At 66.5% G+C, this 447,797-nt stretch carries 439 protein-coding genes, 6 tRNA genes, 1 other RNA gene and 3 pseudogenes (2 of these 449 cut by a window edge); 163 read left to right on the top strand and 286 right to left on the bottom strand.

Annotation, left to right across the window (positions count from 1 at the left end; genetic code table 11):
- The 5 genes in view from METUNV2_RS0103795 to METUNV2_RS0103775 are tightly spaced (at most 19 nt apart) and all read left to right on the top strand, a layout consistent with a single transcriptional unit that may run on beyond the window.
- A protein-coding gene (locus METUNV2_RS0103795; protein WP_018228175.1) for an MSMEG_0565 family glycosyltransferase crosses the window boundary here: on the top strand, positions 1-428 show its final stretch. Its footprint begins 748 nt before the window's first position; only the last 428 of its 1,176 coding nucleotides appear in the window; its start codon lies off the left edge, out of view; it ends in the stop codon at positions 426-428.
- An 8-nt stretch (positions 429-436) separates the two neighbouring features.
- Positions 437-724: an MSMEG_0570 family nitrogen starvation response protein gene (locus tag METUNV2_RS0103790; RefSeq protein WP_018228174.1), complete on the top strand. Its 288-nt coding sequence runs from the start codon at positions 437-439 to the stop codon at positions 722-724.
- 19 nt (positions 725-743) lie between these two features.
- Positions 744-2,021 (top strand): MSMEG_0569 family flavin-dependent oxidoreductase, encoded by a 1,278-nt coding sequence (locus METUNV2_RS0103785; protein ID WP_018228173.1) that lies wholly within the window; start codon positions 744-746, stop codon positions 2,019-2,021.
- Entirely contained in the window at positions 2,015-2,881 is an 867-nt protein-coding gene (locus METUNV2_RS0103780; RefSeq protein ID WP_018228172.1) for a Pnap_2097 family protein, read from the top strand. The genes METUNV2_RS0103785 and METUNV2_RS0103780 overlap by 7 nt, the downstream gene beginning before the upstream one ends.
- The gene (locus METUNV2_RS0103775) at positions 2,881-4,272 is read left to right on the top strand and encodes an aminotransferase-like domain-containing protein (protein ID WP_018228171.1); all 1,392 of its coding nucleotides are present in this window, start codon (positions 2,881-2,883) and stop codon (positions 4,270-4,272) included. The genes METUNV2_RS0103780 and METUNV2_RS0103775 overlap by 1 nt, the downstream gene beginning before the upstream one ends.
- A 15-nt stretch (positions 4,273-4,287) precedes the next feature.
- On the opposite strand, the gene METUNV2_RS0103770 is transcribed toward METUNV2_RS0103775, so the two are convergent.
- Positions 4,288-5,214: a LysR family transcriptional regulator gene (locus METUNV2_RS0103770; protein ID WP_018228170.1), complete on the bottom strand. Its 927-nt coding sequence runs from the start codon at positions 5,212-5,214 to the stop codon at positions 4,288-4,290.
- A 102-nt stretch (positions 5,215-5,316) separates the two neighbouring features.
- Between METUNV2_RS0103770 and METUNV2_RS0103765 the strand changes: the two genes are divergently transcribed.
- The 6 genes from METUNV2_RS0103765 to METUNV2_RS18870 all read left to right on the top strand — a co-directional run bounded on the left by METUNV2_RS0103765 (position 5,317) and on the right by METUNV2_RS18870 (position 11,598).
- Positions 5,317-6,018: a pirin family protein gene (locus METUNV2_RS0103765; protein WP_018228169.1), complete on the top strand. Its 702-nt coding sequence runs from the start codon at positions 5,317-5,319 to the stop codon at positions 6,016-6,018.
- A gap of 134 nt (positions 6,019-6,152) precedes the next feature.
- Positions 6,153-6,806 carry a hydrolase gene (locus METUNV2_RS0103760; protein ID WP_018228168.1) on the top strand — a complete coding sequence of 218 codons (654 nt, stop codon included), beginning with the start codon at positions 6,153-6,155 and terminating at the stop codon, positions 6,804-6,806.
- A 16-nt stretch (positions 6,807-6,822) separates the two neighbouring features.
- On the top strand, positions 6,823-7,119 hold the full coding sequence (locus tag METUNV2_RS0103755) for a XapX domain-containing protein (RefSeq protein WP_018228167.1): 297 nt from the start codon (positions 6,823-6,825) through the stop codon (positions 7,117-7,119).
- A complete protein-coding gene (locus tag METUNV2_RS0103750; RefSeq protein ID WP_018228166.1) occupies positions 7,112-8,995 on the top strand; it encodes an amidohydrolase in 1,884 nt (627 codons plus the stop codon). Before METUNV2_RS0103755 ends, METUNV2_RS0103750 begins: the two co-directional genes overlap by 8 nt.
- Before the next feature lie 39 nt (positions 8,996-9,034).
- A complete protein-coding gene (locus tag METUNV2_RS0103745) occupies positions 9,035-10,666 on the top strand; it encodes an MFS transporter (protein ID WP_018228165.1) in 1,632 nt (543 codons plus the stop codon).
- An 8-nt stretch (positions 10,667-10,674) separates the two neighbouring features.
- Positions 10,675-11,598 (top strand): helix-turn-helix transcriptional regulator, encoded by a 924-nt coding sequence (locus METUNV2_RS18870; protein WP_018228164.1) that lies wholly within the window; start codon positions 10,675-10,677, stop codon positions 11,596-11,598.
- A 10-nt stretch (positions 11,599-11,608) separates the two neighbouring features.
- Here the strand turns inward: METUNV2_RS18870 and ccoG are convergent, their stop codons facing one another.
- From ccoG to METUNV2_RS0103705, 7 genes are all read right to left on the bottom strand, one after another.
- Complete coding sequence (ccoG, locus tag METUNV2_RS0103735; protein WP_018228163.1) at positions 11,609-13,006, bottom strand: cytochrome c oxidase accessory protein CcoG; 1,398 nt, start codon at positions 13,004-13,006, stop codon at positions 11,609-11,611.
- Between the two features lie 116 nt (positions 13,007-13,122).
- Positions 13,123-13,446, bottom strand: coding sequence for an antibiotic biosynthesis monooxygenase family protein (locus tag METUNV2_RS0103730; protein ID WP_018228162.1), 324 nt, complete (start codon positions 13,444-13,446; stop codon positions 13,123-13,125).
- Between the two features lie 71 nt (positions 13,447-13,517).
- The gene (locus METUNV2_RS18865; protein WP_018228161.1) at positions 13,518-13,838 is read right to left on the bottom strand and encodes a hypothetical protein; all 321 of its coding nucleotides are present in this window, start codon (positions 13,836-13,838) and stop codon (positions 13,518-13,520) included.
- On the bottom strand, positions 13,822-14,118 hold the full coding sequence (locus METUNV2_RS0103720) for a BrnT family toxin (protein ID WP_018228160.1): 297 nt from the start codon (positions 14,116-14,118) through the stop codon (positions 13,822-13,824). The genes METUNV2_RS18865 and METUNV2_RS0103720 overlap by 17 nt, the downstream gene beginning before the upstream one ends.
- Entirely contained in the window at positions 14,118-15,548 is a 1,431-nt protein-coding gene (locus METUNV2_RS0103715; protein ID WP_018228159.1) for an aminotransferase-like domain-containing protein, read from the bottom strand. Before METUNV2_RS0103715 ends, METUNV2_RS0103720 begins: the two co-directional genes overlap by 1 nt.
- Before the next feature lie 71 nt (positions 15,549-15,619).
- The gene (locus tag METUNV2_RS19320) at positions 15,620-17,470 is read right to left on the bottom strand and encodes a hypothetical protein (protein WP_157281301.1); all 1,851 of its coding nucleotides are present in this window, start codon (positions 17,468-17,470) and stop codon (positions 15,620-15,622) included.
- Positions 17,471-17,690: 220 nt separating this feature from the next.
- Positions 17,691-18,680, bottom strand: a complete 990-nt coding sequence (locus METUNV2_RS0103705) for an IS5 family transposase (RefSeq protein WP_018227468.1) — start codon at positions 18,678-18,680, stop codon at positions 17,691-17,693.
- Positions 18,681-19,924: 1,244 nt separating this feature from the next.
- Here METUNV2_RS0103705 and METUNV2_RS20320 point away from each other — a divergent pair.
- Both METUNV2_RS20320 and METUNV2_RS20315 read left to right on the top strand, forming a co-directional pair.
- Positions 19,925-20,302 (top strand): IS5/IS1182 family transposase, encoded by a 378-nt coding sequence (locus METUNV2_RS20320; protein WP_018228157.1) that lies wholly within the window; start codon positions 19,925-19,927, stop codon positions 20,300-20,302.
- Entirely contained in the window at positions 20,283-20,924 is a 642-nt protein-coding gene (locus METUNV2_RS20315; protein WP_420038372.1) for an IS5 family transposase, read from the top strand. The genes METUNV2_RS20320 and METUNV2_RS20315 overlap by 20 nt, the downstream gene beginning before the upstream one ends.
- A 144-nt stretch (positions 20,925-21,068) precedes the next feature.
- Here the strand turns inward: METUNV2_RS20315 and METUNV2_RS18855 are convergent, their stop codons facing one another.
- The 21 genes from METUNV2_RS18855 to METUNV2_RS0103590 form a co-directional block, all read right to left on the bottom strand.
- Positions 21,069-21,746 carry a hypothetical protein gene (locus METUNV2_RS18855; protein ID WP_051081879.1) on the bottom strand — a complete coding sequence of 226 codons (678 nt, stop codon included), beginning with the start codon at positions 21,744-21,746 and terminating at the stop codon, positions 21,069-21,071.
- 457 nt (positions 21,747-22,203) lie between these two features.
- The gene (locus METUNV2_RS0103685) at positions 22,204-22,503 is read right to left on the bottom strand and encodes a type II toxin-antitoxin system RelE/ParE family toxin (RefSeq protein WP_018228155.1); all 300 of its coding nucleotides are present in this window, start codon (positions 22,501-22,503) and stop codon (positions 22,204-22,206) included.
- 2 nt (positions 22,504-22,505) lie between these two features.
- Positions 22,506-22,727, bottom strand: coding sequence for a hypothetical protein (locus METUNV2_RS0103680; protein ID WP_018228154.1), 222 nt, complete (start codon positions 22,725-22,727; stop codon positions 22,506-22,508).
- Between the two features lie 48 nt (positions 22,728-22,775).
- Positions 22,776-23,318, bottom strand: a complete 543-nt coding sequence (gene ssb / locus METUNV2_RS0103675; protein ID WP_008064702.1) for a single-stranded DNA-binding protein — start codon at positions 23,316-23,318, stop codon at positions 22,776-22,778.
- A 98-nt stretch (positions 23,319-23,416) separates the two neighbouring features.
- Complete coding sequence (locus tag METUNV2_RS0103670) at positions 23,417-24,766, bottom strand: MFS transporter (RefSeq protein ID WP_018228153.1); 1,350 nt, start codon at positions 24,764-24,766, stop codon at positions 23,417-23,419.
- A 205-nt stretch (positions 24,767-24,971) separates the two neighbouring features.
- On the bottom strand, positions 24,972-25,676 hold the full coding sequence (locus METUNV2_RS0103665) for a hypothetical protein (RefSeq protein ID WP_018228152.1): 705 nt from the start codon (positions 25,674-25,676) through the stop codon (positions 24,972-24,974).
- A gap of 105 nt (positions 25,677-25,781) precedes the next feature.
- Entirely contained in the window at positions 25,782-26,228 is a 447-nt protein-coding gene (locus METUNV2_RS0103660) for a GNAT family N-acetyltransferase (RefSeq protein ID WP_018228151.1), read from the bottom strand.
- A 52-nt stretch (positions 26,229-26,280) separates the two neighbouring features.
- The gene (locus METUNV2_RS18850) at positions 26,281-26,757 is read right to left on the bottom strand and encodes an AraC family transcriptional regulator (RefSeq protein WP_036271166.1); all 477 of its coding nucleotides are present in this window, start codon (positions 26,755-26,757) and stop codon (positions 26,281-26,283) included.
- 28 nt (positions 26,758-26,785) lie between these two features.
- Complete coding sequence (locus METUNV2_RS0103650; RefSeq protein ID WP_018228149.1) at positions 26,786-27,019, bottom strand: DUF1653 domain-containing protein; 234 nt, start codon at positions 27,017-27,019, stop codon at positions 26,786-26,788.
- 104 nt (positions 27,020-27,123) lie between these two features.
- Positions 27,124-27,603: a L,D-transpeptidase family protein gene (locus METUNV2_RS0103645; RefSeq protein ID WP_018228148.1), complete on the bottom strand. Its 480-nt coding sequence runs from the start codon at positions 27,601-27,603 to the stop codon at positions 27,124-27,126.
- 40 nt (positions 27,604-27,643) lie between these two features.
- Positions 27,644-28,201 (bottom strand): hypothetical protein, encoded by a 558-nt coding sequence (locus tag METUNV2_RS0103640; protein ID WP_157281298.1) that lies wholly within the window; start codon positions 28,199-28,201, stop codon positions 27,644-27,646.
- 227 nt (positions 28,202-28,428) lie between these two features.
- Entirely contained in the window at positions 28,429-29,304 is an 876-nt protein-coding gene (locus METUNV2_RS0103635; protein WP_018228146.1) for a Rossmann-like domain-containing protein, read from the bottom strand.
- The gene (locus METUNV2_RS0103630; RefSeq protein WP_018228145.1) at positions 29,301-30,914 is read right to left on the bottom strand and encodes a VWA domain-containing protein; all 1,614 of its coding nucleotides are present in this window, start codon (positions 30,912-30,914) and stop codon (positions 29,301-29,303) included. Before METUNV2_RS0103630 ends, METUNV2_RS0103635 begins: the two co-directional genes overlap by 4 nt.
- Positions 30,911-32,347 carry an AAA family ATPase gene (locus METUNV2_RS0103625; protein ID WP_018228144.1) on the bottom strand — a complete coding sequence of 479 codons (1,437 nt, stop codon included), beginning with the start codon at positions 32,345-32,347 and terminating at the stop codon, positions 30,911-30,913. The genes METUNV2_RS0103630 and METUNV2_RS0103625 overlap by 4 nt, the downstream gene beginning before the upstream one ends.
- A gap of 20 nt (positions 32,348-32,367) precedes the next feature.
- Positions 32,368-33,024: a 5-formyltetrahydrofolate cyclo-ligase gene (locus METUNV2_RS0103620; RefSeq protein WP_018228143.1), complete on the bottom strand. Its 657-nt coding sequence runs from the start codon at positions 33,022-33,024 to the stop codon at positions 32,368-32,370.
- Positions 33,021-34,100: a hypothetical protein gene (locus METUNV2_RS0103615; RefSeq protein WP_026187845.1), complete on the bottom strand. Its 1,080-nt coding sequence runs from the start codon at positions 34,098-34,100 to the stop codon at positions 33,021-33,023. Before METUNV2_RS0103615 ends, METUNV2_RS0103620 begins: the two co-directional genes overlap by 4 nt.
- On the bottom strand, positions 34,097-34,501 hold the full coding sequence (locus METUNV2_RS0103610) for a hypothetical protein (protein WP_018228141.1): 405 nt from the start codon (positions 34,499-34,501) through the stop codon (positions 34,097-34,099). The genes METUNV2_RS0103615 and METUNV2_RS0103610 overlap by 4 nt, the downstream gene beginning before the upstream one ends.
- 13 nt (positions 34,502-34,514) lie before the next feature.
- A complete protein-coding gene (locus tag METUNV2_RS0103605) occupies positions 34,515-34,820 on the bottom strand; it encodes a metal-sulfur cluster assembly factor (protein WP_018228140.1) in 306 nt (101 codons plus the stop codon).
- Positions 34,820-35,260: an RrF2 family transcriptional regulator gene (locus tag METUNV2_RS0103600; protein ID WP_018228139.1), complete on the bottom strand. Its 441-nt coding sequence runs from the start codon at positions 35,258-35,260 to the stop codon at positions 34,820-34,822. The genes METUNV2_RS0103605 and METUNV2_RS0103600 overlap by 1 nt, the downstream gene beginning before the upstream one ends.
- Positions 35,261-35,347: 87 nt before the next feature.
- Positions 35,348-36,583, bottom strand: a complete 1,236-nt coding sequence (locus METUNV2_RS0103595) for an NnrS family protein (RefSeq protein ID WP_018228138.1) — start codon at positions 36,581-36,583, stop codon at positions 35,348-35,350.
- 110 nt (positions 36,584-36,693) lie between these two features.
- Complete coding sequence (locus METUNV2_RS0103590; RefSeq protein WP_018228137.1) at positions 36,694-37,032, bottom strand: hypothetical protein; 339 nt, start codon at positions 37,030-37,032, stop codon at positions 36,694-36,696.
- 172 nt (positions 37,033-37,204) lie between these two features.
- Here METUNV2_RS0103590 and METUNV2_RS0103585 point away from each other — a divergent pair, with 172 nt between their 5' ends.
- Positions 37,205-38,611: an esterase-like activity of phytase family protein gene (locus METUNV2_RS0103585; protein ID WP_018228136.1), complete on the top strand. Its 1,407-nt coding sequence runs from the start codon at positions 37,205-37,207 to the stop codon at positions 38,609-38,611.
- A 65-nt stretch (positions 38,612-38,676) separates the two neighbouring features.
- Here the strand turns inward: METUNV2_RS0103585 and METUNV2_RS0103580 are convergent, their stop codons facing one another.
- The 9 genes from METUNV2_RS0103580 to METUNV2_RS0103540 all read right to left on the bottom strand — a co-directional run bounded on the left by METUNV2_RS0103580 (position 38,677) and on the right by METUNV2_RS0103540 (position 47,558).
- Complete coding sequence (locus METUNV2_RS0103580; protein ID WP_018228135.1) at positions 38,677-39,396, bottom strand: flagellar brake protein; 720 nt, start codon at positions 39,394-39,396, stop codon at positions 38,677-38,679.
- A 162-nt stretch (positions 39,397-39,558) separates the two neighbouring features.
- Complete coding sequence (locus METUNV2_RS0103575; protein WP_018228134.1) at positions 39,559-40,023, bottom strand: GlcG/HbpS family heme-binding protein; 465 nt, start codon at positions 40,021-40,023, stop codon at positions 39,559-39,561.
- Positions 40,024-40,131: 108 nt separating this feature from the next.
- Complete coding sequence (locus METUNV2_RS0103570) at positions 40,132-40,572, bottom strand: c-type cytochrome (RefSeq protein WP_018228133.1); 441 nt, start codon at positions 40,570-40,572, stop codon at positions 40,132-40,134.
- A 67-nt stretch (positions 40,573-40,639) separates the two neighbouring features.
- Entirely contained in the window at positions 40,640-42,376 is a 1,737-nt protein-coding gene (locus METUNV2_RS0103565; RefSeq protein WP_018228132.1) for a PQQ-dependent dehydrogenase, methanol/ethanol family, read from the bottom strand.
- A 364-nt stretch (positions 42,377-42,740) separates the two neighbouring features.
- Positions 42,741-43,172 carry a c-type cytochrome gene (locus tag METUNV2_RS0103560; RefSeq protein WP_018228131.1) on the bottom strand — a complete coding sequence of 144 codons (432 nt, stop codon included), beginning with the start codon at positions 43,170-43,172 and terminating at the stop codon, positions 42,741-42,743.
- Between the two features lie 82 nt (positions 43,173-43,254).
- Entirely contained in the window at positions 43,255-43,668 is a 414-nt protein-coding gene (locus METUNV2_RS0103555) for a c-type cytochrome (protein ID WP_018228130.1), read from the bottom strand.
- Positions 43,669-43,682: 14 nt separating this feature from the next.
- Positions 43,683-44,453 carry a substrate-binding periplasmic protein gene (locus tag METUNV2_RS0103550; protein ID WP_018228129.1) on the bottom strand — a complete coding sequence of 257 codons (771 nt, stop codon included), beginning with the start codon at positions 44,451-44,453 and terminating at the stop codon, positions 43,683-43,685.
- A 37-nt stretch (positions 44,454-44,490) separates the two neighbouring features.
- Positions 44,491-46,254 (bottom strand): PQQ-dependent dehydrogenase, methanol/ethanol family, encoded by a 1,764-nt coding sequence (locus METUNV2_RS0103545; protein WP_018228128.1) that lies wholly within the window; start codon positions 46,252-46,254, stop codon positions 44,491-44,493.
- Positions 46,255-46,556: 302 nt separating this feature from the next.
- The gene (locus METUNV2_RS0103540) at positions 46,557-47,558 is read right to left on the bottom strand and encodes a DUF3034 family protein (protein WP_018228127.1); all 1,002 of its coding nucleotides are present in this window, start codon (positions 47,556-47,558) and stop codon (positions 46,557-46,559) included.
- 99 nt (positions 47,559-47,657) lie between these two features.
- Here METUNV2_RS0103540 and METUNV2_RS0103535 point away from each other — a divergent pair, with 99 nt between their 5' ends.
- Positions 47,658-48,089: a group I truncated hemoglobin gene (locus METUNV2_RS0103535; RefSeq protein WP_018228126.1), complete on the top strand. Its 432-nt coding sequence runs from the start codon at positions 47,658-47,660 to the stop codon at positions 48,087-48,089.
- Positions 48,090-48,109: 20 nt separating this feature from the next.
- Here the strand turns inward: METUNV2_RS0103535 and METUNV2_RS0103530 are convergent, their stop codons facing one another.
- The 9 genes from METUNV2_RS0103530 to METUNV2_RS0103490 all read right to left on the bottom strand — a co-directional run bounded on the left by METUNV2_RS0103530 (position 48,110) and on the right by METUNV2_RS0103490 (position 61,070).
- The gene (locus METUNV2_RS0103530) at positions 48,110-48,919 is read right to left on the bottom strand and encodes an enoyl-CoA hydratase-related protein (RefSeq protein ID WP_018228125.1); all 810 of its coding nucleotides are present in this window, start codon (positions 48,917-48,919) and stop codon (positions 48,110-48,112) included.
- 85 nt (positions 48,920-49,004) lie between these two features.
- Positions 49,005-50,201 (bottom strand): acetyl-CoA C-acyltransferase, encoded by a 1,197-nt coding sequence (locus tag METUNV2_RS0103525; RefSeq protein ID WP_018228124.1) that lies wholly within the window; start codon positions 50,199-50,201, stop codon positions 49,005-49,007.
- A 13-nt stretch (positions 50,202-50,214) separates the two neighbouring features.
- Positions 50,215-52,596: a 3-hydroxyacyl-CoA dehydrogenase/enoyl-CoA hydratase family protein gene (locus METUNV2_RS0103520; RefSeq protein WP_036271165.1), complete on the bottom strand. Its 2,382-nt coding sequence runs from the start codon at positions 52,594-52,596 to the stop codon at positions 50,215-50,217.
- Positions 52,597-52,663: 67 nt separating this feature from the next.
- On the bottom strand, positions 52,664-54,016 hold the full coding sequence (locus METUNV2_RS0103515; RefSeq protein WP_018228122.1) for an OmpP1/FadL family transporter: 1,353 nt from the start codon (positions 54,014-54,016) through the stop codon (positions 52,664-52,666).
- Between the two features lie 80 nt (positions 54,017-54,096).
- A complete protein-coding gene (locus METUNV2_RS0103510; protein ID WP_018228121.1) occupies positions 54,097-54,504 on the bottom strand; it encodes an acyl-CoA thioesterase in 408 nt (135 codons plus the stop codon).
- Positions 54,505-54,513: 9 nt separating this feature from the next.
- A complete protein-coding gene (locus tag METUNV2_RS0103505) occupies positions 54,514-56,538 on the bottom strand; it encodes a 3-hydroxyacyl-CoA dehydrogenase NAD-binding domain-containing protein (RefSeq protein WP_018228120.1) in 2,025 nt (674 codons plus the stop codon).
- Positions 56,535-57,818, bottom strand: coding sequence for an acetyl-CoA C-acetyltransferase (locus tag METUNV2_RS0103500; RefSeq protein ID WP_018228119.1), 1,284 nt, complete (start codon positions 57,816-57,818; stop codon positions 56,535-56,537). Before METUNV2_RS0103500 ends, METUNV2_RS0103505 begins: the two co-directional genes overlap by 4 nt.
- 9 nt (positions 57,819-57,827) lie before the next feature.
- Positions 57,828-60,320, bottom strand: a complete 2,493-nt coding sequence (locus tag METUNV2_RS0103495) for an acyl-CoA dehydrogenase (RefSeq protein ID WP_018228118.1) — start codon at positions 60,318-60,320, stop codon at positions 57,828-57,830.
- Between the two features lie 63 nt (positions 60,321-60,383).
- The gene (locus METUNV2_RS0103490) at positions 60,384-61,070 is read right to left on the bottom strand and encodes a TetR/AcrR family transcriptional regulator (RefSeq protein ID WP_018228117.1); all 687 of its coding nucleotides are present in this window, start codon (positions 61,068-61,070) and stop codon (positions 60,384-60,386) included.
- Positions 61,071-61,224: 154 nt separating this feature from the next.
- Here METUNV2_RS0103490 and METUNV2_RS0103485 point away from each other — a divergent pair, with 154 nt between their 5' ends.
- The 6 genes from METUNV2_RS0103485 to METUNV2_RS0103460 all read left to right on the top strand — a co-directional run bounded on the left by METUNV2_RS0103485 (position 61,225) and on the right by METUNV2_RS0103460 (position 70,234).
- Positions 61,225-61,869: a CerR family C-terminal domain-containing protein gene (locus METUNV2_RS0103485; RefSeq protein WP_018228116.1), complete on the top strand. Its 645-nt coding sequence runs from the start codon at positions 61,225-61,227 to the stop codon at positions 61,867-61,869.
- Entirely contained in the window at positions 61,862-63,343 is a 1,482-nt protein-coding gene (locus METUNV2_RS0103480) for an efflux transporter outer membrane subunit (RefSeq protein WP_018228115.1), read from the top strand. The genes METUNV2_RS0103485 and METUNV2_RS0103480 overlap by 8 nt, the downstream gene beginning before the upstream one ends.
- On the top strand, positions 63,340-64,455 hold the full coding sequence (locus METUNV2_RS0103475) for an efflux RND transporter periplasmic adaptor subunit (RefSeq protein ID WP_026187841.1): 1,116 nt from the start codon (positions 63,340-63,342) through the stop codon (positions 64,453-64,455). The genes METUNV2_RS0103480 and METUNV2_RS0103475 overlap by 4 nt, the downstream gene beginning before the upstream one ends.
- Entirely contained in the window at positions 64,452-67,544 is a 3,093-nt protein-coding gene (locus METUNV2_RS0103470; protein WP_018228113.1) for an efflux RND transporter permease subunit, read from the top strand. The genes METUNV2_RS0103475 and METUNV2_RS0103470 overlap by 4 nt, the downstream gene beginning before the upstream one ends.
- Before the next feature lie 250 nt (positions 67,545-67,794).
- Entirely contained in the window at positions 67,795-69,759 is a 1,965-nt protein-coding gene (locus METUNV2_RS0103465; RefSeq protein ID WP_026187840.1) for a pyrroloquinoline quinone-dependent dehydrogenase, read from the top strand.
- Positions 69,760-69,865: 106 nt separating this feature from the next.
- Positions 69,866-70,234 (top strand): c-type cytochrome, encoded by a 369-nt coding sequence (locus METUNV2_RS0103460; RefSeq protein ID WP_018228111.1) that lies wholly within the window; start codon positions 69,866-69,868, stop codon positions 70,232-70,234.
- A gap of 7 nt (positions 70,235-70,241) precedes the next feature.
- Here METUNV2_RS0103460 and METUNV2_RS0103455 read toward each other — a convergent pair whose 3' ends face one another.
- Positions 70,242-70,445 carry a heavy-metal-associated domain-containing protein gene (locus tag METUNV2_RS0103455; RefSeq protein WP_018228110.1) on the bottom strand — a complete coding sequence of 68 codons (204 nt, stop codon included), beginning with the start codon at positions 70,443-70,445 and terminating at the stop codon, positions 70,242-70,244.
- A 119-nt stretch (positions 70,446-70,564) separates the two neighbouring features.
- Between METUNV2_RS0103455 and METUNV2_RS0103450 the strand changes: the two genes are divergently transcribed.
- Complete coding sequence (locus METUNV2_RS0103450) at positions 70,565-71,806, top strand: MgtC/SapB family protein (RefSeq protein ID WP_018228109.1); 1,242 nt, start codon at positions 70,565-70,567, stop codon at positions 71,804-71,806.
- Positions 71,807-71,962: 156 nt separating this feature from the next.
- On the top strand, positions 71,963-73,819 hold the full coding sequence (locus METUNV2_RS0103445; protein ID WP_018228108.1) for an ABCB family ABC transporter ATP-binding protein/permease: 1,857 nt from the start codon (positions 71,963-71,965) through the stop codon (positions 73,817-73,819).
- Positions 73,820-73,939: 120 nt separating this feature from the next.
- On the opposite strand, the gene xdp1 is transcribed toward METUNV2_RS0103445, so the two are convergent.
- From xdp1 to METUNV2_RS0103425, 4 genes are all read right to left on the bottom strand, one after another.
- Positions 73,940-74,728: an exosortase-dependent surface protein XDP1 gene (xdp1, locus tag METUNV2_RS0103440; RefSeq protein ID WP_018228107.1), complete on the bottom strand. Its 789-nt coding sequence runs from the start codon at positions 74,726-74,728 to the stop codon at positions 73,940-73,942.
- A 134-nt stretch (positions 74,729-74,862) separates the two neighbouring features.
- Entirely contained in the window at positions 74,863-77,667 is a 2,805-nt protein-coding gene (gene prsT, locus METUNV2_RS0103435; protein ID WP_018228106.1) for an XrtA/PEP-CTERM system TPR-repeat protein PrsT, read from the bottom strand.
- A 98-nt stretch (positions 77,668-77,765) separates the two neighbouring features.
- Positions 77,766-78,332 carry an alkaline phosphatase PhoX gene (locus METUNV2_RS0103430; protein ID WP_018228105.1) on the bottom strand — a complete coding sequence of 189 codons (567 nt, stop codon included), beginning with the start codon at positions 78,330-78,332 and terminating at the stop codon, positions 77,766-77,768.
- A gap of 86 nt (positions 78,333-78,418) precedes the next feature.
- Complete coding sequence (locus METUNV2_RS0103425) at positions 78,419-79,342, bottom strand: CysB family HTH-type transcriptional regulator (protein ID WP_018228104.1); 924 nt, start codon at positions 79,340-79,342, stop codon at positions 78,419-78,421.
- Positions 79,343-79,476: 134 nt separating this feature from the next.
- Here METUNV2_RS0103425 and METUNV2_RS0103420 point away from each other — a divergent pair, with 134 nt between their 5' ends.
- The 5 genes from METUNV2_RS0103420 to cobA are packed head-to-tail and all read left to right on the top strand — an operon-like array spanning position 79,477 to position 84,142.
- Complete coding sequence (locus tag METUNV2_RS0103420; protein WP_018228103.1) at positions 79,477-80,262, top strand: sulfite exporter TauE/SafE family protein; 786 nt, start codon at positions 79,477-79,479, stop codon at positions 80,260-80,262.
- Between the two features lie 54 nt (positions 80,263-80,316).
- Positions 80,317-81,999, top strand: a complete 1,683-nt coding sequence (locus METUNV2_RS0103415; protein WP_018228102.1) for a nitrite/sulfite reductase — start codon at positions 80,317-80,319, stop codon at positions 81,997-81,999.
- Entirely contained in the window at positions 81,992-82,609 is a 618-nt protein-coding gene (locus tag METUNV2_RS0103410; protein WP_018228101.1) for a DUF934 domain-containing protein, read from the top strand. Before METUNV2_RS0103415 ends, METUNV2_RS0103410 begins: the two co-directional genes overlap by 8 nt.
- Positions 82,606-83,334: a phosphoadenylyl-sulfate reductase gene (locus METUNV2_RS0103405; RefSeq protein WP_018228100.1), complete on the top strand. Its 729-nt coding sequence runs from the start codon at positions 82,606-82,608 to the stop codon at positions 83,332-83,334. The genes METUNV2_RS0103410 and METUNV2_RS0103405 overlap by 4 nt, the downstream gene beginning before the upstream one ends.
- Positions 83,318-84,142 (top strand): uroporphyrinogen-III C-methyltransferase, encoded by an 825-nt coding sequence (gene cobA / locus METUNV2_RS0103400; protein WP_018228099.1) that lies wholly within the window; start codon positions 83,318-83,320, stop codon positions 84,140-84,142. The genes METUNV2_RS0103405 and cobA overlap by 17 nt, the downstream gene beginning before the upstream one ends.
- 116 nt (positions 84,143-84,258) lie before the next feature.
- Here the strand turns inward: cobA and rplQ are convergent, their stop codons facing one another.
- The 53 genes and pseudogenes from rplQ to METUNV2_RS0103140 all read right to left on the bottom strand — a co-directional run bounded on the left by rplQ (position 84,259) and on the right by METUNV2_RS0103140 (position 123,866).
- Positions 84,259-84,651: a 50S ribosomal protein L17 gene (gene rplQ, locus METUNV2_RS0103395; RefSeq protein ID WP_018228098.1), complete on the bottom strand. Its 393-nt coding sequence runs from the start codon at positions 84,649-84,651 to the stop codon at positions 84,259-84,261.
- Between the two features lie 84 nt (positions 84,652-84,735).
- The gene (locus METUNV2_RS0103390; protein ID WP_026187839.1) at positions 84,736-85,713 is read right to left on the bottom strand and encodes a DNA-directed RNA polymerase subunit alpha; all 978 of its coding nucleotides are present in this window, start codon (positions 85,711-85,713) and stop codon (positions 84,736-84,738) included.
- A 42-nt stretch (positions 85,714-85,755) separates the two neighbouring features.
- Positions 85,756-86,385, bottom strand: a complete 630-nt coding sequence (gene rpsD, locus METUNV2_RS0103385; RefSeq protein WP_008061750.1) for a 30S ribosomal protein S4 — start codon at positions 86,383-86,385, stop codon at positions 85,756-85,758.
- A gap of 14 nt (positions 86,386-86,399) precedes the next feature.
- Positions 86,400-86,789 carry a 30S ribosomal protein S11 gene (gene rpsK / locus METUNV2_RS0103380; protein WP_008061749.1) on the bottom strand — a complete coding sequence of 130 codons (390 nt, stop codon included), beginning with the start codon at positions 86,787-86,789 and terminating at the stop codon, positions 86,400-86,402.
- A gap of 16 nt (positions 86,790-86,805) precedes the next feature.
- The gene (gene rpsM, locus METUNV2_RS0103375; RefSeq protein WP_018228096.1) at positions 86,806-87,171 is read right to left on the bottom strand and encodes a 30S ribosomal protein S13; all 366 of its coding nucleotides are present in this window, start codon (positions 87,169-87,171) and stop codon (positions 86,806-86,808) included.
- Between the two features lie 54 nt (positions 87,172-87,225).
- Entirely contained in the window at positions 87,226-87,339 is a 114-nt protein-coding gene (gene rpmJ, locus METUNV2_RS19465; protein WP_077231381.1) for a 50S ribosomal protein L36, read from the bottom strand.
- A gap of 32 nt (positions 87,340-87,371) precedes the next feature.
- Positions 87,372-87,590 (bottom strand): translation initiation factor IF-1, encoded by a 219-nt coding sequence (infA, locus tag METUNV2_RS0103370; RefSeq protein ID WP_008061745.1) that lies wholly within the window; start codon positions 87,588-87,590, stop codon positions 87,372-87,374.
- 6 nt (positions 87,591-87,596) lie between these two features.
- Positions 87,597-88,922 (bottom strand): preprotein translocase subunit SecY, encoded by a 1,326-nt coding sequence (secY, locus tag METUNV2_RS0103365; protein ID WP_026187838.1) that lies wholly within the window; start codon positions 88,920-88,922, stop codon positions 87,597-87,599.
- A 3-nt stretch (positions 88,923-88,925) separates the two neighbouring features.
- Positions 88,926-89,360, bottom strand: coding sequence for a 50S ribosomal protein L15 (gene rplO / locus METUNV2_RS0103360; protein WP_008061742.1), 435 nt, complete (start codon positions 89,358-89,360; stop codon positions 88,926-88,928).
- Positions 89,361-89,543, bottom strand: a complete 183-nt coding sequence (rpmD, locus tag METUNV2_RS0103355; RefSeq protein WP_018228094.1) for a 50S ribosomal protein L30 — start codon at positions 89,541-89,543, stop codon at positions 89,361-89,363.
- A gap of 8 nt (positions 89,544-89,551) precedes the next feature.
- Entirely contained in the window at positions 89,552-90,076 is a 525-nt protein-coding gene (rpsE, locus tag METUNV2_RS0103350; protein ID WP_018228093.1) for a 30S ribosomal protein S5, read from the bottom strand.
- 20 nt (positions 90,077-90,096) lie between these two features.
- Positions 90,097-90,450, bottom strand: coding sequence for a 50S ribosomal protein L18 (gene rplR / locus METUNV2_RS0103345; RefSeq protein WP_018228092.1), 354 nt, complete (start codon positions 90,448-90,450; stop codon positions 90,097-90,099).
- Positions 90,451-90,461: 11 nt separating this feature from the next.
- Positions 90,462-90,995, bottom strand: a complete 534-nt coding sequence (gene rplF, locus METUNV2_RS0103340; protein WP_018228091.1) for a 50S ribosomal protein L6 — start codon at positions 90,993-90,995, stop codon at positions 90,462-90,464.
- Between the two features lie 10 nt (positions 90,996-91,005).
- Positions 91,006-91,401, bottom strand: a complete 396-nt coding sequence (gene rpsH, locus METUNV2_RS0103335) for a 30S ribosomal protein S8 (protein ID WP_018228090.1) — start codon at positions 91,399-91,401, stop codon at positions 91,006-91,008.
- Positions 91,402-91,413: 12 nt separating this feature from the next.
- Complete coding sequence (gene rpsN, locus METUNV2_RS0103330; RefSeq protein WP_026187837.1) at positions 91,414-91,719, bottom strand: 30S ribosomal protein S14; 306 nt, start codon at positions 91,717-91,719, stop codon at positions 91,414-91,416.
- 7 nt (positions 91,720-91,726) lie between these two features.
- The gene (rplE, locus tag METUNV2_RS0103325) at positions 91,727-92,266 is read right to left on the bottom strand and encodes a 50S ribosomal protein L5 (RefSeq protein ID WP_018228088.1); all 540 of its coding nucleotides are present in this window, start codon (positions 92,264-92,266) and stop codon (positions 91,727-91,729) included.
- Positions 92,267-92,275: 9 nt separating this feature from the next.
- Complete coding sequence (rplX, locus tag METUNV2_RS0103320) at positions 92,276-92,593, bottom strand: 50S ribosomal protein L24 (protein WP_008061732.1); 318 nt, start codon at positions 92,591-92,593, stop codon at positions 92,276-92,278.
- Positions 92,594-92,612: 19 nt separating this feature from the next.
- Positions 92,613-92,981, bottom strand: a complete 369-nt coding sequence (rplN, locus tag METUNV2_RS0103315; protein WP_008061731.1) for a 50S ribosomal protein L14 — start codon at positions 92,979-92,981, stop codon at positions 92,613-92,615.
- A 153-nt stretch (positions 92,982-93,134) separates the two neighbouring features.
- Positions 93,135-93,404: a 30S ribosomal protein S17 gene (gene rpsQ, locus METUNV2_RS0103310; RefSeq protein WP_018228087.1), complete on the bottom strand. Its 270-nt coding sequence runs from the start codon at positions 93,402-93,404 to the stop codon at positions 93,135-93,137.
- Positions 93,401-93,595, bottom strand: a complete 195-nt coding sequence (gene rpmC / locus METUNV2_RS0103305) for a 50S ribosomal protein L29 (protein WP_026187836.1) — start codon at positions 93,593-93,595, stop codon at positions 93,401-93,403. Before rpmC ends, rpsQ begins: the two co-directional genes overlap by 4 nt.
- Positions 93,596-93,598: 3 nt before the next feature.
- Positions 93,599-94,012, bottom strand: coding sequence for a 50S ribosomal protein L16 (gene rplP, locus METUNV2_RS0103300; RefSeq protein WP_008061728.1), 414 nt, complete (start codon positions 94,010-94,012; stop codon positions 93,599-93,601).
- Positions 93,981-94,835: a 30S ribosomal protein S3 gene (gene rpsC, locus METUNV2_RS0103295; RefSeq protein ID WP_018228085.1), complete on the bottom strand. Its 855-nt coding sequence runs from the start codon at positions 94,833-94,835 to the stop codon at positions 93,981-93,983. The genes rplP and rpsC overlap by 32 nt, the downstream gene beginning before the upstream one ends.
- A 5-nt stretch (positions 94,836-94,840) precedes the next feature.
- Positions 94,841-95,170: a 50S ribosomal protein L22 gene (gene rplV, locus METUNV2_RS0103290; RefSeq protein ID WP_018228084.1), complete on the bottom strand. Its 330-nt coding sequence runs from the start codon at positions 95,168-95,170 to the stop codon at positions 94,841-94,843.
- Between the two features lie 12 nt (positions 95,171-95,182).
- Positions 95,183-95,458, bottom strand: a complete 276-nt coding sequence (rpsS, locus tag METUNV2_RS0103285) for a 30S ribosomal protein S19 (RefSeq protein WP_018228083.1) — start codon at positions 95,456-95,458, stop codon at positions 95,183-95,185.
- 10 nt (positions 95,459-95,468) lie between these two features.
- On the bottom strand, positions 95,469-96,296 hold the full coding sequence (gene rplB / locus METUNV2_RS0103280; RefSeq protein ID WP_018228082.1) for a 50S ribosomal protein L2: 828 nt from the start codon (positions 96,294-96,296) through the stop codon (positions 95,469-95,471).
- Positions 96,296-96,622: a 50S ribosomal protein L23 gene (gene rplW / locus METUNV2_RS0103275; protein WP_008061714.1), complete on the bottom strand. Its 327-nt coding sequence runs from the start codon at positions 96,620-96,622 to the stop codon at positions 96,296-96,298. The genes rplB and rplW overlap by 1 nt, the downstream gene beginning before the upstream one ends.
- Entirely contained in the window at positions 96,619-97,242 is a 624-nt protein-coding gene (gene rplD, locus METUNV2_RS0103270) for a 50S ribosomal protein L4 (protein WP_018228081.1), read from the bottom strand. Before rplD ends, rplW begins: the two co-directional genes overlap by 4 nt.
- A gap of 10 nt (positions 97,243-97,252) precedes the next feature.
- Positions 97,253-97,894, bottom strand: coding sequence for a 50S ribosomal protein L3 (gene rplC, locus METUNV2_RS0103265; RefSeq protein ID WP_026187834.1), 642 nt, complete (start codon positions 97,892-97,894; stop codon positions 97,253-97,255).
- Positions 97,895-97,997: 103 nt separating this feature from the next.
- Complete coding sequence (gene rpsJ / locus METUNV2_RS0103260) at positions 97,998-98,309, bottom strand: 30S ribosomal protein S10 (protein WP_008061711.1); 312 nt, start codon at positions 98,307-98,309, stop codon at positions 97,998-98,000.
- 77 nt (positions 98,310-98,386) lie between these two features.
- Complete coding sequence (gene tuf, locus METUNV2_RS0103255; protein ID WP_018228080.1) at positions 98,387-99,577, bottom strand: elongation factor Tu; 1,191 nt, start codon at positions 99,575-99,577, stop codon at positions 98,387-98,389.
- Between the two features lie 22 nt (positions 99,578-99,599).
- The gene (gene fusA, locus METUNV2_RS0103250; RefSeq protein ID WP_018228079.1) at positions 99,600-101,693 is read right to left on the bottom strand and encodes an elongation factor G; all 2,094 of its coding nucleotides are present in this window, start codon (positions 101,691-101,693) and stop codon (positions 99,600-99,602) included.
- 66 nt (positions 101,694-101,759) lie between these two features.
- Positions 101,760-102,230, bottom strand: a complete 471-nt coding sequence (rpsG, locus tag METUNV2_RS0103245) for a 30S ribosomal protein S7 (protein WP_018228078.1) — start codon at positions 102,228-102,230, stop codon at positions 101,760-101,762.
- 25 nt (positions 102,231-102,255) lie between these two features.
- On the bottom strand, positions 102,256-102,633 hold the full coding sequence (gene rpsL, locus METUNV2_RS0103240) for a 30S ribosomal protein S12 (RefSeq protein WP_008061703.1): 378 nt from the start codon (positions 102,631-102,633) through the stop codon (positions 102,256-102,258).
- Between the two features lie 192 nt (positions 102,634-102,825).
- On the bottom strand, positions 102,826-107,031 hold the full coding sequence (gene rpoC / locus METUNV2_RS0103235) for a DNA-directed RNA polymerase subunit beta' (protein WP_018228077.1): 4,206 nt from the start codon (positions 107,029-107,031) through the stop codon (positions 102,826-102,828).
- 57 nt (positions 107,032-107,088) lie between these two features.
- Positions 107,089-111,165: a DNA-directed RNA polymerase subunit beta gene (gene rpoB, locus METUNV2_RS0103230; RefSeq protein ID WP_018228076.1), complete on the bottom strand. Its 4,077-nt coding sequence runs from the start codon at positions 111,163-111,165 to the stop codon at positions 107,089-107,091.
- Positions 111,166-111,508: 343 nt separating this feature from the next.
- Positions 111,509-111,889, bottom strand: coding sequence for a 50S ribosomal protein L7/L12 (rplL, locus tag METUNV2_RS0103225; protein WP_018228075.1), 381 nt, complete (start codon positions 111,887-111,889; stop codon positions 111,509-111,511).
- A 76-nt stretch (positions 111,890-111,965) separates the two neighbouring features.
- Positions 111,966-112,496 (bottom strand): 50S ribosomal protein L10, encoded by a 531-nt coding sequence (gene rplJ / locus METUNV2_RS0103220; protein WP_026187833.1) that lies wholly within the window; start codon positions 112,494-112,496, stop codon positions 111,966-111,968.
- A gap of 258 nt (positions 112,497-112,754) precedes the next feature.
- Positions 112,755-113,447, bottom strand: coding sequence for a 50S ribosomal protein L1 (gene rplA / locus METUNV2_RS0103215; RefSeq protein WP_018228073.1), 693 nt, complete (start codon positions 113,445-113,447; stop codon positions 112,755-112,757).
- Positions 113,448-113,449: 2 nt separating this feature from the next.
- Positions 113,450-113,881 carry a 50S ribosomal protein L11 gene (gene rplK / locus METUNV2_RS0103210; protein ID WP_018228072.1) on the bottom strand — a complete coding sequence of 144 codons (432 nt, stop codon included), beginning with the start codon at positions 113,879-113,881 and terminating at the stop codon, positions 113,450-113,452.
- 157 nt (positions 113,882-114,038) lie between these two features.
- The gene (gene nusG / locus METUNV2_RS0103205; protein WP_008061693.1) at positions 114,039-114,572 is read right to left on the bottom strand and encodes a transcription termination/antitermination protein NusG; all 534 of its coding nucleotides are present in this window, start codon (positions 114,570-114,572) and stop codon (positions 114,039-114,041) included.
- Complete coding sequence (gene secE / locus METUNV2_RS0103200) at positions 114,569-114,922, bottom strand: preprotein translocase subunit SecE (protein ID WP_008061692.1); 354 nt, start codon at positions 114,920-114,922, stop codon at positions 114,569-114,571. Before secE ends, nusG begins: the two co-directional genes overlap by 4 nt.
- A gap of 55 nt (positions 114,923-114,977) precedes the next feature.
- A tRNA-Trp gene (locus METUNV2_RS0103195) sits at positions 114,978-115,053 on the bottom strand.
- Between the two features lie 45 nt (positions 115,054-115,098).
- A pseudogene (tuf, locus tag METUNV2_RS18845) lies at positions 115,099-116,290 on the bottom strand (elongation factor Tu).
- Positions 116,291-116,368: 78 nt separating this feature from the next.
- A tRNA-Thr gene (locus tag METUNV2_RS0103185) sits at positions 116,369-116,443 on the bottom strand.
- Between the two features lie 39 nt (positions 116,444-116,482).
- Positions 116,483-116,556: transfer RNA gene (locus METUNV2_RS0103180), tRNA-Gly, on the bottom strand.
- 100 nt (positions 116,557-116,656) lie between these two features.
- Positions 116,657-116,741: transfer RNA gene (locus tag METUNV2_RS0103175), tRNA-Tyr, on the bottom strand.
- Between the two features lie 69 nt (positions 116,742-116,810).
- Positions 116,811-117,491, bottom strand: a complete 681-nt coding sequence (gene bioD / locus METUNV2_RS0103170; protein WP_018228071.1) for a dethiobiotin synthase — start codon at positions 117,489-117,491, stop codon at positions 116,811-116,813.
- A gap of 27 nt (positions 117,492-117,518) precedes the next feature.
- A complete protein-coding gene (locus METUNV2_RS0103165; protein WP_018228070.1) occupies positions 117,519-118,304 on the bottom strand; it encodes a methyltransferase domain-containing protein in 786 nt (261 codons plus the stop codon).
- Positions 118,301-119,074 (bottom strand): alpha/beta fold hydrolase, encoded by a 774-nt coding sequence (locus METUNV2_RS0103160; protein WP_018228069.1) that lies wholly within the window; start codon positions 119,072-119,074, stop codon positions 118,301-118,303. Before METUNV2_RS0103160 ends, METUNV2_RS0103165 begins: the two co-directional genes overlap by 4 nt.
- Positions 119,067-120,221, bottom strand: a complete 1,155-nt coding sequence (gene bioF / locus METUNV2_RS0103155; RefSeq protein ID WP_018228068.1) for an 8-amino-7-oxononanoate synthase — start codon at positions 120,219-120,221, stop codon at positions 119,067-119,069. Before bioF ends, METUNV2_RS0103160 begins: the two co-directional genes overlap by 8 nt.
- Positions 120,218-121,528 carry an adenosylmethionine--8-amino-7-oxononanoate transaminase gene (locus METUNV2_RS0103150; RefSeq protein ID WP_081618503.1) on the bottom strand — a complete coding sequence of 437 codons (1,311 nt, stop codon included), beginning with the start codon at positions 121,526-121,528 and terminating at the stop codon, positions 120,218-120,220. Before METUNV2_RS0103150 ends, bioF begins: the two co-directional genes overlap by 4 nt.
- A 103-nt stretch (positions 121,529-121,631) precedes the next feature.
- Positions 121,632-123,026, bottom strand: a complete 1,395-nt coding sequence (locus METUNV2_RS0103145; protein WP_018228066.1) for a dihydrolipoyl dehydrogenase — start codon at positions 123,024-123,026, stop codon at positions 121,632-121,634.
- 102 nt (positions 123,027-123,128) lie between these two features.
- Positions 123,129-123,866: a glutathione peroxidase gene (locus tag METUNV2_RS0103140; RefSeq protein ID WP_018228065.1), complete on the bottom strand. Its 738-nt coding sequence runs from the start codon at positions 123,864-123,866 to the stop codon at positions 123,129-123,131.
- Between the two features lie 159 nt (positions 123,867-124,025).
- Here METUNV2_RS0103140 and METUNV2_RS0103135 point away from each other — a divergent pair, with 159 nt between their 5' ends.
- Positions 124,026-124,994, top strand: a complete 969-nt coding sequence (locus METUNV2_RS0103135) for a hydrogen peroxide-inducible genes activator (protein ID WP_018228064.1) — start codon at positions 124,026-124,028, stop codon at positions 124,992-124,994.
- On the top strand, positions 124,991-125,464 hold the full coding sequence (locus METUNV2_RS0103130; RefSeq protein WP_008061674.1) for a Dps family protein: 474 nt from the start codon (positions 124,991-124,993) through the stop codon (positions 125,462-125,464). Before METUNV2_RS0103135 ends, METUNV2_RS0103130 begins: the two co-directional genes overlap by 4 nt.
- A gap of 51 nt (positions 125,465-125,515) precedes the next feature.
- Here the strand turns inward: METUNV2_RS0103130 and METUNV2_RS0103125 are convergent, their stop codons facing one another.
- Genes METUNV2_RS0103125 through METUNV2_RS0103110 form a run of 4 tightly spaced genes read right to left on the bottom strand, consistent with a single transcriptional unit; the run spans position 125,516 to position 132,833 of the window.
- Positions 125,516-127,447 (bottom strand): LTA synthase family protein, encoded by a 1,932-nt coding sequence (locus tag METUNV2_RS0103125; protein ID WP_018228063.1) that lies wholly within the window; start codon positions 127,445-127,447, stop codon positions 125,516-125,518.
- 9 nt (positions 127,448-127,456) lie between these two features.
- Positions 127,457-130,507 (bottom strand): efflux RND transporter permease subunit, encoded by a 3,051-nt coding sequence (locus METUNV2_RS0103120; RefSeq protein ID WP_018228062.1) that lies wholly within the window; start codon positions 130,505-130,507, stop codon positions 127,457-127,459.
- Positions 130,507-131,568 (bottom strand): efflux RND transporter periplasmic adaptor subunit, encoded by a 1,062-nt coding sequence (locus tag METUNV2_RS0103115; RefSeq protein ID WP_018228061.1) that lies wholly within the window; start codon positions 131,566-131,568, stop codon positions 130,507-130,509. The genes METUNV2_RS0103120 and METUNV2_RS0103115 overlap by 1 nt, the downstream gene beginning before the upstream one ends.
- On the bottom strand, positions 131,565-132,833 hold the full coding sequence (locus METUNV2_RS0103110; RefSeq protein WP_018228060.1) for a TolC family protein: 1,269 nt from the start codon (positions 132,831-132,833) through the stop codon (positions 131,565-131,567). The genes METUNV2_RS0103115 and METUNV2_RS0103110 overlap by 4 nt, the downstream gene beginning before the upstream one ends.
- A 173-nt stretch (positions 132,834-133,006) precedes the next feature.
- Between METUNV2_RS0103110 and METUNV2_RS0103105 the strand changes: the two genes are divergently transcribed.
- Genes METUNV2_RS0103105 through METUNV2_RS0103090 form a run of 4 tightly spaced genes read left to right on the top strand, consistent with a single transcriptional unit; the run spans position 133,007 to position 136,398 of the window.
- Positions 133,007-133,546 (top strand): cytochrome b/b6 domain-containing protein, encoded by a 540-nt coding sequence (locus tag METUNV2_RS0103105; RefSeq protein WP_018228059.1) that lies wholly within the window; start codon positions 133,007-133,009, stop codon positions 133,544-133,546.
- A gap of 16 nt (positions 133,547-133,562) precedes the next feature.
- A complete protein-coding gene (locus tag METUNV2_RS0103100) occupies positions 133,563-134,240 on the top strand; it encodes a response regulator transcription factor (RefSeq protein ID WP_018228058.1) in 678 nt (225 codons plus the stop codon).
- Positions 134,237-135,001, top strand: coding sequence for a fused MFS/spermidine synthase (locus METUNV2_RS0103095; RefSeq protein WP_018228057.1), 765 nt, complete (start codon positions 134,237-134,239; stop codon positions 134,999-135,001). Before METUNV2_RS0103100 ends, METUNV2_RS0103095 begins: the two co-directional genes overlap by 4 nt.
- The gene (locus METUNV2_RS0103090; RefSeq protein ID WP_018228056.1) at positions 134,998-136,398 is read left to right on the top strand and encodes a sensor histidine kinase; all 1,401 of its coding nucleotides are present in this window, start codon (positions 134,998-135,000) and stop codon (positions 136,396-136,398) included. Before METUNV2_RS0103095 ends, METUNV2_RS0103090 begins: the two co-directional genes overlap by 4 nt.
- A 23-nt stretch (positions 136,399-136,421) precedes the next feature.
- Here METUNV2_RS0103090 and METUNV2_RS0103085 read toward each other — a convergent pair whose 3' ends face one another.
- From METUNV2_RS0103085 to METUNV2_RS0103060, 6 genes are all read right to left on the bottom strand, one after another.
- Complete coding sequence (locus METUNV2_RS0103085) at positions 136,422-139,274, bottom strand: EAL domain-containing protein (RefSeq protein WP_018228055.1); 2,853 nt, start codon at positions 139,272-139,274, stop codon at positions 136,422-136,424.
- 7 nt (positions 139,275-139,281) lie between these two features.
- Positions 139,282-140,988, bottom strand: coding sequence for a tetratricopeptide repeat protein (locus METUNV2_RS0103080; RefSeq protein ID WP_018228054.1), 1,707 nt, complete (start codon positions 140,986-140,988; stop codon positions 139,282-139,284).
- Between the two features lie 88 nt (positions 140,989-141,076).
- Positions 141,077-141,271, bottom strand: coding sequence for a S4 domain-containing protein (locus METUNV2_RS0103075; protein ID WP_232415601.1), 195 nt, complete (start codon positions 141,269-141,271; stop codon positions 141,077-141,079).
- Positions 141,272-141,321: 50 nt separating this feature from the next.
- Positions 141,322-141,936: a hypothetical protein gene (locus METUNV2_RS0103070; RefSeq protein ID WP_018228052.1), complete on the bottom strand. Its 615-nt coding sequence runs from the start codon at positions 141,934-141,936 to the stop codon at positions 141,322-141,324.
- Positions 141,933-142,295 carry a hypothetical protein gene (locus tag METUNV2_RS0103065; RefSeq protein WP_018228051.1) on the bottom strand — a complete coding sequence of 121 codons (363 nt, stop codon included), beginning with the start codon at positions 142,293-142,295 and terminating at the stop codon, positions 141,933-141,935. Before METUNV2_RS0103065 ends, METUNV2_RS0103070 begins: the two co-directional genes overlap by 4 nt.
- Positions 142,292-142,741 carry a hypothetical protein gene (locus METUNV2_RS0103060; protein WP_018228050.1) on the bottom strand — a complete coding sequence of 150 codons (450 nt, stop codon included), beginning with the start codon at positions 142,739-142,741 and terminating at the stop codon, positions 142,292-142,294. Before METUNV2_RS0103060 ends, METUNV2_RS0103065 begins: the two co-directional genes overlap by 4 nt.
- Before the next feature lie 297 nt (positions 142,742-143,038).
- Here METUNV2_RS0103060 and METUNV2_RS0103055 point away from each other — a divergent pair, with 297 nt between their 5' ends.
- The 3 genes from METUNV2_RS0103055 to METUNV2_RS0103045 all read left to right on the top strand — a co-directional run bounded on the left by METUNV2_RS0103055 (position 143,039) and on the right by METUNV2_RS0103045 (position 146,651).
- Positions 143,039-144,796 carry a methanol/ethanol family PQQ-dependent dehydrogenase gene (locus METUNV2_RS0103055; RefSeq protein WP_018228049.1) on the top strand — a complete coding sequence of 586 codons (1,758 nt, stop codon included), beginning with the start codon at positions 143,039-143,041 and terminating at the stop codon, positions 144,794-144,796.
- Positions 144,797-144,938: 142 nt separating this feature from the next.
- Entirely contained in the window at positions 144,939-145,067 is a 129-nt protein-coding gene (locus METUNV2_RS20195; RefSeq protein WP_269745065.1) for a hypothetical protein, read from the top strand.
- 135 nt (positions 145,068-145,202) lie between these two features.
- Positions 145,203-146,651: a YdgA family protein gene (locus tag METUNV2_RS0103045; RefSeq protein WP_018228047.1), complete on the top strand. Its 1,449-nt coding sequence runs from the start codon at positions 145,203-145,205 to the stop codon at positions 146,649-146,651.
- A gap of 19 nt (positions 146,652-146,670) precedes the next feature.
- Here the strand turns inward: METUNV2_RS0103045 and METUNV2_RS0103040 are convergent, their stop codons facing one another.
- Together METUNV2_RS0103040 and METUNV2_RS0103035 are read right to left on the bottom strand one after the other, a co-directional pair.
- A complete protein-coding gene (locus METUNV2_RS0103040) occupies positions 146,671-147,417 on the bottom strand; it encodes a hypothetical protein (RefSeq protein WP_232415599.1) in 747 nt (248 codons plus the stop codon).
- 65 nt (positions 147,418-147,482) lie between these two features.
- The gene (locus tag METUNV2_RS0103035) at positions 147,483-147,887 is read right to left on the bottom strand and encodes a putative zinc-binding protein (RefSeq protein ID WP_018228045.1); all 405 of its coding nucleotides are present in this window, start codon (positions 147,885-147,887) and stop codon (positions 147,483-147,485) included.
- Positions 147,888-148,052: 165 nt separating this feature from the next.
- On the opposite strand from METUNV2_RS0103035, the gene METUNV2_RS0103030 reads away from it, so the two are divergent.
- Entirely contained in the window at positions 148,053-148,847 is a 795-nt protein-coding gene (locus METUNV2_RS0103030) for a ferredoxin--NADP reductase (protein ID WP_018228044.1), read from the top strand.
- A 113-nt stretch (positions 148,848-148,960) separates the two neighbouring features.
- Here METUNV2_RS0103030 and METUNV2_RS18840 read toward each other — a convergent pair whose 3' ends face one another.
- A complete protein-coding gene (locus METUNV2_RS18840) occupies positions 148,961-149,461 on the bottom strand; it encodes a DNA-3-methyladenine glycosylase family protein (protein ID WP_018228043.1) in 501 nt (166 codons plus the stop codon).
- A gap of 139 nt (positions 149,462-149,600) precedes the next feature.
- Between METUNV2_RS18840 and ada the strand changes: the two genes are divergently transcribed.
- Both ada and alkB read left to right on the top strand, forming a co-directional pair.
- A complete protein-coding gene (gene ada, locus METUNV2_RS0103020) occupies positions 149,601-150,716 on the top strand; it encodes a bifunctional DNA-binding transcriptional regulator/O6-methylguanine-DNA methyltransferase Ada (RefSeq protein ID WP_018228042.1) in 1,116 nt (371 codons plus the stop codon).
- Positions 150,716-151,360, top strand: coding sequence for a DNA oxidative demethylase AlkB (gene alkB, locus METUNV2_RS0103015; protein ID WP_018228041.1), 645 nt, complete (start codon positions 150,716-150,718; stop codon positions 151,358-151,360). The genes ada and alkB overlap by 1 nt, the downstream gene beginning before the upstream one ends.
- 12 nt (positions 151,361-151,372) lie before the next feature.
- Here the strand turns inward: alkB and METUNV2_RS0103010 are convergent, their stop codons facing one another.
- On the bottom strand, positions 151,373-152,158 hold the full coding sequence (locus tag METUNV2_RS0103010; protein ID WP_026187831.1) for an SDR family NAD(P)-dependent oxidoreductase: 786 nt from the start codon (positions 152,156-152,158) through the stop codon (positions 151,373-151,375).
- 165 nt (positions 152,159-152,323) lie between these two features.
- On the opposite strand from METUNV2_RS0103010, the gene pdxR reads away from it, so the two are divergent.
- The 4 genes from pdxR to METUNV2_RS0102990 all read left to right on the top strand — a co-directional run bounded on the left by pdxR (position 152,324) and on the right by METUNV2_RS0102990 (position 157,774).
- Positions 152,324-153,799, top strand: a complete 1,476-nt coding sequence (pdxR, locus tag METUNV2_RS0103005) for a MocR-like pyridoxine biosynthesis transcription factor PdxR (protein ID WP_018228039.1) — start codon at positions 152,324-152,326, stop codon at positions 153,797-153,799.
- A gap of 150 nt (positions 153,800-153,949) precedes the next feature.
- On the top strand, positions 153,950-156,082 hold the full coding sequence (locus METUNV2_RS0103000) for a molybdopterin-containing oxidoreductase family protein (protein ID WP_018228038.1): 2,133 nt from the start codon (positions 153,950-153,952) through the stop codon (positions 156,080-156,082).
- Between the two features lie 3 nt (positions 156,083-156,085).
- Entirely contained in the window at positions 156,086-156,391 is a 306-nt protein-coding gene (locus tag METUNV2_RS0102995) for a ferredoxin family protein (RefSeq protein WP_026187830.1), read from the top strand.
- Positions 156,392-156,397: 6 nt separating this feature from the next.
- Entirely contained in the window at positions 156,398-157,774 is a 1,377-nt protein-coding gene (locus METUNV2_RS0102990; RefSeq protein ID WP_026187829.1) for an FAD-dependent oxidoreductase, read from the top strand.
- Between the two features lie 21 nt (positions 157,775-157,795).
- Here METUNV2_RS0102990 and METUNV2_RS0102985 read toward each other — a convergent pair whose 3' ends face one another.
- Together METUNV2_RS0102985 and METUNV2_RS0102980 are read right to left on the bottom strand one after the other, a co-directional pair.
- On the bottom strand, positions 157,796-159,049 hold the full coding sequence (locus METUNV2_RS0102985; RefSeq protein WP_018228035.1) for an Hsp70 family protein: 1,254 nt from the start codon (positions 159,047-159,049) through the stop codon (positions 157,796-157,798).
- Between the two features lie 70 nt (positions 159,050-159,119).
- On the bottom strand, positions 159,120-159,977 hold the full coding sequence (locus METUNV2_RS0102980; protein ID WP_036271163.1) for an ATP-grasp domain-containing protein: 858 nt from the start codon (positions 159,975-159,977) through the stop codon (positions 159,120-159,122).
- 148 nt (positions 159,978-160,125) lie between these two features.
- Between METUNV2_RS0102980 and METUNV2_RS0102975 the strand changes: the two genes are divergently transcribed.
- The 3 genes from METUNV2_RS0102975 (at position 160,126) to METUNV2_RS0102965 (ending at position 166,286) form a co-directional block, all read left to right on the top strand.
- Positions 160,126-163,122: an EAL domain-containing protein gene (locus tag METUNV2_RS0102975; RefSeq protein ID WP_157281295.1), complete on the top strand. Its 2,997-nt coding sequence runs from the start codon at positions 160,126-160,128 to the stop codon at positions 163,120-163,122.
- 69 nt (positions 163,123-163,191) lie between these two features.
- A complete protein-coding gene (locus METUNV2_RS0102970; protein WP_018228032.1) occupies positions 163,192-165,816 on the top strand; it encodes an EAL domain-containing protein in 2,625 nt (874 codons plus the stop codon).
- A 77-nt stretch (positions 165,817-165,893) separates the two neighbouring features.
- A complete protein-coding gene (locus METUNV2_RS0102965; RefSeq protein WP_157281292.1) occupies positions 165,894-166,286 on the top strand; it encodes a TraR/DksA family transcriptional regulator in 393 nt (130 codons plus the stop codon).
- Positions 166,287-166,302: 16 nt separating this feature from the next.
- On the opposite strand, the gene METUNV2_RS18835 is transcribed toward METUNV2_RS0102965, so the two are convergent.
- Positions 166,303-169,128, bottom strand: a complete 2,826-nt coding sequence (locus METUNV2_RS18835; protein ID WP_232415597.1) for a bifunctional diguanylate cyclase/phosphodiesterase — start codon at positions 169,126-169,128, stop codon at positions 166,303-166,305.
- A gap of 279 nt (positions 169,129-169,407) precedes the next feature.
- On the opposite strand from METUNV2_RS18835, the gene METUNV2_RS0102955 reads away from it, so the two are divergent.
- The 4 genes from METUNV2_RS0102955 to METUNV2_RS0102940 all read left to right on the top strand — a co-directional run bounded on the left by METUNV2_RS0102955 (position 169,408) and on the right by METUNV2_RS0102940 (position 172,064).
- Positions 169,408-169,896, top strand: a complete 489-nt coding sequence (locus METUNV2_RS0102955; protein WP_018228029.1) for a VOC family protein — start codon at positions 169,408-169,410, stop codon at positions 169,894-169,896.
- A complete protein-coding gene (locus tag METUNV2_RS0102950) occupies positions 169,897-170,262 on the top strand; it encodes a YciI family protein (RefSeq protein WP_018228028.1) in 366 nt (121 codons plus the stop codon).
- A gap of 99 nt (positions 170,263-170,361) precedes the next feature.
- Positions 170,362-170,775 (top strand): YciI family protein, encoded by a 414-nt coding sequence (locus tag METUNV2_RS0102945; protein WP_018228027.1) that lies wholly within the window; start codon positions 170,362-170,364, stop codon positions 170,773-170,775.
- A 2-nt stretch (positions 170,776-170,777) separates the two neighbouring features.
- Positions 170,778-172,064 carry an RNA polymerase sigma factor gene (locus METUNV2_RS0102940; RefSeq protein ID WP_018228026.1) on the top strand — a complete coding sequence of 429 codons (1,287 nt, stop codon included), beginning with the start codon at positions 170,778-170,780 and terminating at the stop codon, positions 172,062-172,064.
- A 45-nt stretch (positions 172,065-172,109) separates the two neighbouring features.
- Here METUNV2_RS0102940 and METUNV2_RS0102935 read toward each other — a convergent pair whose 3' ends face one another.
- Genes METUNV2_RS0102935 through METUNV2_RS0102925 form a run of 3 tightly spaced genes read right to left on the bottom strand, consistent with a single transcriptional unit; the run spans position 172,110 to position 174,294 of the window.
- Positions 172,110-173,051 carry a phosphatidate cytidylyltransferase gene (locus METUNV2_RS0102935; RefSeq protein WP_018228025.1) on the bottom strand — a complete coding sequence of 314 codons (942 nt, stop codon included), beginning with the start codon at positions 173,049-173,051 and terminating at the stop codon, positions 172,110-172,112.
- On the bottom strand, positions 173,048-173,662 hold the full coding sequence (locus METUNV2_RS0102930; RefSeq protein WP_018228024.1) for a lysophospholipid acyltransferase family protein: 615 nt from the start codon (positions 173,660-173,662) through the stop codon (positions 173,048-173,050). The genes METUNV2_RS0102935 and METUNV2_RS0102930 overlap by 4 nt, the downstream gene beginning before the upstream one ends.
- A complete protein-coding gene (locus tag METUNV2_RS0102925) occupies positions 173,656-174,294 on the bottom strand; it encodes a CDP-alcohol phosphatidyltransferase family protein (protein ID WP_018228023.1) in 639 nt (212 codons plus the stop codon). The genes METUNV2_RS0102930 and METUNV2_RS0102925 overlap by 7 nt, the downstream gene beginning before the upstream one ends.
- 213 nt (positions 174,295-174,507) lie before the next feature.
- Between METUNV2_RS0102925 and METUNV2_RS0102920 the strand changes: the two genes are divergently transcribed.
- Positions 174,508-176,514, top strand: a complete 2,007-nt coding sequence (locus METUNV2_RS0102920) for a methyl-accepting chemotaxis protein (RefSeq protein WP_018228022.1) — start codon at positions 174,508-174,510, stop codon at positions 176,512-176,514.
- 156 nt (positions 176,515-176,670) lie between these two features.
- Here METUNV2_RS0102920 and METUNV2_RS0102915 read toward each other — a convergent pair whose 3' ends face one another.
- The 15 genes and pseudogenes from METUNV2_RS0102915 to METUNV2_RS0102855 form a co-directional block, all read right to left on the bottom strand.
- Positions 176,671-177,105: a hypothetical protein gene (locus METUNV2_RS0102915; protein ID WP_018228021.1), complete on the bottom strand. Its 435-nt coding sequence runs from the start codon at positions 177,103-177,105 to the stop codon at positions 176,671-176,673.
- A gap of 60 nt (positions 177,106-177,165) precedes the next feature.
- On the bottom strand, positions 177,166-177,795 hold the full coding sequence (locus METUNV2_RS0102910) for an HAD hydrolase-like protein (RefSeq protein ID WP_026187827.1): 630 nt from the start codon (positions 177,793-177,795) through the stop codon (positions 177,166-177,168).
- A gap of 85 nt (positions 177,796-177,880) precedes the next feature.
- A complete protein-coding gene (locus METUNV2_RS0102905; RefSeq protein ID WP_018228019.1) occupies positions 177,881-178,204 on the bottom strand; it encodes a YggL family protein in 324 nt (107 codons plus the stop codon).
- A gap of 130 nt (positions 178,205-178,334) precedes the next feature.
- Entirely contained in the window at positions 178,335-178,949 is a 615-nt protein-coding gene (locus METUNV2_RS0102900; RefSeq protein WP_018228018.1) for a YfbM family protein, read from the bottom strand.
- 119 nt (positions 178,950-179,068) lie between these two features.
- On the bottom strand, positions 179,069-179,443 hold the full coding sequence (locus METUNV2_RS0102895) for a hypothetical protein (RefSeq protein WP_018228017.1): 375 nt from the start codon (positions 179,441-179,443) through the stop codon (positions 179,069-179,071).
- Positions 179,444-179,453: 10 nt separating this feature from the next.
- Positions 179,454-179,711, bottom strand: a complete 258-nt coding sequence (locus tag METUNV2_RS0102890) for a hypothetical protein (protein ID WP_018228016.1) — start codon at positions 179,709-179,711, stop codon at positions 179,454-179,456.
- A gap of 57 nt (positions 179,712-179,768) precedes the next feature.
- Complete coding sequence (locus METUNV2_RS19460; protein ID WP_081618501.1) at positions 179,769-180,125, bottom strand: hypothetical protein; 357 nt, start codon at positions 180,123-180,125, stop codon at positions 179,769-179,771.
- A gap of 206 nt (positions 180,126-180,331) precedes the next feature.
- Complete coding sequence (locus METUNV2_RS0102880; RefSeq protein WP_232415595.1) at positions 180,332-180,775, bottom strand: hypothetical protein; 444 nt, start codon at positions 180,773-180,775, stop codon at positions 180,332-180,334.
- Positions 180,776-180,828: 53 nt separating this feature from the next.
- Positions 180,829-181,242 (bottom strand): hypothetical protein, encoded by a 414-nt coding sequence (locus tag METUNV2_RS0102875; protein WP_018228014.1) that lies wholly within the window; start codon positions 181,240-181,242, stop codon positions 180,829-180,831.
- 129 nt (positions 181,243-181,371) lie between these two features.
- Positions 181,372-181,548, bottom strand: a pseudogene (locus METUNV2_RS20310) (IS1182 family transposase); the annotation flags it as partial.
- A gap of 115 nt (positions 181,549-181,663) precedes the next feature.
- Complete coding sequence (locus METUNV2_RS19800) at positions 181,664-182,179, bottom strand: hypothetical protein (RefSeq protein WP_157281286.1); 516 nt, start codon at positions 182,177-182,179, stop codon at positions 181,664-181,666.
- A 126-nt stretch (positions 182,180-182,305) separates the two neighbouring features.
- The gene (locus tag METUNV2_RS0102865) at positions 182,306-182,683 is read right to left on the bottom strand and encodes a hypothetical protein (protein ID WP_018228012.1); all 378 of its coding nucleotides are present in this window, start codon (positions 182,681-182,683) and stop codon (positions 182,306-182,308) included.
- Positions 182,684-182,750: 67 nt separating this feature from the next.
- Positions 182,751-183,215, bottom strand: coding sequence for a hypothetical protein (locus METUNV2_RS18825; RefSeq protein ID WP_018228011.1), 465 nt, complete (start codon positions 183,213-183,215; stop codon positions 182,751-182,753).
- 91 nt (positions 183,216-183,306) lie between these two features.
- A complete protein-coding gene (locus METUNV2_RS19455) occupies positions 183,307-183,918 on the bottom strand; it encodes a tetratricopeptide repeat protein (RefSeq protein WP_081618500.1) in 612 nt (203 codons plus the stop codon).
- Positions 183,919-184,162: 244 nt separating this feature from the next.
- On the bottom strand, positions 184,163-185,050 hold the full coding sequence (locus tag METUNV2_RS0102855) for a LysR family transcriptional regulator (RefSeq protein ID WP_018228010.1): 888 nt from the start codon (positions 185,048-185,050) through the stop codon (positions 184,163-184,165).
- A 95-nt stretch (positions 185,051-185,145) separates the two neighbouring features.
- Between METUNV2_RS0102855 and METUNV2_RS0102850 the strand changes: the two genes are divergently transcribed.
- From METUNV2_RS0102850 to METUNV2_RS0102835, 4 genes are all read left to right on the top strand, one after another.
- The gene (locus tag METUNV2_RS0102850) at positions 185,146-185,961 is read left to right on the top strand and encodes a DODA-type extradiol aromatic ring-opening family dioxygenase (RefSeq protein ID WP_018228009.1); all 816 of its coding nucleotides are present in this window, start codon (positions 185,146-185,148) and stop codon (positions 185,959-185,961) included.
- Positions 185,958-186,545 (top strand): cytochrome b, encoded by a 588-nt coding sequence (locus METUNV2_RS0102845; protein ID WP_018228008.1) that lies wholly within the window; start codon positions 185,958-185,960, stop codon positions 186,543-186,545. Before METUNV2_RS0102850 ends, METUNV2_RS0102845 begins: the two co-directional genes overlap by 4 nt.
- Positions 186,546-186,601: 56 nt before the next feature.
- The gene (locus METUNV2_RS0102840) at positions 186,602-187,177 is read left to right on the top strand and encodes a YceI family protein (RefSeq protein WP_018228007.1); all 576 of its coding nucleotides are present in this window, start codon (positions 186,602-186,604) and stop codon (positions 187,175-187,177) included.
- Positions 187,178-187,256: 79 nt separating this feature from the next.
- On the top strand, positions 187,257-187,820 hold the full coding sequence (locus tag METUNV2_RS0102835; protein ID WP_018228006.1) for an antibiotic biosynthesis monooxygenase: 564 nt from the start codon (positions 187,257-187,259) through the stop codon (positions 187,818-187,820).
- Between the two features lie 1,122 nt (positions 187,821-188,942).
- Here the strand turns inward: METUNV2_RS0102835 and METUNV2_RS0102830 are convergent.
- Positions 188,943-189,587, bottom strand: a complete 645-nt coding sequence (locus tag METUNV2_RS0102830; RefSeq protein WP_018228005.1) for a histidine phosphatase family protein — start codon at positions 189,585-189,587, stop codon at positions 188,943-188,945.
- A gap of 367 nt (positions 189,588-189,954) precedes the next feature.
- On the opposite strand from METUNV2_RS0102830, the gene METUNV2_RS0102825 reads away from it, so the two are divergent.
- Together METUNV2_RS0102825 and METUNV2_RS0102820 are read left to right on the top strand one after the other, a co-directional pair.
- Entirely contained in the window at positions 189,955-190,470 is a 516-nt protein-coding gene (locus METUNV2_RS0102825) for a TRAP transporter small permease subunit (RefSeq protein WP_018228004.1), read from the top strand.
- On the top strand, positions 190,467-192,125 hold the full coding sequence (locus tag METUNV2_RS0102820) for a TRAP transporter large permease (protein ID WP_018228003.1): 1,659 nt from the start codon (positions 190,467-190,469) through the stop codon (positions 192,123-192,125). Before METUNV2_RS0102825 ends, METUNV2_RS0102820 begins: the two co-directional genes overlap by 4 nt.
- Here METUNV2_RS0102820 and METUNV2_RS0102815 read toward each other — a convergent pair.
- A complete protein-coding gene (locus METUNV2_RS0102815) occupies positions 192,108-192,914 on the bottom strand; it encodes an alpha/beta fold hydrolase (protein ID WP_018228002.1) in 807 nt (268 codons plus the stop codon). The two genes, METUNV2_RS0102820 and METUNV2_RS0102815, sit on opposite strands and share 18 nt — an antisense overlap.
- A 134-nt stretch (positions 192,915-193,048) precedes the next feature.
- On the opposite strand from METUNV2_RS0102815, the gene METUNV2_RS0102810 reads away from it, so the two are divergent.
- On the top strand, positions 193,049-193,552 hold the full coding sequence (locus tag METUNV2_RS0102810) for a hypothetical protein (protein WP_018228001.1): 504 nt from the start codon (positions 193,049-193,051) through the stop codon (positions 193,550-193,552).
- A gap of 37 nt (positions 193,553-193,589) precedes the next feature.
- Here the strand turns inward: METUNV2_RS0102810 and METUNV2_RS0102805 are convergent, their stop codons facing one another.
- The 7 genes from METUNV2_RS0102805 to METUNV2_RS0102775 form a co-directional block, all read right to left on the bottom strand.
- Entirely contained in the window at positions 193,590-195,311 is a 1,722-nt protein-coding gene (locus METUNV2_RS0102805; protein WP_018228000.1) for a cation:proton antiporter domain-containing protein, read from the bottom strand.
- Positions 195,312-195,397: 86 nt separating this feature from the next.
- On the bottom strand, positions 195,398-196,171 hold the full coding sequence (locus tag METUNV2_RS0102800; protein WP_018227999.1) for a fumarylacetoacetate hydrolase family protein: 774 nt from the start codon (positions 196,169-196,171) through the stop codon (positions 195,398-195,400).
- Positions 196,172-196,216: 45 nt separating this feature from the next.
- Positions 196,217-196,852, bottom strand: coding sequence for an NADPH-dependent FMN reductase (locus METUNV2_RS0102795; RefSeq protein ID WP_018227998.1), 636 nt, complete (start codon positions 196,850-196,852; stop codon positions 196,217-196,219).
- Entirely contained in the window at positions 196,849-197,490 is a 642-nt protein-coding gene (locus METUNV2_RS0102790; RefSeq protein WP_018227997.1) for a ParA family protein, read from the bottom strand. The genes METUNV2_RS0102795 and METUNV2_RS0102790 overlap by 4 nt, the downstream gene beginning before the upstream one ends.
- A 96-nt stretch (positions 197,491-197,586) precedes the next feature.
- Positions 197,587-198,246: an SDR family NAD(P)-dependent oxidoreductase gene (locus METUNV2_RS0102785; RefSeq protein WP_018227996.1), complete on the bottom strand. Its 660-nt coding sequence runs from the start codon at positions 198,244-198,246 to the stop codon at positions 197,587-197,589.
- Between the two features lie 43 nt (positions 198,247-198,289).
- Positions 198,290-198,628 (bottom strand): hypothetical protein, encoded by a 339-nt coding sequence (locus tag METUNV2_RS0102780; protein WP_018227995.1) that lies wholly within the window; start codon positions 198,626-198,628, stop codon positions 198,290-198,292.
- 70 nt (positions 198,629-198,698) lie between these two features.
- On the bottom strand, positions 198,699-199,682 hold the full coding sequence (locus METUNV2_RS0102775) for a quinone oxidoreductase family protein (RefSeq protein WP_018227994.1): 984 nt from the start codon (positions 199,680-199,682) through the stop codon (positions 198,699-198,701).
- Between the two features lie 218 nt (positions 199,683-199,900).
- Between METUNV2_RS0102775 and METUNV2_RS0102770 the strand changes: the two genes are divergently transcribed.
- Together METUNV2_RS0102770 and METUNV2_RS0102765 are read left to right on the top strand one after the other, a co-directional pair.
- On the top strand, positions 199,901-200,668 hold the full coding sequence (locus tag METUNV2_RS0102770) for a ParA family protein (RefSeq protein WP_026187824.1): 768 nt from the start codon (positions 199,901-199,903) through the stop codon (positions 200,666-200,668).
- 72 nt (positions 200,669-200,740) lie between these two features.
- Entirely contained in the window at positions 200,741-201,247 is a 507-nt protein-coding gene (locus METUNV2_RS0102765) for a hypothetical protein (protein WP_018227992.1), read from the top strand.
- Positions 201,248-201,253: 6 nt separating this feature from the next.
- Here the strand turns inward: METUNV2_RS0102765 and METUNV2_RS0102760 are convergent, their stop codons facing one another.
- From METUNV2_RS0102760 to uvrD, 5 genes are read right to left on the bottom strand one after another with little or no spacing between them, the layout of a single operon-like run.
- Positions 201,254-204,436, bottom strand: coding sequence for a sensor domain-containing protein (locus tag METUNV2_RS0102760; RefSeq protein WP_018227991.1), 3,183 nt, complete (start codon positions 204,434-204,436; stop codon positions 201,254-201,256).
- Positions 204,433-205,269, bottom strand: a complete 837-nt coding sequence (locus METUNV2_RS0102755; RefSeq protein ID WP_018227990.1) for a transporter substrate-binding domain-containing protein — start codon at positions 205,267-205,269, stop codon at positions 204,433-204,435. Before METUNV2_RS0102755 ends, METUNV2_RS0102760 begins: the two co-directional genes overlap by 4 nt.
- Positions 205,270-205,312: 43 nt before the next feature.
- Positions 205,313-205,882 (bottom strand): poly-gamma-glutamate hydrolase family protein, encoded by a 570-nt coding sequence (locus tag METUNV2_RS0102750; RefSeq protein WP_018227989.1) that lies wholly within the window; start codon positions 205,880-205,882, stop codon positions 205,313-205,315.
- 25 nt (positions 205,883-205,907) lie between these two features.
- Positions 205,908-206,798 carry a tetratricopeptide repeat protein gene (locus tag METUNV2_RS0102745; protein WP_018227988.1) on the bottom strand — a complete coding sequence of 297 codons (891 nt, stop codon included), beginning with the start codon at positions 206,796-206,798 and terminating at the stop codon, positions 205,908-205,910.
- 5 nt (positions 206,799-206,803) lie between these two features.
- The gene (uvrD, locus tag METUNV2_RS0102740; RefSeq protein ID WP_018227987.1) at positions 206,804-209,032 is read right to left on the bottom strand and encodes a DNA helicase II; all 2,229 of its coding nucleotides are present in this window, start codon (positions 209,030-209,032) and stop codon (positions 206,804-206,806) included.
- Between the two features lie 124 nt (positions 209,033-209,156).
- On the opposite strand from uvrD, the gene leuS reads away from it, so the two are divergent.
- From leuS to METUNV2_RS0102715, 5 genes are all read left to right on the top strand, one after another.
- Positions 209,157-211,964 carry a leucine--tRNA ligase gene (gene leuS, locus METUNV2_RS0102735; RefSeq protein WP_018227986.1) on the top strand — a complete coding sequence of 936 codons (2,808 nt, stop codon included), beginning with the start codon at positions 209,157-209,159 and terminating at the stop codon, positions 211,962-211,964.
- Between the two features lie 14 nt (positions 211,965-211,978).
- A complete protein-coding gene (locus tag METUNV2_RS0102730; RefSeq protein ID WP_018227985.1) occupies positions 211,979-212,500 on the top strand; it encodes an LPS-assembly lipoprotein LptE in 522 nt (173 codons plus the stop codon).
- A gap of 5 nt (positions 212,501-212,505) precedes the next feature.
- Complete coding sequence (gene holA / locus METUNV2_RS0102725; protein WP_018227984.1) at positions 212,506-213,510, top strand: DNA polymerase III subunit delta; 1,005 nt, start codon at positions 212,506-212,508, stop codon at positions 213,508-213,510.
- A 96-nt stretch (positions 213,511-213,606) separates the two neighbouring features.
- Positions 213,607-214,863, top strand: a complete 1,257-nt coding sequence (locus METUNV2_RS0102720; protein ID WP_026187823.1) for a glutamate-5-semialdehyde dehydrogenase — start codon at positions 213,607-213,609, stop codon at positions 214,861-214,863.
- 53 nt (positions 214,864-214,916) lie between these two features.
- Complete coding sequence (locus METUNV2_RS0102715) at positions 214,917-215,519, top strand: MarC family protein (protein WP_018227982.1); 603 nt, start codon at positions 214,917-214,919, stop codon at positions 215,517-215,519.
- 15 nt (positions 215,520-215,534) lie between these two features.
- On the opposite strand, the gene ybaL is transcribed toward METUNV2_RS0102715, so the two are convergent.
- From ybaL to METUNV2_RS0102700, 3 genes are all read right to left on the bottom strand, one after another.
- Positions 215,535-217,184, bottom strand: coding sequence for a YbaL family putative K(+) efflux transporter (gene ybaL / locus METUNV2_RS0102710; RefSeq protein ID WP_018227981.1), 1,650 nt, complete (start codon positions 217,182-217,184; stop codon positions 215,535-215,537).
- Between the two features lie 134 nt (positions 217,185-217,318).
- Entirely contained in the window at positions 217,319-218,701 is a 1,383-nt protein-coding gene (locus tag METUNV2_RS0102705; RefSeq protein ID WP_018227980.1) for a FecR family protein, read from the bottom strand.
- A gap of 11 nt (positions 218,702-218,712) precedes the next feature.
- The gene (locus METUNV2_RS0102700; RefSeq protein WP_026187822.1) at positions 218,713-220,041 is read right to left on the bottom strand and encodes a tetratricopeptide repeat protein; all 1,329 of its coding nucleotides are present in this window, start codon (positions 220,039-220,041) and stop codon (positions 218,713-218,715) included.
- 198 nt (positions 220,042-220,239) lie between these two features.
- Here METUNV2_RS0102700 and METUNV2_RS0102695 point away from each other — a divergent pair, with 198 nt between their 5' ends.
- Together METUNV2_RS0102695 and METUNV2_RS0102690 are read left to right on the top strand one after the other, a co-directional pair.
- A complete protein-coding gene (locus tag METUNV2_RS0102695) occupies positions 220,240-220,821 on the top strand; it encodes a chalcone isomerase family protein (protein WP_018227978.1) in 582 nt (193 codons plus the stop codon).
- Positions 220,821-221,342: a methylated-DNA--[protein]-cysteine S-methyltransferase gene (locus tag METUNV2_RS0102690; RefSeq protein ID WP_018227977.1), complete on the top strand. Its 522-nt coding sequence runs from the start codon at positions 220,821-220,823 to the stop codon at positions 221,340-221,342. The genes METUNV2_RS0102695 and METUNV2_RS0102690 overlap by 1 nt, the downstream gene beginning before the upstream one ends.
- Here the strand turns inward: METUNV2_RS0102690 and folB are convergent.
- Entirely contained in the window at positions 221,314-221,667 is a 354-nt protein-coding gene (folB, locus tag METUNV2_RS0102685) for a dihydroneopterin aldolase (protein ID WP_018227976.1), read from the bottom strand. The genes METUNV2_RS0102690 and folB overlap by 29 nt on opposite strands.
- Positions 221,668-221,730: 63 nt before the next feature.
- Between folB and plsY the strand changes: the two genes are divergently transcribed.
- Complete coding sequence (gene plsY / locus METUNV2_RS0102680) at positions 221,731-222,348, top strand: glycerol-3-phosphate 1-O-acyltransferase PlsY (RefSeq protein ID WP_018227975.1); 618 nt, start codon at positions 221,731-221,733, stop codon at positions 222,346-222,348.
- A gap of 6 nt (positions 222,349-222,354) precedes the next feature.
- Here plsY and tsaD read toward each other — a convergent pair whose 3' ends face one another.
- Complete coding sequence (gene tsaD / locus METUNV2_RS0102675) at positions 222,355-223,365, bottom strand: tRNA (adenosine(37)-N6)-threonylcarbamoyltransferase complex transferase subunit TsaD (RefSeq protein WP_026187820.1); 1,011 nt, start codon at positions 223,363-223,365, stop codon at positions 222,355-222,357.
- Positions 223,366-223,516: 151 nt separating this feature from the next.
- On the opposite strand from tsaD, the gene rpsU reads away from it, so the two are divergent.
- The 5 genes from rpsU to METUNV2_RS0102650 all read left to right on the top strand — a co-directional run bounded on the left by rpsU (position 223,517) and on the right by METUNV2_RS0102650 (position 228,875).
- A complete protein-coding gene (rpsU, locus tag METUNV2_RS0102670; protein WP_008061479.1) occupies positions 223,517-223,729 on the top strand; it encodes a 30S ribosomal protein S21 in 213 nt (70 codons plus the stop codon).
- 111 nt (positions 223,730-223,840) lie between these two features.
- Entirely contained in the window at positions 223,841-224,293 is a 453-nt protein-coding gene (locus tag METUNV2_RS0102665) for a GatB/YqeY domain-containing protein (RefSeq protein ID WP_018227973.1), read from the top strand.
- 11 nt (positions 224,294-224,304) lie between these two features.
- Positions 224,305-226,077 (top strand): DNA primase, encoded by a 1,773-nt coding sequence (gene dnaG / locus METUNV2_RS0102660; RefSeq protein ID WP_018227972.1) that lies wholly within the window; start codon positions 224,305-224,307, stop codon positions 226,075-226,077.
- A gap of 284 nt (positions 226,078-226,361) precedes the next feature.
- The gene (gene rpoD, locus METUNV2_RS0102655; protein ID WP_018227971.1) at positions 226,362-228,386 is read left to right on the top strand and encodes an RNA polymerase sigma factor RpoD; all 2,025 of its coding nucleotides are present in this window, start codon (positions 226,362-226,364) and stop codon (positions 228,384-228,386) included.
- Between the two features lie 57 nt (positions 228,387-228,443).
- Positions 228,444-228,875 (top strand): CBS domain-containing protein, encoded by a 432-nt coding sequence (locus METUNV2_RS0102650; RefSeq protein WP_018227970.1) that lies wholly within the window; start codon positions 228,444-228,446, stop codon positions 228,873-228,875.
- A gap of 46 nt (positions 228,876-228,921) precedes the next feature.
- Here METUNV2_RS0102650 and METUNV2_RS0102645 read toward each other — a convergent pair whose 3' ends face one another.
- Positions 228,922-230,085: an alkaline phosphatase family protein gene (locus tag METUNV2_RS0102645; RefSeq protein ID WP_018227969.1), complete on the bottom strand. Its 1,164-nt coding sequence runs from the start codon at positions 230,083-230,085 to the stop codon at positions 228,922-228,924.
- Between the two features lie 72 nt (positions 230,086-230,157).
- On the opposite strand from METUNV2_RS0102645, the gene METUNV2_RS0102640 reads away from it, so the two are divergent.
- Together METUNV2_RS0102640 and METUNV2_RS19795 are read left to right on the top strand one after the other, a co-directional pair.
- Positions 230,158-230,236: transfer RNA gene (locus METUNV2_RS0102640), tRNA-Ile, on the top strand.
- A 445-nt stretch (positions 230,237-230,681) separates the two neighbouring features.
- Positions 230,682-231,242 (top strand): hypothetical protein, encoded by a 561-nt coding sequence (locus METUNV2_RS19795; protein ID WP_157281283.1) that lies wholly within the window; start codon positions 230,682-230,684, stop codon positions 231,240-231,242.
- A gap of 250 nt (positions 231,243-231,492) precedes the next feature.
- On the opposite strand, the gene METUNV2_RS0102635 is transcribed toward METUNV2_RS19795, so the two are convergent.
- The 7 genes from METUNV2_RS0102635 to METUNV2_RS0102610 form a co-directional block, all read right to left on the bottom strand.
- Positions 231,493-231,900 carry a hypothetical protein gene (locus METUNV2_RS0102635; RefSeq protein WP_018227968.1) on the bottom strand — a complete coding sequence of 136 codons (408 nt, stop codon included), beginning with the start codon at positions 231,898-231,900 and terminating at the stop codon, positions 231,493-231,495.
- Between the two features lie 426 nt (positions 231,901-232,326).
- On the bottom strand, positions 232,327-234,990 hold the full coding sequence (locus METUNV2_RS0102630) for a hypothetical protein (RefSeq protein WP_157281280.1): 2,664 nt from the start codon (positions 234,988-234,990) through the stop codon (positions 232,327-232,329).
- Between the two features lie 23 nt (positions 234,991-235,013).
- A complete protein-coding gene (locus METUNV2_RS20305) occupies positions 235,014-235,280 on the bottom strand; it encodes a helix-turn-helix domain-containing protein (RefSeq protein WP_157281277.1) in 267 nt (88 codons plus the stop codon).
- A 113-nt stretch (positions 235,281-235,393) separates the two neighbouring features.
- The gene (locus METUNV2_RS0102625; protein ID WP_018227967.1) at positions 235,394-235,675 is read right to left on the bottom strand and encodes a hypothetical protein; all 282 of its coding nucleotides are present in this window, start codon (positions 235,673-235,675) and stop codon (positions 235,394-235,396) included.
- 104 nt (positions 235,676-235,779) lie between these two features.
- Positions 235,780-236,568 (bottom strand): hypothetical protein, encoded by a 789-nt coding sequence (locus METUNV2_RS19790; protein WP_157281275.1) that lies wholly within the window; start codon positions 236,566-236,568, stop codon positions 235,780-235,782.
- A gap of 273 nt (positions 236,569-236,841) precedes the next feature.
- Entirely contained in the window at positions 236,842-237,192 is a 351-nt protein-coding gene (locus METUNV2_RS0102615) for a hypothetical protein (protein ID WP_026187815.1), read from the bottom strand.
- A 56-nt stretch (positions 237,193-237,248) separates the two neighbouring features.
- Positions 237,249-238,658: a tyrosine-type recombinase/integrase gene (locus METUNV2_RS0102610; RefSeq protein WP_018227964.1), complete on the bottom strand. Its 1,410-nt coding sequence runs from the start codon at positions 238,656-238,658 to the stop codon at positions 237,249-237,251.
- Between the two features lie 149 nt (positions 238,659-238,807).
- Here METUNV2_RS0102610 and METUNV2_RS19785 point away from each other — a divergent pair.
- The 3 genes from METUNV2_RS19785 (at position 238,808) to METUNV2_RS0102600 (ending at position 242,135) form a co-directional block, all read left to right on the top strand.
- A tRNA-Ser gene (locus tag METUNV2_RS19785) sits at positions 238,808-238,882 on the top strand.
- A gap of 195 nt (positions 238,883-239,077) precedes the next feature.
- Positions 239,078-241,171: a PEP-CTERM sorting domain-containing protein gene (locus tag METUNV2_RS0102605; RefSeq protein ID WP_018227963.1), complete on the top strand. Its 2,094-nt coding sequence runs from the start codon at positions 239,078-239,080 to the stop codon at positions 241,169-241,171.
- Between the two features lie 193 nt (positions 241,172-241,364).
- Positions 241,365-242,135 carry an MBL fold metallo-hydrolase gene (locus METUNV2_RS0102600; protein WP_018227962.1) on the top strand — a complete coding sequence of 257 codons (771 nt, stop codon included), beginning with the start codon at positions 241,365-241,367 and terminating at the stop codon, positions 242,133-242,135.
- Positions 242,136-242,139: 4 nt separating this feature from the next.
- On the opposite strand, the gene METUNV2_RS0102595 is transcribed toward METUNV2_RS0102600, so the two are convergent.
- The 4 genes from METUNV2_RS0102595 to METUNV2_RS0102580 form a co-directional block, all read right to left on the bottom strand.
- Positions 242,140-242,484 (bottom strand): BON domain-containing protein, encoded by a 345-nt coding sequence (locus tag METUNV2_RS0102595; RefSeq protein WP_018227961.1) that lies wholly within the window; start codon positions 242,482-242,484, stop codon positions 242,140-242,142.
- A 161-nt stretch (positions 242,485-242,645) separates the two neighbouring features.
- Entirely contained in the window at positions 242,646-244,013 is a 1,368-nt protein-coding gene (locus METUNV2_RS0102590; RefSeq protein ID WP_018227960.1) for a sigma 54-interacting transcriptional regulator, read from the bottom strand.
- On the bottom strand, positions 244,010-244,492 hold the full coding sequence (locus METUNV2_RS18820; protein ID WP_018227959.1) for a hypothetical protein: 483 nt from the start codon (positions 244,490-244,492) through the stop codon (positions 244,010-244,012). Before METUNV2_RS18820 ends, METUNV2_RS0102590 begins: the two co-directional genes overlap by 4 nt.
- A complete protein-coding gene (locus METUNV2_RS0102580; RefSeq protein WP_018227958.1) occupies positions 244,482-245,873 on the bottom strand; it encodes a sensor histidine kinase in 1,392 nt (463 codons plus the stop codon). The genes METUNV2_RS18820 and METUNV2_RS0102580 overlap by 11 nt, the downstream gene beginning before the upstream one ends.
- A gap of 347 nt (positions 245,874-246,220) precedes the next feature.
- Between METUNV2_RS0102580 and METUNV2_RS0102575 the strand changes: the two genes are divergently transcribed.
- Entirely contained in the window at positions 246,221-246,847 is a 627-nt protein-coding gene (locus METUNV2_RS0102575) for a bactofilin family protein (RefSeq protein WP_018227957.1), read from the top strand.
- 6 nt (positions 246,848-246,853) lie between these two features.
- Here the strand turns inward: METUNV2_RS0102575 and METUNV2_RS0102570 are convergent, their stop codons facing one another.
- From METUNV2_RS0102570 to METUNV2_RS18815, 4 genes are all read right to left on the bottom strand, one after another.
- The gene (locus METUNV2_RS0102570; protein WP_018227956.1) at positions 246,854-248,299 is read right to left on the bottom strand and encodes an efflux transporter outer membrane subunit; all 1,446 of its coding nucleotides are present in this window, start codon (positions 248,297-248,299) and stop codon (positions 246,854-246,856) included.
- A complete protein-coding gene (locus tag METUNV2_RS0102565) occupies positions 248,296-251,409 on the bottom strand; it encodes an efflux RND transporter permease subunit (protein WP_018227955.1) in 3,114 nt (1,037 codons plus the stop codon). Before METUNV2_RS0102565 ends, METUNV2_RS0102570 begins: the two co-directional genes overlap by 4 nt.
- Positions 251,410-251,422: 13 nt before the next feature.
- Positions 251,423-252,640 carry an efflux RND transporter periplasmic adaptor subunit gene (locus tag METUNV2_RS0102560; protein WP_018227954.1) on the bottom strand — a complete coding sequence of 406 codons (1,218 nt, stop codon included), beginning with the start codon at positions 252,638-252,640 and terminating at the stop codon, positions 251,423-251,425.
- 180 nt (positions 252,641-252,820) lie between these two features.
- Entirely contained in the window at positions 252,821-254,236 is a 1,416-nt protein-coding gene (locus METUNV2_RS18815) for a TAXI family TRAP transporter solute-binding subunit (protein WP_051081873.1), read from the bottom strand.
- 163 nt (positions 254,237-254,399) lie between these two features.
- On the opposite strand from METUNV2_RS18815, the gene METUNV2_RS0102550 reads away from it, so the two are divergent.
- Together METUNV2_RS0102550 and METUNV2_RS0102545 are read left to right on the top strand one after the other, a co-directional pair.
- Positions 254,400-255,437: an HD domain-containing phosphohydrolase gene (locus METUNV2_RS0102550; protein WP_018227952.1), complete on the top strand. Its 1,038-nt coding sequence runs from the start codon at positions 254,400-254,402 to the stop codon at positions 255,435-255,437.
- Between the two features lie 3 nt (positions 255,438-255,440).
- Positions 255,441-258,539, top strand: coding sequence for a hybrid sensor histidine kinase/response regulator (locus METUNV2_RS0102545; protein WP_018227951.1), 3,099 nt, complete (start codon positions 255,441-255,443; stop codon positions 258,537-258,539).
- Here METUNV2_RS0102545 and METUNV2_RS0102540 read toward each other — a convergent pair whose 3' ends face one another.
- From METUNV2_RS0102540 to METUNV2_RS0102475, 14 genes are all read right to left on the bottom strand, one after another.
- Entirely contained in the window at positions 258,540-259,193 is a 654-nt protein-coding gene (locus METUNV2_RS0102540; protein ID WP_018227950.1) for a laminin B domain-containing protein, read from the bottom strand. It abuts the gene before it with no gap.
- A 100-nt stretch (positions 259,194-259,293) separates the two neighbouring features.
- Positions 259,294-259,692, bottom strand: coding sequence for a lactoylglutathione lyase (gene gloA / locus METUNV2_RS0102535; protein ID WP_018227949.1), 399 nt, complete (start codon positions 259,690-259,692; stop codon positions 259,294-259,296).
- A 15-nt stretch (positions 259,693-259,707) separates the two neighbouring features.
- The gene (locus tag METUNV2_RS0102530; protein WP_232415594.1) at positions 259,708-260,484 is read right to left on the bottom strand and encodes a M48 family metallopeptidase; all 777 of its coding nucleotides are present in this window, start codon (positions 260,482-260,484) and stop codon (positions 259,708-259,710) included.
- Positions 260,453-261,196, bottom strand: coding sequence for a lysophospholipid acyltransferase family protein (locus tag METUNV2_RS0102525; protein ID WP_018227947.1), 744 nt, complete (start codon positions 261,194-261,196; stop codon positions 260,453-260,455). The genes METUNV2_RS0102530 and METUNV2_RS0102525 overlap by 32 nt, the downstream gene beginning before the upstream one ends.
- Complete coding sequence (gene gmhB / locus METUNV2_RS0102520; RefSeq protein WP_026187814.1) at positions 261,196-261,738, bottom strand: D-glycero-beta-D-manno-heptose 1,7-bisphosphate 7-phosphatase; 543 nt, start codon at positions 261,736-261,738, stop codon at positions 261,196-261,198. Before gmhB ends, METUNV2_RS0102525 begins: the two co-directional genes overlap by 1 nt.
- Positions 261,739-261,762: 24 nt before the next feature.
- Positions 261,763-263,868: a glycine--tRNA ligase subunit beta gene (glyS, locus tag METUNV2_RS0102515; RefSeq protein ID WP_026187813.1), complete on the bottom strand. Its 2,106-nt coding sequence runs from the start codon at positions 263,866-263,868 to the stop codon at positions 261,763-261,765.
- 70 nt (positions 263,869-263,938) lie between these two features.
- A complete protein-coding gene (gene glyQ, locus METUNV2_RS0102510; RefSeq protein WP_008061432.1) occupies positions 263,939-264,889 on the bottom strand; it encodes a glycine--tRNA ligase subunit alpha in 951 nt (316 codons plus the stop codon).
- Positions 264,890-264,927: 38 nt separating this feature from the next.
- The gene (lnt, locus tag METUNV2_RS0102505) at positions 264,928-266,388 is read right to left on the bottom strand and encodes an apolipoprotein N-acyltransferase (protein WP_018227943.1); all 1,461 of its coding nucleotides are present in this window, start codon (positions 266,386-266,388) and stop codon (positions 264,928-264,930) included.
- Positions 266,385-267,242 carry an HlyC/CorC family transporter gene (locus METUNV2_RS0102500; RefSeq protein WP_026187812.1) on the bottom strand — a complete coding sequence of 286 codons (858 nt, stop codon included), beginning with the start codon at positions 267,240-267,242 and terminating at the stop codon, positions 266,385-266,387. The genes lnt and METUNV2_RS0102500 overlap by 4 nt, the downstream gene beginning before the upstream one ends.
- Before the next feature lie 91 nt (positions 267,243-267,333).
- Positions 267,334-267,810, bottom strand: coding sequence for an OmpA family protein (locus METUNV2_RS0102495; protein ID WP_018227941.1), 477 nt, complete (start codon positions 267,808-267,810; stop codon positions 267,334-267,336).
- A 1-nt stretch (position 267,811) separates the two neighbouring features.
- Positions 267,812-268,285 carry an rRNA maturation RNase YbeY gene (ybeY, locus tag METUNV2_RS0102490; protein ID WP_018227940.1) on the bottom strand — a complete coding sequence of 158 codons (474 nt, stop codon included), beginning with the start codon at positions 268,283-268,285 and terminating at the stop codon, positions 267,812-267,814.
- The gene (locus METUNV2_RS0102485; protein WP_018227939.1) at positions 268,285-269,268 is read right to left on the bottom strand and encodes a PhoH family protein; all 984 of its coding nucleotides are present in this window, start codon (positions 269,266-269,268) and stop codon (positions 268,285-268,287) included. The genes ybeY and METUNV2_RS0102485 overlap by 1 nt, the downstream gene beginning before the upstream one ends.
- On the bottom strand, positions 269,265-270,614 hold the full coding sequence (gene miaB / locus METUNV2_RS0102480; protein ID WP_018227938.1) for a tRNA (N6-isopentenyl adenosine(37)-C2)-methylthiotransferase MiaB: 1,350 nt from the start codon (positions 270,612-270,614) through the stop codon (positions 269,265-269,267). Before miaB ends, METUNV2_RS0102485 begins: the two co-directional genes overlap by 4 nt.
- Positions 270,615-270,629: 15 nt before the next feature.
- Entirely contained in the window at positions 270,630-270,941 is a 312-nt protein-coding gene (locus METUNV2_RS0102475; protein ID WP_018227937.1) for a hypothetical protein, read from the bottom strand.
- Between the two features lie 262 nt (positions 270,942-271,203).
- Between METUNV2_RS0102475 and METUNV2_RS0102470 the strand changes: the two genes are divergently transcribed.
- Both METUNV2_RS0102470 and rpoH read left to right on the top strand, forming a co-directional pair.
- Positions 271,204-272,259: an NAD(P)-dependent alcohol dehydrogenase gene (locus METUNV2_RS0102470; protein WP_018227936.1), complete on the top strand. Its 1,056-nt coding sequence runs from the start codon at positions 271,204-271,206 to the stop codon at positions 272,257-272,259.
- Between the two features lie 118 nt (positions 272,260-272,377).
- Positions 272,378-273,265 (top strand): RNA polymerase sigma factor RpoH, encoded by an 888-nt coding sequence (rpoH, locus tag METUNV2_RS0102465; RefSeq protein WP_018227935.1) that lies wholly within the window; start codon positions 272,378-272,380, stop codon positions 273,263-273,265.
- A gap of 71 nt (positions 273,266-273,336) precedes the next feature.
- Here rpoH and METUNV2_RS0102460 read toward each other — a convergent pair whose 3' ends face one another.
- From METUNV2_RS0102460 to METUNV2_RS0102440, 5 genes are read right to left on the bottom strand one after another with little or no spacing between them, the layout of a single operon-like run.
- Positions 273,337-273,933, bottom strand: a complete 597-nt coding sequence (locus METUNV2_RS0102460; protein ID WP_018227934.1) for an SCO family protein — start codon at positions 273,931-273,933, stop codon at positions 273,337-273,339.
- The gene (cyoE, locus tag METUNV2_RS0102455) at positions 273,930-274,829 is read right to left on the bottom strand and encodes a heme o synthase (protein ID WP_018227933.1); all 900 of its coding nucleotides are present in this window, start codon (positions 274,827-274,829) and stop codon (positions 273,930-273,932) included. The genes METUNV2_RS0102460 and cyoE overlap by 4 nt, the downstream gene beginning before the upstream one ends.
- Before the next feature lie 16 nt (positions 274,830-274,845).
- The gene (locus METUNV2_RS0102450) at positions 274,846-275,826 is read right to left on the bottom strand and encodes a COX15/CtaA family protein (protein ID WP_018227932.1); all 981 of its coding nucleotides are present in this window, start codon (positions 275,824-275,826) and stop codon (positions 274,846-274,848) included.
- Positions 275,826-276,383, bottom strand: coding sequence for an SCO family protein (locus METUNV2_RS0102445; RefSeq protein WP_018227931.1), 558 nt, complete (start codon positions 276,381-276,383; stop codon positions 275,826-275,828). Before METUNV2_RS0102445 ends, METUNV2_RS0102450 begins: the two co-directional genes overlap by 1 nt.
- The gene (locus tag METUNV2_RS0102440) at positions 276,380-277,102 is read right to left on the bottom strand and encodes an SURF1 family protein (protein ID WP_018227930.1); all 723 of its coding nucleotides are present in this window, start codon (positions 277,100-277,102) and stop codon (positions 276,380-276,382) included. The genes METUNV2_RS0102445 and METUNV2_RS0102440 overlap by 4 nt, the downstream gene beginning before the upstream one ends.
- Positions 277,103-277,155: 53 nt before the next feature.
- Between METUNV2_RS0102440 and METUNV2_RS0102435 the strand changes: the two genes are divergently transcribed.
- Complete coding sequence (locus METUNV2_RS0102435; protein WP_018227929.1) at positions 277,156-277,350, top strand: twin transmembrane helix small protein; 195 nt, start codon at positions 277,156-277,158, stop codon at positions 277,348-277,350.
- Positions 277,351-277,594: 244 nt separating this feature from the next.
- On the opposite strand, the gene METUNV2_RS0102430 is transcribed toward METUNV2_RS0102435, so the two are convergent.
- The 8 genes from METUNV2_RS0102430 to mpl all read right to left on the bottom strand — a co-directional run bounded on the left by METUNV2_RS0102430 (position 277,595) and on the right by mpl (position 284,154).
- Positions 277,595-278,464 carry a cytochrome c oxidase subunit 3 gene (locus tag METUNV2_RS0102430; RefSeq protein WP_018227928.1) on the bottom strand — a complete coding sequence of 290 codons (870 nt, stop codon included), beginning with the start codon at positions 278,462-278,464 and terminating at the stop codon, positions 277,595-277,597.
- A 25-nt stretch (positions 278,465-278,489) separates the two neighbouring features.
- Positions 278,490-278,678 carry a DUF2970 domain-containing protein gene (locus METUNV2_RS0102425; RefSeq protein WP_018227927.1) on the bottom strand — a complete coding sequence of 63 codons (189 nt, stop codon included), beginning with the start codon at positions 278,676-278,678 and terminating at the stop codon, positions 278,490-278,492.
- Between the two features lie 3 nt (positions 278,679-278,681).
- Entirely contained in the window at positions 278,682-279,266 is a 585-nt protein-coding gene (locus METUNV2_RS0102420; protein WP_018227926.1) for a cytochrome c oxidase assembly protein, read from the bottom strand.
- Positions 279,263-279,373 (bottom strand): cytochrome oxidase small assembly protein, encoded by a 111-nt coding sequence (locus tag METUNV2_RS20070; protein ID WP_018227925.1) that lies wholly within the window; start codon positions 279,371-279,373, stop codon positions 279,263-279,265. Before METUNV2_RS20070 ends, METUNV2_RS0102420 begins: the two co-directional genes overlap by 4 nt.
- Before the next feature lie 17 nt (positions 279,374-279,390).
- Positions 279,391-280,977, bottom strand: coding sequence for a cytochrome c oxidase subunit I (gene ctaD / locus METUNV2_RS0102410; protein WP_018227924.1), 1,587 nt, complete (start codon positions 280,975-280,977; stop codon positions 279,391-279,393).
- Positions 280,978-281,025: 48 nt separating this feature from the next.
- Positions 281,026-282,078, bottom strand: a complete 1,053-nt coding sequence (coxB, locus tag METUNV2_RS0102405) for a cytochrome c oxidase subunit II (RefSeq protein WP_018227923.1) — start codon at positions 282,076-282,078, stop codon at positions 281,026-281,028.
- Between the two features lie 136 nt (positions 282,079-282,214).
- Positions 282,215-282,685, bottom strand: a complete 471-nt coding sequence (locus tag METUNV2_RS0102400) for a DUF2244 domain-containing protein (protein WP_232415593.1) — start codon at positions 282,683-282,685, stop codon at positions 282,215-282,217.
- A gap of 119 nt (positions 282,686-282,804) precedes the next feature.
- Positions 282,805-284,154, bottom strand: a complete 1,350-nt coding sequence (gene mpl, locus METUNV2_RS0102395; RefSeq protein WP_018227921.1) for a UDP-N-acetylmuramate:L-alanyl-gamma-D-glutamyl-meso-diaminopimelate ligase — start codon at positions 284,152-284,154, stop codon at positions 282,805-282,807.
- 19 nt (positions 284,155-284,173) lie between these two features.
- Between mpl and METUNV2_RS0102390 the strand changes: the two genes are divergently transcribed.
- The 11 genes from METUNV2_RS0102390 to METUNV2_RS0102340 all read left to right on the top strand — a co-directional run bounded on the left by METUNV2_RS0102390 (position 284,174) and on the right by METUNV2_RS0102340 (position 293,469).
- On the top strand, positions 284,174-284,797 hold the full coding sequence (locus METUNV2_RS0102390) for a nucleotidyltransferase (RefSeq protein ID WP_232415592.1): 624 nt from the start codon (positions 284,174-284,176) through the stop codon (positions 284,795-284,797).
- Positions 284,794-285,330, top strand: coding sequence for a TlpA family protein disulfide reductase (locus METUNV2_RS0102385; protein WP_018227919.1), 537 nt, complete (start codon positions 284,794-284,796; stop codon positions 285,328-285,330). Before METUNV2_RS0102390 ends, METUNV2_RS0102385 begins: the two co-directional genes overlap by 4 nt.
- A 156-nt stretch (positions 285,331-285,486) precedes the next feature.
- A complete protein-coding gene (aroQ, locus tag METUNV2_RS0102380; RefSeq protein WP_018227918.1) occupies positions 285,487-286,005 on the top strand; it encodes a type II 3-dehydroquinate dehydratase in 519 nt (172 codons plus the stop codon).
- A gap of 43 nt (positions 286,006-286,048) precedes the next feature.
- Entirely contained in the window at positions 286,049-286,504 is a 456-nt protein-coding gene (gene accB, locus METUNV2_RS0102375) for an acetyl-CoA carboxylase biotin carboxyl carrier protein (protein ID WP_018227917.1), read from the top strand.
- A gap of 11 nt (positions 286,505-286,515) precedes the next feature.
- Positions 286,516-287,877, top strand: coding sequence for an acetyl-CoA carboxylase biotin carboxylase subunit (gene accC / locus METUNV2_RS0102370; protein ID WP_018227916.1), 1,362 nt, complete (start codon positions 286,516-286,518; stop codon positions 287,875-287,877).
- Between the two features lie 21 nt (positions 287,878-287,898).
- Complete coding sequence (gene prmA, locus METUNV2_RS0102365; protein WP_026187811.1) at positions 287,899-288,813, top strand: 50S ribosomal protein L11 methyltransferase; 915 nt, start codon at positions 287,899-287,901, stop codon at positions 288,811-288,813.
- Positions 288,813-290,144 (top strand): DUF3426 domain-containing protein, encoded by a 1,332-nt coding sequence (locus METUNV2_RS0102360; RefSeq protein WP_018227914.1) that lies wholly within the window; start codon positions 288,813-288,815, stop codon positions 290,142-290,144. Before prmA ends, METUNV2_RS0102360 begins: the two co-directional genes overlap by 1 nt.
- Before the next feature lie 73 nt (positions 290,145-290,217).
- A complete protein-coding gene (gene tpx, locus METUNV2_RS0102355; protein WP_018227913.1) occupies positions 290,218-290,721 on the top strand; it encodes a thiol peroxidase in 504 nt (167 codons plus the stop codon).
- A 61-nt stretch (positions 290,722-290,782) separates the two neighbouring features.
- On the top strand, positions 290,783-291,160 hold the full coding sequence (locus tag METUNV2_RS0102350) for a diacylglycerol kinase (protein WP_018227912.1): 378 nt from the start codon (positions 290,783-290,785) through the stop codon (positions 291,158-291,160).
- Between the two features lie 244 nt (positions 291,161-291,404).
- Positions 291,405-292,826: a PAS domain S-box protein gene (locus tag METUNV2_RS0102345; RefSeq protein WP_018227911.1), complete on the top strand. Its 1,422-nt coding sequence runs from the start codon at positions 291,405-291,407 to the stop codon at positions 292,824-292,826.
- Between the two features lie 25 nt (positions 292,827-292,851).
- Complete coding sequence (locus METUNV2_RS0102340; RefSeq protein ID WP_018227910.1) at positions 292,852-293,469, top strand: ANTAR domain-containing response regulator; 618 nt, start codon at positions 292,852-292,854, stop codon at positions 293,467-293,469.
- A 459-nt stretch (positions 293,470-293,928) separates the two neighbouring features.
- Here the strand turns inward: METUNV2_RS0102340 and METUNV2_RS0102335 are convergent, their stop codons facing one another.
- A complete protein-coding gene (locus METUNV2_RS0102335) occupies positions 293,929-295,635 on the bottom strand; it encodes an APC family permease (protein WP_026187810.1) in 1,707 nt (568 codons plus the stop codon).
- A gap of 56 nt (positions 295,636-295,691) precedes the next feature.
- Positions 295,692-296,441, bottom strand: coding sequence for a TorF family putative porin (locus METUNV2_RS0102330; RefSeq protein ID WP_018227908.1), 750 nt, complete (start codon positions 296,439-296,441; stop codon positions 295,692-295,694).
- A 746-nt stretch (positions 296,442-297,187) separates the two neighbouring features.
- On the opposite strand from METUNV2_RS0102330, the gene METUNV2_RS0102325 reads away from it, so the two are divergent.
- Positions 297,188-298,549 carry a flavin-containing monooxygenase gene (locus METUNV2_RS0102325; protein WP_018227907.1) on the top strand — a complete coding sequence of 454 codons (1,362 nt, stop codon included), beginning with the start codon at positions 297,188-297,190 and terminating at the stop codon, positions 298,547-298,549.
- Between the two features lie 110 nt (positions 298,550-298,659).
- Positions 298,660-300,942, top strand: a complete 2,283-nt coding sequence (locus METUNV2_RS0102320; protein WP_018227906.1) for a DUF1989 domain-containing protein — start codon at positions 298,660-298,662, stop codon at positions 300,940-300,942.
- 162 nt (positions 300,943-301,104) lie between these two features.
- On the opposite strand, the gene METUNV2_RS0102315 is transcribed toward METUNV2_RS0102320, so the two are convergent.
- Complete coding sequence (locus METUNV2_RS0102315; protein WP_018227905.1) at positions 301,105-301,503, bottom strand: GFA family protein; 399 nt, start codon at positions 301,501-301,503, stop codon at positions 301,105-301,107.
- A 171-nt stretch (positions 301,504-301,674) separates the two neighbouring features.
- Here METUNV2_RS0102315 and METUNV2_RS0102310 point away from each other — a divergent pair, with 171 nt between their 5' ends.
- The 4 genes from METUNV2_RS0102310 to METUNV2_RS0102295 all read left to right on the top strand — a co-directional run bounded on the left by METUNV2_RS0102310 (position 301,675) and on the right by METUNV2_RS0102295 (position 305,474).
- The gene (locus tag METUNV2_RS0102310; protein ID WP_018227904.1) at positions 301,675-302,793 is read left to right on the top strand and encodes an aminomethyltransferase family protein; all 1,119 of its coding nucleotides are present in this window, start codon (positions 301,675-301,677) and stop codon (positions 302,791-302,793) included.
- 77 nt (positions 302,794-302,870) lie between these two features.
- The gene (locus tag METUNV2_RS0102305) at positions 302,871-303,464 is read left to right on the top strand and encodes a C1 domain-containing protein (protein ID WP_018227903.1); all 594 of its coding nucleotides are present in this window, start codon (positions 302,871-302,873) and stop codon (positions 303,462-303,464) included.
- Positions 303,461-304,420: a PDR/VanB family oxidoreductase gene (locus METUNV2_RS0102300; RefSeq protein ID WP_018227902.1), complete on the top strand. Its 960-nt coding sequence runs from the start codon at positions 303,461-303,463 to the stop codon at positions 304,418-304,420. Before METUNV2_RS0102305 ends, METUNV2_RS0102300 begins: the two co-directional genes overlap by 4 nt.
- Positions 304,421-304,433: 13 nt before the next feature.
- Positions 304,434-305,474 (top strand): heme-dependent oxidative N-demethylase family protein, encoded by a 1,041-nt coding sequence (locus METUNV2_RS0102295; protein WP_018227901.1) that lies wholly within the window; start codon positions 304,434-304,436, stop codon positions 305,472-305,474.
- Positions 305,475-306,003: 529 nt separating this feature from the next.
- Here the strand turns inward: METUNV2_RS0102295 and msrA are convergent.
- The 13 genes and pseudogenes from msrA to METUNV2_RS19775 all read right to left on the bottom strand — a co-directional run bounded on the left by msrA (position 306,004) and on the right by METUNV2_RS19775 (position 314,984).
- Positions 306,004-306,504, bottom strand: a complete 501-nt coding sequence (msrA, locus tag METUNV2_RS0102290) for a peptide-methionine (S)-S-oxide reductase MsrA (protein ID WP_026187808.1) — start codon at positions 306,502-306,504, stop codon at positions 306,004-306,006.
- Entirely contained in the window at positions 306,501-306,950 is a 450-nt protein-coding gene (gene msrB / locus METUNV2_RS0102285; protein WP_018227899.1) for a peptide-methionine (R)-S-oxide reductase MsrB, read from the bottom strand. The genes msrA and msrB overlap by 4 nt, the downstream gene beginning before the upstream one ends.
- Positions 306,951-307,126: 176 nt before the next feature.
- Complete coding sequence (locus METUNV2_RS19960; protein ID WP_088178079.1) at positions 307,127-307,282, bottom strand: hypothetical protein; 156 nt, start codon at positions 307,280-307,282, stop codon at positions 307,127-307,129.
- A gap of 198 nt (positions 307,283-307,480) precedes the next feature.
- Positions 307,481-307,891 (bottom strand): low affinity iron permease family protein, encoded by a 411-nt coding sequence (locus METUNV2_RS0102280; RefSeq protein WP_018227898.1) that lies wholly within the window; start codon positions 307,889-307,891, stop codon positions 307,481-307,483.
- A 113-nt stretch (positions 307,892-308,004) separates the two neighbouring features.
- A complete protein-coding gene (locus METUNV2_RS0102275) occupies positions 308,005-308,538 on the bottom strand; it encodes a GNAT family N-acetyltransferase (RefSeq protein ID WP_232415590.1) in 534 nt (177 codons plus the stop codon).
- Positions 308,539-309,384: 846 nt separating this feature from the next.
- Positions 309,385-309,927, bottom strand: coding sequence for a DUF3806 domain-containing protein (locus METUNV2_RS18810; protein ID WP_051081870.1), 543 nt, complete (start codon positions 309,925-309,927; stop codon positions 309,385-309,387).
- A gap of 117 nt (positions 309,928-310,044) precedes the next feature.
- Positions 310,045-310,272, bottom strand: a complete 228-nt coding sequence (locus METUNV2_RS0102265; protein ID WP_198288840.1) for a hypothetical protein — start codon at positions 310,270-310,272, stop codon at positions 310,045-310,047.
- 131 nt (positions 310,273-310,403) lie between these two features.
- Positions 310,404-310,739 (bottom strand): hypothetical protein, encoded by a 336-nt coding sequence (locus METUNV2_RS19780; RefSeq protein ID WP_157281267.1) that lies wholly within the window; start codon positions 310,737-310,739, stop codon positions 310,404-310,406.
- 183 nt (positions 310,740-310,922) lie between these two features.
- Positions 310,923-311,027 (bottom strand): annotated as a pseudogene (locus tag METUNV2_RS20300) (transposase); the annotation flags it as partial.
- A 396-nt stretch (positions 311,028-311,423) separates the two neighbouring features.
- The gene (gene lepB, locus METUNV2_RS20295; RefSeq protein ID WP_081618498.1) at positions 311,424-312,071 is read right to left on the bottom strand and encodes a signal peptidase I; all 648 of its coding nucleotides are present in this window, start codon (positions 312,069-312,071) and stop codon (positions 311,424-311,426) included.
- Between the two features lie 132 nt (positions 312,072-312,203).
- Positions 312,204-312,515 (bottom strand): DUF5076 domain-containing protein, encoded by a 312-nt coding sequence (locus tag METUNV2_RS19440; protein WP_081618497.1) that lies wholly within the window; start codon positions 312,513-312,515, stop codon positions 312,204-312,206.
- A gap of 193 nt (positions 312,516-312,708) precedes the next feature.
- A complete protein-coding gene (locus METUNV2_RS0102250) occupies positions 312,709-314,247 on the bottom strand; it encodes a transposase (RefSeq protein ID WP_018227894.1) in 1,539 nt (512 codons plus the stop codon).
- A gap of 218 nt (positions 314,248-314,465) precedes the next feature.
- On the bottom strand, positions 314,466-314,984 hold the full coding sequence (locus tag METUNV2_RS19775) for a hypothetical protein (RefSeq protein ID WP_198288839.1): 519 nt from the start codon (positions 314,982-314,984) through the stop codon (positions 314,466-314,468).
- A gap of 249 nt (positions 314,985-315,233) precedes the next feature.
- Here METUNV2_RS19775 and METUNV2_RS0102245 point away from each other — a divergent pair, with 249 nt between their 5' ends.
- From METUNV2_RS0102245 to METUNV2_RS0102205, 9 genes are all read left to right on the top strand, one after another.
- Complete coding sequence (locus METUNV2_RS0102245; RefSeq protein ID WP_018227893.1) at positions 315,234-316,961, top strand: ABC transporter ATP-binding protein; 1,728 nt, start codon at positions 315,234-315,236, stop codon at positions 316,959-316,961.
- 247 nt (positions 316,962-317,208) lie between these two features.
- Positions 317,209-317,613, top strand: a complete 405-nt coding sequence (locus tag METUNV2_RS0102240) for a group II truncated hemoglobin (protein ID WP_018227892.1) — start codon at positions 317,209-317,211, stop codon at positions 317,611-317,613.
- Between the two features lie 99 nt (positions 317,614-317,712).
- Positions 317,713-318,705, top strand: coding sequence for a glycosyltransferase family 2 protein (locus METUNV2_RS0102235; RefSeq protein WP_051081948.1), 993 nt, complete (start codon positions 317,713-317,715; stop codon positions 318,703-318,705).
- Entirely contained in the window at positions 318,705-319,088 is a 384-nt protein-coding gene (locus tag METUNV2_RS0102230) for a GtrA family protein (protein WP_018227890.1), read from the top strand. The genes METUNV2_RS0102235 and METUNV2_RS0102230 overlap by 1 nt, the downstream gene beginning before the upstream one ends.
- On the top strand, positions 319,085-319,927 hold the full coding sequence (locus METUNV2_RS0102225) for a ChbG/HpnK family deacetylase (protein ID WP_026187806.1): 843 nt from the start codon (positions 319,085-319,087) through the stop codon (positions 319,925-319,927). The genes METUNV2_RS0102230 and METUNV2_RS0102225 overlap by 4 nt, the downstream gene beginning before the upstream one ends.
- A gap of 177 nt (positions 319,928-320,104) precedes the next feature.
- On the top strand, positions 320,105-320,671 hold the full coding sequence (locus tag METUNV2_RS0102220) for a PEP-CTERM sorting domain-containing protein (protein ID WP_018227888.1): 567 nt from the start codon (positions 320,105-320,107) through the stop codon (positions 320,669-320,671).
- A 116-nt stretch (positions 320,672-320,787) separates the two neighbouring features.
- On the top strand, positions 320,788-322,362 hold the full coding sequence (locus tag METUNV2_RS0102215) for a glycosyltransferase family 39 protein (protein WP_018227887.1): 1,575 nt from the start codon (positions 320,788-320,790) through the stop codon (positions 322,360-322,362).
- A 42-nt stretch (positions 322,363-322,404) separates the two neighbouring features.
- Entirely contained in the window at positions 322,405-324,111 is a 1,707-nt protein-coding gene (locus METUNV2_RS0102210) for a CorA family divalent cation transporter (RefSeq protein ID WP_018227886.1), read from the top strand.
- Between the two features lie 150 nt (positions 324,112-324,261).
- Entirely contained in the window at positions 324,262-324,924 is a 663-nt protein-coding gene (locus tag METUNV2_RS0102205) for a PEP-CTERM sorting domain-containing protein (protein WP_018227885.1), read from the top strand.
- A 66-nt stretch (positions 324,925-324,990) separates the two neighbouring features.
- Here METUNV2_RS0102205 and METUNV2_RS0102200 read toward each other — a convergent pair whose 3' ends face one another.
- The gene (locus METUNV2_RS0102200) at positions 324,991-327,006 is read right to left on the bottom strand and encodes a ribonuclease catalytic domain-containing protein (RefSeq protein WP_018227884.1); all 2,016 of its coding nucleotides are present in this window, start codon (positions 327,004-327,006) and stop codon (positions 324,991-324,993) included.
- 154 nt (positions 327,007-327,160) lie between these two features.
- On the opposite strand from METUNV2_RS0102200, the gene mgtE reads away from it, so the two are divergent.
- Both mgtE and METUNV2_RS0102190 read left to right on the top strand, forming a co-directional pair.
- Entirely contained in the window at positions 327,161-328,603 is a 1,443-nt protein-coding gene (gene mgtE / locus METUNV2_RS0102195) for a magnesium transporter (RefSeq protein WP_018227883.1), read from the top strand.
- Between the two features lie 11 nt (positions 328,604-328,614).
- The gene (locus METUNV2_RS0102190) at positions 328,615-329,133 is read left to right on the top strand and encodes a hypothetical protein (RefSeq protein ID WP_018227882.1); all 519 of its coding nucleotides are present in this window, start codon (positions 328,615-328,617) and stop codon (positions 329,131-329,133) included.
- Between the two features lie 9 nt (positions 329,134-329,142).
- On the opposite strand, the gene METUNV2_RS0102185 is transcribed toward METUNV2_RS0102190, so the two are convergent.
- The 9 genes from METUNV2_RS0102185 to METUNV2_RS0102150 all read right to left on the bottom strand — a co-directional run bounded on the left by METUNV2_RS0102185 (position 329,143) and on the right by METUNV2_RS0102150 (position 336,968).
- Positions 329,143-329,961: a sulfite exporter TauE/SafE family protein gene (locus METUNV2_RS0102185; protein WP_018227881.1), complete on the bottom strand. Its 819-nt coding sequence runs from the start codon at positions 329,959-329,961 to the stop codon at positions 329,143-329,145.
- 97 nt (positions 329,962-330,058) lie between these two features.
- Positions 330,059-331,063 (bottom strand): 2-dehydropantoate 2-reductase, encoded by a 1,005-nt coding sequence (locus tag METUNV2_RS0102180; protein ID WP_018227880.1) that lies wholly within the window; start codon positions 331,061-331,063, stop codon positions 330,059-330,061.
- 99 nt (positions 331,064-331,162) lie between these two features.
- Positions 331,163-332,659: a tripartite tricarboxylate transporter permease gene (locus METUNV2_RS0102175; RefSeq protein ID WP_018227879.1), complete on the bottom strand. Its 1,497-nt coding sequence runs from the start codon at positions 332,657-332,659 to the stop codon at positions 331,163-331,165.
- A gap of 30 nt (positions 332,660-332,689) precedes the next feature.
- The gene (locus METUNV2_RS0102170) at positions 332,690-333,199 is read right to left on the bottom strand and encodes a tripartite tricarboxylate transporter TctB family protein (RefSeq protein WP_018227878.1); all 510 of its coding nucleotides are present in this window, start codon (positions 333,197-333,199) and stop codon (positions 332,690-332,692) included.
- A gap of 107 nt (positions 333,200-333,306) precedes the next feature.
- Positions 333,307-334,311, bottom strand: a complete 1,005-nt coding sequence (locus METUNV2_RS0102165; protein WP_018227877.1) for a Bug family tripartite tricarboxylate transporter substrate binding protein — start codon at positions 334,309-334,311, stop codon at positions 333,307-333,309.
- Between the two features lie 54 nt (positions 334,312-334,365).
- Entirely contained in the window at positions 334,366-335,892 is a 1,527-nt protein-coding gene (locus METUNV2_RS0102160; RefSeq protein ID WP_018227876.1) for an acyl--CoA ligase, read from the bottom strand.
- Positions 335,893-336,217: 325 nt separating this feature from the next.
- Positions 336,218-336,400: non-coding RNA, 6S RNA (ssrS, locus tag METUNV2_RS19435), on the bottom strand.
- A 35-nt stretch (positions 336,401-336,435) separates the two neighbouring features.
- Complete coding sequence (locus METUNV2_RS0102155; protein WP_018227875.1) at positions 336,436-336,741, bottom strand: cell division protein ZapA; 306 nt, start codon at positions 336,739-336,741, stop codon at positions 336,436-336,438.
- Positions 336,738-336,968, bottom strand: coding sequence for a hypothetical protein (locus METUNV2_RS0102150; protein WP_232415588.1), 231 nt, complete (start codon positions 336,966-336,968; stop codon positions 336,738-336,740). The genes METUNV2_RS0102155 and METUNV2_RS0102150 overlap by 4 nt, the downstream gene beginning before the upstream one ends.
- 70 nt (positions 336,969-337,038) lie before the next feature.
- Between METUNV2_RS0102150 and cobU the strand changes: the two genes are divergently transcribed.
- Together cobU and METUNV2_RS0102140 are read left to right on the top strand one after the other, a co-directional pair.
- Entirely contained in the window at positions 337,039-337,575 is a 537-nt protein-coding gene (gene cobU, locus METUNV2_RS0102145; RefSeq protein WP_018227873.1) for a bifunctional adenosylcobinamide kinase/adenosylcobinamide-phosphate guanylyltransferase, read from the top strand.
- Positions 337,518-338,141, top strand: coding sequence for a histidine phosphatase family protein (locus tag METUNV2_RS0102140; protein ID WP_232415587.1), 624 nt, complete (start codon positions 337,518-337,520; stop codon positions 338,139-338,141). The genes cobU and METUNV2_RS0102140 overlap by 58 nt, the downstream gene beginning before the upstream one ends.
- A 74-nt stretch (positions 338,142-338,215) precedes the next feature.
- On the opposite strand, the gene METUNV2_RS0102135 is transcribed toward METUNV2_RS0102140, so the two are convergent.
- On the bottom strand, positions 338,216-338,476 hold the full coding sequence (locus METUNV2_RS0102135; RefSeq protein WP_018227871.1) for a hypothetical protein: 261 nt from the start codon (positions 338,474-338,476) through the stop codon (positions 338,216-338,218).
- A gap of 223 nt (positions 338,477-338,699) precedes the next feature.
- Between METUNV2_RS0102135 and METUNV2_RS0102130 the strand changes: the two genes are divergently transcribed.
- The gene (locus tag METUNV2_RS0102130; RefSeq protein WP_018227870.1) at positions 338,700-339,281 is read left to right on the top strand and encodes a histidine phosphatase family protein; all 582 of its coding nucleotides are present in this window, start codon (positions 338,700-338,702) and stop codon (positions 339,279-339,281) included.
- 78 nt (positions 339,282-339,359) lie between these two features.
- Positions 339,360-341,111: a lipid A export permease/ATP-binding protein MsbA gene (gene msbA / locus METUNV2_RS0102125; RefSeq protein ID WP_026187805.1), complete on the top strand. Its 1,752-nt coding sequence runs from the start codon at positions 339,360-339,362 to the stop codon at positions 341,109-341,111.
- A gap of 13 nt (positions 341,112-341,124) precedes the next feature.
- Here the strand turns inward: msbA and METUNV2_RS0102120 are convergent, their stop codons facing one another.
- On the bottom strand, positions 341,125-342,321 hold the full coding sequence (locus METUNV2_RS0102120; RefSeq protein ID WP_018227868.1) for a glycosyltransferase: 1,197 nt from the start codon (positions 342,319-342,321) through the stop codon (positions 341,125-341,127).
- A 146-nt stretch (positions 342,322-342,467) separates the two neighbouring features.
- On the opposite strand from METUNV2_RS0102120, the gene METUNV2_RS0102115 reads away from it, so the two are divergent.
- Positions 342,468-343,442 carry a PEP-CTERM sorting domain-containing protein gene (locus METUNV2_RS0102115; protein ID WP_026187804.1) on the top strand — a complete coding sequence of 325 codons (975 nt, stop codon included), beginning with the start codon at positions 342,468-342,470 and terminating at the stop codon, positions 343,440-343,442.
- Between the two features lie 85 nt (positions 343,443-343,527).
- Here METUNV2_RS0102115 and METUNV2_RS0102110 read toward each other — a convergent pair whose 3' ends face one another.
- The 4 genes from METUNV2_RS0102110 to METUNV2_RS0102095 all read right to left on the bottom strand — a co-directional run bounded on the left by METUNV2_RS0102110 (position 343,528) and on the right by METUNV2_RS0102095 (position 348,718).
- A complete protein-coding gene (locus tag METUNV2_RS0102110; RefSeq protein WP_018227866.1) occupies positions 343,528-344,304 on the bottom strand; it encodes a ferredoxin--NADP reductase in 777 nt (258 codons plus the stop codon).
- 106 nt (positions 344,305-344,410) lie between these two features.
- Positions 344,411-346,690, bottom strand: a complete 2,280-nt coding sequence (locus tag METUNV2_RS0102105; protein WP_018227865.1) for a hybrid sensor histidine kinase/response regulator — start codon at positions 346,688-346,690, stop codon at positions 344,411-344,413.
- 24 nt (positions 346,691-346,714) lie between these two features.
- Entirely contained in the window at positions 346,715-347,545 is an 831-nt protein-coding gene (locus METUNV2_RS0102100) for a PhnD/SsuA/transferrin family substrate-binding protein (RefSeq protein ID WP_018227864.1), read from the bottom strand.
- Positions 347,546-347,647: 102 nt separating this feature from the next.
- Positions 347,648-348,718, bottom strand: a complete 1,071-nt coding sequence (locus METUNV2_RS0102095) for a glycosyltransferase (RefSeq protein ID WP_018227863.1) — start codon at positions 348,716-348,718, stop codon at positions 347,648-347,650.
- Positions 348,719-348,783: 65 nt separating this feature from the next.
- Here METUNV2_RS0102095 and ilvD point away from each other — a divergent pair, with 65 nt between their 5' ends.
- Positions 348,784-350,649, top strand: a complete 1,866-nt coding sequence (gene ilvD, locus METUNV2_RS0102090; RefSeq protein ID WP_018227862.1) for a dihydroxy-acid dehydratase — start codon at positions 348,784-348,786, stop codon at positions 350,647-350,649.
- Between the two features lie 59 nt (positions 350,650-350,708).
- On the opposite strand, the gene METUNV2_RS0102085 is transcribed toward ilvD, so the two are convergent.
- The 9 genes from METUNV2_RS0102085 to METUNV2_RS0102045 form a co-directional block, all read right to left on the bottom strand.
- Positions 350,709-351,932, bottom strand: coding sequence for a multifunctional CCA addition/repair protein (locus METUNV2_RS0102085; RefSeq protein WP_018227861.1), 1,224 nt, complete (start codon positions 351,930-351,932; stop codon positions 350,709-350,711).
- Positions 351,933-352,889, bottom strand: coding sequence for a complex I NDUFA9 subunit family protein (locus tag METUNV2_RS0102080; protein WP_018227860.1), 957 nt, complete (start codon positions 352,887-352,889; stop codon positions 351,933-351,935).
- 52 nt (positions 352,890-352,941) lie between these two features.
- The gene (locus tag METUNV2_RS0102075) at positions 352,942-353,628 is read right to left on the bottom strand and encodes an energy-coupling factor ABC transporter ATP-binding protein (protein ID WP_081618496.1); all 687 of its coding nucleotides are present in this window, start codon (positions 353,626-353,628) and stop codon (positions 352,942-352,944) included.
- Complete coding sequence (locus METUNV2_RS18795) at positions 353,613-354,341, bottom strand: energy-coupling factor transporter transmembrane component T family protein (RefSeq protein WP_018227858.1); 729 nt, start codon at positions 354,339-354,341, stop codon at positions 353,613-353,615. The genes METUNV2_RS0102075 and METUNV2_RS18795 overlap by 16 nt, the downstream gene beginning before the upstream one ends.
- The gene (gene cbiM, locus METUNV2_RS0102065; RefSeq protein ID WP_018227857.1) at positions 354,338-354,943 is read right to left on the bottom strand and encodes a cobalt transporter CbiM; all 606 of its coding nucleotides are present in this window, start codon (positions 354,941-354,943) and stop codon (positions 354,338-354,340) included. The genes METUNV2_RS18795 and cbiM overlap by 4 nt, the downstream gene beginning before the upstream one ends.
- Before the next feature lie 20 nt (positions 354,944-354,963).
- Complete coding sequence (locus METUNV2_RS0102060; RefSeq protein WP_157281255.1) at positions 354,964-355,419, bottom strand: carboxypeptidase-like regulatory domain-containing protein; 456 nt, start codon at positions 355,417-355,419, stop codon at positions 354,964-354,966.
- Positions 355,420-355,427: 8 nt separating this feature from the next.
- Complete coding sequence (locus METUNV2_RS0102055; RefSeq protein ID WP_036271160.1) at positions 355,428-356,120, bottom strand: DUF4198 domain-containing protein; 693 nt, start codon at positions 356,118-356,120, stop codon at positions 355,428-355,430.
- A gap of 17 nt (positions 356,121-356,137) precedes the next feature.
- Positions 356,138-358,294 (bottom strand): TonB-dependent receptor, encoded by a 2,157-nt coding sequence (locus tag METUNV2_RS0102050; RefSeq protein WP_157281252.1) that lies wholly within the window; start codon positions 358,292-358,294, stop codon positions 356,138-356,140.
- Between the two features lie 243 nt (positions 358,295-358,537).
- A complete protein-coding gene (locus METUNV2_RS0102045) occupies positions 358,538-360,490 on the bottom strand; it encodes a lytic transglycosylase domain-containing protein (protein WP_018227853.1) in 1,953 nt (650 codons plus the stop codon).
- A gap of 42 nt (positions 360,491-360,532) precedes the next feature.
- On the opposite strand from METUNV2_RS0102045, the gene METUNV2_RS0102040 reads away from it, so the two are divergent.
- Positions 360,533-361,117, top strand: a complete 585-nt coding sequence (locus METUNV2_RS0102040) for a 5-formyltetrahydrofolate cyclo-ligase (RefSeq protein ID WP_018227852.1) — start codon at positions 360,533-360,535, stop codon at positions 361,115-361,117.
- A 112-nt stretch (positions 361,118-361,229) separates the two neighbouring features.
- Positions 361,230-361,739: a hypothetical protein gene (locus METUNV2_RS0102035; protein ID WP_018227851.1), complete on the top strand. Its 510-nt coding sequence runs from the start codon at positions 361,230-361,232 to the stop codon at positions 361,737-361,739.
- Positions 361,740-361,810: 71 nt separating this feature from the next.
- Here the strand turns inward: METUNV2_RS0102035 and METUNV2_RS0102030 are convergent, their stop codons facing one another.
- The 3 genes from METUNV2_RS0102030 to ilvA all read right to left on the bottom strand — a co-directional run bounded on the left by METUNV2_RS0102030 (position 361,811) and on the right by ilvA (position 364,924).
- Positions 361,811-362,338 (bottom strand): SRPBCC family protein, encoded by a 528-nt coding sequence (locus tag METUNV2_RS0102030; RefSeq protein ID WP_018227850.1) that lies wholly within the window; start codon positions 362,336-362,338, stop codon positions 361,811-361,813.
- A gap of 88 nt (positions 362,339-362,426) precedes the next feature.
- Positions 362,427-363,416, bottom strand: a complete 990-nt coding sequence (locus METUNV2_RS0102025; RefSeq protein WP_232415586.1) for a YVTN family beta-propeller repeat protein — start codon at positions 363,414-363,416, stop codon at positions 362,427-362,429.
- Positions 363,413-364,924 carry a threonine ammonia-lyase, biosynthetic gene (gene ilvA / locus METUNV2_RS0102020; RefSeq protein ID WP_026187800.1) on the bottom strand — a complete coding sequence of 504 codons (1,512 nt, stop codon included), beginning with the start codon at positions 364,922-364,924 and terminating at the stop codon, positions 363,413-363,415. The genes METUNV2_RS0102025 and ilvA overlap by 4 nt, the downstream gene beginning before the upstream one ends.
- Before the next feature lie 113 nt (positions 364,925-365,037).
- On the opposite strand from ilvA, the gene METUNV2_RS0102015 reads away from it, so the two are divergent.
- From METUNV2_RS0102015 to METUNV2_RS0101900, 24 genes are all read left to right on the top strand, one after another.
- Positions 365,038-365,445, top strand: a complete 408-nt coding sequence (locus tag METUNV2_RS0102015) for a YqaA family protein (protein WP_018227847.1) — start codon at positions 365,038-365,040, stop codon at positions 365,443-365,445.
- The gene (locus tag METUNV2_RS0102010; protein WP_018227846.1) at positions 365,442-366,545 is read left to right on the top strand and encodes a VanZ family protein; all 1,104 of its coding nucleotides are present in this window, start codon (positions 365,442-365,444) and stop codon (positions 366,543-366,545) included. The genes METUNV2_RS0102015 and METUNV2_RS0102010 overlap by 4 nt, the downstream gene beginning before the upstream one ends.
- 27 nt (positions 366,546-366,572) lie before the next feature.
- Positions 366,573-366,881, top strand: a complete 309-nt coding sequence (locus METUNV2_RS0102005) for a (2Fe-2S) ferredoxin domain-containing protein (RefSeq protein ID WP_018227845.1) — start codon at positions 366,573-366,575, stop codon at positions 366,879-366,881.
- The gene (locus tag METUNV2_RS0102000; protein ID WP_018227844.1) at positions 366,881-367,546 is read left to right on the top strand and encodes an alpha/beta hydrolase; all 666 of its coding nucleotides are present in this window, start codon (positions 366,881-366,883) and stop codon (positions 367,544-367,546) included. Before METUNV2_RS0102005 ends, METUNV2_RS0102000 begins: the two co-directional genes overlap by 1 nt.
- Complete coding sequence (gene cutA / locus METUNV2_RS0101995) at positions 367,543-367,890, top strand: divalent-cation tolerance protein CutA (RefSeq protein WP_026187799.1); 348 nt, start codon at positions 367,543-367,545, stop codon at positions 367,888-367,890. The genes METUNV2_RS0102000 and cutA overlap by 4 nt, the downstream gene beginning before the upstream one ends.
- Positions 367,884-369,731, top strand: a complete 1,848-nt coding sequence (gene dsbD, locus METUNV2_RS0101990; RefSeq protein WP_018227842.1) for a protein-disulfide reductase DsbD — start codon at positions 367,884-367,886, stop codon at positions 369,729-369,731. The genes cutA and dsbD overlap by 7 nt, the downstream gene beginning before the upstream one ends.
- Positions 369,732-369,772: 41 nt before the next feature.
- Entirely contained in the window at positions 369,773-370,384 is a 612-nt protein-coding gene (locus METUNV2_RS0101985) for a riboflavin synthase (protein WP_018227841.1), read from the top strand.
- The gene (gene ribBA / locus METUNV2_RS0101980; protein ID WP_018227840.1) at positions 370,381-371,469 is read left to right on the top strand and encodes a bifunctional 3,4-dihydroxy-2-butanone-4-phosphate synthase/GTP cyclohydrolase II; all 1,089 of its coding nucleotides are present in this window, start codon (positions 370,381-370,383) and stop codon (positions 371,467-371,469) included. Before METUNV2_RS0101985 ends, ribBA begins: the two co-directional genes overlap by 4 nt.
- A 125-nt stretch (positions 371,470-371,594) precedes the next feature.
- Positions 371,595-372,068 carry a 6,7-dimethyl-8-ribityllumazine synthase gene (gene ribH / locus METUNV2_RS0101975; RefSeq protein ID WP_008064208.1) on the top strand — a complete coding sequence of 158 codons (474 nt, stop codon included), beginning with the start codon at positions 371,595-371,597 and terminating at the stop codon, positions 372,066-372,068.
- A complete protein-coding gene (gene nusB / locus METUNV2_RS0101970) occupies positions 372,065-372,538 on the top strand; it encodes a transcription antitermination factor NusB (protein ID WP_018227839.1) in 474 nt (157 codons plus the stop codon). Before ribH ends, nusB begins: the two co-directional genes overlap by 4 nt.
- A gap of 84 nt (positions 372,539-372,622) precedes the next feature.
- Positions 372,623-373,606, top strand: a complete 984-nt coding sequence (gene thiL / locus METUNV2_RS0101965; protein ID WP_018227838.1) for a thiamine-phosphate kinase — start codon at positions 372,623-372,625, stop codon at positions 373,604-373,606.
- 82 nt (positions 373,607-373,688) lie between these two features.
- Entirely contained in the window at positions 373,689-374,135 is a 447-nt protein-coding gene (locus METUNV2_RS0101960) for a phosphatidylglycerophosphatase A family protein (protein ID WP_036271159.1), read from the top strand.
- A 12-nt stretch (positions 374,136-374,147) separates the two neighbouring features.
- Complete coding sequence (locus METUNV2_RS0101955) at positions 374,148-374,669, top strand: CinA family protein (protein ID WP_018227836.1); 522 nt, start codon at positions 374,148-374,150, stop codon at positions 374,667-374,669.
- 29 nt (positions 374,670-374,698) lie between these two features.
- Positions 374,699-375,733 carry a recombinase RecA gene (recA, locus tag METUNV2_RS0101950; RefSeq protein ID WP_018227835.1) on the top strand — a complete coding sequence of 345 codons (1,035 nt, stop codon included), beginning with the start codon at positions 374,699-374,701 and terminating at the stop codon, positions 375,731-375,733.
- Entirely contained in the window at positions 375,730-376,173 is a 444-nt protein-coding gene (gene recX / locus METUNV2_RS0101945) for a recombination regulator RecX (RefSeq protein WP_018227834.1), read from the top strand. Before recA ends, recX begins: the two co-directional genes overlap by 4 nt.
- A complete protein-coding gene (gene lptB, locus METUNV2_RS0101940) occupies positions 376,166-376,906 on the top strand; it encodes an LPS export ABC transporter ATP-binding protein (RefSeq protein WP_018227833.1) in 741 nt (246 codons plus the stop codon). Before recX ends, lptB begins: the two co-directional genes overlap by 8 nt.
- A 22-nt stretch (positions 376,907-376,928) precedes the next feature.
- Entirely contained in the window at positions 376,929-378,374 is a 1,446-nt protein-coding gene (locus METUNV2_RS0101935; RefSeq protein ID WP_018227832.1) for an RNA polymerase factor sigma-54, read from the top strand.
- A 45-nt stretch (positions 378,375-378,419) separates the two neighbouring features.
- On the top strand, positions 378,420-378,740 hold the full coding sequence (hpf, locus tag METUNV2_RS0101930; protein ID WP_018227831.1) for a ribosome hibernation-promoting factor, HPF/YfiA family: 321 nt from the start codon (positions 378,420-378,422) through the stop codon (positions 378,738-378,740).
- A 202-nt stretch (positions 378,741-378,942) separates the two neighbouring features.
- Entirely contained in the window at positions 378,943-379,431 is a 489-nt protein-coding gene (ptsN, locus tag METUNV2_RS0101925; protein ID WP_018227830.1) for a PTS IIA-like nitrogen regulatory protein PtsN, read from the top strand.
- Positions 379,400-380,335, top strand: a complete 936-nt coding sequence (hprK, locus tag METUNV2_RS0101920) for an HPr(Ser) kinase/phosphatase (RefSeq protein WP_018227829.1) — start codon at positions 379,400-379,402, stop codon at positions 380,333-380,335. Before ptsN ends, hprK begins: the two co-directional genes overlap by 32 nt.
- Before the next feature lie 107 nt (positions 380,336-380,442).
- Positions 380,443-380,766, top strand: coding sequence for a PsiF family protein (locus tag METUNV2_RS0101915; protein WP_018227828.1), 324 nt, complete (start codon positions 380,443-380,445; stop codon positions 380,764-380,766).
- Between the two features lie 132 nt (positions 380,767-380,898).
- Positions 380,899-381,609, top strand: coding sequence for a hypothetical protein (locus METUNV2_RS0101910; protein ID WP_018227827.1), 711 nt, complete (start codon positions 380,899-380,901; stop codon positions 381,607-381,609).
- Between the two features lie 75 nt (positions 381,610-381,684).
- Entirely contained in the window at positions 381,685-382,491 is an 807-nt protein-coding gene (locus tag METUNV2_RS0101905) for a hypothetical protein (RefSeq protein ID WP_018227826.1), read from the top strand.
- Between the two features lie 96 nt (positions 382,492-382,587).
- On the top strand, positions 382,588-385,014 hold the full coding sequence (locus METUNV2_RS0101900) for a serine/threonine-protein kinase (RefSeq protein ID WP_018227825.1): 2,427 nt from the start codon (positions 382,588-382,590) through the stop codon (positions 385,012-385,014).
- A 36-nt stretch (positions 385,015-385,050) separates the two neighbouring features.
- On the opposite strand, the gene METUNV2_RS0101895 is transcribed toward METUNV2_RS0101900, so the two are convergent.
- Complete coding sequence (locus tag METUNV2_RS0101895; RefSeq protein ID WP_026187797.1) at positions 385,051-385,941, bottom strand: adenylate/guanylate cyclase domain-containing protein; 891 nt, start codon at positions 385,939-385,941, stop codon at positions 385,051-385,053.
- A 101-nt stretch (positions 385,942-386,042) separates the two neighbouring features.
- Positions 386,043-386,789, bottom strand: a complete 747-nt coding sequence (locus METUNV2_RS0101890) for a pteridine reductase (RefSeq protein ID WP_008064177.1) — start codon at positions 386,787-386,789, stop codon at positions 386,043-386,045.
- A gap of 98 nt (positions 386,790-386,887) precedes the next feature.
- On the opposite strand from METUNV2_RS0101890, the gene METUNV2_RS0101885 reads away from it, so the two are divergent.
- Positions 386,888-388,030: a class I SAM-dependent methyltransferase gene (locus tag METUNV2_RS0101885; RefSeq protein WP_018227822.1), complete on the top strand. Its 1,143-nt coding sequence runs from the start codon at positions 386,888-386,890 to the stop codon at positions 388,028-388,030.
- Between the two features lie 16 nt (positions 388,031-388,046).
- Here the strand turns inward: METUNV2_RS0101885 and METUNV2_RS0101880 are convergent, their stop codons facing one another.
- The 3 genes from METUNV2_RS0101880 to METUNV2_RS0101870 all read right to left on the bottom strand — a co-directional run bounded on the left by METUNV2_RS0101880 (position 388,047) and on the right by METUNV2_RS0101870 (position 391,449).
- Positions 388,047-389,012, bottom strand: coding sequence for an AAA family ATPase (locus METUNV2_RS0101880; RefSeq protein WP_018227821.1), 966 nt, complete (start codon positions 389,010-389,012; stop codon positions 388,047-388,049).
- A gap of 128 nt (positions 389,013-389,140) precedes the next feature.
- On the bottom strand, positions 389,141-390,997 hold the full coding sequence (locus tag METUNV2_RS0101875; RefSeq protein WP_026187795.1) for a serine/threonine-protein kinase: 1,857 nt from the start codon (positions 390,995-390,997) through the stop codon (positions 389,141-389,143).
- Positions 390,998-391,254: 257 nt separating this feature from the next.
- Complete coding sequence (locus tag METUNV2_RS0101870) at positions 391,255-391,449, bottom strand: hypothetical protein (protein WP_018227820.1); 195 nt, start codon at positions 391,447-391,449, stop codon at positions 391,255-391,257.
- Positions 391,450-391,691: 242 nt separating this feature from the next.
- Here METUNV2_RS0101870 and METUNV2_RS0101865 point away from each other — a divergent pair, with 242 nt between their 5' ends.
- Entirely contained in the window at positions 391,692-392,345 is a 654-nt protein-coding gene (locus METUNV2_RS0101865; RefSeq protein ID WP_036271253.1) for a hypothetical protein, read from the top strand.
- Here METUNV2_RS0101865 and METUNV2_RS0101860 read toward each other — a convergent pair.
- From METUNV2_RS0101860 to METUNV2_RS0101850, 3 genes are all read right to left on the bottom strand, one after another.
- Complete coding sequence (locus tag METUNV2_RS0101860; RefSeq protein ID WP_018227818.1) at positions 392,342-393,181, bottom strand: alpha/beta hydrolase; 840 nt, start codon at positions 393,179-393,181, stop codon at positions 392,342-392,344. The two genes, METUNV2_RS0101865 and METUNV2_RS0101860, sit on opposite strands and share 4 nt — an antisense overlap.
- Positions 393,182-393,256: 75 nt before the next feature.
- Entirely contained in the window at positions 393,257-395,674 is a 2,418-nt protein-coding gene (locus METUNV2_RS0101855) for a bifunctional diguanylate cyclase/phosphodiesterase (RefSeq protein ID WP_018227817.1), read from the bottom strand.
- Between the two features lie 4 nt (positions 395,675-395,678).
- Complete coding sequence (locus METUNV2_RS0101850; protein ID WP_018227816.1) at positions 395,679-396,302, bottom strand: methylamine utilization protein; 624 nt, start codon at positions 396,300-396,302, stop codon at positions 395,679-395,681.
- 319 nt (positions 396,303-396,621) lie between these two features.
- On the opposite strand from METUNV2_RS0101850, the gene METUNV2_RS0101845 reads away from it, so the two are divergent.
- The gene (locus METUNV2_RS0101845; RefSeq protein ID WP_018227815.1) at positions 396,622-397,404 is read left to right on the top strand and encodes a DUF4394 domain-containing protein; all 783 of its coding nucleotides are present in this window, start codon (positions 396,622-396,624) and stop codon (positions 397,402-397,404) included.
- A 36-nt stretch (positions 397,405-397,440) separates the two neighbouring features.
- Here METUNV2_RS0101845 and METUNV2_RS0101840 read toward each other — a convergent pair whose 3' ends face one another.
- Positions 397,441-399,369 carry a PAS domain-containing protein gene (locus tag METUNV2_RS0101840; protein WP_026187792.1) on the bottom strand — a complete coding sequence of 643 codons (1,929 nt, stop codon included), beginning with the start codon at positions 399,367-399,369 and terminating at the stop codon, positions 397,441-397,443.
- Between METUNV2_RS0101840 and METUNV2_RS0101835 the strand changes: the two genes are divergently transcribed.
- Together METUNV2_RS0101835 and narL are read left to right on the top strand one after the other, a co-directional pair.
- A complete protein-coding gene (locus tag METUNV2_RS0101835; RefSeq protein ID WP_051081864.1) occupies positions 399,368-400,969 on the top strand; it encodes an ATP-binding protein in 1,602 nt (533 codons plus the stop codon). The two genes, METUNV2_RS0101840 and METUNV2_RS0101835, sit on opposite strands and share 2 nt — an antisense overlap.
- Complete coding sequence (gene narL / locus METUNV2_RS0101830; protein ID WP_008064156.1) at positions 400,966-401,613, top strand: two-component system response regulator NarL; 648 nt, start codon at positions 400,966-400,968, stop codon at positions 401,611-401,613. Before METUNV2_RS0101835 ends, narL begins: the two co-directional genes overlap by 4 nt.
- Positions 401,614-401,701: 88 nt before the next feature.
- Here narL and METUNV2_RS0101825 read toward each other — a convergent pair whose 3' ends face one another.
- The 9 genes from METUNV2_RS0101825 to peaA are packed head-to-tail and all read right to left on the bottom strand — an operon-like array spanning position 401,702 to position 412,933.
- On the bottom strand, positions 401,702-402,496 hold the full coding sequence (locus METUNV2_RS0101825; RefSeq protein WP_018227812.1) for a TorF family putative porin: 795 nt from the start codon (positions 402,494-402,496) through the stop codon (positions 401,702-401,704).
- A 37-nt stretch (positions 402,497-402,533) separates the two neighbouring features.
- Complete coding sequence (gene qhpG / locus METUNV2_RS0101820) at positions 402,534-403,871, bottom strand: flavin-dependent monooxygenase QhpG (protein WP_018227811.1); 1,338 nt, start codon at positions 403,869-403,871, stop codon at positions 402,534-402,536.
- Positions 403,868-406,027, bottom strand: coding sequence for a cytochrome c biogenesis protein CcsA (gene ccsA / locus METUNV2_RS0101815; RefSeq protein WP_018227810.1), 2,160 nt, complete (start codon positions 406,025-406,027; stop codon positions 403,868-403,870). The genes qhpG and ccsA overlap by 4 nt, the downstream gene beginning before the upstream one ends.
- Positions 406,020-406,664 (bottom strand): subtilisin-like serine protease QhpE, encoded by a 645-nt coding sequence (gene qhpE / locus METUNV2_RS0101810; RefSeq protein ID WP_018227809.1) that lies wholly within the window; start codon positions 406,662-406,664, stop codon positions 406,020-406,022. Before qhpE ends, ccsA begins: the two co-directional genes overlap by 8 nt.
- On the bottom strand, positions 406,661-408,388 hold the full coding sequence (locus tag METUNV2_RS0101805) for an ABC transporter ATP-binding protein (RefSeq protein WP_018227808.1): 1,728 nt from the start codon (positions 408,386-408,388) through the stop codon (positions 406,661-406,663). The genes qhpE and METUNV2_RS0101805 overlap by 4 nt, the downstream gene beginning before the upstream one ends.
- Positions 408,389-408,391: 3 nt before the next feature.
- The gene (gene peaD / locus METUNV2_RS0101800; RefSeq protein ID WP_018227807.1) at positions 408,392-409,501 is read right to left on the bottom strand and encodes a quinohemoprotein amine dehydrogenase subunit beta; all 1,110 of its coding nucleotides are present in this window, start codon (positions 409,499-409,501) and stop codon (positions 408,392-408,394) included.
- 31 nt (positions 409,502-409,532) lie between these two features.
- Positions 409,533-409,853 carry a quinohemoprotein amine dehydrogenase subunit gamma gene (gene qhpC / locus METUNV2_RS0101795; RefSeq protein ID WP_008064143.1) on the bottom strand — a complete coding sequence of 107 codons (321 nt, stop codon included), beginning with the start codon at positions 409,851-409,853 and terminating at the stop codon, positions 409,533-409,535.
- A complete protein-coding gene (gene peaB, locus METUNV2_RS0101790) occupies positions 409,850-411,292 on the bottom strand; it encodes a quinohemoprotein amine dehydrogenase maturation protein (RefSeq protein ID WP_018227806.1) in 1,443 nt (480 codons plus the stop codon). The genes qhpC and peaB overlap by 4 nt, the downstream gene beginning before the upstream one ends.
- 27 nt (positions 411,293-411,319) lie before the next feature.
- A complete protein-coding gene (peaA, locus tag METUNV2_RS0101785; RefSeq protein WP_018227805.1) occupies positions 411,320-412,933 on the bottom strand; it encodes a quinohemoprotein amine dehydrogenase subunit alpha in 1,614 nt (537 codons plus the stop codon).
- A gap of 402 nt (positions 412,934-413,335) precedes the next feature.
- Between peaA and METUNV2_RS0101780 the strand changes: the two genes are divergently transcribed.
- On the top strand, positions 413,336-414,382 hold the full coding sequence (locus METUNV2_RS0101780) for a helix-turn-helix domain-containing protein (protein WP_026187790.1): 1,047 nt from the start codon (positions 413,336-413,338) through the stop codon (positions 414,380-414,382).
- Positions 414,383-414,482: 100 nt separating this feature from the next.
- On the opposite strand, the gene METUNV2_RS0101775 is transcribed toward METUNV2_RS0101780, so the two are convergent.
- From METUNV2_RS0101775 to METUNV2_RS0101700, 16 genes are all read right to left on the bottom strand, one after another.
- On the bottom strand, positions 414,483-415,277 hold the full coding sequence (locus tag METUNV2_RS0101775) for a TorF family putative porin (RefSeq protein WP_018227803.1): 795 nt from the start codon (positions 415,275-415,277) through the stop codon (positions 414,483-414,485).
- A gap of 178 nt (positions 415,278-415,455) precedes the next feature.
- Complete coding sequence (locus tag METUNV2_RS0101770) at positions 415,456-415,755, bottom strand: hypothetical protein (RefSeq protein WP_018227802.1); 300 nt, start codon at positions 415,753-415,755, stop codon at positions 415,456-415,458.
- Positions 415,752-416,429 carry a hypothetical protein gene (locus METUNV2_RS0101765; protein WP_018227801.1) on the bottom strand — a complete coding sequence of 226 codons (678 nt, stop codon included), beginning with the start codon at positions 416,427-416,429 and terminating at the stop codon, positions 415,752-415,754. The genes METUNV2_RS0101770 and METUNV2_RS0101765 overlap by 4 nt, the downstream gene beginning before the upstream one ends.
- A 1-nt stretch (position 416,430) precedes the next feature.
- Complete coding sequence (locus METUNV2_RS0101760) at positions 416,431-417,825, bottom strand: APC family permease (protein ID WP_018227800.1); 1,395 nt, start codon at positions 417,823-417,825, stop codon at positions 416,431-416,433.
- 44 nt (positions 417,826-417,869) lie between these two features.
- The gene (locus tag METUNV2_RS19955; protein WP_198288838.1) at positions 417,870-418,010 is read right to left on the bottom strand and encodes a hypothetical protein; all 141 of its coding nucleotides are present in this window, start codon (positions 418,008-418,010) and stop codon (positions 417,870-417,872) included.
- Positions 418,011-418,013: 3 nt separating this feature from the next.
- The gene (locus tag METUNV2_RS0101750; RefSeq protein ID WP_018227798.1) at positions 418,014-418,415 is read right to left on the bottom strand and encodes a hypothetical protein; all 402 of its coding nucleotides are present in this window, start codon (positions 418,413-418,415) and stop codon (positions 418,014-418,016) included.
- An 11-nt stretch (positions 418,416-418,426) separates the two neighbouring features.
- Positions 418,427-418,777: a hypothetical protein gene (locus METUNV2_RS0101745; protein WP_018227797.1), complete on the bottom strand. Its 351-nt coding sequence runs from the start codon at positions 418,775-418,777 to the stop codon at positions 418,427-418,429.
- A gap of 122 nt (positions 418,778-418,899) precedes the next feature.
- Positions 418,900-419,229 carry a DMT family transporter gene (locus tag METUNV2_RS0101740; protein WP_018227796.1) on the bottom strand — a complete coding sequence of 110 codons (330 nt, stop codon included), beginning with the start codon at positions 419,227-419,229 and terminating at the stop codon, positions 418,900-418,902.
- 28 nt (positions 419,230-419,257) lie between these two features.
- A complete protein-coding gene (locus METUNV2_RS0101735) occupies positions 419,258-420,622 on the bottom strand; it encodes an FMN-binding glutamate synthase family protein (protein WP_018227795.1) in 1,365 nt (454 codons plus the stop codon).
- Between the two features lie 79 nt (positions 420,623-420,701).
- Complete coding sequence (locus METUNV2_RS0101730) at positions 420,702-421,391, bottom strand: protein glxC (protein WP_018227794.1); 690 nt, start codon at positions 421,389-421,391, stop codon at positions 420,702-420,704.
- Complete coding sequence (locus tag METUNV2_RS0101725; protein WP_018227793.1) at positions 421,379-422,287, bottom strand: class II glutamine amidotransferase; 909 nt, start codon at positions 422,285-422,287, stop codon at positions 421,379-421,381. The genes METUNV2_RS0101730 and METUNV2_RS0101725 overlap by 13 nt, the downstream gene beginning before the upstream one ends.
- A gap of 20 nt (positions 422,288-422,307) precedes the next feature.
- Positions 422,308-423,636, bottom strand: coding sequence for a type III glutamate--ammonia ligase (gene glnT / locus METUNV2_RS0101720; protein WP_018227792.1), 1,329 nt, complete (start codon positions 423,634-423,636; stop codon positions 422,308-422,310).
- Positions 423,637-423,706: 70 nt separating this feature from the next.
- Entirely contained in the window at positions 423,707-424,381 is a 675-nt protein-coding gene (locus METUNV2_RS0101715; protein WP_018227791.1) for a hypothetical protein, read from the bottom strand.
- Positions 424,378-427,260, bottom strand: coding sequence for a 2Fe-2S iron-sulfur cluster-binding protein (locus METUNV2_RS0101710; protein WP_036271158.1), 2,883 nt, complete (start codon positions 427,258-427,260; stop codon positions 424,378-424,380). Before METUNV2_RS0101710 ends, METUNV2_RS0101715 begins: the two co-directional genes overlap by 4 nt.
- Before the next feature lie 14 nt (positions 427,261-427,274).
- Positions 427,275-427,532, bottom strand: coding sequence for a sarcosine oxidase subunit delta (locus METUNV2_RS0101705; protein WP_018227789.1), 258 nt, complete (start codon positions 427,530-427,532; stop codon positions 427,275-427,277).
- Positions 427,533-427,560: 28 nt separating this feature from the next.
- Positions 427,561-428,802 (bottom strand): FAD-dependent oxidoreductase, encoded by a 1,242-nt coding sequence (locus tag METUNV2_RS0101700; protein ID WP_026187787.1) that lies wholly within the window; start codon positions 428,800-428,802, stop codon positions 427,561-427,563.
- 198 nt (positions 428,803-429,000) lie between these two features.
- Between METUNV2_RS0101700 and METUNV2_RS0101695 the strand changes: the two genes are divergently transcribed.
- A complete protein-coding gene (locus METUNV2_RS0101695) occupies positions 429,001-429,606 on the top strand; it encodes a helix-turn-helix domain-containing protein (protein ID WP_008064102.1) in 606 nt (201 codons plus the stop codon).
- Positions 429,607-429,693: 87 nt separating this feature from the next.
- Here the strand turns inward: METUNV2_RS0101695 and METUNV2_RS0101690 are convergent, their stop codons facing one another.
- A complete protein-coding gene (locus tag METUNV2_RS0101690; protein WP_018227788.1) occupies positions 429,694-430,782 on the bottom strand; it encodes a transglutaminase-like domain-containing protein in 1,089 nt (362 codons plus the stop codon).
- Positions 430,783-430,810: 28 nt separating this feature from the next.
- Positions 430,811-431,314, bottom strand: a complete 504-nt coding sequence (locus METUNV2_RS0101685; protein ID WP_232415583.1) for a TlpA family protein disulfide reductase — start codon at positions 431,312-431,314, stop codon at positions 430,811-430,813.
- Positions 431,315-431,408: 94 nt separating this feature from the next.
- On the opposite strand from METUNV2_RS0101685, the gene METUNV2_RS0101680 reads away from it, so the two are divergent.
- From METUNV2_RS0101680 to METUNV2_RS0101665, 4 genes are all read left to right on the top strand, one after another.
- Positions 431,409-432,644, top strand: coding sequence for a glycosyltransferase family 4 protein (locus METUNV2_RS0101680; protein ID WP_018227786.1), 1,236 nt, complete (start codon positions 431,409-431,411; stop codon positions 432,642-432,644).
- Between the two features lie 64 nt (positions 432,645-432,708).
- Positions 432,709-433,647, top strand: coding sequence for a carbohydrate kinase family protein (locus METUNV2_RS0101675; RefSeq protein WP_018227785.1), 939 nt, complete (start codon positions 432,709-432,711; stop codon positions 433,645-433,647).
- A gap of 114 nt (positions 433,648-433,761) precedes the next feature.
- Entirely contained in the window at positions 433,762-434,202 is a 441-nt protein-coding gene (locus tag METUNV2_RS0101670; protein WP_018227784.1) for a hypothetical protein, read from the top strand.
- An 11-nt stretch (positions 434,203-434,213) separates the two neighbouring features.
- Positions 434,214-434,588 carry a YchJ family protein gene (locus METUNV2_RS0101665; protein ID WP_026187786.1) on the top strand — a complete coding sequence of 125 codons (375 nt, stop codon included), beginning with the start codon at positions 434,214-434,216 and terminating at the stop codon, positions 434,586-434,588.
- A gap of 35 nt (positions 434,589-434,623) precedes the next feature.
- Here METUNV2_RS0101665 and METUNV2_RS0101660 read toward each other — a convergent pair whose 3' ends face one another.
- Positions 434,624-434,830 carry a hypothetical protein gene (locus tag METUNV2_RS0101660; RefSeq protein ID WP_018227782.1) on the bottom strand — a complete coding sequence of 69 codons (207 nt, stop codon included), beginning with the start codon at positions 434,828-434,830 and terminating at the stop codon, positions 434,624-434,626.
- 61 nt (positions 434,831-434,891) lie between these two features.
- Positions 434,892-435,596 (bottom strand): glutathione binding-like protein, encoded by a 705-nt coding sequence (locus tag METUNV2_RS0101655; RefSeq protein WP_018227781.1) that lies wholly within the window; start codon positions 435,594-435,596, stop codon positions 434,892-434,894.
- A 140-nt stretch (positions 435,597-435,736) separates the two neighbouring features.
- On the opposite strand from METUNV2_RS0101655, the gene METUNV2_RS0101650 reads away from it, so the two are divergent.
- From METUNV2_RS0101650 to ruvB, 3 genes are read left to right on the top strand one after another with little or no spacing between them, the layout of a single operon-like run.
- A complete protein-coding gene (locus METUNV2_RS0101650; RefSeq protein WP_018227780.1) occupies positions 435,737-436,378 on the top strand; it encodes an MBL fold metallo-hydrolase in 642 nt (213 codons plus the stop codon).
- Between the two features lies 1 nt (position 436,379).
- A complete protein-coding gene (locus tag METUNV2_RS0101645) occupies positions 436,380-437,069 on the top strand; it encodes a pseudouridine synthase (protein ID WP_018227779.1) in 690 nt (229 codons plus the stop codon).
- Between the two features lie 14 nt (positions 437,070-437,083).
- A complete protein-coding gene (gene ruvB, locus METUNV2_RS0101640; RefSeq protein WP_026187785.1) occupies positions 437,084-438,151 on the top strand; it encodes a Holliday junction branch migration DNA helicase RuvB in 1,068 nt (355 codons plus the stop codon).
- 10 nt (positions 438,152-438,161) lie between these two features.
- Here the strand turns inward: ruvB and METUNV2_RS0101635 are convergent, their stop codons facing one another.
- Positions 438,162-438,860 carry an AbiV family abortive infection protein gene (locus METUNV2_RS0101635; RefSeq protein WP_018227777.1) on the bottom strand — a complete coding sequence of 233 codons (699 nt, stop codon included), beginning with the start codon at positions 438,858-438,860 and terminating at the stop codon, positions 438,162-438,164.
- A 202-nt stretch (positions 438,861-439,062) separates the two neighbouring features.
- Here METUNV2_RS0101635 and METUNV2_RS0101630 point away from each other — a divergent pair, with 202 nt between their 5' ends.
- Together METUNV2_RS0101630 and METUNV2_RS0101625 are read left to right on the top strand one after the other, a co-directional pair.
- Positions 439,063-440,898 carry a DUF1800 domain-containing protein gene (locus tag METUNV2_RS0101630; protein ID WP_018227776.1) on the top strand — a complete coding sequence of 612 codons (1,836 nt, stop codon included), beginning with the start codon at positions 439,063-439,065 and terminating at the stop codon, positions 440,896-440,898.
- Between the two features lie 47 nt (positions 440,899-440,945).
- Positions 440,946-442,142: a DUF1501 domain-containing protein gene (locus METUNV2_RS0101625; RefSeq protein WP_018227775.1), complete on the top strand. Its 1,197-nt coding sequence runs from the start codon at positions 440,946-440,948 to the stop codon at positions 442,140-442,142.
- A 19-nt stretch (positions 442,143-442,161) separates the two neighbouring features.
- Here METUNV2_RS0101625 and METUNV2_RS0101620 read toward each other — a convergent pair whose 3' ends face one another.
- A complete protein-coding gene (locus METUNV2_RS0101620) occupies positions 442,162-444,060 on the bottom strand; it encodes a B12-binding domain-containing radical SAM protein (RefSeq protein WP_018227774.1) in 1,899 nt (632 codons plus the stop codon).
- A 261-nt stretch (positions 444,061-444,321) separates the two neighbouring features.
- Between METUNV2_RS0101620 and METUNV2_RS0101615 the strand changes: the two genes are divergently transcribed.
- Entirely contained in the window at positions 444,322-446,133 is a 1,812-nt protein-coding gene (locus METUNV2_RS0101615) for an AMP-binding protein (RefSeq protein ID WP_018227773.1), read from the top strand.
- 12 nt (positions 446,134-446,145) lie between these two features.
- Positions 446,146-447,797: the start of a non-ribosomal peptide synthetase gene (locus METUNV2_RS0101610; RefSeq protein WP_018227772.1), read on the top strand. 8,596 nt of this gene lie beyond the right edge of the window; the window shows 1,652 of its 10,248 coding nt (coding positions 1-1,652); it begins with the start codon at positions 446,146-446,148; the stop codon falls past the right edge of the window.

Here is a 447,797-nt window from a genome sequence, read left to right as displayed (position 1 = left end):
CCTTCCGCGAGGACCTGCACGACAGTGGCCTGAGCGAGGGCAGCGACGTCGTCATCACCGGCGCGCTCGACGACGCCGACATGCCAGCGCTGTTCCGTCTCGCCGATGTGCTGGTGATGGCGTCCACGCGCGAGGGCTTCGGCCTGGTCGTGCTGGAGGCGCTGGCCAGCGGCACGCCGGTGGTCGCCTCGCGCATCGCGCCCTTCACCGAATACCTGGACGACGACAGCGCGAGCTGGGCCGATCCGCTCGACATCACCTCGATCGCGCAGGCGATGCGGCACGCACTCGATCCGGCCCGCGCTGCGCTGCTGCGCACGCCGCCGCCGGTCTGCCACCGCTACAGCTGGGCCGCCAGCGCCGCCCGCCACGTCGAGCTCTACCGCGCCCTGTGCATCGCACCGGCGCGCCAACCCGCAACCGTCTGAGGACCTACATGCCCGCCATGCACTTCACCGTCCGCTGGCCGGACGCGAGCGAAACCCGCTGCTACTCGCCGTCGCTGGTGATCAAGGACTACTTCGCGCCGGGCAGCCGCTATCCGCTGCCCGATTTCATGCATTCGGTGCGCGAGGCGCTGCACATCGCTTCCGAGCGGGTGCGCGCGAAGTACGGCTTCGCCTGTTCGGCCGCGATGGACCAGCTGGCCGACCTCGAACAGCTCGCCGCCCGCTGGGGCGACGACCCGCAGCAGCACATCGACCTGGTCAGTTTCGACGACTGACCGCCGCCAGGAGAACACCATGAGCACCCCCGAATCCATCCCTCACCTTCCCGTCATCATCGTCGGCGGCGGCCAGGCCGGCCTGTCGATGAGCGCCTGCCTGCAGCAGTCGGGCATCGACCATCTGGTGCTGGAAAAGCACAGTGCGATGCACGTGTGGCGCACCCAGCGCTGGGACAGCTTCTGCCTGGTCACGCCGAACTGGCAGTGCGCGCTGCCCGGCCACCCCTACGACGGCCCCGAGCCGCACGGCTTCATGAAGAAGGACCAGATCAATGCCTGGCTCGACGCCTTCCGCCGCAAGGTGAATCCGCCGATGCGCGAAGGCGTGTCGGTGCAGCGCGTGTCGCCGCGACCGGACGGCGGCTTCCACCTGTCGACCTCGGCCGGCGACTGGACCGCCGACCAGGTGGTGGTGGCCAGCGGCGGCTATCACCTGCCCATCGTGCCGCGCATGGCCGAACGGCTGCCGGCCGGCATCGTGCAGCTGCATTCCGAGCAGTACCGCAACGCCGACGCGCTGCCGCCGGGCGCGGTGCTGGTGGTGGGCTCCGGCCAGTCCGGCGCGCAGATCGCGGAAGACCTGCACCTGGCCGGTCGCGCCGTGCATCTGGCGGTGGGCGACGCGCCGCGCTGCGCCCGCTTCTACCGCGGCCGCGACGTGGTCGACTGGCTGGCCGACATGGGCTACTACGACATGCCGGTGACCGCCCACCCGCTGCGCGAAGGCGTGCGCGACAACACCAACCACTACGTGACCGGCCGTGACGGCGGGCGCGACATCGACCTGCGCCGCTTCGCGCTCGAAGGCATGCAGCTGTACGGCCTGCTGCAGGACTACCGCGACGGCGCACTGCAGTTCGCGCCCGGCCTGCGCGACGCGCTGGACAACGCCGACCGCATCTACAACGGCATCAACGCCGTCATCGACAAACACATCGCCGAGCGCGGCATCGCCGCGCCGCCGCCGTCGACCTACGCGCCGGTATGGCAGCCGGGCGACGAATGCGCCGCGCTCGATCCGGTCGCGGCCGGCATCTCCAGCATCATCTGGTGCATCGGTTTCTCGCCCGACTTCCGCTGGGTCGACGCGCCGGTGTTCAACGGCCGCGGCGACCCGGTGCATGTGCGCGGCGTAACACAGCAGCCGGGCCTCTTTTTCCTCGGTCTGCCCTGGCTGCACACCTGGGGTTCAGGCCGCTTCTCCGGCGTGGCGCGCGATGCCGAATACCTTGCCGCACGCATCGCCGAACAGCGCGCCACACTGCCCGCCGACGCGGAGACGCTGACATGCTGATGGACCGCGCCGACCGCCTGCGCCCGGCCTGCGCGCTGCAGCAGCACTACCGCGCCGGCATGCCCCAGCTCGGGCTGTACGGTCTGGCGGAGAACTGGCTGCTGAAGGAGTGCGGCCACCTGCACTGGCTGGCGATCGCACAGGCACGCGGCATGCCGGTGCCGGAATTCGCCGATGAAGCCGGCCACAAGAGCTACGCCGCGCTGACCGCGCTGCACCTGCACGATGCAAGACTGGACGCGGTGAGCGAGAACGCGCCGTTCTCGCTGGCGGTGCGCGCCACCTCGCCCGGCCGTGCCCAGCACTACAGTGCCCAGACCCTGCGCACCGGCACGCAGCGCGGCGCGCGCATCGAACTGCTGTCCGCCTTCGTGCGGCGCGAGGCCGGCAGCAATCGCAGCATCGCGCGCGCCCCGGTCGACGTCGACAGCGCGGAAGCCGACGACCGCACACTGACCGACGCCGCGCTGTCGCTGCAGGCGCGCGCCCGCGTGTTCCGCACCAGCGGCGGCATCGGCCGCATGGGCCTGCACCCCGCCGCACACGGCGGCGCGCTGCGCAGCGCCGACTTCACACCCTGCCCGCACAACGACTTCAACGGCGCCGGCCTGCTCTACTTCGCCAGCTTCCAGGCGCTGGCCGACCGCGCCGAACTGTCGTGGTACGGCCTGCGGCCCGCACGCACGGTCGAGCGCGAACTGTATTTCTACGGCAACATCGATCCGGGCGAATCGGTGCGCGCCGAACTGCTGGCCGAGCGCGACGACGGCGACGAGTGCGCGCACTGGATACGCCTGAGCCGCTGCGCCGACGGTGCCCGCATCGCCGACGCTCTCACCCGCAAACGACGAGTGGCCTGATGGACAAGACCGCCCAGCACTGGCTCAAGCGCATCCGTGCGAGCAACAAACCGGCCTATCTGCTGATCGCCGACCTCATCGCCGAAGACGTGCGCAGCGGCCGGCTGAGTCCGCGTGACCGCCTGCCCGCGCTGCGCGATCTGGCCGACGCGCTCGAACTGAACTACACCACGGTGGCACGCGGCTATGCCGAAGCGCGCAAGCGCGGCCTGATCGACGCGCGCGCCGGCATGGGCTCCTTTGTCCGCGGCAGCACGCCCGGCCTGGCACTGCGCGGCGGCAGCGCGGCGGAAATGACGATGAACCTGCCGCCCGAGCCACAGGACCCGGCGCTGCTCGCCCATCTGCGCGACAGCGCCGCCGAGGTGATGGCGCAGTCCGACTGGAACGATCTGCTGCGCTACCAGGATTTCGGCGGCTCGCGCGAGGACCGGGCGGCCGGCGTGCACTGGCTGCGCCAGCGTCTGCCGCTGTGCGCCGCCGAACGGGTGCTGGTATGTCCGGGCATCCACAGCGCGCTGACCGCGCTGGTGTCGCTGCTGGCGCGGCCGGGCGAGACGATCTGCGTCGAATCGCTGACCTATCCGGGCATCAAGGCCATTGCCGCCCAGCTCGGCGTGCAGCTGCACGCGCTGCCGCTGGACGACGACGGTCCCAGCGCAGAGGCGTTCGAGCAGGCCTGCCGCACGCTGAAGCCGCGTGCGCTGTACTGCAACCCGACGCTGCTGAACCCGACCACCGGCACGGTCACCCGCGCACGACGCGAAGCGCTGGTCGATGTCGCGCTGCGCTACGCCATTCCCATCATCGAGGACGACGCCTACGCCATGCTGCCGCGCGAGGTGCCGCCGCCGCTGGCCACGCTGGCACCGGCGCTCACCTATTACATCGGCGGCCTGTCGAAGTGCTTCGGCGCCGGGCTGCGCACCGCCTACGTGCATGCCCCGGGGCCGCGTCAGGCCGAGCGGCTGGCCGGTGCGCTGAGAGCCACCACCGTCATGTGCTCACCGGTCACCAGCGCGCTGGCCACGCGCTGGATCACGGACGGCACTGCAGACACGATGCTGGACGCCATACGCTCGGAATCCGCCGCACGCCAGGCCATCGCGGCACGACTGCTGGCCGGCCACCCGCTGCGCGCACAGCCTGAAGGCTTCCACTTCTGGCTGCCGCTGGGCCCGGACTGGGCCATGGTCGAATTCGCTTCCAACCTGCGCGCGCAGGGCGTGGCAGTCGTCGCCAGCGCCGCCTTCAGCACCGACGGCACGCCGCCGGACGCGGTGCGCGTCTGCCTCGGCGGCCCGATGTCGCGCGAGGACTGCGACATCGCGCTGCGCCTGATCGCCGACACGCTGGAACATCCGCTGCATCCGCACCTGCACGTGATGTAGCGAAGCGCTGCCGCCTCACGCGTCGCCGCTGCGTCCCCACGGGGCGTGGCCGAAGCGCGCCGCCAGGAAATCGATCAGCACCTGCACGCGCGCAGGCCGCGCACGACCCGGCGGCGTCACCACGTGCAGCGCGATATTCGGCACCTGCCAGTCGTCCATCGCCGTCCGCAGTGCGCCGGACTGCAGGTCTTCCCACACCAGGAACTCCGGTTGCAGCGCCAGCCCGAGGCCGGCGCGCAGGGCCGGCGTCAGACCTTCGGCGTTGTTCACCTGCAGCGGCACCGGCACCGCAATCGAGAATTCGCCATGACGCGCGTGGCGAAAGCGCCACGCGGCAGCGGTGCTGCGCGTGTGCGCGTAATGCAGTGCGCGGTGTTCCGCCAGGTCACGCGGGTGGGCAGGCGTGCCCTGTCGTTCGAAGTAGGCGGGCGCACCGACCAGCAGGATGCGCACCGTGCACAGCCGGCGTGCCAGCAGACTGGAATCAGCCAGCGTGGCAATGCGCAGCCCGAGGTCGAAACCCTGCGCCACCAGGTCGACCTGCTGGTCGCTGAAGCTGACCTCCAGCGTCACCTCCGGGTAGCGCTGCATGAAGGCAGGCAGTTCGGGCGACAGGTGCGATATGCCGAAGGACATCGGCGCGGCGATGCGGATATGTCCGCGCAGCGAGGCCGACTGTTCGCTCATTTCCGCCTCGACCGCCTCTCCTTCGTCGAGGATGCGGGTGGCGCGTTCCAGTGCCGCCTGCCCGCTTTCGGTCAGCGACATGCGGCGCGAGGTGCGGTGAAACAGCGTGGTCCGCATCCGTGCCTCCAGTCGCGTGATGGCCTTGGACACGGTCGCCTGCGACAGCACCAGTTCGGTCGCCGCGCGGGCGAAGGAGCCGGTTTCCGCAACCTTGGCGAAGATGGCCCACGCTTCGAGATCAGGCAGTCTTTTCATCGCATTAATGGAAAGTATCGTTTTCCATATTTTCCATTTTCCATTCGATCTGTGGTGCGTATCTTTGAATCATCGCAACGCGACCTTTCAAGGAGACCTCTCATGATCGAACGCCGCACATTCAACGGACTGGGCAAGGCCGACCACGGCTGGCTGGACGCCAGCCAGCACTTCTCGTTCTCTGGGTACCACCACCCGGCACGCATGAGCTGGGGCGCGCTGCGCGTCTGGAACGACGACACGATAGAGGCTGGCGGCGGTTTCCCGATGCACGGACACGCCGACATGGAAATCGTCACCTATGTGCGCGAAGGCGCCATCACGCACCAGGACAGCCTGGGCAACCGCGGCCGTACCGAAGCGGGCGACGTGCAGGTGATGAGCGCCGGCAGCGGCATTCGCCACTCGGAATACAACCTGGAACGCGGTCGCACCCGCATCTTCCAGATATGGATCGAGCCTGACCGCCGCGGCGAGGCGCCGACCTGGGGCGCGAAGCCCTTCCCGCGGGCCGAGCGGGCCGGCCAGTTTGTCGCGCTGGCCAGCGGATCGGCGAACGACGACGACGCGCTGCCCATCCGTGCCGACGCCCGCGTGCTCGGCGCCACCCTGCGTGCCGGTGAAACCGCCGAATACCGGTTTGCGCCCGGCCGTTACGGCTACCTGGTACCGGCGAGCGGTCAGATCGAGGTCAATGGCGTGGCGCTCGAGGCCCGCGACGGCGCGGCCATCCGCGACGAGGCGGTGATCCGCGTCACCGCGCACGCCGATGCGGAACTGGTGCTGGTCGATACGACAGCCTGACGCAGGCCCCGGCGCTCCGGCGTCGGGGCCTGTTGCAGCACAAATGTTCAATACCGGGCGATCGGCGCTGCATAGGCTGTGTCCGCCTTCATGGTCCGGCCATCCGGCCGGCCGCTCACAGCAAGGAGAATGCAATGCCCATCAACGCCACCCCCACGCCCGGCGCGTCGCTGCTCAACGCGCAGGACCACACGCTGGTCATGATCGACTTCCAGTCGCAGATGGCCTTCGCCACCCATTCGATCGATGCCATCACGCTGCGCTCCAACGCCGGCCTCGTGGCCAGCGCGGCCGCCGGTTTCGAGGTGTCGACCATTCTCACCACGGTGGCCGAGAAGAGTTTTTCCGGTCCGATGTTCGACGAGGTGACCGCGCCCTTTCCGGGTCAGGCCCTGCTCGACCGCACGTCGATGAACACCTGGGAGGACGCCGCCGTCATCCGCCGCATCAACGAGATCGGCAAGGACCGCATCGTGCTGGCCGGGCTGTGGACCAGCGTGTGCATCGTCGGGCCGGCGCTGTCTGCACTCGACCAGGGCTTCGAGGTGTACGTGATCGCCGACGCCTGTGGCGACGTTTCGGTCGAGGCGCACAACCGCGCGATGGAACGCATGGTGCAGGCCGGTGCCCGGCCGATCACCTCGCTGCAATACCTGCTGGAACTGCAGCGTGACTGGGCGCGCACCGGTACCTACGACATGACGACCGGCATCGCGAAGAAGTTCGGCGGTGGCTACGGCATCGGCATCACCTACGCCAAGACGATGTTCGGCGCCCACGAGGGCTGAGCCGGCACGCACGCCCATGAAGCCCTATATCCTCTCCCTTGCCGTCGGTCTGCTCGTGGGCATGATCTATGCGCTGCTGGGCGTGCGCTCGCCGGCGCCGCCGGTGATCGCGCTGGCCGGGCTGCTCGGCATCCTGGCCGGCGAACAGATCCCGCCGCTGGTCAGGCATCTGTTCCAGCGTGAAGCGGACACGCACGGCTGGCTGCAGCACCAGGTCAGGCCACACATGTTCGGCAAGCTGCCGGAATGCGCCCCGAAGGGGTGTCCCAGCACGCTGAACGCACACACTTCGAGCGAGGACCGCCATGGATGACGCATCGCACCCCGACCTGATCCTGTACCACGGCCGCTTCACCACGCTGGACCGCGGCAACCCGGAAGCCGACGCGGTGGCCATCCGCGATGGCGTGTTCCAGCGCGTCGGCCGACAGGAAGACGTGCTGCCACTGGCCGGACCGGCCACCCGCCTGATCGACCTGAAGGGCCGGCGCGTGCTGCCGGGCCTGATCGACAATCACCTGCACATCATCCGCGGCGGTCTGAACTTCAACATGGAACTGCGCTGGGACGGCGTGCGCAGCCTGGCCGATGCGCTCGACATGCTAAAGCGCCAGGTCGCGGTGACGCCGGCGCCGCAGTGGGTGCGCGTGGTCGGCGGCTTCACCGAACATCAGTTCGTCGAGAAGCGCCTGCCGACGCTGGACGAGATCAACGCCATCGCGCCGGATACGCCGGTGTTCCTGCTGCATCTATACGACCGCGCGCTGCTCAATGGCGCCGCGTTGCGCGCAGTCGGCTACACGCGTGACACGCCGGCGCCGCACGGCGGCGAGATCGCGCGCGACAGCGCCGGCAACCCGACCGGCCTGCTGCTGGCCAAGCCCAATGCCGCCATCCTGTACGCGACGCTGGCCAAGGGGCCGAAGCTGCCGTACGAATACCAGCTGAATTCGACCCGTCACTTCATGCGCGAGCTGAACCGCCTCGGCGTGACCGGCGCCATCGACGCCGGCGGTGGCTTCCAGAACTACCCGGACGATTACCGCGTGATCCAGGAACTGGCCGATGCCGGCCAGCTCACGATACGGCTCGCCTACAACCTGTTCACGCAGAAGGCCGGCCAGGAGAAGGCGGACTTCCTGAACTGGACCGCCTCCTCGACCTACAAGCAGGGCAGCGATTACTTCCGCCACAACGGCGCCGGCGAAATGCTTGTGTTCTCGGCAGCCGACTTCGAGGACTTCCGCCAGCCGCGACCCGAGCTCGCGCCGGAGATGGAAGGCGAGCTGGAAGAGGTGGTGCGCGTGCTCGCGCAGAACCGCTGGCCGTGGCGACTGCATGCAACCTACGACGAAACGATATCGCGCGCGCTCGACGTATTCGAGCGGGTCAATCAAGACATTCCGCTGCGGGGCCTGAACTGGTTCTTCGACCACGCCGAGACCATTTCCGAGCGCTCGATCGACCGCATTGCCGCGCTCGGCGGCGGCGTGGCGGTCCAGCACCGCATGGCCTTCCAGGGCGAGTACTTCGTCGAGCGCTACGGCATCGATGCGGCCCAGGCCACGCCGCCGGTGGCGCGCATGCTGGAGAAGGGCGTGAACGTATCGGCCGGCACCGATGCCACCCGGGTCGCCTCGTACAACCCGTGGGTGTCGCTGTCCTGGCTGGTCACCGGCCGCACCGTCGGCGGCCTGCGCATCTATCCGCAGCGCAACTGCCTGGACCGCGAAACCGCACTGCGCATGTGGACCGAGAAGGTGACCTGGTTCTCGAACGAAGTCGGCCGCAAGGGCCGCATCGCGGCCGGCCAGTTCGCCGACCTCATCGTGCCGGACCGCGACTTCTTCGCCTGCGCCGAAGCCGACATCGCCGACACCACTTCGCTGCTCACCGTGGTGGGCGGCAAGGTGGTGTATGCCGCCGGCGATTTCGCCGCGCTCGACCACGACGCGCCGCCGCCCGCCATGCCCGACTGGTCGCCGGTGCGCCGCTTCGGCGGCTATGCCGGCTGGGGCGACGGCAAGGCGGCGCCGCTGACAATGCGTCAGGCTGCGGCGGCCTGCGGCTGCGCCAGCGCCTGCGGCGTACACGGCCACAGCCATGCCGACGCCTGGGGCAGCCGCGTTCCCGCCGGTGATCTCAAGAGCTTCTGGGGCGCGCTCGGCTGTTCCTGCTGGGCCGTCTGAACACACCGCCTCTTCATATCCGCCGGCAGGAGCGCCGCCATGCAGACACACACGACCTCCCCGCCGGCCGCCGGCAGTTTCGCGCCGCTGCGCCAGCCGGTATTCGCCGTGCTGTGGTGCGCGACGGTGCTGGGCAATATCGGCACCTTCATGCGCGACGTCGCCAGCGCCTGGATGGTGACCGAACTGTCGGCCAGCCCGGCCGCGGTGGCGATGATCCAGACCGCGGCGACGCTGCCGGTCTTCCTGCTCGCGCTGCCGGCCGGCGTGCTGTCCGACACGCTGGACCGGCGGCGGCTGCTGATCGCGGTGCAGGTGCTGCTGGCCTGCGTCAGCGTCACGCTGCTGGTGCTGGCGTCGACGCAGGCACTGACCGTCGGCGCGCTGATCACGCTCACCTTCATCGGCGGCATCGGCGCCGCGCTGATGGGGCCGTCATGGCAGGCCATCGTGCCGGAGCTGGTGCCGCGTACTGACCTGAAGAACGCGGTGGCGCTCAACTCACTGGGCGTGAATATCGCCCGTGCTGCCGGCCCGGCCGCCGGCGGCCTGCTGCTGGCCAGCTTCGGCGCAGCCGCCGCCTACGGCGCCGACGTGCTGAGCTACGCGTTCGTGATTGCCGCACTGCTCTGGTGGCGTCGGCCGGCGGCTGAACCGGCCGCGGTGCCGGAGCAGTTCTTCGGCGCCTTCCGCGCCGGCATCCGCTACGCCCGCGCCAGCCGCGAACTGCATGTGGTGCTGCTGCGCGCCGCGCTGTTCTTCATGCTGGCGAGCGCCGCCTGGGCGCTGCTGCCGCTGGTTGCGCGCAACATGCTGGGCGGCAGCGCGGGCTTCTACGGCCTGCTGCTGGGTGCGGTGGGCGTGGGCGCGATCGCCGGTGCGGTGCTGCTGCCATCGCTGCGCCGGCGGCTCGGCCCGGACGCGCAGGTGCTGCTCGCCTCGCTGCTCACCGCGACCGTCGTCGCTGCACTGTCGCTGGCGCCGCCGCAATGGCTGGCGGTGCCGCTGATGCTGGTGCTGGGCGCCGGCTGGATCATCGCGCTGACCACGCTGAACGGCGTGGCACAGGCGGTACTGCCGAACTGGGTGCGCGGGCGCGGGCTGGCCATCTACCTGATGGTATTCAATGGCGCGATGGCGGCGGGCAGCCTGGGCTGGGGCCTGCTTGCGCAGCAGCTGGGCGTGGCGCCGACGCTGCTGGCGGCCGCTGTTGCGCTGGCGGCGGTCGCGCTGGGCGCGCATCGGCTTCGCCTGCCGGCCGGCGAAGCCGACCTGCAGCCGTCCAACCACTGGCCGGAGCCGCTGCTCGCCGCGCCGGTCGCGCACGACCGTGGCCCGGTCATGATCCAGATCGAGTACCGCGTACGCCGCCCGGATCTGCCGGCCTTCATGCAGGCCATGCATGCGCTGGCGCGCGACCGCCGGCGTGACGGCGCCTACGCCTGGGGTGTGGCCGAGGACACGGCAGACCCCGAACGCGTGGTCGAGTGGTTCCTGGTCGAGTCCTGGGCCGAGCACCTGCGCCAGCATCAGCGGGTATCGAAAGCGGGCGCCGACCTGCAGGGCGAGGCGCTGCGCCTCCATGTCGGGCCGGAGCGGCCGAGAGTGCATCACTTCCTCGCGCTCGACCCGCAGCTTTCACGGGTGCCGGTGCCGGCACACCCGCACTGAGCCGCCGCATGAGCATGGACGGCCATGACGCCGGGTCACCCCACCGCCAGCGTGAGCCGCGCAACGGCGTACCGGGTCCGGCCGGCCCGCATGTGTGGATGCTGCATTCGGCCGACGCCGCCATCGTGCGCATGCGCCATGACGGCGGCCCGCTCGGCGTCGGCATGCCCATTCCCTGCGTCGACGCATTCAGCGTCATCGTGCAGCGACGCGACTTCACCGCCCACCGGCTGTGGAAACGCGGACGGCTGGTATTCCGCGGCGGACACGCGGCGGGCACGCTGGCCATCACGCATCTGGGTGACGAATGGCGCTGCGCGCACGACGCGCCGTTCGACAACGTGCGCGTGCAGCTGCCGGCCGCCGTGCTGGAGGACTGCGCGCGGGATGCCGGCCTGCGCGGCGGCGGCACGCTGCGCGCACCGCCCGGTACGCGCGACCCGGTGATCGTGGCGCTACTGCAGTCTCTGCTGCCCGCGCTGACCGACCCGGCCTGCGCCGCGCCGCTGTTTGTCGACGAAACGATGCTGACACTGCAGCAGCACCTGCTGCGCAGTTACGGCGGAGCGGTAGGTCGGCCTGCACGCCCGGGCCGACTGTCTGCCGCGCAGCACCGCATCGCCTGCGAATTCCTGGCTGCCCACGCCTTCGACCGCGTGTCGGTCGCCGCCGTGGCCGAGGCCTGCGGACTGTCACGCAGCCACTTCACGCGCGCCTTTCTCGAAACCACCGGTCGCACGCCGCAGCAGTGGATGCTCGCCCACCGCCTGCAACAGGTGCACTCGCTGCTGCGCGGTCCGCTCACGCTGGCGCAGATCGCCAGCGCCTGCGGCTTCGCCGACCAGAGCCATCTCACCCGCACCTTCCGCCGCGCCTACGGCCTGTCGCCCGGCGCATGGCGCCGGACGGCCGGCGTGACGGATACGGGCTGAGTGCCGGTGCCTAGGGGAACAGGAAGCGGCTGCGCTCGCGGGCGCTTTCGTCCGGTCGCCCGCGGGGTGCGACCACGACGTCCAGCGGCTGCGCGCCGCGCAGCGTGCCGTCGTCCGGCGCCGCCACGGTGAGTCGCAGGCTGGCCACGCTGTTGGCCGCCACGCGCAGCTGGCCGCTGCCGACGAGGGCGGCGCCCGGCACGCCATCGACGCGGGCGACGTAGTCGACCTCGTGGCGCGTCAGGTTGGCCACTTTGAGCAGGTAGGCGTTCTCGATCCGGCCATCCGCCGCCTCGCGCGCCAGCACGCTGCGGTCACGCAGCACATCCACCCGCAGCGCCGGCCGGTTCGCCAGCAGCCACAGCGCGGTACCGGCGCACAGCGCGATCAGCGCCGCATAGACGGCAGCCCGGATTCGCGGACGGCGCAGGTCGCGACCTGCGAGCTGATGCTCCGAGGCGAACCGGATCAGCCCGCGCGCCCGGCCCACCCTGTCCATCACGCTGTCGCAGGCATCGACGCACAGGCCGCAGTTGATGCAGGCGTACTGCACGCCGTCGCGGATGTCGATGCCGGTCGGGCACACCTGCACGCAGATCGTGCAGTCCACGCAGTCGCCGGCACCCACGCTGCGGGCGGACGCGCGCGGCTCGCCGCGCAGCCTGTCATAGCCGACCTGGCGGGTGTGCGCATCGGTCATCACGCCCTGAAAGCGCGAATACGGACACATGTGCTGGCACACCGCCTCGCGCGCGAAACCGGCCTGCACACAGGTGAAGCTGGCGTAGAAAACGAGCCAGAAACCTTCCCACATGCCCACGTCCCAGGTGGTGAGCCGCGGCAGCAGATCGCGTATCGGCGTGAAGTAGCCGACGAAGGTGATCGCGGTCCAGGCCGCCAGCACCCACCACAGCGCGTGCTTGACGCCCTTGATCGCGATCTTGCGCGGGCCCCACGGCGCGGCGTCCAGCGCGCGTCGCGCCGCCGGCTTGCCCTCGATGCGCGCCTCGATCCAGCTGAACATCATCGTGTACACCGTCTGCGGACAGGCGAAGCCGCAGAACAGCCGGCCGGCCAGCGCGGTCACGAAGAACAGCGCCAGCGCCGCGACGATGAGCACGAAAGCGAACAGCAGCGCGTCCTGCGGCCACAGCACCTGGTCGAACAGGTAGAGCCGCTCGTGCGGAATGTCCATCCACAGCGCCGGCCGCACCGCATCGCCATCGCGCCAGGGCAGCCACACACCACCGTAGAAAACGAGCTGGGTGAGCCACACCATGGCCCAGCGCCAGGTGTTGAAGCGCCCGGACACGGCGCGCGCATGCACCGTGCCCGGGCGGGGATGAAAGGTGAGCGGCACGGCGCGGACCACGTCCGCGCTGCCCGCCAGCGTCGTATCGGTGTTCATCTGCAGGCTCCGGAAAGGGATGCCGGCAGTACACCCGCCGCGGGCGGACAGGAACAGATTCAGCGGAGTTGATTCACCTCAGGCACAGATGCGGGGCGCAGAGTCCGGGCCGTGGATCAGGTCATCGCCGCCAGCGGATGCGGAATGCCCTTGTCGCCATAGGTGCGCACCACCTGCGCGATCACCACCTGATAACCCTTGAGCCAGCGCGCCTGCAGCTGCTTCGCCTTGATGTGCTCCGGGTGCTGCATCAGCGCGTGCAGCGCGTCCATCGAGTCCCAGTAATAGACGTTCGAAATGAGCCCGGTTTCGGCGTTTTCCCACGCTTCCTCACCGAGATAGCCGGGAATGGCGCGGGCGACCCCGGCGATGACTGCGTCCAGCGCGTGGAACTCGTCGTCGTACTGGCCTTTGGCGAAGGTGAAGGTGGAGGTGAACATGTAAGGGCGGGGGCTAAGGCTGAAACTCGGGGCGTAGGCCGGGGACTGCGCGGAGCGACCCCGGTTCTTGATCAGCGCCCACTCTTGGACACAGGAGCCTTCGTCGCCGGCTTGCTCGGCGCGGGGTTCTCCGTCAGCCGGCCGGTTACGTACTTGTGAAGCACACTGGCAATCAGGGTCTGATAAGGAATGCCTTCTTCGAGCGCCCTGATCTGGATGTCCGACAGATCGCCGGACGAAAGCCTGATATTCACGCGACGATCTTTCAAGGCTGTCGCGCGCGCGGCAGCCTTAAATCTCGCGAGCTCGCTTTTCGTGGCGACCGACTTCAGTTGCCCTTGTTCGAAGGCTTGAAGAAGTTCGCTCTCGTCGTGATCAACCGGGGTCGGCATCGTCGTCACCTTGCCTCAGGTAATCCCGGGTTGCCTTGCGGCTTGGGATGACCGTCTTGAGAAAGAAATAATCGTCGTCTTCAACAAATGGGACCAAGTAGGCATAACCGTCACGTGCGATGACCAGGACCCGTTGGCGGGGGTACTTACGCTCGTTGGGATGAGCCAGGATGTCCAGCAGACCGCCTGCTTCTATGGCGACGACCATGCTCTCGAAGGAGACGCCCCGCTCTTCCTTGAGCGCTTCATTCTTCTCCGAGCTCCAGCGGAACGGCTTCATCAGGCGATGCTACCTTCGTGTGTGCCTTTTGTCACCAGACCACCCAGCACCCTTACCGCCGCCCGCCTCGCCTCCGTATCCGGATGCCCGAAGTTCAGCCGCACGAAATTCCGGAACTCCCGCCGTGCCGAAAACATCGGCCCCGGCGCGATGCTGATGCCTCTCGCGAGCGCTTCGCGGTGCAGTGCCAGCGTGTCGCAGCTCTCCGGCAGTTCCAGCCACAGGAAGTAGCCGCCTTCCGGTTCGGCCATGCGGGTGCCGGCCGGGAAATGGGCTTCGACATCGGCCACCAGGGCGCCCAGTTGCGCACGCAGCGTGGCGCGCAGCGTGCGCAGATGGCGGTCGTAGCCGCCCTGCTTCAGGTAGTCGGCCAGCGCGTGCTGCAGCGCGACCGGCGTGGCAAGGCTGAATGACAGCTTCTGCCGGCGGATCGCGTCGGCGTAGCGGCCGGCGGCGACCCAGCCGATGCGGAAGCCGGGCGCCAGACATTTCGAGAAGGACGATACGTGCATCACCCGGCCGTCACGGTCCAGCGCCTTGCTGCACAGCGGCGGCTGTTCGCCGTGGTGCAGTTCGGCATACACGTCGTCCTCGATCAGCGGCAGATCGTGGCGGTCGAGCAGCGCCATCAGTTGGCGGCGGCTGTCGTCGGGCACGCAGGCGCCGGTCGGGTTGGCGTAGTTCAGCATGAACAGGCAGGCGCGCACCGGGTGGGCGGCGAGCACCTGTTCGAGCGCGGCGAGGTTCACGCCCTCGCGCGGGTGGCTGGGCACTTCGATCACCTTGAGCCCGAGCCGCTCGGCCGCCTGCAGGCCGGCGTAGAAGGTGGGCGATTCGACCGCGATCAGATCGCCCGGCCGGGTGACCGCCTGCAGGCAGAGGTTGAGCGCTTCCATCGCGCCATGGGTGACGATGATGTCGTCCGGCGACACCCGTGCGCCCTGGCCGAGGTAGCGCAGCGCGATCAGCCGGCGCAGTTCCGGATGGCCCGGCGGCAGGTCGGTCAGCGTGTCCTGCGGCTTCATGCGGCGGGCGGCGGCGGCCAGACAGCGCCCCAGCCGGTCGAGCGGGAACAGTTCGGGCGCAGGAAAGCTGGAGCCGAGCGGCACCACTGCCGGATCGCGCACGCTGTCGAGGATTTCGAAGATGAAATCGCTCACCTGCAGCGCGCTCGAGCGCCGGCCCGGCGCGCTCATCGCCGGTTCGGGCAGCGCGCGGCCCAGCCGGGCGCGCACGAAGTAGCCGGAACGCGGCCGCGCCTCGATCAGGCCGCGGCTTTCCAGCAGCGCGTAGGCCTGGGTGACGGTGATCGGGCTCAGACCGTTGGCCTGGCAGGCCTGGCGCACCGACGGCAGCCGGTCGCCCGGGCGCAGCACGCCGTCGGCGATCTGCCGGGCGATGCGGTCGGCGAGGTCTTCGTAGAGGGTCATTGCAAATGAAAACGGCGCCCGCAGGCGCCGTTCGCGTTCATACGGTAATCAGCGCACATGTCTTAATTTAGCTACCACCGCAATGCACCTTGCTGAGCATCAACGTCAGCTCGTTCAGCCTCTCGTAGCCAGTTATTCGCGATTCCCACCAGCATTGCCGCCGTGCGGGGATACTCCGGCATGGCATCGGCCCAGGCTTGAGACTGGTTCGCAAGGGCTCGCTCTTGGTCACCGCCTTCGTCCATAGCTTTGCTATAGACACCGCGCATGTTGAAGCGCTCAATGGCCAAACCACGCTCAATCTCTGGAGAACAGAGCCTTTCGATGATTGATCTAACCGCCTCGTGCGGCCAAGCATTGTCGCTTCGGCTTATTGGGGCATGAGCCAGAATCGCTCCAATACGCTGATCAGTAATTTTCTCTCGGTCAACTTCGGCGGCGATACAGCGCACTCTTATGCACCAATCAAGAAGAAATTGCCCGTCAATTTCATCATCGTTTTGACCGGGAAGAACATGAACTCCCGCGAGCAATTCGTACGCCGCTGCCGCTTGCTTTTCGGCGCCCTCTACAGGCGGCGGATCATCACCGTTCGCCGGCCTAAATATAAGACAGATCGTATCCATAAACAGTTTAGGATGCCTTATTAGCAAAGAGTGCAATACCAGCGGCTTCTTCCGAACGCGGAACACCGGCAGATAACGGAACTCCAGTGCAGCGATCGCATCCAGATCAGTGTCTATTCTCTTGCGAAGCTCATCAAACGCCCTCTCAATGTTGTAGACCGCCATCGTTCGAGGCGCTTGATCTGACGCGTTTATTTCCGCTACCGATTCATCCAGCAAACTCATGAGCTTCTCGGTCGTAAGGTCAGACATCCTACGACCTGCCGCGTCTAGTGCCGCAAGTGGTCGTTTGCATGCGAGGTACTTGTCGACCGCAAAAACAAGTTCTTCAGCACTGCCACTGACGGGGTAGGAATGCTTGTGCTGCCAGTACGAGTCGTCAACGTCACCCCCAAAATCCCGCACGAAATTCCACGTTTCCGTTGATTCCTCGAGCGCCATTAGGAGTCGAGCAATTCGCCCTGTGGGCACTCGCTCTTCCAAGAGCATCCTGCAGATGGAAGCCTTCCACGTCGCGTTAAAGCGCCGAGCCCCTTCTGCCAGAATTACCGCAGCGACAGTATCTAGCTGCGGATCAGCACGCAGCGCCTCAGAAAAGAAATTGATAAGCGCACCAAAATCCAACTCGAGCCCTTGCGCTACGTATGCAACTTGGTCCGGTAGCTTTACCCTTTCAGCTAGATTAATTAGTCCAGCCGTTCCGGACTCCTTCACCACGTCGCAAATGGCTTCGAAACGTGCTGAATTGATTTCAGCCTCCGGACATCCTCCTTCTTGAGTCTTCCCCGGAACATCAGGCATCCAGTCGTCGAACAACCACGTCGCCCGCGCAACCGCACTGGTTGGTGCGAAGGTCTGCACCAGTACGTCAAGCTTCGACAGAGCAACTTCCGGCAGCGACCACTCCGCTTCGGCATAGGTTCGATGACGATTGACCTCCTTCCGCAAAGCGTCCCATACGACGACTTGCGCATCGCCAGTGGTGTACGCAAGTACGTTCTCGAGCGCTGCGGCAGTCACTTCGAGGGCCTGTTCCGGGAAATTACTTAAGGCGTCGATAAGGGTCACCCAACGTTCGGGGTCATTGCCTGCATATCCAATTGCCTTGCCGATGACAAAAGCCTGAAATTCCCAAATCACTCCGTAGGTAAGGACTTCCGCACTCCCCTCCCCGTATTCACGAAAGGTCGGCCGCCGTGTTGGGCTTGAAGTATCGTGCGCCGACGGTAGCAATTTTGTTGCTAGTGACCAAGCAATGGAGGGGGCTGAGTCTAGGACGTGTGCAAGTACGCCCATTCGCTGCTTTGAAGTCGCACTCGTATTTGGTGCCCAAGCCAAAAAGATGGCCCGAAGACTGTTAAGGAAACGCTGATCAAAGCCACCCTTCCGGGATTTTTCGTCCGTGAGGCAGCAACTCCGAAATTCGCATCGTCATGACATCGAATTTCGGCTCTTTTTCAGCCCCGAATCATCGACCCGAGGCCCTTTCGGAGCTCATCGCTCCGATTTCTCGCCCTCAGGACGCACCTGTCCTGTAGGGCGCGCACAGACTTCTCTGCGACAGCACCAGATTCGCCATCGCGAACAGCACATGCAACTGCGCCGTGTTCTTCGCCAAACCCTTGTAGCGGCACTTGCGATGCCGGAACAGGTTCTTCACCACATGGAATGCGTGCTCGACCTTCGAGCGGATGCTCGCCTTGGCGTGCTCCGCCTTCTCGATGAGTTGGCGTCTCGGGTCCGTCTTGTCCAGCCTCTTGTAAGTCGAACGCCGGCGTGCGATCACGAATTCGGCCGGGCAGTCCTTCAGTTCGGGACGCTTGCCTGCACCCTGGTAACCAGCGTCGGCATGCACGTGCTTCTCCTCACCATGCAGCAGCTTGTGCGTCTGGCTCACGTCGGACGCGTTCGCCGCCGTGGCGGCAAGCGAATGAACGATGCCGGTGTGCGCATCCGTACCGATATGCGCTTTCATGCCGAAATACCACTGCTTGCCCTTCTTCGTCTGGTGCATGTCGGGGTCGCGCTCGCCCTCCTTGTTCTTCGTCGAGGGGGGCGCAGCGATCAAGGTGGCGTCGACGATCGTGCCTTCGCGCAGGATCAGCCCTTGCTGACCGAGCTGTTCGCGGATCAGCGCGAAGATGCGCACCGGCATCTCGTGACGTTCGAGCAGGCGGCGAAATTTCAGCAGCGTGGTGGCATCGGGTGCCTGACGCTCGATCAGGTCGATGCCCACGAAGCGACGCACCGCGATGCTGTCGACGATGGCATCTTCAATTCCTTCGTCCGACAGGCCCAGGCAGTTCTGGCACAGATACATGCGCAGCATCGTTTCCAGCCCGACCGGCGGACGACCGCGCTCGCCGCGGTAGTAGTGCGGCTCGATCAATGCCACCAGCTGCGACCACGGCACCAGACGATCCAGGTCGGTCAGAAACTTCTCCCGCCGCGTCGGCTTGCGACGCGCCGAGTACTCGAGATCGGCGAAGCTGGTTTGCTGTTTCATCTGGATGGTTGCGCCTATCGGGATGACCGGGGCATTCTACGGGGACGGGGTTAAATCAGTGTTTCCTTAATTGGGCGATTGGAGACTGATCCACCGGGGTCAATCTCCGCCAGTCGCGCCAAGCACAATGCTACTCGAAGGAGCATCTGTGGATCCCACGCCAGTAGTTCCAAGCCCCACAGAACGCCGTAGTAATAGCCGTGAGAGCTAATGAGGCCCTTGTGCTCCTCAAATATAGGCCTAATCCCAGCAGGGTCGCCCTCGAGCAAACACTCGAGGGCTTCAACGAAAGGGATGGGCGCCGCCTCTGCAAGCATAACCATTTGATCTTGCAAGCTAGCCAACAGGCGGTGGTCGCTCGACAAGCCCGGGATCGCTCGCACAACGCTGTTGACATAATCTTGGGGAGTGGAGCCCGAGACCGAAAAACCCGCCTGATCGTGCAGAACAGCCATATGGAGGAGGGTGTTCATCATGCCGTCTCGCAACCACCTACTATGCGAACCCTCTGATCTCTGTGCAGCGGGTCTGAATACCTCGTCTGCCTTTGGTGGTTCCACCGTCTTACTGAAGACAGCCTTGGCAGCCTCTGCAAACCGAGCAAGGTGCTCCGGACCAATGAGGTGGCCAACGTTGACGAATGCGTCAACGGAAGCTCTAAGGACCCATACATCTGCAACGTAATCGATAGGTGGGTCCTGCAATTTGGCGAACGTTCGAAGTGGCGCCTCGAACGCAGAGTATTCATTTGCTGCGGCCAAGCTACACAGCACCTCCTGGTCAGGTTTCGTAGGCGCATGCCAAGCCCCCGCCAAAACCGCCGGCAGCAATTGGGTGCCACTCTCCATCCATTCCGGCCTTGGAGCTATTCCACTGGGCTTAAGCCGAGCGAGGACAGCTAGACTTCGGCCACAACGGCGAGCAAGGTCGTAGCCCTCCTGTTCCGTAAAACCCATTCCCGACAGAGCTTTGCCAAGTTCTGTACTTGACGGCCGGCGCAGATCCTCGTGATTGTTCCTTTTGTCGTCCGCCCCGGCACTGACTACTGTGGGCCCCATCCGAGCTAGGTAGCCAGCCATTCCGCGTGCTTGCGCTCTGGGAAGGAATGTAAGTCCGGAGATACTAGCGAGTTGGCGAGCCGCCTCTTCTGTGTCGACGACTACGGTTTTTGCTTCTAGGGAAACACTGATTTAACCCCGTCCCCGTAGAATGCCCCGGTCATCCCGATAGGCGCAACCATCCAGATGAAACAGCAAACCAGCTTCGCCGATCTCGAGTACTCGGCGCGTCGCAAGCCGACGCGGCGGGAGAAGTTTCTGACCGACCTGGATCGTCTGGTGCCGTGGTCGCAGCTGGTGGCATTGATCGAGCCGCACTACTACCGCGGCGAGCGCGGTCGTCCGCCGGTCGGGCTGGAAACGATGCTGCGCATGTATCTGTGCCAGAACTGCCCTGGCCTGTCGGACGAAGGAATTGAAAGATGCATCGTCGACAGCATCGCGGTGCGTCGCTTCGTGGGCATCGACCTGATCGAGCGTCAGGCACCCGATGCCACCACGCTGCTGAAATTTCGCCCCCTGCTCCGACGTCACGAGATGCCGGGTGCGCATTTTTCGCGCTGATCCCGCGACAGCTCGGTCAGCAGGGGCTGATCCTGCGCGAAAGGCACGATCGTCCGACGCCACCTTTGATCGCTGCGCCCCCCTCGACGAAGAACAAAGGAGGGGCGAGCCGCGACCCCCGACATGCACCAGAACGAAGAAGGGCAAGCAGTGGTATTTCGGCATGAAAGCGCATATCGGTACGGATGCGCACACCGGCATCGTTCATTCGCTTGCCGCCACGGCGGCGAACGCGTCCGACGTGAGCCAGACGCACAAGCTGCTGCATGGTGAGGAGAAGCACGTGCATGCCGACGCTGGTTACCAGGGTGCAGGCAAGCGTCCCGAACTGAAGGACTGCCCGGCCGAATTCGTGATCGCACGCCGGCGTTCGACTTACAAGAGGCTGGACAAGACGGACCCGAGACGCCAACTCATCGAGAAGGCGGAGCACGCCAAGGCGAGCATCCGCTCGAAGGTCGAGCACGCATTCCATGTGGTGAAGAACCTGTTCCGGCATCGCAAGTGCCGCTACAAGGGTTTGGCGAAGAACACGGCGCAGTTGCATGTGCTGTTCGCGATGGCGAATCTGGTGCTGTCGCAGAGAAGTCTGTGCGCGCCCTACAGGACAGGTGCGTCCTGAGGGCGAGAAATCGGAGCGATGAGCTCCGAAAGGGCCTCGGGTCGATGATTCGGGGCTGAAAAAGAGCCGAAATTCGATGTCATGACGATGCGAATTTCGGAGTTGCTGCCTCACGGACGAAAAATCCCGGAAGGGTGGCTTTGATCAGCGTTTCCCTAAGAAGTACCGCACGGCGGGGTCTGAACTCCGAATGGCTGCCACCGTGAAAGCAACGACCTCATCCGGCGCGTCGGCCGCGTACAGAATCTTGCTCACTCCCTCGCTGAGCTTGCGAATCAACGCTTCGGCTTGCTGCTCGCGGCCCGCCAGCAACACCTGCTCCACCAACTGTGGTCCGAAACGGTTTGAATATTCATCCCAGAACTCGTCCGTGCTACGAGCGCCTAACACCGGAAAGAGATTTAGTTCATATCTCGCGTACCTAGCCGCAACTGCAGGAGAACAACGAAGCCAGTCCTCAATCATCGAACCGTCTAGATAGACAACATCCTTCCACAGTCCAAGCTTTTGCTTCTCAGAAACCCATTCCGCGATTTTTTCTCTGCCGTTGTTCCACGTTCGCGGAGTTGCGAACACAAACGTCGTCTGTTTTCGTTGCTCCTCTTCGACCTCGTTCGTTCGCTTTACAAAGTCCGACTCTGCTTTGGCTGCGGCGTTTTCGCTTACGCCAAACTCCCACAAGGACGCCCCGTCAGGCACGTAGGGCCTCACACCGGCGGCATCGAGAACACCATCGAATCCTCTAACCTGCCCCTTGTCGCCATTGGGGAAACGAATCGTGGAGATATCTTGCGCGGACGCTCTTATGAGGTCAGCGATCATGCCCGGAAAGATGTTCTGTGCTGCAAGTGTGTCAGCCCAAGTCTGCAAGTTCAGAGCAGTAATCCAACGCAATTTCCTTCTCCCTGATTTGTCACCAATACGCGAATCGCTCTCTATTCTAGAGTCGCTATTTCTGCAATCGGCGACCTTGGCTCACATGCCCGCCAGAACTGAAGGTGCATCCAAAATCGTACGCATCGGCCCACCACCTAAGGTCTGGACATCCCTTGATCCGTCCCACGCAACAGACTCGCTCGCGTAACTTGCGCGACGGGCGCTGTTGAGTGCCCGTCACTTTGATGAAGGACGTTTTAACCTCGAGTTCTACGATGACGCGACAGCGTGGCAAGCACACTGGCCGCAGCACGCCTTCGGCGATCTGCCGGGCGGTGTGGTCGGCAAGGTCTTCGTAGAGGGTCATCGCGGTCCGGCCGGCAGGTACGCCGGACGGCATTCTTTACAGCCGGGGTGGTGATTCGCGACGGCCATGCCAGAAGGCGAGCACATCGAGGCAGGTGCCGTCGGCGCGGTAATAGATGAAATAGCCCAGGCGACCGAGATAAAGTCTTCGCACATCCGGGACGCGGGAACCTTCATGTCGGGCACCGATGCCTGGCTGCTCCACCAGCAGAGCGATGGCTGCAGAAAAGTCCGCGGCTACGGCGCTCGATGCAGCGGAACGATTCTCCTGCCACCACGCTGCGGCACGCCGGATTTCGGTCGCAGCGCGCGCCGAGATCCGCACCGTAAGTGCCATGCTCAGGATTGGGCGGGCAGGGAAGACAGCAGATCGCCAAGGGAAACGCAGTCGCCCCGCTCGACCTCCGCGATCGATTCCAGCAGTGCATTTTCCTCGGCGCCGGTGAGAGTGAAGCGCTCGCCTGCTCCCCGCGTGATGACCGTGACCTTGCTTCCCTCCGGAAGCGGTACGCCGTCGAGCACGATCTTGCCATTGATGACGGTGCCGGTAGCAAGTTGCATGGCCGGATCTCCTGTCGAGTGTCAGCGTGAGGGCGCCGACATGACCAATCAGAACGGAATGTCGTCGTCCATGCCGCCGAAACCGCCGCCGGACGATGCCGGCGGTGCGGACGGCGCGCTCTGCGGGCGGCTGGGCGCCTGACGCGGGGCGGACTGGCGCTGCGGCGGGGCCTGATCGAAATCGTCGCCACCACCATAACCACCACCACCGCCGCCGTATCCGCCACCGCTGCCGCCGCCTTCACCGCCGGCGCCCTGACGGCTGCCCAGCATCTGCATCTGTTCGGCGCGGATTTCGGTGGTGTAACGGTCCTGGCCTTCCTTATCCTGCCACTTGCGGGTGCGCAGCGAACCTTCGACGTAGACCGGCGAACCCTTGCGCAGGTACTGACCGGCGATTTCGGCCAGCCGGCCGTAGAAGCTGACGCGGTGCCACTCGGTCTGTTCCTTGCGCTCGCCGGTCTGCTTGTCCTTCCAGCTGTCGGTGGTCGCCACCGTGATGTTGCAGATGGCGTCGCCATTCGGTGCGTAGCGGGTTTCCGGGTCGCGACCGAGGTTGCCGACGATGATGACCTTGTTGACTGAAGCCATGTTTCCCTCCCCCGGGAATGTCTGAATGCGGTTGTAGCGGCGACGGCGCCCGGCGGAATCTTACTCCGCGCCGGTCATGCCGTCGGAATAGAAGCGGATCAGGATGCCGCCGGTGCGTCGAGCAGCCGGCGCACGCCGTCCTCGTCCCAGTGTTCGAGATTCACCCTCACGTAGGCCATGCGCCGTTCGGCCTCGATCGACGCTTCGCGCACGCCGGGCAGCACGGCCAGCCGGCTGCGCAGCGTGTCGAGATCGACATGATCGCCGATCGCGTACTCGCGCAGCGCCACCACCGGCGGCGATTTCATCGTGCGCGCCCACAGCCACCACACGGCGGCAATCGCGGTGCAGAAGATGAACACGCCGGCGGCGTCGAAACGCAGCGCAATCGCGCCGCCGACCGAACTGCCCAGCGCCGCGCCCACCGCCTGCGCGGTATTGAACGCCCCCAGCGCCGCGCCCTTGGCTGACGGCGGCGCGATGCGCGACACCAGCGACGGCAGGCTGGCTTCCAGCAGGTTGAAGGCGGTGAAGAACACGAACAGGCCGCCGGCAATGGTGATGAGCGTGTCGCCGGACAGCAGGAACAGCAGCTGGGAGGCCCCCATCGCGGCAATCGCGGCCAGCAGCAGCGTGCGGTGACGGGCACGCTTTTCCGTCCAGATGATGGCCGGCACCATCAGCACGAAGCTGGCCAGCACCACCGGCAGATAGATCTTCCAGTGTTCGGACACCGGCGTGCCGACATGCTCGACCAGCAGGCGCGGCACCATCAGGAACATGGCCATCTGCACCAGATGCACCGCGAACACGCCGAAATTGAGGCGCATCAGCTGGCCGTCGGCCAGCACGCGGCCCAGCGGCGGAGGCGGCTGCACCACCGGCGGCGCCACCGGATCGGGCACAACCTTCAGCAGCAGCGGAATGGCCAGCAGCGCCAGCCCGGCGATCACCAGGAACAGGCCGTCCATGCCGATGGCGGCATACAGCGCCGGAGCGATGACCAGCGAGGCGGCGAACACCAGGCCGATGGTGGAGCCGATCATGGCCATCACCTTGGTACGGTGCTGCTCGCGCACCAGATCGGCCGCCAGCGCGCTCACCGCGGCAGAAATGGCGCCCAGGCCCTGCAGCGTGCGGGCGGCGGTCATCCATCCGATGTCCGGCGCCCACATCGCCATCAGGCTGCCGGCTGCGTACAGCAGCAGGCCGAACACGATGACCGGCTTGCGGCCGTAGCGGTCGGAAGCCATGCCGAACGGAATCTGCATGCAGGCCTGCGCCAGGCCGAAGATGCCGAAGGCCAGGCCTACCCAGAAAATGTTGTCGCCGCCGGGCAGCGTCTTCGCGAACACCGAAAACACCGGCAGCACGAGGAACAGCCCCAGCATGCGCAGGGCGAAAATGGCGGCGAGCGCAGCCCCGGCGCGCTTTTCGGCCGGAGTCATGCGGTCAGAAATCGGGGAACTCATGGCTTGAGGGGAAAGAAGCAGCCCGGATTCTATCAAGCCGCGGGGCGCACTCGGTGCGCAGACCGCTTTTTGTCAGGCAAAGCAGGCCAGGCGGGCGGTACCGGCTTTGCCGCGAAACCTGCCCCGCCTCGCCGGACAGGGGCCGCGCCCCCAACCCCGGGTGGTCAGCGCGCCCGGACGCTCAAGCCCGCAGACGGCGGCGGGCAGCCACGCCGGCGATGAGCAGGCCGGCACCCCACAGCGCGATATCGTCCGGTTCGGGCACGGCGGACACGCTGCCGGCCATCACGATGCGACTGACCCGACCGGTGATCGCCCAGTCGGGCAATGCGGGTGCCGTGCCCGGATCGGGCACGAGCCACGACCACGACGAGGCGTCCGGGTAGTACACGCTCGCCACCAGAAGCACCTGTTCGACATCCAGCTGCCCGGAGAAACGGGTGACCGGAGCGAACGGATTGCCTCCGGTGACACAGGCGCAGACGATCGGGTCCATCGGGCCGTAGAAACCGTCGTAATCGAGAAAGCCCGGTTCCGGCAGGAGTTTCGCGGTGAGCCCTTCCATCGGCAGGAAAGAGGGCAGATGCAGTTCAGGCACCGGCGCACTGCCGGCATCGATCTGCAGCGCACCGAACCAGGCGCGGCGGATGGCCGGGTCGTAGTCGGACACCGTGATGTCCGCGACCAGCGAACCGCTGATCGCGTGGCGGGTGTAATCGCTCACCAGCGTCCATGCCGGGCCGCCGAAGGCGCCGCCGTCCGCGCTGTATGCATAGTGCGCCCTCTCCACCTCGACATGGCTGAGCTGCGGATCAAAACGGTATTCCGCCGCCTGGACGGCACAGGACAGCAGCAGCGCGCAGCTTGCGGCAAGCAGGTGTTTCATCGGCGCGGCCTCCGTGGTGTGCGATGGAGGCCAGCATGCAGCGTGAATGTGATGCCTTCGTTGAGACGGCGCATGGTCCGCGCCGTAATCCGCTCCGGGCCGGGATCAGATCGCCAGCCAGCGCATCGGCTTCATCGGCGACGCGACGAAACCGTGCCGCGCATAGAAGCGCTGGGCATCCACATTGACGGTGTCGGTCAGCAGCGTGATGCGCGGGCAGCCCTGCTCGCGCGCAAACGCGATCGCCGCCTGCAGCAGCGCGCTGCCCACGCCGTCACCGCGGGCGGACGGCGCGACCACCATGTCCTCCAGCAGCAGCACGCGCTCGCCGAGCGCGGTGGATACCGTGAACAGCAGATTGACCATGCCCAGCACCTCACCGTCCTGCCATGCCGCCAGCACCGTACCGACCAGCGGGTCACCGACGATCATCGCCAGCCCGCGTGCCTGGGCGGAGGTATCGGGCGAAAATTCGGCTTCCTGCGAAAACAGCACCGACAGCAGCCCGCACAGCGCGGGAATGTCGGACGGAGTGGCGGTTTCGATCTGCATGACGGGCTCCTGAGGACAAGCCCGTATCATGACGGCATTTTCGTGCCGGCGTTCAGCCAGCCGCGCGCAGCGGCAGGAAGATATCGCTCTGCGCCTCGCTTGCCGGCACTTCAGGAAAGAAGCACAGCCGCTGCAGATAGGGCGGAAAGTCACGCAGCGTTTCGCCGCTGGCCGGCAGCCATTCGGCCTGCAGGAAGCGGATCGCCTCAGCCAGCGTGTCGTCGCTGCCGACATGGCGCAGCACCGCGCAGCGCCCGCCGGGAATCACGCCCTGGGCGTTGGCCGTCACGGGCGCATCGACCGCAACACACAGATCGAGCCGGAAATGTTCCGGCGCCACCGTGCGCGGGTCACCGTACAGCAGGTTGTAGGTCGCGCTGACCGAAGGCGGCAGCCGGTGCGCGCGCCGCCAGTCGATGAAGCGGCGGATCGAGTCGTCCAGCGTGTCCGGAGCGCCGCGATGTGCCAGCACGGCCACCCTGACCTCAGGCTGTTCGACGATGCGCACGTCGGCGCGGTGAAATCTCATGGGCATTCTTGTGCGCCAGCGCCCACGGTCAAGCGGCGACCGGTGCGAAACGCTGCAGCGCCACCCCGCCGATCTCGACCTGACCGACGAACATGTCGAAAGGCCGCACCCACAGCCCGGAATCGTTGTACAGCGGCCGGTACAGCACCATCGGCTCCAGCGTTTCACTGTGCCGCACGACGCCGACGACTTCGTACTCACCGCCCTTGTAGTGGCGGTAGCGACCGGGTGCGATGACAGGCAGCGGCGGCAGATCACTCATGCGGGGACTCCAGTCAGTAAGGATGCGCAAAGCTGATCACTCTACCGGGACAGACAGGCTGCCTGCAGCAGCCCTGCCCGCTCATCGGGCGGTCAACGAGGCGTTCAGGGCAGCAACACAACTGGCGTGCCCGGCTCGACCAGTGCCCACACGACCTCCATATCCTCGTTCGACAGTGCGACACAGCCGTCAGTCCAATCGAAACGCTGCACGAGCGGTGCCAGCCAGCCAAAGCCGTTGCGCTGCCCGTGAATCATGACGGCGCCACCGGGCGACACGCCGCGCCTGCGCGCATCGGCGACATCCCGCGCGTCCGGATACGAAATATGCAGAGCGCGGTAGTAGGCGCTGTCCGCCTTCCGGACATCGAGGAGATAGCGGCCCTCCGGTGTGCGGCGATCACCTTCCTGCCTCTTGTGACCGACAGGATTGCCGCCCAGCGCCACCGGAAATGAGCGGACGATATCACCGCCGCTCATCAGATAGAGCCGCCTGCCCAGCTTGTCGACCTTGACCGCGTCGACCTTGGGTACAGCGCTCACCGTTCCGAGCACTCCGCTCGCCAGGCTGGCAATCAGCGCCAACAGACATCCCCGGAGAACTGGCCTGCGCAACACCATTCCACTACTCGGTCAGCAGCGGAGTGACCGCCTGATACACGCATGCACGCAGAGCACGTTCCTGTGCTTCGGTCAGTTCCAGCCGTATCGCGGCCATCGCCCGCGGCGCGGCATGACGCCCCTGGCAGGCGAGCGCCTCTGTCAGAAAAGCATCGATCTCGGCTTCGGTGGAGGTCGCCATTTTTTCGCCCTGGCAGAGCGGAAAGTAGGCAAATAGCACCGTCTTCGGATCGAACAGCGACCAGCCGTAGGCGCGCGAAGCGATTGGGGCCAGCGTTGCGCGTACGCCTTCTGCCGCCTGGTAGCGCACGGGGTCCTGCGCGTACAACCTTGCCAGTTCAGCGTCTGCGGCGTCGATCGACTCCGCGAGCGACCAGCCCCTGCGCCGGCCCTCGGCCACGAAGGCCGCAGCCACGGCGCGCACCTTGCACTCCATGTCCTCGGTATCACCGAAGCGCGAGAAAGCCCCTCTTGCAGTCGGCGTCCCACTGGCAGGCACCCCGGCTGGCGACGGAAGAGGCGCATTCACGCAACCGGCAACGAACACCGCCAATGAAGCCATGAGAAGCGCCCTACCCCGTTCGAGGGATGAACGCATGCATGCGTGGAATGAGCCGAATATGAAGGGCATGGGCGATCCTGCGGACAGGCATGCGGCAGGTGCAACCCAGGTCATGCGAAGACAGGGGAGGCACGCGCCACGGGCCGCCCGGGCAGTAACGGAGGTTTGAACGCCGGTCAGTATGCCGGGCGCGGGATATCAATCCATCATCCGTTTGAACGACCGGATTACCCGGTCGCCCGCGCCAGCAACGCCTCGAAACCCGGCCAGTCCTCCATGGTCAGCGCGAACTTGCTTGTCGCCTTGCGCCCTTTCCGGTTGTCCTTGTCGCCGGACGTGAGGCCGTCGATGAAGGCGGCGCGATCCTCGACCCAGCTGCCGCCGAGCAGCGTGACGCCGCGGGCGAACAGCGCGTCTGGCAGGCAGCCGGCGCTGGGGCCGACCATGGCGAACCAGCGGGCGGCGCGGCAGTGAGCGAGCATGCGGTCCAGCGTGTCGTTCAGCAGCAGCGTGCAGGTGGACAGCACCTTGCCGCAGCGCTCCAGCGCGCTGGCGTCGGTGGTGACCCGCCAGCCCTCGCGTTCGCCGACCGCGCGCTCGTCCAGCTCGATCACGGTGAGGTCAGCACCGGCGGCGACGATGCGCTCCACCAGCGGACCGAACAGGCCGATCATGCCGATGGCCTCGCCCGGCTGCGGGTCCATCTGGCCGATGGAATCACTGCTGCCCTCCGGCCGGTAGCCGGCGCGGTCGAACAGGCAGCGGGTGATCGCGTTGGCGCAGACGAAGCCCAGCGTGCGATCCACGCCCTGCCCGCTCACGTAGCGGCGGGCCAGCGCCAGCGCGTCCGTGCCCTTCAGGTCATCGAGACCGGGGCCCTTGCGCAGCCGCTCCAGCGTGTCGTCAAGCAGCACGTAAGAGAGGCCGATGCTGCCGTCGTCCAGTTCCAGCGCGCAGAACTCGCCGCGGGCGTGACCGCTGGCGCCGTCGCGGCAGGGCTCTTCGGCCGGCGGGGGCGGCAGATGCAGCGCGCGCACGCGCGGCAGCGGCATGCGTGCGGCCAGGGTTTCGATCTGGGCGAGATAGTCGGTGGCGAAGCTCATGCGTCGGAGTCGTCGGTCGAAGAATGGGGCGGCAGCAGGTGATCCGGCAGCCGCTGGCCGCGGCGCAGGCCGGCCCGCACCGCGGCCGAGGCAACTTCGCCGCTGACCGTGGCGTCGCGGTTTTCGCTGGTGCGCAGCGCGCCCGGAAAATACAGCGCGGTGAGCCGGTGGGTGTGGATGGGCGGTTCGGCGCCGCGCCCTTCGGTGCCGTAGCGGCGCCAGTCGCGCACCGGGTGGATGTGGTCGGCCACTTCGAGAAAGCCGATGGTTTCGCGGTCACCGATCAGCACGCCCTGCACGCGCAGGCCGAGATCGCGCTTGGCGGCATCGAGCCGCGCCACCACCTCGGGCGTGGCGCCGAAGTCGCCATCGGAGGCGACCAGCAGGTCGGCCATGCGCCACGCGGCCTGTTCCAGCCGGGCCAGCGCGTATTCCAGCGGCCCGCAGATGTCGGTACCGCCGCCAAAGCCCTGGCCGAGAAAGCGCGCCAGCCGGGCTATGCCTTCGGCATCGACCGCAATCTCCATGTCCACCACCTCGCCGGCGCCGCCGAAGGCAAACACGTGGCAGGCGCGGCCCTGAGCGTGGGCGGTGCGCACCGCCTCCAGCACCACCGCCTTGGCCACTTCGCCGGCGCCGCCCTGCATCGACGCCGAGGTGTCCACGCACACCAGCAGCGGGCCCATCTCGAGCCGGCGGTCCTGCTGCGGATCGGGCCGCGGCTGCAGCACCGGCGCGTCGACATGACGCACTTCGCGCGTGCGGTCGTCGTCCTCGTAGCAGAGCAGCGTGCGTTCGGCGCGCCGCGCATGCCACACCAGACGCAGCGTCGGGTGGCCGAGCAGCACCGCCTCGGCCGGCAGCATGCGCGCGATGCGGTCGGCGCGATGCACGCCGCGCGTCTCGCCCGGCATGTCGGGCACGCGCACGGTGCGCGCCTCGCTGCGCCGGGCCACCGCCGACTGCATGACGGTCACCGGCGTGCGGCTGGCTTCATCGGTTTCATCGGACAGCCGGGCGCGCCCGAGACGGCGTATGCAGGCGGCCAGATCGGCCAGTCTTTCCAGCAGCCGGCGGATGCGCAGCACGGTCTGCCAGCCTTCCGACTTCAGCACGCCGGCCAGCACGTCCCAACGCGCGTCCTTGCTGTCGTCCGGCAACTTGCCGAACACCTCGATCAGCTGGTCCATCTGGCCGCGACGCTCCCGCCAGTCCGAGCCGAAGGCCTCGATCGCGCGCTGCAGCGCGCCGGCTTCGCTGGCACCGCGGTCGCGGTAGTCGGGCACCAGATCGAGATGGAACAGCAGGCTCTGCACCACGGTGTCCGACAGCCCTTCGCGGCCGGTGCAGTAAGCGGCCAGATCAAGCTCGGCCAGCGAGTCGCACAGCCGGCGGGCCAGTGCCGGACCGGGCCAGGCCCAGTCGCGGTCGGCCGGCACGCGGCCGCTGACCAGCCCTGCACGCAGCGCAACCAGCGCCGCCATCCGCGGTTCGAGCGCACCGTGCGCGTGGGTGAGGCTGCCCAGCCACAGCGTGCGCGGCAGCGCATCGAGTGCGGCCAGCCGGGCTTCTCGGCCGGCGAACAGCAGCGGAGCCGGGCCTTCGCTCACGCCAGCGGCTCGTGCTCGACCGGCTCCGGCAGGTCGCTGAAACGGGCGGCCTCTTCGGCCGACAAACGCGGCAGGTTCTCGAAGCCGCGCCGGGCGTCGCGGGCGCGATCGGCCAGCCCGGCGATCACCGCCGCGGTATCGGCAAGCCGCGCGTCCAGCGCGGCCAGCAGCCCGTCGTCCAGCCACAGTGCGCGCGCGCGGGCCGCGGCAAGACTGGCGCGCTCGGCGGCCAGCTCTTCGGCATAGCCGGCGATGCGCGCGAGCAGATCGTCGATCTGTGCGGTGCGCGCCGCGATGTGGGCCGGGCCGTAGCGGCGACGCCGGCTGTAGTTCATGCGCAGCGCACCGGCACCGCCCTTGGCGTCGCCGATCACGCCGGCCAGTTCTTCAGCTTTCTCGGTCATGGCCTCCGGCGCGCTGAAACGCAGCCGGCCGGATTCGTCGTAGTCGAGATCGCTCGCGTTCTGTTCGGTTTCGAGCTGGGCCTGGAAGGCCTGCACCACACACGACAGGCGCTCCGGCGCGAAGCCTGCGCGCACGCCCAGCCGCGCCAGCAGCCAGTCGGCCACCGCGGCCTGCCGCTCGGCGTCCGGCGCCACGCAGGCCGGCAGCAGCAGCAGGTCCCACGGACCGACCTGGTCGCGGCCCTCGGCCGCGGCCGCCACCCGCAGCAGCCAGGCGGTCTTGACCCAGCGCCGGTCCGACACATAGGCGCCCTCGTCCGCCAGGTGCGCACGCAGTTCGCCCAGCAGGCCGACCACCCGCGCCGGCAGCCGCACCGCCTGCGCGGCATTCGACACCGCGCCCAGATCCTCGTCGCCCAGCAGCAGCGCGTCAGCCGGCGGCGTCCATTCGTCGGCGCAGCCGGCCGCCAGCAGCGCGGCAAAGCCGTCTCCGCTCACCGCGCTGACCGGAATGCGCAGCAGGAAGCGGTCGAAGAAGGCTTCGCCCACCTCGTCGTCCGGCACCTCGTTGGTGGCGCCGATCACGCTGACCAGCGGGCACAGCTGGCGGCCGGCGCCATTGTCGAACTCGCGCTCGTTCAGCAGCGTGAGCAGCGCATTCAGGATGGCGCTGTTGGCCTTGAACACCTCGTCGATGAAAGCAATCGTGGCGTCCGGCAGGAAGCCGTCGGTATGACGTTCGTAGCGGTCCTGCTCCAGCGCGCGGATGGACAGCGGGCCGAACAGCTCTTCCGGCACCGAAAAGCGGGTGAGCAGACGCTCGAAATAGCGGGCGTCGCGGAAGGCGCGGTGCAGCCGGCGCGCCAGTTCGCTCTTGGCAGTACCCGGCGGGCCGATCAGCAGCGTGTGCTCGCCGGCCAGCGCGGCCAGCAGGGTCAGGCGCACCACGTTGCGGCGCTCGACCAGACCCTGTTCCAGCGTGGCGAGCAGCGCGGCCAGACCTGAGCGGAAGGCAGTGGAGGTGTTCATCGGGCAACGTTCTTTCAGGTTCACCGCAGGATGCGGCTGGCCACCAGCGCGTGGGCGCGCTGGGCACAGGTGTCGACATCGATTTCGTGCAGACCGTCTGCCGACACTTCGAAGATGCCGGCTTCGGTCACGATGAAATCCATCGGTATGTCATGCGGCTGCGGATGGATGGTCGGCATGCGCGACAGTTCGAACGCCACGCCTATCTTCAGCGGCTGCACCGCGCACGCGGCCAGCGTGCGGTCAAAGAAGCCGCCGCCGTAACCGAGGCGATAGCCGCGCGCGTCGAAGCCGACCGGCGGTACCAGCAGCGCGTGCGGCTGCACGACATTGGTGTCGTCCGGCACCGGCAGGTCGAATACGCCGGGCGTGGTGGCCACGCCCGGCCACCATTCGCGGAACACCAGCGGTGCATTGCGTTCGACCACCTCGGGCAGTGCGCCGCGCGCGCCCTGGGTGCGCAGCGAGCGCAGCAGATGGCGGCCGTCGAACTCGCCGCGGAAGGGCCAGCAGAAGCCGATGGTCATGTGGGCCAGCAGCGGAAAACCCGCTTCAAGATAGCCGGTGATTTCGACATTGCGCGCCATGCGCTGCGCCGGCTCGACCGCCTCGCGCTCGGCCAGCAGACGCTGGCGCTCGGCGCGGCGCCAGGCGGCCAGATTGTCCGGAGTGTTCATCGGGCGTTTTCCTTCACATCGGTCCCGGCCACGCGCAGCGCGCGCACCATGAGCACGGCAAAAAACAGAATGGACAGCGCGTGCAGCAGGCCAGCCAGCATCAGCGCATCATGCCGGCCGCTGCCGACCGCGGCAATGCGCAGCGCGAGACTGGCGGAAAGCAGCCACAGCGGCCAGCGCGCACGCGCGTCGTAACGCGGCCGCAGGCGCAGCAGCGCCGGCAGCACGATGGGGGCGTGGCCGAACACCATGGCGAATACGAAGCCCAGCAGCACCGCATGCAGCCCGGTGGCGGCCAGCGGCCCCGGATGGAATTCACCGTACAGACCGAGCAGCGCGCCAGCCAGCAGCCACAGATAGCCGACGGTGAGACAGTGCGCGGTGTGGCCGGGCCAGCCGGGCGCGCGCCAGGCGCGCGGCGCGATGTCCCAGCGCAGCAGCCAGAGCGCGAGCAGCGCACAACCCGGCCACAACGCCAGCGAAGCGGGATCGACCGCACCGGCGATCAGCAGCGCGACTGCGGCGATGAACAGGCTGCGCGCCAGCGCCGGCAGCCGTACCAGCTGGGTCAGTTCACGCCGCTCACCGGCAATGGTGAGCACCAGGAAGGCGACCCAGCCACGGGTCGCGGCGGCGAGGTCGCCGCCCAGGGCCCACAGCAGCGCACCGCCCAGCCAGCAGGCGGCGCCGCACAGTTCCACCATCAGGTGCATCGACCACGCACGGCTCATGCCCGCATGAACGTAGAGCGCGACCAGACCGGCCGCGGCAAGCGCCCAGCAGGCCTGGGCCAGCGGCAGCAGCGATGGGCTCCACGCCAGCAGGCCACCGATGCCGGCCAGCAGCGGCGCACCCAGGCCGGCAAGACGACCGAGCGCGACTGCGCGTTCGAGTGCAATCAGCGTGCCGAAAAAGCCGCACACCATCAGCGCACCATGGACCGGCGCCGGCATCACCGGTACCGGCAGCCCGAGCCGCGCAAGACCGCCGCTCAGGCCGGACAGCAGCGCCACCACCGCCAGCAGCGCGCAGGCCGCGACCGCCCGATTCCACATCGGCGGCCGCGTGACACTCATGCCAGCCGTACCGCCCGGCCGCGGCGGTCCACCGGCATCAGTCCGTCCAGCCGCCCGGCCTTGATTGCCTCGACCATGCGGTCGAGCGCGCGGCCGATATCGGCCTCGGCCGGCGGCTGACCGCCACTGCCGGACAGTGCGGCGACGAAGGTAATGGCCCAGTCCGGTGCAAACGCGCGCGCTTCCTCGGCCAGCGCGGCAAAGTCCTGCAGCTCGTGCGGCGACTTGTCCACGCAGCAGTGCGGCACCAGGGCGCCGCCCCGCCCGGACGCGAAGCCGGCACGCTCGGCGGCACTGGCGCCGTCCGGCAGTTCGGCGCGGGTGAATACCAGCAGCAGGCGCTGCGGCTCGGGCTGCTGCCGGGCAGCAGCGATCAGGTCGTCGAACGAGGCAATCTGCATGTCGGGTTCTCCGTCAGATGTTCCAGCCGAAGCGTAACTGGAGTGCGGGACTCATGCGCCCCGGATGCCAGGGCGTGTCCCAGTCGAAAGTCACCTCCACCGCCCAGCCGGGCGGACAGGCGACACGCAGCGCGGCGGTGGCGTCCTCGATCAGCAGATCGCCCATCGGACAGGTGGCGCTGGTCGGGATCAGCACCACATCGACCCGACGGTCGCCGACGCCGATGTGCTTGACCAGGCCGAGGTCGACAATGCTTTCCGCCAGCTCCGGGTCCGGTACCGTGTGCAGCGCAGCGCGCAGCGTGTCGACGTCGGGCATCACGATACCCTCCGCAGCGCTTCGATCGCGCGTGGTGCAGGCGGCAGCAGATCGGCCAGCGTGTGACGGTCGAGATGGGCCAGGAAGTCGGCCAGCGCACCTTCGAAAATGCCGGTGAGCCGGCAGCGGCCATCCAGCGTGCAACCGCCCTCCGCCGCTTCGCCCAGACATTCGACCAGCCGGAAATCCGGCTCTACGCTGCGCACCACTTCGCCCAGCCGGATCTGCGCCGGATCGTGGCCAAGCCGCATGCCGCCCCCCTTGCCGCGTACCGTTTCCAGCCAGCCGGCCAATGCCAGCTGGTGGGTCACCTTCATCAGGTGAGCTTCCGAAATGCCGTAGGCCTGCGCGATTTCGGCGATGGTGCACAGCCGCTCCGGATGCCGGCCGACGTGCATCAGCAGGCGCAGTGCGTAGTCGGTCATCGTGGTCAGGCGCATGGCGAGTGTCCTGTTCGTGTCGTGAAAGTCACCGGTGCATCGACCTGCTCACGGCAGGTCGATGCACCGTGGCCGGGCATATTCATGTCAGCCCCGGCGCGGCGTGATGGACACCGGCTGTGCGGCCGGCCCGGCGCGGTCCGGCCGCGGGCGGATCATCATCGGGAAGAAGCGCCACAGATAGAGCGCGAACGCCAGCGCCCACAGTCCGGCGGCGCCGTGCAGCAGGTGCACCGACGCCGGCGACGGATGCAGCGCGGCCAGCCTCAGCACGGTGGCGGCGATCACCAGCCCGTAAGCGGCCACCATGCTGCGGTCGGTGTCCAGCGGGCGGCCGAGGTGGCCGAGCGCGGTGCGGGTGATCATGCCGATGATGAGCACCGAAAAGCCGCCCATCGCGATCACATGCACGTGCAGCGCGGCCGGGGTGCCGGCACCGGCTGCGTGGGCGGCCGCCAGCAGCAGGCCGATGCCGAGCCCGGCGTAGCCGACGTACAGAATCCACAGCAGCGGTTTGTGCAGCACCCGCCACGGCTTCCAGCTCGCCCACTGCAGCAGCGCGATGCCGCCGGCCACCGTCAGCGCGGCGGCCAGTGCGGTCGCCCAGCCGGCGAACAGGCAGAGCACCGCGATCGCGCTGGCGATCAGCTGGGCCATGCCGCTCTGCAGATGGGCCGGCACGGTGAGGCCGGGCACCGCGCGCATGGCAAAGAAGGGAATCACCCGGCGCGCCACCAGCAGCGTGAGCAGCGTCATCACCAGCAGGCCGGCGTTGAAATGCCGCATCAGCGCGCCGTAGTCGCCGGCGCGGGTGGCGAGCAGGAACAGCAGGTCGGTCAGGCCCAGCCCGAGCAGCATGAGCGGCACCGCGTAATTGCGGGTGTTGCGCGACAGCAGCACCGAGCGCCCGAGCGCGGCGGCAGCCAGCGCGAAGAAGCCGCTCTCGGCCAGTGCGCCAGCCAGAAAGGCGGCGTCGCCCGGCAGCAGGAAGGCGATCCGCGCCAGCACCCACAGCAGGCAGAGCACCGCCAGCGCGCGGCCGGCCAATGGATTGATGCCGGTCCATGCGCCGCCGGCGGTCATCAGGAAACCGACCGCGATGGTGGCGACGAAGCCCCACAGCATTTCGTGCGCATGCCAGGCCAGCCCGCCCAGCGTGCCGCCCGGCAGCTGCGGCGCGAATATCCACACCGCCACCGCGAGCAGCGCCCACAGCGCGCCGGCCAGATAGACCGGCCGGAACCCCATTTCGAGAAAGGCTTCGGCCGACGGCGACTGGGCGGACGACTTCGGCGGTTCATCGATGGACAGCAGCAGGGCCATGTTCGCGCTCCTTCAGTGGATGGGCGAAAACATACATCTTCGATGAATCTTAAAACTTGATGCAGGACAAGGCCGGCAGCCACGACCCGGACAATCCGGGTCGTGCGGCATCAGCGGCGCCTGTCCGTGCTCGCCTCCGCGCTCACCTCGATCACTTCGCCCTCGATCACCCGGCCGCCGCTGGCGGGCACGTCGCCGAAGGGTGACTGCATCGGGTTGTCCATCTGTTCGCGCATGCGGCGGCGCAGTTCGCGCGTCTTCCACCACATGAAGCCCCAGAACAGCAGACCGCCCACCACCGCCACCGCGACGATCACCACCGAAAACATGAGCCCCAGCACCAGCAGCCCGGCGCCGACCAGCAGCGCGAACAGCTTGCCGAAGAAGCCCTTGGGCTGGAGATGGACCTGACGGCCGTGCAGGCGCCGGAAGGACGGATCGGTGTTCATACGGAAGCGCCTCGTGGGTTCAAACGGATCACATGGGGGTGACCACCGGAATGGTCAAGGGTTCGCGCAGGCACCGGATGCGACGCAAGACTGAAACATGCACCCCCTAGTCTGAGCGGTTGCCGATCGCACATCCATCGCGCACACCCACACAACAACAGGGAGGTCCTCCATGAAACTGAAGTCGCTCGCCGCGGCCCTGCTCGCCGCCGCCGCCATGCCGGCATCCGCCGTGTCCTTCATCAACGGCATCGCCATTCCGGGCAGCACCGGCGACCAGTTCGGCAGCAGCGTGAACGACGGCCGTCTGGGCATGTTTTCCGACATCTACTACGACCCGAACCGCAACGAGTGGTGGGGTCTGTCCGACCGCGGCCCGGGCGGCGGCACCCTGCCCTACGACGTGCGGGTGCAGCGTTTCACGCTGGACGTCGACCGCAGCAGCGGCGCCATCTCCAACTTCCAGGTGGTGCAGACCGTCAAGTTCAGCGCCGGCGGCACGGTGATGGGCGGCCAGTTCCCGGGCACGCTGAGCGGTTCGGCCGCCAATCTGGGCACCGCCTTCGATCCGGAAGGTTTCGTCATCAACCCGCGCACCGGCACGCTGCTGGTGTCGGACGAATACGGTCCGTCGCTGTACGAATTCGACCGCAGCGGCGCACTGCTGCGCACCTACAACACGCCGCAGGCGCTGCGCCCGGTGCTGGCCAACGGCCAGTACAACTACGACGGCGACGGCGTAAGCGGCCGTCGCACCAACCGCGGCTTCGAAGGCCTGGCCATTTCGCCGGACGGCCGCTACACCTACGCGATGCTGCAGAGTTCGATGATGGACGAAGGCGGCGCCAACGGCGTGTACAACCGCATCGTCAAGTTCGACAACAGCAATGGCGAAGCGGTCGCGCAGTACGCCTACCGCATGGACACCGCAGCACAGGGCCGCGGCATTTCGGCGCTGGTCGCACTGAACGACAACGAGTTCATGGTGCTGGAGCGCAACAACCGCGGTCTGGGCGCCGAAGCGACGCTGGCCGGCGCGGCAGGCAACAAGAACGTGTACATGATCAGTCTCGCCGGCGCGACCGACGTGAGCGGCATCGATCTGGACGCCCCGGGTGCCAGCTTCGTCGCGGTGAGCAAGAACGGCACGCCCTTCATCGATCTGGCGGCGAACACGCTGCCGGAAACCGGCGGCATTTCGCCGGAGAAGTGGGAAGGCCTGGCCGTGGGACCGCAGCTCGACGACGGCTCATGGCTCATCGTGGCCGGCAACGACAACGACTACTCGGTGACTCAGAACGGCAGCGCGGTGCAGTTCGACGTGCTGTACAACCCGGCCACCCAGCAGCGCATCCAGTGCCCGCTCGGCTCGACCGCCGGCTGCACGCTGGCCGGCACGAGCACCGCCTACACCGGCAGCACCGACGGTTTCGCGCTGATTCCGGGCGTGCTGCACGCCTACCGCGCGTCGGCCACCGAACTGGCCGGCTACACCGCGCCGGTGCCGGAACCGGCGTCGTGGGCGATGCTGGGTGCCGGTCTGGCACTGATCGGCGCCATCGCCCGTCGCCGGGTCTGAAGCAGCAGTAAGGTTCTCGGACCGGGACTGCCCGGCTCCGCGAACCGTACGCACCGCAGCGGCGCTTACAGCCGCCGGTGCGGCTGTTCGACCAGGTTCTGGTAGACGTAGCTCTTGAGGAATACCGAGGTCTGGGCGTTGAGGTCTTCGAACTCGACGCCATAGGCCGATTCGCCGCTATCGACGACGCCGTGGCGGTTGCGGATGACGCCGGTCACGACGATGCGGGTGCGCACCTTGTGGATGTCCAGCACCAGTTCCAGCGACACCTTGTCGCCGACCTCGCGCGCCGGCGACCACACGCGCACCTCGGCACCGGTGGCACTCAGATTGGTCACCACGGTAGGCACCGGCTCGTCGGCATCGGTCACCCGCGCGCTGATCGCGGTGGAGATGCGTTCGGCGTTGCGGATCTGCCGTATCGAAATGCGGCGCGGAAATTCGAGATGCAGGTATTCGAAGGGACGCACCGAGCGCTTGCCCACCAGGGTGCTGAAACCGTAGGCGTGACGCCCGGAAAAGGTGCGCACACCGATCTCGTCGCCTTCGATCGGCGGTCCGGCCCAGGCCCGGGTGTCCGGCATGGTGACCAGCACGCTCAGGTCATTTACCCAGCCGATCAGCTTCACCACGCCCGGCTGTTCCCCCAGCTTGGCCGGCGGTTCGATCACCATGCGGTCACCGACCTTGAGGCCCAGATCCTTGAACAGGACGTCCTTGCCGACCGAGGCGGCATCGGCGCTGCGGGCGAGGTCTTCGATGGAAAGCTCGGCTCTGGTATTCATGTTGTTCCGGCTCGGCAACTGCTTGTATGGATGGGCAACCCGAAGCTTCTTAACGTAAGCGGGCACCGGAACTGAAGATGGCCGGACGCCGGAGCGTGAAAATATTTCACGACCGGCGCCGGAAGTCGGACAGGGGCCGGACGGATGCCGGCCCGTGCGCACTCAGAGCAGCGACTTGGCCGCTTCCAGGCCCTTCTTCGCGCACTCTTCGTCCTCTTCCTCGGTGCCGCCGCTGACGCCGACGCCACCCAGATGCACGCCCTTGGCGCTCATGATGGGCAGGCCGCCGATGATGGCGGTGGTGCGCGGCAGCAGTTCGGCGGTCGGAATGCCCTTGGACAGATCGCGGAACTGACGGGTGGACACCGGCAGGCTGGCCGAGGTGTCGGCCTTCAGGCGGGCCACATTGACGCTGATCAGGATGCTGTCGTCCATGCGGCTGAAGTACTTCGGATTGCCGGCGGTGTCATGCACCGCAATGATCATGCGCCAGCCCTTGCTGGCGGCGTACTTCTCGCAGCCTTCGCCGATCGCCTTGGCGGTGGCGAGGTCGAGCGAGGGGCGCGCGGTCTGGGCCTGAACGGCGAAGGACGCGGCAAGGAGGCCCAGTGCAATCAGTTTTTTCATCGTTTCTTCTCCAGTTGTTGTCATGGCGTCCGGCCTGCTGACCGGACTTCCGTTATGACCGGCATCGGGCGGGCGTGCGGTCCGCCCGATGCCGGCCGCCCGTCCCGCTCAGTACCAGTGCAGTTCGTCGTCCTCGGCGCCAGCCTTGCGTTCGGCAATGGCGACGCGACGCGACTCTTCCCGCAGGAAGGCGATGATCTGGCGCATTTCCTGTTCGCTCAGGCTGTTGCGCCAGCCGCCCATCTGCGTATTCGGTCGCCCGTCGGCGATGATCCTGAACATGTAGTCGTCACTGTTGGCGCCGCCCGGACCCCAGGCGCCCTTCACCAGCTGCGGCCCCTTGCCGCCCTTGCCACGCGAGTTGTGGCACTGCTGGCAGTTGCGGCCGAACAGCTCCTCGCCCTTGCGGGCGTCCTCGACGCTGGCCGTCGGCGGGGCCGCCGGCGCATTGCCGGCGCCCATGGCCAGCGCATCCGCCATCGGCGCTGCCGCGGTGACCCACAGCGCACAGGCGGCCACCCGCCACGTCATCGAATTTCCCTTCAGCATCCCGCACCTCTCCTTCAACACGGTCGGAGCGGCCCGGCGGTACGGCGGCACCGACGGGCCGCCGTCATCACTTCTGTACCGCGAACACCATCATTCCGCCGCCGCGGTTCTGGTGACGGAAGAACTCGTCATAGACCAGCGGCCACAGGCTGCCGCCGCCCGGGCCGTACACGATGGACACGTACTGCTTGCCATCCACCGTGAAGGTGGTCGGGTTGCCGTGGATGCCTGCGCCAACGTTGAAGCGCCACATGGCTTCGCCGGTTTCGTCGTGCAGCGCGTTCAGGAAGCCGGCGGCGTCGCCGGAGAACACCAGCCCGCCCGCGGTCGACAGCAGGCCGCTGGTCGCCGGATAGCTCTGCGGCCGCGTCCACACCAGCTTGCCGGTGGTGGCGTTGAAGGCCTTCACGCCGCCGGTGTAGGGATTGACCGTCAGTTCGCGCGAACGCAGCCACCACTTGCCGCGCTCGAACTGCTGGTCGCGCTTGAGCTGGATGTTCATCGAGCTGTCGATGAAGGGGATGTAGACCAGCTTGGTGCGGTGGCTGTAGGTGGCCGGATGCCATTCCTTGCCGCCGTCGAGCACCGGCGCGATGTCGGTCACCAGCTTGTCGTACTGCGGAATCTTGTCCGGATTGACGATGGGCCGGCAGTTGTCGGCCCAGCTCTTCACCCAGTTCACGCGCGCGATCGGCACCACCCAGTTGCACTTGCCGTTGGTGCGATCGATCGAGTACAGGTGGCCGTTGCGGTCGCCGTGCAGCCACACCTTGCGACCCTTGTCGTCGTCGATCAGGATGGTTTCGTTGTTGCCGGAGTAGTCCCAGGCGTCGTTCGGCGTGTACTGGAAGTGGAACTTGATCCTGCCGGTGTCCGGGTCCATCGCGATGGTGGAATCGCTGTACAGGTTGTCGCCCTTGCGCACATGCGGATCGAAATCCGGCGCCGGGTTGCCGCCGCCCCACAGCAGGGTGTTGGTTTCGACGTCGTACGAGCCGGTGAGCCAGGCCGAAGCCCCGCCGTTCTGCCACGAATCGTTGGCCCAGGTCTTGGCCACCGGGTGGTCCGGGCTGGTCGGGCGGGTGAAGGTTTCCCAGACCTTGGCGCCGGTGTCCGGATCGAGGGCGGTGATGCGGCCGGCGTTGCCGCCCAGATCACCACCGGAGTTGCCGACGATCACCTTGTTGCGCACCACCAGCGGCGCCGAGGTGTAGATGTCGCCACTGGTGTAGTCGCCCAGCTTTACATCCCACACCACCTTGCCGGTAGTGGCATTGAGCGCGACGACACGGGTATCCAGTGTCGCCATGTACACCATGTCCTTGTACACCGCCACGCCGCGGTTGATCGCCTCGCAGCACAGGAAGGGGCCGAGATCGCCGGGCAGCGAGTGTTCGTACTTCCACTTGATGCGGCCGGTCGCGCCATCGACCGCGAACACCTTGTTCTGGCTGGCGGTCACGTACAGCGTGCCGTTGACCGCGATGGCCTGGCTGTCCTGCGCGTCATTCACGCCGAAGGACAGGTTCCACACCGGCACCAGCCGGTCGATGTTGTCGCGGTTGATCTGGCCGAGCTGGCTGAAGCGGGTGGCGTCGTAGCCCTTGCCGTAGTTGAGCCAGTTGCCGGCGTCCTTGTCGGCGTTCATGAGCATGTCGTCGCTCACGTAGTTCGGACGCCACTTGAAAGTGGCTTCGAGCTTGTTTACGCCGAGCGGCGGCTCCGGATCGGCAGCGGCCGCAGGAAAGGCCAGTGCCAGAGCCGCCAGGCCAGGCAGCAGGCGCAGCGAGGGGGAGTGTTTCATTATGGATATCTCCTGTGAGCGGTGTCGGGTCAGCCTCCTCCGGCTTCCGACTCCGTTTTCGTGGGCCAGATGCCCGCCGCGGAAAGCGGCGGACACCGGCATCCCGCGGACAGTGGGATGCCCGTCTCACAGGGCAGATCACGTGCCACACGCCACGACGGCCTCAAAGGCCGATCAGGAAAGATCCAATTCGAATGAATACAAGGATTTAAAGAACGGGCCGCACGCGGTCACCCGGATCACGTGCGGCGGTGTCTCATCCGGTCACCCGCCTCAGCCGAGACAGGGCTTTTGAGACGACAGGGAAATCACCCCCTGTACGGCGTGACACACCCCTCGCGGAGTCGGGATGCAGCCCGGTTCATCAGAACCACTGGCCTTCGTCCTCGGTGGACGCCTTGCGGTCAGCCGCCTGCACGCGCTTCGCCTCTTCGCGCAGGAAGGCGATGATCTGGCGGATCTCTTCGACCTTCAGCGCCGGGCCGAAGCCGCCCATCTGGGTGTTGGGCCGGCCTTCGGAAATGATCTTGAACATGTAGTCGTCGCTGTTCGCGCCGCCCGGACCCCAGGCACCCTTGACCAGCTGCGGACCCTTGCCGCCCTTGCCACGCGAGTTGTGGCACTGCTGGCAGTTGCGGCCGAACAGCTCTTCGCCCTTGCTGGCATCGCTCTCGGAGGCAGCACCGGCCGGGCCGGTGGGGCCGCCCGGACCGAAGGCGGAAACGGAGGCTGCGCCCAGCGCCAGAGCGGCGGCAAGCGCGCAGGCGGCAGCGCCGCGGATCAGTGTGTGTTGCATCGGGTGAACTCCATATGGATAGTCGAGCGCGGTCAGCCGCTGCGGGCTGCCGCACGGGCATCCGGCTCGGCCGGATGCGGGATCAGAACCAGAGATCGTCTTCGGCGCCGGCCTTGGCCTTTTCGGCCGCCTTCACCCGCTTCGCTTCCTCGCGCAGAAAGGCGACGATCTGCCATATCTCTTCCGGCTTGAGTGCCGGACCGAAGCCGCCCATCTGGGTGTTGGGCCGGCCGTTGGCGATGATTCCGTACATGTAGCCGTCGCTGTTCGCACCGCCCGGGCCCCAGGCGCCCTTGACCAGCTGCGGCCCCTTGCCACCCTTGCCTCGCGAGTTGTGGCACTGCTGGCAGTTGCGGCCGAACAGTTCTTCGCCCGCCTGCGCAGCCTTCGGGTCACTGGCCAGCGGATTCACCGCCGGAATGTCGTTGCCGAAGGCCAGGGAAACGTTCGCCGTCGTCAGGCCGGCAGCCAGCATGAAACGCAATGAGTACTGCATGACGGCTCCTGTGCTCACGGGAAGCCCGCCTTGCGCGCCAGCGCGTCCAGCGTGCCGTCGGCCGCGAAAGCCGCCAGCGCCGCGTCGAGTTCGCCGCCCAGCGCCGCATCGGCGCGCCGGTAGGCGATGACGAAACGGGTGGTCAGGGTCGGGTCGCGCAGGACCTGAGCCAGCCTGAGCGAGGCCGGCAGCGGCGTTTCGGCCAGACGGCCGGACCACACCAGTGCGCCGCCCAGTTCGCCGCGAGCCACCGCCTCCAGCATCTGGCTCACGCTGCCGTAAGGCGTGCGGTTGTAGCCGCCGGCCAGCAGATGCAGGTCAGCCGGCGTGGCGGTGATACCGCCCACGCGTGCCGCGCGCAGATCGCCCAGCGCCTTTGCCTTGCTCGCTGCCGGCACCACCAGTGCGTAGCCGACCGAGGCGTAGGGCTTCGAGGCAAGCAGATCGCGTTCGGCCAGATCTTCGCCACCGCCTGTGGTTTCGGGCAGACCGACGAACAGTTCGCAGGTGCCGGCCTGCACCGTCTGCTTGAGCGCCTTGCCCATGCCGCCGCGGGCGGGCACGGTGACCCAGGTGAGCTGCAGGTCGCGACCCATGCGGGCAGCCACCGCCTGCATCACCTCGATGTCCAGCCCCTTCGCACCGCCGTCGCGCGACGAGAAGGGCGCATTGCCCTCGACCACGCAGGCGTTCAGGGGTGCCGCGTGTGCCGCCGGCAGTGCCGCCAGACCCAGCAGGCAGGCAGCGATGCGCAGCACAGCGGATGTCTTGATCGAAATCGTCATCGCGACATGGGGCGCCCTTGCGGGCGCCCCTGCTCCATTACTCGGACAGGCCGAAGATCATCATGCCGCCGCCGCGGTTCTGGTGCTTGAACAGCTCGTCATACACCAGCGGCCACAGGCTGCCGCCGCCCGGGCCATACACGATGGCCACGAACTGCTTGCCGTCCACCGTGAAGGTGGTCGGATTGCCGTGGATGCCGGTGCCGACATTGAAGCGCCACAGCGCCTCACCGGTGTCGTCACGCATGGCGTGGAACCAGCCCTCGGCATCACCCGCGAACACCACGCCACCCGCGGTGGCCAGCATGCCGCTGGTTGCCGGCGTGCTCTGCGGACGCGACCACACCTGTTCGCCGGTGGTGGCATTGAACGCCTTGATGCCGCCGGTGTAGGGGTTGGCCTTCAGCACCTTGGACGACAGGTACCACTCGCCGCGCTTCCATTCCATCTTCTTGGCCTGGATGTCCATCGAGCTGTCGATGTAGGGCACGTAGAGCAGCTTGGTCTTCGGGCTGTACGCCGCCGGGTGCCATTCCTTGCCACCGTCGAGAATCGGCGCGATGTCCTTGGCGACCTTGTCGTAGCCCGGCACCTTCTCCGGATTGACGATGGGACGGCAGTTGTCGGAGAAGCCGGTCACCCAGTTCACGCGTGCGATCGGCACCACCCAGTTGCACTTGCCGGTGACGCGGTCGATCGAGTACAGGTGACCGTTGCGGTCGCCGTGCAGCCACACCTTGCGGCCCTTCTCGTCATCCACCAGGATGGTTTCGTTGTTGCCGTCGTAATCCCAGGCGTCGTTCGGCGTGTACTGGAAGTGGTTCTTGATCTTGCCGGTACGCGCATCCATCATCAGCGTGGAATTGGTGTACAGGTTGTCGCCCTTGCGCACGCTCGGATCGAAGTCAGGCGCCGGGTTGCCCACGCCCCAGTAGATCGTGTTGCTCTTGGGGTCGTAGTTGCCGGTCAGCCAGGCGGATCCGCCGCCGGTACGCCACGAGTCGTTGGCCCAGGTCTTGGCGTTCGGGTCCTTGGCATCGGTCGGGCGGGTGGTGGTCTGCCACACGATTTCACCGGTGTCCGGATCGAGCGCAGTGATCTTGCCGACGTTGGCGCCGACGTCGCCGCCGGAGTTGCCGACCACGATCTTGCCGTCAGCGACCAGCGGCATCGAGGTATAGATTTCGCCGCTCGTGTAATCGCCGAGCTTCTTCTCCCACACCACCTTGCCGGTGGTGTTGTTCAGCGCGACCACGTGGGTGTCCAGGGTGGCCATGTAGACCATGTCCTTGTACACCGCGACACCACGGTTCACCGCTTCGCAGCACAGGCGCGGGCCGAGATCGCCCGGCAGCGAGCGCTCGTACTTCCACAGCATGCGGCCGGTGGCGCCGTCGATCGAGAACACCTTGTTCTGGCTGGCGGTCACGTAGATGCGGCCATTCACCACGGTGGTCTGGCTGTCCTGCGCGTCATTGACACCGAAGGACAGGTTCCACTTCGGCACCAGCTTCTTCACATTGTCCTGGGTCACCTGACGCAGCTGCGAGAAGCGCGTGGCCTGGTAGTCCTTGCCGTAGTGCAGCCAGTTGTTGGCGTCCTTGTCGGCGTGGATCAGCATGTCGTCGCTGACGTAGTTCGGGCGCCACTTGAAGGTGGCTTCCAGCACGTTGATGCCGAGCGGCGGTTCCGGATCTTCGGCATGCGCGACAACCGGTGCCAGCAGCAGGGCTGCCAGCAGACTGCCGGCAAGGGTACTCACTGCACTGGGCCGCAGGGTGCGGCCGCTGTTCTTGTTCATCAGGCTTCCTCCAATGTTGTGAATGCGCAGGCCTGCTGCCGGCCCCGATTTTTTTCGACCGGCACATGGAACGACCGCGTTCCGAAGACATGCGCGCAGGAATGTCTGCAGCATTCGTGCCACGGAGGCCGTGACGACAGGCCCGCGCACGCTTTTCCAGACGGGACGGTGGTTTGCAGAGAAAGGGAAAAATCCCCCCGCGAGAAGTGAGTGACTCACTGAGACACCGGGCGGACGAACAGAGACAGCTGTCTCAGCCGCAGTGCGCTACAAATGTCGCAGCGACAGCGGCCGCAGCCGTCTCAGAAGGACAGCTGACCGGACAGATACCAGGCGCGCTGACGCGGCTTGTCCGCCACATTACCCAGGTCGACCTGGGCGGCGGTAAGCGAGAAGTTCTTGTACGGGAACCAGGCGACGAACACGTCGGAAGCTGCCTGTTCGCGGAAGGCCGACAGGTTGTCCGGCTTCTCGCGGTACTCGATGCCCAGCGCGAGGTTGTCGCGCAGCAGCACAGCGACCGAGGCGGCCGGCATCAGCCTGTAGTCGTCGGACTTGTCGCCGCCAAAGCCGAGCAGGCCGAACTGGTTGGCCCGGGTGGCCTGCAGCGTCACATTGGTCAGCAGGTTGTAGCCGCCCGCCAGGCCCAGATACACCTTGGTCGCCGCCACATAGGCTTCGATGTCCGATTTGCGCTGCGCGCCAAGAAGTGTGGGGACCAGACCGAAATCGCGGTTGTGCTTCCAGCTCAGACCGACCGACACCTGCGGCCACCAGCGGTCCTGGTCATACACCGCATCGCCGAACAGCCTCACCTTGGCACCGATCACGTCGAGGTCTATCGACTGGCCGGGCACCGTGTCCGACAGCCCGAAACGCTGGGTGGCGGCCGACAGTTCGACCCGGTTCCACAGGCCGACCGCGATGCCGCTCGATTCCAGCTGAAAGCCGCCGCGGGTACGCAGCCGTGTGTGGAAAGCGGAGGCACCGACCTGTTCGCGCGTGCCGTAGCCGGCGATTACCGCCCACGGATTGAGACCGCCGCCAGCCGCGCCTTCGATCTGGCTCACGCCGCCGGTGGCGATCAGGCGGTCACCGCTGCGCAGTCCGGGCGCCGGCGTGGGCGGTGAGTCAGGCGCCGCGTCACCGGACCCGGTGGCCGGCAGCTCGACAACCGCCTGCACTGGCCCTGCGGCTGACTGCCAGCCGGACAGGCGCAGGGGCGCGTCGTCCGCCCATGCGCCGCCTGTGGCGAGCGCGAACACGCCGGTCAGCACGGTCAGGCAGGGGCGGAATGTCTTCATTCGTGGGAAATTTGATCAAAAGTCCGAAAGAGCTTACAACGACTCAAGACCGCAACGTGCGACTCCGATATCCGGGTGTCGCACCAAAGGAACACCCGCATGAATCGTGCCCACATCCGTCTGCTGCTGATCGCGGTCCTGACGCTGCTCGCCGGCTGTACCCACCTGCGCGAGGACGACGCGCTGTACCGCGGACTGGGTGGCGAGCCTGGCATACAGCTCATCGTCGATGACCTGATCGACGTCATCGTCACCGATCCGCGTACCCGCCGCTCCTTCGAAGGCATCAAGGTGAAGCACCTGAAGCACAGCATCGCCATGTTCATCTGCAACGTGGCCGGCGGGCAGTGCGACTACGAAGGTGAGGACATGAAGAAAACCCATGTCGACGCACAGATCAGCGAAGCCGAGTTCGACGCACTGGTCGACATGCTGCGCGTCGTGCTGGACCGCCACACCGGCACGGCCGAAAAGAACGAACTGCTGCGCCGGCTCGCGCCGATGAAACGCGACATCGTCGCCGGCTACTGAGGTTGGCCCTGGGCGGTGACTCAGCGCCCCTCGAAGCCCGGCTTGCGCCGCTCGATGAAGGCGGTCACCGCTTCCGCAAAATCGCGGGTGGCCGCACAGCGGCCGAAGGCTGCCGCCTCGTCGGCCAGCTGCTGCGCCAGCGGCTGACCGGATGAATTGAGCAGGCGCTTGATTTCCGCCCAGCCGTGGCGCGGCCCCGCTGCCAGTCGCGCGGCTTCGGCAGCGACCGCAGCATCGAATTCATCCACCGGCACCACCCGCTCGATCAGGCCCAGTGCCTTCGCCTCGTGCGCATCGAAGCGGCGCGCGCTCCACATCAGTTCGCGCGCCCGGCGCTCGCCCAGTGCGCGCAACAGGAAGTGCGACTGGCCGCCAGCGCCCGGCTGGGCCAGTCCGATACCGGCGGTCGAGAACAGCGCGTCCTCGGCCGCGATCGCGATGTCGGATGCCAGCATCAGCGAAAAGCCGTAGCCCACGCAGTCGCCGCGCACCGCGGCCAGCACCGGCTGGTGCGCCGCACGCAGCGCGAGAATGACCGGATTGACCCAGTTGTCGACCAGCGCTTGAAAGGTGGCCAGACGCGCCGGCGCGTCCAGCGGCAGGCTCTGCGAAAACTCGTGCACGTCGCCGCCGGCACTGAAACTGGCGCCGTCGCCGCGCAGCAGCAGCACGCGACATTCCGGGTCCGGCAGCACCCGTTCGACCGCTTCGCGCAGGGCCTGCATCATCGCGGTCGTGTAGGCATTGCGCCGCGCAGGCCGCGACATGGTGAGCGTGGCCACACCTTCGGACAGCGCAGTCAGGATGCGGCCGGAATCATTCGATTTCATGTGCAGGGCGGTCTCAGGTACGAAGGCGCGAGCTTATACCGCCAGCGGGCGGCCTGAACTGAAGCCTGCGGTCCGGCCCTGCCGCTCACACCTTCTCGAACAGGCCCGCCGCCCCCATGCCGGTGCCGATGCACATGGTCACCATGCCAGTGCGCGCCTCGCCGCGCTGCATCGCGGCGATGACGGTGGCGGTGCGGATGGCGCCGGTGGCGCCCAGCGGGTGGCCGAGCGCGATCGCGCCGCCCAGCGGATTCACCTTTGCCGGATCGATATCCAGCGTGCGCATCACTGCCAGCGCCTGTGCGGCGAAGGCTTCGTTCAGTTCTATCCAGTCAATGTCGGCCTGCGCGATGCCGGCCTGCTTCAGCGCACGCGGAATCGCCTCGACCGGGCCGATGCCCATGATTTCCGGCGGCACGCCGGCGACCGCGAAACTGCGGAAGCGGGCGATCGGTGTCGCACCGGTGCGCTGCACCGCCGCTTCCGACATCAGCAGCACCGCGGCCGCACCGTCGGACATCTGCGAACTGTTGCCGGCGGTGACCGAGCCGCGCGCAGCGAACGCCGGCCGCAGCTTCGCCAGGCCTTCGGCGCTGGAGTCGGCGCGCGGACCTTCGTCGGCGCCGACCACCTGCTCGACGATGCGCACCGTATTGCCCGCCAGATCGGGCAGATGGCTGCGCACCGTGTAGGGCAGTATTTCGTCACCGAAACGCCCGGCCGCCTGAGCCGCCAGCGCCTTGCGGTGCGACGCCAGCGCGAAGGCGTCCTGGTCCTCGCGCGACACCGCGTACCTGTGCGCCACCTTCTCTGCAGTCAAACCCATGCCGTAGGCGATGGCCACGTTCTCCGGCGACTCGAAGGCACGCGGATTCACGCTCACCTTGTTGCCCATCATGGTGGGCATCACCGTCATCGACTCGGTGCCGGCGCCGATGGCGATGTCGCACTGGCCGGTCATGATCTTCAGCGCTGCGTCGGCCACCGCATTGAGGCCGCTGGCGCAGAAGCGGTTCACCGTGACGCCGGGCACCGACACCGGAAAACCGGCCAGCAGCAGGCCGATGCGAGCCACGTTCATGCCCTGCTCGCCTTCCGGCATCGCGCAGCCGACCACCACGTCGCCGATGTCGTTCAGGTCGAATTCGGGCACCGCGTCGACCACGCCGCGCAGCGCGTGCGCCAGCATGTCGTCCGGCCGCACGTGGCGGAAGGCACCGCCCTTCTTCGCCACCGGCGTGCGCTTCGCGGCGACGATGTAGACATCCTGTATCTGTTTCATCGCGAATCTCCCGTCAGTTCCGCAGCGGCTTGCCGGTGTCCATCATGTGCGCGATGCGCGCCTGCGTTTCCTTCGTCTTTAGCAGATCGACGAACAGCGCGCGCTCGACTTCGAGCAGCCACTGTTCGTTCACGCGTGTGCCGGTTTCGATGTCGCCGCCGCACAGCGCGGTCGCCGACGCATGCGCGACGCGGTAGTCGTGCGCCGAAATCATGCCGCCCTCGCGCATGTTCACCAGCATCATGTCCAGCGTGGCGATGCCGCTGCGACCGGCCACTGGAATATCGACCGCCGGCAGCGGCGGACGCCACGCGCTGTCGGCCATCGCCACCGCGTTGCGGCGCGCGACGTACAGCAGTTCGCCGGCGTGCATGACGACCACGTCGTCCTGCTTCAGCAGACCCAGTTCCTGCGCGTGACGCGCACTCTTCGACACGTTCGCCATGGCGATGGTCTGGAACACCGACTGCAGGGAATTCATCGGGTCCTTCGTCGCCGAACTCTCGGCCGCCCGCGCGGCACGGATGGCGAATTCCTTGCAGCCGCCGCCGGCCGGAATCAGGCCGACGCCCGCTTCGACCAGACCGATATAGCTTTCGAGCGCCACCACCGCGCGCGGCGAATGCATGACGAACTCGCAGCCGCCACCGAGCGCCATGTTCTGCACCGCGGTGATGACCGGCACCTGGGCGTACTTGATCGCCATCGACGCCTGCTGGAAGTCGTTGATCACCCGGTCCAGCGTCACGAAGTCGCCCGCTTCGAGCACCGGGCGGATCTGCTTCAGGTTGGCGCCGACCGAGAACGGCCCTTGCGGCTGCCAGATCACCAGACCGTCGAAATCGCGCTCGGCGCGCGCGATCGCTTCGCGCAGGCCATCCAGCACCTTCGGACCGACGCAGGACAGGCGGCTCTTGAAGGACAGCACCGGCACCCGCTCGCCGTCGGCGTCGTCCAGCGTCCACAGCCGCACTTCATCGCCTTCCCACACGGTATGCGTTGTACGCGGCACTTCGGCCGGCATGCGCTCCGGAAAGAGCTGGCGCGGCGACACGCTGCGCGGCTCCGGCTTCGCGGCGGATGCGGACCACGAGCCGGCTGCCTCATGCACGCCATGGCGCTCAAACACCCAGGCCGGCAGCGGCGCGTCCGACATCGCGCGGCCGGCGGCGATGTCCTCACGCAACCATTCAGCGACCTGCTGCCAGCCGGCGCCCTGCCAGGTTTCGAACGGGCCGGCACTCCAGCCGAAGCCCCAGCGCATCGCGAAGTCGACGTCGCGCGCGTTGTGCGCGATATCGCCCAGATGCACCGCGACGTAATGGAACACGTCGCGGAAGATGGACCACAGGAACTGCGCCTGCGGGTGCGCGCTTGCGCGCAGCGCGGCCAGCTTCATCGCCGGGTCACGCTCGGCCAGCATCGTCTGCACCTCGTCGGCAATGGCGCCGGCTGCGTCGCGGTAATCCTGCAGCGCGAGGTCCAGCACCTTGATCGCCTTGCCGTCCTTGCGATAGACGCCGGCCTTGGTCTTCTGACCGAGCGCGCCACGCTCGACCAGTGCAGCCAGCCACGCCGGTGCGACGTAATGACGATGCCAGGGGTCGCCCTGCAGGTTGTCGGTCATGGTCTTGACCACGTGCAGCAGGGTGTCGAGGCCGACCACGTCGGCGGTGCGGTAGGTGGCCGACTTCGGCCGGCCGATGGCCGGGCCGGTCAGCGCGTCGACCTCGTCGAAACCGAGGCCCAGCCGCACCGTGTGGTGCATCGCCGCCAGCATCGAGAACACGCCGATGCGGTTGGCGACGAAGTTGGGCGTGTCGAGCGCGCGCACCACGTTCTTGCCCAGCGTGGTGGTGAGGAAGTCCTCCAGCCGGTCGAGCAGCGCACTGTCGGTGCCATGCGCTGGAATCAGTTCGACCAGCGCCATGTAGCGCGGCGGGTTGAAGAAATGCACGCCGCAGAAGCGGCTGCGCATCGCCTCCGGGCAGCCATCGGCCAGCGCATTGATCGACAGGCCGGAGGTGTTGGTGGCGAAGATCGCATCGCTGCGCAGATGCGGCGCGACCTTGGCGTACAGGCCGTGCTTCCAGTCCATGCGCTCGGCAATCGCCTCGATCACCAGATCGCATTCGGCGAGCCGGTGGGCGTCGCGGTCGTAGTTCGCCACCTCGATATGGGCCGCCCGGTCGGCGGTGGCCAGCGGCGCCGGTTCGAGCTTCTTCAGGCCGGCGACAGCGCGCCTGACGATGGCATCCGGATCGCCTTCCCTGGCGGCGAGGTCGAACAGGATGACGGGAACGTTCGCGTTGGCGCAGTGGGCGGCGATCTGCGCGCCCATCACGCCAGCGCCCAGTACGGCGACGCGACGGATGCGGAATCTGGAGGATGTCACGATGCGGACTCCCGGGAGAGGCGACCCGGCCGCCTCGACGACCGGGTCAGGTACTGCGGGGAAAGACTCAGAAGCGGGTCGAGTACTGCACGCCGAGAATATCGACCGAGTTCTCGTACTGGCCTACCAGCGTGCCCTTGGCGGCCGCGTTGCCGCCGGTGTTGTTCACGCTGGAATCCTTGACGAACAGATGGGCATAGCCGACGTCAACCGCGGAGGTCGAGTCCGGGCGCCACTGCAGACCGACCGACAGCCAGACGCGGTCATCGTCCGGCACCCGCGGCAGGCGGGTGGTGTCACGCACTGGCGTCTGGTCCCAGGCCAGACCGAACTTCAGGCTCAGCGCATCGCTGCAGGCATAGGTACCGCCAAAGGCGACACGCCAGGTGTCACGCCACTTCAGTTCCTCGGTCGACACATTGATGCCATTCACGTTGTCGATGCGCAGTTCCTGCAGCGAAGACCAGCCGGTCCAGGCCACGTCACCCATCATGGTCCAGCGATCCGAAATCTTCTGCACCACGCTGAAGGTCGCCACATCCGGCAGTTCGACTTCGGCGCGGACATTGCCACCGCGCGACGCGTTGAAGCCGGCGATGATGGCATTGCCGCCCACGCTGCCCGAATTCGCGCCGTCGAAGGACGCGGTGCCCTTCAGCGTGTAATCCACCTTGGAGCGGTAAGCCAGGCCCAGCCGGGTTTCCGGCGACAGCTGATAGATCAGGCCGACGTTCCAGCCCCAGGCGGTGTCATCGCCCTCGATGCGTGCGCGACCCGCCACGCCCGGCAGCAGCAGCCCGCCGCCCGAAACCTGAGCGATCACAGCGCTGTAATTAACCAGGCTGGTGAGGTCCGCTTCGATGCGCTGGAAGTTGAGGCCCGCACCCACCGACAGCTTGTCATTCACCTTGAAGGCAACGGACGGATTCACGTTGATCGTTTTCAGTTCGCTCTTCAGCGCGTGGAAACGGCCGACCCACTCCGGCGTGTATTCGGTCTTCAGTCCAAAGGGGGCGCCCAGGCCAAGACCCAGCGTGACCCTGTCGTTGAGCTGCCAGGTCAGATAGCCGGCCGGCACGGCGGCCAGATCGCCCGCGTCGCCGCCATTGCCACCGGAGCCCTGCAGCAGCGCATTGGACGACCCTTGATTGCTGAACTTCGCAGAAGGCCGCACCAGATCGACCGAGAAGGCGACATTGCGACCGGGCAGCAGCGTCATGCCTGCCGGATTGAAAAACACCGTGCTGGCGTCCTCGGCCACGGCGGCACTGCCCGCATAGGCATTGCCCAGACCGCTCGCATTGCCTTCGAGCAGCTGGAAGGCGGCGGCGTGGCTGGCCGCGGAACCGAAGGCGCCCAGCACGATGGCCAGTACCTTCATCGCGGTGCCGGGGTAGCGGCGCTGTGTCGTCTGCATCATGTCTCCTCCTGTGTGCGTCATCGAATGGGTGCTGCTTTCAGAGCGTGCCCCGGCACTGGGCACGCAGGATAGGGTTCTGCTCACGGCCTGGCGGGGTCGGGTGGAATCGCCCGCTTGCTGCCGTCCTCGTTCATCGCCACGTAGGTGAGCTGCGCGGTCGCCACCTTGAGCACGTGCAGAGTCTCGTAGCCGGTTTCCGCATACACATCGACATCGACCACGATGGACGTGGTGCCCACCCGCGCAACACGGGCGTAGAAGGACACCAGGTACTGGGTCGTGATGGGCTGCAGGAACACGAATGAATTGACCGCCACGGTCACCACGCGGCAGCGGGTGCGGCGCATCGCGGCAATGGAGCCGGCCACGTCGACCTGCGACATGACCCAGCCGCCGAAAATGTCGCCAGCGGCATTGAGATCGCGCGGCATGGGCAGCATGCGCAGCGCGGGTTGTTCGTCCGGAAGGTGTTCGGTTACGGTGCTCATATGTCAGGCTCAGTGTTTCGTGTTCTGTTCTGTCCGCTCTGTCGCGCGGTTTCCATCTGAAATTCCGGCCGTGGTCCGCGGATGGGAGGCCGCATCATAGTGCAGCGGCCCACCGGTATACGGTGCGAAGCCGGCGCCGAAAATGAGGCCGGCGTCGGCCAGATCCGCATCGCCCACGACAGCGTTATCGACGCAACGGCGGGTCACCTGAACCAGCGGCGCAAGCAGCCGCTCGGTCAGGCCTGCCGGTACGGCGGCCGGCTGCGCACGCTCGGGGTGCCCGTCCTTCCAGACATAGAAGCCGCGGCCGCTCTTGCGGCCGAGATGGCCCTGATCGACCCGCGCCTGCAGGCAGGCCGGCGGCGTGGCACCGCCGGTCAGGCGGGCACCGGCAGCCATCGCGATGTCCAGCCCCACGGTATCCGCCAGTTCGACCGGCCCCATGGCCATGCCGAAATCAAGCGCGGCGCGGTCCACGACCTCGGGCGACAGGCCCTCGTCGATGCATTTCATCGCCTCCAGCATGTAGGGGCCGAGCACCGCATTGACCAGGAAGCCGGGTGCGCTGCTCACCGGCAGCGGCAGCTTGTCGAGCGCACCGACGAAGGCGGCGGCGCGCTGCACCGCGCTGTCGGCACTGTCTGCGCCGCGCACCACTTCGACCAGCGGCATCTTCGCCACCGGGTTGAAGAAATGGATGCCGACCAGCCGGCCAGGCACCTGCAGCGCCTGCGCAATGTCCTCGATGCGCAGGCTGGAGGTGTTGGTCGCGATCAGCGCATCCGGCTTCGCGCGGCGTTCAACGTCGGCGATCAGGGCCCGCTTGGCGTCCAGGTTTTCCCAGATCGCCTCGATGACGAGGTCGGCACCGGCCACACCGGCGCCGGTCGGGTCGGGCACCAGCCGGTCGAGCGCATCGCGCAGCGCCTTGCGGTCACGGCGGAACTTGCGGGCGAAGGCTTTCGCCGCGCGCTGCATGGCCGGCGCGATGCGCTCCAGCCCGTTGTCCTGCAGCGTCACATGGAAGCCGCGCAGCGCACACCAGGCGGCGATGTCGCCGCCCATGACGCCGGCGCCGATCACGTGCACCCGGCGTATCGGCGGCAGCGCGCTGTCCGCCTTGGCGAAGCCGCGCAGCCGCTCGCGCAGGTGATACACCCGCTGCAGATTGGCGGTGGTCGGGTGGGCCACCAGTGCTGTCATCGACGCCGGATGACCGGCCGGCACCGCCAGCGCGTTGCCACCGAAATCACGCCATATCTCGACGATGGCGTACGGCGCCGGGTAGTGGCGGCGCGCCGCCTTCTTCACCACGCCTTCCAGCGCCTTCTTCGCCACCGTGCCGCGCAGCGGGCCGAGCAGCAGGCGCTGCAGCAGCGGCAGTGCGCGCCGCGGCGGATCGGCCAGCACGCGGGCCCGCGCGTGTTCACGCATCAGCCGCGCCGGCGCGATCTCATCGACCAGGCCCGCCGCTTTCGCACGCTTCGCGTCGAGCGCGCGGCCGGTGAGCATCATGTCGAGTGCCGCCGGCGCACCGATGCGCTGCGGCAGCCGCAGCATGCCGCCCCAGCCGGGCACGATGCCCAGCAGCACTTCGGGCAGCGCGAAGCGGGTGCCCGGCTCGTCGACCGCGACGATGTGGCGGCAGGCCAGCGACAGTTCGGTGCCACCGCCGACACAGAAGCCGCGCACCAGCGCGCAGGTCGGGTAGCGCACCGCCGCCAGCCGGTTGAACAGGTTCCAGCCGCGGCCAACGATGTCGCGCGCGCCGGCTTCGTCCTTCACCGCACCGAATTCGCCGATGTCGGCACCGGCGATGCAGCCGCCGGTCTTGCCGGACAGGATGACCAGCCCCTTCGGTGGCGCCGCATCGAGCACGTCGAGCACAGCGCCCAGTTCGCGCATCGCCTCGCCGGACAGCGTGTTCACGCTCTCGCCGGCACGGTCGAAGGTGAGCCAGGCGACATCGCCGGCATCGCGTTCCAGCCGCCAGTGGCGGAAGGTGTTCGCCTGCACGTTCGTGTCCGCAGTCATACCGTCTCCACCAGCATCGCGCCGCCCTGCCCGCCGCCGATGCAGATGGCCGCCATGCCGCGGCCGCCGCCCTGACGGCGCAGCACGTGCAGCAGATGCAGCACGATGCGCGCACCACTGGCGCCGACCGGATGGCCGATCGCGATCGCGCCGCCGTCGACGTTGAGCTTTCTTTCGTCCAGCGTACCGAGCGCCTGTGACAGTCCGAGCTGTTCGCGGCAGTAGTCGCCGGACGCCCACGCCTCGATGCAGGCGATGACCTGGGTGGCGAAGGCTTCATTGATTTCCCAGGCGTCGAGGTCGTTCAGGCCGAGGCCGTGACGCTGCAGGATGGGCGTGGCGGCATGCACCGGGCCGAGCCCCATCTGCGCCGGGTCGAGCGCCGCCCACTGGCTGTCGACGATGCAACCCAGCGGCTTCAGTCCGTACTGGTCCACCGCCCGGCGCGACGCCAGCAGCAGCCAGCTCGCGCCGTCGGTCACCTGCGAACTGTTGCCGGCGGTCACCCGGCCCTGCCGGCGGTCAAACACCGGGCGCAGTTTCGCCAGCCGCTCGACCGACGAATCGCGGCGAAGGCCGTCGTCCTCGGCGTACAGCGTGCCGTCGCTGCCGGTCAGCGCGGCGATCTCGCCGAAAGCGCCTTCATCCACCGCACGGGTGGTGCGCTGATGCGAGCGCATCGCATAGAAATCCATCTGCGTGCGGGTGATGCCGAATCGCGTGGCCAGATTTTCGGCGGTCTGACCCATGTTCAGCCCGATCACCGGATCGGTCAGGCCGCGGATGAGGCCGATCACCGGCGCCAGCATGGCGGGCCGGAACCTCGTCAGCAGTGCTGCGCGCTGGCCCAGCGATTTCGCGGCGTACCACTGCGACAGCCAGCGCACCATGGCGTCGGAAAACAGCAGATGGGCGCGCGACAGCGCATCGACGCCACCGGCCAGCACCAGATCGGCACGGCCGCGCTGGATGTTGGCCATGGCCGAATCCAGCGCCTGCATGCCGCTGGCGCAGTTGCGCATCACGGTCCAGCCGGGCACGCGGTCGCCGCAGCCCATGCGCAGTGCGGCGATGCGGCCGATGTTCGCTTCGTCTGCCGACGGCGCCGCGCAACCGAGGATGACTTCGTCCAGCCGGTCCGGCGCGAAGGGCTGGCGGGCCAGCAGCGCGTTGCCGGCAGCCACCGCCAGATCGGCCGCAGCGAACGGTCCCGGCGTATTGCGTGACTTCAGGAAAGGGGTGCGCGCCCCATCGACGACGAATACTTCAGGCAGCGACATGAACACTCCTCAGGCGGCCAGCGCGTTCACGTGACGCGCCTCGACCGGGGCCGCGGCTTCGGCGTCCACGCCGAAGTCCTGCGGGAAATCGTCGACCTTCACCACACGGTCGCGCAGCTGGTCGCGCCGCTCGATCAGTGCGCGCTCGGCGGCGTCGATCAGGCCGGCGTCGACCGCAGCCTGCATCAGCGCCGGCCCGCGCGCCTTCAGTTCGCCACGCTTCTGCGCCGCGCGCAGCCGCGCCTCGATCGCCTCGGCCGCCACCGTGGCCTTCAGCGCGTGCTCGATGGCGGCCACCGGCTCGTGTTCGTCCTGCGGCAGATACATGCCGTCGGTCAGGCGGTCACGGGTGGCGCAGGGTTCGATCAGACACTTTGCAACCTGCGTGCCGAGGCGGTCAGACGGCACCACATAGGGCCGGCCGAGCGGAAAGATGAGCGCGCGCAGCAGCACCGCGATGGCACGGTTCGGGAAATTGGACATGACGCCTTCGAACGCGTGCTGCGCGTGATACATCGCGTCCCAGATCGCCCAGTGCATCAGCGGCGCGTCTTCGGCCTGGCGGCCTTCCGCCTCGTAGCGCTTCAGCGTGGCCGAGCACAGATACATCAGCGACAGGATGTCACCCAGCCGCGCCGACAGCCGCTCCTTGCGCTTGAGATCACCGCCCATGGTGAGCATGGCGGCGTCGGCGAGGAAGGCGAAGGCGGTCGAGAAGCGGGTGAGCTGCTGGTAGTAGCGCCGTGTTTCCGGCGCCACATCGACCGGCACGCCGACCCAGCGCGAGCCAGTCAGGCCGGTCACCAGCGTGCGCACCGCATTGCTGGTGGTGTAGCCGATGTGCGCGAACAGCGCCGAATCGAATTCGGCCAGCGCGGCCGGCGTGTCCTCGGCCAGCGCGGCGCGCATTTCGCGCAGCACGTAGGGATGGCAGCGCACCGCCCCCTGACCGAAGATGATGAGGCTGCGGGTCAGAATGTTGGCGCCCTCGACCGTGATGCCGATCGGAATCTGCTGGTAGGCGCGGCCGAGGAAGTTGGACGGCCCCAGGCAGATGCCCTTGCCACCCAGGATGTCCATGCCGTCATTCACCACGCTGCGGGCGCGTTCGGTGATGTGGTACTTCACGATGGCCGACACCACCGACGGTTTTTCGCCGAGGTCGATGGCGCCGGCGGTCATGCGGCGTGCCGCGTCCATCATGTACAGATTGCCGCCGATGCGGGCCAGCGGCTCCTGTATGCCTTCGAAGCGGCCGATCGCGGTCTTGAACTGGCTGCGCACCCGGGCATAGCCGCCCACCGCACGCGCGGTGAGCTTGGCCATGCCGGTGTTCGACGCCGGCAGCGAGATCGAGCGGCCGGCGGCCAGACACTCCATCAGCATGCGCCAGCCCTGCCCCGCCATCGCCGGGCCGCCGATGATCCAGTCCAGCGGCATGAACACGTCCTTGCCCCAGTTCGGACCGTTCTGGAACACCGCATTGAGCGGGAAGTGGCGGCGGCCGATCTGCACGCCCGGATGGTCGGTCGGGATCAGCGCGCAGGTGATGCCGAGGTCTTCGGTGTCGCCGATCAGGTGATCCGGGTCGTACAGCCGGAAGGCCAGCCCGAGCAGCGTGGCGACCGGACCCAGCGTGATGTAGCGCTTGTCCCAGGTCACCCGCATGCCCAGCACTTCGCGGCCCTCATGCATGCCGCGGCACACGATGCCGTAGTCGGGAATGGACGCTGCGTCCGACCCGGCCTGCGGGCTGGTCAGCGCGAAGCACGGAATCTCCAGCCCCCTGGCCAGACGCGGCAGGTAGTGGTCTTTCTGCGCGTCGGTGCCGTAGTGCAGCAGCAGTTCAGCCGGGCCGAGCGAATTCGGCACCATCACCGTCACCGCCGACGCCGAGCAGCGGGTGGACAGCTTGGTCACGATCTGCGAATGCGCCCAGGCGGAAAACGCCTTGCCGCCGTACTTCTTCGGAATGATGAGACCGAGGAAGCCCTTGTCCTTGATGTACTGCCAGGCCTCGGGCGGCAGATCCATCAGTTCGTGCGAAATGCGCCAGTCGTCGGACAGCCAGCACAGTTCGTCGACCTCGTTGTCGACGAAGGCCTGTTCTTCCGCGGTCAGCGTCGGCTCCGGGTAGGCGTGCAGCGTTTTCCAGTCCGGGTGGCCGCGGAACAGTTCGCCCTCCCACCACACAGTGCCGGCTTCGAGCGCGATGCGTTCGGTGTCCGACATCGGCGGCAGGATGCGGCGGTAGATCGCCAGCAGCGGCTTCGACACCAGCGCGCGGCGCAGCGGTGCGATGTTCAGCAGTAGCGCCGGCACGCCGAGCAGCAGGGCCAGTGAGACCCGCACCGGCAGCGGCCAGTCGTACTGCAGTGCGGCCACAGCAAGCCCGCCGGCCAGCGCCGTGCAGTGCAGCCACAGCGGCGCGCGGCGGTAGGCCAGCACGACGAAAGCCAGCGCGAAAGCCGCCAGCCACAGCAGCGGAGTCAGTGCGTTCATCCTTGTCCCCTTCCCTGTTCGCGCGCGGATGCGCTCCGGCGCACGGCCCTGTTGCTGCCCATGTCAGACCGCCTCCGGCAGCGGCGCCCGCAGGCCGCCGAGCAGGAAGCTCATCAGCCGGGGCACCATGCGCTTCATCGCATCCGGCCCCTCGACCTGCACGCCGGTCACCGCCTGCAGCGCGTCCAGCCCCGACACCGCGTGCGACATGGCGCCGAACATGAAATGCAGCCGCCACACGATGTCCTCGACCGGCACGGTCGGCAGCGCGCGGCTGAAGGCGTCGCGATAGCGCGCGATCACCGGCGCGTATTCGGCCGCCAGACAGTCGCGCACCACCGCCGACGGCTCGGTGAAGGTGCGGCCGAGCAGACGCATGAACTCACGCCCCTGCCCGCTTTCGGCCGCCATCGTCAGCGAACCGCCGAAGAAGCATTCGACGATGGTGCGCGCCTTGACCGGTGCGCCCTCCGCCTCGGCTTCGACCTCGTCCAGCGCCTGCATGCGCTGCGCGTTCAGCGGCTGCAGCCGGCGCAGGATGACCGCGCGTACCAGTTCGTCCTTGCTGCCGAAGTGGTAATTGACCGCGGCCAGATTGACGCCGGCAGTGGTGGTAATCATGCGCATCGACGTGGCTTCGAAGCCGTGACCGGCGAACAGCGTCTGCGCCGCATCGAGGATGAGCGCCCGTGTCACGGACGCAGGCTCGCCCTGACGGCGGGAACGTGGCGGCAGCGTAGGCAGATCCATGCGCAAAATTCAAACGTTCGTTTGATCGTGCATTCACGATAGGCAGCGTTCGATCCACTGTCAATCCTGCACCGCCGCAATGACCGTGGCGTGTTGACAGTCAATCGCCTGATTCATAGAGTGCGCGATGTAAATCAATCGATTGATTCAATCCATGGAACACGACGCATCCGCTGCCCGCCAGCGCCTGCTGGACGCCGCGCTCCGGCTGTTCGCCGCACGCGGCTACGAAGGTGCAACCACGCGCGAAATCTGCGAGGCGGCCGGCGCCAACCTGTCGGCCATCCGCTACTACTTCGGCGACAAGGCCGGCCTGTACCGCGCCACCTTCTGCGAGCCACTGGGCGAACCGACCGACCCGGCACGACTGGCCGACATGGCGGCACTGCCGCTGCCGCAGGCGCTGAATGCCTTCTTCCGCGAATTCCTGCTGCCGCTCAAGCACAGCGAAGCGGTGCAGCTGGTGATGAAGCTGCACTTCCGCGAAATGATCGAGCCGACCGGCCTGTGGCAGGACGAGATCGACGCGGAAATCCGCCCGCAGCACGACTGGATGGTGGCCCGGCTGTGCGCCGAGCTCGGGCTGCATGCGCCGGACGCCGATGTGCAGCGGCTGACGGTGGCGGTCATTTCGATGGCGGTGCACTACTACGTGGGCCGCGAACTGATCGACCTGCTGGCGCCCGACCTGCTCGCGAGCCCGGACGCGATCGACCTGCTGGCGGAACGACTGGCCGGCTACGCGGTGTCGATGATCGAAGGCGAGCGCCAGCGGCGGGCGGGAGCGCGCGATGCGTGAGCAAGCTGTCGCCACCCCGCTGCTGCTGACACTGATCACTGTCGCACTGGCCGGCTGCGCCAGTGAGCGCGGCCTGTTCGCCACCCTGGGCCCGGACCATGAAACGCCTGCTCCGCGCAGCGCCGAGGCGTGGCAGACCGGCACGCCGGACGGCGTGCAGCTGGCCCATGACGGACGGATCGACGCGCTGGCCGCATGGTGGGCCGGCTTCAATGACCCGCTGCTGATCGAGCTGCAACAGGCCGCGCAGGACGCCAGCGCCGACCTCGCCGCTGCCCGCGCGCGCATCGTGCAGGCACGCGCCGACGCGGTGGCCGCGGGCGCGGCCGGTCTGCCCGCGCTCAGCGTGGACGCCTCGGTCAATCGTTCGTCCTTTACCTTCGGCGGACCGGCCACGCTGCGCACCCAGCAGCAGATCGGTCTGCAGGCCAGCTGGGAAATCGACCTGTTCGGCGGTCTGGCGCGCGAGCGCGAGGCGGCACGCGCCCAGCTGCTGTCGCGCACCGCCGCCTGGCATGACGCACGCGTCGCGCTGGCGGCGGAAACCGCGGACGCCTATCTGGCGGTACGCGACTGCGCCCGCCGGCTGGATCTGGCCGAAGCCGATCACGCTTCGCGCCGCGCCTCGCTGGACAGCACCGAAAAGCTGGTCGAGGCTGGCTTCCAGCCGCCGTCGGAACGCGCGCTGGCGCGTGCGCTGGTGGCCGACGCCGCGTCGCAGGTCGCCGCGCTGCGCGCCGACTGCAGCCGCAACGTGAAGCGTCTGGTCGAACTGACCGCGCTCGACGAAGCCACATTGCGCGCCCGCCTCGCCAGCGACCCGCTGCGCCTGCCGCAGCCGCCGGTATTCACGCTGGACGCGGTGCCGGCGCGCGCACTGCGGCAGCGCCCGGACGTGGCCGCAGCCGAGCGCGAGGTCGCGGTCGCCAGCGCGCGCATCGGCGTGCAGGAAGCGTCGCGCTACCCGGCACTCAGTCTGAGCGGCAATATTTCGCCCACCCGCATCGCCATCAACGGCGGGCAGGCAGTCACCACCCGCACCTGGTCCATCGGCCCCACGCTCACGCTGCCGCTGTTCGACGCCGGGCGCCGGACGGCGAACGTGGAGGCGGCCCGCGCGGAATACACCGCCCGCGCCAGCGCCTTCGACGCCACCGTGCGTCGCGCGGTGCGCGAGGTGGAAGACGCACTGGTGCGACTGGACGCCGCCGCGGCGCGACTGCCGGAAGCCCGCGCCGCCGAGCGCGACCACGCGGCCCGGCTGGCGGCGGTCGAGGCACAGCGCGCGGCCGGTCTGGCCCGGCTCGACGATGTCGAAACCGCCCGTCGCGCCACGCTGGCGGCCCGCAGCCAGTGCCTCGCGCTGGAACAGGAACAGGTCGCTGCCGCCATCGCGCTCTACCGCGCCAGCGGCGGTGACTGGGCGCTGTCGCCCGAATTCGACGCATTCCCGCATCCCGAGGTGTCCCGATGACACGCCCTGCATTCCCTTTCGCACGTTTCACTGCACCCGGCCTGATGGCAGGTCTGTCGCTGCTGCTGGCCGGCTGCGGTGAAGCGCCTTCCGACACACCGCCCAAGGCCGCCAAGCCGGCACTGACCGCCACGCTGTTGCAACCCGCCCGCAGCACGCTGCCCGACGGCCTGCAGGCGAATGGCAGCATCGCCGCCTGGCAGGAGGCGCTGATCGGCACCGAAGTGAACGGCCTGAAACTGGTCGAGGTGCGCGCCGACATCGGCGACCGGGTGAAAGCCGGTCAGCTGCTCGCGCGCTTCGACGACGAAACCGTGCGCGCCGATCTGGCCCAGGCCGAAGCCGCCGCGCAGGAAGCCACCGCAGCACTCGACGAAGCGGCGCAGAACGCCGCCCGCGCCCGCCGGCTCGAAGGCAGTGACGCGCTCAGCGCACAGCAGCTCACCCAGTACCGGGTGGCGGAACAGACCGCGCAGGCGCGGCTCGCCTCAGCCCGCGCACAGCTGCAGCAGCAGACGCTGAGACTGGCGCGCACCCGCGTACTGGCGCCGGACGACGGCGTCATTTCAGCGCGCAGCGCCACGCTGGGCGCCATCGGCAACGCCGGCGAGCCGCTGTTCCGTCTGGTGCGCGGCAGCCGGGTTGAATGGCAGGCGGAAGTGACCGCGGACGAACTGCCGGCACTGCGCCCGGGTCTGCCAGTGACGGTGCAGGCACCCGGCCTGCCGCCGGTCGACGGCCGCATCCGCACGCTGGCACCGACGCTGGACCCGCAGACCCGCAACGCGCTGGTCCATGTCGATCTGCCCGGCGGCTACGAGAAAGGGCTGCGGCCTGGCGTGTTCGCCCGCGGCCAGATCGCCCGCGGCGCGCGGGAGGTGCTCACCGTGCCGCTGCAGTCGCTCAGCCTGCGCGACGGTCACCGCTATGCCTTCCGGGTGAGCGCACAGGAGGGCGATCTCGCCACGGTGGCGCAGGTGAAGGTGGACACCGGCCTGCTCGCCGGCGACCGCATCGAAGTGCGCGCCGGTCTGGCGGCCGAGGACCGCATCGTGGCCAGCGGCGGCACCTTTCTCGCCGACGGCGACCGGGTGAAGGTGGTCGCACCATGAACTTCTCCGCCTGGAGCATCCGCAACCCGCTGCCGGCGCTGGTGCTGTTCGTGCTGCTCACGCTGGCCGGCCTGCTCGCGTTCAGCGCGATGAAGGTGCAGAACTTCCCCGACCTCGACCTGCCGACCATCACGGTGAGTGCCGCACTGCCGGGCGCAGCCCCCGGCCAGCTCGAAAACGACGTCGCGCGCAAGATCGAGAATTCGATCGCCACGCTGCAGGGCCTCAAGCACATCACCACCCGGATACAGGACGGCATGGTCACCCACATCGTCGAGTTCCGTCTGGAAAAGCCGGTGCAGGAGGCGCTGGACGAAGTGCGCTCTGCGGTACAGCGGGTGCGCTCCGACCTGCCGGACGACCTGCGCGATCCGGTGGTGACCAAGCTCGATCTGGCCGGCACGCCGGTGCTGGCCTTCACCGTGTCGTCGTCGCGGCTGGACGAGGAAGGCCTGTCCTGGTTCGTCGAGGACGTGGTGGCGCGCAAGCTGCTCGCGGTGCCCGGCGTCGGCGCGGTGAACCGGGTGGGCGGCGCGAAACGGGAAGTGCGGGTGGAACTGGACCCGCTGCGCCTGCAGGCGCTGGGCGCCAGCCCGGCCGACGTGTCGCGCCAGCTGCGGCAGATGCAGATCGAAGCCACCGGCGGCCGCGCCCGCCTCGGCACCGGCGAACAGCCGCTGCGCACGCTGGCCACCGCCGACACCGCGGACACGCTGCGCGGCTACCAGATCGCGCTCGCCGACGGACGCCGGGTGCGGCTGGAACAGATCGCGACCATCCGCGACACGGTGGCCGAGCGCCGCTCGGTCGCGCTGCTCGACGGGCGGGAGGTGGTCGGCTTCGAGGTCACGCGCAGCCGCGGCGCCAGCGAGATCGAAGTGGGGCGTGGCGTGCAGGCGGCGATCGAATCGCTGCGCGCCGAACACCCGGACATGACGGTGACCGAGGCCTTCAACTTCGTGACACCGGTGCAGGAGGAATTCGACGGCTCGATGACCCTGCTTTACGAAGGCGCGCTGCTGTCGGTGCTGGTGGTGTGGGCCTTCCTGCGCGACGGTCGCGCCACTTTCGTGTCGGCCGTGGCGCTGCCGCTGTCGGTCATCCCGGCCTTCATCGGCATGTATCTGTTCGGCTTCTCGATCAATGTGGTGACACTGCTGGCGCTGTCGCTGGTGATCGGCATCCTGGTCGATGACGCCATCGTCGAGGTAGAGAACATCGTCCGCCACCTGAAGATGGGCAAGACCCCGCTGGAGGCGGCGCGCGAGGCGGCGGACGAGATCGGGCTGGCGGTGATCGCCACCACCTTCACGCTGATCGCGGTATTCCTGCCAACCGCCTTCATGAGCGGCATCGCCGGCCGCTTCTTCAAGCAGTTCGGCTGGACCGCCGCGCTGGCGGTGTTCGCCTCGCTGGTGGTGGCCCGCCTGCTGACGCCGATGATGGCCGCCCACCTGCTGAAGCCGGCGAAGCACGGCCAGGAGGAGGACGGCTGGATCATGCGCCGCTATCTGGCGTTCGCGCGGCTGTGCATCCGCCACCGTCACCTGACGACGATTGCGGCCGCCGCCTTCTTCATCGGCTCGCTCGCGCTGATCCCGCTGCTGCCCACCGGTTTCATTCCGCCGGACGACAATCCGCAGACCCAGGTATTCATCGAACTGCCGCCGGGCACCACGCTGGCGCAGACGCTGGACATGGCCGAACAGGCGCGCGACCGCCTGATGAAGGTCGAGTACGTGCGCCGGGTGTACACCACGATAGGCAGCGGCTCGGTCGGCAACGACCCGATCGCGGCCCAGGGCGAACCCGAGGTGCGCAAGGCCACGCTCACCGTGCTGCTGGCCGAGCGCAGCGAACGCAGCGTGCGCAAGCAGGTGACCGAACAGCAGATCCGCGCGGCCATCGCCGACCTGCCCGGCGTGCGCACCAAGGTCGGCCTCGGCGCGTCCGGTGAGAAGTACATCCTGGCGCTGAGCGGCGAGGACCCGGCCACGCTGACCGAAGCCGCCCGCGCGGTGGAGAGGGATCTGCGCACCATTCCCGGCATCGGCAGCATTTCGTCCAGCGCCGCGCTGCTGCGGCCGGAAATCGCGGTGCGGCCGGACACCGCGCGCGCCGCCGATCTGGGCGTCAGCGCGGCGGCGATCGGCGAAACGCTGCGGGTAGCCACGGTGGGCGACTACGACCAGTTCCTGCCCAAGCTCAACCTGCCGCGCCGGCAGGTGCCGATCACGGTGCGACTGCCGGACAGCGCGCGCACGGATCTCGATCTGCTCTCGCGGCTGCCGGTGCCCACGCAGCGGCCGGGCGCCGGCCCGGTCATGCTGGGCCAGGTGGCCACGCTGGAGCTGTCCAGCGGGCCGGCAGTGATCGACCGCTACGACCGGCTGCGTAACGTGAATTTCGAGATCGAACTGTCCGGCGTGCCGCTGGGCGAGGTGAGCGCGGCGGTGCAGGCACTGCCCAGCATCAACGCGCTGCCGCCGGGCATATCGCAGGTGGTGGTGGGCGATGCGGAAATGATGACCGAACTGTTCGCGAGCTTCGGTCTGGCGATGCTGACCGGCGTGCTGTGCATCTATCTGGTGCTGGTGCTGCTGTTCAAGGATCTGCTGCAGCCGGTCACCATCCTGGCGGCGCTGCCGCTGTCGATCGGCGGCGCCTTCATCGCGCTGCTGCTGGCCGGCAAGAGCTTTTCGATGCCTTCGCTGATCGGCCTCATCATGCTGATGGGCGTGGCGACCAAGAATTCCATCCTGCTGGTGGAATACGCCATCGTCGCGCGGCGCGACCACGGCCTGTCGCGCATCGACGCGCTGATCGACGCCTGCCACAAGCGCGCCCGCCCCATCGTGATGACCACCATTGCAATGGGCGCCGGCATGCTGCCGATCGCGGTCGGCTTCGGCTCGGCCGACCTGTCTTTCCGCAGTCCGATGGCGATCGCGGTGATCGGCGGCCTGATCACTTCGACCTTCCTCAGCCTGCTGGTGATCCCGGTGGTCTACACCTATATCGACGATGCCGAGGGACTGCTGCGCCGGCTGTTCCGGCGGCGTGGACAGGCGCCACGCCCCGCGGTCTGATGCCTCACATCTGACTCACCCCTGCCTCATTCCTGAGACAGCTGACTCTCCACCGGGAGACAGCCGTCTCGGGAAGCTCTCCCGGAATCGGCCGAACCCGGCACCCTGAAGATTCCGTTCCCGGACATACCGGGAGCATTTCCCATTCTTCGATCTGGCATCGGTATTGCGCTGTGAGACAGGCACGCCGCGGCTGTCCGCACAGCTCGCGTGGCGTGCTCCACGCACATCAGACGGAGAGAGGAAAACGATGAACACTCCCAAGCGACCGGCCCTCAGGCCGGTGGTCAGCGCGCTTTGCATGGCGCTGTTCTGCGGCAGCGCAGCCGCGAACAACTGGACCGAATACAACGGCGACAAGGCGGGCTCGCGCTACCTGGCTGGCGGCAAGGTCAATGCGCAGTCGGTGAAGTCGATGAAGGTGGCGTGGCGCTGGTCCATGCCGGACAACAAGGTGTGGCAGGACAACGCCGAACTGCGCACCTGGGTGAACCAGTCCACGCCGCTGGCCATCGACGGCGTGCTGTATTCCAGTTCGCCGATGGCCATGGTGTCGGCCATCGACGGCAACACCGGCAAGACGCTGTGGACCTACGATCCGAAAGCCTATATTGAAGGCACGCCGCCCAACCTCGGCTTCATCAGCCGCGGCCTGTCCTACTGGGCGGATGGCAACGACAAGCGCATTCTGGTCGGCACCGGTGACGGTTACCTGATCGCGCTGAACGCCAAGACCGGCAAGCCGATCGAAACCTGGGGCGACAAGGGTCGCATCGACCTGACCAAGGGCCTGCGCCGCTTCGTCGACCGCTCGCTGGTCGCCCTCACTTCGCCGCCCATCGTGTGCGGCAACACCGTAGTACCCAGCCTGGCGGTGCTCGATTCGTTCGCGGTCGGCCGCTCGCCGATGAAGTCCCACCCGCCGGGCGACATTCAGGCCTTCGACATCCGCACCGGTAAGCGCGTGTGGCATTTCGAACAGCCGCCGCAGGAAGGCCAGCCGGGCAACGAGTCGTGGGAAGACGGTTCGTGGAAAACCACCGGCTCGGCAAACATGTGGTCGCGTCCGAGCTGCGACGAGGAACTGGGCCTGGTCTATCTGCCCTTCTCGACCCCGACCAATGACTTCTACGGCGGCCACCGCAAGGGCAATGGCCTGTTCGGCGAGTCGGTCGTCGCGCTCAACGCCAAGACCGGCAAGATCGCCTGGTACCAGCAGATCGTTCATCACGGCCTGTGGGACTACGACCTGCCGACCGCACCGAACCTGATGGACCTGACGGTCAATGGCAAGAAGGTGAAGGCGCTGGCCCAGGTGACCAAGCAGGGCTTCGTGTTCACCTTCGACCGCAGCACCGGCCAGCCGGTGTGGCCGATCACCGAAAAGCCGGTGCCGCAATCCACCGTGCCCGGCGAACGGTCGTCGCTGACCCAGCCCTTCCCCAGCCTGCCGGCGCCCTTCGTGCAGCAGGGCGTGACCGAGGACGACCTGATCGACCTCACGCCGCAGCTGAAGGAAGAGGCGAAAAAGATCCTGTCGCGCTACAACTACGGCCCGCTCTACTACCCGCCCACGCTGGACAAGGCGGGCACGCTGCAGGTGCCGGGTGTGCTCGGCGGCGCCAGCTGGGCCGGCGCGGCACACAACCCGAAAACCAATGTGCTGTACGTGCCGTCCTTCACCATCCCCTTCGGCATCAAGCTGAAGAAGGAGAACGAAGGCGTGTACGACTTCACCGGCACCTGGGCGGGTGTGGGCGGTCCTCAGGGTCTGCCGCTGTTCAAGCCCCCCTTCTCCACCGTCACCGCGATCGACATGAACACCGGCAAGCACCTGTGGCGCATTCCGGCGGGCAAGGGTCCGGTCGACCATCCGGCGCTCAAGGACCTGAAGCTGGACCGCGTCGGTGTGCCGCGTGAAAGCTTCATCGCGCTGACCGACGACGTGCTCTTCCTCGCACCGGAAGGCACGAACTCGGTGATCGGCCTGTCGTCGCGCGGCAACGCGCTGATCACCCAGGCGACCGCCGAAGAGAAGGAGCCCTTCCTGTACGCGCACGACGCCCGCACCGGCAATCTGCTCGGCGAAATCAAGCTGCCGGGCGCCGCCTTCGGTGCGCTGATGACCTACCGGGCCAACGGCAAGCAGTACGTCGTGGTGCCGATCGGTGGCGCCGGTCTGCCGGCTGAACTGGTCGCGGTGCAGGTCGACTGAGCATGACCCGGCAGCGGGTGCCCGCATCCGCTGCCGGTTGCCGTCACGCCGCGCCCCTCCCGCGGCGTGGCGGCATTCCAGAACAACGCATCACCCGGAATACTCCATGAAGAAACGTACATTCATTTTTGTCGCGCTGATGGGCTGCATGGCCTCAGCCATGGCTTTCAACGCGGTGCTGCCGGACAAGGCGGCAGAGTCCGGCGCAGCGGCCGGACCGGCGCCCTTCGACCTGCGCGACCCGGCCCGCATCCAGGCCGGCATGGGTCGCTTCCAGTCCACCTGCGCCGACTACTGTCACGGCCACAAGCCGGCGCTGTTCATCGACCGCGACGGGCTGGAAGCCGAATACGTGTTCAACACGATACGCGACGGCGGCAAGGGCGCGACGCCGATGCCGCCCTGGGGCGAAGTGTTCTCGCAGGACGAGATCTGGGAGCTGGTGGCCTACATCCGCTCGCTCGGCAAGTGGTGAGCTGCGCTCAGCGCAGCACGTAGCCGTCGTCCTCCAGCGCCTGGCGGATGTCGGCTTCGCACACCAGCGGGTTGTGCTCGATGCTGATGACGCCGGTCGCCAGCGCGACCTCGACCAGGCTGATGCCGGGCAGTTCGTGGATGGCGTTGATGATGTCGTTGACGTCGTCCTCGCCGCGCAGGCCGTCGACGGTGATGAGCGTGGTGTGCATGGCAATCCTCCGGAAGCGGTAGGCACTTTACAGGCGAGGACGCCGCTCCGGGCAGCCGCGGTCGCCGCCGGTGGCTTCCTCGTTTAAGGTAGCGCCATGGCTATCCCCCGCGCTCCCGCATGCCCGCCGATCTCGACCCGCGCCTGACCGGTCTGGCCGCCGCGCTGGGCATCGGCCTGCTGATCGGCATCGAGCGCGAGCGGCGCAAGGGCGAAGGCCCGACCCGCAGCGCCGCCGGCCTGCGCACCTTCGCGCTGGTGTCGCTGCTCGGTGCGCTCGCCATGCTGCTGGGCGGCGGCGCCACGCTGGCGGTACTGGCCGCCTCGGTCGGTCTGCTGGCGGTGGTGTCCTACCGCCGCTCGCGTGACGACGATCCGGGCCTGACCACCGAAATCGCCCTCATCCTCACCTTCGCGCTCGGCGCGCTCGCCATGCAGGATGCGCCGCTGGCCACCGGCGTCGGGGTAGTGGTCGCCATCGCGCTCGCGGCGCGCAGCGCACTGCACCGTTTCGTGGTGCGCGCGCTGTCGGAGCAGGAGGTGCATGACGGCCTGCTGCTGGCGGCCGCGGCCCTGGTCATCCTGCCGCTGGTGCCGGACCGCGCGATCGACCCGCTGGGGGCGGTGAACCCGCGCACGCTGTGGCAGCTCGCAGTGCTCATGATGACGATCAACGCCTGCGGCCATATCGCGCTGCGGCTGGCCGGGCCGGCCCGCGGCCTGTCCTTTGCCGGCTTCGCCTCCGGTTTCGTGTCCAGCACCGCCACCATCGCCGCCATGGGCGCGCATGCGCGGCGCGAGCCGACCCTGCGTGCGGCCGCGGTATCCGGCGCCGTGCTGTCGTCGCTGGCCACCGTGCTGTATCTGGCGCTGCTGCTGGCGGCCGCCAGCCCGGCGGTGCTGCGTGCGCTGGCGCCTTCGCTGCTGGCCGCAGGCCTGACCGCAGCCGCCTATGGCGTGCTGTGCGCGCTGCGCGGCACCCGGGTGCACGACGGCGAACCGCCACCGCCCGGTCGCCCATTCAATCCGCGACTGGCCCTGCTGTTCGCCGCCACCATGGGCGGTCTGATGCTGCTGACTGCCTGGCTGACCGACCGCTATGGCGCCGGTGGCGCCGGTCTGGCCGCGGCGCTGGCCGGCTTCGCCGACGCTCATTCGGCGGCCGCTGCGGTCGCGGCGCTGCAGGCCGGCGGCCGCATCGCAACCGAACAGGCGGTGCTGCCGATACTGGCCGGCTTCAGCACCAATGCGCTGAGCAAGCTGGTGGTCGCCTTCACCGCCGGCAACCGCGCTTTCGCCGCCCAGGTGGTGCCGGGCGTCCTGCTGTCGGTGGGTGCGGCCTGGCTGGCGCTGCTGGTCTGATCCGGGTCCGCCTCCCCGCTCCGGTCTGCGCCGGATCAGCGCTTCGCGACGCGTAGGCAGGCGCAGTCCCGTCTTCAAACGCTGCATCGCGGCGAGGCGCCACTGCCACCGAGCGGTAACCGTCGAAACCCACGCTGTGCCGCTTAGAATCGAGGCATGAGACGACATGCCACCCTTCCGACGCCCGCCGAACAGGCCCCGGGCGCCCGCCGCCGCGATTCCGAAACCATCCGCAACCTGCTGCCTTACCTGTGGGCCTACAAATGGCGTGTGCTGATCGCACTCGCCTGTCTGGTGCTGGCCAAGGGCTCGAACGTGGCGGTGCCGCTGGTGTTCAAGCAGATCATCGACGCCCTGGCGCCCGCCGCCACACAGTCGCGTGCCGCGCTGGAGGCGGCACCGCTGCTGGTGCCGCTGGGTCTGCTCGCGGCCTACGGCGCGCTGAGATTTTCCACCTCGATGCTGACCGAACTGCGCGAAATCGTGTTCTCGCGGGTCACCCAGCAGGCGGTGCGACGGATTTCGCTGCAGGTGTTCCGCCACCTGCACGCGCTGTCGCTGCGCTTCCACCTCGAACGCCAGACCGGCGGCCTCACCCGCGACATCGAACGCGGCACCCGGGCGATCGGTTCGCTGATCAGCTACACGCTGTATTCCATCCTGCCCACGCTGGTCGAGATCGGACTGGTGCTGGGCATTCTGGCGGTGCAGTACGAAGCGAGTTTCGCGCTCATCACCTTCGTCACGCTGGCGCTCTACATCACCTTCACGGTCACCGTCACCAACTGGCGCACCCAGATCCGGCGCGAAGCCAATGAGCTGGATTCAGCCGCCAACACGCGGGCGATCGACAGCCTGCTGAACTACGAGACGGTGAAGTATTTCAACAACGAGGAATTCGAGGCCCGGCGCTACGACGAGCAGCTGGCGCACTGGCAGCGCGCGCAGGAGCGCAGCCAGGTGTCGCTGTCGTGGCTCAACATGGGTCAGGCCGCCATCATCGCCACAGGCGTGGCGCTGATGATGTGGCGGGCGACCGTGGGCGTGGCCGAGGGGCGGATGACGCTGGGCGACATCGTGCTGGTCAATGCCTTCATGATCCAGCTCTACATTCCGCTGAACTTCCTCGGCGTGCTGTACCGGGAAATCCGCCAGTCGCTGACCGACATCGAGCGCATGTTCGCGCTGATGGACACCCACCGCGAAGTGGCGGACGTGCCGGATGCGGTGTCGCTGCCGGCCGGCCCCTGCGAAGTGCGCTTCCAGCAGGTGAATTTCGGCTACGAGCCGGCGCGGCAGATCCTGTTCGATGTCGATTTCACGATTCCGGCCGGTGGCCGGGTCGCGGTGGTCGGCCATTCCGGCTCCGGCAAATCGACGCTGGCCCGCCTGCTCTACCGCTTCTACGACGTGAGCGAGGGCGGCGGCCGGATCACGATCAACGGCCACGACATCCGCCGGCTCACCCAGGACAGCCTGCGCGGCGCCATCGGCATCGTTCCGCAGGACACGGTGCTGTTCAACGACAGCATCCACTACAACATCCAGTACGGCCGGGTCAGTGCGTCGGCCGCCGAGGTCGAGGCGGCAAGCCGCGCCGCCCAGCTGCACGACTTCGTGCAGAAGCTGCCGGACGGCTACGCAACGAAGGTGGGCGAACGCGGGCTGAAACTGTCCGGCGGCGAGAAGCAGCGGGTGGCCATCGCGCGCGCGCTGCTGAAGAATCCGCCCATCCTGATTTTCGACGAAGCGACCTCGGCGCTGGATTCACGCACCGAACAGGCCATACAGGGCCAGCTCGAACAGATTGCGCGCGGCCACACCACGCTGGTGATCGCGCACCGGCTGTCCACCATCATGGACGCGGACCAGATTCTGGTGATGGAAGGCGGCCACATCATCGAACGCGGCAGCCACGCCGAACTGCTTGCGCTGGACGGCGCCTATGCGCAGATGTGGGCGCTGCAAGCGCAGGAAGATGCCGCTGAGGCGGTACCCGAGGTGGCGGCATGATCCATGACCGCGCCCGGCACTTCCGTCGGCGGAGGCCGATGACGGAAACGGGCCCGGGACGGGAAGACGATGGACGAAAAAAAACCGCGCCGTAGCGCGGTTTTTTTCAGCCGGTAAGACTCAGGCTGCCTTGCGGCGGCGGCGGACAGCCACCATGCCTGCCAGCGCGGTACCGATCAGCGCCAGCGAAGCGGGTTCCGGCACAGCCGGCGGCGGCGGGGTGACCGGCTTGGTGGTCGCGGTGACGCCGGCGATCTTCACATAGTCCAGCGCATCGGCGGTCGAACCCGGGGTGACCAGCCAGTAACGTGAATACGTGGAATTGGTGGTGGCGCGCGGATCGCTGTTGCCGGCGAAATCGCCAACCTTGGTCCAGCCGGTCAGGGTCGAGAAGGTCTTGCCGGAAATCGTCGTGGTGATGTCAGCCACCGAAGCACCGGTGTAGGCATACACGGTCAGGTCGGAATCGGTGCTGTACCAGCCGATGTCGACCAGGCCCAGAGTCATGTCAGAGCCGAAGGAAAACAGCATGCTTTCCATCGCGCCGGCATTGTCCAGCGCGTGCTGGCCGTTTGCCGTCTGAGCGGAACCGGTGGAGGTCACTTCGTCGTTGGCGGTCGAATCACGGCTGGTCATGCCCAGGCCGCTGGTGCCCTGATAGGTCAGGTAGGCACGTTCGATGGTGGAACCGGTCGCGGTGTTCGCAAAGCCCTGAATATTGACGGTCTGGCCTGCGGCGTTGGTGTAGTTCATCGCGGAAAATTCCGTGATGTTGCTGCCAAAGCCCGTCGCGCTGGTCGACGACGTCGCGTTGGACGTGAAGGCCCACGAGTAGTCAGCTGCAGACGCTGCGGTGCCGAAGCCGGCGATCATCACCGCACCCAGAATCCGGATCAGTTTTTTGTTCATTGTCGTTCCTTGGTGAAAGGGGACATTGCTGTCTTGGCCTCTCATTAGCAAGATAAGGGCCAGGCAAAATAAGTCTTTTTAATTCAATACATTACAGAGTGTAAAAATCTGTAGTGTAAATATTACCGACACCTTCAGCGCGGCCCCAGCTCCGTGCGCAGCGCGCGTGCCTTGTCGTCGCCCGGAAAGGACACGCCCGCCTGGAGGGCTGCGTCCAGTTCCTGCCGGGCTTCGCTGACACGACCGGCCTTGGCCAGCGCCCAACCGAGGTGGTAACGGATTTCCGGATTCTGCGGACTGCGCAGACGGGCTTCGCGCAGATGGCGCAGCGCGAGGTCGTGCTGCCCCTTCTGGGCCAGTATCCAGCCCAGCGTGTCGAGCACCACCGGGTCGGACGGCGCCAGCTTGAACGCACGCTCAGCGGTCTGCTGGGCGGCGGGGTCCTGCATCTGCCACTGCAGATTGGCGAGGTTGTTCAGCACCGGCGCCGATTCACCGACGCTCTTGATGACACCTTCCAGCGTGGCACGGGCTTCCTTGAGCTGGCCGGCAGCGGTCTGCACCTGCGACAGCAACAGGCGGACCGCCATGTCCTTCGGTCGCTCCCGGACCAGTGCCTCGATCGCCGCTCGCCCCTGCTGCTGCGAGCCAGCGCGGCGATGGGCTTCGTACAGCCGTCCGGCCACGTCCGCACCGGCACCGCGCCCGAGCGCGCTGCGATAGTGGGCGATTGCGTCGCTCCAGCGGCTGCGGGCCATCGCCGCGTCGCCAGCCACACGATAGGCGTCGGCCGGCGCAGCCGGCGATTTCAGCACCTCCTGCGCACGTGCATCGGCCTTGTCGATCTGGCCCTCGGCCAGCAGCAGATCCGCTTGCATGATCTTGGCAGGCACGAAACCCGGATCACCCTGGAGCGCTTTTTCCAGACTGTAGGCAGCGCCGGCCGGATTGCCGGCCAGACGCTGCAGCTGGGCAATACGGTATTGGGCACCCGGATCGAAATCCGCCACCCGGGTCATCGCGGTCAGCGTTGAACGGGCGCCCGTGGCGTCACCGCGGGCCAGCTGTACCCGTGCCAGCGCGCCCTGCACCTGCAGATAGCCAGGCTGCCCCTGACTCACGCCCTTGGCTGTTTCGAGCGCCTTGTCCAGCGCGCCGGTCTGCAGATACAGGTCAATCAGCGCTACCCGGCCTTCGACATGGTTCAGATGCTTGGCGTGCAGGGTTTCCAGTCCGCGCAGCGCATCAGCGGAACGGCCGGTCGACGCGTCGAGCATGGCCCGCTCGAACAGCGCGGAAGCCTGATCCGGTTTTTCCTTGAGCAGGGCGTCGAGCCGTGCCCGGGCCTGGTCGGGCTTGCCTTCGGCGATGTCGAGCCGGGCGAGGTTGAGCTTGACGCCGTCGAACTTCGGATCGGCGGCCATCACCTTCTCGTAGGCCTTGCGCGCGCCGGCGAAATCCCGTGCCGCGGCACGCGCAACACCGAGCAGATTGAGCGCCGCCAGATTGCCCGGCTCCCGCTTGACCACGGCTTCCATCAGTTCAACCGCCTTGCGCGGCTGGTTCTCGCGCAGCGCCACCAGCGCCAGTGCGGTACTGGCCCGCGCCTGACCGGGATCTTCCCTGAGCGCGTTGCGCAGCTGTTCGGTACCCAGCGCGGTCTGCTTGCCGCCGATCAGGCTGAGACCGAGCGAGGTGCGGACCTGAGACGAATTGCCCAGCTTGGCGGCCTGTTCAAGCAATTCGGTGGCCTGCTGATAGCGCTTCAGCTTGCTGTAGGCATTGGCCATCAGCGTCAGCACTTCCGGGTCACGCGCCCCCCCGCTGCGCATCAACGGCTCCAGCGTCGAAATGGCGGCCGCAGGTTCATCCATCGCAAGCTGCAGCGATGCGAGCGGCTTGCGAGCGGCCATCTGCTGCGGGAAAAAACGTATGTGCAGCTCGAAGTACTCTTTTGCCTTCACCGCGCCCCCCATTGCGAGGTGAGACAGACCGGCGATCAGCGCAAGATGGGAGCGGCTGGTCAGCACCGAGCGCGGCAGCGGGTCGATCAGGCCAGCGACTTCACTGAGCAGCTTGCGCGCCTCGTCCTTGTTGCCCTCGCTTTCGGCAATGACCGCACGCAGATAGGCCGCACGCGGTTCGGTCACGTCGGCGTCCGATGAGCGCAGCAGCGACTGCTTGGCATCCTGCATGCGGCCGAGATCCATCAGCACCGAGCCGCGGCCGAGCAGCGCTTCGCCATTGTCGGGCCCGAACTGTACCGCCCGGTCGTAGTAACCCAGGGCCTGGCTGAGTTGCCCTGCCGCATAGGCCACGGCAGCGCGCTGTCCCCAGGCGTCGGTATCGGATGGCGCCATCGACGTGGCCTGTTCGGCGAGCGACGCAGCCTCGTCCGGCCGGCCAGCCTGCAGCGCGATGCGCGACTGCAGCACCACCGCGGAAGCGGCCGAGGCGTTCTGAGTACGCGCCTCCTTCACCGTGGCCAGCGCCTGCGGATACTGCCCCAGTTCCAGATAGGCCTTGGCACGCACCAGCGTCATCTCGTAGCGCACGCCTGGCGGCAGATCGTCGACCTGCAGGGTTTCCAGCACTTCCTTCTGCCGGCCGATGGCCAGCAGCAGATTGGCCAGCGGCACGATGTACTCGGCCCGCGACACGCCGCGCTTCTGCGCCTCGCGCAGCGCCACTTCGGCAGCGGCGTAGTCGCCCTTGCGCAGCGCGGCGCGACCGAGAAGCATGTGCGCGGCCAGGAAATTCGGATCGGCCTTGAGCGCGTTCTTGAGCTGGATGATGGCGCCGGCGTCGTCCTTCTTCTCGAAGCGGACCAGCGCGTCCTCGTAATAGCGGCCGGCTGCATCGGCGGCCTGTACCGGCGAGAACGCGAACAGCCCTGTTGCGATCAGGGCGGCGGCCAGGGAAGAACGATAGGACATCATGGGCGACCGTCGGGTTGTCGAGGCGCCCGAGTATAGGTCCGTGCCGGAGCCGGTACGCGCGACCGCGTCACGACGCGGTGCGCCTGCCCGGTCGCCGTTCAGCCCGCCAGCAGCTGCAGTGCCGGGCGGGCACGCATGTGCAGCGCAGACGGCCGCTCATCTGCCGGCAGCAGACCGCCCTGCCAGCCGAACGTGAGGCTGGCGACGTCGCCCATCGCCTCGCGCCATACGCGAGCCGGACCCGCGTGTCCGCACAGCAGCAGCTGGCCGCCGTCCGGGCGGGACTGTACCGAAAACAGTCCGTCCAGCGGCGTGGCGCCGACGCGGCGGGCCGCGGTGGCGGGATCGGCCAGCACTTCGCCCACCTTGAGCTGCGGGTCCCACAGCAGGAAGCCCTGGCGCGCGGGCACCAACGGCAGCCAGTGGCCGTGACCGTTGTCGCCGAAGCGCGCGACATAGAGCGCGCCGTGCTGCAGCGCACCGCTGTCGGGCAGCGGGCCGATGAACTTGTACACATGGCGGGGCCGCTCGGCCTCGGTCAGATGCACCACGCCGCGGCCGTCGCGCGCACGCAGCAGGCCGCCGGCCAGATAGGTGACGCCGGCCAGACGTGCGTGGCGGCCATCGGAATCGAGTTCGAGCGGGTGCAGGGCTGCGGACATCATGGACAGTGGGTGTGAATGACAAGAATTCCGACACTGTCGCCGGTCGACATTACCGCCGCATGACGCGGAGGGCCGTGCCCGCGCCCTCAGCTGCGACCCAGCGCACGGTCCACCGCTTCGCGGGTGAGTGCGGCGGCGAACGCCTCGATGAAGGTATAGGTGTAGCCGCGCAGCCAGCCGTTGCGATGCAGGCCGATGCGGGTGGTGCTGGGCTCGAACAGGTGGCTGCAGTCGACCGCGCGCAGACCGCGGTCCTGCTCGGCATCGAAAGCCATCTGCGCGACGATGCCCACGCCGAGACCGAGCGCGACATAGGTCTTGATGATGTCGGCGTCGATTGCGCTCATCGCCACCCGGGGTGTCAGACCACGCTCGGCAAAGGTCTGGTTCACCCGGGAGCCACCGGTGAAGGCGAAGTCGTAGGTGATCAGCGGCCAGTCGGCGATCGCTTCCAGCGTCAGCGGCTTCACGTCCAGCAGCGGATGGCCGGGCGGCGCGATCAGGCAGCGGTTCCACTGGTAACAGGGCAGGCTCACCAGCAGATCGTATTCGTCGATCGCTTCGGTCGCGATGACCAGATCAGCCGCGCCCGACAGCACGTACTCGCAGCACTGGGTCGGATTGCCCTGGTGCAGCTCGATCTGCACGCCCGGGTGCGCCCGCATGAATTCGGACAGCACATGCGGCAGCACGTAACGGGCCTGGGTGTGCGTGGTGGCGATGGACAGACGTCCCTGTTCGCCGCTGGCGTATTCGTCCCCCACCTGCCGCAGCGCGCCGATGTCGCGCAGCATGCGCCGGGCGATCGCGATCACCTCCTCGCCCGGCCGGGTGACCGCAACCAGGCGCTTGCCCTGGCGCACGAACACATCGACGCCCAGTTCCTCCTCCAGCAGACTGATCTGACGCGAAACCCCGGACTGCGAAGTGTGCAGGGCCCGTGCCGCCTCCGACACATTGAGGTTGCGCTGGGCCACTTCGGCCACGTAACGCAGTTGCTGAAGATTCATGTCCGCCGTCCGTCGAAGGGGGAAGTACCGCAGGCCGGTTAGAACCGGAAATCATTTGAATCTTACTTCAAAGCATTTCCAATTATCTTGAGCCGGCGATACCCTGAGAAATTCATCTTGCCGGACCTGCGCGCATGGATTTCGGGTATTCGGTGGCCGGCTTTTTCGTCGGCGCCATCGTCGGACTGACCGGCGTCGGCGGCGGCTCACTGATGACGCCGCTGCTGGTGCTGCTGTTCGGCATCCATCCGTCGGTCGCGGTCGGCACCGACCTGCTGTATGCCGCGATCACCAAGGCCGGTGGCGCAGTGGTGCACGGTCGCAACCGGACCATAGACTGGCGCATCGTGCGGGCACTGGGCGCGGGCAGCGTGCCGGCCGCAGCGCTCACGCTGTGGTGGTTATCGACACATTCCCGCTCGGCGTATGGCAGCCAGTCGCTGATCAGCGGTACGCTCGGTGTGGCACTGGTGCTGACTGCGTGCGCACTGCTGTTCCGCTCGCGTCTGCAGGCACTGGCCGAACGGCCGGGCATCGGCGCCTGGCGCGAACGCCACCTGACGTCACTGACCGTGGCGACCGGTGCGGTGCTGGGTCTGCTGGTCACGATTTCATCGGTCGGCGCCGGCGCGCTGGGCACTGCGGCGCTGGTTTTCCTGTATCCGCGGCTGCCTGCGGTGCGCATCGTCAGCAGCGACATCGCACACGCAGTACCGCTGACACTGGTGGCCGGCATGGGCCACTGGTGGCTGGGCAATGTCGACTGGACGCTGCTCGGCGCGCTGCTGATTGGTTCGCTGCCCGGCATTGCACTGGGCAGCCAGATCGCGGCCCGGATGCCGGAACGCTTCCTGCGACCGCTGCTGGCCAGCATGCTGTTCGGCATCGGCGGAAAACTGAGCCTGAACCTTCTAGGCTGAAAGAGGGCAACGGGTTGTCCGGCGCAGACCGGACACCCATGACGGGACACCCCTATGTATCGCTACGACGACTACGACCGTGCGCTGGTGATTGAGCGCGTCGCGCAGTACCGCGACCAGCTGCAGCGCAATCTGGCCGGCGAACTGTCGGACGACGAATTCCGTCCGCTGCGCCTGCAGAACGGCCTTTACATCCAGCGCCATGCGCCGATGCTGCGCATTGCAGTGCCCTACGGCATGCTGGCAAGCCGCCAGTTGCGCAAGCTGGCCGACATCGCCCGCCGCTATGACCGCGAGTACGGCCATTTCACCACCCGCCAGAACCTGCAGCTGAACTGGCCGAAGCTGGAAGACACCGCCGACATCCTGGCCGAACTGGCCACGGTCGAAATGCACGCGATCCAGACTTCGGGCAACTGCATCCGCAACATCACTACCGACCCCTTCGCCGGCGTTGCGCCGGACGAAATCGTCGATCCGCGGCCGTATTGCGAAGTGCTGCGCCAGTGGTCCACCTTCCACCCGGAATTCGCCTTCCTGCCGCGCAAGTTCAAGATCGCGGTCAGCGGAACGGTGGAAGACCGCGCGGTCACCTATGCGCACGACGTCGGCCTGCAGCTGTACCGCGACGATCAGGGCGAAGTGCTGGTGCGCGTCATCGTCGGTGGCGGCATGGGCCGTACCCCCATCCTCGGCAGCGTGATCCACGACGCCCTGCCCTGGCGCCATCTGCCCACCTATCTCGACGCGGTGCTGCGCGTGTACAACCGCTATGGCCGCCGCGACAACGCCTACAAGGCGCGCATCAAGATTCTGGTCAAGGCCATCGGCGCCGAAGAGTTCGCACGCCAGGTGAATGAGGAATGGCAGCTTGAACGCGACGGCATCGCCACCGTGACCGACGAAGAACTGGAGCTTGCCGCAGCCGCCTTCCAGGATCCGGATGCACCGGCCCGTCCGGCCCGCGACGCCGGCTTCGACGAGAAGCTGGCCGGCGACCGCGCCTTCGCCCGCTGGGTGTCGCGCTGCGTGCGCGCCCACAAGCGCCCGGGCTACCGCTCGGTCACGCTGTCGCTGAAGCCGCACGGCCTGCCGCCCGGTGACATCACCTCCGATCAGATGGACGCGGTGGCCGATCTGGCCGACCGCTACAGCTTCGGCGAACTGCGCGTCACGCACGAACAGAACCTGGTGCTGGCCGACGTGCCGCTGGCCGATCTGTACGCGCTGTGGCAGGAAGCGCGCAAGCACAACCTCGCGACGCCCAATATCGGCCTGCTGACCGACATGATCTGCTGCCCGGGCGGCGACTTCTGCTCGCTCGCGAACGCCAAGTCCATTCCGATCGCCCAGGCCATCCAGGCGGAGTTCGATGATCTGGACTACCTGTACGACATCGGCGACCTGGAGCTGAACATTTCGGGCTGCATGAATTCCTGTGGTCACCACCACGTTGGCCACATCGGCATTCTCGGTGTGGATAAGGCCGGCTCCGAGTGGTATCAGGTGTCGATCGGTGGCGCCCAGGGCAACACCACATCGCTCGGCGACGTGATCGGCCCGTCGTTCGCGGCCGACGAGGTGCCGGGCGTGGTCAAGAAACTGATCGAAACCTATGTCTCTGCGCGCACGCCTGAAGAGCGCTTCCTCGACACCGTACGCCGGCTCGGCGTGGCGCCGTTCAAGGCGCGCGTCTATGGCGAATCCAGCAAGAAGGCCGAGGTGACCCATGGCTGATCTCATCCGTGGCGAAGCCCTCGCCCAGAACGAATGGACCTGGGTGAAGCTGCCCGATTCCGGCGAACCGGTGCGCAAGTCCGCCGGCAAGGTGGTGCTGTTCAAGCTGACAGGCGAACCCGCTGCGGCCGACGACGTGATCGACCGCTGCGAAGTGCCGGCCACCGGCAAGGTGCTCATCCCGCTGTCGGTGTGGCTGCGGCGGCATGAAGCGCTGGCAGCCCGGGTGGCGGCTGGCGAGATCGGCGTATGGCTGGACAGCCATGAAGAACCGACCGAACTTGCGGACAGCCTGGGCGGCGACCTGAACCGGCTGCCGCTGATCGGCGTGAACTTCCCGAAGTTCATCGACGGCCGCGGCTTTTCGGTCGGCTTCATCCTGCGCAGCCGCTATGGCTACCGCAATGAAATGCGTGCGCTGGGCGATGTGCTGCGCGACCAGATGTTCTTCTTCCGCCGCACCGGCTTCGATGCCTATCTGTTGCGTGCGGACCAGAAGCCGGAACGCTGCATCGCGGCACTGAACGACTTCAGCACCCCCTACCAAACCTCCACCGACGGCAACGTCCCGGTGTTCCGCCGTCGCATCGGTCAGAAGGTGCCGGCATGACCAACCCGCTGATCCACCCGAACGTCACCGACGCGCTGCGCGACAAGGTGGCGCTCAAGACGGCCGCCGCGATCGAACTGCTGAAGCAGGCCGCAGCCGAGTTCCAGCCCATCGGTTTCGCCAGCAGCATGGGCGCCGAGGACATGGTGATCACCGATCTGATCCAGCGCAACGCGCTGGACATTGAAATCTTCACGCTGGACACCGGCCGCCTGCCGTCGGAAACCTATGACCTGATGGCGAAAGCCGAAAAGCACTACAACGCTCGCCCGGTCACCTTCTTCCCGCGTCATGAGGCGGTAGAAGAGTATGTCCGCAAGCACGGCATCAACGCCTTCTATGATTCGGTCGACCTGCGCAAGGCCTGCTGCGGGATGCGCAAGGTCGAGCCGCTGAAGCGTGCGCTGGCTGGCAAGAAGGCCTGGATCACAGGCATGCGAGCGCAGCAGTCGGCCACCCGCGCCGAGCTGCCCCTGCGTCAGTTCGACGAAAGCCACGGCATCGAGAAATTCAACCCGCTGTCCGACTGGAGCGAGCGCGAGGTGTGGGTGTATATCCACACCCACGGGGTGCCGTACAACGAACTGCACGAGCGCTTCGTGCCCAGCATCGGCTGCCAGCCCTGTACCCGCCCGATCTCTCCCGGTGAGGACATCCGCGCCGGTCGCTGGTGGTGGGAAAACCCGGAAAGCAAGGAGTGTGGCCTCCATGTCAAGGCCGGCTGAACAGGCGAAGCGGCCGGGCAAGGTGTGGCTGGTCGGCGCCGGCCCCGGCGCCGCTGACCTGCTCACGCTGCGCGCCGCCCGCCTGCTGGCAGAAGCCGACGTGGTGCTGCATGACGCGCTGATCGACGACGACGTGCTGGCCCTCGCTCCGCAGGCCCGGCTGATTGCGGTCGGCAAGCGCTGCGGACGTCACTCGACCGCCCAGTGCTTCATCAACCAGAAGATCATCCACGCGGCACGCACCCACGCTCGGGTGGTTCGCCTGAAGGGTGGCGACCCGATGCTGTTCGGCCGCGCCCAGGAAGAAATGGACGCACTGGCCGCGGCCGGTATCGAATACGAAGTGGTACCAGGCGTCACCGCAGCCAGTGCCGCCAGCGCCCAGCTGAAGGTATCGCTCACCCGCCGCGGCATCGCCCGCAGCGTGGCGCTGCTGACGCCGCGTGCGGGCGAAGGCGAACATCCTTCTCAGGCGCTGCGTGCGAACGCCGATACGCCGACGCTGGCGCTCTACATGGCCTCACACGAATCGATGGCCATCGCCCGCGAGCTGATGAGCTACGGCCGTGCCGCCGATACGCCAGTCGCCCTGATCGAGAACGCCAGCCATCCCGCATCGCGCGAGGCCTTCACCACGCTGCAGGGTCTGTCCGAGCGGACGGTAGGCGCACTGCTGGGCTGCGGAGACCAGGCACCCGAAGGTCCGGTGCTGGTGATGCTGGGCGAAGTTTTCCGCGACGAAATGCAGGCGAGACTGTCGTCGGCACCGTCCGAAAGCGAGCGACGCATTCAGGTCAGCGCCGCCTGATCCAACTCTGGCTCATCAGGGCGCTGTCTTTCCAGCGGCGCCTTCGATCCGCTTCTGATCCCCAAAAAGAAAAAGCCCCGCAATTGCGGGGCTTTCAATTTCAGTCGTCCGAAAACTTATTCGGCGACTTCAACCGCTTCAGCGCTTTCGTCCGGGCGGTCCATCAGCTGGACATAGGCCATCGGCGCATTGTCGCCAACGCGGAAGCCCATCTTCAGGATGCTCAGGTAGCCGCCGTTGCGGTTCGCGTAGCGCGGGCCCAGCACGTCGAAAATCTTGCACACGACTTCGCGATCGCGCAGACGCGAAAAGGCGAGACGGCGGTTCGACAGATTCGGGGTCTTGCCCAGGTTGATCAGCGGCTCGACGACGCGGCGCAGTTCCTTGGCCTTCGGCACGGTGGTCTTGATGGCTTCGTGGCGCAGCAGCGACACGGCCATGTTACGGAACATCGCTTCGCGATGCGAGCTGGTGCGGTTGAGCTTTCTGAGACCGTTACGATGACGCATGATGACTCCGTAAAATTATGCGGCCACCGCGGGTCAGGCAGGTGGCCGGTTTATCGTGTATCCGGCCCGAAGGCCGGTACGGTGTTACGCCCGATCCAGGCCGGCAGGCGGCCAGTTCTCGAGCTTCATGCCGAGCGTGAGACCACGCGAGGCAAGCACTTCCTTGATTTCGTTGAGCGACTTGCGACCCAGATTCGGGGTCTTCAGCAGCTCATTCTCGGTGCGCTGGATCAGATCACCGATGTAATAGATGTTCTCGGCCTTAAGACAATTGGCCGAACGCACCGTCAGTTCCAGATCATCCACCGGACGCAGCAGGATGGGATCGATCACCGCCTGCTTGCGCACTTCGGCAACCGGCGCCGTACCTTCGAGTTCGGCAAACACCGACAGCTGGTCCACCAGAACGCGTGCCGCATAGCGGACCGCTTCTTCCGGCTCGACCGCGCCATTGGTTTCGACATCCATGACCAGACGGTCCAGATCGGTACGCTGTTCCACACGCGCCGATTCCACCGCATAGCTCACGCGACGGATCGGGCTGAAGCTCGCATCGAGAACGATGTGGCCGATGGACTTGTTCTCGGACGAACCCTGACGAACGGTGCCCGGCACATAGCCACGGCCCTGCTCGACCTTGAACTGAAGATCCAGCTTGCCACCCGGGGCAACGTGAGCGATCACGTGCTCCGGATTGACGATCTCGACATCGTGAGTCACTTCGATATCGCCGGCAGTCACCACACCTTCGCCGTTACGGGAAACGCGCAGATAGGCTTCCGAACGATTGTGCAGCTTCAGCACAACACCCTTCAGGTTCAGCAGGATGTCGACCACGTCCTCGCGGACGCCGTCCAGCGTCGAGTACTCGTGCAGAACACCTTCGATCTGCACTTCGGTCGGCGCGTAGCCGGGCATGGACGACAGGAGAATGCGACGGAGCGCGTTGCCCAGCGTGTGCCCGAACCCGCGTTCGAACGGCTCCATCACCACACGTGCGTGAGCCGGCGACAAATTTTGTACGTCAATGATTCGCGGTTTCAAGAGAGCATTGCTTTGCATCTGCAGTCCTCAGTGACGTCAACAGGCTGATCGCCAAAGCGATCAGCGGGAATACAGTTCGACAACCAGACTTTCATTGATCGTCGAGGACAGATCCGAGCGGGCAGGCATGGACTTGAACACGCCACGACCAGCCTTGGCATCGACATCCAGCCATTCCGGGAAGCCACGCGAAGCCTGGGCTTCGAGTGCGCCCTTCGAGCGCAGATGACCCTTGGCACGTTCGGTCAGCTCGACCACATCACCCGGACGCACTTCGTACGACGGGATGTTGACGCGCTTGCCATTGACCAGGATGCCGTTGTGGCGCACAACCTGACGCGACTCGGCGCGCGAAGCACCGAAACCCATGCGGTAGGCGACCGTATCGAGGCGGCTTTCCAGCAGCTGCAGCATGTTTTCACCGGTCTGGCCCTTGCGGCGCTCGGCTTCGGCGTACACACGGCGGAACTGGCGTTCGAGCACGCCGTAGATGCGGCGGATCTTCTGCTTTTCACGCAGTTGCTGGCCGAAACCGGACAGACGCTGGCCGGACTTCTGACCATGCTGACCCGGAGCGTAGGAGCGGCGCTCGATGGCGCACTTGTCGGTGAAGCACTTCTCGCCCTTCAGGAAGAGCTTTTCGCCTTCACGACGGCATTGACGGCATTTCGCGTCGAGATTACGAGCCATTCTCTAAATTCCTCTTAGATGCGCCGACGCTTGGGCGGACGGCAGCCGTTGTGCGGGATCGGCGTGATGTCGGTAATCGACGAAATCTTGATGCCGAGCGCGTTCAGCGCACGAACGGCCGACTCGCGACCCGGGCCGGGACCCTTGATGCGGACTTCCAGATTCTTCACACCGCATTCGACCGCGACCTTGCCGGCAGCTTCCGCAGCGACCTGAGCCGCAAACGGGGTGCTCTTGCGCGAGCCCTTGAAGCCGGCGCCACCGGAAGTGGCCCACGACAGAGCGTTGCCCTGACGGTCGGTGATCGTGATGATGGTGTTGTTGAAGGAAGCGTGAATGTGCGCGATGCCTTCCGCGACGTTCTTCTTGACCTTCTTCCGGACTTTTGCAGCACTCTTGACCATGATCGTGTCCTAAAGATTACTTCTTCGCGCCAGCGATCGACTTGCGCGGACCCTTGCGGGTACGGGCATTCGTGCGGGTGCGCTGGCCGCGCAGCGGCAGGCCACGACGATGACGAACACCGCGATAGCAGCCCAGGTCCATCAGGCGCTTGATGTTCATCGTCACTTCACGACGCAGGTCACCTTCGATGGTGAACTTGCCGACCTCTTCCCGCAGCCGATCCATTTCGGCCTCCGAGAGGTCCTTGATCTTCGCGTTGCGGGCAATGCCAGCAGCGTCGCAGATCTTTTGTGAGCGGGAACGACCAACTCCGAAAATCGCCGTCAGAGCGATTTCAGTGTGCTGGTGGTTAGGAATGTTAACGCCGGCGATACGGGCCATGCAGTCACCCCGAAAAGCGAAACCTTAAATGTTATCAAAGACCACTAGTAAGCGTCAACCTTGACGCTGCTTGTGACGCGGATCGGCGCAGATGATGCGGACGACACCGTGGCGACGGATCACCTTGCACTTGCGGCAGACAGGCTTAACAGATGCTTGGACTTTCATCCCAATTCTCCAGCTGAAACCAAACGCCAGTTTTACTTGGCGCGAAACACGATGCGACCTTTGCTCAGGTCATAAGGCGTGAGCTGCACCGTTACCTTGTCACCCGGAAGAATGCGGATGTAGTGCATCCGCATCTTTCCGGAAATGTGCCCGAGAACCACGTGTCCGTTTTCGAGCTTTACGCGGAACGTCGCATTCGGCAGGGTTTCGACAACTTCACCCTGCATTTCGATGACATCTTCCTTGGACATAGCTATTCAGCGAGTCGGGAACCCGGTCCCGCGGAAGTTGGCCTTCTTGAGAAGACTTTCATACTGATGCGACATCACATAGGCCTGAACCTGGGCCATGAAATCCATCGTCACGACCACGATGATCAGCAGCGAGGTCCCGCCGAAATAGAACGGCACGTTCCATTTCAGGATCAGGAACTCAGGCAGCAAACACACCAGCGTGATGTAGACCGCGCCAACCAGCGTGAGCCTCGAAAGGATCTTGTCGATGTAACGCGCAGTCTGCTCGCCCGGACGGATGCCCGGAACGAACGCCCCACTCTTCTTCAGGTTGTCCGCGGTTTCCTTGGCGTTGAACACCAGCGCGGTATAGAAGAAGCAGAAGAACACGATCGCAGTGGCATACAGCAGCACATAGATCGGCTGTCCCGGCGACAGCGTAGCGGCCAGATCCTTCAGCCACCGAGTACTTTCACTGGTTGCAAACCACCCCGCCAACGTTGCCGGAAACAGGATGATCGAGGACGCAAAGATCGGCGGGATCACACCAGCCATATTCAGCTTCAAGGGCAGATGGGAACTCTGGCCCCCATAAACCTTGTTGCCGACCTGGCGCTTGGCGTAATTCACCAGAATCTTGCGCTGCCCGCGTTCCACGAACACCACGACTGCCGTTACCGCAAAGACGAGTGCAACGATGAACAGCGCGGTCAGTTCGTGCATCGCACCGGTATTCACCAGCTCCAGCAGACCACCGATCGAACCGGGAAGCCCCGCTGCGATACCTGCAAAGATGATGATGGAAATGCCGTTGCCAATGCCGCGCTCCGTAATCTGCTCACCCAGCCACATCAGGAACATCGTCCCGGTGATAAGGGTAGAAATCGTCACGAAGCGGAACATCATTCCGGGATCCAGCACCAGCCCCTGCTGAGATTCCAGTGCCACCGAAATACCGAAGGCCTGGAACAGCGCAAGCGCAAGCGTGCCATAACGCGTGTACTGCGTGATCTTGCGTCGCCCTGCCTCACCCTCCTTCTTCAGCGCCTCCAGAGAAGGCACTGCAACGGTGAGCAGCTGCATGATGATCGACGCCGAAATGTACGGCATGATCCCCAGTGCGAAGATCGTGAAACGCGACAGCGCGCCACCCGAGAACAGGTTGAATACGCCGAGTATGCCCCCCTGCTGGCCATGGAACAGCTCAGCCAGGCGTGCAGGATCGATGCCCGGAACCGGGATGTGAGCACCAAGGCGATAGACCAGCAACGCGCCTGCGAGGAACCACAGGCGACGCCACAGATCACCGAACTTTGCGCTACGACCCGGCTGCTGGGCGGCAGTAGCCAACGCTTACTCTCCGACCTGGCCGCCGGCAGCCTCGATGGCTGCGCGGGCACCCTTGGTCGCGCCAATGCCCTTGAGCACGACGCGGCGGGTCATTTCACCCGACAGCACAACCTTGGCCGACAGTGCATCGCGCGAAACCAGACCGAACTGCTTCAGCACCAGCAGATCCACATCCTCGACCGGCAGCTTCGACAGTGAAGAAAGATTCACTTCTTCGTTGCGAGCACGGGTCAGCGAGGTGAAACCACGCTTCGGCAGACGACGCTGCAGCGGCATCTGACCGCCTTCAAAACCCACGCTCTTCCAGCCGCCCGAACGCGACTTCTGACCCTTGTGGCCGCGACCGCAGGTCTTGCCCAGACCGCTGCCCATGCCGCGGCCAACGCGACGACGGGCGTGCTTCGAGCCCTCGCCCGGCTTGATGTCATTCAGTTCCATTTATGCCTCGACCTTCAGCAGGTAGGACACCTTGGTGACCATGCCGCGAACCGCCGGCGTGTCCTCAAGGACGACGGAGTGATGCAGACGGCGCAGACCCAGGCCGCGCACGGTGGCGCGGTGATCCTGTTTGCGACCGATCAGGCTCTTCACCAGAGTGACCTTCAGAGTTTTTTCAGCCATCACAGACCTCAGCCGAGAATTTCCGCCACGGTCTTGCCGCGCTTGGCGGCAACTTCCGACGGCGTGCTCATGCGCAGCAGGCCGTTCAGCGTGGCGCGCACGAGGTTGTAGGGGTTCGACGAGCCGAGCGACTTGGCGACCACATCGGTCACGCCCATCACTTCGAACACGGCGCGCATCGGGCCACCGGCGATGATGCCGGTACCGGCCGCTGCCGGTTGAATCAGCACGGTCGACGCGCCGTGATGGCCGACGATCGGGTGATGAAAGCTGCCATCCCTGAGGTTGACACGCACCATCTTGCGGCGCGCTTCTTCCATTGCCTTCTGGACAGCGACCGGCACTTCACGCGCCTTACCCTTGCCCATGCCGATTCCGCCATCGCCATCACCAACCACGGTGAGCGCTGCGAAACCCAGAATACGACCACCCTTCACCACTTTGGTGACACGGTTGATCGACACCATTTTTTCACGCAGGCCGTCGTCGCGTTCTTCCTGGGCCTGGTTTTGCTTGCGTTGCGGTTTAGCCATCGCTTTAGTCGCCTGATCAGTTAGAACTTGAGACCGCCTTCGCGGGCGGCCTCAGCGAGCGCCTTGATACGACCGTGGTACTTGAAGCCACCGCGGTCGAACGCAACCTGCTCGATACCCTGGGCACGGGCGCGCTCGGCGATCAGCTTGCCAACCAGCGAAGCCGCGTTCACGTTGCCGCCATTGCTCACTTCCTTGCGCACCGACTCTTCGACGGTGGACGCCGATGCCAGCACGCGCGTGCCGCAACCGGAGTACACCTGAGCGTAGATGTGGCTGTTGCTGCGATGAACTGACAGACGGACAGCCTTCAGCTGGGCGATGCGGGCGCGGGTCTGACGCGACCGGCGCAGACGGGAGATGTTCTTGTCCATATTCGTCACCCTTACTTCTTCTTGGTCTCTTTGATCACCACCACCTCATCGGCGTAGCGAACACCCTTGCCCTTATAGGGCTCGGGTTCGCGGTACGCGCGAATTTCGGCGGCAACCTGACCGACCAGTTGCTTATCCACGCCCTTGACGCGGATTTCGGTCGGCGCCGGCGTTTCCACCTTGATACCCGCAGGCATCTCATGGACCACCGGGTGCGAGAAACCAAGCGACAGATTCAGCTTGTCGCCCTGGGCCTGGGCCTTGTAACCCACACCAACCAGGGTGAGCTTGCGCTCGAAGCCCTGGGTGACACCGGCCACCATGTTGGCCACCAGGGCACGCATGGTGCCGGAAAGCGCCTTACTGTTCACCGCACCTTCGATTTGGGCGAAACGGATTTCGCCGCCTTCGACAGTGACGGCCACATTCGGATGCAGCACGCGGCTGATCTGTCCGAGCGGGCCCTTCACCGACAGTTCGCCGGCGTTCAGCGCGACGTCGACGCCCTTGGGCACGACAACCGGATTCTTTGCGATACGTGACATGTCTTCTTCCTCAGGCCACGATGCACAGCACTTCGCCGCCGACCTTCTCGGCGCGGGCCTTGCGATCGGTCATGACGCCTCGGGGCGTCGAAACGATGGCCACACCCAGTCCGTTCATCACGCGCGGCAGATCATCGGTACCGCGGTAGACACGCAGACCGGGGCGACTGATGCGCTCGATGCGCTCGATGACGGGGCGGCCCGAGTAATACTTCAGGACCAGCTCCAGCTCAGCCTTGCCATCATCATTGCGCACGCTGAAACCGTCGATATAACCTTCGGACTGCAGCACCCCGGCGATCGCCACCTTGATTTTCGAGGACGGCATGACAACAGAGCCCTTCTGTGCCATTTGTGCATTGCGGATGCGGGTCAGCATGTCCGCAATCGGATCACTCATGCTCATCTTGTACCCCTGTTACCAACTAGCCTTGACCATGCCGGGCACTTCACCCCGGAAGGCCGCTTCACGCAGTTTGTTACGGCAGAGACCGAACTTGCGGAACACACCACGCGGACGACCGGTCTGCTCGCAACGATTGCGCAGGCGGGTCGGACTCGCGTTGCGCGGGAACGCCTGCAGCTTCAGGCGTGCAGAAGCACGATCCTCGTCGCTTGCCGACATGTCGGCGATGACGGCTTCGAGCGCAGCACGCTTTGCAGCGAACTTCGCCACCAGCTTCTCACGCTTCGCTTCACGGTTTTTCAATGCCAACTTAGCCATGGCAACCTCAATTCTTGAACGGGAACTTGAACGCGGCGAGCAGAGCCTTGGCTTCCTCGTCGGTTCTGGCGGTCGTCGTGATGCTGATATTCATCCCGCGAACCTTGTCGACCTTGTCGTACTCGATTTCCGGGAAAATAATCTGCTCTTTGATGCCGATGTTGTAGTTGCCACGACCATCGAAGCCCTTGCCGGAAACACCACGGAAGTCACGCACTCGCGGCATGGCAACGGTGATCAGACGATCCAGGAATTCGAACATGCGAGGACCACGCAGCGTCACCATGCAACCGATCGGATAGCCTTCGCGGATCTTGAAACCGGCGATAGCTTTGCGGGCCTTGGTGACAACTGGCTTCTGGCCGGCAATCTTGACCATATCGCCAACAGCGTGTTCGAGCACCTTCTTGTCGCCCACCGCTTCGCCAACACCCATATTCAGCGTGATTTTGGTGATGCGCGGAACTTCCATCACCGACTTGTAACCGAAGCGGGCCGTCAGGTCGGCCACAACGGTTGCCTTGTAAAAATCTTGCAAGCGCGCCATCGTCGTTCCTTAAGCCTTGACCAACTCGCCATTCGACTTGAAGAAGCGGACCTTGGTACCGTCTTCAAGCGTCTTGATGCCAACGCGATCACCCTTGCTAGTCGCCGGGTTGAACAGCGCGACATTCGAAATGTCGATCGGCATTTCCTTTTCGACGATACCGCCCTGCTGACCCTTCATCGGGTTCGGACGCTGATGCTTCTTGGCGCGATTGACACCTTCAACCACGACAGAGCGCTCGTCGACGCGACGCAGCACGGTACCGCGGCGGCCGCGATCCTTACCGGTCAGCACAATGACTTCATCGCCTTTGCGAATCTTTTCCATCTGACTCTCCAGCCTCGCCTCAGAGAACTTCCGGCGCCAGCGAAACGATCTTCATGAAACGTTCGCCACGCAGCTCACGGGTAACCGGCCCGAAAATGCGGGTACCGATCGGCTCGAGCTTGTTATTCAGAAGCACGGCGGCATTGCCATCGAACTTCACCAGCGAACCATCGGGACGACGCACACCCTTCGCGGTGCGCACCACGACCGCGTTGTAAACTTCGCCCTTTTTAACGCGACCACGCGGCGCAGCATCCTTGATGCTGACCTTGATCACGTCGCCGATACCGGCATAGCGACGCTTGGAACCACCAAGCACCTTGATACACATGACAGAGCGTGCACCGGTGTTATCGGCCACGTTCAGCATGGATTGCATTTGGATCATTTCTTATCTCCAACTTATCCCGCTCATGGAGCGGACAGTCTTGGACCCGTCAGGGTGAGGACGAGCCCAGCGAAACCGTGTGGCTCGGTGAAACAAAGCACGCAACAATAGCATGCAAAGAGGGGGCTTGCAAGCCCCCTCTCTAATAACGCCTCAGATCACTCGGGCCTGTTCAACGACCTGGGTAACCTTCCACGCCTTGGTACGGCTGATCGGGCGGCATTCTTCGATCTGCACCAGATCGCCTTCATGCGCTTCGAGGCCTTCCACGTGGGCGTGGTACTTCTTCGACCGCATGATCACCTTGCCGTAGAGCGGATGCTTCACGCGGCGCTCGACCAGCACGGTCACGGTCTTGTCCATCTTGTCGCTGACCACACGGCCAACCAGCGTGCGATGGACCTTTTGATTGGTCTCGCTCATTTCGCGCTCGCTTTCTGTTCCAGCAGAGTGCGAACGCGCGCGATGTCGCGACGCACATTCTTCAGCTGGCTGGTATTGGTCAGCTGCTGGGTGGCTTTCTGCATGCGCAGCGAAAACTGCGCCTTCAGAAGATCCATCAGCTCCTTATTCAATTCAGCGGCATCTTTCGTCCGCAGATCCTTGGCTTTCATCGCTTACCCCAGCTGACGCACGACAAAGGTGGTTTCGAGCGGGAGCTTGGCAGCTGCCAGGCGGAACGCCTCGCGTGCCAGCGCTTCGTCGACGCCATCCATCTCGTACAGCACCTTGCCCGGCTGAATCTCGGCAACCCAGTACTCCGGATTACCCTTGCCGTTACCCATACGCACTTCCGCCGGCTTCTTCGAAATCGGTTTGTCCGGGAAAATGCGAATCCAGATACGACCACCGCGCTTGATGTGACGCGTCATCGCACGACGAGCGGACTCAATCTGACGAGCCGTCAGACGACCGCGCGAAGTGGCCTTGAGGCCGTACTCGCCAAAGGAAACCTTGGTACCGCGGGTGGCGAGACCCGTGTTGCGGCCCTTCTGCTCCTTACGGTACTTTCTTCTCGCCGGCTGCAGCATTGCTAGCTCCTGACTTTCTGACTCGTTGCTGAGTGGACTTCACGTCGGCATCACCGGCCGCAGCGCCGCCTTCCGGCTTCGCATCACGGGCGGGACGACGACCTGCCGGACGGTTGTCGCCTTCCGGGCGACGGCCATCACGACGCGGGCGACGTGCATTGTCGTTTTCTTCGGTAACTGCCGGCGCTTCGCCGCGGGCAAGCATTTCGCCCTTGAACACCCACACCTTGATACCGATCACACCGTAGGTGGTCTTGGCTTCCGACGTACCGTAATCGATGTCGGCGCGCAGGGTGTGCAGCGGCACACGTCCTTCGCGATACCACTCGCGACGGGCGATTTCAATGCCGTTCAGACGACCCGACGACATGATCTTGATGCCCTGTGCGCCGAGGCGCATCGCATTCTGCATCGCGCGCTTCATCGCACGGCGGAACATGATCCGCTTCTCGAGCTGCTGGGCGATCGAGTCGGCGATCAGTTGAGCATCGATTTCCGGCTTGCGGATTTCTTCGATGTTCACGTGCACCGGCACGCCCATCATCTTGCCAAGCTGGGCCTTGATCAGTTCGATCTCTTCGCCCTTCTTGCCGATCACCACGCCCGGACGGGCCGAGTACACGGTGATGCGGGCGTTCTTCGCCGGGCGCTCGATAACCACACGACCCACCGAAGCGTGCGCCAGCTTCTTCTTCAGAAAGGCGCGGACCTCGAGGTCCTGGTTGAGCATGCGCGGGAAGTCCTTGCTGGAGGCGAACCAGCGCGAGGCCCAGTTATGCGTGACCGCCAGACGGAAGCCGGTCGGATGAATCTTCTGTCCCATAACCTTCAGTCTCCAACCGTGACGAACACGTGGCAGGTCGGCTTAATGATGCGATTGCCGCGACCCTTGGCCCGGGCGGTGAAGCGCTTGAGCACCACACCCTTTTCCACGTAAATGGTCTTCACCTTGAGGCTGTCGATATCGGCGCCGTCGTTGTGCTCGGCGTTTGCGATTGCGGATTCGACGACCTTCTTGATGATCTTGGCGCCCTTCTTGGGGCTGAAAGCCAGAATGTTCAGAGCCTGACCAACCGACTTACCGCGGATCAGATCGGCAACCAGCCGACCCTTCTGCGCCGACAGGCGCACGCCGCGAAGACTTGCACGGGTTTCCATTGTCATCGCTCCTTACTTCTTCGCTTTCTTGCCCGCGGTGTGACCCTTGAACGTACGGGTCAGCGCGAACTCGCCCAGCTTGTGACCGACCATGTTTTCAGAAACATAGACCGGAATGTGCTGGCGACCGTTATGCACGGCGATGGTGAGACCGATGAAGTCCGGCAGAACGGTCGAACGACGCGACCAGGTCTTGATCGGACGCTTGTCATTCGACGCGCGGGCCGAATCCACCTTGGCCAGCAGGTGGGCGTCGACGAACGGGCCTTTCTTGATTGAACGTGCCATTGCCTACCTCTTATCGCTTGTAGCGGCGCTGCACGATCATGTTGCTCGTGCGCTTGTTGCTGCGGGTGCGGTAGCCCTTGGTGGGCTGACCCCACGGGCTGACCGGAACGCGACCTTCGCCAGTGCGACCTTCACCACCACCGTGCGGGTGATCGATCGGGTTCATCGCGGTACCGCGAACGGTCGGGCGCACACCGCGCCAACGGGTTGCGCCGGCCTTGCCAAGCTTGCGCAGGTTGTTTTCTTCGTTACCCACTTCACCGATGGTCGCGCGGCACTCGACATGCACGCGCCGGATTTCACCGGATCGCAGACGCAGCTGGGCGTAGCTGCCTTCGCGAGCGAGCAGCTGCACCGAGGTACCTGCAGCGCGCGCAAGTTGCGCACCCTTGCCCGGCGTCATTTCGATGCAGTGGATGGTCGAACCCACAGGAATATTGCGCAGCGGGAGCGTATTGCCGGACTTGATCGGCGCTTCCGAACCGCTGACAACTTCCTGACCAACCACCATGCCCTTCGGGGCGATGATGTAACGGCGTTCGCCATCTGCGTAGCACAGCAGCGCGATGTGAGCCGAACGGTTCGGGTCGTACTCGATACGCTCGACCTTTGCCACGATGCCGTCCTTGTTGCGACGGAAATCGATCACGCGGTACTGCTGGCGATGACCACCGCCCTTGTGTCGGGTGGTGATGCGACCGTGATTATTGCGACCCGAGGTCTTGCTCTGGGTTTCGGTCAGCGAATCAACCGGACGACCCTTGTAAAGATGCTCGTGGACGACCTTGACGACCGCACGACGGCCAGCCGAAGTCGGCTTGACTTTGACGAGTGCCATTAGACAGCCCCTCCTTCAGCGAACTCGATGTCCTGGCCCGGCTTGATCCGGACAAAGGCCTTCTTCCAGTCGCTGCGACGGCCGAACGTGCGACCGAAACGCTTGATCTTGCCCTTGACATTCAGAACCTGAACCGACAGGACTTCAACCTTGTTGTCGCCCTTGCTGAACAGCAGTTCGACCGCGGCCTTGATTTCCGGCTTGGTAGCATCCGGAGCAACCTTGAACACGACCTGGTTGTTGCGGTCGGCAATGAAGGTCGCCTTCTCGGAAATCTGCGGCGCGAGCAGAACCTGCATCAGCCTTTCCTGCGAAAAGTTGCTCATGCCCACATCTCCTCGAATTTGCTCATCGCGCTGCGCGTGACCAGCACCTTGCCGAAGCGGATGAGCGAAACCGGATCCGTCTCGTGCGCTTCAAGAACCAGCACGTTGTGCAGGTTGCGCGACGACAGGAACAGGTTCTCATCGAGTTCGTCGGTGATCACAAGCACGGACTCCAGGCCCATGCTCTTCAGCTTGCTGGACAGCAGCTTGGTCTTCGGCGCATCGACATTGAAGTTCTCGACCACGGCGATGCGGTCCTCGCGGGCCAGCTGCGACAGGATCGCGGCGATACCGGCGCGATACATCTTGCGGTTGACCTTCTGCGAGAAATTCTCGTCGGGCGAATTCGGGAAAATGCGGCCGCCGCCACGCCACAGCGGGCTGGACGACATACCGGCACGAGCCCGGCCAGTACCCTTCTGACGCCACGGCTTGCGCGTGGTGTGCTTGACCAGGGTACGGTCCTTCTGTGCGCGGGTACCCTGGCGGGCGTTGGCCTGATAGGCCACAACCAGCTGATGCACCAGCGCTTCGTTGTACTCGCGAGCGAACAGCGCGTCCGGTGCCTGCACCGTGGACGCCTGCTGGCCTGCGTCATTCAAAACCTTCAGTTCAGCCATCGCGCTCTCCTCAGCCCTTGACCGCCGGCAGGACGATTACGTCCCCGCCCTTGGAACCCGGAATTGCGCCCTTGATGAGCAGCAGCTGACGGGCCTCGTCGATACGCACGACCTCCAGACCCTGCTGGGTGCTCTTGGCATCACCGAGGTGACCGGCCATGCGCTTGCCCGGGAAAACGCGACCCGGATCCTGCGCCATACCGATGGAACCCGGCGAATTGTGCGAAATCGAGTTACCGTGCGAAGCACGGTTGGACGAGAAGTTGTGGCGCTTGATGGCACCGGCGAAGCCCTTACCGATGGACGTACCCGTCACATCGACCTTCTGGCCCACCGCGAACACCGAAGCGGCACTGATGACATCACCCGCCTTGAACTGGGCGAGCTTTTCCGCATCGACACGGAATTCGCGCAGCACTTCACCGGCCTCGACACCTGCCTTGGCGAAATGACCTGCGGCGGCTTTGTTCACGCGGGTAGCGCGACGCTTGCCGAAAGCGACCTGCACCGACGTATAACCATCGGTTTCTGCCGTCTTGATCTGGGTAACGCGGTTGTTCGACACATCCACGACCGTCACCGGAACGGTTTGACCGTCGTCGGTGAAGATACGCGTCATGCCGACCTTGCGACCCACAAGGCCTAGACTCATGTTTTTCTCCTCATCCCGGTTGCGATTGACCGGGATCCGTTTCAACTGCCACCGGAAATCCGATGACGCTTACCGGCAAAAAGAACGCCGGAAAAGACTGCTCTTACTGAAGCTTGATCTCGACATCCACGCCCGCAGGCAGATCCAGTTTCATCAGCGCATCAACCGTCTTGTCGGTGGGGTCGATGATGTCCATCAGGCGGACATGGGTGCGGATTTCGAACTGGTCGCGCGAGGTCTTGTTCACGTGCGGCGAACGCAGCACGTTGAAACGCTCGATGCGGGTCGGCAGCGGAACCGGGCCACGAACAACGGCACCGGTACGCTTTGCGGTATCCACAATCTCCAGAGCCGACTGATCGATCAGACGATAGTCAAATGCCTTGAGGCGGATACGGATCTTCTGGCTTTGCATTGGTTTTTCCCAAAGAGCGAAAGAGCAAAGCCGGACGACACGAGGCCGCCCGGCACAAAAGCTAGCGAGTGTACTACTTACTCGACGATCTTGGCAACCACGCCGGCGCCGACGGTGCGACCACCTTCGCGGATCGCGAAGCGCAGACCTTCTTCCATCGCGATCGGGGCGATCAGCTTCACCGTGATCGAAACGTTGTCACCCGGCATCACCATCTCGGTGCCTTCCGGCAGATCGATCGCGCCAGTCACGTCCGTCGTGCGGAAGTAGAACTGCGGGCGATAACCGTTGAAGAACGGGGTGTGACGACCACCTTCATCCTTCGACAGCACGTAGATCTCGGCCGTGAAGTGGGTGTGCGGCTTGATCGAACCCGGCTTGGCCAGCACCTGACCACGCTCAACGTCTTCACGCTTGGTGCCGCGCAGCAGCACGCCCACGTTGTCACCTGCCTGGCCCTGATCCAGCAGCTTGCGGAACATTTCCACGCCGGTGCAGGTGGTCTTCACCGTCGGCTTGATACCGACGATTTCGATTTCTTCACCAACCTTCACGATGCCGCGTTCGATACGGCCGGTCACCACGGTGCCACGACCCGAGATCGAGAACACGTCTTCGATCGGCATCAGGAAGGCCCCATCCACCGCGCGCTCCGGCGTCGGGATGTAGCTGTCCAGCGCATCGGCCAGCGCCAGGATCGCGCCTTCGCCCAGGTCGGTCTTGTCACCTTCCAGCGCCTTCAGAGCCGAGCCCTTGACGATGGGCACGTCATCACCCGGGAAGTCGTACTTCGACAGCAGTTCGCGCACTTCCATTTCGACCAGTTCGAGCAGCTCGGCGTCGTCGACCATGTCGCACTTGTTCAGGAACACCACGATGTACGGCACGCCAACCTGACGGGCCAGCAGGATGTGCTCGCGGGTCTGCGGCATCGGGCCGTCAGCAGCCGAACACACCAGAATCGCGCCGTCCATCTGCGCAGCACCGGTAATCATGTTCTTCACGTAGTCAGCGTGACCCGGGCAATCAACGTGAGCGTAGTGGCGGGTGGCCGTCTCGTACTCAACGTGCGCGGTGTTGATCGTGATACCACGCGCCTTCTCTTCCGGCGCCGCATCAATCTGATCGTAGGCCTTCGCCTCACCACCGAACTTCGACGACAGAATCGTCGTGATCGCCGCCGTCAGCGTCGTCTTGCCATGGTCAACGTGACCAATCGTGCCCACGTTCACGTGCGGCTTGGTGCGCTCAAACTTTCCCTTTGCCATTTCTCTAGCCTCTGATTACTGATTACTTCTTGTTGATGATGGCGTCAGCGACGTTCTTGGGCGCTTCCGCGTAATGCTTGAATTCCATCGAATAAGTCGCACGACCCTGGCTCAGCGAACGCAGCGTGGTCGAGTAACCGAACATGGCAGCCAGCGGAACTTCCGCCTTGATCGCCTTGATGCCACCGGGCATGTCTTCCATGCCCTGGACAATGCCGCGACGACCCGACAGGTCACCCATGACGTTACCCATGTAGTCTTCCGGCGTTTCGACTTCCACAGCCATCATCGGCTCAAGCAGAACCGGGCTGGCCTTGCGCATCGCATCCTTGAAGGCCATCGAAGCCGCCATCTTGAACGCGTTTTCGTTCGAATCGACGTCGTGGTAGGAGCCGTCGAACAGCGTCACCTTGACATCGACGACAGGGAAGCCGGCCAGCACGCCATTCGGCAGCGTTTCCTGCAGACCCTTGTCGACCGCCGGGATAAATTCGCGGGGCACGGTACCGCCCTTGATCGCATCAACGAACTGATAACCCTTGCCCGGCTCGTTCGGCTCCAGCTTGATCCAGACATGACCGTACTGACCACGACCACCGGACTGCTTGACGAACTTGCCTTCCTGCTCAACCGCTTTGCGCACGGCTTCGCGATAGGCCACCTGCGGCGCACCCACGTTGGCTTCGACGCCAAATTCGCGCTTCATGCGATCCACGATGATTTCAAGGTGGAGCTCGCCCATACCCGAAATCACGGTCTGACCGGATTCTTCGTCGGTGCGCACGCGGAAGGACGGATCTTCCTGCGCCAGACGACCCAGCGCCAGACCCATTTTTTCCTGGTCGCCCTTGGTCTTCGGCTCAACCGCGACGTGAATCACCGGCTCCGGGAACTCCATGCGCTCGAGCGTTACTTCCGCATCCGGATCACACAGCGTTTCACCAGTGGTCACCGACTGCAGGCCGATCGCAGCGGCGATGTCGCCGGCGCGCACTTCTTCGATTTCCTGGCGATCATTCGCGTGCATCTGCACCAGACGACCGATACGTTCCTTCTTGCCCTTGACCGGGTTGTACACCGTGTCGCCAGACTTCAGGACACCCGAATACACGCGAATGAAAGTGAGCTGACCGACATATTTGTCAGACATCAGCTTGAACGCCAGCGCCGAGAACTTTTCGTCGTCAGCCGCCTTGCGCTCAACCTGCTCTTCGTCTTCACCCAGGCCCTTGACCGGCGGAATATCGACCGGCGACGGCAGGAATTCGACCACGGCATCCAGCATGCGCTGCACACCCTTGTTCTTGAACGCGGTGCCACACAGCATCGGGTGGATTTCGCCAGCGATGGTGCGGGTACGCAAACCCTGAATGATGTCAGCCTCGGACAGCTCACCGCTCTCCAGATACTTGTTCATCATTTCTTCGGTCGACTCGGCAGCCGCCTCGACCATCTTTTCACGCCACTCTTCAGCGCTGTCCTGCAGATCAGCCGGGATGTCCTCGTAGGCAAACTTGATGCCCTGAGAAGCCTCATCCCAAATGATGGCCTTCATCTTGATCAGATCAACAACACCCTTGAAGTTCTCTTCCGCACCAATGGGGATGACAACCGGCACCGGATTGGCGCTCAGGCGGGTCTTCAGCTGTTCGTAGACCTTGAAGAAGTTGGCACCGGTACGGTCCATCTTGTTCACGAAGGCCAGACGCGGCACGCCATACTTATTTGCCTGACGCCACACCGTTTCGGACTGAGGCTGAACACCACCGACCGCGCAATAAACCATGCAGGCGCCGTCGAGCACACGCATCGAACGCTCGACTTCGATGGTGAAGTCAACGTGACCCGGAGTGTCAATGATGTTGACGCGATGCTCGGGGAAGTTACCGCCCATGCCCTTCCAGAAGGTGGTCACGGCAGCAGAGGTGATGGTGATGCCGCGCTCCTGCTCCTGCTCCATCCAGTCCGTCGTGGCCGCACCGTCGTGCACTTCGCCCAGCTTGTGGTTGACGCCGGTGTAGTAAAGAATCCGCTCGGTCGTCGTCGTCTTGCCAGCGTCAATGTGCGCCGAAATGCCGATATTCCGGTAGCGCTCGATCGGTGTCTTGCGTGCCACGATACAGTCCTTTGAAACAAGAGGCCGCCACAAGTGGCGGCCAAGTCAATTAAGCAAATCTTTGAATCAGAAGCGGAAGTGCGAGAACGCCTTGTTCGCGTCAGCCATCCGGTGAACCTCGTCGCGCTTCTTCATCGCAGCGCCACGACCTTCGGAGGCCTCCAGCAGCTCGGCTGCCAGGCGCAGACCCATCGACTTCTCCGAACGCTTGCGGGCCGCTTCGCGCAGCCAGCGCATCGACAGCGCCATGCGACGAGACGGACGGACTTCCACCGGCACCTGGTAGTTGGCACCACCCACGCGGCGGCTCTTCACTTCCACAACCGGCTTCACGTTATTGATCGCCTGAGCAAACACCTCGAGCGGATCCTTGCCACTCTTGGCCTTGATCTGATCAAAGGCGCCATAAACGATGCGCTCCGCAACCGACTTCTTGCCGGCGGACATGAGCACATTGACAAACTTGGACAGGTCAACGCTGCCAAACTTCGGATCCGGCAGGATGTCCCGTTTCGGTACTTCGCGACGACGCGGCATATTCTTAACCCCTCAATCTCTGCTGTTACGCTTTCTTCGGACGCTTGGCGCCGTACTTCGAACGGGACTGCTTCCGGTCCTTCACACCCTGAAGATCCAGAGAACCGCGCACGATGTGATAACGGACACCCGGAAGATCCTTAACACGGCCGCCGCGAATCAGCACAACCGAGTGCTCCTGCAGGTTGTGACCCTCACCACCGATGTACGAAATCACTTCGAAACCGTTGGTCAGGCGAACCTTGGCGACCTTACGCAGCGCCGAGTTCGGCTTCTTCGGGGTCGTGGTGTAGACGCGGGTGCAGACACCACGCTTTTGCGGGCAAGCTTCGAGAGCCGGCACCTTGGACTTGCTTACCGGCGAAGTGCGCGGCTTGCGTACAAGCTGATTGATGGTTGGCATTTTTTCGAGATTCCAAAAGACCGGAGGCGACGCCTATCCAGTGGCCCGCCTCCGCGACTCGTTCGCCTCGGGCCCGCTACGGTTGGCGGACCCACAAAGAGGCCGGATTATAGGCACATAAAAACAATCGGGTCAACCCTGGGCACCTAGCCGGCTACCCTGGGCTGATCCGGACTGCAACACTCAGACTACTTACTGCTGCGCCTCGCCTGCATCGGCTTCGGCAGTCACCGGATCGTCGCCGAAAAGCAGGCGATCAGCGGCGGCGGCATCATCCCCGGACGTCTGGGCACGGCGGGTCCGGTGATAAGCCAGACCAGTACCGGCCGGAATCAGACGACCGACGATGACGTTTTCCTTCAGGCCGCGCAGCTCGTCGCGCTTGCCCATGATGGCCGCTTCGGTCAGCACGCGCGTCGTTTCCTGGAAGGAAGCGGCGGAGATGAACGAATCGGTAGACAGCGACGCCTTGGTGATACCGAGCAGCATGTACTGGTACTCGGCCGGACGCTTGCCTTCGGCAACCAGACGATCGTTCTCGTCCAGCACTTCCGAACGCTCGACCTGTTCCTCGCGAATGAACTTCGAATCACCCGCATCGACGATGACCACACGACGCAGCATCTGGCGGACGATCACCTCGATGTGCTTGTCGTTGATCTTCACGCCCTGCAGACGGTACACGTCCTGCACTTCGTCGATGATGTAGCGCGCCAGTTCCTCGACGCCCTTCAGACGCAGGATGTCGTGCGGTTCGACCGCGCCGTCGACGATCACTTCGCCCTTGTTCACCACCTGACCGTCGTGCACGGTGACGTGCTTGTCCTTCGGGATCAGGAACTCATTCACCGTGCCATCCGGCTCAGTGATGACCAGACGCTGCTTGCCCTTGGTGTCCTTGCCGAACGACACCGTACCGGTGACTTCGGCCAGCAGACCGGCGTCCTTCGGCGAACGGGCTTCGAACAGCTCGGCCACGCGCGGCAGACCCCCGGTAATGTCGCGGGTCTTTGCCGATTCTTGCGGGATGCGGGCCAGCACGTCACCCACCGAAACTGCCTGACCATCCTTCACCGTGATGATGCAGCCCACCTGGAAGGTGATGGACACAGGCGTATCGGTGCCAGCGATCTTCACCTCGTCGCCCGACTCGGTCAGCAGCTTCACCTGCGGGCGCAGGCCCTTGGTGCTGGTGCTGCGACGCTTCGGGTCGATAACCACCAGCGTCGTAAGGCCGGTCACGTCATCGACCTGCTTTGCCACGGTCACGCCTTCTTCGACGTGTTCGAAGCGCACGATGCCCGAGTACTCGGTAATGATGGGGCGGGTATGCGGATCCCAGGTCGCCAGGCCAGTACCGGCTTTGATGGTCTGACCTTCGTCGACCTGCAGCGTCGCACCGTACGGCACCTTGTGACGCTCACGCTCGCGGCCATGATCATCGGTAATGATGATTTCGGCGCTGCGGGCGATGACGATCTTTTCGTTCTTTGCGCTGGTGACATAGCGCATGTTCTGCGTGAAGCGGATGACACCTGCGCTCTTCGCTTCGACGCCACTGGCTGCTGCGGCTCGCGACGCGGCACCACCGACGTGGAAGGTACGCATGGTCAGCTGCGTGCCCGGTTCGCCGATCGACTGCGCAGCGATCACGCCCACCGCCTCGCCGGCATTCACGATCTGGCCACGGCCGAGATCGCGGCCATAGCACTGGGCGCACAGGCCGTAGCGGGTTTCGCAGGTCAGCGGCGTACGCACCTTCACCTCATCGACGCCGAGCGAATCCATCAGGTCACAACGGTCTTCGTCGATCAGCTCGCCGGCGAAAATCACGGTTTCCTGGGTTTCAGGATTGACGACGTCAGCCGCAGTAACGCGACCCAGCACGCGCTCGCGCAGCGGCTCGATCACTTCACCGCCTTCGACCAGCGCCTTCATCACGAAGCCTTCGGACGTGCCGCAATCGTCCTCGGTGACCACCAGATCCTGGGTCACGTCGACCAGACGACGGGTCAGGTAACCGGAGTTCGCGGTCTTCAGCGCCGTATCGGCCAGACCCTTACGGGCACCGTGCGTCGAGATGAAGTACTGCAGAACGTTCAGACCTTCGCGGAAGTTGGTCGTGATCGGCGTTTCGATGATGGAGCCATCCGGCTTCGCCATCAGGCCCCGCATACCGGCCAGCTGACGGATCTGGGCAGCGGAACCGCGGGCGCCGGAGTCGGCCATCATGTAGATGGAGTTGAACGACTCCTGCTTCACCGTATTGCCGTTGCGGTCGACGGTGTCTTCCTGACCGAGCTGGTCCATCATCGCCTTCGCGACCTGGTCACCGGCACGACCCCAGATATCCACCACCTTGTTGTAGCGCTCGCCGTCGGTCACCAGACCGGAGGTGTACTGCTGGGCGATTTCCTTCACTTCCGCTTCGGCCGCACCGATGATGGTGTGCTTGGCGTCCGGCACCAGCATGTCCTTCACCGCGATCGAGATACCGGCGCGGGTAGCCAGACCGAAGCCCGACTGCATCAGCTTGTCGGCGAAGATGACGGTTTCACGCAGGCCGCAGCGACGGAAGCTGTGGTTCACCAGCTTCGAGATTTCCTTCTTCTTCAGCGGCTTGTCGAGCACCGAGAACGGCAGGCCCGGCGGCAGGATTTCCGCCAGCATGGCGCGACCGACCGTGGTGTCGTAACGCGTGATCTTCTCGCGCTTCTCACCGTCGACGACCTCAACTTCGCGGATGCGCACCGACACCTTCGAGTGCAGCTCGACGAAACCGTTTTCGTAGGCGCGACGCATTTCGTTCACGTTCGCGAACATCATGCCCTCGCCCTTGCCATTGATCTTGGCGCGGGTGGCGTAGTACAGACCCAGCACGATGTCCTGCGACGGCACGATGATCGGCTCGCCGTTGGCGGGCGACAGCACGTTGTTCGATGCCAGCATCAGCGTGCGCGCTTCCATCTGCGCTTCCAGCGACAGCGGCACGTGGACGGCCATCTGGTCACCGTCGAAGTCGGCGTTGAACGCCACGCAGACCAGCGGGTGCAGCTGAATGGCCTTGCCTTCGATCAGGGTCGGTTCGAACGCCTGGATGCCGAGACGGTGCAGCGTCGGCGCGCGGTTCAGCATGACCGGATGTTCGCGGATCACCTCTTCGAGGATGTCCCACACCTCCGGCACTTCCTGCTCGACCAGCTTCTTGGCGGCCTTGATGGTGGTCGCCATGCCGTTCAGTTCGAGCTTGTTGAAGATGAAGGGCTTGAACAGCTCGAGCGCCATCTTCTTCGGCAGGCCGCACTGGTGCAGCTTGAGCTGCGGACCGACCACGATGACCGAACGGCCGGAGTAGTCGACGCGCTTGCCCAGCAGGTTCTGACGGAAACGACCGCCCTTGCCCTTGATCATGTCGGCCAGCGACTTCAGCGGGCGCTTGTTGGCGCCGGTCATCGCCTTGCCGCGACGGCCGTTGTCGAGCAGCGAATCCACCGCTTCCTGCAGCATGCGCTTTTCGTTGCGCACGATGATTTCAGGCGCCTTCAGCTCGAGCAGACGCTTCAGACGGTTGTTGCGGTTAATGACGCGGCGGTACAGGTCGTTCAGATCCGAGGTCGCGAAGCGGCCACCGTCCAGCGGCACCAGCGGACGCAGGTCCGGCGGCAGCACCGGCAGCACTTCCAGAATCATCCACTCGGGCTTGATGCCCGAATGCTGGAAGCCTTCCAGAATCTTCAGACGCTTGGAAATCTTCTTCATCTTCGCTTCGGAGCTGGTGGCTTCCAGCTCGCCGCGAAGCTTCTCGACTTCACGGTTCAGGTCGAGCGAACGCAGCATGCCGCGCACGCCTTCCGCACCCATGAACGCGGTGAAATCGTCGCCGTACTCTTCGACCTTGGCCAGGTAGTCGTCTTCCGACAGCAGCTGACCGCGGTTCAGCGGGGTCATGCCCGGGTCGACGACGACATAGCCTTCGAAGTACAGCACGCGCTCGATGTCGCGCAGCGTCATGTCGAGCACCATGCCCAGACGCGACGGCAGCGACTTCAGGAACCAGATGTGCGCGGTCGGGCTGGCCAGCTCGATGTGGCCCATGCGCTCGCGACGCACCTTGGACAGCGTGACTTCAACGCCGCACTTCTCGCAGATGACACCGCGGTGCTTCAGGCGCTTGTACTTGCCGCACAGGCACTCGTAATCCTTGACCGGGCCGAAGATCTTGGCGCAGAACAGACCATCCCGCTCCGGCTTGAAGGTGCGGTAGTTGATGGTTTCCGGCTTCTTGACTTCGCCGTAGGACCAGGAACGGATCTTGTCCGGCGACGCGAGACCGATGGTGATCGCGTCGAACTCTTCTTCCTGCGTGACCTGCTTGAAAAGATCCAGCAATGCTTTCATGGCAACTCCTTTGGGGCTAGTGGCTAGGGGCTAGGCGGAACGCTTTCGCGCCCAGTCCTAGAACCGCTCCAAATCAATGTCGATGGCCAGAGACCGGATTTCCTTCACCAGCACGTTGAACGACTCCGGCATGCCGGCATCGATCTTGTGCTCGCCCTTGACGATGTTTTCATAGACCTTGGTACGGCCGGTCACGTCATCGGACTTCACGGTGAGCATTTCCTGCAGCGTGTAGGAGGCGCCGTACGCTTCCAGCGCCCACACTTCCATTTCACCGAAACGCTGACCACCGAACTGCGCCTTGCCGCCCAGCGGCTGCTGGGTCACCAGCGAGTACGGGCCGGTCGAACGGGCGTGCATCTTGTCGTCGACAAGGTGGTGCAGCTTCAGCACGTGCATGTAGCCCACGGTGACCTGGCGTTCGAACGCCTCGCCGGTGCGGCCGTCGTACAGCGTCATCTGGCCGCCCGAAGGCATGTCAGCCAGTTCCAGCATGCGACGGATTTCGGCTTCGTGCGCACCGTCGAACACCGGCGTCGCGAACGGCACGCCGAACTTCAGGTTGCTGGCCAGTTCCATCACTTCACCGTCGTTCAGCGAACCGATGTCCTCGGCGCTGCCGCTGCGGTTGTAGATCTCGTCGAGGAAACCGCGCAGCTCGGCGATATTGGCCTGACGGCGCAGCATGGCATCGATCTTCTTGCCCAGACCACGCGCGGCCATGCCGAGGTGGGTTTCCAGGATCTGACCGATGTTCATCCGCGACGGCACGCCCAGCGGGTTCAGCACGATGTCGACCGAGGTGCCGTCTTCCATGTAGGGCATGTCTTCGATCGGCGTGATCTTGGACACCACACCCTTGTTGCCGTGACGGCCGGCCATCTTGTCACCCGGCTGCAGGCGACGCTTCACCGCCAGATAGACCTTGACCATCTTCTGCACGCCCGGCGGCAGTTCATCGCCCTGGGTGAGCTTCTTCTTCTTCAGCTCGAAGGCGAGATCGAAGTCGGTGCGGGTCTTTTCCAGCGATTCGCGCAGGCTTTCCAGCTGCGCCGCGATGTCCTCTTCGGCCATGCGGATGTCGAACCAGCTGTGCGGCTCGACGCCGTCCAGGTATTCACGCGTGATGGTCGCGCCCTTGGCCAGACGCTTCGGGCCGCCGTTGGCGACGCGACCGATCAGCAGGCGCTCGATACGGGCGAAGGTGTCGCGCTCGACGATGCGCATCTGGTCGCCCAGATCCTGGCGGTAGCCGCGCAGCATGTCGTCGATGATGGACTGCGCGCGCTTGTCGCGCTCGATGCCTTCGCGGGTGAACACCTGCACGTCGATCACCGTGCCGTTCATGCCGGAGGGCACGCGCAGCGAGGTGTCCTTCACGTCCGAAGCCTTCTCGCCGAAGATGGCGCGCAGCAGCTTCTCTTCCGGGGTCAGCTGGGTTTCGCCCTTCGGCGTCACCTTGCCCACCAGCACGTCACCGGCTTCGACCTCGGCACCGATGTACACGATGCCGGATTCGTCGAGACGGCCGAGCTGGGCTTCACCGAGCGACGCGATGTCGCGGGTGATTTCCTCAGGGCCCAGCTTGGTGTCACGCGCGACCACGGTCAGCTCTTCGATGTGGATCGACGTGAAGCGGTCTTCGGCGACGACGCGCTCGGACAGCAGGATCGAATCTTCGAAGTTGTAGCCGTTCCACGGCATGAACGCGACCAGCATGTTCTGGCCAAGCGCCAGTTCGCCGAGGTCGGTCGAGGCGCCGTCGGCCACCACGTCGCCCTTGGCGATGATGTCGCCGATCTTCACGACCGGACGCTGGTTGATGTTGGTGTTCTGATTCGAACGGGTGTACTTGACCAGGTTGTAGATATCGACGCCGACTTCACCCGGCACCGTTTCCTCGTCGTTGACACGGACCACGACGCGGCTGGCATCGACGTAGTCGACCACACCGCCGCGCAGTGCCTGCACCGCCGTACCCGAGTCGACCGCCACGGTGCGCTCGATGCCGGTACCGACGAAGGCCTTTTCCGGACGCAGGCAGGGCACGGCCTGACGCTGCATGTTGGCGCCCATCAGCGCACGGTTCGCATCATCGTGTTCCAGGAACGGAATCAGCGATGCAGCGACCGACACGATCTGACCCGGCGCGATGTCCATGTACTGGACCTGGTCCGGCGTCGACAGCTGGAATTCACCCTTGTGACGGCAGGACACCAGTTCGTCGCTCAGCGCGCCTTCGCCATCCAGCGAAGCGTTCGCCTGGGCGATCACGTACTTGCCTTCTTCGATCGCCGACAGGAAGTCGATCTGCTCGGTCACATGACCGGCATCCACGCGGCGGTACGGCGTCTCAAGGAAACCGTACTTGTTGGTGCGGGCATACAGCGCAAGCGAGTTGATCAGACCGATGTTCGGGCCTTCCGGCGTTTCGATCGGGCACACGCGGCCATAGTGAGTCGGATGCACGTCGCGCACTTCGAAGCCTGCGCGCTCGCGGGTCAGACCGCCCGGGCCCAGTGCGGACACGCGACGCTTGTGCGTGATTTCCGACAGCGGGTTGGTCTGGTCCATGAACTGCGACAGCTGGCTGGAACCGAAGAACTCCTTGATCGCGGCCGAAATCGGCTTGGCATTGATCAGGTCATGCGGCATCAGGTTGTCGGACTCTGCCTGCGACAGGCGTTCCTTCACCGCACGCTCGACACGCACCAGACCTGCGCGGAACTGGTTCTCGGCCAGTTCGCCGACCGAACGCACGCGACGGTTGCCGAGGTGATCGATATCGTCGATCTCACCCTTGCCGTTGCGCAGGTCCACCAGGATGCGAATGACATCGACGATGTCGTCATTCGAAAGCGTGGCCGCGCCCTCGATCTCGTCACGACCGACGCGACGGTTGAACTTCATGCGGCCGACCGCCGACAGGTCGTAGCGCTCTTCCGAGTAGAACAGACCGTGGAACAGCGTTTCCACCGCGTCTTCCGTGGGCGGCTCGCCCGGACGCATCATGCGGTAGATGGCCACGCGCGCCGACCACTGGTCAGCGGTTTCGTCAGTGCGCAGCGTCTGCGAAATGTAGGGGCCGCGATCCAGATCGTTGGTGTACAGCGTAGTGATGTCGCCGACACCGGCCGCCGACAGCTTGGCCAGCAGGTCTTCGGTGATTTCGTCGTTGGCGTTGGCCAGGATTTCGCCGCTGTCCTGATCGACGATCTGGGTGGCAATGACGCGGCCGACCAGGAAATCTTCCGGCACGACGATGGATTCGGTGCCCGATTCCGCCAGTTCACGGATGTGCTTGGCAGTGATGCGCTTGTCCTTGGCGACCACAACCTTGCCGGACTTGTCGACGATGTCGAACTTGGCGATTTCGCCGCGCAGGCGTTCCGGCATCAGCTTCATTGCGATGCCGCCCTTGCCGGACAGATTGAAGCCGTCGAAATCGAAGAAGGTCGCCAGGATCTGTTCCGGCGTCATGCCGATCGCCTTCAGCAGGATGGTCACCGGCATCTTGCGGCGACGGTCCACGCGGAAGTACAGGTAGTCCTTCGGATCGAATTCGAAATCGAGCCAGGAGCCGCGGTACGGAATGATGCGGGCCGAGAACAGCAGCTTGCCAGAGCTGTGGGTCTTGCCGCGATCGTGTTCGAAGAACACGCCGGGCGAACGGTGCAGCTGGCTCACGATGACACGCTCGGTGCCATTGATGACGAAGGAACCGGTGGTGGTCATGAGCGGAATTTCGCCCATGTACACTTCCTGCTCCTTCACTTCCTTGATGGTTTCCTTCGGCGCTTCGCGGTCCATGATGACCAGGCGCACGCGCGCGCGCAGCGGGCTGGCAAAAGTCAGACCGCGCTGATGACATTCCTTCACGTCGAAGGCCGGCTCGCCCAGCATGTAGTGGACGAACTCGAGGCGGGCATTGCCGGAGTGCGAAACGATCGGGAAGATCGACGTAAAGGCAGCCTGCAGGCCCTGGTTGCGACGATGCTCGAGCGGCACGTCGGTCTGCAGGAACTGGGTGTAGGACTCCAGCTGGGTCGCCAGCAGGAAAGGCACGTCGAGCACCGCATCGCGTTTCGCAAAGCTTTTGCGAATGCGCTTCTTCTCGGTGTAGGTATAGGCCATGAAATCTCCGGACAAAGAGTGCGATGGCCGGGGAAAACGGATCGTGCGCCACCCGGCGCCCGCCCCGTGTTTCACCACGGAATGCAATCAGGACAGCGTGACCGGCGGTTGGCCGCTACCAACCCCTGGCTGACAGCGAAAGCGCGGGTTGAACACCCGAGGCGGGACTTTCGCTCGACCGGTGACGGTCTTCCGTGATCGCTTCGGAAGACAAGGAAAAAGCAGTTCATGACTGCGTTTTCCTGGTATTCCCAGGCGTTTTCGTCTGTTCCTGCCGTCCCCTCTGAAACGACAACGGGAGCGCGTGCCCGAAAGCACGCACTCCCGCGGGACCAGAGTCGAATTACTTCAGTTCGACCTTGGCGCCAGCTTCTTCCAGCTGCTTCTTCAGCGCTTCGGCGTCAGCCTTGGCGATGCCTTCCTTGACCGGCTTCGGAGCGCCGTCAACCAGGTCCTTCGCTTCCTTCAGGCCGAGGCCGGTGGCAGCGCGAACGACCTTGATGACTTCAACCTTCTTCTCGCCGGCAGCGGCCAGAACGACGGTGAATTCGGTCTTCTCTTCAGCAGCCGGGGCAGCGGCGCCAGCGGCAGCCGGGGCGGCCACGGCAACAGCGGCAGCAGCCGACACGCCGAACTTCTCTTCCATGTCCTTGATCAGTTGCGACAGTTCGAGAACCGACATCGCCGAGATCGCGTCGAGGATTTCTTCCTTGCTAACAGCCATTTCTATACTCCTGATTCATGCGCGACACAGGGTACGCGCGGATGGTTTACCTGATCTGCAGGGTGATGCTGAAAACTTATGCGGACTGCTTTTCGCGTTCGTCGCGCAGCGCCGCAACGGTCCGGACAAACTTGCCCGGAACTTCGTTGAGGGTCTGAACGAACTTGGCGATCGGCGCCTGCATCGTGCCCAGAAGGGTGGCGAGCAGCTGTTCGCGGCTCGGCATCGTGGCCAGCGCCTTGACGCCATTGGCGTCCATGACGTGATTGGCCAGTGCACCACCACGAATCACCAGCTTGTCGTTGCTCTTGGCGAATTCCTGAATGACCTTCGCGGCCGAAACCGGATCGGCCGACATGCCGTAAAGCAGCGGACCAGTCATTTCCTTCGCCAACCCCTCGAAAGGGGTGCCCGCAACAGCGCGACGTGCCAGCGTGTTCTTCAGAACACGCAGATACACACCCTGTGCACGAGCCTGAGCACGCAAGCGGGTCACATCGCCCACTTCCAGACCTTTGTTCTCGGCGATCACGATTACCTGTGCGTCCGCAACTGCGGCGGACGCGTCGGCAACCACTTCCTTCTTCTGATCGAGATTGAGTGCCAAGGTCTTGCTCCCATGATTACAGTCGTCCATCCGGCATCGCTGCCTTCCGGATCAACCACTTGCGGCGACCGTATCAGGAGAGAAAACGTCCTTTCGGACACCATCCATCCTGTGTCGGGTAACGCCATCTGCGCAGGCGGCACTTGCATGCCATTAGACCCTTGCGGGCACCTGCGGTCTTTGACAACCCGCTGCGCCTTACTGGCCGCAGCAGCCCAAAGTACTGTTGTCAAACGCCCGGAAAACCGGGCGTGAAAATTACTGCACCGTTGCCTGATCGACGCGGATGCCCACGCCCATGGTGGTCGTTACCGACACCTTGCGCAGGTAGACACCCTTGGCGGCTGCCGGACGCGCCTTGTTCAGCGCTTCGATCAGAGCCTTGATGTTGGTCGTCAGCTGTTCCGGGGTGAAGGAGGCACGACCCACGGTGCACTGAACGATGCCGCCCTTGTCGGTGCGGTACTGCACCTGACCGGCCTTGGCGTTCTTCACCGCGGTGGTGACGTCCATGGTCACGGTGCCGACCTTCGGGTTCGGCATCAGGCCACGCGGACCGAGAATCTGACCCAGCGCGCCGACGACACGCATCGCGTCCGGGGTGGCGATCGCCACGTCGAAGTTCAGATTACCTTCCTTGACCTGGGCAGCCAGATCGTCGAAACCGACCACGTCGGCGCCAGCGGCCTTGGCTTCTTCAGCCTTGGCGCCCTGGGCAAACACGGCCACGCGCACGCTCTTGCCGGTACCGGCAGGCAGCACGACCGAGCCACGGACCAGCTGGTCCGACTTCTTCGCGTCGATGCCCAGATTCACGGCCAGATCGACCGACTCGTCGAACTTGGCGTTGGCGGTTTCCTTGACCAGCACCAGCGCGTCGGCCAGCGGGTATGCGCGGTTGCGATCAACCTTGGCGCGCAGCGCCTGAATGCGCTTCGAGAGCTTTGCCATGATTACAGGCCCTCCACCGTGATGCCCATGCTGCGGGCAGAACCGGCGATCGTGCGCACAGCGGCATCCAGATCGGCAGCGGTCAGATCCTTGTTCTTCACCTTCGCGATTTCTTCAAGCTGGGCGCGGGTGACCTTACCCACCTTGTCGGTGTGCGGCTTCGGCGAACCCTTGGTGATGCCAGCAGCCTTCTTGATCAGGATGGTCGCCGGGGGCGACTTCATCACGAAGGTGAAGGACTTGTCCGCGTAGGCGGTGATCACCACCGGGATCGGAAGACCCGGTTCCATGCCCTGGGTCTGCGCGTTGAACGCCTTGCAGAACTCCATGATGTTCAGGCCGCGCTGACCGAGCGCGGGGCCGATCGGGGGCGACGGATTCGCCTTGCCGGCCGGCACTTGCAGCTTCACGTAGCCGACGATTTTCTTCGCCATGATGACTCCAGTTGCGAGTGATAGCGTGACCGCACCCCGAGAAAGAGGCCGGATCACTCCTCATCCGGCGCCGCGGCGCCGGAAAGCAATCGCGCGGTACCACCCGAGGCGGTACCGCGCACCAGACAGCGCCAGAGGCGCCGCCAAATTCTTCAGATCAGACCTTCTCGACCTGGGAAAACTCGAGTTCGACCGGTGTTGCTCGACCGAAAATGGTCACCGACACATGCAGGCGACTCTTTTCGTAATTGACGCTTTCGACCGAACCATTGAAGTCGGTGAAGGGGCCTTCCTTGACCCGCACCAGCTCACCCACCTCGAACAGCACCTTCGGACGGGGCTTCTCCACCCCTTCCTGCATCTGCTGCATGATCTTGTCGACTTCCTTCTCGGAAATCGGCGTCGGCTTGTTGGCGGAACCGCCGACAAATCCGGTCACTTTCGGCGTGCTCTTGACGAGGTGCCAGCTGTCCTCGTCCATGTCCATCTCGACCAGCACATAGCCCGGAAAGAACTTGCGCTCGGACACGGCCTTTTGGCCACCACGCATTTCGATCACTTCCTCGACCGGCACCAGGATCTGGCCGAACTTGTCCTGCATGCCCGAGCGCGCAATGCGCTCGGTCAGCGCACGCTGAACCGACTTCTCGAAGCCGGAGTAGGCGTGAACAACGTACCAACGCTTGCTCATGATTTCTTCCAGCCCAGGATGAGGTCGTACAACACCCACTCGAGGCTCTTGTCGGTGACCCACAGGAACACCGCCATCACCACGACGAAACCGAACACAATGGCGGTCGTCTGCAAGGTTTCCTTGCGACTCGGCCAAGCCACCTTCTTCGCCTCAGCCACCGACTCGTTCGCAAAAACGATGAAGCGGCGACCGGGCTCGGTGTACCAAGCAACCGCAACGCCCGCCGCCAGACCCGCGACCACGGACAGGACGCGAACCACCATGATCTGGTCGGAAAGAACGTAAAAGCCGGCCACGCCCGCCACAAGCAGAGCAATGGCCAGCGCAAACTTCAGCTGGTCGGTCATGAATATCCGGAAGTGCGCACGCACTCCGCAAAATTACCCGGCTAGGCCACCGGAGTGGCAGGGGCAGAGGGAATCGAACCCCCAACCTTCGGTTTTGGAGACCGACGCTCTGCCAATTGAGCTATGCCCCTGCAAAACACGAACCGGGCTGCTCACGCAACCCGGGGTACGGCAACTTACTCGACGATCTTGGCAACCACGCCGGCGCCGACGGTGCGACCACCTTCGCGGATCGCGAAGCGCAGACCTTCTTCCATCGCGATCGGGGCGATCAGCTTCACCGTGATCGAAACGTTGTCACCCGGCATCACCATCTCGGTGCCTTCCGGCAGATCGATCGCGCCAGTCACGTCCGTCGTGCGGAAGTAGAACTGCGGGCGATAACCGTTGAAGAACGGGGTGTGACGACCACCTTCATCCTTCGACAGCACGTAGATCTCGGCCGTGAAGTGGGTGTGCGGCTTGATCGAACCCGGCTTGGCCAGCACCTGACCACGCTCAACGTCTTCACGCTTGGTGCCGCGCAGCAGCACGCCCACGTTGTCACCTGCCTGGCCCTGATCCAGCAGCTTGCGGAACATTTCCACGCCGGTGCAGGTGGTCTTCACCGTCGGCTTGATACCGACGATTTCGATTTCTTCACCAACCTTCACGATGCCGCGTTCGATACGGCCGGTCACCACGGTGCCACGACCCGAGATCGAGAACACGTCTTCGATCGGCATCAGGAAGGCCCCATCCACCGCGCGCTCCGGCGTCGGGATGTAGCTGTCCAGCGCATCGGCCAGCGCCAGGATCGCGCCTTTCGCCCAGGTCGGTCTTGTCACCTTCCAGCGCCTTCAGAGCCGAGCCCTTGACGATGGGCACGTCATCACCCGGGAAGTCGTACTTCGACAGCAGTTCGCGCACTTCCATTTCGACCAGTTCGAGCAGCTCGGCGTCGTCGACCATGTCGCACTTGTTCAGGAACACCACGATGTACGGCACGCCAACCTGACGGGCCAGCAGGATGTGCTCGCGGGTCTGCGGCATCGGGCCGTCAGCAGCCGAACACACCAGAATCGCGCCGTCCATCTGCGCAGCACCGGTAATCATGTTCTTCACGTAGTCAGCGTGACCCGGGCAATCAACGTGAGCGTAGTGGCGGGTGGCCGTCTCGTACTCAACGTGCGCGGTGTTGATCGTGATACCACGCGCCTTCTCTTCCGGCGCCGCATCAATCTGATCGTAGGCCTTCGCCTCACCACCGAACTTCGACGACAGAATCGTCGTGATCGCCGCCGTCAGCGTCGTCTTGCCATGGTCAACGTGACCAATCGTGCCCACGTTCACGTGCGGCTTGGTGCGCTCAAACTTTCCCTTTGCCATTTTCGATCACCCTGGTTGCTTGATAGAGATCTGCTGACACCCTTGCTCGTCACCAGGATGCCGCACGCAATGAATTGGTGGTGCCCATGGGCAGGATTGAACTGCCGACCTCTCCCTTACCAAGGGAGTGCTCTGCCACTGAGCTACATGGGCACTGAAACTGCTTTTTTGCCCGGACACACGCCCGGACCGTGGAGCGGGAGACGGGAATCGAACCCGCGTCATTAGCTTGGAAGGCTAAGGTTCTACCATTGAACTACTCCCGCCAAACCACTCCCTACCACTGCACCGCCGCGCCAGGCGCTCGCGATGCATTACATCTTTTGCCACCGCATTTCGCCGTCTTCACAACCACTCAACTGGGAGTGGTGGAGGGGGAAGGATTCGAACCTTCGAAGGCAGAGCCGTCAGATTTACAGTCTGATCCCTTTGACCGCTCGGGAACCCCTCCGGCGACCAGCGAAACCCGCGATTATGGTGAGGGTTTCCTGTGCTGTCAAACCCCTCAACAAAAAATTCATCAAGAGACTGTCAGCAACGGCTGGATGTCGAGGAGTCGAGACGCAGTTTGCGCGTCGGCTCCCGACAGCCGCGGAATTATGCCAAGAAATGGCGCGTTGAGGCGAACTTTCAACGCAAAAATCGTCGCATCCTGTTCCAGCATGCCATCGGGCTGGCAATTCGCGACCCATCCGGCCAGCGTCAGTCCGCGGCTCCGGATCGCCTCGGCGGTCAGCAGTGCGTGACTGATGCACCCAAGCCGCAGTCCAACCACCAGCACTACAGGCGCGCCGATATCGATGGCGAGATCGGCGGTCGTCCAGTCATCGCCCAGCGGGACGACGAAGCCGCCAACACCTTCCACCACCACGTGCGCCGCCTGCCGGCGCAGCTGGGACAGCGCATCCAGCACGACATCACGCGCAATGGATCGCCCTTCGCGTTCGGCTGCGACGTGCGGGGCCAGAGGGCGTTCGAACAGATAGGGATTGGTCAGCGCGCTCGGCTGCGCCATGCCGCTTGCCTGCGCCAGCGCGTCGGCGTCCTCGTTGTGCAGGCGTCCGTCGGCATGCCGTTCGGCACCGGAAGCGACCGGCTTCATGCCGACTGCCGCGATGCCCTGCGCGCGCAGGGCGTGCAGCAGCGCGCACGACACCAGTGTCTTGCCTATGCCGGTATCCGTGCCGGCGACGAAATGCACGCGTGCTTCAGTCACATCGTTCTCCAGTTACTCTGCAGCGGTCGCGATCACCCACGCAAGCCGGTAGCTCAGCGGCAGGCCGTCAGGCGTGCGCATCGCTTCAAGTCGCGCGAGCACCGTCTGCAAGGCGGTACGCCCCAGCACCGCGCGCCGCCCGCCCTCCGGCACCCGGGATGCACCGATGTCTCGATTAGACTGCAGCAAGGCGCGCGCATCGGCGAAATGCTCGGTTTCGGTGCTCATCTGCATCCGCTCGATGCGCAGGCCCGCGCCGATCAGGGCGGCTTCCAGATCGCCGGCGGACGGAAAGGCGATCACGTGCCGGTGCGCATCCAGTCCGTGGAAGGCCTGATCGATCTCACCCAGGGTACCGGTCAGTACGGTGCTGAATGCCAGTCTGCCGCCGCGAGCCAGTACACGACGACATTCGGGCAACGCCACGTCGAGTGCACACCACTGCAGCATCAGGCTGGAGAACACCAGATCAAAACAGCCGTCTGCGAACGGAAGGCGATGCGCATCGGCGCACACGCGGGGCACACCCATGCCCGCCTGATGGGCCGCCAGCATGCCGATGGAAAAATCCGCCGCGATCAGTCCGGACGGCGCGCAGCGCGCCTGCAGGCCTGCATTCGCGAAACCGGTGCCGCACCCGAGATCGAGCGCCCGCGTGATCCGCTGTCCGGACGGCAGGCGTTCGAGCAGACCGTCGCACACCCGGCGCTGCAGGGCGGCCGCACCGGCGTACCGCGACGCCGCGCGTGAAAAGGCGACGCGCACACCGGCGTCGCCCAGCGAAGCACGGTCGCTCATGCCACGCCCCCATCGCGCCCGCCGACCAGCCAGCGCGCAAGGCGGTCGGCCGCCTCCGGCCTCCAGGGCAGATGGGCGGCGCCGGGCACCGGCATCCATGCCGCGCCGGCCTGCTCGGCGGCAGCGCGCGCGGCGCCGGCCGCGATCACCTGATCCTGTTCGCCATGCAGCAGCGCAACCGGGCATTCAAGCTGGTTCAGCGCAGCCCGCTCGTCGCGCTGGCTGAGCCAGTCCAGCGACGCGACCAGCGCGTCGTCGGTCGGCGGCAGGTCATCGACCCAGGCAGCCAGTGTCGCACGCACGCTCCGCGCATCGCTGTCGCCCAGCGCCGCCAGCGCGGCAAAGCGGGTGCGGGTTTTCCGCGCGTCCTCACGCACGCCGTCGGCAAAGGCATGGAAACGTTCTTCCGCCATGCCCAGCGGCCAGTCCGCGGCCTGCATGAAGCGCGGCGAAGCGCCCACCAGCGCCAGCCTGCGCACCGGCGCTCTCGCGGCCCAGGCGATCGCCAGCAGCCCGCCCAGCGACCAACCGACCAAGCTGTCCGCATCCGGCACGGTGGAGGCCAGCAGATCGACGCAGGCATCGAAATCCGCACAGCGGCGGTCGCGGTTCAAGCCATAGCCCGGAAGATCCGGCAGCACCACCTGCGCGTGGGCGGACAGCGCTTCGGCCAGCGGTGCGAGCACGCGGCTGTCCCAGCCCCAGCCATGGATCAGGGCCACCACCGGCCCGCGCTCGCCGAGCCGTCGCACACGCAGCGCCTCAGTCATCCGACGCCTCCTGCAGCGCGGAACACAGCGCATCCAGGTCAGCCTCGGAGTGAGCCGCACTGAGCGAAATGCGCAGGCGCGCGCTGCCGGCGGGCACGGTGGGCGGACGGATGGCCGGCATCCACAGGCCGCGCTGTCGCAGCGCCGCCGACAGCGCCAGCACTTCGGCGTTGCCGCCCACCACGACCGGCTGGATGGCGGTGTCCGACGGCAGCAGCGGCCAGCGCAACGTGGAGGCGGCAGCGGCCAGCGTCGCGCGGTGGCTCGCCAGCCGGGCACGCAGCGCGTCGCCCGCCTCGATCAGACGCAGGCTAGCCTGCAGCGCACAGGCCAGCGCCGGCGGTGCGGCCGTGGTGTAGCGGTAGCTGCGGCCGGTCTGCATCAGCCATTCGATGGCGTCGCCGTCGCCCGCGACGAAGGCGCCGGCCACGCCGGCCGCCTTGCCCAGCGTGCCGATATACACGATGCGTGGCGACGCGAGTCCGAAGTGAGACAGCACGCCGCGTCCCTGCGCGCCCAGCACGCCAAAGCCGTGCGCGTCATCCACCACCAGCAGCGCGTCATGACGCTCGCACAGCGCCAGCAGTCCGGGCAGCGGCGCGATGTCGCCGTCCATGCTGAACACGCCGTCGACCACCACCACCTTGCGGCCGTCGGCGGATGCCAGCGCGCGTTCGAAGGCGTTGAGATCGCCATGCGGCACGCGACGCACGGTGGCGCGCGACAGCAGCGCGGCATCCACCAGCGAGGCGTGATTCAGACGGTCCGCGATCACGGTGTCGCCGCGGCCGGCCAGCGCCGGGATCACCGCGAGATTGGCCATGTAGCCGGTCGAGAAGAACAGCGCGCGCGGCAGGCCGGTGAAGCGGGCGAAAGCCTGTTCCAGTTCTTCATGCGGCCGCTGATGCCCGCTCACCAGATGCGACGCACCGGCGCCGGCGCCCCAGCGGGCCGCGCCCTCGCGCAGTGCCTCGACCACCTCCGGATGAGCGGCCAGGCCAAGGTAATCGTTGCCGGCAAACGACAGCAGGCGTCGGCCATCCACCTCGGCGTGCGGTCCGCAGGGGGCGTCCAGCACCGCGCGCGTGCGCAGCAGATCCTGTTCGGCCAGCGCCGCCAGGCGGGCACGGAAATCCAGCGCGCTCATGCCAGTGCTGCGTCCAGTGCGGCCAGCGCGCGCTCGGCCAGCACCGAGGTCTGATCCGGGTCGAGGATGTAGGGCGGCATGAAGTAGAGCGTGTTGCCGATCGGCCGCAGCAGCACTTCGCGCGCCAGCGCGGCGCGGTAGTAGCGACGGCTGAAATCGGCGTGCGGCGTGTCGATGTCGGCTGCCCAGATCATGCCGGCACGGCGGAAGCGGCTGACCGACGCGTGCGCGGCCAGCGGCGCCAGCGCATCGGTGAAGTGATCGCCCCAGACGCGGTTGCGCGCCAGGATGTCCAGCGCATCGAACAGTTCCAGCGTTGCGAGCGCGGCACGACAGGCCAGCGGATTGCCGGTGTAGGAATGCGAATGCAGGAAGCCGCGCGCCATCGTGTCGTCGAGGAAGGCGGTGTAGATGTCAGGCCGGCTCAGCACCAGCGACAGCGGCAGCGTGCCGCCGGTGATGCCTTTCGACAGGCAGATGAAATCCGGCCAGCCCTCGCCATCGGCGTCCAGCGACTGTTCGCAGGCGAAGAAGGTGCCGGTGCGGCCGCAGCCCACTGCGATCTCGTCCGCGATCAGATGCACCCGGTGGCGGTCGCACAGCGCGCGCACCTCGGCCAGCCAGCGCGCGTCGTGCATGGCAAAGCCGCCGGCGCACTGCACCCGCGGCTCGACGATGAGGGCAGCGATGCGCGCGTGGTGGGCGTCGAGAAACGCGGCGAGGTCGGCCAGCGCCTGCTGCGGGTTCTCTCCGGCCGGGCTGGGCAGCACATGCGCCCCGCGCACCATGGGTGCGTAGGCGTCGCGGAACAGCGCCACGTCGGTGACCGCCAGCGCGCCCACGGTTTCGCCGTGATAGCTGCCGGCGAAACAGATGAATTCGTTCTTGCCGGTCTGCCCGCAGTTGCGCCAGTAGTGCAGCGACATCTTCAGCGCGATTTCGGTGGCCGATGCGCCATCCGAGGCATAGAAGGCGTGACCGAGACGGCCGCCGGTGAGCGCCGACAGGCGCTCCGACAGCGCGACCACCGGCTCGTGCGTGAAGCCCGCGAGCATCACGTGGTCCAGCGTGTCGAGCTGGTCGCGCAGCGCCTGCACGATGTGCGGATGACTGTGGCCGAACAGATTGGTCCACCACGAACTGATGCCATCGAGGTAGCGCTGGCCGTCCGGGCCGTACAGCCACGCGCCCTGCGCGCGGCTCACCGCGAGCAGCGGCAGCGACTGGTCGGCATGCCACTGCATCTGGGAGCACGGATGCCAGACGGCGGCGAGGCTGCGGGAAACGAGGGAATCTGGTGCGGACACGAGCGAATACCGGCTGCACCCCTGCACAGCGGCAAGGGCATCGAGGCCGGTATTCTAGCGCCCGTCCGGCCGGTCGTCCTGACCGGCCGGACGGGTCACCGGCTCAGGCGGCCGCCAGCTTCGCCGCCGCGTCGCGCAGTGCGGTGCGCAGGCCTTCTTCCACCACCGGGTGGTAAAAGGGCATTTCGAGCGCGCGCTGCACCGTCATGCCGGACTGCATGGCCCAGGCCAGCAGGTGCGCGAGATGCTCGACATCCGGCCCCATCATTTCGCAGCCCAGCAGGCGACCGCTGCCCCTCTCCGCATACACGTGCAGCAGCCCCTTGTTGCGGAGCATGACCCGCGAACGCCCCTGGTCCTCGAACGACACCTCGCCGGTGACGAAGCTGTCCGGCGCGAGGTCGGCGAAACGCCTGCCCACGGTCGCCAGCTGCGGGTCGGAGAACACCACCGCGATCGGCTCGCGACGCAGACCTGGCTGGACATCCGGGAAACGCACCGCGTTCTCGCCGGCGATCCGGCCTTCGTCCGCCGCCTCGTGCAGCAGGGGCAGATCGTTGTTCGCGTCGCCGGCGATGAAGATGTGGCTGCCGCCGCACTGCATTGTCGTGCGGTCGAATTCAGGCACCCCGTTATCGGCCCGCTTCACCGTCGTGTTCTCCAGCCCGAGGTTCTTCACATTGGGCGTGCGGCCGGTCGCGGCAATCACCCACTGAAAGTGCGTACTCACCACGCCTTCGCCCGCCTGTTCGCGCAAGATGGTCACGCCGTCCGGATCTTCTTCGATCGACACGACCCGCGCATCGGCGTGCAGCGGAAACTCGGCAGAGAAGGCACGGGTCGCGTAGGTCTTGAGCGCCGGATCGGAAAACGGTCCGACGAAATGACCGCGACCGAACACCTCGACCCGCACACCCAGCCGGTGCAGCGCCTGCCCCAGTTCAAGGCCGATCACGCCCGGACCGAACACCGCCACCGATTCCGGCAGATCGGTCCAGTCGAACACATCGTCGTTCACGATGAGCCGCTTGCCGGCTGCCTTCAGCATCGGCGGAACGGCCGGCGACGAACCGGTGGCGATGACCGCGCGGCCGAAGGTGACCACGGTATGGCCATCCACCTGCAGGCTGTGATCGTCGAGGAAGGACGCGTAGCCGCGCAGCTTGTGCTCGGCCGGAATGCCGTCGACGCCGCCCACCACGAAACCGACGAAGCGATCCCGTTCGCTGCGCACGCGCGCCATCACCGCCGCACCGTCGATGCGTACGCTGCCTTCCAGCCGGATGCCGAAGGCGTCCCACTTTTCGGTCGCGTGCGCAGCCTCGGCGGCCGCGATCAGCAGCTTGCTCGGCATGCAGCCGACGCGGGCGCAGGTGGTGCCGTAGGGGCCGCCTTCGATGATGACGGCCGACTTGCCGCCGGCAATGGCGGCACGGTAGGCGGCGAGGCCGGCAGTACCGGCGCCGATCACCGCCACATCCACGATCATTTCCTTCATTGCGTGCTCCCCTTCATTCGATGAACGATCAGGTCTGCGCACCCTGCGGTGCGCACGCCTGATCGCACGGCGGCCGGAGCCGCCGTACGCTGGATCAGGCGCTTACTTCGCGGCGATCCACTGTTCCAGATCTTCCCAACCGCCAATCCGTTCGCCATTGACGAACACCTGGGGCACCGTCTTCGCGCTGGCAATGGCGCCCAGGGCACGCGAGCGATCGGTGTGCGGCAGATTGATCTCGGCGTAGCGGTAGCCACGCTCAGCCAGCAGTGCCTTGGCCTTGGCGCAGAACGGGCAGCCTTCGCGGGTCAGGATGGCCACCTGGTCCGGCTTCTTCGCATCCGGGTTGATGAAGTTCAGCATCGTGTCCGCATCCGACACCTTGAACGGGTCACCCGGTTCCTGCGGCTCGATGAACATCTTGTTCACCACGCCATCCTTCACCAGCATCGAGTAGCGCCAGCTACGCTTGCCGAAGCCCAGATCGGCCTTGTCGACCAGCATGCCCATACCTTCGGTGAATGCGCCATTGCCGTCGGGAACCAGGGTCACATTGTCGACTTCCTGGTCTTTGGCCCACTCGTTCATCACGAAAGTGTCATTGACCGACACGCACAGGATGGCGTCGACGCCGTTGGCGAAGAAGGCCGGTGCCAGCTCGTTGTAGCGCGGCAGGTGGGTGGACGAGCAAGTCGGCGTGAAGGCGCCGGGCAGCGAGAACACCACCACGGTCTTGCCCTTGAACAGTTCGTCGGTGGTGACATTCGTCCACTCGTTGTTTTCACGGACGCGGAAAGTGACGTTCGGCACGCGCTGGCCTTCGCGGTTATTCAGGCTCATGTGAAGCTCCTTTCGTTGAGGTGTCGGAAAAATCTTCTGATGCGCGGCTGAAACCGTGTGTCGCGCATCGATGGAACGCATTCTGGCCACCGGCCGAAAAACGGTCCAATGGATTAAAATGATCCTGTAAATCGATTTTTTCGATCAAAGGAGCGCATTATGGTCAATGCCCTGCCCTCACTGCGCCAGCTGCGCTATCTGGTCGCGGTATCCGACAAGCTCAATTTCACCCAGGCGGCGGAGTCCTGCTTCGTCACCCAGTCCACGCTGTCGTCCGGCATCAAGGAACTGGAAACCACGCTCGGCACGCGACTGGTCGAACGCGAACGGCATTCGGTCATGATGACGCCGGTCGGCATCGAGGTCGTGGCACGCGCCCGCCGGCTGCTGGCCGAAGCGGAAGACCTGGCCGAATGGGCGGGCAACGCCGACCGGCCGATGAGCGGCCTGCTGCGCCTGGGCGTCATCCCGACCATCGCGCCCTTCCTGCTGCCCTCGGTACTGCCGTCGGTGCGCGAGCAGTATCCGGAACTGCGGATCGCGCTGCGCGAAGATCTCACCGCGCATCTGCTGAACCGCCTGAATGCCGGCCAGATCGACTTCGCGCTGATCGCCCTGCCTTACGACACCGGCAAGCTGCAGGTGCAGCCGCTGTTCGACGAAGAACTGCTGCTGGTGGCGCCAGCCGGCCGCGAAGCCGACATGCCGCGCGACATCGGCAAGCTCGATCCGGAGGCGCTGCTGCTGCTGGAAGAAGGGCACTGCCTGCGCGGCCACACGCTGGGTGGCTGCCGGCTGGACGAGCCGCGCAGCACCGGCATGGAAGCCACCAGCCTGTTCACGCTGGCGCAAATGGTGGACAGCGGCCTGGGCATGGCGCTGCTGCCGGAAATGACGCTGGCGTCGGGGCTGCTGGGGTCGATGAAACTGGTCGCGCACCGCTTTGCCGAACCGCGCCCGCGCCGTACCATCGCTCTGGTGGCGCGCAGTTCGAACGCACGCCAGGTGTGCTTCGAACGACTGGGCGCGCTGATCGCCAGCCGCGCTCCGGGACAGCCGCCTGCGGAACCGGGCACGGCGTCCGGCACTCACACCGATGTCCGTACAACGAAGGGAGCGAAGACATGAGCACGATCAACATCGGCATTCCCGAAGACCAGCGTCGCGCCATCGCCGACGGCCTGTCGCGCCTGCTGGCCGACACCTACACGCTGTACCTGACCACGCACAACTTCCACTGGAACGTGACCGGCCCGATGTTCAACACGCTGCACCTGATGTTCGAGGGGCAGTACACCGAACTGGCGCTGGCGGTCGATCTGGTGGCCGAGCGCATCCGCGCGCTGGGCTATCCGGCGCCCGGCACCTATTCGGCCTACGCGAAACTCACCTCGATCAAGGAACCGGACGGCGTGCCCTCGGCCAGCGACATGATCCGCCAGCTGGTGGCCGGCCAGGAAACCGTGGTGCGCACCGCGCGCAGCATTTTCCCGGTGGTGGACGAAGCGCACGACGAGCCGACCGCTGACCTGCTGACCCAACGCATGCAGATCCACGAAAAGAACGCGTGGATGCTGCGCAGCCTGCTCGAGAACTGATCCGGCGGGCGCCGGACCGGCAAGAAAAAGGCGGCCTGCGGGCCGCCTTTTTCATTGTGTCGCCACAGCGGCGCTGCCCATCTGCAAGCGCCCCTGCTTGAACGCCATCGCCGCGGTCTGGTAGTAGGCGATCGCCTCCTTCACTCGCGTCGGGTCGGGCTCGGCCGGCGTCGATTCCAGCGTCTGCGGATCGATGCGCCAGGCCTTCACCACGCGCCGCGGCGACAGCACGGTCAGCAGGTCGCCGCGCAGATAGCCCAGATCCTGGTAGTTCGAAATGAAGGCGCGGTCCAGCGACGGCGTGTCCTCGAAGAAGGAGCGGCCGAAGAAGTGGTCATCGCCGCGCTTTTTCATCACCTCCAGCAGCGTGGGCGCCAGATCGATCTGGCTCACCCGGTCGGTGTAGACGCCCGGCTTCAGCAGCGCCGGCGCGTAGAACACCAGCGGAATGCGGTACTTCGCCACTGGCAGACGGGTCTTGCCTGCGACCGACGCGCAGTGGTCGGCGACGAACACGAACAGCGTGTCGTCGAACCAGGGCTGCTTCTTCGCGTCGCGGATGAACTGGCCGATCGCCCAGTCGGTGTACTTCACCGCACCGTGCCGGCCGCCCGGTGACGGAATGTCGATGCGGCCGTCCGGATAGGTGTAGGGCCGGTGGTTCGACGTGGTCATGAGCTGGGCGAAGAAGGGCTTGCCGGCCGCCGCCTTCTCGTTCATCGCCGCCAGCGCGTTGGCGTACAGCGACTCGTCGGCCACGCCCCAGACGTTCTCGAATGCGATGCTGTCCTTCGGAAAGTCGGTCCGGTCCACGATCAGGTAGTCGTTGCCCCGGAAATAGCTGTTCATGTTGTCGAAGTAGCCATAGCCGCCGTAGATGAACATGGGCACCACGCCCTGCGGCGCGAGGATTTCCCCCACGGTGGACAGATGGTTGTTGTGGGTGCGCCGCACGATGGCCTGGCCGGGGACCGGCGGCGTGCCCAGCGACAGCGCCTCCAGCCCGCGCACGGTGCGGGTACCGGTGGCGTACACATTGGCGAAGCGCAGGCCTTCGGCGGCCAGGCGGTCCAGTTCAGGCGTCAGGCCCTCCTTCGCGCCATAGGCGCCGACGTATTCCGCCGACAGGCTTTCTATCGTCACCAGCACCACATTGCGCGGACGGCGCGAGAAGGGCACGACATCGCCCGGTTCGTCGTCCATCGCGCTCGGCCTATCGTCCGCTGTCAGCGGCAGGCGCTCGACATGCAGTCCGGCCAGGATGTCGTCCGCCTCCTCCTGCGGCAGCGTGGCGTACCAGCGGCCGTAATCCAGCTCGTTGCGCCGCATCGCGGCGGCGAAGGTGAACAGGCCATTGCCCGCCACTTCGTCCGCCAGCGCGTCGCCGCTGCCTTCCATCTGTTCGATTTCGGCCAGCCGGTCGGCCGCCAGCGGCAGCAGCAGCGCTGCCGCCAGCATCGCCAGGCGTGCGCGGCCGCTGCGCGGCGCGTCTGCAAAGCGCACGATGCGGCTCACGCCCCAGCAGAGCGCGCCCGCCAGCAGCGCGATGCCGCCCAGCAGCCGACCGACCGGATAGGACTCCAGGATGTTGCCGATCACTTCCTGCGTATAGACCAGATAGTCCACCGCGATGAAGTTGAAGCGGGTCGAGAACTCCTCCCAGAACACCGCCTCCGACAGCGCGCCGAACAGCAGCAGCGCGATCACGCCGCCGAGCGCAACCCAGCGCAGCCGGCCGAATGCGGTGCTGCCCCGCAGGCGGGCCGGCAGCAGCGCCGACAGCAGCAGCATTGGCGACAGCACCCAGGCCAGCGTGGCCAGATCGAACCACAGTCCGCGCACGAACACATGGCCGGCGTGGCTGGCGCCGGCAGCCAGCCACAGGCCGGCACGCAGCAGCGTCCAGATGAGCAGTGCGGCGAGCGCGGCGACGGTCAGCCAGGGCAGGGTTGAACGGGAGGACGGCGTGGCGGATGTGGGCATCGGACAGGATCAGGCAGCAGCGGAAGGTTCGCCGAAGCGTTTGTACAGGATGGGCAGCAGCACCAGTGTTAACGCGGTGCAAGACACCAGTCCGCCGATCACCACAATGGCCAGCGGCCGCTGGATTTCCGAACCCGGCCCGCTGGCGAACAGCAGCGGCACCAGGCCCAGGGCCGCCATCGATGCGGTCAGCAGCACCGGCCGCAGCCGGCGCTGGGCGCCCTGCACCACGGCATCCAGCATCGACATGCCGGCCGCGCGCAACTGGTTGAAATAGCTCACCAGCACCACGCCATTGAGCACCGCGATGCCCAGCAGCGCGATGAAGCCGACCGAAGCCGGCACCGACAGGTATTCGCCGGACAGCGCCAGCGCGAACACGCCGCCTATCATCGCGAACGGTACGTTGGCCATCACCAGCGTGGCCTGACGCAGCGAATTGAAGGTGCTGAACAGGATGAGGAAGATGAGCACCAGCGCAATCGGCACCACCAGCGCCAGCCGCTGTGCGGCACGCTGCTGGTTCTCGAATTCGCCGCCCCAGGTCAGGCGGTAGCCCTGAGGCAGTTCCACCTTCTGCGCCACCCGCGCACGGGCGTCCTCGACGAAACCGACCAGGTCACGGCCACCGACGTTGGCGATCACCACCATATTGCGGCTGCCCAGCTGGCGGTTGATCTGCACCGGCCCGTCCACCCGCTCGAAGCGGGCCAGCTGGCCGAGCGCGATGCGGCCACCGCCGGGCAGCGCCACCGGCAGCTGCGCCAGTTCGTCGGTCGCACCGGCGCGGCCGGTCGAGCGCACGATGAGCGGAATGCGCCGCTCCTGCTGCTGGATCAGCCCCACCCGCTCGCCCTCGATCTGCGCCCGCAGTGCCGCCGCCAGCGCGTCGATGTCCAGCCCGGCACGGGCCAGCGCGTCGGTGTCCGGCAGCACACGCAGGTACTGCACCCCCTCGTTGCGCACGAAGAACACGTCCTCCGCGCCCGGCGTGCCACGCAGCACCTCGGCAACTTCCTCCGCCTTGCGGTTGAGCACTTCGAGATCCGGGCCGAAGATGCGGATCGCCAGATCGCCGCGCACGCCGAGAATCATTTCCGACACCCGCATTTCGATCGGCTGGGTAAAGGCATAGGCCACGCCCGGAAATTCCTTCAGCAGGGTGCGGATGCGCTCGGTGATGGCCGGCTTGTCCACGCCCGGCGGCAGGCTGACGAAGGTGTCGGTCTGGTTCAGCCCCATCGGGTCGAGACCGATCTCGTCGGAGCCGGCGCGCGCCACGATCTGCTGCGCCTCCGGCACCGCCTCTTTCAGCGCGCGCTGGAAGCGGGTGTCGATGTCCAGCGAAGCCTCCAGACCGATGGATGGCAGCTTTTCCAGCTGCACGATGAGGCTGCCTTCGTCCATCGTCGGCATGAAGGTCTTGCCCAGTCCGATGTAGAGCACCACCGCCACTACGCCCAGCGCGGCGGCAATGCCGCCGACAACGCGCGGTGCGGCCAGCGCCTTCTGCAGCAGCGGCACATAGAGCCGGGCCAGCGTGCGCGGCAGCCAGGGGTCGGCATGGCTGTCGGCGCGCAGCAGCAGGCGGGCCAGCAGCGGAATGACGGTGAGCGACAGCAGCAGCGAGCCGGCCAGCGCGAACACGATGGTGAGCGCCACCGGGCCGAACAGCTTGCCTTCCAGCCCCTGCAGGCTGAGCAGCGGCACGAACACCAGCGCGATGATGACGATGCCGGCGGTGGTCGGCACCGCCACCTCGCGCACCGCCTCCAGCACCACGTCGTGGCGCGACCGGCCTTCCGCCGAGCGGTCGTGCAGATGCGCCACCACGTTCTCGACCACCACCACTGCCGCATCGACCAGCAGGCCGATGGCGATCGACAGGCCGCCCAGACTCATCAGATTGGCCGACAGCCCGGCCTGACGCATCAGCAGGAAGGTCCACAGCGCGGCCAGCGGCAGGATGACCGCCACCGCGATCGCCGCCCGCAGATTGCCGAGGAAGAGGAAGAGCAGCACCAGCACCAGCACCACCGCCTCGATCAGCGCCTTGGACACGGTGCCGACCGCACTGGCCACCAGTTCGCCGCGGTCATAGAAGGGCTCGATGGTGACACCGGCCGGCAAGCTGGCTTTCACCTCTTCCAGCCGCGCGCGCACGCCGGCCACCACCTGCTGCGCATCGGCGCCGCGCAGGCCGAGCACCAGACCCTGCACCGTTTCGCCGCGGCCATTGTGGGTAACGCCGCCCATGCGGGTGAGCGCGCCAAGCTTCACGTCGGCCACGTCCGCCACCCGGATCTGGGCCACCGGCGTCGCGTGCACCACCAGCCGGCCGATGTCGTCGAGCGAGGTGAGCCGGCCCTGCACCCGCACCAGCAGGGTTTCGTCGCCCTCGGTGATGCGGCCGGCGCCGTCGTTGCGGTTGAAGCGCTCCAGCGTCGAGCGCAACTCGTCCAGCGTGATGCCGGTGGCGGCCATGCGGGCGGCGTCCGGCACCACCTCGTAGGCGGCCGCCTCGCCGCCCAGCACATTCACGTCAGCCACGCCGCGCACGGTGCGCAGCGCCGGGCGGATCACCCAGTCGAGCAGCGCGCGCCGCTCGACCAGCGGCAGATCGCCTTCGACCGTGAACATGAACATTTCGCCCAGCGGCGTCGTGATCGGCGCCAGACCGCCGGTCAGGCCGGGCGGCAGGTCGCCCATGATGCCGTTCAGCCGCTCGCTCACCTGGTTGCGTGCCCAGTAGATGTCGGTGCCGTCCTCGAAATCGATGGTGATGTCCGACAGCCCGTACTTGCTGGTCGAGCGCAGCATGGTCTGTTTGGGCAGGCCCAGCATTTCGAGCTCGATCGGCGTGGTGACGCGCGCCTCCATCTCTTCCGGCGTCATGCCCGGCAGCTTGACGATGATCTTCACCTGCGGCGCCGACACGTCGGGAAAGGCGTCGATCGGCAGATTCATCGCCGCGTGCAGGCCGCCGGCGATCAGCAGCAGCGCGGCCAGCACGGTGAGCAACGGTCGCGCGAGCGCGCTGCGGGTCAGGGCGTCGAGCATCATTCGCCTCCGTGACCGAGCCACACCGCCTTCAGCGCCGCCACGCCGCCCACCGCCACCGGTGCGGCGGCGTCCAGCGCGCCGCTGACCGTGGCCACCGTGGCGTCCTGCGCCAGCACGGTCACCTCGACCGCGCGATAGCCGCTGGCGGTGCGCGCGAACACCCAGTTGCGGCCGCCGTGATGGCTGAGCGCCGACGCCGGCACCGCCCACGCATTGCCGGCCGCCACGCTGCGGCGCGCCTTCACCCACTGGCCCGGACGCAGCCCGGCCTTGCCGGCAGGCAGTTCGGCGCGGATGCGCACGGTCTGGGTAGCGTCCGACGCGCCCCAGCCGATCTGCGTCACGCGGGCCTTGGCGTCCTGTCCGTCGAGCGCCAGCAGGTCGCCTTCGCGCACGGTTTCCGCCTGCAGCACCGGCAGATTCAGTTCCAGCATGAGCTTGCGTGCGTCGGCCAGACGCAGCAGCGGGTCGGCTTCGTTGAGCCGCTGGCCCGGCAGCGCCATCCGTTCGAGCACCGTGGCCGCCGCCTGCGCACGCACCTGCACCCGGCCGGCCGATGCGTCGCCGGCCGACACGCCCAGCAGCCGGAGCCGCGACTGGGCTGCGCCCAGCGCCGCCTCGGCCTGCAGCGCGGCGGCTTCCGATTCGCGCAGCCGGCGTTCGGCGATCAGGCCTTCGGCATGCAGCGCGCGGTCGCGGTCGCGGTGATTGCGCGCCAGGTCGGCCGCCGCCTTCGCCTGCGCGAGCGAAGCGCCCATTTCCGGCAGCGCAGCGCTGCGCAGTTCGGCCAGCACGGTGCCTGCGGCCACCTGCTGGCCCTCGACCACCGGCACCCGGACAACCACGCCACCGGACGGTGCGGTCACCACCCATTCGGCATCGGGCGAGGCCACCACCCGGGCCGACCAGGCGGCGGCCCGCGCGTCCTTGGCTGCCTGCGGCTGCGCGTCGCGAATGCCGAGGCGCTGGATCTGGGTGGCGTCGAGGGCGATGTCTGCGGCCTGCAGCGGCAGCGCCGCGCACAGAAGAATGGAAAGAAGGGCGGTACGGAGCTTCACGGCAGGATTCCCAGGCTGTGGTTGTAGCGCGCGATGGCGCGCGACCAGGCGATGTCGGCCAGCGCGGCGGCGCGGCGTGCGCTGGCTGCGCGCGCCTCGACCAGCAGGCGCTCGGCCAGCGACGTTTCACCGATGCGGTAGGCGCGGCGGGCCAGTTCGACCTCGCGCTCGGCCACCGACTTCTGTTCGAAGGCGAGGCGGCGCGCCTGTTCGCGCGCATGCAGTTCGTGCCCGGCTTCGTGCAGCGCGAGCGTGGCGTTGCGCTGCGCCCAGGCCAGTTCGTCTTCGGCGCGCGCCAGATCGAGATGCAGCGGCGACTGCGCCGCGGCGCGGTGGGCTTCGCCGCCGAAAGGAATGGACAGCGTGGCACCCACGCTGTCGGTGGTCGGCGTGTCGGTGGCGCTTTCCGAGCGCACGCCGATCAGCACCCGCGGCACACCGCTGCCCTGGGCCTGCACGCTGCCCAGCGCACGGCGCACCCGCTCGACCGCCGCGCGGGCGATCAGCACCGGCGGGTAGGCAGAAGGCGCCTCGTCCGACAGCCCTTCGGGCACGCTGTCGGCCGGCCGTTCGAGCGCCACCGCCGGCAGCACCTTCAGGCCGGTCAGCGCGGTCCAGCCGAACAGGCTGTGCGCCAGTTCCACCTGCGCCTCGTACAGCAGTGCATCGCGTTCGCGGCGTGCGGTTTCGGCCGACAGCTTCTCGAACGGCGCGGCGTCGCCACCGCGCACCCGCTTTGCCACGTCCTCTTCCAGCGCGCGGTAAAGGTCGACGTCAGCATCGGCCAGCGTCACCTCGGCTTCAGCGGCCAGCACCCGCCACAGGTTCTCGCGCAGTTCGCCGGCCACCCGCCAGCGGTAGCTGCGCTGTTCCTCTTCCGACTGCAGCCGGCTCGCGTCCGCCTCGCGGCGCAGCGCGTCGCGCTGGCCGCCGCGCCACAGCGGCAACTCCAGTCCGGCTTCCAGTTCACGCAGGCCGCCGCCGCGACCGGGCAGGCGGTCGGTCTGGTAACGCATCTGCACCGCCGGCGGCGCGGACAGCAGGCTGTCGGCGCGCTCGGCCAGCACCCGGGATTCGTTCAGGCGGGCCTGCGGCAACGCACCGCCCGGCGCCCGGGCCAGCGCACCGTCCAGCGCGGCGGACAGCGTCAGCGCCGGATCGCGCACCACCGGCTGCTCGTGCTCGTCGGCGTGCGACGCCGCGAGCTGGGCCGCGGCCGGCAGCGCGGCCGTCAGCAGCACGCTGAGGATGAAAGATCGGACCATGGGAGGGGCATCGTTTGAAGACAGCGCAGTGTGCGGTGCGGGGCCTTGCCGGCGGGTGAACGCAACATGAACGATGATTCATGCTGTGGACAGCTTGCAGCAAACTGTCGGGGTGCAGGCTGAATGTCATCATGCCCAGCCCGCGAACGGGCCGACACCTACGGAGACCTCTCATGCATGGCGATACCGCAGACATCGACGACAGCCGCTGGAGCCTGCCGCGCCGGCTGACGCACGGCCTGCTCGCGCTGGCGGTCGTGTTCCAGACCTTCAGCCCTGAATGGATGAGCAAGCCCTGGCGCGAAGGCGACGCCGCCGGCCGGCTCATGTTCGAACTGCACGAATGGGGCGGCCTGATCGCCGGTCTGGCCGCCCTGGCGGTGGCCGCCGGCCTGTGGCAGCGACGCGGTGCCGGCCGCGCCGGCCTGAACACGGTGCTGGCACAATTCCGCCTCGTGCTGGGTGGCCTGACTGCGATGCGCGTGCCACCGGCCGCTGCCACGCAGACGCTGGCGCGAACGGTGCAGGTGCTGGGGCTGGCCCTGATCGGCTGGTTCTGCGCCACCGGCGCCGCCATCTGGTGGGTGGGCGCAGCCAGCGACACCGCGCACCGCATCGGCGATCTGCACGAACTGGCCGCACCGCTGCTCTACCTGTACCTCGGCGGCCATATCGGCATGGCGCTGCTGCACCGCCTCGCCGGCACCGACTGACATCGACGGAACAACCATGCGCATCCTGGTGGTCGAGGACGACAACGAAATCGCCGGCTTCATCTGCCGTGGCCTGCGCGAGGCCGGCCATGTGGTCGACCACGCGCCGAACGGCCGCGAAGGCCTGTTTCTGGCCACCGGCGAACAGTACGACGCCATCGTGCTCGACCGGCTGATGCCGCAGATGGACGGGCTGGCCATGCTGGCCGCGCTGCGCGCCACCGGCTCGCGGGTGCCGGTGCTCATCCTGAGCGCGCTGTCCCATGTCGATGAACGCATACGCGGCCTGCGCGCCGGCGGCGACGACTATCTGGTCAAGCCCTTCGCGATGTCCGAACTGCAGGCGCGGCTGGAGGTGATCACCCGGCGCGGCCTGATGCCAGCAGCCGAATCGGTGCTGCGGGTGGCCGACCTCGAACTGGACCGCATGACCCATCAGGTGAAGCGTGCCGGCGAGGACATTCCACTCAAGCCGCAGGAATACCGGGTACTCGAATTCCTGATGCGCCACGCCAACCAGCTGGTCACCCGCACCATGCTGCTGGAAGGCGTGTGGGACTACCACTTCGATCCCCAGACCAATGTGATCGACGTCCATATTTCCCGGCTGCGCGCCAAGGTGGACCGCGCGCCGTGGGCGCCGCTGATCCACACGCTGCGCGGCAGCGGCTACTGCCTGCGCACGCCGTCATGAGCGAACGCGACGCGGTCGATGCCGGCCAGCCCTATCTGGTCGAACAGGACGGCCAGCTCACGCTGGCCTTCAGCGAACTGGCGGTACAGAGCACGATGGACGGGGCTGCGCCCGAGCGGCTGGTGCTCGAATATTCGCGCCTGATGCTGGCTTCGCTGCTGTTCGTGCCCGAACCCCGGCAGATCGGCATGGTCGGTCTGGGCGGCGGCTCGCTGGTCAAGGCCTGTCACCGCCACCTGCCCGGAGCGCACATGGCGGTGGCCGAAATATCGCCGGCGGTGATCGCGCTGCGCGATCGCTTCCACATTCCGCCGGACGACGAACGGCTCACCGTTCTCTGCGCCGACGGTGCCGGGTGGGTGGCCACGCACGACCGCGCCTTCGACCTGCTGTGGGTGGATGGCTTTGACATCGGCGGCATGCCGGCGGCGCTTACCACGCAGCGCTTCTACGACGACTGCCACGCCGCGCTGCGCGACGGCGGCGTGCTGGCCATCAACATGTATGCCGACGACGCGCTGAACAGTGCCTGGGTCGAACGCGTAGCCGCCAGCTTCGCCCGTTCGGTCAGCGTGGTCGATACCGGCGACGGCGACAACCGCATCGTGTTCGCCGCCCGCGGCAACGCCTTCAGACTGTCGGAAATGAAACTGGCGCAGCGCGCCCGCGCGCTCGAGGCGCAACTGGGCATCACACTGCCCGGCATCGCCCGCGCACTGATCGACGGCCGGCGCCGCGCACTGGCCGAGGCAGACGCATGAAACTCGGCACCGCCGCCCGGCTCACGCTGGCCAACGCCGCGCTGCTGGCCAGCGGCTTCGCGCTGCTGCTGGTGCTGGTGAGCTGGCTGGCCGGCCAGTACATGCTGGGCCACGTCGAAGAAAGCGTGGAGGCGGAACTGGACATCCTGGCCGCCGAATACCGGGTCGATGGCGTGCGCGGCATCACCGGCCTGATCGGCCAGCGGCTGGACATGCGCTCGCCCGACCACGACCGGCTGTACCGGCTGGAAGACGCGCAGGGCCGCGCGCTGGTCGGCAATCTGGATCACTGGCCGGCCGAAGCCGGGCGCGAGGGCGAACCGCTGCGCCTGCCCAGCCTGCGCCATGCCGGCCACACCGACATCGTCGCGCGCTGGCAGCGCCTGCCGGACGGCAGCCGGCTGCTGGTGGGCTTCGACGAATACGAGGTGGAAAAGGTGCGCAGCGACATCCGCCATGCCGCACTCGCCAGTTTCGGCATCATGCTGCTGCTGTCGCTGGCCGGCGGCTGGCTGCTCACCCGCGCTGCGCTGCGGCCGGTCGAAACCATACGGCGGGCGGCGCAGCAGATCATGGATGGCGACCTGCAGCACCGCATTCCGCTCGGCGCCGAAGGCCGCGAAAAGAACGAGTTGAAGGACGAGTTCGACCGCCTCGCGCAGACCCTGAACGCCATGCTGGACCGCATCGAAGGCCTGATCGCCAGCGTGCGCGGCGCCACCGACAACATCGCGCACGACCTGCGTTCGCCGCTCACCCGCCACCGCGCGCGGCTGGAGGCGGCGCTGCGCCACCCGCCGGCCGCCGACGAACTGCCGGACTGGCTGGAGCGCAATCTGGCCGACATCGATCAGGTGCTGTCCACCTTCCAGTCGCTGCTGCGCATCGCCCGGGTCGATTCCGGTCTGCTGCGCAGCGAATTCACCGATATCGACCTGGTCCGGCTGGTGCGCGATGCCGCCGAACTGATGGAAGCGCTGGCCGAAGAACGCGGGCTGACGCTGGAACTGTCGGTGCCGCCGCAGGCGCCCTGCACCGGCCACCGCGACCTGCTGTTCCAGACCCTGCTCAACCTGATCGACAACGCGATCAAGTACAGCCCTGCTGGCGGCCATGTGCGACTGGCGCTGACGCCGGCGGACGAGGGCTGGCGCATCGAGGTGAGCGATCAGGGGCCGGGCATTCCGGCGGCCGAACGCGAACGCGTGTTCGAGCGTCTGTACCGGCTGGACAGCGCGCGCAACACGCCCGGCCTGGGGCTGGGCCTGAGCCTGGTTCAGTCGGTGATGATGCTGCACCGTGGCCGCATCCTGCTGTCGGATGCGCGGCCCGGTCTGTCGGTCACCCTGCTCCTGCCCGGCCGGATGGCGGCCAGCGAGCGCATCAGCGGCAGCTGAGGCGGGGCGGCTGGCCGACGTCTCTAGACGCCGGCGAAGCCCTGATCGTCCTCCGGTGGTTCGGGGCAGCGGAAGCCCTCCAACCAGTCCTGGAACTGATCGGCCGGCATCGGACGGGCGATCAGGTAGCCCTGGGCCACGTCGCAGCCGAGCGCGGCCAGCGCATCCCAGTGCTGTCGCGTTTCGACGCCCTCCGCCACCACCTTGCGGCCCAGATCGTGCGCCAGATCGACGGTGGACCGCACGATGACCGCAGACTCGCTGCTGCCGGTCATCGCGCGCACGAAGGATTGGTCGATCTTGATGCAGTTCACAGGCAGCTTGAGCAGATAGCTCAGCGACGAATAGCCTGTGCCGAAATCGTCGATGTAGAGGCGCAGGCCTTCCGCACGCAGGCCGTTCAGCACGCCCAGCGCGAACTCGGCATCGTCCATCAGCGCACTTTCGGTGATTTCGATCTCCAGCAGCCCGCTGCGCGTGGACCAGTGGCCCAGCATCTGCCGCATCCGGTCCACCAGATCCTCGTCGCGCAGCGAACGGGCCGACAGGTTCACCGCGATCGGCAGCGCGCGCCCTGCCGCCTCCCAGCCGGCGTTCAGCTGCAGCGCACGCTCGATCACCCATTCGGTGAGCGGCCGTATCAGTCCGGTCTGTTCGGCCAGCGGGATGAATTCGGCCGGCGGTATCAGGCCACGCAGCGGGTGCTGCCAGCGCACCAGCGCCTCGGCGCCGCAGACGCGACCGCTGCGCATGTCGACCTTGGGCTGCAGATGCAGTCTCAGGTCACCCGCCTCGATCGCGCGCCGCAGTTCGCCGGCCATGTTCAGCCGGTGCGACGGCACCTGATAGCGATCCGGGTCGAACACCATGCAGTCTACGCCGCGCTTCTTCGCGTGCCGCACCGCGATGTCCATGTGCCTGAACAGATCGTGCGGTGTCGAGCCGTGGTCCGGATACAGTGCGACGCCGATGCGGGTGGACACCTCGATCGGCAGTTCGGCCAGTGCGAAGGGCTGTGACAGGACGGCGCGCAGCCGCTGTGCCATCGCCAGCGCGGCCGCGCGCCCGCTGGCCGGCAGCAGCAGCGCGAATTCGTCCCCGCGCAGACGGGCGATGCTGGCGCCCGGCGGCGCCACCTCGCCCAGCCGCCGTCCGAACTCCTTCAGCATTTCGTCGCCCTGGCCGAAGCCGAGCGCGTCATTGATTTCGCTCAGCCGCTCGATGTTCATCTGCAGCAGCGCGAACGGCCGCGCCAGCCGCTGGCTGTCGTCCAGTTCCGCGGTCAGCAGTTCGCCGAACAGCATCTGGTTCGGCAGCCCGGTCAGCGTGTCGTACTGGGTGAGCCGGTACATCTGCTCACGGGTGCGCAGGCTGGTCACGCCATAGCCCAGATCGTCCGCCGACTCGCGTATCAGTGACCGGTCATCACGGTCGTCCGCGTCCGCCGGCACGCGCACCGCCAGCACGCCGATCAGCAGGCCGCCCGCCTGCAGCGCGCAGGCCATCACCGGACCGCCGCCCAGCACGTCGAGCGGCGGCGGGCCTTCCCGATCGAAGCAGGCGATGCGGTCTCCTGCATGCAGCGCATCGAGGACCGGCCCCGCCTCGACGGCGGAGGCAGGGATCAGCGCCTCCATGCCGCCCGGATGCCCGCACTGCGCGGTCGGCACCAGCGCCCCGCCGGCATCGCTGAGCCACACCGCGGCCATCGGATAGCCGCCCTTATCGACCAGTTCGCGACACATGCTGTCCAGCAGATCGTGCTCGCCGGTCGCGCGCAGCATGGCGCGGTTGCCTGCGCTCAGCGTGCGCAGCGCACGGCTGACGCGCTCCAGCTCGGCGACGCGCTGTTCGAGTTCGCCATTGAGCTGGCGTATCCGCGCCTCCGCCCGCTTACGGCCGGTAATGTCGGCGCCCAGCACGTAGTAACCGGTCACCTGGCCCCGTTCATCGAAGCGCGGCAGATAACTGATGAACTGCCACTCGCCTGGAAATGGCTCCCAGTCATAGTCCTGCGGCGCGCCCTGCAGTACGCGCTCGATCAGCGGCGCCACGACGGCGTAGCGTGCTTCGCCCAGCACCTCTCGCACGGTAAGACCGGCCAGATCACTGCGACCAGGGGCGAAACGCTCCACATACTGGGAATTTGCATAGACATAGCGCTGACGCGCATCGACGTGGGCGATGATGGCGGGTGCCCGGCTGATCAGGCTGCGCAGGTGATCTTCGCTGTTGCGCAGCCGCTGCCGGATCAGCGCATAGGTGGCGCCGAGCAGTGCGCAGAGCAGGATGAACATCGCGACGCCGGCAGCCACCACCGCCTCACGCGTACGCAACTGGGCAGCGGTGCGCTGCTGGAGCTGCCGACGCTGCTCGTCGTCCATCTCGCCCAGCAGGGCATCGATGCGCTCACGCGTCTGCTTCAGCGGCGCGGTGGCGACGAAGGCCGTGGCCGCGGCTTCACCTTCGGTCTTGCGCAGCATCTCGATTTTCCGCGACAGCGCGATGCGCTGATCGATCACTTCCTTCAGCCGGGCCCAGCGGGCGATCTGGGTTTCGTCGTCAGCCAGCAGCTCATGCACCCGCTTCATCGATTCGTCACGTCGCGCAAGCGCCCGGTCACGCTCCACCAGACGCGCCGGATCGCCGGTGAGCCGGAAGCCCTGGGTACTCAGTTCCACCTGCAGCGTTTCAGCCCGGGTCCGGGCAAGTCCGTGCAGCACTTCGTGCGCGGACGCCAGTCGCAGTGCTGCGACGTTGGCCTCGTTCACCACATTCCAGGCAGTCAATGCGATGCCGGCCACGATGAGCACGGCCAGCAGGAATACAAGGCGTATCCGCGCTTCGAAACGGGCGTGTTCAGGCGCCGGACTCATGCAGGTCTCAGTCGCCGGCCACCGCCGGCTTCACGTCGAAAGCGATGCAGATGCGCTCTTCGTTCGACTGGAACGGAATGGTGCGGTGGAACAGCGAGGACGGGAACAGCACGATGTCGCCGACCTCGGGCAGCAGGGTGCGGCGCGGAAAGTCGTCGTGCTCGCGCGGGTAGTCGTCGCCGTCGGTGCTGAATTCGATGCCGCCATCGGTGCTGCCGGCCGGCCGGTCCGAGGGCATGGCGAGGTAGAGCACGCCGGACAGCCAGCCCTCTTCGTGGATGTGCGAGGTGAGGTGGCCACCCCTGCTCATCTTCACGTACCAGGAACTGGCGAATTCGGTGGTCGGCGGAAAGTCCTGCGCATATACGCACGCCTCCCCGGCCAGCCGCTGCCGGTAGCGATCGATTTCGTCGCGGATCAGCGTCATCAGCCGCGCGAACGACGCTTCCGGTCGCCGGAACAGGTGGCCGGACGACTGCACGCCGTAGTGCAGCCGGCCCTGCTTGCGCTGCTGGATGTCGGCGTTGGTCACATCGCGCAGCAGATCGGCCAGCAGGCTGTCGGCCGGGTCGGTCAGCGGGTCGAGACGGGCGTGATGCACCAGCGCCACCGGGTCCGGGCAGAAGCGGTACGGGTCAGGCCGGCGACGGTTGGTCGCGTGATGGGCCGACAGCGTGGCCAGCATCGGCGAACGATGGCGTTCGCCCAGCCGCGCCTGCAGCCGTGCTTCGAACTCGTCGCTGCGACGCAGCTTGTACAGGCAGTACAGCACCCGGTCGTCAGCATCGAGCACGCGCGCCTTCTCGAAATAGGGCAGCGCCTTGTCGTACTCGTGCAGATCGTGGTGCAGCAGGCCGAGGTTGTAGTGCGCGCCGCCGTGGCCCGGGTCAATCGCCAGCGCAGCGCGGAAGGCGGCCAGCGTGCCTTCGCCGTCGCCCTGATCGCGCAGGATTTCGCCCAGATTGCTGTGGGCGTCGGCATATTCCGGCGCCAGCGCGATCGCGCGCCGGTAGCTTTCGGCCGCATCCATCATCAGGCCGTAGGCGCGCTGCGCGGTGCCCAGATTGAACCAGGCGGTGGCGTTGGGCTGGATGTCCAGCGCCTTCTGGTAGCAGCGCACCGCCTGTTCGGCATCGCCCGATTTCTGCAGCGCGGCACCGAGATTGGACCACGCCTCGACGAAACCGGGCTCCGCGTCCACCGCGCGCCGGTAGCTGGCGATGGCCTCGTCGCGCGCACCGGCCCGGTCAAGCACGGTGCCGAGGTTGAAATGGGCGAGCGCAAAGCGCGGCTGCAGTGCGATCGCGCGCCGGTAGCTGGCAGCTGCCTCGTCCAGCCGGCCCAGTGCGTCCTGCACCCCGCCCAGGTTGTACAGCAGTTCGGGAAAGTCGCGCCGGATGGCGACCGCGCGGGTATAGGTGGCCAGCGCTTCGTCCAGCCGGCCGCGCTGCTGCTGCACCAGACCGAGATTGGTGAGCAGTTCGGCCGACGCCGGGTTGGCCTTCACCGCAGCGGCAAACGCCTGTTCCGCCTCGTCCAGCCGGCCCAGGCCGGCCAGCGCCGAACCGAGCACGCTGTGCACCACCACCGCGGCCGGGTAGCGGGCGACCAGCTGGCGCGCGGCCGTCACCGCTTCAGCCAGACGGCCGGCGTTGTACAGATTGAACAGGGGCTGAAGTTCGCCCGGTCCGGGCTGGCGTGCAGTGGCGTTCATGACGGTTCTCGTGGATGCGTGCGCGGCGCGGTGCGGACGCCGGGCGCATATATATAGCGACCCGCGGCCGCGCGCCAGTTGACCGCGCTCAGTCCCCGTCCGATATGGCGACGCAGCAATCGGGCGCCACGGTCTGCGAAGCCCGGAGCACGGGCGATCCGTCCACGCTCACGACAGCGGCATCGATCAGCCGTTGCGCCGCAGCACGCGACGGTGCCAGACCTCTCATCACCAGCAGCGCATCGATGCGCACCTGACCGCCGCGGTCCGGCGGCGCCTTCACGGCAGCCGAAGGCTGCGGTGCCGGTCGTGCGGTGCGGCGGTGAAAGGATTTCACTTCAGCACCGACGGATAGGGTGCACCCGGCAGCACCGCGGTCGGCACGCCGAAGCTGCCGGCCGCCGGGGCCGCGTAGCCGGCAGGCGGATCGCCGGTTTCCAGCTTCACGATGCGGCGCTGCGAAGCCTCGTCCGCCACGTCCTCGACCCAGGTGATGCGCAGCCAGACACCGTCGCGCAGATCCAGCGGCGGCGTCTGCGCATTGGTGAAACCGGGCTGCTGCGCGCCCGGGGGCCAGATGAAGGTGATGCCACCGACCACCACCCGCTCCCAGTGGCGGTAGCGGCGCGTGCTGTCGCGGCGGCTGTCGGTGATGTCCTCGCGCCAGCGCGCGTAGGCGAACACCGCGCCGTCCACGGTCTGCACCTCGCCCGCCGCCAGATGAGCGGCCAGCCGGTTCTGGTCCCAGGTATTGATGCCATAGCCCAGTACCGCCACCAGTGCGCCGAAGCCGGCCACCACCTTCGCGGTGGGCGAACGTTCGCCGCGCCGGCGCGCCCGCCACAGAAAGCCGCCGGCCAGCACCAGCATGCCGGCGCCGAACAGCACGAAGCCGATGTATTCGCCGGCATCGGCGGTCGAAATGTCATAGACGGTGTGCCAGTTCATGGCAGGTCCTCGCCGTCGGCAGTGAATTCCGCCAGTCGCCAGCGGCGGTCGGCGCCGATGCGCAGGTAGAAGGCATGGGGCGCGCAATGCAGCAGGCGGTCCTGTCCTTCGGTCTGCGGGCGCGCCTGCGCCAGACAGCGGCTGAGCCGCGCGTCGAACAGTTCGGGCACCGCGCGGATGAAAGCAGCGCGGTCCAGCCACCGGCCCTGGTACAGAAAGGGCAGCTGCGTGAGATCGGCGATGGCCACGGCATCGCGTGCCACCAGCGCGCTGCGGAAGCGGCTGAGGAAAACGTCGACATCCTCCGCCTGCACCGGCAGCGCGGCCAGCATCAGCACGCACAGCACCAGCCGCTTCATTCGGGATCGCGCCGGCAAGCCGCGTGGTCCGGCTGTTCGGTGCACAGCCGCGGCCAGGTCGGCAGATCGGGCGCGGTCAGCGGATTGCCCTCGATGCCGCCGCAACCGGGCGCGTCGAAGGGGCGGACGCAGGTGCGCGCGTCCTGACCGCCCCGCCCGTCGAACCCCTGTACCGCCTCCAGCCGGCCACTGCGGAAATAGAGGCGCATCAGCAGCGGCGTGTCGTCCGCCGACTGCATCACCCACAGCGTGCGGCAGCCGCTGTAGTCGCGCGAAAAGCCGGCGTTGCGCGGCCACACCAGCAGAAAGCCGCCGGGTGTGGCGTAGGCACCGGCATCGGCCGGCGGTTTCACCAGCGCGCAATGGCGCCCGTCGGCAGGAATGCCCGCAGCGGCGGCCGACAGCCACGGCAGACAGGCGCACAACAGCAGCAGACGGATTTTCATGCCGGCTCCGGAATGACGACGTGATCCCTAAAGTGTAGGGCCTGTCGTCCGCCGCTTCACGTCTGTCGCGCAGTCCGGAATCCGGACGCCCTCCTGTCGTCGCTCGTTCGATTCCTGTCCGCCTCCTGCCGGCGTCTGATCGCCCGCCGGACGTCAAGCAGCACGCGTCGAAGGCACACCCACACTGGTTCTTCGGCAATCCGTCGTCATCAAACGGGATGCTTTCCCGGCGCTGGCACAGCGCTTGCGCAGTCGGTGAGTCCGCGGTCGCAGAGCCGCCCCTCAGGAGACAGGAAGATGAAACCGCATGTCCTCGCCGCCTTCGTGCTGGCCACCCTGGCACACGGCACACCGGCCCACGCCGGCGTCACCACCGCCGACATCGAGAACGACGCCCGCAGCACCGGCGACGTGCTGACCTGGGGTCTGGGCACCGAAGGCCAGCGCTACAGCCCGCTGGCGAAGATCAACACGAAGAACATCAAGCGGCTGGTGCCGGCCTGGTCCTTCTCCTACGGCGGCGAGAAGCAGCGCGGCCAGGAAGCGCAGCCGCTGGTGGTCGGCGGCAAGATGTTCATCACCGCCTCCTACTCGCGCCTGTTCGCGCTCGACGCGAAGACCGGCCGCAAGCTGTGGTCCTACGAGCACCGGCTGCCCGAAGGCATCATGCCCTGCTGCGACGTGATCAACCGCGGCGCCGCGGTGTACGACAACCTGGTCATCTACGCCACGCTGGACGCCCAGCTGGTCGCACTCGACCAGAACACCGGCAAGGTGGTGTGGAAGGAAAAGATCGACGATTACCAGGCCGGTTACTCGTCGTCCGCCGCGCCCATCATCGCCAAGGGGCTGGTGCTGACCGGCGTGTCCGGCGGCGAATTCGGCATCATCGGCCGGGTCGAGGCGCGCGACGCCAAGACCGGCAAGATGGTGTGGGTGCGCCCGACCATCGAAGGCCACATGGGCTACAGGTACGACGAGTCCGGCAACAAGGTCGACAACGGCATCAGCGGCACCACCAACGCAAGCTGGCAGGGCGACCTGTGGAAGACCGGCGGTGCGGCCACCTGGCTGGGCGGCACCTTCGACGCCAAGACCGGGCTGGCCTATTTCGGCACCGGCAACCCGGCGCCGTGGAACAGCCACCTGCGCCCGGGCGACAACCTGTACTCCTGCTCGACGGTGGCCATCGACGTCGCCACCGGCCAGATCAAGTGGCACTTCCAGGGCACGCCGAACGACGGCTGGGACTACGACGGCACCAACGAATTCGTCACCTTCGACGCGGGCGGCAAGCGCCTCGGCGCCAAGGCCGACCGCAACGGCTTCTTCTACGTGCTGGACGCCAACACCGGCAAGTTCGAGCGCGGCTTCCCCTTCGTGAAGAAGCTGGACTGGGCCAAGGGCCTGGACGAGAACGGACGCCCGATCTACGACCCGGCCAAGCGCCCGGGCGACCCCACCGCCAGCGATGACGGCAAGAAGGGATCGTCGGTGCACGTGTCGCCGTCCTTCCTCGGCGGCAAGAACCAGATGCCCATGGCCTACAGCCCGGACACCGGCCTGTTCTACGTGCCGTCGAACGAATGGAGCATGGACATCTGGAACGAGCCGATCAGCTACAAGAAGGGCGCGGCCTACCTCGGTGCCGGCTTCACCATCAAGACCGCCGACCCGAAGGACATCGGCGGCGACTACATCGGCGCGCTGCGCGCGGTCGATCCGAAGACCGGCAAGATCGTGTGGGAAATCACCAACAACGCGCCGCTGTGGGGCGGCGTGCTGACCACCAAGGGCGGTCTGGTGTTCTGGGGCACGCCGGAAGGCCTGCTGAAGGCGGCGGATGCGAAGACCGGCAAGGAAGTGTGGTCCTTCCAGGTCGGCACCGGCATCGTCGCGCCCCCGATCACCTGGGAACAGGACGGCGAACAGTACGTGGCGGTCACCGCCGGTTGGGGTGGCGCGGTGCCGCTGTGGGGCGGCGACGTCGCGAAGAAGGTCAATTACCTGAACCAGGGCGGTTCCATGTGGGTGTTCAAGCTGATGAAGAACTGAGCACCCGCAGCCGCCGACCCGGCGCTGCGCGACAGCAGCCCGGGGCAACGTCTCCTCATGGTGTTCGTCCGTACCGGGCGAACGCAACCGGCGCCGCGTGCGCCGGTCTTTTTTTCCGCCACCGATCTCCGCACCGATGGACATGAACATCCGTACCGCCGCCGCCCTGTTCGGGCTGGCACTGCTGATCGCCTGCCTGCCCGATCTCGCGCGCGACCCGCCGCCGGACGCCACCCCGCGCCCGCTCGGCGCACGACACCCCGGCAAATAACTGTTTCGCTGCTTCAGGAGTACGGAAGCCCTGCCGTTGTTCGGACAGCCCGAAGATTTCACGGGTGAATCAAAAGCACCGTGTCATGATGCGCGCCGCATCAGACCGTCCGTCCACACAGGGATTATCCGAACCATGAAAAAAGCCGCCCTGATCGCCGCGATCGCCCTTCCCGCTGCCTATGCCGGCAGTGCCTGGTATCTCGGCCAGCGCATCGAGACTTCACTGAACGACCAGGCGAAGCAGGTCGAAGGCATACCCAGCATCAAGGTGGTCAAGCGCGACTACCAGCGCGGCCTGTTCTCATCGACCGAAACCGTCACCTTCGAACTGATGGGCGATGTCACCCGCGCCATGCAGCAGGCCGGCGGCCCGGCCATGGAGGCGGTGAAGATCACCGTGCGCTCCGACATCCGCCACGGACCGTGGCTGGGTGGCGCCGAATTCGACGCCGGTGTCGCGCATGCCGAACTGGTGCTCGAAGGCGAAGCGAAGGAATGGGTGAAAAAGGTGTTCGGCGACAGGAAGCCGATCGAAGTGCGCACCGTCTATCACTTCGCCGGCGGCGGCCGCTCGGATTTCAGCAGCCCGGGGTTCACCTTCGATCTGCCGGTCAGCGACCCGTCGGACGCGCTGCACGTGGTGTGGGACGGCATTACCGCCCGCGTCGATTTCGAGGAAGGCATGGCCCGCTACACCATGCAGGGCAGCGCGCCGAAGATGGACATGACCGACGCCAAGGGCGGGCGCATCGTGATGCAGGGCCTGGCCTTCAGCGGCGACCAGACGCGGCTGTTCGCCGACGACCCGCTGCTCTACACCGGCACCCAGCGCTTCACGCTGGACAGCTTCGGCATCCATGACCCGAGCGGCACGCTGCCGCCGGTGGAACTGGCCAAGGTGGTGTACGAGGTCGACATTCCGAAGCAGGGCGATTTCATCGACCTGATCGCCCGCATCGGCAGCGAAAAGCTGACCGTGGCCGGCGCGAACTACGGGCCGGCGCATTACGACTTCTCCTTCCGTCACCTGCACGCGCAGACCGCTTCGCGCATGTACCGCAGCTTCGTCGCGATGTCGTCCGACCCGCAGACCATGCTCAATCCGGCAGCCATGCAGGCCCAGATGGGTCAGCTGATGGGGCCGGCGCTGGAACTGCTGGGCCACGCGCCGGTGATTGCGATCGACCGCCTCGCCTTCAGCACGCCGCAAGGCCCGGCTTCGCTCAGTGCGCAGGTGGCGCTGGCCGGCATCACGCCGGACGACCTGTCGAATCCGCTCGGCCTGCTGGCCAAACTGGACGCCTCGGGTGAACTGTCGCTGCCCGAAGTGCTGGTGCGCGAAACCGTGTCCGGCCGCAACCAGGGCCAGATCTACGCCAGCTACGGCGAAGAGGCCGACCCGCAGGAGGTCGCCGCGATGGCCAATGCCATGTTCGACCAGCAGCTCACCACCTTCGTCGACCAGGGTCTGGTCAGCCGCGCCAACGGTCAGCTCACGGTGAAGGCCGCCTTCAGCAAGGGCCAGATCACGGTGAACGGCCAGCCCTTCAATCCGGCCACCATGGGCGCGGTGCCGCAGTAAGCCCGCGCCCCCCGGCGCCTCAGCGCGCCGGGGCGTGGCGGCGCTCGCTCAGGCGGGCGCCCAGCCACAGCAGCGACAGGCCGGCCAGCATGAGCAGCGACATGCGCGGCTCCGGTACCGGTGCCACCTCGACCGCATTCAGCACGAAGTTATTGCCCTGGCTGGCGCCCGGCGGCAGCACGGTGATGAAGCCGCGCTGCAGCGCGAAACTGCCGGCCGCCCAGCTCGCGGGCACGTCGTCGCCGGTGAGCGAGGCCGACGGCGTGGCGGTGCTGTTGCCGAAGGTGAGCTGGAAGAAGCGCGGCAGATCCGGCGTCGCCGCCTCGACCACCGCCACGCGGAACAGCAGGGTGTCGCGATACAGACCGAGCACGAATTCGTCATTGATCACGTCGATTTCGCTGTTCGGCGCCTGCGCGGTGTACTGGGTGTAGTGCTGCGACCCAAGGGTGGCGCTGAAGCCGGTGATGGCGCCCGGGTAATAGCCCATCCAATTCAGCGGCTGACCGTCGACCACCGTGGGGTCGAACAGCAGCGAGCCGGATACCGCATCGCCGACCGCAACACCCGGAATCGCATAGCCGGCGCTCAGGCTGTCCACCACGCCGGAAAAGGTGAGCCGCGACACCGCACCGGCCGGACCGCTGACCACCAGCATCGCGGCCAGCGCCAGACCGGCCGCCACAGCCCGACCTCCGCGTGCGAGGCCAAGTGCGAAACCCTGACCGCCCTTCGGCCCGTGCCGACGCTTCGCTCCATCCTTCATGCCGTTCTCCTCGCTGTGTGGAACTTCCAGTCAAGCAGCGCCGGGCGGGACCGCATTGACGCGGATCAGACCGGGCCCGGATCGTCCGGCGCCGCTGCTGCGGCCAGCTCATCGGCCAGCACTGCGGCCCGCTCGAACAGCCGCTGCGCTTCGTCCGCGTCGAACTCGCCGTGCTGACGCTTGCGCACGCCGTGTTCGTGCAGCCGCAGGTGACGGTCCGGCTGCAGATCGTGTCGCGCAAGACTGTGGCGCACGCACTCCAGCGGGCAGCCGTCGAGCGCCAGAATCGGGCGGCCTGACAGCGCGACCCGCACCAGCGGTTCGACGTCGCCGCCTACCCCGGCGATGCAGGACATTTCCGCCCGCTCGCTGCGGTCCAGCTTCACCGCGATGTGATTAGCCATCTGCGCCGCGCTGGAACAGCCGGAGCAGGCATAGACGAGGGGCAGCTGACGATGACGGGCGCTCATGGCGGGCCTCCTTGCCGGCGAAGTGCGCAGATGCGGACGCGCCAGTCTGTTCCTCCGCCAGCCCCCCTTCCTTGCGCTGACGCAAACTTGCCGCGAACCGATGGCGCGCGGCCGCTGTCATCCTGACGGAGCCCCTGGATGACGGAAGGGGCGAAGGAGACGTCCATGAACGACACCGCCACCGCAACACCCGGCACCCCGTCACGCGTGCCGCAGGCCAGCGCGCAGCGCATACGCGCCATCCGCCGCTGGACCGCGGACCTGTGGTCGCTGCGCATCGAGCGGCCGGCCGGCTTCCGCTTCCAGCCCGGGCACTATCTGCGGCTCGGCCTGCCGGTGGATGCGCCGGCCACCGCGGTGTGGCGCCCCTACTCCATCGTGTCCGCGCCGGACGACGAGGCGCTGGAAATCGTGCTGGTACGGGTGCCGGACGGCGCCTTCACCTCGCAGCTGGCGCGGCTGGGCGAAGGCGACCCGGTGCTGCTGGAACAGGCGGTATTCGGTTTCTTCCTGGAAAGCCAGCTCGCACCCGGCGACACGCTGTGGATGCTGGCCACCGGCACCGGTCTTGGCCCCTATATCTCGCTGCTGCGCACGCCGGGGGCGCTGGATCGCCACCGCCATGCTGTGCTGGTGCACAGCGTGCGCCGGGCCGCCGAACTGAGCTACCGCGACGAGATCGAGGCCGCTGTGGCGGCGTCCGGCGGGCGGCTGCGCTACCTGCCGGTGGTCACGCGCGAAACGGAGGCTGGCGCACTGGCCGGCCGCATCCCGCAGCTGATCGGGGACGGCCTGCTGCAGTCAGCAGCAGACGCCACGCTGGAGCCGGCGGGCAGCCGGGTCATGGTGTGCGGCAATCCGGCCTTCACCACCGATCTGCGGGCCCTGCTGTCAGCGCGCGGCTTCACGCCCTGCCGGCGCAACAGCCCGGGCACCATGCTATTCGAGAAGTACTGGTAGGCGCGGACTTCAGACGGTGCGCGGCACCCGCCACAGATACCAGCTGGCGGCGGTGCGGTGCGGCGACCAGGGCAGCGCCAGTTCAGTCATCTGCCGCGGTGTCGGCGGGCGGTCTAGCCGTCGCGCACGCCCAGATCGTCCGCCGGCAGCAGGTCGGTGCGACCCAGCGTGTAGATGAGCATCATCTCCACCGTCCACCGGCCGATGCCGTGCAGCGGGGTGAGCCGGGCGACCAGCGCGTCGTCGCTCAGCGTGAGCGCCTCGGCCAGCGTCGGCACCGTGCCGTCGAGCGCAGCCGCCGCGATGGCGCGCAGCGTGTCCGCCTTGCGGCCGGAAAAACCGCAGGCCCGCAGCGCCTCGACCGGCGTGTCGCACACCTGCTGCGGCGACGGAAAAACAGGGTCGCCGTAGAGCGCAAGAAAGCGCGCGATCATGGTGTCGCCGGCGCGCACGCTGAGCTGCTGGTAGGCGACCGCGCGCAGCAGCGCCTGCCACGGCTCGCGCAGCGGCTTGGGCGCGTGCAGGCAGGGGCCGACGGTGGCGACCAGCGCCGCCCAGTCCGGGTCCAGCGCGGCGAGAAAGCGTTCGGCTTCGCGAAAATCGGGGGTGTTCATGGCAGCCGAGTATCGGCAGCCGTGCCCGACCGGGCAAGCACGAATTCGAAAGCAAGCCGCGGAGTGCGCACCGGACATGCGACGATTAAGGTCCGTCCATCGGCACCGCGCGTGCCGCTCCGGAACGATGGCCTCGACAATGAATCCGAACACGCTTCCCACCACGCCCCTCACCTCGCCAGTCTCCTCGCCCACCCGCGCGCGGGCGGCCGCCACGCTGGCCGACCCGCGCTGGGACGCGGTGCGCACGCGCGATGCCGCGGCGGACGGACGTTTCTTCTACTCGGTGCGCAGCACCGGCGTGTATTGCCGCCCGTCCTGCGGCGCGCGCACGCCGCGCCCGGAAAACGTGGGCTTTCACGCGAGCGCGGCCGACGCGGAAGCGGCCGGCTTCCGCCCCTGCCGGCGCTGCCGCCCTGACCTGCCGCCGCTGGCCGAAAGGCAGGCCGCGCTGGTCGCGGCACTGTGCCGGCAGATCGACGCCGCCGACACCCTGCCGTCGCTGGACGCGCTGGCCGCGTCGGCCGGGCTCAGCCGCTTCCATCTGCTGCGCGTGTTCAAGGCGCACACCGGCCTGACCCCGCGCGCCTGGGCAGCCGCCCGCCGCGCAGAGCGGCTGCGCTCACGTCTGGCCGACGGGGCATCAGTGACCGCAGCCATCGTCGACGCCGGCTACGGGTCGACCAGCCGTGTCTATGAAAAATCGGCGCAGCCGCTGGGCATGACACCCCGCAGCTACCGCGCCGGCGGCGCCGACACCGACATCCGCTTCGCGATCGCGCAGTGCGCACTGGGCGCGCTGCTGGTGGCCGAGAGCGGGCGCGGCGTGTGCGCAATCGCGCTCGGCGACGACCCGGACGCGCTGGCACGCGCGCTGCAGGACCGCTTTCCGCAGGCGCGCCTGACTGGCGACGACCCGGCCTTCGCGCGCCGGGTGGCGGAAGTGGCGGGCTTCGTCGAAGCACCGGGCATCGGTCTGGAGCTGCCGCTGGACATTCGCGGCACCGCCTTCCAGCAGCGGGTGTGGGCGGCGCTGCGCGCGATTCCGCCCGGCGCGACCGTGAGCTACAGCGAACTGGCCCAGCGCATCGGCGCACCGGCCGCGGTGCGCGCAGTCGCCAGTGCCTGCGCCGCCAACACGCTGGCGGTGGCGGTGCCCTGTCACCGCGTGGTGCGCACCGACGGCAACCTGTCCGGCTACCGCTGGGGCGTGGCACGCAAGCGCGCACTGCTGGACCGGGAACGCGGCGGCTGATGGACCTGTTCGACGAGCAGGAGCGCGCAACCGGCCTGCAGCCGCTGGCGCCGGGTGCGTCGCTGTTGCGCGGTTTCGCCCGCGACGCTGCACCCGACCTGCTGGCCGCCCTCGCGGACATCGCGGCCACCTCGCCCTTCCGCCATCTGGTCACGCCGGGCGGCCACACGATGTCGGTAGCCACCACCAGCTGCGGCACGCTGGGCTGGCACTCGGACGAAACCGGCTATCGCTACACCGCGCGCGACCCGCACACCGGCCGCCCCTGGCCCGCCCTGCCCGGGTGCTTTCTGGCACTGGCCCGGCAGGCCGCCGAACGGGCCGGCTTCCCCGGCTTCGTGCCGGACGCCTGCCTGATCAACCGCTACGCGCCGGGCGCCCGGCTCACGCTGCATCAGGACCGCAACGAGCGTGACTACGGCGCGCCCATCGTGTCGCTGTCGCTGGGCATACCGGCGACCTTCCTGTTCGGTGGCCTGCGTCGCAGCGACCGGACGCTGAAGCTGCGTCTGGTGCATGGCGACGTGGTGGTGTGGGGCGGGCCGTCGCGGCTTGCATTCCACGGCGTGCAGCCGCTTGCGCACGCCGAACATCCGCTGACCGGCGCCTGTCGCATCAATCTCACCTTCCGGGTGGCGGCCTGAGGCCACCGCGCCTCAGGACAGCAGCGCCTGCATGATGCGGCGGTGGATGCCGCGTGGCGTGATGCGCACCGACCAGGCCGACAGCCTGTTCATCAGGCCCGGCACCACGCAGGCACGCCCGGCTTCCAGCGCGCGCAGGCCGGCTTCGGCCACAGGTCGTGGCTGCATCAGCATGAGTTTCAGCGTGGCGGACGCTTCGTGGCCGGCGGTACGCGTGAAGGCGGTATCGGTCAGCCCGGGCGCCAGCACGGTGACGGTGACGCCGTGCGGCGCCAGTTCGTCGTGCAGCGCTTCGCCCAGGCTGAGCACATAGGCCTTGCTGGCCGCGTAGGCGGCATAGGCCGGCGACGCCATGAAACCGAGCAGGCTGGCGACCAGCAGCATGCGGCCACGACCGCGCCGGCGCATGTCCTCGCCGTACAGCCGGGCCAGCCGGGTGAGCGTCGACACATTGAGGTCCAGCATCTGCTGCAGCCGCTGCGGGTCGGCGCTGACGAAATCGCCATGCACGCCGACGCCGGCGTTGTTGATCAGCACATCGATGCGCAGCCCCTGGCGGTCGGTGCGCCGCTTCAGTTCTTCGGCCGCATCCGGCTGCGCCAGATCCAGCACTTCCACGTGCACCGTGATCCGGCAGGCCGCCATCAGTCCGGTGGCCAGCGCCTTCAGCGGCTCGGCACCGCGCGCCACCAGCACCAGATTGCATCCGCGTTCGGCAAGCAGGTGCGCGAACTCGACCCCCAGCCCGCTCGATGCACCGGTCACCAGCGCCCAGCTTCCCCTGTCCAGGGCCGTCATGTCGTCTCCCGTGATGCGTGCGCCGCGTTCCGCTGCCATCCCGCGGCGGCGCTGCGCCTTCCTTGCGTTCTTTGGGTATAGACCGGCCCCGGCCGCACTGCTGCTAATCTGCAGGGCATGCGCGGCCGGGCCGGCCGCCGGAACGACTTCTCCCGACCCCACGCCGTGCATCTGCCCATCCTCCTCGACACGTCCCGCGACAGCACGCTGCAGGCGCAGATCGTCGCGCAGATGCGCGCGCTGATCGAACACCACATGCTGCCGCCGGGTGCGCCAGTGCCAGCCACGCGCGACCTCGGGCGCCAGATCGGCGTATCGCGCAACACGGTCACCGCCGCCTACGACGAACTGATCGCACAGGGCTATCTGTACACCGAACGCGCGGTCGGCACCTTCGTCGCGCGTACGCTGCCCGACCACCTCATCCGCTCGCCCGACAGCCGCGACGACCTGCGCAGCGGCGCCGAACACCGCGCACTGAACCTGCCGCTGCCCTACGGCGGGCGCGGGCTGACCGGCCTGCACCGGCCGGCACAGCCGGCGCTGAGCGCCGACTTCGTGTTCGGCCGCATCGATCCGCGCAGCTTCCCGGAGCGCATCTGGCGCAAGCTGATCACCGAATGCCTCGGTGGTGCGGCCGAGCGCATGAGCGAATACAGCCACCCGGCCGGCCTGCCCGAACTGCGCCAGCTCATCGTGAACCATCTGGCGACCACGCGCGGCATGGTGGCGTCCGCCGAACAGGTGATGCTGGTGGCCGGCTTCCAGCAGGGCATCGATCTGGTGGCGCATCTTTTCGTCGGCACCCGCACGCCGGTGGTGATGGAAGCGCCCACCTACCGCGGTGCGGCCTTCCTGTTCGAAAGCTATGGCGCGCAGATCATTCCGGTGACGGTGGATGCGCACGGCGTGGACGTGCGTCAGCTGCCGCAGCGGCGGGTGAAGCTGGTCTATGTCACGCCGTCACACCAGTTTCCGACCGGCGGCACAATGCCGCTGCACCGCCGGCTGGCGCTGCTCGAATGGGCGGCGCGCAACGGTGCCTACATCCTGGAAATCGACTACGACGCCGACTTCCGCTACGAAGGCGCGCCGCTGCCCACGCTGCAGTCGCTGGACCGCAACGGCTGCGTCATCTACGTGAATGCCTTCACCCGCTCGCTCGGGCCCGGCCTGCGCATCGGCTACATGGTGCTGCCGCGCGATCTGGTGCGCACCGCGACCACCATCAAGTCGCTGATGGACAACGGCCTGCCCTGGCTGGAACAGGCGGCGCTGGCGCAGTTCATCCGCGACGGCAGTTACGACACCCATCTGCGCCGGCTGCGCACCGCCCATGAGGCACGCCGCAACGCGCTGGTCGGCGCGCTGCGCGCACGGCTGCCCGAGGTCCGCATCCAGGGCGCCGACGCCGGCCAGCACGTGCTGCTGCATCTGCCCGAATCCTGCCCGCCGGCGGCCGACGTACAGGCCGCCGCACGCGGCTTCGGCACCGGCGTCTATCCGCTGTCCGACAGCCCGGTGTGCTTCCACGAACAGCTGCCCGGGCACGAACGCTGCCTGATGCTGGGCTACACCCATCTGGCCGAACCGCAGATCGAACAAGGCATCGCCGGGCTGGCCGACGCGCTCGGTCGCTGACCGCGGCCGTCGGGCCCCGGCGCTGGCACCATCCTTTTTTCTCGGACTGGCCCTGTCTCGCTTGCGCAGCGCTGACTAACTTTCACCCGGCAGACATCAGGAGCGGACCCCGCAGAGGGCCCGACCATCCACCTCTACCGGGAGCAAGCCATGTCCACCCATTCGAGCGAAACCCGTGTCGTACGCGGTGCCTGTCCGCAGGACTGCCCCGACACCTGTGCCTTCCTGTACCACGTCGAGGACGGGAAACTAGTCGAGGTGACCGGCGACCCCGATCACCCGATGACGCGCGGCGGGCTGTGCGTGAAGCTGAAGAACTTCGCCGAGCACCACTACAACCCGGACCGCCTGCTGTACCCGATGAAGCGGGTCGGCCCCAAGGGCGCGGGCATGTTCGAGCGCATCAGCTGGGACGAGGCGCTGGCGACGATCAAGTCCAAATGGACCGACATCATCGCGCAGTACGGCGCACAGGCCATCATGCCGCACGCCTATCTGGGCCATCAGGGCACGCTGAACGGACTGACCTCGGGCGACGCCTTCTTCAACCGGCTCGGCTCCACCGTGGCCGAGAAGACCTACTGCGAATCCGGCTCGTCCACCGCGTGGATCATGACCGTAGGGCCGATCGGCGGCATGGATGTGGAAAGCCTGGCGGTATCGAAGTACATCATCGTGTGGGGCATGAACATGCTCAACACCAATCTGCACGCCTGGCCCTTCGTGCTGAAGGCGAAGGCGGCCGGCGCCAGGGTGGTGGTGATCGACCCGGTGCGCACCCGCACCGCCAAGCAGGCGGACTGGCACATCCGGATCAAGCCGGGCACCGATGCCGCGCTGGCGCTGGGCATGATGAACGTGATCATCAGCGAAGACCTGTACGACCACGACTACGTCGAGAAATACACGCTGGGCTTCGACCAGCTGAAGGCGCGCGCGGCCGAATTCCCGCCCGAGCGGGTGTCCGACATCACCGGCATTCCGGTGGTGGACATCCTGACGCTGGCGCGCGAATACGCCGGCACGCCGCGCTCGGCCATCCGCCAGGGCGTGGCGGTCGAGCGCAGCCCGGGCGGCGGCGACGCGGTTCGCGCCATCACCTGTCTGCCGGCACTGACCGGTGCCTGGCGTCATCCCGGTGGCGGCACGATAGAAATGTCGATCTGGGACTTTCCGATACGCGGCGACTTCCTGTGCCGGCCGGACTGGATTCCGCCGGGCACGCGGGTGGTGAACGAGCTGGATCTGGGCGCCGCGCTGACCGGTGCCATGCCGCTGGACCCGCCGATCCAGTCGCTGTTCGTCTACAACTCGAACCCGGTATCGCAGGCGCCGGCCGCCGGCACCATCGTCGAAGGCCTGCTGCGCGAAGACCTGTTTACCGTGTGCAGCGAACTGTTCATGACCGACACCGCCAAGTACGCCGACATCCTGCTGCCGGCCACGATGCAGGCGGAACAGCTGGACATCATGGTCACCTGGGGCCACTTCTACGTGTCGCTGAACCAGCCCGCCATCGCACCGCCGGGTGAATGCGTACCCAATGTCGAACTGTTCCGCCGTCTGGCGAAAACCATGGGCTTCACCGACGCGCACTGGGATCTCGACGACTGGGACATGCTGGCGCGCAGCTATGACTGGGACGCGCCGGTGATGAAGGGCATCACGCTGGATCTGCTGAAGGAAAAAGGCTGGATGCGGCTGAACGTCGGCGCGCCGGACGAACGCGCACCGCACGCCACCGGCGATTTCAAGACACCTTCGGGCAAGTGCGAATTCGCCGCCAGTCTGGCCGCCAGCGGCAACTTCGTCGCACCGGTCTGGCGCTCCGGCTACGAAGCCTTCCAGCCCGGCACGCCGGTCGATCCGGTGCCCAATTACATTCCGCCGGCGGAAACGCTGGCCGCGGACGGCGAAGCCGCCTTCCCCATCAGTCTGGTGTCACCGAAGCCGCACGCCTTCCTGAACACGCAGTACGCGAACGAGCCGACGCAGCAGCGGCGGCAGGGCGAACAGATCATCGTCATCCATCCGATCGACGCCGCGCCGCGCCGCATCGAACAGGGCAGCTATGTGCGGGTGTTCAACGAACGCGGCGCCTTCGAGGCGCGCGCCGAAGTGAGCGAAGACGTGTGGCCCGGACTGATGATGACCAATGTCGGCCACTGGCCGGGTCTGAACCGCAGCGGCACCGCGGTGAACTCGACCACTTCGACCCGGCACTGCAATCTGGGCCAGGCCGGCACCTATTCCGACAACCGCGTCGACGTGCAGAGGGTGTGAGCGATGACCCATGTCGTGACTGATAACTGCCGCGGCTGCCGCTACACCGACTGCGTGGCAAGCTGCCCGGTGGCCTGCTTCCATGTGAACGAGGTGCGGGTCTACATCAACCCGGAGGTGTGCATAGACTGCAGCGCCTGCATACCGGCCTGCCCGGTCGGCGCCATCGTCGAGGAATTCGATCTGCCGGACGACCAGCAGCACTGGATGCGCATCAACGCCGAGGCGGCGCAGCGCTATCCGGTCATCCGCGCGCGTCTGGCACCGCTCGACAGCGCCGAGGCGCGGCGGCGGCAGCTGGGGCGGTGACGCGCGATGGCGATTCCCGGAACTGAAAGCCACCCGCTGCGCGTGGCCATCGTCGGCAGCGGGCCCGGCGGCTTCTACGCCGCCGAAGCCCTGCTGGAAAGCGGCCTGCAGGTGGAAATCGATCTGATCGAACGTCTGCCCGTGCCCTACGGTCTGGTGCGCTTCGGCGTCGCGCCCGACCACGCGAAACTGAAGTCGGTCACCGCGGTGTTCGCACGCATCGCCGAAGACCCGCGGCTGCGCTTCTTCGGCAATGTCGAAGTCGGGCACGATCTGTCGGTGCAGCAGCTGGGTGCGCTCTACCACGCGGTCGTCGTCGCCACCGGCGCGGCCGGCGACCGCCGGCTCGGCATCGCCGGCGAGCATCTGCCCGGCGTGCACGCGGCCGGCGATTTCGTCGGCTGGTACAACGGCCGGCCGGAATGCGCCGATCTCGAATTCGATCTCGATCAGGAGGTCGCCGTGGTGATCGGCCAGGGCAATGTGGCGATCGACGTGTGCCGCATCCTCGCGTCGCCGATCGACGCGCTGCGCCGCACCGACATCGCGGCGCACGCACTCGACGCGCTGGCGCGCTCGCGCGTCCGCGAAATCCATCTGGTCGGCCGGCGCGGCCCGGTGCAAGCGAAATTCACGCCGAAAGAGCTGCGCGAACTGGGCGCCCTGCCCGGCTGGCAGCCTCGCGTAACGCCGGACGCGCTGCAGCTGAATGTCGCCAGCCAGACCGAACTGACGCTGCCCGGCTTCGTCCACGCAGCGCGCAATCTGGACATCCTGCGCGGCTTCGCGCAGTCGCCGGCCGACGACGGGCGACGCCCGCTGCACCTGCATTTCCACCGCGCGCCGGTGGCGCTGAGCGGCGAGCCGCGTGTAGAACGGATCGAACTGGAAGCGCAGGCGCTGTCGGGTGACGCCGGCGCGCAATCGGCCACACCGACCGGCGAGCGGCTGAGCCTGCCGGCCGGGCTGGTGCTGCGCAGCGTCGGCTACCGCGGCACGCCCTTGCCCGGCCTGCCCTTCGATCTGGTGCGTGGCGCGCTGCCGCACCGCGACGGTCGCCTGGTCGACACCGCAGGCAAGGTTCTGTGCGGCTGGTACGCCACCGGCTGGATCAAGCGCGGCCCGAGCGGTGTGATCGGCACCAACCGCGCCGACAGCGTGGACACGGTGGCCACTCTGCTGGCCGACGTGGCGGCGCTGGACGCGGTGAAAGCCGGCCGCGCCGGGCTGTGCGCACTGCTGGCGGCCGGCGGACAGCGGGTGGTCGATTTCACCGGCTGGAAGGTGATCGAGCGCGCCGAGATCGAACGCGGGCGACGGGATGGCAAGCCGGCGGAGAAGTTCGTGCGGATCGACGACATGCTGGCGGCGGCAACCGCCTGACCGGCGGGTACGCCCGGGCGTTCAGCCATAACGCTGCCGCGCCACCACCGCCAGACCGCAGCCGACGCTGCCGTACAGATCGCCTTCGACCGGCGTCGCATCCGGGAAGCGCGCGGCCAGCGCGCGGCGCAGCGCCGGCACGCCGCTGGAGCCGCCGGTGAAGAACAGCGTATCGACCGCGGACGGCGCAAGCCCGGCCTGGGCCACGCAGTCGAGCGCGGCGTCGCCGACCCGGGCGATTTCGGCGGCGATCGCGTCCTCGAAGGCGGCGCGGCTCACCGGCACGTGCAGGCCGGCTTCGGCCACGTCCAGATCGAGATCGACCGTGGGTGCGTCCGACAGTGCGATCTTGGCCGCTTCGGAGCGGATGGCGAGGTGGTGGCCGCTGCGCTCGCGCAGCACCCGCAGCAGGCGCTCGAAGCGGCGGCCGTCGACCACGTCGCGCGCCATGTCCTGCAGGCCGGGCAGCACGTCGCGCCGGTAGGCGAGATGGATGGTGTGCCAGGTGGCGAGATGGAAATAGGTGCTGTTGGGCAGCACCGCGCCCTTGGTCAGCAGGCCGCCCATGCCCAGTTCGGGCATGACGCAGGCCAGCGACAGCCGCTTGTCGAAATCGGTGCCGCCGATATGCACGCCGGTATTGCCCAGCAGATCGGCCGAGCGGTCGGCCTGCGTGCGGCGGTCGGGCGACAGCCGAACCAGTGAAAAGTCCGAAGTACCGCCGCCGATGTCCACCACCAGCACCAGCGATTCGCGCTGCACCGTCTGTTCATAGGCGTGCGCGGCGGCGATCGGCTCGAACTGGAAGCTCACGTCGCGGAAGCCGGCCCGGCGCACGATGTCGGCCAGCGTGTCTTCGGCCAGCCGGTCGGCTTCGGCGTCGTCGTCGACGAAGCGCACCGGCCGGCCGACCACGACCTGGTCGAAGCGCGTGCGCGCGGCCGCCTCGGCGCGCTTCTTCACCTCGCCGATGAAACCGCCGATCAGGTCGCGGAAAGCCAGGTGACGGCCGCCGACATCGGTGCCGGCGTCCATCAGGCCGCTGCCGAGCAGGCTTTTCATCGAGCGCATCAGCCGGCCTTCGTAGCCTTCCAGGTATTCGGCCAGCGCGGCGCGGCCGACCGCCATCGAGTCTTCGTCCAGATTGAAGAACACCGCCGACGGCAGCGTGGGCTTGCCGTCTTCCAGCGGCAGCAGGCGTGCCGGCCCGTCGTCGAGGATGGCGACGGTGGAATTGGACGTACCGAAGTCGATACCGCAGGCGGAGGTGTTCATCGTGCGGGGGGATGCAGCGGGGGCGCGCAGGGTAAGCGGCCTGCGCCCGCGGTGCAAGCCCGGCTGCGGCTCAGGGTGCGGCGCGCAGTGCGGCCGCCAGCCGCTCGGCGCTGCCCGGCGCGGTGTCGAGGAAGAGCGAGGGCTCGATCAGTTCCAGTTCGATCAGCACCGGCCGGCCGTCCAGCCTGAGCATGTCCACCCGCGCATAGACCCCGCCCGCCGGGGCGGCGGCCAGCGCCGCCCCGGCCAGCGCGCGCTCGTCGTCGTCCGGCTGATGCGGCAGCGCGACGCCGCCGTACAGATCCTGGCAGCGGAAATCGCCAGCCTGCGGCACCTTGCGCACCGCGTGCGAAAACTGCCCGCCAAAGTAGATCAGCGACACCTCGCCGTCGGCGATGGCGGGCAGAAAGGGCTGCAGCAGCACGTCGCCTTCGCCGGCCAGCGCCCGCAGGTGGTCTGCCACCGCAGCACTGTCGGCTGCACCGCGCAGCGCACCGAAGGCACCGATGGACACCGCCGGCTTCACCACCACTTCGGCCCCGCCGAACGCAGCCAGCGCCGCCTCCGGTGCCAGCTCACCCTGTTCGATGAAACGGGTGGGCACGATGGCCACGCCCTGACGCTGCAGGTCGAACAGATAGCGCTTGTGGCTGTTCCACTCGATCACCGGCAGCGGGTTGAGCAGCCGGCTGCAGGCCGCCACCCGGCGTGCCCAGGCCAGAAATTCGGGCAGACGGGTGTGGTAGTCCCAGGGCGAGCGCAGCACCACCCGGCCGAAGCGCGACCAGTCGACATCGGCGTCCCAGGACAGCAGTTCGACCGGCTCGCCGAGCGCGGCCATCAGCAGTGCGCCGTCGCTGTCCGGCTTGGGCATTTCAGCGCAGGTGACCAGCGCAAACGGCGTCCGGTCAAGGTCAGGAAGGTTCATGGGCAAGAGGGTTCAAACAACTTTGAAAACAAGGGGATGAATTTCAAGTCCGGAGCGCGCCGACCGTTAATCCGGATTGGCGGACATCATGCATCCGGCCCACCGGATGCGGGACACCATCCCACACGCGACACGGCAGAACCTCATCATGAACTCCTCCGATCAAGCCGGTTTCGGCAGCGCGCCGGCCGACGACTCGCACACCGAGGCACGACGGCTGGAAGCACTGCGTGTGTACCAGATACTGGACACCGTGCGCGAGACCCACTACGACCGCATCACCACGCTGGCTGCTTCGGCGCTGGACATGCCGGTGGCGCTGATCAGCCTGGTGGACCGCGACCGCATCTGGTTCAAGTCGGCCCACGGACTGGAGGTGAACGAAATTCCGCGCTGCGAGGGCTTCTGCGGGTCGGCCATCCGGCAGGACAGCGTGTATGAGGTGCCGGACACGCTGGAACATCCGGTCACGCGGCACGATCCGCTGGTCACCGGTGCGCCCGGCATCCGCTACTACGCCGGCGTACCGCTGCGGGTGGGCGAAGGGCACGCGGTCGGCGTGCTGTGCGTGCTCGACTTCAGACCCCGCCACCTCGACGACACCGGCCGCGCACGGTTGCGCGCATTCGCCGAACTGGCGTGCGACCAGATCGAGTTCCGCCACGCACTGAACCGGGTGCGCACGCTGGCTGACGCCGACCGGCGTTTCCGCGTGCTGTTCGAAAAGATCGCCGATCCGATGCTGCTGCTGGATGTCGAATCCGGCGTATTCACCGACTGGAACCCGGCCGCGCTGCGCATGCTGAACTACCCGGGCCGGGCACAGGTGATCGCGCTGCGGCCGGCCGACATTTCGCCCGCACTGCAGCCGGGCGGCCGGTCGTCAGCGGAAAAGGCCATCGAAATGATGGCCATCGCACGGCGCGACGGCAGCCACCGCTTCGAATGGGTGATCTGCAGCCCCTACAGCCCCGAGCGCTCGATCGAGGTGCTGCTGACCGCCGTGGTGATGGACGGTCGCGAGGTGTTCATCACCACCTGGCGCGACCTGAGCGCGCACAAGCAGGCCGAAGCCGCACTGGCGGAAAGCCGGCTGCGTCTGAAATTCGCGCTCGACGGCGCCGGTGACGGCGTGTGGGACTGGGACCTGGCGAACAGCACCGTGTTCTTCAGCCCGCGCTGGAAGAGCATGCTGGGCTACGCTGAAGACGAGATCGGCGCGACGCTGGAGGACTGGGCCGACCGGGTACACCCGGACGACAAGACCCGGGTGATGGCCGATGTGCAGGCGCATCTCGCCGGCCACACCGACCACTACGCCAACGAGCACCGCATGCGCTGCCGCAGCGGTGACTATCTGTGGATACTGGACCGCGGCAAGGTGGTGGAACGCGACGCCGACGGCCAGCCGCTGCGCATGGTGGGCACGCATACCGACATGTCCGAGCGGCGGCGCGTGCTGAGCGAACTGGAACATTCCGAGCACACCCAGCGCGCCCTGCTCGACGCCATGGCCGACGGCGTCTTCGTCGCGCAGGACTTCCGCTTCGTGTTCGCCAATACTGCGCTGCCGCGCATCCTCGGCTACTCCCGCGAAGAATTCATCGGCCTGCACTTTACCGACGTGGTGCATCCGGACTTCCTCGAACTGTGGTGCGAGCGCTTCCGGCTGCGGATCAGCTCCGGCCCCGAACCGCTGCGCCGCTACGAGGTGCAGTTCATGCACAAGAGTGGCCAGCGGCCAGTATGGATAGAACTGATCGCCTCGCGCTTCGTGCACGAAGGCGATCCGGCGGTGCTGGGCATCGTGCGCGACATCAGCGAAAAGAAGATCAACGAACAGATGATCTGGCGTCAGGCCAATTACGACGCACTGACCGGCCTGCCCAACCGCCACATGCTGATGCACAGGCTGGACCAGGAAATGAAGCTGTGCCAGCGCCACAACTGGTCGCTGGCGCTGCTGTTCATCGACCTCGACCGCTTCAAGGAAGTGAACGACACGCTGGGTCACGCGCTGGGCGACCGGCTGCTCAAGCAGGCGGCACAGCGCATCAGCGGCTGTCTGCGCGAAACCGACGTGGTGGCCCGCTTCGGCGGCGACGAGTTCACCGTGCTGCTGGGCGCGATCGAACAGCCTGAAGTGATCGAGGCCATCGCCGCGAAAATACTCGACCGGCTGCACCAGCCCTTCCAGCTCGACCAGCAGCTGGCCTATGTGTCGGCCTCGATCGGCATCACGCTGTACCCGGGCGAATCGGACAGCGTGGACGACCTGATGATGCATGCCGACCAGGCGATGTACGAAGCCAAGCGCGCCGGCCGCAACCGGGTGAGCTATTTCACCCGCTCGCTGCAGGACGACGCGGAGCGGCGCATGCGTCTGGTCGCGGACATGCACGCCGCGATCGAGCGGCATCAGTTCAGCCTCGTGTACCAGCCCATCGTGCACATCCCGTCCGGCAGCGTGCGCAAGGCGGAAGCGCTGATACGCTGGCAGCACCCGGAACGCGGCTATGTGTCGCCGGCCGACTTCATTCCGATCGCCGAAGAAACCGGCCTCATCCTGCCTATCGGCGACTGGGTGATGCGCACCGGCATCGAGTTCGCACGCGATCTCAAAACCCGCTTCGGCGACACCGTGCAGATCAGCCTGAACAAGTCGCCGGTGCACCTGCGCAACCGCAAGCCCGGCTATCCGTCGGTGGTGGAACTGCTGGCCGAATACGACGTGCCGGGCAGCCTGATCGCAGTGGAAATGACCGAAGGCATGCTGATCGAAGCCGACGAGCACACGCTGCAGCGACTGTACGCGCTGCGCGACGCCGGCGTGCAGGTGTCGCTGGACGATTTCGGCACCGGCTACTCCTCGCTGTCCTACCTGAAGAAGTTCGACATCGACTACCTGAAGATCGACCAGTCCTTCGTGCGCGGGCTGGCACCGCACTCCAGCGAGCGGGCGCTGTGCGAAGCCATGATCGTGATGGCGCACAAGCTGGGCATGCAGGTGGTGGCCGAAGGCGTGGAAACCCACGAACAGCTCGCGCTGCTGCGCGAGGCCGGCTGCGACTACGCACAGGGCTATCTGTTCTCGCGCCCGCTGCCGGCAGAACACTTCGAGGTCTGGTTGCGCGAGAATGGCTGAAAGGGGTTCCTGAACCCGAACCACCCGCCGGCGGCAGAGGCGGAAAAGAACGCAGCAACCGAAACGACCATGGCACTCGACCTCATCAAGGCCACCGCACTGCTGCTGGCACTCAGTCTGCTGGTAGGACTGAATGCCCGCTTCTGGCGCCACCGCGTGCTGGCGCGGCAGATCGGCGAAGGGCTGATCTACGGGGGCATCTGCGTGGTGGGCATGATGATGCCGATCACGCTGGCGCCCGGCCTCATCTTCGACGGCCGCTCGGCCGTACTGTCGATGGGGGCGCTGTTCGGCGGTCCGCTGACGGCCGGCATCGCGGGCCTGATCGCCGCCGGCTACCGGCTCAGCCTGGGCGGCACCGGCGCCGCGGTCGGGGTCAGCGTGATCGCGCTGTCGCTGCTGTGCGGTCTGGCATTGCGCCTGCTGATACGCAGCAACCGGGTACGCGAGGGGTTTTTCGCCTTCCTCTGTCTGGGCGCGGTCGTGCATCTGGCCGCGCTGATGCTGTTCATGACCTTCCCGTCCGCGCTGTCGCAGCGGGTGCTGGACGAACTGGCCCTGCCCTACCTGCTCACGCTGGCGCCGGCCGCCGCGCTGCTGGGCATGCTGCTGCTCGACCTGGAACGCCGCCGGGCGACCGAAGACGCGCTGGTGGCCAGCGAGGCGCGCATGCGGGCGATCACCGAAGCGATCCCGGACGTGCTCATGGTGATCGACGAGGACGGCCGCTACCGCAAGATTCGCGCTCCGGACAGTTCGCTGCTCGCCGCCGGCATCGACCGGCTGGACGGCCAGCTCATGTCCGCGGTGCTGCCGCCGGACAAGACCGCGCTGTTCCAGCGCTACATCGACCGCACGCTGAAGTCCGACACCACCGAAGTGCTCGAGTATTCGCTGGACACGCTGTCCGGGATGCGGGTGTTCGAAGCGCGCGCACGCGCGCTCGACATCACTTTCGACGGTCGCCGTGCGGTCGTGCTGCTCACCCGGGACATCACCGACCGGGTGCGGCTGGAGGAGGAACAGCGCATCGCCGCCATCGCCTTCGAATCGCAGCAGGGCATGATGATCACCGACGCCTACAGCGTCATCCTGCGGGTGAACAAGGCCTTCACCGCCATCACCGGCTTCAGCGCGGAAGAGGCGATAGGCAAGCGCACCAGCCTGCTGTCCTCCGGTCGCCACGACAGCGCTTTCTACCGTGCGATGTGGACCCGGTTGCACGCAGACGGCGCATGGGAGGGCGAAATCTGGAACCGGCGCCGCAACGGCGAGGTGTTCCCGGAGCGGCTGTCGGTCAGCGCGGTGCGCAACAGCCAGGGCCTGGTCACCCATTACGTCGCCGCCTTCATGGACATCACCTTCAGCAAGGCAGCCGAAGACGAAATCCGCCGGCTGGCCTTCTACGACGCGCTGACCGGCCTGCCCAACCGCCGTCTGCTGTCGGACCGCCTGGGCCAGACCATGGCGGCGAGCGGGCGCAATGGCCGCCACGGCGCGCTGATGTTCATCGATCTCGACGATTTCAAGAACGTGAATGATCTGCTCGGTCACCACAACGGTGACCTGCTGCTGCAGAAGGCCGGTGCGCGGCTGCGCGACATCGTGCGTGAAACCGACACCGTGGCCCGCTTCGGCGGCGACGAATTCGTGGTGCTGCTGGCCGACCTTCCGGACCAGTCGATCGACGCCGCACAGCAGGCCGAGCGGGTGGCCGAAGCCATGCTGGCCGCGCTGAACCGGCCCTATGTGCTGGACGGCCAGACCCGCCAGATCAGCGCCAGCATCGGCATCGCCATGTTCGCCGGCACCACGCACAGCATCGACGAAATGCTGCGCCGGGCCGATCTGTCGATGTACGAATCCAAGCAGCTGGGCAAGAACCGGCTGCAGTTCTTCGATCCGGTCATGCAGGAAACGGTGACCGCGCGGCTGCGGCTGGAAGACGAAATCCGCCTCGGTCTGGGGCGCGGCGAATTCGTCGTGTTCTACCAGCCGCAGGTGCGCGAAGGCCAGGGCATCGTGTCGGCCGAAGCGCTGGTGCGCTGGCGCCATGCCACCCGCGGCTTCGTGCCGCCGGCCCAGTTCGTACCGGTGGCCGAACGTGCCGGACTGATGCCCCAGCTCGGACGCGTGGTGATGGACGCCGCGCTGGAGCGCCTTTCCGCGTGGGCGCGCGAACCCGCCACCACCCACCTGTCGGTGTCCATCAACATCAGTGCCGCCCAGCTCTACCAGGACGGTTTCGCCGAATCTGTGCTGGAGGCGCTGAAGCGCACCGGCGCACCGGCGTCGCGGGTGGTGCTGGAACTGACCGAATCCATCCTGCTGGGCGACGTGGATGGCGCCATCGCGGTCATGCAGCGCCTGCGCGAACACGGCGTGCGCTTCTCGATCGACGACTTCGGCACCGGCTACTCGTCGCTGGGCTATCTGCAGAACCTGCCGATCAGCGAACTGAAGATAGACCGCACCTTCGTGCGCGATCTGCCGGACAACGAAAGCAATGTCGCCATCGTGCGCGCGGTGGTCGGTCTGGCGTCCGCAATCGGCCTCACCGTGATCGCCGAGGGCGTGGAGACCGAAGGCCAGCGGGCCGCACTGCTGGCCAACGGCTGTACGCTGTTCCAGGGCTATCTGTTCGCGCGGCCGCTGCCGGCGGAAGAGTTCGAACAGCTGCTGGCGACCGCCTGAGCCCGCCACCGGCGTTGATGTCGATCAACGCCGGCTGCAGATCCAGGTGGGAGCATGTCCGTACGGAGGACATGCAGATGGTCACATACACCCTGAATACCGCCGATCTGGAACGGCTCACCGCCCGCCTGCTCGCGCGTCGTCACGCGCTGGCAGCGCAGCGGCACATCCACCTCGGCGGCCAGAGCCGCACCGAGCATGCGCACGAAGTACTGCAGCAGGACGGCGACGACGCGCCACAGCGCGCGGCCGACCGCGAAGTCGACCTGATGCTCACCGATCAGGAAGAGGTCGAACTGGGCGCCATCGACGCTGCGCTGGAACGTCTGGCCGAAGGTCGCTACGGCCTGTGCGAGGACTGCGGCGAGAACATTCCGCTGCAGCGTCTGGAACTGACGCCCCAGGTACAGCACTGCGTCGGCTGCCAGGCGGTACGCGAACGCGGACGACTGCGCTGCACCAGCCTGTAAGCGGCTGCAGCGGCCATCAGGTCGCCGGCTGCACCAGCACCGCAGGCAGTTCGTCCACCGGCCGCGGGCGACTGAGCAGATAGCCCTGGAAGGCCGGGCAGCCGTGGCGCGCGAGGAAGGCCAGCTGTTCCGCCTTTTCCACGCCCTCGGCCACCACCCCGAGTTCCAGGCTGGCCGCCAGCGACAGGATGGTGCGCGCGATGGCGGCGCTGTTGGCGTCGGTCAGTACCTCGTCGACGAAGGACTTGTCGATCTTGAGCTGGTCCAGCGGCAGCTTCTTCAGATAGCTCAGCGACGAGTAGCCGGTGCCGAAATCGTCCAGCGCGAAGCGCACGCCGCGCTGCTGCAGCGCGCGCATGGTGCCCAGCGTCATGTCCAGATCGCGGTGCAGCATGCTTTCGGTCAGTTCGATGCGCAGCCGGTGCGGATCGGCCCCGCTGCTGGCCAGCGCCGCTTCCACCTTCTGCAGGAAGGCCGGATCGTGGAACTGACGCTCGCTCACGTTCACCGCCACGGTCCAGCACGCGCGCAGCGGGTCGTGCGCCCAGGCCGCCAGCTGGGCGCAGGCGGTTTCCAGCACCCACTGCCCCACTTCGAGAATCAGCGCGCTCTGTTCCGCCAGCGGTATGAACAGACCGGGCGGCACCATGCCGCGCTCCGGGTGGTGCCAGCGCAGCAGTGCCTCGACGCCGAGGATGCGCCAGTGCGCATCGGCCACCGGCTGGTAATGCAGTGCCAGCTCACCGCGTGCACCGGCACCGCGCAGTTCGCGCAGCAGCGTGGCACGGCGGGTGGTTTCCGCCTGCAGTCCGGGGTCGAAGAAGCACACCCGGTTGCGGCCGGCTTCCTTGGCCTTGTACAGCGCGATGTCGGCCTGCTTCAGCAGTTCGTCCGGGTCATCGCTGGCGGCGCGGAAGAACACCACGCCCATGCTCACCGTACTGCCCACCATCTGCCCACCCAGCTCGCAGGGCTGCTGCAGCGCCTCGCGCAGCGCTTCGCAGATGTGACCCATGCGCACCGAAGCGTCATCGATGTCGCTGCCCAGCTCCTCGACGATGACCACGAATTCGTCGCCGCCAAAACGGGCCACGGTGTCGCTGGCGCGCAGACGCGACAGCAGGCGGGACGACACCTGACGCAGCAGCGCGTCGCCCTGGGCGTGGCCCAGCGTGTCGTTGATCTCCTTGAAATTGTCCAGATCCATCAGCAGCAGCGCACCGTACTGGTGATCGCGATCGGCGCCGTCGATCGCGTGGCGCAGCCGGTCGCTCATCAGCCGCCGGTTGGGCAGGCCGGTCAGTTCGTCGTGGAAGGCCAGGCGCTGCGCCTCTTCTTCCGCCCGCTTGCGCTCGGTGATGTCGGCACGGATGGCGATGTACTGCGCCGGCTGACCGTCGGCATGCGACAGCGGCACGATGGTGGTATGCACCCAGTACAGCGAACCGTCTTTCGCCCGGTTGCAGATATCGCCGTGCCACACCTGACCGGAGGCGATGGTGCGCCACAGCTCGTCGAAAAAGCTGCGCGGATGACTGCCGGAATTGATCACCTTGTGGGTGCGCCCGATCAGCTCTTCACGTGCGTACTGCGAAATCTGGCAGAACTTGTCGTTCACCCGGGTGATCACGCCGCGCGCGTCGGTCACCGCGACGATGGCGTGCGCATCCAGCGCTGCCTTCAGTTCGCGCACCTCTTCCAGCGATTCCAGCCACTGCTGCCGCGCACGTTCGCGCTCGGTGGTGTCGGACAGCATGATGAGCAGACTGCGCGGCCGACCGTCAGCCGCCGGCTCCGGCACCAGCGTGACCGCCAGATGCAGGTCCTGTCCGGACGCGTCGCGCTGGCCTGCGTCGAACTCCACCCGCTCGCCGGCCAGCGCCCGCGGCAGATGAGGCTGCATCGCACTCATCAGGAAGGGCGGCAGGATGTCGCCAGCACGGCGGCCGACCAGGGCCTCGATCGACTGCCCCAGCAGACCGGCGCACACCCGGTTCACATAGCGCACCCGGAACTCGTGATCGATGCGGGCGATGCCTACGGGCACATTGCCGAGCAGCGCGTTCAGTTCGCTCTTGCGCGCCCGCGCCCGGATTTCCGACTGACGCAGCAGGTCGTAGGGCTCGCGCAGCCCGAGCACGAAACAGGCGCGGAACACGAATCCGTAGGCCACGATCTTGAACAGGTGGCCGAACACGTTCAGGAAATCCGACGGCGTGACATAGCTCGAAAAAGCCAGTTCACCCACGCCCATGACGAAGCTGGCCAGCGCGAAATGCAGCGTGCGCGGGTCCTGCGTACGGCGGTACTGCGCGAACAGCCAGGCCGCCACCAGCACGTTGCCGGCGCACAGCAGGTATTCCGTCAGGGACTTGAACCGGGTCACGCCCTGACCGGGCACGAAGGTTTCCGGAAACAGCGGCAGGCCGAAACTGCCGAACAGCAGCGCCGCCAGCACCGAAATCAGGCCCAGCGCCAGCCACAGCGTGCGGCCACCAGGCAGGCGCATGCGGGCGGCCAGCAGCAGTACGGTGAGCAGTTCGACGCTGCGGCCCAGCAGCCAGAAGAAGATGGCGCGCGAAGTGCTGCTGTCGACCAGCAACGGCGGCATGCCCTCATAGGTCAGCGCGTGGATGAGATCGGCCCCCGCCACCACGCTGAAACCGTAGATCAGTATTCTTGACGCGTCGTCGGCGGTGCGGTCCAGCCGGTGCCAGGCCATGACCACCACCAGCGACGACACCATGACCGAGAAGATTTCCAGCAGCAGATGGGTCGCCAGCATGGCGCCGTGCCGGTCCTTGAACAGGGCGACAGGCGGCATCATGATGGCTACCGCCATCAGCAGCACCGCGCCGAGGCAGACTGCGGGGACCCAGGCAGGTACCGGGGCGGCTGTATTCGCGTGTGTTGTCGTGGTCATGGAGAAAGAGTTCAGGCCGGCATGGCACGCGGCTTTCCGGGCTATGGTCTCACGCTAAGACCTCACCCGCAGCGGGTCAAGCCGGAGCGCACCGGCCACTCCGACGGACTGCGCGGTGTGATGTCGATATGCACACGGCCCGTTCGTCGTGCAGGAAGGCCGGCACGTCGCCGGCCCCGAACCGAGAGGAGAACGCATATGAGCGACCCGCGCAGCGGCGCCCTGCCGCCAGGCCTGCACACCGTCACGCCGCACCTGCTCTGCCGCGACGCGGCAGCCATCATCGACTTCTGCGTGCGCGCCTTCGGCGCCAGCGAAATCCTGCGCCTGCCCGCGCCCGGCGGCCGCATCATGCACGCGCAGATCCGCATCGGCGACTCCGCCGTCATGCTGGCCGACACCCATCCGGACTGCGGCAGCCGCGACCCGGACGGCCTGGGCGGCACGCCGGTGGTGCTGCACCTGCAGGTGCCGGACGTGGATGCGATCTACGACCGCGCGCTCGCCGCCGGCGCGGTGTCGGTCATGCCGCCGCAGGACATGTTCTGGGGTGATCGCTACGGCCAGGTGCGCGACCCGAATGGCCATGTGTGGGCGCTCGCCACCCATGTGCGCGACGTATCACCGGACGAACTGCTCGCCGCAGTTGCCGCCATGGCCGGCAACTGCGCACCGAAGGAGGCCTGAATGCCGCACATGCTGCTCATCATCGAACCGGTCGGCCAGCGCGCCACCCGCACCGAAGCCGAAGGCCGCGCCGCGTACGACAGCATGACCGCCTTCGCTGGCGAACTGGCGGCGGCCGGCCTGCTGACCGGTGCCGAATCGCTGAAGGTCGACGCCCGCCGCGTGCAGGTGCGTGGCGGCCGCACCGAAGTCATCGACGGCCCGTTCGCCGAAGCCAAGGAAATGATAGGCGGCTACTTCATGCTGGCCACCGAAGACAGGCAGCAGGCGCTGGACATCGCCGCACGCTGCCCGGCCGCCGCCTGGGCCACGGTGGAGGTGCGCAGCTTCGGCCCCTGCTTCGACGACAGCCACGCGCCCGGCTGACCCGGCCCGCGCCGTGTCGAAAACCGGCGCCGTCGTCCGTCGTGACGATGACGGCGCCCATCCGACCTTCACTGGCGCCACTGCCGGGGAGACCGCACCATGCGTTACATGATCATCGTCAAGGCCAGCGCCGACAGCGAAGCCGGCGTCATGCCGGAGGCGCCGCTGCTCGCGGCCATGGCCGGCTATCACGAAGAACTGGCCCGCGCCGGCGTGCTGCTCGACGCCAACGGCCTGCAGCCCAGCGCGCGCGGATGGCGCATCCGCTACCGCGGCGGCGAACGCAGCGTGACCGACGGCCCGTTCGCCGAATCGGCGGACATGATCGCCGGCTACACGCTGATCCAGGTCGGCTCGCCGGAAGAGGCGCTCGAATGGAGCCGCCGCTTCCCTAATCCGGCCGGAGAGGGGCAGGACGCTGAAATCGAGGTGCGCCGCGTATTCGAGCTGGAGGACTTCACGCCCGGCGCCGAGATCGAGCGCTTCCGCGCGCTCGACGGGCGCGCCGCCTGAGCATGGCCGGCAGCGACCTGCACCGCACGCTGGACGCGGTCTGGCGCATCGAGTCGGCGCGCATCATCGGCACGCTGGCGCGCATGGTGCGCGATGTCGGCATCGCCGAAGAACTGGCGCAGGACGCACTGGTGGCCGCGCTCGAACAGTGGCCGCACAAGGGCGTGCCGGACAATCCGGGCGCCTGGCTCACCGCCACCGCCAAGAACCGCGCGCTCGACCTGCTGCGCCACCGCAGCATGCAGGCCGGCAAGGCCGACGCGCTGACCTGGGAGATCGAAACCCAGCTGCAGGACGGCGCCCCGCCGGCACCGGACGCCGGCTTCGACAACCCGGTGGGCGACGACGTGCTGCGCCTCATATTCGTCGCCTGCCACCCGGTGCTGCCGCCGGAAGCCCGGGTGGCGCTCACGCTGAAAATGGTCGGCGGCCTCGCCACACCGGACATCGCGCGCGCCTTTCTGGTGCCGGAAGCCACGCTGGCCCAGCGCATCGTGCGCGCCAAGCGCACGCTCAGCGAAGCGCGCGTGCCCTTCGAACTGCCGGGCCCGGCCGAACTGGGCGAGCGGCTCGACGCGGTGCTGCGGGTGATCTACCTCATCTTCAACGAAGGCTACGCCGCCACCGCCGGCGAACACTGGACCCGCCCGGCACTGTGCGACGAAGCGCTGCGCCTGGGTCGGGTGCTGGCCACGCTGGCGCCTGACGTGGCCGAGGTGCACGGGCTGGTCGCGCTGATGGAAATCCAGGCCTCGCGGCTGCGCGCCCGCAGCGACGCCGACGGCCGGCCGGTGCTGCTGCTGGACCAGGACCGCGGTCGCTGGGACCGCCTGCTCATCCGCCGCGGCCTGGCCGCGCTGGAACGGGTGGATGCGCTCGGCGGCGCCTATGGCCCGTACGCGCTGCAGGCCGCCATCGCCGCCTGTCACGCGCGGGCCGCCCGCGCCGGCGACACCGACTGGCCGCGCATCGCCGCGCTGTACGACGCGCTGGCCCAGGTTGCGCCGTCGCCGGTGGTGGATCTGAACCGCGCGGTCGCGGTGGGCATGGCCTTCGGCCCGGCCGCCGGGCTGGATCTTGCCGACGCACTGCGCGACGAACCCTCGCTGCAGCACTATCCGCTGCTGCCCGCAGTGCGCGGCGATCTGCTGGAAAAATGCGGCCGGCTGGCCGAAGCAGCCGATGCCTTCCGGCTGGCCGCCGCCCTCACCCGCAACACGCGCGAACAGGCGGTGCTGATCGGACACGCGCAGCGCTGCGCCGGCCACCCGGAAGACGGCGGCCACTGAGCGCCCGGCATGACCGGCGGGGGCAGAGACTCAGGGCATGAAGACTCAGGGCGTAAAGAAATAGCGCGTCAGGTGGAAAAACACCGGCGCGGCAAAACTGACCGAATCCATGCGGTCCATCATGCCGCCGTGCCCCTCTATCATGCGGCCCCAGTCCTTCGCGCCCAGACTGCGCTTGACCGCAGACAGCACCAGCCCGCCGAGAAAGCCCATCAGCACGATGGCTGCCGCCATGCCGGCGGCCTGCAGCGGCGAGAAGGGCGTGATCCACCACATCGCCGCGCCGACCGCGGTGGCCGACAGCGCGCCACCGACGAAGCCCTCCACGGTTTTTGACGGGCTCACCACCGGCGCGATCTTGGTGCGCCCGAACAGCTTGCCGAACACGTACTGCAGCACGTCGGACAGCTGCACCACCAGCATCATGTAGAACAGCAGCAGCGCATTGCGCCCCTCGTAGCCGGGTATGTCGAGCAGCAGCAGCGCCGGTACGTGGCTGATGCAATAGACGGTGAGCATGACGCCCCACTGGATCTTGGCCGCGCGCGCGAGGAAGTCGCCGGTGTCCTGCGCCAGCACTGACAGCGAGGGCAGCAGCAGGAAACCGTAGACCGGGATCAGGATGGAAAACAGCCCGTACCAGTCGCGCGCGATCAGCAGGTACTGCAGCGGAATGGCGATGAAGAAGGCGACCGACAGCGCCCGATGGTCGCCCGGCCGGGTCGGTGTCAGCGTCATGAATTCGCGCAGCGCGAACCACGACACCAGCGCGAACATGACGATGGTGGCGGTCGGCCCCAGCAGATAGGCCAGCGCGAACACGCCCACCATCACCCACCATGCGCGGATGCGCGCATTCAGGTTGTCCACCACCGCGCGCGCGCCCTCGCCCGCCCGGCGCCCGAGCACAGCACCGATGCCGGAGGCCAGCGCCAGCACCGCAGCGATGCCGCCCATGAGTACATAGAAGGTCTGCTGCGCAGTCATGCCTGCTCTCCATGGGCCAGCGCGACCACCGCAGTGCGCGCGCGTTCGAGGAAGTCGGTGCGCGTTTCGCCTTCGATGCGCACGAGCGGCGCGCCGAAACGCACGGTACAGATCAGCGGCACCGGAAACAGGCTGCCCTTGGGCAGACAGCGGTGCAGGTTTTCCAGATACACAGGCACCAGTTCCACCGCCGGAAAACGCTGGGCCAGATGGAACAGGCCCGCCTTGAACGGGCCAGGCAGCGGCTGCAGATTGCGCGTGCCCTCCGGGAACAGGATGAGCGAATCGCCCGCGCTCAGCGCCTCGGCCAGCGGCGCCAGCGGATCGGCCGCCGGATCGCTGCGCTGGCGCTCGATGAAGACCGCATTGAGGCCGCGCACCGCGATGCAGCGGCGCAGCGCGTCGGTGTTCCAGTAATCGGCGGCAGCCACCGGCCGTGTGTGCCGGCGCAGCGCCGGCGGCAGTGCTGACCACAGCGCCAGCGTGTCGATGTGGCTGGAATGGTTGGCGAAATAGATGCGCTGTACGTCGCTGGGGCCCGCCCCCTGCCAGCGCGGTGCAGCACCGACCAGCGCCCGGGTCAGGCCGATCAGCAGGGCGGAGATCAGCATGTGCGTTCCGCCTCCAGCAGCGCCTGCGCGATGCCGCGCGTGCGCGTGACGCAGGTGATCGCCGACCCGACCGCGATCACCGCTGTCGCCAGCTGCAGCGCATGCAGGCTGCCGGCCCAGGCCTGCTCGGCGGCGCCGATCAGGCAGGCCGCGGTCAGTACCGCCATCCGGTGCTGCTTGGCCATCGGCCCGCGAAAGCTCTGTGCCTGCCCCAGCGCACCGCCGGACACCCGCACGTAGGCGGTGAGCGCCGCCGCCAGTGCGCCGAACCAGCCCAGCGCCGGCCAGCCGGCGGCATAGCCCAGCGCCACGATGAGCAGCGAATCCGCGATGCGGTCAGGGAATTCGTTGTACAGCGCGCCCAGCGCCGATTTGCGCCCGCCCTCCACGGCCACCATGCCGTCGAGCAGATTGCAGATGAGCCGGCCCTGCACCGCCAGCGCACAGCCGATCAGGCCGGCCGGCGTCGGCCGCCAGAGCAGCAGCGCTGCGCCGAGTGCGGCGAACACGATGCTGAAAACCGAAATCTGGTTGGGCGTGATGGCGCTGCGCGCCAGCGCCGCCGCACTGCGCCGCGCCCAGCCGGCCGAACGCGCGGCAATCGGCCGCCGGTTGTCCTGCGCATCATTCATCGATCATCTCTCCCGCGGTAAAGGACATCACACCCCGTGCCAGCCACCGTGACGACAATGGATTGTGCCGTCAACACACACCGTCGTCATGACCCGCGCTCTTCCCTCCGGAACGCCCGGCCGGCGCGGCCGGGCGCGCTGTCACGAGAACTTCATTCAAATCGCCGCGGCGCCGGCCGATGTCTGCCGCAACATCGGCTTCAGCTTCGCTCCATGAAAATCGCTTCCCTGCTCTGCACCCCAGCCGTACGCGCAGTACGCCATCTCGGCTTCCGCACCAAGCTCACCCTGATCGGCGGCGTGAGCGCACTGTTCATGCTGCTGCTCGTGCTGCAGCTGGTTCATGGCTGCTACGGCGAACTGGCCGAAGCGTCGCGCGAGCACCGCGCCACCGGTCTGGCCGGCGAACTGGTCGCGCTGATGGAGCACAGCCAGCACTGGCGACGCACACTGCTGTCCGGTCAGGACGCCCAGGCCGCCGCCGCCGCGGTATCTGGCCGGCTGGCCGTACTGGCGGCCGACCCGCGCACGCAGGCTGCCGGCATGCATGAGGCGCTGGCGCAGATCGCGCAGGACTGGCAGGTGCTGCAGGACAGCGAAGCGCCCACGTCCATCCGCGCCCGCCAGCGTCTGCTGGAAACGAGCGGCCACTGGCTGGACCGGCAGCTTGACGGTCTGCGCGCACTGGGCGAACGCAACGGCCTGCTGACCGACCGCGACGGCACCGGGCAGCAGCTGGCCGCACTCGCGCTGATCGAACTGCCGGCCATCGGCGAAGCGATGCAGCGGGTAGACCTGATCGGCAGCCAGGCCATCGCGGACGGCAGCCTGCCGGAAAAGGCGCGGCTCGCACTGATCGACAACAGCAGCGCCGCACGCATCCACGCGCACGCACTGCGTGCCGGCTACCGGCGCCTGGCCGGCAGCGAACTGATGACCGACGCCGGCACGCTGGCCGAGCAGCCACAGCGGCTGCTACAGGGCGTCGAGGACGGCGGCCTGATGGTGGCCGGGCTGTCGGTGAATACCACCTACGGCGCCGACGAATTCAAGCGCACGTTCGCGCCCGCGCTGCAGGCGGCGACTACCCTGCAGCGTGCCGCACTGCAGGCCAGCGACCGACATTTCGCCGCCCGGGTCGAACGGACGCGGCAGTCGCTGTGGCTGCTCGGCCTGCTGTCGGTGCTGCCGGTCGCGCTCACCGTGGTGCTGGTGGTCGCGGTCTATGCCTCGATGCGGCGCGAACTGGACCAGATCCGCCTGCTCGCCGACGCGCTGTCGCGCGGCAACCTGACGGTGCGCGCCCGCGTCGAAAGCCGCGACGAGATCGGCCAGGTCGGGCATGCGCTGAACGCGGTGGCCGATTCGCTGCAGTCGCTGGTGCGCGAACTGCTGGACGAGGGCGACGACATGGCAGGCGCGGTCGACAGCTATGCCCGCGCGGCCGGTGCCGCCACCGGCGCGGTCGACCACCAGCTCTCGCACAACGGCACGGTGCTGGCCGGCATGGAGGCACTGGCGGTCGAAGCACAGCGGCTGGCCGAGCAATCGGGCACCGGCTTCGCGCTGATGGAAGCCGCCAGCAGCTCGTCGGCCGAAGGCGCAACGCTGCTGCGCCGGGTCGGCAGCGACGTCAGCGCCGTGGCCAGTGCGGTGGAGGCGGCTGCAAAGCGCATCGCCCGGCTCGACAGCGAGGCGCGCGACATCCAGCGCATCGTCGGCCTCATCCGCGAAATCGCCGACCAGACCAATCTGCTGGCGCTGAACGCGGCCATCGAGGCAGCGCGAGCCGGCGAACACGGCCGCGGCTTCGCGGTGGTGGCCGACGAGGTGAGAGCGCTGTCCGAACGGACCGGCGCCGCCACCCAGGACATCGCCGCGGTGGTGTCGCGCATTGGCAGCCTGAGCACTGAAGTGGCTGGCACGATGAGCGACACCGCGCGCCAGACTGCGCGCAGCGCACGCTTCAGCGACGAAGCCGGCCACATTCTGGAACGCATCGAACGCGCGTCGGCCGACGCGCTGCACGCATTGAGCGCAGTGCGCAGCTCGATCGAAGGACAGGAACGTCAGGCTGACGGGGTGATCGCTTCGGCCCGCGAAGCAAGCCGCATCACTGAAGACAGCGGATCGGCCATCCGCGCGATGTCGGGCCAGACCCGCCGGCTGTCCGATCTGGCCGCACGGCTGCGCGCCACCACCGCCCGTTTCACCGTTTGAGCGGCAATCGAGAGTAGATCGGGAGCGGCGGGAGCAAAAACATCCATCGTCCGGGGCAGGACGATGGATCAAGAACCACAGCAAGGCTGTGGAGGAGGAGGCCGGCAGTGTGCCGCGGCAAAGTGACGTGCGTGCGACAGCGGCCTCCGGTCGCTTTCAGCCCGGCGCGACCGGATAGACCGGAAACACGATGAGGCCGCAGCCGGCCAGCAGCCAGAACACCGCCGAGAACGCGTACGGTGCCACCATGGTCAGCACGACCACGCCCTTCCAGCGCTCATGCCGTGGCGGCCGCGGCAGGGCGCCGGCGGCGTAGGCGGCCTCCTGATAGAAGGTGACCAGCCGCGAAATGCGCAGTTCGGCCAGCAGGAAGAGCACCGACAGCACCAGCCCGACCGCCGCCAGACCGACCCGGTGCGGCACATGCGCGATGAACAGCGTGCCGCCCTGCGAAAACGCGAACGACAGCAGCGCGCCCAGTACCGCCGAAAACACGGTGAACATGGCGAAACGCATGGTGCCGTAGTGGCGGGCGGTCTCACCGGCGATGCGTGCCAGTTCAAGGCGGGGATTTTCGTGTTCGCCACTCATGATACGAACCTCCGTGATCGATGACGGCACGATACACGCTGCTGTCGCGGCACCGCCCTTTCAGCCGGTCAGCAACGCCTGCAGTGTCTGCGGCGTCTCGCACAGCCGCACGCCGGTCAGGCCGGTGAAGCGCGCCGGCGCGGTGTAGCCCCAGGCGACCGCGATGAAATCCAGCCCGAGCGTGCGCGCCACGTCGAGGTCGCGCAGCTCGTCGCCCACGCTGACCGTGCGTTCAGCAGGTACGCAGGCCGCCTTCATCACCCGCCGGGTGAGCGGCGCCTTGCCGAACAGCGAAGCACCGCAGCCCCAGTGCGCGACCAGCGGCCGGCAGGCCGGGCCGAGCACCCGCTCAACCGTGTCGCGCGCATTCGACGTGACGATGCCGACCGGCACGCCCGCCGCTTTCAGCGCCTGCAGCAGTTCGGGCACGCCGTCGAACAGCCTCACTTCGTCCGCCCGCCGGCGCACGCAGTCGCGCATGGTGCGCGCGACCCAGGGCAGCTTCCAGAACGGAATGCCCGACTCAGCCACGATTTCGCGCGCACTGAGCTGGCGCAGGCGCGCCAGCTCCGCATGCTCGAAACTGCGGAAGCCATGCCGCTTCGCCGCGTAAGTCCAGGCGTCGAGGAACAGATGGAAGGAATCGGCCAGCGTGCCGTCGAAGTCGAACAAGACGAGGTCGGGCTTCATGGTGATGACGGGCTGATCGCGGCAGACCGCATCGGCCGACCTGCCGTGACGGGATGAGAGGCCTGTGTACCGGCCCCGCCCGCGCTCAGCGTTCGAGATACCACACGTCGATCAGCGGACCGACGTTCGCTTCGCTCACCTCGGGGCGCGCGGCGAGCCAGGCGCGGACCGCCTCGCGGTGCGACTCGTCCGCCGAGCCGCGCTTGCGCAGACAGGCCATGCCGTCGGTCGAACCGCCATAGAGCAGCCCGTTGGCTTCGATCGCGTCACCGATGAAGGCATCCCAGAAGGCGCCCATCTGTTCGGCGGACAGGCCGGCGTTCAGCCTGAACATGAGCTCGAAACCCATTTCCTGAAACTCATCGACATGCAGCTTCTTGCGCAGACGGCGCGAACGGTGGCGTGACATTCAGTACTCCTGACGACGGACAGCGTGAAATGACCGAGGGCAGCTCACGACGCGAGCCGACCCTTCGGCATAGTCCGGCGCGAATCGCCGGATGTCGCGCATTATCGACGAGCGGCGCGCCCGTGCGCGTTCAGGTGAGGCTGATCACCAGTCCGGCACCCCGCTCCGCCGCCCGCATCACGAAGGCCCTGAGTTCGCTGAAGTACTCCATGCAGTAGCCCAGGCTGTCGTCGTCGGCCGGATCGCGGTCCCAGATGCCGGGGTAGATGTCGAGCTGCATCATCTGCGCCGGGTCAAAGCGCGCGCGCATGAACGCCTCGTCGATGCCGGCGAGCGCACCGGCCACCGCCTTCACCTCGGCCGCCGTCATGCCGCGCGCCGGGCCATAGCCGACCTCGACGTCGCCGATCTCCACGCCGCCGTGCATCAGGAAGTTCAGCGGCGGCGTGCCTTCCCACGCGGTGCCGGTCAGCATGAAATGAATGCCGTGCCAGGCCTTGTCGAGATCAATGGTGTCGACCTCGCCCGGGGCCAGCGAAAAATCCACCGACGGCGGCTGCGTACGCCCGGGCCGGCCGAACAGGCGCTGGAAGAAACCGGCCTCCGCGCCACCCGCCTCGGCGCGCGCCGCGTCGTACAGACTGTCATCGTCCGGCGACACCACCTTCCACACCAGCGGCGGATCGGCCAGCACCCGGGCCAGGCTGGCGTCGCTGACGGTATGCAGTTCGAGAATCATGCTCATGGAGGGGGCTCACTCGAGGAAATCAGGCGATGCGGGACATCGAAACGCCACAGAAATGAGCATGAAGTACGGCGTGCCGGCTGTCAGCACATCGCAAGCGCATTATCGTGCGGTGCACCTCATTCACTGCCCGCCTGCGGCTCCGGCACCTTGTACTTCGACTTCAGTATCGCGCGAGCGACCTCTTGGCGTATTGCGCGCACGATCGGCCGGTCATAGTTGGATCTGTAGATGAAGTACTCGCCGTTCGCGTTGGTCGCATAAACCGTCAGGAAGTAATGAATCACGGTCTGATTCCGCGCCCATTCGACCTTCTCCTCGACGATGCACGCCTCGCCGCCATCGAAAGCGCCATGCAGCGGCGTCGCCGGCAGCTTCATCTGCCGGAACTCAGCGAGCGCGCGGGCGCGATGTACCCGCATCTCGCGGCGATGCAACCACCACTGGCTCGCTCCGAAAAAGACGGCGCTCAGCAGAAAGAAAATCTCGAACATGCGCCGTCTCTCAGCCTTGCATCAGTGCGAAAGCCATGATGACCGCCACCGCAACGCACGCGCCCCGCAGCGGATACAGCGACCACGCATTCAGCAGCAGGAACAGCCCGAACAGGCAGCGGCCGCGCCAGCGTCTGTCCTGCCGAAGCAGGCTCAATCTGGCTCGCACCGCGTCGAGCTCACCCGGGCTGGCGAAAAACCCGCGGTAAAGCGGCAGGCAGATCAGCCAGATCGCGGCGAAGAAGGCGCACAGGAAGAGCAGGGCCATGTGGCCGTTCCCCGTCACAGCGTGGTGAACATGCCGGCATCACGATGCAGCGCCACATCAGGCCTTTCGCTCGCATGAAGCGTGCGGCGCATACCTTGGCCAGTCGGCCGGAACCACCAGAGCACGCCCGATGAATGGCCCGAACGCGACCAGGGCCATCGAGAGCAGCGCAAGCGACAACGGCGTCTTGACGCCGAAAAGCAGCGCTCCGCCATTCAGTATCGCAACCCCGATCAGTACCCACCGCGAGGCAGTGCATTCAAACGGGTGAGGATTCAGCTGCAGCGCGCCGGTGCAGGCCGAACATTCAAGAAACCATCTGAATGCCAGCCATGACGATTCGCCGGGAAGCGGCACCTTCTTCAATCGTCGGCGCGAGAGGTTCGCGCCGCAAAGAGGGCAATCACACTTCATGGGAAGTCTCCACATTACGTGTGATCAGGTGCGAAGGTAGGCGACATAGAACAGAAACCCTGAGAGCGCGCACTCCACACTGGCGGCAAGCCACGAGGCGCCAAAAGCCGGATACCCGAGCCGTACGAAAGCAAGAAAGCCCAGAAAGGGCGAGAACAGATAAAGCCAGACTTGCAGACGCGATAAGGGCATCGACGAAATGCCCTCTATTGGTAGCGGTACTCAATGTCTATGCCCGCGAAAAATGCGTCCTTGCGGAGGACACGAACACGGGCGTCATAGCTTGCCTCAAGCTTGGTGTTCGATATCCATCGAATCGTCACTTTGGGGCCGCCGTACTGCGTTCTTGGCGCGGGGTCATTGTTAGACTCCACGACGAAGAAACTCGTCACACCCCACAGCCTCCGGTCCTCGATCTCAAACGCGCTGCCTCCGGGGATGATGGATACATGCGTATTGAATCCGGTGGTCGCACCGCAGTCGATCTGGTACGACACGGCTTTCAACTTCCCATTCGGCGAGAGGACGTCACCCTCCACGTAAGTTCCGCACAAGTGGTCATCAGCGTTTGACAGAAGGGCCAGCAGAGCGGCGAATGTGAGCACGCTCATCAGCATCAGACCGATCACGCACTTTTTCCAGAAAGCCATGCGTTTTCCCGGGACAAACTGCATGAGACTCGAATCCTTCATTGAAGCTGCGGTCAATCAACTTCAACCGTGGCACGGCTAACGTCGCCACCGGGCGTGCGCCTGACTACCAGCACGCTGTGCCGCCAGTCCCCATGGCATTGGCCGAGGCCATAGCGCAGAGTCTCCGTGGCGCCTTCGTCCGGCGCACCGAGCAGCGCAATCACCTCGGCGCGGGTGCGTCTGGACATCGCATCAGTGCGCGCGAGCGCCAGCGCCATGCCGCCCCGGACGCAACCCGGATCGTTGAGCTGCGACTGATCGCGCAAGCGCTGCCACCGCACGGCATCGAATGGCTCTTCTGCAACCTGCGGGGACTGGAAATACCGGACAACACCAGCAGCCAGAGCGGAAATGGACACGACGATTGCGACGAGGCGCTTGCTCTGCATAGTGCAAAAGATTGGCAAAAAGGCGACCGAACGCACTTCAACATGCGCTCATCGCTATTTCCATCGGCATTTCGTATGACTGCGCTGCTCGCGTCTCCGCACGTCACACTGAGCCCGATGGCCGTTGCGGTTACCTGAGCAAAAAAATCTTGAGCCGTACAACGACTCGAAGGCCAAGGCGCCGACTGCGTCGTTCGCGGAGCGGACGCAGAGCGTCGGTAGATCAAGGTCGTTGTAGACGAGGTGGCAGAGCGCGAACTCGAAGGTGCCGGGCAGCACCTGCTGCGCGAGATCGACCGGGATGAGCTTCTGGCCGTAGTCAGGCGTCTTGAATCGCAGCATCGCAAGGCTCCGGAGAGGCGGCGCGCAATTATAACGATGGCATTTTAACGGCGGTGGGGTGGGAGGGGGGGGGGTTCTACAGCCTCAACGTAGAAGTAACAGGCGCTGCGCGGCTTTATCGCGCAGCGGCCGGTTGACTGCCGAGTTGGGCCAATGCCTTCCCGATGACATTGAGTTCAGACTCATTAAATGCGGCGAATTGCCTTCCTCGGCAAGAAAAGTTACCGGCTTCTATCGCTGTGCCGACTTCACTCCAAATGTTCGTAACCAATGAGTCAAACGGTGTTGAGCCGCTGCCTGAAACTCCACCTGAGGCAAATAGACTGGGAGCTTGGTTCTCTTTACCTGACGTGATTGCAACAGCCGTGACAGGAGGAACGGACCCGGTTACTTTTGTAACGACGAGCTGACCAATGTCAGGGCAACGATACACGTGATGAAAATACCCGTTCGCGCGGTGTGATCGCATCACATCAACCAATGTTTCAAGCTCCTTTCTTGGTTGATCGTCCGAGCTACTCCTTGCTCCGACAGGAATGCGTAGCGCTCCAATTAAGAATGGAAAAGTCAGCGCATGACGGAATTCGTATTTTTGCCAATACGTCAGCAAAGAAAACCAGCGTTCATCCATGATGAATTCCCTTGATGACATAGTCACGACGACTGGGAGAAGCGAGAGACCCAACGCCGAGCTTAAGCCGCAACCGCGCCGGGGCGCAGCGGAGGCATGGACGTCGGCTTGAAGCTCTGGTCATGTTCACTTGTGCTCATAAGTCACCGGGATGGTGCAGTGCCCAAGGATTGCAGGTTGGATGTCGGAATTGTAAACGTGAATGTCCGAGAAATTCTCCTTTATGTCCTGCTGCGCCAAGCTCTCAAAGCGCACGGCGATCACGACCGCTTCCTCTGCAAGCGATTGGCGGCCAGTAAACAGATGCGCCAAGCAGTAGATGCTGCTCTTTGCATAAGACACCGACGCCAAGGGCGGGCGCGCCTTAAAGCCCTCTTTCAATATGGCCGGCAGATTTTGCTTCGGCGTTGCATGAAAGAGCACCAGTTCGTCGTCTTCCAGTTCGGCCGGAAATAGCCGGTAGCCTTTTTCTTGATTGGGCCAAGGAAAGTCAAATTCCTGCACGGTTCTCTCCGTGAACGTCAAAGATCAGCGGGCGGCGAAGCCGTCCGCTGCAGCGAAAGGTTGGGCGTCACGCTCGGCGCACCGCGTTACCGACGAGCACGGCCAACTCAAACGCGGCAGAGACCACCTCATGTAGTTCCCAGAGGCTATGGAAAAAAGGGCGGGGGTATGCCGGTGTTGGCGCGGGCATTTGCTGAGCGGCGTTGGCTGAGAACGCTAGAACCGAGTAGTTGGTGCCTGACCTAGCTCCGTTCTCAGTGAGGCCGAGACAAGGTTCGATGATGGCACCTGCGCCCTGAATGATGAACGCAAAGTCGACCGCCTCAAGCAACCTGGGTGCGGAGATCTCATAGACACGCCCCGGCCCCTTGAGCTTTGAGACGCTTCCAACATCGGCAAGCGTTGCCAATATCTCCGCATTTGGAAGCTTCTGCGAGGCGGTAGTTCTCAAAGGATGTTTCGCACAAAGCTCGTAGTACTTGCTGGCGAAGCTTGCGTCAACGAGGGCAGTTTGTAGTGCGGGTGAAATCATGAGTTCACTGACGCCCAACGTTTAAGCTCAGCCGACCGCATAGGCGGACGAAGCCCGCTGTAGCGGTTCGGCTGGAGCGCAGGGTTGGGCATCACTTTGGGCATACCAATTTGGCTTCTAACTCAACTTTGCGGCTCATTGCTGCCTTAACTTCTTCTGCAGAGGATAGCTTTTCGACATGAGACACACCGCTGGCTGCATCGTCATTGTTGGGTGCGGCTATGTACAGCCACGCTAGTGCCTCTGCTTTATTGGACGAGCCAGCTTCTCCCGAGTAGAGGAGGTGTGCGAGCTGGTTCTGAGCAGTGGCATCACATGAATATGAGGCTTTACTAAAATATTCCTTGGCACGACCAATATCAGGCGATACACCTTCACCTTTCAGGTACATCAGACCAAGCATCGTGTCTGCTCCTGTTTCCCCTTTCTCGGAACTACTCTCGAAGAGTGACTTTGCCTTTGCGTAGTCTTTAACTACACCCTCTCCAAAGTAGTAATAAGTTCCCAAGGCAAAAATAGATTTTGGGTCACCTTTCTCCGCTCCTTGCTCAAAGAAAACTATGGCCATCTTGATGTCACCTCTCTCGTGTTGCGCGACACCAGCTTCGTAATCCGACTTAATACGAAGTCGAAATTCGGCAAGAGCCACTTGGCATGAGATAGCAAAAACAATTGCAATTAGGGTTTTGAGAAAATACTTCATACTAAGCCTCGACCATTAAAATGATTTTTGATGCCCAACTTTGTTTTATGGAGCAGTTTTGCGCCATAACTATGGGCGCTGCCGGATAAAAAGGCAGGGGTGGTCGTTGTGAAAAGGTTTCCGGCTCAAGGTTTCGGCACTTCATGCTGTATTTTCATCCAGTATTAAACCGAGATGAAAAGCCTCACCTCTTCGATTTCGACGCGGAACTCATACGGAATGTACCCGAACAGGCTGCTGCTAACTATGCCATCAGCCTTTCGGCCAGCCAATCCATAAGTACCCTGACCCGATGCGGCACATGGCGGTTGCCGGGCAGCACGGCATACACGCCCAGCTCCGGCGTTGCGCAGTCGGTGAGCACCGGCAGCAGGCGGCCGTCGGCCAGCCAGGGGTCGAGGATGAAGTCGGGCTGGCAGGTGAGGCCCATGCCGCGGGCGGCGGCTTCGGTCAGCAGGTCGCCGTTGCTGGCGGTGAGCGGGCTGCGCAGCGGCACGGTGACGGTGCGGCCATCGGGCGTGGTGAAGGTCCAGGTGGGGTTGGCGGCGACCGCGGTATAGCCGAGGCAGGCGTGGTGGGCGAGGTCTTCCGGCGCGGCGGGCAGACCGTGGCGGGCGAGGTAGTCGGGGGCGGCCACCGCGATCAGGCGGCTGGTACCGATGCGGCGGGCCACGGTAGCCGGGTCGAGCTTCGCGGTGACGCGGATGGCGAGGTCCATGCCCTCTTCGATCAGATTCACCCGGCGGTCGTTGTAGTCGATGTCCAGCGTCACTTCCGGGTAACGCTCGGCGAAATCGAGCAGCAGCGGCGACAGGCGTTTCAGGCCATAGCTCAGCGGCGCGCCGACCCGGATCGGGCCGCGCGGCGTCTGCCGCTCTTCGGCGATGCCGGTCTCCGCCGCTTCGACCAGATTCAGGATGACGCGGCATTTCTCCAGATAGGCGGTGCCGGCCGAGGTGAGTGACAGCCGGCGGGTGCTGCGCGCCATCAGCTTGGCACCGAGGTGGGCTTCGAGCGCGGCGATCTGCCGGGTGACCACCGAGCGCGCCACGCCGAGCTGCTGGGCCACAGCGGAAAAGCTGCCCAGTTCGGCCACGCGCACGAACAGCTGCATCGCGTCGAGACGGTCCATTGTTGTCAATCCAGCAACGATGATTTCCGGATTGTCGCCTATTTCGATCAAACCGGAATGACTAAGCTGCAGTCATCGAATCAAGGATGTCTGCCATGTCTGCCCGTCCCGCCCCTGCCAGTCTGTTCGTACCTCACGGTGCGCCCACCTTCGCGCTGCGCCCGGGTGCCGCCGGTGCCGCGCTGGCCGCCCAGGCCGAAGCGCTGCCGCGGCCGCGCGCGCTGGTGGTGGTGAGCGCGCACTGGGACAGCGCCCAGCCCACCGTAGGCACCGCCGACCGGCTGGACACGATTCACGACTTCTACGGTTTCCCGCCCGAGCTGTACGCGATCCGCTACCCAGCCACCGGCTGCCGCGAACTGGCCGGACTGGTCGCCACGGCCATCGAAGACGCCGGCCTGCCGGTGCGACTGGACGGCGAACGCGGCCTGGACCACGGCGCCTGGGTGCCGCTGCGGCTCATGTACCCGGATGCCGACGTGCCGGTGATTCCGCTGTCGCTGCAGAGCCGTGGCGGCGCCGAAGGCGCGTACCGGCTGGGCCGCGCGCTGGCGCCGCTGGCCGCGCAGGGCCTGCGCGTGCTCGGCTCCGGCAACCTGACCCACAACCTGCGCGACTGGCAGATCGTCGCGCACGGTGACGGCCGCCCGCCGGCCTATGTGCGCGCCTTCGCCGACTGGTTCGCCGCACGCTTGGCCGAGGGCGACACCGCCGCCCTGCTCGACTACCGCCGCCGGGCGCCGGACGCGGTGCGCGCCCACCCGAGCGAAGAACACCTGCTGCCCTTCTTCGTCGCGCTGGGCGCGGCGGGCGAAGGCGCGCTGGCCGAGCGCTTTCACGCCGGCATCGACGACTACGTGCTGGCCATGGACGCCTGGGCCTTCACCCCCGCGCAAGGAGCACTGCAATGAGCCTGAAGAACACCGCAGCGAACTACGGCCGCGTCGCCAAGTGGCTGCACTGGAGCACCGCCGCGCTCTTTCTGGCGGCCTATGTGTCGGTCTATTACCGCCAGTGGTTCACCGAGAAGCAGACACCGGAGAACTGGACTGCGCTGCAGATCCATCTGTCGGTGGGCGTGAGCATCGCGGTCATCGTGGCGCTGCGCGTGATCTGGCGCCTGATGAACCGGGTGCCGGACGACGAACCGGGCACGCCGCTGGCGCATCGCGCCGCCCACCTCGGTCATCTGGCGCTGTATGCGGTGATGATCGTGGCGCCGATCACCGGCTACCTCGGCACCGGCGTGAATACCGAATTCTTCTTCCTGTTCGAGCTGCCGAAGTTCGAAAGCACCGCACTGTTCCAGAGCGCGGTGGTCGACGGCCTGGGTCTGGATTTCAAGACCTTCGAAAAGCCGATCGATTTCATCCACAAGGATGTGCTCGGCGCGCGACTGATCTGGCTGCTGGTGCTGGGTCATGCCGCGGCTGCGCTGTACCACCACTTCGTCAAGCGTGACCGCACGCTGGTGAAGATGACTTCCGGCGGCTGAGCCGCCCTCACCCTCGCTGCATATATATACAGATGTACTTCAACCGGAGAACTGCCATGACCTCGCTCAAAACCCTCGTTGCCTCGCTCGCCTTCGCCGCCGTCGCCGCACCGGCACTGGCCGCACCGCAGACTTTCAAGCTCGACGCCAACCACACCTTCCCGCGCTTCTCGTACAGCCACTTCGGCTACTCGACCCAGCTGAGCCGCTTCGACAAGACCACCGGCACCGTCACGCTGGACCGCGCCGCCAAGACCGGTGCCGTCGACATCACCATCGACACCAAGTCGGTCAGCACCGGCTCGGCGCTGTTCAACGAGCACATCCAGGCACCGGACTTCCTGGACACCGCCGCCTACCCGACCGCCACCTTCAAGTCGACCAAGGTCACCTTCGACGGTGACAAGCCGGTGGCGGTCGATGGCGTGCTGACGCTCAAGGGCGTGAGCAAGCCGGTCACGCTGAAAGTGACCAGCTTCCAGCTGATGCCGCACCCGATGTTCAAGAAGGACGCCATCGGCGCCAACGCCACGGTGACGGTAAAGCGCACCGACTTCAACATGGGCAAGTACGCGCCGCACGTTGGCGACGACGTGACCATCGACATCGCGATCGAAGCCATCAACGAGTAAGGTCTGACGCGGCGACGCCCGGCCGGGGCGTCGCCGCTGTTCAGCCACGATTCAGGTCAGTCACCGGACGGAGAAACCGATGAGCGCCACGCCTCCGCAAGCCCACGTCACCCGCATCGCCCGCCGCCGCGCAAAGCTCGGTTACGAGCAGGAATACGAAGCGCTGGTGCGCGAAATGTTCGCCGCCATGCGCGAGGCGCCGGGCTTCATGGGTGCGCAGATGATCACGCCGGAAGCGCCGGGTGGCGACTATCAGGTGATCGCCCACTTCCGCTCCGAAGCCGACCTGAAGGCCTGGGACGAAAGCCCCACCCGCGCCGCACTGCAGCCGCGCCTGTGCGCGGCCGGCGAAAACGAACCGGAATACCGGGTGGTGACCGGGCTCGAAGCGTGGTTCGGCCCGCAGGTGGTCGCGCCGTCCACCCACCCGCCACGCGCCCGCATGGCGCTGGTCACCTGGATGGGCATCTTCCCGACCGTGTCGCTCTTTCTGTGGCTGGTCGCGCCCTGGCTCAACCCGCTGCCCTTTCTGGCACGCGTGGCGCTGCTGACCGGGCTCATCGTGGTCACCATGACCTGGGTGGTCATGCCGCGCCTCACCCGCCTGATGCGCGGCTTCCTGAACCCCGCCGCCAACCGGTAGGGTGTGCTCGCCAACGGCGAGCGCACACGGATGCCCGATCGCCACATTCGCGGACAGCGTCTGAGCCTGCGAGAGCCGTACCTCCCGGCCGTTACGGACGCATCTGCCGCTACCGGCAATGACGGCCGTTGAGCGTCGCATGCGCCGCGAGTCCGCGTGCGCAGGCCTGCGGCCTGCACACCCTACGGTGTCACCATGACCGGGGGGATGCCCCCTGATGTGCACGGCCTCCCAAACCCGGCCGGTAGGGTGTGCTCGCCCACGGCGAGCGCACGCGGATGCCCGATCGCCACATTCGCGGGCAGCGTCTGAGCCTGCGAGAGCCGCGCCACCCGGCCGTTACGGACGCGCCTGCCGCTGCCGGCGATGACGGCCGTTGACCGTCGCAGGCGCCGCAAGTCCGCGTGCGCAGGCCTGCGGCCTGCACACCCTACGGTGTCACCATGACCGGAGGTGATACCCCCTAATGAGCACGGCCTCCCGAACCCGGCGGTAGGGTGTGCTCGCCTATGGCGAGCGCACGCGGATGCCTGGTCGCCCCCCTGCGCGGGCAGCGCCTGGGCTTGCGAGAGCCGTACCTCCCGACCATTACGGACGCGTCTGCCGCTGCCGGCGTGACGGCCGTTGACCGTCGCAAGCGCCGCGAGTCCGCGTGCGCAGGCCTGCGGCCTGCACACCCTACGGTGTCACCATGACCGGAAGGATGCCCCGACTCATTCGCCTGATGCACGGCCTCACGAACCCGGCCGGTAGGGTGTGCTCGCCCACGGCGAGCGCACGCGGATGCCCGGTCGCCCCATTCGCGGGCAGCGTCTGAGCCTGCGAGAGCCGCGCCTCCCGGCCGTTACGGACGCGCCTGCCGCTGCCGGCGATGACGGCCGTTGAACGTCGCAGGCGCCGCGAGTCCGCGTGCGCAGGCCTGCGGCCTGCACACCTACGGTGTCACCATGACCGGATGGATGCCCGACTCATTCGCCTGATGCACGGCCTCCCGAACCCGGCCGGTAGGGTGTGCTCGCCCACGGCGAGCGCACGCGGGTGCCCGGTCGCCCCCTGCGCGGGCAGCGTCTGAGGGCACCTCCCGGCCGTTACGCCGATGCCAGCCCCGCAGGCGATGACGATTCAGGCCGGCAGTTCGTCCAGCGCGCCATCGAGGTGGGCGACGTCGCCCCAGCGCTCGATGCGCCAGCCGGCTGCGTCGTGGGCGATCCAGTTCAGTGCGCAGTTGGCGATGTCGAAATCGCGCTTGCCGGTGAGCGGCAGGCCGCGCACGCGGCGGGCCACGATGTCGAGCACGCCGCCGTGGGTCACCAGCAGCAGCGTGTGACCGGCGTGCCGGACGCGCAGGGCCTCGACCAGGCCCCAGATGCGGGCGTCGAACTGGACCAGGCTTTCGCCGGTGTCGCCCGGAAAACGCAGCGCCGGCTCGCGGGCCTCGAAGCGCTGGAAAATGTCCGGATGCCGCTCGCGCGCCTCGCTGTAGGTAAGGCCCTGAAAGGCGCCGTAGTGCCGCTCGCGCAGCAGCGGCTCGGGCATCACCGCCTGTCCGCGCGGCACCGCGATGCGGCCGGCGGTCACCCAGGCGCGACCGAGGTCGGAGCCGTAGAGGTGATCGATGCGCTCACCCAGCAGCGCCTGCGCGGTGGCCTGCGCCTGCCGCAGCCCGTGATCGTTCAGCGGAATGTCGATCTGGCCCTGCACCCGGCGGTCGACATTCCAGGTGGTTTCGCCGTGGCGGACGAGGCAGATGCGGGTGGTAGCGGTCATGACGGGCAATCCTTGTGCGATGCAGTATTGTAGGTCGCCGCTTCTGCCGGTGGGCGCGGCGCTGTTCTCGCGCACGCGGCCAAGCCATTGTGGGAGCGACGCCTCGTCGCGATTCCGCCCGGGACCACGAACAGTGTCTGATCCACCGCCCTGATCGCGGCGAGGCGCCGCTCCCACGAAATCCGCTCAAGCCCTCGCCAGGCCCGGGTGGGCGCGGCGGCCTCGCCGCGATGTAGCCTCCGGCACCTCGCCACACGCCATCCGGCCCACCGCTGCCGCCCTCGTCAGTGCGCAACCGACAGACAGGCGGGCACCGCGGAGCGCCCGCTGCCGGTACCATCGCGCCTTCATCCTTCACCCGCCCGCCATGCGCGCACTGCTCTCGCTTGCCGACCTGATCGACCGCCTGAACGAGGCCTGCGGCAGGGTTCTGCCGTGGACCATCCTGGGCGCGGTGCTGCTGGCGGTGGGCAATGCGCTGGCCCGCAAGTTCGACGCCGGATCGAACGCGCTGCTGGAAGCGCAGTGGTATCTGGTATCGGCCGCCTTCCTGCTCGGCGCCGGCCGGGTGCTGAAACTGGACGAGCACGTACGCATCGACCTGCTGACGTCGCGCCTGTCGCCGCGCGGCCGGCTGAAGGCCGACATCGCCGCGCTGGCGCTGACCGTACTGCCGGTGTCGCTGCTCATGCTGTGGCTGTCCTGGCCCTGGTTCGTCGGCGCCTGGCTCAGCCACGAAGTGTCGGCCAGCGCCGGCGGCCTGCCGCTGTGGCCGGCCCGCATCCTGGTGCCGGCCGGCTTCGCGCTGCTCACGCTGCAGGCCCTGGCGCTCATCGTGCGCCGGCTCGCCACGCTCGCCGACGGCGTGGAGACGGTCCGATGACCGCCTGGCTGGCCGCCAATCTGGCCCCGGTGATGTTTTTCGCCATGGTGCTGTTCCTGCTGTCAGGGGCGCCGGTGGCGTTCGCGCTGGCCACCTGCGGCATCGTGTTCGGGCTGATCGGCATCGAGCTGGGGCTGCTGTCGGCCTCGCTGGTGCAGGCCATGCCGGACCGGGTGTTCGGCGTCATGAGCAACGACACGCTGCTGGCCATTCCCTTCTTCACTTTCATGGGCCTGCTGCTCGAACGGTCGGGCATGGCGGAAGACCTGCTCGATACGGTGGGCCGGCTGTTCGGCACGCTGCGCGGCGGGCTGGCGGTGGCGGTGGTACTGGTCGGCGCCATGCTGGCCGCCACCACCGGCGTGGTCGCGGCTTCGGTCATTTCAATGGGCCTGATCTCGCTGCCCATCATGCTGCGCGCCGGCTACGACGCGCGGCTGGCCAGCGGCGTGATCGCCGCCTCGGGCACGCTGGCGCAGATCATTCCGCCTTCGCTGGTGCTCATCGTGCTCGGCGACCAGCTCAACCGCCCGGTGGGCGACATGTACCGCGGCGCATTGCTGCCCGGTCTGGTGCTGACCGGCCTCTATCTCGTGTACGTGCTGGCCATGGCCTGGCTGAAACCGCACAGCGCACCGGCGCTGCCGGAAGCGGACGACCATGACGCCGCGGAACGGCGTGGCGTATGGGCGCTGTTCGCGCTGGCGGTGGCGGCCGGTGTCGCGGCCAGCCAGCTGCCGGCGCTGCAGGCGCACACCACTGACGCGCGCGCGCTGCTGTCGGTCACCGCCGGCGGAGCGGTGGCCTGGCTGGCCGCGCTGGCCGACCGCCTGCTGCGCCTGAACCTGCTGCCGGATCTGGCGCGCCGCGTGGCCTTCGTGCTGATGCCGCCGCTGGCGCTCATCTTCCTGGTGCTGGGCACCATCTACCTCGGTTTGGCCACACCCACCGAAGGCGGCGCGATGGGTGCGGCCGGCGCGCTGCTGATGGCGCTGGCGCGGCGCCGCCTGAGCGGCGAACTGCTGAACCAGGCGCTGGACCGCACGGTGCGGCTCACCTGCTTCGTGCTGTTCATCCTGATCGGCGCGCGGCTGTTTTCGCTCACCTTCTACGGCATCGACGGCCACCTGTGGGTCGAGCACCTGCTGCTGTCGCTGCCCGGCGGCCAGACCGGCTTCCTGATCGCGGTCATGCTGCTGGTGTTCGTGCTCGCCTTCTTCCTCGACTTCTTCGAGCTGGCTTTCATCCTGGTGCCGCTGCTGGCGCCGGTGGCCGACAAGCTGGGCATCGATCTGGTGTGGTTCGGCGTGCTGCTGGCGGTGAACATGCAGACCTCCTTCATGCACCCGCCCTTCGGCTTCGCGCTGTTCTACCTGCGCTCGGTGGCGCCGAAGACGCTGCCCACGCGTGACATCTACTGGGGCGCGGTGCCTTTCGTCGGCATACAGATCGTGATGGTGGCGCTGGTGCTGGCCTTCCCGCAGCTGGTGACCGCCAATCTCGGCGGCCCGCAGCGGGCGGCCGGTCAGGGCAGCGTGATGGACGCCGACTATGGCCGCGGCGCCGGTCAGCCGCTGCTGCCGGCCGGCCACCCGGACGCCGGGCTGGAAGCGGCCATCGAGCGCGCCGAAGCGCTGTCAGGCGGCGCCGAGTAGCGCCGCCACCGCCTGCGCGCAGGCCCCCGGCGCCTCCATCGGCACCAGATGGCCGGTCGGCAGTTCCACCCAGTCGCGGCCCCAGAAACGGCGATTCTGCTCACGGCCGGCCAGCCGCAGTTCATCCGAATCGCGACCGGCGATGAAGCCCACAGGCACGCCGCGTGCACGCAGCCGACGCACCGCTCGCAAGGCTTCGCGGTGGGCGATGGTGGCATACACGTCGCGCTCGATTTCGCGCGCAATGGCCAGCGTGACGCTGCCGTCAGGCAGCGTGCGCAGGCCGGCCTGCAGAAAGTCGTCAAACACGCCGGGCGCCCAGCGCCGCACGAACTCCTTCGCGCCGAGGTGAGCGCGCGCTTCTTCGCGCGATGCCCAGTGCTGGCGCCTGCGCGCCGCCACCGGCGCCGGGCCGACCCGCCAGGTCAGGCCGGAGGCCTTGGCCGCCGACACCAGCGCGGCGCGCCAGCCCAGCACCATGGGCGAATCGATCAGCACCACCCGCACCGGCCGGCCGTGCTGGCGGGCAGCAGCCATCGCCGCCAACCAGCCGCCCATCGAGTGGCCGACCAGATCCAGCGGGCCTTCCGGCAGCCGTTCGATGACGCCGCACACCTGCGCGTGCAGACGCCGCCAGCCGCGGCCGGGGCCATGCTGCACGTCAATGCCCAGCGCCTCGATCGCATGCACCGAACGGGTGGCGGCCAGCGGCTCCAGGAAGCGCCGATACACGCCGGCCGGGTAGCCGTTGGCATGAAGGAAAAGCAGTGGCGGAAGTGATAAGGTCATCGTGCGTCACAGCATAGCGTTGGAGTACGAGCGCGGATATCGCGCGCGGCCTCCGCTTGAGACACGTCAATGCTGCAGCGCACGATCCAGCGCAGACTGGACTTAACTACCCCACCAATCGGAAGGAAGACATCATGAACAAGCCATGGGCCGTCATCGCGCTCTCCCTCTGTATCAGCGCCCCGGTCTGGGCGGACGCGTCGGGCAAGCACGCCGGCGCCGACCACCCGGCCGAGGCGGTAAAGGGCAAGAAGGCCGCGAACATCGCCACCAAGCCGGCGCTGCCGCCCGGCGTGAGCACGAAAACCAAGAAGGTGCACGCCGGTCAGGAACACCCGGCGATCGAAGGCCATGACCAGCACATGCCGACCGCGGTCGAAAACACCCCGGCGCTGCCGCCGGGCGTAAGCACCGCGACCCACCATGTGCATGCTGGTCAGGAGCACCCGGCGGTCGAGGGCCATGACCAGCACATCCCGACCCGTGTCGAGAGCAAGCCGGCGCTGCCGCCGGGCGCCAGCACCGCGACCCATCATGTACATGCCGGTCAGGAACATCCGGCCATCGAAGGCCACGACCAGCACATCCCGACCCGCGTCGAGAGCAAGCCGGCACTGCCGCCGGGCGTGAAGCCCTGAGGCCTGCCCGCGCGTCAGACGGTGGCGCCGTCCGGCATCAGATGCCGGCGGCGCGCTCCGCCTCGATCAGCCGCTCACCGGTTTCGGCATCCACGCCGACCCGGGTGAGCACATGCACCCCCATCTGCAGCGCCGCCTCCAGCGCCTCGGGAATCACTTCGCTCGCGCCCGCCTCGACCAGCTGACGGCCGTGCTCGGCGTCGCGCGCCCGCGCGATCAGCGGCAGCGACGGGAATTCGGCGCGCAGGCTGAGCACCACATGGCGCGCCGCCGCACTGTCGTCCATCGTGACCACGATGGCACGTGCGCGCCCCGCCCCCAGGTGATGCAGCAACGCCGGCCGGCCGGCATCGCCGACGATGACCGGCAGCCCCTGTTCGTGGTGACGGGTGGCGGCGGCAACATGGCGCTCTATCGCCACCCAGCGCACGCCGGCACGGTCCAGCAACCGCGCCACCATCTGTCCGACGCGGCCGAAGCCGGCGATGATGACCACGCCGTCGTCGGCGTCCGGCCCGGGCGGCGGCGGAATCGCCTGATCGCCACGCGCGTCCAGCCGGCGGTGCAGCGCGTGGCCGAGGCGTGCCGCCAGCGGCGTCAGGAACATGCTGAGCGTGACCACCAGCAGCATGAAGTTGCCGACCGGACTGGCCAGCACACCGGTAGCAGTGGCCAGCCCGAGCACGATGAAACTGAATTCGCCGGCCTGGCCGAGCAGCAGCGCGGCCTCGGTCGCCTCACCGCGTGCCAGCCCGGCGCGGCGGAACAGCAGATACATGGTGGCGCTCTTGATCGCGTACAGACCGAATACCGATGCCACCAGCCAGCCAGCGTTGCCGGCCGCCTCAGGCAGGTTCAGGCTCATGCCGACCGACACGAAGAACAGGCCCATCAGCAGGCCCTTGAAGGGCTCGATCGCCAGCAGCGCGGCGTGGCGGTATTCGGTTTCCGCCAGCATCAGGCCGGCGAGAAAGGCACCGAGCGACATCGACAGGCCGGCCGCACCGGTCAGCGCCGCCACGCCCAGCGTGGCCAGCAGCGTAAGCGCCATGAAACTGTCGGCCTGGGTGGTGACCGATACCCGGCGGAACAGCGGGGTGAGCACCAGCCGACCGGTCAGCAGGATGAGCGCCACCGCCGCGGTGGCCTTCAGCAGCGCGGTCAGCATCAGGGTCAGGAAGTGACCACCGCCCTCATTGCCGGCCATCAGGCCGAGCAGGATGAGCATGGGCACCACCGCGATGTCCTGCAGCAGCAGCACCGCGAAACTCATGCGACCGACGGTGGACCGGGTTTCACCGCGCTCGGCCAGCAACTGCATGACCACTGCGGTGGACGACATGGCCAGCCCCAGGCCGAGCACGACCGCCGCTTCCTCGCCGTGGCCGAAGGCCAGCGCGACGCCACCGATCAGCGCGCCGCAGACCAGCCACTGCGCGCTGCCGATGCCGAGCACCCAGCGCCGCAGCGACCACAGCTGGCGCGCCGGCAGTTCGAGGCCGATCACGAACAGCATGAACATGACGCCCAGTTCGGCCAGCACCCGCACGCCTTCGCCGTCGGCGATGGTGAACCAGCCCAGCCAGCGGTGTTCGGCCGCCAGCCGGCCCAGCGCATGCGGCCCGACCAGCGCGCCGGCGACCAGGAAGGCCACCACCTGGCTCACCCGCGCGCGGGCGAGCAGCGGCATCACCAGGCCGGCGATGGCGAGGAAGAGGAGGATGGGCTGCAGGTGAGGCAGGCCGGCGTGCGCGTCCATCTTTTCAGAATGGCGGGGGGTGCGTCCGGCCGCCTTGATTCAGGTCGTACCAGGGCCGGAACGAACAGGCCGTTCCGGCGTATCGGTCACTCGGTCGGCGCGTAGACGTTGCTCAGCGTGCCGACACCGCTCACGGTCACCTCGACCGTGGTGCCCGGTTTCATCGGCAGCACACCCACCGACGTACCGCAGCAGATCACGTCGCCCGGCATCAGCGTCATGTCGCGCGAAATGCGCGACACCAGTTGCGCCGGATTGAAGATCATGTCGGTCACCGGGTAGCGCTGGCGCTCGCGGCCGCCGACCGTGGTGACGATTTCGGCATCGGCCGGCAGCGGGTCGGTCGAGATGACCGGACCGAAGCAGCCGAAGCCGTCGAAGCTCTTGGCGCGGGTCCATTGGCCGAAGGACGGGTTCCTGTCCACCAGTTCGAGCGCGCTCACGTCGTTGATGCAGGTGTAGCCGAAGATGGCGTCGGCCGCCTGCGCTTCGTCCAGATTGCGGGCGACCTTGCCCACCACCACGCCCAGTTCGCCTTCGTAGAACACGCGGCCGTCGAAACCGGCGGGCTTCGGAATCGGTTGTTGGTGCCAGTTCAGCGCCTGCGGCGAGCGCACGAGGTAGAGCGGGTCTTCCGGAATCGGGTGACCGGCCTTCTCCACCGCAGCGCGGATGTTGTGCACGATGATGACCATCTTGGGCGGCACGCAGGGCATCAGCCACTCGATGCCCTCGACCGGTACGGTTTCGCCAGTCGGCGTCGGGGCGGCGAACAGGTCGCCGTCCAGCAGTTCGACCGTGCCGCCGTTCAGGCGACCCAGGCGTTCGGCGCCGTTGTGGCGCAGGCGCAGGTACTTCATGTCTCTTCAGTCTCTCTTTTTATATGGAAAACGGGTGCTGCGTACTCAACCGCGCAAGCGTGACGCGACGTCGACCAGCCGGGCCACGGTGCGGTCCAGCATCTGCTGCAGCCGCTCGTCGGCGAGGCGGTTGTCCGGGGTGAAGGCGCTGCCGGCGCCGCCGACCGCGATCTGTTCGGACAGCACCAGCGCACCCACCGACTGCAGCACCGCACGCAGATGCACCAGCCCGCGCAGGCCGCCAAGCGCGCCGGGCGAGGCAGCGCCCAGTGCGACCACCTTGTTGGCGTAGGGCACGGTGCCGGCTTCATCGCCGGCCGGGCGCGACACCCAGTCCAGCGCGTTCTTGAGCACCGCACTGACCGAGCCGTTGTACTCGGGCGAGGCGATGAACAGGCCGTCGTGCGCCTTGAACAGCTCCTTCAGCGGACGCACGCCCAGCGGCAGGCCGGCCGACGCTTCCAGATCGCCTTCGTACAGCGGCAGCGGGTGGTCACGCAGTTCCATCAGCGTGGCTTCGCCGCCCGCTTCCCCGATCGAACGCGCGGCGGCCATGGCCAGCCGGCGGTTGAACGAGGCCTCGCGGGTGCTGCCGGCGAATACCAGGATGCGCGCCTTGGCGCCGTCGAGTTCGGAGCTGTCGCGGACGACCGCCAGGGTCTTGCCGTTGCGTGTAGTCATGGGGAATCCAGCCAGTCGATGAGGGGTTGCCACTGTTCGCGGTCCGGCAGGGTGCGCGCCCGCGACAAGTCGAATATCGTCATGCCGTGCGCCGCTGCCTGCACATAGAGCTGCGAATTGCGCAGATAGGTGAGCACCGGCAGGTCCAGCCCGGCGCAGAAGCGCTCCAGTTCCTGTGCCGCACGGGTGCGCGTATCCACCCGCATGCCGACGATGCCTATCTTCACCTTCTTCGCGGCCACCCGCTTGTGTTCAGCCAGTTCGGTCAGGAAATCGCCGGTGGCGAGGATGTCGAAGATCGAGGGCTGCACCGGAATGAGCACCCGGTCCACCATCTTCAGCATGGCTTCCAGCCGCTTGCCGCGCAGGCCGGCCGGCGTGTCGAGCACGACGTGGGTGGTGCCGCGCGGCGGACGCGCCGGCTGTTCAGGTTCGATGTCCCAGGTGGAAATCGGCGACAGCAGCGGCGAACGCATCGCCAGCCAGTGGCGGGCCGACTGCTGGCGGTCGATGTCCCCCAGCATGACGCGCGCGCCCTGGGTGGCCCAGTGGCCGGCGACATTGGTGGCGAGGGTGCTCTTGCCGGCACCGCCCTTGGGATTGGCGATCAGTACGCTGTGCAGCGCGCGTTCGGTCATGGAATGGCTTGGGTTGCGAAGAAGGCTCGGGGTTGAAGGCTCGGGGTTGCAGGCTCGAACGCGCGCCCCCGGGGCGGCGCGTCCGGCAGGATAGGCTCAGGACAATACTATTTCGCGGGCGAACTGACCCGGCGGCTGCGAATGCAGCGTCCAGAAAGCGTCGGCCACACGGGCGGCATCAAGCAGGCTGCCTTCTCGCAGCACGCCGGCAATGGTGACGATGGCCGCATGCACGCCGGCCGGCGACAGCTCCTGGTGCAGGCTGAACACCAGATTGCGCAGCGCCGCCTTCTGCACCGACAGCGAGGCCGCCGCCGCAACCGGCTCGACGGCGAGACCGCCGCCGGTGTAGAGAATGCTGCCGTGGCCATCGGCGCGCATCGCCGGCAGCACGGCACGGGCCGCACTCAGTGCGCCGAGCACGCCGACCCGCAGATCGGACGCCAGCGCTTCCGGGTCGAGCAGCGAGGGCGCGCTTTCGCGCGGCACCGAAGCATTGAACACCAGCACTTCGGGCGGCGGCATGGCCTGACGCATCGCCTCGATCGCCGACACCAGCGATTCGTCGCTGCCGGCATCGACCACGAAGCCTTGCGCGGTCACGCCGCGTGCGGCCAGTTCGTGCTCATAGCGTTCGAGCCTGCCGGCATCGCGCGAAATCATCGCCACGCAATAGCCTTCGGCCGCAAAGCGGCGCGCGACGGCGGCGCCGACCTCGGAACCCATGCCGACGATGGCACACACCTTGGAACCCATACGCGTTTCTCCCGACCTGCCGAACGGCGTGTTTTTCGTGTGCTTATCTGTTCTTCGCAGCGACGCGCGCGGCGGCCAGCGCAGCGCGACGTTCTTCGTCGGCCTGCGCGATCGCCTGCTTCTGCTCGTCGGTCAGCGCTTCGCCCAGCTGCTTCTCGATCGCCGCAGCCACCCGTGCCGACGGCTCGGTAATGCGGCCGGCAGCCGGCATCGCCTCGCGCACCTGCGACGCAGGCAACTGGGTGATCTCGACCACGCGACGGACAAACTGCTCGTCGATGCGACGGGTTTCCGCCTTCAGGAAACCCGCCTGCGCCGGTGTCTGCGCGAGGGCGGGAGACAGCATGCAGCAGCAGGCGAGCAGCGACAACAGAAACTTCATCAGAATGGCTCCGAAAGGGCTCCGAAAGGAGAAGGCCGACAGCGAAGCCGGCCCCTCGTCACGGCGGCAATCACTGCGGCAGCAGAATGGTCGAACCGGTGGTGCGGCGGGCCGCCAGCTCTTCATGTGCACGGGCACTCTGCTGCAACGCATGACGCTGCCGAACGTTGATCCGTATCGTGCCGTCGAGCACGCGGGCGAACAGTTCGTCGGCCGCCGCCACCAGATCGGCACGTGCGGCGATGTAGTGGAACAGCGTGGGACGGGTCAGGAAGAGCGAACCCTTCTGCGCCAGCAGCCCCGGTTCGATCGCCGGTGCCGGACCGGACGCATTGCCATAGCTCACCATCATGCCCATCGGCGCCAGGCTGTCGATGGACGCCATGAAGGTGTCGCGGCCGACGCCGTCATACACCACCCGCACGCCACGCCCGCCGGTCAGCGCACGCACCTGTGCCGGCAGATCGGCCGCTGCCACGCCGGTGAGCACGTGTTCGCAGCCATTGGCACGCGCCAGTTCCGCCTTGTCGGGCGTGCTCACGGTGCCGATCACGGTGGCACCGAGCGCGCGCGCCCACTGACAGGCGATCAGGCCGACACCGCCGGCAGCGGCGTGGATGAGCACCGCGTCGCCCGCCTCGACCCGGCAGGTGCGGCGCAGCAGGTAGTGCGCGGTCAGGCCCTTCAGCATCAGCGCGGCCGCGGTTTCGAAATCGATGCCGTCCGGCAGCGCCACCAGCTTGTCCGCCGGCATGTTGCGCGCAGTGGCGTAGGCGCCGAGCGGGCCGCTGGCGCAGGCCACGCGGTCACCCACCGCAATGCCGGTCACGTCCGGACCGAGCGCCTCGACCACACCGGCCGCCTCCTGCCCCAGTCCGCTCGGCAGCGGCAGCGGATACAGGCCACTGCGGTGATAGATATCGATGAAATTGACGCCGACCGCGTGGTTGCGCACCCGCACCTCGCCGGCCGCCGGCGGCGGCAGATCGACCGCCTCGTACTGCAGCACTTCGGGACCACCGGTGCGGTGGAAGCGGACAGCGTATTCGCTCATGGTTGCCTTCCAGGTCAGCCTTCAAGGGGATCGGCGCTGGATTCTACCGGTCATGGCGCGGCGCGGCCGCATTCAGCACGGCCGGGCCACCGCCTGCGCAGCGCGGGGCGCACGCCGTTGCCCGGGCTCGGGCGTCATCCACCTGTCCGCCGGGCGCGCTTATTGTGCACTGCACCCAAGGATTTGGCAGAATGCGTCTTTCGGTCGAGGAGCTCGTCATGCGTCGCGTCGTATTCAACCAGAAAGGTGGCGTCGGCAAGTCCACCATCACCTGCAACCTGGCGGCGATCAGCGCGGCCGAAGGCCTGCGCACACTGGTGATCGACCTCGATACCCAGGGCAACTCCAGCCACTACCTGCTGGGCGATGCGGCAGACGGCGTCGAACTGGGGGCGGCCGACTTCTTCGACCAGCTGCTCAATCTGAAGCTGTCGCCGAAGGACACCTCGGAATTCGTCACGGCCACCGCCCATCCGCGGCTGTCGGTCATGACCGCCAGCCCGCAGCTGGCCGAGCTGGAAGGCAAGCTGGAGTCGCGCTACAAGATCTACAAGCTGCGCGAGGCGCTGGAAGCGCTGGACAGCTTCGACCGCATCTACATCGACACCCCGCCGGCGCTGAACTTCTACTCGCGCTGCGCACTGATCGCGGCCGAATCGGTGCTCATCCCGTTCGACTGCGACGAGTTTTCGCGCAAGGCGCTGTACCAGCTGATCGACAACATCGAGGAAATCCGCGCCGACCACAACGCGGCGCTGAAGCTCGAAGGCATCGTGGTGAACCAGTACCAGGCGCGCTCCAGCCTGCCCGCCCGCGTGGTGCAGGAACTGCGCGACGAAGGCCTGCCGGTGCTCGACGCCACGCTGTCGCCGTCGGTCAAGGTGAAGGAATCGCACGAAGCGGCGCTGCCGCTGATCCACTTCGCGCCCGGCCACAAGCTGGCGCAGGAATTCGTCGCGCTGCACGCGCTGCTGAACCGCGCCTGAACATCGCCCCACGGCGACGGGGCAGCGAGCCGGGCGCCGAACTCTCCCCGGGGGCGCACGGTCTGAGCCGCCATGAACCGACGACTGCCCTGCCTGTTCGCGCTCGCACTGATGGCCAGCTCACCGGCCTCGGCCGACGCCGGACGCTACCGTGCGCTGATCGAACTGGACGCCGGCTGGCCACGCGGCTGTGGCAGCGCGGTGACGGTGGGCGGCTGGGACATCCGCGTCGTGCGCCAGCGTGACGGCGACGAGGTGAGCGCACGCATCGAAGTACAGCCGCCGGAGGGCAATCCGGCGCTGCCGCTGCTGGCGCGGCTGGAAGTGGAACAGTTCAGGCCGGCAGTGCTGCTGGTGTCGCGCGACGGTCTGCTGGTGCTGCCCGGCTTCGATTCGGACCGGCGGGTGGACTGGGCCACGCTGATGCGCAACTTCATGTTCTTCGGCGGCCGGCTGGTGCTGGGCGAAGTCGGCGGCGACGTCGAGATCGCGTTCAGCGGCCCGGCGTCGCGCGACGTGACCGCGCAGTACCTGAACTGCGCGGGCGATCTCACCGCGCCCTTCCGCAACGGCAGCTGACACCGCTCAGGCGGTGGCGGACGGCCGCAGGAAGCGGCGCTCGAACTCTTCGGCAGTGAGCGCCGGGGCGTACAGATAGCCCTGGCAGGCATCGCAGCCGCGCGCACGCAGCAGATCGCGCTGAGCCACGGTTTCCACCCCCTCGGCCAGCACCGACAGACCCAGCTGATGGCCCAGCGTGATGATGGTGTCCACCAGTTCGACCGCGCTGGCGTCGTCCGGCAGGTCGCACACGAAGCTGCGGTCTATCTTGAGCTTGTGTGCCGGCAAGCGCTTCAGGTAGGCGAGCGAGGAATAGCCGGTGCCGAAATCATCGATCGCCAGCCGCAGGCCCAATGCACCGATCGCTTCCAGGAACTGCTGGGCACGCTCGCCCTGTTCCATCGCGCCGGATTCAGTGACTTCCAGCTCCAGCAAGGACACCGGATAGCCGCTGTCGGCCAGCTGCTGCGCAATGCGCTGCTCCAGCCCGCCGCGGCGGATTTCCGCGACCGACAGATTGACCGCCAGCGTGACCGGCGGCAGCCCGGCTTCCAGCCAGGCGCGCCCCTGGCGCAGCGCCTGGCTGCGCACGAAATCGCCCAGCGGCACGATGAGGCCGTTGGCTTCCATGATGGGAATGAACTCGGCCGGCGTACTGTTCAGCCCGGCCGCCGGCGACAGCCGCACCAGCACCTCGGCGCCGATCAGCCGGTCGTTGGCGAGGTCGATCAGCGGCTGGTAGCGCAGTTCGAACAGTTCGCTTTCCAGCGCCCGGCGCAGGCCGGTTTCCAGCGACAGGCGCTGGGTGGCCGCGTGCGTGTATTCGTCGGAATAGAAGCGCAGCGCGTTGCGACCGCTGAGCTTGGCCTGGTACATCGCGGCGTCGGCATCGCGGATCAGATCGTCGGCGTCCTGCCCGTTGTCCGGGTACAGGCTGATGCCCATGCTGGCCTGCAGATAGATGTCCTGCCCGGACGCCAGCCGCACCGGCGCAGCCAGGCTGTCGAACACGCCCTGGGCGACCACCGCCGCTTCGGCCGGCGCGTCCACGCCTTCGAGCACCAGTACGAATTCGTCGCTGCCCTGTCGGCCCAGCGTGTCCTGCCGCCGCAGGCGGACACGCAGGCGGTGTGCCACTGCCGCCAGCACTTCGTCGCCGGCGGCATGACCCAGGCCGTCGTTGATGGTCTTGAAATTGTCCAGATCGAGAAACAGCACCGCCACCCGGGTACCGCGTCGCTGCGCCAGTTCGATCGCGTGCACCAGACGGGCGTGGATGAGCACCCGGTTGGGCAGGTCGGTCAGCGGGTCATACTGCGACAGGTGCTGCAGTTCGGCTTCGGTGCGCCGCGCCTGGGTGATGTCGGTCAGCACCAGCACCCGGTGGGTGGGCTGACCGTCGTCGTCGCGCACGCTTGCGCAAGAAAGCCAGCCGGACCACGGTTCGCCGCCGGTCCGGCGGGCCGACACCTCGCCCTGCCAGGCTTCGCCATCGCGCAGCGTGCGGTCGATGTCGGCGAACAGGGCCGCGGCGCCATCGAATACCGGCTGCGCGGCGAGCGGCCGGCCGAGCAGCGCAGCCTCGTCCAGCCCGGTCTGTTCGCAGAAGGCGTCGTTGGCCGACACCACCTCGCCCGTCAGATCGATGAGCACCACGCCGTCGCGCGTACTGCGCAGCGCGGCCGCCAGCAGGCGGGCCGACTGTTCGGCGCTGGCGCGCTCACGTTCGTCGCGCAGCCGGCGCAGCGCGAACGACAGATCCATGATGACTTCGTCGAGCAGCCGCGCCTCGTCCTCGTCGTCCGGATCGACTTCGCGCGCCAGCAGACCGAGCACCGCCACGGTATCGCCGTCAAGCTGCAGCGGCAGGCCGACATAGCCGGAGCAGCCGGCCGCCCGTGCGGCCGGGATCCAGGCGTCATCGCCATCGAAGGAGGCCAGGCGCAACAGCCGGCCATCGCGCAGCACGCGGGCAGTCAGGCTGCCACGACCGACCGAGGCCTGGCCGGACAGCAGCGCACGGTCGGCCACCGCGCCACCGGCACTGGCCTGCAACGCCAGCTGGTCGCGGGCGTCCAGCCGCATCAGCCAGGCCATGCGGTAGCCGCCGAACTCGATCGCCACCCGGCAGATGCGCTCGAACAGGTCGTCCTCGCTGGCCGCCCACACGATGGTCTGGTTCACCTGGCTCAGGAAGTTGTACAGCCGGGTCAGCGCCCGCGCATGCGCCTCGGCACGCCGTCGGGCGGTCACGTCCCAGCTCGCCCACACCACGCGGTCGGAGCCGGGCACTGGCGACACCCGGGCGTCAAACCAGAACGCGCGCCCTTCAATGTCCAGCGTGTATTCGTAGGACTGGGTGCGCTGGCGCGCCAGTGCCTGACGGATGACGGCGAGGAAGCGGCTGCTGGTTTCCGCCGGGAACACCTCGTCCAGCGTGCGGCCGACCAGGGTGTCCGGCGGTGCGGCCAGCAGCGCGCTGGCGCTGCCGAAGGATTCGAGATAGCGGCCGTTGCGGTCCATCATGAAGGCGATTTCCGGCAGGCTGTCGGCGAAGGCGCGCAGCCGGGACTCGCTGTCCAGCAGTGCATCGACCGCGATGTCGCGCCGCCGGTGCGCCACGTACAGGAAGAACAGCACCACCAGCCCGAGCACGGCCACCAGCCCGAGCGTGATCGCGTCATGCCGCTTCAGCGTCGCGCGCTGGCGGGCGAGATAGCGCAGCAGTGCCTCCTCCATCGCTACCACGCGGGCATCGATCGCACGCTGGGCGAGCAGCAGCGCACTGCCGCCGGCTTCGAAGCCATCGAGCTGGCGCTCCATGATGGCGCGTGCGTCAGCCAGCGCCGCGACATAGGCATCCACTGCCGCCGCCAGATCGCCCGGTATGCGCGCCTGGGCGGAAAACCCCGCAATGGCCCCGCTGCCCTGGCGAAGATCGCGCGCGACCGTGATGGCGCGGTCGAGGTGGGCCAGTACGCGGGTGCGCGGAATGGCGGTCTGACCGGCCAGCAGGCGTTCGGTGTCGAGCTGGGCCAGCAGTGCATAGCGGCGCGACTGCGCCAGGTTGTCACGCGCAGTGATCGCCGCCGCCAGCCCCTGGTCCCAGCGCACATGGGCATAGGTCATCAGCCCCATGCACAGGCACAGCAGCAGCGCCAGCCCGAACACCGGCGCGCCGCTGGCCATGGTGCGCGGCCCGTTCACGGCCGCGCCTCCACCGTCAGATTGCGCGGTGCGAAACCGAAACGGGCCACCAGCGCGCGGTGCTCCGCACTGCCCAGGAAGCCGGCCAGCGCCTCGTCCAGCCGGCGGGCCAGCGTCTCGTCCTCGATGCGCAGCGCGAAGGCGGGCCAGCCGGCGTCATCCTGTCCGTCGCGCTGCGGCTGCCGGAAGGGGTGGGCCGGCTCGACGCCGGTGAAGCCGGAACTGGTCAGTATGTAGCCGATGGACACGTCGGACAGCGCCAGCGCGTCGGCCCGCCCTTCGATCACTGCCACGGTTGCGCTGGTGGCGTCGCCATGCCGCTGCAGACGCACCGGCGGCACACCGGCACGGCGGGCCTGACTCATTTCGACCGCCCCATCGATCAGGGCCAGCACCGCCTCCGGATGGGCTGCCACGTCGTCCAGCCCGTGCAGGTGGAGCGGATTGCCGGCAGCCACCATCAATGCGGTCCCCACCCGCGCGGTCGGACGGGTGAAGCGGACTGCACGCGCACGCTCCGGCGTCACGAACACGCCGCTGGCGACCACCTCGGCCCGGCCGTTCATCAGGTCATGCAGCAGCTGGCCGAATTCGGCATGCACGAACTCGACCTCGCGGAAACCGGCGCGGCGGGCGACGATGCGCAGCACCTCCGGCGCCTCGCCGGTCACCCGGCCGTGGCTGTCGACGAAGGCAAAGGGCGGCTCGATGGCGTACAGCACGCGCAGGGTGCCGGCGCCGGCATCACGGGATGTGCCGGCAAGGATGACCCAGCCGAGCACAAGCGCAACGGCGGCGACCAGAAGGCCGGCGAGCACATAAGGGGTACGCATAACGGACCGCGATCAGGAAGCAGGACACCATTCTAGCGCTGCGTCATGGCGCGTCCATCAGCGCCGCACGAACGGCGGCGATGACGTCAGGTTCGCTGCGGCCGCCGCGCAGGCGGTCGCTCAGTTCCAGCTGCACGCCCGCCCCGCTGCGGCCGCGGTTGCACAGATTGAGCGGATCCAGCCCGGGATAACGGTGACCGGTGGTATGTGCGCGCACGCCGCGCAGGTGGAGCTGATCCGCAATGGCACAGGCCAGCACCCGGTCACGGCCACCGATCAGCGCACGCTCGCCGGTATCGGCCACGCCGTGCACCGCCACCACCCGCTCGCTGTCGCCGATCAGCGACAGTGCCTGCGCTTCGTCGAAGTGACGGCTGGTCAGATGCAGGGTTTCGAAGTTCAGCGCCGGCAGGCAGCCTTCGAACAGATAGAGATCGAAGTCGTCACCGGCGATGGCGCAGGCAACTTCGGAGGTGCCGCGCTCGATACGTCCGGCGTGCGGCGCGACGATGGCCACGCCGCTGCCTCTGCGCAACACGGTGATACGGAAGTCGCGTCCCTCGACGTGCCGGGCGGCCAGTTCGGCAAAGCAGCGGTAACGGTCACGATGCATGGCGTATCGGCGCGCAGCCGCCCCGCTACGGCTTGTTCAGGAACAGCTTCTCGATGCGGGCCATGCCCGGGTGGTCGCGGCCGGAGCGGCGCAGTTCGGCCAGATCCTCGCGCAGGATTCGACGGAACTCGTCGGCACCGCGCAGCGTCATGTTCGCCGCATACACCTCGCGCGCATTGCCGACCTGGCCGTTGAGCAGCAGTGCGTGCGCGTGGTTGATCTGCGCCGCCTTGAATTCGGGCGCGTCCTTCGGCACCTGCTGTACCGCGCGCAGCACTTCGTCGTAGCGACCGAGGTTGAGGCAGGCCCAGGACCAGGCCACCCACACCGAATTGTCGCGATAGCCGGCAACGATGGCCTTGTCCAGCCAGCGCGCCGCTTCGGCGTAGTCGGTCTGGCGGCCGCCACCGCTGTACTGTCCGGCCAGATGGACATAGGCGGGCGGGTAGTTCGCGTCGGCCGCACGACGCGCCCAGGCCAGCGCCAGTTCCTGCGCCAGCGGGTCGGCCTGCGCGCCGATCAGCTTGGCCAGCAGCAGCATGCCTTCGGCGTCGCCCGCCCCGGCCGCCTTCTCGTACCAGCGGCGGGCCGCCGCCGGGTCGGTCTGCACGCCGAGGCCGCTCGCATAGATCTGGCCGGCCACCACCTGCGCCCGCGGCAATCCGGCTTCGGCCGCGAGCAGCGCCCAGCGGGCGGATTCGGCGTCATCCTTGGTCAGACAGGTGCCAAAGAAATGCCAGTCCGACATCTGCAGCATGGCTTCCGGTTCGCCCTTTTCCGCCGCCGCACGCGCCTCGCTCAACGCGCTGTCGCACTCGCCACGCAGATGGGCGGTGCGCCACGGCTCAGACGCTGCGGCCGCCCCCGCCACGGACAGCGTCAGCAGGGCACAGAACAGACCGAGGCGCGGATTCATCGTCGTCAGGCCGGTGTGAGCTTGGCCACGGCCAGCGCCAGCCACTTGACGCCGTGGGCACCGAAATTGACCTGGACCCGCGCATCCGAACCCGACCCTTCAGCATTGACGATGACGCCGGCGCCGAACTTGGCGTGCGCCACCTGCTGGCCGATGCGGAAACCGCTGTCATTGACCGCAGGATTCTTGCGGCCACTGCCAAAGCTGCGCGGATTGCTGCTCGCCGGCGCCGCCGGCGCGGCGCTGCTGCCGCCGAAGCCGCCATAGCCGCGCGCGCTGGCTGGCGGCGTGAGCCACTTCATCAGTTCGGCCGGAATTTCGTCGAAGAAGCGGCTGCGCAGGTTGTAGCGGGTCTGGCCGTGCAGCATGCGCGACTGCGCGAACGACAGGTAGAGCCGGTGCCGTGCGCGGGTGATGGCCACATACATGAGCCGGCGTTCCTCCTCCAGCCCGTCGCGCTCCAGCACCGAGTTCTCGTGCGGGAACAGCCCTTCTTCAAGGCCGCCCATGAACACCACGTCAAATTCCAGCCCCTTGGCCGAATGCACGGTCATCAGCTGCACCGCCGACTGACCGGCGTCGGCCTGGTGTTCGCCCGCTTCCAGCGAGGCGTGAGACAGGAAGGCGGCGAGCGGGTCAGGTGGCGCGGCTTCGTCCTCGGCCGCGACCTGGGCATAGCCCTCTTCGGAAATGAAGTTGGCGGCGGCGTTGATGATTTCATCGAGGTTGGCGATCCGCTCCTGACCTTCCTTCTCGGTCAGGTAATGGGCGCGCAGGCCGGACAGTTCGAGCACCTGCTCGACCATTTCCGGCAGCTTCAGCCCCTCGCAGGCGAAGCGCAGCTGATCGACCAGCTTGATGAAGGCGCCGACCGACTGTGCCGCCTTGCCGGTCAGGAAATTCAGCGCGCCGTACAGACTGGTGGAATGCGCCTGCGCCGCGTCCTGCAGCTGTTCCAGCGAACGGGCGCCGATGCCGCGGGTGGGGAAGTTCACCACCCGGGTGAATGCGGTGTCGTCGTGCGGATTCGCGATCAGCCGCATGTAGGCCAGCGCGTGCTTCACCTCCTGCCGCTCGAAGAAGCGCAGGCCGCCATACACGCGAAACGGAATGCCGGCCGAGAACAGCGCGTGTTCGAGCACGCGCGACTGCGCATTGCTGCGGTAAAGCAGCGCGATGTCGTCGCGCGCGGTGCCGTCGTGGATGAGCGCCTTGATTTCCTCGACCACCCAGCGCGCTTCCTCGATGTCGTTGAAGGCCTCATAGACGCGCAGCGGCTCGCCGCTGCCGGCTTCGGTCCACAGATTCTTGCCCAGCCGCCCGCTGTTGTGCCGGATGACCGCATTGGCGGCGTCGAGGATGTTGCCGTGCGAGCGGTAGTTCTGTTCCAGCCGGATCACGTTGTCGACGTGGAACTCGCGCTCGAAGTCGCGCATGTTGCCGACCTCTGCGCCGCGGAAGCGGTAAATGCTCTGGTCGTCGTCGCCGACCGCCATCACCGCCGCCTGGCCCTCGGTGCCGAGACCGGCCAGCAGCTTGAGCCAGCGGTACTGCAGCACGTTGGTGTCCTGGAACTCGTCGACCAGGATGTGGCGGAAGCGGCGCTGGTAGTGAGCGCGTATCGGCTCGTTGCGCTGCAGAAGTTCGTGGCAGCGCAGCAGCAGCTCGGCGAAATCGACCACACCCTCGCGCTGGCACTGCATGTCGTAGGCTTCGTAGATCTGCACCCGCTTGCGCGCGAAATCATCGAAGGCTTCGACCTCGTGCGGGCGCAGGCCCTGTTCCTTGGCCGAATTGATGAAATACATCAGCTCGCGCGCCGGGAATTTCTCGTCGTCGATGTTCAGCGCCTTCAGCAGCCGCTTGATCGCCGACAGCTGGTCGGCCGAATCGAGTATCTGGAACAGCTGCGGCAGCCCGGCTTCCTTCCAGTGCGCGCGCAGCATGCGGTTGCACAGGCCGTGGAAGGTGCCTATCCAGAGGCCGCGCGCATTCATCGGCAGCATGGCGGTCAGGCGCGCCAGCATTTCCTTGGCCGCCTTGTTGGTGAAGGTGACCGCGAGAATGCCGTGCGGCGACACCTGGCCGGTGGAAATGAGCCAGGCCAGCCGGGTGGTGAGCACGCGCGTCTTGCCGGAGCCGGCACCGGCCAGGATGAGTGCGGACTGCGAGGGCAGCGTGACGGCCTGGAACTGCTGTTCGTTCAGGCCGGAAAGAAGCGGGTTGGAGGTCATGCGCACGATTCTACCGGCGCACCGGGGCGCGGTCTGCCCCGGGCGGCGGCGGTGACAGCCTATAATCGCGGGTTCGCGCCCATCCGGGCTTCCGCCCGGCGCCCAACCTTTGCCGTACCGCCTCATGCAAGAAAAACAGACGCCCGCCTATACCCCCGCCGACATCGAAGCCGCCGCCCGCGCCTACTGGGACGACAGCCAGGCCTTCAAGGCTGTCGAGGACGCCTCGAAGCCCAAGTACTACTGCCTGTCGATGTTCCCCTACCCGTCGGGCAAGCTGCACATGGGCCATGTGCGCAACTACACCATCGGCGACGTGCTGACCCGCTTCCACCGGATGCGCGGCTACAACGTGCTGCAGCCCATGGGCTGGGACGCCTTCGGCCTGCCGGCCGAGAACGCGGCGATCAAGAACGCGGTACCGCCTGCGAAATGGACGTACGACAACATCGCCTACATGAAGCAGCAGCTGCAGGCGCTGGGCTTCGCCATCGACTGGAACCGTGAGCTGGCCACCTGCCAGCCCTCGTACTACAGGTGGAACCAGTGGCTGTTCCTGCGCATGCTGGAAAAGGGCATTGCCTACAAGAAAACGCAGACGGTGAACTGGGACCCGGTGGACCAGACCGTGCTGGCCAACGAACAGGTGATCGACGGCCGCGGCTGGCGCACCGGCGCGGTGGTCGAGAAGCGCGAAATCCCCGGCTACTACCTCGGCATCACCCAGTACGCCGACGAACTGCTGGACGACCTGGACACGCTGGATGGCTGGCCTGAGCGCGTAAGAACCATGCAGGCCAACTGGATAGGCAAGAGCACCGGCGTGCGCTTCGCCTTCGGCCACGACGTCCGCGACGAGTCCGGTGCGCTGATCGGTGACGGCAAGCTGTGGGTGTTCACCACCCGTGCCGACACCATCATGGGCGTCACCTTCTGTGCGGTCGCTGCCGAACATCCGCTGGCCACCCACGCCGCACGCAACAACCCCGAACTGGCAGCCTTCATCGAGAAGTGCAAGCACGGCTCGGTGATGGAAGCCGACATGGCGACCATGGAGAAGGAAGGCCTGCCCACCGGGCTGACCGTGGTGCATCCGCTGACCGGTGAATCGGTGCCGCTGTGGGTGGGCAACTACGTGCTGATGAGCTACGGCGACGGCGCGGTGATGGCGGTGCCGGCGCACGACGAACGCGACTTCGGCTTCGCGAAGAAGTACGACCTGCCGATCAGGCAGGTGATCGCTACACGCCACCATTTTGACCTTCTGAGAGACCTCGCCGTAGTCGAACGCGACCACGCAACTCCGGCCGGCTTCTCGTTCCAAGACTTATTGTCTCAACATGGTCCAGAACGAGCGCTGACCATGATTGAGGATCGAGTTAGTGACGACGCGTATGCGGAATTTGACTATGTGGCGGCGAAGTGGGCCGAGTACAGACCAGAAGACCAGCTTCCACTGACGGACAACGAAGCCACCGTCTGCATCAACTCTGGTCCTTACGATGGCTTGGCTTACGCCGCAGCGGTCGATGCGGTCGCCACAGACCTGGCTAGCAAGGGCGGCGAGAAGAAGGTGCAGTGGCGCCTGCGCGACTGGGGCGTGTCGCGCCAGCGCTACTGGGGCTGCCCGATTCCCATCATCCACTGCGACCACTGCGGTGACGTGCCGGTGCCGGACGACCAGCTGCCGGTGGTGCTGCCGGAAGACTGCATTCCGGACGGCTCGGGCAACCCGCTGCTCAAGCGCGACGACTTCATCAACGTGGCCTGCCCGAAGTGCGGCGCCGCGGCGAAGCGCGAAACCGACACCATGGACACCTTCGTCGATTCGAGCTGGTACTACGCCCGCTACTGCTCGGTCGGCAACGACGGCGCGATGCTGGACGAACGCGCCAACTACTGGATGCAGGTGGACCAGTACATCGGCGGCATCGAACACGCCATCCTGCACCTGCTGTATTCGCGCTTCTGGTCCAAGGTGATGCGCGACATGGGCCTGATGACCGTGAAGGAACCGTTCGCCCGGCTGCTCACCCAGGGCATGGTGCTGAACCACGCCTGGCTGCACAAGCCGGAAGGCGGCGGCAAGAATTACTACTGGGAAAGCGATGTAGACGTCCAGCGCGACGCCAAGGGCCAGATCACCGGCGGCCGGCTGAAGGCCGACGGCACCGTGCTTGAGCACGAGCTGACCACCATGTCGAAGTCGAAGAACAACGGCGTGGACCCGCAGGCGCTGATCGACCAGTACGGCGCCGACACCGCCCGTTTCTTCATGATGTTCGCCAGCCCGCCGGAACAGACGCTGGAATGGAACGACGCCGGCGTCGAAGGTGCGCACCGCTTCCTGAAGCGGGTGTGGAACTTCGCCCAGGATTACAACGCGGAACTGCGCGCCCGCGTGCCCGCCACGTCGACGCTGGGCAGTGCCAAGCTGCCGGCAGCGCTGGCCGACCTGCGCCGCGAACTGCATCTGGTGCTGAAGCAGGCGAGCTACGACCTGGCCAAGCAGCAGTTCAACACGGTGGCCTCCGGCTGCATGAAGATGCTCAACGCACTGGAAAAGGCGCCGCGCGACGGCAGCGACGCTGCAGAGGTGATCGGCGAAGGCCTGTCCATGCTGCTGCGCGTGCTGTCGCCGATCTGCCCGCACATCACGCACGCGCTGTGGCGCGACTGCGGTTTCGGCGACGACATCCTGAATTCCGACTGGCCGGAAGCGGCCGAGTCGGCGCTGGTGCAGGACGAGGTCGAACTGATGCTGCAGGTGAATGGCAAGCTGCGCGGCAGCCTGCGCGTGGCCGCCGACGCACCGAAGGACGCGATCGAAGCGGCCGCACTGGCGAACGAGGCGGCGCAGAAATTCATGGAAGGCAAGCCGGCAAAGAAGGTGGTGGTGGTGCCCGGCCGTCTGGTCAACATTGTGTGCTGAGGCAGGAGAACTCCGTGAGCGCATTCGTCGATACTTCGCGCCGTGGCCTGCTGCTGGCCGCGCTCGCCACCCTGCCGCTCGCGGCCTGCGGCTTCCGGCTGCAGGGCGTGCGCGACCTGCCCTTCCGCACGCTGTACGTGAACGCCCCGCGCAATCAGGCGGAACTGGTAGACCAGATCCGCCTCGCAGTGGTGACCCAGAGTACGACCCAGATCGCCGACCAGCCTTCTGCGGCCGATGCCATCCTGGACATCATCGACAACAGGTTCGAAAAAGTCATCCTGAGCCTGAACTCAGCCGGCCGCGTGCGCGAATACCAACTGCGGCAGAAGGTGAAATTCCGCGTACGCACGCAGGACCACACCGAACTGATTCCGGAAACCCTGATAGAGATCCGGCGCGATCTGACCTACAGCGATGCCGAACTGCTGGCCAAGCAGCAGGAAGAACTGACGCTGCAGAGCGAAATGCGGACCGATCTGGTGCAGCAGCTGCTGCGTCGGCTGCAGGCGCTCAAGCGGCCGCAGGCCAGCTGATCCGCATGGCTCTGCGCGCCGACCAGCTGGATGCCCACCTGAAGGGCACGCTCGCGCCGCTCTATGTGCTGCACGGCGACGAGCCACTGCTGGTGATCGAGGCGGCCGACGCGATACGCGCCGCCGCGCGCACGCGCGGTTTCGGCGAACGCGACGTGCTGGTGGTGACCCAGTACTTCAAGTGGTCGGCGCTGGCCGAAGCGGCCGGCAACATGTCGCTGTTCGGCGGCGACAAGCTGATCGACCTGCGCATACCGACCGGCAAACCGGGCCGCGAAGGCAGCGACGCGCTGGCCCGCTACGCCGCCAATCCGCCGGCCGGCACGCTGACCCTGGTCACGCTGCCGCTGATGGACTGGAAGGCGAAGAAGAGCGCCTGGTTCGCCGCACTGATCCAGCACGGCGTCGAGATGGAACTGAACGCCCCCGGTCTCGACCGCCTGCCCGCCTGGCTGGCCGGCCGTCTGGCGCGCCAGCAGCAGACCGCCACGCCGGACGCGCTGGAATTCATGGCCGGTCACGTCGAAGGCAATCTGCTGGCCGCCAATCAGGAAGTGATGAAGCTCGCACTGCTGCACCCGCCGGGCGAACTGACTCTGGAACAGGTGCGCAACGCAGTGATGGACGTCGCCCGCTACGACGTAGACGACCTGCGGCAGGCCCTGCTCGCCGGTGACGCCGCACGCGCCAGCCGGCTGCTCGACGGCCTGCGCGCCGAAGGCGTGGCGGCGCCGCTCATCCTGTGGATCGTGGTGTCGGAACTGCGTGTGCTGGCCACCGCGCGCGCCGAAATGGATGCCGGCCGCAGCGCCGACGACGCGCTGGCCGCGGCGCGCATCTTCGGCGCCCGCCAATCGCCTTACAAGCGGGCGCTGCAGCGCCTGTCCTCGTCGGCCCCCCGCACCGCGCTGATGCAGGCCGCGCGGCTGGACCGCATGATCAAGGGCGTGGCCCGCGGCGACGTGTGGGATGAGTTCCTGCAGATCGCGCTGCGCCTCTGCGCCCGCTGAGCGCGGCTGACTGGCAAGTCGCCGCGCTTTCTGCTTTCATCCGTGTTTGGCCGCAATTTCGATGAAACGCGCGGCCGGAGCATTTCGGGAATCAAGATGGACATCCAGGACTACATGACCACGCTGGGCCGTCAGGCCCGCGCCGCCTCGCGCATCGTTTCGCAGGCCTCCACCGCTGCCAAGAACGACGCGCTCAACCGCATCGCCGCGCTGCTGCGCGAACGGGCTCCGCAGCTGCTCGAAGCCAACACTGCGGATGTCGAAGCAGCGCGTGCCAATGGCCTGGACGCGGCCATGATCGACCGCCTGACGCTGACCGCCAAGGGCGTCGAAGCGATGGCGCAAGGTCTGGAACAGGTCGCTGCCCTGCCCGACCCGGTCGGCGAAATGACCGATTTCAAGCGCCGCCCGACCGGCATCACGGTGGGCAAGATGCGGGTGCCGCTGGGCGTGATCGGCATCATTTACGAAGCCCGCCCGAACGTGACAGCCGACGCCGCCGCGCTGTGCCTGAAGAGCGGCAACGCCGCCATCCTGCGTGGCGGTTCAGAGGCGGCGCGCTGCAATCAGGCGGTCGCCGCCTGCGTGCGCGAGGGCCTGGTCGCCGCCGGCCTGCCGGAAACCGCGGTACAAGTGGTCGACACCACCGACCGCGCGGCGGTCGGCGCGCTGATCACGATGCCGGAATTCGTCGACGTGATCGTGCCGCGCGGCGGCAAGGGCCTGATCGAGCGCATTTCGCGCGAAGCCAAGGTGCCGGTGATCAAGCACCTGGACGGCAACTGCCACGTCTATATCGACGAGTTCGCCGACGATGACAAGGCGGTGCGCATCGCCGACAACGCCAAGACCCACCGCTACGGCACCTGCAACACGATGGAAACGCTGCTGGTGCACGTGGCCGCGGCGCCCCGCGTGCTGGGCCGGCTGGCCGACATCTACCTCGGCAAGGGCGTGGAACTGCGCGGCTGCGAACGCGCCCGCGCGCTGGTGCCGGCGATGAAGGCGGCGACCGAGGAAGACTGGGCGACCGAATACCTGGCGCCCATCCTCGCAGTGCGCATCGTCGATACGCTGGACGACGCGATCGCCCACATCAACCGCTGGAGTTCGCAGCACACCGACGCCATCGTCAGCGAAAACCACACGCGGGCGATGCGCTTCATCCGCGAAGTCGATTCAGCTTCGGTCATGATCAATGCGTCGACCCGCTTCGCCGACGGCTTCGAGTACGGGCTGGGTGCGGAAATCGGCATTTCGACCGACAAGATCCACGCCCGCGGCCCGGTCGGCCTCGACGGTCTCACCAGCCAGAAATGGGTGGTGCTGGGCGACGGCCACGTGCGCAGCTGAACCCGGCGACGGGATGGCACGCCATCCCGGCCCCTAGCCCCTAGCCCCCGGAATTGTCCGACAGCTTCCTCTCCGCCAGCATCCTGCTTCTGCTGCTGTTCGATCCGTTCGGCAACGCGCCGGTCATGACCGTGCTGCTGAAGGATGTGCCGAAAGCGCGCCGTCAACGCGTGGTGCTGCGCGAGTGCTTCTTCGCCTGGCTGGCGCTGCTGCTTTTCATGTGGGCCGGCGAGTCGGTGATGCGGGTGCTGCAGCTGTCACAGACCTCGCTCGGCATCGCTGGCGGCGTGCTGCTGTTCCTGATCGCGCTGCGCATGATTTTTCCGCAGCCGGCCGGCGTATTCGGCGAGTGGTCAGGCGGCGAGCCCTTCGTCGTACCGCTCGCCATCCCGCTGATCGCCGGACCGTCGGCGATGGCCATGGTGATGCTGCTGGTGTCGCGCGAACCGGAGCGCTTCTGGACCTGGGCCGGTGCCATGAGCGCGGCCATGACCATCACCACCTGCGTTCTGCTGGCTGCCGGCCCGCTGATCCGCCGGCTGGGCGAACGCGGTACCGCGGCGCTGGAGCGCCTGATGGGCCTGCTGCTGTGCGCGGTGGCGGTGGAAATGCTGCTGACCGGCCTGCGCAGCTTCGTCGCCTCGCTCCAGAGCTGACCCTGCGGCCCGCTGTCAGTGGGCCTGGGCCAGCGCGTGACGCGCCATGCCCAGCGCGATTTCGGTTTCACCGATCACGGTGTGGCTGGCCCCGTGCTTCTGCAGGTGCTCCACTTCGGCATCGGTATAGGCGCGCGCCACCACCTCGATATCCGGATTGAGCTTGCGCGCGTGCTCGATGATCTGCCCGGCCTCCAGCGCATCCGGTATCGCCACCAGCAGATGGCGAGCACCCGCGATGTTTGCCGCTTCCATCATGCCGGGCGCCGCGCCGTTGCCATACAGCGCCGGAATGCCATCAGACTGCAGCGCTTTCACCACTTCGGCGTGGTCCTCGATCACCACAAAGGCACGCCCCTGCTCCTGCAGCGCCATCACGATGCGGTGACCCACCCGGCCGAAACCGACCAGCACCACATGACCGGCCTCCGGCATGCGGGTGCCCGTCGGCTCCGTCACCTGCCCCGCCCGCGCGTCCAGCCACGGCTGCATGCGGTCCAGCAGCACAAACAGCACAGGGTTGAGCAGGATGGACAGCAGCGCACCGCCCAGAATGAGATCACGCCCCGCCTCCGGCAGCAGACCCAGCGACAGGCCCAAGGTCGCGAGAATGAAGGAGAACTCGCCGATCTGCGCCAGGCTGACCGAAATGGTGAGCGCGGTGCCCAGCGGGTAGCCGAAGGCACGCACGATGAAGGCGGCGGCGATGGACTTGCCGATCACGATGATGAATACCGTAGCCAGCACCCACAGCGGCTCGCGCAGCACGATGGCCGGATCGAACAGCATGCCGACCGACACGAAGAACAGCACCGCGAAGGCGTCGCGCAAGGGCAGCGACTCTTCGGCCGCACGATGCGACAGTTCGGATTCACTGAGGATCATGCCGGCGAAGAAGGCGCCGAGCGCGAACGACACGCCGAACACATAGGCCGAACCGAGCGCGAAACCGAGCGCGATGGCCAGCACGCCAAGCCGGAACAGTTCGCGCGAACCGGTGTCTGCGATGCGCTCCAGCACCCACGGAATGACCCGGCGCCCCACCACCAGCATGACCGCGACAAAGGCCACCACCTTGCCCAGCGTGAGCGCCAGCGTCTTCGCCAGCGCCTCACCCGACAGCTGTTCGCCACTGCCACCGAGCAGACCGCTGAGCGCAGGAATGAGCACCAGCGCCAGCACCATCGCAATGTCCTCGACGATGAGCCAGCCGACCGCGATGCGCCCGCGACGGGTCATTTCCAGCCGTCGCTCCTGCAGTGCGGTGAGCAGCACCACCGTGCTGGCGACCGACAGCGCCAGACCGAACACCAGGCCGGCGCCCGGCGCCCAGCCCATGAGCCAGGCCAGCCCCATGCCCATCAGCGTGGCGATCGCGATCTGTACCACCGCGCCCGGAATGGCGATGGCCTTCACCGACATCAGGTCCTTGATCGAGAAATGCAGGCCGACGCCGAACATGAGCAGGATGACGCCGATTTCGGCCAGTTCCTGGGCAAGCGCCCCGTCGGCGACGAAACCCGGCGTGTGCGGACCGACCGCGATGCCGGCGATCAGATAGCCGACCAGTGGCGGCATGCGCAGGCGCTGGGCCAGCGCGCCGAAAATGAAGGCCAGCACGAGGCCGCCAACGATGGTGGCGATGAGTGGGGTGTGATGAGGCATGGCTGTGTTCTCGTTGTTGTGTCACCTACAGGCTTCAACGAGACAGCGCCACGCCGCGAAAGGTTCGCCGGGAACGACGCTTGCCGACGATGAAAATCGCCGCGACGGCGATGCGTCGCCGTCGCGGGCCATGCTCAGAGGCTGGGCTGGCTCAGCGAAGTCTGCGTAAACACAGCCGCCCCGCTCACCGTGCCCTTGGCGGTGTCGCTGTTGAAGTTGTACAGCATGCCGGCACGGGCACCGCCGGGCCCGGCAAAGAAACCAGAGAAGTCACCCGACCAGTTGGCACCACAGTTGTTGCAGCTGTTGAACGCGCCACCGAACACCGCGCCGCCCGCGCTGACCGATCCGCCGCCCTGCAGCCCGAAGGTGATCGTGCTCACATTCACATTCATGTTCACGAGCATCGAATACGACGAAAAGTCGACGATCATCATGCCGGTCACCGCCCCGCCGGTAATGCCCGAACTGGTGGTGGGCAGCGTGTGGCCGGACAGCGAGTAGTTGCCGACCATGCCGGTCAGACCGGCCAGATCCGTGCTCGGACGGCCGACGATGTAGTGCACATCGGTCAGCGACCCGGTATTGCAGACCAGGCACTGGGCGCTCGCCCAGCGGCCCCAGCCGATGATGCCGTCCTGATGCGACTCGGCTACGGAAACTGCGGTGTAGTCGCTGCCCCCCTGCGTCGCCCGGACCAGCGTGGAGCCACTGAATTCGGCGCTGGCCGCAGACAGCAGGACCTGACCGCCATAGCCACCGTACTGGTCGGTGTACTGGCCGAACACGTAGAAGCCGTCACCGGTGGTCAGGCCACCGGCAAAGCCGTTCAGCACGTCCAGACCGCCGCCTTCGCCGCGGTTCTCCGACACCAGGAAAGTGTCATCGATGGCCGGCGGCGTCAGCTGCCCGCTGTTCGACGGCGGCGGCGGCGGCAGATCGGTCTTCACCTCGATGATGACCGGCGGCGTGTTCTGGTCAGCCACATAGGCGCTCTGGCCATCGGTCACGGTCAGGCAGCCGCCGCCGTTGCACACGTCGACCGCGCCGTCACCGGTGGTGACATTGATGCTGTTGCCGTAAGCCACCGAATATTCGGTACCGCGTATGCCTATGGTGGCAACCGAGGTGGTGAGTTTGTAGGCATCGCGATTGCCCTTGCCGACCAGGCCGGTGATGGTGCGCAGCCCGCCCTTGATCAGGCTGAAGAAGCCGCGGTCCTCGGCCGGCTTGCCAGCGAAGGCGTACTGGTCGATGCGGAACTGGGTCTGCGGCTGCAGCGACACCAGCGCGCCGTCGGTGAAGCGCATCTGGGCACGACCGCTGCCGGTGTCTATCGTGTCGCCGCTGCCCACCTGGGCGCCGCGCGCGAGCACACGGCTGCTGCCGTCGGACGCCGTTGCACGCACTTCGCCAGCGGTAAATTCGACGCGGGCAGCCGGATTGGCCAGCGCACAGAGCGGAAAAGCCGATGCGACGGCCAGTGCGATGCGTGCGGGTCGGAAGGATTTCGCCATGACTGGGCTCCTTAGAACGTGCGACGCACCGCGAACTGGGCAACCCCGCGGCGGTACTCGTTCAGACTGATGTTCGAATCGTTGCGGATCAGCGACACCGACGGCGTCAGCAGCCATTCCTTGGCCACCGCGTAGCTGGCGCCCAGCGACAGCGAGGTCAGCGTGTCGCCGCGCTGCACGCCGAAGATCGGATCCAGTGCGCTGTAGTCGCGCGCCTCGTGCGCCAGCGCGCCGAACAGCTGCAGCCGCTCGTCCAGCGTGTGCTGCGCGCCCACACGGAAACCGACAATCTCGTTGGCCGCGATGTTCACGCCTGACGGCAGATCCTTGCGACCGGTCTCGGCACCGAGATAGAAACTGCCGAACAGCATGGTCTGCCCGTTCGGCAGCACATGCGCGTGACCCACGCCATAGATGTTGCGATTCACGTCGCGCACATCGTTCGTGCCTTCGTAGCGCAGCCGGCTCTGCTGGGCGAATACCGTGGTCTGGTTGCGCGCGTCGTGGGTGTGCTGCCACTGCACCGAGCCGCCGGTGTAATCGCGCAGCTTGTCCTGATCGACTTCGAACATGCCGAGCTGCAGCACCGCGGTCACCCGGTTGGGGCCGCGCGTCCAGGCCACGCCGCCATTGCCGTCCACCGCGGTGGTGTCGAAGCTGGACGCGCCACCGTTGAAGCGGGCCGAACCCGACGCACCGGCCACGAAAGCCCATTCCGGATTGATCGGCACCCGCACGTTGGCACCGCCGGACAGCGCGGTAAACCACGCATCGCGGCTGCGGCTGCCCGGTGCGAGCTGGAAGGCACCCAGCCCGGGAATGGCGACCGACGAATTGCCGGTGGCGCTGTTCACGTTGGTATCGCGCCCGACCGCAGCTTCGATATAGCCGGAGAAGGCGGTTTCTCCGCGCACCGGCGCCCGGTCCACCGCCGACAGCAGGCGATCGATCGAACGGGCAACATCGGGCGGCACGTTCTGGCGACGCACCGCTTCAAGTTCGCGCCGTGCGCCGGCCGATTCACCGAGCAGCAGATAGGCCCGGCCGATTTCGGCACGTGCCCGGGCGTTGTCCGGCTGCAGCGCCAGCACGCGTTCGAGTGCGAACACTGCCCGCGTGTGCTGACCGACTTCCAGCGCCGCGATACCCAGCAGCAGATCGAACTGTGGATCGCCGGCCCGTTCGGATTCCTGCGCCGACAGCATCTGGTAGGCCGCCGCATAGCGGCCCGCATCGATATGTGCCGCGGCGGCGTCGGTCAGCGATTGCGCACCGGCCGCCGACGAGGCGCCGACCAGCATTGCGAAAAGCCATGGATGAATGCGTCTGTGTGCGCGCATGCGCCTCCCTTGGCTGCCACGCAGCCTGAAATATCCCCAATGGAACAATAATTACATTTGCAACCAAGAAAAACAATAGCTTGCGCGAATTTGTTAATGTGACTTCGGTAACAAGCACTTCGTTTAACAGTTGATGCACCCGGCGTATCGGCTGTCGTCGGATAATGGCCGCCCCGAAGATGTACGGAGACCGCAGCCATGTTTCTTCGCCTGTTTGCCCTCGTCGCAGCACTGCTGGCGACACCGCTGGCCACTGCCGCCGAGATCGAGGGCGTACGCCTGGAAGCGGCCACCCGCCTCGGCGACACGTCGCTGCAGCTCAACGGCGCGGGCGTACGCAGCCGCTTCATCATCAAGGCCTATGTGATCGGCCTTTACCTGGGGGCACCCGCCGATACGCTGGACGGCGCGATGGCCGCTCCCGGGCCGAAACGGATAGAGATCGTGCCGCTGATGGGCTTTTCGGCAGAGCAATTCACTGAACCACTGGTCAAGGGCATGAAGAAGAATCTGCCGCCGGCGGAATTCGAAGCGATGCAGCCGCGCATCAGAGCCTTCGTCGACGACCTCACCGCAGTGAAGGAAGTGCGCAAGGGCAGCCGGATCGCGCTGGAATGGCTGCCGGGTCGCGGCAGCCGCGCCACGATGGACGGGCAGGAAATCAGCCGCATCGTCGAGGGCGAGGATTTCTACCGGGCGCTGCTGGCCATCTGGGTGGGCGGCAAACCAACCCAGGACGATCTGAAACTGCAGCTGCTGGCCGGCAAGGCCGCTCGCTGATGAGGCCGAGCGGCACCACCGAATGGGATGCGATGGTCAGCGCGCCCGGCTTCGCGCTGGGCATACTCGCCGACGACCGGGCGCTCACGCTGATCGAGTTCCTGAGCCCGCGCGCCGCACAGCCGGCACGCACCCCGCTGGCCGCCGAAGCGGCCGCCCAGATCGGACACTATCTGAAGGACGCGAACCACCGCTTCGACCTGCCGCTGGCCCCGGGAGGCAGCACGCACCAGAACGCGGTGTGGTCGGTCATGTGCGGCATCCCGGTCGGCGACACGCTGACCTACGGCGAAGTGGCGAAACGCATCGCTTCATCGCCGCGTGCAGTCGGCGCGGCCTGCGGTGCCAATCCGCTGCCGGTCATCATTCCCTGCCACCGCATCGTCGGCGCCGCAGGCGCGCTCGGCGGTTTCGCCCATGCCCGCGAAGGCTTCCTGCCAGGCATCAAGCGCTGGCTGCTCTCTCACGAGGCGGACGCAGCGGGCTTTGCGCTCAGGGCCGACTGCCGCGCTCTATCGTGACGCCGACCTGGCGCACGTCTTTCATGATGCCGGTCTTGGCGATCGAAATCTTGACCCAGGACGCGCGGAAGTCTTCCAGCATCATCTTGATCACGAACTCGCCCAGCGTTTCCAGCAGATTGAAGTGGCGCTGCGCCAGTTCGGCGCGGATGCGGTTCACCACTTCGGCGTAGTCGATGGTGTCGTTGATGTCGTCGTTCTGGGCGGCGGCATCGGGCACGCCGAAGGTCATGCTGATTTCGAGCTGCTGAGTGTGCGCACGCTCGCGTGCGTAGATGCCGACCGAGGCGGTCACCTTCATGCCTTCGATGAAAATACAGTCCATGTCTGCCCTGCTGGCCGTGTCGAACTAGAATTGCGGGATTCTACGTCCGACCTGCACCCCAACGTGAATTCCGCATCCAGCTTCGTCCTCGCCATCGTTCTCGGTTACGCGCTCGGCTGCATCCCGTTCGCGGTCGTCAGCAGCAAGGTGTTCGGCCTGCCGGACCCGCGCAGCTATGGCTCGGGTAATCCGGGCGCCACCAATGTGCTGCGCTCCGGCAACAAGAAAGCGGCGCTGATGACGCTGATCGGCGACGCACTGAAAGGCGTAGCCGCGGTACTGCTGGTACGCGCCCTGGGCATGGGTGAGGTATCGGCACTGCTGGCCGGCGTGGCGGCTTTCGTCGGCCACGTGTTCCCGGCCACGCTGGGCTTCCGCGGCGGCAAGGGGGTGGCGACCGCTGCCGGCGTCATGCTCGCCGCCGTTCCCTGGGCCGGCGTGATCGCGCTGGCACTCTGGCTGGCGGTCGCCTTCATCACCCGATATTCGTCGCTGGCTGCGCTGGTCGCTGCCTGCAGCGCGCCGATCAGCGGTCTGATGCTGACCGGCTCGGCCACCGTATGCGGCGCACTGGCCGCGATGTCCGGCCTGCTCATCTGGCGCCACGCCGAGAACATCCGCCGGCTCATGAACGGCACCGAAAGCCGCATCGGCGGCAAGAAGGCACCAAGCGCGGGCTGAGCCGCCTTAAAGCGTGTCGAGCGGCCAGCGCGGCCGCACCGCGATCTCGTGCGCCTCTGCGGACTGCGCCACGCCTGCGGCAAGGCGCTGGGCGCCGGCGAAGGCGATCATGGCGCCGTTGTCGGTACACAGCGCAAGCTCCGGATAGAACACCCGCCCCTTGCGCTGTGCCAGTTCCAGATCAAGCCGCTCGCGCAGCCGCCGGTTGGCGCCCACGCCACCGGCCACCACCAGCTGCTTCAATCGGGTCTGCCGCAGCGCGGCCAGCGACTTGCCGACCAGTACATCAACCACCGCCTCCTGGAATTCCGCTGCCAGATCGGCACGGCCCGCCTCGTCCAGCCCCTTGTTCACCGCATTGAGCACCGCGGTCTTGAGGCCCGAAAAACTGAAGTCGAGATCGCCGCTGTGCAGCATGGGTCGCGGCAGCTTCACCCGGCCCGGGGTGCCTTGCTGCGCCAGCGCGGCCAGTGCCGGACCGCCCGGATAGGGCAGCCCGAGCAGCTTGGCAGTCTTGTCGAAGGCCTCACCGGCCGCATCGTCCAGCGTTTCGCCCAGCATTTCGTATTCACCGACCGCCGACACCCGCATCAGCTGAGTGTGGCCGCCGGACACCAGCAGCGCGACGAAGGGATAGGCAGGCGGGTCGGCCGACAGCAGCGGCGACAGCAGGTGGCCTTCGAGGTGATGGATGGGAATGGCCGGTTTGCCGAGCGCGAGCGCCACCGATTCGGCGAAGGCGGCACCAACCAGCAGCGCACCGGCCAGACCGGGCCCGGCCGTGTAGGCCACCGCGTCAATGTCGGCCGCCGCGATGCCGGCTTCGGCCAGCACCTGACGGTAAAGCGGCACGATGCGCCGCACATGGTCGCGCGAAGCCAGCTCGGGCACCACGCCGCCATAGGCCTGATGCAGATCGATCTGGGAGTGCACGACGTGCGCGACCAGCCCCCGCTGGTCGTGGTACAACGCCAGCCCTGTTTCGTCACACGACGATTCGATGCCAAGAATCCACATGCGGCGCATTGTACTTGCGCGCTCCGAAAATAGGACTTGGCACACCACCCGGCCGGAGATATAATCGCCGGCTTTCCGTTATGCGTCCGCTCACGTTTTGTGGAGCAGACGTTGTTTGCACACATTGCAGGCTGTCTAGAGGGCTGTTGTTATGCCGGGTATCCGCGTCAAGGAAAACGAGCCGTTTGAAGTTGCGATCCGCCGCTTCAAGCGCACCATCGAAAAGGCTGGCACGCTGACCGAACTGCGTTCGCGCGAGTTCTACGAAAAGCCCACCGCCGAGCGCAAGCGCAAGCTGGCCGCCGCCGTGAAGCGCCACCACAAGCGGCTGCGCAGCCAGACCCTGCCGCCGAAGCTGTACTGATCGTCGAGCCCTGCATCGTCGCAGGGCTTGAAACCGAAAAGCCGAATGCGCCTGCCGCATCCGGCTTTTTGTGTTTGTTGCAGCCCTTCAACCGCAGCAGCGAGTAACACGATGAGCCTCAAAGAACAGATCAGCGAAGACATGAAGACCGCGATGCGCGCCAAGGACAGTGCGCGTCTGGGCACCATTCGCCTGCTGCTGGCCGCGATCAAGCAGAAGGAAGTCGACGAGCGCGTGACGCTGGACGACACCCAGGTGACCGCGGTGATCGACAAGATGCTGAAACAGCGTCGCGACTCGATCAGCCAGTACGAAGCCGCCGGCCGCCAGGATCTGGCCGACGCCGAGAAGTTCGAGCTCGAGGTACTGAACGGCTACATGCCGCAGCAGCTGAGCGCGGACGAAGTACAGGCCACCATCGCTGAGGTGATCGCAGCGGTCGGCGCGAGCGGCCCGGCCGACATGGGCAAGGTAATGGGCCCGCTGAAGGCGAAGCTGGCCGGCCGCACCGACATGACCCAGGCCTCCGCACTGGTGAAGGCCGCCCTCAGCGGCAAGGCCTGAGCAGCGGCGGGATGATCCCGCAGTCCTTCATCCAGGAACTGCTCAACCGCGTCGACATCGTCGACGTGGTCGAACGCTACGTCCCGCTGAAGAAGGCCGGCGCCAACTATCAGGCCTGCTGCCCCTTCCACAACGAGAAGTCGCCCTCCTTCACGGTCAGTCCGGCCAAGCAGTTCTATCACTGCTTCGGCTGCGGCGCGCACGGCAGCGCCATCGGATTCCTGATGGAGTATTCCGGGCTGAGCTACCCGGACGCAATCGAGGAACTGGCGCGCAATGCCGGCATGACAGTACCGCGCGAGGACTTCACGCCGGAAATGGCGCAGAAGCGCAAGCAGGCCGCCTCACTGACCGACCTGATGGCGCGCGCAGCCCAGTTCTACAAGCAGCAGCTGAAGAAGAATCCGCGCGCGATCGACTACCTGAAGGGCCGCGGCCTGACCGGCGAGATCGCCGCCCGCTTCGGCATCGGCTACGCACCGGGCGACTGGCAGTCGCTGCGCGATGCCTTCGACGATTACGACGCACCCACGCTGGCCGAATGCGGACTGGTGATCGACGCCGAAGCGTCGGAAGGCCAGACCAAGGGTCGACGCTACGACCGCTTCCGCGATCGCATCATGTTTCCGATTCTCGACGGGCGGAACAACGTGATCGGCTTCGGTGGCCGGGTGCTCGACCGCGGCGAACCCAAATACCTGAATTCACCCGAAACACCGCTGTTCTCAAAAGGCCGCGAGCTGTACGGCCTGTCGCAGGCACGCACCGCGATCCGCGACGACGGTTTCGTGCTGGTGGTCGAAGGCTATATGGATGTGGTGGCACTGGCCCAGTTCGGCGTCGGCAGCGCGGTCGCCACGCTGGGCACGGCCACCACGCCGGACCACATTCACAAGCTGTTCCGCCAGACCGACCGCATCGTGTTCTGTTTCGACGGCGATCGTGCCGGCCGCAAGGCGGCCTGGCGTGGACTGGAATCGGCGCTGCCGGAACTGGGCGATGGCCGCGCCGTGTCCTTTCTCTTCCTGCCGCCGGAGCACGATCCGGACAGCTTCGTGCGCGAACAGGGCGCCGAGCGCTTCCGCCAGCTCGCGCTGTCGGCGCAGCCGCTGAGCGAATATCTGCTGCACGAACTGCAGACACGCTGCGACATCCGGAGTGCGGAAGGACGCGCCCAGTTCGTCAGCGAAGCCAAGCCTCTGGTCACCCAGGTGCCGGCCGGCGCACTGCGCACCCAGCTGCTGCATCTGCTGACGCCGGCGGTCGGGCTGTCAGCAGAAGAATTCGCCGAGGCCTGCGGCCTGCGCCTGCCGCGCCGCAACACCCGCTTCGGCCACAAGACACCGCCGCCGGCCGCGCCGCGCGTGCCGCCAAGCACGCCCGCGCGCAAGCTGCTGTGCATGCTGATGCAGCGCCCGTCGCTCGGCGGCAAGGTCGGACACCTCGAGAACATCGAACACGACCCCTGGCTGCAGGCCGTGCAGGCGCTGGCCGATTGCATCGAGCACGGCGATGCCGACAGCGAGCACCCGGCCGCGCTGGTCGAATACTTCCGCGAAAGCCCGCACGGCGCGGCAATCGAAGCGGCGCTGGCGGCCACGATCGACGATCCGGCCGACGAAGGCGCGCTGCCGCACATGTTTGACGACACGCTGCAACATCTGAGAAGAACGGAAATCAGTCGTGCAATCAATCACCTGACCGCACTGAGCCGGCAGGCGCCGCTGAGTGCGGAACAACAGAGCGAACTGGGACGTCTGTTGCGGGAGAAAGCTCGAAACTGAGCCGGCATCGAAGGGCGCTGCCGATGGCGCTTGAAAGACGAGAAGACAGACCCTAAAACGGGTATAATGTCGGGTTTTCCCTCACGTCCGCTTGCATAGGTCGGGCAGGCAGGTTTGCCGAAGGCAGACCTCGTTGCCGACCCGGATTGAGGGGGTTCGACGCACGCACCGGGAGCCGAAAGTTCGCGGCTTCGCGTCGTCACGCGGGAGATGGCGGTTCCTGAGCGCCCTGTTCAGGAACCGGCTGCCCGCGCCGCAGGCTACACGCAGATCTGAGGATATACATGGTCGCCAAGGACAAGTCGAAGGATACACGCAAGCAGGCTGAAGTCATCGCAGAAAAGCCTGCAGCAGCCGCAAAACCTGTCACCGCCCGCGGCGCCAAGTCCGCGAAGGACGCCAAAGCCAAGGATCAGAAAGCCGCCAAAGGCGGTTCCGCCGAAGCGAACGCGCTGCCGATGGACGCCGACCAGCGCCGCCTGCGTCTGAAGACGCTGATCGCGCTGGGCAAGGAGCGCGGCTACCTCACCTACGCCGAAATCAACGATCACCTGCCGGACGACATCGTTGACGCCGAGCAGATCGAATCCATCATTTCGACCTTCAACGACATGGGCATCCGTGTCTTCGACGAGGCGCCGGCCTCGGAAGACCTGCTCATGGGCGAGAACGCGCCGGCCGTGGTCGATGCGTCCGAAGTCGAGGAAGAAGCCGAACAGGCACTGTCCACGGTGGAATCGGAATTCGGCCGCACGACCGACCCGGTGCGCATGTACATGCGCGAAATGGGCACGGTGGAGCTGCTGACCCGCGAGGGTGAAATCGAGATCGCCAAGCGTATCGAGGACGGCCTGCGCCACATGATCCAGGCGATCTCGGCGTGTCCGACCACGATTTCCGAAATCCTCGACATGGCCGACCGCGTCGCGCGCGATGAAATGCGCATCGACGAACTGATCGACGGCCTGATTGATCCGAACGCGATCGAGGAAGAAGAGGCCGCCGCCAGCGCCGAAGCCGCCGACGAAGAGGAAGAGGAAGGCGAGGAAGAGGACGAAGACGGCGAAGGCGGCGCGATGAGCGCCTCGCTGATCCAGCTGAAGGCCGACGCGCTCGAGCGCTTCGAAAGCATCCGTACGCTGTACACCAAGATGCAGTCCACGCTGGACAAGAAGGGCTCGCAGGACAAGACCTATCTGAAGCTGCAGAAGCAGCTGTCGGACGAGCTGATGAACATCCGCTTCACCGCGCGCATGATCGAGAAACTGTGCGACTCGGTGCGCAACATGGTCGAATCGGCGCGCAAGCACGAACGCAAGATCCTGGAACTGTGCGTGGACAAGGGCAATATGCTGCGCGCCCACTTCATCAAGGTGTTCCCGGGCAACGAAACGAATATCGACTGGCTGAAGGGCGAAATCACCGCGGCCAAGGCCAACGGTGCCCAGCTGCTGCGTGCCGCGCCGGCCATCATCGAGGAACAGGGCAAGCTGATCGACATCCAGGACCGGATCGGTCTGCCGCTGAAGGAGCTGAAGGACATCAACAAGCAGATGTCCACCGGCGAAGCCAAGATGCGCCGCGCCAAGCGCGAGATGACCGAGGCCAACCTGCGTCTGGTGATCTCGATCGCGAAGAAGTACACCAACCGTGGCCTGCAGTTCCTCGACCTGATCCAGGAAGGCAACATCGGTCTGATGAAGGCGGTGGACAAGTTCGAATACCGCCGCGGCTACAAATTCTCGACCTACGCGACCTGGTGGATCCGTCAGGCCATCACGCGCTCGATCGCCGACCAGGCCCGTACGATCCGGATTCCGGTTCACATGATCGAAACGATCAACAAGATGAACCGCATTTCGCGTCAGATCCTGCAGGAAACCGGTGCTGAGCCGGATCCGGCCACGCTGGCCATCCGCATGGAAATGCCGGAAGAGAAGATCCGCAAGATCCTGAAGATCAGCAAGGAGCCGATCTCGATGGAAACGCCGATCGGCGACGACGACGATTCCCATCTGGGCGACTTCATCGAGGACACCGCGACGCTGGCGCCGACCGACGCCGCGCTGTTCGCCAGCCTGCGTGACATCACGAAGGAAGTGCTGGACAGCCTGACGCCGAGGGAAGCCAAGGTGCTGCGCATGCGTTTCGGCATCGAAATGAACACCGACCACACGCTGGAAGAGGTCGGCAAGCAGTTCGACGTGACCCGCGAGCGCATCCGCCAGATCGAAGCCAAGGCGCTGCGCAAGCTGCGTCACCCGTCGCGCAGCGAAAAACTGCGCAGCTTCCTCGACACGGAAACCTGATTTTCGTGTGAAACTTGAGCGACCCCATCGTCACGGAATAGAAAAGGGAGGCCTACCGTGAAGACCATCGCTCAGGTGATTGAAGGCAAGACGGGTCCGGTCGCGACCGTCGAGGCGGACAACACGGTCGTCAGCGCGCTGCGCGTGATGGCCAACCGCGGCATCGGGGCCGTGCTGGTGACCGACAACGGCGCACTGGCCGGCATCTTTTCCGAGCGCGATTACGCACGCAAGGTGGTGCTGCAGGGCAAGGATTCGTCCACCACCCCGGTGCGCGACATCATGACCAGCAAGCTCATCCACGTGACGCCCGACATGACGGTCGACCAGGCGATGCAGCTGATGAGTGAAAAGCGCATCCGCCATCTGCCGGTGCTCGACGGCGCCGGCAGTCTGATCGGCGTGGTGTCCATCGGCGACATGGTCAAGGAAACGATCGAGTACCAGCAGTTCCTGATCAAGCAGCTCGAAAGCTATATCGCCGGCTGAGGCCGGCAACGCCGGGTGCGCGCCAGCGCGCCCGGCTCCCTCCCCCCTACCCCAGCGAACACGCCACGAGCGGCACCTGCATTTCCGCCTCGCTGGTGCCACCATGTACCCCGATCAGCCGGAACGGACGTTCGCCCGGCACCGTGTCCCGCAAAGTCCAGTCCGCTTTCATTTCCAGCGTCCAGTCGCCGACGCGCTCGCGAAGTCGCGGGTGCGGATCGCCCGGACCGAACCGGCCGGCGGCAAGCAGATCCGACGATTTCCAGGGTTGGCAGGCATGCTCGATATCCGCCAGGGCGCGCTCGAAATCGCGCTCGCGCCCCGGTTTCAGATGACAGAACACCGCCCGTCGTTCGCCCGACAACGGTGACGCGAGGCAATCGGCCAGGGCAGGAAAACGCTCCAGTTCCAGCAGGCGTTCGGCCGGTGCGTCGATGAAACCATGGTCGGCGGTGATCAGCAGCTGAACCGCATCGCCCTGTCTGCGGGCCACCCAGGCTTCAAGCGCGGCGTCCATGCCTCGCAACAGAGCGAGCGCCTGTTCCGACGCGCAGCCGCGAATATGGGCAAAGTGGTCGAAATCGGGCCAGTAGGCATACAGGTAGGCGGGCGGAACCGGTGCGTCCAGCGCCGCATCGAGCGCGTTGAACAGACCGTCCAGCCCATCGTAGCCGGTGCGCTGCGCACCCTCGCTGTGCCGGCGGTTGAACGGCGAATGGGCGATATCGGCAGGCGATACCACCTGCGATGCGACCGGCAGTCCGGAAAACAGCGACGGCGCACGACAGGTCAGCGCCAGCGCCTCGTCCGCCTGCATGTCCAGCGGTCCGCCGCCACGCGGCGTCACCGGCAGGATGGCGAGCACCCGCCCGTCCAGTCCGGGTTCGACACAGCGCACATGCCAGCCGGTCAGCCCGTGCTCGACCGGCGGCCGGGCGGTCATGAAGGTGGTGATCGCGGTCGCGGTGGTGGAGGGGAATACCGAACTCAGGCCACGCACGATGTGCCGGCGCAGGAAGGCGGATTCCGGCAGGGACTCGATCTGCTTCAGCCCGACACCGTCCAGCACCAGCAGCACGACGGTGCGGGCAGCCCGCCAGTCGCGCACATCGACACCGGTCACACCCGGCAGGCTGCTGCGCCCACCGCGGGCCCGCACGATGTCCTGCATCAGATTGACGATGGACCCGCCTTCGAAGTCCGGCCACACGCGTTTCTTCCTCCCGAAATCGCCCTGCCCGGCCCGACGCCGCGGCGCTTTGCTATAGTACCGCTCCCTCACGGGCCTCTAGCTCATGCTTGGTTAGAGCAGCGGACTCATAATCCGTTGGTGCTGGGTTCGACTCCCAGGGGGCCCACCAGACTACAAGCGGCCTGCAGCAATGCAGGCCTCTTCCCCCTCAGAGTGCTGCAGCTTCATGTAGCCACTGTGTAGCCGCTTTTGTTGGAGCTGCAGCGTCCCTCTTTGGACACTGGCAGCCGACCAGCTGCCCTTGGTCATTGGCCGTCGGCCAGTGGCCAGTGACCAAGGGTAAGACAACTGCATCACCACACCAGCGCACCAAGCTGGCACGCCTTTCTCCCAAGGAGAATTGCATGCCAGGCACGATATTCTCCAGGCATATACCTTGCTTGACGGGGTGGCTTTTTTGCGGTGCAGGAAAACCTGCGCGTGCCCACCCCTCCCAAAAACCGCCGGCAACTTTTCAAACTTTTTCATTTCTCGCCACCGCTCGATGCAGAATGGTTATGACCTCAGGCTTATGCCTTGGTCAAAATTCGAGATAACAAAGAGGGGAAAAGTTGATGAAAGTGATTGGGGCTGTCTTGATGAGCGTCGGCGTGCTCTGGCTCATCTACGCGATCAACATGGAAACATCCGTAACGACAGGCGGAAACACCATCGGCGGTGAAATCATGGGTAGCGGTGAGTACGCATTTCGTACCCCCGAAATAAAGATTCCACGCCAAGAAGTCTTCAATCTAGACAAGGCGGAAACAAGACGCACTCATATAACCCTTGCCGCAATCACGCTCATTTCAGGTGTCGCGCTCTTTGGCTTTGGCACCCTGAACGGCTCATCCCTGAGCCTCTCTGCACCGAAGGACCGCAAGTGTCCCTCCTGTGCGGAGATGGTGAAAGGTGAGGCGACAGTCTGTCGCTTCTGCGGTACGAAACTTGACCCGATAACGTCGCCGGAGAAGGGTGGTTCAGCTAACGTTCTCGAAGCTTATTACGCCGCCCATCCGACACCTCAGACCGGGGAACCCACCTCATTCACTATCTGCGAAACGTGCAGGGCGACAAACGACGCTAGGGCAACAGTTTGTTTCCGCTGCGACGCTGCCCTGCAGACAGAGGCATGACCTCGTAAGCAGTCATAGGGCGCGCGTTGAGCCCTTGCAGGTATCTGCAAGGGCTCCCACGCTTCCTAGCCATAGCCGCAGGGATTTGCAGCCCGCTACGGCCAACAGGCCCACACCAACCCCGTCACGGGCCGTAGCCCACGTCCTGCCCCTGATATCAGGGTAGAGAGCCCGCAAGTGTCTCTCTCGTCTCGCTGAGGCGCAGTCCGCCCGGAATGCGCTCAATGCCATGAGTTCGCGAGAGGTCCGCTTAGGCATTGCGTGCCGCCTTGTTCATTTGGTGCAACGCTCCGAGCGTCTGCAGGAGCACCGATTGCGCGCGCAGCGCGATTGTCTGAAGTGCTTTCCGGTCTTCAGCCTTGCGCTCACCTACCGCGGCGAAGGTGTAGGCAGCCGCCACCTGCTCCAGGATGACGACCTGATCCGCAAGCGCTTCCTTGATTGCGTCATCACCCCCGACCATCAGAGCTCGATTGCGCTGCGTGAGAGCGTCCAGGGCGGACTTTCCAGCGATAAGAGGGTGGCCACCGCCCAGAACAGCCAAGACTCGCGCCTTGGCCTCCCGGTGGTCCAGGACAGGCATATCGTCAGCGGGGGCGGGCTGTGCCCGAGATTGCCGGCCAGTGGCCAGCGGTGAATCTGTCTGCTCTGCGCTCATTCTTCTTGTTCTCCTTGCGCGTGAGTTCGCCGTGAGTTTCGCGTGAGTCATCTAAAAACCCCTGAAACCCAATACTGGCAACGGTTCTCGTTGATATTACCCGTATATCCCGTGAGTCATGATTTCAAGACTCACAGAGGACCAATCGGCTGAAACCAAAGCTGGTGGCTGATCTCCAAGCAGCCCCCACCTTTTCTGTGAGTCTGTGAGTCTAGAAGTACGCTCCATATACGTGGGCGCATGCATGCGCCCTACCTGCAATGTGTGGGCTATACCTCTCTCACACGTAGGACTAGGGGTACAAACTCACAGACTCACAGAAATCACTGAAACCCAATACCAGACTGGGTTTCAGTGCCGTGAGTGATGTGTGAGTCTTGTGAGTCTGGGACTGTGACTCACAACAAACTCACACACATTGCGGTATCAGATGGCCGCTAGCGCCCAGACCGCCCCATCACGACGCGGAGCCCCAGCTATCGGCATCAGTCTCTTGCCGTCGACAACGCGCCCCTTGTGAGCCTTGAACCATGCCCCGAGTTTGCGCAGCGATATCTCACCGCGCTCGCCCGCTATTTCGTCAAAGGCTCCAAGTAACACCGCCCCAGCCCCCGCAGACTTGCTGCGGATTTCCCTGAGGGCATCCTTCAGGGTTATAGGGTCATGCCCGAAGACTTCGCCCCAAGCCCACACCACGGTTTCAAGCTCCTGCCGGTCATCATCGTCATCCACTTGCGTGATGACCGCCCCGACAACGTCCGGCAAGCCGTACCACACCACTGCACCCCTGATCAGCTCCGACCACTCGCCGAATGAACCCAGTGGTGACAGTTGCGGCTTTGCGCCGCTCACGACAAAGTCTTGCAGCACCTTCAGGGCCAGCGTTACCCATCGACCGCGATCCGCCCGGACGACAGCGACCGGGTCTCCTTGAAACTCGCGACCCATCGGGCGTGCCACCCGTGCATCAAGATTGATCGGGACCACCCTTCGCGCCAGATCAACGCCCGCTTTGATGTTGTTCCCCGTGGCGAGGAATAGACACCGGGTAGAAACCGCAACAGTCTCCGACGCACCAAGCACGCGGTCACCGTATGTCGGATTGGTAAGAATGGCGGCCAGCGTGTCGGACTTCCAATCGGAGGAGAGGTTATCGAACACGACCAAGGGCAGCCCTTCCATGAGCAGAGCAAGGAGAGACTTGGACTGCTCCTCCGAACCCCTCCCCCATCGGCGCATCGGAACATCCGCCGACGCAAACAACCCGATCAGCTCCGCCAAGAAGGTCTTGCCGCTTCCTTTCTCATAGGCAGCGACAAGGAATGCCGGCGCGGTACGCAGTGCCGGGCGTGCAACGGCCGTGAGGATTGCAGCAATGGCACACGCGCGATCCAGTTCCGACGCGAAAGGAAACTCACCCAGCAACCCGTTAAGCTCTTCCAACGCCTCACGGCCCGTGCCGGCGTACTGCGGAAAGCCACTTTCATCAAAGGAAGGCTCAAATCCATCAGCAGCCCCGACGGACCCATCTTTGATAATCGTAGGTTGCTGCGCTACCCCAACAATCTCACGCACCCCCGGCCAGTGGCCAGCGGCCGCCACACCCCTGATGACTGCATCGTCTGGTGATCCGATGCCACCAGGGTGTTTCCACTTCGCCACCTTCGACAAGAGATAGCGCAGCCGGTCATGGGACACCTCATGAAGTCTTCCGCGCTGCACCTCTACAAGCTTGCCGGACCGGACACGCAGGTCAGTGGCCAGCGGTAGCACATCGAGCGCGCTGTCGACGGACGCCGCGTGATCAGCAGGATGAACGTGAATGAACGGTCCCTCACCGTCATCGGGGGAATACAGGTCTTGCTGCAAAACCTTGAGGGACACCCCTGCTGCCTTGGCAACGTCCTTCAAGAGCCCCGTCTGCACAGTTGCAGGCAGTGACTGGTCAGCAAACACACCCCGGGCAAATTGCACTAGCTGGGACCGGTCACGCCCAGCCTCAGCCAACCGACTTGCATAGTCGGGCCTGTCTTCCCGTGCGTCTGCCTCAATCCCCCGTAGGTCTGACGTGTCGGCACCTGCAGGGAGGATGTCGACGAGGGCTGGAACGCTGAAGGCATACCCGGATTGACGCCCGACATAGCGATGCAACCGGATCAGCTCACCTTCACGCCAACGTCGGTCGTGTGCCCGGTTGTCCGATTGATGTTTCTGGCACAGTCCTTCGCATTCGAGGACCAGGCGATCGGAGTCCCATTCGAGCACGTGGGCAAGGCTCGCAAGCTGTATCGCGATCTTGTTGAAACCCTCTTCACGCGAAGGCTTATCGCCCGCCAGCAAAGGGCGCACGCAGGGCGGCGCGTCGCCTCCCCACCGCTTGCGAATCTCCGTTTCGGCCTTGGTCCATGCTGCAGGCCGCACTGGGGCGCTCTGCGCCTGCGTAGCCTGTGCACGGCTGAACACGTCGGCCAGCTTCGGCACCAGCACCGCAGGTTTGAGCTGCGGAAATTCGCGGGGCTGCGCCGTCAACTCGCTGTAGCTTTCCGGCGTGACACGCCGCGCTTCATCCACCGATAGCGGCACCTTGAACTTCCCATTGGTCCGCTCGCGGTTCGGCACGCGCCACATGCGCCCCCGACCTTGTGAATAGACGCGCAGGTCAACGCCCTCGACCCCTTGTTCGCTGTCGTCCGTGAGGTCGGCCAGCACCATTTCACGGAAAACGCGGGGCAAGTCCTTAACGGGCTCGGGCTCTCCCATGAAGCACCGCAGAGGAACTTCAATGTGGAAGCCCTTACCCCCACTTGCAAACAGCCTCAACATCTCCAGATCAACGCCAAGGGCGGCCAGGCAATCCAACATCCTGTGAAACGCGGCGATGGCGACCGCGATATCTTCGTGATCGAAGTCGAGATAGAGCGGGCCTGCATAGCGGGCGGCGTCCTCATCCCCGCAGCGGGCAAGGATGGTGCGAAACTCCGGCGGGGAATCACCCTCAAGGCACACTTGCAGTTCCTGCGGCGACACGTCCATCCAATGCGTTCCGCCTTCCGTGTGGTGCGAGTAGGAACCTTCGTCATGGAGGCCCATGCAGCTATCCCATGAGGTGCAAATCATTTCGCACCTCCCCGCAGCGCATAGACCCCTTGGAAGTGAGGAACCCCGCTTTCATCCTCTACCCACATGCGGCGAGTCTCGATATCGAACCCTGCCGCACGCAGTTCCATCACCCGTGCGGCAGGGGACATGACAGCCAGCACCGTCCGAGCCTCCGACGTTGCAATCTGTCCGTGAGCCACCAGGTATTCGAGCAACCGCCCCCGTTGGGCGGCACAGCTCAGGTCGGGCGCGTGCTCCGCACCTCTTGTTGTTTTTGTCATACCATAACCTCTTGTTTTTAGGGCTTTGATATAGCATGCTCTGCATGCCATATGCACTGTCAGAAAGAGTCCTGAAAGCCCGCCCGAGAAGCGGGCTTTCTTCTTTCCGGTTATCACTTTCGTCGCTGGGTCGTCTGTTCCTCCTTTGCTGTGGCCGCCTTCAACAGCCTGGCAACCTTTTCACGGTACTGGCTCTCTGCCGTCACGATATGGGACAGTTCGTGATGCAGATCGCGCAGGCTCTGATGCACCTGCCGGGGAAGTATTACGTTGTGGGGATCGGACATAACCGCGCTGAAGGTGGCGCGGTTGTCCTCAAGCCACCACACGAATTCCCTCAACTTCTCCACGGCAGCGTGGTGGGCGATTGGCACTAGTTCGGCGTTTCTCTGCATGGGGCGCTCCTTGATGGTTTCCACGAAAACCAAGACTAGAGAGCGCCCCGGAGAAACGGCGGATATCAGATACCTCCTATCTGATATCCGCTATCCGGTGTCGGCTACTTCGATGACGCCAGCTTCAGCGTTTGCCGCCCCACCAGCCCACTGGGCTGCGACTCCGCCGCTTGGACACTTGCCCAAGCCTGATCGAGTGTCGCGAGTTCTGCAGCCTTGTCGTCTTTACCGCGCCGACCGGGCACGCACTCAGTTACGTGTCCCTTTTCTTTGAGGTGCTTGGCTAGTGAATCAGGTCTGGTCTGTGAGAGCTCAACGACATTGGCCATAAGCCACTCCTTAACGGTGCAGCGGTGGATGTCGCCCCATGCAAGCCCTCCCTTCTCAAGCGCGGCAAGAGCCCTCTTTATCGCTCTGCCATCCACCTGACGCTCCTTACCTTCCCCTCTGTGCGACTTCCGTTGCTTTTCGGCTGAGGAAACATCTCCCAGCCACTCCCGGAGATATGGACCGACGTCGCCCAAGTCGGACAGATGGGGGCGCAGGGAATCTCTATGGACGTAGTGGTCAGTCCCCTTGGAGGAGGTCGTCGCCATCCATCGGACCCCAGCTGAGCCCATCACGCCGAAGAGTGGAGTACCGCGCCTCTCAACTTCTACCGAACGGACAGGCACAACCAAACCACACTTGATCAAAGTGTGGAGCGATGAACGCAGGCGATTGTCATTACCCCGTCCAAAAGGATTTTCTGCGCTGCACAGGGCAAGCCCAACAATGTCGTCCAGGCTCAACACGTCAGACAACGTGCCGTGCTTGGCTCGGGCAAAGAGACTTTCTTGGGACGGATTGAGGCTGTCGCCGCTGCCACTGGCAGCGGGATGGGTATTTTTCATTCTTGTTATCCCCGTTTTACTCCCCCGGTTTCGTGAAGCAGGGCAGGCGCGGAAACGGGGGGAAACGCGCTTTTCGGTCTGCAGAACCTAGCCCTCTCGCCTGAGATTACCGAAAGCGGCAAAGACAATGCAAGGGGCTCCCGGACCAACGTCCCGGACTGAAGAAGTGACACTAGGGGGAGAAAAACCAGCCGCTGAACAGGGCCGGTAGGAAGTGCATCAGGTGCTGCTGGTGCGCTATTCGTTGCGCTTGCTTCAGGTGCTACTGGGGCTTCAGGCCGCGAAAACCGCGCCCCGGTGTTCGACGTAGTTATCCGTCAGCAGTGATGCAGCAACCTCAACGTCATTGAAGATTGCTGCAGCGTTATCCAGCCACTCCTCCCCCTCCCCCATAGGCACCGCATGGGTGAAGAAGGCGTACAAGAAGACCCTTTGATACTCCAGAAAGACAAACTGCTCGCGGCCTGCATCAGAAAGCTGGTTGCAGTCTTTCAGCTTTTCCCGGACAACATTCACTGCGCGTTCGTGTGCCATCCAGGCCACGCCGGGTGCAAGCTCATCCATCATCCCGATGCGGTCAAGTGCGCTGTCATGCCGTGCGTTCAATTCGTTGAAGCGATCCACGTTGTTTCCCCATTCAATGTCTCACCGGCAACCGGCCGGTGGCGGTTCCGCCTTGATCAAGCCCCGACAACCTTGTGAAGATTCGGGGCCCTCTCATCAGGTTGCTCGATACCAGCCTGAGCCAACATCCAGCCTTCAATCTTCGTATGCCACATGCGCAGCAAGTCCAGCGGACGGCGACGGTAGTGCTTTTCCGCGATAGCGGAAGGCTTGTGGCCCATGATCTGCGCAACGATGCCGACAGGCACTTCCACCCATTCGGACAGCGTGCCGAAGGATCGCCGCAGACCGTGCAGGGTGAGAGGAGGCAGGCCGGCGGCGTCCAATGCCTTGTTGTGGGATATGCGCGGTTCCTGAAGCCTGCCGGACGCAGCGGTGGGGCTGCTGAACACCCATTGATGAGCTCTAGCCGCCCCCTCGTTTGCACGCCGGGCCCGGGCAACGGACCTTTTCAGATTCGGTCCACGGACGGGAATCGCTCTCACAGCGCCCATATCCCGGCGGGCCTTCAATTCCTGAAGCAGCTTTGCGACATAGGGGGTCAGAGGGATGGTCCGCTCCCCCTCAACCTTGTCGCGGATGGTGAGGCTCTTCCACTGGAAGTCGACATCATCCCAACGCAAGTCGACGAGTTCCTCCCGACGTGCGCCAGTCAGCAGCAACACTTGCAAGTAAGCGGAGTGAATCGGATTGGGTAAGGCGCGGACCCGCCCGAACCACAAACCTAGTTGCTCGCGCTGCAGGCAGTCATTCTTGGCCGCTTTCTTCGGTAGCTGATCGCGCACGCTGCGAACCTTGCAGGCGTCCACATGCACCTGCTCCGCAAGGTGCTCGGAGCTTGCACACCAGTTCAAAAAGGCCCGCAGCAGGCGGAAAGCCAGTGCAGCATGAGTCGGGCGCTTCACTATCTCGAATGACAGCCAGACCCGCACAGCTTCAGCGTCAATCCGGTTCAGGGGGCGAGACAGCAGAGGACGCAAGATGCCGGGCTTGGTTGTGGTGCCTTCGCCGGGTCTGCGGCCACGCGTCTTTGGTTTGCCACCCTCGGTCGTCATGACGTAGTGGTCGGCCAGACTACGGGGTGTCCATTTAGGGCTGCGGGCTTCGATGTAAGCAGCCCAGGCATCAAGCGCGAGGGCATCAGTGCGCTGCGCCCTTTCCCGCTCCCCCTCCAAGGCTTCAAGGCGTTGCTTGCGCTCTTGGGCGGGGTCTATGCCTTGGTCAACCAGGGTTTGCAGCCTGCGCGCTTCAGCCCTCGCATCGGCGATATCCCACGCTTGCACGCTGCCGATTGTCTGGCGGACCGTCTTTCTGTGCAGCTTGGCCTCAAAGATGAAGGACTTGCTGCCGGCAGTCGCACGGACCGCCAAGCGGGGCGCTTCCGTGTCCCACAGGAAGGCCTGCTGCTTGTCGGCAGGGCAGACGAATCGGGCGATTCGATCAAGGGTCAGGCGCTCTCGGTTCATGGTGCCAAACGAGCTACTACGATCAATCGGCGGTTACATCATGTAGCCATCGTGTAGCCAAAACCATAGCACCAACAAGAGGGGTTCACAATAACGCGAGCCATCTTTTTCATATAAATCATTTGGTTGAAACGAACGTACAAAGAGCAGGGTAGCTGATGAGCATCCATTTTCGCGGACTCATAATCCGTTGGTGCTGGGTTCGACTCCCAGGGGGCCCACCAAGCATTCCCAATACTGGCGCGGGTTTCAGAACAATCGCCAGTTCTGAAGGGTGCGCACTGTTCGCACTATTCTGCCGGATCGACCCGTGTCCAGGGCCGCTGTAAGCCGCCCCGACACCCCCGAACAGGGGGCTGCGCGGCAGGGTTGTCGCGGTTAAGGTTCGCTCGTGTCCATTCGTCGAGTGAGTCGCCGCCGTGCCTGCCTCCACATCCGCCCCGCACACCCGCCTGCGTCGTCTGAGCGCGCTCTGCGCCGCACTGTTTGCCGGTGCCGGCCTGTCTGCGCCCCTGGCCGCGGCCGACTATGTCTGGCTCGGTCAGGCCGACACGCTGTGGAACACCAATAACCGCTCGGTCGGCGGCACCACCTACTGGAACTGGTCGCCGAGCGGCCCGCCGACCCACTACCCGGCATCGCGGGTATTCATCGACAACGACCCGTCACGCAACAGCACGGTGCAGATCGCACCGCCCTATGCGGTCACGCCCAGCCCCTACTGCACCCAGCGCATCGATTGCGCGGCCTTCGGCGGTTCGGCCACCCATCTGGCCATCGACGCAGGCGACACGCTCATCATCGGCGGTTCGGCCGCCTTCAGTGACGCGATCAACTACAGCTTCGGCGACGCCCGGCTCATCGTCAGCGATCCGGGCGGCGGCGCATCGCTGATCAACAACGGCACGCTGCGCCTCAGTTCCGATGGCCGGCTGGCGCTGCTGGGCATCAGCGGCACGGTCACGCTGTCCGGCAGCGGCAGCACGCTGCTCGGCAACGGCTACGCCAACGAACGCGCCACCTTCAACGACAGCCAGATCATCTACGGCGCCAGCACCGACGCCAATACGCTGGTGATCGCCCAGGGACACACGCTGCGCGGTGCCGGCAAGCTCGGCTACAACGGCAATCTCGCCAGCGGCCGTCTGTCGGTCGTGAACCAGGGCAGCGTGGTGGCGGACAACGCCGGCAGCTTTCTGATGATCAGCGGCCTCCTGACCGGCAATCCGGCCTCGCCCTACTCGACCCTGCATTCACTGGTAAACCGCGGCGACATGCGCGCCGAGAACGGCAGCCGCATCTGGATCACCTCGGCCATCGACAATGCCGGCGGCCTGATCGAAGCCCGCAACGCGTCGTCCATCGATCTCGGTGCCGCGGTGTACGGCGGCACGCTGCGCAGCACTGGCAGCGGGCGCATCTACACCGACGGCACCAACGCTCTGGCCACCTTCTTCACCGGCGTCACCATCGAAGGCCGGGTCGAAGCGACCTCGGGCAACGAAATGAATTTCGGATGGAACGGTGCCAGCAGCACGATCACCAATAACGGCACGCTGGCCTTCGGCCTGGCGCATCCGCGCGACGTGAGCCCGACCACCTACGCCAAGCTCCGCCTCTACGGCGACACGCTGCTGGCCGGTACCGGCCGGGTCGAATTCACCGATGACGCCGGCAACGTGCTGGATTACTACGGCAACTACATCGGCCGGGTACCGGTGCTGACGCTGGGGGCGGGCCAGACCTTCAGCGGCGCGACACGCATTCGCGGTGCGGTAGTGAACCGGGGCCTGATCGAAGCGAACACCGCGGTCAATCCGCTGCTGCTGGACAGCTCCGGTTCGCTGGTCAATGAAGGCCGCATGGTGGTGTCCGGCAGCGCACCGGTGGGCTTCCAGACCAATGGGCAATTCCGCAACCAGGGCGAACTGCGGATCGAAGCCGGCAGCACCTTCTCTGGCTTGATGACCCAGACCGCCGGCACAACCACGGTCATGGGCACCTTCGCCGGCAACATCATCCTGCAGGGTGGTGTGCTCAAGGGCACCGGCAGCATCACCGGCAACGTGAGCAACAGTGGTGGCATCTTCGCTCCGGGCACCTCGCCCGGCACGCTTACGCTGCAGAACTATACACAGACCGCAGGCGGCGAACTGGTGCTGGAAATCGACGGCGACGCGCCGTCGCAGCGCGATCACCTGATCATTCTCGGCAACGCCAGTTTCTATGGCGGCCGCATCGTGATCGATCTGGGCGAATACACCGGCACCGGCGCGGTCAGCTTCGCCGACCTGCTGTCGGTGGGCGGCACGCTGCGCCTGGCCCATCCGGTCACCGGTGCCGGCGCGGTGATCGACGTGATCGGCCTCGCGCCCGGCCGCACCGCACAGGCGAGCTGGAACGGCAGCACGCTGGGCCTGAGCATCGCCGCCGCGGTGCCGGAGCCGTCGGCCTATGCACTGATGCTGGCCGGCCTCGGCCTGATCGGACTGGCGCGCCGCCGCAGCGCATGAACGGCCCGGGCGGCGCTTGACCCCGATCAAGCGCCGCCGGCAGACCGGCGGGCACAATCACGCGCGGTCCGCAACGGACCGCCGTCAGCACCCGCGACCACCCTTGTCATGATCGGCGCCCTCAGCCGCGGGACCCGGGGCCTGCTGATGCACAACGTATGATGTGACATTGGCATCGGCAGGGAGAACGATCATGGCGGTGGAGCTGTTCAACGACGGCAGGCATGTGTGCCTGGCCTTCTACGATCTGGTGGACGAAGGCGCCGATCACGCGGTGCAGTGCAACCAGTTCCTGGTGGTGGATGGCGACCACGGCGCGCTGATCGATCCCGGCGGCAACATGACCTACAGCGGGCTCATGATGGCGATGCAGCGCTACTTCTCGTCGCGCGATCTCGATCTCATCCTCGCTTCGCACGCCGACCCGGACATCATCGCGTCGATGAACAAGTGGATGGTGAGCACCTCGTGCAAGGTGATGATCTCGAAGCTGTGGGCGCGCTTCCTGCCGCACTTCACCACCGGCCGCGACTACACCGACCGCATCATCCCGATTCCCGACCAGGGCATGCGCATACCGCTCGGCCAGATGGAAATGCTGGCACTGCCCGCGCATTTCATGCACTCGGAAGGCAACTTCCAGTTCTACGACCCGGTGTCGAAAATCCTGTTTTCCGGTGACATGGGCGCATCGATGATCGGTCATTCCGAAGCGCTGCCGCCGGTGGCCGATTTCGACGCCCACATCCCGCACATGTTCGACTTCCACCGGCGCTACATGGTGGCCAACAAGATCTGCCGCTACTGGGCGCAGATGGTGCGCGGTCTGGACGTGCAGATGATCGTGCCTCAGCACGGCGCGCGCTTCGAAGGCCCGGCCATGGTGAAGCGCTTCGTCGACTGGATAGAGAACCTGCCCTGCGGCGTCGACCTGATGACGCAGGCGCACTACGCAGTGCCCTGACGCCTCAGCGCCCGGCCAGTTCCAGCCCGTTGTCGACCGCCCGCACGCCGGGTACCGAGGCGGCCGTCTGCAGGATGCGTGCGAGCTGCGAAGCGTCCTGAACCACACCGCCCAGCGTGACCCGGCCGGCATGGGCACTGACCGCCACATAGCACCCGCTCAGCGAACGATCGGCCGCCAGCGCGCCGCGTATCGCATCGCGCAGGCTGCGGTCCTGGTCATCCGATCCGGGGTCGGGCAGCACCGGACGCGCCGCTTCGACAAAACCGGCGGCCTGTGCCGGCGGGCAGATACCGTAAGCCAGTGCGGTGGTCGCCAGCAGCGTGGCGATGGTGTGTCTTTTGATCATGGAAGCTCCCACAGGTGACATGCCGTGCCTGTTCAGCACGGTGCATGCCAACCCTCTTCCACGCTATGAATCAATGACTTGGAAAATCCCGGATACTGCGCGTGTCGGGCTGTGGCGACGCGCATCCGGCCCGGGAAGGCCGGTCGGCCAGCGCGCGCGGATCAGGCGCGTCGCGCCTCGGCGACATCGCCACGGAACAGCCCGGGGTCGAGGTCGTAGCGCTGCAGCAGCCGGTAGAACTCGGTCCGGTTGCGGCCAGCGATGCGGGCAGCGTCGGTTACGTTGCCGGCGGTGAGCTTGAGCAGCTGCACCAGATAGTTGCGCTCGAAACGCTGCTTGGCTTCGACATAGCCCAGCGCCTCCATCGGCCGCACCCGCAGCGCGCGGTCGACCAGTGCGCGCGGCACCAGCGGCGTGGTCGCGAGTGCGCAGGCCTGTTCCACCACGTTATGCAGCTGCCGCACATTGCCGGCCCAGTGTGCGGTCGCCAGCGCCTCCAGCGCGTCCGGTGCGAATCCGCGCAGACGCTTGCCGTACTTGTCAGCCAGCGTGCGCAGGAAGTGCTCGGCCAGCAGCGGAATGTCCTCCCGTCGCTCGGCCAGCGGCGGCAGCGTCAGCGTGACCACATTGATGCGGTAATACAGGTCCTCGCGGAACTGCCCCTGCTCCAGCAAGGCATCCAGATCACAGTGGGTGGCCGACACGATGCGCACATCCACCGGCTCGGCGCGGGTGGCACCGACCGGTCGCACCGCACGCTCCTGCAGCACGCGCAGCAGTTTCACCTGCAAGGCCGGCGCCATATCGCCGATCTCGTCGAGGAACAGCGTGCCGCCGTGCGCCGCACGGAACAGGCCGGTATGACGCGCCACCGCGCCGCTGAATGCACCCCGTTCGTGGCCGAACAGTTCGGATTCGAGCAGCGCATCCGGAATGGCGCTGCAGTTGATCGCGACGAAGGGCGCGGCCGCACGCGGACTGGCGCGGTGCAGTGCGCGCGCCAGCAGCTCCTTGCCGGTGCCGCTCTCGCCGCGTATCAGCACGCTGGCATCGGAGGCGGCCACCAGCCTCGTTTCGTCCAGCAGCGCGGCCATGCGGGTGCTGCGGCTGATCAGGCCGTCACGCCAGCGGGTGTCCGCCGGCGACGGCGATCCGGACGGCGCGGCATGCGCCAGCGCGCAATCTATGCGTTCGAGCAATGCCGCGCTGTCGAAAGGTTTGGTCAGATAGCCGGCCACGCCGCGCGACGTGGCGTCGACCGCGTCCGGAATGGTGCCGTGGGCGGTGAGCAGAATGACCGGCAGCGCCGGATGCTGGGCGCGTATCGCGTCGAACAGCGACAGACCATCGCGGTCCGGCAGCCGCACGTCGCTGATCACCAGCGCGAACGGCTCAACCGCCAGCCGGGTCAGCGCGGCTTCGGCGGTTTCGGCAGTACTGACCCGGTAGCCGCTGGCGGTGAGCCGCAGCGACAGCAGGCGCAACAGGTCGGTGTCGTCATCGACCAGCAGCAGACGGGGTCCGCTCATCGCGGTACGCCACGCGACGGCACACGGGCGCCCGGCAGGCTGCGTTCGATGTCGGCCAGCGCGTCCAGCTTGCGCTGCAGTTCGTCAGCGCGCGCCTGGCTGTCCTTGGCTTGCTGGCTGCTGCGCTCCAGCTGCTGGGTCAGCTTCTGGTTGGCGGCATCCAGCCGCTGCCGTTCATTCAGCAGATCGAGCAGCGCGCGCGCGTGCGGGTGCACCGCCTTCGACGCGTCGTCCTGCGCGGCCAGCAGCGCGTCGAGCAGCGTGCGCGCGCGCGCCGGATTGCCGCCGCGCGGCTGTGCGGCCTGCAGCGCCTGCAACAGCTGGCGCTCGGCATCACTCATCAGCGCCTCGGGCTGCGCCGCTGTCGGCGATGCGGCAGGGGCTTCCGGCGAAGGCGCCGGGCGACCGCCTGCGCAGGCGGTCAGGGCCAGCGGCAGCAGCAGGGCGAACAGGCGCAGGCGAAGGTGATCAGCGGGCATGAGGCAGTTCTATCCTGAAGTGGGCACCGCGTTCGGCGGGCAATACCCGGGCGCTGCCGCCATGCGCGGCGATGAATTCGCGCACGATGGCCAGCCCCAGGCCGTTGCCTTTGTCCGGCCGCGGCGCGCGGCGGCTGCCGCGGAAGAAAGGTTCGAAGATGCGTTCGGTTTCGTCCGGCGCGACACCCGGCCCTTCGTCGATGCAGTCGATGCGGGCGGCCGCTTCGTCGCTGCTCAGTTCCACTCGCACCGTGCCGCCGTGCGGGCTGAAGGCGATGCCGTTGGCCAGCAGATTGCTCAGCGCGATGCGCAGCTTGGCGGCGTCGCCGCGCACCGGCGGCGCGTAGCCGCTCACGTCCAGCCGCACATCCTTGGCCTGGGCCTGCAGCTTGAGATCGGCAGCGACCTCGCGCGCCAGCGCACGCAGCGCGGTCGGCTTCAGTTCGAGGTGACGGGCGTCGAACTGGGTGGCGTTGTAGCCGATGAGCTGTTCGATACGCTCCTGCAGCGCACGCGCGTTGGCATCCAGAATGCCGCTCACCTCCTGCTGTTCGGTACTGAGCTTGCCGGTCACGCCGTCCTGCAGCAGCGCAATGCCTTCGCGCAGCGAAGCCAGCGGCGTCTTCAGTTCATGCGACACATGGCGGAGCACCCGGTTGCGGTGGGCTTCGAGGTCAGCCAGACGCTGGCGCAGCCACTCCAGCTTGTCGCCGAGGCGACGCAGGTCGGCCGGCCCCCCCACCTCCACCATCTGGTCGAAGCCGCCTTCGCCCAGTCGCGTGATGGCACGCTCCACCGCCTTCAGCGGGCGCAGCACCCACCAGCCGGCCAGCAGGGCCAACAGCAGCGCAAGCGCGATGGCGGCCATCACTTCGCGCGCCAGCATGTCGCGGCGTTCGTCCAGCGTGTCGAGCAGATCGGCGTTGCGCCGGTCTATCTGGGTACGCACCCGTTCGGCCAGCCTGTCGTTCAGCGCCACCAGATCGGGCATGTCCACAGCGTCGCCGCCGGCGGGCGCATCCAGCGACGCCGCCAGCGCAGTGGCGGCTTCACGCCATTGCGCGGTCAGTGGCGTCGGCGCCAGCGTGGCATCCAGTGTCGCCAATGCCTCCAGCGCCTGGGTCTGCGCAGTCCGGTAGCGCTCGCGTACCGCTTCGTCGCGCAGCACGACGTACTGGCGCGCGCTGCGTGTCATGTCGAGTGCGCGCTCGTCGAGCTGTTGCATCGCGGTGCTCAGACGCAGCGCTGCGCTGCCGGCCTCCCGGCTGGCGCGCGCGAAATCCTGCAGCATGAGCCAGCCGCTGCCGGCAGCGGCCCCGAGCGCGCCGGCAATGAGCAGTACGGTCAGCAGCAGCGTGGTGCGAAAGGAAAAACGGGGCATGCGGAATACGCGGGGCAGAAAGAGGGCCAGCCTCCAAGTCTAGGCAGGCATCGGAGGGCACGCGGTAAGCCCCGGTTATCGAATGCAACAGAACGTTAAACAGCGCCTCATGTCGCTGCGGCACGACAGCCCCGGCAGACGGCCCCGGGCGCCAGCCGGCCGATGTGGCCGCCCGTCTGTCGTGCGCAGGCGACGGAAAACGGCTTTCCCTGCCCCGCTTCTAGTGCAAAAGGCGAACAGGGCTCCGCATCCGATTGATATGAAAAACAAAACCCAATCAGGCACGCCGCTTGCACAAGGACAGCGCGCATCGATTCATCCGGTGCGGACCCTTTCAAGGAGACGTCATGTTCAACAAGCCCGCCCTGTTCCCGAAAACGTCCGACGCCGCATTGCCGCGCACCTTGCGTCCGGGCGGCGGCAGCACCGGCTTCACGCCTGGCACGCCCGCCTCGCAGAGCACGCAGACCTCCACCGCAGGCAGCCACGGCTCGACCAGCGCGCCGTCGCAGCGCGAGGACAGCCCACAGAGCGGCGCGACGCGCAGCGAGGCACTGGAGCCGTCGCCGACCCAGGGCAGCCGCCTGATCGTCGGGCCGGACGTGAAGCTGCGCGGCGCGGAAATTCTGGACTGCGACACGCTGGTGGTGGAAGGCCGGGTCGAGGCGACGATGGACAGCCGCGTGCTGCGCATCGCGGAGAACGGTGCCTATGCGGGCACGGTGAGCATCGACGTGGCGGAAATCCACGGTCACTTCGACGGCGAACTGACCGCGCGCGAGCGGCTCATCGTGCATGCGACCGGACGCATCAGCGGCAAGATCCGCTACGGCAAGATCCATGTCGAAGAAGGTGGCGAACTGTCGGGTGACATCAAGTCGCTGGCGGCGGCCGGCCGCGACACGATCAAGGACAGCTCGCGCACCACCGAGCGCAAGGACGACGCGCGGCCGCTGGCCGCGATCGCCGGTTGAAACGCCTCAGTTCGCAGCCGGCAGGGTGGTCGGGGCGGCGGCGTCCGGCGCGGTCGCCCCGTCCGCAGCCCATCCGCCACCGAGCGCGGCATACAGGTTCACCACTTCGGCCAGCTGGCCCTGGCGTGAGCGGACGAGCGCCAGCGACGCCTCGTTCGCGGTGCGCTGCGCGTCCAGCACTTCCAGGTAGCGCGAATAGCCGGCGTCATAGCGCTTCTGCGCCAGCTGCAGGCTGCGTGTCGCGGCATCGGCCTGCCTCTGCAGCGCCTCGACGCTCTGCGCGTACTGTTCGGCCGACACCAGCGCGTCGCGCACGTCGGTGAAGGCGTTGCGGATGGCCGACACATAGCCGGCCAGCGCCTGCTTCTGCTGCGCGCTGGCCTGATCCACCCGCGCACTGCGGCGGCCGCCGTCGAACAGCGGCAGATCCAGCGACAGGCCGAGCGACCAGATGTTGGAGGGCCCGCTGAACAGGTCGGACAGCTCGCGGCTCTGCGAACCGTAGTTGCCGGTCAGCGAAATCGACGGATAGAGCGCGGCCTTGGCGACGCCGATCAGCGCATTGGCCGACGCCAGTTCGGATTCCGCCTGGCGCACGTCCGGACGCGCATCCAGCAGCGAAGACGGCAGGCCGGCCGGCGGCAGCGGCGGCAAGGGCAGCGAGCGCAGGTCGCCCGGCGCGATCTGCTGGCCGAGCCGGCCGGTCAGCAGCGCCAGCTGGTTCTCGACCAGCGCACGGCTGCGCGACAGGTCGGCGATCTGCGCCTCGATCTGCGCCTGCGCACCGAGCGCCTGCTGCAGTTCGAGCTCATTGGTCAGGCCACGCGCCACCCGGGTGCGCAGGATGTCGGCGTTCTCGCGCCGGGTGGCCAGCGTATCGCGCGACAGCGCGAGCTGGGCATCGAGCGCCCGCAGGTTCAGGTAATTGCCGGTGACCTGGCTCACCAAGGTCAGTTCGACCGTGTCCTTCGCGTAGCGGGTGCCCAGCGCCTGCGCGCGGGCCGCTTCGCTGGCACGCCGCAGCTTGCCCCAGAAATCGAGTTCGAACGAGGTGGCGATCGCGGTCTGGAAATTCTTGCGGTACAGCGGCGCACCGGCCGGAATCGGCGCACCCACCCCGCTGATGCGCGAGCGGCTGGCGCCGGCTTCGAGCCCGACATCCGGGAACAGCGCCGCACCGGCTTCGCGCAGCAGCGCGTCGGCCTGTTCGATGCGGGCGGCGGCACGCTGCACGTCGCTGTTGTCGGCCAGCGCCTGGTCGACCAGCGCATTCAGCGTGTCGTCATTGAACTGCTTCCACCAGCCGCGGGCCACCGCAGCCGGCGCGACCGCGTCGGTGGCGCCGTACTGCGCCGGCAGATCGACCGACGGGCGCACGTAGTCAGGGCCGACCATGCAGCCGGACAGCAGCGCGGCGCAGGCCAGCGCGAGCGGGGTTTTCACGGACATCATGCGGTCACCTCTGCCGGTGCGTCGTCGCGGCGCGAAGCCGCCTTGCGGCCGGCCAGCCAGCTGTAGAACATCGGCACGAAAATGGTGGCGATGAAGGTGGCGGCCAGCATGCCGCCGAACACGCCGGTACCCATCGAACGCCGGGCCGCGGCACCGGCGCCGGTGGCGATCACCAGCGGCACCACGCCGAGAATGAAGGCGAGCGCGGTCATGCAGATCGGCCGGAAGCGCAGGCGGGCAGCCTCCAGCGACGCGGCCAGCGCGTCCATGCCCTCCTGCTGCTTCTGCAGTGCGAATTCCACGATCAGGATGGCGTTCTTCGCCGCCAGACCGACCAGCACCACGAGGCCGATCTGGAAGTAGATGTCGTTCGGCATGCCGCGCACCCACACCGCCAGCAGCGCCCCCAGGATGGCGAACGGAATGGCCATGATGACCGCCAGCGGCAGCGACCAGCGCTCGTACTGCGCCGCCAGGATGAGGAACACCATGATGATGCCGAAGCCCAGCGCCAGCACCGAGGTGATGCCGGTGCGCTTCTCCTGGTAGGCCTGACCTGTCCATTCCAGGCTGTAGCCGGCCGGCAGCACCTGACGGCCCACCTCTTCGACCACGCGGATGGCATCGCCCGAGCTGTAGCCGGCGGCCGAATTGCCGAGCACCTTGGCGGCGACGAAGCCGTTGAAGCGCTCGACCATTTCCGGGCCGATCACCGGCTTGACCGAAATGACCGCGGACAGCGGAATCATCGCGCCAGTGGCGGAACGGACATAGGGCTTGCCGAGATCTTCCGGCTTCATCCGGTAGGGCGCATCGGCGCTCAGCTGCACCTTGTAGGTCTTGCCCGAGCGGTTGAAGTCATTCACGTACAGCGTGCCCATGGTGGCCTGCAGCGTGGAATAGACAGAATCGAGCGGAATGCCCAGCGAAATCGCCTTCGGCTCGTCCACCTCGACCGCGAGCTGCGGCGCCGACACGCGGAAGAAGCTGTTCAGGCCGGTCAGTTCCGGGCGCGCGCGCAGCGCGTCGAGGAACTGGCCGGTGATGGCGGACAGCTTGCGCGCATCGGAATCCTCGCGCGCCTGCACATACACCTCGAAACCGCCGGCCGTACCCAGACCCTGGATGGGCGGCGGATTGAAGATGAGACCCATGCCGTCGTTGAGCTTCATGCCGGCCGCGGCGATCTTCTTCTGCAGGTCGTCAGCGGTGGTGGTGCGTTCGCGCCAGGGCTTCATGACGACGAAGGTCATGGCCACGCTCGCCCGGTTGTTGCCGGTGATGAAGTCCATGCCGCGCACCATGAACACGTTCTCGACCGCCGGATCGTCATTGATGATCTGGCGCAGCTTTTCGAAGGACTGTTCGGTGCGCTGGGCCGACGCGCCATCCGGCAGCGTGACGAAGCCGAACAGATAGCCCTGGTCCTCGGACGGCACGAAGGCGCCGGGCACCATGCGGAACATGAAGCCGGCGCCGGCAAACATGGCGATCACCACCAGTGCGGCGACGACGCGGTGACGCAGCGTGGCGCCCACGGTGCCCGTGTAGACCCGGGTGAGCCAGTCGAAACCGCGGTTGAACGGGCGGAACAGTTTCGACTCGCCCTCATGGCCGTTCAGCATGAGCGCGCACAGTGCCGGCGTCAGCGTCAGCGCGACGATGCCGGAAATGGTGACCGACACCGCCACCGTGGCGGCGAACTGCTGGTACAGCTTGCCGGCGATGCCGCCGAGGAAGGCGACCGGGATGAACACTGCGTCCAGCACCAGCACCATGGCCACCAGTGCGCCCGAGGTTTCGCGCATCGCCTCCAGCGCCGCCTCCTTGGGCGAGCGCCCGAATTCGCGCATCTGGCGCTCGACGTTCTCCAGCACCACGATGGCGTCATCGACCACGATGCCGATCGACAGCACCATCGCGAACAGCGTCAGCGTGTTGATCGAGAAACCGAAAGCCCACAGGCCGGCGAAGGTGCCGACCAGCGACACCGGCACCGCGATCAGCGGAATCAGCGTGGCGCGCCAGCTCTGCAGGAACACGAACACCACCAGCACCACCAGCACCGTGGCTTCGGCCAGCGTGTGGCTCACCTCGCGGATCGACTCGCTGATGAAGCGGGTGGTGTCGTTCGGGATGATGAATTCCAGACCTTCCGGCATGCGGATGGTCAGTTCGGCCAGCTTTGCGCGCACCGCCTTGGCGGTGTCGAGCGCGTTGGCGCCCGACTGCAGGTAGAGGCCGATGCCGGTCACCGGCGTGCCATTCACCTTGGTCGTACGGTCATAGCTTTCGGCGCCCAGCTCGATGCGCGCGATGTCCTTCAGTCGCACCACGCCGGACGGCCCGTCGGCACGCAGGATGATGTTCTCGAACTCGGCGATCGACAGCAGCCGGCCCTTGGCGCTCACCGTGTAAGTGAGCTGCTGACCGTTCACCACCGGCTCCTGACCGATGCGGCCGGCCGCGTTCTGCGCGTTCTGCACGCGGATGGACGCCGCCACGTCAGTGGTGGTGATGCCCAGACGCGCCATCACGTCCGGCTTCAGCCATACCCGCATCGCGTACGGCGCGTCGAAGGTGAGCGCGTCGCCCACGCCGGGAATGCGGCGCAGTTCGTCGAGCACGTTCACCGACACGTAGTTGCTCAGGAACAGCGTGTCGTACTTGCCGTCGGTCGACTTCAGCGCCGCGATCATGAGCAGGTTGTTCGAGCGCTTGCGCACCACCAGGCCGGAGCGGCGCACGTCTTCAGGCAGCCGCGACTCGGCCACCGAAATGCGGTTGTTCACCGCGATCAGCGCGGTATCCGGGTCGGTGCCCACTTCGAAGGTGAGCGTGATGCTCACCGTGCCGTTCGAGGTCGAGGTCGAGTTGTAGTACAGCAGGCCTTCGATGCCGGACAGCTGTTCCTCGATCGGCGCCGCCACCGTGCGCGCCAGCGTTTCAGCATTGGCGCCCGGGTAGGTGGCGGTGATGATGACCGTGGGCGGCGAGATTTCCGGGTACTGCGCGATCGGCAGCGACAGCGAGGCCACCAGACCCGCGATCATGATGACGATGGAGATGACGCCCGAAAAGATCGGGCGGTTGATGAAGAAGCGGGCCATGTCGCGCGCTCCTTCAGGACTTGGACGGCGCGGGCGCGGCAGGCGCTGCCGGTGCCGCCGGGGCTTCACCCGGCGCGTGCGGGGCCACCGGTGCCCCCGGGCGCAGCTTGAGCAGGTTGTCGGTGATCACGCGGTCGCCCGGCTGCAGGCCGCCGGTCACCACCCAGTCCTTGCCCTGCCACAGCCCGAGCTTGACCGGCCGCGGCTCGACCTTGTTGTCGGCGTTGGCCAGCATGACCACCGGGCCGTTCTCGGTCTGGCTCACCGCCGACTGCGGCACCAGATAGACGTTGTCCTGTTCGCCGGCGATCACCCGCGCCCGCACGAACTGGCCGGGCAGCACCCGGCCATCGGTGTTGGTGAATTCGGCGCGCATTTCCAGCGTGCCCAGCGAGGGGTCGATGCGGCTGGCCGAAAAATTGATGCGGCCGCGCTGCGGCAGGATGGAGCCATCCGGCAGCTGCAGTTCGACCTCGCGGAAGCCGCGCACCGCGGCGCGGCCACCAGGCACCGCCACCAGATCGGTGTCGGACAGACTGAAGCGCACCCAGATCGGGTCGAGCTGGGCGATGGTGGTAAGCAGGCTGTCCGCGCCGGTACTGACCAGCGAACCTTCGGACTTGACCGCCCGGCCGCTGACGCCGCTGACCGGCGCCGTGACCTGGGTGTAGCCGAGGTTCAGTTCGGCTTCGCGCACCGCGGCTTCGGCCGACTTCACCGCCGCCCTGGCCACCGCAGCCGCCGAACGGGCGTCGTCGAATTCCTTCTGGCTGATTGCCTTGTCGGCCACCAGACCGTTCAGGCGCTGCGACTCACGGGCGGTCTGTTCTTCCACCGCCTGCGCTTCGGCCAGCCTGGCCTTGGCCTGCGACAGCGCGATCTCGAACGGCGCACGTTCGATCTGGAACAGCAGCTGCCCGGCCTTCACCGGCTCGCCCTCGCGGAAGCGCCACTTTTCCAGAATGCCGCTCACCCGCGCTCTCACCTCGACCTCGCGCATGCCTTCGGCCTGAGCCACCGCCTCGACCACCAGCGGCGCTCGGGTGGGTGCAGCCTGCAACACGGTCACCGGCACGGCGGGAGGGGCAGCCTGCGCCTGCGGCGCGGACTGAGCCTTGTCGCCACACCCGGCAACCAGGGCGGACAGCGCAACCGCGAAAGCACAGATGAAGGAGGAACGGGAAGACAGGACGGGGCGCAGGGCGGACGCCGCAGCGGTGCGGACAGGCATCGGAAACTCTCCGGAGGTCGGCCTGCGATTATATACAAGCACGAATGTTTGTAAATTTAGCGAACGAATCCTTGATCTGTCCGCAGTGCCCCCGGACGCCTGTCCGGCGCCCCGGTCGTCAGCATGCCCGCGCAGGTTCCGGTGCGCTGCACAGCTCACCGCGCTTGGTCAGTATGGCGCCTAATCAGTTCCACCCGGCTTCTGTCCGGGCACGGGTCCGTCCTGTCCGGCAGTCGCGTCGCTGTCCTCCGGCACGGCTGCCGCGTCACCCTGCAGCCGGCGCCTGACCATGTGGATGTGAGCACGCAGCTGGTAGTAGTAATCGGAATGCGCCAGCGGCACCGTAATGCGGGCGACGGCCGCCTCGATGCGCTCAAGGTCGTCCAGCCCTTCCGCCCGGCTGCGCGGCGCGTCGTCCATCAGCGCCTGACGCTCGACGTCCTTCAGTTCGCCGTACCAGCGGTACAGCTTGCTGCGCACCCGCCAGACGTAGAGCTGGGGCAGTATCTTGAACAGCGGCAGCGCCAGGGCCAGCAGCGGTACCAGCAGCACCAGCATGCGGTCGAGCAGGTTGGCGATCGAGAACGGCAGGTAGCGCTGCAGGAAGGGCGGGCCGGCTTCGTAGAAGCGTTTGGCGCGCGGATGCAGTTCGAAGTCGCCGGCGTCCGCCTTCGGGAATTCGCCCGGGCGCTGGAATACGGTGGCTTCGGCGTGCGCCGGCTTCATCGCGCCCAGCATCAGGTCGATCAGCGCCGGGTGCGTGTCCTCGCGCGCCACCACATAGGCCTGGGTGGCAACCAGCGACACGTCGCGCGGCGGAATGTCACGCACGAAATCGATTGCACCGCGCGGCAGCGTAAGCAGGCTCAGGTGCGGAAAACGGCGCGAGTACGCCGGCGCCTGCGCCAGCGACATCAGCGACACGCCGTCGGCGTACAGCAGCGACCAGACCGAGGCGGAATGCACCGCGCCAACCACGATGAGCACGTCGATGCGCCGGTGCAGCAGCGCCGCCACGCCCTCGGTGCCACCCAGCGGCAGCAGGCGGCGCCGGTCGGTATCCATGCCGTGAGCGGCCAGCATCTGCAGCGCGAGATGGCGGGTACCGCTGCCTTCGGCGCCGATGCCGATGCGCAGCCCCTTGAGCTGGTCCAGCCGGTCCAGCCCCGGCCGGCCGCGATAGAACACCCACACCGGTTCGTAATAGGCCGCCCCCAGTGACAGCAGTCCGGGCGGATGGTCGGGCGCGCTGCCGCCCTGGATGAAGGCGAAATCCAGCGTCTGTTCCGGATCGCTGATCCGCTTGAGGTTCTCGATCGAGCCCGCGCTCTCCCGTGCGTCCAGTCCGATGCCGTACTGCTCGATCAAGGGCTTGTAGCGCGCGCAGAAGGACTCGTAGGCCGAACCGGACGCGCCACAGCTGATGATGGCCTGATCGGGCGGCGCCGGCTTGATGTAGCGGGCGGCGAACCAGAAACCGGCGGCGATGATGAGCAGCGCCGGCAGACCGAGCGCGAACATGTCGCGGAAGGACAGCTGGCGCAGCCAGTTGCGCAGGGCCGATGCGCGCAGCGTGTAGGGCATGGGGGCTTTCATGTCGGGAATGGCGGCGGTCCGGTGCGTGACAGCCCGTTAAAGTCGCATGCCTTGATGACCGTAATCAAGCAATGCGGAGGCGTCCGATGCGCATCCGTCGTCCCTGCGGTCGGCCGATGCTGCGCGGCCAGCCCAAGACGGGGCTTACACATGGAGTTTCCGGATGAATGTTGTGGTGGTGGATGACGCGCAGGTCAATCTGGTGCTGATGTCGGCCCTGCTCGGCAAGCTTCCGGACGTCGAACCGACGACCTTCCAGGTGCCGGCCGAAGCGCTCGAGCACTGCATCCGCACCGATCCGGATCTGGTCATCGTCGATTACATGATGCCCGACATGGACGGCATCGAATTCATCCGTCGCTTTCGCGCCCATCCGGCCCGCACCCAGACGCCGCTGCTCATGGTGACCGCGGACCACGAGAAAGAGGTGCGCTACCGCGCGCTCGAATCCGGCGCCAACGATTTCCTGACCAAACCGGTCGATCGCATCGAATTCACCTCGCGCGTACGCAACATGCTGTCGCTGCGCGCCGGTCAGGTCGCCCTGGCCAATCACGCACGCACGCTGGCGGCGGAAGTGCGGCGCGCGACCGCGGAAATCTACGAGCGCGAACGCGAAACGCTGAACAAGCTGGCGCGCGCAGCCGAATTCCGTGACCCGGAAACCGGCGCCCACATCCTGCGCATGGCCCACTTCTCGGCGCTGATCGCCCGCCGCATGGGGCTGGACGCCGACACCCAGGAATCACTGCTGATCGCCGCCCCGATGCACGATGTAGGCAAGCTGGGCACACCGGATCACATCCTGCTGAAGCCGGGAAAGCTGACGCCGGAGGAGTTCGACATCATGAAGCAGCACGCCAGCATCGGTTACGAAATCCTCAAGGGCTCTGCCTCGCCCTACATGCAACTGGCCGCCACCATCGCGCTCAGCCATCACGAGAAATTCGACGGTGGCGGCTATCCGAACGGCCTGGCCGGCGAGGACATTCCTCTGTTCGGCCGCATCGTCGCGGTGGCCGACGTGTTCGACGCACTCACTTCGGCCCGCCCCTACAAGCCGGCATGGGAACTGGAACGTGCCCGCCAGTTCCTGGTCGATGGTCGCGGCAGCCATTTCGACCCGATCTGCGCCGACGCCATGCTGGACAGCTGGAACGACGTGCTCGACATCCGGGCCACCTATCGCGACGAAAGCTGATCGATGCTGGCATCTGTCCCCAGTCCGCGCCGGCTGCTGCACCGGATCACGCTGCTGTTCGCGCTGGTGTTCGGTGTCGGCGCCGTGGGCAATGCGCTGTACACCGCGCACGAACAGGCTGAAGAGACAGTCGCCCTGCTGGAACGCGTCAGCCTGTCCGAATCGCGCAGCATCGCCAGCGGCCTGATCGCCGACCTGAACTACGGCAGCAATCAGGTGCCCGACCTGCGCCCTCGCCTGTCCGACAACGCGGAACTGCTGGCCGCGGCCCTGATCGCCTCCGACGGCAGCACGCTGTCGGCGCTCGAACACGGCAGCGACGGCCACTGGCACACCGCCGGACACCTGACGGCCGATCTGCCGCCGGCCGCGCTGATCGCACGCGCACGCGCGGGCGCTGCCGGCGTCGATGGCCGTCGCATCATCGTCAGCTGGGTGCCGATCACCGGTGGCGGACAGACGCTGTGGCTGCGCACCGAACACGACACGCCTGAAGCGCGCGAGGTACGCGCGCACATCCTCGAAGACAGCCTGCTGCACGGCCTGATCGCCCTGCTGCTGGGCGTGACGCTGCTCTATGTGCTGCTGCGCCGGCCGCTGGCGGCGTTGAATGACTGCACCGACTTCGCCGAGCGGCTGGACCACTCGATGGGCGACACACTGCCCACCACCACTGGCGCACACGAAACCGACCGGCTGGCACAGGCACTGAACTGGGCTTCTCTGAGCCTGTACAACCAGCGCAGCGCGCTCGAGGAGAGCGAAGCGCGCACCGGCGCCATCCTCGGTGCGGCACTGGACGCGGTGATCACCTTCGACGGCTTCGGCAACGTGATCGAGTACAACCCGGCAGCCGAACGCATGCTGGGCTGGAGCACGGCCGAAGCGATGCAGCATCCGGTGATCGAACTGCTGGTGAGCGCGAACGAGCGTGAGCCGGGCGAACATGATCTGCTGCAATGGCTGGGCCGTCGCTACGACGCGGTGATCGGCCACCACCTCGACCTCGAGGTAAGCCCCCGCGACGGCCGGCGTTTCCCGGCCCAGATCGCGATCACCTCCACCCACATGAAGGGCCGGGCGCTGTTCACCGCCTTCCTGTCGGACATCGGCGAACGCAAGGCCGCCGAAGAGCAGATGATGGCCGCACGCGACGCGGCCGAGGCGGCCAACCGGGCGAAGAGCGACTTCCTGGCGAACATGAGCCACGAAATCCGCACCCCGATGAATGCCATCATGGGCATGACCGAACTGGCGCTGGACACCGACCTGAGCGCGGAACAGCGCGAATACCTGTCGCTGGTGAAACAGTCTTCGGAAGCGCTGCTGACGCTGATCGACGAAATCCTCGACTTCTCGAAGATCGAAGCCGGACGGCTGGATTTCGAACACATCCCGTTCAGCCTGCGCGACGTGGTCGGCACCATCGTGCGCACGCTGGCGCCCAAGCCGGGCAAGCCGGTGCAGCTGGGCTGCCGCATCGACCCGTCGGTGGCCGACGGCGTGATCGGCGACCCCACGCGCATCCGTCAGGTGCTCACCAATCTGATCGGCAACGCGCTCAAATTCACCGAACGCGGCAATGTTGACGTGTCGGTCACGCTGGAGCGCAGCGACGAGGACGCCCAGCAGCTGCGCTTCGCGGTACGCGACACCGGCATCGGCATTCCGGAGGACAAGCAGGCGCTCATTTTCGACGCCTTCTCGCAGGCCGACAGTTCCACCACCCGCAAATTCGGTGGCACCGGTCTGGGACTGGCCATCTGCACCCGGCTGGTACGGCGCATGGGCGGCACACTGGGCGTGACCAGCCGTGCCGGCGACGGCGCGACCTTCCATTTCAGCATTCCGCTGGCCCGGTCACGCGGCCATGCACCCACCCTGCTGTCGCCGGGCACGCTGGAAGGCCTGCCGCTGCTGGTGATCGAACCGGACGACGGGTCGCGCCAGCAGATCGCCGCCCAGCTCGCGCAATGGCAGGTACATGCCCGGCTGTGCGCCAACCTGGACGAGGGCATCGGAGCCATCGTGTCGGCGGAGGCCGAAGCACAGTGCTTCCGTGCGCTGCTGGTGGCAGAGGATCTGGCCGCCCGCGACGGCTGGGCGCTGGTGCACACGCTGTCCGGCCAGAGTGCCGCGGAACTGCCCCTCATCCTGCTGCATGACGGCGCGGCACCGACCTCGGGGCTGCCGCCTTCGATCAGCGGGGTGGTTGCACGGCCGGCGCAGGCCACCGCCCTGCTGGACGCACTGATTACCGCCACCGGGGCCGGCAGCGCACGTGCGCATATGGGCGCCCCTGGCCTCGCGGCCGGCGAACGCCCCGCTCTGTCCATCCTGCTGGCCGAGGACAATCCGGTGAACCAGACCCTGGCGGTACGCCTGCTGGAACGGCTCGGGCATCGCGTAAACGTGGTCGACAACGGTCTGGCCGCGGTGCAACAGGCAGCGGAACAGCGCTACGACGTCATCCTGATGGATCTGCAGATGCCGCAGATGGGTGGCTTTGAAGCCACCCGGCACATCCGCGCCCAGGACGGCGAACGGCACACGCCCATCGTCGCGATGACGGCCCACGCCATGGCCGGCGACCGCGAAAAGTGCTTTGCCGCCGGCATGGACGCCTATGTATCGAAGCCGGTGCAGGTGGCCGCGCTGGTGCGCGCGCTGGACGAGGTGCTCAAGCAGCCTTCAGCCTCCGCGGCTGTGCCAACCGGGCACGCCACGGCGGCCCCGTCGCCCGAGAGTGCCCCGCCATTTGACCGCAATTTCACGCTGGGCAATCTGGGCGGCGACGAAACGCTGATGCACGACATCATCCTGATCTTCCTGCGCGACTACCGCAGCATGCTGGCAGAACTGCGCTCTGCCGCAGCGGGGCCGCGCGAGGCGCTGGCTGAACAGGCGCATGCGCTGAAAGGTACGGTCCGCAATTTCGGCGCCAGCCACGCCGCCGGCCTGGCCGGGCGACTGGAGCGCACCGGCGACCAGGCCCCGGACGACGCGGCCACCGCTGCACTGCTCGACCGGCTCGAATCCGCGGTCGAAAGTCTGGCCGAGGCGCTGCGCGGCGAAATGAAGGCGAACCGGGTCGCCGCCTGATCAGGCGCGGCGGCGCAGCGCGGCGGACAGCACACCTGCACCGGCCAGCATGAAGGCCCAGGATGCCGGCTCCGGCACTGCGCTGATCGACACGTTGTCGAGCGCAGTGGTTTCGACCACGCCGGATATGTATTCACCACGGATGCGCAGCCGCTGCAGATCGCCGAGTACCGCCTGCATCTGCGCGCCGGTGGCGAAGCTGCCGTCCAGCGCGCCGACGCGCCAGCCGCCCGCGCTCAGCGACACCGCGTAATCGGTCCAGCCGGTGCCCGGCTGGTTCGGGTTCTGATAGACCAGCACCAGACCGCTGCCATTGACCAGCACCAGATCCGGATCGTCGCGCCACTGCGGCGTCTGCACCGACAGCGTCTGGCTGTAGCGCAGCACGCCGCCGTAATAGGCGGACAGATCACCGAGGAAGGATTCCGGCGCCTCGAAGAAGAAGCTCATCGACGACGGATCGGTGTAGCGGATGAACTGCCCCGCCTCGTCATAATCCGGCGTGAACGAGCCGCCGAAGGAATCGAAGGGCGGGTTGGTGTCGGACACCGTCCAGCCGTCGTTGCCGGCATCGAAGATGCTCGACGGCGCCGCCTGCGCCGCCTGGGTGGCGCCCAGCGTCAGCAGCGCCAGGGCGATGAGGGATGAACGCATGGCTTCCGACCTCCTTCCGGGTGATGGAAGCCGGCACGCTAATCCTGCAGGGGGCGCACGCCACGTGAATATGTCACGGACCTGCGCGGTGGCGCACGGCTCAGCCGGCCGCCTGCGTGCCGCGCTGGATGAACTCGATCTTGTAGCCGTCCGGGTCTTCGACGAAGGCGATCACGGTCGAGCCGTGCTTCATCGGGCCGGCTTCGCGCACCACCTTGCCGCCGCGCGCCTTCACCTGATCACAGGCGGCGTAGGCATCGTCCACCTCGAGCGCGATATGGCCGTAGGCATTGCCCAGGTCGTACTTCTCGGTGCCCCAGTTGTAGGTCAGTTCCAGCACCGCACCGTCGGCTTCGTCCTGATAGCCGACGAAAGCCAGCGTGAACTGGCCGTCCGGATAGTCCTTGCGGCGCAGTTCGCGCATGCCGAGAACCTGGGTATAGAAATCGAGCGAGCGGTCGAGATTGCCGACCCGCAGCATGGTGTGGAGGATGCGCATGGGAATGTCCTTTCTTCAGGGGGCGACGATGCGGCCCGGGTGGTAGGCGCGCAGTTCGCGGCGGGCGTCCTCGAAACCGGGCAGGATGGCCGCCACGGTGTCCCAGAACGCGCGGGAGTGATTCAGTTCCTTCAGGTGCGCCAGTTCGTGCGCGATCACGTAGTCGATCACCGCGGACGAGAAATGGATGAGCCGCCAGTTCAGCCGGATCACGCCCTGCGCGGTGCACGAACCCCACAGCGTGCTGGCCGAACTGAGCACCACGCGCGACGGTGCCACGTCGATGGCGGCCGCCAGTTCGCCGGCGCGTCGGGTGAACAGCGCCAGCGCTTCCTGCTGCAGGAAGCCGGACACCGCATCGCGGATGCGGTCATGGTCGGCGTCGGCCGGCAGCGGCAGGCGCAGCACTTCCGCCTCAACCAGCGGCCGGGCGCAGGTGTCGCCCAGGCGCAGCGTGACCGGATGACCCATGTAGGGAATGCGGGCGCCGTCGCGCCAGTCGGTGCGCACCGGCGCGCGCCGTGCGCGCACCTCGCCCAGCTTGGTGAATATCCAGCGCTGCTTCTCGCGCAGCGCCTCCTCGATCTGCGGCATCGTGACCCAGTGCGGCGCGGTCACGCGCAGGCCGGACTCGCCGATCGAGAAGCCGATGGAATTGCGACGGCTGCGGCGCAGCGCGTACTCGACGATCTGCTGGCCGAGCACGATATGGCGTCCGCGCACCGGCGGCGGTGCGTTGTCAGGCACGTCGAGCGCCAATTCAAGCTGCTGCGGGCACGGGGGCGTTTTCATAGTGGTGCGGGAACAGCCTGCGCATTTCGCTTTCGATCCATGCCTGAGCCTGCCGGTTGATCTGTTCCGACGTCAAGCCCCGGGTGTCGATCGCCGGGCCGATGCTCACGGTGATCTCGCCCGCCTGCTTCAGGAAGGCGTTGCGCTTCCAGAAGTCGCCGGCATTGTGCGCGATCGGTATCACCGGCGCACCGGTCACTTCAGCCAGCCGCGCACCGCCGATCTTGTAGCGCCGGGTCTGGCCCGGCGGCATGCGGGTGCCTTCGGGAAACACGGTGACCCAGAAACCGAGGTCAAGCAGGCGCGCCCCCTGTTCCTCGACCTGGGTAAGCGCGTCCTTGCCGGCGCCGCGGTCGATCGCGATCATCGGCATGCAGCCCAGTCCCCAGCCAAAGAAGGGAATGCGCAGCAGTTCGCGTTTGAACACGAACGCCACCGGCGGCAGGATGACCTGCAGCGCCAGCGTTTCCCAGGCGGACTGGTGCTTGCACAGCACCACCGCCTTGCCCTTCGGCAGGTTCTCGCGGCCGATCACGCGATGGCGCAGTCCGACCACCCAGTACAGCGCCCACATCACCATGTGGGTCCAGAAGCCGATCACCCGGTAGCGCACGCGCGCCGGCAGCGGGCGCGCCAGGATGGCGAGCAGCGAGTACGGCGGCGTAAGGACGAACAGAATGACGAAGAACAGCAGCGAACGGATGAAGGTCATCAGTCGGTATTTACCGTGAGTGCGCGCACATAGGCGGCGAGATTGTCGTGGATGGGCGTACCCGGCGGCAGGTCAGGATCGAGCGCGGTCTTCTCGCCCTTGCCGGTGCGCACCAGCACCGGCTGCGCGCCGGCGCTCACCGCCGACTGCAGGTCGCGCAGGCTGTCGCCGACCACCGGCACATCCTCCAGATCGACGTTGAAGCGCTCGGCGATCTCCAGCAGCATGCCCGGCTTGGGCTTGCGGCAGGCGCACTTGGAATCGGCCGCGTGCGGGCAGAAGAAGATGGCGTCGATGCGGCCGCCAGCCTGCGCCACCGTGCGGTGCATCTTGTCGTGGATGGCGGCCAGCGTGTCCATATCGAACAGGCCGCGGCCCACGCCCGACTGATTGGTCGCCACCACCACACGCCAGCCCCACTGGTTCAGCTGCGCGATCGCCTCCATCGAACCTTCGATCGGCCGCCACTCCTGCGGTGACTTGATGAACTGGTCGGAGTCGTAGTTGATGACGCCGTCACGGTCCAGAATGATGAGCTTCATGAGCTTCACGGGCGCGCTCCGTCCTCAGTCCTTCAGTTCGAGGCGCGAAATGTCGGCCACCGCATTCATCGCCGCGGCCAGCTGGCCAAGCAGCGCGAGCCGGTTGGCGCGCACCGCGGCATCGTCGGCATTCACCATCACGTCGTCGAAGAAGCGGTCCACCGGCGCGCGCAGCTGCGCCAGCGCGGTCAGCGCTTCGGCGTAGCGACCGGCGGCCAGATCCGCCTCCAGCGTCGGCTGCACCGCCACCAGCGCGGCGTGCAGTTCGCGTTCGGCGGCTTCGGCAAACAGCGCGGCGTCGACCGTGCTGCCGACCGATTCGGCCTTCTTCAGGATGTTCACGATGCGCTTGTTGGCGGCCGCCAGCGACTGTGCCTCCGGCAGCGCCGAGAAGGCGACCACGGCAGCCAGCTTGGCCGGCACCCGGTCAATGCGGGTCGGGCGCTGCGCCAGCACCGCGTCGATCGCGCGCGCGTCGTGGCCGGCGTCGCGCAGCAGATTGCGCAGGCGCTCGATCATGAAATCCAGCAGCTGACCCTCGAAATTCGCGCTCTCGCCCTCGCCCACCTGGCCGGCGCGGAAACCGCCGCGCGAGGCGGCGATCAGTTCCGCGAGATCCAGCGGCAGCGGCGCTTCCATCAGGATGCGCAGCACGCCCAGCGCGGCACGGCGCAGCGCGAACGGGTCCTTGTCGCCGGTCGGGATCTGGCCTATGCCGAAGAAACCGGCCAGCGCATCGATCTTGTCAGCCACCGACACTGCGCAGGCGATCGGGCCTTCCGGCAGCGCGTCGCCGGCGAAGCGCGGGCGGTAGTGCTGGTCGACCGCCTGCGCCACCACTTCGGCTTCGCCGTCGTGCTGCGCGTAGTAGCGGCCCATCACGCCCTGCAGCTCAGGGAATTCGCCCACCATATCGGTCATCAGATCGGCCTTGGCCAGCAGACCGGCGCGCGCCGCCTGCATCACGTCGGCGCCGAGGCGGCCGGCGATGTCGGTGGCCAGCCGCTGGATGCGCATGACGCGGTCCATCTGGCTGCCCAGGCGGTTGTGATACACCACCGCCTCCATCTTCGTGATGCGCGAAGCCAGCGGCGCCTTCTTGTCCTGTTCGAAGAAGAAGCGCGCGTCCGACAGCCGTGCGCGCACCACGCGCTCGTTGCCGGACACGATGTTGTGCGGGTCCGCCACCTGCATGTTGGACACCACCAGGAAGCGGTTCAGCAGGCGACCGGCGGCATCGAGCAGCGGGAAGTACTTCTGGTTGGCCTTCATCGTCAGGATGAGGCACTCCTGCGGCACGGCGAGGAATTCCGGTTCGAACTGCGCGACATACACGTTCGGGTTCTCGACCAGCGCGGTCACTTCATCGATCAGCGCCGCGTCGTCGACATGCTGCACGCCGTCGCCGAGCGCACGGCAGGCTTCGGCCAGACGCTGCACGATGAGCGCGCGGCGGGCGTCGAAAGAGGCCATCACCGCGCCACGTTCGTACAGCGCGCGGGCGTATTCGTCGGCATTCGCCAGCGTCACCTCGCCCTCGCCCATGAAGCGGTGGCCGCGGGTGCTGCGGCCGGCCGCATGGCCGAAGGCCTGGCCCGGCACGATGCGTTCGCCGTGCAGCAGCACCAGGCCATGCACCGGGCGCACGAACTGGTAGTCACAGTCGGCCCAGCGCATGAGTTTCGGAATCGGCAGCTTCTTCAGCGCGTCGAGCACGATGCCGGCCAGCACGTCGTCGAGTGCTGCGCCCGGTACGGTCATCGCGAAGAACAGCGTTTCGCTCTTGCCGTCCATGCGGCGCGTGAACTGCGGCAGCGCCTCGACCGGAATGCCCTTGGCCTGCAGCTTCTTCAGCAGCGCGGCGGTCGGCTTGCCTTCGGCATCGAGCGCAACCGCGACCGGCATCAGCTTTTCATCGACCACCGCATCCGGTGCGCGATCGGCCACGCCCTGCACGGTGAGCGCAAGGCGGCGCGGGCTGGCGTAGCGGTCCATGCGCGCATCGGCGGCGACCAGCTTGCGCTCGACCAGCGCCTTGAACACCGCATCGGCAAATACTTCGCCCAGACGCGACAGCGCCCTGGGCGGCAATTCTTCGGTCAGCAGTTCGACCAGCAATGTGGCTTGCATAGTTATTCCAGACAGGCCGCCGCAGCAGCCTCAAAACGGTTCGGTCGGATCAGGATGGACGCATGGCCCGTCAGGCCGCGCGCAGTGCCTCGATGCGCTGGCACTCTTCCTCGCCCAGCAGCGCGCGCAGACGCGGGCTGCTCAGGTCGGCCATCGGGAAGCCGCGCTGTTCGCGCGACGCGTAGTAGGCCTGCGCCACCAGTCGCGCCAGCGCACGCACGCGGCCGATGTAGGCGGCGCGCTCGGTCACCGAAATGGCGCCGCGCGCATCCAGCAGGTTGAAGCTGTGCGAGGCCTTCATGACCATTTCGTAACCGGGCAGCGGCAGGCCGGCCTCGATCAGGCGCTTCGCTTCCGACTCGTAGTCGCCGAACTGGCGGAACAGCCACTCGACGTTCGAATGCTCGAAGTTGTAGGTCGACTGTTCGACCTCGTTCTGGTGATACACGTCGCCGTAGCGGATGCCCGGCGCCCATACCAGGTCGTACACGTTCTCGACGCCCTGCAGATACATCGCCAGACGCTCGGCGCCGTAGGTGATTTCGCCCAGCACCGGCTTGCACGGAATCGAACCCACTTCCTGGAAGTAGGTGAACTGGGTCACCTCCATGCCGTCCAGCCACACTTCCCAGCCCAGACCCCAGGCACCCAGCGTGGGCGATTCCCAGTCGTCCTCGACGAAGCGGATGTCATGCTTCGTCGGATCGAGGCCAAGCGCGCGCAGGCTGTCGATGTACAGCTCCTGGATGTTGGGCGGCGACGGCTTCAGCGCGACCTGGAACTGGTAGTAGTGCTGCAGCCGGTTCGGGTTCTCGCCATAGCGACCATCCTTCGGACGGCGCGAGGGCTGCACGTAGGCGGCACGCCAGGGCTCCGGGCCGATGGCGCGCAGGAAGGTGGCGGTGTGGAAGGTGCCGGCACCGACCTCGATGTCATAGGGTTGAAGCAGCGCGCAGTTCTGGTCGCCCCAGAAGCGGGACAGACGCAGCAGCACTTCCTGGAATGTGGGTGCAGCGGACATGGAGCCAGACCGTGAGGGAAAGGCGGGATTTTACCGGCTCAGCCCTTTTTGCGCTGCACCGCGGCAACGATGACGGCGGCAAGCGCCAGCAGCAGTACCGGCAGATTGCCCCAGCGCAGGAAAGGGGTGAGTCCCTGATACCCCTGCAGCTCGACCCGCAGGGCCGCGCGGCTGAAGGGCGGCAGCGCCGCGACCACACGACCGTCCGGCTGGATGGCGGCCGTCATGCCGGTATTGGTTGCGCGCAGCATGGGCCGCCCCAGTTCGAGCGCGCGCACCTGGGCGATCTGCAGGTGCTGCGGCTGCGCCCAGGAGTCGCCGAACCAGGCGGTGTTCGACACATTGACCAGCAGTGTCGCGTCGCGCGCACCGGCGATCAGTTCCTCGCCGAACACGTCCTCGTAGCAGATGTTCACTGCCACCTTCTCACCTGCCAGATCCAGCGGCGGCTGCACCGCGGCGCCACGCCCGAAATCGGACATCGGAATCGACAGCAGCTTCAGCGTCCAGGCGAACAGCGGCGGCGTGAATTCGCCGAAGGGCACCAGATGTGCCTTGCTGTACTGCGCATCGTCCCGGCCCAGCGCGCGTGCGCTGTTGAAATAGCGCGCGCGGCCATCGACCTCGCCCACGGTGACCGCACCCATCAGCACGTCGCGCCCGGTGGCGCGCACCGCCTCCAGCCAGCGCGGGTCGATTTCGTCGTAGGGCAGCGGCACCGCGGTTTCCGGCAGCACCACCAGATCGGCCGGCCAGGCGCGGGCCAGATCGAGGTAGGCGTTCATCGACTCGGGCAGGCGCTCCGGCACCCACTTCATGCTCTGTTCGATATTCCCCTGCAGCAGGCTCACGGTCAGCGTGCGGCCGGTTGGCACGGTCCAGCTGACGGCACCGAGCAGCGCACCACCGGCCAGCAGGGCGGCGAGCGACAGCAGCACCGGCCGCAGCGCCAGCCGCTGCGTGACGAAAGCGGCCAGCAGGCCGGCCATCAGCGCGGCCACGAAGCCGGCGCCATGCACACCGAATACCGGCACATAGCCGGCCAGCGGGCTGGGTGCGGCGTGCGCGTAGCCGCTGGCCAGCCAGGGAAAACCGGTGAACAGCGTGCCGCGCAGCCATTCGCCCAGCACCCACAGCGCGGCGAACAGCAGCGGCGCCAGACGCGGCGACGGCGCGAACGTACGCAGTGCCGCCAGTGCGGCGGCCGGGAACAGCGCGAGATAGGCGCAGAACAGGAAGGTGGCCAGCAGCGACAGCGGCAGCGGCATGCCGCCGAACTGGCTCAGGCTCACATTGACCCAGGACACGCCGGCCAGAAAACCGCCCAAACCGAACACATAGCCGGTCAGCGCAGCGGCTCGTGGCGGCAGTCCGTCGATCAGCCACAGCAGGGTAGCCAGCGTGAGCACCGGCAGCACGAACACGCCGAAGGGCGCGAAGCCGGCGACAGTCAGCGCGCCGGCAACGAAAGCCGCGGTCAGCCGCAGCGCCGGCTTCATTCGCCGGCGGCGGGCGCTGAGGTCTGCGGGAGGCGGTCCACCATCAGCGTATGCACCCGGCGGCTGTCGGCGCGCAGCACGGTAAAGCGCAGTGCGTCGATCTGCACCACCTCGCCGCGCTTGGGCAGGCGACCGAGCTGGTGGATGACCAGACCGCCGACCGTGTCGTAGTCGTCGTCCTCGAAGGCGGTGCCGAACACCTCGTTGAAGTCCTCGATCTCGGTCGCGGCCTTCACCCGGTAGCGACCGGTCTGGTCGGCGCGGATGTTGTCGGCCGACTCGTCGAAGTCGTACTCGTCTTCGATGTCGCCGACGATCTGTTCCAGCACGTCCTCGATGGTGACCAGGCCGGCGACGCCGCCGTACTCGTCGACCACGATGGCCATGTGGTTGCGGCTGGCGCGGAATTCGCGCAGCAGCACATTCAGGCGCTTGGATTCGGGGATGAACACCGCCGGCCGCAGCATGTCGCGCAGGCTGTCGTCATCGCCGGACATCAGGCGCAGCAGATCCTTGGCGAGCAGGATGCCGATCACGTCGTCGCGGTTTTCGCCGATGACCGGGAAGCGCGAGTGCGCGGTGCGCAGCGCGGTCTGCACGATCTTTTCGAGCGGATCGTCGATGTCGATCACGTCCATCTGCGCGCGCGGAATCATCACTTCGCGCACCGGCATGTCGGACACCTGGAGGGCGCCTTCGATGATGGACAGCGCGTCGGCGTCCAGCAGATTGCGTTCGAAGGCGGAGTGCAGCAGCACCAGCAGTTGTTCGCGATCCTCCGGCTCGCGCATCAGAAGATGCGACAGCCGTTCGAGAAAACCGGGGCGCTGCGAAGGTGAGGAACTACTGTCCATGCGGACCAAGGGTGACGAACATGCCCCCAGTGTAACCCGGGGAGCGTGTCCGTTTCGAGTCAGCCCCGCGCAGGCGGGGCTGGCAACCGGCTTACTGGACGCGAATTTCCACCCGGCGCGCCTCTTCCGGCGGGCCGTCGGCGGCGGTCACTTCCGGCTTGCGCAGGTGGATGCGGCCTTCCGCCACACCGGCCGCGACCAGCGCGTCGCGCACCGCCAGTGCGCGTGCCTTGGCCAGCTCCGCGTTCTGCGCGGCGTCGCCCGACGGATCGTGGAAACCGGACAGCAGCACGATGGCATCGGGCGTTGCGCCCAGTGCCGCCTGTACCCGCGCGATCGCGTCGGCGGCCTCGGCGGCGAGTTCGGCCTGGCCGATCTCGAAATACAGGCGGGCGAGCGCCTCGCCCACCGGCTCCGGCACCTCGACCACCACCACCTCGGCCACCGGTGCGGCGGCCGGCTTGCCGGCCAGCGACACTGCATAGCCGACTACCGCAGCCACCACCGCGGTCACGATGACCGCCACCACCTTCAGGCCAACATCGCTGTCGTCGCTCTGATCCGACATTTCAAACCTCCGTTGATTGAATCGAGTAGTCACCGGCGTAGGGATCTGCGATCCCGAGCCCGGCAAGGATATGACGTTCTTCGTCTTCCATCGCGTCGGCATCTTCATCCGACGTTTCGTGGTCCCAGCCCTGCAGGTGCAGCGTGCCGTGCACGATCAGGTGGGCAGCGTGGCCGGCGAAGGCCTTGCCCTGTTCCGCCGTTTCGCGCACCAGCACCGGCAGGCACACCACCAGATCGCCGGCCAGATGCGCGCCCTGTTCGTACGGGAAGGACAGCACATTGGTCGCGTAGTCGCGGCCGCGGTATTCGAGGTTGAGCGCCTGCCCTTCGTCCGCGTCGACGAAACGCACCGTGATGTCGGCGCGCGTGATCACGTCCGGGTCGAGCGCGGCACGCACCCAGCGCTTCACGTCCTCGCGCGGCGGACAGGCCTCGCGCGCGCAGGCGTACTGCACCGACAGATTGAGCCGCATCAGCCGCGCGGCCCCTTGCGCATTGCTTCTTCGGCGTCGCGCTGCGCCTCGAAGCGCTCGTAGGCCGACACGATGCGGGCCACCAGCGGATGGCGCACCACGTCTTCGGCCAGGAATTCGGTCATCGCGATGCCGCGCACGTCGGCCAGTACCTTGCGCGCCTCACCCAGCCCGCTCTTGTGGCCGCGCGGCAGATCAATCTGCGTGAGGTCACCGGTGATGACCGCCTTCGAGCCGATGCCCATGCGGGTCAGGAACATCTTCATCTGTTCCGGCGTGGTGTTCTGCGCCTCGTCGAGAATGATGAAGGCGTTGTTCAGCGTGCGGCCGCGCATGTAGGCCAGCGGCGCGATCTCGATCACCTGCCGCTCGAAGGCGCGGGCCACGCGCTCGAAGCCCATCAGGTCGTACAGCGCGTCGTACAGCGGCCGCAGATAGGGGTCGACCTTCTGCGCCAGATCGCCCGGCAGAAAGCCGAGCCGCTCGCCAGCTTCCACCGCCGGCCGGGTCAGCACGATGCGGGCGACCGTTTCGCGCTCGAGTGCATCGACCGCGCTGGCCACCGCCAGATAGGTCTTGCCGGTACCGGCCGGACCGATGCCGAAGGTGATGTCGTGTTCCTGGATCTGCCTCAGGTACTGCGTCTGTCGCGGCGTGCGGCCGTGCAGATTGGTCTTGCGGGTGTGCAGCACCGGCGCGGCCGGCTCGGCCGCCTGCCGGTTCGACAGTTCGATCAGCCCGAGCTGGATGGCATCGATGCTCAGATGCGCGTCGGCCACGCTGTAGAAATGGCGCAGCGCCGCCGCAGCACGCTGCGACTGACCGGGCTCGCCACTGACGCGGAAGCGCTCGCCGCGGCGGGCGATCTCGACGTCGTAGGCGGTTTCAAGCTGGCGCAGATTCTCGTCGAGCACGCCACAGAGGTTGGCCAGCCGCGTGTTGTCCAGCGGCTCCAGCACCAGTTCGAGCGGACGGGTCTTCAAGCGCTGACTGCCTCGCGGGTGACCACTTCGCCGCGCAGGCTGTGCGGCAGCGCGCTGGTGATGCGTACGTCGATGAACTGGTTGATCAGGCGCGCCGCGCCGGGGAAATTCACCACCCGGTTGTTGTCGGTGCGGCCAGCCAGTTCGGTTGCGTCCTTGCGCGCATGGCCTTCGACCAGGATGCGCTGCACCTTGCCCACCATGGTCTGGCTCACTGCCTGCGCCTGTTCGTCAATGCGCTTCTGCAGCCTTGCCAGCCGCGCCAGCTTCGCGTCCTGTGGCGTGTCGTCGGCCAGGTCGGCGGCCGGCGTGCCCGGGCGGGCGCTGTAGACGAAGCTGAAACTGCCGTCGAAACCGACGTCGTCGATCAGCTTCATGGTCTTCTCGAAATCCTCTTCGGTCTCCCCCGGGAAGCCGACGATGAAATCGGAGGTCAGCGACAGGTCGGGGCGCGCGGCGCGCAGCTTGCGCACCACCGCCTTGTATTCGAGCGCGGTATAGCCGCGCTTCATCGCCGCCAGCACGCGGTCGGAACCGGACTGCACCGGCAGGTGCAGCTGCGACACCAGCTTGGGCAGCTTCGCGTAGGCGTCGATCACCCGCTGCGTCATTTCACGCGGATGCGAGGTGGTGTAGCGGATGCGCTCGATGCCCGGCAGGTCGTGCACGCATTCGAGCAGGAAAGCGAAATCGCCGATGTCTTCGGAATCGCGGCTGATCGGCGCGCGCCAGGCATTCACGTTCTGGCCGAGCAGCGTCACTTCCTTCACGCCCTGCCCGACCAGCATGGCGATCTCGGTCAGGATGTCGTCCAGCGGCCGCGACACTTCCTCGCCACGGGTGTAGGGCACGACGCAGAAGGTGCAGTACTTGGAACAGCCTTCCATGATGGACACGAAGGCGGTCGCGCCCTCGACCCGCGCCGGCGGCATGTGGTCGAACTTCTCGATTTCCGGGAAGCTGATGTCCACCTGCGGCCGGCCGCTGGCGCGGCGCTTCGAAATGAGGTCGGGCAGCCGGTGCAGCGTCTGCGGGCCGAACACCAGGTCGACGTAGGGCGCACGCTCGACGATGGCCGCCCCCTCCTGGCTGGCGACGCAGCCGCCGACACCGATGATGAGGTTGGGGTTTTCGCGCTTCAGATGCTTCACCCGGCCGAGGTCATGAAACACCTTTTCCTGCGCCTTCTCGCGCACCGAACAGGTGTTGAACAGGATCACGTCGGCCTCTTCCGGGCGGTCGGTCTTTTCCAGACCTTCGGCATCGCCGAGCACATCGGCCATCTTGTCCGAGTCGTACTCGTTCATCTGGCAGCCGAAGGTCTTGATGTAAATCTTGCGGGTCATCGGGGAACGGAAAAATTACTGTTTGGGCGCCGGCAGGTCGATCTCGTCCGGCGACAGCACCCAGACGCGGAACAGCTCGCCATTGGCGTCGAGCTGGTAACGCACCACCTGCTCGCTGCCTATCATCACCGGCAGCATGATGCGGTTGTCGGTCGAACGGATCTGCGCACCGGGCGCCAGCTTGAATATGTATTTGCCGACTTCGGCCACGCCGTTCTGCGGCGGCTTCATCTTGGCCTTGATCGCGTCCGGCGGGATCGGACGCAACTGCGCCGACGCGAACAGCGGCAGGCACAGCAGCAGAAAGCTTGCGACGGAACGGAACATCGTTGGCGGAAGTCGGCCCATGGAAGCCCCGGATTGTAGCGCGCGCCGCCGGACCGGCCCACAACCGTCCGGCGAGCGCTCAGGCAGGCCAGCGCAGACGATTGAGAAGCGTCGCTTCACAAGGCTTGCGGAAACCTTCGTGCAGCGGTGGTATTCCACGCCCTAGACTTGATCACATCGTCGGCCACATTCTTCTGTTGCCGCCCTATTTCTCACGCCTTATTTCTCACGCCCGATTCCGCAAACTGCCCGGAGACCGCTCATGAAGACTTACGCCTACGCCGCCCGTTCCGCCACCGCCCCGCTCACGCCCTTCTCGTTCGAGCGACGCACCCCGGGTGCGAATGACGTGGCGATCGACATCCTGTACTGCGGCGTCTGCCATTCCGATCTGCACACCGCCCGCGGCGAATGGCCGGGCACGATCTACCCGTGCGTTCCGGGCCATGAAATCGTCGGCCGGGTGACTGCGGTCGGCACCGGCGTCAGCAAGGTCAAGGTGGGCGACCTGGTCGGCGTCGGCTGCATGGTCGACAGCTGCCGCAGCTGCCCGTCCTGCGGCGACGGACTGGAACAGTACTGCGAGCACGGCTTCACTGCGACCTACAACGGACCAGTGTATGGCGGCGGCGAGAACACCTACGGCGGCTATTCCACGGCCATCGTGGTGACCGAACACTTCGTGCTGCGCATCAATCACGGCGAACAGGATCTGGCCGGCGTGGCGCCACTGCTGTGCGCGGGCATCACCACCTGGTCGCCGCTGCGGCACTGGAAGGTCGGCCCGGGCAGCAAGGTGGGCGTGGTCGGCATCGGCGGCCTCGGCCACATGGGCATCAAGCTGGCACACGCGCTCGGCGCCCACGTGGTCGCCTTCACCACCTCGCCCTCCAAGCGCGACGATGCACGGGCGCTCGGCGCCGACGAAGTGGTGGTGTCGAAGAACGCGGACGAAATGGCCGCCCACGCCAGCAGTTTCGACTTCATCCTGAACACGGTGGCCGCCCCGCACGACCTCGACGCCTTCGTAACGCTGCTCAAGCGCGACGGCACGCTCACGCTGGTCGGCGTGCCGGCCGAGCCGCATCCGTCGCCGTCGGTCGGCAACCTCATCTTCGGCCGTCGCCAGATCGCCGGCTCGCTGATCGGCGGCATCGCCGAAACCCAGGAAATGCTGGATTTCTGCGCCGACAAGGGCATTACGGCCGACATCGAGATGATTCCGATGCAGGCGATCGAGGACGCCTACGGCCGCATGCTGAAAAGCGACGTGAAGTACCGCTTCGTGATCGACATGCAGACGCTGAAGGACGCCTGAAAGCAGGCGGGGCGCGCACCGGGTCACGATTCAAGTTTTGATACGAACTCGCCCGAACGCATTGTTAGCACTCCCTGTCAGAGAGTGCTAATGTTGACCCTCAAGGGAGGAATGAATCATGACCCATGCTCTGATGGTTCCGAATCTGCCGGCGCCCGGTGCGCTGGGCAATATTGACAGCTACATCCAGGCGGCCAGCCGCGTTCCGCTGCTCACCGAAGAGCAGGAACAGTCGCTCGCCCGCCGCTTCCGTGACGATGAAGACCTCGGCGCGGCGCGTACGCTCGTCATGTCCCACCTGCGCCTGGTGATCGCAATCGCCCGCGGCTATCTGGGCTACGGCCTGCCGCACGCCGACCTGATCCAGGAAGGCAATATCGGCCTGATGAAGGCGGTGAAGCGCTTCGACCCGGACCGCGGCGTGCGTCTGGTGTCCTTCGCCATCCACTGGATCAAGGCGGAAATCCACGAATACATCCTGCGCAACTGGCGTCTGGTCAAGGTCGCCACCACCAAGGCGCAGCGCAAGCTGTTCTTCAATCTGCGCAGCCTCAAGCACAGCAGCAACACGCTGAATCCGGCGGAAGTGCAGGAAGTGGCGAAGACGCTGGGCGTGAAGCCGGAAGAAGTGGTCGAGATGGAAACCCGCCTGTCCGGTCAGGATGTCGCGCTGGAAGGCAGCAGCGAGGATGACGACCGCGACAGTGCCCGTCTGGCGCCCATCCACTGGCTGGCCGATTCGGCCGCAGAACCGCTGGACGTGATGGAAGCGGCGCAGAACGTCCGTCTGCAGGAAGAGGGTCTGCACTCGGCGCTGGCTGCGCTGGACGACCGCAGCCGTGCCATCGTGCAGCGGCGCTGGCTGGTGCAGGACGGCGAAGCGGCCACGCTGCACGAACTGGCCGCCGAGTACGGCGTGTCGGCCGAGCGCATCCGCCAGATCGAAGCCAAGGCCATGCAGAAAATGAAGGCGTCGATGCAGAAGATGCTGGGCATGGCGGCCTGAGTCTCCGGGCACCCGAACAAAAAAAGCGACCTTCGGGTCGCTTTTTTGTTGCCCTGTTCACCGCCGCGGGATCACCCCTGGGCGAGCAGTGCCTTCAGGTCGTCGGCGATCTTCTGCGGCGTTTCGCCGTGACGGATGAACAGCCGGACATGGCCTTGTGCGTCGTGTACATAGGTGCCGGCGGAGTGGTCCAGCGTATAGCTGTCCGGCGTCTTGCCCGGCACCTTCTGGTAGAAGATCTTGTATTCCTTGGCCGCGGCCGCCGTCGCCACCGCATCACCGCGCAGGCCGACGAAGGACGGATCGAACTTCGGTACATAGGCGGCCAGCAGTTCAGCGCTGTCGCGCTCCGGATCCAGCGTGACGAACAGCACCTGCACCCGCGCAGCGTCCGGCCCCATCAGCGTGAGCGCCTGCTTCATGGTGGCCAGACTGGTCGGACACACGTCCGGGCAATGGGTGAAACCGAAAAACACGGTCACCACCTTGCCCTTGTAGTCGGCCAGGGTACGGGCAGCACCGGTGTGATCGGTCAGCGAGAAGCCCTTGGCGTACTCAGCGCCGGTGATATCAACGCTGTGGAAGCGCGGCCCGGACCGGCCGCAGCCGGCCAGCGCAATCGCCATCGCGCCCGCCAGAAGCGTGGCGATGAAGGAGCGGCGCTTCACAGCTTCACGTAGTGGTCGACCAGCAGCGCTGCGAACAGCAGCGACAGGTGCCACAGCGAGAAGCGGAAGGTTTTCTTCGCCAGTTCGTCTGAGTAGTTCCGCATCAGCCGCCAGGCGTACACGATGAACATGCCGGACAGCACCACCGCGGACACCAGATAGATCCAGCCGCTCATGCGCGACGCGAAGGGCAGCACGGTGACCGCGAACAGGATGAGGGTGTACAGGAACACCTGCAGACGGGTGTATTCCGCACCATGGGTCACCGGCAGCATGGGCAGGCCGGCCTTGGCGTATTCCTGGGTGCGGTAGAGCGCCAGCGCCCAGAAGTGCGGCGGCGTCCAGGCGAAAATGATCAGGAACAGCAGCAGCGCATCGGCCGACACCTCACCGGTCACCGCGGCCCAGCCCAGCACCGGCGGCATCGCGCCGGAGGCGCCGCCGATCACGATGTTCTGCGGCGTGGCCGGCTTCAGGAACACGGTGTAGATGATGGCGTAGCCGATGAAGGTGGCCAGTGTGAGCCACATGGTGAGCGGATTCACCCAGTGGTAGAGCATGGACAGACCGGCGCCGCCGACCACGCCGGAAAAAGCCAGCGTCTCGAACGAATTCACTTCACCACGCGGCAGCGGACGGGCACGGGTGCGCGCCATCACCGCGTCGATCTTCTGTTCGACCAGACAGTTCACCGCGGCGGCGGCACCTGCCACCAGCGCGATGCCCACGGTCGCCGCCAGCACCACACCCATGTCGGGCAGGCCGGAGGGCACCGCGAGGAACATGCCGATCACGGCGCAGAAGACGATGAGCGAAACGACCCGCGGCTTGGTGAGTTGCAGGTAATTGGACAGTTTCAGCTGGAAGGGCTGTCGATCAAGCCGCAGGGCTTTCATGCAGGGCTCCGGGTGTTCAGTACTGCGCGTTTGCGCGGACGCGGTAGTTTATCAGCACCATCAGGATCACCAATGCTGCAGCGCCACCATTGTGGGCGGCGGCCAGGGGCAGCGGCAGGCTGAGCCAGACGTTGGCCACGCCCAGCGACACCTGCGCCACCAGCACCGCCAGCAGCGCATTGCCCAGCGTACGGTGGTGGGCAGCGCGCAGCGCGAACGCCAGCGCACCGATCACCAGTGCTGCGATGATCGCGCCCAGCCGGTGCATCCAGTGGATGGCGGTCAGCGCATCCATGGTGAGCGTTTCGCCATCGGCGCTCTGGCCCAGTTCGCGCACGATGTGGAAGCCGTTGCGGACATCCATCTGCGGCACCCATTCCCCGTGGCAGGTCGGCAGATCGGTACAGGCCAGCGCCGCGTAGTTGGTGCTCACCCAGCCGCCGAGAGAAATCTGTGCGGCCAGCACGACGAAAGCGATCGCGGCGAAGGTGCGCAGACCCGGTCGGGCCGGGCGCCCGCTGGCGCCCCGCGCCCGCGCATACAGCCACACCAGCAGCGTGAGCACGGTCAGACCGCCGATCAGATGGCCGGTCACGATGGCCGGCTTCAGCAGCATGGTGACCGTCCACTTGCCGAACAGCGCCTGCAGTATCAGCACGCCGATCAGGATCGTGGCCAGCACCGGTGAAGCACCCCGCTCGCGGCGATGGCGCCAGGCCAGTACCGCGATGGCCACGATGCACAGGCCGACGATGCCGGCGAAGTAGCGGTGGATCATTTCCTTCCACGCCTTGGCGAACGACACCGGCCCGTCAGGGTTGGCGGCCAGCGCCGCCGAAATGTGCTCGGAGGCGTGGATCACGGTCGGATGCCCGTAGCAGCCGGGCCAGTCCGGACAGCCCAGACCGGCGTCGGACAGACGGACATAGGCGCCGAGCACGATCAGCGCGAAGGTCATGACCACCGTGGTCAGCAGCAGCGTGCGATAGGTCTTCATCAGCCCAGCCTCGAATACTTCATCAGACGTTGAAAATCCTTGATCATCTTCTTGGGGTCCGGATCATCCGGGTAGCGCATCATGACCTGCCCCAGCGGATCGACCAGATGGATGGCGCGCGGATGCGCCGGATCGGTCGCGAACGCGGCCAACGTCGCGCTGCCTGCAGCCCGCACGACGTGCATGCCTTCGACCGCTGACAGCAGTTCGGGCTTGGGCTGCGCCGCATCGGTCAGCAGCCACACACGCTCGATGCGCTCCTGGTGTTCGCCCTGCGCCTTGCGCACCTGGCGGATGAAGTACAGAAGTTCCTCGCACTTGGCGTCGCAGGTGGCGCCGTCGGCCAGCACCAGGGTCCAGCGCCCCTTCACCGACGAGAACTCGAAGGGCTTGCCGTCCACCCCGGTCAGCGTTTCGCTCGGCAGAGGGCGCGGCGACAGCAGCTGGCCGTAATTGACCGTGCTGTCCGGTCGCCAGAAGAAATACATCGCGTAGGACGCGAGCAGCGGCAGCACGCAGACCGCCGCCAGAATGATCAGAATCTTCCTGCCCTTCAAGACTTCTCTCCCGTTTTCCTGATCGCCGCATACAGGCCGGACACCAGGGTGACCAGCGCAAAGCCGTACCACTGGGCGGCATACATCCAGTGCTTGTTGATGCCGAAATCCGGGCGCACCGAGTCTCGGCGCAATCCGTCGTCCGCGCCTCCACCCTGAACCAGGATGAAGGGCGCCAGTTCCAGTCCGGACGCCCGGCGCACCCGCTCGACCGTCACGTTCTGCCAGACGCTGCCCTGCACCGCGTCGCCCGACAGTTCGACGAAACGCCCGGCCGGCGCGGTTACCACGCCGTCCACCTGTTGCTCGCCCGACGGCGTGTCCACCACAGGCAACACGTCGCGTCGTCCGCCATGACCCACCCATCCGCGGGCAACCAGCACGCAGCGGCTGGCGGCCTGGCAGAGCGGCATGTATACGCCGTAACCGGCCAGCCCGTCCTTCACCTGGTTGTCGGCGAAGATGAGCATGTCGGTCCGCCAGATCCCGCGTACCGACGCCCGAACGTACTCGGGTGGCGCATCGGCGGCCCAGCCTGTCAGGTCGAGCGGAGGCCGGGTCTGCGCAAGGACATACGCGTCCTCGAGCGACTGCTTGTAGTGCGCCCGCGCGGTCTGCCAGCGCGCCGCCATCAGCGTGACGGCGATGACGACCAGACAGGCCAGGGCGGGCCAGAAGCGAATGCGGAACGAACGCTCCGCGAAATTGAACTCAAGCATTGCCGTCGCTCACCCGGCGGGTACACTGACCGACCGAGCCAAGGATTCCTTTGATGCGCTACCTCGTAATCTTCATGCTGCTGACCGTGCTTGCAAGCCTCGGTTCAGCGCTCTTCTTCCTGTTCCGCGATACCGGCAACTCGACCCGCATGCTGCGCTCGCTGGCGATACGGGTCGGCCTGTCGATGGCGCTGTTCATTCTGCTGATGCTGGGCTACCGCTTCGGTTTCATCACCGGCAAGCTCTGACTGTTCTGCCCTGCGCGCCGGCGCTCGCCGGCCCGCCCACGCCCTCTCCGCCCTTCCGCCTTGCCCAGGCCCGCCACAGCGGGCTGCACGCGTCTCGTGCGCCAGACATACGGGCACGGCACCTCGGCACAAAACCTGAGCACGAAAAAAAGCGCCGCACGATGTGCGGCGCCGAGCGTTTATTTTATAAGGGCTCTTCTTTGCTTACCGGCCCACTCTCCTCCTCGCAGATCCCGATTTGACGTCAGATCCAATACACGACGACGAAAAGCAGAAGCCAGACGACGTCGACAAAATGCCAGTACCACGCAACCGCTTCGAAGCCGAAGTGGTTTTCCGGGCTGAAGTGGCCCGCAAGGACGCGGCACAGTATCACGATCAGCATGGTTGCACCAACAGTCACGTGAAAACCGTGGAAGCCGGTGAGCATGTAGAAGACGGAACCGAACACGCCGGTGGTCATTTTGACGTTCAGCTCTGAGTAGGCATGCGCGTACTCATAACCCTGGAAACCGAGGAACACGACACCCAGCGCAATGGTCAGGAACAGGCCCAGCTTCAGCTGACCACGGTTGTTGTGCAGCAGTCCGTGGTGCGCCCAGGTCAGCGTGACGCCGGAGGTCAGCAGCAGAAGGGTGTTGATCGCCGGGATGCCCCAGGCGCCCATCGGGCTGAACGGACCACCGTCATAGCCCGGGCCCGCGTTCGGCCACAGCGCCTTCGCTTCCGGCCACAGCAGTGCCTGATGTTCGAGGCTGGCCAGATCAGGCATGGCGAGCACACGAGCGTAGAACAGCGCGCCGAAGAAGGCGGCGAAGAACATCACTTCAGAAAAGATGAACCAGCCCATCGCCCAGCGGAAGGACACGCCAACACGCTTGCTGTACAGACCGCCTTCGGACTCCTGGGCGACTTTTCCGAACCAGGTGTACATCATGTAGAACAGCACCAGCAGACCGGCGCCGAGCACGAAGCCACCGCCACTGATCTTGTTCATCGTCAGCACCGAACCCAGTGCGAACAGGAACAGCGCGATCGACCCGGTGATCGGGTAGGTCGAGGGTGCTGGCACGTAGTAGTAAGGGGCCTGCTGTGGCGTATGCGAGCTGCTCATTTGTGTTTTTCCTTCCCGGTTTCTCTCAAGCGATGCTTATCAGAATTCTTACACCCAAGATCACTGCAATCACGAACAGCGCGGCTGCAACCACGCCCGTGACTATAACCTGTAGCGGTGTCAGCGAGGTCGCCGCCTCGTCGTGATCGCCCTTGCGGCGAATCCCGACGAAGGCTGACAACACCGTCACCACATTCTTCACCAGCCCGGCCAAGCTTCAGCCCCCGGCCTTCTCAGTCTGCACGCTCGCCGCATTCGCACCCGGCACCTCGAAGAAGGTGTAGGACAGCGTGATCGTGTTGATGTCCTTCGGCAGGGACGGCGACACGAGGAAGGCGATCGGCATGCGCCGCGTCTCCCCCGCTGCCAGCGTCTGCTGCTTGAAGCAGAAACAGTCCAGCTTCTGGAAATACTGCATTGCCGCGGACGGCGTGTAGCTCGGGATGGCCTGACCGGTCACCGCGTCTTCGCGATTGTTCGAAACTTCGTACTCGACCGTCACGATCTCGCCCGGATGAACCACCAGCGAACCGGTCACCGGCTTGAAATTCCACGGCAACCGGTGAAGGTTGGCGTCGAACTCCACGGTGACGCTGCGCGACCGGTCCACCTGGGTGTTCAGCGGCAGCGCGTTGTCCTGCTTGTTCAGGTTGTTCACGTCGAGCACCTGGCACAGCTTCTCGTAGAACGGCACCAGCGCGTAGCCGAAGCCGAACATCAGGAAGGCGGATACCACCAGGCGGATCAGCGTAGAGCGGTTGCGGCCAGTGGCCTCTTCCGCTCCCGACCTCGGTTCGGTCATTGGGACGAAATCCCGTAACGCACGATGAACATCACGAACACGGCGATTGCGGTCGCCGCCAGCCACAACGCGGTACGCACGTTGCGGCGGCGGAGTTCTTCATCCATCCCGGTCACGTGATCGCTCACTTGACGACCGGCGGCACTTCGAAGGTGTGGTGCGGCGCGGGCGACGGCACGGTCCATTCCAGACCTTCCGCACCATCCCACGGCTTGGCCGAAGCCTTCTCGCCACCCTTCAGGCACTTCAGCACCACAACCAGGAACACCAGCTGCGACAGACCGAAACCGAAAGCACCGATCGACGAAATCTTGTTGAATTCGGCGAACTGCAGCGAGTAATCCGGGATACGGCGCGGCATGCCGGCCAGGCCCAGGAAGTGCTGCACGAAGAAGGTCATGTTGAAGAAGATCAGCGACAGCCAGAAGTGCAGCTTGCCGAGCTTTTCGTCGTACATGTGACCGGTCCACTTCGGCAGCCAGTAGTACGCGCCGGCATAGGCCGAGAACAGCGCACCCGCCACCATCACGTAGTGGAAGTGCGCCACCACGTAGTAGCTGTCGTGCAGCTGCACGTCCACCGCGGTCATCGACAGCACCAGGCCAGAGAAACCGCCCAGCGTGAAGAGGAACAGGAAGCCGATCGAGAACAGCATCGGGGTTTCGAAGCTCAGCGAGCCGCGCCACATGGTAGCCACCCAGTTGAACACCTTCACGCCGGTCGGGATCGCGATCAGCATGGTGGCGAACATGAAGTACAGCTGGCCGGCCACCGGCATGCCCACCGTATACATGTGGTGCGCCCACACGATGAAGGACAGGATGGCAATCGACGAGGTCGCGTACACCATCGAGGCATAACCGAACAGCGGCTTGCGCGAGAAGGCGGGAATCACCTGCGACACGACACCGAAGGCCGGGATCGCGATGATGTACACCTCGGGGTGACCGAAGAACCAGAAGATGTGCTGGTACAGGACCGGGTCACCGCCACCGGCGGCGTTGAAGAAGCTGGTGCCGAAATGACGGTCGGTCAGGATCATGGTGACCGCGCCGGCCAGAACCGGCATCACGGCGATGACCAGATAGGCGGTGATCAGCCAGGTCCAGCAGAACAGCGGCATCTTCATCAGGGTCATGCCCGGGGCGCGCATGTTCAGGATCGTGGTCACGATGTTGATCGAGCCCATGATCGAAGAAATGCCCAGGATGTGCACCGCGAAGATCGCCATGTCCATGCCGATGCCCATCTGTACGGTCAGCGGCGGATACAGCGTCCAGCCCGAGGCGGCGGCGCCGCCCGGAACCAGCAGCGAGCTCGTCAGCAGGATGGCGGCCGGCGGCAGCAGCCAGAACGACCAGTTGTTCATGCGCGCGAACGCCATGTCGGATGCGCCGATCATCAGCGGAATCATCCAGTTCGCGAAGCCGACGAAGGCCGGCATGATGGCGCCGAACACCATGATGAGACCGTGCAGCGTGGTCATCTGGTTGAAGCGGTCAGGGTCGACCACCTGCAGGCCCGGCTGGAACAGCTCGGCGCGGATGACCAGCGCCATGATGCCGCCGACGATGAACATTGCGAACGAGAACCACAGGTACATCGAACCGATGTCCTTGTGGTTGGTCGTGGTAACCCAGCGCATGAAGCCGCTGGGGTGATCATGTGCGTGATCGTGCGAGTGGTCGGCACCGCCCGGAATCGCAGCCATGTATGTCTCCCGAAATCTAGAAATTGACTGAACGTTCAGAGAGGCCGCTTACTCGCGCGCCATCTTGATGTCCGACGGTTGGATCACTTCGCCGGTCTTGTTGCTCCAGCTGTTGCGCGTGTAGGTGATCACCGCGGCAAGGTCGGTATCGCTCATGTGCTTGAACGATGCCATCGCGGTGCCCTGACGGCCATGCAGCAGCACGCCGATCTGGCCGTCCTGCGGGCCGAGCACGACCTTGGAGCCGTCGAGCGCCGGGAAGGCCGGCGGCAGGCCCTGGCCATTGGCCTGGTGACAGGCAGCGCAATTGGCGGCAAAAACCTTCTCGCCACGCGGAGCCAGTTCCTCAACCGTGTACATCTTGTTCGGATCGTCAGCGGCAGCGGCCTGCTCGGCCTTCTTCTTCTCGGTCCAGGCGGCGTATTCCTCTTCGGTCACGACCTTGACGACGATGGGCATGTAGCCATGGTCCTTGCCGCACAGTTCTGCGCACTGACCACGGAAAGTGCCGGTCTTCTCGGCACGGAACCAGGTATCACGGATGAAGCCCGGAACGGCATCCTGCTTCACCGCCAGCGCGGGCACCCACCATGCGTGGATCACGTCGTTGGCCGTGGTCAGGATGCGGACCTTCTTGCCGACCGGCACGACCAGCTCGTTGTCGACCTCGAGCAGGTAATCGACGGTCTTTTCGGCTTCGTTGCGGATCTGCGGTTGCGGGGTCGACAGGCTGCTGGTGAAGCTGATGCCTTCGCCCGCGCCCTTCAGGTAGTCATAGCCCCACTTCCACTGGTAGCCGGTGGCCTTGATGGTGATGTCGGGATTGCTGGTGTCGCGCATCGCGAGGATGGTCTTGGTCGCCGGCCAGGCCATGCCCAGCAGGATGAACACCGGAACGATGGTCCAGAGGATTTCGACCGTGGTGCTTTCATGGAAGGTCGCGGCCTTGTAGCCCGCCGACTTGCGGTGCACGAACACCGACCAGAACATCACGCCGAAAACGGCGACGAAAATGACGCCACAGACAATGGTCATCAGCAGGTGCAGGTCATACACCTTGTGACCCAGTTCGGTGATCGGCTCCTGCAGGTTGAGCCTCATTTCCGCCTGGGCGAGCCCAGCCAGCAGAAACAACCCCATCCCGGCCCATGCCCGACGGGCGATGGACGAGCCACCTCTTGATAGCGCCATATTGCAACCCCAGATATATGTTGTGATTGATTCTGAAACCGCGGTCTTAAAACCGTTTTTCCCGCAATCTAGCCGACAGCTCCCGCGCCAGCAACTCGCGGTCTCCCTCATCCAGATAGCGCCCCACCACGATCTGATGATCGCGGCAGCGCACGACAACTTCGGAACCCAGGCCTACCCTGCGTGTCTCCACCCGGGCCCATGCGGGCACAAATTCATGCCTGCAGACGCGATCTCTTTCGCACAGCTCCACCACGAGACGGTCGTCATCGAGATGGATGCGCTCGAAATCTCCCACGCGCCTGCCGAACGCAACGAAGGCAATACCCAGCGCACCGATTTCGATTCCCGCGAACGGGAACACCCACCAGACGCCGACCATTGCCCAGGCCGTCGCGATCGCGAGGGACAACACAGCCGTGACCAGGAAGAAAACCAGAAGCGCGCGCGGCGACAACGAACAGTTGCGTCGCGCAACGATGCTGAACCCGTTGGATTGGCTGAACACTGCGGACACTGCACCACCGCCCCGAAAGTGTTATCTCCCCTGACACGGCTTCTGCTGGCCGCTTAACAGGCATAAGCTAACACGGGTATTGATCCTTATCAATATTGCCCCGCACCATGTCAGTGCCCTCAGCGGGGCTGCGCGAGCTTCTGCAGCAGCCGGCCGTGGATGCCACCGAAGCCGCCATTGCTCATCACCAGCACGTGATCTCCCGGCTGCGCATCCCGCGCAATCCATGACACGAGCTCATCGACCGACGCCCCCACCTTTGCCCGCTCTCCCAGCGGCGACAAGGCTTCCGCGGCATCCCAGCCAAGCGCACTGCCACCCAGGCAGTAACAGACATCAGCCTCTTCCAGCGCTGCCGGCAGGCGCGCTTTCATGACACCGAGCTTCATCGTATTGGAGCGCGGCTCGATCACCGCCAGGATCCGCGAACGCCCGACCACCGAACGCAGCGCACGCAGCGTTTCGTCAATCGCGGTCGGGTGATGGGCGAAATCGTCGTAGACGGTCACCCCACCCGCTTCGCCCACCCGCTCCAGCCGGCGGCGTATGCCGCCGAAGTCGGCCAGCGAAGCCAGCGCGTGCTCCGGCCGCACGCCGGCATGACGTGCCGCCAGCATGGCGGCCAGCGCGTTGTTCGCATTGTGGCGACCTGGCATCGAAAGACGGCCGGCAACCCGCTCGCCCGTCGGGCCGACCACAGACAGCTCATCACCGGTCGATTCGACCTGCCAACCCGCCGCATCGTTGAACCACTCGATTTCGCTCCACAGACCGCGCGCCATCACACGCTTCAGTGATTCCTCGCCGCCGTTCGCAATCACCCGGCCGAGGCGCGGCATGGTGCGCACGAGATGATGGAATTGCGTTTCGATCGCAGCCAGATCAGCAAAGATGTCGGCATGATCGAACTCAAGATTGTTGAGGATCGCGGTGCGCGGCCGGTAGTGCACGAACTTGGAGCGCTTGTCGCAGAAGGCGGTGTCGTATTCGTCCGCCTCAATCACGAAGAATGGCGCGTCGCCGAGCCGGGCGGACACGCCGAAATTCTGCGGCACCCCCCCGATCAGGAAGCCGGGCTTCAGTCCGGCTGCCTCCAGCATCCAGGCCAGCATCGATGTGGTGGTGGTCTTGCCATGCGTACCGGCCACCGCCAGCACCCAGCGTCCGGCCAGCACGTGTTCGGCGAGCCACTGAGGTCCTGAAACATAAGACAGCCCGCGATCGAGGATTTCCTCCAGCAGCGGATTGCCGCGCGACACCGCATTGCCCACCACGAACACGTCCGGTGCCAGTCCGATCTGCCCCGGGTCGTAGCCCTCGATCAGTTCGATACCCAGACTTTCCAGCTGGGTACTCATCGGCGGATAGACATTGGCGTCGCATCCGGTAACGCGGTGCCCCGCCTCCCGTGCCAGCGCGGCGATACCGCCCATGAAGGTGCCGCAGATGCCGAGGATGTGAATGTGCATGGTGGAGCGATGTGACAGAATGGCTGGGGATTCTACCAACCCGCCTCACCTTTCCCTGCTGCACCCGACCATGCGCCCCAGCAACATCCGACGCCAGATCGCCAGTGCCGCAGCACGCCTGATCGCGGAAGAAGGCATGCGCGACTACGGCATGGCCAAGCGCAAGGCCGCACGCCAGCTCGGCGTCGGCCCGAACGAGGAATTGCCCACCAACGCCGAGATCGAGGAGGCGGTGCGCGAATACCAGGCCCTCTATTTCGCGGACGAACAGCCGGAGCAGCTGCGTACGCTGCGCAACGCGACGCTTGAACTGATGGTTGAGCTGAACCGCTTCAAGCCCTACGCCACCGGCAGCGTGGTCGATGGCACCGCCGGGCGCTTCTCGGCCATCGAACTGCAGGTGTTCGCCGACAGTGCCAAGGAAGTCGAGGTGTTCCTGCTGAACAACGGCGTCGATTTCGACAGCCGCGACCCGCGCCGACCCGACCGCAACAGCCCGGAAACCACGCTGCTGTTCGACTGGGACGACCTGCCGGTCGAACTTTCGGTCTTCCCCTCCGGTCTGGAGCGTTCGCGCAGCCGTGAACGGATGCGCGCTGAATCGCTGCGCGCGCTGCTCGACAAGGAAGAGGAAACCGAATGAACGCATGGACGCGCCGCGGCCTGATCGCCGCGGTGAGTGCCAGCGCAGGCCTGGCCGGCATCTGGTTTGGCCAGAGCCGCCTGCCCGCGCTGACGCCCGCCACCGCCGGTGACGCCGAGCGACTGGAAGCAATGAAACTGGCCGATGCCGAAGGCAGGCCCATGCCCTTCTCCGCCTGGCGCGACCGGGTTCGCGTAGTGAATTTCTGGGCCACCTGGTGTGCGCCGTGTCGCGAGGAAATGCCCGCCTTCTCCCGCCTGTCAGAGAAGTACGCTGCACGCGGCGTTCAATTTGTCGGCATCAGCATCGACAATGCCGACAACGTGCGCCGTTATCTGCAGGAAGAAAGGATCGCCTATCCACTGCTGATCGGTGGCGCGGACGCGATACAGCTGTCGGCCGATCTGGGCAACACGCAGCAGGCCATGCCTTTCACCGTCATCTTCTCGCGCGACGGGAAGATCGTCGAACGCAAGCTCGGCGCCTACAAGGAAGCCGAACTGGACGCCATCCTGCAGGCCCGGACGCAGTAGCGCACAGCCGCCGGACACCGGCCCGGCCGTCGCCTGGACAACCGCCTCACCCGGATCCACGGTTGCACGAAACGGGTCGGCGCCAGCACGACGCGGCTGCACGGGCAGAATACCCTTGCTGGACAATCTGACGCGAATTCCGGCAAACTTGCCGCCATGCAGCCCACAACGCGCCGCAAGGCGACCAAACCTGCCACGCAGCCGGCCGCCGCGGAAAGCGGTGCGAACGCCCGCCGCATCCTCGTGCTGCACGGGCCCAACCTGAATCTGCTGGGCACGCGCGAACCGGAAATCTACGGCCATCTGACGCTCGCCGACATCGACGCGAAGCTGAAGGTGGTTGCGCTGGGCGTCGGCGTCACGCTGGAGTGTTTCCAGAGCAATCACGAAGGCGATCTGGTCAGCCGCATCCAGGCCGCACGCGGCGAGGGTGTGAACTTCATCGTGATCAACCCGGCGGCCTACACGCACACCAGCGTCGCCATCCGTGACGCACTGGCTGCAGTCGCCATTCCGTTCGTCGAGGTACATCTGTCGAACGTGCATGCGCGGGAAGCCTTCCGTCACCACTCCTACCTGTCGGACATCGCGGTCGGCGTGGTGTGCGGCCTCGGCGCCTACGGCTACGAAGCTGCGCTCGAATTCGCGCTGCGGCGTCTCGGCAGCAAACAATAATCACTCGCCGGTCCGACGAGGCCGGCTCACGCGGGGAAACACCATGGATTTGCGCAAACTCAAGAAACTGATCGACCTGGTGCAGGAATCGGGCATTTCCGAACTGGAAGTGACCGAAGGCGAAGAGAAGGTCCGTATCGCCAAGCACCTGCCCGCCCCGGTCGCTCAGGCCACCTACGTCGCCGCGCCGGCGCCGGTTGCCGCAGCGCCCGCTCCCGCGGCGGCTGCAGCCCCGGCCGCTGCAGCCGAAAGCGCACTGCCTGAAGGCCATGTCGTGAAATCGCCGATGGTGGGCAGCTTCTATCGCTCCGCCACGCCCGGCGGCAAGGCCTTCGTCGACGTCGGCCAGACCGTTGCCGCCGGCGAAACGCTGTGCATCATCGAAGCGATGAAGCTGATGAACGAGATCGAATCCGACGCCGCCGGCGTCGTGAAGGCCGTTCTGGTCGAGAACGGCCAGCCGGTCGAATACGGCCAGCCGCTGTTCATCATCGGCTGAGCGACCGCCCCATGTTCGGAAAGATACTGATCGCGAACCGCGGCGAAATCGCGCTGCGCATCCTGCGCGCCTGCCGCGAACTGGGCATCCGCACGGTGGCGGTGCACTCCGAGGCCGACACCGAGGCGAAGTACGTCAGGCTGGCCGACGAATCGGTCTGCATCGGGCCGGCACCGTCTGGCCAGTCCTACCTGAATATCCCGGCCATCATTTCGGCGGCAGAAGTGACCGACGCCGAAGCGATCCATCCGGGCTACGGCTTCCTGTCGGAGAACGCCGATTTCGCCGAGCGCGTCGAGCGCAGCGGCTTCGTGTTCATCGGCCCGCGCCCGGAAACCATCACGCTGATGGGTGACAAGGTGTCGGCCAAGGACGCGATGAAGGCCGCCGGCGTGCCCTGCGTGCCCGGCTCGGACGGCGCGCTCGGCGACGACCCGAAGGAAATCGTGCGCATCGCGCGCAGCATCGGCTATCCGGTCATCATCAAGGCGGCCGGCGGCGGCGGCGGTCGCGGCATGCGCACGGTGCATACCGAGGCCGCGCTGATCAACGCAGTGCAGATGACCCGCACCGAAGCCGGCGCGGCGTTCAACAACCCGTCGGTCTACATGGAGAAGTTCCTCGAGAACCCGCGCCATGTGGAAATCCAGGTGCTGGCTGACGCACACGGCAACGCGGTGTATCTGGGCGAGCGCGACTGTTCGATGCAGCGCCGCCACCAGAAGATCATCGAGGAAGCGCCGGCGCCCGGCATTCCGGCCCGCCTGATCCAGCGCGTCGGCGAGCGTTGCGCCGAAGCCTGCCGCCGCATCAAGTACCGCGGCGCCGGCACCTTCGAATTCCTGTTCGAGAACGGCGAGTTCTATTTCATCGAAATGAACACCCGCATCCAGGTCGAGCATCCGGTGACCGAGCTGATTACCGGCATCGATCTGGTGCAGGAACAGATCCGCGTCGCGGCCGGTGAAAAACTGCGTTTCAAGCAGCGCGACATCAAGCTGACCGGCCACGCGCTGGAATGCCGCATCAACGCCGAAGACCCGTACAAGTTCACGCCCAGCCCGGGCAAGATCACCGGCTATCACCCGCCGGGTGGCCCCGGCGTGCGCGTCGATTCGCACGTGTACCAGGGCTACACGGTGCCGCCGCATTACGATTCGATGATCGGCAAGGTGATCACCTACGGCGATACCCGCGAACAGGCGATCCGCCGCATGCGCATCGCGCTGTCGGAAATGATCGTCAGCGGCATCAAGACCAACATCCCGCTGCACCAGGAGCTGATGCACGACAGCCGTTTCATGGACGGCGGCACCAGCATCCACTATCTGGAACAGAAACTCGCGGCGCAGGAAGCCGCCAAGGCGAAGTAAGTGGCGGACGAAGACGCAGGCATGAGCGACGCGCAGCAGGGCGGCGGCTGGATCACGGTCACGCTGCTGTCCGATTCCGGCAACGCCGAAGCGCTGTCTGACGCGCTGCTCGAAGCGGGCGCGCTGTCGGTGGACATCGAGGACGCCGACGCCGGCACGCCGGAAGAGAAACCGCAGTTCGGCGAGCCGGGCATGCCGGTGGCGGTCGAGCTGTGGCCGCATTCGCGCATCCACGCGCTGTTCGACCGCGACGCCGACTACGCGACCGCGATGGCCGAAGCGGCGGAAGCCGCCGGCCTGACCGCGCCGCCGCCCTACACCACCGCACCGCTGGACGAGCAGAACTGGGTGCGCATCACGCAGGCGCAGTTCGAGCCGATACCGGTATCGAAACGGCTGTGGATCGTGCCTTCGTGGCACGATCAGCCGGACCCGGCGGCGATCAACATCACGCTGGACCCGGGCATGGCGTTCGGCACCGGCTCGCACCCGACCACGCGCCTGTGCCTGGAATGGCTGGATTCGGTCATCGCCGGTGGCGAAACCGTGATCGACTATGGCTGCGGCTCGGGCATTCTGGCACTGGCGGCCGCCAAGCTGGGCGCAGCCCGGGTGACCGGTACCGACATCGACCCGCACGCGATGGATGCTGCCCGCTACAACGCCGAACGCAATGGTGCCACGCTCGAACTGCTGCATTCGCGCGAAAACATCGACCACACCGCCGACGTCGTGGTCGCCAACATCCTGGCCAATCCGCTCACCGTGCTGGCGCCGCTGCTGTGCGGTCTCACCCGCAGCGGCGGACGCATCGCGCTGTCCGGCATCCTCGCCGCGCAGACCGACATGGTGCGTGCCGCCTACCGCCCTGCTTTCGAACTGGAGGTGGCCGGTGAGCGCGAAGGCTGGGTGCTGCTGACCGGGACCCGCGCCTGATGCTCACCCGCTGCCCGGCCTGCGCCACCGTGTTCAGACTGGACACGGTACAGCTCCGGGCACGCGAAGGCCGGGTTCGCTGCGGCCGCTGTCACACCGTGTTCGACGCCGTCGACGCCATGGTCGAACTGCCGCTGCCGCGCAGTCCCGGCGCCACCACAGCGATCGACGACAGCCCGGCAAGCGAAGCGCCACCGCCGCCCGAGCAGAGCCACGCCACACTGAGCGTGCTGGCTGCCCCTGATATCGAAGCGCCCACCCCGTCGCCGGCCGACGTTGTCACCGACTGGCAGGCTGACGATCTGCCGGAAGACAGCGGCGATCTGCCGGCACCGGTGGCCGGCGAAAGCGTGGAATCGCTCGTCGAACGGACCACCGGATACTGGGCTGCGCAGAACGTCGTCGATGCCGGCAAACCGCCCGCAGACAACACGCCGGTCGACCACCCCGACCACAGGCCCAGCGATGACGACGCGGTCACGATAGATCTTGGCGCACCGCTGGACGACCTCGGCGACACGCCTGCAGACACGCCCGACCCGGACATCACGCAGCCGGTTCCGGTGGCCGAAATGCTGGCAGAGATCAACTCGGCGGACGAACTGCCCGCGGCGTCCGGTGCCATCGTTGAGGATGTCCCGTCTCCGGCGGCTGATGAACCTTTCCCCGAGCAGCCGGCCGAGCCCGCCGAGCGCCCGGACGACACGCCCTCTGCAGACAGTGGAAGTGCGCCCCGGCCCGCCGGGCCCGATCCACTGCTCGACGCACCGACCCGGCTGGAGCCGGTGCGCGACCCGGCAATGCAGCGCATACGCCGCGAGCTTTACGGCGACGCGGCACCGGCCCGCCGCAGCATCGCCGCCACCGTGCTGTGGACCACCGGCAGCACACTGCTCGCTCTGGCCGCCGTGGCCCAGCTCATCTATCTGTTCCGTACTGAACTGGCGGTCGCCCAGCCGGCGCTCAAGCCGGTGCTGGAGCGCGCCTGCGAACGTCTGGGCTGCAGCGTGCCGGCGCCGCGCCGCGCCGACCTGATCAGCATCGAATCGTCCGAACTGAACCCGGACGCGCAGCGTGCACCGCTGCTCAGGCTGAACGCGCTGCTGCGCAACGGCGCCGCCTTCCCGCAGGCCTGGCCACATCTGGAGCTGACACTGACCGACAACGCCGACCGGCCGGTGATACGGCGGGCCATCGCCCCCGAAGACTATCTGCCTGCGGCCGACCGTCCCGAAACCTTCACGGGAAACTCGGAACATGCAGTCAGCCTGCTGGTCGATCCGGGCACGGCATCCGCCGGTGGCTACCGGCTCTACGTATTCCATCCCTGATCGTCAGGATCGGGGCATACCGCAGTCCGCACGCCGTTAAGGTGCGCATCACACCACGCCAGGAGGAAACGACATGACCCAGACCATCACGCTCGGCGGCAACCCCATTCACCTCGCCGGCCATTTCCCGGCCAAGGGCAGCAAGGCGCCGGCGTTCTCGCTGGTCGGCACCGATCTGGCCGACGTATCGCTGGCCAGCCTTGCCGGCAAGCGCAAGGTGCTCAACATCGTGCCCAGCCTGGACACGCCGGTCTGCCAGACCTCCACCCGCAAGTTCAACGAACAGGCCGGCAACATCGCCAACACCGTGGTGCTGGTCATTTCGGCCGACCTGCCGTTCGCGATGAAGCGCTTCTGCGAAACCGAAGGCCTGCAGAACGTGCAGTCGCTGTCCACGCTGCGCGGCCGCGAATTCATGGCCAACTACGGCGTGGAAATCATCGACGGCCCGCTGGCTGGCCTGACCGCACGCGCAGTGCTGGTACTGGACGCCGACGACACCGTGCTGCACGCCGAGCTGGTGCCCGAAATCAAGCAGGAACCGGACTACGCCGCCGCACTGGCAGCCCTCCGCTGATCCGTTTCGGCCGGGCGGCGCCACGCGCGCTGCCCGCCTCCCCTCAGGAACACTGAAATCCATGCAGGAAAGTCCGTTCAAGGGCAAGACCGGGCTGCGCCGGCTGATCAATGCCGCTGGCTACTCGGCGGCCGGCCTGCGCGCCGCCTTCCGCCACGAAGACGCCTTCCGCCAGGAAGTGGTGGCGGCGCTGGTGCTCATCCCGCTGGCGCTGTGGCTGGGCAACTCGGGCAGCGAACGCGCGCTGCTGTGCTTCAGCGTGCTGGCGGTGCTCATTGTCGAACTGCTCAATTCGGCGGTCGAGGCCACGGTGGACCGCATTTCACTGGAAAACCACCAGCTCGCCAAACGGGCCAAGGACATCGGCTCGGCCGCGGTCATGGTGGCGCTGCTCAACGCCGGACTGGTGTGGGCCCTGGTGCTGGCCGACCATTTCTGAACGCGCGTTCACCTTTCGCTCGCAAGACCGGAACCATGCGATAAAATGATCCGTTAATGAAGCAAGCCGGACGTCAGATCCGGTCCGAACGGACAGCAGTCGTGCCGCGCCCGACCCCCGCGCAGCACCGTCTATGTCGGAGCTTCGGCACAACGGCATACAGGGGGCGCCACTCATGGCCCGCAGCACACCTATTCCGGTTGCGTCCCGGCACTTGGGGTCGGGGGCGACAGGCACCGTTTCGGTGCAGGCCGCTGCGCCACTCGCCCCTCAATATCCCAAAGACATAGACCGGCCGGCATGGCAGCCGCTGTTCGACGGCGTGCCGGACGCCCTGTTCCTGCTTTCACCCGACGGCGAACTGCGTGACGCCAACGCCGCCGCCGAGGCGCTGCTTGGCTACCGGCGCGACGAGCTGGCCGGGCGTCCGGTATCGCAGATCCATCCGGCGAGCGAAACCGTGCGCATCGCTGCGGCTTTCGACCAGGTCCGCACTGTCGGCAGCGCCCGCTACGACGACGGTCTGATCGTCGCGCGCGACGGCGAAATCATTCCGGTGGACGTCAGCGGCGCACGCATCCATCTCGACGCCAGTGACTATGTGATCGCGGTGGTACGCGACATCCGGGCCCGCAAACGGGCGGAAGCGGAAATGCAGGCGGCGCAGGAGCGCTTCTACCTGCTGGCCGAGCACATCCGCGAAATCTTCTGGGTGAGCGATCCGCAGACCGGCCGCATCCATTACGGCAGCCCGGCCTTTTCCGAACTGACCTCGCTGTCCGGCGTTCCGAGCAGGGATGACATCGCGCACTGGCGCACGCTGATCGCACCACCCGACCGGCCACGATTCGACACCTTCCTGGCCGCGCAGTCGCAGGGCGACAACGCCCAGGTCGAGGTCCGGATGGTCGCCCCCGGCGGACAGCTCATGTGGCTGCACTGCCGCGCCTTCCCCTGGCAGCCACAGGGCGGCCGGGTGCGGGTGGCTGGCGTGGCCGAAGACATCACGGTACGCAAGCAGGCCGAGGCGCACACGCTGGCGCAGGCGGAGCGGCAGTCGGAAACTCTGGTGCGCGAGGCGCATCACAGGATGAAGAACAGCCTGCAGGGCGTGGTCGGTCTGCTGCGACGCTGCGCCGGCCAGCATCCGGGTCTGGCCAGCGCGCTGACCGGCGCCATCAGTCAGGTCAGGTCGATCGCGGTCATCCACGAACTGCAGGGCAGCCATCCGGGCGAACCGCTGGTGCTGGGCGATCTGCTGCGCATGATCGCCGGCAGCATCGAAGGCCTGTTCCAGTCGCCGGTGCGGCTGCAGGTGAATGACCGCAGCGGCGACACGCGCATCCTCGCCGACGCCGAAATGGTGCCGCTGGCCGTCGTGCTGAACGAACTGCTGATGAATGCGGTGAAACACCACCGCAGCGACGGAGACGAGGACGGCATCGGCATCGATCTCGAACTGTGCAGCGAAGGGGCACGCATCGTCATCGCCAATCACGGACGACTGCCCGAAGGATTCGACTTCCAGGCTCACCGGCACCTTGGTCAGGGCCTGGAACTGCTGGCGGCACTCCTGCCAGCCGAACATGCGGAACTGACCTACCGTCAGCACGCCGACCGGGTGCAGGCACACCTGCTTCTGCGCCCCCCCATCATCACGCTTTGAAGAGCGCTTTGAAGAGATTTCCAAGATGAGCACCCCACAGGACGAAGAACCGGACCAGCGCCCTCACCTGCTGCTGGTCGAGGACGACAGACTGATTTCCGCCACGCTGTCGGCCGGCCTGCGCGATCACGGCTACCGTGTCGCCGTCGCCCGTTCGGCCGAGGAGGCAATGCCCCAGATCGCGGAACACGCCTTCGATCTGGTCATTCTCGACGAACAGCTGCCGGGCATGTCGGGCCTGGAGCTGGCGGCGCTGCTCAACGCCCAGCTGTCGCTGCCGGTCATTTTCCTGACCGCATTCGGCGATCCGGGTCGGGTACGCAGCGCGGTGGAGCGCGGCGCACTGGGCTATCTGGTCAAGCCGATCGATGTGGAACAGCTGCTGCCTACGCTGCGTACCGCGCTGGCACGTTCGGAAGACCTGCGCCGCCTGCACCGCAACGGCCAGAACCTTCAGCGCGCGCTCGACGAGCGACGGGAAATCAGCATCGCGGTCGGCATCCTGATGGAACGCCTGCGCATCGAGCGGCAACCGGCTTTCGAAATGCTGCGCAAGACCGCGCGCACTCAGCGGCGCAAGATCGAGGACGTGGCACGGGATCTGATGCAGGCACCGGCCGAAAATCTGGCCCGGATGCGCTGACCAAAAAAAGACGCCGGCAGCGCATATCAGGAGGAGCTGATGTCGCATGCCGGCCCAAGGTGAGGAGAGCCGAGGGCTCCCGGGTTCCCTCGAGTGCGCCGGCCGGATGAAGCGCTGAAGCAGACGAAGTCTGCCCGGCCCGCCGGGACAGGCCTGCACCGGCCCGGTGCATGTGAAGCATTATTGCGATCACCCTGCTGGCCCACAATTCTCAAGAGGGAGTAAGCCATAGGGGGTAGAACCGCAGGCACCGCAATGACAGGCGGGTGACCCGTCCTTTTCCTGCGCCCCTCCCGGCACCCCGCTTCAGAATCCATGCGTGATGCATTCCGCATCACGCTCCCTGCACGACCGGACGGACGATGCAGCGGGTTCACGCAAAGAAAAAGGCCGCCCGGACATCAGTCCGGACGGCCCTTGCTGCGCCGCCTGCGGCGGACCGCAGGCGGTTCGCGGATCTCAGTACACCGCGAGGTTGTGCGCCACGATCACCACCACCACGCCAGCTGCCAGCGTGACGTAGGGCAGGATGCCGGCGCGTTTGCCGCCCTTGGGCAGCGCGTCACCGAGGTGCATGTCCTCGAGCATCGCATCCGGGAACTGGCCCTTGTCCTGCACATAGTGGCGGTACAGGAACACCGGGATGATGAGCGAGGCGAACACCAGACCGGCGGTCAGCGTGCCGGCACCGTAGATGTCGGCGCCCAGACCCATCAGCGACAGATTCACGAAGCCCAGGATGACGCCCAGTCCGAGCACGATCTTCGGTGCCTTGAACGGACGCTCCCAGTCCGGACGGTCGATGCGGTGGATCCAGCCGGAATTCAGGTTCAGGAAGTTGAACATGATGTAACCGACGTTGGAGCAGGCCAGCACGAACACATAGTCCGACATCAGCAGCAGGATGAGGTTGAAGCCGAGGTCGGTCCACATCGCGTGCGTCGGGGCGCCGTGCTCATTCACGTGCGACAGGTAGCGCGGCAGCCAGCCATCGACCGATGCCTGGTACAGCGTGCGCGACGAGCCGGCCATCGAGGTCATGATGGACAGCAGCACCGCCAGCACCAGCATCACCACCAGCAGGTTGGCCACGATCTCGCCACCGCCGACCATGTGCGACATCACGTTCGCCACGCCCATGCCGCTGTAGATTTCCGGGGCCAGCATGCCGCTGTAGACCGCCGGAGTCGACACCGTACCGTCGGCTTCCACCACCGGCGGGGTCACCACTTCACCCAGGCCCAGATGACCCTGGAAGGCCAGCGGAACCAGCGTGAACACCACGATGCACAGCAGGCCGGAATAGAAGATCGCCTTGAAGGTGTCCTTCTTCGGGTCCTTGAATTCGCGGGTGTAGCAGACCGCGGTTTCGAAGCCGTAGGTAGACCACGCAGCGATGAACAGGCCGCCCGCCATCAGCGTGATGCCGGCCATGTCCCAGGCACCGTCGATCACCAGCCCCTGCGCGTCGCGAGCGATCGGCAGCATCGGCGAGAAGTGGGCCGACGGAATGTCACCGGTCAGCAGCGGCACCAGCGCGATCAGCATCAGCGGAATCAGCGCGACCACACCCAGCACCATGGTGGTCCGTGCAGAGCGCAGGATGCCACCGTGTTGGATGGCAAACACCGCCAGCAGGATGACCACGCCGACCAGGAAGGTCGCGTTGATGCGCAGCGACAGCCCGGCCTTGATCGAACTCAGATCGACCAGCGTGAGCTGCCAGGTATTGATCGCGGCATCGGCCGGGAACAGCGCGCCGAGAATGTAGCCCGCGGCCAGCCCTGAACCGATGGCGAGCACCGGCGACCAGGCGAACCAGTTACACCACACGGACACCGGTGCGATCAGCTTGCTGTAGCGCACCCAGGCGACCGCGCCGTACACCGACGCGCCACCCGACTTGTGCGGGAACAGGCCGGCGATTTCGGCATAGGTGAAGGCCTGGATGAAACCGAAGCCGATCGACAGCGTCCACACCAGCCAGGACGGCTTGCCCACGGTCGCCGCGATGGCACCGATCGAAAACAGCACCAGCGCGGGCACGCCGCTGGCCACCCAGAATGCACCGGTCCAGTCGATCTTCCGGTGCAGCGCGGCATTTTCAGCCCGGCTGGCCGAAGCCCCGCCAGACATGCTGCCGATTACATCTGCATTGCTGCTCATGGTCATTTCCCTCGATACGAAAAGGGCGCCGGCTTACGCCGACGCCCAGGGATTCATCAGAAGGTGCGCTTGATGTAGGCGAGCCACTTGCTGTCGCCGGTGTCCTTGCAGCGGATGCCGTTGTCGCAGATGGTGTAGAAGTTCTTGTCGGCATTGGTGTCGATATAGGCCACCGCTGCCTGCCAGCCACCGTCGAAGCTCTTCGTCACGCCCACCTTCCAGTCGGTGAAGTTGTACTCCTCGTAGTTCTTCACCTTCTGGTGACCCACGTGCAGGTTCAGCTGCCACGTCGGCAGGAACTCGTAGTTCGCGTTCGCCTCGAGGTAGTGCGAACCATCCGAGTCGCCACGACCCAGACCGAAGGTCTTGTCGTTGAAACCGAAGTAGTCGGTCACCGAATGCGAGTACTTCAGCTGGATGAACTTCCAGGTCACCGCCGCGTTCAGTTCCAGCGTGTTCAGGCTCTCGCCCGACGGATCATACTTGCCGCCCGGGAAAATGAACTGCAGGAAGCCCACGTCAAACGTCCAGTCGCCGTAGGTCTTGGCATAGCCACCGTACACGTCGATCTCGCCGGTCGCGTTCGACAGCGCCAGATCGCTCACATTGGTGCCCCAGATGCCCAGATAGGCGCCGCTCTCGTGCGCGAAATCGAAGCCGCCCTGCACCGCCGGGTTTTCCTGCGTGTACGAAATGCCGCGGAAGATGTACTGCGAGAACACGCCGATGTTCGACGTGATGGTGTACGAAGGGGCCGGGGCCTCTTCCGCCTGCGCACAGAACGGTACGGCGAACAGCGCAAGCATGGCTGCGCCCAGGGTGCTGCGATGACGTCGATGATTTGACACGGAGTTCTCCCTCTGTTGATCCACGGTTTCGGGCGATTTGAGAAACGGAAGGCCTGCCCATAGCCAACCGGTTATGAGTCGGTCCGCGACCCGACGGCGCTGCCGGATGCGAACCTCGATACTCGGGACGGGGTGAAGCGGAGATGCCTCCGGCTGCGTCGATGCAGCCGGCGGACAGGAAAGGGCGGGCGGAGCGGACGCCGCAAGGCAGTCCGGCGAGCGGTGGTACGAATGGCAGTGGCGCTGCGTCACACTGATCTCCCCGCACTTCGCGACCGGCAGGAGTGCACGGTGTTGCGATGTCGGGCCGATTATTGGAAGCGCACAGTTGTCGGAACAATTCTCACAAGGGATTACCCACAAAGAGGTAAGCGCGCGCCCGGCTCCCTCTCCTGCTGCGCTTCTGAGCGCCGTCGCTGCATGCAGAAGGAATGACGCCCGGGCCGGCAACCGCGCCAGCGCCCACGATCCGAACACCCGCCCCCGCTGCGCAGCGTTCTCGCGGCAGCCGTATGCCGCAGCGCCGCAAAACCCCTTACCCCTTTGGGGGTAATCCCTCTTGAGAATTGTGGGGGTTGATCCGCCTTCGCATCATTCGCCGCACCTGAGACGCGGCGACAGTCCTGCGTCCAGCCCGCGACCGCGCGGACAGGAACATGCCGCGGTCGTATCCACACACGGACCACAGAAGAGGGATACAGATCATGAAGAAGCGCGTTGCCATCATCGGTGCCGGCCCCAGCGGCCTTGCCCAGCTCCGGGCCTTCCAGTCAGCCCAGGCCAAGGGTGCCGATATTCCCGAGATCGTCTGCTACGAAAAGCAGTCCGACTGGGGCGGCATGTGGAACTACACCTGGCGCACCGGCCTGGACGAGCACGGCGAGCCGGTGCACGGCAGCATGTACCGTTATCTGTGGTCCAACGGCCCGAAGGAATGTCTGGAATTCGCCGACTACACCTTCGACGAACACTTCGGTCGCCCGATGGGCTCCTACCCTCCGCGTGAAGTCCTGTGGGACTACATCAAGGGCCGCGTTGAAAAGGCCGGCGTGCGCAAGTACATCCGCTTCAACACCGCCGCCCGCAACGTCACCTTTGACGACGCGACCAAGAAGTTCACGGTCACCGTGCACAACTACGACCAGGACGTGACCTACTCGGAAGAGTTCGACTACGTCGTCGTCGCCAGCGGTCACTTCTCGACCCCGAACGTGCCCTACTTCCCGGGCTTCGAAAGCTTCGGCGGCCGCGTGCTGCACGCCCACGACTTCCGCGACGCGCTGGAATTCAAGGACAAGGACGTGCTCATCGTCGGCGCCAGCTACTCGGCGGAAGACATCGGCTCGCAGTGCTACAAGTACGGCGCCCGCTCGATCACCAGCTGCTACCGCACCAACCCGATGGGCTACAAGTGGCCCGCCAACTGGGAAGAGAAGCCGCAGCTGCTGCGCGTGGACGGCAAGACCGCGCACTTCGCCGACGGCACCAGCAAGCACATCGATGCAATCATCCTGTGCACCGGCTACAAGCACCATTTCCCCTTCCTGGCCGAAGAGCTGCGCCTGAAGACCGACAACCGCCTGTGGCCGCTCAATCTGTACAAGGGCATCATGTGGGAGGAGAACCCGCAGCTGATGTACCTGGGCATGCAGGATCAGTGGTACAGCTTCAACATGTTCGACGCCCAGGCCTGGTACGCGCGCGACGTCATTCTCGGCCGCCTGCCGGTGCCGTCGTACGAAGAGATGCACGCCGAGGACATGAAGTGGCGCGAAGAGGAACTGACGCTGGAAGACGCCCAGCAGATGTTCGAATTCCAGGGCAAGTACATCCAGCACCTGATCGATGGCACCGACTATCCGAGCTTCCCGATTCCCGAAGTGAACCGCACTTTCCTGGAATGGAAGCAGGACAAGTACGAAGACATCATGGGCTACCGCAACAAGTGCTACCGCTCGCTGATGACCGGCACCATGGCCACGCCGCACCACACCTCGTGGCTGGAAGCGCTCGACGACTCGCTCAAGGCCTATCTGAACGAGCCGGAATCGACCGAACAGGCCTGACGCGCCCAGGTCTGACGCCACCGCGCCGGACCTGCTGATCGATCCATCCTGACGCGACCCGGTCTGTCCGACCTCCCTCGGACACGCCGGGTCGCAGGTGCTTCCAAGACATGAACACGATCGTCGAACCTACGCTGAATCCGGCGACTGCCGCGCGAACGCGAGCACGCCATGTCCGCCACGTCGCCGCCGGTGGCTGCTCGGTCTCCTTCGACCTGGCCGCCGGCGACCGCCTCACGCTGACCGACCCGGAAGGTCTGCAACCGGGCCATCTCTATGTCGCAGGCCCGGCCGGCATCGCGGAAGCCATGCTGCCCGGTCTGCCCGTCACCACCCCGGCCGACGTGCCGGCCTTCGCCCGCGCGCTGCTCAGCGGTGCGCCGGCCGGCTGGAGCCTGGTCCGTGCCGAGGTGTTCGGCAGCGACGGACTGGCCGGCGGCCAGCGCATCATTGCCGCGCCGGGCGCCGTGCGCTGCGCGCTGCACGCACCGGGCGAAGACATGCAGCCCGACGCGCAGAACGCGCCCACCGAACTGATCGCCGACGTCGAGTGCGCCGAACCGGTGGCCGGCATCGCGCCGCCGCCGCTGGCTCCGCCGGTGCTCGACCTGCGCATCGGTGCCGGCACCGCGCACGCCTACCGCGTGAAGGCCGGTGACTACATCCAGGTGATCGACGTCGATGGCCGCCAGTGCTCCGACTTCCTCGCCTTCGACGCTGCCGCGCTGGCGCAGGGACAGGAATACGACCTCGACCCGACCACCACGCGCACGCTCATGGGTTCGGCCAGCCCCGGCCCCGGCCTGCTGAACAAGTACTACGACGAGCGCCAGGTACCGCTGGTCGAGGTGGTCCGCGACACCGTCGGCCGCCACGACACCTTCATGCTCGCCTGCAGCGCGAAGTACTACGACGACATGGGTTACCCCGGTCACGCCAACTGCAGCGACAACTTCAACAACGCGCTCGAACCGCACGGCGTGGCGCGTCGCGCAGGCTGGCCGGCGATCAACTTCTTCTACAACACCATCGTCAATCACGACGACAGCATCAGCCTGGACGAACCGTGGTCGCGTGCCGGCGACTACGTGCTGCTGCGCGCGATGACCGATCTGGTCTGCGCCTCCTCGTCCTGCACCGACGACATCGACCCGGCCAACGGCTGGAACCCCACCGACATCCACGTCCGGGTCTATGACGCCTCGAACAACTTCTCCAAAGGGATCGCACACCGCATGACGCCCGACGCCGCCCCAAAACTGACCCGCGAGACCGGCTTCCACGCCCGCACCTCCGCGCTCACCCGCCGCATGGTCGAGTACCGCGGCTTCTGGCTGCAGGATTCGTTCTCGTCCAACGGCCCGATCGACGAATACTGGGCCTGCCGCGAACGCGCGGTGATGATCGATCTGTCCGCGCTGCGCAAGTTCGAAATCACCGGCCCGGACGCCGAGCAGCTGCTGCAGCTGGCCACGACGCGCAATATCCGCAAGCTGGCGGTCGGCCAGATCGTCTACACCGCGCTCTGCTACGAGCACGGCGGCATGATCGACGACGGCACGGTGTTCCGGCTGTGCCAGAACAACTTCCGTCTGGTGTGCGGCGACGACTACTGCGGCGTGTGGCTGCGCGAACTGGCGGCGAAGAACAACCTGCGCGTGTGGGTGAAGTCCTCCACCGACCAGCTGCACAACCTGTCGGTGCAGGGCCCGAAGTCGCGCGACATCCTGCGCGAAATCGTGGTCACGCCGCCGGGCAATGCGTCGATGGACGAACTGAAGTGGTTCCGCCTGACCGTGGGCAAGATCGAGGGCCTGCCGGTCGTCGTGTCGCGCACCGGTTACACCGGCGAACTGGGCTATGAAGTGTGGTGCCACCCGAAGCACGCGGTGCAGGTGTGGGACGCCATCGCGAAAGCCGGCGAGCCGCACGGCATTGCGCCGATGGGCCTGGCCGCGCTCGACATGCTGCGCATCGAAGCCGCGCTCATCTTCGCCGAGTACGACTTCTGCGACCAGACCGACCCGTTCGAAGCCGGCATCGGTTTCGCGGTGGCGGCCGACAAGGAGGATGACTACGTCGGCAAGGCCGCGCTGGAGCGCCGCAAGGCCCACCCGGCGCGCGTCATGGTCGGCCTCGACATCGAAGGCACCGAACTGGTGGCGCACGGCGATCCGATCTTCAACGGTCGCGCGCAGATCGGCCAGATCACCAGCACCACCCGTTCGCCGATACTCGGCAAGACCATCGCGCTGGCGCGACTGGACGTGTCGGCGGTCGAACTGGGCGCCACGGTGGAAGTCGGCAAGCTGGACGGCCACCAGAAGCGCATCAAGGCCACACAGGTGAAGACCTCGCACTACGACCCGACCAAGGCGCGCGTGCGCGCCTGATCGCAGTCCGCAGGCAGCAGGGCGCGGAGCGGCGAAAGCCGTTCCTCGCCCTTTTTCATTTCAGGCGCCGATGTGCCGGCCGGCCCGCACGGGGTACGCGGCCGGTCGCGATGGAGTCGTCATCCGGCGCAGCCCGACCGCCGCCGCGGGGCCGGAAACGGCCTACCAGGCGTCGCTGCGCGGCAGATCGTCGTCGATGTCGTAATAGTCGGCGCGCGAGCCGGCGAAGATGTGGGCCGACAGCTTCAGCCCGGCCGGCCGGTCCAGCGTGCCGGCGGTCACGTAGGTGACCGCGCTGGTCGCGTCCTTCCAGAACAGGTTGCCGCCGCACCGCTCGCAGAAGCCGCGCTTCACGCTGGCTGATGAGGCGTACCAGCGCAGCGTGCCGCCGGCGGATACGTCCAGATCCGCGTCGGCACAGCAGGCCATCACCGCATGGTGGCCGCTGGTGCGTGCGCACTGGCTGCAGTGACAGGCCACCGGCGCATCGAGCGTGCCCCTGATCGCGTATCGCACCCCGCCGCACAGGCACGCACCCGTGTAACCGCCCGCTGTCGCCATCCTGCGTCTCCGCTGTCGTGATGGGCAAAGCCTACGCAGCCCATGCGGCGGCGCACATACCACCTAGGGGGTAACCCCTCTTGAGAATTGTCCGCCCCTGCCCCCGGCAACAGAATCGGTCTCAGATCGCACGCGCTGCGCGGCGACACCTCAGACAAGGAGAACCGGGAAATGCAAAGGAATTCGATTCTGAACGAGCGTCACCGTCAGCTCGGCTCGAAGCTGGATGGCGATACGTGGAACAACATGCCGATCCCGTGGAGCTACAACAGCTGCCCGCACGATGAAGTGATCGCCACCCGCTCGCGCGCCGGCCTGTACGACGTGTCGGCGCTGAACATCGTGAACGTGTCCGGCCCGGACGCCGAAGCCGTGATCGACCGCCTGGTCACCATCGACGTGACCAAGCTGAAGCCGGGCACCGCCCGCCTCGGCGGCGAAGTGAACGAAGCCGGCGCACTGGTCGATGACATCATGATCATCCGCGATGCCGCCGACAAATTCCGCATTTCGCACGGCAGCGGCGCCACGCCGAAGACCCTGGCCGAACTGTCGGTCGGCAAGAACGTGACCATCGCCGCCGACCTGGATGTGCACATCCTGTCGCTGCAGGGCCCGGTCTCGCTCGACGTGCTGTCCCCGCACACCCCGGCCAACCTGGCTGCGCTGCCCTACTTCAACCACGTCGAAACCACGCTGTTCGGCAAGAAGGTGACTCTGGGCCGCGGCGGCTACTCCGGCGAGCGCGGCTACGAGGTGTACTGCACCGCTGCTGACGCCGTGTTCCTGTGGGACGCCATCGTGGAAGCCGGCAAGCCGAAGGGCGTCATCCCCTGCTCCTGGACCGCGCTGGATCTGACCCGCGTCGAAGGCGGCCTGCTGTTCTTCCCGTTCGAAATGCCGGAAGGCGACACCACGCCGTGGGAAGTGAACATGGACTGGGCGGTCGACCTCGACAAGAAGGGCGACTACATCGGCAAGGCCGCCGTGCTCGCACTGAAGGGCCGTGAGCGCGTCAAGCAGGCCGGCATGATCGTGACCCACCACGAAGCGGTGGAAGCAGGCGCCAAGGTCTATGACGGCGAGAAGGAAGTCGGCGTGGTCACCTCGGCCTCGTACAGCCGCCTGCTGATGCAGTCGCTGGCCATGGTGCACCTGAAGCCGTCGCATTCGAATCTGGGCACCCGCCTGACGATCGGAGCCAAGGCCGGCAAGCTGGCCGCGCTGGTCGTGCCGACGCCGTTCTACGACCCGCTGCGTCAGCGCACCCATCCGGACAAGAAGCGCTGATCGCGCTCTGATCCCACCGCCGCGCGTGGATTGCCGCGCGCGGCGGCACCCTGCAACACCACGTATCGAGACGCCGCATGTCCACCCTAGCCACCAAAAGCCAGCCGATCTACGCCGAGCTCGAATGGGACCGTACCGGCACGCACCACATCCTGTTCGTCAGCGCCGAAGACGCTGCGCTAGCGCAGCGCCTGCTGTCCAATCCGCCCGGCGGCACGCTCACGCTCGTCCATCTGCGCCCGGCCGACGACAGCCGCAGCGTGTGGTCGCAGAACCTGCCGGACACCGCCCTCTACCTCGAGGCGCACACCCTGGCCGAGGCGCTGGAAGTACTGCGTGACGCCTTCTACGTGGCGCAGATGGGCACGCGCATCTACCTCGCCGGCTCCGAAGACGCGATCTGGCAGGTCTCGCAGCTGGCCGAAACCTTCGGCGTGAGCCGCGACGAAATCCGTCACGCACAGCTGGGCACCAAGGCGCGCCCGGTGTTCTGCGTCCATTGCCGCACCATCACCCGCGGCGTGCATACCAATATCGTTTCATGCAGCGGCTGTGGCCGATCGCTGTTCGTGCGCGATCACTTCTCCCGTCGCCTGGGTGCCTACATGGGCTTCCAGATCGATGCCGAAGTGCCGGGCGAAGTGCCTGCTGCGGAGGTGGCTTACCCATGAGCAGCGCATCCCTGAACGTCGAAATCCGACGCATCCGCGACCTGGCGCCGGGCATCCGCGAATTCAGCCTGTCGCGCACCGACGGCGATGACTTCCCGATCTATTCCGGCGGCAGCCACATCGTGCTGTCGCTGCCGCTGAGCGACCGCCCGCACCGCAATCCATACTCGCTGCTCGGCGACCCGACCGACCGCAAGACCTGGCGGGTGGCCGTGCGCAAGCAGGAAGATTCGCGCGGCGGTTCGCGCTGGCTGCACGAACAGGCGCGCGAAGGCATGCGCATCGACATTTCCGCGCCGGTGAACCTGTTCTCGCTGAACCGCCTCGGCCGCCGCCACATCCTGGTGGCCGGCGGCATCGGCATTACGCCGATTCTTTCGCAGGCACGCGAACTGGCCCGCCTCGGCGCCGACTTCGAAGTGCATTACGCCTACCGCGCGCCGGAGTACGGCGTGTTCGTCGACGAGCTCGAAGCGCTGGCTCCGGGCCGCATCCATCACTACGTGCAGTCGCGCCGCGAACAGATCGAGTTCTCGTCGCTGCTGGCCGGCCGCCCGCTGGGCACCCACTTCTACATCTGTGGCCCGGGCGGCATGGTGGCCGCCAGCATGAACGCCGGCAAGGCGCTCGGGTGGCCGGAAAGCCACCTGCACAGCGAGCAGTTCCTGGCGCCGACCGGCGGCGAACCGTTCGACGTGCAGCTCACGCTGTCGGGCAAGGCCTTCACCGTGCCGAGCGACCTGTCACTGCTGGAAGCGATCGAACAGCAGGGCGTCGATGCGCCCTACCTGTGCCGTGGCGGCGCCTGTGGCCAGTGCGAACTGGAAGTGGTCGACGCCAGCGGCGAACTGATCCATCACGACCTGTACCTGAGCGCCGAAGAACGCGCCTCGGGCAAAAAGATCATGCCCTGCGTCTCCCGCCTGAAGGGCGGTTGCCTGACGCTGAACCTGTGAGGAGGAGCACACCATGACCATCGCATTCAAGCCGGACGAAACCTTCCGCGGTACCTACACCTACCGCAACTCGCCCCAGGCCATCAAACGTTTCCCCTTCCCCTTCCATCAGGACCAGTACATGTACTCGGTCAACATGGAGCCGCACACCAAGGGACCGGAAGGTTCGGTGTTCGAGAACGCCTTCGACATCGACGAACACTACATCGCCGAAATGCGTGACCGCGCGATCACGCTCGAGCGCGACCCGGGCCGCTGCGTGTCACTGCCGCACATGATGGACGCCGAGTGGGACACGCTGGAACTGATCATGGAGTCGCTGTCGCGCGACTACCCCGAACTGTTCACGCTGACCAAGGACGGTGAGCGCTGGCACTGGGTTAACAAGCCGCTGGGCATCGACCAGACCTTCACCTTCGGCGACGCCGCAACGCTGCCCTGCCCGCCGTTCGAGTACATCGGCCGCCAGTGTCAGGGTGATTTCGTCATCATGGACCAGCGCGACAACAACCTGTTCGCCGACTCCGGCATGATCACCTCGCAGGCCGACTGGTCGCTCATGTTCGACGCCGGCATGAGCTTCATGGAATGGCACGGCCCGGTGCCGCTGGCCCACGAACTGGGCGTGTTCGACCGCGCGCTGAAGTATCTGCTCATGCTGCAGCAGAGCCGCCCGGTACGCCGCCTGAACTGGACCATGACCATCAACCCGCGCCTCGACACCTCGCCGGAAACCTACCCCGAGTGGGGTCCGGACCGTGCCAGCGTCACGCCGGACAACGTCGGTGACAAGGTGCATCTGCGGGTCGAACTGCAGGCCCTGTTCCGTCTGCCGCGCAGCAACGGCATGCTGTTCTCGATCCGCGGCTATCTGGCCAGCATGAACGATCTGGCCACCCACCCGCGCTGGGCCAAGCGCTTCCACCGCGTGCTGAGCACGCTGCCGAACGAACTGGCCGAGTACAAGGGTCTGGTGCGCTACAAGCCCACCACCATCGAGTGGCTGTCGAAGTTCGACGACGGAGAAGTGCTGCCGGGCGGCACGCAGCCCTAGCAAGCAGCGCCGCACAGCGGCAGCTCACGGCGGACATGGGGGGTGCCCATGTCCGCCGTTTTCGTTTGTGGCGTCTGCTTTCGTCATTGCGCAGCGGTAGTGCGGCAGCGATAGCTGGCGCACTACGCCCGCCCCATCGCAGCGAAAGCGCCGCTCCCACCGCATATTCACCGGTGGAGCATGCCCCGTGGGAGCGGCGCCCCCGCCGCGATGCGGCCTCGGCGAAACGCGTACTTTCCCCGCTGAAGCCCTGCTCCCAAACAATCAGGCCTTGCGCGGCAGCCCGCGGTTCGGCCGGGGAAGTAACCGGTGCAGCCCGTTGGGCAGTACGCCGGATCGAGCGTCTTCAATTCACCGCTGTCTGACCGTGGAAAGACAGCAGCACAATACGCCCGCCCCATCGCGGCGAAGGCGCCGCTCCCACCGGATATTCACCCGCGGAGCATGCCCCGTGGGAGCGGCGCCCCCGCCGCGATGCAGCCTCGGCAAACCGCGTACCCTCCCCGCTGAAGCCCTGCCCCGCAACCAATCAGGCCTTGCGCGGCAGCACCCAGTTCGGCCGCGGAAAGTGGCAGGTGTAGCCGTTCGGGAAATGCTCCAGATAGTCCTGGTGCTCCGCTTCGGCTTCCCAGAAATCGCCCACCGGTTCGACTTCGGTCACCACTTTGCCCGGCCACAGACCGGAGGCATCGACGTCGGCGATGGTGCGCAGCGCCTCTTCGCGCTGCGCCTCGCTGCACCAGTAGATCGCCGAACGGTAGGACGGCCCGCGATCATTGCCCTGGCGATTGGGCGTCGTCGGATCGTGAATCTGAAAGAAGCACTCCAGCAGCTGGCGGTAGCTCAGCACCGCCGGATCGAACACCACCTCGATCACCTCGGCGTGCATGCCGTGGTTACGGTAGGTCGCGTTCGGCACATCACCGCCGCTGTAGCCCACCCGGCTCGACAGCACGCCGGGCAGACGGCGCAGCAGCTGCTGCATGCCCCAGAAACAGCCTCCAGCGAGCACCGCTCGTTCGCTGCTCATCGCACGTCCTCCACCTGGTCGAGATAGTCGCCGTAGCCTTCGGCCACCATGTCGTCACGGTGAATGAAGCGCAGCGACGCCGAGTTGATGCAGTAGCGCAGTCCACCGCGGTCACGCGGACCGTCAGGAAACACGTGACCGAGGTGGCTGTCGCCGTGCTTCGAGCGCACCTCGGTGCGGATCATGCCGAGCGAGGAATCGCGCAGCTCCACCACGTGCGCCGGCTCGATGGGTTTCGTAAAGCTCGGCCAGCCGCAGCCGGACTCGAACTTGTCGCCCGACGCGAACAGCGGCTCGCCGGACACGATATCCACGTAAATGCCCGGCGCGTGGTTGTGCAGGTATTCGCCGGTGCCCGGATATTCGGTGCCGCTCTGCTGGGTCACGCGGTACTGCTCGGGGTCGAGGCGGGCAATCGCCTCGGGTGATTTCGTATAGGTTTTCATGCGTCCTCCTGTGGCGGCGTAGACCGTGCAGGTCTGCGCGCGTTCGACGTCCTTTCGGGGCACGGCAGCCTGCGCTGCGCACCGGCCGCGCAGCACGCAGGCCGGGGCGCAGGGCGCCGGAGTCCGCCACGCGCTGCGGCTGCACCGGAAGAACCCGGCGTGCGGGCTTCAGCGGCTCAGCAGTTGCCCTTCTTGGCCTGACCCGGCGGGCAGAATCCGCCGCCCGAACCACGCGGCCCCGCGGGGTCAATCACGACGGCGCCGGACGGCGTATAGACCGCGCAGCCGGCAAGGGATGAAACGAGTATCGCCAGTGCGATGAGTACTCTCATGCGTAAAACCTCTGTTGTCGGAACACCGGAGTCTACGCGCACGACTGCGGCGCGTTGACACCGGTCATCGCCGGAGGCAGCGGCCGGCCGGAACCGGCGCGATCTGCGTCGGCCCCGGCGCCCGGGTGGGTCTGGCGCGCAGGCAATCCAGCCGCGTCCTGATCCGCAGCGGTGAAGGCCTGCCGCGGCGTCCCCGGTCTAGGCCTCGGGCGTGCCGGTGTCCTCGAAGCCGCGCCCCATCTCCGCCCGCGCATGTGTGGCGAGCAGCTGATAGCGCTTGCGGAAGGCGTCCAGCGTTTCGTCTTCCAGTTCTTCCAGATCGAGCAGCGCGTTGTGGGCGCCGCGGGTCGCGCGTATCAGCTCGTCGAGCTTCACCTGTATCGCCTCGGTGTCGCGGTTCTGCGTGTTCTGGATCAGGAACACCATCAGGAAGGTGACGATGGTGGTGCCAGTATTGATCACCAGCTGCCAGGTGTCGCTGTAGTCGAAGATCGGCCCGGTAACCAGCCAGACCACGATGACCAGCAGCGCCACGACAAACACCCGTGGCCGCCCGCAGAAACGCGCGGTCGCCTTCGCGAAATTCGAATACCAGCTGCTTGTGCGCATGAATGCATTCCGGAACAGGCCCGCCGGGAATGAAGATCGCCCTCAACGCCGGCGGATCGCCGGGCGACGGACGATCATAGCAATGCGAGGTCGCCGGCCGCGCTCTCCGCCGATTACGCGCCCTGTACACGCAGGTCGCGGGTCATCCGGAATCGGCGCAATGCCACGCCCTGCCGCAGCACGTCCTCTTCCGCGACCACCGCGAAGCCCTGCCGCTCGAAAAAGGGCCGGGCGGCCAGACTCGCCTCGGTACTCAGGCGCTGCGCGCCCGAACGGCGCATGTCCGCGCACGCCGCACCGAACAGCGCCGTCGCCACGCCCCGGCGGGCGAACTGCGGCGCGGTGAACAGCAGATCGACATGCCCGCTCGGCGCATAGCCAATGAAACCGGCCACCTGCTCACCCTCGCACGCGAGCAGCACGTTCAACGCGGACAGCCGGTTGCGCCAGACCTCCGGATCCGGCGGAATCGGTGCCCAAGCGGCGCACTGTTCGGCGGTGTATGCGCCGCCAGCGAGCGCATGTACCGCCGCGGTGAACACCGCCACCAGCGCTTCGAGATCGGATTCGAGGGCTTCGCGTATCGCCATTGAAACATCGTATGAGAAGGGCCTGCACTTCCCAACATTACAGGGCATGAAACACATCGCCCATCAGGGCCGATTTGGTCACACCCTCAGGGGCGAACGCCTATACCCCTTCCCGCGGCAAAACGCGTGCTTCTTGTATCGATTGGCGCTCGCCGCGCAGATTCCATGTCGGCACGGATCACTCAAAACCCACTACGGATGCCGGATAGATGACTGCAAGTGATCTACCCGGTAAAACCAGACTGTCGGTCAGTCTTGATTTTGGAGGGAGTTCATATACGAAAGGCTAGGAATTATGCCATTCCGATGTTAAGTGAACAATCAAGCCGCAAAGTACGCCTGGTAGGCAGCCAACGAATATGGCACCGGGAGACGTACAGTCTTCTACGTGAAAATTCTCGGGTACCGCTTGGAGACAGAACCCAACGTACCCAGAAAGCGCTCCAAGAGCAATCGCAATACCTACCTGGATTCGTGATGTCTGTGCTTTTCTCCATCTAAGCGAGCTAGACATAGTCATGCCAAATATCAGACCAGCGATCATCGCAGCCTGAACGCCTACTTGATAGGCAAACATCACAGGAAATACGAAGAGAAAGAACAGTGGCCAAATTGGCCCAACCTGCGCGTCTGTCAGCATCCCAATCATGCCGATCAATGGCCCAACCCCTACGAATACAAGAACGGAGTTCAGCATAATGGCTGCACGCGACAGATCAGCCATGATACCTAACGACGCTGTAGAAATACCCCATTCCGGGGCAAGCGGTTGCTGCCGGCCTTGGCCAGTCCGAAGTGGTTCATCCTCATCTCAGCTCCGCAATCTTCGTTGCATCGTCGTCCCCTGACGTCAGCCGTGGCCCGTGACCTGCGCGATGCCGTAGTCTTGGCCTGCCCGTGAGCTTACCTAATTTGCGTATCCGTGGCACCCGAGCTTCTCGATGTTGTGCACCAGGCAATACAGCCTCCATTGCTGCGACAGGTCCGCTGGAATGACGAATTCGGCGTCATCTCAGCCCCCCTCGCCTTCAAATCTTCAATCTGATCGCATACCGAGTTAAAGAGATCAAACACGTCGACTGCCTCACCACGCTCAATGCGCTTTGAAATCATGGTCTGTGGATACAAAACAACCGATGTTCCTTCCGCCACGAGACATGGGCTGATTCCGTACTGATCTTCGAGCATTTTCCAAACCAAACCCATCTCAGCAGATAGTGCGTCCCCGAGGATGATGCCGAGACCCTGGAGTTCAAAGGTCTGATCAGATCGAAAGGTGCAACCCTCTAACACTGCCCGGATGGTGCCGAGCTTTCCGGCCGAAGTCTGATACTTGAGTTGTGCATCGGGATTCCCGGCAAGCAGCTTTTCAATCGTGCGCCGTTGGTCGGATAGCCATTTTCGATCCTCGTCACCGAGATCGCGGAACCGTTGATCAGAGTTCATGCTTGTGACGCCGAACGTTCGCGTTGAGCGGCCCGGAACGGCAAAGGCCGGAGCTGCCAGAAATGAAGAGCAAGGCCACGAGAGCCTTTGCCGCGGAGGGTCCGATCGAACACAAGGTTAGGCATCGCGTTCGCCGTAGCTCAAAGGCTTGCCGTCCTCGAATGGATCCAGACGATCCCTCGCGCGCGCGATAAGCATTTCGATAGCATGCAACGGAACAGACTCAACGAACTGGCTGAAGGAAACGGTGTGATCGGCATCGCATCGGAACACCGCAGCCACGACTAGATCCGCACCGTCGATGAGTTCTACCCCGAGCCCGTCACGAATTACGTCGGAAGCCACCTGAGTGCGCCACGGTGAAGGCTCGGCCATAGATGTCTGACGCCCGAGTTAACAGGACGCAGCCAGCGAAGCTGGTAGGCCTCTTGTTGAACGACCAGTTAGGCTGGGGCGCGAAGGCTGGGTGGATTTGTTCATTTAGGCATGTGCATAAATATGCCATATGCAATTGCAGATAAGGCCAACAAAGCAACAGCAGTGCGAAGTGAGAAGAGAGGCTGGCTTGATGTGTCCCAGATTTCGCCCCAAATCCACACGACCAAAGAGATACCTCCCAAAAAACCTACAACGGCTCCAGCAAGGACAATCCACTTGCCGATGTCCTTAAATGCTTCTACTTGCTCAGCGCCCCATGTGCCTGTGTGAAAGAACAGCAAGGTTGCATACGTTGCTCCCGCAGCCACGCCGGAGAAAGCGGCCGCAAAGCAGCGTTCGAAAATGGACGGGTTGTCGGTCTCGAAATTACGCATAATGCCTAACGACGCTGTAGAAAAACCCCATCTCGGGGCAAGCAGATGCTGCCGGCCTTGGCCGGTCCGAAGTGGTTTATCCTCATTTCAGCTCCGCAATCTTCGTTTCATCGCCGTCTCCTGACGTCAGCCGTGGCCCGTGATTGGCGCGATGCCGTCGTCGTGGCCTGCCCACGAGCTTACCTAATTTGCGTATCCGTGGTGCCCGAGCTTTTCGATGTTGTGCCCCAGGCAGTACAGCTTCCACTGCCAATCCGTTCGCGCGCGCCCGCGCAGCGTGAAGCGGGCGGCGATCATCCAAGCGCGCATCTGCTACAGCGTGCTGCGCGATGCCGCCGTCTACGGTGACCCCCAACCCCGGCTTGCAAGAAAGGCAGACCAGGCTTCGTTCGCCGTGACTGCCTGAGCAGAGTCACCCCCTCCCGCCACCGCTTGCCACGAGACAGATCGCCCATCATGGCCAACCGGGTCACACCCTCGGGGACGAACGCCGATAACTCTTCCGACAGCCAAACGCGTGCCGCTTGTATCGATTGGCGCGCCCCGCACAGATTCCATGTCGGCACGGGTCACTCTGAACCCATTACGATGCCGGATAGATGACTGCAAGTGATCTACCCGGAGAAACCAGACTATCGATCAGTCTTGATTTTGAGGGAGTCCATATACGATGGATTGGGCACCTCAGCGCACACTTTGGATAGGTGGTGCATTCTCGACGCGACCTCCAATGCTTTCCTCGGGAACGAACCCTTGGTACCGGCTATCCCTGCTTGAGTCGCGATTGTCTCCCAGTACAAAGAAGTGCCTCGGCGGTACTGTGCAGGTGAACCCGCCGTGAGCGTATGTACAGCGGTCATGCCAAGGAAAGCCCTCGATGGCCTCAATTGCAACGGCGGGCGCGCCATCGCGGAGCTGAATGAGATGCTGCTCTGCGTCTATCGCCTCCACGAAAGTTCGCACGTTCGGCAACTCGCGAGGCGTCTTGAGTTCAATCGGGGTGAGAGTAACCGCAACGCCATTCACGTGCAGGCGCTTGGTCCGGTCATAGGAGACCGTATCGCCGGGAATTCCTACAACTCGCTTCGCCAGGAAATGTCTTCCGTCGGCGCTACGGTAGACAACGACATCCCAACGCGCAGGTGAAGTGAACAGGTAAGCGAAGAGATCTATCTTTAGCGCGGCTCCGCTTGCAAACGTAGGTTCCATGGATGAGGACGGCATCGACAGAGTCTTCTGTGCGGCCGCCGTCATGCAGGAGCAAGCAAGCGCGATGCTCGTCAGACAGGCGCGAGCAGTTCTATCAAACCGACGCAAAGTGCTCCGATTCATCCCGTACGACGTCAAGGTGCCCAACGTGAAGGTGAAGGGCGCCGGGCCGGCCTCGCCGGCACGGCGTCCCAGCGGCGAAGCCGCGCCTCGACCGGAGTGTTAGCCCACAACGCCGGAATGAGGGACAGGCGGTTAAGAATGACCAGCATGAAAGCCACCACTCACATTGGACGTTGGTTCATTCAACTCTTCGAGGAGACCATCAACAATCGTGCGGGTGGTCGCGGTGGGTGCCGCGCCTAGCTCCTCCGCCATTGCATTCGATAAATGACGGATAACATCCGCGAGCAAAGTGCCCCAAGCGGCAGGTTCGTCCATCCCCTGTGCGCTCCACATTCCGACGTTCATCGTGCAATGGAGCCCACGCTCCGCTACCCAAGCGCTGAGCATTTGGACAGCGTCGTCATCACGTTGTGCGGCAGGCGGAATCACTAGTGCTCGCATGGGGTTCCTTGAGGGCTAACGACGCTGTAGAAAAACCCCATCTCGGGGCAAGCGGTTGCTGCCGGCCTTGGCCGGTCCGAAGTCGTTCATCCTCATTTCAGCTCCGCAATCTTCGTTTCATCGTCGTCTCCTGACCTCAGCCGTGGCCTTTGATCGGCGCAATGCCGGCGTCGTGGCTTGCCCGCGAGCTTACCTAATTTGCGTAGTCGTGGTGCCCGAGCTTTTCGATGTTGTGCACCAGGCAGTACAGCTTCCATTGCCCATCCACTTTTGTGCGCCCGCGCAGCGTGAAGCGGGCGAGCCGCTTGTTGTGCCGCAGGTTGCCGAACACCGGCTCTACGGTGGCAAACCGCGCGGCGATCATCCGCTTGCCCTCGCTGGAATCGATGCGCCGCTTCATCCGCTCGGTGTGTGATTCGACGCCGTCGCGTTTGCCGCGGAAGAAAGCGACCTGTCGCACCTTGGTCTTCTCTGGCGTGCGCAGGCAGCGGCTGCGCTGCTCGCACGGCACGCAGTCGCGCTCGGCACCGGTGTACTTGGTGGCGGCGTAGCCGTTGATCGTGCATTCGGCGCCGTTGCGATAGAGGCGCTTGCCCGCCGGGCAGAGGCAGTGGCTGCGGTCTTCCGCTTCGGTGAAGTCGGTGTTGGCGTAGCGCGTGTTCTTGCTGGCCGTGCGTGCCAGCTTCGCCTTCTCGCTCTTGTCCCACAGCGCGTCAGGCTTTGCTTTGTGTCTGGCCTGATCGGCGTATCTCGGGTCGCGCTGCCGGTAACCGTTGTCACACACCCAGGCGGGGACGTTCCGGCTCTCCAGCCCGGCGAGGTTCTTCTCGGAGTGATAGCCGGCGTCAGCGCAGATCGCGGTGTGCTCTTTGCGCTGTGCGCTGCTTGCATCGATCACTGGCAACAGCAGTTCCTGTTCCGATCCGGTGCCGTGTGCCTGGGCATCGACCACGATCTGGTGGGCCGCATCGACCGTGGCCACGCCGGTATAGCCCTGGACCACGCCCTTGGCGGTGGCCATCTTGGCCGAGTCGTTGTCGGTGCGGTTGGACAGGCGCAGCGCGCCCTTGGCGCCTTGCCTGTCACGTGGGTTGCGCGCGAGCCAGTCGCGGATCTTTGCTGCTTCGTGGCTCAAGCGCTCTCGGGTGCGCTGTGCACGGGCTGCGTCGTCATTGCTCGCTTGCGCATCGCGCGCCTTCTGCTCACCGATCATGCGCTGCACGGCCGCTTCCATCTTTGCGGCTTCGCGCTCGAAGTCGGCACGCGTGCCGCTCTTGGCCTTGGATGCATTCGACGGCAGCTTGACGCCGTCGATGGCGAAGAGTTCGCGCCCGATCAGCCCCTGGCGGTCGCACACGAGCAGTACCTGGGTGAAGAGCGCGCGAGCCTCATCGCCCAGACGGCTGACGAAGTGGGCGACGGTGGTGAAGTGCGGTGCGCTGTCGCCGGAGACGGCCATGAACAGCACGTTGGTGCGGCAGGCGGTGGCGATGGAACGCGAACTGATCAGCCCGCGCGAGTACCCGAGCAGCACGATCTTGAGCAGCACGGCCGGATCGAAGGCCGGGGCACCCCCGGCATCGTTGGCGTAGCGGGTGCGGAGCGTGGAGAGATCGAGTTCGTTGTCGACCAGGTGGCAGAGCGCGAACTCGAAGGTGCCGGGCAGCACCTGCTGCGCGAAATCGACCGGGATGAGCTTCAGGTCGTAGTCGGGCGTCTTGAATCGCGGCATCGCAGGGCTCCGGGGAGGCGATGCGCAATCATAACGACGGCATGTAAACGAACGAAGGTGGGGAGGGGTTTTTCTACAGCCTCAACGTCTGAGCTCAGAGGCGCGCCGCCGATAGGCGGAGCGCCCCCTGCAACGATGGGTTAGCGCCCAGGAATAGAAGGAGGGCAGACAAGTCGCCATTCGAAGCGGGAGTTGCGGCGAAGTACAGCGATGCGGCATTAGGCGGCGACGGTTGCATTTGCTTTCTTTCGAGCACGAAGAACATGCCCCCACATTTGATAAACAGCGATGACCTTTCCCAATAGAAACGGAACGAAGATGACCAAGAGTAGCCATGGCACTGGGTCCTTACCCAAGGCCTTTGTGAGTGACCATAGCTTTACCCAGAAAAAGAGCGTTGAAATGGCAAAGGCAAGGCCACCGCTGATTGTGATGGGTGACTTGTCGCCCTCACCAAGAGCTAGGACCACTGAGACAGAAACGAGAATTACGATAAATGAACGATACATGCCTCGCCAGGCACTCTCGATATTTGGGAGAGACTCAACGGCATCGCGTTCTAGCTGTAGTTGCTGATCTTCTCGTGCCTTTTCAACTGCTGTTGCTTCAATACCGCGTTCCTTTAGTATTTCATCGAGGACTTCGTATGCGGTATCCGTAAGAGTGTCACGAGTTCGCAATTCGATCAGGTCAGTGGTATCCCGGCCTGAGTAATCTTCTCGAAGCTGTGCCTTCATTGCATCCATAGTTCCTCCAATGTGATGGGCGCTAACGTGATGCATAAATCACATTTGCGTGATATCTCAGACCACTGCGTGATATTCCAGCGAACCATGCAGACGATTCATTCGTAAATTCAAGGTATTGAGCACTGCGTCGATTTATCCAAGCCTCTCATCTGCGGTGTTACACGGCTATCGACCTTTCGTACGAGCCAGCGCTGCGCCGACCCGCGATAATGGGCGGCTCGCCCCAGCCGTACCGCCATGTCCGCCCCGCCCGTTTTCCGCCTGACCGACGTACCCCGCGCGATCGCGTTCTTTCTGGACCGCGACCGGCGGCGCTATCTGTTTTTCGTATGCGTGCTGGGCGTGGTGCAGTTCTATCCGATGCTGCCGCCTTACCTGATCGGGCGGGTGGCGGATTTCCTGCTCGGCTGGCAGCGCGGTGACAGCCTGACGCCGCTGTATGCGCTGGTGGGCACGCTGGGCGTGGCGCACGCATGCGTGGCGCTGGTGCGGCTGTCGACCAAGCGGGTGATCGGGCGCATGGCGATCGACGCGCGCATGCGCGCCAAGGTGTGGGGTTTCGAACGGCTGCTCGATTTCTCGCTGGCCTGGCACCAGAAGGAAAGCACCGGCAACAAGGCGCAGCGGGTGATCACCGGGGCGGACGCGGTGCGCGACTGGACCAGCGATCTGGTCAATGCGCTGCTCACCGCCAGCGGTGCCTTCTTCGGCGCGCTGATCGCCTGCATGCTGCTGCACCCGGCGACCGCGCTGTTCTTCCTCTACTACTGCGGCGTGCTCGGTTTCATCGAGTGGTACTTCTACCGTCGCATCGCGCGGCTGTCTGACCAGATCAACGCGTCGATGGAGAACGCCAGCGGCAGCTTCGTCGAGAGCGCGGCCAACATCCTGTCGGTGAAAGCGATGAATGCCGCGGCCGACATGAGCGCGCGGGTGGCCGAGCGCGAGCGGGCGGCGCGCGACTTCGCCTACCGACGGCTGCGGCTCACCAACACGAAGTGGATGCTGTTCCAGCTGCACACCGCGGCGGCCTGGGCGCTGTACATCTACGGCGTGGCCTGGGGCGTGATGGAAGGCGGGCTGTCGGTCGGCCTGGTGCTCACCTACAGCGCCTACTTCAACACGCTGCGCGAGGCGTCGATGGACATGACCGACCGCGTGCAGACCATGATCGAGCGCACCTCCAACCTCGGCCGCATGATGCCGCTGTTCGACGCGCCGCCCGGCCCGCAGGGCACGCAGGACTGGCCGGCCGGCTGGCAGCGCATTTCGGCGCGCGCGCTCACCTTCGCGCACGACGGCCGGCGGGTGCTCGGCCCGCTGGACATGGACATCGCGCGCGGCGAACACGTGGGCATCGCTGGCCGTTCCGGCTCCGGCAAGAGCACGCTGGTGAAGCTGCTGCTGGCGCTGTACGCGCCGGAATCCGGCCGGCTGTTTGTCGATGACCGCACCGACAGCAGCAGCGTGCCGCTGGCCGACATCCGGCACGAGGCGCTGCTGCATCACGTGGCGGTGGTACCGCAGGAAACCGAACTGTTCAGCCTGTCGCTGCGCGAGAACCTGACGCTGGGCCGCGAAGTGAGCGAGGTCGACGTGCTGGCGGCCTGCCGCATCGCCCAGCTGGAGGACGTGGTCGCGCTGCTGCCGGAGGGGCTGGACAGCCCGGTCGGCGAGCGCGGTCACAGCCTGTCCGGCGGCCAGCGCCAGCGCGTAGGCATCGCGCGTGCGGTGCTGCGCAACGCCCCCATCCTGCTGCTGGACGAAGCCACCTCGGCGCTCGACGCCGACACCGAGGCGCGCGTGATCGACGCGCTGATGACCGAGCACGCGCCGGGCCGTACCGTCATCCTGATCGCGCACCGGCCGCGCGCCTTCGAGCGCGTCAGCCGCGTGCTCACGCTCGACGCCGGCCGGCTGCTCGCCGACGACGCGCGCCCGGCCGCCGCACCGGCTTCGGCATAGTTCCATCGGACCGGCCGGCTACCCCCAATGCGGTATTGTGCGCGGCCGCCCGCGGGCGGATTCTTGCGTCGTGGGCGCCGCGCAGCGACGGCCCGGTGCGGGGGAAGACTGCAATCGAACCATGCACCGCACGTACTGCATGCCGGACGGATGTGAGCCCGGACGGCAGGCCGCGCACCGCACGCACGCGGCCCCCACACCCGCCTTTCACGGACCGAGCAGCACCGACCTGACAGAGCACGACACGATGAACGCGCCCGCCACGAAGCCCGCCAGCATGTTCCAGCAGATCGGTGGAGAAGAGCCGCTGCGCCGGCTGGTGAATGCCTTCTACGACATCGTCGAAACCCACCCGGACGGCGAGCCGGTGCACAAGCTGCACCTGGAAGGCTTCGGCGTCGCTCACCTGCGCGAGGCGCAGTTCGAGTTCCTGTGCGGCTTTCTCGGCGGCCCGCGCTATTACGCCGAGCGCATGGGCCACTCCAACCTGCGGCAGATGCACGCCCACGTCGCGATCGGGCAGGCCGAAGTGGTGTCCTGGCTGCGCTGCATGGTGCATGCGATCGAAGCCACCGGCATTCCGACCGATGTCGGCGTGCGCCTGATGCAGCACTTCACCCGCGCCGCCGAAGCGCTGAAAAACCGGGACTGAGCGAGGGGCGGTTAAACTGCCGGCGGATTCCCGAACCGCCGCTCCGCCACCGTGTCCGCACCCTCATCCGCCCCCGCCGCGCCCGTCACTGTCGCCCCTCTGCCGCCGGATGCCCGGCGCGCCGCCCCGCCTGCGCTGTTCAGCGTGGTGGTACCCGCCTACAACGAAGCCGGTGCGCTGGCCGGCACGCTGGACATGATCGCCGGCCAGCTCGCAGCCCAGGTGCCGCACTACGAAATCGTGGTGGTCGATGACGGCAGCCGCGACGACACCGCGCGCATCGCGGCCGCCTGCGCCGCACGGCTGCCGGTCACGCTGGTGCGCTTCTCGCGCAATTTCGGCAAGGAGGCGGCGATTTCCGCCGGTCTGCAGCACGCGCGCGGCGACGTGGTGGTGTGCATGGACGCCGACGGTCAGCATTCCGCGGACCTGATCGGCCGCATGCTGGCGCTGTGGCGCGAAGGCTGGGACATGGTCTATGCGGTGCGCGACGACCGCGCGCAGCAGGGGCTGCTGAACGAAGTGGGGTCGCGCCTCTTCTACCGGCTGATGAACCTCGGCGGCCGGCTCGACATTCCGCCCAATGCCGGCGACTTCCGGCTGATGGACCGCAAGGTGGTCGATGCCCTGCTCGCACTGCCGGAGCGCCAGCGCTTCATGAAGGGCATGTACGCCTGGGTGGGCTTCCGCTCGGTCGGCATTCCTTACACCCCGCTGCCGCGCGCCGCCGGCACCACCACCTTCAACCGCTTCAACCTGATGCGGCTGGCCTGGACCGGGCTCACCAGCTTTTCGGTGCTGCCACTGCGCCTGGCCAGCCTGACCGGGCTGGCGCTGTCCACGCTGGCCTTCGCCTACGGCCTGTTCATCGTGATCGAGAAAATGCTGCTCGGCATCGACGTGCCCGGCTGGCCGACCGTGGTGGTGAGCATCATGTTCTTCTCCGGCGTGCAGCTGCTGTTCATCGGCATCCTCGGCGAATACCTCGCCCGCGTGTACGAGGAAGTGAAGGGCCGGCCGCCCTATGTGGTGGCCGAAGTGGTGACGCCGGCGCAGCCGGCGGGCAAAGACAGTCGGGAGGCGCAGGGCTGATGCGCGCGTCGGTGCTGCTGTTCCTCATCGTCGGCGGCTGCGCCGCGGCCACCCATTACTTCGTGACGCTGGGCGTGGACTGGGCCACCGGCATCGCGCCGGCGTGGTCCAACCTGATCGGCTTCCTGTGCGCCTTTCCGGTGAGCTATCTCGGCCACCGCAACCTGTCGTTCGCCGGCACGAAGGCGCCGCATCGCACCGCACTGCCGAAACTGATGGCGGTGTCGGGCACCGCCTTCGTCGGCAACCAGATCATGCTGGCGGCGCTGCTCGAATACACGCCGCTGCCGCTGTGGCTGGCGCTGGGCATCGTGCTGTTCTTCGTCGCACTGAGCACCTGGCTGCTCGGCCGCTACTGGGCGTTCGCCCACCCGCCGGCATGAGGACGGTGTTCGTGACCGCAGACGACTACGGCTTCAACGCCGCGGTCGATGACGGCATTCTGGCGCTGGCCGAAGCCGGCCGGCTGGCCGGCGCCGGCTGCATGACGCGTGCGCCCGGCTGGCGTGCGGCGGCAGCGCGGATTCCGGTCGCGTCACCGCCCGCCAGCGATGCCGGGGGCGACGAGGATGACGGCAGTGATCAGGGCCCCGTCTGCGGCTGGGGTCTGCACCTCGACCTGACCGAATTCAGCCCGCTGCGCCGCGGCCTGTGGCCGCTCATCGCCGCCAGCCTGATGCGGCGGCTGAACCCGGCCGCACTGCGCGCGGAAATCGCCGCCCAGTGCGCGCTGTTCGAAGACGCCACCGGCCGTGCGCCCGACTATGTGGACGGACACCAGCACGTGCACCAGCTGCCGCAGGTGCGCGAGGCGCTGGTCGACGTACTGGCCGCGCGCTACGCCGGCCGGCTGCCCTGGCTGCGCATCAGCGGCGCCCGCATCGGCGACGGCGCGAAGGCGCTGTTCATCGCCGCACTCGGTGCCGACGAACTGGAACGGCTGGCCACCGCCGCCGGCATGGAGTGCATGCCGCGCCTGCTCGGCGCCTACGGCTTCGACGGCGACGCCGAAGGCTACCGGCGCCGGCTCGGCGACTGGCTCGCGCGCGCCGCCGACGGCCACGCACTGATGGTGCATCCGGCGACCGCAGCGCTGCCCGGCGACCCGATCGGCCCGGCCCGGGTGCGCGAGTACGGCGTGCTGATGGACCACCTGCCGGGGCTGATGGCGGCCACCGGCACCGGGCCCGGTTCGCTGGCGCGACCCCTGGCCGGATCGTGACGCAGTTCCGCATTCGGCCGGCTGGCGCGGCTTTGCCGGTTGTTGCGACGCAAAACGTAACGAATCGCCCGGCCCGGGCGTGACCGATTACCGGCGCTCTGCCGCCAGTCTCCGTAGCATGGAATCCATCGCACGGCAGCCGCCGCGCACATGCAACCACGCATCGGAGTCACCGCAATGACCAAGCTGTTCGCCCGCCTCGCACTGCCGCTGATCGCCACCTTCGCCATGCACGGCGCGCACGCCGAATCGTGCGGTGCCACCACCTTCTCGTCGGTGGCTGCCAGCAGCTGCTCGGGCGCCTACTCCGGCAACCTGAATGGCAAGGTGGCCGAACTGGACGCGCTGGCCAGCCTGTTCGGCGGTACCTGGAGCTATCTGGGTGCCAGCAACAGCAGCAACTACGGTCCGTTCTCGGCTGCGCCGAACGGCGCCACCAGCGGCACGCTGAGCTTCGACAACGCGGTCAGCGGCCGTTTCGTGATCGGCCTGAAGGCGGCCAACCAGTACAGCTACTACTTCTTCGACAGCGCTTCACCGGTCAGCAGCCTGAGCTTCAACACCACCGCCGGCGTGGCGACCAATGTGCGCGGCATCGCGCAGAACCTGTCGCACGCGGTGCTCTACACCGGCAGCGCACTGCCGCCGATCGCGCCGGCCATGCCGGTGCCGGAACCCGGTGGCTGGGCCATGTTCGCCGCCGGTCTGGGCGTGCTCGGCCTGATCGCCCGCCGCCGCGCCTGATTCCGGACACCGTCCGCACGACGCCCCGCCCGCGCGGGGCGTTTTCTTTTGTGCGGCTGTCAGCGCCGGGCGGGGTCGTGCGTTGAGCGAACGCTCACTTCTTCCACCCCCTCTCCGTGATTCCAGCCGCTTTTCGCCGCTTCGCCCCCGCCCTGCTGTCCATCGCCCTCGTCCTCTACGTGCTGCACGGCTTCGGCCAGCACGGCCTGAGCAATGACGAAGAGGTGCAGCACGTCTATGGCCGCCTGCTGCTCGACTACTACGCCTCCGGCCTGACCGACCTGTCGGCCTTCCAGTACAAGAACCTCTACCTGTACGGCGGCCTGTTCGACCTGATCGCGGCGCTGGCCGAACGCCTGCTGCCGGCGATGAATGTGTGGGACCTGCGCCACCTGCTGACCGCGCTGTTCGGCCTGGGCGGGCTGTACGCTGTGCATCGCACCGGCCGTCTGCTCGGCGGCGCCACACACGGGCTGACCGCAGTGGTGCTGCTGATGCTGACCGGCGCCTGGGGCGGTGCGCTGTTTACTCATACCAAGGACATTCCGTTCGCCGCCTGCATGGCCTGGGCCACCTTCTGCATCGTGCGCCTGGTGCCCGCGCTGCCCCGGCCACCGCTGTCGCAGGTGCTGCAGCTGGGTGCGGCCATCGGCTGCGCCTTCGGGCTGCGGGTAGGCGCGGTGTTCGCGGTGATGACGCTGGGGCTGACCGTGCTGGCGGCGAGCGCCCTGTCCGCCGGCGACCTGCGCGCGCGCGCGGCCCACCTCTTCGCTTCGCTGCGCGCACTGCTGCCGGCGGTGCCGGTGGCGGTGGTGCTGATGGGCGTGTTCTGGCCGTGGTCGGTGCAGGCGCCAGGCAATCTGTTCAGCGCGCTCACCACCTTCTCCCACTTCACCTTCGAACTGTTCACCGTGCTCGACGGCGTGCAGATGAAGATCGGCGAAGTGCCGCGCCACTACCTGCCGCTCTACCTCGCGGCGCGCCAGCCGGAACTGACGCTGGCCGGACTGCTGCTCGCCGTCGGTGCCGGCCTTGTCGGCGCCCGCCGCATCCGCTGGATGCACTGGCTGCCGGTGCTGCTGGCCGCCGGCCTGCCACTGCTGCTGGCCATCGCCACCCGCCCGGCGCTGTACAACGGCGTACGCCACTTCACCTTCCTGCTGCCGCCGCTGGCGCTGATCGCCGCCGGCGGTCTGGTCGCTACCGCACGGGCGCTGCGTGGCCGGCCGCTGCCGGCCGCGCTTTTCGCTGCGCTGTGCGCGGTGGGCGTCGCGCTGCCGCTGATCGACATGGCGCGCCTGGCCCCCTACCACTACATGAACTACAACCGGCTGGCCGGCGGCTTCGCCGGCGCGCCCGGCCGCTGGGAAACCGACTACTGGTCGGACGGCGTGCGCGAAGCGACCGGCCTGCTGCGCGCCCGACTCGATGCGGAACCGGCTCCGGCCGAACCGTGGCAGGTGGCGGTGTGCGCCGAGTCGGTGCAGGCCCAGGCCTGGCTGCCGGCCGCGCGCTACCAGGTGACCAAGGACTGGGTGCGCGCCGATTTCTTCATTTCGACCACCCACATGGCCTGTGATGAAGTGCTGGCCGGCCAGGAAATCGCCCGGGTCGAACGCATGGGCTTGCCGCTGACCGTGGTGAAGGACAGGCGCGCGGTGCCGCCGGAACAGCGCCGGCCGCTGCGCTAAACTCGCGCATCCCGTTCGCCCGCAGCCTGCCGCCGCCCGCCGATGACCGCACCGTCGCCCGTCGCCCGCCATTTCCGCCAGATCCTGCTGTGGCCGCTGCGGCTGATGCCACTGCGCTCAGGCGAACAGGTGCAGCGCCACTCCGAGGCGCTGGCCGCCATTACCGAGAACAATCCGTGGCGCGAGCAGCGCGACGAATTCACCGGCTCGCCCACCGACTTCCACGAACGCCACTACCGCGAGTTCGTCACATTCCTGCCGCACGTGCAGCGCTTTCTGTACGGCCAGGGACGCTCCAGTTCCAGCCTGCGCGGCTATGGCGAATCGCCGATCCGGGTGTTCCGCCGGCACGACATCGACCGCGTGCGCCTGGGCTGCGAAGACGGCAGCGAGCTGGATCTGAAGGTGCAGCACCTCGACCTCTACTTCTTCTATGACGTCGACGTGGTGCTGCTGGCGCTCGAGGTGTATGCCGACGATCTGCCGCTGACCCGGGTGCAGGAACTGATGTTCCGCTTCGGCCGCGCCTTTCCCGCGAAGTGGAGCGACGACGGCCGGGCCGCTCAGTGCATGCGCAGCGTGCAGTGGCTGGACCGCGAAGGCCGGGTGCTGGCCGAGTCCGACTACAACGAGCGCGAACGCTATCTGCGCCATGTGTGGGAACACCGCGCCTCGGCCATCGGCCGGCACTGGGAATATCTGCTCCATCCGATGGTGCAGCACCACTCGGAAGCGCCGGGCGACATCCGCTACCGGCAGCTGGAATATCACCGCCAGCCCAAGATGACCTACCTCGCCTTCGACGACCCCTTCGCGCTGACGCGCGAGGATTTCGTCCGGCTGGGCCAGGCCACGCAGCCGGACGACGGCCGGCCGCTGCCGTATTCCGAGGCGGTGATGTCGGATTTCGAGCGCACCGCCTGCTACGACCGTTTCTGGGGCCCGGAACGGCGCAGCGACAACGCCAGCACGCGGGTCATCTGCACCGGGCCGAACATGGTAATGGTGGGCAAGCACGGGCTGGCCGGCTATTCCGACCCGCAGAACGGCCTTCTGGCCGAGTTCCGCCACCAGTATTTCCTGATCGGCCTGATCGCCCACTTCCACCGCGCTTCGCTGCTCATGCTGATGGACCGGCTGGTGGTGGCGGTGAGCCTGCTCGACGCCGACGAAGTCGATTCACGCCGCCGCTTCAAGCGCAGCATCCGCGCGACGATGGAAATCTTCCTGCGCTTCAACCACCGCTACTGGTTCGGCGAGGTGTCGAAGCAGTCGATGGCCAAGGATCTGTTCGACATGTGGAGCCGCAACCTCGGCAACGAGGCGCTGTACAACGAACTGCGCGCGGAAATCCTGGACATGGACAACTATCTGGAAGCGGACGACAGCCGCCGCCAGAACGAAACCCTGCTGCGCCTGACCGTGGTGACCATCTTCGGTCTGGTCGGCACCATCGTCACCGGCTTCCTCGGCATGAACATTTTCGACGGCCCGCCGGCCACGCTGGCCGGCAAGATCGGCGCAGTGGTGGCGGTGGCGGTGCCCACGCTGCTGCTCACCTTCTACACGCTGAAAAAATCGAGCGCGCTGTCCGAATTCATGGACGCGGTATCCGACGACGCGCTGACGCCGCGGCAGAAGGTGCGCTCCTTCCTTCGCATCTGGCGCAGGCGGCCGCAACCCGGCCGTCGGCGCGGCGATGTCGCCCCCCCGCCCCGGAACAGCGCGTCCGAGCCCCAACGCCCCTGACCCCCAGCCCCGCCACGCTGTCGGCTTTCTTGACAGCCCCCCGGGCTTGCCGCCGGCCGCTGCCCGCAAAGCAAGACGGCACGCGACCGTCCGATTGCGGCATGCTTATTGCAAGAGCGTGATGTTTTCAATTTCCGACGAGGATGTTCGATGAAAGCTCTCGCCTTCGCCGCCGTACTGGGCGCCTTTGCCCTGCCGGCCTCAGCCGCCTTCCAGACCGTCGATTTCGGCGGATATTCGGTCACCTATGACGACAGCTCCGTGCTCGGCGGCATTTCGTTCAATTCCGGAGGCGGTGGCAACACGGTCGGCTTCGGCTGGACGCTGCCGGACTCGCTGGTGGTCAATGACGCCACCACCGAATTCGTGCTGCCCAGCTTCACCGTGGTCGCCAACCCGGGCTACACGCTGAGCGGCGCGCTGACCGGCTTCATCGGCAATCTGTCCTTCTCGGAGTTCGGTTCCGGCGAATCCGGCGCCTGGATCAGCGGCACCGTGTCGATCAACGGCAGCCCGCTCACCGCCTTCTCCGAACTGCTGAACCGCACCACCCAGCTCAGCCTGCCGACCATCCGCACCGGCTACTACAACCTGGGCGGCACGCAGTCTTTTGGCAGCTTCTCGTCGCTGGTGGTGTCCAACCTGACGCTCACGCTGAGTGCCAGCTCGACCGCCGCGGTGTTCAGTACCGACCAGGGACGCCTTGAAATCGGTTTCGTCGCCGCACCGGTGCCGGAAGCCGACACCTACGCCATGCTGCTGGCCGGTCTGGGCATCGTGTCCATGGTGGCTCGTCGCCGTCTGCCGCGCTGAGCTCGGCATGCACCATGAAAAAAGCCGGCTCACGCCGGCTTTTTTCATTTCAGGCCTGTCCGATCTTCAGTCCGCCTCACCACTTTCCGGCGCTGCGGGCGTCACTTCAGGCAGCGGCGCCTCGGCCGGCGGCGTGTCAGGCGGCAGTTCGGCTTCGGCGATCTCTTCCGCCAGTTCCTCTTCCGACACCGCGGCTGCACCGGCCAGCGCAGCCAGATCGCCCACCCAGCGGGCGCGGGCGTCATTGCCCAGCAGGTCGATCTGCTCCACCTCGACCTCGACCCGCGAACGCGGATCGCGCGCCGGCAGGCTGGGGCAGCGCAGCACCAGCGGAATCTGCTCGAGACGGATGAGTGATTCGCGCAGCACGATGGCCGACAGCGGCGACGCATCGCCATCGGCAGCGCGCTGGCGCAGCCAGCGCAGGCACCAGTAGCGCTCCATCGAGCGCTGGAAGTCGGCGTAGGCGGCGTACACCAGTTCGAAATCGCGCAGCGCCGACAGCAGCGCCTCGGACTTGGGCGGGAACACCGGCGGCTCGCCGCGCAACAGCGTGATCATCTGCCACTGGTTCACCAGATCGACGTAGCGGCGCAGCGGCGAGGTCGACCATGCGTAGCAATCCACGCCCAGACCTTCGTGCGGCGCGGCGACCGTGGTCATGCGTACCTTGCCGGCGCCCTGGGCGCGGTACAGCGCCGGAATGCCGGCGTCGCGCAGATCCGCGCCCCAGGTGTTGTTGGCGACGATCATCAGCTCAGCCACCAGCTTGTCCAGCGGGCTGCCACGGGCACGGCGCAGGATGTCCACCCGGCCTTCGCCGTCTTCGGTGCTCTGTGCCCAATCGACGTAGAAGTTGAAATCCATCTGGCCGCTGTTGGCGGACGGCTTGCCGCGGCCGGCTTCGAGCACTTCAGCCAGACGCCACAGCAGCAGCAGTTCGTCGCGCCACTCGAAAGCGGGCAGGTCGCCCGCGGCCAGCGTGTCATCGTTGAACAGCGGCTCGATCGCGTGGTGACGCAGATTGGCGGCCACGTTCACGCGGTCGATGCGGGTTTCCTTCGCGGTGATGCGCAGATCGGTCTCGACGTCGAGATAGAGCGACAGCGCCGGGCAGTCACGGCCTTCGGCCAGCGTGTAGGCCTCGACCGCTTCGTCCGGCAGCATGGTGATCTTGCGGCCGGGAAAGTAGACGGTGGACAGCCGCCCGCGGGCGATGTCGGCCAGCGGCGTGCCCGGCTGGATGGCCAGCGACGGCGCGGCGATGTGGATGCCGATGCGCCAGCCGCCGCCCTCTTTCGGGCGCACCGAGAAGGCGTCGTCGATTTCGGTGGTGGTGGCGTCGTCGATCGAAAAGGCACGCACGCCGGCATCCGGCAGTTCGCCGACCGGCGGCACTTCGTGGGTCGGAAAATCGGTGCCCTTCGGGAAGTACTCGAACAGGAAGCGGCCGAGGTGATATTCGTGGCTGGACGCGAAGGCCCCGGCCCGGGCCATGATGCCGACCACCGACAGACCGGCGGCCACGGCGGCGGCCTCGACCGCCTTGGTTTCCAGGCGGTTGCGGTCCGGCTTGTACAGGATCTGCGCGGAGCAGGCCGCGATTTCGGGCGGCGTGCGGCCAGCCTGCAGTTCGGCGCTCCAGTGTTCGATCTGTTCCTGCTGCAGCCGTTTCTTTTCCAGGCCGGCCAATGCGGCTTTCAGAATGTCCGGCGGCGCCTTGCGGAAACGGCCGCGGCCCTTGCGGTGGAAATACACCGGCGCGGCATGCAGGCCCAGCAGGACGGCGGTGGACTGCACCGCCGTCGGTGCGGCCCCATGGTATTCACGCGCCAGTTCTTCGAAGGCGAACTCGTCGTCTCCGCACACTTCCCACAGGAAGGGGGCGTCAAGTTCGGCGGCCTGGGCTTCGGCGGCAGCCAGCAGCGCGGACGGCTCGGGGCTGGTGAAGCGCAGCAGCACATGGGCCGCCTTCACCTTGGAGCGCTTGCCACTGGGCAGTTCGACCTGCAGCGAGGACACGCTGTCAGTCATCACGGAACCGGCGCGGAAGTGGCCGTCCTCTTCGAAAAGAACGTTCATGAAACGGGGCAACAGGAATTCGGCCCGTGATTATCGTTGAAAGCGGTCTCGCACTGTCGCATCGCGGCAAAAAGCCTCGGGACCGTCACGTCTGACGGCTACAATCGGCTGCCCGCCCGCCACCCCGGCTGGCCCGACCCGGAATCCGCGACACGTGGCCGACGCCGACGAAATCCTGCACTCCGACGCGATGCAACAGCGCCTGCAAGAGGTGAGGACGCTGCTCGACCGTCAGAAGCGGGTGGAAAGCCTGGTGCACCGCCAGGAAATGCCGCGCCACGAGCTGGTCGAGAACCTGATCGCGAAACAGCATCACAACGAGCTGACCAAGAAGCTCGATGCGATGCACCCGGCCGACATCGCCTACATCCTGGAAGCACTGCCGCCGGACGACCGTCTGCTGGTGTGGGATCTGGTGCGCGCCGAGCGCGACGGCGAAATCCTGCTCGAAGTGTCGGACGCGGTCCGCGAATCGCTGATCGACGCGATGGAGCCGAAGGAGCTGGTGGCCGCGGTCGAACAGCTCGACGCGGACGAACTGGCCGACCTCGCGCCCGACCTGCCGACCGAGGTCATGCAGGACGTGTTCAGCTCGCTCGATCACGAGGAGCGCGAACAGCTGCGCGCAGCGATGTCCTACCCGGAAGATTCGGTCGGCGCGCTGATGGATTTCGACATGGTGACCGTCCGCGAGGACGTGACGCTGGAAGTGGTGCTGCGCTACCTGCGCCGCTTCGACGAACTGCCGGACCACACCGACCAGATCTTCGTGGTCGATCGCGACGACAAGCTGCGCGGCGCGCTGTCGCTGAATACGCTGCTGGTGAACGACGTCGAGGTCGAGGTGGCCAGCGTGATGCAGGATCATCAGCTGGTGCTGCACGCCGATGACAGCGCCGAATCCGCCGCCCAGGCCTTCGAGCGCTACGATCTGGTGTCGGCGCCGGTGATCGACCACCACGACCAGCTGATCGGCCGGCTCACCGTGAATGAGGTGATGGACTTCATCCGCGAACAGTCGGAAGAAGAGCTGCTGGCCCAGGCCGGTCTGCGCGAGGAAGAGGACATTTTCGCGCCGATCATGGATTCGGTGCGCAACCGCTGGGCCTGGCTGGCGATCAATCTGGTCACCGCCTTCTTCGCTTCGCGCGTGATCGGCGCCTTCGAAGGCTCGATCGAAAAGCTGGTGGCGCTGGCCGCGCTGATGCCCATCGTGGCCGGCATCGGCGGCAACTCCGGCAACCAGACCATCACCATGATCGTGCGCGCGATCGCGCTTGGCCAGCTGCAGCCTGAAGCCGCACGCCGCCTGTACCGCAAGGAAATGGGCGTGGCGCTGATCAACGGCATCGTGTGGGGTGGCCTGCTCGGCCTGCTCGCCTGCTGGCTGTACGACTCGTGGGCGCTCGGCATGGTGATGACCGGTGCGATGACGCTGAACCTTCTGCTGGCCGCCTTTGTCGGTGTATCGGTGCCCATGCTGATGGCGCGCTATGGACGAGATCCGGCGGTGGGCTCTTCGGTGCTCATCACCGCGGTGACCGATTCCGGCGGCTTCTTCATCTTCCTCGGACTGGCCACCCTGTTCCTGCTCTGACGGAGGTGTCCATGCAGTTGCGGCTTTTCGCGATCGGGCTGGCGATGATGGTGGCCGGCACCTGCGCCGAGGCGGGCGACCGGGCACTGAGCGTGCCGTGCGCCGAAGCCGGCGCGCTGGAACTGTCAGTGCCGGACGACTGGACGGTGGACATCCGCCGCCACGATCCGCGCATGCCGCCCACGGTGACCCTGGCCGCACCCGACGGTCTGGCGCAATGGGTGCTGACGCCGGTGTGGAAGGCGGCCGACCGCAAGCCGCCCTCCAGCCCGGCGGAAATCCGCGCCCGGGTACAGCGCACCGCTGAAACCGTGGGCGCCGGCGGCGCACCGCTGCGCGAACTGCCTGGCGGCCTCTATTTCGACGGCGCCGCGGGCAGCACGCCCGAGCCTTACACCCGGCTGCGTCAGGGCATGCTGAAGGTGGGCGAACTGACCGTGAGCTTTACCGCGATGAGTGCCGACGCCCGCGCAGCCGACCAGGAGCAGGCGGTGAGCCGGCTGGGTGCCGCGGTACACCGGGCCCCCTGAGCACCACGCTCACGCCGCCGCCCAGAGCTTCCACAGCATGCGCGCCGCCAGCGCGACCAGCAGGATGGAGAACACCCGCTTGAGTGTGGCCACCGGCACCCGGTGCGCCGCGCGCGCACCCATCGGCGTGGTGAGCAGGCTGGCCGCAACAATGGTCACCAGCGCCGGCAGGTGCACATAGCCGATGGCCTGGGCCGGCAGATTGTCGGCGTGCAGACCGTTCCAGATGTAGCCGGCGGTACCGCCGAGCGCGATCGGCAGACCAAGCGCGGCCGAGGTGCCGATGGCGTTGCGCATGTCGCGGTTGCACCAGGTCAGGAAAGGCACGGTCATCGCGCCGCCGCCGACCGCCACCAGCGCGGACACCAGACCGATGCCGCCGCCGGCAGCGATCAGCCCGCCGGTGCCCGGCAGCTGGCGCGAAGGCTTGGGCTTGATGCCGATCAGCATGTTCAGCGCCACATAGACGACGAACACCGCGAAGAACAGCGACAGCGTCTGGGTCGACACCAGCCGCGCGACATAGGTGCCGGCGACGGTACCGATCAGCACGCCTGCCGTCATCGTGCGCACCGTCGGCCAGTCCACCGCACCGTGCGCGTGGTGGGTGCGCAGGCTGATGATGGACGACCCCACGATGGCCGCCATCGAGGTGCCGAGCGCCAGATGCAGGATGTGGTCGGGCGTGACGTGGATCTGCTCGAACAGCATGACCAGTATCGGCACCAGCAGCGTGCCGCCGCCAATGCCCAGCATGCCGGCGAAAAAGCCCGCCACCGTCCCGAGCGCAAGGCAGGCGAGCACGAATCCGAGGTCTGGGAAGAACATGGTGGTGCGCCGCAAAAAGGACGAAGGGGCGCTATCTCAACACAAAAACAAACGGGGCGCCCGCAGGCGCCCCGCTGTGTCACACAGTCGGCGAGGTTCAGCCGGCGATGGACAGCTTGCCCTTCTTGTCCGCCAGCGAGCGCGCCAGCAGCGACACCAGCGCGTAGACGGCGTCGATGTTGGGCGTCGCGATGCCGGTGATGCGGCCCAGTTCGCGCACCGAACCGACCAGCGCCTCGAACTCCAGCGGGCGGCCAGCTTCGACGTCCTGCAGCATCGAAGTCTTGTGCGCCCCCACCGCCTCGGCACCGGCGATGCGCTTGTCCAGACCGATCTTGAATTCGACGCCCAGCTTCTCGCCGACCGCCTGCGCCTCGCGCATCATGTTGGCGGCCAGTTCGCGGGTCAGCGGAAAGCGGCAGATGTCTTCCAGCGTCGCGTGGGTCAGCGCCGAAATCGGGTTGAAGCTCAGGTTGCCCCACAGCTTCACCCACATTTCGGAGCGGATGTCCTTCGACACCGGCGACTTGAAGCCGGCGGCGATCATGGCCTGCGACAGCGCCTCGATGCGCGGCGAACGCGAACCGTCCAGCTCGCCCAGCGTGAAGCGGTTGCCTTCGATCAGCTTGATCACGCCCGGCTCGACCAGTTCGGACGCCGGATAGACCACCGAGCCGATGACACGCTCGACCTCGATGTTGGCGGCGACGATGCCGTCCGGATCGACCGAGGTAACCGGCGTGCCTTCGTAGTCGCCGCCCAGCTTGTGGAAATACCACCAGGGAATGCCGTTCTGCATGGTCACCACCACGGTGTCCGGGCCGAACAGCGCGCGCATGTCGGCCGCCACGTCCTTCACCTGATGCGCCTTCAGCGTCAGCAGGATGACGTCCTGCACGCCGGCATCACTCATCTTCTGCACACCGCGGATGTTCGGCGCGTCTTCGACCGTGCCGTCCTCCAGGATGAGCGACATGCCCTTGGCCTGGATGGCCGCCAGATTGGGGCCACGCGCGATGCAGGTCACGTCATTGCCCGCGCGGGACAGCTTCACCGCGAGGTAGCCACCGATGGCGCCGGCGCCAACGACTGCAATCTTCATTCGTTCATCTCCTTCGATGTAGCGCGGCGGAGCGCCCGGTCAGAGCGCCCCGCCGCCTGTGCCGCCCGGCCGTCGTGCGGCGGGCGGCCCTGTTTCCGATCAGCCGCGGCCGCGCAGGTAGTGCTTCAGTGCCGGCACGATGGGCCACAGCAGCATGGTGAAGGACAGCAGCATCAGACCGGCCACCAGCGGGTTGGCCCAGAAGATGTCGAGACTGCCCTGCGACAGCAGCATGGACTGGCGGAAGCTCGATTCGGCCATGTCGCCGAGCACCAGCGCCAGCACCAGCGGTGCAAGCGGGTAGCGCAGCTTCTTGAACAGGTAACCGAACACGCCGAACACCAGCATCATCACCACGTCGAAGATCGAGCTGTGCACCGTGTAGGCGCCGATCGCGCAGATCACGATGATGACCGGGCCGATGACCGAGAACGGAATGCGCAGGATGGCGGCCCACCAGGGCACCGTGGTCAGCACCACGATCAGGCCCACGATGTTGCCGAGGTACATCGAGGCAATCAGGCCCCAGACGAAGTCCGGTTTCTCGGTGAACAGCAGCGGACCGGGCTGCAGGCCCCAGATCAGCAGACCGCCCAGCAGCACGGCGGCGGTCGGCGAACCCGGAATGCCCAGCGTCAGCATCGGCAGCAGCGCTGAGGTGCCGGCGGCGTGCGCCGCGGTTTCCGGTGCCACCACGCCTTCGATATTGCCCTTGCCGAAGGTGTCCTTGTCCTTTGCACCGCGACGAGCCAGACCGTAGGCCATGAAGGACGCCGGCGTCGCACCGCCCGGGGTGACGCCCATCCAGCAGCCGACCAGCACCGAGCGCAGCGAAGTCCGCCAGTAGCGCAGCAGTTCCTTCCAGGTCTGCAGCACGACGTTGAGCTGGATTTTTGCGCTCTTGCCCTTGAAGGCCAGACCTTCTTCCATCGTGAGCAGGATTTCGCCGATGCCGAACAGGCCGATCACCGCGATCAGGAAGTCGAAGCCTTTCAGCAGTTCCGGGTAGCCGAAGGTCATGCGCAAGGTGCCGGTCACCGTGTCCATGCCCACCGCCGCCATCGCGAAGCCGAGCGCCATCACCGCCAGCGTCTTGGCCGGAGGTTCCTTGCTCATGCCGACGAAGGAGCAGAAGGTGAGCATCTGCACCGCGAACATTTCCGCCGCACCGAATTTCAGCGCGAACTTCGCCACCAGCGGCGCGAGGAAGGTGATCAGCAGCACCGCAAAGAAGGCACCGACGAAGGACGACGTGAAGGCGGCCGTCAGCGCCGCGCCGGCCCTGCCCTGCTGGGCCATCGGGAAGCCGTCGAAGGTGGTGGCCACCGACCAGGGTTCACCCGGAATGTTGAACAGGATGGAGGTGATCGCCCCGCCGAACAGCGCGCCCCAGTAGATGCAGGACAGCATGATGATGGCGGACGTCTGGTCCATCGAGAACGTGAGCGGCAGCAGGATGGCGATGCCGTTGGCACCGCCCAGGCCCGGCAGCACGCCGATCAGGATGCCCAGCGTGATGCCGAGCACCATGAAGCCGAGGTTGGGCAGGGTCAGCGCGACGCTGAACCCGTGCATGAGGTTGTTGAGTTCTTCCATCTCGATCTCGGATGTGGGTTGTTCTGACGATCAGAGGCCGAGCATCAGCTCGAGCGGCCCCTTGGGCAGCGGCACGAGGAACCAGCGCTCGAACAGCATGAAGGCGGCCAGCGGCACACCGACCGAAGTCAGCACGGTGCCGATGACACCGAACTTGCCGTGCACCTTCATGAAGTAGGCGATCAGCACGAAGGAGGACACATACAGGCCCAGAAAGACCACTGCCACGATGTAGATGGACAGCGGCACCAGCATCTGCATGACCGACCGCAGCTCTTCCCAGGTGGCGAACTGAGGTTGCGGCTTGCGTATCCTGGCCAGCGCACCGATCAGGATCCAGCCGCTCGAAATCAGCAGGATGCTGCCGATGTAGAACGGGAAATAGCCGGCGCGCGGACCTTCACCCTCTTCCCAGCCGGTACCGACACGGATGCTGTCGGACACGACGATGACGCCGATGGCGAACAGGAAGAGCGCGACCAGGATTTCCGGCCAGCGGTTGGACATGCCGGCTTCGGCGGCGTCCTCGGATCGCTCCATCATGAATCTCCAGAATCAAAAAAACAGGAAGTGAACATCTTTGCGGCGCATCGAAACGAATACGGGCGGGGAAGACCCGCCCGTATGCATTGCCACTGCAGCCGGGATTACTTGGCCAGGAAACCCGCTTCCTTCATCAGGCCGTAGTGCATGGCTTCGGTCTTGCCGAGCCAGTCACTGAATTCCTTGCCGGTCATGAAGGTCTGCTTGAACGCACCCTTCTTCATGAACTCGGCCCAGTCCGGCGTCTCGCGCACCTTCTTGAACAGATTCACGTAGAAGTCGACCTGGTCCTGGGTCACGCCCGGCGCCAGGAAGATGCCGCGCAGCATCAGGTACTCGACCGGAACGCCCGCGCTCTTGCAGGTCGGGATGTCGCCCCACGACTGGGTCGCCGTCACCTTCTCGTTGTACGGCAGCTTTTCGCTGTCCATGATGCACAGCGGGCGCAGCTTGCCGCCACGCCAGTGGGCTTCCGCCTCGATCGGGTTGTTCACGGTCGAATCGACGTGGGCACCGACCAGCTGCACCGCCACGTCACCGCCGCCCTTGAACGGCACGTAGGTCATCTTCTTGCCGGTGGCCTTGTCGATCATCGCGGTGATGATCTGGTCTTCCTGCTTCGAGCCGGTACCGGCCATCTTGAAGGTGTTGGCCGGCTTGGACTTGACCGCTTCGACGTAGTCCTTGGCGGTCTTGTACGGCGCGTCGGCATTCACCCAGAGCACGAACTGGTCGAGCGCCAGCATCGCACCCGGGGTGAGGTCACGCCAGTTGAACGGAACACCGGTCGCCAGCGGCGTGGTGAACAGGTTCGACAGGGTGATGATGATCTTGTGCGGGTCGCCCTTGGCGCCCTTCACTTCCAGAAAACCTTCCGCGCCGGCACCGCCGGACTTGTTCACGACCACCAGCGGCTGGGCCATCAGCTTGTTCTTGGCCACGATGCCCTGGATGAAGCGGGCCATCTGGTCGGCACCGCCACCGGTACCCGCCGGCACCACGAACTCGACCGGCTTGGTCGGCTCCCACGCCTGTGCGACGCCGGTCAGACCGATGGTGGCAATGGCGGTTACGAGGGCACGGCCGGCCCACTTCCCGAATTTGGTCATGTGCATGTCTCCTTTTTTGTGAAAAACGGTACTGCGCGGAAGGGAGAGTGCCTGTCAGCCACCCAGGCCCAGTTTCTGGGCGAGACCGATGCGCTGCAGCTTGCCGGTCGCACCCTTCGGGATTTCGTCCATGAACAGAATCTTGCGCGGCACCTTGAAATCGGCCAGCCGGGTCGCGGCGAAAGCGGTGATTTCCTTGTCGGTGGCCTGCTGACCTTCACGCAGCACGACGACCGCGCCGACTTCCTCGCCCAGCTTGGGGTGGGGAATGCCGAAGGTCACGACCTGCGCCACGGCGGGGTGGTCCATCAGGACTTCATCGACTTCGCGCGGAGAGATCTTCTCGCCACCGCGGTTGATGATTTCCTTCAGGCGGCCGGTCAGCGACAGATAGCCTTCGGCGTCCTTGCTGCCCTGGTCGCCGGTGCGGAACCAGCCGTTCGTGAAGCCTTCCTTGTTGGCCTTTTCGTTGTTCTCGTAGCCCGGCGTCACGTTGGCGCCGCGGATGACGATTTCGCCGATTTCGCCGGCCGGCAGGATGTTGCCGTCGTCGTCCATGATCTCGACTTCAGGGCCGGCGGCCAGACCGACCGCGCCCGGCTTGCGGGCGCGCGGCGGCAGCGGGTTGGACGCCATCTGGTGCGACGCTTCGGTCATGCCGTAGGCTTCGATCAGCGGTGCGCCGAAGGTTTCTTCCAGTTCGCGGATCACCTGCGGCGGAATCGACGACGACGACGAACGCATGAAGCGCAGCGGATTGCGCTCGATGATTTCCTTGTTGCGCGAGGCGCGCGACAGGATGGCCTGGTGCATGGTCGGCACCGCGGTGTACCAGGTCGGGTGCGCTTCATCCATCAGCGAGAAGAACTTCAGCGCGTCGAAGCCCGGCGTGCAGAACACCGAAGCACCGGCGGACAGCGGCGCCATGATGCCGGCGATCAGGCCGTGAATATGGAACAGCGGCATGATGTTCAGGCCGCGGTCTTTTTCGGTGAAGGCCAGCGTCGCGCGGATGTTCTGCGCCGAGGCGGACACGTTGCGCTGGGTCAGCGGAACGATCTTCGGACGCGAGGTCGTGCCCGAGGTGTGCAGCACCAGCGCGACGTCGTCAGCCTGGGCCGAACCGCCGTTGGCGGCCGGAGCGACAGTGGCCGCGTCACGCGGTTCGAGCGAGAAGTCGCCGGCGGCTTCGTTCGACACCAGGTCGAGCACGCGCACACCCAGCTTCTGCGCGACTTCGATCGCCGGCGACACGCTGCCGCGTTCGACCACCAGGGCCTTGGCGTTCAGGTCGGACAGGTAGAACTCGAATTCCTCGGCGCGATAGCCCGGGTTCAGCGGCGCAGCAGTGGCACCGGAGGCGATGCTGATGAAGGAGCTGGCCATGTCCGGGCCATTCGGCAGGACGATGGCGACGCGGTCGTTGCGACCGATGCCCAGTTCATTCAGTCGTGCAACGGTGCGCGACATCAGTGCGCGCAGGTTGCCGAAGCTCAGATCGGTGCGCGCGGGCGCAGACAGCGCCACTGCCGAATCGGCACCGTTGGAAAACAGCTCGGCAAGCGTGGAAATACCGGACATACAGACTCCGCAAAGCTCAATAGAACGAAGGAACGGATGGGTGCATCCGGTTCCGCGACAGGCCCGTATGCGTCGTATGGACGCACCGGACGATATGGGCGACCGAGTCTTTCCGAGTTTGAACGCTGGTTCAAGACGCGGCGCCGCAAAACGGTCTGCTCCAGCAAAGCTGGCGCAGCACAAATCTTCAATGGAGCACTGTGTAACAGATGCGCTACACAGGCAGACCCTGACAGGGTAGCCAGGGCAAGGAGAGAAGGCCGCTTCTGGCGGCCGGGTCAGTCAGCCCGGGGTGTCGGGCGACGGACCGTACTACTTCGAATCGGGGACCCCCGCGTATGTCGCTAGGCCGGCATCCTGAACCGGGGGTTCAGAGCGGCCGCGTTCCTGCCACATCAGGCACACCCGCAAGGGGTGCGCACAACAGCGGCGTCGATGGTTCGCGACCTCATGCCAATGAGACATTGGTTCAAGGAATCTATGACCTTGGCGAACACCGCAGGGGATTGATGCGCAAGGACTTTCACCTTGCTGCAACCGCTTCTAGAAGAGCTTTTCCTGTGCGGAAAGCGCCTCGTCGACACGCGACTGCATGGCATTGATTCTACGCCGCAGCGGCACCAAATCAACACCGCCAGTCGCCTGGATCTGAAAAATTTCGTGCGCGAGATTCAGCGCACACATGACCGCAAGACGCTCGCCGGACGCACGCGTCGCTTCAGCCAGATCGCGCATGCGGCGCTCCACCAGCTCGACCGACGCGTTCAACGCATCGCGTTCGCCTTCGCGGCACTGCACCCGGTATTCGCGACCGAGTATCGTGATTTCGACCAGATTGGAATCGCTCATTCCTGGGGCAGCCTTTCCAGAAGACCGCTCACCTTTTCGCGTGCTGCGGCGACCTTGTCGCCGAGCACCCTGTTCTCGCCTTCGAGCGCCGCAACGCGATTGCGCAGGACGATGTTTTCGTCATGCAGCGCGCGGAAGCGACCGAGCAGGATGTCGAGCCGGTCGCCGAGCTGGTTGATATCGTGATCCATCGGCGAACTATAGGTGCGCGCCGGCGGAACGGTCAAGACAAGGGCCCGCCGCGCCGTCCGGCGGCGCGGTCTTACAATCCGCATTCCTATTGCAGAGGGCTGGAGCGTGCGCGAACTGATACTGGGTGGGGCCCGCAGCGGCAAGAGCGCCTACGCCGAACGCCGGGCCGCCGACAGCGGCCTCGAGGTGGTGATGGTGGTGACCGCCGAAGCCGGCGACGGCGAGATGGCGGAGCGCATCGCCCGCCACCGTGCAAACCGGCCAGCGGACTGGACGGTGGTCGAAGCGCCGCTCGGACTGGCACAGGCGCTGCGTGACACCGCTGCACCCGGCCGCTTCCTGGTGGTGGACTGCCTGACGCTGTGGCTGTCCAACCTGCTGATGGATCTGGACGAGCAGCGCGGCGCACCCCTGCCCGAGCGCTTCGTCCACGAGCGAAACGCACTGCTCGAAACACTGCCCGACCTGCCGGGCCGGATCGCGCTGGTGTCCAACGAGGTCGGCTGGGGCGTGGTGCCCATGGGCAGACTGTCGCGCGTCTTTGTCGATGAAGCGGGCCGGTTGCATCAGGCGATCGCGGGCGTGTGCGAGCAGGTCACCCTGGTCGCTGCCGGCCTGCCTCTGCATTTCAAGCAACCGTGAAACGGCTCTGGCTGGTGCGGCATCCGCCGGTCGCGGTTCCGCCGGGCATCTGTTACGGACGCACCGACGTGGCGCTGGCCGCACCGCCGGACGCGATGGCCGCAGCACTGAACGCTTGCCTGCCCGAGAACTTCAGCCTGCTGAGCAGTCCACTGCAGCGCTGTGCAGAACTGGCCCGCCTGCTGCACCCCGCGCCGCACTTCGATGCCCGCCTGCAGGAAATCGATTTCGGCGCCTGGGAAATGCAACCCTACGACGGCTTGCCACGCGCCGACATCGATCGCTGGGCGGCGGATGTCTGGGGTTTCCGACCACCGGGCGGCGAATCCGCCAGCGATATGGCGCGTCGGGTGGACGCCGCCTGGGCTGAACACGCAGAGCATGTTCAGGTAGTGGTGGCCCACGGCGGGCCGCTCAGGGTGATCGCCGGTCGCCTGCTCGGGCTGCCTCAGCCGGCGTGGCTGGACATTGCCTGCCCTCAGGGCGGCTGGATTGAATTGCGGCGTGACGGCCTCAACTGGCAGCAGGTCGGCCAAACAGCAAGGGAAGTCCGCTCAGGACAATGACGGAAAGCGGATCGGCAAAAGAAAAAGCCACCCTTTCGGGTGGCTTTTTCAGATGCTGCGGTGACCGCGATGGATCAGCGGCTGGCTTCGGCCTTCTCGACCCGCTTGTCGGCGGACGATTCGGCGACACGTGCGCTGTCCACCTTGCGGGTGAACACCCAGCGCGACGGGGTCTTCACGAAAGCGTAGCCGGTGGGCGCATCGATGAACACCCGGTAGTCTTCGGGGTGACCGACCGCGCCGGACGACACCGATGCTTCGGTGGCGGCCGAGGCGCCGAGCGTGGCGATCGCGAGTGCAGACGCGAGAGCGATGCGGAGTGCAGTGGTTTTCATGGTGAAGCTCCTTGCAAGTTGAAAAGCAGAAAATGCTGTCGTTGAGTTGAATGTAGTGCAGCGCAGCAAACCTTTCAACCCCGCACGGGGAAGGCATTTGCGTCAGATCAAGTAAGAATTTTTTGCAGCGCATCACAGTGCAATCCCGGCGTTACACAGTGCTCCAACCTCACATTTCGAAACGATGACGCCCGGTTTGGCGTCATGCCATGAATGCAACACCATGAACGAACTGTTCCGCCTGAGTGATCCGCTGGACCTCTACCTGATACGTCATCCGAAGCCCGAGGTGGATCCGTCGCTGTGTTACGGCGCGGTCGATCTGCCGTTGGCGGAAGACGCTGCCGCAGTCGCCAGCCGGCTCACGCCACTGTTGCCGGCGGATGCCCGCGTGGTCAGCAGTCCTCTGAGCCGTGCCCGTCTGCTCGCCGAAGCACTGGCGACGCGGGTGAACACCGACGCACGGCTGGCAGAACTGGATTTCGGCGAATGGGAAATGAAGCCCTTCGCCGAAATCCCGCCCGAAGGCTTCGAGGTGTGGGGTCATTCGCTGATCGACTTCCGCGCACCGGGCGGAGAGCTGTACGCCGACATGGCGGCGCGGGTGTGGGCAGCGTTTGAAGCGCACCGGGCCGATACGAAGGCGCTGGTCATCGTCGCCCACAACGGTCCGATGCGCGCGCTGACCGGCACCTTGCTGGGCCTGCCAGCGAATCGCTGGCTGAATCTGGAGTTCGAATTCGGCCGGCTCACCCATCTGACGATCGGCCCGCTCGGCCCCAAGCTGCGCGCGATGAACCGCTAGCGGTGGCAGATCCTCGGCGCCGGTGACGGAAAACCGCGTGATCCGGGATAATCGCGGCTTCTCCGCCCTACGCCTGCCATGACTTCACCCCAGGTTTCCAGCCGCGCGCTTTATGTGCGCCTGCTCGGCTATGTGCGCCCGTACTGGATCGCCTTCGCCGTTTCCATCGTCTGCATGGCACTCACCGCGGCCGCCGAACCGGCCTTCCCGGCCATCATGAAGGCGCTGCTCGACGGCGGTTTCAACGGCCAGGACCCGGACGCGATCTGGTTCTACCCGCTGGCCATCGTGCTGCTGTTCGTGGTGCGCGGCATTTTCGGCTTCATCGCTGACTACGCCTTCGCCTGGGCGGCGAACAACGTGGTGCTGGACCTGCGCCGCGCCATGTTCGGCCGCCTGCTTGCGCTGCCCACCCGCTTCTTCGACAACCAGTCGTCCGGCGCGCTCATTTCAAAAGTGGCCTACGACGTGCAGGGCGTGACCCAGGCCGCCACCAACGTGATCACCGTGTTCGTGCGCGACTCGCTCACCGTGCTCGGTCTGATGGCCTGGCTGCTGTGGCTGAACTGGACGCTCACGCTCATCGTGCTGGGCATGCTGCCGCTGATCGCGCTCATCGTGCGGCTCAGTTCGCGCCGCATCCGCGAATCGGCGCGCGGCGCGCAGACCGCCATGGGCAGCATCGCGCACACGCTGGAAGAAACCATCGAAGCGCACAAGGTGGTGAAGATCTTCGGCGGCCAGGACTACGAAATGGGCCGTTTCGAGGCGGCCTGCCGCAAGCAGCGCCGGCAGAACATGCGCAACATCGTGGCTGCCTCGCTGGTGTCGCCCATGACCCAGGTGCTCACCGCGATGTCGCTCGGCATCGTGATCGCGATCGCGCTGAATGATTCGGCGGCACAGCGCACCACGGTCGGCGGCTTCATGGGTTTCGTTACCGCCATGCTCATGCTGCTGGCACCGCTGAAGCGTCTGACCGACGTGAACGCGCCGCTGCAGCGCGGCCTGGCCGCGGCGGAAAGCGTGTTCCAGCTGATCGACCAGGACGCGGAACGCGATGCCGGCACGATAGAGATCGCGCGCGCGCACGGGCGCATCGACTTCGACCAGCTCGGCTTCGGCTATCCGGACCGGGAACAGAAGGTGCTGCAGCACTTCGACCTGTCGATCGCACCGGGCGAAACGGTGGCGCTGGTCGGCGCGTCCGGCTCCGGCAAGACCACGCTGGCCCATCTGCTCGCGCGCTTCTATGCGCCGACCTCGGGCCGCATCCTGCTCGACGGGCACGACATCCAGAACGTGAAGCTGGCCAGCCTGCGCGCGAACATGGCGCTGGTGAGCCAGGACGTGGTGCTGTTCAACGATTCGGTCGCGGCCAACATCGCCTACGGCGCGATGCGCGGCGCCAGCCGGGAAGACATCGAGGCGGCCGCGCGTGCAGCGCAGGCCTTCGATTTCATCCAGGCGATGCCGGAGGGCTTCGACACGCTGATCGGCGAGAACGGCGTCAAGCTGTCCGGCGGCCAGCGGCAGCGGCTGGCGATCGCGCGCGCGCTGCTGAAGAACGCGCCGGTACTCATCCTGGACGAAGCCACGTCGGCGCTGGACACCGAATCGGAACGCCAGGTGCAGGCCGCGCTGGAGGTGCTGATGAAGAACCGCACCACGCTGGTGATCGCCCACCGGCTGTCCACCATCGAGCGCGCCGATCGCATCGTGGTGATGGACCGCGGCCGCATCGCCGAAATCGGCCGGCACGCCGATCTGCTGGCGGCCGGTGGCATGTACGCCAACCTCTACAACTCGCAGCTGGGCGGCGGCGAGTAAGCGGGCAGACGGTTCAGCGCGCCATCAGCGCGTCGAGTTCGGTCGCAATGCGGGCACCGGTGAGCACCGGGTCGGCGTCGACGTGCCGCGCAGCCAGTTCAGCCGCCGCCTGCGCAAAGGACGGTTCATCGCGCAGCCGGCGCAGCAGCGCCGGATAGTCCACCGACTTGCTGCCCGGCGCCACCGCCAGACCGAAACCGCCATCGGCGATGCGGCGCGACACCATGTACTGTTCCATGTGATTGGGCAGCGTCAGCTGCACGCAGCCCGCCAGCGCGGCGGCGCTGACCGTGCCGATGCTGGCGTGGGTGATCACGATGTCGGCGTCGCGCACCACCGGCGACATCTTGACCGGCTGCGATTCGAAACGCAGCCGCGGGCCGGCCAGCCGGGCTGCGGCATCCGGAGACAGCCCCTTGGCATGGACCAGCGCGCGCAGGCCGCTGTCGCGCAGCGCACCCATCACCGCGTTGAAGTCCGCATGTTCGGGCGACAGATAGGCGAACACCCGCGGGCCTTCGCCCGCCGGCCACACCGGGTCAACGCCGCTGTCACCGACAAAGCTGGGGCCCACCATGTCGACCCTGTCGTCGTAATCCGGGTAATGCGCCAGTTCGGGCAGCGTGGCGGCGAGGCAGCGCACGCCGTCGAACAGCGCGGTCAGCCTCGGCATCGCCGGCTCACCCAGCAGCTCAAGTGCGCGGTTGGCCGGCGCAAGCACTGTGGCGTCGCTGCGCGCGCACAGCTGCACCTCATCGTGATTCCAGTAATTCATCGCCGGATACACGTCGCGATGCGGCGGAATCTCGAAACAGTTGCCGATGGCCGCCACCGGTACGCCGCGGCCCCGCATCGCCAGCATGGCGGTGGGTGCGTGGTCACACACCAGCAGATCGGGTTCATACAGATCGAACAGCGCACGCCAGGCCGACATCAGCCCCGCCAGACCAGCGGCATCGAGCCAACCGGCTGCGGCCAGCACTGCGGAGTAATTGACCAGACGCGGCGGATTGACCATGCGCGGCAACCACACCGGCGACTGCAGTACCGGAAAGCCATCCGCCACCACCCGACCGTGCGCGCGCGCCAGATCCTTGAGTGCGAACGCGACCTCATGCCCCCGTTCGCGCAAGCCGCGTGCGGTGATGAGCATACGGTCGATATGACCCATATTGGCGCCCAATTCCCACGCCATCAGTACGCGGCTCATTCTGTGGATTCCTGTCGCCCGTTTTTACACAACCCCGGATGCAATACGCACAGAGCACCCCAAGCCATTGATTTAATGATTTGTTAACAATTAGGCACGCTTCTTGTTAATGAAGACGCGGTCGCATCCTACAGGACTCAAACACAATGAAAGTACGTCTTCATACCCGCCCGACGCTGATGGCCGTATCGCTGGCCTTCTGGCTGGGCCATGCACCGTTCGCTGCGGCGGCGCCGGTACTGGGTGCCAGCACCTCGGCCAGCAGCAACGGCAGCGTGGGCGTCGAGAGCACCTACTCCTATGCCGGTTACCAGAACAGCAGCACCTACGCCTGGGGTGGCAGCTATGACTCCGCCTCCGGCTACGCCTTCTCGTCGTCGTCCGGTGCCTATGCCGTTTCAAGTTATGCCACCGGCTACACCGGCAGCGGCACCGCCTTTGCCAGCTTCCTGAACACCGTGGTCAATACCAGCGGCGTCGCCCAGCACTACACGCTGAGCTTCAAGATCTACGGTGGTTCTCTGTCCACGTCCGCCTACGCTACGCTGGATCCCGACGAATACCTGCGCTCCAGCTATTCGGCGTCGATCAAGGTGAATAGCCAGCAAGTGTGGTTCTCGTCCGCCGGCATCGACAACACCGGCGGCAGCACCACGTCGACCAAGTCGGGCACGGACCTGAACTCGGGCGACGACGGCAGCGACGGCTACTACAGCTGGGGCAGCAGCTATGTCACGGTGGATCTGGGCATTCTGGATCCGGGCGAGTCGCTGGACGTGCTGGCTGAACTGAGCGACAGCGCACTGAGCAATGTCGGGGTGTATTCCTATTCCGGCAGCGGTGGCTATGACGGCTACGGCGGTTATGGTGGCTACAACTACTGCGGCTACGGTGAAGTGGCGACGCTGGCTGCGGCGACGGCCGACACCGGTCTGGTCGAGGGGTGTGTGACCTCCAAGGGCAACGCCAGCGCCTTCTACGGCGACCCGTCCGAAATAGACGCCGACCCGCTGGCGTTTGCGGTCACCGCGAACGCGGTGCCGGAGCCGGGCAGCCTGGCATTGCTGGCGATGGCCGGCGGTGCCGCTGCACTGGCACGACGACGCCGTCGCGACAGCTGATCGCAGCGTACTCCAGAATGAAAATGGCACCTTACGGTGCCATTTTCATTTGCAGGCCTGTGCCGCGCGCACGCGCGCCTGCGGATCAGCGCTCGACGAAGGCGCGCTCGATCACGTAGTCGCCCGGTTCGCCGATCCCCGGGGAGATGACGAAGCCGCGCGCATCCAGCAGATCGGCGGTGTCCTTGTTCATGCTCGGGCTGCCGCAGATCATCGCACGGTCGGTTTCCGGGTTCAGCGGCGGCAGGCCGAGGTCGTCGGTCATCTTGTTGCTGATGATGAGATCGGTCAGACGACCGCGGTTGCGATAGGGCTCGCGGGTCACGCTGGGGTAGTACAGCAGCTTGTCGCGCACCAGCTCGCCGAGGAACTCATCGTTCGGCAGTTCGTTCTCGATGTAGTCCTGGTAGGCCAGTTCGTTCACGTGGCGCACGCCGTGGAACAGGATGACCTTGTCGAAGCGCTCGTACGCTTCCGGGTCGCGGATCAGGCTCAGGAAGGGCGCCAGGCCAGTGCCGGTGCCGAACAGATACAGATGCTTGCCCGGCTTCAGATCGTCCAGCACCAGCGTGCCGGTCGGCTTGCGGCCGACCAGGATTTCATCGCCCGGCTTCAGGTGCTGCAGCTTGGAGGTCAGCGGACCGTCCTGCACCTTGATGCTGAAAAATTCGAGGTGCTCCTCGTAGTTGGCGCTGGCGATGCTGTAGGCGCGCAGCAGCGGCTTGCCGCCGGTTTCCAGTCCGATCATGACGAAATGGCCGTTGCGGAAGCGCAGCGACGGGTCACGCGTGGTCTTGAAGCTGAACAGGGTGTCGTTCCAGTGATGAACGCTCAGGACTTTTTCAGGGGCGACGGCAGCCATGGCAATTAAAGAAAGGTCGGAAATTGATGGGATGATGATTTATAGCGCCGCAGCGCACCATAACTCAAGGAGTCAAAAGACAATAATTCAATAACCTTGAGTTATCTCAACCACGATCCGCCAGGTGGCGCGCCAGCGTTTCGATCAGCTGGCGGGCGTGGAAGGGCTTGGAAATGAAGTCGTTCATGCCGGCTTCGCGGCAGTGCTGCCTGTCCTCTTCCAGCGCGTTCGCGGTGATGGCGATGATGGGCGCGTGCTGCCAGTAGACATCGTCCAGCGCCCGGATGTGCCGGGTGGCGTCCAGGCCGTCCATGACCGGCATCTGCACATCCATCAGCACCAGATCGAAATGGCGCTTGCGGCAGGCCTCGACCGCCTGTGCGCCATCGGAAGCCTGGGTGATGCGCACGCCGTGGCGCGACAGCAGGCGCTTGAGCAGCACCTGGTTGACCGGCGTGTCTTCGGCGATCAGCACGTCGGCGTCCAGCGTCAGTACTTCCGCGTCAGCCGCCTGCGCCGGCGCCTGCGCATCCCGGTTGCGGGCCGCCGGCAGCGGCAGATCCACCCGGAACACAGTGCCCTCCCCCGGCTCGCTCTGCACCGAAAGCCGGCCCTTCATCAGTTCCACCAGCCGCGACACGATGGACAGGCCCAGACCGGTGCCCCCGTAATTGCGGGTGGTCGACGAATCGGCCTGCGAGAACGGTGCAAACACCTGATCGATCTTGTCCGCCGCGATGCCGATACCGCTGTCGCGCACGGTCAGTACGATCATGCCTTCCGCCAAGGGCGCCAGCCCGACGGTCACGCCGCCACGGTCGGTGAACTTGATGGCGTTCGACACCAGATTGGACAGCACCTGGCGCACCCGCAGCGGATCGCCCACCACCAGCGACGGCAGGCCGGGTTCCAGCCTGCTGTTCAGCGCGATGCCCTTGGCCGAGGCCTGGGCGGAAAACAAGGCCAGCGTGTCAGCCAGCAGCGCGGGCAGATCGAAATCCACCGCCTCCATGGTCATCTGCCCGGCTTCCACCTTCGAATAATCCAGGATGTCGTTCAGGATGCCCATCAGACTGTCGGCAGACGACTTCACCCAGCCCAGGCTTTCGCGCTGTTCGTCGCTGAGCGGACCGTCGAGCACCACGTCAGTCATGCCGATGATGCCGTTCATCGGCGTGCGGATTTCGTGGCTCATGGTGGCCAGGAAAGCCGCCTTGGCGCGGCTGGCCTTTTCGGCCTCTTCCTTGGCGCGGCGCAGTTCGTCCTCCGCTGCACGGTCGGCGGTAATGTCCTCGCTCAACCAGAGCCGGCCGATTTCCCGTCCTTCGTCGTCACGTACCGCGAAGCTGCGCTGCAGCAGCGTACGGCCGTCGTCCAGGTGCAGTTCGCGCACATCGTCGACCGGCGCGAACACCGGCGCCCGCTTCGGACCGGACACGCAGCCCCGGCAGATGGCCTCTATCCGCTCGAGCGAGGCCAGCCGTTCCGGTTCCGGTGACGGCGGCAAGGCCCACACGCGCGGCAGGTGCTCGTTCATGTAGAGCACATGGCCTCCTCGATCGGCCAGCAGCACGCCGATGTCCATCGCCTCCAGCAGCGCCTCGAAGCGGCCGTTGGCTTCTGACGCCTCACGTGCCAGACCGCGTTCCTTGTCGTGCAGCGCCTCCAGCTCGCCGATGCGCTCGCGTATCGCGGCCGACATGGCGTTGAAGGCACGACCGAGCTGGCCCACCTCGTCCTCGCCTTCGACCACCGGGTCCGGCGTCACCCGCCCCTGTCCGACTGCTTCGGCGGCCCGGGTGAGCTGCACCAGCTGGCGGGTGAGCCACAGCCCGAGCACGGTGAGCAGCGCCACCGACAGCAGCAGTTCACCGCCGGCGATGGCCGCGCCCTGCAGCAGCAGCTGCCGGTTCGCAGCCTTCAGCGCCGACATGTCCAGACCGAAACGCAGCACGCCCAGCTGCTGGCCGGCCAGCGCGATCGGTGTGCTGAGGTCGTACACCGGCGGATCTTCTTCGCTGGCGAGATCGAATACCGGGTCCAGTTCGGGCAGCCTGGCATGGCGGGCGATACCGCTGGCCGCCATTGTCTTGCCCTGGGTGTCCTGCAGCAGCAGATAGGCGATGCCGCGGCTGGACACGCTTTCGTCCAGCACCGCCTGCAGCGTGGCGTAATCGCTCTGCGCCATCGGCGCGACCAGTGCCGCGTTCAGGATGGGCATGATCTGACGCGCGTGCTCTTCCGCCTGCTCGGTCATATTGGCCCGTTGCAGCCGCACGCTGTTGCTCACCAGCAGCGTGAGCATGACCGCCTCGACCAGCAGCGCGGCAAGCAGCAGGCGCCCGCGTACCGAGCGTTTCAGACCGAGGCGGAAGGGGTTGTTCACTGCAGGCTTTTCACTGCGGCTTGTTCACTGTGCCGATTTCTTCAGCTGCTCCCGCACTTCGGCGGCGTAGGGCGCCATCACCTCGAGTTCGCCCGGGCCCAGCTTGCGGTAGCCCTCCAGCTTGTAGCGCACGAAATAGTCGCGACCGGCCTGTGAATCCGCGAAAGACCACAGCGCAGCATCGATGGCCGCCGCCCGGGCAGACTCCGACGGACTGAGCAGATAGACGCGGCCGGCCAGCGCCGGGCTTTCCGACAGGAAGCGCAGCTGGGCCTGCACTTCAGGCGTGAGCCCCTGGAAATTGGCCAGCGACATGGTGCCGGCCGCTACCTCCCCATTCAGCAGCAGTTGGGCCACGCTGTCGGCAGCGCTGACGAAGCGCACCTGGGTTCCGGTGGCGCCGTTGTCGGCCATCCAGTGCAGGCCCCACAGGGTGACCAGCGAAGACGGACTCAGGCCGGCCACCGGCTGGCCGGTCAGGTCGCGCGCGCTGCGCGCCTTGCTGCCGGCGGCGGTCACCATCACCGCCCGGAAAGGCGCCTTGTACGTCAGCAGGGGCCGGTAGCGGGCGTCACTTTTGAGCAGTTCGGCCTGGTGGCCGGTGGTGATGACCAGGTCGTACTCGAGGTTGATCGCGCGCCGGGCGAATTCGGTGAAATCGGGGGCGGTCATGATGCTGGCCGGTACCCCCAGCGCCTTCTGCAGATGCAGGCGCAACGGTTGATACATTTCGATGATGACGCGCGAACTGGTGTGGGGCGCCACACCGATGCGCAGCGGCCGCGCGTCCTGCGCAACGGCAGGAAGGCAGAGCGCGCACAGCGCCACGATCAGGAGGACGATTCGACCCAGCATGCCGCTTTCAGCCCAGTTCGACAGAACAGAATCAATTATCGGTGCAAAGCGTCCGTCCTTGAGATGAACCGCGCATGAAGAAATGTGGCGCCGGCCCCGCTTTCAGGCCGCCCTCAGCCAGTCGAACAGCGGCCCGAAGCAGGCGTCCGGCGTGAAGCGGGCACGGGCGGCGGCATGGGCAGCGGCGGCCAGCGCGGCACGACGCTCTGGCTCGTCCAGCAGCGACTGGCAGGCGGCGGCGAACCCGGCCGCGTCGTCCGCCTGCAGGAAAGCGCGGCTGGCCAGATCTTCCAGCCCGCGCGCCCCCTCCTTCGTGGTGACCAGCGGCAGCCCGGCCGCCAGCGCCTCCACCGTCTTGATCTTCAGGCCGGAGCCCCAGCGCACCGGATTGATCGCCACGTCGATGCCGCACCACAGGTCGGCGACGTCGGGCACGAAACCGCGCCGGGCGACCCCGGGCGGCAGCGGATCGGCCACGCAGGCGGCGATGTGGCCGGCCAGATCGAGCCGGGCACCGCTCAACGCCGGCCAGACCTGGTCGAAGAACCACTGCAGACCATGCCGATTGGCCACCCACTGGCTGGCGGCATAGCCGATCACCCGGCTGTCCGGCCGCAGTGGTTGCGCCGGCAGCACCACCGGATGCGGCACACACAGCGCGCGCTCACCCAGCACCGCCGCCACCCGCGCATGGTCGTTCGGCTGAATCAGCAGCACCCGGTCGTACTGGCCGAGGAACGTCATTTCCTGCGCGAATTCCAGCGGTTCAGGCACTTCTGCGCCTTCGCGCCGGCGCGCAGCGGCGTTGTCGCTGACCAGATCGTGGGTATCCATTACCAGCCGCACGCCCGGCGGCACAGCGCGCCGCAGGAAATCCAGCTGCAGCCGCGACAGCACCACCACGTCCGGCGCCAGCTGCCGGCACAGCGACTGCATCGCGGCCAGTACACCGGCCCGCTCCGGCCGCTCCACGTTGCCGGCGGCCAGCCGGTAGCGGTGGGGCGCCGCCTCGACACAGGTCCGCGCGCTGTCCTCCGCGCGCTCCGGGAAAAATACGGTGAGATCGCACACCGCGGCCAGCGCCTCGATCAGCGCCGCGGTGCGGGTGGCTTCGCCATTGCCCGGCCGCCAGTAGCGGCTACGGGTGACGAACAGCAGTTTCGGTCGGTACATGGGCAGGGACGGAACGGTACGGGGCGGATAGAATTCCGCTTTTACCCGATTCTGCAGGAGCTTCCATGCCCGCCTACCGTTCCCGTACCTCGACCCACGGCCGCAACATGGCCGGCGCCCGCGCACTGTGGCGCGCCACCGGCATGAAGGACGGCGATTTCGGCAAGCCCATCATCGCCATCGCGAACAGCTTCACCCAGTTCGTGCCCGGCCACGTGCACCTGAAGGATCTCGGCCAGATGGTCGCGCGCGAGATCGAGAAGGCCGGCGGCGTGGCCAAGGAATTCAACACCATCGCGGTCGATGACGGCATCGCGATGGGCCACGGCGGCATGCTGTACTCACTGCCCTCGCGCGAACTGATCGCCGACAGCGTCGAATACATGGCGAATGCCCACTGCGCCGACGCGCTGGTCTGCATCTCGAACTGCGACAAGATCACCCCGGGCATGCTGATGGCCGCACTGCGGCTGAACATCCCGACCGTGTTCGTGTCGGGCGGCCCGATGGAAGCCGGCAAGGTCGTGCTACCCAACAGCGGGGGCCAGAAGATCATCGCGGTCGACCTGGTCGACGCGATGGTCAAGGGTGCCGACAGCAACTGTTCGGACGAAGAGGCCGAAGCCTACGAGCGCAGCGCCTGCCCCACCTGCGGCTCCTGCTCCGGCATGTTCACCGCCAATTCGATGAACTGCCTGACCGAAGCGCTGGGCCTGAGCCTGCCGGGCAACGGCTCAGTGCTGGCCACCCACGCCGACCGCAAAGCGCTGTTCCTGCGCGCCGGCCAGCTGGCGGTGGAACTGTGCCGCAAGTACTACGAAGGCGACGACGCCTCGGTGCTGCCGCGCTCGATCGCCAGCTTCCAGGCCTTCGAGAACGCGATGGCGCTGGACGTGTCGATGGGCGGCTCGACCAACACCGTGCTGCACCTGCTGGCCGCGGCCAAGGAAGCCGGCGTGCATTTCACGATGGCCGACATCGACCGCATTTCGCGTCACGTGCCCTGCCTGTCCAAGGTGGCACCGGCCAAGTCCGACGTGCATATGGAAGACGTGCACCGTGCCGGCGGCATCATGGCCATCCTCGGCGAACTGGACCGCGCCGGCCTGATCCACCGCGACCTGCCGACCGTGCACAGCGCCACGCTGGGCGAGGCACTCGACAAGTACGACATCGTGCGCACCCAGGACGAAGCGATCCGCACCTTCTACCGCGCCGCGCCCGGCGGCATCCCGACCCAGGTCGCGTTCTCGCAGGACCGCCGCTACCCGGAACTGGACATCGACCGCGAGAACGGCGTCATCCGCAACAAGGCCAATGCCTTCAGCCAGGACGGCGGGCTGGCCGTGCTGTACGGCAATATCGCCGAGCGCGGCTGCATCGTGAAAACCGCCGGCGTCGATGATTCCATCCTGAAGTTCTCCGGCACCGCCAAGGTGTTCGAAAGCCAGGACGACGCGGTGGCCGGCATCCTCGGCGACCAGGTGAAGGCCGGCGACGTGGTGGTGATCCGCTACGAAGGCCCGAAGGGCGGCCCGGGCATGCAGGAAATGCTGTACCCGACCACCTATCTGAAGTCCAAGGGCCTGGGCAAGGCGTGCGCGCTGCTGACCGACGGCCGCTTCTCCGGCGGCACCTCGGGCCTGTCGATCGGCCACGCCTCGCCGGAAGCAGCCCAGGGCGGCCTGATCGCGCTGGTCAGGGACGGCGACGTGATCGAGATCGATATCCCGAAGCGCACCATCCATCTCGCCGTGGACGACGCCGAACTGGCGCACCGCCGTGAAGCGGAAGAGGACCGCGGCGCGGCCGCCTGGACGCCGCACGCACGCGAACGCGTGGTGTCGACCGCGCTGCAGGCTTACGCGCTGATGACCACCAGCGCCGACACCGGCGCGGTGCGAGACCTGTCCCAGCTGAAGCGCGGCTGACCCGGCCCAGCCACCGCTGCTCGTGCGGCGGTGGCTGCCTGCGCGCGCCGGCGTCCGACTCAGCGCAGCGCCGCGACCGCCTCCACCCGGGCTTTCTGCACCGCCTGAGCGATGGCCGGGCCTGAGGCCTTGCCGGACTCGGCCAGTTTCTTCGCCACCGCGCCGGCATCGACCGACCTGAATGCGGCGGCCGCCGCACGCACGATGCCGGCCTGCGGATAGCCGGCCTCATCGCGACCCGGCCGGCTGCGCGCGTCCGCCTCGCAGGCGAGCAGGATGTCTTCCAGCCGCTCCGGCTTGCGCATCACGTCCAACCGTTCCAGCAGTTTCACCATCGTGTCGGCGCGCAGTTCGGCGGCGCGGTGCACATTCGTGTGTTCCTGCGCCACCAAGCGACCGATGTCGGCGATGTCGACCGGTACGCGCAGACGCTCGGCCACCTCACGCGCCAGCTTGGCGCTGCGCGCCTCGTGCGCGATGTGGCGCGGCCATTCTTCCTTCGGCGTGGTGCCCTTGCCCAGATCGTGCGCCACCAGCGCCCAGCGGGTGGCCAGCGACGCACGGTGCGCCGCCGCCCAGTCCAGACACTGCATCAGGTGGAGACCGGTGTCGATTTCCGGATGGTGCTGTGGCGGCTGCGGCACGCCGAACAGCGCGTCCGCCTCCGGCAGCACCACCTTGAGCGCGCCACAGGCGCGCAGCACCTCGATCATGCGCGAAGGGCGGGTCTCCATCAGCCCGCGCGACAGTTCCTGCCACACCCGCTCGGCCACCAGCGCATCGGCTTCGCCGTTGTCCACCATGTCGCGCATCAGCGCCATGGTGTCCGGCGCCACCGTGAAGTCGTGGAAGCGCGCGGCGAAGCGCGCCAGGCGCAGGATGCGTACCGGGTCTTCGACGAAGGCTTCGCTCACGTGGCGCAGCACGCGTGCCGCGATGTCGGCGCGGCCGTTGCACGGATCGATCAGCGTGCCGTCATCAGCGCGCGCAATCGCGTTGATGGTGAGGTCGCGGCGGAGCAGATCCTGCTCCAGCGTGACCGTGCGGTCGGCGTGGAACACGAAGCCGCGGTAGCCGGGCGCGGTCTTGCGTTCGGTGCGCGCAAGCGCGTGTTCCTCGTGCGTGACCGGATGCAGGAATACCGGGAAGTCGCGGCCGACCGGGGTGTAGCCGGCGGCGACCATGTCTTCCGGCGTCGCGCCAACCACCACCCAGTCGCGATCGCCGGGCGGCAGGCCCATCAGCTCGTCACGGACCGAGCCGCCGACGCGGTAGATCTCCATCTATCTGTGCGCCTTCGAGCGCGCATGCTCGAAGCGGTCGGTCGGCCGGAAATCGGCCAGACAGGCGTCGATTTCGCTCTCCAGCGTCGCCGGCACGAAATCGAAGGGCAGCGTGCAGCCGGATTCGCACACATTGTCGACCTGCATCGAGCGCAGGTTGTCGCGCGACATCAGCGTGGGGCCGGGCGCCAGCTCAAGCGCCAGCGCCTGCAGCGACGCCAGCGGACCAGGCAGGCCGATCACGCAGCGCTCGGCGCCGATGGCGCGGCCGGTCATCCTCACCAGTTCGCGCATGGTGTAGACCTTGGGGCCGCACAGCGCAAAGGTCTGCCCGATGGCGGCATCATCGTCCAGCGCGCGCACGATGCAGCGCGCGACATCGCGCACCGACACCGGCTGGTAGCGGGTGTCCGCACCGGCCAGCGGGAACACCGGCGCGATCTTCAGCAGGCCGGCGAACATCGACAGGAAGCACTTGCCGTCGCCGAAGATGAGCGAGGGGCGGAATACGGTCCAGGGCACGCCGCCGTTGCGGACGGCGGCTTCACCCGCGGCCTTGGAACGCAGGTATTCGGACGGCGCACCATCGGCTGCGCCCAGCGCGCTGACGTGCACCAGCCGCTGCACGCCGGCCGCCTTCGCCGCGGCGGCGATGGCCTTGGGCAGCGCGACGTGGGCACGGTCGAAATCGCGGCCCCAGGGCTGACCGCTGCGGGAGTGCAGGATGCCGACGCAGTTGATCACCGCGTCCGCGCCGGCTGTCAGCCGTGCGAGTTCAGCCGGGTCATGTACGTCGGCTTCGACCACATCGACCATGGGCAGCAGGATGAGGTGCTTGGCACGGTCACGGCGACGGGTGGGCACGATGACGCGCACATTGCGTTCGGCCAGCAGGCCAGCCACCTGGCTGCCGACGAAGCCGGCGCCACCGATCAGAAGGACGGTTTTCGGAAACATGACTCAACACCACTCGCGCAATGGATACGGCGCAAGATGCTACCAGCCTGCGTCAGACGGCGTGCGTCGGTGCGCCACGCGGGTGAAGGCAACCGTCTTCCATGTCGTAGCACCTGCCTGCAATGCCACGCAGGAAAAGCCTGTCGTGCGACACCACGAGCATGGCCTGGGGCAATCGCCCGAGCACATGTATCAGACGCTCACGGGCCGCCGGGTCGAGGCCGGTATCTGGTTCGTCAAGCAGCAGCAGTTCTGGCCGCATGGCAAGCAGACCGGCCAGCGCCACCAGCCTTTTCTGTCCGCCCGAAAGATGCCCTATCGGACGACGGGCGAGCGACGCAATGTTCAGCGTGTTCATCACTTCGTCGACGCGGGCCCTGACTTCGCCACGGCTGCACCCCTGATTGAGCGGGCCAAAAGCAATGTCCTCCTCCACCGTCGGGCAGAACAGCTGGTCATCGGAATCCTGGAACAGCAGTCCGAGCCGCCCGTAAAGCGGACGGAAATCGTCTTCGCTGCGGCAGGCGCAGCCGAACAGTTCGACCGACCCTTCTCCCGGCGCGATCAGTCCGGCCACGATCTGCAGCAGCGTAGATTTTCCGCAGCCGTTATGACCGGACAGCCCGACACGATCACCGGGATTCATTTCGAGATTCAGCCCCCGGATCAAGGCCTCGCCGGGAGATCGCCCGAACCGCAGATTGCTGAGCACAAGCACCGTATTCAGGATGCACTCCATACCTGCAGAAGCCCGAGTACGAGCAGCAGTAAAAGAATGCCGGCCGCATCGATGCGGCCGGCACTGAAGTGCAGCAGCACAGGAAACTCTCCACGCCAGCCACGGCATTTCATGGCCAGTGAAATCCGGTGCGCACGATCCACCGCGTCGGCGATCAGCAGGCAGAGGGCATAGCCGGTCGTGCGTACGGTATGCAAATCGGCCCGGGGAACGAAGCCGCGCAGCTTCATCGCCCGGAACCGACGCAGCCGCACCTGATCAAGCACATCGATATAGCGCAGCGCGAACAGGAAGACGCGTATCAGTCGCTTCGGCACACGCAGATGTAGCAGCGCATGCCCCAGGGTGATCGGCTCGATTGCGGTCACGAACGCGGTCATCGTCAGCAGCAGCACATTGCCGGAGAGCAGCATGCGCACCGCCTGTTCCAGCCCCTCGTGCGACGCGCTCCAGCTTCCGAACTGCGCCGCCGGCGCCCCGGACACCGAGAAGGGGAGCGTGCAGACCGCCAGCAGCATGAACACATTCATTGCCCCCAGCCGTCTGAGGGCGTGCACGCCCGAGTACGACACGGTGCCCAGCAGCATCAGCAGGGCCACCGCGAGCGCGCTCAGGGACGGACCGGCAATCACCCACAGCGACAGCAGACCTGCCGCGGCCACGCGGCAGCGCGGATCGAACCGCCGCATCAGGTCAGGCTGCGGCAGGTTCATGCCTGAGCCGCCAGCAGTGCGGGACGCATGCGGATCAGCGTGCTCAGCACGATGCCGGTCACCAGCGCTTCGATCACGGCTACCGGCAGGTGGGCGACCAGAACGCCGGTCATCAGCGGCATGAAGGCACGGCCGCCGCTGAGATACAGAGCCAGCGTCATCAACAGCACACCGCCGGCAATGGCGACGGCACCTGCCAACCCGCCGCGCATCAGTGCTGCCCTGGGCTGCAGACCGGCCGGCGGGGCGAACAGCAGGCCGCACAGCAGTGCCGGCAGCCCCATCACCACGGCATTGACACCCAGCGAGGTCAGCCCGCCGAAGCCGAACAGGAGCGCCTGCAGCAACAGGGACACCAGAATCACCGGATAGGCGGCCCAGCCCAGCATGATTCCGCACAGACCGTTCAGCACCAGGTGCACGCTGCCGACCCCTACCGGCACATGGATCAGCGACGCAACGAAGAACAGCGCGGCCATCATTCCGGCAAGAGGCAGCCTGTCGTCGTCGAGCCGCTTCAGCCCGACACCGGTCAGTACCGCAGTGATCGCCGCCCCCCCTGCGAGCACAGGCCAGTTCAGCACACCCTCAGCAATATGCATCCGCTCTCTCCGGCTCCTCGTCAGCGGCGCGCGCGCCACATCATCATCAACCCGGCCAAGCCAACCAGATAGCCGACCCCGCCGATCACCTCATGCATGCGGATGCGCGATTCACTGCGCGCGAAATCCTCGCGCAGCTGCTGCAGTTCGGTTCGCATCACCGTTGCACACGGCTGTTCGGCCGGCGGCGCGAAATCGAGGATGGCTTCGCTGCGATGCCCCTCCTCGCCCGACGCCACCAGCGTGTAGCGTCCGGCCACGGCTATCGGCAACGTGAAGCGGCCGTCCGCCCCGGTCAGCGTGTCCGCAACGGACTGCCCGTCCGCCGTCAGCGCCCGCACCCGCTCGCCCGCCGCAGGCGTATCGTCGGAATAGTAGGCACGGCCGGCAAAGCCGGTCGCCGAAGCAGCGGCCGACAGGCGCAGTCCGTGTGCCCAGGCTGGCAGGGACAGGGCCAGCAGCAGGGCGATCAGCACGCCGCGCATCATGGCGTCTGATAGCGCAGATTGGCGGCGAGCGTGGTGCGCTCTGCCTCGGGGCCAGCATAGGGGATGACATGCGACACGCCGATCAGCTGTCGCCCGGCACGGACCGGCACGGACACCTCGCCCCGCTCGTCGGTACGCAGGGTCGATGCAGACGCGTGGCCGTCGAGTTCCACCGCCGCACCGGCCAGCGGCTTGCCTTCGAACAGTACGCGCAAGGTCAGGCGTTCTCCGGTCCGCGGCGCGCGCTCGGCGAGCGGCACGATTTCCATGCGCAGGCCGACCGGTTGCCGCACTCGTGGCGTCCAGCGCAATACCGTCTTGCCGAACTTCAGTGATTGCCCTGCCTCACTGGCCTCCGGCACCGCTGTGCGAGGCAGATTCTTCCACTCTCCGCCCACCTTGGACCAGAAGCCGTTATCGAACTCGACCGTCATCAGATCAGGTTCGCCGCTGCCCTGTGCCGCCACCGGCTGCACGGACCTGTCCAGCGCAACATCAAGTTCTCTGGCGCCCTGCCAGGCGCGAACTCGCTGGACCTTCGTCGCATCGTAGGCCAGCACGTCAGCGCCATGCCCGTACAGGACCGGATAGCGGGGACCGTCCAGCTCCACCCAGGCGTCATGAGCCATGACAGGCAGTACGCCGAGCGCACACGCTGCGCTCACAAGGCATCGAATCAATGCATTCATGTGTTGTCCCGTATCGTTCAGAGAGGAATCTGGATGCCGGTGGTGAGCTGCAACTGCGGGCGGGGCGATACGCCCACGGCGCCCCCGCCGAAGTCGAACTGCACCTCGTTCAGCGGGCGGTCGTAATACACCGCAGACGCGAATACGCTCGTACCACGCCAGTCCGGACGAGACCACGCGATCCGGCCGGTGTAGCGGTTGTAGCGACCGGCTCGCATCGAATCGTCTGACGTCAGCGACTGCGGCCCGGTGAGGGTGTCCGCCAGAGAAAGATCAAAGCGATTCACTCCGGCCTGCATGACGCCATCCACTCCCAGCGTCAGGCTGTACTCCGGCACATTGGTGATGTGATCGGCGCCGGGCGTGGTCGGATTCAGGCTGCGGGCACGCACCCGGCTGAAGTTGCCGAACACGTTCAACGCGTCACTGAAATGCAGGCGGCCCTCGACGTCCATGCCGTCCCGGTCCGTCTTCTGGAAACTTTCGAACACGCCCACGCTGTTTACCCCGGCCTCACTGTCCTGACGGGTGTTCCAGAGCGCCAGCCGCCAGCTGTAGCGGCGGTCGGCCGCTGCGCCCTGCAGACCGGCCTCGTAACTGCGCACGGCAGACACGTCCAGCCCCGGTAGTGCTGCAGTCACCCCCAGGTTCGCGTAGTAGTCGGCGAACGGATAGGGGCTTTTCAGCCCGCGAGCGGCATTGGCGTAGATTTCCGCCCGGTGCTCCCCGCTGTCGGAGAGCGCCCAGGCCAAGCCGAACTTCGGACTGAACTGGCTGCGCGAACGCGACACTGACTCTGCGCCAACCAGCGCAGCGGCAGCAAAGCTGTCGTCTTCCGGGCGCAGTCCGATATCGAAACGGAGATGGTCGTAGCGCAGCCCCGCACTGAGCTTCAACCGGCTGACCGGCTGCAGCTGATACTGGGCATAGAAGGCCGAAGTCCGGGTGTCGACATCGCGACCGACCGACACCACATCACCGGGACCGCTGATGCGATGCCGCCAGGCATCGGTCCGGAAGCGTCGTGCGTCGATGCGTTCGTCGTTGAACTGGACACCGGCCATCAGTTGCGACGGCATGCCCGCGGTATCGAAAGTGCGCGTCTTGCGCACGTCAAAGCCGAACTGCGACAGCCGATCGCGCTCCTGACCGAGGTCCACGCTGGCGCCTATCGGTCCGCCCAGCGCGTAGTTGGTCCATCGCCGGCGCACGTCCTGATTCACATAGACCGTTGCAAACCATCCTCCTCCGGCATGCTGCCCCGCCTCATCGTTCGAGCGGTAGTTGAACACCAGATTCTGCTGCGATTTGGCATCGCCGATACCTCGTGACAGCGCGTCGCGACGGCTGATCTCGCCGCTGCGTATACGCCCCAGATCAAGATAGCCCGGCGCATCGGCCTCTGCCTCGTAGGCCTGGAATCGCACCGACGCAAGACCCTGACCAAGGTCGAACATGTAACGCGCAAATACGTTCTCGCGCTCGATGCGGCTCTGATCTGCATAACCGTCACCACGCGTCACATCTGCCGCCAGCAGCAGACGCCCGTTGCCCACTGGCGTATTCAGCACCGGCAGGGCGCGCACCTGACCGAAGTTGTCGACCGTCATCTTCACCCCGGAGCTGGCATGCGCATCCGTGAACAGCTGAACCGACCCGGCGATTGCATGGTTGCCGGCCAGCACGCTGAATGGCCCCCGCACGAACTCGACCCGGCTGATCAGTTCCGGAATCAGCTGGGCCATGTCCATATAGCCATTGGTGTGCTGAGAGCCGGTGACATTCAAGGGCATGCCATCAAGATAGACCGCGATATCCCTGCCGTGCCCGCTGGAAAATCCCCGCGCCTTGATTTCGTAGGCGACCAGACCCTGACCGTACTGCATCAGGCTGACTCCGGTCATGCCGCGAAAGATGTCACCGTAGCTGGTGATGGTCCTGCGATCCAGCTCCGCCTTCTCAAGCACGGTGACCGATGCCGGCAAGGCCTGCACATCGTCGCTGATCTCGTGCGGTGCAACCCGCACCAAATCGGCACGCACCTCGACTTCCGGCAGACGCACCGCTTTTCTGTCCTCCGCCGATGCGGCACCTGCGTCCGCAGCTGACAGCACAAGCAGCGGAAATGTCCGCAAAACGGCTGTCAGCCTCGATCCTTTCAATCCGGTCTTCACTGCCTGGTCTCCCTTGTTGTCATCCGGGGCTCCCGCAGCAAAGCGAGGCCACAGACTGGATGTTGATCGTAAGAAAATTTTTTATTTCTTCTTACGCAAACTCCGTACCAAGGCGACGGCGTTCCGGAAACGGCTTGCCGTCGAGGGATGGCGCTACAGGAATGGAAACCGGTCATCCGCCCGACCGGCCAAAGCGAAAGCCAGCCGATCAGTGCCGGTGGGCGGACTCAGTGGTGCGACAGATCAGATCGGGTCGTCCGGCGACGGACCGGCGCCCGGCTGTATGGTGCCGAGACGTTGCTTGAGGCCAGGCTCTTTCAGGCCGAACACCAGGCTGTACATCACCGCATTGGTCATCACCTTCTTCACGTAGTCGCGGGTTTCGGTGAAGGGGATGGTTTCGGCATAGATGGCGCCTTCGAGCGGTCGTGCCGCGCGCCATTTTTTGGCGCGGCCCGGGCCGGCGTTGTAGCCGGCGCTGGCCAGCACCGGGTGGTCGTCCAGGCTGTCCAGCACCAGCCGCATATAGCTGGTACCCAGCCGCAGATTGGTGTCGGTATCGGCGATCTGCGACGGGTGATAGCCGTTCATGCCGATCTTCTTCGCAACCCACTTGGCGGTGGCCGGCATCACCTGCATCAGCCCCTGAGCACCGGCAGAGGACTTCGCGTTCATGACGAAGCGGCTTTCCTGCCGCATCAGGCCATACACCCAGGTCAGATCGAGGGCGCGGGCATTCACGTGCGGTTCGACCGCCGAGCGCATCGGCGCGATGTAGCGCAAGGCGTAATCGTGCTCAGCCACGGTGCGGTCCGCGGTGGCGATCGCGCGGTCCCACAGCTGCTTGTTCACCGCCAGATGGGCGACCGCGAGCAGCGTGCGGTCGTCCGCTTCGCGGATGGCCCAGTTCCATTCGCGCAGCGCCTCGGTGCGCAGATCGAGCGCGAACAGCTTGAGCGCCCGCTGTATCGGCGGCATCAGTTCTGCGCGCCGGATGTCTTCCGGCGTCGGCTCGGCCGCGGCCGGCGGCAGCGCCGCCTGCTGGCCCAGTTCCTCGCGCGCCAGCAGGCCGTAGAACTGCGGCTGGTCGGCGATGCGGCGGTACTGTTCGCGCGCCTGGTCCACATGCCCGGTCGCCGAGCGGGCGCGGCCGTTCCAGTAGATCCACTCCGGCCGGTCGGCCAGCGCTTCCGGCATGCGGCCGGTGAAGTCACGCACCGCCTTCCAGTTGCCGGCGCGCAGCGCGGCGCGGGTGCACCAGCCGAACACTTCATCGCCGGACAGATCGTCGTCGGCCGAACGGCACCACTGCAGCGCACGCGGGTCGTGCTGCATGCCGCCCTGCCAGCCGAGCTGGCCGAAGGCATAGCCGCGCTCGCGCGGGCTCAGGCGCGCGGCAATCACTTCCAGCGCGCGCTCGGCGGCCCGTACGTCGCTGCGTGCAAGCCGGGCGATGGCCATCAGCGCCAGTTCGCGGCCGCGACGGGTGATCGAGAAATTGGCCGGCTGGCGGTCCAGCCAGCGGGTCGGACTGGCGACGATGTCATCCAGCACCCGGCCCGGGCGGCTGGCCTCGGGCAGCAGATCCAGCAGTGCGCCCGCCTGCCCCGGCCGCTTGGCTTCCATCTGGCGGCGGGCGCGTGCCCACACATCGTCCTCGCTCAGGCGACCGGCATCGAACAGCGCGGCGAAGACCTGCGTGCAGGCCGACGGCGCATCGTCCAAGGTGTCCCACAGCGCACGCGCTTCGGTGGCGGCGGCCGGGTCGCCCAGAACCTGCAGCGCCCGCGCCGCGTGGCAGCGCAGATCATTTTCGGGCGTCGGGTTCTTGGCCGGCAGCTTCGCGTACTCGGTACGGTAGCTGCTCCACTGTTCGTTCTTCGCCAGCAGGCGCAGCCAGTCGCTGCGCAGCCGCTGCGCGATCACGGTGTCGGCATTGCGCTCCAGGAAGATGGCGACGGTATCGGGCGAGGTCCGCTCCAGATCCATCTTCAGCCGGTAGTACTCGACATACGCGGCGAGCGTATGCGACTGCAAACCGGCGGCATGGCGTTCGAAGAGCTGGCGGTTACCGGCGGCAAAGGCGTCGCGCGCGGCGAGAAAGGCGGCATCCTGGGCGGAGGCGGCAGCCGGGAGGAGCAGGCTGGCGCCCAACAGCAGCGCGCGCAGCGGGAAAAGCGGGATTCGTATGGCCATCTGCTAGTGTTTCCGGGTGTGCACGAATGATACCTCTCGCAGATGAATGTTCCCGACGATCGCGCGCGCCGCAAGGCGCTGCGCCTCGAACTGGTCGGCCGCCGGCAGGCCATGGATGCCGCCACGCTTGCGCCGCTACATGCCGCACTGGAAACCCGGGTCGAGGCGCTGCTGGCGCAGCTCGGGCCGGTTTCGGTCGGCTTCACCTGGCCCTACCGCGGCGAATTCGACGCGCTGCCGCTGATGCGCCGCTGGCTGGCCGCCGACCCGGCGCGCTGGGCCGCGCTGCCGGTGGTGGGCGAAAAGGGCCAGCCCATGACCTTCCGCCGCTGGGCGCCGGACACCGTGATGGCGACCGACCGCTACGGCATCCCCTACCCGGCCGACGGCGAAGCGGTGGTGCCGGCGCTGCTGCTCATCCCCTGCAACGGCTTTGACGGCCGGGGCTACCGGCTGGGCTATGGCGCGGGCCACTATGACCGCACGCTGGCCGCCCTCGTGCCGACGCCGGTGGCGGTCGGCGTGGCCATCGAGGACGGCCGGCTGGACGACCTGCAGCCGCAGCCGCATGACCTGCCGATGGACTGGATCGTGACCGAAGCAGACGTCTTCACGTCCCGCCGCTGAAGCGCCGGGCAGGCATGCGCAGGCGGTCTATGCTGGAAGCAGTCCCGACCTGATCGCGCGCCTGCCGTACCCGGGGTGCGCGCCTGCAAGGCCCTGCATGAAGGAGGACGTCATGAAGCGCATCTATTTCCTGGTACCCGGCATCGACACCGCGCGCACCATCGTCAATGACATGCTGGTCGCGCGCATCCCCGAACGACACATCCACGTCCTCGCGCGGCGCGGTACGGCGCTGGATGAACTGCCGGAAGCCAGCATGCTGCAGAAGTCGGACTTCTCGCCGGCAGCGCAGCGCGGACTGGCGCTGGGTGGCGGCGTGGGCATACTGGGTGGCCTGATCGGGCTGGCACTGTCGCCGGGTGCGGCGATGATCGCCGGCGGCGTGCTGCTTGCGTCCGGCCTGGGTGGCGCCGGTGCCGGCGCCTGGGTGGGCGGCATGGTGGGGCTGACCGCGGCCAATTCGCATCTGAAGGCGTTCGCCCAGGCGATAGAGCAGGGGCAGATGCTGGTCATGCTGGACCTGCCGCGCGCCCGCCTCGAAGAAATCACCGAACGGGTGCGCAGCCTGCACCCGCTGGCGATGTCGCACGGCGCCGATCCGGACATTCCGGTCTTCCCCTGAGGCGCACACACCGGACAACGGCGAAAAAAAGCCGGGCCACCGGGCCCGGCTTTTCGTCATGGAGAGACGGCTTACTTCTCCATGATTTTCTTCAGGTTTTCCAGACCGCTCTTGTACACGCCGGACACCGCGGTCAGCGCGGCTTCGTCGTCCTCACCCTTCGGGGGATCGTTGTTCATGTACTTGCGGTAGAAGGCGCCGCGCCATTCGACCACCGAGGTGCCGCCGTCGCCGGCCTTCACCGTGAGGTTGGAACTGTAGTTGGTCACCGGCAGCGCACCGCCGTCCTTGGCACGGTAGGAGAACTTCTTCGCTGCCGGGTCGATGGCTTCCAGCGTCTCGACCAGCTCGCCGCCACCCTTGAGCTTCAGCGTACGCACCGAACCGGCATTGCTGCCATTGGTGGCCGTGCTGCTTTCCACCGCCGGATGCCAGCCCTGCAGCTGGGTGAAGTCGCTCACCTTGGCCCACACCGCGTCCGGGCTGGCCTTGATGGTGACGGTTTCGAAAGCCTTCTGGCGCGTGGGGCCGTGAGCATGGGCGACCGATGCGGCCAGCGACGCGGCCAGCATCATGATGAACGCCGAAACAAAACGCATGGGGTGACTCTCCTCGTTGTCAGAATGGTGCGGCGAACCGCCCGGAAATTGAAAAGGCTTGAAACGATAGCGGCAACGGCGAGCCCGATCAACGGGCTGCCGGCCGGTGGATGAAGCGACCGAATCCGCGCGGATTGCGCCCGAGTTCGATGCTGCCCAGCGACTGCCCGGTCCGCGCGTCGTACACGCCGACCAGATCGTCCATCCAGCTCACGACCAGCAGTTTATCGCCGGCCACCGCCACGCCCTCGGGATAAACGACCGATGGCCAGGTCGCGATGACGCGGCGTGCGGCGGTATCGATCACCGACACGCTGTCGCCCTTCTGGTTGGTGACATAGGCGCGCGCACCGTCTTCCGAAAAGGCGATGCCGTACGGCGCCTTGCCCACCGGCAGCGTCGCGACCACGCGTGCCTGCGCGGTATCGACCACGCTCACGTCGTCGCTCCACACATTGAGCGCATACAGCGTGCGGCCGTCGGCCGACAGTTCGAGCGCGAACGGATGGCTGCCAACCGCGATCGACGCGGTCTGCTTCATCGTTTGAAGGTCCAGCACGCCGACCGCGTTGTCATCCCGGTTGGCGACATAGACGGTACGGCTGTCCGGTGCGGCCACCAGACCGGCCGGCGCATTGCCGACCTCGATCTCGCCCAGCGCGGCGAGGCGGGCAGCGTCGAACACCAGTACCCGGTGCGAGAACCAGTCGGCCACCAGCACGCGGCGCCCGTCCGGCGTGACGGTGATGCCGACCGGGCTGCGACCGGCCTTCATCTCACCAGCCACGGTGCGGGTGGCGAGATCGATGGCGGTGACGCTGGCGCTGTCCGGGCTGCTGATGAAGGCGCGGCCCGCCGCTTCGCTGACCCAGACACCGGCCGGCGACTTGCCGGCCGGCAGCCTGGCCACGATGGCCGAGGCATCGACATCGACCACCGTCACTTCGTGCGAGCCCTGGTTCGTGATGTAGGCCAGCGGCCCTGCCTGCGCCGCGGCGCAGACCAGCACGCCCATGACTCCCGTTGCGCCGGCCAGCCAGCCGGACAGCCGCCGCACCATGCCCGCGGCCCGCCTCATCCGAGGAACAGCTTGTAGGCCGGGTTGGCGGTTTCTTCGGTGTAGTCGTAACCCAGCGTGTCGAGGAAGCGCTGCAGCGCATCTGCATGGCCCGGCGGCACCTGGATGCCCACCAGCACCCGGCCGTAGTCGGCACCGTGGTTGCGGTAGTGGAACAGGCTGATGTTCCAGTCGCGGCTCATCGAATCGAGGAATTTCATCAGCGCGCCCGGGCGCTCCGGGAATTCGAAGCGGAACACCTGCTCATGGCCGACGTCCGGACTGCGGCCGCCGACCATGTAGCGCACGTGCAGCTTGGCCATTTCGTCGTCGGTCAGGTCCAGCGCCGGATAGCCGTTGGCCGCCAGATGGCCGACCAGTTCGGCCGCTTCGGTACGGCCGGACACCTGCACGCCGACGAAGGCATGCGCTTCCTTCGCGTCCTTGTAGCGGTAGTTCAGTTCGGTGATGTTGCGCCGACCGAACAGCGACACCAGTTCGCGGTAGGCGCCCGGACGCTCCGGCAGCGTCACCGCCAGCACCGCCTCGCGCGATTCGCCAATCTCCGCGCGCTCCGCGACGAAGCGCAGGCGGTCGAAGTTCATGTTGGCGCCGCTGGCCACCGCGACCAGGGTCTTGCCCTTCACGTTGTTGCGCGCCGCCCAGGCCTTGGCGCCAGCCACCGCCAGCGCGCCCGCCGGCTCCAGAATGGAGCGGGTGTCCTCGAACACGTCCTTGATTGCGGCGCAGATGGCGTCGGTATCGACCAGCACCATTTCATCCACGTACTGCTGTGCGAGCCGGAAGGTTTCCTCGCCCACCAGCTTGACCGCGGCGCCGTCGGCGAACAGCCCGACGCTGTCTAGCTGTATGCGCTTGCCGGCGGCCAGCGAACGCGCCATCGCGTCGGCGTCCGACGCCTCGACGCCGATGATGCGGGTGTTCGGGCGCAGCCGCTTGATATAGGCCGCGACACCGGCGATCAGACCGCCACCGCCGACGCAGCAGAACACCGCGTCGATCGGCTTCGGATGCTGGCGCAGGATTTCGACGCCTATGGTGCCCTGGCCGGCAATCACGTCCGGATCGTCGAAGGGGTGCACGAAGGTGAGCCCCTGTTCCGCCTCCAGCTTGCGTGCGTGCGCATAAGCCTCGTCATAGGATTCGCCGGCCAGCACCACCTCGCCGCCGCGCGCCGCCACCGCGTCCACCTTGATGCGCGGCGTCGTGGTCGGCATCACGATGACCGCCCGACAGCCCACCTTGGCCGCCGACAGCGCCACGCCCTGGGCGTGATTGCCGGCCGACGCACAGATGACGCCGCGCGCGCGGGCTTCGTCCGACAGCTGGGCGATCTTGTTGTAGGCGCCGCGCAGCTTGAACGAAAACACCGGCTGCATGTCCTCGCGCTTGAACAGCACGGTATTGCCGATGCGCCGCGACAGGTTGGGCGCAGCGTCCAGCGGCGTTTCGACCGCAACGTCGTACACTTGCGCGTTGAGGATTCTTTCGAGGTAGTCGGTTTGCATGATGGGTACGGAATGCGGCCCGCAGCGGCGCGGGTCTGGCCGCTGCGCAAGCCTGCAAGCCTAGCAGCGCGCGCGCGCCGTGGGCAAATGGCGGTCGCCGGCCGGTGCTGAGCATGGACTTCATGCCGGGCGCCGACGCCAGCCTGGCCGGGCTCGCGGCCGCCAGCTTCCTGTCGGCGACCGTGCTGCCCGGCGGTTCGGAAGCGGTGCTGCTGGCGGTGCTTCTCGCCCACCCGGAACAGCGCGATACCGCGCTGCTGCTGGCCACCGCCGGCAATACCGCCGGCGGCATGGTGAGCTACGCGATGGGCCGCTTCATCCCGCGCAAGGAACTGCCGGGCCGGCTGGCGCTGCTGCAGCGGCACGGTACGCCGGCGCTGCTGCTCTCATGGGTGCCGCTGATCGGCGACGCGCTGTGCATCGCCGCCGGCTGGCTGCGGCTGCCGCCGCTGCGCAGCGCCTTCATGATGGCGCTGGGCAAGGGCGCCCGCTATGCCCTCATCGCAGGCATCGTGACATGACCCGACCGCCCCGCCCGGCCTCGCCGCACACCACCCACCTCGCGCGCAATCTGGCGCTGCTGTGGACGCTGCTCATCGCCTACGCCAGCCTGCACCCGATGGGACCGGTGCGCGACGCCGGCGGCGACCTGTTCGGCTTCTTGCTCGCCCCCTGGCCGCGCTACTGGACACGCTTCGACGTGATCGCCAACGCGCTGGGCTATCTGCCGCTCGGCTTCCTGGCGGTGGCGGCGCTGACCCCGGGCCACCGCCGCGCGGCGGCCTTCGGCACGGCGGTGCTGCTGTCCTGCGGGCTGTCGGTGTCGATGGAAGTGCTGCAGCACTTCCTGCCCAGCCGGGTGCCGTCCAATCTGGATGTCGCCTCCAATACCGTCGGCGGCGCGTTCGGCGCGCTGCTGGGCCTGCGCTGGGGGCCTCTGCTCGGCCACGGCGGCCTGCTGGCGCGCTGGCGCACGCGGCGCATCGTGCGCGGCCACATCGGCGAATTCGCGCTGCTGCTGCTGTTCCTGTGGTGGCTGGCGCAGATCGACCCGGACACGCCGCTGTTCGGCCTGGGCGACCTGCGCGGCCTGTTCGGGCTGGAGGCGCCGGTCGATTTCACCGAGCGGCGCTACCGCGCGGTCGAGATCGGCGCCTGCGTGTGCGCCATGGTGAGCGTGGGCGTGATCGGCTGGCACACCATGCGGGCGCGCAGTCTGTGGCTGCTGGGCAGCACCTTCGGCATCGCGCTGGTGGTGAAGGCCGGTTCGGGCGCGGTGCTGGTGCCGGACGGCGGCGCCTGGCTGTGGATGACGCCGGGCGCGCTGGCCGGACTGGCGGCCGGCACGCTGGCGCTGCGCGTCGCGCTGTGGCTGCCGCTGTCGCTGCGCTTCGGCGTCGCTGCGCTGGCGCTGCTGGCCGGTGTGGCCCTGGTCAATCTGGCGCCGGACAACCCCTACCCGTCGGCCGTGTCAGACGCCTGGCGGGCCGGCCACTTCTTCAACTTCAGCGGCCTGACCCGGCTCACGTCGGCGCTGTGGCCCTATTTCGCGCTGCCCTACCTGATGGCTTTGCAACTGAAGGAAAGCCGGGGCCGCCACGCGGCGCACGATCACCGATAATCACGCTTTCACCGGAACCGCACGCTCATGAGTCACTTCAAGCACCACGTATTCTTCTGCTGCAACCAGCGCGCCGAAGGCGAACAGTGCTGCGCCGCGCTCGGCGCCTCGGCGCTGCGCGACTATGCCAAACAGCGGGTCAAGGCGCTGGGTCTGTCCGGCGAAGGCAAAACCCGGGTGAACATGGCCGGCTGTCTGGACCGCTGCGATCAGGGGCCGGTCATGGTGGTCTACCCGGAAGCGGTCTGGTACACCTATGTCGACCGCGAGGACATCGACGAAATCATTGCCGAACACCTGCAGCACGGCCGCGTGGTCGAGCGGCTGAAAGTCTGATGAACGCGCGCATCCAGTCCGACCGCACGGTCATCGCCGGCCCGGTCGGCGGCATCGAAGTGCTGGCCGAGCAGCCGGACCACGCGCCCCGCGCACTGGCGCTGATCGGCCATCCGCACCCGCTGTTCGGCGGCACCATGGAAAACAAGGTGGTGGTGACCGTGGCGCGCGCGCTGCGCGAGCTGGGCTGCGTCACGCTGCGCTCGCAGTTCCGCGGCGTCGGCGCGACCGAAGGCACGCATGACGAAGGCCACGGCGAAACCGACGACCAGCTGGCGGTGATCGAGCATGGCCTGAATGCCTACGGCGACCTGCCGGTCATCGTCGCCGGCTTCTCCTTCGGCGCCTTCGTCGCCACACGCGTGGCCGACCGGCTGGCCGAGAACGGCCGGCCGGTGGCCGGCATGGTGCTGGTCGGCCTGGCCGCCGGCAGCGTCGAGGGCATACGGCACTACGCACCGGGCCCGGTGCGCGAGGACGCGCTGGTGATCCATGGCGAGCGCGATCAGGTCGTGCCGCTCGCCAACGTGCTGGCCTGGGCGGCGCCGCAGAGCCTGCCGGTGTCGGTACTGGGCGACAGCGGCCATTTCTTCCACGGCAAGCTGCATGTGCTGCGCCAGCTGATCGAACGCTGGTGGCGCGCCACCGCACCGGCCGGGCAATGAGCGCCGGCCTGCCCAGCGCGCTGCTGGTACTGACCACGCTGCCCGACGCCGACACCGCGGCGCGCATCGCACGTGCGCTGGTCGAAGGCCGCCACGCCGCCTGCGTCAGCATTGGCGCGCCGGTGCGCTCGGTCTATGTCTGGCAGGGCGCGCTGGAAGACGCCAGCGAAGTGCCGCTGGCGATCAAGACCACCGCCGACGCCTACGCCGGGCTTGAAGCGGCGCTGCGCGCACTGCACCCCTACGACCTGCCGGAAATCATCGCGCTGCCGGTGACGCGCGGCCTGCCGGCCTATCTGCAGTGGGTGGACGCCGGCTGCGGCGGAGCGGACGAACCATGCTGATGCGCATTCTGCTGGTCTGGCTGGCGCTGCTGGCCAGCCCGGCCCTGCGTGCAGGCCCCGAACTGCTGCCGCTGGAACAGGCCTTCAGGCTGTCGGCCCGGGTGATCGACCGCAACACGGTCGAAGTGCGCTTCGACATCGCCGACGGCTATTACCTGTATCGCGACAAGTTCGGTTTCGCGGCCGAACAGGCGGTGCTCGGCGTGCCGGACATCCCGCCGGGCAGCCGCAAGAAGGACGAGATTTTCGGCGAAGTCGAGGTGCACCGCGGCAGCCTGCCAGTACTGCTGCCGCTGACCGCCGCCGGCGGCAGCCCGGTCACGCTCAAGGTCAGTTCCCAGGGCTGTGCCGATGCCGGGGTGTGCTATCCGCCGACCGAACAGACGGTCAGGCTGGATCCGGCCCGGCCGGGCGAGCGGGTGTGGGCGGCGAGCGACCCGGAAGGGCGCGGGCTGCTGGACAGGCTGCGGGCGCAGACGGCAGGCCCTGCCAGCGAAACGCCGCCCGCTGCCTCGAAAGCCGACGTCAGCGGGGCACCGACCGCCGACGACGGCTCGTTCGCCCGCCGCCTGCTCGAAAACGGCCACCCCGCCTGGGTGGTCGCCTGCTTTTTCGGCTTCGGCCTGCTGCTGTGCTTCACCCCCTGCGTGCTGCCCATGGTGCCCATCCTGTCCGGCATCATCGTCGGCCACGGCGCGCAGGTGACACGCGGACGCGCGCTCACGCTGTCGACCGCCTACGTGCTGGGCATGGCGGTGACCTATGCTGCGGTCGGCGTGGCGGCCGGGCTGTCCGGCACGCTGCTGTCGGCCGCGCTGCAGAACGCCTGGGTGCTGGGCGGCTTCGCGCTGCTGTTCGTCGCGCTGGCGCTGTCCATGTTCGGCCTGTACGAACTGCAGCTGCCGACCGCACTGCAGTCGCGGCTGTCCGACAGCGCCAATCACCGCCGCGGCTCGGTCGGCGGGCTGGTCGCGATGGGCGCGCTGTCGGCGCTCATCGTCGGTCCCTGCGTCGCCGCGCCGCTGGCCGGCGCCCTGCTCTACATCGCGCAGACCGGCAATGCCGCGCTCGGCGGTCTGGCGCTGTTCGCCATGGCGCTGGGCATGGGTGCGCCGCTGATCGCGGTCGGTGTCGCCTCGCGTTCGCTGCTGCCGCATACCGGCCCGTGGATGGAGGGCGTAAAGCGCTTCTTCGGCGTGCTGCTGCTGGCCACCGCGATCTGGATCGCCCAGCCGGTGCTGCCCGGCCTGCTGGTGATGCTGGCATGGGCCGCGCTGCTGATCGGCGCCAGCATGCATCTGCACGCGCTCGACCCGCTGCCCGCACACGCGAAGGGGTGGCAGCGGCTGTGGAAGGGCGTGGGCGTGATCGCGCTGCTGGCCGGCGCCAGCATCCTGATCGGTGCTGCTGCCGGGTCGCGCGATCCGCTGCAGCCGCTTTCGGTGCTGCGCAGCGGCGCCGCGGCCGAAGCCGGACCGGCTTTCGAGCCGGTGCGCAGCGTGGCCGAACTGGACGCCCGGCTGGCGGCCAGCACCCGCCCGGTCATGCTGGACATCTACGCCGACTGGTGCGTGAGCTGCCGGGAAATGGAGCGCGACACTTTCGCCCATCCGGCCGTGCGCGCGAAACTGGCCGGTTTCACGCTGCTGAAAGCCGACGTGACCGGCAACGACCCGGCACATCAGGCACTGCTCCAGCGTTTCGGCCTGTACGGACCGCCGGGTACGCTGTTCTTCAGCGCTGGCCGGGAGGTCGAATCGGTGCGCACTGTGGGTTTTGTGCCGCCGGAGCGCTTCGTTGCGACGCTGGACCGCATCGCGGCCGTCAGCAGCGCCCGCTGATCGCGTAAAATCCCGCTTCCTTTCCCCGCATCGACCTTCCCATGTTTTCCGGCATCGTGGCCGCCGTCGGCCGCATCACCCGCATCGACCCGCTTGAACAGGGCGTCCGCCTGACCGTGGACACCGCCGGCCTCGGCCTGGACGACGTCGCGCTCGGTGACTCGATCGCTCACAACGGCGTGTGCCTGACCGTGATCGGCATGGACGGCCGCAACGCGCAGTTCGACGTATCGAAGGAAACGCTGGACTGCACCGTGGGCCTGGATGCGCCGGGCGAAGTGAATCTGGAAAAGGCGCTGCGCCTGTCCGACCGCCTCGGCGGTCATCTGGTCAGCGGCCACGTCGACGGCGTGGGTACGGTGCGCCGCTTCGAGCGCATCGGCGAATCGCACGAACTGGTCATCGTCGCGCCGCAGGCGCTGGGTCGCTACATCGCCCGCAAGGGCTCGATCACGATTCAGGGCGTGAGCCTCACCGTGAATCGCGTAGCCGACGTCGACGACGGCTGCGAATTTTCGATCAACCTGATTCCGCACACGGTACAGGTCACCACGCTCGGCAGCCTGAAGGCAGGCAGCCGGGTCAATCTTGAAATCGACCTCATCGCCCGCTACGCCGAGCGCATGATGTCTGCAGAGGGCACACACAAATGAGCGCACTGGCGCCGGTCAAGGACATCATCGCCGACATCAAGGCAGGCCGCATGGTCATCCTGGTCGACGAGGAAGATCGCGAAAACGAGGGCGACGTGGTGCTCGCCGCCGAATTCGTGACCCCCGAGGCCATCAATTTCATGGTGAAGCACTGCCGCGGTCTGGTCTGCCTGACGCTGACCGAAGAGCGCTGCGCCCAGCTGGGCCTGAAGCAGATGGTGCGCGACAACCGCACCCCGCACGGCACCGCCTTCACCGCATCGATCGAAGCCGCTACCGGCGTCACCACCGGCATTTCGGCCCACGACCGCGCCCGTACCATCCAGGTCGCGGTTGCCCGCAACGCCAAGCCGGAAGACATCGTGATGCCCGGCCACATCTTCCCGCTGCAGGCGCAGAAAGGCGGCGTGCTGATCCGTGCCGGCCACACCGAAGCCGGCTGCGACCTGGCCCAGCTGGCCGGGCTGGAGCCCGCAGGCGTGATCTGCGAAATCCTGAAGGACGACGGCACCATGGCGCGCCTGCCGGACCTGATCGAATTCGCCGCCGAACACGGCCTGAAGATCGGTGCCATCCGCGACCTGATCGCCTACCGCGCCGCCAATGAAGCGCTGGTGCGCGAAGTGTCGAAGCGCGAGGTGAGCAATGCCTACGGCCGCTTCACGCTGCACGGCTTCGAGGACACCACCACCGGCGAAATCCATCTGGCGCTGGTGAAGGGCGACATCACGCCCGAAGTCGAAACCCTGGTGCGGGTGCACGAGCCGATTTCGGTACTCGACTTCCTGGATGCCGGCAACGACCGCCACAGCTTCAGCATCGACCGCGCGATGCAGCTGATCAACGAAGCCGGCAGCGGCGTCATCGTCATGCTGCGCCGGACCGAAACCGACGCCGATCTGCGCGGCCTGCTCACCGACCCGACGGCAGCACCCGCGGTACGCTGGGACGCCCGCACCTTCGGCGTCGGCGCGCAGATCCTGCGCTCGCTGAACGTGCGCAAGATGCGGCTGCTCGCCAGCCCGCGCAAGATTCCCAGCATGGCCGGCTTCGATCTCGAACTGACCGGCTACCTGCAAGACTGAGATGTTGGCCCCCACGCTCACTCCGTTCGCTGCCCCCCGAGGGGGCTGCGCCCATCCTTGGGGCGGCCCGGCGGATGGCGCGGCGCCCTCATCCAGCGCAATGAACAACTGACACGGACATCGACATGCCCCGCTTCAACGACATCCCCGAAATCGAGGAAAACCTCGACGGCAAAGGCCTGCGCGTCGCGATCGCGACCGCACGCTTCAACCCGGACATCGGCAACGGCCTGCTGTCCGCCTGCTGCGACGAACTGCGCAAGCTGGGCGTGGCACCGGCCGACACGCTGATCGTGACCGTGCCCGGCGCGCTGGAACTGCCGCTGGTGCTGCAGCGCCTTGCGCTGTCCGGCAAGTACGACGCGCTGGTCGCACTCGGCGCGGTCATCCGCGGCGAGACCTACCACTTCGAGATCGTGTCGAACGAAATGGCGCGCGGCGTGGCGGACATCCAGCTCAAGACCGGCGTGCCGATCGCCAACGGCGTGCTGACCACCGAAAACGACGATCAGGCGATCGCCCGCATGCACGAGAAGGGCAGCGACTGTGCCCGAGCCGCGGTCGAAATGGCGCGCCTGCTCGCCACGCTGACCGAATGACCATGGACACCAAACCCGACGCCCCGCGCAAGTCCGGCCGCCGCCTCGCCCGCGAATACGCGGTGCAGGGCATCTATCAGTCGCTGCTGTCCGGCAACGACGCACCGGCCATCGACGCCCACCTCAGCGAGGACCCCGGGTTTTCCAAGGTCGACCGCAAGCTGTTCCGCCAGCTGCTGAATGGCGCGCTGGACAATGCCGAGACGCTGCGCGGCCATTTCTCCGGCCTGATCGACCGCAAGGTCGAAGAGCTGTCGCCGGTCGAGCACGCCATCCTGCTGGTGGCTACCTACGAACTGGCGCACATGATCGAAACGCCCTACCGGGTGGTGATCAACGAAGCGATCGAGCTGACCAAGGAATTCGGCGGCGCCGACGGCCACAAGTTCGTCAACGGCGTGCTGGACAAGCTCGCGCCGGCGCTGCGCGCGGTCGAGGTCGAAGCGGCGCGCAACCGCCCGCGCGGCTGATCCCGCTCCAGCGCCACAAACGATGCGTGCGGTGTGCGCCGCGGGCGCTTCAGACAGCTTTGACGCGCCGGCCGGAGTGCCCGCATGAGCACCACGCGCCACACTGCCGCCCCCAGCCCCGAGTTCGACCTCATCCGCCGGTACTTCGTGCGGCCGATGCGGGCCGCCGCGCTCGGCCCGGGTGACGACTGTGCGCTGGTTTCACCGTCGCCGGGCCACGAACTGGCGATCACCAGCGATATGCTGGTCGCCGGCACCCACTTCCTGCCCGACACCGATCCGCACCGCCTGGGCTGGAAGACGCTTGCGGTCAATCTGTCCGACGTCGCCGCGATGGGCGCGACGCCGCGCTGGGTCACGCTCGCGCTGTCGCTGCCCGGCGTCGATCACGACTGGCTGGCCGCCTTCGCTGCCGGCTTTTTCGACTGTGCGGACACCTTCGGCGTGGATCTGATCGGCGGCGACACCACCCGCGGCCCGCTCAATCTTTGCGTCACCGCCTTCGGCGAGGTGGCCCGCGGCCGTGCGGTGCGCCGCGGCGGTGCGCAGGCCGGTGACCGCATCTGGGTGTCCGGCCAGCCGGGCCGGGCGGCGCTCGGTCTGGCGGATCTGCTGGGCCGGCTCACGCTGGCGCCCGCTGCGCGCGCCGACTGCATCGCCGCACTCGAACAGCCTCAGCCGCGGGTGGCACTCGGTGCGGCGCTCAACGGCATCGCATCCGCGATGATCGACGTGTCCGACGGCCTGCTGGCCGATCTGGGTCACATCGCGGCGGCCAGCGGTCTGCTCGCGGAGGTCGAGGATGCCGCCTTGCCCCGGGCCGCGCTCGACGCCACCTGCGCCGATCCGGCCGCGGTCAGTGACGCGCTGCTGGCCGGTGGCGACGATTACGAACTGCTGTTCTGCGCCCCGCCTGCCGCCGACGCGGCGCTGGCCGCACTGTCCGCCCGTCTCGGCCTGACGCTGAACCGCATCGGCCAACTGCGGGCCGGAAGCGGTGTTGAACTGATCGACGACGCCGGCCGACCGCTGCCGGTGGTGCGTCGCGGCTACGACCATTTTTCCTGATCCGGCAGCCCGCCTGCGCACCATGAAACTGAAAACAAAAACGCCCTATCCCGGCCCCGGCTTTCTGGTCCATCCGGCCCACATGCTGGCCTGCGGTTTCGGCAGCGGCCTCATTCCCTACGCTTCAGGCACCTGGGGCACGCTGGCCGCGTGGCCGCTCTACCTGCTGATCAAGCCCTCGTTCTCCGACGGCGCGTTCGCGCTTTTCCTGCTGGTCGCTTTCGCGCTGGGCTCGGCCTGCTGCCAGCGGGTGGGCCGGGTACTGGGCGTACCCGATCACGGCGCCATCGTGTGGGACGAAATCGTCGCCTTCTGGCTGGTACTGTGGGTGACGCCAGTCAATTTCTGGTGGCAGCTGCTGGCTTTCTTCGCCTTCCGCTTCTTCGACATCTTCAAGCCGCCCCCGGCGCGCTGGGTGGATGTGAACATGAAGCACGGCTTCGGCGTCATGCTGGACGACGTGATCGCCGCAGTGTTCGCCGCCGCCTCGATCGCGGTCGCCTGGCGGCTGTACGGCGCGATTTTCTGATGCAGGACGGCGATGGACGCTGAACTGGAAAGACTGTCGGCCGAAATCGGGGCCGCGCTGCAGGCCGCAGGCGGGATACTTGCCACAGCAGAATCCTGCACCGGAGGGTGGGTGGCTGAAATCGTCACCGCCACCGCGGGCAGTTCGGCCTGGTTCGACTGCGGCTTCGTCACCTACTCCAATGCCGCCAAGCAGCGCATGCTGGGGGTCGCCGAAGCGACGCTGAACGCGCACGGCGCGGTCAGCGAGCCGGTGGCGCTGGAGATGGCGCGCGGGGCGCTCGCGCATTCGGACGCGACGGCCGCGCTGTCCATCACTGGCATTGCCGGCCCGGGTGGCGCGGTGCCGGGCAAGCCGGTGGGCACCGTGTGCTTCGGCTGGGCGCTGGCCGACGGCCGCACCCGTACCGAAACCCGGCACTTCGACGGTGACCGCGAAGCGGTCCGCCGACAATCCTCATGTCATACACTGGCCGTGCTCCTGGCTTTGCTGGGTGCGACGCCGCAAGACCCCGTGGCAAGAACTGTGCCATAATCGACCGCATTCAGACGAAAGGATTACGCATGGACGACAGCAAGGCCAAGGCGCTCGCCGCAGCGCTGGCGCAGATCGAAAAGCAGTTCGGCAAGGGCTCGATCATGCGCATGAGCGATGGCCAGCTCGAGAACGACATCCAGGCGGTATCGACCGGCTCGCTCGGACTGGACATCGCGCTCGGCATCGGCGGCCTGCCGCGCGGCCGGGTGGTCGAGATCTACGGTCCGGAATCGTCCGGCAAGACCACGCTCACGCTGCAGGTGATCGCCGAAATGCAGAAGCTGGGTGGCACCGCGGCCTTCATCGACGCCGAACACGCGCTCGACGTGCAGTACGCCGGCAAGCTGGGCGTCAATGTGAGCGACCTGCTCATTTCGCAGCCGGACACCGGCGAACAGGCGCTGGAAATCGCCGACATGCTGGTGCGTTCGGGTGGTGTGGACATCATCGTGATCGACTCGGTGGCCGCACTGACGCCGAAGGCGGAAATCGAGGGCGAAATGGGCGATTCGCTGCCCGGCCTGCAGGCCCGCCTGATGAGCCAGGCGCTGCGCAAGCTGACCGCCAACATCAAGCGCACCAATACGTTGGTCATCTTCATCAACCAGATCCGGATGAAGATCGGCGTCATGTTCGGCAATCCGGAAACCACCACTGGCGGCAATGCGCTGAAGTTCTACGCCTCGGTCCGCCTGGACATCCGCCGCACCGGCGCGATCAAGAAGGGCGAAGAAGTGGTCGGCTCGGAAACCCGCGTGAAGGTGGTCAAGAACAAGGTGGCGCCGCCGTTCAAGCAGGCCGAATTCGACATCCTGTACGGTGAGGGCATTTCGCGCGAAGGCGAAATCATCGAACTGGGCGTGCTGCACAAGTTCATCGAGAAGTCAGGCGCCTGGTATTCCTACAGCGGCGACCGCATCGGTCAGGGCAAGGACAATGTGCGCGAATTCCTGCGCGCCAATCCGGCCATGGCCCGCGAAATCGAGAACAAGGTGCGCGTGGCCTGCACCATGCCTGAACTGGCGGTGATCGCGCCTGACAGCAAGGCGGACGCTGCGTGAGCGACGCGCTGCGCGAGAAGGCATTGCGCCTGCTCGCGCGGCGCGAACACAGCCGCGCCGAACTGACGCGCAAGCTGCGCGACGACGGTGACGACGAAGCGATCGCCACACTGCTCGCCCGACTGGAAGACAGCGGTCTGCTGTCGGACGCACGTTTCGCCGGCCAGTTCGTGGCGTCACGTGCGGCCCGCTTCGGTACCCGCCGGCTGCTGCACGACCTGAAGCAGCGCGGCATACCGGACAGCGAAGTGGGCGAGGCGCTGGCTTCGGTCGAACAGGACGAGCATGCCCGCGCCCGTGCGGTGTGGGCGAAGAAGTTCGACGATCGGCCGACGGATGCGAAAAGCTGGGCGAAACAGGCCAGATTTCTGCAGTCACGCGGCTTTTCCGCCGATAGCATTCACAAGGTACTGCGCGAACAGCCCGAACAAGATGAGTGAGAACCGGACCGCCAGCCTGCTCAAGGTCGAGAGGCTGCGCAAGAAATACAAGTCGCGCCCGGTGGTGAAGGAAGTGTCCTTCGAAGTCGGCAGTGGCGAAGTGATCGGTCTGCTCGGCCCGAACGGCGCGGGCAAGACCACCTGTTTCTACATGATCGTCGGCCTGGTCAGCGCCGACGGCGGCGAGATACAGCTGGACGGCGAGCGGCTCACCCATCTGCCGATACACCGGCGCGCGCACGCCGGTCTGTCCTACCTGCCGCAGGAAAATTCAGTATTCCGCAAGCTGGACGTCGAAGAGAACATCCTCGCCATCCTGGAACTGAACGAGAAGGACGCCGCCCGCCGCAAGGCGAGGCTGGACGAACTGCTGGACGAACTGGGCATCGCCCACCTGCGCAAGAGCCCGGCTGCCGCGCTGTCCGGCGGCGAGCGCCGCCGGGTCGAGATCGCCCGTGCGCTGGCCACTTCGCCACGCTTCATCCTGCTGGACGAACCGTTCGCCGGCGTGGACCCGATCGCGGTGATCGACATCCAGAAAACCATCCGCTTCCTGAAGGATCGCGGCATCGGCGTACTCATCACCGACCACAACGTGCGCGAAACCCTGGGCATCTGCGACCGCGCCTACATCATCAACGCCGGCGAGGTGCTGGCGAGCGGCCGGCCGGAAGAAATCGTGTATAACGAAAGCGTCAGGAAGGTCTATCTCGGCGAGCATTTCCGCCTGTAGACGACGGCCAGAACCGGTAACCATGAAGCAGTCGCTGCAACTCAAACTTTCCCAGCATCTCGCGCTGACACCGCAGCTGCAGCAGTCCATCCGGCTGCTTCAGCTGTCGACCATCGAGTTCAACCAGGAGATCGAACGCTTCCTGGACGAGAACCCGATGCTGGAGCGCGACGACAGCGAGGCAGCGAGCTATCAGCCGCCCCCTGACAGCATGGGTGGCGACACGCGCGAACGCGAAAGCGGCCCGTCCGAAGTCAGCGAAGCGCCCGCGGACAGCGGCCCGCAGGACGGCCCGGTCGGCGGCGATATGGACGACTGGTCCGGCGAGAGCGGCAGCTACGGCTCGCGCAGCGGCGGCGATGACGACGACGGCGACTACCAGGACGTACAGGCCGCCGGCACTTCGCTGCGCGACCACCTGTGCAGCCAGCTCGCGCTGTCGCAGATGTGCGAACGCGACCGCTCGCTGATCCGCCTGCTGATCGAGGCACTGGACGACGACGGCTACCTGAATCAGGAGCTGGAAGAGCTGGTCGACCTGCTGCCGCCGGAAGAGGACATCGATCTCGACGATCTGTCGATCGCGCTGCGCCAGCTGCAGAATTTCGATCCGGTCGGTGTCGGCGCGCGTGACCCGCGCGAATGCCTGCTGCTTCAGCTCAAGGCGCTGCCGACCGACGAAGTGTCCACGCTGGCACGCGTCATCATCGATCTGCACATCGATCTGCTGGCCGCCCGCGATTTCGCCAAGATCCGCCGCGCGGTCGGCTGCGACGAGGAACTGCTGCGCGCAGCCCAGTCGCTGATCCGTTCGCTGAACCCGCGTCCGGGTGCCCAGTTCGCGCCGATCGACGCCCGCTACATCGTGCCCGACGTGGTGGTGCGCAAGGTGCGCGGCCACTGGACCGCCATGCTCAATCCGGAAGCGATGCCGCGGCTGCGCATCAACCGGCTGTACGCGGAAATCCTGCAGGGCCAGCGCGGCAGCGGCCTGTCCGGCCAGCTGCAGGAAGCCAAGTGGCTGATCAAGAACGTGCAGCAGCGCTTCGACACCATCCTGCGGGTATCGGCGGCCATCGTCGAACGCCAGCGCCAGTTCTTCGAATTCGGTGAAGTGGCGATGCGGCCGCTCACGCTGCGCGAAATCGCCGAAACGCTGGAACTGCACGAATCCACCATTTCGCGCGTGACCTCGCAGAAGTACATGGCGACCACGCGCGGCCTGTTCGAACTGAAGTATTTCTTCGGAAGCCATGTGGCAACCGAAAGCGGCGGGGCCTGCTCGGCCACCGCAATCCGCGCGCTCATCCGCCAGTTGGTGGGCGCCGAGGATGCCAAGCGCCCGCTGTCGGACTCGCGCATCGCGGAAATACTGGGCCAGCAGGGCATCGTGGTTGCGCGGCGCACCATCGCCAAGTACCGCGAATCCCTGAACATCCCGCCGGTCAGCGTGCGCAAGGCGATCTGATACGGATCGCCCCGCATTTTTCGTCCCGTAACGAAAGGAGGCAGCATGAACCTCACCATCACCGGCCATCACCTTGAAGTCACCCCGGCCATCCGCGAGTACATCGAGTCCAAGCTCGATCGCGTGATCCGCCACTTTGACCACGTGACCAGTGTTTCCGTGATCCTGTCGGTGGAGAAGCTGCGACAGAAGGCGGAAGTCACGCTGCATGTGCGCGGCAAGGACATCTTCGTCGAAGCCGAAAGCGAAGACATGTACGCCACGCTGGACAACCTGATCGACAAGCTCGATCGCCAGGTGCTCAAGCACAAGGAAAAGACCAGCGACCACTCGCGCGAAGCGCTGAAGCACCAGACGGCGGAGTGAAGCGGATGCGCTGCACGGCCGGCGTATAATCACCGTCTTTGCTGCAGCGCAATCAACTTCCTGGCGCGGCCACCGTTAACAGCGGTACCGCGCCCGCCGCGTGTCCGGAGTCGTTCCAGATGAATCAAGCTGCACGCCTTTCCTGCTTACCGCGTCCTGCGGGAGCGAGCTGTTGCCACGGTGTATCTCCGCGAGTGAAGTCATGACGCTCATCGCCAAGCTGCTGCCGGCGACCAACATCTGCCTCGGTCTCGAGGCCAGCAGCAAGAAACGCGTGTTCGAACAGGCCGGCCTGCTGTTCGAGAACAATCAGGGCATCGCCCGCAGCCAGGTGTTCGACAGCCTGTTCGCCCGCGAAAAACTCGGTTCCACCGGGCTGGGACAGGGCGTCGCCATCCCGCATGGCCGCATCAAGGGCCTGAAGGAAGCCATTGGCGGTTTCGTGCGCCTGGAAACGCCGGTTGCCTTCGACGCGCCGGACGGTCGCCCGGTCAATCTGCTGTTCGTACTGCTGGTACCTGAACAGGCGACCGAACTGCATCTGCAGATCCTGTCCGAACTGGCGCAGATGTTTGCCGACAAGGCCTTCCGCGAACAGCTGCAGCAGGCCACCGAGGTGGCCGCCATCCACACCCTGTTTACTGCCTGGCAGCCTGCGCATGCGGAAGCTCAGCGTCGCGCGGCTGTTTGAGGACAACCGCGACCGCCTGCGCCTGCAGTGGCAGTGCGGCAGCGGCGAAACGCTCATCATCGCCGACCAGACCGGGCTGTCGCCGGCCGATCTGGTCGGTCACCTGAACACCATCCACACCCGGCGCATCCAGGTCATCGGCGTACCGGAAATCCTGTGGGCCGAGTCGGTACCGTCGCGCAAGGTCGAGGACATTGTCGAAACCCTGCAGGACGCCCGCCCGCCCGCCTTCATCGTGGCTGACGGCGCGGAGCCGCCGGCAGCCATCCGCACCGGCTGCGCCAGCCGCGGCATCCCGCTGATCACGACCCAGCGCAGCGCGGCATCGGTGATCGACCAGCTGCGCGCCTATCTCGCCCGCTCGCTGGCCGACCAGACCACGCTGCACGGCGTGTCGATGGACGTGCTGGGCATGGGCGTGCTGATCACCGGCGATTCCGGCGTCGGCAAGAGCGAACTGGCGCTGGAACTGATCTCTCGCGGCCACGGCCTGGTGGCCGACGACTGCGTCGACATTTCCCGCATCGCGCCGAATGTGCTGGAAGGCCGCTGCCCGGAGCTGCTGAAGGACTTCCTCGAAGTGCGCGGCCTTGGCGTGCTGAACATCCGCACCGTGTTCGGTGAAACCGCCTGCCGCCGCAAGATGAAGCTGCAGCTGGTGGTGCATCTGCAGAAACAGGTGAGCGGCCTGCCTGAAGCCACTCGCATGCCGCTGGACAACGAAATGATGGACATCCTCGGCGTGAAGATACGCAAGGTGGTCATCCCGGTCGCTGCCGGCCGCAACCTGGCGGTGCTGGTGGAGGCCGCCGTGCGCACCACCATCCTGAGCTTCCGCGGCATTGATTCCACGCTGGAATTCGTCGAGCGGCAGCGCCGCGCCCTCGGCGGGGAGGATGGCTGACCCGGCTGTACATGACAATGACATGAGCATACGATGCGGACGGCCGCCCACCCGGGGGGCCGTCCGCGTTTGCCTTGTCCATCCGTCACACAGTCTGGAGGTCAGTCATGCCGCACATCCGTCACACGCTCGTTCTCGCCCTGATCGGGCTTTCCGCATCCGTATTTCTTCCCGGTACCGCATCCGCAGGCACGCAGCAGGACCGCATGCGCGACTGCCACAAGGAAGCGAAGGAAAAGGCGCTGAAAGGCGATGAACGCAGCAGCTTCATGAGCCAGTGCCTGTCCGGCGGCAAGAGCGCCGACAAGGAAAAGAGCACGGACAAGACAGCGCTGGCCGAGAAACGGAAGCAGTGCCGCGCCGACGCGCGCGACAAGTCGCTGAAGGGCGACGAACGCAAGGCCTTCGTCGCCGACTGCGTGAAAGCCTGACGCCCACATGCCGGCCGGGAACACCCGGCCGGCATGCTTTCGTGCGCTATGCAACATCCGGTGCGGCGCCGTGCTGAGGCCTGACGATGGCCTTTGCTATAGTCCAGCGGTCTTCGAACGCCGGAGAATCCGATGGCGCGACCGCACCTCACCGCACGCACCCTGCTGCGCCTGACCGGCGCACTGGCCGTCGGCATGGCCGTCCAGTCCGCCAGCGCCTTCAGCTTCACCGAGGACGCGCAGAAGGACGCGGCCGAGGACGCCGCCCGCAGCGCCGCTGCCAGTGCCGGCCTGACCGCGCTGCCCCAGCCCTGCCTGGACGAACTGAAGCGGCGCAAGATCATGATCGTGATGGGCGAGCGCTCAGGCGAAGGCATCACCGCCGACCAGGCCCGTTACAGCCCGCATTTCAACGCCATCCACAAACGCCTGCAGAAGCTGGGCATCCGCACGCTGACCCAGCAGGAAATCCGTGCCCAGGTCGCCCAGGCCGAAGTGGATGCCTATTTCCGCAACGACCCGGACGCCGCGCTCGCCGCGTCCAAGAAGCTCGGCGCCCAGCTGGTGATGCGCGGTCTGATCGAGGCGCGCAGCGGCATGAATCCGGTGCTGCACATACCCGAAGTGTCGGTCAGCATCGACTACGCACTGCTCACCTCCGGCGGCACCCGGCTCTCGGAAGCGTCCGCCAGCGCCGAATCCTATTCGGGCAGCGACACGCTGGCGATGGCACGCACGCTGATCGAGGAACAGGCGGACGGCGTGGTGAACCGGCTGCTCGGCGACTACTGCGCGGCCCGTCCGGTGGGTGAAGAAAAGAAGGGCAAGAAGAAAGGCAAATAAGCGTCGCGCAGCCGGATCGCGCGGCCAATCAACGGAACGACACGGTTCCGGACATTTTCAGGGAAAGGGACTTCCATGCAACTGAACAGATTTCACACGGCCGTACTGGCCGCCGCCCTCGGCGGCATTGCGACGCTGGCCCACGCCCAGCCCACCTTCGAGAGCGCCTCGCCGACCGCCGGCAGCAGCGTGTCGCAGAAGGCGAACGAAGGTGCCGACAAGGCCATGTACAAGGCAGTCGAGTACACCAACAAGTCAAAGCCGGGCCCGACGGTGATCGTGGTGCCGGGCGAAATCAAGAGCAATAACGCCACCTTCACCCAGAAGTTCGCGTCGAACAATATCGCCGACTTCGGCGAACTGGAGCTTTCACACGCCAACTTCAAGGTGCTGGAGCGTTCCGACCTCGGCCCGCTGCTGAACGAGTTCCAGCTGGCCTACTCGATGGGCGACCCAGGTTCGGCCAAGAAGATGCTGCAGAAGGGCAAGTTCAAGACGACCAAGTACGTGGTCAAGTTCGACATCCTGAAGGCCGAGCAGGTGGCGGCTGCCAAGGAAGGCGTGAGCGGCCGTACGCTGGGCAACATCATCGGCATCCTCGGCGGCAGCCGCGGCAGCTACGCCGCCGGCGAAGCGGTCGGCTCGGTCGAGACGGGTGCTGCCGCCGGTGTCTGGATCATCGGCATGCGCTACAAGATCATGGACGCCAACACCACCGAACAGCTGGCCCAGGGCTATACCGAAGAGAAGATGGAAGTGGGCGCCAAGGGTTCCTCCATTCTCGGCGTGTCGAGCAGCCAGGAAGGCGGCATCACGCTGGACGGCATGGTTCAGCGCCTGGTGCAGAAGTCGGTCTGGGAAATCGATTCGAAGTACAAGTAAGCGGCCCTGCCCTGCCCGCGCTGCGGGCAGGGCGATCCGCGATACAGCCGGTCCCGCAGGCGGATGCATCCGCCTGCATCCCGACGGAGCAGCCGAGTGAGCATCCCCGCCAAACTGGGCAAGTACAACATCCTGCGCGAACTGGGCCAGGGTGCGATGGGCATCGTCTACGAAGGCCGCGATCCGGTCATCGACCGCCGGGTGGCGATCAAGACGCTGAAACGCGAACAGATCGAGCGCAGCGAGGCGGACGAGGTGATCGCGCGCTTCAAGCGCGAGGCGCAGGCGGCCGGCCGGCTCAACCACCCGAACGTGGTGGCCATCTATGAGTATGGTGAAGAAGCGGACGGCACCGCCTTCATCGCGATGGAATTCGTGCACGGCCGCGAACTGAAGGACGCCTTCGATTCGGACGAGCGCATCGCGCTGCCGCTGGTGGGCCGCATCATGGGCCAGCTGCTGGACGCGCTGGAACACGCCCACCGCAACGGCGTCGTGCACCGCGACATTAAGCCGGCCAACATCATCCTGCTGGCCGACGGCACGGTGAAGGTGGCCGATTTTGGCGTGGCCCGCATCGAATCGTCCAATCTGACCCAGGCCGGCACGGTCATGGGTACGCCGTCCTACATGTCGCCCGAACAGTTCATGGGCCAGACCGTGGATGGCCGCAGCGACCTGTTTTCCGCTGGCGTGGTGCTGTACCAGCTGCTGACCGGCGAAAAGCCGTTCACCGGCGCGCTCACCACCATCATGCACAAGGTGCTGAAGGAAGATCCGCCCTGGCCTTCGGTGCTGAACGTACATGTGCCGGCCCGCCTCGACGCAGTGGTGAAACGGGCGATGGCCAAGCGGCCGGAAGACCGCTTCCAGAACGCAGCCGACTTCCGGCGCGCGCTCGACGCTGCGCTGTCAGGTGCGCAGGCGGACGACGACTCCACCACGGTCAATCTGGGCGACGCCACGCTGTCGGACGCCACGCTCGCCAATGCGACGATGGCCAGCGCACCACCCGCCGCTCCGGCCGATGCGACGCTGCAACAGCCAGTACGCCCCACCACGGTCAGCGAAACACCCGTTGCCCCCGCCACGTCAGCACCTGCGACGCGCACGGATACACCGCCTCCCGCGCCGGCCCCGCAGTCCCGCCCGGCATCGTCCCGCGCCCCGATCGCGGTCGCCGTGACGGCTGCACTGGTCGCGGTCGCCGCGGGCGGCTGGCTGCTGACCCGGCCGACGCCGGAGGCAGCAGCCCCCGCGGCCACCGCCCCGGTCGCGGCAGAGCCAGCCGCCGCGGCACCGGTGGCCGTCACGCCCGCGCCGCCGCTCGACCCGGGCGTGGCGGTAATCAGCGCCATAGGCCTGGCCGACCCGAGCGATCCGAAGCTGGCCGACAATCCGGCCGCCGTGACCCAGGCGCTGCGCGAAGACGCGCGCCGGCAGATTCTCGAAAAGGCGGTCGCGCTGTTCGTCGACCCGAAATCGGTAAATGCGCATTACGACGTGCTGCAGGCCAGACTGCTCGACCGCAGCGGCGACTTCATCCAGGCGGTGCTCGAAGAAGGTCCACCCCAGCTGGGCAAGGACGGCCTGATGGCTGGCCAGGTGCGGGCCGCGGTCAAGGTGCGCCAGGTGCAGAAGTCGCTGAACCAGATGTCGCAGGACGAACGGGTGGATTTCATCCGCAACAACGGCGATCCGAAGATCGCGGTGGCGGTGGCCTCACGCTGGGCCGAGGGCGACCCCAACGCACCGGCGCAGCGCTCGGCGCTGGCCGAAAACACCTTGAAGCAGCACATCCAGGGCTTCGGCTTCCGCACCTGGAACGACGAAGCCAATGCTGCCCAGAACGCGGACTTCACCGTGGACAGCGAAGTGCGCTTCAAGCGCCTGAGCGCGCGGCTGCCGGCTTCCGGCCTGGTGATCGAGAAAGTGGTGCTGACCTCATGGACGGTGCGCTGCACCGACCGCAAGACCGGCGAGGAGGTGTATCTGAACACCGCGGTGCCGGAAGGCACGAGCTGGGCGTCGGAAGAGAAGGCGCTGGCCGACATCGGCAAGCGGGTGGGCGAACAGTTCAGCCGCGACTTCTTCCTCAGCCACTTCCACTTCACCGCGCGCCGGGTGGCGCTGCAGCTGACCGGCCTGCCGGGCGAGGAAGTGGCCGGATCGCTGCTGCGCGAAATCGCGTCGATGCGCTCGGTGCTCGGCGCCGAGGTGAAGACGCTGGGCCGCGACAGCGCCGCCTTCGTGGTGGACATGTCCGGCGGTCTGGCGGATACCGGGCAGAACGTACAGGCCGGCATCCTGATGCCGCTGTCGCGCAAGCTGGGGCGCAACTGCCTGAGCGTGGCGGCAAGCAGCCAGGACGCAGTCACGCTGGCTTTCGACGCTGGTTGCGCCACGCCGGACATGCTGGCCCGGCTGCAGACGCTGCCGCCGGCTGCACTGATGGAAGCCGCGCCGTCGCGTCGTCAGGCGGTGGTGAGCAATCCGGATACGCTGAAGAAGCTCAGCATGTGAAGTCCGTGCCGGCAGGCGCCGGCACGGCGGAGGCGATTACTCCAGTACCTCGAAACTCATCAGGTCTATGCCCTGTTCCAGCGCGCTGTGGCCGAAACCTATGGTGCCCTGGCCGCGCAGGATGATTTCCTCGCGCTTGAGCACCACCTCGTTCTCGCCTTCGATGCGCAGGAAGGTGCCATTGGTGCTCTGGTCAATCAGCACGAACTTGTCACGCCGGCGCTCGATACGCGCGTGATTGCGCGAGGCGCGCTGGTCCTTGATCACCACTTCGTTGCTCATGTCACGGCCGAGCGTGAGCGGGCCGTGGGCGTTGTCCACGGTCAGTTCGGTGTCGCGGTAGCGCACCATCAGCCGGGCGACGTTGTAGCTGGCGACGATGCTGGTCGCCTTCATCGTCAGATCGGCGCCTTCCTGCCACAGCACCTCGCACACCCTCACGTCGTCGGTCTTGCCCTTCACCGTCAATGCGTCGATTTCGCGTACCTGCGGCGCCAGACTCAGAGTGACCGCTGACAGGGTTTCGGCGCTGGTCATGATCTGACCTGCCTTGGCCAGACCGGCCATGCGGGACGCCATGTTCACGGTATCGCCGAACACATCGCCGTTTTCCTCGATCGCCGGGCCGTAGTGAAAACCCACGCGGATCGCCAGCTTCACGCCGGACACCGGCGGCAGATCGGTCACCCGGTGCTGCATTTCGCAGGCGGCCTGTATGCCGGCGTCGGCGTTCGGGAAGGTGGTCATCACCTCGTCGCCTATGGTCTTGATCACCCGGCCACCATGCCCGTCGACCACGCGGCTCATGCGGTTCAGGCAACGTTCGACCGCACGCAGCGCCTCGGCGTCACCCAGCTTTTCGTAAAGCCGGGTGCTGCCGGAGACGTCTGCGAACAGCACGCACAGCGAGGGATGTTGGGATGTCATGACTGGCCGGATGGGCGGGAACTTTGCGCCATTTTACAAACTAAGGCGACGCTACACGCACGCCTTCACTGCGGCAATACGACAAAGGTTCTACGGATGCGTCACAAATGCACGCTGCGCCCGCCATCTACCGCGATGATCTGGCCGGTGATGTAGGGCGCATCGTCGACCAGGAAGCGTACCGTACGCGCAATGTCCTGTGGATGGCCTTCGCGCCGCAGCAGCGTCTGCTGCACGATGCGCTCGCGCTCGGCGGCATCGAACAGGTCGTTTTCCGGCCACTGTATCGGCCCGGGTGCCACGCCATTCACCCGCACCTGCGGCGCCAGCTCGATCGCCAGTGCCCGGGTGAGCGTGGCCAGCGCACCCTTCGACGCGCTGTACAGCGCATAGCCGGGCAGCGGCCGGTCGGCGTGGATGTCGGCAATGTTCACGATGCAGCCGCCGCTGTCGCGCAGCGCCGGTGCGGCCGCCTGCGACAGGAACAGCGGCGCGCGGAAATTGCTGCCGGTGAGATCGTCCCAGTCACGCAGCGTAATGCTGCCGACCGGGGTCGGGTAGAAGGACGACGCATTATTGATCAGCGCATCCAGCCGGCCGAACTTGGCGACGGTCTTGTCCACCAGTTCCGGCAGCCGGGCGGTGTCCAGCAGGTCGGCCGACAGGCAGCACGCACTCTTGCCGCGCCGCGCATTGAGTTCATCCAGCAGCAGCAGCGCTTCCTCCGCCGACTGCCGGTAATGGATAGCCACCCGCCAGCCGCCGTCGTGCAGCGTGCGCGCGATCTGCGCGCCCAGCCGCCGTGCAGCGCCGGTGATCAGGGCCACCCTACCGTGTTCAATCGCCATCTTTCCCTCACCGTTGTTCTGCCCGACGGTTTGTCCGCCGTGTCTCAATGCCGCATTATCGCGGACCCGCGCCCGCTGTTTGCCACGATTACCGCACCATGTCCCTGCCCCAGCCCGATGCAGATGCCCTCGCCCACAGCGCCCGCCTGCGCGCGCGCATACTCGATGAGCTCGCTGGCGAAGGCTGGATGCCGTTCAGCCGCTACATGGAGCAGGCGCTGTACGCCCCCGGTCTGGGCTATTACAGCGGTGCACTGCAAAAGTTCGGCAGCGGCGGCGATTTCGTCACCGCCCCGGAACTGTCGCCGCTGTTCGGGCGCAGCCTGGCCCGCCAGCTGGCGGAACTGATGGCGCGCAGCGCGCCCAGCCTGATCGAGGCGGGCGCCGGCAGCGGTCGTCTGGCAGCCGATCTGCTGGCCGAACTGGAGCGGCTGGGCGCGCTGCCCGAGCGCTACGCCATCCTCGAACTGTCGGCCGATCTGCGCGCACGGCAGCAGGCGCTGATCGCCGCCGAACGGCCGCATCTGGCCGACCGTGTGGTCTGGCTGGACAGCCTGCCGGAACAGTTTGACGGCGTCGTGATCGGCAACGAAGTGCTGGACGCCATGCCGGTCGAGCGCTTGCGCGCGGGCGCCGACGGCATCGAACAGGCCGGCGTCGGCGCCACGGCCGACGGCGCGCTCGAAATCGTGTGGCGACCGGCACCGACCGATCTGGCCAACGAGGCACGGGCGCTCGGTTTCAGCGACGGCTATGACAGCGAAATCAATTTCGCCGCCCGCGCCTGGGTGGCCGAATGGGCCCGCCGCATCGGTCGCGGTGCACTGCTGCTGATCGACTACGGTTTTCCGCAGGCCGAGTACTACCACCCGGACCGGCGCACCGGCACCCTGATGTGCCACTACCGCCACCACGCCCACACCGACCCGCTGTGGATGCCCGGCCTGAACGACCTGACCGCCCATGTCGATTTCACCGCGGTGGCCCAGTCCGCCTTCGACGCCGGCATGTCGCTGGCCGGCTATACCTCGCAGGCCTATTTCCTGCTGAACTGCGGTGTGCTCGACCTGCTAGACCGCAACGCCGATGCGCTGACGCGGGCACGCGAGAACAGCGCGCTGAACCGGCTCACCTCGCCGGCCGAAATGGGCGAACTGTTCAAGGTGATCTGCACCACCCGCGGGCTGGACGACCTGCCGCTGCTCGGCTTCGCACGCGGCGACCGCAGCCACACGCTGTAGCGCGCGGGCGGCGCGCTCAGAAGCCGATCTTCTTCGGCCGGCTGGCCCGCCCGGCATCGAGATCGGCCGGCAACAGATGGTCGCGCTGCGCCAGCTTGGCGTTGCCGAAGGCGGCCAGCAGCACCTTGCGCATGTCGCGCGGCGGCACCTCGGCCAGCCGCTCCAGCACCTCGTCCGCTGGTTCCGGTTCGAAGCCCCAGTCGTGCGCCGCCACCAGTTCCTCGTACAGCGTGCGGGCGATGGAGCCGGCCTGCTCGCGGTCCGGCCGCGGCACCGTATAGACATTCATCCGGCTCAGGATGGGCTCCGGAATGGCGCGCTCATCGTTGGCGGTGGACACCCACATGATGTGGCTGGCGTCGATGTCGACCTCGACGAATTCGTCGCGGAACTGGCGCGCGGTGTCCTGTTCCAGCAGGCCGTACAGTGCGCCCATCGGGTCGTAGCGCGCGTCGCCGCCGGCCTTGTCCACCTCGTCCAGCACCATCAGCGGATTGGCATAGTCGCCGCACACCAGGGCCTGCGCCACCTTGCCCGGCTTGGCGTGCGACCACTGCGACGAAGCACCGGACAGGATCCAGCCGGCGGTGAGCGAAGACATGGACACGAATTCGAAGCCGGTCCCCAGCACGTTGGCGAGCTGACGGGCGAAGTGGGTCTTGCCGATGCCCGGCTCGCCCAGCAGCAGGATGGGCGTGAAGCTGACCGGCTCGTTGCCGGCCACCGCAAGGGCGAGCGAACGCTTCAGATCGTCCAGCACCGGGGCGAAATTGGGGCAGCGCGCATACAGCGGCCGCAGCCCCTCGAAGGACGAGGGCTTGACCACGTAGCGGGTGCCGCCCAGCGACTTCATCTTGGCGTAGAAGGCGGTCAGCGCTTCGTTGCGCGAGGGGCTGCCCGCCTCCATCGCGCGGTCGACGTCACCGACGTCGTAGATCTCGCGGCATTCCGCCAGAGGAATCCGAATGTCCGCCTGCTGCATGGCTGGTCTCCCGAAACCTGATGACTGCATCCACGGCGCGCCGCACCTGTTTCTGGAGCGGCGCGCACCCGTAAAAGATGAAGCATCATTCGCGCCCGATCAAGTGATCGGGCGGCGGGCGGCAGAAATCAGCCGGCGGACGGCACGATGAGCCGTGCCAGCGTCGGGAAGCGGCTGGGCTGGCCGAGCAGCAGGCGCACCAGTTCGTCCAGCCATTCGTTGCCGGCGTCGTCTGCCGGCGGCGTGTAATCGACGACGCCGAAACGTTCGACATTCTGCAGCGTGAGCCGCAGCGTCAGCGTCGCGTAATCGGCCACCAGTTCGGCGCGACCACGCACTTCCGGCGCCACTTCGAACACCTGCGCGCGCAGCCGGCCGTAGTCGTCGCGCGAGGGCTGTTCCTCGAAGCGCAGGCCGTGCTCCTTCAGCGCCACCCGCAGCGCATCGGCCGACAGCGCATCGCGCTCGCAGCGCAGCACCGATTGCCCGCGCAGCTGCCATGACAGCGCCACGCGGGCGATCTGGTCCGGCGCCTCGGCGCCGCGCTGACGCGCATTCACATCGGACGCCTGCCAGGACAGGCCGCGCAGCACGCCCAGCCCGAGCAGCGCGTAGTCGCGCGCCACCTGCGGCCGGATCACGTTGAGCTGCGACGACAGCTGGGTGAAGTAGTCGCGCACCAGCAGCAGGCGCCGCGACAACGCCTGTTCCGCGCCGGTGCGCGCAGCCTGTTCGCCGCGCTGCATCTGCATCGCGTGCGCACGGATGCGCTGCGCCTCGCCAGCCAGATCGGCCAGCAGCGAGGAGGCCGCCGCCGGAGCAGCCGGCACGGAGCTGGCCACCACCTGCGGCGGCTGGCGCGCAGCCGGTGCCCGGGGCGCCGCGTCGAGCGGACGCGGTGCCGGCGCATCGGTCAGGGTCGGAAAGGCCACCGGCTCGGTCGCGGATTCGCGGCCACTGCGGAGCGGCGCGCGGAGTGGCGACGGCTGGCCGATCGATGCATCCGGCGCGCCACGGGCAGCGAAGGCATCGATGTCGGCCGCCAGTTCGGCCAGCACGTCGTCAACCGGTGCAGCCGGCTTGTCAGAGCGGCCCCGCCGATAGGGGGGCGGCGCCTCCTCGGCGCGCGGCAACGGCTCGCTGCGCACGTCCTCCTGCGGGAGCTGTGCGGGTGCGTCGACCACCGCACCGCGCAGTGCGACCGCCAGTGCGGCGGCATCGGCATAGCGGTCCACCGGCGACTTGGCGAGCGCCTTCATCACCACGATGTCGAGATCGGAAGGCACTTCCGGATCGAGCGCGCTGGGTGTCGGCGTCGGCGCGTGAGCAATGTTCTCCAGCACGGTGCCGAGCGAACCGGTCAGCGGCGAACCGAAAGGCGGCCGGCCAGCCAGCATTTCGAACATCAGCGCGCCGAGCGAGAACACGTCGGACCGCGCATCCGGCGGCAGGCCCTGCACCTGTTCCGGCGACAGGTACTGCGGCATCGCCGGCAACGCATCCGGCGACGGCACCGGCAGGCCGAAGTCGGTCACCGAAACCCGGCCCTCGCCGTCGATCAGGATGTTGGACGCCTTCAGCCCGCCATGCACCACGCCGGCGGCATGGGCACAGGCCAGCGCCTCCGCCACCTGCAGGCCGATACTGCGCACCCATTCGAAGGACATGCGCGGCAGTACGTCCAGCAGCTGGCGCAGCGAGCGCGCGTCCGGCCGCTCGCTGACCACCCAGGGCTGGCCGTCGGCGGCGACCCCCTGCTCGATCGCCCTGACCACCCCCGGATGGCGCAGACCCGAAGTGGCCAGCACGCTGCGGCCGAGCGCGCGGACATAGGCGTCGGGGTCGGCCACGATGTCGATGCGGAACAGCTTGAGCGCCAGCGTGCGACCCGCGCCCGGTTCGGTGGCTTCGAATACCGCACCGCGTTCGCCGCGACCGATTTCCCGGCCCAGCACATAGCGTCCGAGGCGGCGCACGTCGTTCATGCGCGGATCTCCGCGGACAGGGACGGGCCGGCTTGGGTCAGGCGGGAATGCGTGGGGAATCGGGCAAGGCGCTGCATGCGCAGCATATTACCCGGGTTGGATGGCGCAGGCGCTCGCGCCAGCGCAAAGAAGGCGGGTGAAGCGGATTCAGGGCAGTGCGCCGGGGCGATGCAGGCACATCGCCAGCGCCCATGCGGCGAGACGGACAGTAGCGGGCCAGAGGCCGTGACGCGAGGGCGCCTGGCGGCACCCTCAGATCATTCCTGGGCGCGGTAGATGTCGCGCAGGAAGGCGTCCGGGTCGGCCACTGCACTGCGCGGGCGCACCGCCTGGGCACGGCGGCCACCCGCTGCCGCATCCAGGTGCGGCAGCCAGCCCGCGTTCAGCACTTCGTCGCCGTAATCCTGGCTGCGGCCGATCGACTTGCCGCTCATGAAATCGAACAGATCCATCTTCGTCTTCCCGTACCCGACTGCTGATAAGGCGGCTATCGGCCAACAACGTTCCGGCCTTTAATCATCCGGACGGCCGATCCACCGCTGCACCGATTCCTGAGATGGGCGGTGCGCCCGTCCATCCGCGACCTTGCCGGCCGTTCTCGCTGGACTAATCTGGAGAAGTCTGACCTCCTCCCCGCATATTCATGTCCGGTCGCCGTGCAACCGCACTTTTGCTGCCACATCTGCTGCCACTCATGCTGCTCTGCACTGCGCAGCTCGCAGCCGCCGGGCCGGCGGAAAACCAGGCCCTGATCGATGCCGCGCGCGCCCGCTGGGAAGGCTCGCCGCAGGCCGGCTGGATGGTCCGCATCCTGCCGCCGTCGGTCGATGCCGCCACGCTGCCTGAAGCCGGCTCCAGCGGCGCCGCGCTGCTGGCGCGCTACTGCGTGCAGTGCCACCACTTGCCGAATCCGGCCATGCATCACCCGGACAAGTGGCCGAAGATCGTCGACCGCATGGTGGTGCGCATGCGCGGACACGGAAACCGTGGCGCCCAGATGAAACAGATGATGGGAGGTCTGGCGGCGCCAGACGAGGAAGAACTACACATGCTGATCGGCTATCTGCGACGTAATGCACAGAAGCCCATCGATGTTGCCCGCTATCCGGACCTGGACACGCGCGGTCGCAGTTTCCGCGACGCCTGCGCGCAGTGCCACGTGCTGCCCGAACCGGCCAGCCGCACCGCCGGCGAATGGCAGCGCGTCGTGCGCCGGATGGAACGCAATATGGCGTGGATGAACCGGGTAAGCGGCTCGCAGCCACTGCCCGGTGAGCCTCAGCTCGAAGTGCCGGACATCCTGGCCTATCTGGCGGCGCACGCGGCGCCGGCCACCCGCGCGCGCTAGTTGCCGGCCTGACAGCCCGGTTCGTCGGCAGCCGAATCGGCCAGCGTATCGTCGAGCCAGTCGAGCATGCGCTGGCCCACCTTGCGCCAGTCGGCTTCGAGCATCATGCCGTGCCCCATGCCCGGAAACACGTGCGGCTGCACGCCCAGCGCACGCGAGGTCATTTCGGTCAGGGCCGGCGGAATGATGGGGTCGCATTCGGCGCCCAGCAGCAGCATCGGCGGCCGGTGCATGCGCGCCGGCTGGGGCAGGTTGAACAGGGTCATGTCCCAGATCACCCGTGCCGATTCCGGCTGCACCCGGGCTGCCATCTGCTGTAAGCGCTCCATCGACACCGGCTGTGCGAACAGCGCGTCGCGCAGCGCATCGAGCGAGGTGCCGCCGCCGGCCAGCAGCGTGTTCAGTTCGGACATCAGATCCGGCTTGCGCATGACCAGGCCGACCGCCGAGGCCCACAGACCCTGCGGCGGCACCGATGCCATCAGGACGGCCGCGGGCACCTGTCTCATCTCGAGACACTTCTGTACCACCATGCCGCCCATCGAGTGTCCGATCAGTACCGGAGGCGTATCGAATCCGTCCATCACCTCAAGCACGTCCCGGACGTAGTCGTCCAGGCTGATCAGGTCGAGGTACTCGCGCCCGGGACTGCCGCCGTGGCCGGACAGCGACACTGCAGAGGCTTCGTAGCCGGCTTCCGCGAAGAAAGGCAGGAAATGTTCGTCCCAGCACCAGGCCGCGGTGTAGGCGCCATGCACGAACAGCAGCGGCACGGCTTGCGCACGCCCGGCCGGTCGGCGGGTGATGATTTCCAGGGGGCCCTGGCGCTTGATCATGGAAAGTACTCCGTCAGTGTCTCGATACTGTAACCCGAAGCAGCATCCGGGCCAGCAGACCTGTCCGCATCGTGCTCAATCGGCAGTGGCCAGCGTTGTTTCCGGCGCCGCTCGAACCGCCGCCGCGGTCGGCAGCGGAGGCTGCGCCCAGCGCGAGTCACGGAACCAGCGCTCCAGCGCGTCAGCCGGTATCGGCTTGCTGATCAGGTAACCCTGCGCCAGATCGCAGCCGAGCGCGCGCAGGCGTTCCAGCACCTCTTCGCTTTCCACGCCTTCGGCGGTCACCTTGAGGCCCATGTTGTGGGCCAGTTCTATGGTCGAACGGACGATGATTTCGTCGTTCGGGTTGTCCAGCAGGTGCATTACGAAGCTGCGGTCTATCTTCATTTCGCTGACCGGCATCTGGCGCAGGTAGGACAGCGATGAGTAGCCGGTACCGTAGTCGTCGATGGACATTGCACAGCCGGTCTCGCGCAGCGCCTGCAGATTGGCGAGCGCACGCAGCGGGTCGTCCAGCACCGCACTTTCGGTGATTTCCAGCGTAATCAGCCGGGCCGGACAGGCATGCTGCCGCAGCATGTCGGCGAACACCGCCGGCAGGTCAGGATTCAGCAGGTCGCGCGCCGAAATGTTGAGCGACACGTTCACCTCCAGCCCGTTGGCCAGCCACTGCCCACACTGCCGGACGGCGGCATTCATCACCCACAGCGTGATCGCCTTGATGTAGCCGGTCTGTTCGGCGAAGGGGATGAATTCGAACGGCGGTATGAATCCGCGGGTCGGGTGTATCCAGCGCACCAGCGCCTCGACGTGGTGCACGTGGTCAGGCTGCGTGGCCACCTTGGGCTGGAAGTACAGCACCAGCTCGTCGCGCTCGACCGCATTGCGCAGTTCGGACAGCAGCGACAGCCGTTCGACGTTCTGGTCCTGGTGGCGCGGATCGTAGATTTCAGCCACCGAATTGTGGCGCTTGGCCAGATACATCGCGATGTCGGCATGGCGCATCAGGTCGCGTGCGCTGCCGCCCTGCTCCGGGCAGGCCGACACGCCCATGCTGGCGCTCACGTCCACCATCTGACCATCCAGATTCATCGGCTGGTTGATCGCCTCGGCAATGCGGAACGCCACGCCGAGCGCCTGACGGACGTCGGCCTCCGGCAGCATGACCGCGAATTCGTCACCGCCCAGCCGGGCGACCTGGTCACGCACATTGCGCAGAGCTTCGCGCAGGCGGCGTGCCACTTCTTTCAGCAGCAGATCACCGAAGTCGTGGCCCAGCGTGTCGTTCACCATCTTGAAGCGGTCGAGATCGAAGCTGACCACCGCCACGCTGGCGGAGCGCTCACCGGCTTCGCGGATGTATTCGTCCAGCCGCTCGGCGAAATAGGCACGGTTCGGCAGGCCGGTCAGCGCGTCGTAATAGGCCAGTTCGGTAATGCGCGCCTCGCGCGAGGCGATGGTGCCGGTCATGTGGACGAAGGCGTCGGCCAGCTGGCCGATCTCGTCGCCGCGTGCCACCGCCGGCGGCTCGCCGTACTCGCCGGATTCGACGCGGCGGGCGAATTCGGCCAGCCGGACCACCGGTGAGGCGATAGAGCGGCCCATGAAGGCGCTGGCCAGCAGTGCAATCACCATGCCCAGCAGCGACAGCCCGGCCCACTCCCGGTACAGCCGCTGCCAGGGTGCCAGGGCGCGATCCAGCGCCAGCTGCAGCACTGCGCCCACCTGTTCCTGGCCGCCGGCATCGATCGCGTGCAGCCTGCTTACATAGTCGCGGTCGACCAGCGACAGCGTGACCGGCTCGACCCGGATCGACGATCCGGGCAGCCGTTGCAGCAGTTCGCTCTGCACCGGTTCGGCCAGCGTGCTCGACACCAGTTTCCAGCCCTGCTGTTCGACGCCAAGGCGCACGAAGCTCACTTCAAGGCCGGTCACGCCCTTCAGTTCATTCATCAGCCGCTGGTCCACACCGAAGCCCATCACCACCCAGGCGACGGGCAGCGGCGCCATGACCGGCACCACCACCACCTGGTAAAGGCTGCCGGACACCACGGCGAAACCGCCGCCGCTCTGGGTACTGCTGCGACGCGCCTGTTCGATCAGCTGGTGGAGGCGATCCGGCGTGCCGCCGGGATCGAAGGGCGAACTGGCGATGACCGATTCGTCCAGCGCCAGCAGCAGCATCAGATCGGCACTGATGCGTCCGCCGTGATTGGCCAGCGCCGACGTGATGGTGTCGCGGTCACCGCTGAGCAGCGCCTCGCGAAAGCCGTAGTCGGCGGACAGCACGCGCGCCGCCTGTGTGAGCTGGCCCGTGCGTTCGCGCAGCATGCGATCGAATACCCGGTGGCCGGTCTGCAGCTCCTCGCGGACGTCATCCAGCGCACTGCTGCGTCCGATTTCACCGAACAGCAGCAGGCCGCCGGCCTGGGTGACCAGCAGCAGCGCGGCGCACCACGCAGCGATCTTCCACTTCAGGCCGACGCGCATCATGACTTCAGGGCTTCAGTTCCACGGCCAGCGTTTCGCTCAGGTCGCCAGCCACCCTCAGCGGGCGCAGCGGCAGATCGGGCTGGCCAAGACGGCGCGGGTGCCAGACCTGGACCTGATAATCGCCGAACGGCACGTCGCGGATCTGCGCGCTGCCGTCGCTGCCGGTCACCGCGAACCAAGGCGTATCGACCACCGACACGTAAGCCACCATCTGGTCGTGGATATTGCAGCCCAGCACCACCAGACCGGGCTTGTCAAACACCACCGGCTTTTCCGGCCGGCCGCTGTACAGCTTCAGTTCGAACACCTTGGCCGGCGAAAAGGAATAGACGTGGTGGCGGACCGTGTCGTTGTTCGGGAACTCGATCGCGGTGCCGACCTGCACGGCCGACACCTGGGGCATGAAGCTCTTGCGGACCTGTTCGATACGGGCCGGTCGCGGCGTCGGCAGATTTGCGCGCGATGCAGGCAGCAGTGCGATCACCACACTGTCCAGCGCGCGGCCGGACGGATCAAGCGCACGGTAGGCGACGTTGGCGGCCTGCGTCGCCGCAGCGGCGCAGGCGCCGACCACGGAGAGGACGCCGACGATCAGACGGCGGCGGAACGCAACAAGAGACACAGTCATTCTTTACATTTCAGGCAGGAAATCGGAATTACGGGCGAAACGCATTCATTCTTGAGCGTGTCCGATCGACGGCGCGGGAGAGACTCCCGACAAAAGAGACTCAAGCCCCGTGTCCGGGAGCCGTTTTCACATCCGGAACAGTCTTGCTGGCCGGACCGGTGTCTGGCCACCCATCGAACGGAGACCCGCAATGCCCCGAATCGCACAACCGGACGCCCGCGTCCGCCCTTCAGCCCTTGCCGCCCTTGCCCTCTCCGCCGGGCTGGCCGCCTGCGCACATCACCCTGCCGAACCGCAAGGCACTCAGCGCAAGGAGCTGGTGCGCGCCGTTACCCAGGACCACAGGCTGGTCAGCTTCAACGCCGGCCAGCCCGGTCGCCTGCTGTCGGACGTGAAACTGTCCGGACTGGCGTCCGGCGAAACGGTGCTCGGCATCGATTACCGGGTGGCCAAGGGCGATCTGTATGCACTGGGCAGCAGCGGCCGCGTGTTCCGCGTCGATGTGACCACCGGCGCGCTGACGCCGGTCGGCAGCAAGCCGTTCGCGCTCAAGCTCGAAGGCCGGCGTTTCGGCTTCGATTTCAATCCGGCGGCTGATCGCATCCGCATCGTGTCCGACACCGGACAGAACCTGCGCGCCCACCCGGACAGCGGCGAACTGGTCGATGGTTCCGCCGACCAGGCCGGACTTCAGCCTGACGGCCGGCTGCAGTACGCCGACGGCGACGCGCACGCAGCCGTGGCCCCGCAGATCGTGGCGGCCGGCTACACCTACAACAAGGACAACGAAAAGATCACCACCAATTACGCGATCGACGCCGCCACCGGCAGCCTGGTGCGCCAGGGCTCGGTAGAGGGCGTGCAGCCGGTGGTATCACCCAATCTGGGCCGGCTGTTCACGGTCGGCACGCTGGGCGTCGGCACGGTCACCGACGCCCACTTCGACATCGCCGACCTGAACAACGCGGCGCTGGCCACACTCACCACCGGCGGCGATGCGACGGTGCAGCTGTACGAGATCGATCTGAACACCGGCCGCGCCAGCCGCATTGGCCGGGTGGCCGACGGCAAGCCGCTGCGCGGCATCGCGATCGAACCCTGAGCGGTCGCACCGCCTGCCGGCGCAACCGGTGACGCCTTACTCGTCGGCGAACTCGCAGTGTCCCGGCCCCAGCTCGGCCGCCTGGGTGGCGGCCCGGCGGGCGGCGGCGAACATCGATTCGGCGCCGATGTAGCGGGCGTCGGCGATCGCGATGCCGACCGACACCGGCACCGGTACTTCGTCGGCGCCGATGTTCAGCGGTGCCGACAGTTCCTGCACCAGCCGGCTCGCCAGCTGCGACACCGCGGTGATCACTTCGGTCGAACCGGCCAGCGCGCGCGCGGTTTCGCCGGCACGGAAGTCGGTCAGCAGCACCGCGAACTGGTAGTTGTCCATATAGGTGACCGCCGCGCCCGGGCCATTGACCGGACGGAAGCGGCGCGCCACCCGGGCCAGCGCCTGTTCGGTTGCCTCGCTGCCGGCCTGCACCTGTGCGCCCGGGCCGGCCACACCGGTCGCCTGTATCTGTTCGACACCGGTCTGGGGCGGCGACAGCCGGTCGGCCAGCCCGCTCACATCCACCCACAGCAGCGCGAACGGGAAGTCGTTCACCTGCGACTGATGCAGCGTCCAGGCCAGCAGCGAATCGAAGATGGCGCGGCTGGTCATGCCGGTACGCGCCTCGAACCACATGCGGCGGCGTGCCTTTTCCTCGGCACCACGGCGCTCGCTCACGTCGGTGATGAAACCTTCTATCCCCAGCAGCTCACCCTGCGACGAGAACACGCCCCGCCCCTGCTCCCACACCCACAGGTAGTTGCCGCTCACGTCGGCCACCCGGTACGAAATCTGATAGGGCTTGTGCTGGGCCAGACTGGCCTGCACCTGCGCCCACAGGAATTCGCGGTCTTCCGGATGCACCAGGCTGCCGAAGGACACGCGGTGGTTTTCCACCAGTTCCCACGGCTCGTAGCCGATCAGGTCCACGCTGCCGTCGCTGACGAATTCCATCGTCCACTCCGGATCGTTGCGACCGCGGTAGACCATGCCCGGCACGTTGGCGAGCAGGGTGTTCAGATAGCGCCGGCTCGACCCCAGCTCCTCGCCGCGGCGGCGGCGGGTCACTTCGCTCAGGGTGCCGACCACACCCACCAGATCGCCGTCCGGCAACGTGCAGGTCTGCGCGCGCAGCATGATCCAGAACACATTGCCGCCGGTATTCACCATGCGCACTTCCATGCTCAGGTGATCGGTCTGGCCGCCGGCCACCGACAGCATGGCCTTGTCGACCGAATCCCTGTCCTCCGGGTGCACCGCGGCCGACAGCATGCGACCCCGGCTGTCCGGCATGCTGCGGCCGGTCAGCCGTTCCCATGCGCGATTCACATAGGCGACGCGCCCTTCGGCGTCGGTCTTGAACAGCACCAGATCGAGCTGGTCGAGCACCACCGACATCGAATTCTCGACCCCGTCGCGCGCAGGCGCTGCCGCCGCGTCGGCGCTGAACTGGATAAGCCGGCTGCCGGGTACCAGCGACAGCGGCGAAATGCTGGCGTGCAGCTTGACCGGACCGCCATCGGCGCGCACCAGACGCAGCACGCCTTCGGCATCGGTCGCGTCATCGGTGCCGGCGATTGCCATCAGCGTCGCGAAGCGCGGGTGGTCGACCGGATGCAGCAGATTGGTGAACGGCAGGCCAACCACCTGGTCGCCGCGACCGCCGTAATGCAGCAGCGCGAGAAAGGCCTGATTGGCGAAAGTGATCTCCTGCCCCTGTATCGTGACCGAAGGCGATGAAATGTTGTGGCACAGTTGACCCGCCCACTGCTCCTGCTGCGCAGTGGCTTCAGGCCTATGCGGCGAGCCCACGTACCAGGGCAGCTTGCGGGCCAGCCACAGCATGGACAGCCCGGTGACCAGCACCGCGACCGGCAGCACGTAAGAGGTCGTCGTACCGTGCCAGGAGCCGACCACCACCGAGAACAGCAGTGCCAGCATCCACGCTGAAAAAACGTACAGAGTCATGTTGATCCGATCCTTCTTCGGCCCGAGCGGGCGCTTCCCTCTGTATACCGGATTGGTGGCGACTCTGGCGGGCTGCATGGTGGCCGCCCTGCTCAGCATATGGGGCAGCGTCGAAATCGAGCAGCTGTTCCAGCAGGTGTTCGGGCGGCTGGCTGACCTGTGCGCAGAGGGCAGCTACAGCGGCGCGGTGGTGTGCGACGCCTTCCGCAGCGTCGAGAAGTCGCTGCTGGAGCGGGTGGCGGTCATGCTGCTGCTGCAGGTGCTGTGCAGCGCACTCATCCTGGCCGGCGCACTGCTCATCATGAAGCGCGCGCACGACGTGCTGGTGCGGCGCACTGAATCCGCGCTGTCGCTGATGTCGGACAGCGCACGCGTGCGCGGCCGCGATGAGATCAGCCGGCTGATCGACAGCCTGGCCGAACTGAGCGCGCGCCAGGCCGGCTTCGAAGCCGAGGGCCGCTGGCGTCAGCAGACCAGCGGCGAACAGCTCCGGCGCAAGAGCCAGGCGCTGCAGACCCTGCACCAGGTGGCGCGCATGTTCACCGATGGCGTGGTGTCCGAATTCAGCCTGCGCAACGGCCTGTCACTGCTGGAAACATCGCTCGGCGCGCGCACCGCAGGGCTGGCGCTGAACCCTGCCGCGCACAAGGCGCTGGGCACCGTCGCGCTGCTGCACACCCGGGGCGAGCCGGCGGTGCTGCGCCAGCTGGGCGTCGAACAGAATGCGCGCGAAGTGAGCGCGCGGGTGGTGCCGCCCTCCGGCGACTGCGCTGCGCATTCGCTGGTGGTGCCGGTGTGCCGCGGCGACGTGTCGGTCGGTACGCTGGTGATCGAATTCCCGGAAAACGCGCGGGTGGACGACCCGCAGGTGAATCTGGCGGAAAGCTTCGCCCACCTCGCCGCACTGGCGATTTCCAGCGTCAGCCGCAGCCAGGAGGAACGCCGGGTCGCGCTGATGGAAGAACGCAGCGCCATCGCCGGCGAACTGCACGACTCGCTGGCGCAGTCGCTGGCCTACATGAAAATCCAGGTGGCGCGGCTGCAGCGCGGGCTGGACCGCGAGAAGCATCCGACCGACGTGGCGCAGGCGGCGCGCGAACTGCGCGAAGGCCTGTCCGCCGCCTACCGCGAGGTGCGCGAACTGATCGCCGCCTTCCGCGTGCGCATGGGTCCGGGCGGCCTGCTCTCTACGGTGCAGGACGCGGTGGACGACTTCGGCCAGCGCAGCGGTCTGGACATCAGCTTCGTGCACGACCTCGGCCGCTGTCACCTCGAGGTGAACGAGGAATTCCACGTGATGCAGGTGATCCGCGAAGCGCTGTCGAACACGGTGCGGCATGCGCGCGCCTATCATGTGTGGGTGAGCATGCACTACGGCCCCGAGCATCTGCTCACCGTGGTGGTCGATGACGACGGTCGCGGCCTCACCAACCCCTATACCGAAAGCAACCATTACGGGCTGAGCATCATGCGCGAACGCGCCCACTCGCTGGGCGGCGACGTGTCGGTGGTGCACCGGCCGGGCGGCGGCACCCGGGTGCAGCTCACCTTCGCACCGCAGAAGCTGCCCGCCGAACTGATGACAGAAGGCACGACATGAGCATCCGCATCCTGCTGATCGACGACCATCCGCTGTTCCGCAAGGGCGTGGCACAACTGGTGCGCGCCGACGAGGAACTGGAACTGGCCGGCGAAGTCAGCGACGGCGCCAGCGGCATTGCGCTGGCCGCCGAGGTCGATCCCGACCTCATCCTGATCGACCTGAACATGAAGGCGATGAACGGCATCGAAACGCTGCGCCAGCTGAAGGCGGCCGGCGTGCGCGGGCGCTGCGTCATGCTCACCGTGTCAGACGACGAACGCGACGTGCTGGACGCGATGAAGGCCGGTGCCGACGGCTATCTGCTGAAGGACATGGAGCCGGAAGAACTGTGCGCCCGCATCAAGCAATCGGTCGGCGGCAATGTGGTGCTCGACGCCAGCGTCGCCGGCCTGCTGGCGCATGCGCTGAATGCGCCGCCGGCCGCCTCGCACAGCGACCTGACCGAGCGCGAACGGGAGATTCTGGGCCTGCTGGCCGACGGCCGCAGCAACAAGGAAATCGCGCGCGAACTGGGCATTTCCGATGCCACGGTGAAGGTGCATATCAAGCACCTGCTGCGCAAGCTGAACATGAAAAGCCGGCTCGAAGCGGCGGTGTGGGCGCTGCAGAACCCTCAGTTCAGGCAGGCGCTGCAGGGCTGACCGGGCCAGCCAGCGAAAAAACGCGGCGGAGCACAGGCCCCACCGCGCAAGGGCGCCGCTGCGGAGCGCCCACGAGGATGCAGATCGATCAGAAGGTGCGCTTGATGTAGGCCAGCCACTTGCTGTCGCCGGTGTCCTTGCAGCGCGTCTGCACACCACCGGCGTTGTCACAGATCGTGTACAGCGTCTTGTCCGCATTCGTGTCGATGTAGGCCACCGACGCCTGCCAGCCGCCTTCGAAGTTCTTCGTCACGCCCAGCTTCCAGTCGGTGAAGTCGTAGTCGCTGTAGTTCTTCACCTTCTGGTGACCCACGTGCGCGTTCACCACCCAGCTCGGCATGAACTCGTAGTTCGCGTTCAGCTCGATGTAGTCCGATCCGTCCGAATCCGCGCCGAACGACTTCGTGCTGAAACCGAAGTAGTCGGTCACCGCGTACGAGTACTTCAGCTGCACGAACTTCCAGCTCACCGCCGCATTCAGTTCCAGCGTGTTCAGCGTTTCGGTGCCACCGCCCGTCAGGTCGTACTTGCCGCCCGGAAAGATGAACTGCAGGAAGCCCACGTCGAAGGTCCAGTCGCCGTAGGTCTTGGCATAGCCACCGTACACGTCGATCTCACCGGTCGCGTTCGACAGCGCCAGATCGCTCACATTGGTGCCCCAGATGCCCAGATAGGCGCCGCTCTCGTGCGCGAAATCGAAGCCGCCCTGCACCGCCGGGTTTTCCTGCGTGTACGAAATGCCGCGGAAAATGTACTGCGAGAACACGCCGATGTTCGACGTGATCGTGTACGCCGGCGCAGCCGCTTCTTCAGCCTGGGCCGACAGCGGCAGTGCGCCGGCCAGCAGCGCGCACAGCAGGACGTTCAGTCGGTTTCTTGTCATTGTTCAACTCTCCTCTTGCGGTGGTGAAATCGCCGGATCAGTGCCCGGCATGGGTAAGAAGGGACTGCGCCTGCAGCCAGTGCAGCGCGCGCGCCACCGCCTCCGGCGGCGCCTGCAGGTGCTGGCCGATGTCGGCGGGTGCGGCCGGCGCGCCGGCATGCAGCAGTTCGTCCAGCCGGCCGAGATCGATGCCGTCGATGAAACGCACGCCACGCGGGTGTTCGCCGCTCACCACCACGCGGCGTTCAACGATGTAGCCGTCCTCGACCACCGGCCGCGATGCGAAGGAGGCGCGCCCCGGCCGCGCCGCCTGCAGCGGCGCCAGCGAAGGCGCACGGGTCATGCGCGCCCAGAAGGCCTCGTCCCGCCAGTGGGTTTCGGTCGCGTAGTGCTGGTGCGCCGCCTCGATGCGCGAGCGGAACACCGATTCGGCACGCTCGTCGAGATAGCGCAGTGCCAGTGCCGACGACTGTGGTCGCTGCAGCAGCGTGTTGATCACCGGCACCGCGGCGATGGCGGCCGACGCCGCCTCGAACATGCCGTGGCCGGACAGCGGGTCGCAGGTATAGGCGGCGTCGCCGATGCGCAGCCAGTCGGCTTCCGCGATCACGCCGCGCAGCGCCGGCTGTATGCCGCGCGCCCGTGCCGGCCCGGTCGGCTGCAGCGCACGGCCGAAGCGGCTCGGCAGCCGGCTGAGCATCAGCATGCAGGCGGCGTGCGCGGCATCGAGGTCACCGTCGTGCGCGACCAGCAGTTCCGGCAGCACCACCACCTGTACATGGGCGCGGCCGGCCGGATCCACGCCGCCCCAGGCCCAGCCGGCTTCGAAGGATTCGATGAAGGTGGTGCGCGACTGTGCGCGCGCGCCGTCGAAACTGCGGCCGAGTGACACCAGCGTGTGGCCGGCCAGGCGGTCGGCCGCGGTCTTGGGCGCGGTATGGCCGCGACAGTCGGCCAGCAGCGCCGCGCGCAGGGTCTGCCGGCGGCCGTTCGCGTGCTCGAACACGACCGCCCGCCCCGGCTCCGGCAGCGGGTCCACGCTGCGCACCAGACCTTCCTTCACCTCGATGCCGGCGGCCTTCACGTCGCGCAGCAGCGCCTGGTCGAATGCGCTGCGCTCGACCACGAACTCGCCATTCATCTCCACTTCCTGCGCGTTCCAGCAGGACACCCGCTGCCAGCGCGGCCCGAGCAGATCCAGCGCGTGGCTGCAGCCGGACTGGCGCAGCGCCTCCACCACCCGCTGCGACACGCCTTCCACCGCCGGCCGGCTGCGCCGGCTACCCAGCAACCGCGGACGCATGCCGTGGCGCGCCAGTGCCAGCGCCAGCAGGCAGGCCGCCGGCCCCAGTCCGAGCACGGTCATGTCGTTCATGCAGTCACCTCCCTGCTTCCGGCCGGCGCACGCAGCGCCAGCCACAATGCGCCGACCGTCGCCAGCGTGAGCCCCAGCCACAGCAGCGAAGCGAAGGGCAGCACGCGCAGCACCACCACCGCCTGCGCGGTCTGCGGCCCGCCTTCGAGCGCGGCCACCGCGGCCGAGGTCGATACCCACAGCTGCAGGTCGCGCGACCAGCTGCGGTCTATGAAGGGATGCAGCACATAGCCCGGCCGGTCGGCGTAGCGGGCATAGCGGTAATCCAGGATTTCGCAGATCTGGCGCACCGGCCCGGCATAGCCGGCGATGGCGCTGCGGCCGTCGCGGTACAGGGTCTGGCCGCGCAGCACGCCGTGCGCCGGCGTATCGAGCTCGACCTCGGCCACCGCACGGAAGGCGCTGTCGGCCGGACCGCGCCCGCCATCCGGCGCACGGTCCACCGCCAGCCCGGTCACGCGGAAGGCATAGCCACCCGGAGCGGCCTGCCAGTCGGCGCCCAGCCCGACCAGATGCTGCGAATAGCCATTCAGCGCGGTCGCCACCAGCCCGCCCCACAGCGCGATCACCGCGCCCACGTGCAGCAGGCCCAGCGGCAGCGCATAGCCGGCGGAGCGCCGCGCATGCCAGGCGGCATGCACGCTCCACGCGGCACAGGCCAGCGCCAGATAGCCACCGGCCAGCAGTGCGGCGTCGACCCGCGGCAGCAGCGCCACGATCTGCTGCGACAGCACGCCGCCTCCGGCATAGCGCTCCGCCAGCAGGCCGCCCTGCAGCAGCACCGCGGCGCAGGCCAGCAGCACGATGAGCAGCGACGCCGCAGCCATGCGGGCCGACAGCCGGCGCAGGAAGAACCAGCCGCCGACCAGGCCGATGAGCATCATCGGCCACAGCAGGTGGCGCGCCAGCGCATAGCCATCGACATCCCACTGCGCGAAGGCGGTGCGCAGCAGCGGCAGTTCGCTGCCGCGCGCCCAGCTGCGCAGCGTTTCGAAGAAGGGGCGCAGGTCGTCCGGCCGCGGCGTGCCCTGCCACTGCGCGAAGCAGGCCCAGGCGATGTGCCCGGCGGCCCACAGGCCGATCAGCGCGAACCCGACCTGGGTGGCGCGCAGCGCCCAGGTCGCGACGCTGGTGCGATGGGCGACGTGGGCCGCCACGCGCCGGCCACGCCACGCCATCGCGACGCCGGCAATCAGCAGCAGTGCGGCGATGGACAGATGCGCCGGCCAGGTATCGGCACCGACGTAGCGGTGCGAACTGGCCAGCAGGTCGTTGCGGGTCACCCCCATGGCCAGCGCGGTCATCGCCGCGGCGGCCAGCGCCGTCGCGGGCACCCAGCGCCACATGGCGCGGCCGGCGCGCCAGCCGCCGACCCCGTGCAGATGAGCGCCGAGCAGGCACCACACCGCGAACACCGCGGTCTGCACCGGGTCCCAGTGCCAGACCTGGCCGTACATCGCGTCCTCGAACGCCCACACCATGCCGAAGCCGATGCCGGCGGTAAGCAGCGCCCAGGCCCGGCGGGCGTGCGGCAGCGCGCCGGCCGGCCAGCGCGGGGCGGCACCGGCCAGCGCCTGCAGGGCCGGCGCGGCCAGCGACAGCGTCCACGCGTAGGCGGCCAGGATGAGCGGTGCGTGCAGCAGCATCCACACCTTCATCAGATGCGCATTCATGCCCTGCGACGCGGACTGCGCCAGCCACGCCGCCGGCGTGGCCGCGAACGGCCGCAGCCACAGCACGATGAGCACATAGGCGGCCGGCAGCAGTGAGGCCGCATCAAGGCGCGCGGTGCGGGCGGCGGCACCGCGCGCCGCCAGCGTGACGCAGAAGGCGGCGAGCAGCAGCAGCGTGCCTTCGTCGCCGCCCCACAGATTGGCCAGTTTCAGATGCGCCGGCAACGCGCTGCCGCTGTAGCTGTAGATCCAGACGTAGCGCACACCGGTGCGGTCGGTCAGCAGCAGCAGCGCCAGCGCACACAGCGCGCCCCACAGCAGGCCGGCGGACAGGGCCAGCGCCTGTGCACGGCGCGGCGCACGCAGGCCGGCATGCAGTGCCGCCGCGGCGGCCAGCGCGAGCAGCGCATCGCCGGCACCGGGCAGCGCGTACAGCAGCAGCGCCGTCAGTGCGGCCACGATCAGCGCGAAGCGCTCAGGCATGACGGCGCTCCGGTCCGATGTGCAGCGCCATGGACTGCAGCCGCGCGCGCAGCGTGTGCGGCGCATGGCCTTCGGCCAGCAGTGCGGCCAGCAGCCCGCTCATGCGGGCGGTGGCGATGCTGGCGCCGCCGCCCAGATCCGGGCGCCCCGGGCGGATCAGCGGGTGGGTGCCGAAATCGGCCGCGGCGGTCGACAGCCAGGACACTTCGCCCGGCGCGCAGCGCGCGTCACCGGTCACCGCAATGCAGTCGGCGAGAGCAGCCGGGTACACCGGCGCACCGCGCGCCGGGGCGGACGCCACCAGCACCACGCCCTGCGCCGCCACCTCGGCGCAGGCCGATGCCAGCCGGCGGCTGGGTGCCGCCATGCCGAAACTCAGATTGATCAACTGCGCGCCCTGCGCCGCCAGCCAGTACAGCGCCTCGACCACGCGCCCGACCTCGGCTTCGCGGGTGCGGTCGAACACCGGAGCCAGCAGCAGACCGGCGGACGGGCAGTGTTCGAGCAGCGCGCCGGCCACCTGCCGGCCATGACCGCCCTCCTCACTCTGCAGCGCCTGCGGATCGGAACAGGCGAGCACCGCGTGCGCCAGCCCGGCGCCGACCGGGCCGTCTATCAACCCCACCTTCACCGTCATGCCGGCGCTCCCGGCGGGAAGTCGATCACCTGGTCGAACTGCGCCGGGTCGAGCGCGCGATGGCTCACCACGATGCGGGTGGCACGCGGCAGCAGCGCGTCGACCGCGGCCAGCGCGCGCGCTTCGAGCGCGCCGTCCAGCGACGAAGTGCCTTCGTCGATCACCAGCACCGCCGGCGTCATCAACAGCGCGCGCGCCAGCGCCACCCGCTGGCGTTCGCCACCGGACAGCGAGGCACCGCGCGGCCCGACCCGGGTCGCCAGCCCGTCCGGCAGACGGGCGGCGAAGTCGTCGACGCCGGCGGCACGCGCCACCGCGGCAACGTCGGCCTCACTGGCGTCCGGGCGGCCGTAGCGGATGTTGTCGGCCAGCGTGCCGGTGAACAGCACCGCCTCCTGCGACACCACCACCAGATGCCGGCGTAATGCCGCGCGGTCGATGCCGCGCAGGTCGACGCAGCCCAGCGACACCCAGCCGGCGCTCGGCTCAATCAGCCGCTGCAGCAGATCGATGAAGGTGGACTTGCCGCTGCCCGACGGGCCGCGCAGCCACACCCGCGCACCGGCCGGTATCGTGAGGTTCAGTCCGCTGAAGGCGGCGCGCGGCGCCCCGGCGTGGGTACAGGCCAGATCGCGCACGACCAGATCACCCGCCATCAGCGCGCCGTCCGGCAGTTCGCCCGCCACCTCGGGCGGCTGCGGTACCGCGCGCAGTTCGTCCACCCGGCCCAGCGCCACCTTCACCCGCTGCCACTGAAGGTAGAGGCCCATCAGCGCATGCAGCGGCGCACTGGCGCGCTGCACGCAGGTGGAGAAAGCGACCAGGGTGCCCAGCGTGAGCGGGTCGCCGGCCAGCATGGACAGGCTGCCGACGACGAAAATTCCGATCACCGCCAGCGACAGCAGCAGGTTCGGAAAGGCGCCGCCCAGATAGCCCCACAGCTGGGCGGCCAGCAGGCGTTCGCGCACCGTGGCGTGCAGGCCGCCCAGCCGCGACAGTTCGCGCGCCTCGGCGACATGGGTCTGTATGCAGCGCACCGCGCCCACTTTCTCGACCAGAAAGCTGGACACCTCGACGCCAGCGTCGCGCGACTGGCGCGACAGCGCCTCGATGCGCGGCCGCACCCAGGACAGCACCGCGGCATTGACCGCCATCAGCAGTGCCAGCAGCAGGGCCAGCTTCGGACTGAGCAGCGCCAGCAGCAGCACGGTGCCGACCAGCGTCAGCAGCGAATTGATGGCCGACAGCAGCGCATCGACCGCGAAGCGCTGCACTTCGCCCAGGTCGCCTTCGAGGCGGGCCAGCAGGTCGCCCTGGCGGGTGCGGGCGAAATACGCCGGCGGCAGCCGGAGCACATGCGCGAACAGCGCTTCGCGCATGCCATGAAGAATGCGGGCCGACGCACCCACGTGGATGCGCCGGCAGGTGAAGCCGATGGCCAGCGCGGCCAGCGCCAGCGCCACCATCCAGCCGCCGGTCGCCAGCACGGTGCCCGCGTCACTCGCGAGGATGCCGTCGTCGATCAGCGTGCGGGTCAGCAGCGGCTGGGCCAGGCCGGCCAGCACCGCCAGCAGCGACAGCAGCAGCACCCGACCCAGCGCCGCGCGTTCCGGCCGGACGAAGCCGGCAGCCCAGCGGTACAGGTCGGACAGCCGCTGCGCCGCCGGTGCGGCGGCTGCAGCGGCCGGCGACTGCGGTGCGACAGGCAGTGCGTCGGCTTTCATCGCTCAGCGCTGGAAGATGCGCAGCGAGGTGAGCACCTGATCGCCACCGCCCGGCGTGCGGATATTGCCGAGGCGCTTCAGCGTGGCGCTGTCATACACCGCGATGTCGCCCTGGGTGCCGCCGATGTACAGCTCCTTGCCGTCGCTCGACACATTCACGTTGTAGTAGGTGTGATCGAGATCGACCCGGTCCATCTTGCCGGTCTTCGTGTTCACCTTGGTGAGCTGGGTATAGACGGTATAGGTTTCGTCGCGGCGCACCGGATTCACCACGGTGGAGAACAGCACGACGCCGGCATTTTCGAATTCCTTGAAATGCACCTTGTCGGTTTCGAGATCGAGCGACCAGATGCCGGCGCGCAGTGCTGCCGGATCGCCCGGTTTCTTGTTGGCGTGCGTCACGTAGTAGGGCGTGGCGAACACATTGGTCTGTTCCCACTGCGGCCACACCGCCAGCGTGTCCGGCTCGCCCTGGTCGCCGTTCTTCCAGCTGCGCCACGGGTGCTGACCCTTGACCGCGCCGGTCTGCGGATCGAGCTTGAGCATGTCCCAGCTGAAGGCGTACAGCGTGTCGCCCTTGGGCGACCAGGCCAGCGTGGACACCCGGCGCGGCACCTTGAGCCTGCGCACCGGCTCGGCGTCGGTACCGGCGTCGGTGCGGTAGATGGCGATGTAGGGGTCCATCACCTTGTACTCGCCCGGCAGCAGCTGGGTCGGGTTCACATAGACCGCCAGTTCCTTGCCGTCCGGGCTGAGGTCCATCGGGAAAGGCGACTTGCCGCGGATGTCGCCGCCGGACAGTTCGGCGCGGAACACTTCCTTGCCGCTGTCCAGGTCGATGCCGGACACGGTTTCCCAGCGGTTGTGGATGACGTAGGCCATCTTGCCGTCACGCGAATGCACCAGCGTGAGCGGGCTGTTGCCGAGCGAAGTGTTGGGGATGGTGTGGGTCTTCACCACCTTGCGCTCCTTCGCGTCCATCACGAACACGAGGTTGGGGCGGGCGGCGGTCACCAGATAGTCCTTGGCCGCAAACGCGGTGGCCGGAAGGGCGCCGAGCAGCGCGACGCCGAGGCTGGCGGCCAGTGCGGCCGCCGTGGTCTTCATCTTCATGGTCAGGAATTCCTCTTGTCTGTACGCGGGCTTATTTCGGGAACACGCTCTGCAGCGCCTTCCAGTCGCGCGCCGCGTCGTCCTTGCCGGTGTTCCAGTCCTGGTAGTTGTGCAGCGTGTCCGGCACCTGGGCCGGCCACCAGCAGGGGTCGGCACAGCCGTAGAGATCGGCTTCCATCGGCTGGCACAGGCCGGCCACGCCGAGGAAAGGATCGAGCTCCCAGCCCGGGTCGAAGGTGGTGGCGCAGCCGGCGACGGCGGCGGTCATCGACACCACCTTTTCCACCGCCTCGTCGTTCGGGGCGGCTTCGATCTGGTGGGCCTTGCGGTTCAGCGGTTTCAAGCGGTTCATAGTTCAGAGCTCCTGTTCGCGACGTGCTGGTGAAGGAAGGCCGGGTTCTTTTCGAGGATTTCGAGGTAGGCCTCGATGCCGAAATCGACCCACTCCCTGAGCAGTTCGCAGTAGTGATAGACCGGCGAATACGGGTCGCTGAAGTTGGCGTAGGACTCGTGGTAGCAGCCGCCCGAACACAGGTTGCGGATGCGGCAGGTCGAGCAGCCGCGCTCCGAGCGGTCGAGCGCGTTTTCAAGGAAGGCACCCAGCTCCGCCTTGGCAATACCGGTGTCGACGTTGCCGAAGGTCGGCAGCTCGGAGCCGGTGAAGCGGTGGCAGAGATTGAGTTCGCCCTTGTGATCGACCGCCAGCAGCCCGATGCCGGCACCGCAGGGCAACGCCTTGCGGCGGCCCTCGTACAGGTCGGACAGCAGCTGGTGCATGTTCGAGAAGCCGATGTTTCGGCCCTCGACCGCCGCCGCCACGTACTCGCGGCCCAGCGTCTTCATCGCCTCGAACACCGCGCGCAGTTCGTCACCGACCAGGTTGAAGGTGGTGACCGGATTGCTGGTGACCGGCGCGAAACCCACTTCGGCGAAGCCCAGTTCGTCCTTCAGGTGATGGTGGATGGCCGCCACGTCGGAATAGCCCGCCGTCAGCGTCACCCGCGCCCCGACCGAGCGCGCGGTGTAGCGTGACAGCAGCATGCGCGCCTTCTTCGCCACCACCTCGTAGGTGCCCTTGCCGCCTATGGTCTTGCGGCGCAGGTCGTGCACCGCCTGCGGACCGTCCATGCTGATCGAGATGCCGAAGGAATGTTCGTTGAACCAGTCGGCGATCTCTTCGGTGAGCAGCGTGGCGTTGGTGGTGAGCGAGAAGTCGACCTGCTTGCCCTCTTCGCGGCAGCGCTCCTCGGCGTAGGCGGTGACCGCCTTGATCAGCCGCATGTTCGACAGCGGCTCGCCGCCGAAGAAAACCACGTTGATGCGGTCGCGCTTGGCCCCTTCCTTCAGCAGCAGCTCGATGCCCTTCTTCGCCTTGTCGAAGTCGAGCTTCTCGCCCTTGGACGGGGTGGTCAGGTCTTCCTTGTAGCAGTAGGTGCAGCTCAGGTTGCAGCCGGTATTCACGTTCAGCACCAGGGTGCTGAGCGGGAATTCGGTCACGCTGATGCCGGGGCCGTGATCGGGCTGCGCGGGATCGCCGCGCAGCACGCCCAGCGACTTCAGATCCTCGATCGCGTCGGCGATCAGCGTGGGCGACCCTTGCCCCGAGAAGCGCTGCTGCAGCTCCTCGAAACTGACGGTCGCCTTCGGCCGCACGAAGTCGAGCACCTCGGTGGTCACGCCGTCGAGGTCGAAAATGCCGGTGCTGGGCACGTGCAGCAGCACGCGCCGCCCCTTCACTTCGACATCGTGGAAGGCGTGGCTGTCTACGTAGAGCAGATTGGCGTCGGACATGATGGCTGTTCCGGTGACGGCCCGCGTTCAGCGGATCGGGGGATCGTTGAAACGCTGCACGGTGACGATCAGCGGCGCGGTGGCCTTGACCGTGCGCGTGCCGTCCTTGACCGCCGCGGTCACCTTCAGCTCGCCCGCGTTATTGGTCCGGTACTTGCGCTCCGGATTGGGGCCGGCGTCATTGGTCATGAACAGACCGTTCTGGTCGATGCGACCGGCGAACTTGGCGTCCTTCATTTCGGCCGCCACCTTGTTCAGGTTGTCGAAGGACCACGCGGCCGGCATGGCGCCCAGCGCCACATCGTCGGCCGTACCCTTCTTGCCGTCGGCGCCCACGGTGTAGGCCAGCGCTTCCAGCTGGGCCGGCACCTTGTTCATCGAGCCGCCATTGCCACCGACCCGCGCCATCGGGTGGTCCGGCGTGATCTTCACGTAGTCGATGCGCTGGAAGACCTTGAGCGCGTCGCCGCTGCGCGCGTTGCCCACCTTCACTTCGCGCGGGCCGCTCACGGCGTCCTTCGCCGATTCGACCTCGACCACCACGCGGTCCGCGCTGCGCTCAGCCACCGACAGCACTTTCACGCCGCCGCCCAGGCTCACGTCACCGTCCAGCCCGACGCCATTGATGACCAGGCGGGTGCGGCTGCCGGCTTTGAGCGCCGCCGGCTGCACCGACAGCACCGCGGGCTTCGCACCGTCGGCGCGCACTGCGCGCAGCGTGCCGCCGATCGCGTCATAGCCTTCTTCGAACCAGCGGCCGGACAGGCTGCGGCCGCCGTCTGCCAGCGTCATGATCTGGTTGATCGTGCGCTCGCCGCTCTTCAGCGTGGCGCGCCATTCATGGCCGGTGTAGACAATGGCCGACCCCTTCAGCGTTTCGCTGCTGCCGTTCTCGAAGCGCAGCACCATGGTGACCGCATAGGCGTCATCGCCGGTGCGCTGCACCGTGGCCGTGCCTTCGTAGGCGCCGCTGCCCGGCTTGTTGCCCACCAGGCGCCAGCTGCCGCTGGCATCCGCCGGCTTCTGCGCTTTCCACTTGGTCCAGCTGTCGGATTCGAAGCCGTACACCTTGCCCAGTTCGACCGACGCGTCGCCATTGGCGATTTCGAACCAGTTGCGATCGCGGCCGCTGGCCTGGATTTCGATCGCCGGGAACTGGCCGACGTGGAAGTGCACCAGCTTGCGCCAGTCCGCTTCGGTGCGCCGCTGCACCGCGATGCGGCCGTAGGAATGGCAGCGCGCGCAGGTGTCGCCGATCAGCTTGTTCTCCGGGTGCTCGACCACGCTGGGCGTGCGGTCCACGATGTAGCGGTGGGCCGCCGACTCGTCCGGCGACAGGCCGTAGGCGTCGGACAGGTACTTCACGATGGTGGCGCGCTCTTCCCGGCTCATCTTGACGCCGTGGGCAAAGCCCATTCGGGCCACCGTCATGTCCCAGCCTTCGGGCGTGCGGCGGCCTTCGCTGATGCGGTCCCATTTGCCTTCGCCCTTGGCGGTGTGACAGGACGCGCACTTGGTATTGACCAGCGCTTCGGCCGCCGGCGCCGCGGCATAGGCCCCGGCCACCGCGAGCTGTGCGGCCAGCCCGGCCGCGAACGCGAATGCGCGCGGCAGGGCCCGGTTCTTGTCTGTTCTTCGCATTGCTTACCTCTTCCTGGATGTTCGAGAAGGGGCGCCGCGCACACGGCACGGCGCCGGTGAATCACGGTTGCGGAGGAGCGCGCTGACCGTGCCAGGGACTATAGGAGGCGGTCCGGCGGGGGCGTTATCGGGAACCGGCCAGGGTTCCCTCGCGCACTATCAAGATTCGGCCTGTTCGTCGGAGCGCAGCAAACGGGTGTATTGCCGCACCCCGGGGGGAGGCCTACCATCGATTTCAAGAGGAGTAGCCAGGTCGCCGCGACGGCACACCGACCCGTTGAAACGGGCGGTCAGGAGCCGCGCAGGTGCTTCGCTAGCAATGAACGCCGCCATCCCACGAGCGTCGCGATCGCCGGACCGTCCGGCCAAGCACGCCGGCCACGAGCGGCGAAGGGAGTGAACGTGACTGTAGAACCTGCCCGCAAGGCGCCCCCACCGGCCCAGCTGTGCTGCGTGGTGACCGAAGATCCGTGTCAGCACGCGGAAAGCCTGCCGCACTGGTCGCAGGAATACCTGCAGCTGACCAGCGGTGAATTCCGCGGCCGCATCGTCGAAATGTCGTCCGGCGCGGTGCAGCTGTTCCGCGAATCGATGGACCAGGTGATCGACGAGAAAAGCCATCCGCGCCCCTCGTCCTACACCTTCGGCGTGCCGGTGAACGTGCATCGCGGCGGCTACTGGCAGGCGCACGAAGTCGGGCGCGACAGCCTGCTCACGCTGTCACCGGGCGAGGAGCTGCATTTCCGCACGCCGCAGGTATCCGACATTTTCGTGTCGGTGATCGACGCCGACTCGCTGGACGGCTATGCGCAGGCGGTGCTGGGCCACGAAGTGTCCACGCTGATCGCCCGCGCCCAGATGCAGACGCTGCCGTCAGCGGCGGCGATGCGCTACCGCCAGGTACTGCACGAGGTCATGTGCTGCGTGCAGTCGACGCCGGACGTGCTGCTGCACGCGGCCTCACGGCAGGCAGTGTCGGAATCCATCATCAACGCCTCGCTGACCGCGCTGCTGTCGATCTCGGAACACCCGGAGCGCAGCCGCGGCGGCCACGCCATCCACCGCGCCATCGTGGAACGCGCGCGCAACTACATCCTGAACCGGCGCGATCAGCCGCCGTCGGTCAGCGACCTGAGCACCCATCTGAAAATGAGCCGGCGCGGCCTGCACCACGCCTTCATGAACGTGCTGGGCATCAGCCCGGTCACCTTCCTTCGCTACGTGCGGCTGCACGGCGTGCGCAAGGACCTGTTGCATGGCGGGCCGGACATGACCGTGAGCAGCGCCGCCTGCAAGTGGGGCTTCTGGCACATGGGCATGTTTTCGTCCTACTACAAGGCGCTGTTCGGCGAATCGCCGTCGTCGACGCTGAAGCGCCCGCCCCAGGTGCGCAGCCAGCCCTGGTCATCCGGACACAGCGACTGGCCCTTCCCGGGCATGCCTGAATGAAAAAGCGGCCGGCCGCTCCGGAGGAGTCGGCACGGCCGGCCGGAGTGGACGCCGTGTGCAGGGGCACGACGTCCGCGAGGACCTCAGCAGGGTCGGGCGATCAGAAAGTGCGCTTGATGTAGGCGAGCCACTTGCTGTCGCCGGTGTCCTTGCAGCGGATGCCGTTGTCGCAGATGGTGTAGAAGTTCTTGTCGGCATTGGTGTCGATATAGGCCACCGCTGCCTGCCAGCCACCATCGAAGCTCTTCGTCACGCCCACCTTCCAGTCGGTGAAGTTGTACTCCTCGTAGTTCTTCACCTTCTGGTGACCCACGTGCAGGTTCAGCTGCCACGTCGGCAGGAACTCGTAGTTCGCGTTCGCCTCGAGGTAGTGCGAACCATCCGAGTCGCCACGACCCAGACCGAAGGTCTTGTCGTTGAAACCGAAGTAGTCGGTCACCGAATGCGAGTACTTCAGCTGGATGAACTTCCAGGTCACCGCCGCGTTCAGTTCCAGCGTGTTCAGGCTCTCACCCGACGGATCATACTTGCCGCCCGGGAAGATGAACTGCAGGAAGCCCACGTCGAACGTCCAGTCGCCGTAGGTCTTCGCGAAGCCGCCATACACGTCGATCTCACCGGTCGCGTTCGACAGCGCCAGATCGCTCACATTGGTGCCCCAGATGCCCAGATAGGCGCCGCTCTCGTGCGCGAAATCGAAGCCACCCTGCACCGCCGGGTTTTCCTGCGTGTACGAAATGCCGCGGAAGATGTACTGCGAGAACACGCCGATGTTTGACGTGATGGTGTACGCCGGCGCGGCCGCTTCTTCGGCCTGGGCAGCGAACGGAACCGACAGGGACAGCGCGCCCAGCGACAGCAGGACGGAGCGGATCAGGGTGTTGTTCTGTTTCATGGCAGCAGTTCCTTTTGAATGGCGTTGTGAGCGGACAGGCCTCGCCTGCCCGCGACTGCAAGTACGTTCAGCGCCGGCACGCTGAAAAAGACCCGGTACATGCGGTGCAGGAGGAGCTGTCCCGCATGTACCGGCCAAGGTGAGGACGGTGTGCGCCGCCCCCCGGGGTCCACGACCCCTAGCGCTGACCCGCGCGGACTCGGGCCAGAGTGTGCCGGTAGCGTGCCCAGACATAGGCGTCCATCACCATCACCGCATAGACGAAGAACCCGCCGGCATGACGGCCGACGAAGGAGTGCTCCGGTGTGGTGAGATGCCAGGTGATGACGCCCAGGCTGAGCGCAAAGAAAAGCATGACCCACGCACGCGTCAGCATGCCGTTGAGCACCTGGCCCATGCCGGGCAGCAGTGCGGCGGCAAGCAGCACGAACAGCGGGTGAGGCGGGCGGCTTTCGCCGTGTGCGACGGTGGTGCTCATGCCGCTTTCTCCAGTGAGGTGACCTTCAGGGCGGATGCGACATTCAGCGCCGCATCCAGCAGCGGCACGAGCATGTCGGGCGCGATGCGGGTGTTTTCCGGCAGCAGCGAGCGCAATACCAGGTAGTGCGCCCGCTGCACGCCGCTCAGCCGGTACACCAGCCGCACGCCGCGCGGGCTGACCAGAAGCTCCTTGAACGGCGGATCTTCGGCCAGTGCGCCCAGACCGTCGCGCAGCCGCTCCAGCGGCGGCCGCCAGCCGGCCGGGCTCACCTTGGCGATGTGGTGGACCGGCCAGTCTGCGGGCAGATCGATGCGCTCCTCCAGCTGTGCCGAGGCGGACCAGAACTCGATGTTCTGGGGCCGCATCAGCACATCGAAGGTGCCGGCCAGCGGCAGCGGCGTGCGCAGCGTGAGCGACAGCCACAGCGACGGCACCTTGCGGTAGCCGATGTGGTCCAGCAGCGGCTGCAGCTCGAAGCTGGCGCCCTGGTAGCGCCCGCTCAGTCGCGGGTAGTCGACGCCGCAGTCCTCGGTCACCGTCTCGTCGAACAGCGCGCGACAGTCATCGAACACCGCGGCCCGCTCGGCCGCGAAGCCGCGCTGCACCCGCCGGTGCCACAGAGCCAGCGCACTGCCCCCGACGGCCAGCGCAGCGATCAGCCCGGCTTCCATCTCAGTAGCCCTTCGGACGCGGCCACGGCATCGTGAATTGCTCGCCCCGCTTGACGAAGGGATAGCGACGCACGACAAACCAGATCGACACCAGGATGTAGAAGGCCATGATGGACAGCAGCGAGGTGCCGTAGCCCAGATAGGTGGCGAAGTAGGTGGCCGCGCACAGCACGCCGAGCACGATGCAGGGGATCGGGTGGTAGGGATGCACATAGCCCCGCTCGATCGAACCCAGCGGCCACAGCCGGCGGAAGCGAACGATGTTGAAGGACATGAAGGTGTAGCCCAGCAGACCCGACAGGATGGAGAAGGTGATCACCTGGTCCAGCAGCCCGGTGAAGGCGAAGGACACCGCGATCGGGATCAGGAACAGAATGGAGCGGTAAGGCGTGCGGTAACGCGGATGCACGGCACCGAACCAGTGCGGCATGTAACGGTCACGCGACATCGAGAACCAGGCACGCGACGCGTCGTTGATGCAGCCGTTGGCCGATGCGATGGCCGCGAACATGGTGCCGATGAACAGCATCACTTCCAGTTCCACACTGCCCATCAGCCGTGCGGCGTCATAGAGCGGCGTGGTGGCCTGGCCGAGGTATTCCCACGGAATGATGCCGGTACAGATGTACCAGGTGAGCGACGCGGCGATCAGCAGCGTCATCATGCCGCCCATGGTGCCCATCGGAATCGAGCGGCCGGCCGAACGCACTTCTTCGGCAGCCTGGCAGGTGCCTTCGATGCCGAGGTAGTACCACATGCCGAACTGCAGCGAAGCGAGCACGCCAATCCAGCCGTAGGGCAGGTCGACCAGCAGTTCGCGATGCAGCAGCACGCTGTGGCCGTCCGTCAGCCCGGTGGCGTGGAAGAACAGCACCAGGATGGCGATGAAGGCGAAGGCGGTGATGACGAAGTTCACGGTCAGCGTCATGAACACGCCGCGGTAGTTCATCCACGCCAGGAAGGCGATGGTGAGCACCACGAAAGGCCGCGGATCGAGTTCGGCCCCGTACTGCTGGGCCACCGCTTTCAGCAGGTCACCGACCACCAGCGCGTCGGCCGCCTCCAGCATGGTGTAGGCCATCACCAGGTAAAGGCCCACGTTGAAGGCCATCAAGGGCCCGATGATGTGCTTGGCCTGCGTGTACTGACCGCCGGCCGCGGCAACCGTTGAGGTCACCTCGGAGTCGATCATGGCCACACAGGTGTAGAGCAGACCGATCACCCAGCAGGCGATCAGCGAGCCGTAGGCCCCGCCCTTCGCCACCGAGAAGTTCCAGCCCATGTACTCGCCCACCAGCACGATGCCCACGCCCAGTGCCCATACGTGCACCGGTCCGAGCACCTTCAGCAGGGAAATCTTTTCCTGCTGTCCTGCGCTTGCTGCAGTTCCCATCATTCTCTCCCCTGTCGCGTGCCTGCCGGCACGCCCAGATCAAGCGGTCACTCGTCGCCTTCGCGCGAACTGAGCAGGAAATCCTCGCCATAGGTGGTGCTGACGAAGCGCGCGTCGACCAGCATCCAGCCGATCAGCACGACCGACAGGCCCCAGGCGCCGTATTCCAGTGCGGACCACATATCCATGACTCAATCCCCCTTGCCGGCCTTCGGGCCGAAGCGTTCGTTGATCACTTCGCGGTACTCGCGGTCCGACATCTTCAGCATGAAGATGAAGTAGCCGACGATCACCGCGATGGTGATGCCCAGCGACAGCGGCTCCACCTCGTAGCTGAACTTCTTGGTCACGATGGGCTCGGCAGTTTCCGGCGTGTGACCCAGCTTTTCCCACTGGGCCTTCATCACGTCGTTCTGCTTGAGCTCTTCCCAGGTGGGCGCCGCCTTGTGCTCGGTCGCCGCGGACTCGGCGGCGGTGCCGCCCAGCAGCAGCGGCGCAAGCAGGCTCAGATACACGAGCGCGAGCACCACCATGGCATCGATGAACTGGCCGAAGCCCTTCTGTACCGGCGGTTTGTAGACGTTGCGGGACATGTGCGTACTCCTCAGACGTCGACGTGAGCCGGGCGCAGTGCGGCCTTGCGGGCGCGTGCGCGATGCTGGTCGAGGTGATAGATGTCGATGCCGTAGATGTGGTCGCGGTCCTCGTCGTAATGACGAAGCATGGCGATCACCGACGCCGAGTTGAAGACCAGGACGAGTGCACCGGCCACTGTCAGCACCAGGCCGACAGGCGAACCGAGAAAGCCGTGGGGAACGGCGAAGTACACATAGCCCAGGGCGAACCACAAACCGATCAGCATGCCGAGTGACATGGCACGATCGCGGCCGAACATGCGCGCAATGCGCTTTTCGAGCAATGGGTCGAGCGGCTTCTTGCTTTTGCTTTGATCCATCTTGCTCTCCTCCTTTATGGGTGCATTTTTTGATGGGATGAAATCGTCAGCAGCAGGGATGTAGTGATGCAGGGCGGGTGATGAGCGGCGGAAGGACTCCTTTCGAATGAGGTGACGGTGGGTCAGACGGTGGAACGCGAAAAGAGCTGGATCACGGCGACCCCGCTCACGATAAGTGCGATGCCCGCGAGTGCGGCCGCATCGAGCTTCTGGCCGAAAGCGATCAGGCCGATTGTTGATATCGCGACAATGCCCACGCCCGACCACACCGCGTAGGCGATGCCGATGGGAATGGTTCTGAGCGACAGCGACATGAGCCAGAACGCCACGACGTAACCGACAGTGGTCAATGCCAGAGGCAGCGGACGCGAGAAGCCCTCCACCTGCTTGAGCGCGCTCGTCGCGATCACTTCCGCGACGATGGCGCCCAGCAGGAGCAGCCAGCCACTCATGTCCGCTGCCCCGGCATCACGCTGTGGATCAGTAGCCGTTGTGGCCCGGGATCCAGCTGGTGCCCGCCAGCGGGATGCGCGCCATGGCGGCGGCTTCCAGCGTGAGGGCGACCAGGTCTTCGCGCTCCAGGTGATGCACGTTCTGCTTGCCGCAGGCACGGGCGATCGTGGTGAGTTCCATGTTCAGCGTCTTCAGGTAGTTCTTGACGCGACGGGCACCGACGTCCGGCTGCAGACGCTGTTCGAGCACCGAATCCTGCGTGGTCACGCCGACCGGGCACTTGCCGGTGTGGCAGTGGTGGCAGAAGCCGGGCTGAGTACCGAGGGCGTCGTAACCTTCGATGGCCGAAATGTGCTTGCCGTCCTGGATGTAGGTTTCCGAGTTACAGCCGAGTGCGAACAGGATGCCCTGACCGATCGCGACTGCATCAGCACCCATGGCCAGCGCCTTGGCGACGTCGGCGCCGCTACGGATGCCGCCGGACACGATCAGCTGGACCTGGCCCTTCATGTTCAGGTCTTCCAGCGCATCGACTGCCTGGCGGACTGCAGCCAGCGTCGGGATGCCGATGTGTTCGATGTAGCAGGTCTGGGTGGCTGCGGTGCCGCCCTGCATGCCATCGACCACCACCACGTCAGCACCGGCATGAACGGCCAGCTTGACGTCGTTGAAGGTACGGGTTGCGCCCACCTTCACGTAGATCGGCTTTTCCCAGTCGGTCAGCTCGCGCAGTTCCTGGATCTTGATCGCCAGATCGTCCGGACCGGTCCAGTCGGGGTGACGGCAGGCCGAGCGCTGATCCACGCCTTGCGGCAGGGTGCGCATCTTGGCCACGCGCGGGTTCACCTTCTGGCCCAGCAGCATGCCGCCGCCGCCCGGCTTGGCGCCCTGACCGATCACGACTTCGATCGCATCGGCGCGACGCACGTCGTCCGGGTTGAAGCCGTAACGCGACGGCAGGCACTGGTACACCAGCGTCTTCGACGAGTTGCGCTCTTCCGGCGTCATGCCGCCGTCACCGGTCGTCGTCGTGGTGCCCATCGCGGTGGCGGCGCGGCCCAGCGACTCCTTCACGTTGGCCGACAGCGCGCCGAAGCTCATGCCGGCGATGGTGATCGGGATGTCCAGCTCGATCGGCTTCTTGGCGAAGCGGGTGCCCAGGATGGTCTTGGTCACGCACTTTTCGCGATAGCCTTCCAGCGGGTAGCGCGACAGCGAGCCGGCCAGGAACAGCAGGTCGTCGAAGTGCGGCAGCTTGCGCTTGGCGCCCATGCCGCGGATTTCGTACAGGCCGTGCGCAGCGGCGTTCTGGATGTAGTCGATGGTCGAGCGGTCGAAGCTCGCGGACTCCTCCCGGGAGACGCGCTTGAACGAAACGGGTTTGATGTCCATTTGTGAGTCCTTTGTATTCGGTGTCTGCTACGCGGGAGGGCGGATCGTTCCGCACCGTCCCGCTTGCCCACAGGAGATGTCAGTACTCCTGGTTCGCGTCCGCGTTCCAGTGATAGAGCGTACGAGCCGAGGCAATGCGCTTGAACGACTTCGGATCGTGGTCCATGCCGGCCTTGGACAGCAGTTCGGCCAGCGTCGCGTAGTCGGCGTCGGTCATGTCCTCGAACTGGGCATCGGCACCGAGCGACTTCACGTTGCCGCGCAGGTAGATGACCGCTTCGTACAGCGAATCGCCGAGCGCGTCGCCGGCGTCGCCACAGATGACCATGTGGCCGGCCTGGGCCATGAAGCCGGAGAAGCTGCCGACGCTGCCGCCGACGACGATGTCGCCGCCCTTGAGCGAGATGCCGCAGCGCAGGCCGGCGTCACCGTCGATCACCAGCAGGCCGCCGTGGGCGGTCGCGCCGGCGCCGTTGGAGGCGAAGCCCTTCACGTGCACCGAACCGCTCATCATGTTCTCGGCGACACCGGTACCGGCGCTGCCGTGGATCACGACGCGGGCGTGCTTGTTCATGCCGCCTGCGTAGTAGCCGGCGTGACCATGGATCTCCACGGTGACCGGGTGGTTCAGACCGACGGCGATGTTGTGCGCGCCGTCCGGGTTCAGCACCGAAATGTGGCGCTTATCGCCTTCCTCAAGACCCTTGTGCAGGAAGGTGTTCATCTCGGTCAGCGACGAGCTGGCGAGATCGAAGGTCATGCGTTCCATACGTACATCTCCTCGGGCGCGGGTTCGAACACGTTGGCGTGCTTGACGCCAGGCAGGTGGGCCAGCGAACGGAATTCCGACGCGATCGCGACGTAGTCGTCGGTTTCGGCCACGACTGCGGGCTTGCAGGCGAAGGGGTCGCGGATCAACGCGAGCTTGTCCGGCGTACCCATCAGGAAGGTGAAGAAACCGTCCAGTTCGTCGAAGCCCTTCTGCAGCGCGACTTCCAGGTCGTCGCCTTCACGCAGGCGCCATTCGAGGAAGCGGCAGGCGGCTTCGGTGTCGTTGTCGGTTTCGAAGTGGATGCCGGCCGGCGTCAGCTTGCGGCGGATCGAGTTCGGGTTCGACAGCGAACCGTTGTGCACCAGGCAGAAGTCTTCGCCGGCGGTGAAGGGGTGTGCGCGATCCGGCGTCACCGCCGATTCGGTCGCCATGCGGGTGTGACCCACCAGGTGCGAACCCTTCATCGACTTGAAGTCGTAGCGGTCGGCCACCTGGGCCGGGGTGCCGATGTCCTTGTACAGGTCGATGGTGCGACCGGTGCTCAGGATGTGCAGCTTCGGGTGGTTCTCGCGCAGCCAGCGCTTGACCAGCTCCGGCGACACGGCGAACGACAGCACGGCGTGGTTGTGCTTCACGTCGATGTGCGCGTCGACATCGAGGTGTTCCTTCAGCGCGTGCGTCAGGCCGTGCCAGTTGAAATCCGCACCGTCATCGGTGAGACCCGAGTACAGGCTCAGCTTGCGCGAGTTCTCGGCCAGCGAGTCGCCGAACACGGCGAGACCCGCCGAGTCCGGACCGCGCTCGGTCATGCCGATCAGCATGGGCACCATCAGTTCGCCCAGGCGCTCCTTCAATGCCGGTGTCTTGACCAGCAGTCCAACGATTCCACACATATCCGTTCTCCGGCGATTGATCAGAAGAATTCGAGGTAGCTGTTCACTTCCCAGTCCGAGACGTGACGCATGTACTCGACCCACTCCATGTGCTTGAGACGCAGGAACTCGTCGACGACGGGACCCAGTGCAGCGCGGATCACTTCGTCCTTTTCGAGCGCCAGCAGCGCCTCATGCAGGTTCTGCGGCAGCACCTTGATACCGGCGGCATCAAGCTGCGATTGGCTGTACTCGTACAGGTTGTCGTTTTGCGGCGTGCCCGGATCGAGCTCGTTGATCACCCCGTCCATGCCGGCGGCGATGACCGCGGCCGTTGCGAGGTAAGCATTGCAGGAAGCGTCCGGCAGGCGCAGTTCCAGGCGACCGCCCGGGCTGCGGATCATGCCGCTGCGGTTGTTGCCGCCGTAGCAGATGTAGGCCGGTGCCCAGGTGGCGCCGGTCAGCGAACGGCCAACCACCAGACGCTTGTAGGAATTCACGGTCGGGCAGCACAGCGCGGCCAGGGCCGGTGCGTGCTTGAGCAGACCGGCCGCCCAGTGGTAAGCCAGCTTCGACAGGTCAAGGCCGTGCTTGTCCGACTTGTCCTCGAACAGGTTGCGCTTGCCGTCGCCGATGCTCATGTGCATGTGCAGGCCGTTGCCCGGGCGGTTCGAGAAGGGCTTGGGCATGAACGAGCAGATCAGACCCAGTTCGGCGGCGATCTCGGCGGCACCCATCTTGAAGAAGGTGTAGTGGTCGCAGGAGGTCAGCGCGTCGGTGAAGGTGTAGTTGATCTCGAACTGGCCGTTCGCGTCTTCGTGGTCGATCTGATAGACGTCGATGCCGACCGAGCGCAGCGACTCGGACAGGCGTTCCAGGAAGACGCGGGCGCGCGACAGGCCCTTGTAGTCGTAGCAGGGCTTGGACAGCGTGTCGCCCGGATCGGCCGGCAGCAGCTTGCCTTCGACCTTGCGCAGCAGCGAGAACTCGGGCTCCATGCCGGTGAAGAAGGTCCAGCCGCGGGCGGTGATCTGCTCCAGCTGCTTCTTCAGCACGACGCGGGTGTCGTACTCGTGCGGCTTGCCGTGCGTGTGGCCGTCACAGGCGATGCGGGCATAGCCCGGCTGCCAGGGCACCAGCGACAGCGTCGAGGCGTCGCCCACGGCCATGTAATCGGCGTCGACGTTGGGGGTCATGCCCATGCCCCAGATCGCGAAACCGGCAAAGCCGGCGCCAGCGGTCACCACGGTCTTGTAATGCTCGGCCGGGACCGACTTGGTCTTGGCCGAACCGTGGATATCGACGAACTGCGCCAGGATGTACTTGACCTGGTTTTCCTTCAGGAACTGCTGTGCTTCGCTGGGTGACATCACATTCCCTCCCTGTCCAAACGGCTCGTATCTGACTGAATTGCGCCGTCGTCAAACGGCGCGCTGTTTGTTATTGCTGTGCGAGCCGGCCAAGCGATTCCAGGCCGACCGCACCTCCTCCGAGATCCGAAGCCACCTCCACCAGCGTGGCCCACAGATAACCGCCATAGGTGCCGTCGCACCACAGCCGGTAGTACGTTTCGCCGCCGCTTTCCATCGCGACCGCGGTGACGCCGACGCCAACCATCGAAGTCATCGCCAGCCCCTGCGCCGCAGGCGACAGGGTGGTGAAATCGAAGGCACAGGTCTGGCGGGTCAGTTCAAGTGCATTGCGGCCGGCGACAACCAGCGCGGCGTCATAACGCGGCACCGGATACACGCCGTGTGCCGGCGCAGCGGCGTTCATCTGCGCGGCATGGCTGCCACCCGGCGCGTCCTCGACCAGGTACTCGGTGTTGCCCAGACGCAGCACCAGGGTGCCGTCGTCCATGCGCAGCCAGCTGTTCATGCGTTCCGGTGTAACGATGCCCAGGGCGTTAAGCCAGGCGGCAGCGCCCGGACCCTTGACGCCGGCACGGCGGCGGAAGCTGAGGTCGCCGATGCCGGCCAGCGGCAGACGGGCTGCATCGGCCGAACCGAAGGAGGCCACGGTCTGCATGGTCTCGACCTGGGTCCACTTCGCCGCGTGCGGCGCCTGTTCGTCGAACAGAGGGCTGATGCGATTGGGGGCGAAGGGGGCGTTCATTCGATTTCCTTCTGGCGTTCGTCTTTCGGGTCGAAGAAGGGCGTGTCGCAGACCTCGGCGTTCACCATGCTTCCGTCGGTCAGACGGATCTGGAAGGCGGTGCCGGATTCGGACATCGACGGCAGCACGAAGGCCAGGCCGATGAAGCGACCGACATGCGGGCTCCAGGAGATGCTGGTAACGCGGCCGGCGATGTCACCGTCCTGGATGATCAGGTGACATTCCTTCGGCACTTCGCCGCTGTGGTTCTCGCCCAGGCGGAAGCCGACCAGCTTGCGCTTGAGCGGCATCTTGCGAACGATCTGCAGCGAGCGCTTGCCGGTGAAGAAGGGCTTGTCCAGCTTGACCGCCCAGTCCATGCCGACTTCGAACGGGTTGGTCAGACCGTCGGTGTCCTGGCTCACGATCAGGTGGCCCTTTTCCAGACGCAGCAGACGCTGGGCCTCGACACCGAACGGGCCGATGCCCGACGACTCACCCGCCTTCATCAGCGCGTCCCACAGCGTGGCGCCGTACTCGGCCGGGATGTGGATTTCGTAGCCCCATTCGCCGACGAAGCCGACGCGCATCATGCGGGCCGGAATGCCGGCCACCGTGCCGGTGCGCACCGCGAGGTAGGGGAAGGCGGCGGACGACAGATCCATGTCGGTCAGCTGGGCCAGCACCTTGCGCGACGCCGGACCGGCCAGGTTCATCGCCGAGTACGAACCGGTCAGGTTGATCAGGCCGCAGTCCAGCTTCCACTCGATGTTCAGGCGCGACAGCTCGCGATACACCGTGGCCGCACCCGAACTGGTCGTGGTGAAGTAGAAGACGTCTTCGGCGATGCGCGCCACCACGCCTTCGTCGCTCAGCACGCCCGAGTCGTCACACATGACGGCGTAGCGCGTGGCACCCACCTTCATGTTGTCGTAGCGGCCGGTATAGACGCGGTTCAGGAACTCGGCGGCCTGCGGGCCACGGATTTCCAGCTTGCCCAGCGTGCCGACGTCGATCAGCGCAACCGCGGTGCGCACACGGCGCGCCTCTTCGCGGATGCAGTCGATGCGCGACTTGCCCGGCACTGCGTAGTACTCCGGACGTTCCCACGCGCCGGCCTGCATGAACACCGCACCGGCAGCGGCGTGGCGGCCGTGCAGCGGCGAGTGGCGCTGCGGGCTGAAACCGCGGCCGGCCAGATGCGACAGCGGCACCGGGTGGAAGAACGGACGCGCGGTCGTGGTGCCCACCTGCTGCGGCGACTTGCCGGTCAGGCGCGCCAGGATGCGCAGCGCGGTCATGTTCGAGTGCTTGCCCTGGCTGGGGCCCATGCCGACGGTCGAGAAGCGCTTCAGCAGCTCGATGTTGTCGTAGCCTTCCTGCACTGCGTTCTCGAAATCCTTCACCTGCAGATCCTCGTCGAAATCGACGAAGTTCTTGCCGTCCGGATGAGCAACCACCGGCCAGGCATGCGACGGTGATTCGGTTTCGGCCGGCACGGTGATGCTGGCACTGACTTCGAAACCGGCATTCGCGGCGGCAGCGAGACCTGCGCGCTGACCGTCGGTGATGCGCGATTCGAGGCGGAACACGCCATTCACCTTGCCGCAGGCGAACACGCCTTCCGGCAGCTGTTCCGGCACGAACTGCTGCAGCAGATCGTCGAAGCGCATGCGGGTGCCTGCCTGATACAGCAGGTTGGCGGCCGGCGACCAGCCGGTGCTCATCGCAACGCCGTCGCAGCTGATGCGACGCTGCGAACCGGACACCACACGGCCGGCACCGTCGATGCGACAGGCAGTGACGCCAGCCAGTTCGCCCTTGCCATCGGCGTGCGCTTCATACACCGCGTGACCACCGAGGATTTCCACGCCCTTGGCGCGCAGTGCATCGGCCAGCGGCGAAGCCGGCACGCTGGCGCGCATGTCCAGCACCGCAGCCACGGCGGCGCCGGCGGCCAGCAGATCGAGCGCGACGCGGTAGCCGTCGGCGTTGGCGGCCAGCACGACCGCGGTGCTGCAGGGCTTGACCGCGTAGCGGTAGATCAGGCGCTGCATGGCCGAGCCGTTCATGATGCCCGGCAGGTCGTTGTTACGGAAAACGGACGGCTGCTCGTAGGCACCACTGGCCAGAATGACCGACTTGGCGCGCATCTTCGTCATGCGGTTCTCGTCGATCAGCGGCACCCAGCGGTCGGCGTAGTAGGCGCCGGCGTAAGTGCCTTCCAGCAGACGGATGCGCGGGTTGGACTTCACCTGCTGCAGCAGCGAGGCGGTGTGCTGACGACGTGCCGCGTCGGCGCCCAGCTGGAACAGACCGCTGCCACCGGCGCGGGCGTTCTCGTCACAGACCACCACCGAAGCGCCTGCTTCGGCGGCCGACAGCGCGGCGGCCAGACCGGAAGGACCGGCACCGATCACCAGCACGTCACAGAAGTCGTAGCGCTTCTGGGTGCGGATGTGCGGCGTCGAGAAATCGACCACGCCCAGACCGGTGATGCGGCGGAACATCTTTTCCCACAGCGGGAACAGACGCTTGTTGTGGAAGGCCTTGTAATAGAAGCCGACCGGCAGGAAGCGCGACAGCTTGTTCAGGTGACGCGCCTTGTCGTTGGCCAGGCCACCGAAAGTGTTCACCGCGGTCAGGTCCATGCCTTCACGCACCGCCACCACGTCACCGCGGGTGTTCAGCTTCGGACCGTCCTGCAGCATGACGTTCACGTCATGGTTGGCGGCCGAAAGAATGCCGCGCACGCGGTGGTACTTGAAGCTGCGGCCCTGGCTGCGCTGGCCGGCGGCCCACAGCGCGCTGGCGATGCTGTCGCCGGACAGGCCTTCGAAGGTGCGGCCTTCAAAACGGAAGCGGACGGTGCGGCTGCGATCCAGCCACTCGTCGGGCATTGCGGGCAGGCGCTTCACTTGTCATCTCCATGCAGAAAGGTGCGCAGCACCTTGTCCTTTTCGGTATCGCGTTCAGCGATGAACCAGGTATTCGACGGCGTGTGGCACCACCATTCCTTCTTCACGCCGGGCGCGCCGTTGCGGTGGAACACGTATTCCGCCCACTGGTCGTCGCTGCAGGTATCGGCATCGGGCGCCGGACGGATTTCGCCCCAGTAGGCGAATTCCGAAATCGGCCGCGTGCCGTTGATCGGACAGGTCATCAGTTTCATGTCGTCGTCTCCGCTCTCTGTTCCGCGCTCAGTGGCCCACGCTCGCCGCACCCTTCTCGCCGGTCAGCGAGTAGTTGCGGAAGCGGTCGAGCGAGAAGCCGGTGATCAGCTCGTGCGGCTTGTCATTGACGGCGGTCCAGGCCATGGTCTTGCCGCAGACCGGCGTCGCCTTGAAGCCCCAGGTACCCCAGCCGGAATCGAGGTAGAAGCCTTCGACCGGCGTCATGCCCATGATGGGTGCGAAGTCCGGCGTCATATCAGCCATGCCGGCCCACTGACGCACCACCTTGGAGTGCGACAGGAAGGGGAACATGTCGAGCAGGTGAGCGGCGAGGCCTTCCGGGAAGTCCAGCGTCGAACGCGTCGATTGCACTTCGTACGGATCGAGCGAGGCGCCCATCACCAGTTCGCCGCGGGCGCTCTGGCTTACATATATATGCAGGCTGCCGGACACCAGGATGGTGTCGAGCCAGGGCTTCATCGGCTCGCTCACCATGGCCTGCAGCGGATGCACGAAGATCGGCGTCTTGAAGCCCACCATGTCGGTGATGCGCGGCGTGAAGCCGGCGACCGCACAGATGACCTTGTTGGTCGAGATGAAACCCTTGGTGGTGTGTACACCGACCACCTTGCCGCCCTTGACCTCGATGCCGGTCACCGCAGTCTGCTGGTGGATTTCAGCGCCACGCATGTCGGCGCCACGGCCGTAGCCCCAGGCCACCGCGTCGTGACGGGCCACCGCGCCCGGTGCGTGGTACAGCGCACCCTGGATCGGGGCGTGGCCACCACAGGACAGATCGATCTGCGGCGTCTGGCGCTTCACTTCTTCCGGGCCCACCACTTCGGACGCGATGCCGTAGTGCTTGTTCACCTCTGCACGCCAGCGCATGGTGCGCATCGCGGAGTCGGTGTGGGCCAGCGTGAAGTGGCCGCGGGTGGAGTAGAAGAGGTTCAGATCGAACTCTGTGGACAAGTCCTGGTACAGCTGCACCGACTTGTCGTAGAACTTCACGCCTTCCGGCGTGAGGTAGTTCGAGCGGATGATGGTGGTGTTGCGGCCGGTATTGCCGCCACCGATGTAACCCTTCTCGAGCACCGCCACGTTGGTGATGCCATGATCACGGGCGAGGTAGTAGGCGCTGGCCAGGCCATGGCCCCCACCACCAATGATCACTACGTCGTAGGAGGGCTTGAGCTTGTCGTGAGCCGTGAACATCCGGGGTTCCGGATGGGACTTCGACAGACCGAATCGCAATAGGCGCCAGGGCATGTGCTTTCCTGTAGTCCAGACTGAAAGGGTGTCACTTCTGCTGCGGTGCAGCGTGTTTCAAGAGAAGCAACTTTTTTTCTAATCATGAACCTTTTTTAAGCCAAGTCAACTTAAATTCTTTTTATGAAACCTCATGCGTAAAATAAAGTTAGGCATGGGCCAATGACGACCCAATCTGACGCTGAAAGCGGAGACGCGATGTCCATACAAGAAGCCGCGCTGGAAGGGGAGCTGGAGCGCTACCTTGGCAATACCATCCGGGAACTGCGCCGGGCCCACGGGCTGACGATCGCAGACATTTCGGAGCGCGCGGAAATCAGCCGCGGCATGCTGTCGCGGATCGAGAACGGCCAGACCGCGACCAGCCTGGACGCGCTGTCGCGCATCGCGCGGGCGCTCGGCGTGTCGCTGTCGGCACTGTTCAAGAACTACCAGACCGACGGCGAAGGCGCGCAGCTGATCAAGGCCGGCGAAAGCATGGAAGTGGCCCGCCGCGGCTCGCGCGCCGGCCATATCTATAACCTGCTGTCCTATCACCAGGGGCCGACCAAGCGCTTCGAGCCTTTCCTGATCACGATCGATCAGGACCAGCCGCCCTATCCGGTGTTCGAACATCCGGGCACCGAGTTCATCTACATGCTGGAAGGCTGCATCGAATACCGCCACGGCAAGACGGTGTATGAGCTGCGCCCGGGCGACGCGCTCACCTTCGACGGCAATGTGCCGCACGGGCCGGAAAAGCTGGTTGAGGTGCCGATCCGCTTCCTGTCGGTCACGGTCTACCCGGAAGGCGGGCACGAATAACCGTCAGGCGACGGAAGCCGCCGACGGTGCTGCAGGATTCAGGCAGCAGGCCCACGCCGGGCCGTCCTGAATCCTGCCGCCCGAAGCTCAGGCGGTGATTTCGCGCGACTTGATGCTGTAGCTGAAAGCGCCCGGGTCCAGGCTGTCGAAGCGGCCGCCGGCGGTTTCGCCCTGCGGGTACATCAGGAAAGGCAGTGTCGGGCCGGCCGAGCCGGGCAGCGCGACGTCATGGCCGAAGTTGTAGGCCAGCCAGTTCATTTCCCAGGCGCCGAACAGCTTTTCGCGCGCCGCGACGACGACGTCATCCTTCAGCGTCAGGCCGGGCTTCTCTTCCAGCACCACCTTGCGCACATCGGCCGGATCCACCGGCACCCAGCCAAAACCGCTGAGCCACACCTCGGCGCGACAGTGCTGCGCCTTCGATATGTCACCGCTCTTGCCCAGGCTCTTGTAGCCGAAACGCGAATCAGCGACGCGGATGCCATAGACATCGCGCGCCGGCAGCCCGACCGAGCGCGCCATGCCGACGAACAGCGCGTTGAGGTCAGCACACTTGCCCGACAGATTGCCGCTGACCAGCATGCTGCGGATGTCACCCAGACCGCAGCCGCGGGTCTTGGGATTGCGCTCGGTGCGGTCGCACACCCAGTCGTACAGCGCGCGGGCGCGCTCCATGTCGGTTTTCGCGCCGCGGGTGGCGTCGAGCGCGGTGTCGCGCACGATGCCGTCGGTCGGCAGCAGTTCGGTAGCGCGGGTGTAGAGCTGACGGGTCGCTTCGTCCAGATCGGCCACCTTGCCCGGCGACGACAGATCGAGCGCCCGATCGCGGGTGCTCACACGGCTCACCACCTCGAGTTCAGGCACACCCTGGCCCTTGAGCCACTGCGCCACCAGCATGCGGCTGCCATAGACCGGATCGACCGCGATGCCGGCGCGCGCCGCATTGCCGCTCCACTCGTTGCCCAGCACCCGTATCCAGTCCGGCTGCTCGACCGAAGGCAGCGGAATCCACACTGTCACGTCGGTGTCGGTGGCCACCGGTTCGATCCGGGTCACCACCTCGAAAGTGCGCCAGCCGTGCGCCGGCGACGGTGCGAAAGCAGCACGGGCGAGCTGCGGCAGCGATGCCGACAGACCGGCCAGCGCAGAGAGCTGCATGAAACGACGACGATCCATGTACATCCTTCCTTCGTATATCTGTTGTTTACTGCATGAGCCTGTTCAGCGTGGCGATGACCGATGCATCGCTCCAGTCCAACGCGCCCTCGACCCGCGCCACCACGCGGTGCCGGGCATCCAGCACCAGGCTGTAGGGCAGCAGCGTGACCCCGAGCGCGCGGCTCAGCTTCTGGTCACGGTCAAACGCCAGCGGCAGACCGGGGCCAGCACCGCCGAGAAAACGCTGCGCGTCCGCCTCGCGGTCGGCCACCGCCACCGTGAGCACCCGGACGCCGCGCGCCTGCAGCGCCGCCAGCGCCGGGATCTCTTCGCGGCAGGGCTCGCACCAGGACGCCCAGAAATTGATCAGCAGCGGCTTGCCGGCATGCGGTGCCAGCAGCGGCGCGAAGCCGGCGGCAGCGTCGCCGGACAAGGTCTGCGGCGCCTGCACGCGCAACTCTTCCGCCACTGCCGGCAAGGCAGACAGCAGCACGGCGGCAGCGAACAGGGAGCGCAGCAGGAACATGGGCGGACGGGCGGCTGAAACCATCAGTCTACCTGCCGGCCGCCCCCCGCACCACGCTGTCACGACAGCGTCACGCACCCGTCACGTGTCTGCCTTGACCGCACCGGACACTGCCGGCATGCGCCGCTCCGAGTTCAGTCCCGACATCGCCTTCACGGTCGAACGCCTGCATGGCGCCGACGAGGCGCTGCGCATCGCGGTGGTGACCGAAACCTGGCCGCCGGAAATCAACGGCGTCGCGATGAGCCTCAAGCGCATGGTGGACGGCCTGCTGGCGCGCGGTCACCGGGTGCAGCTCATCCGCCCGAAGCAGCACGCCGCCGATGCGCCCCAGCGCGACGGCCCGCTGCGCGAAGTGCTGGCGCGCGGCGTACCCATTCCCAAGTACGGCAGCCTGCGGGTCGGCCTGCCGGCCAAGCAGAAGCTGGCAAAACTGTGGACGCTGGAACGGCCTGATCTGGTTCATCTGGTCACCGAAGGCCCGCTCGGCTGGTCGGCGATGGCCGCCGCGCGCAAGCTCAAGCTGCCGGTCACCAGCGACTTCCGTACCAATTTCGACGCCTACAGCGCGCATTACGGCATGCGCTGGCTGAAGCGGCCGATCGCCGCCTATCTGCGCCGCTTCCACAATCTCGGTCACGCCACCTTCGTGCCCACCCGCGCGCTGCAGGCACAGCTGGCCGACTGCGGCTACCGCAATCTCGAAGTGGTGTCGCGCGGCGTCGATACCACGCTGTACTCACCGGCTCGCCGCAATCAGGCGCTGCGGGCCGCCTGGGGCGTCGGCCCGCAGGATCTGGTGGTCGCATTCGTGAGCCGGCTGGCGCCGGAAAAGAACCTCGATCTGGTGGCGCGCGCCTTCGAAACGCTGCGCGTGCAGCGGCCGGACGCGCGCATGCTGTGGGTGGGCGACGGCCCGGCGCGCGAATCGCTGGCGCGCCAGTATCCGCACCACCTGTTCGCCGGCATGCGCAGCGGCGAAGATCTGGCCATGCACTACGCCAGCGCCGACCTCTTCCTGTTCGGCAGCCTGACCGAAACCTTCGGCAACGTGCTGACCGAAGCACTGGCCAGCGGCCTGCCGGTGGTCAGCTACGCGCAGGCAGCCGCCGCCGAACTGGTGGACGCCGGCCATAACGGCCTGCTGGCGCCGCCCGGCGACGAAGCCGCCTTCATCGCCCAGGTGCTGCGTGCCGGCACTGACGACGCGCTGCGCGCGCGGATGACGACCGGCGCCCGCGCCAGCGTCGAAGGGCTGGACTGGGCCAGCGTGGCCGAGCGCTTCGCCGGCCGGCTGCGCAACGCGGTGCGCAGCGCCGAAGACCTGCGACTGGCGCGCGGCGACGGCCTCTGACACCGCGTACCGGCCGCTGGCCGGGGTCGTATACTCGCGGTTTTCCCCGACAGGCCCGCCCTTCATGTCCGTCCTCATCTGCGGCTCGATCGCTTACGACAACATCATGGTCTTTCCGGACCGCTTCAAGCATCACATCCTGCCGGACCAGATCCACATTCTGAACGTGTCCTTCCTGGTACCGGACATGCGGCGCGAGTTCGGCGGCTGTGCCGGCAACATCGCCTACAACCTGAAGCTGCTGGGCGGCGAGCCGCTGATGATGGCCACCGTGGGTCAGGACGCCGCCCCCTACTTCGAACGTTTCGCCGCGCTGGGCATTCCGGTCACCCACGTGCGCCGCATCGATGACGCCTTCACCGCGCAGTGCTTCATCACCACCGATCTGGACGACAACCAGATCACCGCCTTCCACCCGGGCGCGATGAGCTTTTCGCACGAGAACCGGGTCGGCGACGCACAGGGCGTGAAACTGGGCATCGTGGCGCCGGACGGCCGCGACGGCATGCTCACCCACGCCCAGCAGTTCGCCGACGCCGGCACGCCCTTCATTTTCGATCCGGGCCAGGGCATGCCGATGTTTGACGGCAAGGATCTGCTGCACTTCCTCGAACTGGCGACCTGGTGCACGGTCAATGACTACGAGGCGCGCATGCTGTGCGACCGCACCGGCCTCAGCGAAGCGCAGGTCGCGGAAAGGGTCGAGGCGCTCATCGTCACCCGTGGTGCCGAAGGTTCGCGCGTCTATCACGACGGCACGGTGACCGAGGTGGCCTGCGTTCCGGCGGACGCACTGGTTGACCCGACCGGCTGTGGCGACGCCTACCGCGGCGGCCTGCTGTACGGCCTGTCGCGCGGCGCCGGCATCGTGAATGCGGCCCGCCTGGCTTCGGTCATGGGTGCAATCAAGATCGCCTGCCGCGGCGGCCAGAACCACGCACCGACCCGCACCGAGATCGAACGCCGCTACCGTGCCGCCTTCGGCAGCGCACTGGATTTCTGAGCAGCGAAACAACTGCTCACGATTGCGGCAGGACGGCCGCGCAGCGCACGCGTTAAATGAACGGTTGACCGGCCGCAGGCCGGCAACGAGTGAAGAACACAAGGAGAACATGACATGAACCGCTTGGCGCTTCCCGCGCTGATGCTGGCCGGCATTGCGCTGGCCGGCTGCCAGTCCAGCCTGTCCGGCGACACCTATTCGCGTGACCAGGCACGCCGCGAAATGTCGGTGCGCATGGGCACGGTGGAAAGCGTGCGCCCGGTCACCATCGAGGGCACCAAATCCCATGTGGGCACTGCATCGGGCGCCGCCATCGGCGGCCTTGCTGGCGGACGCGGCTCCACCGCTGGCGCCATCGCCGGCGCAGTGGTCGGCGGCGTGGCCGGCGCGCTGATCGAAGAAGGCGCCACCCGCCGTTCCGGCCTTGAAATCACGATACGGCTCGACAACGGCAACGTGATCGCGGTGGTGCAGGAAGGTGACGAGAAATTCAATCCGGGCGACCGGGTGAAACTGGTCGGCGCCAGCGGCAATACCCGGGTAAGCAAGTATTGAAACCCGCGCCGGTGGTGGCCTGTGTCTGCGGCAGCGGTCGTCCGGCGGATGATTGCTGCGCCCGCTTCCACGCCGGCGAGGCGGCGCCGACACCGGAGGCGCTGATGCGCTCGCGCTACAGCGCCTTCGTGCTGGACCGGCGCGACTACCTGCTGGCGACCTGGCATCCGGACACCCGCCCGCAGAATCTGCCGCCGCCGGAACCCGGCCTCAGATGGCTGGGGCTGGACGTGAAAGCGCACACGCTGAGCGACGCCGACCACGGCACGGTGGAATTCGTCGCCCGCAGCAAGATGGCAGGCCGGGCGCACCGGCTGCATGAAACCAGCCGCTTCGTGCGCGAGAACGGTCGCTGGTACTACCTGGACGGCGACTTCACGCGCTGAGCGCGCACCGCTGACCGGCACACGATGATCCCGGCTCAGTAGTCCTCGTCGTCACCGCCCTCTTCCTCGTCTTCTTCCTCGTAGTCGTCATCCGCCTCTTCGGCGACACGTGCTTCGAGGAAGGCCTTGAAATCGTCCGGATCGCAGAACTCGTCGATGAAATCAGCCAGTACGCTGACCACCATGTCGGGGTCCCAGTCGCACTGGTCGGCGGCGTCGTGGATCAGCTTTTCGGTGCTCATTGTCTTTCTCCCGAAGGAACACTGACGAGGTTGAAAACGGCTTTTGCAGCCTAGCACAGCCTCATTGCTTCGCCACCGTATCGGCGTTCTGGCCGAACAGCAGCTTGCGCGACTGCTCGTCCACCACCGGCCGGTCACTCACCAGCCCGCCGCGCTCATAGGCACGGACCGTGGCCGGACGGGCATGGATAGCCGCGAACCAGCGCTTCAGGTGCGGGAAGTTGTCCAGATCCATCTGCTGGCGCCTGTGCGGTACCACCCAGGGATAGGCGGCCATGTCGGCAATCGTGTAGTCGTCGCCGGCGATGAAGGCACGGTCGGCCAGGTGCTTGTTCAGCACGCCGTACAGCCGGCCGGTTTCATCGACGTAGCGCTTGATCGCGTAGGCGATGGGCTCCGGCGCGTACTGCACGAAATGGTGGTTCTGCCCGGCCATCGGGCCGAGGCCGCCGACCTGCCAGAACAGCCATTCCAGCACCTGCACCCGGCCGCGCAGATCGGCCGGAATGAAGCGCCCGGTCTTTTCGGCGAGGTAGAGCAGGATGGCGCCGGATTCGAACACCGACAGCGGCGCACCGCCGCCGGCAGGCGCGTGATCGACGATGGCCGGCATCCGGTTGTTCGGTGAAATGGCCAGAAACGCCGGCCTGAACTGCTCGCCGGCACCGATGTTGACCGGCACGACGCGGTGTTCGAGCCCGGATTCCTCCAGGAACATCAACACCTTGTAGCCATTGGGGGTGGGCCAGAAATGGAGATCGATCACGGCAGGCAACCTCGAAGTCGGAATTCCGGCGTCGACCCTAACCGCTCGCGGCGGTTCTGTCTGCCCGTGAGCGGCATGCGCGTGTCGGAGCGCACGCCGGCGCCACGTACAATGTCGCTTTCCCGCAACGGCAACACCCCATGCTCCAGCACGCCATCATTCCGGTCACCGCCTTCGCCCAGAACTGCACCCTGCTGTGGTGCGACGAAACGATGAAGGGCGCGGTCGTGGACCCAGGCGGCGATCTGGACCGGGTGCTGGCCGAGGTGAAGAAGCACGGCATCACGCTGGAAAAGATACTGGTCACCCACGGCCACCTCGACCACGCCGGCGCCACGCAGGATCTGGCGGAAAAATTCGATCTGCCGATCGAAGGCCCGCACCCGGACGACCGGTTCTGGATAGATGGCTTCCCGGTGCAGGCGCAGATGTTCGGCTTTCCGCCCTGCCGCCCCTTCGTGCCGACCCGCTGGCTGGCCGACGGCGACACGGTGACCGTGGGCAATGTGACGCTGGACGTGGTGCACTGCCCGGGCCACACGCCGGGCCACGTGGTGTTCGTCGACCGCGCCGGCCGGCTGGCCCAGGTCGGCGACGTGCTGTTCGCCGGTTCGATCGGCCGCACCGACTTTCCGCGCGGCAACCACGGCGACCTGATCCGCTCGATCCGCGAAAAACTGTTCCCGCTCGGTGACGACATCCGCTTCATCCCCGGCCACGGCCCGATGTCCACCTTCGGCGAAGAACGCAAATACAACCCCCATGTGGGCGGAAAGTACTGATATGCAACTCGAACGCATCCTGCAGAGCCAGGGCTTCGGCACCCGTCGCGAATGCCGCGCGCTGGTACGCCTCGAACGCGTCACCGTCGGCGGCGAAATGGTCGACGATCCCTTCGTCGAACTCGACCCGGAAGGTCTGGAATTCACGGTCAGCGGTGAAGCCTGGCGCTATCACGAGAAGGCCTACGTGATGCTGCACAAGCCAACCGGCTACGAGTGTTCGCAGAAGCCCAAGCATCATCCGGCGGTATTCGCGCTGCTGCCCTCGCCGCTGGTGGTGCGCGCGGTGCAGTGCGTCGGCCGGCTGGACGAGGACACCACCGGCCTGCTGCTGCTGACCGACGACGGCCAGTTCATCCACCGGCTCACTTCGCCCAAGCACGGCGTGCTGAAGCGCTATGTCGCCACGACGAAGCACCCGGTGGACGACGCCCAGCTCGCCGCGCTGCGCGGCGGCGTCGAACTGAACGACGCGCCCGGCGTGTCGGTGGCCGCGCACGCGGTCGAACAGCTGGATGCGAACCGGCTGGCCATCACGATAGGCGAAGGCAAGTACCACCAGGTCAAACGCATGGTGGCCGCCGCCGGCAACCGCTGCGAGGCGCTGCACCGGGTGGCGGTCGGCAGTCTGGAACTGCCGGCCGATCTGGCGCCGGGCGAGTGGCGCTGGATCAACCCGTCGGACGTCTGAAGAAGGACTGCATCATGGCCATCCAGACCGATTCCCTGCCCAGCGGCCCGCGCATCGTGTCGGCCGCGACCGCCAGCCCGCAGGAAGACGCGCTGGAGCGCGCACTGCGGCCGAAGCGGCTCGACGAATACATCGGCCAGCAGAAGATCCGCGACCAGCTGGACATTTTCGTCGCCGCCGCGCGTGGCCGCAGCGAGCCGCTGGACCACGTGCTGCTGTTCGGCCCGCCGGGCCTGGGCAAGACCACGCTGGCCCACATCGTCGCCGCGGAAATGGGCGTCAATCTGCGCCAGACCTCGGGCCCGGTGCTGGAACGCGCCGGCGATCTGGCCGCAATACTGAGCAATCTCGAACCGAACGACGTGCTGTTCATCGACGAAATCCACCGCCTGAGCCCGGTGGTGGAGGAAATCCTCTACCCGGCGCTGGAGGATTTCCAGATCGACATCATGATCGGCGAAGGCCCGGCCGCGCGCTCGATCAAGCTCGACCTGCCGCCGTTCACGCTGGTCGGCGCCACCACACGCGCCGGCATGCTGACCAACCCGCTGCGCGACCGCTTCGGCATCGTCGCCCGGCTCGAGTTCTACTCTGCGGACGAACTGGCGCTCATCGTGCGCCGCTCGGCCCGGCTGCTCGATTGCGCCATCGACGACGCCGGCAGCCTGGAAATCGCGCGCCGCTCACGCGGCACGCCGCGCATCGCCAACCGCCTGCTGCGCCGCTGCCGCGACTACGCGCAGGTGAAGGCCGACGGCACCATCACGCGCGAAGTCGCCGATGCGGCGCTGATCATGCTGGATGTGGACAGCGTCGGTCTGGACCTGATGGACCGCAAGCTGCTCGAAGCGGTGATCGACAAGTTCGACGGCGGTCCGGTCGGCGTGGACAACCTCGCCGCCGCGATCGGCGAATCGCGCGACACCATCGAAGACGTGCTGGAGCCCTACCTGATCCAGCAGGGCTATCTGCAGCGCACGCCGCGCGGCCGGGTGGCCACCGCGGCCATCTACCGTCACTTCGGTTTCAGCGCGCCCGGCCCGGCCGGCAGTTCGCTGTGGGACGACAGGCCGGAAGGCTGACGGCGGCCGTTCAGCGCTCGCCGTCCGCAGCGCGCCGGCGCATTTCGTCCAGTGCGGAATCGAAACGCGCATCGCCGGCGCGGATGTTTTCGATATACACCTCCCACGCCTCCGCACCCTGACGGGCGGCGATCAGTTCGCCCGGCCGCAGCGCGAACGCGCGGTCTTCGGCGCGGGTGCGCAGCTTGGGTGGCGTGAACAGCACCAGCATTTCGCCACGCGCGAAAATGTCCTTCGCCAGTGCGACCCGGCGCGAAGCGGCCGCCGGGCCGATCGAGCCGTTGGGCGTGGTGACGCGGCCGGTCAGTGAATCGACGCCGGTATACAGCGCCGGATCACGCGGATTCTGGCCGGCTTCGATCAGGTCGTCGATCTGCGCCATCACCTCGTCGCGCCGCTGCGGCTCTTCCAGCAGCAAGGGAAAAACCGCTGCATTCATGCGCTTCGGGTAGTCCTCGAAATTGAGCTTCACCCGCATCGCCACCGCTTCGTCGGTCACGTTGCGACCAAGCGCGTCGAAGGCCTGCACCGCGCGCCCGACCTCCTCGATCGCCACCCGGGCCAGCAGCGCTGCACGCGCATGGTGGTGGTGACGCAGCAGCAGGGGCGCTTCGTGCAGCAGCTGGCGGGCGTTGTCGATGGCCACGTCGCGCATGGTGCGCAGCAGGCGGGAACTGAGCGGGATGCTGACCAGGGATGCGGTGGACACGGCAGAACTCCGGTTACACGGGGCGGGCGTCGAAAAAAGCATACCCAGCGCGCCAGAAACCGTCCAGCACCAGCCGGTAACGGGAGCGGGTGCCGCCCGCTGGCGGGAATCGAGAATATCCCTAGAGGCGCAGGGCAAATTGCACGTGAGGCCGGACGGCGCCCCGCCCTATATTTCTGCATCCTTTCCGGAGATGTCCGCGATGTCCTCCTTCGCTTCCCGCCGGCGGCTGTCCGGCCTGATCGCACTCACGGTGATGGCCTGCAGCGCTTACGCAGCCGCCGCCTCGCCCTGGGCCGGCGACCTCGCCCCGATCGCGCCCGCGGACTGGAACCGCGCCCGCGCCGCTCACCTGCTGGAGCGCGCCGGCTTCGGTGGCACGCCGGAACAGGTCGATGCCCTGGCCCTACTGACCCCGGCGCAGGCAGTGCGCCGTCTGGTGCGCTTCGAAGGCGTGCCGGCGACAACGCTGCCGCCGTTCGAGCACTCCGGCGTATTCGACGACGGACTGGATCCCTTCCCGGCCAGCCGGCCGGCCACCACCGATCTGGCACGCGCCCAGGGCGAAGCGCTCGGCGTGCAGGTCAAGCAGGACGGCAATCGCCGCATGCAGCCGGTGGTGAACAAGTTCTTCTACTGGCTGCGCGCCAGCCGGCTTGAAACCGACCGCGTCGCCTACTGGTGGGCCAACCGCATGCTCACCTCGCCGCGGCCGCTGGAAGAGCGGATGGCCCTGTTCTGGCACGGCCATTTCGCCACCAACGAAGAGAAGGTGCGCGACTACCGCAAGATGCTGATCCAGCTCGACCTGTTCCAGAAGCAGGGGCTCGGCAACTTCCGCACCCTGCTGATCGGCGTCGCGCAGGACCCGGCCATGCTGGCCTTCCTCGATGCCGCGGTGAATGTGAAAGGTGCGCCGAACGAGAACTTCGCCCGTGAAATCATGGAGCTGTTCACCATGGGCGTCGGCCATTACGGCGAACAGGACATCCGTGAAGCGGCGCGCGCCTTCACCGGCTGGAATTTCCGCGGCACCGCCTTCCACATCGACGCCGACCGCCACGACGACGGCGCCAAGGCGGTGCTGGGCCGGCGCGGTCGCTTCGACGGTGTGCAGGTGATCGACATCATCCTCGACCAGCCGGCCACGCCGGAATTCCTGGCCAGCAAGCTGTACCGCCACTTCGTGCGCGAGGACGTCGATCCTGCGCTGGCGGCCGAACTGGGCCGGCGGCTGAAGGCGGCCAATTACGAGATAGCGCCCTTCCTTGAGAGCATTTTCCTGTCGCGCGATTTCTACGCGCCGGAATCGGTGGCCACCCGTATCAAGGGGCCGGTGGAACTGCTGGTGTCGACCTACCGCAAGCTCGGGCTCGCCGAGGTGCCGGGCGTGCCCGACTTCAACGAAACCACCTCGGCGCTCGGTCAGCGCCTGATGCATCCGCCCACCGTGGCCGGCTGGGCCCAGGGCCGCAGCTGGATCACGCCGGGCCTGCTGCTGGAACGCGGCAACTTCGCGCTGGACGTGGTGCTGCCGGACATCAACTACATCCCGGGCGACCGCTACCCGCTGGCCCAGGCCGGCTACGAAATCCGTGACCTGCACGAGCGGGTGCGCAGCGGGCAGGACCTGACCACCGCCACCAAGCCGGGCGGCGGTGCCGGCGGCATGGAAATGATGGCCATGTCGACGATGAACGGCGACCGCAACGAGGATTTCAACACCCGCTACGGCAGCTACCGCGGCTGGCAGATGGCGGTGGAACGGGTGAAGCCGATTCCGCGCACCGTGGCCCGGCTGGATCTGACCGGCATGGTGCTGGGCGCGGGCTGCCGCACCCCGGACCAGGCGGTCGGCTATCTGGAAGGACGTTTCCTGTCGGTGCCGCTGGACGCGGCCACCCGCGGCAAGCTGTCCGCCTTCCTGCAGAAGGAACTGGGCACCGCCGACCTGAAAGCCGCCGCCAGCTACGCCGAAGATCCGCTGCGCGTGCTGCTGCACCTGCTGCTGAGCCGCCCCGAGTACCAGCTGGGCTGACCCGCCTCCACGCACCGACACAGCCTGAACGCACCGGAGTCCGCACCATGAGTACAGACCACACCCGCCGCCGCATCCTGAAAGCTTCCGCCGGCCTGTTCGTGCCCGGCCTGTTCGGCACCATCGCCCGCGCCGCGGCTGCGGCCGAAGCGGACAACCGCATCCTGGTGGTGTTCGAAATGTCCGGCGGCAACGACGGCCTGAACACGGTCGTGCCCTACGCCGACGACCGCTACTACCGGCTGCGCCCCAATATCGGCATCCGGCCGGACAAACTGCGCAGGCTGGACGAGCGCTTCGGCTTCAACACGGGCCTGGCCGGCTTCGAGCGGCTGTGGAAGGACGGGCAGCTCGCCATCGTGCATGGCTGCGGCTACGACAATCCGTCGTTCTCTCACTTCACGTCCATGGCCTACTGGCATACGGCCACGCCGAACAGCGGCGACGACTACGGCTGGGTCGGCCGCCTGGCCGACACCATGTCGCCCCAGCCCACGCCCAACTATGTGCTCAACATCGACAGCACGCAGTCGCTGGCGGTGCGCAGCAGGGTGCATACGCCGGTGGTGTTCGACGACCCGGAGCGTTTCATGCGCAGCGCGCTGCACGAAGAACGCGCGCTGCTCGACGACGTGACGGTGGCCAGCACCGACAACCCTTCGCGCCGCTTCCTCGAACAGGTGGCGGTGAGCGCGCGCGAATCGTCGCTGGCGGTGCGCGAAGCCTGGTCGCGCTACAAGACGCCGATCGACTACGGCATCGTTCCGCTCGGCCTGCCCAAGGTGGCCGCCTGCATCGCCGCCGGCCTGCCGGCGCGGCTCTACTACGCCGGCTATCGCAACAATGCCTTCGACACCCACGTGCAGCAGCCGGACCTGCACCAGCGCCTGCTCACCTACACTGCGGATTCGATCAGCGGCTTCCTTCGCGACATGGAAAGACTGGGCCAGGCCGACCGGGTGAGCCTGCTCATCTTTTCGGAATTCGGCCGCCGCGCCGCCGAAAACACCAGCCTGGGCACCGACCACGGCACCGCCAACGTCATGTTCTTTGCCGGCAAGGCGGTCAAGGGCGGCCACTACGGCACGCCGTCCGATCTCGGCGTGCTCGATGCCGGCGGCAATCTGGTGCACACCACCGACTTCCGCCACGCCTATGCCAGCGCGATCGACGGCTGGCTGAAGCTCGGCGCGGCCGACCAGGTGCTGAAGGGGCGCTTCGCGCCGGTGCCGGTATTCGGCTGACCCGGCCGCGCTGCACGGCTCAGCCGTGCAGCGCGCGCTCGATGAAGTGGTGCGGCACGCGCGTCTTCGGCACGCGGCCGCCGAACCAGCTGCGCACGTCCTCGTCCAGGCCGATGCCGTGCATGTAGTTGTACAGCGCCTTGTTCAGCGCCACGCCCATCGCGTCGTGGTCGGTACCGGTCGGATCGGTGAAACCGACATCGTTCTTCGCGAAGGTGACCGGCGGCAGCGGCTGCAGCGTGACGCCGTATTCCTCCGGATTCAGCCCGACCGGCGAATGCACGGTACAGGCGAAGCGGTGGAAGAAACCGCTCTGTATGCAGCCGTGCTCGAACAGCTGGCGTACGTATTCCAGCGCGTCGACCGTGTCCTGCACGGTCTGTGTCGGGAAGCCGTACATCAGGTAGGCGTGCACCAGGATGCCGGCGTCGGCGAAGCCGCGGGTCACCCGCGCCACCTGCTCCACCGACACGCCCTTCTTCATCAGCTTGAGCAGCCGGTCGCTCGCCACCTCCAGCCCGCCGGACATGGCGATGCAGCCGCTGTCGGCCAGTTCTGCGCACAGCTCGGGCGTGAAGGACTTTTCGAAGCGGATATTGCCCCACCATGAAATGCTGAGGTCGCGCCGGCGCAGTTCGGTCGCCAGCGCGCGCAGCGATTTCGGCGGTGCGGCCTCGTCGACGAAGTGAAAGCCGGTCTGCCCGGTTTCGGCGACGATGGCTTCGATGCGGTCGGCCAGCACGGTGGCGCTGGCCGCGTCATAGCGCGAAATGTAGTCCAGGCTCACGTCGCAGAAGCTGCACTTCTTCCAGTAGCAGCCGTGCGCCACCGTGAGCTTGTTCCAGCGCCCGTCCGACCACAGCCGGTGCATCGGGTTGAGCATGTCCAGCAGCGACAGGTAGCGGTCCAGCGGCAGGCCGTCCCAGGTCGGCGTGCCGACTTCCTCGAACGGCACGTCCGGCTCAGCGAAATTCACGTAGCGCACAGCGCCTGCGCCCTCGTCCCCATCCGCCTCGCGCAGGAAGGTGCGCACCAGTCGCTGCCGCGAACGGCGGCCGGCCAGATGGTCGAGCAGCGCGAGCAGCGGCCGCTCGCCGGCGTCCAGCGTTACGTAGTCGAAGAAATCGAACACCCGCGGCTCGGCCAGTTCGCGCAGTTCGGTGTTGGCGTAACCGCCGCCGAGCACGGTCACGATGGCGGGGTTGACCGCCTTCACCGTCTGCGCGATGCGGAAGGCGGCGTACACCGAGCCGGGAAAGGGCACCGACAGCAGCACGACCTGCGGCCGGTGGCGTTCCAGAGCGGCGCGGGTCAGACGGTCGAGCGCGCGGTCGACCGCAGTCGGCGCTGCCGCCAGCGCCTGCGCCAGCGGATCGAAGCTGGGCTGGCTCTGCGCCAGCGATTCGGCGTAGCGGACGAATTCGAACCGTGGGTCCAGCGCCTCGCGGATCGCGTCCGCCACGTCGTTCAGATAGAGCGTCGCGAAGTGGCGCGCGCGGTCCTGCACGCCCAGCGCACCGAAGGCCCAGCCCAGCGGATCGCCGCCCTCCGGGTCGATATAGACCTCCAGCGATTCGAAGCGCGGGCCTTCGGGCAGGAAGCCGCGCGACGCGATGCGGTGCGCCAGCGTCGGGTCGCGCCCCTGCAGGAAAGCCAGCGTCGCCGCCATGGTCTGCGCATAGCGCGGGTACTGCGCCGCGAAACTGGCCGCCGCGTGCGGCCGCTTCTTGTGCGGCAGCGCCTCGCAGGCGTCACGCAGCGTGGCCAGCCCGTCGCGCGACAGCAGATCCAGCACCAGTTCCAGCGCCAGATCCGCCTGCACCGCATCGACGCCGCGCGAACGCAGGAAGCCGGTCAGATAGGCGGTGGACGGGTAGGGCGTGTTCAGCTGCGTCATCGGCGGGACGATGGACAGCACACGCAGGGCAGGGCTCGGAACGAGGGCAGGCGCGCTCATGGATGGAAAAAGCGGAACAACAGGCCGGCGAGGGTACCTGATGGCGCGACTATCCGCGCAATAGCTCACGCTGGACGGCGAGATGGCGTCTGGCAGCCGCAAATTTAACAGGGTGTAACCGGCCTCCCCCCTATGATGCAGGTTGAAAGCGGCGTGCCTGGGGAGGCCGCCGCACGCCGTCAGTCCGAACATCAGAAACACGACACAACAAGAAAGGCCGCAATGTCCTTCGCCTCGCCTACCGCGCTCACCGTTACCGCCCTGCTCCGCACCCATGCCGACACCGATGGCCGGCAGGCCGCGCTGCTCGCTGCCGATGGCCGCACCGTCACGCGCGCAGGCCTGGCCGCCGGCATGCGTGCGGTCGCTGCCCGCCTGCGGGCGCTGGGCATTGCGCGCGAGGACCGGGTCGCGGTGATCGCGCCGAACGGGCCGGACATGGCACTGGCGGTGCTGGGCACGCTGTCGGCGGCCGCCTGCGCACCGCTCAACCCTCAGTACCCGCGCAGCGAATTCGACTTCTACATCGACGATCTGGCGGTGCGCGCCATCGTGGTGACGCCGGACAGCCCGGCACTGGCCCGCGAAGTGGCGCAGGCGCGCGGCCTGCCGCTGATCGAGGTCGACACCGGCCTGTGTGCGGACGACAGCGCCGCATTCGCCGACAACGCATCGCCGGACGATATCGCGCTGGTGCTGCACACCTCGGGCACCACCTCACGCCCGAAGCAGGTGCCGCTCAGTCAAGCCAATCTCGCCGCATCGATGAAGCACGTGGCCGCATCGCTGGCGCTGGGCGCGGACGACTGCGCACTGAACGCGATGCCGCTGTTCCACATACACGGGCTGGTGGCCGGCCTGCTGGCCCCGCTGGCCGCCGGTGGCCGTACCGTGTGCGCGCCCGGCCTGCAGCTGCCGGCCTTCTTCGACTGGATGGATGCCTGCGGCGCCACCTGGTACACCGCGGTGCCCACCATGCACCAGGCGGTGCTGGCCGCCGCCGGCGAACGCCGGCCGGCCCGGCCGCTGCGCTTCATCCGTTCGTCTTCCGCCGCGCTGGCCCCGGCCACGCTGTCCGCGCTCGAAGCGCACTTCGGCTGCCCGGTGGTCGAAGCCTATGGCATGACCGAAGCGGCGCACCAGATGGCCAGCAACCCGCTGCCGCCGCAGCCGCGCAAGCCGGGTTCGGTCGGCCGCCCAGCCGGGCCGAACATGACCATCCTCGACCCTGCCGGCGCCGAGCTGGATGCCGGCGTGCGAGGCGAGATCGCGATCCGCGGACCCAACGTGATGCACGGCTACCACGCCAATCCGGACGCGAACCGCAGCGCTTTCAGCGGCGACTGGTTCCGCACCGGCGACGAAGGCTATTTCGACGCCGACGGCTATCTGTTCATCACCGGCCGGCTCAAGGAAATGATCAACCGCGGCGGCGAGAAGATCACGCCGCGCGAAATCGACGAAGTGCTGCTCGGCCACCCGGATGTCGCGCAGGCGCTCGCCTTTGCGGTGCCGCACGCCACGCTGGGCGAGGACGTCGCGGCGGCGGTGGTGCTGCGCCCGCACGCGCTGACCGACGCCGCCGGGCTGCGCGCCCACCTGTTCACCCTGCTGGCCGACTTCAAGGTGCCGAGCGAACTGCTGCTGGTCGATGAAATCCCGAAGGGTGCGACCGGCAAGATGCAGCGCATCGGCATGGCCGAGCGCCTCGCGTCCGCCCGCCGCTCGCCGCGTGAAATGCCGCGCGACGTGGTCGAGCGGGTGCTGGCCCAGGCCTGGGAAGCGGTCCTGGACAACGCATCGCCCGGCATCCACGACAACTTCTTCGCACTCGGCGGCGATTCGCTGAAGGCGGTGCGGGTGGTGGCGCGGGTCACCGAACTGCTGCCGGTCGATCTGCCGACCACGCTGCTGTTCCGCCACCCGACCATCGCCGAACTGGCGCGGGCGCTGCGCGAACAGATGGGCGGCGCGCTGGTGGCCGAACTGGAAGCGCTGATCGGCGCCGCGGACGGCAACGCCAACGCAGCCTGAGGAGTCAGCCCGATGACCGGCCGCTCCGGGCAGCTCAGCCCACGCCAGCTTGAAGCACTGCGCGCGCGCGCGCGACCGGACACGCTGCGCGCAGGCCCCTGGGCACAGGCCCGCACGCCCGGCCAGACGCTGGACGATGGCCGGCAGGCACAGCTGTTCCCGGCCAGTTACACCCAGACCCGCATGTGGCTGCTGGAACAGTGGCCGGAAACCGGCACGCTGCACCACGCAGTGCGCCGCTGGCAGCTTGAAGGCGCACTGGACACGGCCGCGCTGCAGGCCGCGCTCGACGCACTGGTCACCCGCCACGAAGCGCTGCGCACNGGCTTCATCGAGCGCGACGGCGAACCCCGCCAGCGCCTGCTCTCCAGCGCCCACTGCGCCATCGAGTTCATCCCGCACGAAGGGCTCGACGAGCACGCACACCGACCCTTCGATCTGGCCCAGCCCCCGCTGCTGCGCGTCGCACTCAGCACCGCCTCTGCCAGCTCCGCGCCCGACCGCCATACCCTGCAGATCGTCATCCATCACATCGTGTCCGATGGCTGGTCGGTGTCCGTTCTCAACCGCGAACTGGCCCAGCTCTACGCCGACGCCCTGCACCACCGCACCTCCGCGCTGCCCGANCTGCCGCTGCAGTACCCCGATTTCGCGCTCTGGCAGCGACAGGCCCTGACCGGGCCCGCCTTCGACCGCCTGCTCGAGTTCTGGCGCCGTGAGCTCAACGAGCTGCCCACGCTCGCACTGCCCACCGATCACCCGCGTCCGGCCCGCGCCGACCACCGCGGCGCACGCCTGCCGATCACCGTCGATGCCGCCCTCACCCGCGACCTGCACGCACTCGCCCGACAGCACGGCTGCACCCTCTACATGGTGCTGCTCGCCGCATTCCAGCTGCTGCTCGCGCGCTACTGCGCACAGCGCGAGGTCGTCGTCGGCACGCCGGTCGCCGGACGCAGCCATCCCAGCCTCGACCCACTCATCGGCTTTTTCGCCAACACCCTGGTGCTGCGCGCCGACGTCGATCCCGCGCTGTCCGTTCCCCAGCTGCTCGAACGCGTACGCGCCACCTCGCTCGCCGCCTTCGACCACGCCGACATGCCGTTCGAGAAACTGGTCGAGGCGCTGCGACCGGTCCGCGACCCCGCACGCAATCCGCTCTTCCAGGTCATGTTCGCGCTGCGCAACATGCCGGCCGGCGAACTGTCTCTGCAGGGCGCAGACGCCCGCCCGCTGCCGCTGGACAGCGGCCTGTCGCAGTTCGACCTGACGCTGGAACTGAGCGAGCGCGACGGTGCGCTCGACGGCGTGTTCGAGTACGCCCGCGCCCTGTTCGAGCCGGCCACCATCGAACGCATGGCCGGCCACTACACCACCCTGCTGCGCGCATTCGCACGCCACCAGGACAGAACCGTCGCCACCCTGCCCCTGCTCACCGACACCGAGCGCGCGCTCATCGTCGAGCGCTGGAACGACACCGCCGTACCCCGCAACCCGGCCGACACCCTGGTGTCGCTGTTCGAACAGCAGGTCGCACGCACGCCCCACGCCATCGCGCTCGTCCATGCCGGCTCCACCGTCGGCTACGACGCGCTCAACCGCCGCGCAAACCGCCTCGCCCACCGACTGCACGCACTCGGTGTACGACCGGGCTCAGTAGTCGG

The organism is Methyloversatilis universalis EHg5 (genome assembly GCF_000378945.1).
GTDB classification, from domain to species: domain Bacteria; phylum Pseudomonadota; class Gammaproteobacteria; order Burkholderiales; family Rhodocyclaceae; genus Methyloversatilis; species Methyloversatilis universalis_A.
The sequence above is the reverse complement of the archived record's forward strand: the minus strand, read 5'-3'. Positions and strand labels throughout refer to the sequence as shown.

What these genes read in the sequence shown, in the direction of transcription:
- METUNV2_RS0101985 (WP_018227841.1), top strand. Translation starts at nt 369,773, where the DNA reads ATGTTTTCCGGCATCGTGGCCGCCGTCGGCCGCATCACCCGCATCGAC.
- METUNV2_RS0102840 (WP_018228007.1), top strand. Translation starts at nt 186,602, where the DNA reads ATGACCTCGCTCAAAACCCTCGTTGCCTCGCTCGCCTTCGCCGCCGTC.
- METUNV2_RS0103750 (WP_018228166.1), top strand. Translation starts at nt 7,112, where the DNA reads ATGGATGACGCATCGCACCCCGACCTGATCCTGTACCACGGCCGCTTC.
- METUNV2_RS0102300 (WP_018227902.1), top strand. Translation starts at nt 303,461, where the DNA reads ATGAGCAGCGCATCCCTGAACGTCGAAATCCGACGCATCCGCGACCTG.
- rpsG (WP_018228078.1), bottom strand. Translation starts at nt 102,230, where the DNA reads ATGCCGCGTCGTCGCGAAGTACCGAAACGGGACATCCTGCCGGATCCG.
- METUNV2_RS0102755 (WP_018227990.1), bottom strand. Translation starts at nt 205,269, where the DNA reads ATGCGTACCCCTTATGTGCTCGCCGGCCTTCTGGTCGCCGCCGTTGCG.
- METUNV2_RS0102630 (WP_157281280.1), bottom strand. Translation starts at nt 234,990, where the DNA reads ATGGGCCTCCATGACGAAGGTTCCTACTCGCACCACACGGAAGGCGGA.
- METUNV2_RS0102930 (WP_018228024.1), bottom strand. Translation starts at nt 173,662, where the DNA reads ATGCTGATCTCCGCCCTGCTGATCGGCCTGACCCGGGCGCTGGTCGGT.
- METUNV2_RS0103730 (WP_018228162.1), bottom strand. Translation starts at nt 13,446, where the DNA reads ATGTTCACCTCCACCTTCACCTTCGCCAAAGGCCAGTACGACGACGAG.
- METUNV2_RS0102525 (WP_018227947.1), bottom strand. Translation starts at nt 261,196, where the DNA reads ATGACCTTCATCCGTTCGCTGCTGTTCTTCGTCATTCTGTTCGTCCTT.
- METUNV2_RS0102925 (WP_018228023.1), bottom strand. Translation starts at nt 174,294, where the DNA reads ATGAATGATGCGCAGGACAACCGGCGGCCGATTGCCGCGCGTTCGGCC.
- METUNV2_RS0102205 (WP_018227885.1), top strand. Translation starts at nt 324,262, where the DNA reads ATGAAAGCTCTCGCCTTCGCCGCCGTACTGGGCGCCTTTGCCCTGCCG.
- ccoG (WP_018228163.1), bottom strand. Translation starts at nt 13,006, where the DNA reads ATGAACACCGATACGACGCTGGCGGGCAGCGCGGACGTGGTCCGCGCC.
- METUNV2_RS20305 (WP_157281277.1), bottom strand. Translation starts at nt 235,280, where the DNA reads ATGACAAAAACAACAAGAGGTGCGGAGCACGCGCCCGACCTGAGCTGT.
- METUNV2_RS0102595 (WP_018227961.1), bottom strand. Translation starts at nt 242,484, where the DNA reads ATGATCAAAAGACACACCATCGCCACGCTGCTGGCGACCACCGCACTG.
- cbiM (WP_018227857.1), bottom strand. Translation starts at nt 354,943, where the DNA reads ATGCATATTGCTGAGGGTGTGCTGAACTGGCCTGTGCTCGCAGGGGGG.
- METUNV2_RS0103590 (WP_018228137.1), bottom strand. Translation starts at nt 37,032, where the DNA reads ATGAACACCGATCCGTCCTTCCGGCGCCTGCACGGCCGTCAGGTCCAT.
- rpoD (WP_018227971.1), top strand. Translation starts at nt 226,362, where the DNA reads ATGGTCGCCAAGGACAAGTCGAAGGATACACGCAAGCAGGCTGAAGTC.
- METUNV2_RS0102850 (WP_018228009.1), top strand. Translation starts at nt 185,146, where the DNA reads ATGTCTGCCCGTCCCGCCCCTGCCAGTCTGTTCGTACCTCACGGTGCG.
- METUNV2_RS0102005 (WP_018227845.1), top strand. Translation starts at nt 366,573, where the DNA reads ATGAGTCACTTCAAGCACCACGTATTCTTCTGCTGCAACCAGCGCGCC.
- METUNV2_RS0103755 (WP_018228167.1), top strand. Translation starts at nt 6,823, where the DNA reads ATGAAGCCCTATATCCTCTCCCTTGCCGTCGGTCTGCTCGTGGGCATG.
- METUNV2_RS0101765 (WP_018227801.1), bottom strand. Translation starts at nt 416,429, where the DNA reads ATGGAAGCCGGGCTGATCGCTGCGCTGGCCGTCGGGGGCAGTGCGCTG.
- rpsS (WP_018228083.1), bottom strand. Translation starts at nt 95,458, where the DNA reads ATGGCACGTTCAATCAAGAAAGGCCCGTTCGTCGACGCCCACCTGCTG.
- METUNV2_RS0103480 (WP_018228115.1), top strand. Translation starts at nt 61,862, where the DNA reads ATGCGTGAGCAAGCTGTCGCCACCCCGCTGCTGCTGACACTGATCACT.
- METUNV2_RS0101715 (WP_018227791.1), bottom strand. Translation starts at nt 424,381, where the DNA reads ATGAACGCCCCCTTCGCCCCCAATCGCATCAGCCCTCTGTTCGACGAA.
- METUNV2_RS0103545 (WP_018228128.1), bottom strand. Translation starts at nt 46,254, where the DNA reads ATGAACAAGAACAGCGGCCGCACCCTGCGGCCCAGTGCAGTGAGTACC.
- METUNV2_RS0101910 (WP_018227827.1), top strand. Translation starts at nt 380,899, where the DNA reads ATGGCGCGACCGCACCTCACCGCACGCACCCTGCTGCGCCTGACCGGC.
- METUNV2_RS0102855 (WP_018228010.1), bottom strand. Translation starts at nt 185,050, where the DNA reads ATGGACCGTCTCGACGCGATGCAGCTGTTCGTGCGCGTGGCCGAACTG.
- METUNV2_RS0102280 (WP_018227898.1), bottom strand. Translation starts at nt 307,891, where the DNA reads ATGCGCACAAGCAGCTGGTATTCGAATTTCGCGAAGGCGACCGCGCGT.
- METUNV2_RS0103430 (WP_018228105.1), bottom strand. Translation starts at nt 78,332, where the DNA reads ATGATGTCCGCAGCCCTGCACCCGCTCGAACTCGATTCCGATGGCCGC.
- ilvA (WP_026187800.1), bottom strand. Translation starts at nt 364,924, where the DNA reads ATGCAAACCGACTACCTCGAAAGAATCCTCAACGCGCAAGTGTACGAC.
- METUNV2_RS0103445 (WP_018228108.1), top strand. Translation starts at nt 71,963, where the DNA reads ATGAGACGACATGCCACCCTTCCGACGCCCGCCGAACAGGCCCCGGGC.
- METUNV2_RS19320 (WP_157281301.1), bottom strand. Translation starts at nt 17,470, where the DNA reads ATGGGCGTACTTGCACACGTCCTAGACTCAGCCCCCTCCATTGCTTGG.
- narL (WP_008064156.1), top strand. Translation starts at nt 400,966, where the DNA reads ATGAGCATCCGCATCCTGCTGATCGACGACCATCCGCTGTTCCGCAAG.
- METUNV2_RS0102245 (WP_018227893.1), top strand. Translation starts at nt 315,234, where the DNA reads ATGTCCGCCCCGCCCGTTTTCCGCCTGACCGACGTACCCCGCGCGATC.
- METUNV2_RS18795 (WP_018227858.1), bottom strand. Translation starts at nt 354,341, where the DNA reads ATGAACCTGCCGCAGCCTGACCTGATGCGGCGGTTCGATCCGCGCTGC.
- tpx (WP_018227913.1), top strand. Translation starts at nt 290,218, where the DNA reads ATGACCCAGACCATCACGCTCGGCGGCAACCCCATTCACCTCGCCGGC.
- METUNV2_RS0102085 (WP_018227861.1), bottom strand. Translation starts at nt 351,932, where the DNA reads ATGGAGATCTACCGCGTCGGCGGCTCGGTCCGTGACGAGCTGATGGGC.
- METUNV2_RS0103100 (WP_018228058.1), top strand. Translation starts at nt 133,563, where the DNA reads ATGCGCATCCTGGTGGTCGAGGACGACAACGAAATCGCCGGCTTCATC.
- METUNV2_RS0102500 (WP_026187812.1), bottom strand. Translation starts at nt 267,242, where the DNA reads ATGGACAGTAGTTCCTCACCTTCGCAGCGCCCCGGTTTTCTCGAACGG.
- METUNV2_RS0102385 (WP_018227919.1), top strand. Translation starts at nt 284,794, where the DNA reads ATGAACGCATGGACGCGCCGCGGCCTGATCGCCGCGGTGAGTGCCAGC.
- METUNV2_RS0101880 (WP_018227821.1), bottom strand. Translation starts at nt 389,012, where the DNA reads ATGCAGCAGGCGGACATTCGGATTCCTCTGGCGGAATGCCGCGAGATC.
- peaA (WP_018227805.1), bottom strand. Translation starts at nt 412,933, where the DNA reads ATGCGAAGAACAGACAAGAACCGGGCCCTGCCGCGCGCATTCGCGTTC.
- METUNV2_RS0102000 (WP_018227844.1), top strand. Translation starts at nt 366,881, where the DNA reads ATGAACGCGCGCATCCAGTCCGACCGCACGGTCATCGCCGGCCCGGTC.
- METUNV2_RS0101855 (WP_018227817.1), bottom strand. Translation starts at nt 395,674, where the DNA reads ATGATGCGCGTCGGCCTGAAGTGGAAGATCGCTGCGTGGTGCGCCGCG.
- METUNV2_RS0102315 (WP_018227905.1), bottom strand. Translation starts at nt 301,503, where the DNA reads ATGGCGACAGCGGGCGGTTACACGGGTGCGTGCCTGTGCGGCGGGGTG.
- METUNV2_RS0102835 (WP_018228006.1), top strand. Translation starts at nt 187,257, where the DNA reads ATGAGCGCCACGCCTCCGCAAGCCCACGTCACCCGCATCGCCCGCCGC.
- METUNV2_RS0102430 (WP_018227928.1), bottom strand. Translation starts at nt 278,464, where the DNA reads ATGAGCAGCTCGCATACGCCACAGCAGGCCCCTTACTACTACGTGCCA.
- METUNV2_RS0103055 (WP_018228049.1), top strand. Translation starts at nt 143,039, where the DNA reads ATGAAACCGCATGTCCTCGCCGCCTTCGTGCTGGCCACCCTGGCACAC.
- METUNV2_RS0102545 (WP_018227951.1), top strand. Translation starts at nt 255,441, where the DNA reads ATGCTGGCATCTGTCCCCAGTCCGCGCCGGCTGCTGCACCGGATCACG.
- rpmC (WP_026187836.1), bottom strand. Translation starts at nt 93,595, where the DNA reads ATGAAAGCCAAGGATCTGCGGACGAAAGATGCCGCTGAATTGAATAAG.
- METUNV2_RS0101885 (WP_018227822.1), top strand. Translation starts at nt 386,888, where the DNA reads ATGTCCCTGCCCCAGCCCGATGCAGATGCCCTCGCCCACAGCGCCCGC.
- METUNV2_RS0101860 (WP_018227818.1), bottom strand. Translation starts at nt 393,181, where the DNA reads ATGATCAAGCGCCAGGGCCCCCTGGAAATCATCACCCGCCGACCGGCC.
- METUNV2_RS0102830 (WP_018228005.1), bottom strand. Translation starts at nt 189,587, where the DNA reads ATGACCGCTACCACCCGCATCTGCCTCGTCCGCCACGGCGAAACCACC.
- METUNV2_RS0102025 (WP_232415586.1), bottom strand. Translation starts at nt 363,416, where the DNA reads ATGAGGCGGGCCGCGGGCATGGTGCGGCGGCTGTCCGGCTGGCTGGCC.
- rplA (WP_018228073.1), bottom strand. Translation starts at nt 113,447, where the DNA reads ATGGCAAAGCTCTCGAAGCGCATTCAGGCGCTGCGCGCCAAGGTTGAT.
- METUNV2_RS0102590 (WP_018227960.1), bottom strand. Translation starts at nt 244,013, where the DNA reads ATGAGCGGACCCCGTCTGCTGCTGGTCGATGACGACACCGACCTGTTG.
- METUNV2_RS0102890 (WP_018228016.1), bottom strand. Translation starts at nt 179,711, where the DNA reads ATGGCCCTGCTCTTCCTGTGCGCCTTCTTCGCCGCGATCTGGCTGATC.
- METUNV2_RS0101710 (WP_036271158.1), bottom strand. Translation starts at nt 427,260, where the DNA reads ATGCCCGACGAGTGGCTGGATCGCAGCCGCACCGTCCGCTTCCGTTTT.
- ybaL (WP_018227981.1), bottom strand. Translation starts at nt 217,184, where the DNA reads ATGCCTCATCACACCCCACTCATCGCCACCATCGTTGGCGGCCTCGTG.
- METUNV2_RS0102040 (WP_018227852.1), top strand. Translation starts at nt 360,533, where the DNA reads ATGAATGTTCCCGACGATCGCGCGCGCCGCAAGGCGCTGCGCCTCGAA.
- METUNV2_RS0102825 (WP_018228004.1), top strand. Translation starts at nt 189,955, where the DNA reads ATGCGCGCACTGCTCTCGCTTGCCGACCTGATCGACCGCCTGAACGAG.
- METUNV2_RS0103720 (WP_018228160.1), bottom strand. Translation starts at nt 14,118, where the DNA reads ATGAAGCCGTTCCGCTGGAGCTCGGAGAAGAATGAAGCGCTCAAGGAA.
- gmhB (WP_026187814.1), bottom strand. Translation starts at nt 261,738, where the DNA reads ATGAAGCTCATCATTCTGGACCGTGACGGCGTCATCAACTACGACTCC.
- METUNV2_RS0102565 (WP_018227955.1), bottom strand. Translation starts at nt 251,409, where the DNA reads ATGGCCCGCTTCTTCATCAACCGCCCGATCTTTTCGGGCGTCATCTCC.
- METUNV2_RS0102540 (WP_018227950.1), bottom strand. Translation starts at nt 259,193, where the DNA reads ATGCGTTCATCCCTCATCGCCCTGGCGCTGCTGACGCTGGGCGCCACC.
- METUNV2_RS0101960 (WP_036271159.1), top strand. Translation starts at nt 373,689, where the DNA reads ATGCTGGCCTGCGGTTTCGGCAGCGGCCTCATTCCCTACGCTTCAGGC.
- METUNV2_RS0103060 (WP_018228050.1), bottom strand. Translation starts at nt 142,741, where the DNA reads ATGAAAATCCGTCTGCTGCTGTTGTGCGCCTGTCTGCCGTGGCTGTCG.
- METUNV2_RS0102530 (WP_232415594.1), bottom strand. Translation starts at nt 260,484, where the DNA reads ATGAAAACGCCCCCGTGCCCGCAGCAGCTTGAATTGGCGCTCGACGTG.
- rpmJ (WP_077231381.1), bottom strand. Translation starts at nt 87,339, where the DNA reads ATGAAAGTCCAAGCATCTGTTAAGCCTGTCTGCCGCAAGTGCAAGGTG.
- METUNV2_RS0102295 (WP_018227901.1), top strand. Translation starts at nt 304,434, where the DNA reads ATGACCATCGCATTCAAGCCGGACGAAACCTTCCGCGGTACCTACACC.
- ssb (WP_008064702.1), bottom strand. Translation starts at nt 23,318, where the DNA reads ATGGCTTCAGTCAACAAGGTCATCATCGTCGGCAACCTCGGTCGCGAC.
- mpl (WP_018227921.1), bottom strand. Translation starts at nt 284,154, where the DNA reads ATGCACATTCACATCCTCGGCATCTGCGGCACCTTCATGGGCGGTATC.
- METUNV2_RS0102770 (WP_026187824.1), top strand. Translation starts at nt 199,901, where the DNA reads ATGCGTCGCGTCGTATTCAACCAGAAAGGTGGCGTCGGCAAGTCCACC.
- METUNV2_RS0103460 (WP_018228111.1), top strand. Translation starts at nt 69,866, where the DNA reads ATGAAGAAACGTACATTCATTTTTGTCGCGCTGATGGGCTGCATGGCC.
- METUNV2_RS0103525 (WP_018228124.1), bottom strand. Translation starts at nt 50,201, where the DNA reads ATGAAACAGATACAGGATGTCTACATCGTCGCCGCGAAGCGCACGCCG.
- METUNV2_RS0103680 (WP_018228154.1), bottom strand. Translation starts at nt 22,727, where the DNA reads ATGCAACTTGCTACCGGCACCGTCATCAATGGCAAGATCGTGCTCGAC.
- METUNV2_RS0103140 (WP_018228065.1), bottom strand. Translation starts at nt 123,866, where the DNA reads ATGAGCCTGAATAACCGCGAAGGCCAGCGCGTGCCGAACGTCACTTTC.
- METUNV2_RS0102945 (WP_018228027.1), top strand. Translation starts at nt 170,362, where the DNA reads ATGCGTTACATGATCATCGTCAAGGCCAGCGCCGACAGCGAAGCCGGC.
- METUNV2_RS0101645 (WP_018227779.1), top strand. Translation starts at nt 436,380, where the DNA reads ATGCAACTCGAACGCATCCTGCAGAGCCAGGGCTTCGGCACCCGTCGC.
- METUNV2_RS0103665 (WP_018228152.1), bottom strand. Translation starts at nt 25,676, where the DNA reads ATGAAACACCTGCTTGCCGCAAGCTGCGCGCTGCTGCTGTCCTGTGCC.
- METUNV2_RS0103705 (WP_018227468.1), bottom strand. Translation starts at nt 18,680, where the DNA reads ATGAAACAGCAAACCAGCTTCGCCGATCTCGAGTACTCGGCGCGTCGC.
- METUNV2_RS0102310 (WP_018227904.1), top strand. Translation starts at nt 301,675, where the DNA reads ATGCAAAGGAATTCGATTCTGAACGAGCGTCACCGTCAGCTCGGCTCG.
- METUNV2_RS0103470 (WP_018228113.1), top strand. Translation starts at nt 64,452, where the DNA reads ATGAACTTCTCCGCCTGGAGCATCCGCAACCCGCTGCCGGCGCTGGTG.
- METUNV2_RS0102170 (WP_018227878.1), bottom strand. Translation starts at nt 333,199, where the DNA reads ATGGAGCGATCCGAGGACGCCGCCGAAGCCGGCATGTCCAACCGCTGG.
- METUNV2_RS0103620 (WP_018228143.1), bottom strand. Translation starts at nt 33,024, where the DNA reads ATGAACACTCCGGACAATCTGGCCGCCTGGCGCCGCGCCGAGCGCCAG.
- ribBA (WP_018227840.1), top strand. Translation starts at nt 370,381, where the DNA reads ATGAGCGCACTGGCGCCGGTCAAGGACATCATCGCCGACATCAAGGCA.
- METUNV2_RS0101745 (WP_018227797.1), bottom strand. Translation starts at nt 418,777, where the DNA reads ATGGATCAAAGCAAAAGCAAGAAGCCGCTCGACCCATTGCTCGAAAAG.
- METUNV2_RS0103390 (WP_026187839.1), bottom strand. Translation starts at nt 85,713, where the DNA reads ATGCAAAGCAATGCTCTCTTGAAACCGCGAATCATTGACGTACAAAAT.
- METUNV2_RS0101630 (WP_018227776.1), top strand. Translation starts at nt 439,063, where the DNA reads ATGTCCTCCTTCGCTTCCCGCCGGCGGCTGTCCGGCCTGATCGCACTC.
- METUNV2_RS19455 (WP_081618500.1), bottom strand. Translation starts at nt 183,918, where the DNA reads ATGAAGTATTTTCTCAAAACCCTAATTGCAATTGTTTTTGCTATCTCA.
- METUNV2_RS0101660 (WP_018227782.1), bottom strand. Translation starts at nt 434,830, where the DNA reads ATGAGCACCGAAAAGCTGATCCACGACGCCGCCGACCAGTGCGACTGG.
- ruvB (WP_026187785.1), top strand. Translation starts at nt 437,084, where the DNA reads ATGGCCATCCAGACCGATTCCCTGCCCAGCGGCCCGCGCATCGTGTCG.
- METUNV2_RS0102720 (WP_026187823.1), top strand. Translation starts at nt 213,607, where the DNA reads ATGGACATCCAGGACTACATGACCACGCTGGGCCGTCAGGCCCGCGCC.
- METUNV2_RS0103095 (WP_018228057.1), top strand. Translation starts at nt 134,237, where the DNA reads ATGAGCGAACGCGACGCGGTCGATGCCGGCCAGCCCTATCTGGTCGAA.
- METUNV2_RS0102350 (WP_018227912.1), top strand. Translation starts at nt 290,783, where the DNA reads ATGCAGGAAAGTCCGTTCAAGGGCAAGACCGGGCTGCGCCGGCTGATC.
- METUNV2_RS0101615 (WP_018227773.1), top strand. Translation starts at nt 444,322, where the DNA reads ATGTCCTTCGCCTCGCCTACCGCGCTCACCGTTACCGCCCTGCTCCGC.
- METUNV2_RS0101905 (WP_018227826.1), top strand. Translation starts at nt 381,685, where the DNA reads ATGCAACTGAACAGATTTCACACGGCCGTACTGGCCGCCGCCCTCGGC.
- METUNV2_RS0102970 (WP_018228032.1), top strand. Translation starts at nt 163,192, where the DNA reads ATGGCACTCGACCTCATCAAGGCCACCGCACTGCTGCTGGCACTCAGT.
- METUNV2_RS0102575 (WP_018227957.1), top strand. Translation starts at nt 246,221, where the DNA reads ATGTTCAACAAGCCCGCCCTGTTCCCGAAAACGTCCGACGCCGCATTG.
- METUNV2_RS0102610 (WP_018227964.1), bottom strand. Translation starts at nt 238,658, where the DNA reads ATGAACCGAGAGCGCCTGACCCTTGATCGAATCGCCCGATTCGTCTGC.
- METUNV2_RS0103035 (WP_018228045.1), bottom strand. Translation starts at nt 147,887, where the DNA reads ATGAGCGCCCGTCATCGTCAGCTGCCCCTCGTCTATGCCTGCTCCGGC.
- METUNV2_RS0103560 (WP_018228131.1), bottom strand. Translation starts at nt 43,172, where the DNA reads ATGCAACACACACTGATCCGCGGCGCTGCCGCCTGCGCGCTTGCCGCC.
- ada (WP_018228042.1), top strand. Translation starts at nt 149,601, where the DNA reads ATGAATCCGAACACGCTTCCCACCACGCCCCTCACCTCGCCAGTCTCC.
- METUNV2_RS0102220 (WP_018227888.1), top strand. Translation starts at nt 320,105, where the DNA reads ATGACCAAGCTGTTCGCCCGCCTCGCACTGCCGCTGATCGCCACCTTC.
- METUNV2_RS0102845 (WP_018228008.1), top strand. Translation starts at nt 185,958, where the DNA reads ATGAGCCTGAAGAACACCGCAGCGAACTACGGCCGCGTCGCCAAGTGG.
- METUNV2_RS0101670 (WP_018227784.1), top strand. Translation starts at nt 433,762, where the DNA reads ATGAACCGCTTGGCGCTTCCCGCGCTGATGCTGGCCGGCATTGCGCTG.
- METUNV2_RS0103070 (WP_018228052.1), bottom strand. Translation starts at nt 141,936, where the DNA reads ATGAACTGGCACACCGTCTATGACATTTCGACCGCCGATGCCGGCGAA.
- METUNV2_RS0102015 (WP_018227847.1), top strand. Translation starts at nt 365,038, where the DNA reads ATGGACTTCATGCCGGGCGCCGACGCCAGCCTGGCCGGGCTCGCGGCC.
- METUNV2_RS0102800 (WP_018227999.1), bottom strand. Translation starts at nt 196,171, where the DNA reads ATGAAGTACCTGCGCCTGCGCCACAACGGCGCCGAACGCCTGGGTCGC.
- qhpC (WP_008064143.1), bottom strand. Translation starts at nt 409,853, where the DNA reads ATGAACCGCTTGAAACCGCTGAACCGCAAGGCCCACCAGATCGAAGCC.
- bioF (WP_018228068.1), bottom strand. Translation starts at nt 120,221, where the DNA reads ATGAGCGCGCTGGATTTCCGTGCCCGCCTGGCGGCGCTGGCCGAACAG.
- tuf (WP_018228080.1), bottom strand. Translation starts at nt 99,577, where the DNA reads ATGGCAAAGGGAAAGTTTGAGCGCACCAAGCCGCACGTGAACGTGGGC.
- METUNV2_RS0102055 (WP_036271160.1), bottom strand. Translation starts at nt 356,120, where the DNA reads ATGAATGCATTGATTCGATGCCTTGTGAGCGCAGCGTGTGCGCTCGGC.
- METUNV2_RS0101850 (WP_018227816.1), bottom strand. Translation starts at nt 396,302, where the DNA reads ATGACTGTGTCTCTTGTTGCGTTCCGCCGCCGTCTGATCGTCGGCGTC.
- METUNV2_RS0102080 (WP_018227860.1), bottom strand. Translation starts at nt 352,889, where the DNA reads ATGTTTCCGAAAACCGTCCTTCTGATCGGTGGCGCCGGCTTCGTCGGC.
- nusG (WP_008061693.1), bottom strand. Translation starts at nt 114,572, where the DNA reads ATGAGCAAGCGTTGGTACGTTGTTCACGCCTACTCCGGCTTCGAGAAG.
- METUNV2_RS0103775 (WP_018228171.1), top strand. Translation starts at nt 2,881, where the DNA reads ATGGACAAGACCGCCCAGCACTGGCTCAAGCGCATCCGTGCGAGCAAC.
- METUNV2_RS0102175 (WP_018227879.1), bottom strand. Translation starts at nt 332,659, where the DNA reads ATGGAAGAACTCAACAACCTCATGCACGGGTTCAGCGTCGCGCTGACC.
- METUNV2_RS0101935 (WP_018227832.1), top strand. Translation starts at nt 376,929, where the DNA reads ATGAAGCAGTCGCTGCAACTCAAACTTTCCCAGCATCTCGCGCTGACA.
- METUNV2_RS0102820 (WP_018228003.1), top strand. Translation starts at nt 190,467, where the DNA reads ATGACCGCCTGGCTGGCCGCCAATCTGGCCCCGGTGATGTTTTTCGCC.
- METUNV2_RS0101625 (WP_018227775.1), top strand. Translation starts at nt 440,946, where the DNA reads ATGAGTACAGACCACACCCGCCGCCGCATCCTGAAAGCTTCCGCCGGC.
- METUNV2_RS0103785 (WP_018228173.1), top strand. Translation starts at nt 744, where the DNA reads ATGAGCACCCCCGAATCCATCCCTCACCTTCCCGTCATCATCGTCGGC.
- METUNV2_RS0103495 (WP_018228118.1), bottom strand. Translation starts at nt 60,320, where the DNA reads ATGAACGCACTGACTCCGCTGCTGTGGCTGGCGGCTTTCGCGCTGGCT.
- METUNV2_RS0101835 (WP_051081864.1), top strand. Translation starts at nt 399,368, where the DNA reads ATGTTGATCCGATCCTTCTTCGGCCCGAGCGGGCGCTTCCCTCTGTAT.
- dnaG (WP_018227972.1), top strand. Translation starts at nt 224,305, where the DNA reads ATGATCCCGCAGTCCTTCATCCAGGAACTGCTCAACCGCGTCGACATC.
- METUNV2_RS19790 (WP_157281275.1), bottom strand. Translation starts at nt 236,568, where the DNA reads ATGAAAAATACCCATCCCGCTGCCAGTGGCAGCGGCGACAGCCTCAAT.
- METUNV2_RS19800 (WP_157281286.1), bottom strand. Translation starts at nt 182,179, where the DNA reads ATGGATGAACGCTGGTTTTCTTTGCTGACGTATTGGCAAAAATACGAA.
- METUNV2_RS0103130 (WP_008061674.1), top strand. Translation starts at nt 124,991, where the DNA reads ATGAGCACGATCAACATCGGCATTCCCGAAGACCAGCGTCGCGCCATC.
- METUNV2_RS0102935 (WP_018228025.1), bottom strand. Translation starts at nt 173,051, where the DNA reads ATGACTGCGCAGCAGACCTTCTATGTACTCATGGGCGGCATCGCTGCG.
- METUNV2_RS0103660 (WP_018228151.1), bottom strand. Translation starts at nt 26,228, where the DNA reads ATGCAGATCGAAACCGCCACTCCGTCCGACATTCCCGCGCTGTGCGGG.
- msrA (WP_026187808.1), bottom strand. Translation starts at nt 306,504, where the DNA reads ATGAGCAGCGAACGAGCGGTGCTCGCTGGAGGCTGTTTCTGGGGCATG.
- METUNV2_RS0103625 (WP_018228144.1), bottom strand. Translation starts at nt 32,347, where the DNA reads ATGAACACCTCCACTGCCTTCCGCTCAGGTCTGGCCGCGCTGCTCGCC.
- METUNV2_RS0102560 (WP_018227954.1), bottom strand. Translation starts at nt 252,640, where the DNA reads ATGCCTGTCCGCACCGCTGCGGCGTCCGCCCTGCGCCCCGTCCTGTCT.
- folB (WP_018227976.1), bottom strand. Translation starts at nt 221,667, where the DNA reads ATGGACTGTATTTTCATCGAAGGCATGAAGGTGACCGCCTCGGTCGGC.
- METUNV2_RS0103490 (WP_018228117.1), bottom strand. Translation starts at nt 61,070, where the DNA reads ATGGATCTGCCTACGCTGCCGCCACGTTCCCGCCGTCAGGGCGAGCCT.
- METUNV2_RS0102635 (WP_018227968.1), bottom strand. Translation starts at nt 231,900, where the DNA reads ATGAGCGCAGAGCAGACAGATTCACCGCTGGCCACTGGCCGGCAATCT.
- METUNV2_RS0103770 (WP_018228170.1), bottom strand. Translation starts at nt 5,214, where the DNA reads ATGAAAAGACTGCCTGATCTCGAAGCGTGGGCCATCTTCGCCAAGGTT.
- METUNV2_RS0102275 (WP_232415590.1), bottom strand. Translation starts at nt 308,538, where the DNA reads ATGTGTTTCATGCCCTGTAATGTTGGGAAGTGCAGGCCCTTCTCATAC.
- METUNV2_RS0102955 (WP_018228029.1), top strand. Translation starts at nt 169,408, where the DNA reads ATGAGCGACCCGCGCAGCGGCGCCCTGCCGCCAGGCCTGCACACCGTC.
- METUNV2_RS0103780 (WP_018228172.1), top strand. Translation starts at nt 2,015, where the DNA reads ATGCTGATGGACCGCGCCGACCGCCTGCGCCCGGCCTGCGCGCTGCAG.
- METUNV2_RS0102910 (WP_026187827.1), bottom strand. Translation starts at nt 177,795, where the DNA reads ATGAAGCCCGACCTCGTCTTGTTCGACTTCGACGGCACGCTGGCCGAT.
- METUNV2_RS0102880 (WP_232415595.1), bottom strand. Translation starts at nt 180,775, where the DNA reads ATGGCTTTCTGGAAAAAGTGCGTGATCGGTCTGATGCTGATGAGCGTG.
- METUNV2_RS0103410 (WP_018228101.1), top strand. Translation starts at nt 81,992, where the DNA reads ATGGCTGATCTCATCCGTGGCGAAGCCCTCGCCCAGAACGAATGGACC.
- METUNV2_RS0102180 (WP_018227880.1), bottom strand. Translation starts at nt 331,063, where the DNA reads ATGAAGATTGCAGTCGTTGGCGCCGGCGCCATCGGTGGCTACCTCGCG.
- rplK (WP_018228072.1), bottom strand. Translation starts at nt 113,881, where the DNA reads ATGGCGAAGAAAATCGTCGGCTACGTGAAGCTGCAAGTGCCGGCCGGC.
- METUNV2_RS0103120 (WP_018228062.1), bottom strand. Translation starts at nt 130,507, where the DNA reads ATGCTCGACGCCCTGACCCGCAGCGCGCTCGCGCGACCGTTGCTCACC.
- METUNV2_RS0103790 (WP_018228174.1), top strand. Translation starts at nt 437, where the DNA reads ATGCCCGCCATGCACTTCACCGTCCGCTGGCCGGACGCGAGCGAAACC.
- METUNV2_RS0103585 (WP_018228136.1), top strand. Translation starts at nt 37,205, where the DNA reads ATGAAACTGAAGTCGCTCGCCGCGGCCCTGCTCGCCGCCGCCGCCATG.
- METUNV2_RS0102210 (WP_018227886.1), top strand. Translation starts at nt 322,405, where the DNA reads ATGACCGCACCGTCGCCCGTCGCCCGCCATTTCCGCCAGATCCTGCTG.
- METUNV2_RS0101870 (WP_018227820.1), bottom strand. Translation starts at nt 391,449, where the DNA reads ATGGATCTGTTCGATTTCATGAGCGGCAAGTCGATCGGCCGCAGCCAG.
- METUNV2_RS0103030 (WP_018228044.1), top strand. Translation starts at nt 148,053, where the DNA reads ATGAACGACACCGCCACCGCAACACCCGGCACCCCGTCACGCGTGCCG.
- accB (WP_018227917.1), top strand. Translation starts at nt 286,049, where the DNA reads ATGGATTTGCGCAAACTCAAGAAACTGATCGACCTGGTGCAGGAATCG.
- xdp1 (WP_018228107.1), bottom strand. Translation starts at nt 74,728, where the DNA reads ATGAACAAAAAACTGATCCGGATTCTGGGTGCGGTGATGATCGCCGGC.
- tsaD (WP_026187820.1), bottom strand. Translation starts at nt 223,365, where the DNA reads ATGTGGATTCTTGGCATCGAATCGTCGTGTGACGAAACAGGGCTGGCG.
- accC (WP_018227916.1), top strand. Translation starts at nt 286,516, where the DNA reads ATGTTCGGAAAGATACTGATCGCGAACCGCGGCGAAATCGCGCTGCGC.
- holA (WP_018227984.1), top strand. Translation starts at nt 212,506, where the DNA reads ATGGCTCTGCGCGCCGACCAGCTGGATGCCCACCTGAAGGGCACGCTC.
- METUNV2_RS0102570 (WP_018227956.1), bottom strand. Translation starts at nt 248,299, where the DNA reads ATGATGTCCGTGAAAACCCCGCTCGCGCTGGCCTGCGCCGCGCTGCTG.
- METUNV2_RS0102035 (WP_018227851.1), top strand. Translation starts at nt 361,230, where the DNA reads ATGAAGCGCATCTATTTCCTGGTACCCGGCATCGACACCGCGCGCACC.
- hpf (WP_018227831.1), top strand. Translation starts at nt 378,420, where the DNA reads ATGAACCTCACCATCACCGGCCATCACCTTGAAGTCACCCCGGCCATC.
- nusB (WP_018227839.1), top strand. Translation starts at nt 372,065, where the DNA reads ATGACCATGGACACCAAACCCGACGCCCCGCGCAAGTCCGGCCGCCGC.
- alkB (WP_018228041.1), top strand. Translation starts at nt 150,716, where the DNA reads ATGGACCTGTTCGACGAGCAGGAGCGCGCAACCGGCCTGCAGCCGCTG.
- METUNV2_RS0103405 (WP_018228100.1), top strand. Translation starts at nt 82,606, where the DNA reads ATGACCAACCCGCTGATCCACCCGAACGTCACCGACGCGCTGCGCGAC.
- METUNV2_RS20070 (WP_018227925.1), bottom strand. Translation starts at nt 279,373, where the DNA reads ATGGATGAAGAACTCCGCCGCCGCAACGTGCGTACCGCGTTGTGGCTG.
- ccsA (WP_018227810.1), bottom strand. Translation starts at nt 406,027, where the DNA reads ATGCCTGAGCGCTTCGCGCTGATCGTGGCCGCACTGACGGCGCTGCTG.
- prsT (WP_018228106.1), bottom strand. Translation starts at nt 77,667, where the DNA reads ATGATGTCCTATCGTTCTTCCCTGGCCGCCGCCCTGATCGCAACAGGG.
- METUNV2_RS0103635 (WP_018228146.1), bottom strand. Translation starts at nt 29,304, where the DNA reads ATGAGCTTCGCCACCGACTATCTCGCCCAGATCGAAACCCTGGCCGCA.
- rplX (WP_008061732.1), bottom strand. Translation starts at nt 92,593, where the DNA reads ATGGAAAAGATTCGCAAAGGCGATGAAGTCATTGTGCTGACCGGTAAG.
- METUNV2_RS18820 (WP_018227959.1), bottom strand. Translation starts at nt 244,492, where the DNA reads ATGCCCGCTGATCACCTTCGCCTGCGCCTGTTCGCCCTGCTGCTGCCG.
- METUNV2_RS0103670 (WP_018228153.1), bottom strand. Translation starts at nt 24,766, where the DNA reads ATGACTCCGGCCGAAAAGCGCGCCGGGGCTGCGCTCGCCGCCATTTTC.
- METUNV2_RS0101805 (WP_018227808.1), bottom strand. Translation starts at nt 408,388, where the DNA reads ATGAAAGCCGACGCACTGCCTGTCGCACCGCAGTCGCCGGCCGCTGCA.
- rplQ (WP_018228098.1), bottom strand. Translation starts at nt 84,651, where the DNA reads ATGCGTCATCGTAACGGTCTCAGAAAGCTCAACCGCACCAGCTCGCAT.
- METUNV2_RS20320 (WP_018228157.1), top strand. Translation starts at nt 19,925, where the DNA reads ATGAAACAGCAAACCAGCTTCGCCGATCTCGAGTACTCGGCGCGTCGC.
- rplE (WP_018228088.1), bottom strand. Translation starts at nt 92,266, where the DNA reads ATGGCGCGCTTGCAAGATTTTTACAAGGCAACCGTTGTGGCCGACCTG.
- METUNV2_RS0103000 (WP_018228038.1), top strand. Translation starts at nt 153,950, where the DNA reads ATGTCCACCCATTCGAGCGAAACCCGTGTCGTACGCGGTGCCTGTCCG.
- ptsN (WP_018227830.1), top strand. Translation starts at nt 378,943, where the DNA reads ATGACGCTCATCGCCAAGCTGCTGCCGGCGACCAACATCTGCCTCGGT.
- METUNV2_RS0103125 (WP_018228063.1), bottom strand. Translation starts at nt 127,447, where the DNA reads ATGCCCACATCCGCCACGCCGTCCTCCCGTTCAACCCTGCCCTGGCTG.
- METUNV2_RS0101840 (WP_026187792.1), bottom strand. Translation starts at nt 399,369, where the DNA reads ATGACTCTGTACGTTTTTTCAGCGTGGATGCTGGCACTGCTGTTCTCG.
- METUNV2_RS0103105 (WP_018228059.1), top strand. Translation starts at nt 133,007, where the DNA reads ATGCATGGCGATACCGCAGACATCGACGACAGCCGCTGGAGCCTGCCG.
- METUNV2_RS0102470 (WP_018227936.1), top strand. Translation starts at nt 271,204, where the DNA reads ATGAAGACTTACGCCTACGCCGCCCGTTCCGCCACCGCCCCGCTCACG.
- METUNV2_RS0102580 (WP_018227958.1), bottom strand. Translation starts at nt 245,873, where the DNA reads ATGCCCCGTTTTTCCTTTCGCACCACGCTGCTGCTGACCGTACTGCTC.
- METUNV2_RS0102160 (WP_018227876.1), bottom strand. Translation starts at nt 335,892, where the DNA reads ATGTCCGGTATTTCCACGCTTGCCGAGCTGTTTTCCAACGGTGCCGAT.
- METUNV2_RS0102940 (WP_018228026.1), top strand. Translation starts at nt 170,778, where the DNA reads ATGGCCGGCAGCGACCTGCACCGCACGCTGGACGCGGTCTGGCGCATC.
- rplL (WP_018228075.1), bottom strand. Translation starts at nt 111,889, where the DNA reads ATGGCTGTTAGCAAGGAAGAAATCCTCGACGCGATCTCGGCGATGTCG.
- METUNV2_RS0103540 (WP_018228127.1), bottom strand. Translation starts at nt 47,558, where the DNA reads ATGAAGACATTCCGCCCCTGCCTGACCGTGCTGACCGGCGTGTTCGCG.
- METUNV2_RS0102690 (WP_018227977.1), top strand. Translation starts at nt 220,821, where the DNA reads ATGAGGCCGAGCGGCACCACCGAATGGGATGCGATGGTCAGCGCGCCC.
- METUNV2_RS0102130 (WP_018227870.1), top strand. Translation starts at nt 338,700, where the DNA reads ATGAACGAACTGTTCCGCCTGAGTGATCCGCTGGACCTCTACCTGATA.
- METUNV2_RS0101760 (WP_018227800.1), bottom strand. Translation starts at nt 417,825, where the DNA reads ATGATGGGAACTGCAGCAAGCGCAGGACAGCAGGAAAAGATTTCCCTG.
- METUNV2_RS0103715 (WP_018228159.1), bottom strand. Translation starts at nt 15,548, where the DNA reads ATGACCCTCTACGAAGACCTCGCCGACCGCATCGCCCGGCAGATCGCC.
- glyS (WP_026187813.1), bottom strand. Translation starts at nt 263,868, where the DNA reads ATGCAAGCCACATTGCTGGTCGAACTGCTGACCGAAGAATTGCCGCCC.
- METUNV2_RS0101695 (WP_008064102.1), top strand. Translation starts at nt 429,001, where the DNA reads ATGTCCATACAAGAAGCCGCGCTGGAAGGGGAGCTGGAGCGCTACCTT.
- METUNV2_RS0103535 (WP_018228126.1), top strand. Translation starts at nt 47,658, where the DNA reads ATGAATCGTGCCCACATCCGTCTGCTGCTGATCGCGGTCCTGACGCTG.
- METUNV2_RS0103765 (WP_018228169.1), top strand. Translation starts at nt 5,317, where the DNA reads ATGATCGAACGCCGCACATTCAACGGACTGGGCAAGGCCGACCACGGC.
- METUNV2_RS0103505 (WP_018228120.1), bottom strand. Translation starts at nt 56,538, where the DNA reads ATGACTGCGGACACGAACGTGCAGGCGAACACCTTCCGCCACTGGCGG.
- METUNV2_RS18850 (WP_036271166.1), bottom strand. Translation starts at nt 26,757, where the DNA reads ATGAGATTTCACCGCGCCGACGTGCGCATCGTCGAACAGCCTGAGGTC.
- METUNV2_RS19780 (WP_157281267.1), bottom strand. Translation starts at nt 310,739, where the DNA reads ATGCGTAATTTCGAGACCGACAACCCGTCCATTTTCGAACGCTGCTTT.
- glnT (WP_018227792.1), bottom strand. Translation starts at nt 423,636, where the DNA reads ATGTCACCCAGCGAAGCACAGCAGTTCCTGAAGGAAAACCAGGTCAAG.
- rpsM (WP_018228096.1), bottom strand. Translation starts at nt 87,171, where the DNA reads ATGGCCCGTATCGCCGGCGTTAACATTCCTAACCACCAGCACACTGAA.
- glyQ (WP_008061432.1), bottom strand. Translation starts at nt 264,889, where the DNA reads ATGTCCGCTGCACCCACATTCCAGGAAGTGCTGCTGCGTCTGTCCCGC.
- METUNV2_RS0102340 (WP_018227910.1), top strand. Translation starts at nt 292,852, where the DNA reads ATGAGCACCCCACAGGACGAAGAACCGGACCAGCGCCCTCACCTGCTG.
- METUNV2_RS0103570 (WP_018228133.1), bottom strand. Translation starts at nt 40,572, where the DNA reads ATGCTGAAGGGAAATTCGATGACGTGGCGGGTGGCCGCCTGTGCGCTG.
- METUNV2_RS0103420 (WP_018228103.1), top strand. Translation starts at nt 79,477, where the DNA reads ATGGATTTCGGGTATTCGGTGGCCGGCTTTTTCGTCGGCGCCATCGTC.
- recA (WP_018227835.1), top strand. Translation starts at nt 374,699, where the DNA reads ATGGACGACAGCAAGGCCAAGGCGCTCGCCGCAGCGCTGGCGCAGATC.
- METUNV2_RS0102010 (WP_018227846.1), top strand. Translation starts at nt 365,442, where the DNA reads ATGACCCGACCGCCCCGCCCGGCCTCGCCGCACACCACCCACCTCGCG.
- METUNV2_RS0103065 (WP_018228051.1), bottom strand. Translation starts at nt 142,295, where the DNA reads ATGAAGCGGCTGGTGCTGTGCGTGCTGATGCTGGCCGCGCTGCCGGTG.
- METUNV2_RS18865 (WP_018228161.1), bottom strand. Translation starts at nt 13,838, where the DNA reads ATGCCGACCCCGGTTGATCACGACGAGAGCGAACTTCTTCAAGCCTTC.
- rpsQ (WP_018228087.1), bottom strand. Translation starts at nt 93,404, where the DNA reads ATGAGCGAGACCAATCAAAAGGTCCATCGCACGCTGGTTGGCCGTGTG.
- METUNV2_RS0101740 (WP_018227796.1), bottom strand. Translation starts at nt 419,229, where the DNA reads ATGAGTGGCTGGCTGCTCCTGCTGGGCGCCATCGTCGCGGAAGTGATC.
- dsbD (WP_018227842.1), top strand. Translation starts at nt 367,884, where the DNA reads ATGCTGATGCGCATTCTGCTGGTCTGGCTGGCGCTGCTGGCCAGCCCG.
- METUNV2_RS0102390 (WP_232415592.1), top strand. Translation starts at nt 284,174, where the DNA reads ATGGCTGGGGATTCTACCAACCCGCCTCACCTTTCCCTGCTGCACCCG.
- rpsN (WP_026187837.1), bottom strand. Translation starts at nt 91,719, where the DNA reads ATGGCTAAGTTGGCATTGAAAAACCGTGAAGCGAAGCGTGAGAAGCTG.
- rplV (WP_018228084.1), bottom strand. Translation starts at nt 95,170, where the DNA reads ATGGAAACCCGTGCAAGTCTTCGCGGCGTGCGCCTGTCGGCGCAGAAG.
- METUNV2_RS0101680 (WP_018227786.1), top strand. Translation starts at nt 431,409, where the DNA reads ATGCGCCGCTCCGAGTTCAGTCCCGACATCGCCTTCACGGTCGAACGC.
- rpsD (WP_008061750.1), bottom strand. Translation starts at nt 86,385, where the DNA reads ATGGCTCGTAATCTCGACGCGAAATGCCGTCAATGCCGTCGTGAAGGC.
- METUNV2_RS0101705 (WP_018227789.1), bottom strand. Translation starts at nt 427,532, where the DNA reads ATGAAACTGATGACCTGTCCGATCAACGGCACGCGGCCGATTTCGGAA.
- METUNV2_RS0103515 (WP_018228122.1), bottom strand. Translation starts at nt 54,016, where the DNA reads ATGATGCAGACGACACAGCGCCGCTACCCCGGCACCGCGATGAAGGTA.
- thiL (WP_018227838.1), top strand. Translation starts at nt 372,623, where the DNA reads ATGAGCACCACGCGCCACACTGCCGCCCCCAGCCCCGAGTTCGACCTC.
- msrB (WP_018227899.1), bottom strand. Translation starts at nt 306,950, where the DNA reads ATGAAAACCTATACGAAATCACCCGAGGCGATTGCCCGCCTCGACCCC.
- METUNV2_RS0102895 (WP_018228017.1), bottom strand. Translation starts at nt 179,443, where the DNA reads ATGTTCGAGATTTTCTTTCTGCTGAGCGCCGTCTTTTTCGGAGCGAGC.
- msbA (WP_026187805.1), top strand. Translation starts at nt 339,360, where the DNA reads ATGACTTCACCCCAGGTTTCCAGCCGCGCGCTTTATGTGCGCCTGCTC.
- METUNV2_RS0102900 (WP_018228018.1), bottom strand. Translation starts at nt 178,949, where the DNA reads ATGAGCATGATTCTCGAACTGCATACCGTCAGCGACGCCAGCCTGGCC.
- METUNV2_RS19460 (WP_081618501.1), bottom strand. Translation starts at nt 180,125, where the DNA reads ATGAAGTGTGATTGCCCTCTTTGCGGCGCGAACCTCTCGCGCCGACGA.
- METUNV2_RS0102450 (WP_018227932.1), bottom strand. Translation starts at nt 275,826, where the DNA reads ATGAAGACCTATCGCACGCTGCTGCTGACCACGGTGGTCATGACCTTC.
- METUNV2_RS0101775 (WP_018227803.1), bottom strand. Translation starts at nt 415,277, where the DNA reads ATGAAACAGAACAACACCCTGATCCGCTCCGTCCTGCTGTCGCTGGGC.
- METUNV2_RS0101730 (WP_018227794.1), bottom strand. Translation starts at nt 421,391, where the DNA reads ATGGAACGCATGACCTTCGATCTCGCCAGCTCGTCGCTGACCGAGATG.
- METUNV2_RS0103640 (WP_157281298.1), bottom strand. Translation starts at nt 28,201, where the DNA reads ATGGCTTCATTGGCGGTGTTCGTTGCCGGTTGCGTGAATGCGCCTCTT.
- METUNV2_RS0102795 (WP_018227998.1), bottom strand. Translation starts at nt 196,852, where the DNA reads ATGACTACACGCAACGGCAAGACCCTGGCGGTCGTCCGCGACAGCTCC.
- rpsH (WP_018228090.1), bottom strand. Translation starts at nt 91,401, where the DNA reads ATGAGCATGAGTGATCCGATTGCGGACATGCTGACCCGCATCCGCAAT.
- METUNV2_RS0103450 (WP_018228109.1), top strand. Translation starts at nt 70,565, where the DNA reads ATGCCCGCCGATCTCGACCCGCGCCTGACCGGTCTGGCCGCCGCGCTG.
- METUNV2_RS0101890 (WP_008064177.1), bottom strand. Translation starts at nt 386,789, where the DNA reads ATGGCGATTGAACACGGTAGGGTGGCCCTGATCACCGGCGCTGCACGG.
- METUNV2_RS0102200 (WP_018227884.1), bottom strand. Translation starts at nt 327,006, where the DNA reads ATGAACGTTCTTTTCGAAGAGGACGGCCACTTCCGCGCCGGTTCCGTG.
- METUNV2_RS0101865 (WP_036271253.1), top strand. Translation starts at nt 391,692, where the DNA reads ATGCTGCTCTGCACTGCGCAGCTCGCAGCCGCCGGGCCGGCGGAAAAC.
- METUNV2_RS0103580 (WP_018228135.1), bottom strand. Translation starts at nt 39,396, where the DNA reads ATGAATACCAGAGCCGAGCTTTCCATCGAAGACCTCGCCCGCAGCGCC.
- METUNV2_RS0103745 (WP_018228165.1), top strand. Translation starts at nt 9,035, where the DNA reads ATGCAGACACACACGACCTCCCCGCCGGCCGCCGGCAGTTTCGCGCCG.
- METUNV2_RS18825 (WP_018228011.1), bottom strand. Translation starts at nt 183,215, where the DNA reads ATGATTTCACCCGCACTACAAACTGCCCTCGTTGACGCAAGCTTCGCC.
- METUNV2_RS0103575 (WP_018228134.1), bottom strand. Translation starts at nt 40,023, where the DNA reads ATGAAAAAACTGATTGCACTGGGCCTCCTTGCCGCGTCCTTCGCCGTT.
- rplB (WP_018228082.1), bottom strand. Translation starts at nt 96,296, where the DNA reads ATGGCACTCGTCAAAGTCAAGCCGACTTCGGCTGGCCGTCGTGCGGTC.
- METUNV2_RS20195 (WP_269745065.1), top strand. Translation starts at nt 144,939, where the DNA reads ATGAACATCCGTACCGCCGCCGCCCTGTTCGGGCTGGCACTGCTGATC.
- METUNV2_RS0103425 (WP_018228104.1), bottom strand. Translation starts at nt 79,342, where the DNA reads ATGAATCTTCAGCAACTGCGTTACGTGGCCGAAGTGGCCCAGCGCAAC.
- METUNV2_RS0102705 (WP_018227980.1), bottom strand. Translation starts at nt 218,701, where the DNA reads ATGGCGAAATCCTTCCGACCCGCACGCATCGCACTGGCCGTCGCATCG.
- rpsK (WP_008061749.1), bottom strand. Translation starts at nt 86,789, where the DNA reads ATGGTCAAGAGTGCTGCAAAAGTCCGGAAGAAGGTCAAGAAGAACGTC.
- METUNV2_RS0102250 (WP_018227894.1), bottom strand. Translation starts at nt 314,247, where the DNA reads ATGCCGCGATTCAAGACGCCCGACTACGACCTGAAGCTCATCCCGGTC.
- METUNV2_RS0101685 (WP_232415583.1), bottom strand. Translation starts at nt 431,314, where the DNA reads ATGGTTTCAGCCGCCCGTCCGCCCATGTTCCTGCTGCGCTCCCTGTTC.
- METUNV2_RS0102665 (WP_018227973.1), top strand. Translation starts at nt 223,841, where the DNA reads ATGAGCCTCAAAGAACAGATCAGCGAAGACATGAAGACCGCGATGCGC.
- METUNV2_RS0103045 (WP_018228047.1), top strand. Translation starts at nt 145,203, where the DNA reads ATGAAAAAAGCCGCCCTGATCGCCGCGATCGCCCTTCCCGCTGCCTAT.
- METUNV2_RS0102095 (WP_018227863.1), bottom strand. Translation starts at nt 348,718, where the DNA reads ATGTACCGACCGAAACTGCTGTTCGTCACCCGTAGCCGCTACTGGCGG.
- METUNV2_RS0102985 (WP_018228035.1), bottom strand. Translation starts at nt 159,049, where the DNA reads ATGAACACCTCCGCCTGCGGTATCGACTTCGGTACGTCCAATTCCACC.
- METUNV2_RS0102185 (WP_018227881.1), bottom strand. Translation starts at nt 329,961, where the DNA reads ATGTTCTTCCCAGACCTCGGATTCGTGCTCGCCTGCCTTGCGCTCGGG.
- METUNV2_RS0101675 (WP_018227785.1), top strand. Translation starts at nt 432,709, where the DNA reads ATGTCCGTCCTCATCTGCGGCTCGATCGCTTACGACAACATCATGGTC.
- rpoB (WP_018228076.1), bottom strand. Translation starts at nt 111,165, where the DNA reads ATGGCCTATACCTACACCGAGAAGAAGCGCATTCGCAAAAGCTTTGCG.
- hprK (WP_018227829.1), top strand. Translation starts at nt 379,400, where the DNA reads ATGCGGAAGCTCAGCGTCGCGCGGCTGTTTGAGGACAACCGCGACCGC.
- METUNV2_RS0102100 (WP_018227864.1), bottom strand. Translation starts at nt 347,545, where the DNA reads ATGCTGGGTCGAATCGTCCTCCTGATCGTGGCGCTGTGCGCGCTCTGC.
- rplN (WP_008061731.1), bottom strand. Translation starts at nt 92,981, where the DNA reads ATGATCCAAATGCAATCCATGCTGAACGTGGCCGATAACACCGGTGCA.
- METUNV2_RS0101725 (WP_018227793.1), bottom strand. Translation starts at nt 422,287, where the DNA reads ATGTGTGGAATCGTTGGACTGCTGGTCAAGACACCGGCATTGAAGGAG.
- METUNV2_RS0103475 (WP_026187841.1), top strand. Translation starts at nt 63,340, where the DNA reads ATGACACGCCCTGCATTCCCTTTCGCACGTTTCACTGCACCCGGCCTG.
- ribH (WP_008064208.1), top strand. Translation starts at nt 371,595, where the DNA reads ATGCCCCGCTTCAACGACATCCCCGAAATCGAGGAAAACCTCGACGGC.
- METUNV2_RS19960 (WP_088178079.1), bottom strand. Translation starts at nt 307,282, where the DNA reads ATGAGAGTACTCATCGCACTGGCGATACTCGTTTCATCCCTTGCCGGC.
- METUNV2_RS0102550 (WP_018227952.1), top strand. Translation starts at nt 254,400, where the DNA reads ATGAATGTTGTGGTGGTGGATGACGCGCAGGTCAATCTGGTGCTGATG.
- METUNV2_RS0102240 (WP_018227892.1), top strand. Translation starts at nt 317,209, where the DNA reads ATGAACGCGCCCGCCACGAAGCCCGCCAGCATGTTCCAGCAGATCGGT.
- METUNV2_RS0102120 (WP_018227868.1), bottom strand. Translation starts at nt 342,321, where the DNA reads ATGAGCCGCGTACTGATGGCGTGGGAATTGGGCGCCAATATGGGTCAT.
- METUNV2_RS0103760 (WP_018228168.1), top strand. Translation starts at nt 6,153, where the DNA reads ATGCCCATCAACGCCACCCCCACGCCCGGCGCGTCGCTGCTCAACGCG.
- METUNV2_RS18835 (WP_232415597.1), bottom strand. Translation starts at nt 169,128, where the DNA reads ATGGCGGTAGCCATCATGATGCCGCCTGTCGCCCTGTTCAAGGACCGG.
- METUNV2_RS19440 (WP_081618497.1), bottom strand. Translation starts at nt 312,515, where the DNA reads ATGCGAGCACTAGTGATTCCGCCTGCCGCACAACGTGATGACGACGCT.
- METUNV2_RS0103650 (WP_018228149.1), bottom strand. Translation starts at nt 27,019, where the DNA reads ATGAGTGATCTGCCGCCGCTGCCTGTCATCGCACCCGGTCGCTACCGC.
- ybeY (WP_018227940.1), bottom strand. Translation starts at nt 268,285, where the DNA reads ATGCGGCTCAATCTGTCGGTGCAGTACGCCTGCGCGCGCGAGGCCTGT.
- rplR (WP_018228092.1), bottom strand. Translation starts at nt 90,450, where the DNA reads ATGGACAAGAACATCTCCCGTCTGCGCCGGTCGCGTCAGACCCGCGCC.
- METUNV2_RS0102495 (WP_018227941.1), bottom strand. Translation starts at nt 267,810, where the DNA reads ATGTCGGATCAGAGCGACGACAGCGATGTTGGCCTGAAGGTGGTGGCG.
- qhpE (WP_018227809.1), bottom strand. Translation starts at nt 406,664, where the DNA reads ATGACGGTGAAGGTGGGGTTGATAGACGGCCCGGTCGGCGCCGGGCTG.
- aroQ (WP_018227918.1), top strand. Translation starts at nt 285,487, where the DNA reads ATGCAGCCCACAACGCGCCGCAAGGCGACCAAACCTGCCACGCAGCCG.
- METUNV2_RS18840 (WP_018228043.1), bottom strand. Translation starts at nt 149,461, where the DNA reads ATGAACACCCCCGATTTTCGCGAAGCCGAACGCTTTCTCGCCGCGCTG.
- METUNV2_RS18815 (WP_051081873.1), bottom strand. Translation starts at nt 254,236, where the DNA reads ATGAAAGCCCCCATGCCCTACACGCTGCGCGCATCGGCCCTGCGCAAC.
- METUNV2_RS0101750 (WP_018227798.1), bottom strand. Translation starts at nt 418,415, where the DNA reads ATGTCCCGCAACGTCTACAAACCGCCGGTACAGAAGGGCTTCGGCCAG.
- infA (WP_008061745.1), bottom strand. Translation starts at nt 87,590, where the DNA reads ATGTCCAAGGAAGATGTCATCGAAATGCAGGGTGAAGTTGTCGAAACC.
- peaD (WP_018227807.1), bottom strand. Translation starts at nt 409,501, where the DNA reads ATGAAGATGAAGACCACGGCGGCCGCACTGGCCGCCAGCCTCGGCGTC.
- cyoE (WP_018227933.1), bottom strand. Translation starts at nt 274,829, where the DNA reads ATGAAAGCCCTGCGGCTTGATCGACAGCCCTTCCAGCTGAAACTGTCC.
- METUNV2_RS0101895 (WP_026187797.1), bottom strand. Translation starts at nt 385,941, where the DNA reads ATGACATCCCAACATCCCTCGCTGTGCGTGCTGTTCGCAGACGTCTCC.
- METUNV2_RS0102305 (WP_018227903.1), top strand. Translation starts at nt 302,871, where the DNA reads ATGTCCACCCTAGCCACCAAAAGCCAGCCGATCTACGCCGAGCTCGAA.
- METUNV2_RS0103165 (WP_018228070.1), bottom strand. Translation starts at nt 118,304, where the DNA reads ATGAGCGACCGTGCTTCGCTGGGCGACGCCGGTGTGCGCGTCGCCTTT.
- qhpG (WP_018227811.1), bottom strand. Translation starts at nt 403,871, where the DNA reads ATGAACGACATGACCGTGCTCGGACTGGGGCCGGCGGCCTGCCTGCTG.
- METUNV2_RS18855 (WP_051081879.1), bottom strand. Translation starts at nt 21,746, where the DNA reads ATGATCGCTGACCTCATAAGAGCGTCCGCGCAAGATATCTCCACGATT.
- rpoC (WP_018228077.1), bottom strand. Translation starts at nt 107,031, where the DNA reads ATGAAAGCATTGCTGGATCTTTTCAAGCAGGTCACGCAGGAAGAAGAG.
- METUNV2_RS0102230 (WP_018227890.1), top strand. Translation starts at nt 318,705, where the DNA reads ATGCGCGCGTCGGTGCTGCTGTTCCTCATCGTCGGCGGCTGCGCCGCG.
- METUNV2_RS0102225 (WP_026187806.1), top strand. Translation starts at nt 319,085, where the DNA reads ATGAGGACGGTGTTCGTGACCGCAGACGACTACGGCTTCAACGCCGCG.
- rpoH (WP_018227935.1), top strand. Translation starts at nt 272,378, where the DNA reads ATGACCCATGCTCTGATGGTTCCGAATCTGCCGGCGCCCGGTGCGCTG.
- rpsE (WP_018228093.1), bottom strand. Translation starts at nt 90,076, where the DNA reads ATGGCTAAACCGCAACGCAAGCAAAACCAGGCCCAGGAAGAACGCGAC.
- coxB (WP_018227923.1), bottom strand. Translation starts at nt 282,078, where the DNA reads ATGAGGCTCAACCTGCAGGAGCCGATCACCGAACTGGGTCACAAGGTG.
- miaB (WP_018227938.1), bottom strand. Translation starts at nt 270,614, where the DNA reads ATGACCCGCAAGATTTACATCAAGACCTTCGGCTGCCAGATGAACGAG.
- METUNV2_RS0102030 (WP_018227850.1), bottom strand. Translation starts at nt 362,338, where the DNA reads ATGCGTTTTGTTTCGGCGTTCATCATGATGCTGGCCGCGTCGCTGGCC.
- METUNV2_RS0102815 (WP_018228002.1), bottom strand. Translation starts at nt 192,914, where the DNA reads ATGACCTTATCACTTCCGCCACTGCTTTTCCTTCATGCCAACGGCTAC.
- METUNV2_RS0102110 (WP_018227866.1), bottom strand. Translation starts at nt 344,304, where the DNA reads ATGGCTGCCGTCGCCCCTGAAAAAGTCCTGAGCGTTCATCACTGGAAC.
- uvrD (WP_018227987.1), bottom strand. Translation starts at nt 209,032, where the DNA reads ATGACCTCCAACCCGCTTCTTTCCGGCCTGAACGAACAGCAGTTCCAG.
- METUNV2_RS0103555 (WP_018228130.1), bottom strand. Translation starts at nt 43,668, where the DNA reads ATGCAGTACTCATTGCGTTTCATGCTGGCTGCCGGCCTGACGACGGCG.
- lptB (WP_018227833.1), top strand. Translation starts at nt 376,166, where the DNA reads ATGAGTGAGAACCGGACCGCCAGCCTGCTCAAGGTCGAGAGGCTGCGC.
- METUNV2_RS0103510 (WP_018228121.1), bottom strand. Translation starts at nt 54,504, where the DNA reads ATGAGCACCGTAACCGAACACCTTCCGGACGAACAACCCGCGCTGCGC.
- METUNV2_RS0102360 (WP_018227914.1), top strand. Translation starts at nt 288,813, where the DNA reads ATGCTCACCCGCTGCCCGGCCTGCGCCACCGTGTTCAGACTGGACACG.
- METUNV2_RS0102435 (WP_018227929.1), top strand. Translation starts at nt 277,156, where the DNA reads ATGCGCTACCTCGTAATCTTCATGCTGCTGACCGTGCTTGCAAGCCTC.
- leuS (WP_018227986.1), top strand. Translation starts at nt 209,157, where the DNA reads ATGCAAGAAAAACAGACGCCCGCCTATACCCCCGCCGACATCGAAGCC.
- peaB (WP_018227806.1), bottom strand. Translation starts at nt 411,292, where the DNA reads ATGTCCGACGCCAATCTGCTCTACGTAGACAGCCACGCCTTCCACGAT.
- METUNV2_RS0102700 (WP_026187822.1), bottom strand. Translation starts at nt 220,041, where the DNA reads ATGCGCGCACACAGACGCATTCATCCATGGCTTTTCGCAATGCTGGTC.
- METUNV2_RS0103160 (WP_018228069.1), bottom strand. Translation starts at nt 119,074, where the DNA reads ATGACTGAGGCGCTGCGTGTGCGACGGCTCGGCGAGCGCGGGCCGGTG.
- rplW (WP_008061714.1), bottom strand. Translation starts at nt 96,622, where the DNA reads ATGAGCAACTTTTCGCAGGAAAGGCTGATGCAGGTTCTGCTCGCGCCG.
- METUNV2_RS0101825 (WP_018227812.1), bottom strand. Translation starts at nt 402,496, where the DNA reads ATGACAAGAAACCGACTGAACGTCCTGCTGTGCGCGCTGCTGGCCGGC.
- METUNV2_RS0101700 (WP_026187787.1), bottom strand. Translation starts at nt 428,802, where the DNA reads ATGCCCTGGCGCCTATTGCGATTCGGTCTGTCGAAGTCCCATCCGGAA.
- rpsJ (WP_008061711.1), bottom strand. Translation starts at nt 98,309, where the DNA reads ATGCAAAGCCAGAAGATCCGTATCCGCCTCAAGGCATTTGACTATCGT.
- METUNV2_RS0102765 (WP_018227992.1), top strand. Translation starts at nt 200,741, where the DNA reads ATGAACCGACGACTGCCCTGCCTGTTCGCGCTCGCACTGATGGCCAGC.
- METUNV2_RS0103455 (WP_018228110.1), bottom strand. Translation starts at nt 70,445, where the DNA reads ATGCACACCACGCTCATCACCGTCGACGGCCTGCGCGGCGAGGACGAC.
- METUNV2_RS0102695 (WP_018227978.1), top strand. Translation starts at nt 220,240, where the DNA reads ATGTTTCTTCGCCTGTTTGCCCTCGTCGCAGCACTGCTGGCGACACCG.
- METUNV2_RS0101875 (WP_026187795.1), bottom strand. Translation starts at nt 390,997, where the DNA reads ATGAACGACGTGCGCCGCCTCGGACGCTATGTGCTGGGCCGGGAAATC.
- METUNV2_RS0101690 (WP_018227788.1), bottom strand. Translation starts at nt 430,782, where the DNA reads ATGGATCGTCGTCGTTTCATGCAGCTCTCTGCGCTGGCCGGTCTGTCG.
- METUNV2_RS0103090 (WP_018228056.1), top strand. Translation starts at nt 134,998, where the DNA reads ATGAAACTCGGCACCGCCGCCCGGCTCACGCTGGCCAACGCCGCGCTG.
- METUNV2_RS0102115 (WP_026187804.1), top strand. Translation starts at nt 342,468, where the DNA reads ATGAAAGTACGTCTTCATACCCGCCCGACGCTGATGGCCGTATCGCTG.
- METUNV2_RS0102165 (WP_018227877.1), bottom strand. Translation starts at nt 334,311, where the DNA reads ATGACCAAATTCGGGAAGTGGGCCGGCCGTGCCCTCGTAACCGCCATT.
- ctaD (WP_018227924.1), bottom strand. Translation starts at nt 280,977, where the DNA reads ATGGCTGCGATTCCGGGCGGTGCCGACCACTCGCACGATCACGCACAT.
- METUNV2_RS0102330 (WP_018227908.1), bottom strand. Translation starts at nt 296,441, where the DNA reads ATGCTTGCGCTGTTCGCCGTACCGTTCTGTGCGCAGGCGGAAGAGGCC.
- METUNV2_RS0102420 (WP_018227926.1), bottom strand. Translation starts at nt 279,266, where the DNA reads ATGACCGAACCGAGGTCGGGAGCGGAAGAGGCCACTGGCCGCAACCGC.
- METUNV2_RS0102810 (WP_018228001.1), top strand. Translation starts at nt 193,049, where the DNA reads ATGAACAAGCCATGGGCCGTCATCGCGCTCTCCCTCTGTATCAGCGCC.
- METUNV2_RS0103110 (WP_018228060.1), bottom strand. Translation starts at nt 132,833, where the DNA reads ATGGTCCGATCTTTCATCCTCAGCGTGCTGCTGACGGCCGCGCTGCCG.
- METUNV2_RS0102325 (WP_018227907.1), top strand. Translation starts at nt 297,188, where the DNA reads ATGAAGAAGCGCGTTGCCATCATCGGTGCCGGCCCCAGCGGCCTTGCC.
- METUNV2_RS0102440 (WP_018227930.1), bottom strand. Translation starts at nt 277,102, where the DNA reads ATGCTTGAGTTCAATTTCGCGGAGCGTTCGTTCCGCATTCGCTTCTGG.
- gloA (WP_018227949.1), bottom strand. Translation starts at nt 259,692, where the DNA reads ATGCGCATCCTCCACACCATGCTGCGGGTCGGCAATCTCGACCGCTCG.
- rpsC (WP_018228085.1), bottom strand. Translation starts at nt 94,835, where the DNA reads ATGGGACAGAAGATTCATCCGACCGGCTTCCGTCTGGCGGTCACGCAT.
- rplD (WP_018228081.1), bottom strand. Translation starts at nt 97,242, where the DNA reads ATGGCTGAACTGAAGGTTTTGAATGACGCAGGCCAGCAGGCGTCCACG.
- METUNV2_RS19775 (WP_198288839.1), bottom strand. Translation starts at nt 314,984, where the DNA reads ATGAAGGCACAGCTTCGAGAAGATTACTCAGGCCGGGATACCACTGAC.
- METUNV2_RS0101770 (WP_018227802.1), bottom strand. Translation starts at nt 415,755, where the DNA reads ATGAGCACCACCGTCGCACACGGCGAAAGCCGCCCGCCTCACCCGCTG.
- cobA (WP_018228099.1), top strand. Translation starts at nt 83,318, where the DNA reads ATGTCAAGGCCGGCTGAACAGGCGAAGCGGCCGGGCAAGGTGTGGCTG.
- METUNV2_RS0103550 (WP_018228129.1), bottom strand. Translation starts at nt 44,453, where the DNA reads ATGACGATTTCGATCAAGACATCCGCTGTGCTGCGCATCGCTGCCTGC.
- METUNV2_RS0103595 (WP_018228138.1), bottom strand. Translation starts at nt 36,583, where the DNA reads ATGGCCCTGCTGCTGTCCATCGATGAACCGCCGAAGTCGTCCGCCCAG.
- prmA (WP_026187811.1), top strand. Translation starts at nt 287,899, where the DNA reads ATGAGCGACGCGCAGCAGGGCGGCGGCTGGATCACGGTCACGCTGCTG.
- METUNV2_RS0102135 (WP_018227871.1), bottom strand. Translation starts at nt 338,476, where the DNA reads ATGAAAACCACTGCACTCCGCATCGCTCTCGCGTCTGCACTCGCGATC.
- METUNV2_RS0102980 (WP_036271163.1), bottom strand. Translation starts at nt 159,977, where the DNA reads ATGAACCTTCCTGACCTTGACCGGACGCCGTTTGCGCTGGTCACCTGC.
- METUNV2_RS0101915 (WP_018227828.1), top strand. Translation starts at nt 380,443, where the DNA reads ATGCCGCACATCCGTCACACGCTCGTTCTCGCCCTGATCGGGCTTTCC.
- METUNV2_RS0102190 (WP_018227882.1), top strand. Translation starts at nt 328,615, where the DNA reads ATGCAGTTGCGGCTTTTCGCGATCGGGCTGGCGATGATGGTGGCCGGC.
- METUNV2_RS0102790 (WP_018227997.1), bottom strand. Translation starts at nt 197,490, where the DNA reads ATGACCGAACGCGCGCTGCACAGCGTACTGATCGCCAATCCCAAGGGC.
- METUNV2_RS0102155 (WP_018227875.1), bottom strand. Translation starts at nt 336,741, where the DNA reads ATGAGCGATTCCAATCTGGTCGAAATCACGATACTCGGTCGCGAATAC.
- METUNV2_RS0101735 (WP_018227795.1), bottom strand. Translation starts at nt 420,622, where the DNA reads ATGGACATCAAACCCGTTTCGTTCAAGCGCGTCTCCCGGGAGGAGTCC.
- rpsU (WP_008061479.1), top strand. Translation starts at nt 223,517, where the DNA reads ATGCCGGGTATCCGCGTCAAGGAAAACGAGCCGTTTGAAGTTGCGATC.
- lepB (WP_081618498.1), bottom strand. Translation starts at nt 312,071, where the DNA reads ATGAATCGGAGCACTTTGCGTCGGTTTGATAGAACTGCTCGCGCCTGT.
- rplO (WP_008061742.1), bottom strand. Translation starts at nt 89,360, where the DNA reads ATGGAACTGAATGACATCAAGCCGGGCGAGGGCTCGAAGCACGCCCGT.
- METUNV2_RS18870 (WP_018228164.1), top strand. Translation starts at nt 10,675, where the DNA reads ATGAGCATGGACGGCCATGACGCCGGGTCACCCCACCGCCAGCGTGAG.
- METUNV2_RS0102915 (WP_018228021.1), bottom strand. Translation starts at nt 177,105, where the DNA reads ATGAGTGGCGAACACGAAAATCCCCGCCTTGAACTGGCACGCATCGCC.
- ilvD (WP_018227862.1), top strand. Translation starts at nt 348,784, where the DNA reads ATGCCCGCCTACCGTTCCCGTACCTCGACCCACGGCCGCAACATGGCC.
- METUNV2_RS0102905 (WP_018228019.1), bottom strand. Translation starts at nt 178,204, where the DNA reads ATGTCACGCCACCGTTCGCGCCGTCTGCGCAAGAAGCTGCATGTCGAT.
- METUNV2_RS0103565 (WP_018228132.1), bottom strand. Translation starts at nt 42,376, where the DNA reads ATGAAACACTCCCCCTCGCTGCGCCTGCTGCCTGGCCTGGCGGCTCTG.
- METUNV2_RS0103145 (WP_018228066.1), bottom strand. Translation starts at nt 123,026, where the DNA reads ATGAAGGAAATGATCGTGGATGTGGCGGTGATCGGCGCCGGTACTGCC.
- METUNV2_RS0102805 (WP_018228000.1), bottom strand. Translation starts at nt 195,311, where the DNA reads ATGGACGCGCACGCCGGCCTGCCTCACCTGCAGCCCATCCTCCTCTTC.
- METUNV2_RS0103465 (WP_026187840.1), top strand. Translation starts at nt 67,795, where the DNA reads ATGAACACTCCCAAGCGACCGGCCCTCAGGCCGGTGGTCAGCGCGCTT.
- METUNV2_RS0103085 (WP_018228055.1), bottom strand. Translation starts at nt 139,274, where the DNA reads ATGAGTCCGGCGCCTGAACACGCCCGTTTCGAAGCGCGGATACGCCTT.
- METUNV2_RS0103500 (WP_018228119.1), bottom strand. Translation starts at nt 57,818, where the DNA reads ATGTCGCTGCCTGAAGTATTCGTCGTCGATGGGGCGCGCACCCCTTTC.
- METUNV2_RS0102075 (WP_081618496.1), bottom strand. Translation starts at nt 353,628, where the DNA reads ATGGAGTGCATCCTGAATACGGTGCTTGTGCTCAGCAATCTGCGGTTC.
- METUNV2_RS19955 (WP_198288838.1), bottom strand. Translation starts at nt 418,010, where the DNA reads ATGGATATGTGGTCCGCACTGGAATACGGCGCCTGGGGCCTGTCGGTC.
- rplP (WP_008061728.1), bottom strand. Translation starts at nt 94,012, where the DNA reads ATGCTGCAGCCGGCGAGAAGAAAGTACCGTAAGGAGCAGAAGGGCCGC.
- METUNV2_RS0102990 (WP_026187829.1), top strand. Translation starts at nt 156,398, where the DNA reads ATGGCGATTCCCGGAACTGAAAGCCACCCGCTGCGCGTGGCCATCGTC.
- rpsL (WP_008061703.1), bottom strand. Translation starts at nt 102,633, where the DNA reads ATGCCAACCATCAATCAGCTTGTACGCAAGCCGCGCACTTCGCCGGTA.
- METUNV2_RS0102775 (WP_018227994.1), bottom strand. Translation starts at nt 199,682, where the DNA reads ATGAGCGAATACGCTGTCCGCTTCCACCGCACCGGTGGTCCCGAAGTG.
- METUNV2_RS0102320 (WP_018227906.1), top strand. Translation starts at nt 298,660, where the DNA reads ATGAACACGATCGTCGAACCTACGCTGAATCCGGCGACTGCCGCGCGA.
- METUNV2_RS0103610 (WP_018228141.1), bottom strand. Translation starts at nt 34,501, where the DNA reads ATGCAGATTGCCTCGTTCGACGACCTGATCGCTGCTGCCCGGCAGCAG.
- METUNV2_RS0102600 (WP_018227962.1), top strand. Translation starts at nt 241,365, where the DNA reads ATGGCGGTGGAGCTGTTCAACGACGGCAGGCATGTGTGCCTGGCCTTC.
- METUNV2_RS0103040 (WP_232415599.1), bottom strand. Translation starts at nt 147,417, where the DNA reads ATGAAGGATGGAGCGAAGCGTCGGCACGGGCCGAAGGGCGGTCAGGGT.
- METUNV2_RS0101955 (WP_018227836.1), top strand. Translation starts at nt 374,148, where the DNA reads ATGGACGCTGAACTGGAAAGACTGTCGGCCGAAATCGGGGCCGCGCTG.
- METUNV2_RS19795 (WP_157281283.1), top strand. Translation starts at nt 230,682, where the DNA reads ATGAAAGTGATTGGGGCTGTCTTGATGAGCGTCGGCGTGCTCTGGCTC.
- METUNV2_RS0102920 (WP_018228022.1), top strand. Translation starts at nt 174,508, where the DNA reads ATGAAAATCGCTTCCCTGCTCTGCACCCCAGCCGTACGCGCAGTACGC.
- METUNV2_RS0103080 (WP_018228054.1), bottom strand. Translation starts at nt 140,988, where the DNA reads ATGAACGCCACTGCACGCCAGCCCGGACCGGGCGAACTTCAGCCCCTG.
- METUNV2_RS0102780 (WP_018227995.1), bottom strand. Translation starts at nt 198,628, where the DNA reads ATGAAGTTTCTGTTGTCGCTGCTCGCCTGCTGCTGCATGCTGTCTCCC.
- rplC (WP_026187834.1), bottom strand. Translation starts at nt 97,894, where the DNA reads ATGAGTCTAGGCCTTGTGGGTCGCAAGGTCGGCATGACGCGTATCTTC.
- rpmD (WP_018228094.1), bottom strand. Translation starts at nt 89,543, where the DNA reads ATGGCTGAAAAAACTCTGAAGGTCACTCTGGTGAAGAGCCTGATCGGT.
- METUNV2_RS0102975 (WP_157281295.1), top strand. Translation starts at nt 160,126, where the DNA reads ATGAACTCCTCCGATCAAGCCGGTTTCGGCAGCGCGCCGGCCGACGAC.
- METUNV2_RS18810 (WP_051081870.1), bottom strand. Translation starts at nt 309,927, where the DNA reads ATGAACTCTGATCAACGGTTCCGCGATCTCGGTGACGAGGATCGAAAA.
- secE (WP_008061692.1), bottom strand. Translation starts at nt 114,922, where the DNA reads ATGACCGACCAGCTGAAGTTTGCGCTGGCCATTGCTCTGCTTGTGGCG.
- METUNV2_RS0103685 (WP_018228155.1), bottom strand. Translation starts at nt 22,503, where the DNA reads ATGGCACTTACGGTGCGGATCTCGGCGCGCGCTGCGACCGAAATCCGG.
- METUNV2_RS0103530 (WP_018228125.1), bottom strand. Translation starts at nt 48,919, where the DNA reads ATGAAATCGAATGATTCCGGCCGCATCCTGACTGCGCTGTCCGAAGGT.
- METUNV2_RS0102965 (WP_157281292.1), top strand. Translation starts at nt 165,894, where the DNA reads ATGGTCACATACACCCTGAATACCGCCGATCTGGAACGGCTCACCGCC.
- METUNV2_RS0103600 (WP_018228139.1), bottom strand. Translation starts at nt 35,260, where the DNA reads ATGCGCCTGACCACGATGACCGACTACGCACTGCGCCTGCTGATGCAC.
- METUNV2_RS0102625 (WP_018227967.1), bottom strand. Translation starts at nt 235,675, where the DNA reads ATGCAGAGAAACGCCGAACTAGTGCCAATCGCCCACCACGCTGCCGTG.
- METUNV2_RS0102745 (WP_018227988.1), bottom strand. Translation starts at nt 206,798, where the DNA reads ATGAATCCGCGCCTCGGTCTGTTCTGTGCCCTGCTGACGCTGTCCGTG.
- METUNV2_RS0102475 (WP_018227937.1), bottom strand. Translation starts at nt 270,941, where the DNA reads ATGTTCCGTTCCGTCGCAAGCTTTCTGCTGCTGTGCCTGCCGCTGTTC.
- METUNV2_RS0103415 (WP_018228102.1), top strand. Translation starts at nt 80,317, where the DNA reads ATGTATCGCTACGACGACTACGACCGTGCGCTGGTGATTGAGCGCGTC.
- METUNV2_RS0103135 (WP_018228064.1), top strand. Translation starts at nt 124,026, where the DNA reads ATGGTCAATGCCCTGCCCTCACTGCGCCAGCTGCGCTATCTGGTCGCG.
- METUNV2_RS0102335 (WP_026187810.1), bottom strand. Translation starts at nt 295,635, where the DNA reads ATGAGCAGCAATGCAGATGTAATCGGCAGCATGTCTGGCGGGGCTTCG.
- METUNV2_RS0102950 (WP_018228028.1), top strand. Translation starts at nt 169,897, where the DNA reads ATGCCGCACATGCTGCTCATCATCGAACCGGTCGGCCAGCGCGCCACC.
- METUNV2_RS0102995 (WP_026187830.1), top strand. Translation starts at nt 156,086, where the DNA reads ATGACCCATGTCGTGACTGATAACTGCCGCGGCTGCCGCTACACCGAC.
- METUNV2_RS0102785 (WP_018227996.1), bottom strand. Translation starts at nt 198,246, where the DNA reads ATGGGTTCCAAGGTGTGTGCCATCGTCGGCATGGGTTCCGAGGTCGGC.
- METUNV2_RS0103010 (WP_026187831.1), bottom strand. Translation starts at nt 152,158, where the DNA reads ATGACGGCCCTGGACAGGGGAAGCTGGGCGCTGGTGACCGGTGCATCG.
- METUNV2_RS0103485 (WP_018228116.1), top strand. Translation starts at nt 61,225, where the DNA reads ATGGAACACGACGCATCCGCTGCCCGCCAGCGCCTGCTGGACGCCGCG.
- cutA (WP_026187799.1), top strand. Translation starts at nt 367,543, where the DNA reads ATGAGCGCCGGCCTGCCCAGCGCGCTGCTGGTACTGACCACGCTGCCC.
- rplF (WP_018228091.1), bottom strand. Translation starts at nt 90,995, where the DNA reads ATGTCACGTATCGCAAAGAATCCGGTTGTCGTGCCCAAGGGCGTCGAC.
- lnt (WP_018227943.1), bottom strand. Translation starts at nt 266,388, where the DNA reads ATGAAGCCGGCGCTGCGGCTGACCGCGGCTTTCGTTGCCGGCGCGCTG.
- METUNV2_RS0101650 (WP_018227780.1), top strand. Translation starts at nt 435,737, where the DNA reads ATGCTCCAGCACGCCATCATTCCGGTCACCGCCTTCGCCCAGAACTGC.
- METUNV2_RS0103615 (WP_026187845.1), bottom strand. Translation starts at nt 34,100, where the DNA reads ATGAGTGTCACGCGGCCGCCGATGTGGAATCGGGCGGTCGCGGCCTGC.
- METUNV2_RS0102750 (WP_018227989.1), bottom strand. Translation starts at nt 205,882, where the DNA reads ATGCATCGTGACCGTTACCGCTGCTTTGCCGAACTGGCCGCCCGGCAC.
- METUNV2_RS0102045 (WP_018227853.1), bottom strand. Translation starts at nt 360,490, where the DNA reads ATGGCCATACGAATCCCGCTTTTCCCGCTGCGCGCGCTGCTGTTGGGC.
- METUNV2_RS0103605 (WP_018228140.1), bottom strand. Translation starts at nt 34,820, where the DNA reads ATGCCCGACGTCGACACGCTGCGCGCTGCGCTGCACACGGTACCGGAC.